This is a genomic window from Lentzea chajnantorensis (genome assembly GCF_054300775.1).
In genome coordinates, this window is sequence record NZ_JBSDZT010000002.1 from 5544800 (window position 1) to 6003270 (window position 458471).

400 protein-coding genes and 17 pseudogenes (2 of these 417 running past the window's edge) are annotated in these 458471 nt (G+C 72.3%); 194 read left to right on the top strand and 223 right to left on the bottom strand.

The features are described 5' to 3' along the window. On the top strand, positions 1–274 hold the 3' portion of the coding sequence (locus ACVDFE_RS27305) for an acyl-CoA dehydrogenase family protein (RefSeq protein WP_458432374.1). 662 nt of this gene lie to the left of the window's left edge; the window shows 274 of its 936 coding nt (coding positions 663–936); the start codon falls outside the window, past its left edge; its stop codon occupies positions 272–274. A gap of 72 nt (positions 275–346) precedes the next feature. On the opposite strand, the gene ACVDFE_RS27310 is transcribed toward ACVDFE_RS27305, so the two are convergent. Beyond that, positions 347–1054 (bottom strand): sulfotransferase-like domain-containing protein, encoded by a 708-nt coding sequence (locus tag ACVDFE_RS27310; RefSeq protein WP_360383674.1) that lies wholly within the window; start codon positions 1052–1054, stop codon positions 347–349. 209 nt (positions 1055–1263) lie between these two features. Here ACVDFE_RS27310 and ACVDFE_RS27315 point away from each other — a divergent pair, with 209 nt between their 5' ends. The 10 genes from ACVDFE_RS27315 (at position 1264) to ACVDFE_RS27360 (ending at position 14590) form a co-directional block, all read left to right on the top strand. After that, positions 1264–4197, top strand: a complete 2934-nt coding sequence (locus ACVDFE_RS27315; RefSeq protein WP_458432375.1) for a non-ribosomal peptide synthetase — start codon at positions 1264–1266, stop codon at positions 4195–4197. A 146-nt stretch (positions 4198–4343) separates the two neighbouring features. After that, on the top strand, positions 4344–7430 hold the full coding sequence (locus ACVDFE_RS27320) for a non-ribosomal peptide synthetase (RefSeq protein WP_458432376.1): 3087 nt from the start codon (positions 4344–4346) through the stop codon (positions 7428–7430). Continuing rightward, positions 7430–8521: a M20/M25/M40 family metallo-hydrolase gene (locus tag ACVDFE_RS27325; protein ID WP_458432377.1), complete on the top strand. Its 1092-nt coding sequence runs from the start codon at positions 7430–7432 to the stop codon at positions 8519–8521. Before ACVDFE_RS27320 ends, ACVDFE_RS27325 begins: the two co-directional genes overlap by 1 nt. A gap of 15 nt (positions 8522–8536) precedes the next feature. Beyond that, complete coding sequence (gene lysX / locus ACVDFE_RS27330) at positions 8537–9397, top strand: lysine biosynthesis protein LysX (protein WP_458432378.1); 861 nt, start codon at positions 8537–8539, stop codon at positions 9395–9397. Then, positions 9394–10710 (top strand): DegT/DnrJ/EryC1/StrS family aminotransferase, encoded by a 1317-nt coding sequence (locus tag ACVDFE_RS27335; protein WP_458432379.1) that lies wholly within the window; start codon positions 9394–9396, stop codon positions 10708–10710. Before lysX ends, ACVDFE_RS27335 begins: the two co-directional genes overlap by 4 nt. After that, positions 10707–11522, top strand: a complete 816-nt coding sequence (locus ACVDFE_RS27340; protein WP_458432380.1) for a transketolase — start codon at positions 10707–10709, stop codon at positions 11520–11522. The genes ACVDFE_RS27335 and ACVDFE_RS27340 overlap by 4 nt, the downstream gene beginning before the upstream one ends. Then, on the top strand, positions 11519–12466 hold the full coding sequence (locus tag ACVDFE_RS27345; protein ID WP_360383694.1) for a transketolase family protein: 948 nt from the start codon (positions 11519–11521) through the stop codon (positions 12464–12466). The genes ACVDFE_RS27340 and ACVDFE_RS27345 overlap by 4 nt, the downstream gene beginning before the upstream one ends. Positions 12467–12533: 67 nt before the next feature. Further along, complete coding sequence (gene lysW, locus ACVDFE_RS27350; protein WP_360383697.1) at positions 12534–12707, top strand: lysine biosynthesis protein LysW; 174 nt, start codon at positions 12534–12536, stop codon at positions 12705–12707. Further along, complete coding sequence (gene argC, locus ACVDFE_RS27355; protein WP_458432381.1) at positions 12708–13724, top strand: N-acetyl-gamma-glutamyl-phosphate reductase; 1017 nt, start codon at positions 12708–12710, stop codon at positions 13722–13724. It begins immediately after the preceding gene. A 53-nt stretch (positions 13725–13777) separates the two neighbouring features. Continuing rightward, complete coding sequence (locus ACVDFE_RS27360; protein WP_458432382.1) at positions 13778–14590, top strand: [LysW]-aminoadipate kinase; 813 nt, start codon at positions 13778–13780, stop codon at positions 14588–14590. Positions 14591–14636: 46 nt separating this feature from the next. Here ACVDFE_RS27360 and ACVDFE_RS27365 read toward each other — a convergent pair whose 3' ends face one another. Continuing rightward, positions 14637–17090 (bottom strand): LuxR C-terminal-related transcriptional regulator, encoded by a 2454-nt coding sequence (locus ACVDFE_RS27365; RefSeq protein ID WP_458432383.1) that lies wholly within the window; start codon positions 17088–17090, stop codon positions 14637–14639. A 641-nt stretch (positions 17091–17731) separates the two neighbouring features. Between ACVDFE_RS27365 and ACVDFE_RS27370 the strand changes: the two genes are divergently transcribed. From ACVDFE_RS27370 to ACVDFE_RS27395, 6 genes are all read left to right on the top strand, one after another. Next, positions 17732–18694 carry a chlorinating enzyme gene (locus ACVDFE_RS27370; protein WP_360383708.1) on the top strand — a complete coding sequence of 321 codons (963 nt, stop codon included), beginning with the start codon at positions 17732–17734 and terminating at the stop codon, positions 18692–18694. Continuing rightward, on the top strand, positions 18694–18954 hold the full coding sequence (locus tag ACVDFE_RS27375) for an acyl carrier protein (RefSeq protein ID WP_360383711.1): 261 nt from the start codon (positions 18694–18696) through the stop codon (positions 18952–18954). The genes ACVDFE_RS27370 and ACVDFE_RS27375 overlap by 1 nt, the downstream gene beginning before the upstream one ends. Positions 18955–19141: 187 nt before the next feature. Further along, positions 19142–20614 (top strand): amino acid adenylation domain-containing protein, encoded by a 1473-nt coding sequence (locus ACVDFE_RS27380; RefSeq protein ID WP_458432384.1) that lies wholly within the window; start codon positions 19142–19144, stop codon positions 20612–20614. Then, positions 20611–21699, top strand: a complete 1089-nt coding sequence (locus tag ACVDFE_RS27385; protein WP_458432385.1) for an acyl-CoA dehydrogenase family protein — start codon at positions 20611–20613, stop codon at positions 21697–21699. Before ACVDFE_RS27380 ends, ACVDFE_RS27385 begins: the two co-directional genes overlap by 4 nt. Before the next feature lie 11 nt (positions 21700–21710). Beyond that, positions 21711–22970 carry a cation:proton antiporter domain-containing protein gene (locus ACVDFE_RS27390; protein WP_458432386.1) on the top strand — a complete coding sequence of 420 codons (1260 nt, stop codon included), beginning with the start codon at positions 21711–21713 and terminating at the stop codon, positions 22968–22970. Next, the gene (locus tag ACVDFE_RS27395) at positions 22967–23713 is read left to right on the top strand and encodes a thioesterase II family protein (protein ID WP_360383721.1); all 747 of its coding nucleotides are present in this window, start codon (positions 22967–22969) and stop codon (positions 23711–23713) included. The genes ACVDFE_RS27390 and ACVDFE_RS27395 overlap by 4 nt, the downstream gene beginning before the upstream one ends. A gap of 4 nt (positions 23714–23717) precedes the next feature. Here the strand turns inward: ACVDFE_RS27395 and sbnA are convergent, their stop codons facing one another. Next, the gene (sbnA, locus tag ACVDFE_RS27400; protein ID WP_360383724.1) at positions 23718–24665 is read right to left on the bottom strand and encodes a 2,3-diaminopropionate biosynthesis protein SbnA; all 948 of its coding nucleotides are present in this window, start codon (positions 24663–24665) and stop codon (positions 23718–23720) included. 145 nt (positions 24666–24810) lie between these two features. On the opposite strand from sbnA, the gene ACVDFE_RS27405 reads away from it, so the two are divergent. From ACVDFE_RS27405 to ACVDFE_RS27445, 9 genes and pseudogenes are all read left to right on the top strand, one after another. After that, positions 24811–25743, top strand: a complete 933-nt coding sequence (locus ACVDFE_RS27405) for a TauD/TfdA family dioxygenase (protein ID WP_360383727.1) — start codon at positions 24811–24813, stop codon at positions 25741–25743. Between the two features lie 4 nt (positions 25744–25747). Further along, on the top strand, positions 25748–26242 hold the full coding sequence (locus ACVDFE_RS27410) for a flavin reductase family protein (RefSeq protein ID WP_458432387.1): 495 nt from the start codon (positions 25748–25750) through the stop codon (positions 26240–26242). Between the two features lie 15 nt (positions 26243–26257). Further along, complete coding sequence (locus tag ACVDFE_RS27415) at positions 26258–27574, top strand: cation:proton antiporter (protein WP_360383731.1); 1317 nt, start codon at positions 26258–26260, stop codon at positions 27572–27574. Between the two features lie 13 nt (positions 27575–27587). Next, positions 27588–28583, top strand: a complete 996-nt coding sequence (gene sbnB / locus ACVDFE_RS27420) for a 2,3-diaminopropionate biosynthesis protein SbnB (protein WP_458432388.1) — start codon at positions 27588–27590, stop codon at positions 28581–28583. Positions 28584–28592: 9 nt separating this feature from the next. Further along, complete coding sequence (locus ACVDFE_RS27425) at positions 28593–31850, top strand: amino acid adenylation domain-containing protein (RefSeq protein WP_458432389.1); 3258 nt, start codon at positions 28593–28595, stop codon at positions 31848–31850. Continuing rightward, positions 31771–33861: a condensation domain-containing protein gene (locus tag ACVDFE_RS27430; RefSeq protein WP_458434405.1), complete on the top strand. Its 2091-nt coding sequence runs from the start codon at positions 31771–31773 to the stop codon at positions 33859–33861. The genes ACVDFE_RS27425 and ACVDFE_RS27430 overlap by 80 nt, the downstream gene beginning before the upstream one ends. A gap of 11 nt (positions 33862–33872) precedes the next feature. Continuing rightward, positions 33873–34919, top strand: coding sequence for a ketoacyl-ACP synthase III family protein (locus tag ACVDFE_RS27435; protein WP_458432390.1), 1047 nt, complete (start codon positions 33873–33875; stop codon positions 34917–34919). Between the two features lie 83 nt (positions 34920–35002). After that, a pseudogene (locus ACVDFE_RS27440) lies at positions 35003–39328 on the top strand (type I polyketide synthase); the annotation flags it as partial. Between the two features lie 316 nt (positions 39329–39644). After that, positions 39645–39839: an acyl carrier protein gene (locus ACVDFE_RS27445; RefSeq protein ID WP_458434406.1), complete on the top strand. Its 195-nt coding sequence runs from the start codon at positions 39645–39647 to the stop codon at positions 39837–39839. Between the two features lie 130 nt (positions 39840–39969). Here ACVDFE_RS27445 and ACVDFE_RS27450 read toward each other — a convergent pair whose 3' ends face one another. From ACVDFE_RS27450 to ACVDFE_RS27525, 16 genes and pseudogenes are all read right to left on the bottom strand, one after another. Further along, positions 39970–40413 carry a tryptophan 7-halogenase gene (locus tag ACVDFE_RS27450; protein WP_458434407.1) on the bottom strand — a complete coding sequence of 148 codons (444 nt, stop codon included), beginning with the start codon at positions 40411–40413 and terminating at the stop codon, positions 39970–39972. Continuing rightward, entirely contained in the window at positions 40373–41314 is a 942-nt protein-coding gene (locus tag ACVDFE_RS27455) for an NAD(P)/FAD-dependent oxidoreductase (protein WP_458432391.1), read from the bottom strand. Before ACVDFE_RS27455 ends, ACVDFE_RS27450 begins: the two co-directional genes overlap by 41 nt. Beyond that, positions 41311–41574, bottom strand: a complete 264-nt coding sequence (locus ACVDFE_RS27460) for a phosphopantetheine-binding protein (protein ID WP_360383744.1) — start codon at positions 41572–41574, stop codon at positions 41311–41313. The genes ACVDFE_RS27455 and ACVDFE_RS27460 overlap by 4 nt, the downstream gene beginning before the upstream one ends. Further along, positions 41571–41969 (bottom strand): phosphopantetheine-binding protein, encoded by a 399-nt coding sequence (locus ACVDFE_RS27465; RefSeq protein ID WP_458434408.1) that lies wholly within the window; start codon positions 41967–41969, stop codon positions 41571–41573. The genes ACVDFE_RS27460 and ACVDFE_RS27465 overlap by 4 nt, the downstream gene beginning before the upstream one ends. Positions 41970–42123: 154 nt before the next feature. Further along, a pseudogene (locus ACVDFE_RS27470) lies at positions 42124–46311 on the bottom strand (amino acid adenylation domain-containing protein); the annotation flags it as partial. 69 nt (positions 46312–46380) lie between these two features. Beyond that, entirely contained in the window at positions 46381–47133 is a 753-nt protein-coding gene (locus tag ACVDFE_RS27475; protein WP_458432392.1) for a thioesterase II family protein, read from the bottom strand. Then, a complete protein-coding gene (locus tag ACVDFE_RS27480; RefSeq protein WP_360383750.1) occupies positions 47130–48320 on the bottom strand; it encodes a cytochrome P450 in 1191 nt (396 codons plus the stop codon). Before ACVDFE_RS27480 ends, ACVDFE_RS27475 begins: the two co-directional genes overlap by 4 nt. After that, the gene (locus ACVDFE_RS27485; protein ID WP_360383753.1) at positions 48317–49534 is read right to left on the bottom strand and encodes an MFS transporter; all 1218 of its coding nucleotides are present in this window, start codon (positions 49532–49534) and stop codon (positions 48317–48319) included. Before ACVDFE_RS27485 ends, ACVDFE_RS27480 begins: the two co-directional genes overlap by 4 nt. Further along, positions 49531–69012 carry an amino acid adenylation domain-containing protein gene (locus tag ACVDFE_RS27490; protein ID WP_458432393.1) on the bottom strand — a complete coding sequence of 6494 codons (19482 nt, stop codon included), beginning with the start codon at positions 69010–69012 and terminating at the stop codon, positions 49531–49533. The genes ACVDFE_RS27485 and ACVDFE_RS27490 overlap by 4 nt, the downstream gene beginning before the upstream one ends. A gap of 28 nt (positions 69013–69040) precedes the next feature. Beyond that, positions 69041–69256, bottom strand: a complete 216-nt coding sequence (locus ACVDFE_RS27495; RefSeq protein WP_360383759.1) for an MbtH family protein — start codon at positions 69254–69256, stop codon at positions 69041–69043. Between the two features lie 73 nt (positions 69257–69329). Then, positions 69330–71465 carry an MMPL family transporter gene (locus ACVDFE_RS27500; RefSeq protein ID WP_458432394.1) on the bottom strand — a complete coding sequence of 712 codons (2136 nt, stop codon included), beginning with the start codon at positions 71463–71465 and terminating at the stop codon, positions 69330–69332. 28 nt (positions 71466–71493) lie between these two features. Next, positions 71494–71820 carry a hypothetical protein gene (locus ACVDFE_RS27505; protein WP_458432395.1) on the bottom strand — a complete coding sequence of 109 codons (327 nt, stop codon included), beginning with the start codon at positions 71818–71820 and terminating at the stop codon, positions 71494–71496. Then, a complete protein-coding gene (locus ACVDFE_RS27510) occupies positions 71817–72128 on the bottom strand; it encodes an ArsR/SmtB family transcription factor (RefSeq protein ID WP_360383766.1) in 312 nt (103 codons plus the stop codon). Before ACVDFE_RS27510 ends, ACVDFE_RS27505 begins: the two co-directional genes overlap by 4 nt. A 38-nt stretch (positions 72129–72166) precedes the next feature. Continuing rightward, on the bottom strand, positions 72167–73330 hold the full coding sequence (locus ACVDFE_RS27515) for an MAB_1171c family putative transporter (protein ID WP_458432396.1): 1164 nt from the start codon (positions 73328–73330) through the stop codon (positions 72167–72169). Next, positions 73330–73833, bottom strand: coding sequence for a hypothetical protein (locus ACVDFE_RS27520; RefSeq protein ID WP_458432397.1), 504 nt, complete (start codon positions 73831–73833; stop codon positions 73330–73332). Before ACVDFE_RS27520 ends, ACVDFE_RS27515 begins: the two co-directional genes overlap by 1 nt. 19 nt (positions 73834–73852) lie before the next feature. After that, positions 73853–74299 (bottom strand): helix-turn-helix domain-containing protein, encoded by a 447-nt coding sequence (locus ACVDFE_RS27525; protein WP_360383773.1) that lies wholly within the window; start codon positions 74297–74299, stop codon positions 73853–73855. 347 nt (positions 74300–74646) lie between these two features. Here ACVDFE_RS27525 and ACVDFE_RS27530 point away from each other — a divergent pair, with 347 nt between their 5' ends. Continuing rightward, positions 74647–76434, top strand: coding sequence for a BTAD domain-containing putative transcriptional regulator (locus tag ACVDFE_RS27530; RefSeq protein WP_458432398.1), 1788 nt, complete (start codon positions 74647–74649; stop codon positions 76432–76434). A gap of 147 nt (positions 76435–76581) precedes the next feature. On the opposite strand, the gene ACVDFE_RS27535 is transcribed toward ACVDFE_RS27530, so the two are convergent. After that, the gene (locus ACVDFE_RS27535; RefSeq protein ID WP_360383779.1) at positions 76582–78174 is read right to left on the bottom strand and encodes a tryptophan halogenase family protein; all 1593 of its coding nucleotides are present in this window, start codon (positions 78172–78174) and stop codon (positions 76582–76584) included. A 183-nt stretch (positions 78175–78357) separates the two neighbouring features. On the opposite strand from ACVDFE_RS27535, the gene ACVDFE_RS27540 reads away from it, so the two are divergent. Then, positions 78358–79560 (top strand): HNH endonuclease, encoded by a 1203-nt coding sequence (locus tag ACVDFE_RS27540; RefSeq protein WP_458432399.1) that lies wholly within the window; start codon positions 78358–78360, stop codon positions 79558–79560. A 263-nt stretch (positions 79561–79823) separates the two neighbouring features. Here ACVDFE_RS27540 and ACVDFE_RS27545 read toward each other — a convergent pair whose 3' ends face one another. Genes ACVDFE_RS27545 through ACVDFE_RS27565 form a run of 5 tightly spaced genes read right to left on the bottom strand, consistent with a single transcriptional unit; the run spans position 79824 to position 83851 of the window. Further along, on the bottom strand, positions 79824–80630 hold the full coding sequence (locus tag ACVDFE_RS27545) for an acyl-ACP desaturase (RefSeq protein ID WP_458432400.1): 807 nt from the start codon (positions 80628–80630) through the stop codon (positions 79824–79826). Continuing rightward, positions 80630–81496 (bottom strand): SAM-dependent methyltransferase, encoded by an 867-nt coding sequence (locus tag ACVDFE_RS27550; protein ID WP_458432401.1) that lies wholly within the window; start codon positions 81494–81496, stop codon positions 80630–80632. The genes ACVDFE_RS27545 and ACVDFE_RS27550 overlap by 1 nt, the downstream gene beginning before the upstream one ends. Beyond that, on the bottom strand, positions 81493–81735 hold the full coding sequence (locus tag ACVDFE_RS27555) for an acyl carrier protein (RefSeq protein ID WP_458432402.1): 243 nt from the start codon (positions 81733–81735) through the stop codon (positions 81493–81495). The genes ACVDFE_RS27550 and ACVDFE_RS27555 overlap by 4 nt, the downstream gene beginning before the upstream one ends. Next, a complete protein-coding gene (locus tag ACVDFE_RS27560) occupies positions 81732–82226 on the bottom strand; it encodes a PaaI family thioesterase (protein WP_458432403.1) in 495 nt (164 codons plus the stop codon). The genes ACVDFE_RS27555 and ACVDFE_RS27560 overlap by 4 nt, the downstream gene beginning before the upstream one ends. Before the next feature lie 14 nt (positions 82227–82240). Beyond that, positions 82241–83851, bottom strand: a complete 1611-nt coding sequence (locus ACVDFE_RS27565) for an AMP-binding protein (protein ID WP_458432404.1) — start codon at positions 83849–83851, stop codon at positions 82241–82243. A gap of 288 nt (positions 83852–84139) precedes the next feature. Here ACVDFE_RS27565 and ACVDFE_RS27570 point away from each other — a divergent pair, with 288 nt between their 5' ends. The 3 genes from ACVDFE_RS27570 to ACVDFE_RS27580 all read left to right on the top strand — a co-directional run bounded on the left by ACVDFE_RS27570 (position 84140) and on the right by ACVDFE_RS27580 (position 86703). After that, complete coding sequence (locus ACVDFE_RS27570) at positions 84140–84913, top strand: alpha/beta fold hydrolase (protein WP_458432405.1); 774 nt, start codon at positions 84140–84142, stop codon at positions 84911–84913. 476 nt (positions 84914–85389) lie between these two features. Further along, entirely contained in the window at positions 85390–85821 is a 432-nt protein-coding gene (locus ACVDFE_RS27575; protein ID WP_458432406.1) for an FAD-dependent monooxygenase, read from the top strand. A gap of 144 nt (positions 85822–85965) precedes the next feature. Continuing rightward, entirely contained in the window at positions 85966–86703 is a 738-nt protein-coding gene (locus tag ACVDFE_RS27580) for a ribonuclease activity regulator RraA (RefSeq protein ID WP_360383794.1), read from the top strand. 1 nt (position 86704) lies between these two features. Here the strand turns inward: ACVDFE_RS27580 and ACVDFE_RS27585 are convergent, their stop codons facing one another. The 4 genes from ACVDFE_RS27585 to ACVDFE_RS27600 all read right to left on the bottom strand — a co-directional run bounded on the left by ACVDFE_RS27585 (position 86705) and on the right by ACVDFE_RS27600 (position 92412). Continuing rightward, complete coding sequence (locus ACVDFE_RS27585; protein ID WP_458432407.1) at positions 86705–87982, bottom strand: mandelate racemase/muconate lactonizing enzyme family protein; 1278 nt, start codon at positions 87980–87982, stop codon at positions 86705–86707. Beyond that, the gene (locus ACVDFE_RS27590) at positions 87979–89988 is read right to left on the bottom strand and encodes an ABC transporter permease (protein ID WP_458432408.1); all 2010 of its coding nucleotides are present in this window, start codon (positions 89986–89988) and stop codon (positions 87979–87981) included. The genes ACVDFE_RS27585 and ACVDFE_RS27590 overlap by 4 nt, the downstream gene beginning before the upstream one ends. Next, complete coding sequence (locus ACVDFE_RS27595; protein ID WP_458432409.1) at positions 89985–91412, bottom strand: extracellular solute-binding protein; 1428 nt, start codon at positions 91410–91412, stop codon at positions 89985–89987. The genes ACVDFE_RS27590 and ACVDFE_RS27595 overlap by 4 nt, the downstream gene beginning before the upstream one ends. Before the next feature lie 256 nt (positions 91413–91668). Next, positions 91669–92412, bottom strand: a complete 744-nt coding sequence (locus tag ACVDFE_RS27600) for a FadR/GntR family transcriptional regulator (RefSeq protein ID WP_458432410.1) — start codon at positions 92410–92412, stop codon at positions 91669–91671. Positions 92413–92486: 74 nt separating this feature from the next. On the opposite strand from ACVDFE_RS27600, the gene ACVDFE_RS27605 reads away from it, so the two are divergent. The 3 genes from ACVDFE_RS27605 (at position 92487) to ACVDFE_RS27615 (ending at position 94996) form a co-directional block, all read left to right on the top strand. Next, positions 92487–93644 carry a mandelate racemase/muconate lactonizing enzyme family protein gene (locus ACVDFE_RS27605; RefSeq protein ID WP_458432411.1) on the top strand — a complete coding sequence of 386 codons (1158 nt, stop codon included), beginning with the start codon at positions 92487–92489 and terminating at the stop codon, positions 93642–93644. A gap of 169 nt (positions 93645–93813) precedes the next feature. Beyond that, positions 93814–94827, top strand: a complete 1014-nt coding sequence (locus ACVDFE_RS27610; protein ID WP_458432412.1) for a hypothetical protein — start codon at positions 93814–93816, stop codon at positions 94825–94827. Then, positions 94766–94996 (top strand): hypothetical protein, encoded by a 231-nt coding sequence (locus ACVDFE_RS27615; RefSeq protein ID WP_458432413.1) that lies wholly within the window; start codon positions 94766–94768, stop codon positions 94994–94996. The genes ACVDFE_RS27610 and ACVDFE_RS27615 overlap by 62 nt, the downstream gene beginning before the upstream one ends. A gap of 58 nt (positions 94997–95054) precedes the next feature. Here the strand turns inward: ACVDFE_RS27615 and ACVDFE_RS27620 are convergent, their stop codons facing one another. Next, the gene (locus ACVDFE_RS27620; RefSeq protein ID WP_458432414.1) at positions 95055–95753 is read right to left on the bottom strand and encodes a glycoside hydrolase family 11 protein; all 699 of its coding nucleotides are present in this window, start codon (positions 95751–95753) and stop codon (positions 95055–95057) included. 406 nt (positions 95754–96159) lie between these two features. On the opposite strand from ACVDFE_RS27620, the gene ACVDFE_RS27625 reads away from it, so the two are divergent. Continuing rightward, positions 96160–96690 carry a GNAT family N-acetyltransferase gene (locus ACVDFE_RS27625; protein WP_360383811.1) on the top strand — a complete coding sequence of 177 codons (531 nt, stop codon included), beginning with the start codon at positions 96160–96162 and terminating at the stop codon, positions 96688–96690. Between the two features lie 65 nt (positions 96691–96755). On the opposite strand, the gene ACVDFE_RS27630 is transcribed toward ACVDFE_RS27625, so the two are convergent. Beyond that, on the bottom strand, positions 96756–97046 hold the full coding sequence (locus ACVDFE_RS27630; protein WP_458432415.1) for a DUF4342 domain-containing protein: 291 nt from the start codon (positions 97044–97046) through the stop codon (positions 96756–96758). Between the two features lie 221 nt (positions 97047–97267). Here ACVDFE_RS27630 and ACVDFE_RS27635 point away from each other — a divergent pair, with 221 nt between their 5' ends. Both ACVDFE_RS27635 and ACVDFE_RS27640 read left to right on the top strand, forming a co-directional pair. Beyond that, the gene (locus tag ACVDFE_RS27635; RefSeq protein WP_458432416.1) at positions 97268–99442 is read left to right on the top strand and encodes a hypothetical protein; all 2175 of its coding nucleotides are present in this window, start codon (positions 97268–97270) and stop codon (positions 99440–99442) included. Between the two features lie 159 nt (positions 99443–99601). Further along, positions 99602–101116 carry a hypothetical protein gene (locus ACVDFE_RS27640; protein ID WP_458432417.1) on the top strand — a complete coding sequence of 505 codons (1515 nt, stop codon included), beginning with the start codon at positions 99602–99604 and terminating at the stop codon, positions 101114–101116. Positions 101117–101137: 21 nt separating this feature from the next. Here the strand turns inward: ACVDFE_RS27640 and ACVDFE_RS27645 are convergent, their stop codons facing one another. From ACVDFE_RS27645 to ACVDFE_RS27655, 3 genes are all read right to left on the bottom strand, one after another. Continuing rightward, positions 101138–101683: a hypothetical protein gene (locus tag ACVDFE_RS27645; RefSeq protein ID WP_458432418.1), complete on the bottom strand. Its 546-nt coding sequence runs from the start codon at positions 101681–101683 to the stop codon at positions 101138–101140. Between the two features lie 205 nt (positions 101684–101888). Then, positions 101889–102107: a hypothetical protein gene (locus tag ACVDFE_RS27650; protein WP_458432419.1), complete on the bottom strand. Its 219-nt coding sequence runs from the start codon at positions 102105–102107 to the stop codon at positions 101889–101891. A 198-nt stretch (positions 102108–102305) separates the two neighbouring features. Next, complete coding sequence (locus ACVDFE_RS27655) at positions 102306–105266, bottom strand: BTAD domain-containing putative transcriptional regulator (RefSeq protein WP_458432420.1); 2961 nt, start codon at positions 105264–105266, stop codon at positions 102306–102308. A 258-nt stretch (positions 105267–105524) separates the two neighbouring features. Here ACVDFE_RS27655 and ACVDFE_RS27660 point away from each other — a divergent pair, with 258 nt between their 5' ends. Then, positions 105525–106757 (top strand): nucleotide sugar dehydrogenase, encoded by a 1233-nt coding sequence (locus ACVDFE_RS27660; protein WP_458432421.1) that lies wholly within the window; start codon positions 105525–105527, stop codon positions 106755–106757. Then, a complete protein-coding gene (locus tag ACVDFE_RS27665) occupies positions 106757–107851 on the top strand; it encodes a hypothetical protein (protein ID WP_458432422.1) in 1095 nt (364 codons plus the stop codon). Before ACVDFE_RS27660 ends, ACVDFE_RS27665 begins: the two co-directional genes overlap by 1 nt. Positions 107852–107951: 100 nt before the next feature. Here the strand turns inward: ACVDFE_RS27665 and ACVDFE_RS27670 are convergent, their stop codons facing one another. From ACVDFE_RS27670 to ACVDFE_RS27680, 3 genes are all read right to left on the bottom strand, one after another. Then, the gene (locus ACVDFE_RS27670; RefSeq protein WP_458432423.1) at positions 107952–109985 is read right to left on the bottom strand and encodes an ATP-binding protein; all 2034 of its coding nucleotides are present in this window, start codon (positions 109983–109985) and stop codon (positions 107952–107954) included. Positions 109986–110219: 234 nt separating this feature from the next. Next, positions 110220–113351, bottom strand: coding sequence for a GH92 family glycosyl hydrolase (locus tag ACVDFE_RS27675; protein WP_458432424.1), 3132 nt, complete (start codon positions 113349–113351; stop codon positions 110220–110222). 287 nt (positions 113352–113638) lie between these two features. After that, positions 113639–113878: a hypothetical protein gene (locus ACVDFE_RS27680; RefSeq protein WP_458432426.1), complete on the bottom strand. Its 240-nt coding sequence runs from the start codon at positions 113876–113878 to the stop codon at positions 113639–113641. Between the two features lie 61 nt (positions 113879–113939). Between ACVDFE_RS27680 and ACVDFE_RS27685 the strand changes: the two genes are divergently transcribed. Genes ACVDFE_RS27685 through ACVDFE_RS27695 form a run of 3 tightly spaced genes read left to right on the top strand, consistent with a single transcriptional unit; the run spans position 113940 to position 116213 of the window. Beyond that, the gene (locus tag ACVDFE_RS27685; RefSeq protein WP_458432427.1) at positions 113940–114155 is read left to right on the top strand and encodes a hypothetical protein; all 216 of its coding nucleotides are present in this window, start codon (positions 113940–113942) and stop codon (positions 114153–114155) included. 11 nt (positions 114156–114166) lie between these two features. After that, on the top strand, positions 114167–115522 hold the full coding sequence (locus ACVDFE_RS27690) for a DUF2867 domain-containing protein (protein ID WP_458432428.1): 1356 nt from the start codon (positions 114167–114169) through the stop codon (positions 115520–115522). A 19-nt stretch (positions 115523–115541) separates the two neighbouring features. Then, positions 115542–116213: an AIM24 family protein gene (locus ACVDFE_RS27695; RefSeq protein WP_360383842.1), complete on the top strand. Its 672-nt coding sequence runs from the start codon at positions 115542–115544 to the stop codon at positions 116211–116213. 97 nt (positions 116214–116310) lie between these two features. Here ACVDFE_RS27695 and ACVDFE_RS27700 read toward each other — a convergent pair whose 3' ends face one another. From ACVDFE_RS27700 to ACVDFE_RS27710, 3 genes are all read right to left on the bottom strand, one after another. Continuing rightward, complete coding sequence (locus ACVDFE_RS27700; protein WP_458432429.1) at positions 116311–116772, bottom strand: YybH family protein; 462 nt, start codon at positions 116770–116772, stop codon at positions 116311–116313. Between the two features lie 75 nt (positions 116773–116847). Next, positions 116848–118872, bottom strand: coding sequence for an MGH1-like glycoside hydrolase domain-containing protein (locus tag ACVDFE_RS27705; RefSeq protein WP_458432430.1), 2025 nt, complete (start codon positions 118870–118872; stop codon positions 116848–116850). A gap of 230 nt (positions 118873–119102) precedes the next feature. Further along, complete coding sequence (locus ACVDFE_RS27710; RefSeq protein ID WP_458432431.1) at positions 119103–119537, bottom strand: DUF6069 family protein; 435 nt, start codon at positions 119535–119537, stop codon at positions 119103–119105. Positions 119538–119652: 115 nt separating this feature from the next. Between ACVDFE_RS27710 and ACVDFE_RS27715 the strand changes: the two genes are divergently transcribed. Further along, on the top strand, positions 119653–120216 hold the full coding sequence (locus ACVDFE_RS27715; RefSeq protein WP_360383853.1) for a TetR/AcrR family transcriptional regulator: 564 nt from the start codon (positions 119653–119655) through the stop codon (positions 120214–120216). A 103-nt stretch (positions 120217–120319) separates the two neighbouring features. On the opposite strand, the gene ACVDFE_RS27720 is transcribed toward ACVDFE_RS27715, so the two are convergent. The 3 genes from ACVDFE_RS27720 to ACVDFE_RS27730 all read right to left on the bottom strand — a co-directional run bounded on the left by ACVDFE_RS27720 (position 120320) and on the right by ACVDFE_RS27730 (position 124185). Beyond that, complete coding sequence (locus ACVDFE_RS27720; RefSeq protein ID WP_458432432.1) at positions 120320–122383, bottom strand: protein kinase domain-containing protein; 2064 nt, start codon at positions 122381–122383, stop codon at positions 120320–120322. Between the two features lie 117 nt (positions 122384–122500). Then, a complete protein-coding gene (locus ACVDFE_RS27725; RefSeq protein ID WP_458432433.1) occupies positions 122501–123307 on the bottom strand; it encodes an endonuclease/exonuclease/phosphatase family protein in 807 nt (268 codons plus the stop codon). A 17-nt stretch (positions 123308–123324) separates the two neighbouring features. Next, complete coding sequence (locus ACVDFE_RS27730; RefSeq protein WP_458432434.1) at positions 123325–124185, bottom strand: NmrA family NAD(P)-binding protein; 861 nt, start codon at positions 124183–124185, stop codon at positions 123325–123327. An 83-nt stretch (positions 124186–124268) separates the two neighbouring features. Here ACVDFE_RS27730 and ACVDFE_RS27735 point away from each other — a divergent pair, with 83 nt between their 5' ends. Further along, a complete protein-coding gene (locus tag ACVDFE_RS27735; protein WP_458432435.1) occupies positions 124269–124982 on the top strand; it encodes a TetR/AcrR family transcriptional regulator in 714 nt (237 codons plus the stop codon). A 70-nt stretch (positions 124983–125052) separates the two neighbouring features. Continuing rightward, a complete protein-coding gene (locus tag ACVDFE_RS27740; protein ID WP_458432436.1) occupies positions 125053–125838 on the top strand; it encodes an ion transporter in 786 nt (261 codons plus the stop codon). Between the two features lie 56 nt (positions 125839–125894). Here the strand turns inward: ACVDFE_RS27740 and ACVDFE_RS27745 are convergent, their stop codons facing one another. Genes ACVDFE_RS27745 through ACVDFE_RS27755 form a run of 3 tightly spaced genes read right to left on the bottom strand, consistent with a single transcriptional unit; the run spans position 125895 to position 129349 of the window. Further along, entirely contained in the window at positions 125895–126959 is a 1065-nt protein-coding gene (locus ACVDFE_RS27745; RefSeq protein ID WP_458432437.1) for a sporulation protein, read from the bottom strand. 33 nt (positions 126960–126992) lie between these two features. Continuing rightward, positions 126993–128048, bottom strand: coding sequence for a hemolysin family protein (locus ACVDFE_RS27750; RefSeq protein ID WP_458432438.1), 1056 nt, complete (start codon positions 128046–128048; stop codon positions 126993–126995). Beyond that, positions 128045–129349, bottom strand: a complete 1305-nt coding sequence (locus ACVDFE_RS27755) for a hemolysin family protein (RefSeq protein WP_458432439.1) — start codon at positions 129347–129349, stop codon at positions 128045–128047. Before ACVDFE_RS27755 ends, ACVDFE_RS27750 begins: the two co-directional genes overlap by 4 nt. Before the next feature lie 185 nt (positions 129350–129534). Between ACVDFE_RS27755 and ACVDFE_RS27760 the strand changes: the two genes are divergently transcribed. Further along, a complete protein-coding gene (locus ACVDFE_RS27760; protein ID WP_458434409.1) occupies positions 129535–129885 on the top strand; it encodes a helix-turn-helix domain-containing protein in 351 nt (116 codons plus the stop codon). Between the two features lie 80 nt (positions 129886–129965). Here the strand turns inward: ACVDFE_RS27760 and ACVDFE_RS27765 are convergent. Further along, positions 129966–130688: pseudogene (locus ACVDFE_RS27765) on the bottom strand (DUF4082 domain-containing protein); the annotation flags it as partial. After that, positions 130685–131263: a biliverdin-producing heme oxygenase gene (locus ACVDFE_RS27770; RefSeq protein WP_458432440.1), complete on the bottom strand. Its 579-nt coding sequence runs from the start codon at positions 131261–131263 to the stop codon at positions 130685–130687. The pseudogene ACVDFE_RS27765 and the gene ACVDFE_RS27770, both read right to left, overlap by 4 nt. Positions 131264–131395: 132 nt before the next feature. Between ACVDFE_RS27770 and ACVDFE_RS27775 the strand changes: the two genes are divergently transcribed. Both ACVDFE_RS27775 and ACVDFE_RS27780 read left to right on the top strand, forming a co-directional pair. Further along, the gene (locus tag ACVDFE_RS27775) at positions 131396–131794 is read left to right on the top strand and encodes an ATP-binding protein (protein WP_360383885.1); all 399 of its coding nucleotides are present in this window, start codon (positions 131396–131398) and stop codon (positions 131792–131794) included. A 194-nt stretch (positions 131795–131988) separates the two neighbouring features. Continuing rightward, the gene (locus ACVDFE_RS27780; RefSeq protein ID WP_458432441.1) at positions 131989–133998 is read left to right on the top strand and encodes an ATP-dependent Clp protease ATP-binding subunit; all 2010 of its coding nucleotides are present in this window, start codon (positions 131989–131991) and stop codon (positions 133996–133998) included. 115 nt (positions 133999–134113) lie between these two features. Here ACVDFE_RS27780 and ACVDFE_RS27785 read toward each other — a convergent pair whose 3' ends face one another. The 6 genes from ACVDFE_RS27785 to ACVDFE_RS27810 form a co-directional block, all read right to left on the bottom strand. After that, a complete protein-coding gene (locus tag ACVDFE_RS27785; protein ID WP_458432442.1) occupies positions 134114–134368 on the bottom strand; it encodes a DUF3040 domain-containing protein in 255 nt (84 codons plus the stop codon). Then, the gene (locus ACVDFE_RS27790) at positions 134358–134825 is read right to left on the bottom strand and encodes a GreA/GreB family elongation factor (RefSeq protein WP_458432443.1); all 468 of its coding nucleotides are present in this window, start codon (positions 134823–134825) and stop codon (positions 134358–134360) included. The genes ACVDFE_RS27785 and ACVDFE_RS27790 overlap by 11 nt, the downstream gene beginning before the upstream one ends. Positions 134826–134905: 80 nt before the next feature. Next, positions 134906–135061 carry a hypothetical protein gene (locus tag ACVDFE_RS27795; protein ID WP_360383897.1) on the bottom strand — a complete coding sequence of 52 codons (156 nt, stop codon included), beginning with the start codon at positions 135059–135061 and terminating at the stop codon, positions 134906–134908. Between the two features lie 7 nt (positions 135062–135068). Next, positions 135069–136319: an NAD(P)/FAD-dependent oxidoreductase gene (locus tag ACVDFE_RS27800; protein WP_458432444.1), complete on the bottom strand. Its 1251-nt coding sequence runs from the start codon at positions 136317–136319 to the stop codon at positions 135069–135071. Between the two features lie 80 nt (positions 136320–136399). Then, positions 136400–137947, bottom strand: a complete 1548-nt coding sequence (locus ACVDFE_RS27805) for a PucR family transcriptional regulator (RefSeq protein WP_458432445.1) — start codon at positions 137945–137947, stop codon at positions 136400–136402. A gap of 22 nt (positions 137948–137969) precedes the next feature. Beyond that, positions 137970–138155, bottom strand: coding sequence for a hypothetical protein (locus ACVDFE_RS27810; RefSeq protein WP_458432447.1), 186 nt, complete (start codon positions 138153–138155; stop codon positions 137970–137972). 112 nt (positions 138156–138267) lie between these two features. Between ACVDFE_RS27810 and ACVDFE_RS27815 the strand changes: the two genes are divergently transcribed. From ACVDFE_RS27815 to ACVDFE_RS27860, 10 genes are all read left to right on the top strand, one after another. After that, on the top strand, positions 138268–139413 hold the full coding sequence (locus ACVDFE_RS27815; RefSeq protein WP_458432448.1) for an amidohydrolase family protein: 1146 nt from the start codon (positions 138268–138270) through the stop codon (positions 139411–139413). Positions 139414–139625: 212 nt separating this feature from the next. Further along, positions 139626–140078 (top strand): helix-turn-helix domain-containing protein, encoded by a 453-nt coding sequence (locus tag ACVDFE_RS27820; protein ID WP_458432449.1) that lies wholly within the window; start codon positions 139626–139628, stop codon positions 140076–140078. Further along, the gene (locus ACVDFE_RS27825) at positions 140044–140238 is read left to right on the top strand and encodes a hypothetical protein (RefSeq protein ID WP_458432451.1); all 195 of its coding nucleotides are present in this window, start codon (positions 140044–140046) and stop codon (positions 140236–140238) included. Before ACVDFE_RS27820 ends, ACVDFE_RS27825 begins: the two co-directional genes overlap by 35 nt. A gap of 112 nt (positions 140239–140350) precedes the next feature. Further along, entirely contained in the window at positions 140351–142243 is a 1893-nt protein-coding gene (locus ACVDFE_RS27830) for a cytochrome c oxidase assembly protein (protein WP_458432452.1), read from the top strand. Between the two features lie 6 nt (positions 142244–142249). Then, positions 142250–144622 carry a heavy metal translocating P-type ATPase gene (locus ACVDFE_RS27835; protein ID WP_458432453.1) on the top strand — a complete coding sequence of 791 codons (2373 nt, stop codon included), beginning with the start codon at positions 142250–142252 and terminating at the stop codon, positions 144620–144622. A 26-nt stretch (positions 144623–144648) separates the two neighbouring features. Further along, entirely contained in the window at positions 144649–145329 is a 681-nt protein-coding gene (locus ACVDFE_RS27840; protein ID WP_458432454.1) for a DJ-1/PfpI family protein, read from the top strand. Next, positions 145326–146126, top strand: coding sequence for a DsbA family protein (locus tag ACVDFE_RS27845; protein WP_458432455.1), 801 nt, complete (start codon positions 145326–145328; stop codon positions 146124–146126). Before ACVDFE_RS27840 ends, ACVDFE_RS27845 begins: the two co-directional genes overlap by 4 nt. Then, complete coding sequence (locus ACVDFE_RS27850; protein ID WP_458432457.1) at positions 146123–146665, top strand: vitamin K epoxide reductase family protein; 543 nt, start codon at positions 146123–146125, stop codon at positions 146663–146665. The genes ACVDFE_RS27845 and ACVDFE_RS27850 overlap by 4 nt, the downstream gene beginning before the upstream one ends. Next, positions 146662–147792 (top strand): MFS transporter, encoded by a 1131-nt coding sequence (locus tag ACVDFE_RS27855; protein WP_458432458.1) that lies wholly within the window; start codon positions 146662–146664, stop codon positions 147790–147792. Before ACVDFE_RS27850 ends, ACVDFE_RS27855 begins: the two co-directional genes overlap by 4 nt. Beyond that, complete coding sequence (locus tag ACVDFE_RS27860) at positions 147789–148562, top strand: hypothetical protein (RefSeq protein ID WP_458432459.1); 774 nt, start codon at positions 147789–147791, stop codon at positions 148560–148562. The genes ACVDFE_RS27855 and ACVDFE_RS27860 overlap by 4 nt, the downstream gene beginning before the upstream one ends. Here ACVDFE_RS27860 and ACVDFE_RS27865 read toward each other — a convergent pair. Next, the gene (locus ACVDFE_RS27865; RefSeq protein ID WP_458432460.1) at positions 148531–149637 is read right to left on the bottom strand and encodes an acyl-CoA dehydrogenase family protein; all 1107 of its coding nucleotides are present in this window, start codon (positions 149635–149637) and stop codon (positions 148531–148533) included. The genes ACVDFE_RS27860 and ACVDFE_RS27865 overlap by 32 nt on opposite strands. A gap of 55 nt (positions 149638–149692) precedes the next feature. On the opposite strand from ACVDFE_RS27865, the gene ACVDFE_RS27870 reads away from it, so the two are divergent. Continuing rightward, on the top strand, positions 149693–151273 hold the full coding sequence (locus ACVDFE_RS27870; RefSeq protein WP_458432462.1) for a CoA transferase: 1581 nt from the start codon (positions 149693–149695) through the stop codon (positions 151271–151273). Next, positions 151270–152904: an AMP-binding protein gene (locus tag ACVDFE_RS27875; RefSeq protein WP_458432464.1), complete on the top strand. Its 1635-nt coding sequence runs from the start codon at positions 151270–151272 to the stop codon at positions 152902–152904. Before ACVDFE_RS27870 ends, ACVDFE_RS27875 begins: the two co-directional genes overlap by 4 nt. Before the next feature lie 40 nt (positions 152905–152944). Here the strand turns inward: ACVDFE_RS27875 and ACVDFE_RS27880 are convergent, their stop codons facing one another. Genes ACVDFE_RS27880 through ACVDFE_RS27895 form a run of 4 tightly spaced genes read right to left on the bottom strand, consistent with a single transcriptional unit; the run spans position 152945 to position 155795 of the window. Continuing rightward, positions 152945–153712, bottom strand: a complete 768-nt coding sequence (locus ACVDFE_RS27880; protein WP_458432465.1) for a hypothetical protein — start codon at positions 153710–153712, stop codon at positions 152945–152947. A 3-nt stretch (positions 153713–153715) separates the two neighbouring features. After that, positions 153716–154519 (bottom strand): metal ABC transporter permease, encoded by an 804-nt coding sequence (locus ACVDFE_RS27885; protein WP_360383943.1) that lies wholly within the window; start codon positions 154517–154519, stop codon positions 153716–153718. After that, positions 154516–155169, bottom strand: coding sequence for an ATP-binding cassette domain-containing protein (locus ACVDFE_RS27890; protein WP_360383945.1), 654 nt, complete (start codon positions 155167–155169; stop codon positions 154516–154518). Before ACVDFE_RS27890 ends, ACVDFE_RS27885 begins: the two co-directional genes overlap by 4 nt. Before the next feature lie 26 nt (positions 155170–155195). Next, on the bottom strand, positions 155196–155795 hold the full coding sequence (locus tag ACVDFE_RS27895) for a sigma-70 family RNA polymerase sigma factor (RefSeq protein WP_458434410.1): 600 nt from the start codon (positions 155793–155795) through the stop codon (positions 155196–155198). A 93-nt stretch (positions 155796–155888) separates the two neighbouring features. Here ACVDFE_RS27895 and ACVDFE_RS27900 point away from each other — a divergent pair, with 93 nt between their 5' ends. After that, positions 155889–156632, top strand: a complete 744-nt coding sequence (locus ACVDFE_RS27900) for a zf-HC2 domain-containing protein (protein WP_458432466.1) — start codon at positions 155889–155891, stop codon at positions 156630–156632. 90 nt (positions 156633–156722) lie between these two features. Here ACVDFE_RS27900 and ACVDFE_RS27905 read toward each other — a convergent pair whose 3' ends face one another. Together ACVDFE_RS27905 and ACVDFE_RS27910 are read right to left on the bottom strand one after the other, a co-directional pair. Beyond that, positions 156723–157049, bottom strand: coding sequence for a hypothetical protein (locus tag ACVDFE_RS27905; RefSeq protein ID WP_360383954.1), 327 nt, complete (start codon positions 157047–157049; stop codon positions 156723–156725). Between the two features lie 70 nt (positions 157050–157119). Beyond that, entirely contained in the window at positions 157120–159372 is a 2253-nt protein-coding gene (locus tag ACVDFE_RS27910) for a cellulase family glycosylhydrolase (protein ID WP_458432467.1), read from the bottom strand. A gap of 269 nt (positions 159373–159641) precedes the next feature. Here ACVDFE_RS27910 and ACVDFE_RS27915 point away from each other — a divergent pair, with 269 nt between their 5' ends. Genes ACVDFE_RS27915 through ACVDFE_RS27935 form a run of 5 tightly spaced genes read left to right on the top strand, consistent with a single transcriptional unit; the run spans position 159642 to position 164697 of the window. Further along, on the top strand, positions 159642–159938 hold the full coding sequence (locus tag ACVDFE_RS27915) for a rhamnogalacturonan lyase family protein (protein ID WP_458432468.1): 297 nt from the start codon (positions 159642–159644) through the stop codon (positions 159936–159938). Next, entirely contained in the window at positions 159935–160942 is a 1008-nt protein-coding gene (locus ACVDFE_RS27920; protein WP_458432470.1) for a GDSL-type esterase/lipase family protein, read from the top strand. Before ACVDFE_RS27915 ends, ACVDFE_RS27920 begins: the two co-directional genes overlap by 4 nt. Before the next feature lie 12 nt (positions 160943–160954). Beyond that, positions 160955–162286 (top strand): glycoside hydrolase family 43 protein, encoded by a 1332-nt coding sequence (locus tag ACVDFE_RS27925; RefSeq protein ID WP_458432471.1) that lies wholly within the window; start codon positions 160955–160957, stop codon positions 162284–162286. Positions 162287–162297: 11 nt separating this feature from the next. Continuing rightward, positions 162298–163737 (top strand): family 43 glycosylhydrolase, encoded by a 1440-nt coding sequence (locus tag ACVDFE_RS27930; protein ID WP_458432472.1) that lies wholly within the window; start codon positions 162298–162300, stop codon positions 163735–163737. Positions 163738–163743: 6 nt separating this feature from the next. Next, entirely contained in the window at positions 163744–164697 is a 954-nt protein-coding gene (locus ACVDFE_RS27935) for an arabinan endo-1,5-alpha-L-arabinosidase (RefSeq protein WP_458432473.1), read from the top strand. Between the two features lie 21 nt (positions 164698–164718). Here ACVDFE_RS27935 and ACVDFE_RS27940 read toward each other — a convergent pair whose 3' ends face one another. The 7 genes and pseudogenes from ACVDFE_RS27940 to ACVDFE_RS27970 form a co-directional block, all read right to left on the bottom strand. Then, entirely contained in the window at positions 164719–165456 is a 738-nt protein-coding gene (locus tag ACVDFE_RS27940) for a cupin domain-containing protein (protein ID WP_458432474.1), read from the bottom strand. Next, positions 165450–165725: a DUF6807 family protein gene (locus ACVDFE_RS27945; RefSeq protein ID WP_458432475.1), complete on the bottom strand. Its 276-nt coding sequence runs from the start codon at positions 165723–165725 to the stop codon at positions 165450–165452. The genes ACVDFE_RS27940 and ACVDFE_RS27945 overlap by 7 nt, the downstream gene beginning before the upstream one ends. A 133-nt stretch (positions 165726–165858) precedes the next feature. Next, positions 165859–166344, bottom strand: a pseudogene (locus ACVDFE_RS27950) (DUF6807 family protein); the annotation flags it as partial. After that, positions 166326–167411: a Gfo/Idh/MocA family protein gene (locus tag ACVDFE_RS27955; RefSeq protein ID WP_360383976.1), complete on the bottom strand. Its 1086-nt coding sequence runs from the start codon at positions 167409–167411 to the stop codon at positions 166326–166328. The gene ACVDFE_RS27955 and the pseudogene ACVDFE_RS27950, both read right to left, overlap by 19 nt. After that, a complete protein-coding gene (locus tag ACVDFE_RS27960) occupies positions 167408–168718 on the bottom strand; it encodes an ABC transporter substrate-binding protein (protein WP_360383979.1) in 1311 nt (436 codons plus the stop codon). The genes ACVDFE_RS27955 and ACVDFE_RS27960 overlap by 4 nt, the downstream gene beginning before the upstream one ends. Before the next feature lie 15 nt (positions 168719–168733). Then, a complete protein-coding gene (locus tag ACVDFE_RS27965; protein WP_360383982.1) occupies positions 168734–169567 on the bottom strand; it encodes a carbohydrate ABC transporter permease in 834 nt (277 codons plus the stop codon). Continuing rightward, complete coding sequence (locus tag ACVDFE_RS27970; RefSeq protein ID WP_360383985.1) at positions 169557–170480, bottom strand: carbohydrate ABC transporter permease; 924 nt, start codon at positions 170478–170480, stop codon at positions 169557–169559. The genes ACVDFE_RS27965 and ACVDFE_RS27970 overlap by 11 nt, the downstream gene beginning before the upstream one ends. Before the next feature lie 296 nt (positions 170481–170776). On the opposite strand from ACVDFE_RS27970, the gene ACVDFE_RS27975 reads away from it, so the two are divergent. From ACVDFE_RS27975 to ACVDFE_RS27985, 3 genes are all read left to right on the top strand, one after another. After that, positions 170777–171613 carry an SGNH/GDSL hydrolase family protein gene (locus ACVDFE_RS27975; protein ID WP_360383988.1) on the top strand — a complete coding sequence of 279 codons (837 nt, stop codon included), beginning with the start codon at positions 170777–170779 and terminating at the stop codon, positions 171611–171613. Positions 171614–171677: 64 nt separating this feature from the next. Next, a complete protein-coding gene (locus tag ACVDFE_RS27980) occupies positions 171678–172826 on the top strand; it encodes a hypothetical protein (protein WP_458432476.1) in 1149 nt (382 codons plus the stop codon). A gap of 97 nt (positions 172827–172923) precedes the next feature. Further along, entirely contained in the window at positions 172924–174390 is a 1467-nt protein-coding gene (locus tag ACVDFE_RS27985) for a glycoside hydrolase (RefSeq protein WP_458432477.1), read from the top strand. 30 nt (positions 174391–174420) lie between these two features. Here the strand turns inward: ACVDFE_RS27985 and ACVDFE_RS27990 are convergent, their stop codons facing one another. Next, positions 174421–175986 carry a sensor histidine kinase gene (locus ACVDFE_RS27990; RefSeq protein ID WP_458432478.1) on the bottom strand — a complete coding sequence of 522 codons (1566 nt, stop codon included), beginning with the start codon at positions 175984–175986 and terminating at the stop codon, positions 174421–174423. A gap of 210 nt (positions 175987–176196) precedes the next feature. Here ACVDFE_RS27990 and ACVDFE_RS27995 point away from each other — a divergent pair, with 210 nt between their 5' ends. After that, entirely contained in the window at positions 176197–177186 is a 990-nt protein-coding gene (locus ACVDFE_RS27995) for a BtrH N-terminal domain-containing protein (protein WP_458432479.1), read from the top strand. A 105-nt stretch (positions 177187–177291) separates the two neighbouring features. On the opposite strand, the gene ACVDFE_RS28000 is transcribed toward ACVDFE_RS27995, so the two are convergent. Then, the gene (locus ACVDFE_RS28000; protein WP_458432480.1) at positions 177292–178203 is read right to left on the bottom strand and encodes a TauD/TfdA dioxygenase family protein; all 912 of its coding nucleotides are present in this window, start codon (positions 178201–178203) and stop codon (positions 177292–177294) included. Positions 178204–178432: 229 nt separating this feature from the next. Between ACVDFE_RS28000 and ACVDFE_RS28005 the strand changes: the two genes are divergently transcribed. The 7 genes from ACVDFE_RS28005 to ACVDFE_RS28035 all read left to right on the top strand — a co-directional run bounded on the left by ACVDFE_RS28005 (position 178433) and on the right by ACVDFE_RS28035 (position 185687). After that, entirely contained in the window at positions 178433–178516 is an 84-nt protein-coding gene (locus tag ACVDFE_RS28005; protein ID WP_360384958.1) for a putative leader peptide, read from the top strand. 77 nt (positions 178517–178593) lie between these two features. Then, a complete protein-coding gene (locus tag ACVDFE_RS28010) occupies positions 178594–179598 on the top strand; it encodes an ABC transporter substrate-binding protein (protein WP_458432481.1) in 1005 nt (334 codons plus the stop codon). Beyond that, positions 179595–180416, top strand: a complete 822-nt coding sequence (locus ACVDFE_RS28015) for an ABC transporter ATP-binding protein (RefSeq protein WP_360384008.1) — start codon at positions 179595–179597, stop codon at positions 180414–180416. Before ACVDFE_RS28010 ends, ACVDFE_RS28015 begins: the two co-directional genes overlap by 4 nt. Further along, on the top strand, positions 180413–181264 hold the full coding sequence (locus ACVDFE_RS28020; protein WP_458432482.1) for an ABC transporter permease: 852 nt from the start codon (positions 180413–180415) through the stop codon (positions 181262–181264). The genes ACVDFE_RS28015 and ACVDFE_RS28020 overlap by 4 nt, the downstream gene beginning before the upstream one ends. 9 nt (positions 181265–181273) lie before the next feature. Beyond that, a complete protein-coding gene (locus tag ACVDFE_RS28025) occupies positions 181274–183181 on the top strand; it encodes an FAD-dependent oxidoreductase (RefSeq protein ID WP_458432483.1) in 1908 nt (635 codons plus the stop codon). After that, positions 183178–184338 carry an ROK family protein gene (locus tag ACVDFE_RS28030; protein ID WP_458432484.1) on the top strand — a complete coding sequence of 387 codons (1161 nt, stop codon included), beginning with the start codon at positions 183178–183180 and terminating at the stop codon, positions 184336–184338. Before ACVDFE_RS28025 ends, ACVDFE_RS28030 begins: the two co-directional genes overlap by 4 nt. 2 nt (positions 184339–184340) lie before the next feature. Next, positions 184341–185687 (top strand): LLM class flavin-dependent oxidoreductase, encoded by a 1347-nt coding sequence (locus ACVDFE_RS28035; protein ID WP_458432485.1) that lies wholly within the window; start codon positions 184341–184343, stop codon positions 185685–185687. A 21-nt stretch (positions 185688–185708) separates the two neighbouring features. Here ACVDFE_RS28035 and ACVDFE_RS28040 read toward each other — a convergent pair whose 3' ends face one another. The 4 genes from ACVDFE_RS28040 to ACVDFE_RS28055 are packed head-to-tail and all read right to left on the bottom strand — an operon-like array spanning position 185709 to position 188190. Further along, positions 185709–187046 (bottom strand): hypothetical protein, encoded by a 1338-nt coding sequence (locus ACVDFE_RS28040; protein ID WP_458432486.1) that lies wholly within the window; start codon positions 187044–187046, stop codon positions 185709–185711. After that, positions 187024–187290 (bottom strand): hypothetical protein, encoded by a 267-nt coding sequence (locus ACVDFE_RS28045; protein ID WP_458432487.1) that lies wholly within the window; start codon positions 187288–187290, stop codon positions 187024–187026. Before ACVDFE_RS28045 ends, ACVDFE_RS28040 begins: the two co-directional genes overlap by 23 nt. Further along, complete coding sequence (locus tag ACVDFE_RS28050; protein ID WP_458432488.1) at positions 187283–187756, bottom strand: DNA topology modulation protein FlaR; 474 nt, start codon at positions 187754–187756, stop codon at positions 187283–187285. The genes ACVDFE_RS28045 and ACVDFE_RS28050 overlap by 8 nt, the downstream gene beginning before the upstream one ends. Positions 187757–187791: 35 nt before the next feature. After that, complete coding sequence (locus ACVDFE_RS28055) at positions 187792–188190, bottom strand: VOC family protein (RefSeq protein ID WP_458432489.1); 399 nt, start codon at positions 188188–188190, stop codon at positions 187792–187794. A gap of 92 nt (positions 188191–188282) precedes the next feature. Here ACVDFE_RS28055 and ACVDFE_RS28060 point away from each other — a divergent pair, with 92 nt between their 5' ends. Together ACVDFE_RS28060 and ACVDFE_RS28065 are read left to right on the top strand one after the other, a co-directional pair. After that, entirely contained in the window at positions 188283–189260 is a 978-nt protein-coding gene (locus ACVDFE_RS28060; protein ID WP_458432490.1) for a helix-turn-helix transcriptional regulator, read from the top strand. A gap of 149 nt (positions 189261–189409) precedes the next feature. Then, positions 189410–189946, top strand: coding sequence for a GNAT family N-acetyltransferase (locus ACVDFE_RS28065; protein ID WP_458432491.1), 537 nt, complete (start codon positions 189410–189412; stop codon positions 189944–189946). A gap of 76 nt (positions 189947–190022) precedes the next feature. Here ACVDFE_RS28065 and ACVDFE_RS28070 read toward each other — a convergent pair whose 3' ends face one another. Genes ACVDFE_RS28070 through ACVDFE_RS28100 form a run of 7 tightly spaced genes read right to left on the bottom strand, consistent with a single transcriptional unit; the run spans position 190023 to position 197768 of the window. Continuing rightward, positions 190023–190232 (bottom strand): DUF2795 domain-containing protein, encoded by a 210-nt coding sequence (locus tag ACVDFE_RS28070; RefSeq protein WP_360384040.1) that lies wholly within the window; start codon positions 190230–190232, stop codon positions 190023–190025. A gap of 55 nt (positions 190233–190287) precedes the next feature. Next, on the bottom strand, positions 190288–192126 hold the full coding sequence (locus ACVDFE_RS28075; protein WP_360384043.1) for a glycoside hydrolase family 3 protein: 1839 nt from the start codon (positions 192124–192126) through the stop codon (positions 190288–190290). A 14-nt stretch (positions 192127–192140) separates the two neighbouring features. Next, entirely contained in the window at positions 192141–193712 is a 1572-nt protein-coding gene (locus ACVDFE_RS28080; RefSeq protein WP_458432492.1) for a glucoamylase family protein, read from the bottom strand. An 11-nt stretch (positions 193713–193723) separates the two neighbouring features. Beyond that, complete coding sequence (locus ACVDFE_RS28085; RefSeq protein WP_360384049.1) at positions 193724–194536, bottom strand: carbohydrate ABC transporter permease; 813 nt, start codon at positions 194534–194536, stop codon at positions 193724–193726. Between the two features lie 2 nt (positions 194537–194538). Beyond that, entirely contained in the window at positions 194539–195435 is an 897-nt protein-coding gene (locus tag ACVDFE_RS28090) for a carbohydrate ABC transporter permease (RefSeq protein WP_458432493.1), read from the bottom strand. Continuing rightward, entirely contained in the window at positions 195432–196706 is a 1275-nt protein-coding gene (locus tag ACVDFE_RS28095; RefSeq protein ID WP_360384055.1) for a sugar ABC transporter substrate-binding protein, read from the bottom strand. The genes ACVDFE_RS28090 and ACVDFE_RS28095 overlap by 4 nt, the downstream gene beginning before the upstream one ends. A 36-nt stretch (positions 196707–196742) precedes the next feature. Further along, complete coding sequence (locus ACVDFE_RS28100) at positions 196743–197768, bottom strand: LacI family DNA-binding transcriptional regulator (RefSeq protein WP_458432495.1); 1026 nt, start codon at positions 197766–197768, stop codon at positions 196743–196745. Between the two features lie 351 nt (positions 197769–198119). Between ACVDFE_RS28100 and ACVDFE_RS28105 the strand changes: the two genes are divergently transcribed. Together ACVDFE_RS28105 and ACVDFE_RS28110 are read left to right on the top strand one after the other, a co-directional pair. Beyond that, a complete protein-coding gene (locus ACVDFE_RS28105) occupies positions 198120–199604 on the top strand; it encodes a family 43 glycosylhydrolase (protein WP_458432497.1) in 1485 nt (494 codons plus the stop codon). Positions 199605–199652: 48 nt separating this feature from the next. Then, positions 199653–200240, top strand: a complete 588-nt coding sequence (locus ACVDFE_RS28110; RefSeq protein ID WP_458432499.1) for a histidine phosphatase family protein — start codon at positions 199653–199655, stop codon at positions 200238–200240. Between the two features lie 136 nt (positions 200241–200376). Here ACVDFE_RS28110 and ACVDFE_RS28115 read toward each other — a convergent pair whose 3' ends face one another. From ACVDFE_RS28115 to ACVDFE_RS28125, 3 genes are read right to left on the bottom strand one after another with little or no spacing between them, the layout of a single operon-like run. Continuing rightward, positions 200377–201654 carry a PEP/pyruvate-binding domain-containing protein gene (locus ACVDFE_RS28115; protein ID WP_458432500.1) on the bottom strand — a complete coding sequence of 426 codons (1278 nt, stop codon included), beginning with the start codon at positions 201652–201654 and terminating at the stop codon, positions 200377–200379. Continuing rightward, positions 201642–202244 carry a transcriptional regulator gene (locus tag ACVDFE_RS28120; protein ID WP_458432501.1) on the bottom strand — a complete coding sequence of 201 codons (603 nt, stop codon included), beginning with the start codon at positions 202242–202244 and terminating at the stop codon, positions 201642–201644. Before ACVDFE_RS28120 ends, ACVDFE_RS28115 begins: the two co-directional genes overlap by 13 nt. Then, a complete protein-coding gene (locus ACVDFE_RS28125) occupies positions 202241–203308 on the bottom strand; it encodes a TetR family transcriptional regulator (protein WP_458432502.1) in 1068 nt (355 codons plus the stop codon). Before ACVDFE_RS28125 ends, ACVDFE_RS28120 begins: the two co-directional genes overlap by 4 nt. A gap of 549 nt (positions 203309–203857) precedes the next feature. On the opposite strand from ACVDFE_RS28125, the gene ACVDFE_RS28130 reads away from it, so the two are divergent. Then, positions 203858–205207, top strand: coding sequence for an endo-1,4-beta-xylanase (locus ACVDFE_RS28130; protein ID WP_458432503.1), 1350 nt, complete (start codon positions 203858–203860; stop codon positions 205205–205207). Between the two features lie 93 nt (positions 205208–205300). Further along, positions 205301–206557, top strand: coding sequence for a cellulose binding domain-containing protein (locus ACVDFE_RS28135; protein ID WP_458432504.1), 1257 nt, complete (start codon positions 205301–205303; stop codon positions 206555–206557). 202 nt (positions 206558–206759) lie between these two features. On the opposite strand, the gene glgX is transcribed toward ACVDFE_RS28135, so the two are convergent. Further along, positions 206760–208871, bottom strand: a complete 2112-nt coding sequence (gene glgX / locus ACVDFE_RS28140) for a glycogen debranching protein GlgX (protein ID WP_458432505.1) — start codon at positions 208869–208871, stop codon at positions 206760–206762. An 80-nt stretch (positions 208872–208951) separates the two neighbouring features. Here glgX and ACVDFE_RS28145 point away from each other — a divergent pair, with 80 nt between their 5' ends. Further along, positions 208952–209344, top strand: coding sequence for a hypothetical protein (locus tag ACVDFE_RS28145; protein ID WP_360384081.1), 393 nt, complete (start codon positions 208952–208954; stop codon positions 209342–209344). Between the two features lie 111 nt (positions 209345–209455). On the opposite strand, the gene ACVDFE_RS28150 is transcribed toward ACVDFE_RS28145, so the two are convergent. Then, the gene (locus tag ACVDFE_RS28150) at positions 209456–210208 is read right to left on the bottom strand and encodes an alpha/beta fold hydrolase (RefSeq protein ID WP_360384084.1); all 753 of its coding nucleotides are present in this window, start codon (positions 210206–210208) and stop codon (positions 209456–209458) included. Positions 210209–210356: 148 nt separating this feature from the next. Here ACVDFE_RS28150 and ACVDFE_RS28155 point away from each other — a divergent pair, with 148 nt between their 5' ends. The 6 genes from ACVDFE_RS28155 to ACVDFE_RS28180 all read left to right on the top strand — a co-directional run bounded on the left by ACVDFE_RS28155 (position 210357) and on the right by ACVDFE_RS28180 (position 216753). Continuing rightward, entirely contained in the window at positions 210357–211256 is a 900-nt protein-coding gene (locus ACVDFE_RS28155; protein ID WP_360384087.1) for an SDR family oxidoreductase, read from the top strand. Between the two features lie 221 nt (positions 211257–211477). After that, positions 211478–212098, top strand: a complete 621-nt coding sequence (locus tag ACVDFE_RS28160) for a DUF47 domain-containing protein (RefSeq protein WP_360384090.1) — start codon at positions 211478–211480, stop codon at positions 212096–212098. After that, complete coding sequence (locus ACVDFE_RS28165) at positions 212098–213087, top strand: anion permease (RefSeq protein ID WP_458432506.1); 990 nt, start codon at positions 212098–212100, stop codon at positions 213085–213087. Before ACVDFE_RS28160 ends, ACVDFE_RS28165 begins: the two co-directional genes overlap by 1 nt. Positions 213088–213209: 122 nt before the next feature. After that, a complete protein-coding gene (locus ACVDFE_RS28170; protein WP_458432507.1) occupies positions 213210–215072 on the top strand; it encodes a sigma-70 family RNA polymerase sigma factor in 1863 nt (620 codons plus the stop codon). 68 nt (positions 215073–215140) lie between these two features. Next, positions 215141–216187, top strand: coding sequence for a DUF1996 domain-containing protein (locus tag ACVDFE_RS28175; RefSeq protein WP_458432508.1), 1047 nt, complete (start codon positions 215141–215143; stop codon positions 216185–216187). Then, positions 216163–216753, top strand: coding sequence for a DUF305 domain-containing protein (locus ACVDFE_RS28180; protein WP_458432509.1), 591 nt, complete (start codon positions 216163–216165; stop codon positions 216751–216753). The genes ACVDFE_RS28175 and ACVDFE_RS28180 overlap by 25 nt, the downstream gene beginning before the upstream one ends. A gap of 315 nt (positions 216754–217068) precedes the next feature. On the opposite strand, the gene ACVDFE_RS28185 is transcribed toward ACVDFE_RS28180, so the two are convergent. From ACVDFE_RS28185 to ACVDFE_RS28205, 5 genes are all read right to left on the bottom strand, one after another. Beyond that, on the bottom strand, positions 217069–217365 hold the full coding sequence (locus tag ACVDFE_RS28185) for a hypothetical protein (RefSeq protein WP_458432510.1): 297 nt from the start codon (positions 217363–217365) through the stop codon (positions 217069–217071). A gap of 264 nt (positions 217366–217629) precedes the next feature. Further along, complete coding sequence (locus tag ACVDFE_RS28190) at positions 217630–218124, bottom strand: MFS transporter (RefSeq protein WP_458432511.1); 495 nt, start codon at positions 218122–218124, stop codon at positions 217630–217632. After that, entirely contained in the window at positions 218055–218618 is a 564-nt protein-coding gene (locus ACVDFE_RS28195) for a M15 family metallopeptidase (RefSeq protein WP_458434411.1), read from the bottom strand. The genes ACVDFE_RS28190 and ACVDFE_RS28195 overlap by 70 nt, the downstream gene beginning before the upstream one ends. 486 nt (positions 218619–219104) lie before the next feature. Next, a complete protein-coding gene (locus ACVDFE_RS28200) occupies positions 219105–219293 on the bottom strand; it encodes a hypothetical protein (protein WP_360384110.1) in 189 nt (62 codons plus the stop codon). A gap of 233 nt (positions 219294–219526) precedes the next feature. Further along, positions 219527–219865: a hypothetical protein gene (locus ACVDFE_RS28205; protein WP_458432513.1), complete on the bottom strand. Its 339-nt coding sequence runs from the start codon at positions 219863–219865 to the stop codon at positions 219527–219529. Positions 219866–219920: 55 nt separating this feature from the next. Here ACVDFE_RS28205 and ACVDFE_RS28210 point away from each other — a divergent pair, with 55 nt between their 5' ends. The 5 genes and pseudogenes from ACVDFE_RS28210 to ACVDFE_RS28230 all read left to right on the top strand — a co-directional run bounded on the left by ACVDFE_RS28210 (position 219921) and on the right by ACVDFE_RS28230 (position 223688). Next, positions 219921–220658, top strand: a complete 738-nt coding sequence (locus ACVDFE_RS28210) for a GAF and ANTAR domain-containing protein (protein ID WP_458432514.1) — start codon at positions 219921–219923, stop codon at positions 220656–220658. 40 nt (positions 220659–220698) lie between these two features. After that, positions 220699–221466 carry an IclR family transcriptional regulator gene (locus ACVDFE_RS28215; protein WP_458432515.1) on the top strand — a complete coding sequence of 256 codons (768 nt, stop codon included), beginning with the start codon at positions 220699–220701 and terminating at the stop codon, positions 221464–221466. A 105-nt stretch (positions 221467–221571) separates the two neighbouring features. Beyond that, complete coding sequence (locus ACVDFE_RS28220; RefSeq protein ID WP_360384122.1) at positions 221572–222606, top strand: aromatic ring-hydroxylating dioxygenase subunit alpha; 1035 nt, start codon at positions 221572–221574, stop codon at positions 222604–222606. Next, positions 222603–222761 carry a hypothetical protein gene (locus ACVDFE_RS28225; protein ID WP_360384125.1) on the top strand — a complete coding sequence of 53 codons (159 nt, stop codon included), beginning with the start codon at positions 222603–222605 and terminating at the stop codon, positions 222759–222761. Before ACVDFE_RS28220 ends, ACVDFE_RS28225 begins: the two co-directional genes overlap by 4 nt. Further along, positions 222758–223688, top strand: a pseudogene (locus tag ACVDFE_RS28230) (PDR/VanB family oxidoreductase). Before ACVDFE_RS28225 ends, ACVDFE_RS28230 begins: the two are co-directional and overlap by 4 nt. A gap of 13 nt (positions 223689–223701) precedes the next feature. Here the strand turns inward: ACVDFE_RS28230 and ACVDFE_RS28235 are convergent. Continuing rightward, positions 223702–224862 (bottom strand): beta-ketoacyl synthase N-terminal-like domain-containing protein, encoded by a 1161-nt coding sequence (locus ACVDFE_RS28235; protein WP_458432516.1) that lies wholly within the window; start codon positions 224860–224862, stop codon positions 223702–223704. A 203-nt stretch (positions 224863–225065) separates the two neighbouring features. Between ACVDFE_RS28235 and ACVDFE_RS28240 the strand changes: the two genes are divergently transcribed. Beyond that, complete coding sequence (locus tag ACVDFE_RS28240) at positions 225066–227825, top strand: sensor domain-containing protein (RefSeq protein ID WP_458432517.1); 2760 nt, start codon at positions 225066–225068, stop codon at positions 227823–227825. 42 nt (positions 227826–227867) lie between these two features. Here ACVDFE_RS28240 and ACVDFE_RS28245 read toward each other — a convergent pair whose 3' ends face one another. Together ACVDFE_RS28245 and ACVDFE_RS28250 are read right to left on the bottom strand one after the other, a co-directional pair. Next, on the bottom strand, positions 227868–228965 hold the full coding sequence (locus ACVDFE_RS28245; protein ID WP_458432519.1) for a ricin-type beta-trefoil lectin domain protein: 1098 nt from the start codon (positions 228963–228965) through the stop codon (positions 227868–227870). 60 nt (positions 228966–229025) lie between these two features. Further along, a complete protein-coding gene (locus ACVDFE_RS28250; RefSeq protein WP_458432521.1) occupies positions 229026–229742 on the bottom strand; it encodes a TetR/AcrR family transcriptional regulator in 717 nt (238 codons plus the stop codon). A 217-nt stretch (positions 229743–229959) separates the two neighbouring features. Between ACVDFE_RS28250 and ACVDFE_RS28255 the strand changes: the two genes are divergently transcribed. After that, complete coding sequence (locus tag ACVDFE_RS28255) at positions 229960–231243, top strand: YncE family protein (protein WP_360384143.1); 1284 nt, start codon at positions 229960–229962, stop codon at positions 231241–231243. Here ACVDFE_RS28255 and ACVDFE_RS28260 read toward each other — a convergent pair. Next, the gene (locus ACVDFE_RS28260; protein WP_360384146.1) at positions 231212–231514 is read right to left on the bottom strand and encodes a hypothetical protein; all 303 of its coding nucleotides are present in this window, start codon (positions 231512–231514) and stop codon (positions 231212–231214) included. The genes ACVDFE_RS28255 and ACVDFE_RS28260 overlap by 32 nt on opposite strands. Here ACVDFE_RS28260 and ACVDFE_RS28265 point away from each other — a divergent pair. Beyond that, complete coding sequence (locus tag ACVDFE_RS28265) at positions 231500–231823, top strand: hypothetical protein (RefSeq protein ID WP_458432523.1); 324 nt, start codon at positions 231500–231502, stop codon at positions 231821–231823. The genes ACVDFE_RS28260 and ACVDFE_RS28265 overlap by 15 nt on opposite strands. Here the strand turns inward: ACVDFE_RS28265 and ACVDFE_RS28270 are convergent. Together ACVDFE_RS28270 and ACVDFE_RS28275 are read right to left on the bottom strand one after the other, a co-directional pair. Then, positions 231762–232562, bottom strand: a complete 801-nt coding sequence (locus ACVDFE_RS28270) for a hypothetical protein (protein WP_458432524.1) — start codon at positions 232560–232562, stop codon at positions 231762–231764. The two genes, ACVDFE_RS28265 and ACVDFE_RS28270, sit on opposite strands and share 62 nt — an antisense overlap. An 85-nt stretch (positions 232563–232647) precedes the next feature. Next, the gene (locus ACVDFE_RS28275) at positions 232648–233529 is read right to left on the bottom strand and encodes an NmrA/HSCARG family protein (protein ID WP_360384154.1); all 882 of its coding nucleotides are present in this window, start codon (positions 233527–233529) and stop codon (positions 232648–232650) included. 99 nt (positions 233530–233628) lie between these two features. On the opposite strand from ACVDFE_RS28275, the gene ACVDFE_RS28280 reads away from it, so the two are divergent. The 3 genes from ACVDFE_RS28280 (at position 233629) to ACVDFE_RS28290 (ending at position 238042) form a co-directional block, all read left to right on the top strand. Further along, the gene (locus ACVDFE_RS28280; RefSeq protein WP_458432526.1) at positions 233629–234186 is read left to right on the top strand and encodes a TetR/AcrR family transcriptional regulator; all 558 of its coding nucleotides are present in this window, start codon (positions 233629–233631) and stop codon (positions 234184–234186) included. A 132-nt stretch (positions 234187–234318) separates the two neighbouring features. Continuing rightward, the gene (locus ACVDFE_RS28285) at positions 234319–235449 is read left to right on the top strand and encodes a BMP family lipoprotein (RefSeq protein WP_458434412.1); all 1131 of its coding nucleotides are present in this window, start codon (positions 234319–234321) and stop codon (positions 235447–235449) included. A 274-nt stretch (positions 235450–235723) separates the two neighbouring features. After that, positions 235724–238042, top strand: a complete 2319-nt coding sequence (locus tag ACVDFE_RS28290; RefSeq protein ID WP_458432527.1) for a DUF7617 domain-containing protein — start codon at positions 235724–235726, stop codon at positions 238040–238042. Positions 238043–238141: 99 nt separating this feature from the next. Here the strand turns inward: ACVDFE_RS28290 and ACVDFE_RS28295 are convergent. Then, positions 238142–239744 (bottom strand): annotated as a pseudogene (locus ACVDFE_RS28295) (molybdopterin-dependent oxidoreductase). A gap of 251 nt (positions 239745–239995) precedes the next feature. On the opposite strand from ACVDFE_RS28295, the gene ACVDFE_RS28300 reads away from it, so the two are divergent. Further along, the gene (locus ACVDFE_RS28300; RefSeq protein ID WP_360384162.1) at positions 239996–240745 is read left to right on the top strand and encodes a GH12 family glycosyl hydrolase domain-containing protein; all 750 of its coding nucleotides are present in this window, start codon (positions 239996–239998) and stop codon (positions 240743–240745) included. Positions 240746–240769: 24 nt separating this feature from the next. Here ACVDFE_RS28300 and ACVDFE_RS28305 read toward each other — a convergent pair whose 3' ends face one another. Then, on the bottom strand, positions 240770–242038 hold the full coding sequence (locus ACVDFE_RS28305) for an ArgE/DapE family deacylase (protein WP_458432528.1): 1269 nt from the start codon (positions 242036–242038) through the stop codon (positions 240770–240772). Between the two features lie 106 nt (positions 242039–242144). Between ACVDFE_RS28305 and ACVDFE_RS28310 the strand changes: the two genes are divergently transcribed. Then, a complete protein-coding gene (locus ACVDFE_RS28310) occupies positions 242145–242582 on the top strand; it encodes an Lrp/AsnC family transcriptional regulator (protein WP_360384166.1) in 438 nt (145 codons plus the stop codon). Between the two features lie 35 nt (positions 242583–242617). Here ACVDFE_RS28310 and ACVDFE_RS28315 read toward each other — a convergent pair whose 3' ends face one another. Next, positions 242618–243730: a carboxylate-amine ligase gene (locus ACVDFE_RS28315; RefSeq protein ID WP_458432529.1), complete on the bottom strand. Its 1113-nt coding sequence runs from the start codon at positions 243728–243730 to the stop codon at positions 242618–242620. A gap of 296 nt (positions 243731–244026) precedes the next feature. Continuing rightward, a complete protein-coding gene (locus ACVDFE_RS28320) occupies positions 244027–244614 on the bottom strand; it encodes a TetR/AcrR family transcriptional regulator (RefSeq protein WP_360384170.1) in 588 nt (195 codons plus the stop codon). Between the two features lie 110 nt (positions 244615–244724). On the opposite strand from ACVDFE_RS28320, the gene ACVDFE_RS28325 reads away from it, so the two are divergent. From ACVDFE_RS28325 to ACVDFE_RS28335, 3 genes are all read left to right on the top strand, one after another. Beyond that, positions 244725–245513, top strand: a complete 789-nt coding sequence (locus ACVDFE_RS28325) for an SDR family NAD(P)-dependent oxidoreductase (RefSeq protein WP_360384172.1) — start codon at positions 244725–244727, stop codon at positions 245511–245513. 65 nt (positions 245514–245578) lie between these two features. After that, positions 245579–246067 carry a MarR family winged helix-turn-helix transcriptional regulator gene (locus tag ACVDFE_RS28330; RefSeq protein WP_360384174.1) on the top strand — a complete coding sequence of 163 codons (489 nt, stop codon included), beginning with the start codon at positions 245579–245581 and terminating at the stop codon, positions 246065–246067. A 1-nt stretch (position 246068) separates the two neighbouring features. Continuing rightward, the gene (locus ACVDFE_RS28335) at positions 246069–247169 is read left to right on the top strand and encodes an amidohydrolase family protein (RefSeq protein WP_458432530.1); all 1101 of its coding nucleotides are present in this window, start codon (positions 246069–246071) and stop codon (positions 247167–247169) included. Positions 247170–247172: 3 nt separating this feature from the next. Here ACVDFE_RS28335 and ACVDFE_RS28340 read toward each other — a convergent pair whose 3' ends face one another. Further along, positions 247173–247733 carry a CGNR zinc finger domain-containing protein gene (locus tag ACVDFE_RS28340; RefSeq protein WP_360384178.1) on the bottom strand — a complete coding sequence of 187 codons (561 nt, stop codon included), beginning with the start codon at positions 247731–247733 and terminating at the stop codon, positions 247173–247175. Between the two features lie 84 nt (positions 247734–247817). Here ACVDFE_RS28340 and ACVDFE_RS28345 point away from each other — a divergent pair, with 84 nt between their 5' ends. Next, the gene (locus tag ACVDFE_RS28345; protein WP_458432531.1) at positions 247818–248768 is read left to right on the top strand and encodes an EamA family transporter; all 951 of its coding nucleotides are present in this window, start codon (positions 247818–247820) and stop codon (positions 248766–248768) included. On the opposite strand, the gene ACVDFE_RS28350 is transcribed toward ACVDFE_RS28345, so the two are convergent. Further along, complete coding sequence (locus ACVDFE_RS28350; RefSeq protein WP_458432532.1) at positions 248765–249355, bottom strand: GNAT family N-acetyltransferase; 591 nt, start codon at positions 249353–249355, stop codon at positions 248765–248767. The two genes, ACVDFE_RS28345 and ACVDFE_RS28350, sit on opposite strands and share 4 nt — an antisense overlap. Before the next feature lie 251 nt (positions 249356–249606). Here ACVDFE_RS28350 and ACVDFE_RS28355 point away from each other — a divergent pair, with 251 nt between their 5' ends. After that, complete coding sequence (locus ACVDFE_RS28355; protein ID WP_360384184.1) at positions 249607–249882, top strand: hypothetical protein; 276 nt, start codon at positions 249607–249609, stop codon at positions 249880–249882. Between the two features lie 44 nt (positions 249883–249926). Here ACVDFE_RS28355 and ACVDFE_RS28360 read toward each other — a convergent pair. The 8 genes and pseudogenes from ACVDFE_RS28360 to ACVDFE_RS28395 form a co-directional block, all read right to left on the bottom strand. After that, positions 249927–250950 (bottom strand): annotated as a pseudogene (locus tag ACVDFE_RS28360) (LLM class flavin-dependent oxidoreductase). 112 nt (positions 250951–251062) lie between these two features. Continuing rightward, the gene (locus tag ACVDFE_RS28365; RefSeq protein ID WP_458432534.1) at positions 251063–251857 is read right to left on the bottom strand and encodes an MBL fold metallo-hydrolase; all 795 of its coding nucleotides are present in this window, start codon (positions 251855–251857) and stop codon (positions 251063–251065) included. Between the two features lie 3 nt (positions 251858–251860). Then, on the bottom strand, positions 251861–252088 hold the full coding sequence (locus tag ACVDFE_RS28370) for a hypothetical protein (RefSeq protein ID WP_458432535.1): 228 nt from the start codon (positions 252086–252088) through the stop codon (positions 251861–251863). 39 nt (positions 252089–252127) lie between these two features. After that, positions 252128–253333, bottom strand: coding sequence for a PP2C family protein-serine/threonine phosphatase (locus ACVDFE_RS28375; RefSeq protein ID WP_458432536.1), 1206 nt, complete (start codon positions 253331–253333; stop codon positions 252128–252130). A 112-nt stretch (positions 253334–253445) separates the two neighbouring features. Next, positions 253446–254411: a TIGR03564 family F420-dependent LLM class oxidoreductase gene (locus ACVDFE_RS28380; protein WP_458432537.1), complete on the bottom strand. Its 966-nt coding sequence runs from the start codon at positions 254409–254411 to the stop codon at positions 253446–253448. 47 nt (positions 254412–254458) lie between these two features. Further along, complete coding sequence (locus ACVDFE_RS28385) at positions 254459–255391, bottom strand: LysR family transcriptional regulator (protein ID WP_360384196.1); 933 nt, start codon at positions 255389–255391, stop codon at positions 254459–254461. A gap of 39 nt (positions 255392–255430) precedes the next feature. Then, positions 255431–255847: a nucleoside deaminase gene (locus ACVDFE_RS28390; protein WP_458432539.1), complete on the bottom strand. Its 417-nt coding sequence runs from the start codon at positions 255845–255847 to the stop codon at positions 255431–255433. After that, entirely contained in the window at positions 255844–256671 is an 828-nt protein-coding gene (locus ACVDFE_RS28395) for an LLM class flavin-dependent oxidoreductase (protein WP_458432540.1), read from the bottom strand. Before ACVDFE_RS28395 ends, ACVDFE_RS28390 begins: the two co-directional genes overlap by 4 nt. Before the next feature lie 94 nt (positions 256672–256765). Here ACVDFE_RS28395 and ACVDFE_RS28400 point away from each other — a divergent pair, with 94 nt between their 5' ends. Continuing rightward, positions 256766–257224, top strand: coding sequence for an Lrp/AsnC family transcriptional regulator (locus tag ACVDFE_RS28400; protein WP_458432541.1), 459 nt, complete (start codon positions 256766–256768; stop codon positions 257222–257224). A gap of 36 nt (positions 257225–257260) precedes the next feature. Here the strand turns inward: ACVDFE_RS28400 and ACVDFE_RS28405 are convergent, their stop codons facing one another. Then, on the bottom strand, positions 257261–257653 hold the full coding sequence (locus tag ACVDFE_RS28405; RefSeq protein WP_360384204.1) for a hypothetical protein: 393 nt from the start codon (positions 257651–257653) through the stop codon (positions 257261–257263). A gap of 172 nt (positions 257654–257825) precedes the next feature. On the opposite strand from ACVDFE_RS28405, the gene ACVDFE_RS28410 reads away from it, so the two are divergent. Beyond that, the gene (locus tag ACVDFE_RS28410) at positions 257826–258761 is read left to right on the top strand and encodes a patatin-like phospholipase family protein (RefSeq protein ID WP_360384206.1); all 936 of its coding nucleotides are present in this window, start codon (positions 257826–257828) and stop codon (positions 258759–258761) included. A gap of 164 nt (positions 258762–258925) precedes the next feature. Further along, entirely contained in the window at positions 258926–259708 is a 783-nt protein-coding gene (locus tag ACVDFE_RS28415; RefSeq protein WP_458432542.1) for an MHYT domain-containing protein, read from the top strand. Positions 259709–259778: 70 nt separating this feature from the next. Here ACVDFE_RS28415 and ACVDFE_RS28420 read toward each other — a convergent pair whose 3' ends face one another. Further along, complete coding sequence (locus ACVDFE_RS28420; protein WP_360384210.1) at positions 259779–259955, bottom strand: CsbD family protein; 177 nt, start codon at positions 259953–259955, stop codon at positions 259779–259781. A 183-nt stretch (positions 259956–260138) separates the two neighbouring features. Between ACVDFE_RS28420 and ACVDFE_RS28425 the strand changes: the two genes are divergently transcribed. Beyond that, positions 260139–261536 (top strand): EVE domain-containing protein, encoded by a 1398-nt coding sequence (locus ACVDFE_RS28425; protein ID WP_458432543.1) that lies wholly within the window; start codon positions 260139–260141, stop codon positions 261534–261536. 7 nt (positions 261537–261543) lie between these two features. Here the strand turns inward: ACVDFE_RS28425 and ACVDFE_RS28430 are convergent, their stop codons facing one another. Continuing rightward, positions 261544–262452, bottom strand: coding sequence for an AraC family transcriptional regulator (locus tag ACVDFE_RS28430; RefSeq protein WP_458432544.1), 909 nt, complete (start codon positions 262450–262452; stop codon positions 261544–261546). 81 nt (positions 262453–262533) lie between these two features. Here ACVDFE_RS28430 and ACVDFE_RS28435 point away from each other — a divergent pair, with 81 nt between their 5' ends. Continuing rightward, positions 262534–263358 carry an NAD(P)H-binding protein gene (locus tag ACVDFE_RS28435; protein ID WP_458432545.1) on the top strand — a complete coding sequence of 275 codons (825 nt, stop codon included), beginning with the start codon at positions 262534–262536 and terminating at the stop codon, positions 263356–263358. A 55-nt stretch (positions 263359–263413) separates the two neighbouring features. Here the strand turns inward: ACVDFE_RS28435 and ACVDFE_RS28440 are convergent, their stop codons facing one another. Genes ACVDFE_RS28440 through ACVDFE_RS28455 form a run of 4 tightly spaced genes read right to left on the bottom strand, consistent with a single transcriptional unit; the run spans position 263414 to position 268795 of the window. After that, on the bottom strand, positions 263414–265810 hold the full coding sequence (locus ACVDFE_RS28440; RefSeq protein WP_458432546.1) for a bifunctional salicylyl-CoA 5-hydroxylase/oxidoreductase: 2397 nt from the start codon (positions 265808–265810) through the stop codon (positions 263414–263416). Then, positions 265807–267393, bottom strand: a complete 1587-nt coding sequence (locus ACVDFE_RS28445; protein ID WP_458432548.1) for an AMP-binding protein — start codon at positions 267391–267393, stop codon at positions 265807–265809. The genes ACVDFE_RS28440 and ACVDFE_RS28445 overlap by 4 nt, the downstream gene beginning before the upstream one ends. Positions 267394–267419: 26 nt before the next feature. Then, positions 267420–268316, bottom strand: coding sequence for an acyl-CoA thioesterase (locus ACVDFE_RS28450; RefSeq protein WP_458432549.1), 897 nt, complete (start codon positions 268314–268316; stop codon positions 267420–267422). Further along, a complete protein-coding gene (locus ACVDFE_RS28455) occupies positions 268313–268795 on the bottom strand; it encodes a cupin domain-containing protein (protein WP_360384224.1) in 483 nt (160 codons plus the stop codon). Before ACVDFE_RS28455 ends, ACVDFE_RS28450 begins: the two co-directional genes overlap by 4 nt. 40 nt (positions 268796–268835) lie before the next feature. Between ACVDFE_RS28455 and ACVDFE_RS28460 the strand changes: the two genes are divergently transcribed. The 3 genes from ACVDFE_RS28460 to ACVDFE_RS28470 are packed head-to-tail and all read left to right on the top strand — an operon-like array spanning position 268836 to position 271002. Then, positions 268836–269258 (top strand): RidA family protein, encoded by a 423-nt coding sequence (locus tag ACVDFE_RS28460; protein WP_360384226.1) that lies wholly within the window; start codon positions 268836–268838, stop codon positions 269256–269258. A gap of 33 nt (positions 269259–269291) precedes the next feature. Next, the gene (locus tag ACVDFE_RS28465; RefSeq protein WP_458432550.1) at positions 269292–270179 is read left to right on the top strand and encodes a fumarylacetoacetate hydrolase family protein; all 888 of its coding nucleotides are present in this window, start codon (positions 269292–269294) and stop codon (positions 270177–270179) included. Then, positions 270169–271002 carry a PaaX family transcriptional regulator gene (locus tag ACVDFE_RS28470; RefSeq protein ID WP_458432551.1) on the top strand — a complete coding sequence of 278 codons (834 nt, stop codon included), beginning with the start codon at positions 270169–270171 and terminating at the stop codon, positions 271000–271002. The genes ACVDFE_RS28465 and ACVDFE_RS28470 overlap by 11 nt, the downstream gene beginning before the upstream one ends. 21 nt (positions 271003–271023) lie before the next feature. On the opposite strand, the gene ACVDFE_RS28475 is transcribed toward ACVDFE_RS28470, so the two are convergent. After that, positions 271024–271812: a PRC and DUF2382 domain-containing protein gene (locus ACVDFE_RS28475; protein WP_360384232.1), complete on the bottom strand. Its 789-nt coding sequence runs from the start codon at positions 271810–271812 to the stop codon at positions 271024–271026. A gap of 169 nt (positions 271813–271981) precedes the next feature. Between ACVDFE_RS28475 and ACVDFE_RS28480 the strand changes: the two genes are divergently transcribed. Beyond that, positions 271982–272389, top strand: coding sequence for an SRPBCC family protein (locus tag ACVDFE_RS28480; protein ID WP_360384234.1), 408 nt, complete (start codon positions 271982–271984; stop codon positions 272387–272389). Positions 272390–272480: 91 nt separating this feature from the next. After that, the gene (locus ACVDFE_RS28485) at positions 272481–272939 is read left to right on the top strand and encodes an RDD family protein (RefSeq protein ID WP_360384236.1); all 459 of its coding nucleotides are present in this window, start codon (positions 272481–272483) and stop codon (positions 272937–272939) included. On the opposite strand, the gene ACVDFE_RS28490 is transcribed toward ACVDFE_RS28485, so the two are convergent. The 3 genes from ACVDFE_RS28490 to ACVDFE_RS28500 are packed head-to-tail and all read right to left on the bottom strand — an operon-like array spanning position 272932 to position 275214. After that, positions 272932–273576, bottom strand: coding sequence for a response regulator transcription factor (locus ACVDFE_RS28490; RefSeq protein ID WP_360384238.1), 645 nt, complete (start codon positions 273574–273576; stop codon positions 272932–272934). The two genes, ACVDFE_RS28485 and ACVDFE_RS28490, sit on opposite strands and share 8 nt — an antisense overlap. Then, the gene (locus ACVDFE_RS28495; protein WP_458432553.1) at positions 273576–274727 is read right to left on the bottom strand and encodes a sensor histidine kinase; all 1152 of its coding nucleotides are present in this window, start codon (positions 274725–274727) and stop codon (positions 273576–273578) included. Before ACVDFE_RS28495 ends, ACVDFE_RS28490 begins: the two co-directional genes overlap by 1 nt. Before the next feature lie 37 nt (positions 274728–274764). After that, positions 274765–275214 carry a hypothetical protein gene (locus tag ACVDFE_RS28500; RefSeq protein WP_458432554.1) on the bottom strand — a complete coding sequence of 150 codons (450 nt, stop codon included), beginning with the start codon at positions 275212–275214 and terminating at the stop codon, positions 274765–274767. Between the two features lie 210 nt (positions 275215–275424). Here ACVDFE_RS28500 and ACVDFE_RS28505 point away from each other — a divergent pair, with 210 nt between their 5' ends. Continuing rightward, positions 275425–276825: a M1 family metallopeptidase gene (locus ACVDFE_RS28505; RefSeq protein WP_458432556.1), complete on the top strand. Its 1401-nt coding sequence runs from the start codon at positions 275425–275427 to the stop codon at positions 276823–276825. Positions 276826–276894: 69 nt separating this feature from the next. Here ACVDFE_RS28505 and ACVDFE_RS28510 read toward each other — a convergent pair whose 3' ends face one another. The 3 genes from ACVDFE_RS28510 to ACVDFE_RS28520 form a co-directional block, all read right to left on the bottom strand. Then, positions 276895–277830, bottom strand: coding sequence for a LysR family transcriptional regulator (locus ACVDFE_RS28510; protein ID WP_458432557.1), 936 nt, complete (start codon positions 277828–277830; stop codon positions 276895–276897). A gap of 86 nt (positions 277831–277916) precedes the next feature. Further along, positions 277917–279212, bottom strand: coding sequence for a purine-cytosine permease family protein (locus ACVDFE_RS28515; protein WP_458432558.1), 1296 nt, complete (start codon positions 279210–279212; stop codon positions 277917–277919). Positions 279213–279216: 4 nt separating this feature from the next. Then, the gene (locus ACVDFE_RS28520) at positions 279217–279897 is read right to left on the bottom strand and encodes a tRNA-dependent cyclodipeptide synthase (RefSeq protein ID WP_360384250.1); all 681 of its coding nucleotides are present in this window, start codon (positions 279895–279897) and stop codon (positions 279217–279219) included. A gap of 182 nt (positions 279898–280079) precedes the next feature. Here ACVDFE_RS28520 and ACVDFE_RS28525 point away from each other — a divergent pair, with 182 nt between their 5' ends. The 4 genes and pseudogenes from ACVDFE_RS28525 to ACVDFE_RS28540 all read left to right on the top strand — a co-directional run bounded on the left by ACVDFE_RS28525 (position 280080) and on the right by ACVDFE_RS28540 (position 283213). Further along, the gene (locus ACVDFE_RS28525) at positions 280080–281018 is read left to right on the top strand and encodes a LysR family transcriptional regulator (protein WP_360384252.1); all 939 of its coding nucleotides are present in this window, start codon (positions 280080–280082) and stop codon (positions 281016–281018) included. Between the two features lie 149 nt (positions 281019–281167). Beyond that, on the top strand, positions 281168–281470 hold the full coding sequence (locus ACVDFE_RS28530; protein WP_458432560.1) for a rhodanese-like domain-containing protein: 303 nt from the start codon (positions 281168–281170) through the stop codon (positions 281468–281470). A gap of 53 nt (positions 281471–281523) precedes the next feature. Further along, positions 281524–281826: pseudogene (locus tag ACVDFE_RS28535) on the top strand (thioredoxin family protein); the annotation flags it as partial. A gap of 244 nt (positions 281827–282070) precedes the next feature. Then, complete coding sequence (locus ACVDFE_RS28540; protein WP_458432562.1) at positions 282071–283213, top strand: MFS transporter; 1143 nt, start codon at positions 282071–282073, stop codon at positions 283211–283213. A gap of 120 nt (positions 283214–283333) precedes the next feature. On the opposite strand, the gene ACVDFE_RS28545 is transcribed toward ACVDFE_RS28540, so the two are convergent. From ACVDFE_RS28545 to ACVDFE_RS28560, 4 genes and pseudogenes are all read right to left on the bottom strand, one after another. Continuing rightward, the gene (locus ACVDFE_RS28545; protein WP_458432563.1) at positions 283334–284977 is read right to left on the bottom strand and encodes an FtsX-like permease family protein; all 1644 of its coding nucleotides are present in this window, start codon (positions 284975–284977) and stop codon (positions 283334–283336) included. Positions 284978–285224: 247 nt separating this feature from the next. Beyond that, a pseudogene (locus ACVDFE_RS28550) lies at positions 285225–285800 on the bottom strand (ABC transporter permease); the annotation flags it as partial. After that, positions 285800–286075, bottom strand: a complete 276-nt coding sequence (locus tag ACVDFE_RS28555; protein ID WP_458434486.1) for a hypothetical protein — start codon at positions 286073–286075, stop codon at positions 285800–285802. The gene ACVDFE_RS28555 and the pseudogene ACVDFE_RS28550, both read right to left, overlap by 1 nt. After that, a pseudogene (locus ACVDFE_RS28560) lies at positions 286076–286565 on the bottom strand (ABC transporter ATP-binding protein); the annotation flags it as partial. 145 nt (positions 286566–286710) lie between these two features. Here ACVDFE_RS28560 and ACVDFE_RS28565 point away from each other — a divergent pair. The 6 genes from ACVDFE_RS28565 (at position 286711) to ppk2 (ending at position 291757) form a co-directional block, all read left to right on the top strand. Continuing rightward, on the top strand, positions 286711–287262 hold the full coding sequence (locus tag ACVDFE_RS28565; RefSeq protein ID WP_458434413.1) for an RNA polymerase sigma factor: 552 nt from the start codon (positions 286711–286713) through the stop codon (positions 287260–287262). Beyond that, entirely contained in the window at positions 287259–288050 is a 792-nt protein-coding gene (locus ACVDFE_RS28570) for a zf-HC2 domain-containing protein (RefSeq protein ID WP_458432565.1), read from the top strand. Before ACVDFE_RS28565 ends, ACVDFE_RS28570 begins: the two co-directional genes overlap by 4 nt. Further along, positions 288047–288814, top strand: coding sequence for an ABC transporter ATP-binding protein (locus ACVDFE_RS28575; protein WP_360384264.1), 768 nt, complete (start codon positions 288047–288049; stop codon positions 288812–288814). The genes ACVDFE_RS28570 and ACVDFE_RS28575 overlap by 4 nt, the downstream gene beginning before the upstream one ends. Positions 288815–288912: 98 nt before the next feature. Beyond that, positions 288913–290199 carry a hypothetical protein gene (locus ACVDFE_RS28580; protein ID WP_458432566.1) on the top strand — a complete coding sequence of 429 codons (1287 nt, stop codon included), beginning with the start codon at positions 288913–288915 and terminating at the stop codon, positions 290197–290199. Further along, positions 290196–290714: a hypothetical protein gene (locus ACVDFE_RS28585; RefSeq protein ID WP_458432567.1), complete on the top strand. Its 519-nt coding sequence runs from the start codon at positions 290196–290198 to the stop codon at positions 290712–290714. Before ACVDFE_RS28580 ends, ACVDFE_RS28585 begins: the two co-directional genes overlap by 4 nt. A 77-nt stretch (positions 290715–290791) precedes the next feature. Further along, positions 290792–291757 carry a polyphosphate kinase 2 gene (gene ppk2, locus ACVDFE_RS28590; RefSeq protein WP_458432568.1) on the top strand — a complete coding sequence of 322 codons (966 nt, stop codon included), beginning with the start codon at positions 290792–290794 and terminating at the stop codon, positions 291755–291757. A gap of 46 nt (positions 291758–291803) precedes the next feature. Here the strand turns inward: ppk2 and ACVDFE_RS28595 are convergent, their stop codons facing one another. Genes ACVDFE_RS28595 through ACVDFE_RS28605 form a run of 3 tightly spaced genes read right to left on the bottom strand, consistent with a single transcriptional unit; the run spans position 291804 to position 293511 of the window. Next, the gene (locus tag ACVDFE_RS28595; protein WP_458432570.1) at positions 291804–292343 is read right to left on the bottom strand and encodes a carboxymuconolactone decarboxylase family protein; all 540 of its coding nucleotides are present in this window, start codon (positions 292341–292343) and stop codon (positions 291804–291806) included. A 29-nt stretch (positions 292344–292372) separates the two neighbouring features. Beyond that, positions 292373–292927, bottom strand: a complete 555-nt coding sequence (locus tag ACVDFE_RS28600) for a redoxin domain-containing protein (RefSeq protein ID WP_458432572.1) — start codon at positions 292925–292927, stop codon at positions 292373–292375. After that, positions 292921–293511, bottom strand: a complete 591-nt coding sequence (locus ACVDFE_RS28605; RefSeq protein WP_458432574.1) for a protoglobin domain-containing protein — start codon at positions 293509–293511, stop codon at positions 292921–292923. The genes ACVDFE_RS28600 and ACVDFE_RS28605 overlap by 7 nt, the downstream gene beginning before the upstream one ends. 215 nt (positions 293512–293726) lie before the next feature. Here ACVDFE_RS28605 and ACVDFE_RS28610 point away from each other — a divergent pair, with 215 nt between their 5' ends. Next, complete coding sequence (locus ACVDFE_RS28610; RefSeq protein ID WP_458432576.1) at positions 293727–294374, top strand: MarR family winged helix-turn-helix transcriptional regulator; 648 nt, start codon at positions 293727–293729, stop codon at positions 294372–294374. A 23-nt stretch (positions 294375–294397) separates the two neighbouring features. Here the strand turns inward: ACVDFE_RS28610 and ACVDFE_RS28615 are convergent, their stop codons facing one another. After that, positions 294398–295075 carry an MOSC domain-containing protein gene (locus tag ACVDFE_RS28615; protein WP_458432577.1) on the bottom strand — a complete coding sequence of 226 codons (678 nt, stop codon included), beginning with the start codon at positions 295073–295075 and terminating at the stop codon, positions 294398–294400. A gap of 111 nt (positions 295076–295186) precedes the next feature. On the opposite strand from ACVDFE_RS28615, the gene ACVDFE_RS28620 reads away from it, so the two are divergent. After that, the gene (locus tag ACVDFE_RS28620) at positions 295187–295609 is read left to right on the top strand and encodes a Fur family transcriptional regulator (protein ID WP_458432579.1); all 423 of its coding nucleotides are present in this window, start codon (positions 295187–295189) and stop codon (positions 295607–295609) included. Between the two features lie 18 nt (positions 295610–295627). Further along, on the top strand, positions 295628–297094 hold the full coding sequence (locus ACVDFE_RS28625) for a catalase (RefSeq protein WP_360384284.1): 1467 nt from the start codon (positions 295628–295630) through the stop codon (positions 297092–297094). 19 nt (positions 297095–297113) lie between these two features. On the opposite strand, the gene ACVDFE_RS28630 is transcribed toward ACVDFE_RS28625, so the two are convergent. After that, positions 297114–297722 carry a TetR/AcrR family transcriptional regulator gene (locus ACVDFE_RS28630; RefSeq protein WP_458432581.1) on the bottom strand — a complete coding sequence of 203 codons (609 nt, stop codon included), beginning with the start codon at positions 297720–297722 and terminating at the stop codon, positions 297114–297116. Positions 297723–297821: 99 nt separating this feature from the next. Between ACVDFE_RS28630 and ACVDFE_RS28635 the strand changes: the two genes are divergently transcribed. From ACVDFE_RS28635 to ACVDFE_RS28645, 3 genes are all read left to right on the top strand, one after another. Further along, positions 297822–298580: an SDR family NAD(P)-dependent oxidoreductase gene (locus tag ACVDFE_RS28635; RefSeq protein WP_458432582.1), complete on the top strand. Its 759-nt coding sequence runs from the start codon at positions 297822–297824 to the stop codon at positions 298578–298580. A gap of 135 nt (positions 298581–298715) precedes the next feature. Next, positions 298716–299996: a cation:proton antiporter gene (locus ACVDFE_RS28640; protein ID WP_458432583.1), complete on the top strand. Its 1281-nt coding sequence runs from the start codon at positions 298716–298718 to the stop codon at positions 299994–299996. Between the two features lie 169 nt (positions 299997–300165). Beyond that, positions 300166–300549 (top strand): STAS domain-containing protein, encoded by a 384-nt coding sequence (locus tag ACVDFE_RS28645; protein WP_360384292.1) that lies wholly within the window; start codon positions 300166–300168, stop codon positions 300547–300549. Between the two features lie 76 nt (positions 300550–300625). Here the strand turns inward: ACVDFE_RS28645 and ACVDFE_RS28650 are convergent. After that, a pseudogene (locus ACVDFE_RS28650) lies at positions 300626–301171 on the bottom strand (FHA domain-containing protein); the annotation flags it as partial. Between ACVDFE_RS28650 and ACVDFE_RS28655 the strand changes: the two are divergent. Then, positions 301140–302264: a VanZ family protein gene (locus ACVDFE_RS28655; RefSeq protein ID WP_458432585.1), complete on the top strand. Its 1125-nt coding sequence runs from the start codon at positions 301140–301142 to the stop codon at positions 302262–302264. The pseudogene ACVDFE_RS28650 and the gene ACVDFE_RS28655 sit on opposite strands and share 32 nt — an antisense overlap. Next, positions 302239–302949, top strand: a complete 711-nt coding sequence (locus ACVDFE_RS28660; protein ID WP_458432587.1) for a uridine kinase family protein — start codon at positions 302239–302241, stop codon at positions 302947–302949. The genes ACVDFE_RS28655 and ACVDFE_RS28660 overlap by 26 nt, the downstream gene beginning before the upstream one ends. Before the next feature lie 11 nt (positions 302950–302960). Here ACVDFE_RS28660 and ACVDFE_RS28665 read toward each other — a convergent pair whose 3' ends face one another. Further along, positions 302961–303536, bottom strand: a complete 576-nt coding sequence (locus ACVDFE_RS28665) for a TIGR03086 family metal-binding protein (RefSeq protein WP_458432588.1) — start codon at positions 303534–303536, stop codon at positions 302961–302963. Between the two features lie 52 nt (positions 303537–303588). Here ACVDFE_RS28665 and ACVDFE_RS28670 point away from each other — a divergent pair, with 52 nt between their 5' ends. Then, positions 303589–304011, top strand: a complete 423-nt coding sequence (locus ACVDFE_RS28670; protein WP_458432589.1) for a MarR family winged helix-turn-helix transcriptional regulator — start codon at positions 303589–303591, stop codon at positions 304009–304011. Here the strand turns inward: ACVDFE_RS28670 and ACVDFE_RS28675 are convergent. After that, complete coding sequence (locus ACVDFE_RS28675; protein ID WP_360384970.1) at positions 304001–304561, bottom strand: TetR/AcrR family transcriptional regulator; 561 nt, start codon at positions 304559–304561, stop codon at positions 304001–304003. The genes ACVDFE_RS28670 and ACVDFE_RS28675 overlap by 11 nt on opposite strands. Positions 304562–304676: 115 nt before the next feature. Between ACVDFE_RS28675 and ACVDFE_RS28680 the strand changes: the two genes are divergently transcribed. Further along, positions 304677–305225: a hypothetical protein gene (locus ACVDFE_RS28680; protein ID WP_458432590.1), complete on the top strand. Its 549-nt coding sequence runs from the start codon at positions 304677–304679 to the stop codon at positions 305223–305225. A 219-nt stretch (positions 305226–305444) separates the two neighbouring features. Beyond that, entirely contained in the window at positions 305445–308087 is a 2643-nt protein-coding gene (locus ACVDFE_RS28685; RefSeq protein ID WP_458432591.1) for a SpoIIE family protein phosphatase, read from the top strand. Between the two features lie 4 nt (positions 308088–308091). Here ACVDFE_RS28685 and ACVDFE_RS28690 read toward each other — a convergent pair whose 3' ends face one another. From ACVDFE_RS28690 to ACVDFE_RS28720, 7 genes are read right to left on the bottom strand one after another with little or no spacing between them, the layout of a single operon-like run. After that, positions 308092–308478, bottom strand: coding sequence for an ATP-binding protein (locus tag ACVDFE_RS28690; RefSeq protein ID WP_360384307.1), 387 nt, complete (start codon positions 308476–308478; stop codon positions 308092–308094). Further along, on the bottom strand, positions 308475–310043 hold the full coding sequence (locus tag ACVDFE_RS28695; RefSeq protein WP_458432592.1) for a SpoIIE family protein phosphatase: 1569 nt from the start codon (positions 310041–310043) through the stop codon (positions 308475–308477). Before ACVDFE_RS28695 ends, ACVDFE_RS28690 begins: the two co-directional genes overlap by 4 nt. Continuing rightward, positions 310040–311776 (bottom strand): ATP-binding protein, encoded by a 1737-nt coding sequence (locus tag ACVDFE_RS28700; RefSeq protein ID WP_458432593.1) that lies wholly within the window; start codon positions 311774–311776, stop codon positions 310040–310042. Before ACVDFE_RS28700 ends, ACVDFE_RS28695 begins: the two co-directional genes overlap by 4 nt. After that, on the bottom strand, positions 311773–312801 hold the full coding sequence (locus ACVDFE_RS28705; RefSeq protein ID WP_458434414.1) for a SpoIIE family protein phosphatase: 1029 nt from the start codon (positions 312799–312801) through the stop codon (positions 311773–311775). The genes ACVDFE_RS28700 and ACVDFE_RS28705 overlap by 4 nt, the downstream gene beginning before the upstream one ends. Beyond that, on the bottom strand, positions 312798–313211 hold the full coding sequence (locus tag ACVDFE_RS28710; protein ID WP_360384313.1) for an ATP-binding protein: 414 nt from the start codon (positions 313209–313211) through the stop codon (positions 312798–312800). Before ACVDFE_RS28710 ends, ACVDFE_RS28705 begins: the two co-directional genes overlap by 4 nt. Further along, positions 313211–313612, bottom strand: coding sequence for an STAS domain-containing protein (locus ACVDFE_RS28715; protein ID WP_360384315.1), 402 nt, complete (start codon positions 313610–313612; stop codon positions 313211–313213). The genes ACVDFE_RS28710 and ACVDFE_RS28715 overlap by 1 nt, the downstream gene beginning before the upstream one ends. Then, the gene (locus ACVDFE_RS28720; RefSeq protein WP_360384317.1) at positions 313612–314463 is read right to left on the bottom strand and encodes an STAS domain-containing protein; all 852 of its coding nucleotides are present in this window, start codon (positions 314461–314463) and stop codon (positions 313612–313614) included. Before ACVDFE_RS28720 ends, ACVDFE_RS28715 begins: the two co-directional genes overlap by 1 nt. Before the next feature lie 137 nt (positions 314464–314600). Between ACVDFE_RS28720 and ACVDFE_RS28725 the strand changes: the two genes are divergently transcribed. Then, entirely contained in the window at positions 314601–315008 is a 408-nt protein-coding gene (locus ACVDFE_RS28725; protein ID WP_360384319.1) for an ATP-binding protein, read from the top strand. Positions 315009–315037: 29 nt separating this feature from the next. Here ACVDFE_RS28725 and ACVDFE_RS28730 read toward each other — a convergent pair whose 3' ends face one another. Further along, the gene (locus ACVDFE_RS28730) at positions 315038–315427 is read right to left on the bottom strand and encodes an STAS domain-containing protein (RefSeq protein ID WP_360384321.1); all 390 of its coding nucleotides are present in this window, start codon (positions 315425–315427) and stop codon (positions 315038–315040) included. A 153-nt stretch (positions 315428–315580) separates the two neighbouring features. Beyond that, positions 315581–317650, bottom strand: coding sequence for an FAD-binding oxidoreductase (locus ACVDFE_RS28735; RefSeq protein ID WP_458432594.1), 2070 nt, complete (start codon positions 317648–317650; stop codon positions 315581–315583). Positions 317651–317754: 104 nt separating this feature from the next. Between ACVDFE_RS28735 and ACVDFE_RS28740 the strand changes: the two genes are divergently transcribed. Next, positions 317755–318327, top strand: a complete 573-nt coding sequence (locus tag ACVDFE_RS28740; RefSeq protein ID WP_458432595.1) for a TetR/AcrR family transcriptional regulator — start codon at positions 317755–317757, stop codon at positions 318325–318327. 47 nt (positions 318328–318374) lie between these two features. On the opposite strand, the gene ACVDFE_RS28745 is transcribed toward ACVDFE_RS28740, so the two are convergent. Together ACVDFE_RS28745 and ACVDFE_RS28750 are read right to left on the bottom strand one after the other, a co-directional pair. Further along, positions 318375–320906 (bottom strand): VIT domain-containing protein, encoded by a 2532-nt coding sequence (locus ACVDFE_RS28745; protein ID WP_458432596.1) that lies wholly within the window; start codon positions 320904–320906, stop codon positions 318375–318377. Further along, positions 320903–321760: a MerR family transcriptional regulator gene (locus ACVDFE_RS28750; RefSeq protein ID WP_458432597.1), complete on the bottom strand. Its 858-nt coding sequence runs from the start codon at positions 321758–321760 to the stop codon at positions 320903–320905. Before ACVDFE_RS28750 ends, ACVDFE_RS28745 begins: the two co-directional genes overlap by 4 nt. Positions 321761–322133: 373 nt before the next feature. Between ACVDFE_RS28750 and ACVDFE_RS28755 the strand changes: the two are divergent. Together ACVDFE_RS28755 and ACVDFE_RS28760 are read left to right on the top strand one after the other, a co-directional pair. Continuing rightward, positions 322134–322220 (top strand): annotated as a pseudogene (locus tag ACVDFE_RS28755) (GNAT family N-acetyltransferase); the annotation flags it as partial. Positions 322221–322290: 70 nt separating this feature from the next. Continuing rightward, a complete protein-coding gene (locus ACVDFE_RS28760; protein ID WP_458432598.1) occupies positions 322291–322467 on the top strand; it encodes a hypothetical protein in 177 nt (58 codons plus the stop codon). Between the two features lie 20 nt (positions 322468–322487). On the opposite strand, the gene ACVDFE_RS28765 is transcribed toward ACVDFE_RS28760, so the two are convergent. From ACVDFE_RS28765 to ACVDFE_RS28800, 8 genes and pseudogenes are all read right to left on the bottom strand, one after another. Beyond that, complete coding sequence (locus ACVDFE_RS28765) at positions 322488–324095, bottom strand: cellulase family glycosylhydrolase (RefSeq protein ID WP_458432599.1); 1608 nt, start codon at positions 324093–324095, stop codon at positions 322488–322490. An 82-nt stretch (positions 324096–324177) separates the two neighbouring features. After that, complete coding sequence (locus ACVDFE_RS28770) at positions 324178–325023, bottom strand: LacI family DNA-binding transcriptional regulator (RefSeq protein ID WP_458432600.1); 846 nt, start codon at positions 325021–325023, stop codon at positions 324178–324180. Continuing rightward, a complete protein-coding gene (locus ACVDFE_RS28775) occupies positions 325023–327476 on the bottom strand; it encodes a glycoside hydrolase family 2 protein (protein WP_458434415.1) in 2454 nt (817 codons plus the stop codon). Before ACVDFE_RS28775 ends, ACVDFE_RS28770 begins: the two co-directional genes overlap by 1 nt. Before the next feature lie 17 nt (positions 327477–327493). Then, positions 327494–327868, bottom strand: a complete 375-nt coding sequence (locus ACVDFE_RS28780) for an ABC transporter ATP-binding protein (protein ID WP_458434416.1) — start codon at positions 327866–327868, stop codon at positions 327494–327496. Between the two features lie 76 nt (positions 327869–327944). Further along, a pseudogene (locus ACVDFE_RS28785) lies at positions 327945–328376 on the bottom strand (ATP-binding cassette domain-containing protein); the annotation flags it as partial. After that, a complete protein-coding gene (locus ACVDFE_RS28790; protein WP_458432601.1) occupies positions 328373–330121 on the bottom strand; it encodes a dipeptide/oligopeptide/nickel ABC transporter permease/ATP-binding protein in 1749 nt (582 codons plus the stop codon). The pseudogene ACVDFE_RS28785 and the gene ACVDFE_RS28790, both read right to left, overlap by 4 nt. Positions 330122–330133: 12 nt before the next feature. Continuing rightward, entirely contained in the window at positions 330134–331123 is a 990-nt protein-coding gene (locus ACVDFE_RS28795) for an ABC transporter permease (RefSeq protein ID WP_360384343.1), read from the bottom strand. Next, complete coding sequence (locus ACVDFE_RS28800; RefSeq protein ID WP_458432602.1) at positions 331123–332793, bottom strand: ABC transporter substrate-binding protein; 1671 nt, start codon at positions 332791–332793, stop codon at positions 331123–331125. Before ACVDFE_RS28800 ends, ACVDFE_RS28795 begins: the two co-directional genes overlap by 1 nt. 143 nt (positions 332794–332936) lie before the next feature. Between ACVDFE_RS28800 and ACVDFE_RS28805 the strand changes: the two genes are divergently transcribed. The 5 genes from ACVDFE_RS28805 (at position 332937) to ACVDFE_RS28825 (ending at position 339255) form a co-directional block, all read left to right on the top strand. Continuing rightward, positions 332937–334223: an ROK family transcriptional regulator gene (locus ACVDFE_RS28805; protein WP_458432603.1), complete on the top strand. Its 1287-nt coding sequence runs from the start codon at positions 332937–332939 to the stop codon at positions 334221–334223. A 270-nt stretch (positions 334224–334493) separates the two neighbouring features. Then, the gene (locus tag ACVDFE_RS28810) at positions 334494–335864 is read left to right on the top strand and encodes an AMP-binding protein (protein WP_458432604.1); all 1371 of its coding nucleotides are present in this window, start codon (positions 334494–334496) and stop codon (positions 335862–335864) included. Continuing rightward, positions 335865–336098 (top strand): acyl carrier protein, encoded by a 234-nt coding sequence (locus tag ACVDFE_RS28815; RefSeq protein ID WP_360384351.1) that lies wholly within the window; start codon positions 335865–335867, stop codon positions 336096–336098. Continuing rightward, positions 336085–337986, top strand: coding sequence for a cytochrome P450 (locus ACVDFE_RS28820; protein WP_458432605.1), 1902 nt, complete (start codon positions 336085–336087; stop codon positions 337984–337986). The genes ACVDFE_RS28815 and ACVDFE_RS28820 overlap by 14 nt, the downstream gene beginning before the upstream one ends. Then, on the top strand, positions 337987–339255 hold the full coding sequence (locus tag ACVDFE_RS28825; protein ID WP_458432606.1) for an APC family permease: 1269 nt from the start codon (positions 337987–337989) through the stop codon (positions 339253–339255). A gap of 14 nt (positions 339256–339269) precedes the next feature. On the opposite strand, the gene ACVDFE_RS28830 is transcribed toward ACVDFE_RS28825, so the two are convergent. Then, positions 339270–340322, bottom strand: a complete 1053-nt coding sequence (locus tag ACVDFE_RS28830; protein ID WP_458432607.1) for a glycosyltransferase — start codon at positions 340320–340322, stop codon at positions 339270–339272. After that, positions 340316–341413 carry a PaaX family transcriptional regulator gene (locus ACVDFE_RS28835; protein WP_458432609.1) on the bottom strand — a complete coding sequence of 366 codons (1098 nt, stop codon included), beginning with the start codon at positions 341411–341413 and terminating at the stop codon, positions 340316–340318. The genes ACVDFE_RS28830 and ACVDFE_RS28835 overlap by 7 nt, the downstream gene beginning before the upstream one ends. Positions 341414–341504: 91 nt before the next feature. On the opposite strand from ACVDFE_RS28835, the gene ACVDFE_RS28840 reads away from it, so the two are divergent. From ACVDFE_RS28840 to ACVDFE_RS28860, 5 genes are read left to right on the top strand one after another with little or no spacing between them, the layout of a single operon-like run. Next, positions 341505–342383 (top strand): SDR family oxidoreductase, encoded by an 879-nt coding sequence (locus tag ACVDFE_RS28840; RefSeq protein WP_360384363.1) that lies wholly within the window; start codon positions 341505–341507, stop codon positions 342381–342383. Next, a complete protein-coding gene (locus tag ACVDFE_RS28845) occupies positions 342380–343264 on the top strand; it encodes an amidohydrolase family protein (protein WP_458432610.1) in 885 nt (294 codons plus the stop codon). The genes ACVDFE_RS28840 and ACVDFE_RS28845 overlap by 4 nt, the downstream gene beginning before the upstream one ends. Next, the gene (locus tag ACVDFE_RS28850) at positions 343261–343719 is read left to right on the top strand and encodes a MaoC family dehydratase (RefSeq protein ID WP_360384365.1); all 459 of its coding nucleotides are present in this window, start codon (positions 343261–343263) and stop codon (positions 343717–343719) included. Before ACVDFE_RS28845 ends, ACVDFE_RS28850 begins: the two co-directional genes overlap by 4 nt. A gap of 9 nt (positions 343720–343728) precedes the next feature. Then, entirely contained in the window at positions 343729–345045 is a 1317-nt protein-coding gene (locus tag ACVDFE_RS28855) for an MFS transporter (protein ID WP_360384367.1), read from the top strand. Next, entirely contained in the window at positions 344984–346450 is a 1467-nt protein-coding gene (locus tag ACVDFE_RS28860) for an acyl-CoA synthetase (RefSeq protein WP_458432612.1), read from the top strand. The genes ACVDFE_RS28855 and ACVDFE_RS28860 overlap by 62 nt, the downstream gene beginning before the upstream one ends. Before the next feature lie 1496 nt (positions 346451–347946). Here the strand turns inward: ACVDFE_RS28860 and ACVDFE_RS28865 are convergent. Beyond that, positions 347947–349383 (bottom strand): BTAD domain-containing putative transcriptional regulator, encoded by a 1437-nt coding sequence (locus ACVDFE_RS28865; RefSeq protein WP_458432614.1) that lies wholly within the window; start codon positions 349381–349383, stop codon positions 347947–347949. Positions 349384–349436: 53 nt separating this feature from the next. Here ACVDFE_RS28865 and ACVDFE_RS28870 point away from each other — a divergent pair, with 53 nt between their 5' ends. Further along, a complete protein-coding gene (locus ACVDFE_RS28870) occupies positions 349437–350300 on the top strand; it encodes an alpha/beta fold hydrolase (RefSeq protein WP_458432616.1) in 864 nt (287 codons plus the stop codon). A gap of 62 nt (positions 350301–350362) precedes the next feature. Continuing rightward, positions 350363–351523 carry a serine/threonine-protein kinase gene (locus tag ACVDFE_RS28875; protein WP_458432617.1) on the top strand — a complete coding sequence of 387 codons (1161 nt, stop codon included), beginning with the start codon at positions 350363–350365 and terminating at the stop codon, positions 351521–351523. A 22-nt stretch (positions 351524–351545) separates the two neighbouring features. On the opposite strand, the gene ACVDFE_RS28880 is transcribed toward ACVDFE_RS28875, so the two are convergent. Beyond that, on the bottom strand, positions 351546–352796 hold the full coding sequence (locus tag ACVDFE_RS28880; RefSeq protein WP_458432619.1) for an FAD-dependent monooxygenase: 1251 nt from the start codon (positions 352794–352796) through the stop codon (positions 351546–351548). 56 nt (positions 352797–352852) lie between these two features. Here ACVDFE_RS28880 and ACVDFE_RS28885 point away from each other — a divergent pair, with 56 nt between their 5' ends. Then, positions 352853–353440: a TetR/AcrR family transcriptional regulator gene (locus tag ACVDFE_RS28885; RefSeq protein WP_458432620.1), complete on the top strand. Its 588-nt coding sequence runs from the start codon at positions 352853–352855 to the stop codon at positions 353438–353440. 92 nt (positions 353441–353532) lie between these two features. Here the strand turns inward: ACVDFE_RS28885 and ACVDFE_RS28890 are convergent, their stop codons facing one another. From ACVDFE_RS28890 to ACVDFE_RS28905, 4 genes are all read right to left on the bottom strand, one after another. Beyond that, positions 353533–354660, bottom strand: a complete 1128-nt coding sequence (locus ACVDFE_RS28890) for a S1 family peptidase (protein WP_458432621.1) — start codon at positions 354658–354660, stop codon at positions 353533–353535. A 157-nt stretch (positions 354661–354817) separates the two neighbouring features. Then, on the bottom strand, positions 354818–355918 hold the full coding sequence (locus tag ACVDFE_RS28895) for a zinc-binding dehydrogenase (RefSeq protein WP_360384380.1): 1101 nt from the start codon (positions 355916–355918) through the stop codon (positions 354818–354820). Further along, complete coding sequence (locus ACVDFE_RS28900) at positions 355915–356328, bottom strand: acyl-CoA thioesterase (RefSeq protein WP_360384382.1); 414 nt, start codon at positions 356326–356328, stop codon at positions 355915–355917. The genes ACVDFE_RS28895 and ACVDFE_RS28900 overlap by 4 nt, the downstream gene beginning before the upstream one ends. 46 nt (positions 356329–356374) lie before the next feature. Further along, the gene (locus ACVDFE_RS28905; RefSeq protein ID WP_458432622.1) at positions 356375–358774 is read right to left on the bottom strand and encodes a LuxR C-terminal-related transcriptional regulator; all 2400 of its coding nucleotides are present in this window, start codon (positions 358772–358774) and stop codon (positions 356375–356377) included. 184 nt (positions 358775–358958) lie between these two features. Between ACVDFE_RS28905 and bdeA the strand changes: the two genes are divergently transcribed. Further along, positions 358959–359810 (top strand): bis(hydroxyethyl) terephthalate hydrolase, encoded by an 852-nt coding sequence (gene bdeA, locus ACVDFE_RS28910; protein ID WP_458432623.1) that lies wholly within the window; start codon positions 358959–358961, stop codon positions 359808–359810. Between the two features lie 81 nt (positions 359811–359891). Here the strand turns inward: bdeA and ACVDFE_RS28915 are convergent, their stop codons facing one another. The 9 genes from ACVDFE_RS28915 to ACVDFE_RS28955 form a co-directional block, all read right to left on the bottom strand. Next, on the bottom strand, positions 359892–360197 hold the full coding sequence (locus ACVDFE_RS28915; protein WP_458432624.1) for an EthD domain-containing protein: 306 nt from the start codon (positions 360195–360197) through the stop codon (positions 359892–359894). A gap of 20 nt (positions 360198–360217) precedes the next feature. Next, entirely contained in the window at positions 360218–360844 is a 627-nt protein-coding gene (locus ACVDFE_RS28920; RefSeq protein ID WP_360384389.1) for a hypothetical protein, read from the bottom strand. 91 nt (positions 360845–360935) lie between these two features. Continuing rightward, complete coding sequence (locus ACVDFE_RS28925; protein WP_458432625.1) at positions 360936–361580, bottom strand: response regulator; 645 nt, start codon at positions 361578–361580, stop codon at positions 360936–360938. Then, on the bottom strand, positions 361565–362635 hold the full coding sequence (locus tag ACVDFE_RS28930) for a hypothetical protein (protein ID WP_458432626.1): 1071 nt from the start codon (positions 362633–362635) through the stop codon (positions 361565–361567). Before ACVDFE_RS28930 ends, ACVDFE_RS28925 begins: the two co-directional genes overlap by 16 nt. After that, complete coding sequence (locus ACVDFE_RS28935) at positions 362632–363840, bottom strand: sensor histidine kinase (protein ID WP_458432627.1); 1209 nt, start codon at positions 363838–363840, stop codon at positions 362632–362634. Before ACVDFE_RS28935 ends, ACVDFE_RS28930 begins: the two co-directional genes overlap by 4 nt. Positions 363841–363881: 41 nt before the next feature. Next, complete coding sequence (locus ACVDFE_RS28940) at positions 363882–364400, bottom strand: hypothetical protein (protein WP_458432629.1); 519 nt, start codon at positions 364398–364400, stop codon at positions 363882–363884. Further along, positions 364393–365496, bottom strand: a complete 1104-nt coding sequence (locus ACVDFE_RS28945; RefSeq protein WP_360384399.1) for a hypothetical protein — start codon at positions 365494–365496, stop codon at positions 364393–364395. Before ACVDFE_RS28945 ends, ACVDFE_RS28940 begins: the two co-directional genes overlap by 8 nt. A 13-nt stretch (positions 365497–365509) precedes the next feature. Beyond that, positions 365510–365908, bottom strand: a complete 399-nt coding sequence (locus ACVDFE_RS28950) for a FixH family protein (RefSeq protein ID WP_360384401.1) — start codon at positions 365906–365908, stop codon at positions 365510–365512. After that, the gene (locus tag ACVDFE_RS28955; protein WP_458432630.1) at positions 365905–367257 is read right to left on the bottom strand and encodes a hypothetical protein; all 1353 of its coding nucleotides are present in this window, start codon (positions 367255–367257) and stop codon (positions 365905–365907) included. Before ACVDFE_RS28955 ends, ACVDFE_RS28950 begins: the two co-directional genes overlap by 4 nt. A gap of 135 nt (positions 367258–367392) precedes the next feature. On the opposite strand from ACVDFE_RS28955, the gene ACVDFE_RS28960 reads away from it, so the two are divergent. The 6 genes and pseudogenes from ACVDFE_RS28960 to ACVDFE_RS28985 all read left to right on the top strand — a co-directional run bounded on the left by ACVDFE_RS28960 (position 367393) and on the right by ACVDFE_RS28985 (position 372142). Continuing rightward, complete coding sequence (locus ACVDFE_RS28960) at positions 367393–368529, top strand: sensor histidine kinase (protein WP_458432632.1); 1137 nt, start codon at positions 367393–367395, stop codon at positions 368527–368529. Further along, positions 368526–369182: a response regulator transcription factor gene (locus ACVDFE_RS28965; RefSeq protein ID WP_360384407.1), complete on the top strand. Its 657-nt coding sequence runs from the start codon at positions 368526–368528 to the stop codon at positions 369180–369182. Before ACVDFE_RS28960 ends, ACVDFE_RS28965 begins: the two co-directional genes overlap by 4 nt. Positions 369183–369224: 42 nt before the next feature. Further along, positions 369225–369974: a maleylpyruvate isomerase family mycothiol-dependent enzyme gene (locus tag ACVDFE_RS28970; protein WP_458432633.1), complete on the top strand. Its 750-nt coding sequence runs from the start codon at positions 369225–369227 to the stop codon at positions 369972–369974. A gap of 68 nt (positions 369975–370042) precedes the next feature. Next, the gene (locus ACVDFE_RS28975) at positions 370043–370918 is read left to right on the top strand and encodes a trypsin-like serine peptidase (protein ID WP_458432634.1); all 876 of its coding nucleotides are present in this window, start codon (positions 370043–370045) and stop codon (positions 370916–370918) included. 83 nt (positions 370919–371001) lie between these two features. Next, positions 371002–371352: pseudogene (locus ACVDFE_RS28980) on the top strand (MFS transporter); the annotation flags it as partial. 112 nt (positions 371353–371464) lie between these two features. Continuing rightward, positions 371465–372142 carry a hypothetical protein gene (locus ACVDFE_RS28985; RefSeq protein WP_458432635.1) on the top strand — a complete coding sequence of 226 codons (678 nt, stop codon included), beginning with the start codon at positions 371465–371467 and terminating at the stop codon, positions 372140–372142. On the opposite strand, the gene crtI is transcribed toward ACVDFE_RS28985, so the two are convergent. After that, on the bottom strand, positions 372124–373584 hold the full coding sequence (gene crtI, locus ACVDFE_RS28990) for a phytoene desaturase family protein (protein WP_360384980.1): 1461 nt from the start codon (positions 373582–373584) through the stop codon (positions 372124–372126). The two genes, ACVDFE_RS28985 and crtI, sit on opposite strands and share 19 nt — an antisense overlap. 10 nt (positions 373585–373594) lie before the next feature. Next, positions 373595–374659: a polyprenyl synthetase family protein gene (locus tag ACVDFE_RS28995; RefSeq protein WP_458432636.1), complete on the bottom strand. Its 1065-nt coding sequence runs from the start codon at positions 374657–374659 to the stop codon at positions 373595–373597. A 120-nt stretch (positions 374660–374779) separates the two neighbouring features. Between ACVDFE_RS28995 and ACVDFE_RS29000 the strand changes: the two genes are divergently transcribed. From ACVDFE_RS29000 to ACVDFE_RS29015, 4 genes are all read left to right on the top strand, one after another. Next, the gene (locus ACVDFE_RS29000) at positions 374780–375706 is read left to right on the top strand and encodes a phytoene/squalene synthase family protein (protein WP_360384417.1); all 927 of its coding nucleotides are present in this window, start codon (positions 374780–374782) and stop codon (positions 375704–375706) included. A 13-nt stretch (positions 375707–375719) separates the two neighbouring features. After that, positions 375720–376682, top strand: a complete 963-nt coding sequence (locus ACVDFE_RS29005) for a DUF5914 domain-containing protein (protein ID WP_458432637.1) — start codon at positions 375720–375722, stop codon at positions 376680–376682. 81 nt (positions 376683–376763) lie between these two features. After that, positions 376764–377051: a WhiB family transcriptional regulator gene (locus ACVDFE_RS29010; RefSeq protein ID WP_360384421.1), complete on the top strand. Its 288-nt coding sequence runs from the start codon at positions 376764–376766 to the stop codon at positions 377049–377051. Continuing rightward, positions 377048–377914, top strand: coding sequence for a MerR family transcriptional regulator (locus tag ACVDFE_RS29015; protein ID WP_458432638.1), 867 nt, complete (start codon positions 377048–377050; stop codon positions 377912–377914). The genes ACVDFE_RS29010 and ACVDFE_RS29015 overlap by 4 nt, the downstream gene beginning before the upstream one ends. A 242-nt stretch (positions 377915–378156) precedes the next feature. Here the strand turns inward: ACVDFE_RS29015 and ACVDFE_RS29020 are convergent, their stop codons facing one another. From ACVDFE_RS29020 to ACVDFE_RS29055, 8 genes and pseudogenes are all read right to left on the bottom strand, one after another. Then, positions 378157–378303, bottom strand: a complete 147-nt coding sequence (locus tag ACVDFE_RS29020) for a hypothetical protein (RefSeq protein ID WP_458432639.1) — start codon at positions 378301–378303, stop codon at positions 378157–378159. Next, on the bottom strand, positions 378293–379264 hold the full coding sequence (locus tag ACVDFE_RS29025; protein ID WP_458432640.1) for an FAD-dependent oxidoreductase: 972 nt from the start codon (positions 379262–379264) through the stop codon (positions 378293–378295). Before ACVDFE_RS29025 ends, ACVDFE_RS29020 begins: the two co-directional genes overlap by 11 nt. 112 nt (positions 379265–379376) lie before the next feature. Continuing rightward, positions 379377–379505 (bottom strand): annotated as a pseudogene (locus ACVDFE_RS29030) (FAD-dependent oxidoreductase); the annotation flags it as partial. Positions 379506–379596: 91 nt separating this feature from the next. Beyond that, the gene (locus tag ACVDFE_RS29035) at positions 379597–381120 is read right to left on the bottom strand and encodes an FAD-dependent oxidoreductase (protein WP_458432641.1); all 1524 of its coding nucleotides are present in this window, start codon (positions 381118–381120) and stop codon (positions 379597–379599) included. After that, positions 381117–381806 (bottom strand): class I SAM-dependent methyltransferase, encoded by a 690-nt coding sequence (locus ACVDFE_RS29040; RefSeq protein WP_360384429.1) that lies wholly within the window; start codon positions 381804–381806, stop codon positions 381117–381119. The genes ACVDFE_RS29035 and ACVDFE_RS29040 overlap by 4 nt, the downstream gene beginning before the upstream one ends. Beyond that, a complete protein-coding gene (locus ACVDFE_RS29045; protein WP_360384431.1) occupies positions 381793–382110 on the bottom strand; it encodes a lycopene cyclase domain-containing protein in 318 nt (105 codons plus the stop codon). Before ACVDFE_RS29045 ends, ACVDFE_RS29040 begins: the two co-directional genes overlap by 14 nt. Beyond that, complete coding sequence (locus ACVDFE_RS29050) at positions 382103–382429, bottom strand: lycopene cyclase domain-containing protein (protein WP_360384433.1); 327 nt, start codon at positions 382427–382429, stop codon at positions 382103–382105. The genes ACVDFE_RS29045 and ACVDFE_RS29050 overlap by 8 nt, the downstream gene beginning before the upstream one ends. Positions 382430–382640: 211 nt before the next feature. Further along, complete coding sequence (locus ACVDFE_RS29055) at positions 382641–383678, bottom strand: glycosyltransferase (RefSeq protein ID WP_458432643.1); 1038 nt, start codon at positions 383676–383678, stop codon at positions 382641–382643. 233 nt (positions 383679–383911) lie between these two features. Between ACVDFE_RS29055 and ACVDFE_RS29060 the strand changes: the two genes are divergently transcribed. From ACVDFE_RS29060 to ACVDFE_RS29070, 3 genes are read left to right on the top strand one after another with little or no spacing between them, the layout of a single operon-like run. Next, a complete protein-coding gene (locus tag ACVDFE_RS29060; RefSeq protein WP_458432645.1) occupies positions 383912–384070 on the top strand; it encodes a ribbon-helix-helix domain-containing protein in 159 nt (52 codons plus the stop codon). Then, complete coding sequence (locus ACVDFE_RS29065; protein WP_458432646.1) at positions 384067–384414, top strand: VOC family protein; 348 nt, start codon at positions 384067–384069, stop codon at positions 384412–384414. The genes ACVDFE_RS29060 and ACVDFE_RS29065 overlap by 4 nt, the downstream gene beginning before the upstream one ends. Beyond that, positions 384411–385667 carry an MFS transporter gene (locus ACVDFE_RS29070; RefSeq protein WP_458432650.1) on the top strand — a complete coding sequence of 419 codons (1257 nt, stop codon included), beginning with the start codon at positions 384411–384413 and terminating at the stop codon, positions 385665–385667. Before ACVDFE_RS29065 ends, ACVDFE_RS29070 begins: the two co-directional genes overlap by 4 nt. A gap of 104 nt (positions 385668–385771) precedes the next feature. Here ACVDFE_RS29070 and ACVDFE_RS29075 read toward each other — a convergent pair whose 3' ends face one another. The 3 genes from ACVDFE_RS29075 to ACVDFE_RS29085 are packed head-to-tail and all read right to left on the bottom strand — an operon-like array spanning position 385772 to position 387358. After that, on the bottom strand, positions 385772–386038 hold the full coding sequence (locus ACVDFE_RS29075; protein ID WP_360384443.1) for a DUF6510 family protein: 267 nt from the start codon (positions 386036–386038) through the stop codon (positions 385772–385774). Positions 386039–386051: 13 nt separating this feature from the next. After that, on the bottom strand, positions 386052–386789 hold the full coding sequence (locus ACVDFE_RS29080; protein ID WP_458432651.1) for a ferredoxin reductase: 738 nt from the start codon (positions 386787–386789) through the stop codon (positions 386052–386054). Continuing rightward, positions 386759–387358, bottom strand: coding sequence for a sulfite oxidase-like oxidoreductase (locus tag ACVDFE_RS29085; protein WP_360384447.1), 600 nt, complete (start codon positions 387356–387358; stop codon positions 386759–386761). Before ACVDFE_RS29085 ends, ACVDFE_RS29080 begins: the two co-directional genes overlap by 31 nt. Before the next feature lie 85 nt (positions 387359–387443). Here ACVDFE_RS29085 and ACVDFE_RS29090 point away from each other — a divergent pair, with 85 nt between their 5' ends. Then, a complete protein-coding gene (locus tag ACVDFE_RS29090; RefSeq protein WP_458432652.1) occupies positions 387444–388901 on the top strand; it encodes an FAD-binding oxidoreductase in 1458 nt (485 codons plus the stop codon). 10 nt (positions 388902–388911) lie between these two features. After that, positions 388912–389682 (top strand): crotonase/enoyl-CoA hydratase family protein, encoded by a 771-nt coding sequence (locus ACVDFE_RS29095; RefSeq protein WP_458432653.1) that lies wholly within the window; start codon positions 388912–388914, stop codon positions 389680–389682. A gap of 94 nt (positions 389683–389776) precedes the next feature. On the opposite strand, the gene ACVDFE_RS29100 is transcribed toward ACVDFE_RS29095, so the two are convergent. Together ACVDFE_RS29100 and ACVDFE_RS29105 are read right to left on the bottom strand one after the other, a co-directional pair. After that, positions 389777–390895, bottom strand: a complete 1119-nt coding sequence (locus ACVDFE_RS29100) for a fatty acid desaturase family protein (RefSeq protein ID WP_360384453.1) — start codon at positions 390893–390895, stop codon at positions 389777–389779. 77 nt (positions 390896–390972) lie between these two features. Beyond that, positions 390973–392028 (bottom strand): ferredoxin reductase, encoded by a 1056-nt coding sequence (locus tag ACVDFE_RS29105; protein ID WP_360384455.1) that lies wholly within the window; start codon positions 392026–392028, stop codon positions 390973–390975. Positions 392029–392114: 86 nt separating this feature from the next. Here ACVDFE_RS29105 and ACVDFE_RS29110 point away from each other — a divergent pair, with 86 nt between their 5' ends. Next, positions 392115–393251, top strand: a complete 1137-nt coding sequence (locus ACVDFE_RS29110; RefSeq protein ID WP_360384457.1) for a PucR family transcriptional regulator — start codon at positions 392115–392117, stop codon at positions 393249–393251. 94 nt (positions 393252–393345) lie between these two features. Here ACVDFE_RS29110 and ACVDFE_RS29115 read toward each other — a convergent pair whose 3' ends face one another. Further along, positions 393346–393654: a DUF1540 domain-containing protein gene (locus tag ACVDFE_RS29115; protein WP_360384459.1), complete on the bottom strand. Its 309-nt coding sequence runs from the start codon at positions 393652–393654 to the stop codon at positions 393346–393348. A 386-nt stretch (positions 393655–394040) separates the two neighbouring features. Here ACVDFE_RS29115 and ACVDFE_RS29120 point away from each other — a divergent pair, with 386 nt between their 5' ends. Beyond that, positions 394041–394547: an NADPH-dependent F420 reductase gene (locus tag ACVDFE_RS29120; protein WP_458432654.1), complete on the top strand. Its 507-nt coding sequence runs from the start codon at positions 394041–394043 to the stop codon at positions 394545–394547. A gap of 824 nt (positions 394548–395371) precedes the next feature. On the opposite strand, the gene ACVDFE_RS29125 is transcribed toward ACVDFE_RS29120, so the two are convergent. Continuing rightward, positions 395372–398545, bottom strand: a complete 3174-nt coding sequence (locus ACVDFE_RS29125; protein WP_458432655.1) for an RHS repeat-associated core domain-containing protein — start codon at positions 398543–398545, stop codon at positions 395372–395374. 144 nt (positions 398546–398689) lie between these two features. Here ACVDFE_RS29125 and ACVDFE_RS29130 point away from each other — a divergent pair, with 144 nt between their 5' ends. Beyond that, the gene (locus tag ACVDFE_RS29130) at positions 398690–400291 is read left to right on the top strand and encodes a helix-turn-helix domain-containing protein (protein WP_458432656.1); all 1602 of its coding nucleotides are present in this window, start codon (positions 398690–398692) and stop codon (positions 400289–400291) included. 305 nt (positions 400292–400596) lie between these two features. Here the strand turns inward: ACVDFE_RS29130 and ACVDFE_RS29135 are convergent, their stop codons facing one another. Continuing rightward, complete coding sequence (locus ACVDFE_RS29135) at positions 400597–401616, bottom strand: TDT family transporter (protein ID WP_458432657.1); 1020 nt, start codon at positions 401614–401616, stop codon at positions 400597–400599. A 100-nt stretch (positions 401617–401716) separates the two neighbouring features. Here ACVDFE_RS29135 and ACVDFE_RS29140 point away from each other — a divergent pair, with 100 nt between their 5' ends. Both ACVDFE_RS29140 and ACVDFE_RS29145 read left to right on the top strand, forming a co-directional pair. Then, positions 401717–402646 carry a LysR family transcriptional regulator gene (locus ACVDFE_RS29140; protein WP_458432658.1) on the top strand — a complete coding sequence of 310 codons (930 nt, stop codon included), beginning with the start codon at positions 401717–401719 and terminating at the stop codon, positions 402644–402646. Next, a complete protein-coding gene (locus ACVDFE_RS29145) occupies positions 402630–402986 on the top strand; it encodes an HNH endonuclease (RefSeq protein ID WP_360384469.1) in 357 nt (118 codons plus the stop codon). The genes ACVDFE_RS29140 and ACVDFE_RS29145 overlap by 17 nt, the downstream gene beginning before the upstream one ends. Here the strand turns inward: ACVDFE_RS29145 and ACVDFE_RS29150 are convergent. Continuing rightward, on the bottom strand, positions 402983–403432 hold the full coding sequence (locus tag ACVDFE_RS29150; RefSeq protein WP_458432660.1) for a hypothetical protein: 450 nt from the start codon (positions 403430–403432) through the stop codon (positions 402983–402985). The genes ACVDFE_RS29145 and ACVDFE_RS29150 overlap by 4 nt on opposite strands. Before the next feature lie 120 nt (positions 403433–403552). Here ACVDFE_RS29150 and ACVDFE_RS29155 point away from each other — a divergent pair, with 120 nt between their 5' ends. Beyond that, complete coding sequence (locus ACVDFE_RS29155; RefSeq protein ID WP_458432661.1) at positions 403553–406273, top strand: BTAD domain-containing putative transcriptional regulator; 2721 nt, start codon at positions 403553–403555, stop codon at positions 406271–406273. On the opposite strand, the gene ACVDFE_RS29160 is transcribed toward ACVDFE_RS29155, so the two are convergent. Together ACVDFE_RS29160 and ACVDFE_RS29165 are read right to left on the bottom strand one after the other, a co-directional pair. Next, entirely contained in the window at positions 406240–406758 is a 519-nt protein-coding gene (locus ACVDFE_RS29160) for a hypothetical protein (RefSeq protein WP_360384475.1), read from the bottom strand. The genes ACVDFE_RS29155 and ACVDFE_RS29160 overlap by 34 nt on opposite strands. 134 nt (positions 406759–406892) lie before the next feature. Then, on the bottom strand, positions 406893–407957 hold the full coding sequence (locus ACVDFE_RS29165; RefSeq protein WP_458432663.1) for a YbfB/YjiJ family MFS transporter: 1065 nt from the start codon (positions 407955–407957) through the stop codon (positions 406893–406895). Positions 407958–408102: 145 nt separating this feature from the next. Here ACVDFE_RS29165 and ACVDFE_RS29170 point away from each other — a divergent pair, with 145 nt between their 5' ends. The 3 genes from ACVDFE_RS29170 (at position 408103) to tsaA (ending at position 410912) form a co-directional block, all read left to right on the top strand. Next, complete coding sequence (locus ACVDFE_RS29170) at positions 408103–409056, top strand: LysR family transcriptional regulator (RefSeq protein WP_458432664.1); 954 nt, start codon at positions 408103–408105, stop codon at positions 409054–409056. An 81-nt stretch (positions 409057–409137) separates the two neighbouring features. Next, the gene (locus tag ACVDFE_RS29175; protein ID WP_458432665.1) at positions 409138–410520 is read left to right on the top strand and encodes a protein adenylyltransferase SelO; all 1383 of its coding nucleotides are present in this window, start codon (positions 409138–409140) and stop codon (positions 410518–410520) included. After that, entirely contained in the window at positions 410517–410912 is a 396-nt protein-coding gene (gene tsaA / locus ACVDFE_RS29180) for a tRNA (N6-threonylcarbamoyladenosine(37)-N6)-methyltransferase TrmO (protein ID WP_458432666.1), read from the top strand. The genes ACVDFE_RS29175 and tsaA overlap by 4 nt, the downstream gene beginning before the upstream one ends. Positions 410913–410982: 70 nt before the next feature. Here the strand turns inward: tsaA and ACVDFE_RS29185 are convergent, their stop codons facing one another. Further along, positions 410983–413595, bottom strand: a complete 2613-nt coding sequence (locus tag ACVDFE_RS29185; RefSeq protein WP_458432667.1) for an ABC transporter substrate-binding protein — start codon at positions 413593–413595, stop codon at positions 410983–410985. Between the two features lie 164 nt (positions 413596–413759). On the opposite strand from ACVDFE_RS29185, the gene ACVDFE_RS29190 reads away from it, so the two are divergent. After that, positions 413760–414032: a hypothetical protein gene (locus tag ACVDFE_RS29190; protein ID WP_360384487.1), complete on the top strand. Its 273-nt coding sequence runs from the start codon at positions 413760–413762 to the stop codon at positions 414030–414032. Positions 414033–414036: 4 nt separating this feature from the next. On the opposite strand, the gene ACVDFE_RS29195 is transcribed toward ACVDFE_RS29190, so the two are convergent. The 4 genes and pseudogenes from ACVDFE_RS29195 to ACVDFE_RS29210 form a co-directional block, all read right to left on the bottom strand. Further along, positions 414037–414606, bottom strand: a complete 570-nt coding sequence (locus ACVDFE_RS29195) for a hypothetical protein (protein WP_458432668.1) — start codon at positions 414604–414606, stop codon at positions 414037–414039. A gap of 95 nt (positions 414607–414701) precedes the next feature. Next, complete coding sequence (locus ACVDFE_RS29200) at positions 414702–415256, bottom strand: hemerythrin domain-containing protein (RefSeq protein WP_360384491.1); 555 nt, start codon at positions 415254–415256, stop codon at positions 414702–414704. Between the two features lie 18 nt (positions 415257–415274). Continuing rightward, positions 415275–415940, bottom strand: a complete 666-nt coding sequence (locus tag ACVDFE_RS29205) for a hypothetical protein (protein ID WP_360384493.1) — start codon at positions 415938–415940, stop codon at positions 415275–415277. A gap of 1 nt (position 415941) precedes the next feature. Beyond that, positions 415942–416266 (bottom strand): annotated as a pseudogene (locus tag ACVDFE_RS29210) (plasmid stabilization protein). A 70-nt stretch (positions 416267–416336) separates the two neighbouring features. Between ACVDFE_RS29210 and ACVDFE_RS29215 the strand changes: the two are divergent. Both ACVDFE_RS29215 and ACVDFE_RS29220 read left to right on the top strand, forming a co-directional pair. Further along, positions 416337–417524 (top strand): cytochrome P450, encoded by a 1188-nt coding sequence (locus ACVDFE_RS29215; protein ID WP_458432669.1) that lies wholly within the window; start codon positions 416337–416339, stop codon positions 417522–417524. After that, positions 417521–418345 carry an SDR family oxidoreductase gene (locus ACVDFE_RS29220; protein WP_458432670.1) on the top strand — a complete coding sequence of 275 codons (825 nt, stop codon included), beginning with the start codon at positions 417521–417523 and terminating at the stop codon, positions 418343–418345. The genes ACVDFE_RS29215 and ACVDFE_RS29220 overlap by 4 nt, the downstream gene beginning before the upstream one ends. 18 nt (positions 418346–418363) lie before the next feature. Here ACVDFE_RS29220 and ACVDFE_RS29225 read toward each other — a convergent pair whose 3' ends face one another. From ACVDFE_RS29225 to ACVDFE_RS29270, 10 genes and pseudogenes are all read right to left on the bottom strand, one after another. Next, a complete protein-coding gene (locus ACVDFE_RS29225; RefSeq protein ID WP_458432671.1) occupies positions 418364–418864 on the bottom strand; it encodes a phosphatase PAP2 family protein in 501 nt (166 codons plus the stop codon). Beyond that, on the bottom strand, positions 418861–419529 hold the full coding sequence (locus ACVDFE_RS29230) for an SDR family oxidoreductase (RefSeq protein ID WP_458432672.1): 669 nt from the start codon (positions 419527–419529) through the stop codon (positions 418861–418863). The genes ACVDFE_RS29225 and ACVDFE_RS29230 overlap by 4 nt, the downstream gene beginning before the upstream one ends. After that, complete coding sequence (rfaE2, locus tag ACVDFE_RS29235) at positions 419529–420806, bottom strand: D-glycero-beta-D-manno-heptose 1-phosphate adenylyltransferase (protein ID WP_458432673.1); 1278 nt, start codon at positions 420804–420806, stop codon at positions 419529–419531. Before rfaE2 ends, ACVDFE_RS29230 begins: the two co-directional genes overlap by 1 nt. A 154-nt stretch (positions 420807–420960) precedes the next feature. Further along, positions 420961–421537, bottom strand: a pseudogene (locus ACVDFE_RS29240) (D-sedoheptulose-7-phosphate isomerase). Continuing rightward, a complete protein-coding gene (locus ACVDFE_RS29245; RefSeq protein WP_458432674.1) occupies positions 421534–422748 on the bottom strand; it encodes a glycosyltransferase in 1215 nt (404 codons plus the stop codon). Before ACVDFE_RS29245 ends, ACVDFE_RS29240 begins: the two are co-directional and overlap by 4 nt. Continuing rightward, a complete protein-coding gene (locus tag ACVDFE_RS29250; protein ID WP_458432675.1) occupies positions 422745–423611 on the bottom strand; it encodes a glycosyltransferase in 867 nt (288 codons plus the stop codon). The genes ACVDFE_RS29245 and ACVDFE_RS29250 overlap by 4 nt, the downstream gene beginning before the upstream one ends. After that, positions 423608–424591 (bottom strand): glycosyltransferase family 9 protein, encoded by a 984-nt coding sequence (locus ACVDFE_RS29255; protein ID WP_458432676.1) that lies wholly within the window; start codon positions 424589–424591, stop codon positions 423608–423610. Before ACVDFE_RS29255 ends, ACVDFE_RS29250 begins: the two co-directional genes overlap by 4 nt. Further along, positions 424588–425103, bottom strand: coding sequence for a D-glycero-alpha-D-manno-heptose-1,7-bisphosphate 7-phosphatase (locus ACVDFE_RS29260; RefSeq protein WP_360384515.1), 516 nt, complete (start codon positions 425101–425103; stop codon positions 424588–424590). The genes ACVDFE_RS29255 and ACVDFE_RS29260 overlap by 4 nt, the downstream gene beginning before the upstream one ends. A 62-nt stretch (positions 425104–425165) precedes the next feature. Next, entirely contained in the window at positions 425166–426158 is a 993-nt protein-coding gene (locus ACVDFE_RS29265; RefSeq protein WP_360384517.1) for an NAD-dependent epimerase/dehydratase family protein, read from the bottom strand. Beyond that, complete coding sequence (locus ACVDFE_RS29270; protein ID WP_360384519.1) at positions 426155–426550, bottom strand: ChaB family protein; 396 nt, start codon at positions 426548–426550, stop codon at positions 426155–426157. Before ACVDFE_RS29270 ends, ACVDFE_RS29265 begins: the two co-directional genes overlap by 4 nt. A 50-nt stretch (positions 426551–426600) precedes the next feature. On the opposite strand from ACVDFE_RS29270, the gene ACVDFE_RS29275 reads away from it, so the two are divergent. Further along, positions 426601–427947 (top strand): aldehyde dehydrogenase family protein, encoded by a 1347-nt coding sequence (locus tag ACVDFE_RS29275; protein WP_458432677.1) that lies wholly within the window; start codon positions 426601–426603, stop codon positions 427945–427947. On the opposite strand, the gene ACVDFE_RS29280 is transcribed toward ACVDFE_RS29275, so the two are convergent. The 6 genes from ACVDFE_RS29280 to ACVDFE_RS29305 are packed head-to-tail and all read right to left on the bottom strand — an operon-like array spanning position 427931 to position 434849. Continuing rightward, positions 427931–429160, bottom strand: coding sequence for a UDP-glucose dehydrogenase family protein (locus ACVDFE_RS29280; protein ID WP_458432678.1), 1230 nt, complete (start codon positions 429158–429160; stop codon positions 427931–427933). The two genes, ACVDFE_RS29275 and ACVDFE_RS29280, sit on opposite strands and share 17 nt — an antisense overlap. Continuing rightward, the gene (locus ACVDFE_RS29285; RefSeq protein ID WP_458432679.1) at positions 429112–429987 is read right to left on the bottom strand and encodes a glycosyltransferase family 9 protein; all 876 of its coding nucleotides are present in this window, start codon (positions 429985–429987) and stop codon (positions 429112–429114) included. The genes ACVDFE_RS29280 and ACVDFE_RS29285 overlap by 49 nt, the downstream gene beginning before the upstream one ends. Continuing rightward, positions 429984–431207, bottom strand: coding sequence for a glycosyltransferase family 2 protein (locus tag ACVDFE_RS29290; protein ID WP_458432680.1), 1224 nt, complete (start codon positions 431205–431207; stop codon positions 429984–429986). Before ACVDFE_RS29290 ends, ACVDFE_RS29285 begins: the two co-directional genes overlap by 4 nt. Beyond that, positions 431204–432799: a carbamoyltransferase family protein gene (locus tag ACVDFE_RS29295; RefSeq protein WP_360384529.1), complete on the bottom strand. Its 1596-nt coding sequence runs from the start codon at positions 432797–432799 to the stop codon at positions 431204–431206. Before ACVDFE_RS29295 ends, ACVDFE_RS29290 begins: the two co-directional genes overlap by 4 nt. Positions 432800–432808: 9 nt before the next feature. Further along, complete coding sequence (locus ACVDFE_RS29300) at positions 432809–433726, bottom strand: UDP-glucuronic acid decarboxylase family protein (protein WP_360384531.1); 918 nt, start codon at positions 433724–433726, stop codon at positions 432809–432811. After that, positions 433716–434849, bottom strand: a complete 1134-nt coding sequence (locus tag ACVDFE_RS29305; protein WP_360384533.1) for a zinc-dependent alcohol dehydrogenase — start codon at positions 434847–434849, stop codon at positions 433716–433718. The genes ACVDFE_RS29300 and ACVDFE_RS29305 overlap by 11 nt, the downstream gene beginning before the upstream one ends. A gap of 149 nt (positions 434850–434998) precedes the next feature. Between ACVDFE_RS29305 and ACVDFE_RS29310 the strand changes: the two genes are divergently transcribed. After that, on the top strand, positions 434999–437257 hold the full coding sequence (locus ACVDFE_RS29310) for a molybdopterin oxidoreductase family protein (RefSeq protein WP_458434417.1): 2259 nt from the start codon (positions 434999–435001) through the stop codon (positions 437255–437257). Between the two features lie 462 nt (positions 437258–437719). Here the strand turns inward: ACVDFE_RS29310 and ACVDFE_RS29315 are convergent, their stop codons facing one another. The 5 genes from ACVDFE_RS29315 to fusA form a co-directional block, all read right to left on the bottom strand. Further along, entirely contained in the window at positions 437720–440302 is a 2583-nt protein-coding gene (locus ACVDFE_RS29315; RefSeq protein WP_458432681.1) for a hypothetical protein, read from the bottom strand. Between the two features lie 10 nt (positions 440303–440312). Further along, positions 440313–442601 (bottom strand): GH92 family glycosyl hydrolase, encoded by a 2289-nt coding sequence (locus ACVDFE_RS29320; RefSeq protein WP_458432683.1) that lies wholly within the window; start codon positions 442599–442601, stop codon positions 440313–440315. Positions 442602–442633: 32 nt separating this feature from the next. Beyond that, on the bottom strand, positions 442634–443230 hold the full coding sequence (locus ACVDFE_RS29325; protein WP_360384541.1) for a hypothetical protein: 597 nt from the start codon (positions 443228–443230) through the stop codon (positions 442634–442636). Between the two features lie 64 nt (positions 443231–443294). Continuing rightward, entirely contained in the window at positions 443295–444071 is a 777-nt protein-coding gene (locus tag ACVDFE_RS29330; RefSeq protein ID WP_458432684.1) for an endonuclease/exonuclease/phosphatase family protein, read from the bottom strand. Positions 444072–444123: 52 nt separating this feature from the next. Next, positions 444124–446082: an elongation factor G gene (gene fusA / locus ACVDFE_RS29335; protein WP_458432685.1), complete on the bottom strand. Its 1959-nt coding sequence runs from the start codon at positions 446080–446082 to the stop codon at positions 444124–444126. A gap of 331 nt (positions 446083–446413) precedes the next feature. Between fusA and xylA the strand changes: the two genes are divergently transcribed. The 4 genes from xylA to ACVDFE_RS29355 all read left to right on the top strand — a co-directional run bounded on the left by xylA (position 446414) and on the right by ACVDFE_RS29355 (position 450282). After that, positions 446414–447553, top strand: coding sequence for a xylose isomerase (gene xylA, locus ACVDFE_RS29340; RefSeq protein ID WP_360384547.1), 1140 nt, complete (start codon positions 446414–446416; stop codon positions 447551–447553). A gap of 1 nt (position 447554) precedes the next feature. Beyond that, positions 447555–448940, top strand: a complete 1386-nt coding sequence (xylB, locus tag ACVDFE_RS29345) for a xylulokinase (protein ID WP_458432686.1) — start codon at positions 447555–447557, stop codon at positions 448938–448940. A 204-nt stretch (positions 448941–449144) separates the two neighbouring features. Beyond that, positions 449145–449993 (top strand): ROK family protein, encoded by an 849-nt coding sequence (locus tag ACVDFE_RS29350; RefSeq protein ID WP_458432687.1) that lies wholly within the window; start codon positions 449145–449147, stop codon positions 449991–449993. Next, a complete protein-coding gene (locus ACVDFE_RS29355) occupies positions 449941–450282 on the top strand; it encodes an ROK family protein (RefSeq protein ID WP_458432688.1) in 342 nt (113 codons plus the stop codon). Before ACVDFE_RS29350 ends, ACVDFE_RS29355 begins: the two co-directional genes overlap by 53 nt. Here ACVDFE_RS29355 and ACVDFE_RS29360 read toward each other — a convergent pair. Further along, positions 450239–450550, bottom strand: coding sequence for a DUF6223 family protein (locus tag ACVDFE_RS29360; protein ID WP_458432689.1), 312 nt, complete (start codon positions 450548–450550; stop codon positions 450239–450241). The two genes, ACVDFE_RS29355 and ACVDFE_RS29360, sit on opposite strands and share 44 nt — an antisense overlap. A gap of 153 nt (positions 450551–450703) precedes the next feature. Between ACVDFE_RS29360 and ACVDFE_RS29365 the strand changes: the two genes are divergently transcribed. Both ACVDFE_RS29365 and ACVDFE_RS29370 read left to right on the top strand, forming a co-directional pair. Then, positions 450704–451792, top strand: coding sequence for a sensor histidine kinase (locus ACVDFE_RS29365; RefSeq protein WP_458432690.1), 1089 nt, complete (start codon positions 450704–450706; stop codon positions 451790–451792). Continuing rightward, positions 451789–452445: a response regulator transcription factor gene (locus ACVDFE_RS29370; protein ID WP_360384557.1), complete on the top strand. Its 657-nt coding sequence runs from the start codon at positions 451789–451791 to the stop codon at positions 452443–452445. The genes ACVDFE_RS29365 and ACVDFE_RS29370 overlap by 4 nt, the downstream gene beginning before the upstream one ends. Positions 452446–452599: 154 nt before the next feature. On the opposite strand, the gene ligA is transcribed toward ACVDFE_RS29370, so the two are convergent. Further along, positions 452600–454591, bottom strand: a complete 1992-nt coding sequence (gene ligA, locus ACVDFE_RS29375) for an NAD-dependent DNA ligase LigA (RefSeq protein ID WP_458432691.1) — start codon at positions 454589–454591, stop codon at positions 452600–452602. A gap of 447 nt (positions 454592–455038) precedes the next feature. On the opposite strand from ligA, the gene ACVDFE_RS29380 reads away from it, so the two are divergent. Further along, positions 455039–458233: a tetratricopeptide repeat protein gene (locus ACVDFE_RS29380; protein ID WP_458432693.1), complete on the top strand. Its 3195-nt coding sequence runs from the start codon at positions 455039–455041 to the stop codon at positions 458231–458233. Between the two features lie 19 nt (positions 458234–458252). On the opposite strand, the gene ACVDFE_RS29385 is transcribed toward ACVDFE_RS29380, so the two are convergent. Continuing rightward, positions 458253–458471, bottom strand: the 3' portion of a protein-coding gene (locus tag ACVDFE_RS29385) for a DUF6416 domain-containing protein (RefSeq protein ID WP_360384563.1). The gene runs 108 nt beyond the window's last position; the window shows 219 of its 327 coding nt (coding positions 109–327); its start codon lies off the right edge, out of view — the gene reads right to left on this strand; its stop codon occupies positions 458253–458255.

Consider the following 458471-nt stretch of genomic DNA (forward strand, 5'->3'; position numbering starts at 1 on the left):
GGCGTACCGCTTGGCGGCGCTGCACGCGGAAGCCGAGGCCGTCCGTGCGCTGGTCGGCACGGAACCGAGCCCGCGGACGGGAGCGCAGGCGGTGCTGCTGGCCGGCGCGGTCGCCCGGCAGAGCGCGGAGGAGGCGGTGCACCTGCACGGCGCGCGCGGCATGACCGAGCACAGCGACGCGCAGCTGTTCTACCGGCGCGCGGCGGTCGACGCCCAGTGGTACGGGACGGCAACCGCCCTCCGCGCCGAACTGCTCGCGGCGCTGAGCGCCTGACCTGCTCCCCTGCCGTGCCCACGGCGTCTGCAAGTACTACCAACACAGGTGTTGGCAGTACTTGCAGACGCGTCAGGGAAGCAGGCGGTGGGTGGACAGCAGGTCGTAGAACGGCTCGTGGTGCTTGCTGAACGCCGCGAGCGCCTCGTTGTTGTCCACCGTGTCCGCGTACGCGGTCGACGTGGCGGTGAACCCGGTGCTGTTGCTGACCGCCGTGTGCCACCGCGCGGAACGGGACCATTCGGAGCGGTCGCCGGAGGACCACGTCGTCGCCTCGGCGCGGTAGGTGATCCCCACGCGGTCGCAGTACGCGCGCAGCACCTCCGACGGCGCGCTGACCAGGTCCGCGGCGTCGAGCACGACGGGCACCTGCCCGCCCGCGTCGAGCACGGCCCGGTAGATCTCGTACTGGCCCTCGATGCCGATGTCCGAGCACACCATGTCCGGCTTGAGCGCGTAGAACGAGGCCGCGATCTCGTCGGGGCGGCGGATCAGGAACGTGTGCCGCACCTCGGCCAGGAACCGGCGGTCGGCCAGCACCGCGTCGTAACGGAGGTCCGTGGTGTCCTTGAAGAACACCGTGCGGGTCGCCGACTCCTCCCGGATCGCCGCGATCAGGTCGGTGTGGGTGTGCACCTCGCGGGACCCGACGGTGGTCGAGCCGTAGTCGGAGATGTTGCAGAACGGCTCGTGCAGCGCGAGGAGCCCGTCGTGCTCGACCATCGAGCGGAAGAGCGCGGTCGACCGGGAGCGCGGGGCCGCCCACAAGGCGATGATCATGTGGCTTCCTTCCTGGGGTGCTCACGGTCCCCCAGGCCGCGCGGGCGGGACAAGCCAGGTATGTCCCCGACTTGAGGGTCCCGTGCGCCGGCCGCGATTCTCGGGACCGATTGGCGAAGGGCGGCCGCATGCGACTTGAGTCCACAGCAGACGGATGGGCGCCGGCCCCACCGCGCCGGGTGCCGCGCGCCGGTCGCGGTGACGGACGGTTGCCCTGCTCACCGGCGCAGGAACGGCTGTGGTTCCTCGAACAGGTGGACCCCGGCTCGCCGGCGCACGTCGTCCCGGTCGCGGTGCGGTTCACCGGCGACCTCGACGTGCCCGTGCTGAGCCGGTGCCTGGACGAGGTCGTGCGGCGGCACGAGGTGCTGCGCACCAACATCGTCGAGCGCGCCGGCGTGCCGTACCAGGTGGTGAGCCCGCCGGCGCCGGTGCCGTTGCCGGTGCGGGACATCAGGGACGCGCCCGACGTCGAACGGGCGGTGCTGCGCGAGGCCGCGACCGCGTTCGACCTGGCGACGGCGCCGATGCTGCGGGCGAGCCTGCTGCGCGTCGACGATCGCGTGCACGTGCTGCTGCTGAGCATCCACCACGTCGCGTGCGACGGCTGGTCGATCGGCGTGCTCCGCGCGGAGCTGACCGCGTTGTACGAGGCGTTCCGCGACGGCCGGCCGTCCCCGCTGCCGGAGCTGCCGGTGCAGTACGGCGACGTCGTGGTGTGGCAGCGCGACCGGCTCCGCCGCGGCGAGCTGGACGCCCAGCGGGAGCACTGGCGGACGGCGCTGGCCGGTGCGGGTGAGCTGCTGCTGCCGGCGGACGGCTCGCGGTCCGCCGCCCGGACCGCACGCGGTGACACCATGGCGTTCCGGTTGTCACCGGACCTCGTCACGTCCGTCGGCGCCGTGGCGGCCACGGCGGGGACGACCCGGTTCGCGGTGCTGCTGGCCGCGTTCACGGCCGTGCTGTCGCGGTGGAGCGGCCAGGACGAGGTGGTGGTCGGCTCCCCCGTCGCCGGCCGGTGCGCGGCCGAGACCGAGCCGGTGGTCGGGCTCCTCGCCAACACCCTCCCGCTGCGCCTGGACCTGTCCGGCGACCCGGCGTTCGCCGACCTGGTCGCCGCGGCCGGTGAGGAGCACCGCGCGGCCCTGGCCAACCAGGACTACCCGTTCGACCTCGTGGTCACCGACGTCGGCGCCGGCCGCACGGACGGGCTGGCGCCGCTGGTCCAGGTGGTGCTGGCGCTGCGCGACGCACCGCCCGCGCCGGTGCGGCTCGGCGGGCTGGTCGTCGAGGAGCTCCCGGTCCGGTCGGTGGCCACGAAGTTCGACGTGGCGCTCGACCTCGTGCCCAGCGCGGACGGCGGTGTGGACGGGCGCCTGGAGTTCAGCGCGGACCTGTTCACCCGCGACACCGCGGCCCGGATGGCCGACGCCTTCGCGCGGCTGCTGCGGCACGGCGTGTCCCGGCCGGACGAGGCCGTGTCGGCGCTGCCGCTGATCGCGCCGGCCGAGAGCACCCGGATCACCGGCGAGCTCAGCGGTCACAGCTCCGCCGCGCCGTTCGAGGGCCCGCTGACCGTGCACGGCGTGGTCGAGCAGTGGGTGGAGCGGACTCCGGACGCACCCGCCGTCGTCTTCGGGGACCGCACGCTCACCTACGCCGAGCTGGACGCGCGCGCCAACCAGCTCGCGCACCGGCTGCGGGCGCTGGGGCTGACGTCCGAGCAGCTCGTCGGCGTCTCGCTGCCGCGGTCGGAGCTGGTGGTCGTCGCGGTGCTCGGCATCCTGAAGGCCGGTGCGGCCTACCTGCCGCTGGACCCCGGCTACCCGCGGTCGCGGGTGGCGCACATGGTGCAGGACGCGGCCGCGCCGGTGGTCCTGACGCACTCCTCGGTCGAGACCGGGGACCTCGACGGCCCGGTCCGGTTCCTCCGCCTGGACACCGAGTGGCCCGCGGACGAGCCCGTCTCCCGGCCGGACGTCCCCGTGCACGGCGCGGGGCTCGCCTACGTGATCTACACGTCCGGTTCGACCGGCCAGCCGAAGGGCTCGGCCAACGAGCACGCCCGTGTGGTGAACACGCTGCACGGCGTCAACAACGCCTACGACCTCACGCAGGAAGACCGCGTGCTGGCGGTCTCGTCGCTGAACTACGACATGTCGGTCTACGAGGTCTTCGGCACGCTCGCGGCGGGCGCGACCGTCGTCGTGCCGAGCGACGAGGAGACCGCGGACCTCGACCGGCTGTTGGACCTGCTGGTGCGCCAGGAGGTCACGGCGTGGAGCTCGGCGCCGGCGCTGCTGGACGCTCTGGTCGGTCACGCCGGCCGGCGCGGCGGCATGCCCGGTGTCGTGTTGCGCGCGGTCGGCCTGGGCGGTGACCGGATGCCGCCCACGCTGCCCCGCCAGCTCACGGACCTGCTCCCCGGCATCCGGCTGCTCAACCTGGCCGGCATGACCGAGACGTCGTACTGCAGCCTCGCCCACCGGCTGACCCGCCGCAGCTACGCGGGCGGCGTGCCGTGGGGCAGGCCGTTCGCGAACCACCGCATCTACATCCTCGACCGGCACGGCCGGCCCGCACCCGTCGGCGTGCCGGGTGAGCTGTTCATCGGCGGAGCGGGTCCCGGCCGCGGCTACTGGCGGCGGCCGGGGCTGACCGCGGACCGGTTCCGGCCCGACCCGTACGGCCAGGAGCCCGGCGGCCGGATGTACGCCACCGGTGACCACGCGCGGTTCCTGTCCAACGGTGACGTCGAGTTCCTCGGCCGGCTGGACCAGCAGATCAAGGTCCGCGGGTTCCTGGTGGAGCCCGGCGAGGTCGAGGCGGAGCTGGCGACGCACCCGGCGGTGCGCGAACCGGTGGTGATCGCCTTCGACGACGCCGGCGGCGAACGCAGGCTGGCCGCGTACGTGCTGCTGCGCGGCAACCACCGCCCGTCCACCGCCGAGCTGCGCGGCTACCTGGCCGCGCTGCTGCCCGAGCACATGGTGCCGTCGGTGTACGTGGTGCTCGACCGGTTCCCGCTGCTGCCCAGCGGAAAGCTCGACCGGGCCGCGCTGCCGGCGCCGTGGGCGGACCCGCCAGGCGAGGCCGTCGTGACCGCTGCCGACGACGAGGTCCGGGTGCGGCCGCGGGGGTGAGCCGGGGAGATCCCCGACTGTCCCGGACACCGCGGGACCGGCAACGTCTGCAGATCAGGATTGGGAGGTGTCGTGGAATCGTTCACCGCGGACCGGCTGCGGCTGGTGTGGCAGCCCGGCGTCCCCGCCACCCCGGGAGGGCTCCGGTGACCGACACGTACGTCTTCCCGGCGTCCTTCGGCCAGGAACGGCTGTGGATGCTGCACGAGATGGGCGCGGGCAGCGCCTACCACGTCAGCGGCGCGCTGCGGCTGACCGGCGACCTGAACGCGGACTTCCTGCGCCAAGCGCTGCAGCTGCTCGTCGACCGGCACGAGGCGCTGCGCACCGGTGTCGAGATCGGCGAGGGCGGCGCGGTCACGCAGGTCGCGATCTCCGAGCTGACCGTCCCGTTCAGCACCGGGGACACGGCCGAAGCCGGGCTGGACGACGCCATCCGGGCCGTCGTGGAGCCGCCGTTCACCCTGTCCGCGCCGCCGTTGCTGCGGGCGCGGCTGCTGCGGATCACCGACGCGCCGGAACCGCAGTGGGTGCTCGTGCTGTGCGTGCACCACATCGTGGTCGACGGCTGGTCGCTGGGCATCCTGATGGCCGAGCTGGGCGCCGCGTACGCCGCGCTGGCGGGCGGCACCCCGCCGCGGTGGCCAGAACCGGAGATGCAGTACGCCGACTTCGCCCTGTGGCAGCGGGACTTCCTGGCCGGCGACGAGGTCGCGGGACAGCTGGAGTTCTGGCGGACCACCCTGGCCGGTGCGACCGCGCTCGACCTGGTGACCGACCACCCGCGCGGCTCGGCCACCGGCTACCGGGGCGGCACGGTCCGCGCGGTACTGCCGGACGTGCTGGTGAAGCGGCTGGCCACGGCCGCGCAGAGCGAGAACGCCACCGAGTTCATGGTGTTCGTGGCCGCGTGGTCGATCGTGCTGGCGCGGTGGAGCGGCCAGGACGACCTCGTCATCGGCACACCGGTCGCCGGCCGGCCCAGTGACGAGCTCGACGGCGTGGTCGGGTTCTTCGTCAACACGCTGCCGCTGCGGGTGCGGCTCGACCCGCTGGAGACGCTGCGGCAGGCGCTGGTGCGGTGCCGGTCGGTCTGCCTGACCGCGCTGGCCCACCAGGACGTGCCGTTCGAGTGGATCAAGCAGGCGCGCGGTGACGGCCCGAAGATCCCGCAGACCGTGCTGGCCCTGCAGAACACCCCGAGCGGCGACCTCAGCCTCCCCGGCGTGCAGGTGCAGCCGGTCGCGGTGCACAGCGGCGGTGCGCAGTTCGACGTGGGGCTGTACCTCGCGCCGGCCGACGACGGTCTCGCCGCCGAGGTGGCGTACTCCACCGGTCTGTTCGAGGAGGCGTCCGCGCAACGCGTGCTGGACGCGTTCGTGACCGTGCTGACCGAGTTCACCGAGCACCTGGACGCTCCGCTGTGGACGCTCCCGGTGCTGTCCGCGGCCGAACGGGCGCGGGTCGAGGCCATGACCGGGTCGACCGAGCTCGCCGAGCCGCTGCCGTCGATCACGGAGTGGTTCGGGCGGACCGCCGCACGCACACCGGACGCGGTCGCGGTCGTCGCGGACGCCACCGGTGACTCGATGACCTACCGCGAGCTGGACATCCGCGCGGCGGAGGTCGCGTCGTGGTTGCGGACCAACGGCGTCCGGGTGGGCGACTGCGTCGGCGTGTGCCTGGAACGCGGCCTCGACCTGGCCGTCGCGGTGCTGGCGGTGCTGAAGGCGGGCGGCGCGTACCTGCCACTCGACCCGGACTACCCCGATGGACGGCTGGCGGCGGTGCTGGCCGGTGCGAAGCCGGGCATCGTGCTCGCCTCGGCCGCGACGCGGTCCCGGGTCTCCGGCGGCACCCGCGTCGTGGACGTCGCCGAGGTCACGGGAGAACCGGCGGCGCCGGTGGAGGTGCCCGGGGACAGCGCGTCCTACGTGGTCTTCACGTCCGGTTCGACGGGCGTGCCCAAGGGTGCGGTCAACACCGTCGCGGGCCTGGCCAACCGGCTGCGCGCGGCGGAGGCGCGGATGCCGCTGGGCACCGGCGACGTGGTCGCCCAGAAGACCCCGATCGGCTTCGACGTGGCCGTGCCCGAGATCCTCTGGCCGTTGCTCGTGGGCGCCCGGCTGGTGTTCGCCGCACCGGGCGGTCACCGCGATCCTCGTTACCTCAAGGAGTTCTTCACCCGGCACGGCGTCACGCACACGCACTTCGTGCCGTCGATGCTGCGCCTGTTCCTCGACTACGGCATCACCGCCGCCGACGTGCCCTCGCTCCGGCGGGTGCAGTGCAGCGGCGAGGAGCTGCCGGCGAGGCTGGCGGCGGACTTCCTCGCCGCGTTCCCCGGCGTCGAGCTGCACAACATGTACGGCCCGGCCGAGGCCGCGGTCGAGGTGACGCACTTCCGGGTCGACACGGCGGCGGACAGCAGCCGGGTGCCGATCGGCGACCCGTTGCCGGGCGTGCAGCTGCTGCTGCTCGACGCGCACGGGCAGCCCGTGCCCGTCGGTGTTCCCGGTGAGCTGCACATCGCGGGCGTGCAGACCGCCCGCGCCTACCTCGGCCAGCCGCAGGCGACCGCGGCCGCCTTCCTGCCGCACGAGAACGGCACGCGGATCTACAAGACCGGCGACCGGGCGTACTGGAACTCGCACGGGCAGCTGGTCTTCCTCGGCCGCACCGACCACCAGGTCAAGATCCGCGGCCAGCGCGTCGAGCCGGCGGAGATCGCCAGTGCGATGCGCACGCACCCGGCGGTCACCGACGCGGTCGTGGTCGTCCGGCCGGACGAGCACGGCGGCCCTCGGCTCGTCGGCTACCTCGTGGCCGACGGCGACGTGGCCGTGGACGAGCTGCGGCGCCACCTCGCCGACCGGCTGCCCGCCGCCATGGTGCCCGGCCGGTTCGTCACGATGACAGCGTTCCCGGTGAACGACAACGGGAAGGTCGACCACGCCGCGCTGCCGCTGCCACCGGCGGACCTGGTGGAGTCGGTCCGCGTGCCGCCCAGGACGCCCGTGGAGACGCTGCTGGTGAAGCTGTGGGCCGACGTGCTGGGCGTGCCCGAGGTCGGCATCCGCGACGACTTCTACGAGCTCGGCGGCGACTCGCTGCGCGCGGTGAACCTGTTGCAGCGCACCCGTGAGCTCGGCCTGGACTTCCCCCTGCAGGTGCTGCTCGGCCGGCACACGATCGAGGAGCTGGCCGAGCTGGCCCCGGAAGGGCGCGGCTGATGACCCGCACCTCCCCCACCTCCGCGAACACCGTGCCCACCGCCGCGGTCTCCGACGGCAGAGCGGTCGACCTCCTGCACCGGATGGTGGCCATCCCGTCGGTGTCCGGCCAGGAGGGCGAGCTGGCCCGGTTCGTCGTCGGCGCCATGACCGAGCTGGGTTTCGAGGCGCACGTGGACGACGCCGGCAACGCCGTCGGTGTGATCGGCGCCGCCGACGGTCCCACGATCATGCTGCTCGGCCACCTGGACACGGTGCCGGGCGGGCCACCGGTCCGGCTCGACGGCGACAAGCTGTACGGGCGTGGTTCCGTGGACGCCAAGGGACCGCTCGCGACGATGATCGTCGCCGCGGCGCGGGCACGGGCGGCCGGTGCGCGGATCGTGGTCGTCGGCGCGGTCGACGAGGAACGCGACTCCGTCGGCGCGCACTACGTCGCGGTCACCCAGCGCGCGGACGCCGTGGTGATCGGCGAACCGAGCGGTGTGGGCACGGTCGTGGTCGGCTACAAGGGCGTGCTGCGGTTCACCTGCTCCGTCGACCGGCCGCAGGCGCACACCAGCTCGCCGGACCCCAACGCGAGCGAGGTCGCCGCGGCCTTCTGGGAGGCGCTGCGCGCGCGGTACGCGGTGGCCGGTGGCCGGGTGTTCGACCAGCTGTCCCCCACCCTGGTCAGCACGTCGGGCGACCTCGTCCACGCCGACCTGGTGGTCTCCTGCCGCACACCGCTGGACTTCGACACCGCCGCCTTCCTGGCCGAGGTGCGCGATCTCGCCGGTGACGCGCAGATCCGGGTGCTGGAGACGACGTCGGCGATCCGCCGGTCCCGCGCCGACCCGGTGGCCAGGGCGCTGGCCGCCGCGGTGCGGGAGCACACCGGCGGCGCCGAGTTCAAGCTGAAGCTCGGCACCTCGGACATGAACGTCCTGGGTCCGGCGTGGCAGGTGCCGATCGCCACGTACGGCCCCGGTGACCCGCACCTGGACCACACGCCCACCGAGCACGTCGACCTGTCCGAGTACCTGCTTGCGGTGACGGTCCTGACCGACGCCGTCGGCCGGCTCGCCACCGATCTGATGTCACCGAGCTGACCAGGGGATGACCTGATGGACCTGCCTGTCGCCGTACTGGCATCGCGCATCCGGCTCGAGGAGAAGCTGATCCTCGCCGAGCTGGCCCGGCGCGGGGTGCCGGTGGAAGTGATCGACACCCGCCGGGCGCTGTTCGAGGTGCAGGCGCCCACACCCGCCTACGCGGGCGTGATCAGCCGCGAGATCTCCCACACCCGCAACGTCTACGCGGCGCGGTTGCTGGAGCACTCCGGCCTCACCGTGGTCAACAGCGCCGACGTCGTCGCGCTGTGCGGGGACAAGCTGCTCACCACCCTCACCCTGCACGCCGCCGGGCTGCCGGTGCCGCGGGCGGCCGTGAGCCTGTCGCCGGAGCACGCGCTGGACCACCTGGAGGACTTCGGGTTCCCGCTGGTGTCCAAGCCGGTGAACGGGTCGTGGGGGCACCTGGCCGCACGGCCCACCGACCGCAACTCCGCCGAGATCATGCTGGAGCACCGCAGCGCGCTGCCCGGCCTGCACCACCAGGTCGTCTACGTGCAGGAGTACGTCGACAAACCCGGCCGCGACATCAAGGCCTACGTCATGGGCGGTGAGGTCGTCGGCGTGATCTACAAGATGTCCGACGAGTGGCGCACGAACACCGCACGCGGTGGCACGACGATGCGCTGCGACCCCGACGAGGAGCTGACCAAGCTCCTGCGGGCCACGGCCGACGCGGTGGGCGACGGCATCCTCGGCATCGACGTGCTGGAGTCCGAGCACGACGGCTACCTCGTCAACGAGGTCAACCACACGCCGGAGTTCCACGGCGCACTCGAGGTGCTGTCGGTGGACCTGGTCGGGGCCTACGTGGACTTCGCGACCCGCAAGCTCGGCATCGGTGCGGCGGCATGAGCGACAAGCTGGCGATGTTCGGCGGCACCAGGGTGATCGGGAAGGGCAGCGTCCCACCCGAGCAGGTCCGGTGGCCGGTGATCACGGACGCCGAGCACGAGGCGACCCGGCGCGTGCTGGACAGCGGGCAGTTCACGTCCAACAGCACCGGCGGCGGTGAGGTGGCCGCGCTGGAGGCGGAGTGGGCCGAGTTCGTCGGTACCCCGCACTGCGCGGCGGTGGTCAACGGGACCGCGGCCATCGAGCTGGCGCTCGCCGCGGCCGGGATCGAGCCGGGCGCGGAGGTCCTGGTGCCCGCGCTGAGCTTCATCGCGAGCGCCATCGGTGCCGTGCAGCGGATGCTCGTGCCGGTGTTCGTCGACATCGACCCGGTCACGTACAACATGTCACCCGAGGCCGCGGCGGCGGCGATCACCCCGCGGACCCGCGCGATCCTCGTGGTGCACCTGCACGGCCTGCCCGCCGACATGACCGCGTTGCGCGCACTGGCCGACCGGCACGACCTGCTGCTGGTCGAGGACGCCGCGCAGTCGCACGGTGCCACCTACCGGGGCAGGCGCACCGGCACGCTCGGCGACATCGCCACGTTCAGCCTCAACGTGGTCAAGAACCTGCCCACGTGCGGCGAAGGCGGCCTGATCACCACCGCGGACCCGGAGCTGCACCGGAAGGTCGTGCTGCACCGGCAGTTCGGCGAGGACCTGCGCGGCGGCCGGGAACGGGACTACGTCTCCCGCGTGCTGGCGGGGAACGCGAAGCTCAGCGCCATCCAGGCGGCGTTCACCCGCGCCCAGCTCGCGCGCCTGCCGGAGTACGACGCCGCCCGCAAGCGCAACGTCGAGGCGATGCTCGCCGCGCTGGCCGGCCTGCCGGGACTTGTGCTGCCGGAGGTACCGGCCGACCGGACGCACGCCTGGCACATCCTGCGGTTGCGCTTCGACCCGGCAGCCACGGGCCACCCGGACGTGCGCCCCGGTGCACTGCGGTCGATCCTGCACCGCGCACTGCGCGCCGAGGGCGTGCCGTTGCAGCCGTACCAGCTGGTGCCGCTGCCGATGCAGGAGGCGTTCCAGACCCGTGCCGGGTTCGGCGGGTACCCGTGGAAGCTCGGCGGGGACGTCCGCGGCGGGGAGTACCCGGAGACCACGGCGGTCATCGAGTCGTCGCTGACGTTGCAGCGCTGGCACCTGAACCCGCACAGCGGCCCGGTGCTGCTGCGGTGCGCCGAGGCGATCCGCAAGGTGTGGGACAACCTCGACACCCTGATCCCGATCGCACGCAGCGTGGACCACCAGTCGAAGGCGGCCGTATGACCACCCCGCTCGCCGCCAAGGCGCTGCGCAACCGCGAGCAGATCCTGCAGATGGGCTCCTCGCCGTCCGGCACGCACGTCGGCGGCAGCCTGTCCTGCGTCGACCTGCTCACCGTGCTCTACGACGAGGTGCTCGACCTGCGGCCGGACGAGCCGGACTGGCCGCTGCGGGACCGGTTCATCCTCAGCAAGGGCCACGCCAGCGCCGCCCTCTACGCCGTGCTGGCCGCCAACGGCTTCCTGCCCGAGTCCGAACTGGAGACCTACGCCGCCAGCGGTGGCCGGCTCGCGGGGCACCCGCTGCGCCGCCTGCCCGGCGTCGAGTTCCCCAGCGGCTCGCTGGGCCACGGGTTGTCGCTCGGCGCGGGCGTGGCGCTGGCCGCCAAACGCGCGGGGCACCCGTACCGGGCCTTCGTGCTGATGGGCGACGGTGAGCTGCAGGAGGGCTCGGTGTGGGAGGCGGCCCAGTTCGCGCCCGCGGCGGGCCTGGACAACCTGGTCGCCATCGTGGACCGCAACGGCTGGCAGATCACCGGCCGCACCGAGGACCTGGGCCTCGAACCGCTCGCCGACCGGTGGCGCAGCTTCGGCTGGACCGCCGTGGAGGTGGACGGCCACGACCTGGACGCGCTGCGCGAGGTCTTCGCGTCGCTGGAGCCGGGTCGTCCCACGGCCGTCATCGCGCGAACGGTCAAGGGCAAGGGCGTTCCGCTGTTCGAGGACAAGAAGAAGAGCCACCACGTCACGCTGACCCCCGCGCTGCTCACCAGGGCGCAGGCGGGTCTGCGGGCGCGGTCGAGGAGGACGTCATGAGCGTCGAGACAGCACCCGGCGTCCTGGTGCCCACCCGCGAGGTCTACCGCCGGGTCCTCGGCGAGCTGGCCGAGCGGGACCCGCGGGTGTTCTGCGTGGACTCCGACATGGGCGGGCTGGAGACCGGTTTCGGCGAGCGGTTCCCCGACCGGTACACCAACGTGGGCATCGCCGAGGCGAACATGATGGGTGTCAGCGCCGGACTGGCCTCCGCGGGCTTCCTGCCCTACGCCAACACCATCAGCACGTTCGCCGCGTGCCGGGCGTGCGAGCAGATGAAGGTCGACGTCGCGGGCAACAACCTGCCGGTGCGGATCGTCGTCACGCACGCCGGGTTCTCCGCGGGGCACTACGGTCCCACGCACCACGCGCTGGAGGACATCGCCATCGCCCGCACCATGCCGAACATGACCGTCGTCGTGCCGTCGGACTCGGTGTCGACCGAGGCGGCCGTGTGGGCGACCGCGGACCTGCCCGGTCCGCTGTTCCTGCGGCTGGGCCGGGCGGCCACCCCGCTCGTGCACGAGTCGCCGGACGACTTCGTGCTCGGCAAGGCCACGCGGCTGCGCGACGGCGACGACGTGACGATCATCGCCACCGGGCCGTACCCGGCCGTGCTGGCCCTGCAGGCGCACGACCTGCTCGCCGCGGCCGGTGTCAGCGCGCGCGTGCTGGACATGCACACCGTCAAGCCCATCGACCGCGACGCGATCGTGGCGGCGTCCGAGCAGACCCGCGGCATCGTCACGGTCGAGGACCACGTGCTGGAGGGCGGCATGAGCAGCGCGGTCTGCGAGGTGCTCGCCGAGACCGCGCCGTGCCGGGTCCGCCGCATCGGTGTCCCCACCTCGTTCTTCGACGTCGTCGGCGACGAGCTGGAACTGCTGGCGGCGACCGGGGTCAGCGCGGAAGCCGTCGTCGCGGCGGCCGAGGCCCTGCTGTAGGGGACTCTCCGGACTACTTCGGGGAGTGCACGGACCACATGCTCGGCTGGACATCAGAGGAGGAGCCATGACCACCGCGACGGCGTGCCCCGAGTGCGAGGGCGCGATCGAGATCACGAGCTCGGTGACGCAGAACGAGATCGTGGAGTGCCCCGACTGCATGAGCGAGCTCGAGGTCGTCACCGCCGAGCCGCTGGTGCTGGCGCTGGCTCCCGAGATGGACGAGGACTGGGGCGAGTAGGTGACCTCGATCTCCGCCGGCGTCGTCGGCGCGGCCGGGTACATCGGCGGTGAGCTGCTCCGGCTGCTCACCGCCCACCCCGAGGTCGAGGTGACGCGCGCCTACTCCGCGAGCCAGCAGGGCAAGCGGGTCGACAGCCTGCACCCCAACCTGCGCGGCCACACCTCGCTGACCTTCACGCACCCGGACGAGCTCGGCTCCCACGACGTGCTGTTCATCGCCGTGTCGCACGGGAAGGCCGCCGAGCTGGTCCAGGCGATCGGCCCGGCCGCACCGCTCGTCGTCGACCTCACCGCGGACTTCCGGTTGAAGGACCCCGCGGTCTACGAGACGTACTACGACTCGGCGCACCCGGCGCCGGACCTGCTGGCCGGGTTCACGCCGGGACTGCCGGAACGCCACCGGGACGCGCTGCGGACGGCGGCGCGGATCAGCGTGCCGGGGTGCATGGCGAACGCGGCGATCCTGGCGCTGGCACCGCTGGCCGGGATCGTCGACCAGGACGTGACGATCGACGCCAAGATCGGCTCCAGCGGTTCCGGCGCGACCGCGACCGGGATGAACCTGCACTCCGAGCGCAGCGGGGCGATGCGGGTGTTCGCGGCGGTCCGGCACCGGCACGAGGCCGAGGTCGGGCAGGAGACCGGGCTGCGGGTGCGGATGACGGCGACCGGCGTCGAGGCGGTGCGCGGGGCTCAGGTCCTGTGTCACGCCACGGCCTCCGGTGTCACCGAGAACGACCTGCGCCGCGCCTACCGCACCGCCTACGGGAACGAGCCGTTCGTGCGGATCGTCGCGCAACGGCGTGGCCTGTACCGGCTGCCGGAGCCGAAGATCCTGGCCGGGACCAACTTCTGCGACGTCGGGTTCGCCGTGGACGGTGACCGCGTGCTGGCCGTCGCGGCGCTGGACAACCTCGGCAAGGGCGGCGCGAGCAACGCCGTGCAGTGCCTGAACATCCGCATGGGCTGGGCGGAGAGCACCGGCCTCGGCTTCGTCGGGCTGCACCCGATCTAGCACCGCGACCGGCCTGAGACCGCCGGCGCGGCACCGACACAGGCAGGAGAGACATGGACGGCGTGCTCGTGGTCAAGGTCGGCGGGGCGGCCGGTGTCGACGCCACCGGGGTCTGCGCGGACGTGTCGGACCTGGTCCACGCCGGTCGGCGGGTCGTGCTGGTGCACGGCGGCTCGGCGACGGTCGACTCACTGGCGGACCGGCTCGACGTGCCCCAACGTCACCTCACCTCCGCCAGCGGTGTCACGACCCGGCACACGGACGCGGCCACCCTGGAGGTGCTGCAACTGGCGCTGCTCGGCCAGGTCCGCCCGGCCGTGCTCGGTGCGCTGGGCGAGCGCGGCATCCGCGCGATCGGACTCTCCGGGCTGGACGCCGGTCTGCTGCGGGCCGAACGCCGCGCCGCCGTCCGCGCCGTGGTGGACGGCAAGCGCGTCCTGGTCCGCGACGACCACAGCGGACGGATCACCTCGGTGTCCGGGGCGCTGCTGGAGTTGCTGCTGGACAACGGGTACACCCCGGTGATTTCGCCGCCGGCGATCGCCGAGGACGGCCGCCCGGTGAACGTCAACGCGGACCGGGTCGCCGCCGCGGTGGCCGCCGAGCTCAAGGCGGACACGCTGGTGTTCCTCACCGCCGCCCCCGGACTGCTCGCGGACCTGGGCGATCCCACGTCGCTGCTGAGCAGCTACCCGCTCACCGCGGCCAGCGCGTCCACCGTGTCCGGTGGCATGTCGGTGAAGCTGATCGGGGCGCGCGAGGCGTTGCAGGGCGGCGTGCGGACGGTGCTGATCTCCGACGGCAGGGCGGAGTCGCCGGTGAGCCGGGCGCTCGACGGCGCCGGCACCCGCGTCACCCTCGCCTGAGAGACATGTCTCCCCCGGCCGGCGAACCGACCGGGGGAGAACGCTGTCACGCGATCCGGCGCATGGTGCCGGTGAGTGCCGCGACCTCCGAGCGGGACGAGACCTCCAGCTTGTCGAAGATCCGGCGCAGGTAGGTCTCCACCGTCTTGTGGCTCAACGTCAACGCCCGCGCGATCTGCTGGTTGGTCCGTCCCCTCGCCACGAGCTCGGCCACCTGGTTCTCCCGCACGCTCAACAGGCTCAGCCGCTCCACGACGGCCTTCTCGAAGTCCTCGACCTCGGCCTCCCCCGCCGCGCGCACGGGTGCCCCGTCCAGGTGCAGCACGGCGAGCAGGACCGGGTGCGACCGGGCGGACAGCACGGCGACGGCCGCGCGCACCAGCTGCCGCGCCTGCTTCTGCTCGGTCACCGACTCCAGGCACGCCAGCGCCAGCAGGGTCAGCCCCAGCTGGTCGGCCGGACCGCGCCGGGACAGCAGCTCGTCCTCCAGCGCGTGCCAGAACCGCGCCTCGTCGTTCCTGCCCACCGCCGAGCTGAGCCCGGCCAGCACCGCGCACAGCGACCCCGGCACCGCCGTGCCGCCGCTCGCGATCACGTGCCGGATCTCGGCGCACAGCCGTTTCGTCCGCACCGCGACCCCGGCCGAGCCGGTCGAGGAGGCGAGCGCACTCGCGTCCTGTGCGTGTTCCACCGCCAGTCCCAGCGCGCCGTCGCGCAGGTGTGCGGTGGCCAGGCCGAGGTGGAGCCGGCCGAGGACGTGGACCTGCTGGTGCCGCTCGGCGAGCTCCAGCCCGCGGGTGAACTCGGTCAGCGCGTGCGCGGTGCGGCCGGACCAGATGTTCGCCCAGCCGAGCCAGTCGAGCGCTTCACACGTCGACGTGACGTCATCACCCAGTCGGTCGAGCGCCTCGGCGGTGCTGTCGGCCACTGCCGCCGCCTCGGTGCCGCGGCCCAGTGTGGCGAGCATCGCGCTGTGCACGGCCGCCGCGCGCGGATCGGCCTGCGCCAGTGGTGCGACGGTGTCCAGCAGACCGGCCACGTCACCGCCGCTGTCCAGTGCGATCTCGGCGAGGGCGAGCGGCACCTCGACGTGCCGGACGGCCGTGCGGACCACCTCCGCCGCGTCGTCGAACCTGCCGAGCAGGCGCAGCGCCCGGACGTGGGACTCGGCCAGGCCGGTGAGGGTCGCCGGGTCCAGCTCGTCGTGGTGCCGCCACGCCTGCTGGTGCTCCGGCAGGCTCTCGGCCAGCCGCCCGGACAGCGCGGTGGCCCTCGCGAGCCGGGTGACCAGCTCGCCGCGGTGCAGGTCGTGCCGCTCCAGCAACGCCCGCAGCCAGCGCGACACCGCGCCGGGCATGCGGTCACCGGTGCTCCTGACCGCGGCCAGGAGCGTCTCGGCGTCCCGCTCGGTCGCCGGTTTGCCGGACCGTTCGAGGTGGTGCGCCTGGTCGGCCAGCGGTGCGCCGCGCTTCCACAGCGCCTCGTAGGCCCTGGCGTGAGCACCGATCCGCCACCCGCCACCCGACTGCCGGTAGCAGATCGCCCTGACCACGCCGTCGCGGAAACCGAGCCGGTTGTCCCTGGTGCGCACCAGGTCCTGGGCGATCAGCTCGTCCAGGCCGGCCAACGCGCGGTCGTGTTCGAGCTCGGCGACCTCGGCCACCAGCACCGGGTCGATCGCGTCGCCGACGACGGCGGCGGCCTGGGCGAACAACCGCCCCTCCGGTCCCAGCGCCTGCAGGTCCACGCCCACGGCCGCCGCGACCGGGTGCGGCGACGGCAGGTCGTCCACGACCGCCGTGTCGTCGTGCGCACCGGCGGCCAGCGCGCTCAGCAGTCCTGGCTGCCCGCCGCTGAGCCGGTGCAGCACCCTGCGGCGACCCGGCCGCATGGTGGCGGGCAGCAGCCGCGCCGAGTCGGCCGGGTCCAGCGGTCCCAGTTCGATCCGCCGCACCGCACCGGTCTCCGCCGCCGTGCCCAGCGCGCTGACCAGGTCGACCGGCGTCTGCCGGGGACGGTGGGTCAGCACGAGCAGCACGGGTGCGGCCAGCGGGCGGCGCACCAGGTTGAGGATCATCTCGACGGAGCTCTGCTGCGCGTTGTGCACGTCGTCGAGCAGCAGCACGAGCGGTGTGTCCTCGCTCAGCTTCCCCAGCAACGCGCGGATGCCCTGACAGGCCCAGTACCGCCGTTCCTGCGGCTGTGTCCGGGTGGCGCCGGACGCGTGCAGCACGGGGAACATCTCCGGCAACCGGACTGCCGCCCGCGGGTCCATTCCGGACAGCAGACGCGCACCGCCTGCCGCCAGCAGGTCGTCCAGTGCGTCGGCGAACACCGCGAACTCCGTCATCAGCGGCTTGCCCACGGCCTCGCCGTGCGCCACCAGCACACCCGCGCGTTCCGCCCGTTCCCGGAACGCGGCCAGCAGCCGGGTCTTGCCCATGCCGGGCTCACCGGCCAGCTCCAGCACCCTGACCGGGCTCCCGCCGAAGGTTCCCAACAGGTGGTCGAAGAACTCGAGCTTCCCGCGTCCTGCCCCTCAAGACCGACTGCCCGGACAACTCTCCCGTCCTGCCAAGCCCGCCCCCGAGCATCGACGGCTCCCTCCTCGACAGAGACATACCGCCGTTGGCGCACACCCGCAGGCGCGCACCAGTGCGTGCACGCCGTACGCACTCGTGTGCGCATCGGCATACACCCATGCGTGTATGAATCTGCACGAATAGACCCCAGTACCCGCCTGTCAGTATTACCCGCACACCACACGGCGGCAAGTCTGGCTAATCCGGCGCACGTCAGGGGGAACCTTGACACGCCTGCGGAGATTTGGTTACGTTCGCTTCGGGTCCAGCGACATGGGGGCTGTGACCCAGAAATGGCACTGGGGGCCGACCGGGGGGTTGACATGTCGCGAACTGGAAATACCAGACATCCGCGCAGGCCTTCCACCGGCAGAGCGCAGGCCTGACCTGATCGTCGCTGGCGAGGTAGCACGCGACCGTTGATCTCACGAACCTGACAGTTGACGCCGAGCCGTCCGGCCGGCTCCATTCGTGCTGCCCGCGTTCGATTGATTGTTCACCGACAAGACCACTTCCGCGCAAATTCGACGTGCAAATTTTCGGAACGGCAGGGGTAATCATGGTATCCGAAAGCAAGGCGTTCACACTGAGCGACGAGGAACTCGCGAAGTTCCACCGCGACGGATACATAGGTCCATTCGACCTCTACGAGCCCGAGGAGATGGCCGCGCATTTGCAGGCCCTGCGGCCGAAACTGATCAACACGAAAAAGGCCGTGTACGGCGGCGGCAAGACCATCTCCGGCGTGACCAACCTGTCGAACTACGACCGGCACCTGGACGTCGACTTCCTGGCCGAGCACATCACCCGGCCGGAGATCGTGGACCGGGTGTCGAGCATCCTCGGGCCGGACACGCTGTGCTGGCGCTCGGAGTTCTTCCCCAAGTACCCCGGTGACGAGGGTACGGACTGGCACCAGGCCGACAACTTCTCCAACGTGGCCGGCTCGAAGCACCCGCAGATCGTGTGGCCGGAGGACGCGGACTTCGGCGGCACCATCACGGTGTGGACGGCGTTCACCGACGCGTCGGTGGACATGGGCTGCCTGCAGTTCATCCCCGGCTCCCACAAGTCGATGAACTACGACGAGTCCAAGGTCATGGACTACAACCCGGAGCTGATCAACAACCAGGAGAAGGGCGGGGTGCGCCGCGGGTTCTTCGGCTACGACTACCGGCAGCTGCAGAAGGACCCCAACTGGTCCCCGGACGAGTCCAAAGCGGTCTCGCAGGCGATGAGGCAGGGCCAGTTCATCATCTTCTGGTCCACGCTGATGCACGCCTCGCACCCGCACGCGGGCAAGACCGACCAGATGCGACTCGGCTTCGCGGGGCGTTACCTGCCGACCTCCGTGCGCGTCTACCCGCACTCCGACGCGCTCGCCGAGTTCGGCGGTGCGGCCAGCCTGGAGAAGTTCGGCAACGTGCTCACCTCGGGCCGGGACAACTTCGGGCACAACAAGTTCGTCGAGACCACCGTGAACGGCTTCCGCTTCCCCGTCAGGGACGGGGTGCCGGCCTGATGGCGACCGACGACATCGACACCATCCAGAAGTGGGTCGTGACCACCTGTCAGGACCTCGGGTTGAGCGTGGACGCGGAGTCCGACTTCTTCCGGTCCGGCGGGTCCTCGCTGACAGCGGTCAAGCTGATCGCCAGGGCCGAGGAGGCCTACGGCGAGGACGCGCTGCCGCCGGACGACCTGTTCAGCAACAGCAGCGTCCGCGAGATCGCCGAGAGCATCGCCCGCAACGGGCAGCAGGCCGACGCGTCACCGGCGTAGGCGCACCGCGATGAGGGGTGGCCCCCGGTGTGCCTGCCGGGGCCACCCCTCCACGCCGTCCTCCCGGAAGCAGGGAGCAGATGTCGAGGGGAAGCGCATGAAACGGCTCACCGCCGGACCCAGAGCGCGCGATGTGCACGCTCTGGCCAATGTGGACACGTCGGTTCCCTTTCCGTCGGACAGCAGCATGAAGGAGCTGTTCGAACACCGTGCCCGGCGGAACGGCGGGGCGACCGCGCTCGTGCACGGCGACCGGCGGATGACCTACGCGGAGCTGAACGCGGCGGCCAACCGGCTGGCGGGGCACCTCGTCCGACAGGGGTGCCGGCGCGGTGACGTGGTGGGCGTGTGCGTGCGGCGGTCGTGCGAGCTCGTCGTCGCGCTGCTCGCGATCGTCAAGTGCGGGGCGGTGTACCTGCCGTTCGACCCGTCCTGGCCGGACGAGCGCCTGCACGTGATGTTCGGCATCGCCGGCTGCGACCGGGTGGTCACCGACCGGCAGGAGGTCCTGGCGGCGCGGCTGCCGCGGTGCCAGGTGACCGATGTGTCCTCTTCGGACGGTGACGGTGCCGCGGACCCCGCGGTCGCCGTGCTGCCCACGGACATCGCGTACGTCAACTTCACCTCGGGGTCGACCGGGCGGCCCAAGGGCGTGCCGATCCAGCACCGGTCGGTCGTCCGGCTGGTCCACGACGCCCGCTACACCCGGCTCGACGACAGGGCCGTCACCCTGTTCCTCGCGCCGGTCACCTTCGACGCGGCCACGTTCGAGATCTGGGGAGCGCTGCTCAACGGCGGCACGTGCGTGGTCTACCCCGGTGGTTTCGTCCGGCTGTCCGAGCTGCGCCGGGTGGTCCGCCGGCACGTGGTCAGCACGGTCTTCCTGACCACGGCGCTGTTCAACACGATGGTCGACGAGGACGTCGACGCCCTCGGCACCGTCGACACCGTTCTCACCGGCGGTGAGGCGCACTCGTTGCCGCACGTCGAAAAGGCGCTGGCGCACTACGGCGCGGGCCGGATCGTCAGCGTCTACGGCCCCACCGAATGCACCACGTTCGCCACCTACTACCCGCTCACCGGGCCGCAGCCGGAGGACCGGCCGCTGCCGATCGGGCGGCCGATCCAGAACACCCGCGTGCACCTCGTCCGCGACGACAGGCTGTGCGAGCCGGGTGAGACGGGTGAGGTGTGCCTGTCGGGTCCCGGCCTGTCCCCCGGTTACCTCGGGATGCCGGAGGAGACCGCGCGGCGGTTCGTGGACTGCGAGGTCGACGGCGTCACCGAACGCCTGTACCGCACCGGTGACCTCGCGTACTTCGAGGCGGACGGCGTGCTCGTGTTCCAGGGCCGTGACGACGACCAGGTCAAGGTCAACGGTCATCGCATCGAGCTGGGCGAGGTCCAGCACGTGCTGACCGGGCACCCGGACGTGCGCCAGGCCTTCGTCACCGTGCACGTCACCGGCACCGGCGAACGGGTGCTCATGGCTTTCGCCGTCTCGGACGCGCCGGCGGAGGCGTTGCGGGAGCACCTGGCGCACCGCCTGCCGCCGTACATGGTGCCCGCGGTGATCGAGGTCCGCGCGTCGCTCCCCCTGTCGGCGCACGGGAAGGTGGACCGCGAGGCCCTCCTGTCGTCACTGCGGTCCGGGTCATGAGCGACGACATCCGCCAAGAGATCCGGTCCGTCTTGGACGCGGTCGTGCTGCCGCACGCCGACAGCTGGGAGGAGCAGGGGCACATCCCGGCCGACGGGTGGCGTGCGCTGGCGGAGACCGGTCTGCTCTCCCTGCCGCACGAGGGCCCAGGCTTCCTGCGCAGCGCCGTGTTCCTGGAGGAGCTCGGCGGCACCGGGTACGCCGGCGTCCGCGCGGCCATCGGTGTCCACGCCTACATGGCACCCGCCTACCTGCGGATGTTCGGCACCGACGCCCAGCGGGCGGCCTGGCTCAGGCCGGACCGGATCGCCGCGCTGGCCATCACCGAGCAGAACGCGGGAACGGACCTGTCCTCGCTGTCCACAGTGGCCAAACCGGACGGTGCCGGTCACCGGCTGACCGGGGAGAAGTTCTACGTGGCCAACGGTTCCACCGCGGACTACTTCGTCGTGCTGGCCAAGACCCGTGAGGGCGGCACCACCCGCGTGCTGTCCGGGGCGAGCCTGTTCGTGGTGGACGGCCGCTCCCCCGGCATCACCCGGCACCCGCAGCGGACGCTCGGCTGGCGCGCGGCCGGCACGTGCCGGGTGTCGTTCGACGGGGTGGTCGCGGACGGGGTGATCGGCCGGCCGGACCGGGCGCTGCTGCAGCTGATGCCGGCGCTGGACTTCGAACGGCTGGTCGCCGGTCTGCTGGCGGTCGGCGGCGTCCGGCACTGCCTCGACCTGCTGCGGTCGTTCGTGCGGTCGCACCGGGTGCGCGGTGAGGCGCTGAGCGCCAACCAGGCGGTGCGGCACCGCCTGGCCGACCTGGACGCCCAGTTCGAGCTCGTGCGGGCCTTCGCCCACCGGCTGGCGGAGGAGCACTGCGCCGGGCGGCTGGACACCAAGGCCGCTGCCGTTCTCAAGCTCACGGCGACCGAGCTGGCGGTCGCGGCCGCACAGGCGTGCGTGCAGTTCCACGGGGCGCGGGGGTATCTCGACGACTCCGCGCCGGCCCGCCTGTACCGCGACGCGATGGCGGGAACCATCGCGGCCGGCGCGAGCGAGCTCATGCGTGACTTGATCTTCGAGTCGGGGCGATGAGGAGTGGAGACATGGGGAACTTGGACGCCGCAACGGTGAGCGGCCGCCTGCTGCTCGCCATGGCCGTGCTCACGGTCGCGGTGCGGGTCGTCGGCTGGGCGGTGAGCAAGATCGGCCAGCCGCGGGTGCTCGGGGAGATCGTCGCCGGCATCCTGCTGGGACCCAGCGTGCTGGGACTGGTGTGGCCGGAGATGATGGCCCACCTCTTCCCGCAGCAGGTGATCGCGGGGCTGAACGTGCTGGCCCAGACCGGCCTGGTGATGTTCATGTTCCTGATCGGCCTGGAGATCGACCTGAGGTCGCTGCGCGGGCAGGGGCGCAAGGTCACGGTCATCAGCCACGCGTCGCTGCTGGTGCCGATCGCGCTCGCGGTGCCGCTGGCGCTGTGGCTGTACCCCCGGTTCGGTGCGCAGACCGACCGGCTGGCGTTCTGCCTGTTCTTCGCCGCGGCCATGGCGATCACCGCGTTCCCCGTGCTCTCCCGGCTGTTGCGGGAGTCCGGCCTGATGCCCACCCGCGTGGGCGTGATCAGCCTGGTGTGCGCGGCGATCAACGACGTCTACGCGTGGATCATGCTGGCCGTCGTGGTCGCCGTGGCCAAGTCGACGGGCCTCGGGGACGTGCTGCTGACGCTCGCCCTGTCGACCGGCTACCTCGTCGTGATGTTCGCCGTGGTCCGGCCCCTGTTGCGGCGCCTGGGCCACCCGTCGATGTGGGTGATGGTCGCGGTGGCGATCCTGAGCGCCTGGACGACCGACCAGATCGGCATCCACGCGATCTTCGGCGGTTTCCTGGCCGGTGCCGTGATGCCGCGCGACCCCGAGTGGCAGCGCGGCGTCGAGGCGAAGCTCGAGAGCATGATCTCCGTGCTGCTGCTGCCGATGTTCTTCGGCCTGGTGGGGCTGTCCACCCGGATCGACCAGCTCACCACCGCCGCCCTCTGGCTGACCGCGCTGCTGGTCGTCGTGGTCGCCACGGCCGGCAAGCTCGGCGGCGCGGCGATCGCCGCGCGCCTGACCGGTGACCGGTGGACGGAGTCGCTGCTGATCGGCGTGCTCATGAACACGCGCGGGCTGACGGAGGTGGTGATCCTGACCGTCGGCGTGCAGCTGGGCGTGGTCTCCTCCTCCCTGTTCACGATCATGGTCCTGATGGCGCTGGCCACCACGTTCATGGCGGCACCGGTCATCACCGTGCTGCAGCGCCGCCTGGCGGACCCCCTCGTGACCGCCGATCCGCTGGCCGGCCGCGGCGCAGGAGCCGGTCGATGAGCCGGCCCGGTCAGGACGCCTGGCTGCGCGGCTTCTCGCCCAGCCCGGACAGCGAGGTCCGGGTCGTCTGCTTCCCGCACGCCGGTGGTTCGGCGAGCTACTACGTGCCGTTCGCCGAGCAGCTGTCCCCGGTGGCCGACGTGCTGGCCGTGCAGTACCCGGGCCGGCAGGACCGCAGGCACGAGCCGTGCATCGACGACATCGCCGTGCTGGCGGACCGGGTCGCCGAGGTCCTCGCACCGCACCTGGACCGCCCGACCATCTACTTCGGACACAGCATGGGCGCGACGCTCGCGTTCGAGGTCGCCCGCAGGACGACCGCGGCGCACCTCTTCGCGTCCGGCCGGCGTGCGCCGTCGTGCTGGCGCGACGAACGCGTGCACCAGCGCGACGACGACGGCCTGATCGCCGAGATGCGCGCGCTGAACGGCACGAGTTCCGCGCTGCTGCAGCACGAGAAGATCCTCCGCATGGTGCTCCCCGCGGTGCGCGCGGACTACCGGGCCGCGGAGACCTACCGGTACGCCGAGGGCCCGGACCTCACCGCGCCCGTCACCGTGCTGGTCGGCGACGACGACCCGCTGGTGACGCTGGACGAGGCCCGCGCCTGGCAGCGGCACACCACCGGGACGACGGAGCTGCACGTGCTGCCGGGTGGCCACTTCTTCTTGGAGGACCAGTGGCCCCGCATCACCGGCCTGGTCGGGGACGAGGTGCGCGGACTCGTGTCGTCGCGCGCGTGAGGACTCAGCCGGGCAGCAGACCGGAGTCCGCGAGCCACCTGTCGTCGTAGAGCGACTCCAGGTAGTTGCTGCCCAGGTCCGGTGCGATCGCCACGCACGTCAGGTCCTCGTCCCTGGACTCCAGCCACCGCAGCGCGCCGCTGACGACGGTGCCGGTCGACCCGCCGAACAGGTAGCCGTGCCGCACCAGCTCGTGGCACGTCCGGACGGTGTCGCTCTCCTCGACGTGCACGACGTCGTCGACGAGCGACTCGTCCAGGATCTGCGGGCGGACGCTCGTGCCCAGGCCCGGGATCAGCCGGGTGGCCGCGGGCGTGCCGAAGGTGACCGAGCCGACGCTGTCGACGGCGACGATGCGCACGGCCGGCTGGGTCTCGCGGAAGTACCGCGCACAGCCCATCAGGGTGCCGGTGGTGCCCGCGCCGATGAACAGCACGTCCAGGTCGGGGAACTCCTTGGCGATCTCGGGCGCCGTGGAGCGGTAGTGGCCCGTCCAGTTGCCGGGGTTGGCGTACTGGTTGAGCCAGACGAAGCCGGGGTTGTCGCGGCACAGCGCCTGCACGTGCGCGATCCGGGTGCCGAGGAACGCACCGGACGGATCCGGCTCGGACACCACGTGCACCTCGCTGCCCAGCGTCTCCATCGCGCGGCGGGCCGCACCGGTGCAGCGGACGTCGGTGACGCAGATGAACCGGTACCCCTTGCTGGCCGCCACGAGGCTGAGGGCGACGCCCATGTTGCCGGAGGAGGACTCGACCAGGGTCGAGCCGGGGGTGATGCGGCCGTCGCGTTCCATCGCGCCGACCATCTCCACCGCGGCCTTCAGCTTGATCGAGCCCGCGAAGTTGAAGCCCTCGCACTTGAGCAGCAGCCGCCGTCCGACGACCGGCCGCAGGTCCACGTACAAGTCCGCGACGTTGAACTCCAGCGGACTCGTGATGACAGCTGCCACACCGAAATCCCATCTCGTAGCCGACGCGCAAATCCTTTCCAGGGACGCCATATTTCCGCTATACGGACGGCCATAGGTGCGATACCGATGAAATATAGGCGCTCTCCGCAGGGTCGTTTTCACGACGAACCGGAGGGAGAGGCAGATGGGACACTGGGCTCCACTCGAGCTCGACCCGGCAGGCATCGGAGCCGAGCCAGGTCCACACGGGCTGGTCGACCATCTGCGCGGACGGGCCGACCTGGCCGGGCTGCTGGCGGCGAACAAGGCCCTGGTCTTCCGCGGTTTCCAGGTCACCACCGCGGAGCTCGACGAGGTGATGGACCTGCTGCTGCCCAACCGGCTCGCCTACGTCCACGGCAACTCGCCGCGCACGAAGGTCGGTCAGAACGTGTACACGTCCACGGAATACCCGCCGGAATTCGACATCTCCATGCACAACGAGATGTCGTACGCCCATCAATGGCCGGAACGGCTGATGTTCTTCTGCGACGTGGCACCGGAAACGGGTGGCGCGACCCCCGTGGTGGACGGGGTGCGCTGGCTGGGTTCCCTCGACGACGAGGTGCGCGAGGCGTTCGCGAAAGGCGTGCGGTACACGCAGAACCTGCACGGCGGCAAGGGCTTCGGCAAGAGCTGGCAGGACACGTTCGAGACCGGCGACCGGGACGTGGTCGAGGAGTTCCTCGGCACCTCCGGCAGCGAGTTCTCGTGGCGTGCCGACGGCGGGCTGCGGGTCAGCCAGGTGCGGCCCTCGACCGTGGAGCACCCGGTGACCGGTGACGAGGTCTGGTTCAACCAGGCCGACCAGTGGCACGCGGCCGGGCTCGGCGACGAGACCGCCGCGGCGCTGTACCAGATCATGTCCGAAGAGGACCTGCCGCAGTCGGTGACGTTCGCCGACGGCTCCCCCATCCCGGCGGAGCACGTGCGGCAGATCCGCGACCGCGGCCTGTCCGAGGCGGTCGACGTGAGCTGGCGCGCGGGCGACGTGCTGCTGATCGACAACGTGGCGGTCGGCCACGGCAGGCGGTCGTTCACCGGGCCGCGCCGCATCCTCGTCGCGATGTCGGACTGACCCCGTGTCGAGCGCCCAGCTCCACCACGAGCACCAGGCCGAGTCGCTGCGCCGCGCCGCCCGCCGGTTCGCCACCGGCGTGACGGTGGTGGCGGTGAGCGACGAGGGTCGTGACCACGCGCTGACCGCCAACTCGTTCGTCACGCTGTCGCTGCAGCCGGCCCTCGTGGGCGTGTCGGTCACGACGGGTGGCCGGATGCGCCTGCTCGCCGAACGCGCCCGCTACTTCGGCATCAGCGTCCTCGACGCCGGCCAGGAGGAGTACGCGCGGCACTACGCGAGCCGCGGCCGCGCCGGTGCTCCCGACCACCTCGTGCTGCGCACGCTGGGCAGCGTGCCCGCGCCGGTCGTGCCGGGCTGCGTCGCCTACTTCGTCTGCGAGTTCGCGCACACGCACCCGGTCGGCGACCACGACCTGATCATCGGCTCGGTGGTCGAGAGCCGCGTGGTCAGCGAGGAACGCGCGCCGCTCATCTTCCTCGACGGCAAGTTCAGCTGACTGGAGCCACCTGACATGACCCCGGTACCGCCCTTCGGCGGCCACTCCCTGTTCCTGTTCCTGGTCCAGGTCGCGGTGCTGCTCCTGCTGGCGCTGCTGACGGGCAGGCTCGCGATGCGGTTCGGGATGCCCGCGATCGTCGGCGAGCTGCTCACGGGCATCCTGCTCGGCCCGTCGCTGCTCGGCGCGGTGGCGCCCGGCTGGGCGGAGTGGCTGTTCCCGCACCAGGCGGAGCAGTTCCACGTGCTCGACGCGTTCGGGCAGATCGGGGTGCTGCTGCTGGTCGGCGTGACCGGGGTGTCGCTCGACCTCAAGCTCATCCGCAAGCGCGGCAGCACCGCGGCGAAGATCAGCATCCCCGGTCTGGTGATCCCGCTGGGCCTCGGCGTCGGCGCGGGATTCCTGGTGCCGTCGGCGCTGCTGGCAGGCTCCGGTGACCAGCGCGCGGTGTTCGCGTTGTTCCTCGGCATCGCCATGTGCGTCAGCGCGATCCCGGTGATCGCCAAGACCCTGATCGACCTGAAGCTGTTGCACCGCAACGTGGGCCAGCTGATCCTCATCTCCGGCACGGTCGACGACATGGTCGGCTGGCTCGGCCTGTCGCTGGTCACCGCGATGGCCACGACCGGCCTGCACGCGGGCACGGTCGCGCGGTCCGTCGGGTTCCTCGTGCTGTTCGTCGTGGTCTCGGTCGTCGTCGGCAGGCCGGTCGTGCGCGCGGTGATGCGGCGGGTGAGCGACGGCGCCACGATCGGTGCCGCGGTCGTGGTCCTGCTGACGATGAGCGCCGCCAGCCACCTCCTCGGCCTCGAAGCGGTGCTCGGCGCGCTCGTCGGCGGCATGCTGATCCGCAACGCGGGCGGCGACGTGCTGGAGAAGCTGCTCCCGTTGCGCACGGTCGTCATGACGTTCCTCGCGCCGGTCTTCTTCGCGATGGCCGGGCTGCGCATGGACCTCACCGCCCTCGTCCAGCCGTCCGTGCTCGTCGCCGCCGTGGTCCTGCTGCTGATCGCGGTCCTCGGCAAGTTCGCCGGCGCGTTCCTCGGCGCGTGGCTGAGCGGCCTCAACCGCTGGGAGGCGCTGGGGATCGGCGCCGGCATGAACGCGCGCGGTGTCGTCGAGGTCGTGGTCGCGATGGTCGGGCTGCGGCTGGGCGTGCTCAGCACCGAGATGTACACGATCGTCGTGCTGATCGCGATCGTCACGTCGCTGATGAGCCCGCCGATCCTGCGTGCCGCGGCCGCCCGCATCGAGGTGACCGCGAGCGAGCGGCTGCGGTTGAGCGAGTACGAGCCCCCGTCGCGGCAGCAACCCGCCGCCGACCCCGCCTGAGGAAGGACACCCCGTGCTGCCTCCCCCCTTCACCGTCATCTCCGGCGCGCAGGTCCGCAAGGTCCTGACCGGTGCCGAGAAACAGGTCACCGACGTGGTCGAGGCCGCGTACCGGCTGCACGGCGACGGCCGGACGGTGAACCCGGACTCGTACTTCCTGCGCTTCCCCGACCGGCCGTCAGCGCGGATCATCGCGCTGCCCGCGTCGCTGGGCGCGGTGCACGGCATCAAGTGGATCTCCAGCTTCCCGGAGAACGTCGCGGGCGGACTTCCGCGCGCCTCCGCAGTGCTGATCCTCAACGACGCCGAGACCGGGTACCCGTTCGCCTGCGTGGAGGCGTCGGTCATCAGCGCCGCCCGCACCGCCGCGTCCGCCGCCCTCGCGGCCGTGCGGCTCAGCGCCGCGCGCGGTGTCCGGCCCACCCGCGTGGGTTTCGTCGGCGCGGGGCTGATCGCGCGGTACGTGCACACCTACCTGCTGGCCAACGGGTTCGCGTTCGACGAGGCCGGTGTGCACGACCTGTCCCCCGAGCACGCCGACGGGTTCGCCGCCTACCTGCGCCGGTCCGGACCGGTCGTGGTGCACGACCGGTCCGAGGACCTCATCCGCTCGTCGGACCTCGTCGTGTTCGCGACGGTGGCCGGCGAACCGCACGTGCACGACCCGGCGTGGTTCGCGCACAACCCGCTGGTGCTGCACCTGTCGCTGCGGGACCTGTCGCCCGAGGTGGTCCTCGCGTCCTGCAACGTCGCCGACGACGTCGAGCACTGCATGAAGGCGAACACCTCACCGCACCTGACCGAGCAGCGCACCGGGGACCGCTCCTTCATGGCGGGTGACATGCGCGCGCTGCTGGCGGGCGAGATCGACGTGCCGGCGGACCGGCCGGTGGTGTTCTCGCCGTTCGGGCTGGGCGTGCTGGACCTCGCGGTGGCGGTGCACGTCCACGAGCACGCGGGCGGGCTCGTCGTGGACGGGTTCTTCGACGAGCTGAAGCGCCACGGCTGAGGGGGAGGCATGACCGAGCGACTGCCGCTGTCGGCGGCACAACGGGGTGTGTGGTTCGCGCACCAGCTGGACCCGACCGGGCAGCTGTTCAACTGCGCCGAGTACCTGGCCGTGGACGGTCAGCTGGACGTCGGCGTGTTCACCGCGGCGTGGAACCGGCTGCGCGCCGAGGCCGACGCGCTGCGGATCACCGCGCTCGACCGGGCCGACGGCGAGCTCTGGCAGTTCGTCGCACCCGGCGGCGACGCGCCGCTGCCGTTCTTCGACCACACCGGCCACGCCGATCCCGAGGGCGACGCGCTGCGGTGGATGCGCGCGGACACGACCGGTGCGGTCGACCTGGCCGTGCCGCCGATCTCGGCGTTCGCGCTGTTCAAGGTGTCCGACTCGCGCTTCCTCTTCTACTACCGCATGCACCACGCGGTCGTCGACGGGTACGGGGTGCAGCTGATCGGCACCCGGCTCGCGGAGCTCTACACGTCACTGGTGTCCGATGTGGACGGCGGGACGCCCTGCACGTCGTTCGAGCACATCCTCACCGAGGACCTGGCCTACCGGGCCTCCGCGCAGTTCGAGCAGGACCGCGAGTACTGGATGAAGCGGTTCGGCGACCAGCCCGCGCAGATGCGGGTGCTCGGCGACGTGCCGCCCGGCGCCGATCCCGCGTCGCTGCCGCTGCGGCTCAGCCGGGTCGCGGAGCTGGCACCCGCGCACGTCTCGGCGTTGCAGCAGGCCGCCGCGGCGACGGGGTCGACGTGGCAGGTGGTCGTGCTCGCCGCGGTCGCGGCCTACGTGCACCGCGTCACCGACCGCAGGGACGTGGTCATCGGCATGCCGGTCGCGGGGCGGCGCAGCACGGTGTCGCGGCGTGCGCCCGGCATGGCGACGAACTCCGTCGCGCTGCGGATGGACGTCTCCGCGGCCGAGAGCCTCACGGACCTGGTGCCCCGCATGGCCGAGGTCGTGCGCGCGGCGCTGCGGCACGAGCGCTACCGCGCGGAGGACCTGCGCCGCGACCTCGGGCTCGACGGCAGCGAGCAGGCGTTCATCGGACCGATGGTCAACTTCATGCCGTACGACCGCACGCTGCGGTTCGGTGCCGCGACGGCCACGACGCACAACCTGGCGTCGGGCCCGATCGTGGACCTCTCGCTGGGCGTGCGCGGTCAGGTGGGCGGCCAGATGTCGCTCGTGTTCGAGGCGAACCCGCAACACCACAGCCTGTCCGGGTTCCTGGCCCACCGCGACCGGCTGTCCGCGTTCCTCCGTGCGGTGACCGCGGACCCGGCGCGGCCGATCGGTGCCGTGTCGCTGCTGTCCGTCGTGGAACGACGCGACCTGCTCGTCGACCGCAACGCCACCGCGCGCGACCTGCCGGGCGAGACCGTGCCCGAGCTCGTGGCCCGCCAGGCCGCCCGCACCCCCGGCGCACCGGCCGTGCGGTTCGGCGACCGCACCCTCACCTACGGCGAGCTGGGCGCACGCGCGTCGGCGCTCGCCGCCGGGCTGGTCGCACGCGGGATCGGCGCCGAGGACCTCGTGGCGGTCGCGCTGCGCCGCTCGCCCGAGCTGGTCGTGGCGATGCTCGGGGTGCTGCGGGCCGGTGCCGCGTACGTGCCGGTCGACCCCGAGTACCCGGCCGAACGCGTCGCGTACCTGCTCGGCGACCTCCAGCCGGCGGTGGTCATCGACGACGCCGCGTTCGACGATCCCGGGTTCAGCGGTCCCTCCACGGCGACCCCGCCCGCCCCTCGCGGCGAACACGCGGCCTACGTCGTCTACACGTCCGGGTCGACCGGTGCCCCGAAGGGTGTCGTCGTACCGCACGACGCGATGCGCAACTTCGTGCTGGACCACGCCGAACGCTTCGGCGTGACCGAACGCAGCCGGGTGCTCCAGTTCGTCTCGCCCAGCTTCGACGTGGCCGTGGGCGACATCTGGCCGACGCTCGTGTCGGGTGGCTGCCTGGTGCTCGCACCGGACGGGCAGGACCTCGCCGGGCTGCTGCGGTCGGAGCGGGTCACGCACGCCACCATCCCGCCGGTCATGCTCGCGCAGCTGCCGTCCGACGGGCTGCCCGACCTGCGGTTGCTGATCACCGGCGGGGAGCCGCCCGACCAGGACGTGGTGCGGCGGTGGGCGTCGGGCCGGCGGATGGTGAACGTCTACGGCGTCACCGAGGCCGCGGTGGCCAGCACGACCTGCCCGCTCACCCCGGGGGACGGGGCGCCGATCGGCAAGCCCGTCGCGAACACGCGGGTGTACGTGCTGGACTCGCGGCTGGAACCCGCGCTGCCCGGTGTCGAGGGCGAGCTGTACCTCGCCGGGGACGGGCTGGCGCGCGGGTACCTGCGCCGGGCCGCGTTGACGGCCGAGCGGTTCGTGCCGTGCCCGTTCGGGCCGCCGGGTGCGCGGATGTACCGCACCGGCGACCTGGTGCGGTGGCGGCCGGACGGCAACCTGGAGTACCGCGTCCGCGCCGACGACCAGGTCAAGATCCGCGGGTTCCGGGTCGAGCTCGGCGAGCTGGAGGCCGTGCTGCTCCGTCATCGCGCGGTCCGGTCCGCGGTCGCCGTGGTGCGGCTGGACGAGGGGCGCAAACGGCTCGTCGCGTACGTGGTGCCGGACGGTGCGGTCACCGCGGAGGAGCTGCGCGAGCACGCCGCGCGCCTGGTGCCCGACTTCATGGTGCCGGCCGCCGTGGTGCTGCTGGACGAGCTGCCGGTCACCCCGAACGGCAAGGTGGACCGCAGGCTCCTGGTCGCGCCGGACTTCTCCTCGACCGACGACGCCACCCCCGAGGACGGGCGGGAGGCCCTGCTGTGCGGGCTGTTCGCGCAGGCGCTCGGGGTGGCCCGCGTGGGTCCGCAGGACTCGTTCTTCGACCACGGCGGCGACAGCATCATGGTGTTCCCGCTGGTGGCGAACGCGGCCGCGGCGGGACTGGAGTTCACCGCGCGGGAGGTGTTCCAGCACCCGACGCCGGCCCGGCTCGCGCGGGTGGCCAGGGACGTCCTGACCGCGGCGGGCACCGGCCCGTTCCCTCCGACCCCCGAGCCTCGCGCGGCTGGGCACCCGGTTGGACGGCCTGCACCAGTCGGTGGTCGTGCCGGTGCCGCTCGGCACCCGGCTGAAGGCGGTGACCTCGGTCGTCGACACCCTCGTCGCGCACCACGAGGCGCTGCGGATGCGCGTGCTGGCGGACGGGACGTGGGAGGTCGCCGACGCCGCTGCCGACTGCCTGAACCGCGTGCTGCTCGTCGGTGACCCCGAGCCGGAGGTCGTGGACGCCGAACGGGCGGCGGCCGCCGAACGCCTCTCCCCCGCCGACGGACGGGTCGTCCAGGCGGTGTGGTTCGACTCCGGTCCCGCGCACCCCGGTCGGTTGCTGCTGGTGCTGCACCACCTGCTCGCCGACGGCGAGTCGTGGCGGACCTTGCTGTCCGACCTGGACGCGCTGTGGTCCGGGGCCGCGCTGCCCGCCGCCGTCCCGTTGCGCGACCACGTGTCGGGCACGCCGGGCGGGCCGGTGGACGCGGGTCCCGTGCGGACGGTGGAGATCACGCTGCCCGACGCCGACTGGGACTCGCTGGCCGAGCGGTACCGGGTGGACCGGGCCGACGTCGTGCTGGCCGGGCTCACCCAGGCGGTGACCGAACCGTGCCTCGCCGAGGCGCCGCGCTCCACCGGGCCGGTCGGGCGGATCGCCGCCCGGGTGCCCGTGCACTGCGCGTGGGCGCCGGCGGAGAAGGCGTTGCGGCAGGTCAAGGAACAGCGGCGGGGCGGCGGCGCCGACGCGCACCCGCGGATCGCGTTCCGCGACCTCGGCGAGCTGCCGGCCGAGTCGTTCACCTGCACCCCCGATCCGGGACACGCCCTGGCGTGCACCACGTTCTCCGTCGGTGGCGTGCTGCGCGCACAGCTGGCGTGGCGCGAGTCCGCGTTCTCGGAGGCGGACGTGCACGAGTTCGCCGACCAGTGGCGTGCCGCGCTCGGCGACCTGGCCGCGTTGCGGGGCCGGGCCGCGCTGACACCGGCGGACGTGCCGCTCACCGGCCTCACCCGGGCCGAGCTCGACGCGATCACCGCCGCGCACCCGGACGTGACCGACGTGCTGCCGGTGTCACCGCTGCAGGCGGGGTTCGTGTTCCTGCACGCGGTGTCCGGGCAGCACGCGGACTCCTACGTCTCGCAGCTGCGGTTCGACCTGGAGGGCCCGTTCGACGCCGCACGGATGCGGGCGGCGGCCACGGCGTTGCTGCGGCGGCACCCGAACCTGCGGGCGGCCTTCCGCGACGACGTCCAGATCGTGTGCTCGGACGTCACGCTGCCGTGGCGCGAGACCGCGTGCACGGCCGGCGACGCCGACCGGATCGCGGCCCGGGAGCGCGCCGAGGGGTTCGACCTCACCCGCCCGCCGCTGGTCCGGTTCCACGTGCTGCGCTTCGGCGAGCACCACCACCGGCTGCTGCTGACCGCCCACCACGTGCTGTGGGACGGCTGGTCGACCGGGCTGATCGTGCGCGAGCTGTTCGAGCGGTACGCGCAGGACACCGAACCCCGTCCCGGCCCGCCCTACTCCGACTACCTGCGGTGGCTGGCCGGCCAGGACCTCGACGAGTCGCGCCGGGCCTGGGTCGCGGCGCTGGAGGGCTTCTCCGCGCCGACGCTCGTGGCACCCGGCGCACCGCCTGCCCGCGAACGGCAGGAACAGGTCAGGACCGACCTCGACGCCACGACGACGGCCGCGCTCGCCCGCATCCCCGGTGTCACGCTGAACACGGTGGTGCAGGCGGCGTGGGCGACCGTGCTGGGCCAGGTGACCGGGCGCGACGACGTGGCGTTCGGCTGCTCGGTGTCGGGCCGGCCGCCGCACCTGCCGGGCATCGAGCGGATGGTCGGGCTGCTGACCAACACGGTCCCCGTGCGCGTGCGGCTGGGCCCCGACCTGCTGCCCCGGCTGCAGGCCGAGCAGGCGGCCCTGATCCCGCACCACCACCTGGGGCTGGCCGACATCGGCCGCGACCTGTTCGACACGGCGATCATGTTCGTCAACTACTCCTTCGACCGCGCCGAGTGGGCGGACGCGCTGCCGGAGGAGCTGCGGCTGACCGGGTTCGAGGTCGAGGACGAGACCCACTACCCGCTGCGGCTCGCCGCGGTGCCCGGTGAACGGCTGCACCTGCGGCTCGGCTACCGGCCCGACCTGTTCCGCCCGGCCGAGGCACGGCGGTTGCTCGACCGCCTGGTCCACGTGCTCGGCACCTTCGCCGACTGAGGGGACACCCCGTGCGCGACGTGTACATCAAGGGAATCGGCGTTCACCTGCCGCCGGTGGTCGGCATCGAGTCGGCCGTCGCGCAGGGGCTCTACCCCGCGGAGGAGGTGGAGCTGCACCAGCTCGCCGGCGCCGCCGTCGCGGGTGAGGTGCCCGCGCCGGAGATGGCCCTGCTCGCGGCGCAGGACGCGTTCAAGCGCACCGGCCACGACCCGCACGACGTCGGTGTGCTGCTGTACGCCGACTCGTGGCACCAGGGCCCGGACGGCTGGCAGCCGCAGTACCACCTGCAACGGCACCTGCTCGGCGGTGACGTGCTCGCGGTCGAGGTGCGCATGGGGTGCAACGGGATGTTCGGCGCGCTGGAGCTGGGTGCGGCGCACGTGCTGGCCGGCCGCGGGAACGCCTTGCTGGTGGCGTCGGACAACTTCGGCACCCCGATGATGGACCGGTGGCGGATGGGCCCCGGCTACGTCGCCGGTGACGCGGCGTCGGCCGTGATCCTGTCACGGGAACCGGGTTTCGCCCGGCTCCTCGCGGTCGCCTCGGTGGCCGTGCCCGAGGCGGAGCAGATGCACCGGGGCGACGAGCCGCTGTTCCCGCCGGGACCGACGGTCGGCGCACCGCTCGACTTCGTGGCGCGCAACGCCGCGTACAAGAGCCGGATGGTCTCCTCCGGGGAGGGCACCGGCGCGCTGATCCGCATCCACCAGCAGACGCTGTCCGTCGTGGAGCGCGTGCTCGACGAGGCCGGCATCGGTCTCGGCGACGTCACGCGCGTGGCGTACATGAACTACTCGCGGGAGATCGTCGAGCAGCGGTGCATGGCCGCGCTCGGGCTCGGCATGTCCCGCTCCACCTGGGAGTTCGGCCGCACGGTCGGCCACCTCGGCGCGAGCGACCAGGTCGTGTCGCTCGACCACCTGCTGTCCGCGGGCGAGCTCGGACCGGGCGACCACCTGCTGATGCTCGGGGTCGGTCCCGGCGTGACGCTGTCCGCCGCGGTGGTCGGCATCGACCACCCCGCCCCCTGGCTGGACTCGCCGGAACAACCGTGAGCACACCACCGGTGGGCCGTGACCGGCGGCTCGGTCCCGCGGTCACGCCCTCCGCCGTCGGGATCGAGAATGCGAGGAAAGTCATGAGCACACCACCGGTGGCCGTGATCGGCGTCGGCTGCAGGTTCGCGGGCGGCGCCGATGGCCCGGCCGCGTTCTGGGACATGCTGGTCTCCGGCCGGGACGGTGTCGGCGACCTGCCGGAGGGCCGGTGGCGCGCCTACGACGGCTCGTTCCCCGCGGAGCTGCGCCGCGCCGCCGTTCCCGGCGGCTTCCTGGACGACGTCTCCGGGTTCGACTCCGGCTTCTTCGGGCTCACCCCGCGCGAGGCCGAGCTGATGGACCCGCAGCAGCGGCTGCTGCTGGAGGTGGCGTGGGAGGCGCTGGAGCACGCCGGCATCCCGCCGCGGTCGCTCGCGGGCGGTGACACCGGCGTGTTCGTCGGCATCGGGTCCGACGACTACGGCCGCCGGATGCTGGAGGACCTGCCCTCGATCGAGGCGTGGACCGGCATCGGCAGCGCGCTGTGCGCGGCGGCCAACCGCATCTCCTACGCGCTCGACCTGCACGGGCCGAGCCTCGCCGTCGACACCGCGTGCTCGGCGTCGCTGGTCGCGACGCACCTGGCGAGCAGGGCGCTGGCCGACGGGGAGTGCGGCATCGCGCTGGTCGGCGGTGTGAACCTGATCATCGGGCCGGGGCTGACGCTCACCCTCGACGCCGCCGGGGCGACCTCGCCCGACGGCCGGTGCAAGCCGTTCTCCGCCGACGCCAACGGTTACGGGCGCGGCGAGGGCGGCGGCGTCCTCGTGCTCAAGCTGCTCGACGACGCGCTGCGCGACGGCGACCGGGTCCTGTCGGTGATCCGCGGGTCGGCCGTGCACCAGGACGGGCGCACCAACGGCATCATGGCGCCGTCCGGTTCCGCGCAGGAGGCGCTGCTGCGGGAGGCCTGCTCCCGCGCGGGCGTCGAACCGTCCTCCGTGGACTACGTCGAGGCGCACGGCACCGGCACCCGGCTCGGCGACCCGCTGGAGGCCGGCGCGCTGGCGGCCGTCTACGGGGCCGGGCGGACCGAGCCGGTGCGGATCGGGTCGGTCAAGCCCAACATCGGGCACCTGGAGGCGGGCGCCGGGATCGCGAGCCTCATCAAGGCCTCGCTCGCCCTGCACCACGGCGAGCTGCCGCCGAGCCTCAACTGCGCCACCCCCAACCCGGCGATCGACTGGGCCACGTCCGGACTGCTGGTCAACACCACCCGCACGCCGTGGCGGCGCGGGGACCGGGTGCGCCGCGCCGGGGTCTCCGGGTTCGGGTACGGCGGCACCATCGGGCACGTCGTGCTGGAGGAGGCACCCGTGCGTGCGGCGGTGGCCGCACCGGACGACGCGCCCCGGCTGTTCCCCGTGTCCGCCGCCTCCCAGGACGCCCTGCGTGCCTTCGCCGACCGGCTCGCCGGGCACGGCGACCTCACCGCGGCCGGCCACACGCTCGCCCACCGCCGGTCACACCTCCCGCACCGCGCCACCGTGGTCGCCCAGACCGCCGAGGAGCTGGCCGAGGGCCTGCGCGAGGTCGCGGCCGGTGAACGACTGCCGAACCCGGTCCCGTCGAACCCCGGCACCGGGCTGGTGTGGGTGTTCTCCGGGCACGGCGCGCAGTGGCCGGGCATGGGCAGGGAACTGCTCGACAGCTCACCGGAGTTCGCCGCGGCCGTCGCCGAGCTGGAACCGGTCTTCCTGGAGGAGATCGGCTTCTCCCCCACCCAGGTGCTGCGCGACGGCGACTTCGACACGATCGACCGCATCCAGACGATGATCTTCGTGGTCCAGGTGGGCCTGTCCGCGGTGTGGCGGTCGTACGGCGTCACACCGGACGCGGTGATCGGTCACTCGGTCGGCGAGATCGCGGCCGCGGTCGCCTGCGGCGCGCTGACCCCGCAGGACGGTGCCCGGCTGAGCTGCCGCCGTTCCGCGCTGCTGCGCCGCGTCGCCGGGCAGGGTGCGATGGCGATGACGTCGCTGTCGTTCGAGGAGGCGGGTGAGCGCCTCGGTGGCCGCACGGACGTCGTCGCCGGCATCTCCGCCTCGCCGTCCTCGTCCGTGGTCTCCGGCTCGCCCGCCGCGATCGACGCCCTCATCGCCGAGTGGGACGACGTCCAGGTCCGGCGGGTCGCCTCCGACGTGGCGTTCCACAGCCCGCAGATGGACGCGCTCACCGCCGGCCTCGCCGCGGCCGCGAGCGACCTGGAGCCGCGCGAACCGCAGATCCCCATGTACTCCACCGCTCTGCCCGACCCGCGGTCGACCGGGCTGCTGCACGGCGACTACTGGGCCGCGAACCTGCGCAACCCGGTGCGCCTGCTGGACGCGACCCGTGCCGCGATCGAGGACGGCTACCGGCGGTTCGTCGAGGTCTCGGCCCACCCGGTCGTCGCGCACTCGCTGACCGAGACGCTCGGCGACGAGGAGGCGTTCGTCGGGATCACGTTGCGGCGCAACAAGCCCGAGCAGGTCTCGGTGCTCACGGCGGTCGGTGCCGCGTTCTGCGCCGGTGTCGACGTCGACTGGGACCGCCTGCACCCCGCCGGTGACCTCGCCGACCTGCCCGTGCGCGCCTGGCAGCACACGCCGCACTGGCACGAGTCCTCGGTCAGCGGCGCACCGCAGCAGCACGACCCGGCCGACCACGCCCTGCTCGGTGCCCCCGTGCCGGTGGCGGGCCGCCCGGACCTGACGCTGTGGTGCACCGCGCTCGACGACGCCAACCGCCCGTACCCCGGCAGCCACACCATCCACGGCACCGAGATCGTCCCGGCCGCGGTGCTGGTCAACACCTTCTTCCTGGCAGCGGGCGTGACAGCGGTCCGCGACGTCGACCTGCGGCTGCCGGTGCGCGGCGGTGAGATCCAGGTCGTGCGCGACGGCAACGGCCTGCGGATCGCCGCGAAGGCCTCGGACAGCTGGCTCACCCACTGCACCGCCGCACTCGGCCCGGTCGCCGGCCTCCCGGCCCGGCTGCCGAAGCTGCCCAGGGGCTCCGCACCGCTGCCGCCCGGCCACGTCCGCGCCCACCTGCGTTCGGTGGGCGTCCCGGACATGGCGTTCGAGTGGACCGTCGAGGAGCTGCTGCGCACCGACACCGTCCTGCGCGCACGCGTGCTGGCCGACGGCTCGTGGCCGGCGGTGCTCGACGCCGCGCTGTCCATCGCCCCCGCCGCGTTCCCCGGTCCCGCCGAGCTGCGGATGGTCGCCGGGATCGGTTCCGTCCAGGTCTCCGGCACGCCGACGGCCGCGGTGGACGTCCAGGTGTCCGTCACGTCGGCCGACACCGTCGACGTCCTCGTCGCCGACAGCGGTGGGACCGTGCGGGCGCAGCTGACCGGTCTGCGGTACGGCGGCATGACCGAGCAGGCCGCCCCGGCGGACCTGGTGCACGAGATCGGCTGGCGACCCCTGGAGCTCGGCCCCTCCCGCGAGGTGGTGCCCGGCGTCACGGACGAGCTGTTCTTCGCCCCGAGCGACGGGGAGCCGGCCGCCATCGCCTGGAAGCTGCTGGAGGAGGCCCACCGGCTGTCCACGATGGACAGCCCGCCGCGGTTGTGGTGCGTCACGACCGGGGTGCGGGAAAGCGCGACACCGCAGGCACTCGCGCAGTCCGTGCTGTGGGGGCTGGGCCGGGTGCTCGCGAGCGAGTACGAGGAGCTGTGGGGCGGCGTCGTCGACCTGCCCGCCGACGGCTCCACCGCGCGGCTGCACGAGGTGATCGGCTCGGCGCCGGCAGCGGACGTCATCTCGCTGCGGTCTGGGGTCGAGACGGCCACGCTGCTGCCGACCACCCGGGAACCCTCCCACACCCCGCTGACGTGCCGCCCGGACGGCACGTACCTGGTCACCGGCGGTCTGGGCGTGCTGGGTCTGGAGGTCGCCCGGTGGCTGGCCGAGCGCGGCGCGCGGCGGCTCGTGCTCGTGGGCCGCACCCCGTTCCCCGCGCGCCGGGACTGGGCAGCGCACCCCGACCAGCGCCAGGTCGAGGCGATCCGCGGGCTCGAGAGCGCCGGCGTGACCGTCCACTGCGTCGCACTGGACATCACCGATCCCGCGGCCGTGACGTCGTTGCGGGAGCTGGACCTGCCGCCGATCAGCGGGATCGTGCACGCCGCGGGTGTGCTGGACAACCGCATGGCCGCCGACGTCGACCTCGCCTCGATGCGGGCGGTGCTGGCCCCGAAGGTCACCGGTGCGTGGAACCTGCACCAGGCGTTCCCGGTGGGGAGCCTCGACTTCTTCGTCCTGTTCTCGTCGTGCGGCCAGCTGCTCGGCCTCCCCGGCCAGGCGACGTACGGTGCGGCCAACGCGTTCCTCGACGCGCTGGCCGCCCACCGACCCGACGTCACCAGCCTGGGCTGGACGTCGTGGCGCGGCCAGGGCATGGCGGTCAACGCCTCCGTCGACCGCCAGCTCGCCGCACGCGGCGTGGGCGACATCTCCGCCGCCGAGGCGTTCCGCGCGTGGGACCACGCGGCGGCGCGGGGCCCCGGCCACTACCCGGTCCTGCGGGTGGTCGCCGCGGCCGACGCCGACCGGCCTCCGCTGCTCAGCGAGCTTCGCCACCGTCGAGGCCGTCGCCGCCGAGGACACCGCGCCGGACGACTTCCAGGGGCTCGGGTCCGACCAGCTCCAGGCCCGGCTCATCGAGGTGATCGGGGCGCAGATCGCCGGCGAGATGCGGCTGCCGGCGGCCTCGCTCGACGTGCGCAGGTCGTTGGTGGAGCAGGGGCTCGACTCGGTGATGACGATCGTCGTGCGCAAGCGGCTGGAGAAGCGGTTCGGCCACAAGCTGCCGTCCACGCTGCTGTGGCACCAGCCCAGTGTCACCGCGATCGCCGACCACCTGGCAGAGCACCTCGGAGCCGGCTAGCCCGTAGGACGGAACAGCAAGGGGGTGTCCGGAGCACAGTCCGGACACCCCCTTTCGGCGCGCCGAAAGCCATCGGCGCACACGACAGCGGGCCGGCTCCCGGAGGAGCCGGCCCGCTGGGGTCGAACCGTCAGAAGCTGGGTGCCGAGGTGGGTGCCTTGAGCGTGCCCAGGTACGGGTGCCAGAGGTGGTCGGGGTTCGCCTCGACGGCGGCGACCACCTCCTTCATCGCCTTGAGCGCCTTGGGTTCCTCGCCGTCGTACACGTCGCCCTGCAACATCTTGAGCACGTCCACGCGGTACCGGTGGTCCTGCACGAACGCGGTGAACAGCACGTTGAGCCGGTAGTAGATGGAGATGAACTCGTACCAGTACTTCACCGCCCGCCGCAGCTTCGACTCATAGGTGCCGAAGCGCTCCTTCTCGTACGAGCCGGCGGCGTGCGCGGCGATGATGTCCTGGGCCGCGATCCGCGCGCTGTTGAGCGCCACGCTCACACCGCTGGAGAAGATCGGGTCGACGAACCGGGCCGCGTCACCGATCAGCACGAACCGGTCGCCGCAGATCTTCTCCATCGCGTAGCTGTAGTCGCCCTCGACCTTGAACGGGCGCAGCCGCTGCGAGTTCTTCAGCGCGTCGGCCAGCTCGGGGCGGCTTCCCACGAAGTCCCAGAAGAACTCCTCGCGGTCGCCGGAGGCTCTCGCGGAAGCGCTTCTTCTGGGTCACCACCCCGATGGACGTGATGGTGTCGGTGATCGGGATCTGCCACACCCAGGTGTCCTTGATGGGCAGGAAGTGCACGAAGATGTGGTCCACCTGCGACGCGTCCCCCGCCAGCGCACCGCGGTCGAGGCCCTCGAACCAGGTGTGCACCGCGTACTGGTCGAACACCGGGTCGCTGACCTTCACCTTGAGCTGCTTGCCCAGCAGCGTCGAGCGGCCGGAGGCGTCGACCACCATGCGCGCGGTGAACGGGACGTCGCGCGGGCCGACGCGGCAGGTCAGGCGCACCTCCGACGGAGAGGAGAAGTCGACGTCGCGCACGCGGACGCCGTTGAAGACCGTGGCGCCCTGCTCCTGGGCGTGCTTGAGCAGGATCGCGTCGAAGCGGCCGCGGTCGACGTGGAAGGTGTAGTCGCGGTCCACACCGGGCTGGTTGCGCTCCACGAACTGGATGTCCGCGGTCCAGCCGTGGCTCAGGCCGCTGTAGCCCATCTTCGGGATGTCGCGCGACTCCGCGGACGTCCAGGACGCCCCGTACTTCTTCGGGAACCCGGCCTCGTCGACCTTCTCCAGCGCGCCGATCTCGGCCAGCACCGGTGTGGTGGCGGGGACCAGGGACTCGCCGACGTGTTCGCGCGGGAAGGTCTCGCCCTCGAACACGACCACGTTCAGGCCGGCCCTGGCCAGGTAGGACGCCATCGTCGAGCCGGCCGGGCCGCCGCCGATGATCGCGACGTCGTAGTCGGTGCTCATGCGCGCACCCCCTGCTCCTCGTGCAGCATCGCGGCGATGGTGCTGATGTCCGCGAAGTGCCGCGCGTCGATCTTGGTCAGCGGCACCTGCACGGCGAACTCGTCGCGGATGAACGCCATCAGCACGGCGATGCGCAGCGAGTCGAGGACGCCCGACTCGATCAGCGGCGTGGCCGCCGTCAGCTCCACGTCGTCGGAGTCCGACAGGAACTCCCGTCGCACGAAGGCGAGCAGTGCGGAGACGTATTCTTCCTCGGTCATCGGTTCTCACTCTCGTCGAGCAGGGCCAGTTCTTCGTCGGACATCCGGTCGATCTCGGCCCGCACCTGCTCCTCGACCACGGCGGCGAGGTCGGCGACCGTGCCGCCTTCGAAGACCGCGCGCATCGGCACGGTCACCTCGAACTCGGACTGGATCGTCGCGATCAGCCGGATCGCGAGGATCGAGTTGCCGCCGATCGAGAAGAAGTGGCTGTGCGCGCCGACCGGGACGCCGAGCAGCGCGGTGAACACCTCGGCAACCCGTTCCTCGACGACACCGCGCGGTGCGACCAGGGTCTCGGCGGCGGGGCCGGGCGCGGGCAGTGCGGCGCGGTCGAGCTTTCCGTTGGCGTTCAGGGGGAACGCCGGGAGCGCGGTGAACGTGGCGGGCACCATGTAGGCGGGCAGCTTCCCGGCGCACCACCCGCCGAAGCTCCACGTCACCGGCCACCGGCACGTAGTACGCGGTCAGCACGCCGTCCCCGGCGACCACGACCGCGTCGCGCACGCCGGGGTGCTCGGTGAGCACCGCGGTGACCTCGCCCAGCTCCACCCGGTAGCCGCGGATCTTCACCTGCTGGTCGCGCCGGCCGACGAAGTCGACGGCGCCGCCGGGCAGCAGCCGCACGAGGTCGCCGGTGCGGTAGAACCGCGCTCCTGGCGGACCGAAGGGATCGGGCAGGAAGCGCTCCGCGGTGAGGTCCGGCCGGTTCGCGTAGCCGCGGGCCACGCCGGCGCCGCCGACGAACAGCTCCCCCACCACGCCGACCGGCACCGGCTCCAACCGGGTGTCGAGCACGTGCATCGTGACGCCGGGCAGCGGTGTCCCGATCGGCACCGAGTCGCCGAGCGGCGAGCGCACCGGGTGGGTGCACGTGCCGACCGAGGTCTCGGTGGGGCCGTACTCGTTGACCAGGTCGACCAGGCCGTCCCACTGCGCGGCGAGCCGGGGCGGGAGCGCCTCGCCCGCCACGACGACCACGTCGGCGAGCCCTGCGCGCTGCGCGGGCTCCAGCTGCTGGGTGAGCACGTCGAGGTGGCCGGGTGTGAGCTTGAGGAACCCGAACGGTGCCGCGGCCAGCAGCCGCGCGCCGAGTTCGGTGAGGTCGAGGTCCTGGGGCAGCAGGTGCGTCGGGTGCCCGGCCAGCAGCGGCGCCCACACGTTGGGCACGACCAGGTCGAACGCGACCGACGAGAACACCGGCGCGCCACCGGTTGCGGCGAGCTCGCCGACCGCCCAGCGGACGTGGTTCGCGAGGCCGCGGTGCGGCACCTGCACGCCCTTGGGCCGCCCGGTCGAGCCGGAGGTGTAGATGACGTAAGCCAGCGCGTCCAGGTCCGTCGAACGCGGCAACGGGCTCGCGTCGCCGTCGTGGACGTCGGGCCGCAGGCCGTCGAAGCCGTCGCGGTGGGTGATCAGGACGTCGGCGCCGGCGTCGGCCAGCACGTACCGGACGCGGTCGGCCGGGAAGTCCGGGTCGAGCGGCACGTACGCACCGCCCGCCTTCCACACCGCCAGGAACGCCGCCGGCAGGTCCGCGCCGCGGTCCAGCAGCACGCCGACGACCGACTCCGGTCCGACGCCCGCGTCCCTCAGCCGCCGGGCCAGGCGGTTGGCGTGCGCGTCGAGCTCGCGGAACGTGACGGTCGCGCCGGCCACGACCAGCGCGGTCGCGTCGGGGGTCGCCGCGGCCTGCCGCTCGAACCCGTCGAGGACCGACGACGTGACCGGCTCGACCGGGTTGCCGCTCCACGACAGCACGTCGCGGCGTTCGTCCGCGGGCAGCAGGTCCGCGGTGCCGAGCAGCGTCTCGCCCGTGACGGACGCCAGCAGCTGCCCGAAGTGCCGTGCCATCCGCTCGACGGTCGACCGGTCGAACAACGAGGTCGCGTACTCCAGCATCCCCGTCATCGAGCCGTCGGACTGCTTGCGCAGGTAGAGCGTGAGGTCGGTCTTGGCGACCTGGGAGGCTTCGAGCAGGGTGGCCAGCTCGGCGTCGTCGGAAGGGGCGCCGGTCAGCTCGTCGCCGTGGAAGTCGAACGCCACCTGGTAGAGCGGCGTGCGGGACAGGTCCCGTTCCGGGGCGAGTGCGGCGACGAGCCGTTCGAACGGCAGCTCCTGGTGCGCGAACGCCTGCTTGCACGTGTTGCGCACGGAGTCGAGGGCCTGTTCGAAGGTCAGGTCGCCGTCCAGGCGGCAGCGCAGCACGATGCTGTTGAGGAAGAACCCGACGACGTTCTCGATCTCGGGGCGGTCGCGGCCGGCGACGGGGCTGCCGACGACCACGTCCCACTGGGCGGTGTAGCGGGCGAGCAGCGTGGCGTAGGCGGTGAGCAGCACCATGAACGGGGTCGCGTCGCTGCGCCTGCCGAGCTCCTCCAGCTGCCGCGAGACCGCGGCCGGGACGGTGAAGCCGACGACCGCGCCACGGGCGTCGCGCGCGGCGGGCCGCGGGTGGTCGGTGCGCAACGCCAGCGGCGTGGCACCCGCCAGCTCCTCGCCCCAGTGCGCCAGCTCGCGGGCGAGGACCTCCTCGGTGAGGCGGTCCCGTTGCCACACCGCGTAGTCCGCGTACTGGACGTCCGGTGTGGACGGTGTGCGGCCGGCCAGGACCTCGTGGAACTCCCGTTCCAGCACCGCGGAGGACCAGCCGTCGCAGACGATGTGGTGCATCAGCACGACGAGCCGTCCCGCCGCCGGGAACAGCAGCGCTCGCACGACGGGGCCGGTGGCGAGGTCGAAGCCGCGCCGGGCGTCCTCGTCGAGGACGGCCGCGATCCGGTCGGCCGGGACGTCGAGCACGCGCAGCTCCACCGGCCGCGGCGGGTCGACGACCTGGCGTGGTTCGTCGTCCTCGACGACGAACCGGGTGCGCAGCGACTCGTGCCGTGCGATCAGGGCGTCCAGTGCGGTGCGCACGGCGGTTTCACCGGCGTCGGTGCGCAGGAACAGCCCGGAGACCCACTCGCGTGCGGCGGGGTGGATCCGGTCGAGCAGCCACAACCGCTGCTGGCCGAACGACAGCGGCAGCGCGCCGTCGCGCGGCACCGGGCGCACCGGTACCGCGGACGCCGGCCGCGGGTCGATCAGCCGGGCCTGCGCGGCCACGGTGGTGGAGGTGAGCAGCGCGGCCAGCGGGACGTCCACACCGGTGGCCGCGCGCAGCCTGTTGCCGAGCCTGGTCAGCTGCAGCGAGGAGCCGCCGAGCCGGAAGAAGTCGTCGTGCGCGCCGACCTGCTCGACGCCCAGCAGCTCACGCCACACCCCGGCGACCAGCTCCTCGGCCTCGGTGCTCACGGCGGGTACGGCGGTGCCGGGCGCGGGCAGGGCGGTGCGGTCGACCTTGCCGCTGGACGTGCGCGGGAAGTCGTCGAGCTCGACGAACGCGGCGGGCACGTGGGTCTCGGGCAGCCGGGCGGCGAGGTAGGCGGCCAGGTCGACCGCTGAGCCCAGCCGCGCGTAGGCGGCGAGCCGGGTGGCACCGCTGGCCGCGGTGTAGGGCGCGACGACGGCCTCGCGCACGTCGGGGTGGGCGTTGAGGACGGCTTCGACCTCGCCGGGCTCGATCCGCACGCCGTTGACCTTGACCTGGTGGTCGAGTCGGCCGAGGTGCTCCAGGGTGCCGTCCGCGCGCCGGCGGACGCGGTCGCCGCTGCGGTACCACCGGGTGCCGCCGGGACCCGGGACGAACCGCTCCGCGGTCAGCGCGGGGTCGGCGAGGTATCCCTGGGCGACGCCTGGTCCGCCGATGAGCAGCTCGCCGTCCTCGGCGATCTCCACGCGCATGTCGTCGATCGGTGTGCCGATCGGAACCGGGCCGGACCGCTGCAGGTCGTCGAACCGGTGCGCGGTCACGTCGATGGCCGCCTCGGTCGGCCCGTAGGTGTTCCAGACCGTGACGGGGCAGTTCTCCGCCACCCGCAGGAACCGCTGCACGAGCTCGGCGTGAAGCTGCTCGCCGCCGGAGGAGAGGACGCGCAACGTCGTGCAACGGTCCCACCCCGGCTCCTCGACCAGCGCGCGCAGCATCGAGGGCACCACCTGCAGCACCGTGATCCCGTGGTCGGCGACCGCGCGCACGATGGCGGCGGGGTCCCGTTCCGCCCCAGGCGGTGCCAGCACGACGGTCGCTCCGCTGATCAGCGGTGCCCAGACCTCCCAGCCCGCCGCGTCGAACGTGAGCGCGGTCTTCTGCAGCACCCGGTCCCCGGCCGCGAGACCGTGGGTGCGGGTCAGCCACCGCAGCTGGTTGCCGATGCCGGCGAGCGTGACGACCACGCCCTTCGGGGTGCCGGTGGAACCGGAGGTGTGGAGCACGTACGCCGGGTGGTCGCCGCTGAGGGGCACGTCCGGTGCGGCCGGGTCCTGGTCGTGCAGCACGGTCAGGTCGGGGTCGAGCACGACGTCCGCTGCCACGTCCGAGACGACCAGGCGGGGCTGCGCGGCCGCGAGCACCGCCGCGTTCCGCTCGGCCGGGTGGGCGGGGTCCAGCGGCGTGTAAGCCGCGCCCGCCTTCCACACCGCGAGCAGCGCGACGACGAGGCGCACGCCTCGGGGCAGCCGCACAGCGACGAGGTCACCGGGCCGGACACCGTTGGCGCGCAACAGGTTCGCGAGCTGGTTGGCCGACCGGTCCAGCGCGCGGTAGGTGATCCGGCGGGTGCCTTCGACGAGCGCTACCGCGTCCGGTTCGCCGGCCGCCCGCCGCGCGATCCATGCGTGGGGCACGCTGTTCATTCGTCTCTCCACTGTGTGCGCGTTGGGACGGTTGCCGTCCCGAAACTCCCGCCGGTCCCGATACTCGGGCTATATCGCGGCCATACCGGTGGCCCAGTTCTCCTCGGCCCTGATCAGCTCGGCGAGTCCCGCCGCGGAGTCGTCGAAGTAGAAGTGCCCGCCGGGCTGGGTGGTCGCCTCGAACCGTCCGATGGTGATCTCCTGCCACCGCAGGACGTCCGCGAGCGCCACCGACTCGTCGCGGTCGCCGGCGATCGCCGTCACCGGGCACGTGAGCGGTGCGCCCGCCGTGTACCGGTAGGACTCGATGAGGCGGAAGTCGTTGCGCAGCGCGGGCAACGACAGCTGCCACAGCTCGGCGTCGTCGAGCAGCGCCGCGCCGGAACCGCCGAGGAACCGGACGTACTCGCGGATCTCGGCGTCGCTGTGGTCGGTCGTGCGGCGGCGGTGCGCGGGTGGGGCGTCGCAGGCGGACGCGTAGAGCCGGGCGAGCCGCGACGGGAACCGCGGCCGCAGCCGCCGTGCGGTCTCGAACGCTACCGCGGCGCCCATGCTGTGCCCGAAGAACGCGGTCGGGCGCGTGAGCCGCGGTTCGACCTGCTCGGCCACCCACGTCGCGAGCTCCGCGAGGTCGGCGGGCAGCGGGTCGCCGATGCGGTCCTGCCGTCCGGGGTACTGCACGGCCACCACCTCGACGGCCGGTCCGAGCAGCTCGGCCCAGCCGCGGAACGCGCTGGCAGCGCCACCGGCGTGCGGGAAGCACACCAGCTGCCGCGGTGCGTGCGGACGGGGCACGAACGCGCGGAACCAGCGGCCCGTCACCGGACCTCGATCCGCAGGTGCCGCAGGAACCGGAAGTTGATGCTCTCCAGCCAGGCAGGCGACCGGTCCAGCAGCTCGATGGTGGAGAACCGGCCGAGCAGCCGGGAGACGGCGATCTCGATCTCGGCCAGCGCCAGCGAGGCGCCGAGGCAGTAGTGGATGCCGTGCCCGAACGACAGCTGGTCGTGCGCCCTGCGGGTCACGTCGAGCCGGTCGGGGTCGGCGTAGCGCTTGGGGTCCCGGTTGCCCGCGCCGAGCACGAGCGCCACGGACTGGTCGCGTTCGATGCGCTGCCCGGCGATCTCGATGTCCTCCAGCGCCACCCGGCTGGTGAACTGCACGGAGCTGTCGTAGCGCAGGAACTCGTGCGCCGCGTTCGCCGCCAGCTCGGGCCTGGACCGCAGGAGCTGCTGCTGGTCGGGGTGTTCGACGAGGGCGAGCACGGCGTTGCCGATCAGGTGCGTGGTCGTCGCCTGGCCCGCGTCGATGAGCAGCAGGAAGTTCGCGAAGACCTCGTCCTCGGTGTAGTCGTCCTTGGCGAGCTGCCCGGACACCATCCTGGTGAACAGGTCGGTGCCGGTGCCGTCGCGGCGGGCCTGCGCGCCCTCGTCGAACAGGCCGCGCAGCGCGGCGACCCGCGGCACCTCGCGCCGGGACTGGGTGAAGAACTCGTGCAGCAGCCCCTGCCAGCTCTCCAGCAGGTGCGCGCCGCGTTCGGGAACGCCGGCGAGCTGCCCGACCACGTCCCGCGTGAGCGGTTCGGAGAAGTCCGCGATCACGTCCATCCCGCCGCGGGCAGCGGCCTCGTCGAGCAGCGACTCCACCCGGTCGGAGATGACCGACCGGATCTCCTTGACGAACCGCGGGGTCAGCCCGGGGCGCAACAGCTGCCGCAGCCGGGTGTGCCGGGGCGGCTCGTTGAACAGCATCATCGGCGCCAGCGCGTCCTTCAGCGTCGCCAGCCCGGTGCGCGCCTCCTCGGGGAGCTGTTCGTAGAACTGCTCGATCCGGGCGCCGGAGAGCCGGGGGTCCTTGGACAGCCGGGTGATCTCCTCGTGGTCGAGCACGATCCAGGTGCGCATCCACTGGTCCCAGTGCACCGGGCCGAGCTCGCGCAGCCGCCGGTACAGCGCGTACGGGTCGGTTTCCCCGTACTGGCTGAACAGGCTCTCGATCGCCTTGGTCATGCGGTCACCCTTTCCCGGTACTCGGTGGTGCGGACGGCGGGCATCAGCCAGGCGGTCACGGCGACGGCGGCCATCACCGCGCCGACGCCGAGCACCGTGTGCCCGGTCCCCCAGGACGCCAGCAGGAACCCGGCGGCCAGCGCGCCGAACGAGTTGGCACCCGAGCTGAGCAGGCCGGCCACGCTGCCGACCCGGCCCTGCATCTCGTCGGGCGTGACCTGCACCTGGTAGACGCCGGCCATCACGTTGACCAGGGCACCGGCGAACGACATGCCGGCGAACAGGCCGCCGAGGACGACCGGGCTGGAGGTCAGCGCGACCATCGGCATCAGCAGCGCCCACACCGCGAACACGGTGATGATCACCATGCCCGGCCGGAGCCTGCGGACGAACCACGAGCCGCTCATCGCGCCCAGCACGCCGCCGACACCGGACGCGGCACCGATCACGCCGATCACCGCGGGCGAGCCGCCGTTCTCCTTGATGATCAGCGCCAGGCTCAGGGACAGGACCTGGAACAGCACGTTGGTCACGGCCACCAGGAGCACGGCGGAGCGCAGGAACCGCTGCCGCAGCAGCCAGCCGACGCCCTCGGCGATCTCGGCCCTGATGTTCTTGCGCTGACCCCGCTCGGTCTGGAAGTCCTTGCGGATCAGCAGCAGCGTGACCAGCGCGACGAGGTGCCCGAGCGCGGTGAACACGAACGGCGCCCACCGCACCAGCGCGAACAGGACGCTGCCCAGCGGCTGGCCCAGCAGCCCCGCCGCACGGCCGCGCGCCTCGTTCTGCGACAGCGCGGCCGGCAGGTGGTCGGGGTGCACGACGTTGCGCACCGCCGCGCGTTCCGACAGCCGGTAGAAGATCTGCGCACTGCCCTCCAGGAACGCCACGGCGAGCAGGTGCGGCAGCCACAGGTGCCCGAGCAGCAACGAGATCGCGACGCTGCCGATCGACAGGAACGACACCGCGTCGCACGTGATCATCACGCGGCGCCGGTCCCAGCGGTCGACGAACACCCCTGCGGGCAGCTGGAGCAGCAGCATCGGCAGCAGCGCCGCGAACCCGACGAGCCCGGCCCGCACCGGTGACCCGTCGTGCCAGATCATCAGCAGCGGGTAGGTGACCGTCGTGACCGTGCCGCCCAGCGCGGAGATGCCCGCGCCGGTCCACAGCAGCCGGAAGTCCCGGTTGTGCCGCAGCACCCCCGCGCTCATCGGTCGCCTTCGAGCAGGGAGGTGTACTGCTTCACCACGTCGGCGCCCGCGTCGGAACCGGTGAGCGCGACGAACCCGGTGCCCTGGCCGATGCGGCACATCGCCATGGCGTGGAAGCCACCGCCCGTGCCGCCGTGCCCGAACTGGACGTCGGTGCCGAGGTCGTCCACGACCACGCCGAGCCCGTACGCGCTGTGCCGGTGCTGCGGTGTCACCATCTCCCCGGCCAGCTCCGGTGACAGCAGCGCACCGGCGTGGCCGAGGCGCGACCGGCGGACCTCCAGCAGGAACGACGCGAGGTCGCCCGCCGTGGTCCACAGGCCGCTCGCCGCGGCGGGCCACAGCAGCCACGGGACGGGCTTGCCGTCCTGGTCGTGCCCCTGGGCCGCCGGTCCGGTCGCCGGGCCGTAGCCGCTGCGCGCCATGCCGAGCGGTGCGAACACCAGCTCCCGCACCAGCTCGGCGAACGGCCGGCCGGTGACGTCCTCCAGGAGCTGCTCGACGACCGTGTAGTTGACGTCCGCCTTGCGGAACACCGCGCCGGGCGGCGTTTCGAGCCGGACGTCCCGCAGCAGTTCCGCCAGTCCGGGCAGCTCGGCGTAGCCCGGGTTGGGCGCCGGGGCGAGCCCGGACAGGTGGCTGAGCAGCTGCCGCAGGGTGACGCGGCCGTCGGCGGGGACCGACCAGCTCGTCAGGTGGGTGTTCACGTCCGCGTCGAGGTCGAGCACGCCCTGCTGGACCAGCCGCAGCGCGGTGAACGCGGTGACCGGCTTGCTCAGCGAACCGACCTGGAACACCGTGTCCGCGCTGACCGCGCCGCGAGTGCGGGCCTCGGCGAGCTCACCACCGCGGATCACCGCCACGCTCACGTCTGTCACGCTCACGTCCGCCACGCTGTGTTCGACCGGCGCCGGCCGTGCCTGGTCGATCGCCGCGGCCACGGCCGAAAGGCGGTCGTCGGCGTACATCGCCAGCAACGACAGCGCCCGTCCCGCGCGCCGGGCCGCCGCGATCACCTGGAAGACCAGGATCGAGTGGCCACCGAGCTCGAAGAACCGGTCGGCGGCACCGACCCGCTCCAGGCCGAGCACCTCGGCCCACACGTCGGCGAGCCACTGCTCGGTGTCGGTGATCGGTTCCTGGTAGGACCGCTGCGCGAACGCCGACCCGTCCAGCGCGGGCAACGCGCGGAGGTCGAGCTTCCCGTTGGCGGTCAACGGGATCTCCGGTACCGGCACGAACGCGGCCGGCACCAGGTGGGCGGGCAGGCGGGAGGCGAGCCACGGGCGCAGGTCGTCCCGCTCCCCCACCACGTAGGCGACGAGCCGGCCGGAGTCCACGACGACGCGGGCGTCGTCGAGCCGTTCCCGCAGGACCGACTCGATCTCGCCGAGCTCCACCCGGAACCCGCGGATCTTCACCTGGCCGTCGTCGCGGCCGAGGAAGTCGACGTCACCGGAGGGCAGCACGCGGGCGAGGTCGCCGGTGCGGTAGAGCCGGGAACCGGGCGCGCCGAACGGGTCCGGTACGAACCGGTCCGCGGTCATCGCGGGCTCGTCCCGGTAGCCGCGGGCCACCCCGGCACCGCCGACGTACAGCTCGCCGGGCACGCCGACGGGCACCGGTCGCAGCGCGGAGTCCAGGACGTAGGTCGAGACACCGGGCAGCGGCGTGCCGATCGGCACGGCGTCGGCGCCGTCCGGCACGACGAACTCGTTGGACGTCACCGTGGTCTCGGTCGGTCCGTAGGAGTTGACGATCCGACCGGTGACCAGGCCGCGCGCCGACGCCACCACGTGACCGGACACGGCCTCGCCGCCGACGACCAGGTCGCGGGCGAGCACGCCCGGCACCTGCCCGGTGACCAGCTCCAGGTGGCTGCGGGTCAGCTCGACGAAGTCGAACGGGCCCTGCCGGACCAGCCAGTCGCCCAGCTCGTCGAGCGGGAGGTCGCGCGGCGCCAGGTGCAGCGGCGCACCGGCGGTCAGCGGTCCGTGCACGTTGGACACGACCATGTCGTAGGCGATCGACGCGAACAGCGGCGCACCGCGGTCGCGCACGTACTCGGCCCGCACGTAGGCCAGGAAGTTCGCCAGGCCGCCGTGGGTGACCTGCACGCCCTTGGGACGGCCGGTCGACCCGGACGTGTAGATCACGTACGCCAGGTGGCCGGGGTCCGTCGCACGATCCGGCGTGGTCGCCGGGAAGGCGTCGAGCCCGTCGAGCGCCGGCGCGTCGAGCACTGCCGCACAGCCGCGCAGCATCTCCTCCGCCCGCGCCGCCGGGAACGACGGGTCCACCGGCACGTAGGCCGCGCCCGCCTTCCACACGCCCAGCAGCGCCGCGACGAGGTCCACCCCGCGGTCCAGCAGCACGCCCACGAGGGACTCGGTGCCCACGCCCTTCGCGCGGAGCAGGTGGGCGACGCGGTTGGCCCGCGCGTCGAGCTCGGCGTACGACACGGTGGCGCCCTCGAACGTCACCGCAGGTGCGTCCGGTGTTGCCCGGACGTGCGACTCGAACATGTCGGGGGCCGGCCTGGACACCGCCGGCTCCGGGCCGACCGGCAGCACCGGTTCGCCCTCGGGCAGGTAGGTCCCGCAGTCCTCACCCGCGACGACCGACGCCAGCGCCGCCCGGTACATCTGGGCGAGCCGCTCGGCGTTGGCCCGGCTGAGGACCGCGCCGTCGCACGCCAGGAACAGGCAGGTGTCGGAGGCCGTCACGGCGAGCGGGAACTCGTCGTGGCTGAAGCCCTCCGCGGGATCGGCGGCCACGTCGGGCGTGCCGAAGTCCTCGTAGCTGAAGTAGACCTGCACGAGCCGCCCGCCGCCCGCCAGCTCGTGCTGGATCGCGGGCATCGGGAAGTGCCGGTGCGGCCACATCCCCAGCTCGCGGTCGAACACCTGCCGGGCGAGGTCCGTCCAGGACGAGGTGACCTCCACCGGGAACGGCACGGTGTTGAGGTGCGTGCCGTAGACGCGGTCGCCGCCGTCCGGGCGGCAGTGCGTGACGAGCCCCGAGTGGAACCGCCGCGCGGGCGTGAGCTGGCTGAGCACCTTGAGGTGTGCGGCCAGCAGCACGCTCTTCACCGGCACCCCGGCCGCCGCGGCGACCGCGCGCAGCCCCTCCGACAGGTCGTCGAGCGGCACGCGGAGGTGGCTGTCCTCACCGGAACCGCCCCATCCGTCGGGCAGCGCGAACGGTTCGAACCCGTCGACGACGTCCTGCCAGTACGCGCGGTCCTCAGTGGACCGCAGCGCGCGCAGCTCCGCCGCGACGGTGTCCGCGAACCGCAGCCGGGACGGCGTGAACGCGGGCAGGTCGGCACCGTCGCGCACGGCGCGGTAGGTCTCCAGCAGCTCGGCGCGCAGGGTGCTGAACGTCCAGCCGTCGATGACCACGTGCGACTGGGTGATCGTCAGCTGCCACTGCCCGCCGGCGAGCCGGTGCACGGTCAGCCGCAGCAACGGTGCCGCGGAGTGCGGGATCGCGGTCTCCGCCTCACCGCGCAACGCCGCGCGCACCTGCTCGTCCGCGTCAGCGGCCGTGGTCAGGTCCACCACCTTCAACGGCACCTCGGCCGAGGCGTGCACCAGCTGCACCGGCACCGAGCACCGGTCGAGGTCCACCGACGTCCGCAGCGCCTCGTGCCGTGACACGAGCAGGTGCAGGGCGCGGTGCAGGGCGTCGCGGGAGAACGGTTCGGTGATCCGCGCCGACGCCACCCGGTGGTAGCTGCGCGGGCCGTCCCCGGCCAGCATCTCCACCAGCATGCCGGTCTGCGGCTGGGTCAGCGGGTAGGCGTCCACCAGCCCGTCCGGCAGCAGCGACCGGTCGGCGTCGGAGAGCAACGCGAACGGTTCGACCGGCTCGGCACCGGCGTCGTGGGACGACAGCGCCAGCACCGCGGCGATCGTCTGGTGCCGCAGCACGTCGAGGGCGGTCGCCGCGATCCCGGCGGCCTTCATCTCCCCCACGACCATCACGGCGCGGATCGAGTCCCCGCCCAGGTCGAAGAAGCTGTCGGCCAGCCCGACCCGGTCGACGCCGAGCACCGCGCGCCAGATCGCCACGACCCGTTCCTCGACCGGCGTGCGCGGGGCGACGAACTCGGCACCGGCGAACGCGCCCCGGTCCGGTGCGGGCAGTGCTCGCTTGTCCAGCTTCCCGTTGGGGGTCAGCGGAATCCGGTCGAGCACCGGGTAGGCGGCCGGGACCATGTAGTCCGGCAACGTGCGGCCGAGCCAGGCCCGCAGGTCGGCGGGGTCGAGGCCGGTGGGGTTCGGCCCGGCCGGGTCTGCGGCAGCGTCTAGTCCGGCCGGGTCACCCGCGGGCACGACGTAGCCGACCAGCGACTCGTCGCGCAGCACGACCACCGCGTCACGCACGTCCGGGTGAGCGACCAGTGCCGCCTCGATCTCGCCCAGCTCGACCCGGTAGCCGCGGATCTTGACCTGGTCGTCGGCCCGGCCGGCGAAGCCGAGGCTGCCGTCCGGTCGCCGCAGGGCCAGGTCGCCGCTGCGGTACAGCCGCGATCCGGGCGGTCCGAACGGGTCTGGCACGAACCGCTCGGCGGTCAGCTCCGGCCGGTTCAGGTAGCCGCGGGCCACGCCGGGGCCACCGACGTGGATCTCGCCGCGGGTGCCGATCGGCACGAGGTTGCCGTGCGCGTCCAGCAGGTGCACGGCGAGGTCGCTCAGCGGTCGGCCGATGGGGTTGCCCGCGCCGGGCAGCGTGTCCTTCTTGGACAGCCGGTGGTAGGTCGTGTGCACGGTCGTCTCGGTGATGCCGTACATGTTCACCAGCGCGACCCGCCCGAGCCCGACGCGCTCGACCCACGGCCGCAGCTCGCCGATCTCCAGCTTCTCACCGGCGAAGACCACCGCGCGCACCGACAGCCGCGTGATCCGCGGGTCGTCCGCGAACGCGACGATGGACCGGAACGCCGACGGCGTCTGGCTCAGCACCGTGACCCCGGTGTCCACCAACAGGTCCAGGAAGTCCTCCGGCGAGCGGGTGACCTCACGCGGCACCACCACAAGCGTGCCGCCGTGCAGCAGTGCACCCCACATCTCGAACACCGACACGTCGAACGCATACGAGTGGAACAACGAGAACACATCCGACTCGTCGAACGCGTAGTGCTCCTGGGCCGTCGCCATCAACCGCACGACGTTGCTGTGGGTCAGGCAGACGCCCTTCGGCTTGCCGGTCGAACCCGAGGTGTAGATCGTGTAGATCAGGTTGTCCGGCACCGTCAGCGACACGGGGTTCGCGTCCGGCCCCTCGGGCAGAGCGGCCAGCACCTCCGCGTCCACCACGATCGAGACGCCGGCGTCCTCGCGGACGTACTCCAGCCGCTCCGGCGGGTTCACCGGGTCCAGCGGCAGGTAGCCCGCGCCCGACTTGAGCACGCCCAGCAGTGCGGGCAGCAGGTCGGGACCGCGGTCGAGGCACACGCCGACGAGCTGCTCCGGCCCGGCGCCCAGGGAACGCAGGTGGTGCGCGAGGCGGTTGGCCCGCGCGTTGAGCTCGGCGTAGGTCAGCGACACCCCGCCGGCGACCACGGCCAGCGCGTCGGGGGTGCGCGCCGCCTGCTGCTCGAACAGCTCGTGCACGCAGGACGACACCGGTTCCGCGACGGCGTCGGTGAAGCCGAGCAGCCGTTCCCGTTCACCGGCCGGCAGGTGCACGGCCCGCGCGTCACCGTCCACGTCGGACGCGATGGCTTCGAGCACCGCGCGGTACATGCCGGCGAGGCGTTCGGTGTTGGCGCGGCTGAGCACGCGTTCGTGCGAGTTCACCCAGAGCCGGTCGCCGCGGTTGAAGATCGACAGGTCGAACTCGTTGGGGCCGATGTTCATCCGGGTGCCGGTCGCGACGCGGTCGGTGTCGACGTGGTGGAAGTCGAGGTAGTTGAACAGCACGTTGATCAGCCGGCCGCCGCCCCAGTCGTGCTGGACCGCGGGCATCGGGTACCGCCGGTGCGCCCACAGCTCGACCTCGGCGTCGAACACCTGCGTCAGCAGCTCGCGCCACGTCCGCGCCGACCGGTCGACGCCCATCGGCAGGGTGTTGAGGTACATGCCGGGCACCCGGTCCGCGCCGAGCACCTCCGGGCGGACGTCGCACACCAGGCCGGTGTGGTACGCCGGTTCGTAGGTGACCTGGCCCATCACCTTGAGGTGCGCGGCCAGCAGCACGCTCTTCATCGACACACCGGCGGCGCTGGCCGCCGAGCGCAGGGCGGCGCCGAGGTCGTCGAACGGCACCTCGACGTAGACGCGCTCGTCGGAGTCGCCGGCCCACTCCGGTGGCATGACCACCGGCGCCTGCGTGCCGGTCACGCGCTGCCAGTAGGCCCGGTCCGCCGCGGAGCCCAGTGCCGCCAGCTCACCGGCGATCGTGTCGGCGAACCGCACCCGCGGCCGGTCGTACGGCTCGGGTTCGGCGCCGTCGCGGATCGCCCGGTAGACGTCCAGCAGCTCCATGAGCAGCAGGTGGTAGCTCCAGCCCTCGGTGATCGCGTGCGACTGGGTGAACGTCACCCACCACGCGTCGTCGGCCTCGACGTGCGCGATGATCCGCATGAGCGGTGCCCTCGCGACGTCGAACACCGCGGCGCGCTGCTCGGCCGCCAGCTCCTGCCTGACGCCGACCAGGTCCTCTTCGGACAGTTCGCGCACGTCGCGGAGCTCGACCGGCAGGTCGGCGCTGCCGTGCACGAGCTGCAGCGGCTCGGAGAAGCCGGTGAGCCGGAACGACGTGCGCAGCACCTCGTGCCGGTCGGCCAGCACGCGGGCGGCCGCCGTGAGCGCGGCGTGGTCGAGCGGCTCGGGTTCGGTCACCCGGAACGTGTTGATGATGTGGTACGGGTGCCTGCCGTCGTCGGCCAGCATCTCGATGATCATGCCGAGCTGGGTGCGGCCCACCGGGTAGGCGTCGACGACGTCCGCGGGCAGCAACGCCCGGTCCTCCGCCGAGACCAGCGCGAACGGCTCGACGTACTCCTGCTCGGCCGCCACGCCGCGACCGGTGAACAGCCGGCACAGGTTCTCGACCGTGCGCGCCTCGAAGACGTCCCGCACGGCGACGTCGAAGCCCTCGGCCCGCAACGCGCCGACCAGGCCGACCGCGCGGATCGAGTCACCGCCGATGTCGAAGAACCCGTCCCGCACGCCTACTCGGTCGAGTCCGAGCGCGGTCCGCCAGATCTCGGCGACGCGGGCCTCGGTCTCCGTGCGCGGCGCGAGGTGCTCGCCGCGGGCGAACGCGTCGTCACCGGGTTCGGGCAGCGCCTTGCGGTCGTGCTTGCCGTTGGGCGTCAACGGGAACTCGTCGAGCCGCACGAACGCCGCCGGCACCATGTAGTCGGGCAACGTGCGGGCGAGCCGGTCGCGCAGCTCCTCCCGCGCCGGTGACCCACCGGTGTAGTAGGCCACCAGCCGGTCGTCGCGCACGACCACCAGCGCCTCGCGGACCTCGTCGAACGCCGAGAGCTCCGCCTCGATCTCGCCCAGCTCGATCCGGTGGCCGCGCACCTTCACCTGGTCGTCGATCCGGCCGAGGAAGTCCAGTGCGCCGTCCGGCCGCCAGCTCGCGAGGTCACCGGTGCGGTAGAGCCGCGCGCCCGCCGGGCCGAACGGGTCGGGCACGAACTTCTCCGCGGTGAGGTCCGGCCGGTTCAGGTAGCCGCGACCGACGCCGAGCCCGCCGACGTACAGCTCGCCCGCCACACCGGAGGGCACCGGCTCCAGCCGGGCGTCCAGCACGTAGAGGCGGGTGTTGCGGACGGCCTCGCCGATCGGCACGCGCCGTCCGTGCAGCCGCTCGGTCAGGAACGCGTGCGTCACGTCGTCCGAGCACTCGGTCGGGCCGTAGGCGTTGACCAGCGGGATGCGCGGGTACCGGGTGAACCACCGCGGGCACAGCTCCGCCGGCAGCGCCTCACCGGTCACCATCAGCCACCGCAGGTGCGGCAGCGGAGGCAGCCCGGTGCCGTCCGCGCTCGTGCTGTCCAGCGCGGTGCGCAGCAGCGAGGGCACGACCTCCAGCACGGTGATCCGCTCCTGCGCCACGAGGCCGAACAGCGCGTCCGGGTCGAGCGCCGTGTCGCCGTCCACGACCCGGACCTCGCCGCCGACGACCAGCGGTGCGAGCATCTGCCACACCGAGATGTCGAACGACGGCGAGGCGTTCTGCACCACGCTGTCCCGCTCGGTGAGCCCGAGGTCCTCGACCTTGGCGAGCAGGTGGTTGCCCATGCCGCCGCGGCGCACCATGACGCCCTTGGGCCGGCCGGTGGACCCGGACGTGTAGATGACGTACGCGAGGTTGTCCTGCGTGGCCCGCGGGGCGGGGTCGGTGTCGGGCAGGTCCTGCAGTGCGGGCTCGTCGACCAGGACGACCGTCTCGTGCGACACCCGGTCCAGCAGGGAGCTCCGCGTGACCAGGAGCCGCGCGCCGGCGTCGGAGTGCATGAACTCCAGGCGCGCGGGCGGGGTCTCCGGGTCGAGCGGCAGGTAGGCGCCGCCCGCCTTGAGCACCGCGAGCACGGCGGTGACCAGCTCCGGTGAGCGCTCCAGGCAGATCGCGACGACCGTCTCGGGACCGACGCCGAGGCCGGTCAGGTGGTGCGCCAGCCGGTTGACGCGTGCGTTGAGGTCGGCGTAGGTCGCCGCGTAGTCGTCGGAGGTCAGGGCGATGGCGTCCGGGGCGAGCGCGACCCGGCGCTCGAACTCCTGCTGCACGCACAGGTCGACCGGTTCCCGCTCGGTCGCCGACGCCTCGATGAGCAGGCGGGCGCGTTCCCCGGTGGGCAGGTGGGTCGTGCGGGCGTCGCCGTCGAGGTCGGCGGTCATCGCGTCGAGCACCGCCGCGTACATCTCGCCGAGCCGCGCACCGTCCGCACGGGACAGCACGGCGGTGTTCGCGGTGAGGTTCAGGCGGTTCGGGCGGCAGTGCAGCGTGAGGCCGAACTCGGTCTGCGACACCGCGTACCGGGACTCGACGTCCTCGCCGGCGGACTCCTCGTGCCGCAGGTCGACGTAGTTGAACGCGACGTCCACGAGCCGTCCGCCCGGCCAGGCGCGCTGGATCGCGGGCATCGGGTAACGGCGGTGCGGCCACAGCTCGACCTCGCGGTCGAACACCCGCAGCACCAGCTCGCGCCACGTCGTCGCGGACCGGTCCGCCGGGAACGGCACGGTGTTGAGGTGCATGCCGTAGACGCGGTCGGCGCCTTCGAGCTCGGGCCGCGCGTCGCACACCAGGCCGACGTGGAACGCCGGTGCCCCGGTCAGCTGCCCCATCACCTTGACGTGCGCGGCGAGCAGCACGGTCTTCACCGACACGCGCAGCTCGGCCGCGACCGCCGTCAGCGCCTGCTCGTCCAGCGCGACCGGCACGTCGTAGCTCTCGCCGGGTTCCTCGCCGCGCCACGGTTCCGGCAGCGTCACCGGGGTGTGCGCGTGCACGACGTCACGCCAGTAGGCGGCGTCCTCTTCGGACTCCAGTGACGCCAGCTCGGCGGCGATGTAGTCCGCGTACCGCACTCCGGGCGGGGTGTGCGGTGCCGGCGCCAGGCCGTCGCGCAGCCGCCGGTAGCAGTCGACCAGCTCGGCGAGCAGCCAGTTGTGGCTCCAGCCCTCGACGATCGCGTGCGGCCGGCACAGCGAGAGCCACCAGCCGTCGTCACCGGTGAGGTGCGCGGCGATCTTCAGCAGCGGCGCCGAGTCCAGGTCGAAGGTCGCGTTGCGCTGGGCGAGCAGCGACTCCATCAACGCGTCCTCGCCGTGCACCTCGTGCACGGTCACCGGGACGTCGACCTCGGCGTGCACGACCTGCATCGGGACGGAGTACGTGTAGAGGTCGAACGAGGTCCGCAGCAGGTCGTGCCGTGCCACCACGATCCGCGCCGCCGCGCGCAGGGCGTCCGCCGAGAACGGCCCGGCGATCCGGTAGGAGGCGAAGCTGCGGTAGGCGTCGTCCTCGGTCAGCAGCTCGACGACCATGCCGGTCTGCACCTGCGACATCGGGTACGCGTCGGCGGCACCCGCGGGCACCTTCGCCCGGTCCGCCGCGCTGACCAGCTCGAACGGCTCGACCGGTCCACGTGCGGTGACGTCCGCGCGTCCGGACGCGATCGAGGCGAGGCCCGCGATCGTGCGGTGCTCGAACACCTCGGGCACGGACAGGTCGACACCTCCCGCACGCAGCGCGCCCACCAGCCGCACCGCGCGGATCGAGTCGCCGCCCACCTCGAAGAACCCGTCGTGGACGCCCACCCGGTCGAGCTTCAGCACGTCCCGCCACACCGCGGCGATCCGCTCCTCCACGGGGGTGCGCGGGGCGACGTGACCGGTGCCCGCGAACGCGCCGGCGTCCGGGTCGGGCAGTGCGCGCCGGTCGAGCTTGCCGTTGGCGGTCAACGGGATGGCGTCGAGCGGCACGAACGCCGACGGCACCATGTAGTCCGGCAGGTTCCTGGCCAGCGCCGGGCGCAGGTCGGTCCCGTCCGCACCGACGACGTAGGCGACGAGCCGGTCGTCGCGCACGACCACGACGGCCTCCCGCACGCCGGGCAGCGAGCTGAGCGCGACCTCGATCTCGCCCAGCTCCACGCGGTAGCCGCGGATCTTGACCTGGTGGTCGGCGCGTCCGAGGAAGTCCAGGCTGCCGTCCGGGCGGCGCCGTGCGAGGTCACCGCTGCGGTACAGCCGCGAGCCGGGCGGACCGAAGGGGTCCGGCACGAACCGCTCGGCGGTCAGCTCCGGCCGGTTCAGGTACCCGCGGGCCACACCGGGACCGCCGACGTGGATCTCGCCCGGCACCCCGAACGGCACGAGCTGCCCGTGCGGGTCCAGCAGGTGCACCGACAGGTCGCGCAACGGCGAGCCGATGGCGTTGCCACCGGCCAGGTCGGCCGCGGCGACGCGGTGGTAGGTCGTGTGCACGGTCGTCTCGGTGATGCCGTACATGTTGACCAGGGCGACCCGGTCCAGCCACGGCCGCAGCTCGCCGATCTCCAGCTTCTCACCGGCGAAGACCACCGTCCGCACCGACCACCGGCCGGTGCGCGGGTCCTCGGGGTCGATGGACCGGAACGCCGACGGCGTCTGGCTCAGCACCGTGACCCCGGTGTCCACCACCAGGTCCAGGAAGTCCTCCGGCGACCGCGTCACCTCACGCGGCACCACCACAAGCGTGCCGCCGTGCAGCAACGCCCCCCACATCTCGAACACCGACACGTCGAACGCATACGAGTGGAACAACGAAAAGACATCCGACTCGTCGAACGCGTAGTGCTCCTGCGCCGTCGCCATCAACCGCACGACGTTGCGGTGGGTCAGCACGCAGCCCTTGGGCTTACCGGTCGACCCGGAGGTGTAGATCGTGTAGATGACGTTGTCCGGGCCGGACATCGTGACGGGGTTGGTCTCCGGTCCCTCCGGCACCTCGGGCGAGGTGATCACGATGGAGACGCCGGCGTCCTCGCGGATGTGCTCCAGCCGCTCCGGCGGGTTCACCGGGTCCAGCGGCAGGTAGCCCGCACCGGACTTCAGCACGCCCAGCAGTGCGGGCAGCAGGCCGGGGCCGCGGTCGAGCGAGACGCCCACCAGCTGCTCCGGTCCCGCGCCGAGCGAACGCAGGTGGTGCGCCCACCGGTTGGCCCGCGCGTTGAGCTCCGCGTAGGTCAGCGACACCTCGCCGGCGACCACGGCCACCGCGTCCGGCGTGCGCGCGACCTGGTCCTCGAACAGTTCGTGCACGCACTTCACCACGGGCACCGGGCTGGTGCCGCCGAGCTCCAGGAGCCGGTCCCGCTCGCCCTCCGGCAGGTACACCGCCCGTGCGTCGCCGTCCACTTCGGCCGCCATGGACGCCAGCACGGCGCGGAACATCCCGGCCACGCGGTCGGCGTTGTCCTGGCTGAGGACGTGCGAGTTCGTGGTGATGGCGAGCAGACCGCCGAGCGTCGTGATCGCGAGCGCGAACTCGTTGGGCGCGTCGTTGAAGCCCCAGCCGTCCTCGGCGACCCGCGCGTCCAGCCGGTGGAAGTCGAGGAACCCGAAGAACACGTCCACGAGCCGGCCGCCGTGCCCGCGGATGGCGGGCATCGGGTAGTGCCGGTGCGCCCAGGCCTCGATCTCCCGGTCGGACACCTGCCGCACCAGCTCGCGCCAGGTGCGCGCGGAGCGGTCGGCGGGGAACGGCAGGGTGTTGAGGAAGTTGCCGTACAGCCGGTCCGCGCCGGGCGCCTCCGGCCGGGAGTGCGTGACGAGCCCGGTGTGGAACGCGGTCTCGCCGGTGAGCTGGCTCATCACCTTGACGTGCGCGGCGACGAGCACGCTCTTCATCGACACCTTCGCCGCCGACGCCAGAGCGCGCAGCCCGTCCGCGAGGTCGCCGAAGTCGGTGCCGGCGCGCACGGGTGCCACCGGGGCGGTGCGGTCACCGTGCCAGCCGGCGGGGATCTCGAACTTGGCGTGCTCGTCGACGAGCCGCTGCCAGTACCCGGCGTCCTCCCGCGACTCCAGCGACCTCAGCTCGGCTGCCACGAAGTCCGCGTACCGCACCGGGACCGGCTCGTACCGGTCGGGCTCCTGGCCGTCGCGGACCCGCCGGTAGACCTCGACGAACTCCATCAGGAACAGCTGGTTGCTCCAGCCGTCCATCACCGCGTGGTTCTGGGTGAACGAGCACAGCCACTCGTCGTCGGTCATGAGGTGTGCGCTGACCCGCAGCAGCGGTGTGCCGGCGGCGAGGTCGAACACGTCCGCGCGTTCGGCGGCGACGAAGTCCGACACCGCGGCCCGCCGGTCGCGCACGTCGAGGTGGCGCAGGTCGAACCGGCCGATCGGCGTCTCGGTGACCCAGTGCACGAGCTGCAGCGGCACCGAGAAACCGGTCAGGTGCACGCTGGTGCGCAGCACGTCGTGCCGTGCCACGACGATCCGCACCGCGCGGGCGAACGCCAGCACGTCGAACGGCCGGTCGTCGTGCACGGTGTAGACGTTGACGTTGTGGTAGTTGCTGCGACCGGGGTCGGCCAGCATCTCGACCAGCATGCCGGTCTGCACCTGCGACAACGGGTAGGCGTCGACGACGCCGTCCGGCAGCGCCGCCCTGTCCTCCGCGCTGATCAGCGCGAACGGCTCGACGAAGGTCTCCTCCGACACCGCGGCGCGGCCGGACAGCCGCTCGCACAGCGCCGCGACCGTGCGGTGCCCGAACACGTCCTTCACGGACACGTCGAACCCGGAGGCCCGCAGCGCGCCGATCAGCGCGACCGCGCGGATCGAGTCGCCGCCCAGGTCGAAGAAGTCGTCGTGCACGCCGAAGTCGGCGCCGAGCACGTCGTGCCACACCGCGGCGACCCGCTCCTCCAGCGGTGTCCTGGGTGCCACGCTCACTGCCCGCGCGAACGCGTCCGCGCCGGGTGCGGGCAGCGCGGCCCGGTCGACCTTGCCGTTGGCGTTCAACGGGATGGCGTCGAGCTGGACGAACGCCGACGGCACCATGTAGGTGGGCAGCACGGGTTCCAGCAGCGCGCGCAGCTCCTGCGGGTCGGCGTCCGCGCCGACCAGGTAGGCCACGAGCTGCTTCTCACCTGGGTTGTCCTCGCGCAGCACCACGCGCACGTCCGTGACGCGCGGGTCCTCGGCGATCCTGGCCTCGATCTCGCCGAGCTCCACCCGGTAGCCGCGGATCTTGACCTGGCCGTCGCCGCGGCCTAGGAAGTCCACGTCACCGGTGGGCAGCACGCGGACCACGTCGCCGCTGCGGTACAGCCGCGCTCCCGGCGACCCGTACGGGTCGGGCAGGAAGCGTTCCGCGGTGAGCTCCGGCCGGTCGGCGTAACCGCGTGCGACACCCGTGCCGCCGACGTACAGCTCGCCGGGCACGCCCACGGGCACCGGCTCCAGCCGGTGGTCCAGCACGTACATCGTCACGTTGGGCAGCGGCCGCCCGATGGGCTGGACCTCCGCGGTGATCGGGCCCTCGACGGGGTGGGTGCACGTTCCGACGGACGTTTCGGTCGGGCCGTACTCGTTGACCAGCCGCACGTCCGGCGCCAGCTCGCGCCACGCCGTGACGACCCGGCGGGTCAGCGCCTCACCCGCGACCACCAGCACCGACGCGAGCGCGTTGGCCTGCTCGGGCGGCAGCTGGTGGGTCAGCACCTCCAGGTGCGCGGGCGTGAGCTTGATGAAGCTGTACGGGCCGGACAGCGCCTCACCCAGCGCGGCCAGGTCGGTGTCCTGCGGCACCATGTGCACGGCCTGCCCGGCCAGCACCGGCGCCCACAGGTTCGGCACCACGAGGTCGAAGGCGATCGACGAGAACAGCGGCGCGCCACCGGTGCCCTGCGACGCCAGCTCCTGCACGGCCCACCACACGTGGTTGACCAGGCCGCGGTGCGGCACCTGGACGCCCTTGGGCCGGCCGGTCGAGCCGGACGTGTAGATCACGTAGGCGAGCCGGTCGAGGTCGGCGACCCGCTCGGGAGCGGTCGCCGGTTCGGCCGAGACGTCGTCCACGCCGACGAGGAGCGTCGGGCCGGCGAAGTCGTTGGTGTACCCGGGTTGCGTGACGAACGCGGCGGCCTCGGCGTCGGCGAGCGCGCCGGTGACGCGGCCGGCCGGGAACGACGGGTCCATCGGCAGGTACGCCGCACTCGCCTTCCACACGCCCAGCAGGCACGCCAGCAGGTCGGGGCCGCGGTCGAGCAGCACGCCGACCACGGACTCGGTACCGACGCCCATGCCGCGCAGCCGGTGCGCGTACCGGTTGGCGAGCGCGTCCAGCTCCACGTAGGACAGCTGCCGGGTCCCGTCGGTGACGGCGACGGCGTCCGGCGTGCGGGCGACCTGGTCCTCGAACAGCTCGTAGGTGCACTTCTCGACCGCGGGGGCGGGGTTGACCGCCCACTCCCCCAGCGTCCGCGCGGTCTCCTCCGGTGCGACGAACGTCTTCTGGGCGTCGCGCGCCGGGTCAGCGGCCATGTCCGCGAGCACCGCGCGGAACATCGCCGCGATGCGCTCGGTGTTGGCGAGGCTCAGCGACGACGAGGCGGCGGTGAGGAAGATGTGCTTGTTGCGCGAGGAGATCGTGAGCGGGAACTCGGTGGGGCTGTCGTCGATGCCGACGGAGGCGTCCACCAGCCCGGTGTCCACCTGGCGGAAGTCCTGGTAGTTGAAGAAGACGTCGATCAGCTGGGCCGCGCCGTACTCGCGTTGCACCGCGGGCAGCGGGTACCGGCGGTGCTCCCAGGACTCGACCTCCTGCGCGAACACCTGCCGCACCAGGTCGAGCCACGAGGGCGCGCCGCGGTCGAACGGCAGCGGCAGCGTGTTGAGGTACATGCCGAACACCCGGTCGGCGCCGAGCACCTCGGGCCGCACGTCGTAGACCAGGCCGCCGTGGAACGACGGCAGGTCGGTCAGCTGGCTCATCACCTTGAGGTAGGCCGACAGCATGACGGCCTTGAGCGAGGCACCGGCGTCTGCGGCCAGCGCCCGCAGGCCGGGCTCCAGGTCTTCCCACGAGACCCGCACGTGGTGCGTCGTCCCCGGCTCCTCGCCCCAGCCCGCCGGCAGCGTGACCTTCGGGTAGCGGGTGACGACGGAGCGCCAGTACGCACCGTCCACACCGGACTCCAGCGACTCCAGCTCCGCCGCGACCGAGTCGGCGAACCGCACGCCGGGGCGGTCGTGGGGCTCGGGTTCCACGCCGTCGCGGATCGAGCGGTACAACCGCAGCAGCTCCATCAGCAGCGAGTGGTAGCTCCAGCCCTCCATCACCGGGTGGCACTCGGTGATGGAGATCCACCACCGGTCGGTGCCGGTGAGGTGGGCGTGGAACCGCATGAGCGTGGGCTCGGTGAGGTCGAACGGCGTGGCGCGCTGCTCGCGCACCCACTCCCGCAGCGTCGCGAGCTGGCCCTCCTCGTCGAGGTGGCCGAGGTCGCGCTGATCGACCTCCATGGTCGCGGTGGCGTGGACCAGCTGCAGCGGCACCGAGTAGTCGGTGAGGTGCACGCTCGTGCGCAGCATGTCGTGGCGCTCCACCACGATCCGCGCGGCGCGTTCGAAGGCCTCCCACGAGAACGGGCGGTCGTCGAGAATCCGGAAGCAGGAGCAGTTGTGGTAGTTGTTCTTGCTGTCGTCGGCCAGCATCTCGATGACCATGCCGGTCTGGATCTGCGACAGCGGGTAGGCGTCGACGACGCCGTCGGGCAGTGCGGCCCGGTCCTGCGCCGAGATCAGCGCGAACGGTTCCACCAGCGCGTCGTCCGCGGCGACCAGGGCGGTGCGGCCGGTCAGCAGCTCGCACAGCTCGGCGACCGTGCGGCGCTCGAACACGTCGCGCACGGCGAGGTCGAAGCCCTCCGCCCGCAGCGCGCCCACCAGCGCGACCGCCCGGATCGAGTCGCCGCCGAGGTCGAAGAACCCGTCGTGGACACCGACGCGCTCCACCTCCAGCGCCGTCGCCCACACCGCGGCCACCTGCTCCTCGACCGGCGTGCGCGGCGCCACGTACTCGCCGTGGGCGAACGCGCCGAGGTCGGGTGCGGGCAGTGCGCGGCGGTCGAGCTTCCCGTTGGGGGTCAACGGGATCGAGTCGAGCCGCACGAACGCGGCCGGCACCATGTAGTCCGGCAGGTCGCGGCCGAGCGCCGTCCGCACCGACGCGGTGTCCAGCTCTCCGGCGACCGGCACGACGTAGGCGACGAGGCGTTCGTCGCGTGCGATCACCACGGCGTCGCGCACGTCGTCCAGTGCCGTCAGCGCGACCTCGACCTCGCCGAGCTCGATGCGGTAGCCGCGGATCTTGACCTGGTGGTCGGCGCGTCCGAGGAAGTCCAGGCTGCCGTCCGGGCGGCGCCGCGCGAGGTCACCGCTGCGGTACAGCCGCGAGCCGGGCGGCCCGAACGGGTTCGGCACGAACCGCTCGGCGGTCAGCTCCGGCCGGTTCAGGTACCCGCGGGCCACACCGGGACCGCCGACGTGGATCTCACCGGGCACGCCGACGGGGACCAGCCCGCCGTGCGCGTCGAGCAGGTACACGTTCAGGTCGCCCAGCGGCCGCCCGATCGGGTTGCCGGCCGACAGCTCCAGGTCTCCCGGCCGCACCTCGTAGAACGTGGTGTGCACGGTGGTCTCGGTGATGCCGTACATGTTGGCGAGCACCGGCTCGTCCAGGCCGCGCCGGTCGGTCCACGGCCGCAGCTCGGGCATCTCCAGCTTCTCGCCCGCGAAGATCACCGCCCGCAGCACCAGCCGGTCGATGCGCGAGTCGCCGTCGGCGGCGGCGGACACGAGCGAGCGGAACGCCGACGGCGTCTGGCTCAGCACGGTGACCTCGTTGTCCACCAGCAGGTCCAGGAAGTCCTCCGGTGACCGCGTCACCTCCCGCGGCACGACGACGAGGGTGCCGCCGTGCAGCAGCGCGCCCCACATCTCGAACACCGACACGTCGAACGCATAGGAGTGGAACATCGACCACACGTCGGACTCGTTGAACTCGTAGTGCTCCTGGGCGGTGCGCATGAGCCGCACGACGTTGGCGTGGGTGAGCACGCAGCCCTTGGGCTTGCCGGTGGAGCCGGAGGTGTAGATCGTGTAGACGACGTTGTCGGGAGCGGACCGGTTCACGGGGTTGGTGTCTGGCCCGTCCGGCAGTGCGGCGAGCAGCTCCTCGTCGACCACGACGGACACGTCCGCGTCGGCCTGCACGTACCGCAGCCGGTCCTCCGGGTTCACCGGGTCCAGCGGCAGGTAGCCCGCGCCGGACTTCAGCACGCCGAGCAGGGCAGGCAGCAGGTCGGGCCCGCGTTCCAGGCGCACGCCGACCAGCGTCTCCGGGCCGGCGCCGAGGTCGCGCAGGTGGTGCGCCAGCCGGTTGGCTCGGGCGTTGAGCTCGGCGTAGGTCAGCCTGGTGCAGCCGGCGACGATCGCCACGGCGTTCGGCGTGCGGGCGGCCTGCTCCTCGAACAGGGTGTGCACGCAGTCGGTCACCGGGCTGCCCAGACCGGGCACCACGCCGGTGACGAGCGCGTACTCCGCGTCGTCAAGGATGTTCAGGCGGGACACCGGAAGCGCGGTGTCGGCCAGCGCGGACTCCAGCAACCGCACCAGGTGCCCGGCGGCGCGCTGCACGGTCTCCTCGTGGAACACCGACGTCGCGTACACCAGCTGCCCCGCGAACGAGGCGTCGGGCAGGTCGTTGATCTGCAATTCGAGGTCGCACTTGGCCACCCGCCCGGTGGCGGTGCGCGGCTCGACGGTGACGCCGGGCAGCCCGAACGGCGCGCCGCCGCGGTCGTGCATGGTGAACGCGACCTGGTACAGCGGGGTGCGGGACATGTCCCGCTCGGGCTGCAGGTCGTCGACGAGCCGGGCGAAGGGCACTGCCTGGTGGTCGTAGGCGTCGGCGAGCGTGCCGCGTGCCTGGACGAGCAGGTCGCGGAAGGACGGGTCGCCCTCCCACCGCGCGCGCAGCACGAGGTTGTTGACGCCGTAGCCGATCATGCCCTGCAGCTCCGGCCGGGTCCGGCCGGACACGGTGGTGCCGACCGGCACGTCGGAGCGGCCGGTGTAGCGGGCCATCAGCACCTGGAAGGCCGTGAGGAGCACGACGAACGGCGTCGTGCCGTACTCCTTGGCCACCGCCCTGATCCTGCCGGCGACCTCGGCCGGCACCGCGAACTCCACGGCGTCACCGGCGGCGTCGCGCACCGCGGGCCGCGGCAGGTCGGCGGGCAGGTCGGCCACCTCGATGCCGGCGAGCTGCCCGTGCCAGTAGGCGAGCTGCTGCTCCAGGGCCGGGTCCTCGCGCTGCCACACGGCGTAGTCCGCGTACTGGGTCGGCACCGGCGGCAACGGTGCGGGCTCACCGCGCGTGAACGCCGTGTAGAGCGCCTCCAGCTCCTCGCCGACGACGCGCGTGGACCAGGCGTCGAACGCCACGTGGTGGAAGACGAGCGTCAGGACGTGGTCCTCGGGCCCGGTGCGCCACAGCTTCGCGCGCACCGGCCAGTCGTGTTCGAGGTCGAACGGCGCGACCGCCTCCTCGCCCACCGCCTCGTCCACATCGGACACCCGCGTGACCGGCAGCGCGACCGGCGCGGGCGGGTCGATCACCTGCACGGGCTCGGTGCCGTTCACCGCGTACCGCGTGCGCAGGACCTCGTGCCGGGCGACGACGTGCTCCCAGGCCCGTTCCAGCGCGGTGACGTCCAGCGGTCCGCGCAACCGGAACGCCAGCGGCACCAGGTACTCGGCGCTGCCGGGGTCCAGCCGGTTGAGGAACCACATCTGCCGCTGCCCGTGCGACAGCGGCAGCGGCGCGGACCGGTCCGCCCGCCCCATCGTCCGCCGCCTGCCCCGCACGCCGCCGCTGAGCCACCGGCGCAGGAGCTCGTCCCTGTCGGCGGAGGTGCTCGTGTGCTCGATCTCGCCGGTGCTCATGGTCGACCCGTCCTCCCGATCGTGTGGACTAGTGCGCTGCTTCCGCCATGCGGCGGCGGAGGCTGAGCGGGCGCATGTCCGTCCACACCTCACCGATGTGCGCGAGGCAGTCGGTCCGAGAACCCTCGGTGCCGTCCGCGCGCCATCCGGCGGGCAGGTCCCGGTCGGCAGGCCAGATCGAGTACTGCTCCTCGTCGTTGAGCACGACGCGGTAGGTCTGCTTGTCGTCCTGTTCCTCGGCCACGAGAACTCCTCAGGTGATCGTCTCCGGTCGCCTGAACAGTTCTCGCGGGCCCAATACTGCGTCTATACGCGAACTATCCGGAGCCGAGGCGCGCGGCCACCGGCTGCGGCGAAGCGCCGCCGGCCAGCCGGGGAACGTGCGAGAACCGCCCCAGGCCACCGGGCAGCACCCAGGCGCGCTCGCCCAGCACCGCCATGGCCGCGGGCAGCAGCACACCGCGCACGACGGTGGCGTCGACGAGGATCGCCACGGCCATCCCGACGCCGAGCATCTTGTACTCGATGGCGCTGAGCGTGACGAAGACGGCGAACACCGCGGTCATGATCACCGCGGCGCTGGTGACCACCCCGGCGCTGCTGCCCACTCCCCCGACGACGGCGGCGCGCGCGTCGGCACCACCGAACCAGCGCTCGCGAATCCGGCTGAGGATGAAGATGTGGTAGTCCATGCTCAGCCCGAACAGCAGCACGAACATGAACAGCGGCAGCCACCCGACCACGCCGCCGTAGGACGTGAAGCCGAGCGCCGACTCCAGGTGCCCGTCCTGGAACACCCACGTGAGCACCCCGTAGGCCGCGCCGATCGACAGCACGTTCAGGCCGATGGAGATCAGCGGGATGGCCAGCGCGCGGAACGCCACGACCAGCAGCACGAACGCGAGCAGCAGCACGAACCCGAACACCAGCGGTGTGGTGGACCGGATCTGCGCGGTGAAGTCGTGGGCGAACGCCGTCTTCCCCGAGACCGCGTACGACACACCGGGCACGTCGCCGAACGCGGCGGGCAGCGCCTGGGACCGCAGGTGCTCCAGGGCCCGGTTGGACAGGTCGTCGGTCCCGGTGCCGGCGAGCGGCACCCGCACCACCAGCGCGGAGTCCACCCGTGCCGCGGTGAGCGGCTCGTGCAGCAGCCCTCCGCTGGCCGCGATCTCCCGGCGCAACGCGGCGACGTCCACGTCGTCCACCTGCCCCCACAGCACGACCTGGGCGGGCGTCGGGGTGCCGGGGAACGCCTCCTGCATGCGGATCGCGCCGTCGACCGCGGCGACCGTGCGCGGCAGGCTGTTCACCGCGCCCGCGTCCTGCAACCGCATGTCCAGCGCGGGAATCGTCAGCACCACCAGCGACAGCGCGGCGAGCCCGCCCCACAGCCACGGGCGGCGGACCACCACACGCGCGACGGCGGTCCACAGCCGTGACTCGCGCACGTGCGTGCGGCGCAGGAACGGCACGCGCACCCGGTCCACCCACGGGCCCAGCAGCGACAGCAACGCGGGCAGGGCGGTGACCGATCCGAGCACGGCCAGGCCCACCACCAGCGCGGTGCCGACGGTGAGGCCGCGGAAGTTGTCCAGACCGGTGAACAGCAGGCCCGCGACGCACAGCATCACCGTCAGCCCGGCCACCAGGACGACCCGGCCGGAGGTGCGGGCGCTGATCCGCAGCGCCTCGGCCACCGACCGGCCCGCCGCGCGTTCCTCGCGTTCGCGGCGCAGGTAGAACAGCGAGTAGTCGATCCCGACGGCGATGCCGATCAGCAGGATCATCGACGACGTCGCGCTGTTCACCGGTACCCAGGTGCCGACCAGCCCCAGCAGCCCGAACGCGGCGACCACCGTGGTCCCGGCCAGCAGCAACGGCACCGACGCCGCGATCAGCGAACCGAACACGACCAGCAGGATGAGCACGGTGATCGGCAGGGAGATGAGCTCCGAGCGCTGGAAGTCGTCCTTCACCGCCTGGTCGACGGCTTTGGCCAGACTGCGGTCGCCCGCCTGGGAGAACCGCGTGTCCGGGTGCCGGGACGACACCTCGGACACGACGCGGACCACCGTGTCGTAGTTGCCGGCGATCCGGTCGTCGGGACCGGCGACGTGGAACGTCACGAGCGAGGGCGTCCCACCGGTGGTGGTCAGCTCGGTGACCGCGCCGCTGCCGCGCAGGGCGGCGACGAGGTCCTCGGTCCCGGCCCCCTCGACCAGCACGTTCTCCCGGACGGGGGCGTAGGTCCGTTGCCGGTCCAGCACCTCTCCCGCCACGCCGGACTCACCGGGGTCCCGTGCGGACGCCCCCTGTCCCGCCAGCGCACCGGCCAGCACGGCCAGCAACACGACCAGGAGCCATCCGGCCACCGCCACGCCCCGGTGCCGGACCGACCACGCGGCCACCCGTTCCACCAGTGCGACCTTCGACCTGCGCGCAGGCAGCATCGACTAAAGTCCTTCCTCGAAGGAGTGCTCACCAGAACTCGCCCTCGGGCGAGAGCCGCTTCTTCCGCTGGGCCGCCGAGTTGCCGCTCGCCGGCCCAGCACTTCCCCTACTCGACTTCCTTGAGGATGCGTTCGACCGACCGCATCCGCTCCTGCAGCTCGTCGAGCTTGCGCTCCAGCTCTCCTGCGCCTGGACCGCCCGTTCGGCGAGCGCCCGGTACTCGTTCTCCCGCGCCAGCGCCGCCTTCGCCCGCCAGGTCGCGGCCAGCTGCCAGATGAGGACGGTCGTCACCGCGGTGATCAGGACGAACACCCCGACGACGCCGATGATCTCCTGCCAGTCGTAGGGGCTCATGCCTGCGCTTCCTTCTCCGTGAGAGTCCGCACGGCGACCGCCACCGACTCCGGTGACAGCTCGACGGCGAACGGTTCGACCTCGTAGAACTTCATCGCCTTGCCGTCCTCGGACAGCTCCAGGTGCGCGCGCACCAGACCGGCCGACTCCAGCTTGCGCAGGTGCACCTGCAGCAGCGCGCGGCTGATCCCGAGCTCGCGGGCGAGCGCGCTGACGTAGGTGCGCTCCCTCGTGAGCACCGCCAGCACCCGCAACCGGTGCGGGTTGGCCAGCGTCGCGAGGATGCGCAGCAGCTCATCCCCTGTCACAACTGAACCCTGCACATGCCAAGAAATGTTAGCAGGTGTCAGGCGAGCCTGCGATACGCCCTGGCCACCGCGACGAGGAACGCCGTGTCGCTGTCGAGGTCGCCACCGCCGGGCACACCGACCCGCGCCTCCGCGGTGAGCGCCCGGCCCCGTGACGCGGCCCGCACCGCGTCCGCCAGCACCGCCGCCTCCACGTGCGCGTCGACGTCCGTTCCGCGCACCCCGTCGTGCTCGGCGGTGCGTCGAGCCCGCGCGGCGACCTCCGGGTCGAGGTAGGACTGGAGCGCGACCCGGCCGTCCCGGATCTCGATCACCCGCCGGTACAGCCGCAGCCCCAGGTCGTCGGGCAGCAGGTCGACGGCGGCGCTGCGCGGCGGGTGCAGCGCGATGTGCGGGCTGACCCGGTGCAGGTCGACCCACAGCGGCCGCAGCCACCGGTACGTGCGGTACTGCTTCACCCGCGCCACCAGCGCGGTCAGCCCGATCCGGGGCGCCCACCAGCGGATCGTGGCGCCGCCGAAGGCGAACACGTTCGCCGCGAGCGGGAAGTACTTGTCCACGAACGGGACGGACAGGTACGGGAGGCCGAACCTGGCCGCCGCGAACAGCAGTCCTTTGTGGACGTGATAGGCCAGTGCGCAGAACCCGCCGGCCGCCACGAACCGCAACCCCAGGCGCAGCACGGCATCCGGCGTCACCCGCGCGAACCGCCACGACTCGCGCACGACCGTGGCGAACGCGGGGGTCAGGCACGCCGCGTAGAAGACCCAGTACTCCAGCACCCACGGCGTGCGCGCGTACCGCGTGGAGAAGCGGACGTCGTCCACGTCGACCGGGGCCAGCACGAACAGGACCACCAGCACCGCGAACCCGGCGAGCAGCCACCACGCGACGCGTCTGGACCGGCGCCGGGCGGTGAGCGGCGCGGTCAGCCAGGCGACGAACGCCAGCCCCGCCCACGCCACCACGAGCATCGTGCCGTGCCCGATGAGCCGGCCGATGTTGGGAACGCCGGTCACCCGCGCCGCGAACGCGTAGCCGGCGGGGGTCAGCACGATCAGCGAGATGCCGAGCGCCAGCAGGCCGAGGCGCACCGCGCGCTGGGCGTCGGTGCGCGGCCGGTACTCGCCGTTGACCAGCATGGCCACGAAGAAGCTGATCACCAGCAGGGGCGGCAGGTAGAACCGGAGTGCGTCCAGCATCAGCGCGGGTCTGGCCAGTTCAGCGCCTCGGAGATCCGGTGCGCGAGGCCTTCGGCGGGCGGTGCGGTCGGATGACCGGCCTGCTGCAGGATCAGCGACGCGAGCAGCTCGGCCTCCTGTTCCTCCACCGCCGTGTACCCGGTGCGCTCCAGCACCGAGCGGACCATGTCGGGGTCGAGGTGGGGCATCAGGTTCGCCGCGGGCAGCGGTGCCGCGTAGTGGTCGCAGAGCAGGTGGCACAGCTCGTGCAGGATGATGTGGTCCTGGTGCGGCCGCGTGGTCGCCTCTTCGTAGAAGATCAGGTCGCTGTCGTCGGTGGCGACCCACAACCCGAGCACGCCGTGCCGTCCGGTCATCGGGAGCAGCGTGATGGGCCGATCGCGCTGCCCGGCGACGAGGGCGCAGAGCGCGCGGACGTCGAACGGGTCGGGCATCGGCAGCTCCCGCACCCGTGCGGCACACCGGCGGCGCAACCGCCGCAGGCTCAGTCCCCCACCGAACACGACACCCCCCACCGGCGGGTCACGAGCCCGCTTCCTCCTCCGACCCCTCGGAAAGGCCTTCGAGCTCCCGCGCCCGTTCCACCATAGCGGTGAGCGCGTGCAAGCTCTTGGCCGACAAACCCGACGCCCGCAACGCCATCCGGCGCACCGAGCTGTCGCGCAGCGCGATCAGCAGCGCGAGCTCGGAGTCGATCATCTCGGTGACCGCGTCGTCGAAGAAGTAGGCGGGCGGCACGCCGAAGAACCCGGCGAGTGCCTCGAGGTGGCGCTTGGTGGGGTTGTCCCGCAGGCCCCGGCGCAGCTGCCACACGTAGGTGGCGGAGATGGTCGGCCCGCCACGGGCCTTGATCGTCTCGGCGACCTCGTCGAACGAGTACTCGCGCCCGGCACGCGGGCGCACGGTCCGGAACAGGTGGTCGACCTTCGCCGCCAGGGAGCCCTCCGGCGGCCCGTCCGCATCGGCCATCCACTACCTCCGCTGTCAGCACACCCGCCACCGGTGGGCCCGTCGACCCTACACGTATCAGCCGATGTGGATGAAAGGTACATGAACCACCCACCACAGTTGACGCCCCCCGGGGCGTCTCGGTACGTTGGCCTTGTTTGGGGATTAACCAACGAGATCGCGCGACAACTGGTGAGGAATGCGCTTGCCCAGGGGAACACCGGCGAGCGGATTTGGCGCGCACGACGACCGAGCTCACGGCCGGAACGCACAATCCTGGTCCGATCAGGTCCTGAGCTCGGTTCTTCAGGGTATGCACCAATCCTGAACTGCTGAAAGGTGCACACTTCGAATGGGGGAAGTGTCCTTTGGAGTTCCGAATACTGGGACCGGTCGGCCTGTGGCTGGACGGTGCTGAGCTTCCGCTGAAGGGTTCCAAGCAGCGCACGATCCTGGCGGCACTGCTGCTCGCCAGGGAGAAGGTGCTCTCCGACGCCCAGCTCGGCGAGGTGCTGTGGGGCAAGCACCCGCCCGCGACCTATCAGGCCCAGATCTACACCTACGCCTCCCGGCTGCGCAGGCACCTGCAGGGCAGCATGGCGCTGATCCGGCAGGGACCGGGCTACTTCATGCGGATCGGGGCGTCCCGGTTCGACTTCCACGAGTTCGAGGAGCTCGCGGGCACCGGCCGCGAGGCGTTGCGGGCGGGCCGGTTCGACCACGCCTCCGAGACGTTGCGCGGTGCGCTCGACCTGTGGCGCGGCCCGACGCTCACGGACGTGACCGACCTGCTGGCCGAGACCGAGCGGCCGCGGATCGAGGAGGTCCGGATGAAGACGCTGGAGCTCCGGATCGACGCCGAGCTCGCACTCGGCCGGCACCACGAGCTCACCTCCGAGCTGGTCGGGCTGGTGAACGCCAACCCGTTGCGCGAACGGTTCAGAGCCCAGCTGATGGTCGCGCTGTACCGGGCGGATCGGCAGGCAGAGGCGTTCGCCACGTTCCACGAGGGCAGCAGGCTGCTGTCCGACGAGCTCGGTGTCGACCCCGGACCGACGTTGAAGGGCGCCTACCAGGCGATCCTGACCAACGAGGTGCCGTCGGCGTTCCCCCAGCAGCGCCACGCGATGACCGCAGCGCCGAGACCGGTGGCGCTGGCCGCCGACACCCCGGACTTCACCGGCCGCGCCGCCGAGCTGGCGCTCGCCGCGGACCGGCTGCGCCACAGGTCCGCGCCGCTGACGATCACCGGCATGGCGGGCGTCGGCAAGACCGCGTTCGCGTCGAGGGTCGCGGGCGGCCTGCGCGCGGACTTCCCCGACGGCCAGCTGCTCGTCGACCTGCGCGGCAGCGACCGCACGCCGCTGCCGCCGGGTGAGGCACTCGGCGCACTGCTCACCGCGCTGGGCCTCGACGAGGCGTCACTGCCGGCGAGCCTGGAGCAGCGGGCGCTGCTCTACCGGGGCGTGCTGGCCGACCGGCGGATGATCGTCGTGCTCGACGACGCCGCGACCGACCGGCAGGTGCGTCCGCTGCTCACCGCGGGAACGCACTGCCGCACGATCGTCACCACCCGCCGTTCGCTCACGACACTGGCCGGCCAGTACACGCTCGACCTCGCACCCCTTGGCGACGAGGCCGCGCTGTCGCTGTTCACCAAGATCGTGGGACCGGAGCGCACGGCCGCCGAGGCCGGTGCGGCGGCGGGGATCGTGGACTTCTGCCACGGTCTGCCGCTCGCCATCCGGATCGCCGGCGCGCGCGTCGCGGCCAAGCGGCACTGGCCGCTGGCCCGGTTCGCCCACCGGCTCGCCGATCCCGACCGGCTGCTCGACGAGCTGCGGCTCGGCGACCTCGACGTGCGGGAACGGCTCACGGGCGGCAGCAGCTCGCTCGACCCGCGGGCCCGCGGCGCGCTGCTGCGGTTGTCGCTGCTGGACCTGCCGTCGTTCCCGCACTCGGTGACGAGCTCGCTGCTGGGCCTGTCCGACGCCGACGGCGAGCAGATCACGGAGTCGCTGCTCGACCTCCACCTGCTGGAGCTAGCCCACGTCGACGCGGAGGGCGAACCGGCCTACCGGTTCCACCCGCTCGCCCGGCTCGCGGCGCGGGAGACGGCGCTCGCCGAGGGGTTGTCGGAGCTGTCCCTCATCTGAGTCCCCGACCGGAAGGGGCTGCGCCCGGTGCACCGGGTGCAGCCCCTTCCGGCTTGTGGGATCCCCTCGCGGGGCCGATCCTGGGCGGCACCCGCAAATAAAACTTAGCAGGTGCCGTCAGGAGTCGGCATGCCACCGTCCGGGTGATCAACGGCCGTGGAGCTCACGCACGTAGTCGTAGGCGGTCGGCAGTGTCTTCAACAGCTCGGCCTGCTTCTGCCTGATCTGCGCGAACGCCGGCTCGGCCCCCTCGACCGCGTGCGGCCGGAACGCCAGCGCCGGCAGCGGGTGCTCGGGCAGCACGTCCAGACCGGCGAAGATGCAGTAGTAGCTGCTGTTGGTCCAGAAGTTGCGGAACTCCGCCTCGAAGTTCTCGTAGTAGGTCGCCTCGTCGGTGATCGGCATGTTGACCGCGAGCCCCGCCCGGTACTGGGCGATCTTGAACTGGATGTCGTCAGGCAGCACGATCTCCTTGCACGCCCGCCAGAACGGCGTGTCGTTGCGCGGCGCCAGCGTGAAGTGCGCCTGCAGGAAGTCGCGCGAGTCGTCGAACATCGTCTCGATCTCGCGGTTGAACGAGTCGATCAGCACCGGGTCGAACCGCTTGTCCGGGAAGTGCTTGCCCAGCTGGTAGAGCGCCGCGGTGATGAAGTAGATGCCGGTCGACTCCAGCGGTTCGAGGAAGCACGACGACAGCCCGATGCTCACGCAGTTGCGCACCCAGGTCCGCCGGTTGCGCCCGACGCGGAACTTCACGTGGTTGAGCGGCTGCTCGTCGGGGTCCAGCCCCCACATCGCGCAGAGGTCCTCGGCGGCCTCGTCTCCGTCGGTGAACCGGCTGGAGTAGACGTACCCGGTGCCGAACCGGTCGAGCATCGGGATCTTCCACGTCCAGCCGGACTTCATCGCGATCGCCGACGTGGCCGGCTCGACCCCGTGAGCGGCGTCGTCGTGCGGCACGGCCGTGGCGACCGCGCTGTCGTTGAGCAGGTGGTCCCCCATGTCGAGGAACGGCTCGCGCATCAGCTTGTTGATCAGCAACCCGCGGAAGCCGGAGCAGTCCACGAAGAGGTCACCGGCGATGGTGCGCCCCTCCTTGGTCTTCAACGAGGTGATGTGCCCGCGCTGGTCGATCGTCGCGTCCACCATCTCGTCCTGGACGTGCACCACCCCCTGCTTCTGGATCGCGAACCGCTTCAGGAAGTCCGCGACCAGCTGCGCGTCGAAGTGCCACGCGTAGTTCGTCCACTTGGTACCGTCGGCGAACCGCGGCGACAACCGCGCGTCGATCATCGGCGACTCGCGGTAGCACGCGTAGTCGAACGGCTCGTCCGTCTGCCCGTCGAGCCTCTTCGCCGCCCAGTAGTGCGACAACGGCAGGTGCTCGTGCGTCGGCAGCAGCCCGAACAGGTGGTAGAAGTGGTCCGGCCGGCCCCGCAACGGCCTGCCCTCCGCCTCCCCCTCGCCGGGCGTGCGCCAGTTCACGAACTTCACCGCCATCTTGAAACTGGCGTTGCACTCCCGCATCCACTCCTCCTCGGGAATCCCCAAGAAGTCGAAGAACGTCTTGTGCAGATTCGGGACCGTGGCCTCCCCGACGCCGATCCGGGGAATCGACGGCGCTTCCAGCACCGTGATGGTCGCGTGCCGACCGAGCGCTTTCCCCAGATAGCTGGCGGTCATCCAGCCGGCGGTGCCACCACCGAGAACGACGACGTTGGAGATCCTGTGGTCTTCCATCCGGACCACTACCCTTCGATTCCACGACAATACTGTGGACGCCACTGTTCCCCGGGCACCTGATACTCGGTCTATATTCAGCCTATTCCGCCGAACCTCTCCGGAGGTCGCCGTCGCGGTTTCCCGGAGGCGCCGGCAATGGGCGGCGGTAACCCGGTCCCGGCAAGGGTCGATGATGAAGGCATGCGTGCAACAGACGACTCCGGTGCCGTGCTCAACGCGGAGTTCGAGGTCGAGGCGGACGGTGACCACCTCGCGCTGGTCGTGAAGAGCGCGGGCGGCAGGGTCACCGGGAGCCCGCACGGCCGCAACCACCAGTACAACCCGGCTCTGGAGCTGCTGCTGCACCGGCTGCGCGAACGCGGCGCCGTGCTGGAGAGCGGCGTGGTGGACTCCGCCGCGGTCAGGGACCTGCCCCAGGCGCACCGCACGATCCTCGACGCGCCGGTCGTGCTCGCGACGACACCGGACGTCGAGGCGTTGCGCAAGAAGCTGGGCCGCGCTCAGGGGAAGATCGGCCGGAACCCGGACGGGAACGCCACTGAGCAGATCCGGCTGAGGCTGCGGGTGCCCGGCTACGCCGCTGACGACGCCGACCGACTGGCAGCGGACCTGGCACGACCGGCGGACCGCGGCAGCGCACCAGACGCGCTGGAGTTGTTGCGCTCGCTCATCGGAGAACCCGTCGAAACGGTGACCGGCAACGTGAACACCGTCGTCGAGGTCAAGGAGAAGCGGGTGCTGGTGACCACCGAGCGGTCGCCGCAGGGGCAGTGGGTCGAGGTGCGCGACGTCGCGGCCGGCCTGGAGAAGCTGTACGCGCGGGGGTCGGTGCCCGTGAGCGTCGCCGAGCTCGGGCACCGCTCCTCGTTCGTCGGAGCCGTGCTGGCATCCATCCCCGGCACCGTCGTGTCCCTCCGACCGGCCGTGATCACCCTGCACGACAGGCAGTTCCCGGTCCGCGTCCGCAAGTTCGCCGTGCTCGACGGCAGCGCGGTGGTCACCACCCGCAAGGAGCAGAGGGAGCTGCGCCGGGTGCTGCTCGGCGGCCGCACCGCCGCACCCTGCGACCTGTGCGGGCACGAGTTCCCCGGCGACTTCCTCGTCGCGGCGCACATCAAGAAGCGGTCGCTGTGCACCGACGACGAGCGCAACGACCTGGCCAACGTGGCGATGCTGGCGTGCACGTTCGGGTGTGACAGCCTGTTCGAGTCCGGCCTCATCACCGTGGACGACACCGGCCACGTCCGCTCCTGGGTGGAGGACGGGCTCCGCGGCCGGCTGCGCGACCACCTGGACCAGCTGCACGGACGTCCCTGTGGAGCACACCGCGCCGGCTCACAGCCCTACTTCACCTGGCACCGCACCACCGTCTTCCGCGGGTAGCGATCACACCGCGCGAGAGCGGACCGGAAGATCCGGTCCCCCGTTCCATCCGCCCACCACCCCGAAACCCCTACTGTGCACCACCATGGGGCTGGTGCCGCTGCAGTGGGCCTCCCTCGTCGTGATCCTCCTCGACGCCGTCGTCGTCGTCCTGTCCGGACTGGTCACCGGCAGCCCTCTGCTGCCGCGGTCGGCGAACCGTGCTGATGGTGATCACGTTCGCCCTGATGGCGGCTGCGGTGCAAGGGGTACGAGCGGAATCTTCAGGGCATCCGCTGGGCCATCTGGATCAACTTGCCCAACTCGTCAACGGTGGGCGCGCCGAGTGAGTCGACGAACCTCTGGACCAGCTTGCCGATCGCGTCGTATGCCTCTGTGTGGTCATGGCCGACTCGATCCACTGCGGCCAGCCCCATTCGCCAATAACCGTCGAGCGAGCCGTCCAGCGGCATCTGGAAGGTCGACAGCACGTTACGCACACTCGTGATCGCGCGGTCACCGCTGCGGCTCAGTGCGTCCTCGACCAGCCTGGAATAGAACGCGAAGTGCCGTGCCTCGTCCTTGGCCAGTCTGCCGAGCAGTTCCCGCAGGAGCGGCTCGGTGACCACTCGCTGGTAGCGCTGGTAGAACAGCTGTGTAGCTTTCTCCTGCAGAAATGTGTAGACGAACAACTCCAACGGTTCCTGGTAGGGAAGTGACCACGGTGTCATCCCCACCCGCGCCAGTTCCTCGGTCAGCTCCTTCTCACCAGACAGGCCCGCGCGGATCTGATAGGTCGTGAGCGCGCTCGCGTGCCGCTCCTCGTCGCTGCCCCAGGCGAGCAGGAACCGGAAGTACTCCCGGTTCCGCTGGTAGGTGGCCAGATCGAGATCACCGGTCGTGGGAAACGCCGACAGCGAGAAAGTCAGGTAGTCGGGGATGTGATCCTCAACGAAGGTGAGGAACCGCACGATCGTCCTGTCGTCGTCGGTCAGCCGCTCCGGCTCCAGGCGGGACCAATCCAGGTCCTCGACCTCCCACGGGCGCACCCTGGTCACCTTCTGACGGGCCTCGCGCAGCACGTCGGACATCAGACCTCCCAGGTGCCGAGTCGTGACTTCTCAGCGACCAGCGCGTAGTGCTTGGCCGTGTAGCCGAACGCGGTCGCACCGATCTCGAAGTACCGCAGAAACCGGTCTGCCGTGCCCGCGACAGCGGTGTCGATGCTGTCGCGGTTCCGCTCGACCGCACTCGTCCAGTCAGCCAGGGTCTGAACGTAATGACCGGTGAGGTCGGAGACGTTGACGATGCTCAGTGCGGCGCTCTCGGCGGCCGCGACGAACTCCGCGAGCGGCACCATCTCGCCATACCCGAAGATGTCTTCGCCGACATAGCGAAATCCCGGACTGGTCCGGTACTCGGCGAAGATCCGCTGGTTGCGAAAGCAGCTCTCAGACAGGTAGAGCCTGCCGCGCGGACGAAGCAGTCCGGACACCGCCACCAGCACGTCCTCACGGTCGGGCATGTGCACGATCGAACCGAGCATGGTGACGGCGTCGAACTTCTCACCTGTGAGGTCAAGCGCCGTGAACCTACCCTGCCGAACCTCGACCCGGTCGGCGACTCCCAGCTCACCGGCGCGCCGCAGGACGTACTCGCATTGCGGAGCTGAGGGGCTGACCGCGACGACGTCGACGCCCCTGGCCGCCGCGGCCAGCGTCAGACTGCCCCAGCCGCATCCGATGTCGAGCAACCGTGCCCTGGAGGAGACGCGAAGGCAGTCGTCCAGCACCCAGTCGAGCTTGGCGCGCTGGGCCTGCTCCAAGGTTGCGTTCGGCTCGACATAGAGCCCGCTGCTGTACTTCATGGAGCTGTCCAGGAACGCCGCGAACACCTCGACCGGCAGCTCGTAGTGGGCGTTCGTCGCCGCGACGGCGACATCGGGCTCGATCGTCATGCGGTCGCCTCCACGAGCAGATCGGCAAGATCACCGACTGTGCGGACGGAGAAGAGCCGTTCGTCCTCGAACTCGATCCCGAACTGGCGCTCAAGCTTGGCGCTCATCCGGAAGAGACGGATCGAGTCGGCGCCGGGCAGGTCGCGAAGGACGTCGGTCGCCTGAATCGTGTGCCCGTCCAGCGGCAGCTCGGCACACAACTGCTTGAGGACGCTGCTCAGTGCGTCGTCGGGTGTCATCCGTGGCTTCTCCTCTTCTCGATTCCAGTCAGGTACGCCGCCCACTCCGCGTGCTCGGCAACTCCCGGCACGACCAGTTCGTCCAGGTGCTCGGCACGGATCGGGGTGAAGGTGCCCGTGCTGACAGCGCACAGCTTGCCGTCGAGGGTGCTCATTTCGGCCTCGGCGGTGAACGCCTCTGTCCAGGTATCAGTGATCCTGGCAGTGACGAGATGGCTGGTACCGGTCCGCACAGGCAGCAGAAACCTCGTTCGCAGCAACGTGGAAACCGTGAGCACACCACGTTCCATCAGCACGAGGTTGGCCATCAGGTCGTCGGTCGCTGTGCCAACCAGGCCGCCGTGCGCGATGCCGGGGTACGAGCAGTGGTCATCCGCGAAAACGACCTCGCACTCCGCTTGGTCGACCCCAGTGCGTCGTGGACTCAACCGCAGGCCACCCGGACTGTTCGGAGCACAGCCGAAACAGCGGAACCAGTCCTCGTCCCGCAACGGCATCTCCCGGCTCAGGACGTACTCCCGATCAAGGTCCTGGCCTGGCCGCGTTGCCACTTGCCGCTGGTGGTGCGCGGAATTCTGCCCCTGTCGACCAGTTCGATCCGCACGTTGTCCAGACTGAGCTCGGTCCGGATCGTTGCGCTGATCCGGTCGGAGACACCGTCGCGTTCGGCGGCCGACCGGTTCGCCACCTCTGCGATCACGACCAGCTCCTCACCGTGGCCCGCGACGGCCACGCACCTTCGCCGGTAAACACCCGGCACTTCACGCGCGACTGCCTCGACATCGGTTGCGAAGAAGTTCTCGCCCTTGACGATGATCATGTCCTTGATCCGGCCGGCCACGTACAGCTCGCCGTCATACCGGAAGCCGAGATCGCCGGTGCGCAACCTGCCTCCCCGGAACAGGTTTTCGTCAGGCTCGTCGTAGCCGTCGGAGACGCCAGGACCGGCTATCTGGATTTCGCCCACGGCACCGGCCCCCAGCACCTCGCCGTCCGGGGCGACCACCTCGACCGAGATCCCGTGGACCGGGCGCCCCACGGAGACAACGGGCATCGCGGCCTGGTCGTCCGGATGGACCGGGCACACCACACCGGCGCCGAGCTTCTCCCGGTTCACCGACAACTTTCTGGGGGCATCGCCGGGTTCTGGGAAGCTGATGGCCAGCGTTGCCTCGGCCATCCCGTAGACCGGGTACATCACATGCCGTCCTGCCAAGGCTGTCGCGAACCGGTCGGTGAAGGCGGCGACGGTCGTCGCCGAGACCGGCTCGGCACCGTTGAAGGCCAGCCGCCACCGGCTCAGGTCGAGCGAGGAGACGGTCTCCTCGTCGACCGCAGCGAGGATCAGGTCATATGCGAAGTTCGGGCCGGTCATGATCGTGCCGCCCTGCTCCGCGAAATACTGGAGGAACCGAGCCGGCCGGCGGATGAACGCCGCCGGGTTCCACGTGTGGGTGGCGGCACCGGACAGAAGACACGCCAGCCACCCGAACAAGCCCATGTCGTGGAAGTGCGGCACCCAATGCACCAACACGTCGTCCGGGGTGATTCGCGCCGAGACCGAGATCGACCGCAGCCCGGCCAGGATGTTCCGGTGCCGCAGGACGACGCCTTTCGGCTGGGAGGTGCTGCCCGACGTGTACTGGATGACCGCCACGTCATCGGAATCCGGCGTAGGCAGGTCGCTCGCGTCTTCCGCCGGGATCGGTCCGGTGGGCAGGTCTAGCACGATCACCTCTGGCAGCTGTGATCGCACCAGAGCCGCAAGCCACCGCTGGTCGGAGTCGGCGAGCAGAAACCGCATCCCGCTAGCGCGGACCAGGCTCGTCAGCCTTCCGCCCGCCCGCTCGGCGTCTCGCATCACTGGAGGCGTCGGCAGCACGCTCACCGCTGCCCCGGCGGCGGTCACGCCGAAGATGCCGGTCAGAACCTGCGAACCTGTCGAGCACAACATCCCGACCACGTCACCTGGTCGCACACCGTTCTGCCTCAACCGAGTCGCGAAGGTGACCGCCTGGGTGTAGACCTCGGCGACGGTCACGTGTTCGGGACCACCCGGAAACACGACCGCGGTGTCCGGAGCCAGCTCCGCGCAACGACGCAGCGCCTCGATCAACGAGGGTGCCGCGAACGCATTCGGTGAACGCATAATCGTTCCCCCTGTGCACTCACCTCGAAGAAGTTCTTCAGGCGGACCTTAGGCTGGTCGCACTTTTCGGTGCGGTAAAGTGGTTGAAAGGGTCAAAAGTCGAAGTAAAACGAGCAATTCCACCAGAGGGCTGATATCCTTGTGCCCGTGTGATGCGGCGGCGCCTGGGGGAAATCGCACTGGATCGACGCCGTCCGGGCTTTCCGCGTAGTACGCATTCAGGGCGCCCGCAGGCGCGGAAGGGCTGGCTCTCCTGTGAACTACGGCAGTGCGCTGTCCAGCGACGGCACGATGGTCAGGTACCAGATGTGGGGCCGCGGTGCGCCGTTCGTCGTGGTACCAGGAACCCTGACCCCTTCGAACGCCTATCGAGGCCTCGTCCGGCAACTCGCCGAACGGCATGCTGTCGTGGTGTTGGAGCGCCGCGGTTACGGCGTGACCGCATCGGGTTCCAGGCCCTTCCATTTCGACCAGCAGGTAGACGACCTCTTGGCCGTTCTGAACTCGTTGCCGACCCCGGCTGCACTCTTCGGGCACTCGTTCGGCGGTCTCATCAGTCTCGCGGCCGCCCTGGCCGACCAGCACGCGGTCAGCGAGCTGCACCTGTACGAGCCGCCCGTGGCTCTGCTTGGTGATGCGCTGACTCCGCTGCTGAACCGATGCCGGCGGGCCATCGACGAGGGTCGGCCGGATGCTGCGGTCAGAGCGGCATTGTCCGTCAGTGGATCGCCATCGACCAGGCCGGCGGATGTGAGCGTCGAGGTTGTCGAACGGCTTGCGTTACTCCTGCCTGGCCTGATCCTCGACCTCGAGTGCGTCGTCGCAATGCGAATGCCGATCAGTCACTGGGAAGGCTTCTCGCGCCCGCTGACGTTGCTGTGCGGAGAGCTCACCGCCGGCGACTACCGTCGCGGCATCGATCTGCTCAGGACCCTGTACCCGAAGGCGCGCTGCGAGATACTGCGCGGACAGGCTCATCTGCCGAGCGATATGAGCCTGCTCGTGCCACTTCTGACCAGTCGTACCTGATGTTTCACACCGTGTCGGCACGTGTTGGCGACGCGTGAAACTGGGTCTGGCATGGTTTCCGTGAACTGTCAGGTTGCTGTGTCAGTCGGCGAGCAGGATGCGCTCGCGCAGCAGGTCCGGCTTGGCCCGTCCGCACCTCTGCGTTTGAGCATTTAGCTGCGAATTCACGTGTCCCTCGACAGGACCGGAGTTCCAGCTGCGACCTCCGGCTCGAGTGCTTCAACCATGCTCATCACTTTGTTCGCTCTCGTACCGGTGAACGGCGCGGTGCTTCATTGCCCAGAACGGCGGAAACGGCTCTCTGAGATTCTCCTGCAGGCGTGCGGCTCGGCCGGCGATCAAATCCCTCGACTCGGCTTTGCTCAAGCTGGCCTTGTTGAGTGAGTCAACGATCGCCTCGTAGCCCGCAACCGCTTCCGTCCGCTCGATGAAGCGGCGACGACGTCGAGCGGCGCGATCTCGGCATCTCCCGCCGGGTGCTCGACGAGCTCGACCGGTCGCGGGACGTCTACGTCGACCAGCTCACCCAGATCAGGATGACCACCTGGCACCGCGGGCGGGTGTGCCTCGCCGGGGACGCCGCGTGGTGCGTCACGCCGATGGGCGGAGGCGGCGCGTCGCTGGCGCTCATCAGCGGTTACGTGCTGGCGGCCGCCTTGTCCGCGAACGGCGTCGAGGACGGGCTCGCGGCCTACGGCAAGTGGATGCGGCCTCTCGTGGACGACGTGCAGAACTTCCCGCGCTGGGTCCTGCGGTTCGCCTTCCCGCAGACGGCACGCGGCCTGCGGTTGCGCCACCTGGCGGACAGGGTGGTCACGTCCCGGCTGCTCGCGCCGTTGACCGCCAAGGTGACCCAGGTCGCCGACAGCCAGCAGGCCCTGCCGCCCATCACGCTGCCGCAGGCCTGATCCGCGCCCGGCGGTCCTTTCCCGACAGGGTTTCCCGTTCCTGCAACGATTTTCCGCGCTGGCACTGGGTCTTCGGACTAGGCTCGGTGGTGGACGGCACGGAACTTCCCGACAGCGCAACGCGAACCCGAGGGAGCCACCGACGTGGTCGAGACGCACGACATCGCCCGCCCGCCCGCCGAGCTCAGCGCGGCGCTCGCGGCCATCGGCAGCGCCACGGCCAGTGGTGAGCTCAGCCGCATGGGCATCCGCAGCGCCGCCATCCGCGGCCCGGTGTCGGTGACGCCCGGTCTGCGGGTGGCGGGACCGGCGTTGACGTTGCAGTTCATGCCGAAGCGGGAGGACCTCTACCCCGTCGACGAGTACGAGGACCCGGAGAAGCAGCTGCACCGGCACGTCATGTACCACGCCCAGGCCGGCGACATGATCGTCGTCGACGCGCGCGGGGACATGGGCAGCGGGGTGTTCGGCGAGATGATGCTGACCTACTTCAAGGGCCGCGGCGGTGCCGGTGTGGTGGTCGACGGGTGCCTGCGCGACACCGGTGAGGCGAAGACGCTCGGGCTCGGGCTGTGGATCCGCGGTGCCACGCCGAACTACCACGCGCAGACCGACATCGTCCCGACCGCCGTCAACGTGCCGGTGGCCTGCGGTGGCACGCTGGTGGAGCCGGGCGACATCGTCGTGGCCGACGACGACGGGGCGGTGGTGGTGCCGATCAAGCTCGCGCCCGCCGTGCTGGCCGCCGCGCAGGAGCACGCGGAATGGGAGGAGTTCTCCCGGAAAAGGCTTTCCGAGGGTGGCGACCTGCGCCTGTACTACCCCCTGTCGGACGAGGCCCGTCCCGAGTACGAGCGGTGGCGCGCGCAGCAGGGGCGCTGACTCAGCTCCACAGCCGGTCGTGGCTCGACTCGCGGTCCCAGTGCGTCGTCTCGGCGAAGAACACCGGGTCCCGCGGGTCGAGGTGCCGTTGCAGCAGTTCCTCGTCGACGTCGCCGAAACCGAGCCCCGGTGCGTCGGGCACGGTGATGTGACCGTTCTGGATCAACGGGCGGGGCAGGCCGGTGACGAGGTCGCTCCAGAAGTCCACCTCGGCCGCGTGGTGCTCCAGTGCGAGGAAGTTCTCCGTGGCGGCGGCCAGGTGGACGCACGCCATCGTCGCGATCGGGGACGCCGCCAGGTGCAGCGCCATCGGGATGCCGCGGTCCTGGGCGTAGTCGCCGAGCCGCTTGGTCTCCGCAATGCCGCCCGCGGTCGCCGGGTCGGGGTGCACGACGCGGATGGCGCCCGCGTCGAGCAGCGGCTTGAACCCGTCGAGCAGGTAGATGTCCTCCCCCGTGCAGGTCGGGACGGCGACGGACGTGGTGAGCTGGCGCCACTGGTCGGTCAGCTGCCACGGGATCAGGTCCTCGATCCACGCCAGCGTGAACGGCTCCAGCGCGCGGCCGATGCGGATGCACGAGTCGAGGGCGATGTGGCCGAAGTGGTCCGCGGCGAGCGCCACGTCGTAGCCGACGACCGAGCGCACGACGTCCACATAGGACGCCAGGTGCTCGACGCCCTTCGCCGTGACCTGGATGCCGGTGAACGGGTGCATGGTCGTCTGGTCCGCACGGGCTCCCGCCGGAGCGATCAACGCGCCGGGCACGTCCCACAGCAGGTCGATGCCGACGTCCATCTTGAGCATGGTGAACCCGCGCTGCTTGCGCTCCAGCAGCCGCGCGCCCATCGCGTGCGGGTCCGGCAGCGCGGGGGTGTCGGCGTAGCAGCGGACCGCGTCCCGGAACCGGCCGCCGATCAGCGCGTACGCGGGCACGCCGTAGGCCTTGCCCGCGAGGTCCACGAGCGCCATCTCGACGCCGGAGACCCCGCCGCCCTGGCGGCCGTGGTGTCCGAACTGCTTGATCTTGCGGAAGAGCTTGTCCAGGTTGCAGGGGTTCTCCCCCACGAGCCGGCTCTTGAGCACCAGCGCGTAGGTGGCGCTGGCCTGGTCGCGCACCTCCCCGTACCCGACCAGGCCCTGGTTGGTGTCGATCCGGATGATCGACGAGCGGAACGGCACGCCGGCGAGGGTGGCCACCCGCAGGTCGGTGATGCGCAGGTCGCTCGGCCGGGACGCCGTGGCGACGTGCTCCTCCGTGATCGCGGACGGCTCGCTCATCCCTTCACGGCTCCCGCGGTCAGGCCCTCGGTCAGGAACCGCTGCCCGAAGCCGTACATGACCACGACCGGGATGCTGATCAGCAACGACGCCGCCGCCAGCTGGCCCTGCGGCACGACGTCGCCGAAGATCATCGACTGCATGCCGACGGGCAGCGTCTTGTAGTCGTCCTTGGTGATGAACACGAACGCGAAGAGGAACTCGTTCCACGCGTTGGTGAGCGTGAACAGCGCGACCGCGAGCAGTCCCGGTTTGGCCAGTGGCAGCACGATCCGCAGGAACGCGCCGAACCGCGTGCAGCCGTCGACCAAAGCGGCCTCCTCCAGGTCCGCCGGGATCGACTTGAAGTAGCCGACGAGCAGCCACGTCGCGAACGGCAGGGTGAAGGTGGGGTAGGCGAGCACGAGCGACCACAGCGAGTCGTTGAGGCCGATGCCGCTCATCATCTGGTACAGCGGGATGAACAGCAGCGCCCCCGGCATCACGTAGGTGAGCAGGATCGTCACCGTGAAGCTCTCCGAACCGCGGAACTTGAGCCGTGCCAACGCATATCCCGCCAGCGCCGCGCAGACCAGCGCGATCGCGGTGGACGCCAGCGACACCAGGACCGTGTTGAGGTACCAGGTGCCGAACGCCCTGCCGGAGAACAGGTTCGTGAACTGCTCGGTCGTCCACGGCGTCGGCCAGAGGTCGTCGGTGCGCGCGACGATCTGGTCGTCGGACTTGAACGCCGTGACCGTCATCCAGTAGAGCGGGGCGAGCACGAAGCCCAGCAGCCCCAGCAGTGCGATCCCGCTGCTCGTCCCGCTGACCAGGCGGGCGGCCAGCCGGTTGCCGCGTGCGGCGAGCACGGACACGACCCGTCCGACGGCGGCCGCGAGGACCACGAACACGCCCAGCACCAGTGCTGCCTTCCACACGATGTGCGGCGACGCCCAGATCAGCACGAGCGTCGAGGCCACGACGATCACCCACGGCAGCGCGGTGCGTTGAGCGGGGGTGAGCCTCCGGCGCCCCAGGTCCGCGGCGCCGGGCTGGTCGCTGCGGCGCATCATCCGCACCAGGATGACGACGAGGACGGCGATGATCGGCAGCATCACCAGCGTGACCGCGGCACCCGCCCCGAGCTGCAGCTGCTGGATGGCCTTGGAGTAGGCCACCATCACGTACGGGGCGGTGGCGTCACCTGGTCCGCCCTGGGTCATCAGCCAGATCAGGTCGAAGTTGTTGAACGTCCAGATCGACGACAGCAGCACCGTCACGATCATGATGTTGCGCAGGCCCGGCAGCGTGATGTGCACGAAGCGCTGCCACGGCGTCGCACCGTCCATGACGGCCGCCTCGTACAGGCCGCCGTCGATGGCCTTGAGCCCGGCCAGGAACGTCACCGTGAAGAACGGGATGCCCTTCCACACGTTGACCAGGATGACCGCCGGCATCGCGAGCGCGGGGTCGGACAGCCACTCCGCGGGCCAGCGGTCGACGAGCCCGACCGCCGCGAGCGCGGGCCCGATGCCGGAGTCGGTGAGCAGGACGTTGACGCTGCCGAAGATCGGGTCGAGCAACGACCGCCAGGTGAACGCCGTGACGACGGTCGGCACCACCCACGGCAGCAGGATGATGCCGGCGATGACCGCCCGGCCGCGGCGCATGTGGTGCAGCATCAACGCCGCGATGAGGCCGAGGACCACCTTGAAGATCTCGGCGTACGCGGTGAAGACGAACGAGTTCAGCACGCCCTTGTGGAACACGGTGTCGCCGGCGAGCGCGGTGTAGTTGTCCAGGCCGACGAAGACCGTGTCCTCGCCGTGGCGTTCGGTGGTGCTGGTGACGACCGAGTCGATGATCGGGAACAGGATCAGCCCGGCCACGAGCAGCAGCGTCGGCCCGATGAACACCGCGGCGAGGCGCCAGTCGCGCCCGAGCGCGCGTTGCGTCGAGCTCAGCGAGGGAGACCGGTTCGGCGCCGGGCGGACCGGCGCCGGCCGGGTGCGCAGGTCGGTCACTGCCGGTAGCCCTGCTGCTCGAAGACCTGGACGATCCGGGCGTGGGTCGAGGCCACGGCGTCGGCGGGCTTGGTGCCCTGGATGACCGACTGCATCATGTCGGTCAGCAGGTACGCCGCGGTCGCCGCCTGCTCGCCGGGGCTCGGGGCCTGGGGGAACGCGAACCCGGTCTTCGTGGTCACCGGCAGCGGTGTGCGGGTCTGCTCCCGCAGAGCGGGGAACGCCGGGTCACCGGTGGTGTAGTAGGGGTCGGAGTCCCACACCTTGTCCCACGAGGGGTTCACCAGGCACGGTGCTCCCTTCGCGACACCGAGCAGCGCGCTGCCGCTGACCATGAACTTCGCCACCAGCTTGGCGAGGTCGGGGTTCTTCGCGCCCTTGAACACGACGAACGAGTTGGACTCGCCGAACGCGAGCGGTGTGTCGAGCGCGGGTCCGGTGGCGCCGTTGAACGGGTGGGTGTTGGCGTAGACCGGGTTGTTCTTGGTCTTGGAGTCGGCGTAGACGCTGAACTGGTTGAGCGTGAGCCCCAGGATCTGGGCCAGCCAGTTCTCGTTGTTGCTCGAGTCGGTCCAGCTGCCGACGCCCGGCGGCAGCATCGGCGTGTACTTCGGGTTCGTGTAGATGTCGCCGATGAACGTGACGGCAGCGACGGTCTCCGGCGAGTTGAACACCACCTTCGTGCCGGTGTTGTCCGCGATGGCCCCGCCGTAGGTGTTGATGACGTTCGCGATGAACCCGTTGGCGTCGCCCGAGCGGTTCACCGTGAGACCCCAGCCGAACCGCTTCTTCGCCGGGTCGGACACCTCCAGGGCGTTGTCCCGCAGCTCTTCCCACGTGTAGTGGGGTTTGAGCGGGAGGCCCTTCTCCTGGTACCAGTCCTTGCGCAGGTACATCGCGGACGCGATGAAGTGGTACGGGATCGCGAACCAGCGGCCGTCGAAGACGCAGTAGTTCGTCGCCTCCGTCGCGGGGTCGCCGTAGAGCTCGCGCATCTGCTCGACCACGTCGGTGACGTCGGTGAGGGCGCCGAGGTTGTGCAGCTGGCCGACGAACCGCCGGTCGCTCACGAACGCGAAGTCGCGGCTGGTGCCCGCCCTGACCTCGGCGTCCATCTTCGCGACCATGTCACCGGCGTCGCCGGAGACCAGGTCGTTGCGGACCGTGGTGCCGGTCGCCTGCGCGAAGACCTGCAGCGACTTGTCGAGCGCCTTGTTGGCGGACTCGGAGTAGAGCTTCTGCGACAGCATCCCGACCGACCCGCCGCGCAGCGAGGCGGCCTGGTCGAGCAGGGCCTGGGGCACCTGGACGTCGACCTGGGGCGCCGCGGGGCTCCCTCCCCCGCCGCAGCCGGCGAGACCGAGCACGCCCAGCGCGCTCATCCCGAGGAAGGTGCGCCTGGATAAGTCCGTTTTCTCTTCCATGAGACCACTCCTCTCGCGTCCGGTCGAGCGGACGCGTACCGACGGGGCGACGTTGCAACCGGCGGGACAGCACGGCGAGGGCCGCGCTGCCGGGTTCATGCGGCGAAGAACGGCGGAACGGGGTGGCAACCGGCGGCACCCCGGGCGGACGAGGTGCGACGGCGTGGGACTTCCTGCGGTACGGCGGTGGTGCGGTACGGCGGCGGAACAATCGCGGGGTGGTGCGGTCTTGCGGCGGAACGGTCCGTGCGGTGGCCTAGCGGCGCCGGGTGGCGCACCTGGTCTGCTCCTCCTTCTCCGCGAGGAGCGTGGAGTTGTTGCTGAGGTGCCTGCGCATCGCGTCGCGGGCACGGGCCGGGTCGCGCGCCAGGATCGCCTCGTAGATCTCGGTGTGGTCGGCGGTGGCCTTGCGCAACGCGGCCGGTGCCTCGTTGGTGATGCGCCGGCTGGCCGTGCCGAGCCAGCGGGCGGAGTACATGATCCGGTCGAGGATGCGGTTGTCCGCAGCCCGGCAGATCTCCATGTGGAACTCGTGGTCCACCGCGAGGTAGGCGTTGGGGTCGGCCTCCAGCGAGGCCATGCGGCCGACCTCGTCCCTGAGCCGGTCGAGCGTCTCGTCGGTGACGCTCGCCGCGGCCATGGCGGCGAGCTCGGGTTCGAGCAGCACGCGCATCTGGTGCAGTTCCTGCAGCAGCTCGCCGACGATCTCCTGCGGCAGCCACTCGATCAGCAACGGGCTCAGGTAGTCCCACTCGGCGGGAGGGCGCACGACCACGCGGCGGCCCTGGGCGACCTCGACGATGTCGAGCGAGGCGAGGATCTTCAGCGTCTCCCGCGCCACGACCCTGGACACCCCGAACTCGCGGGAGATGTCGAGTTCGGACGGAGCCCGGCCGTCCTCCACGTCACCGCTGACGATGCGCCGGGTCAGGTGTGCGGCCACCTGCACCGGAAGGGTCCGGACCTTGACAGCGTCCGCGGACTCCTGTCCCCTTTGCATGTCATCAGCTTATAGGACAAGTTGCACACCGCGACAGTCTCCGTTCCTGTGCACCACCCGGCGACGGGAGAGCAATGCGGATCGTGAACGTCACGACAGCAGTGGTGGCCTACCACGGTGAGGCCACGCTGGTGCGGATCGACACCGACGAGGGCCTCAGCGGTTTCGGCGAGGCCAACCCCGACGCCGGCGCGGGAGCCGTCGTCGGAATGATCAACTCACTCACCCCGCTCCTGATCGGCGAGGACCCCCGCAACGTCGAGCGGTGCTGGGAGAAGCTGCGCCGCAACAAGGTCTTCGCGGGCCCGCAGGGCGGGGTGTTCGTCATCGCCCTGTCCGGGATCGAGCTCGCGCTGTGGGACCTGGCGGGCAAGGCGGCGGGCCAGCCGGTGTACCGGATGCTCGGCGGGAAGTTCCGCGACCGCATCCGCCTCTACGCCGACTGCGGTGACGGCGACGACCCGGCGGGCTCGGTCTCCGGCTGCGTCGACCGGGCGCAGCGGATGGTCGCCGAGGGCTTCACCGCGCTGAAGTTCGACATCGACGACCTGCACCACCCGGACAAGTTCGACGCGTTCAACCACACGGTCAACACCGGCGAGCTGCGCTCGATGGTCGACCGCGTGGCGGCCGTGCGGGAGGCGATCGGACCGGACGTCGACCTGGCCATCGACCTGCACGCCCGCTACGACGTGCCGAGCGCGTGCCGGATCTCGTGGGAGCTCGAGCCGTTCAACCTGATGTGGCTGGAGGAACCGCTGCCCGCCGAGAACGTCGACGCGCTGGTGCGGGTGCGCGCGCAGACCCGCACACCGATCTGCGCGGGCGAGAACCTGTACCTGCGCTGGGGTTTCCGCGAGCTGCTCGAACGCGGCGCGGTGGACGTGATCGAGCCGGACGTGCCCAAGTGCGGTGGTCTCGCCGAGGCCAAGAAGATCGCGAACCTCGCGGAGCTGCACTACATCCCGTTCGCACCCCACCTGGTGTCGACGCCGTTGGGCACGATGGCCACCTCGCACCAGTGCGCGGCGATCCCCAACTTCTTCGTCCAGGAGTGGCACGCCCTCGACGAACGCGCGGTGTGGGACAGCTACGTCCGGGCACCGGACGGGAGCGGCTCGATCGTGAAGGACGGCTACATCACCGTTCCGGACACACCCGGCATCGGTGTGGAGCTGGACATGGACGGCGTGCGAGCCCACGCCGTCGAGGGCTACGGGGTGTTCGAGTAGCGCGCCGGGGATCCGTGTCCTTTGTGGACGCGGGCCCTCCACCTCCACCGGGCCGATCCCCTGTTCGGCGGTGCCGCGTGCGGTACCGCGGGCATAGACAGGAGTCGTCCGCGGCCACGGGGAGGGGCGGTGCGATGACGGTGGAGCCGCGCGTGCGGGCCGGTGCGTCGTGACGGGCCGGGCGGTGCTCGCCCTGCTCGTCGGCGTGGCCGTGCTGGTCGCGGGGATGGCGGCGACCTACCTGGCGGTCGCGGCGTTCATGCGGGTGTGGCGGCGGGCGCAGGCGAAGGGCTACACCGGCCCGCTCACGCCCGCCGTGCTCGCGACGTCCACCTTCGCCGGCCTGGTGGGCTGGCCGCTCCTCGTCGCCCTGGTGGTCCGGTCCGGCGACGGACCGGTCCTCACCGCCGTCGCCGTGCTCGGCGTCGCGGTGACGCTGGCCGGTCTCGCACTGGCCGTGCGCCTGGTGCCCGCACGCCCTGTCCGGTCCGGCCGGCGGCGACGGCCGCGCACACCGTTCCGCGTGCTGGGCAATGCGGCGGTGGCGGTCCCGCCGCTGCTGTACACGCTGCTGGCGTTCAACGGGAAACCCGTGACCCTCGCGGTGCAGTCCATGCTGCCGACGGCGATGGCCTACGTCCTGTGCCACGCGGCGGCCCGGCGCGCGGACCGCCTCGACGCCCCACCCGCGGCCGACCCGCGCCCGGCCGTGGTGTGGATCCGCGGCTTCGGCAACGAACGCAGGCTGTTCGCCTTCCGGCGCCGCGAGCCCGACGAGACGCGCGCCCGGCCGGAACTGCGGAAGGTGTTCCGCCGCCCGGAACCGATGGCGTTCGACGACTACTTCGCGCCGGCGATCGCACGGACCCTCGGCCGCGGCCACGGCCTCGGCAACCCGCGCGACTACCTCCCGCCCGAGGGCATCGACCGCCACTACGCGACCGACGACTCGTGGCGCGAGCAGTTCGCCGAGCTGGTGGCCGGCTCCCGCTGCGTGATCATGGCCCCTGGCGACTGGCCGGAGCTGCGGTACGAGTTCCGGGTGATCAGGGAAGCTCGGGGCGCACCGCAGGCTGTTCGTGTTCACGCCACCGGCGGCGCGGGCGGGGCAGACCCGGCGGGTGAACCTGCTCAAGGGGTTCCCGCACGAGACGTGGGCCGACTTCGCCGCGGCTCTCGGTGACGACTCCGGCTACCGGGTCGGGCCGGATCCGGGGGCCGGGGCGGTGGTGGCGTTCGGCGACGACGGGGGTGCCGTCGTCGTGGCGCGCGGAGCCGAGGGGCCGGAGGACTACGTGGCGGCCGTGGTGCGGCACCTGGCCGAGGCCGAGGAGGGGGCACCACCGGAGTAGCCGGTACGGGGGTTCCCGCACCGCGGGCTGCGGCGCTCACCGCAGCCCGCGGGAGGGGTCATCGCACGGTGATGTTGGAGTTGCCGCTGCTGCGGTACCCCTCGGTCGCCATGATCATGTAGTAGTTGAAGCTGCCCAGCCGCATGTTCGCGCGGCTCCACGCGTCGAAGTGGTTCCCGGTGGTGATGGAACCGCCGGTGCGCCTTTGCTGACGGACGCTCCAGAACTGCGGGAAGGTCTTGTTGTTGCCTTCCACGGAAGGCGCGTTGTACCTCATCGTCTGGTAGATGTCGTACGTTCCGCCATCGGTGGTCACCGTGCCCTTGTAGGTGCCGGTGGGCCGGTAGTCGCCCCAGTTGTCGACGATGTAGTACTCGACGAGCGGATTCGACGTCCAGCCGTACAGGGTGAGATAGGCGTTGCCGGACGGGTTGAAGCTGCCGGAGTAGTTCACGGTGCGCCGGGAACCGTTGCTCCAGCCCTTGCCGCCGACGAAGTTGCCGACGTTGCTCCACGACGTGCTGTAGTTGCCGCCGGACCCGAGCTCCATGCAGACCCGGCCGCCGCCGTCGGTCCAGAACGAGTAGTAGTACCCGCCGTTGTTGCCCGTCTGGCTCGAACACGTGGCGGTGATGCCGACATCGGCGCCGGCGACGCCGGGTGTCAGCGACATGACCAGCGCGATGCAGGCACCGCGGACGAGCGTGGCCATGCGGCCGCGAACGCGGCCGGACGAGCGGGAAGTGGCCTCAGCCATGTGCAGTACTCCTCGTCGTCGAGGGTGGCACGGCAGCCGGGCAACGCGATGCGAGCCGCGAGGGCAGTGGTGATCGTGCTGGGGGCCGCCGTCGGTGCTGGCCTTTTCGGAAATGGCCAACTGCGTGGTTGCGACCGGCCGGCCCGGATTCGGCGGAGACCCAGGTCGACGGTGGCCGAACCTTTTCGGACACTAGCAGTGCCGACACGACTCCGTAAGGTTGCCGCGAAGTTTCGACAATGTTTCGAAACTTCGGCGGAAGTGCCAGGGGATCGCACTCCGGCATTTGTGAGCGGCTAAATTTTAGCGCCCGAAAAGCCCGACGACGACATCTGGACCCGCGGGCGCTCGCGGACTGAGGACTAAATGGATGGTCACCGCACGCTCCTGTCTGCAGGATGAGGTCGTGCAGACACACACCGGCCGGGGTTCCGCCGCGTTCGCGGTCCGCGAGGCGCACGACGACGACTGGCCGGGGATCTGGCCGATCATCCGGTCCGTCGTCACCGACCAGCGGACCATCCCGTACGACCCCGCCATGACCGAGGACGACGCCCGGCGGATGTGGGTGCTGCCCGCACCCGCGCGCGTGGTCGTGGCCGCCGGCGAGGGTCAGGTGCTCGGGACGGCGAACATGTACGCCAACCGCCAGGGCCCGGGAAGCCACGTCGCCTCGGGCACGCTGATGGTCGCCGAGCACGCGCGGGGTGCCGGGGTCGGGCGGGCGCTCACCACCGACCTGGTCGACTGGGCCCGGCGCACCGGTTTCGCCGCCGTCCAGTTCAACGCGGTCGTCGACACGAACACCGCCGCCGTCCGCCTCTACGAAAGCCTCGGGTTCGTCACGCTCGGCGTCGCTCCCGGGGCCTTCCGCCACCCCACCGAGGGCTTCGTGGGTCTTCGCATCATGTGGCTCGACCTGCAGCACACCCCGTAGGACACCGCAGGCCGGTGCCGCCACCAGTCGGTGACGGCACCGGCCTCGCACTCGGACCGGCCGAGCTACACCCGCTCGGCCTCCGCCGTCGTGGCGGGCTGGGCGCCGGGCTGACGGCGGTCCTCCAGCTTGATGTCGCACTTGCCGACCAGCGCGACACCGGCGCCGATCGTCGTGGCCACCGGAGCGGCCAGCGCCGCTACCACCCCAAGAGCCACCGGCACCTCCAGCACCACGTCGTCCTTGCTGTCGCGCACGACCACGCGGCGGTTGATGCCCTCGCTGACCAGCCCGCGAACGGCGTCGACCACCGAGTCGACGGCGGAACGGGCGGACTCGGGCTTGGACTCGCTCATGACTCTCCTAGAACCGTGGGTCTTCCCTGACGACTCCAGAGTGCCCGTGCGCGAGCGCGGTGCCATCAGGGTTTACCCCTGATCCGCACCTGATTCGACCCTCAGGGCCGATCCGGCCCCCAGGGGGCAACGACGTCCACTGTGGACATATTTTTCACCGATGTGAACTGTCAAGTTATTGTCCTGTAACGGATCGTTGGACGCGCCTAGCATGTTCTCGCGTGACGACAGCCGACGAGATCGAGACCATGAAGGCGGCGGCGCGGCGACACGTTCTCGCGGTGCAGAGCTCCCCGCTGGTCAACGGCAAGGCGGGCCCGTTCCTCGAAGACCTCGCCGACCGGTGTCTCGACGACGACTTCCACGACGCGCTCAAGCACACCGCGGCACAGCACCGGCTCGACGGCGCGGCCGACATCGCCGCGCTGCACCGGCTCCTGACTGACAACGGGGTCGTGGCCGAGCGGAACGGCGTGGTCCGGTTCGTCCCCGACCGGATGGGCGACTTCCTCGCCGCGTGCCGCGCGGTCCACGAGGACGGGGGCAGGCTCCGCTTCTGGTTGCGTCAGAAGGCGTTCCTGCGTCCCGGTGGCGCGTGGCGGAAGAACAGCGGGGTCGCGCAGTACCAGGTGGCGCTGTGGTGGGACACGGCCGAGGCGATGCTGCGCAAGCGGCTCGACGCCCTGCTGAGCCCCAAGCACGCCGACACCCACGTGCACTTCGTCGCCGAACTGCTCCACCGGCGCCTGGTACCCGCAGACGACCTGCGCGAGAAGACCGTCGGGGTGCTGCACGAGCAGCTCGCCGACCTCCGCAGGGAGGCCGGCGCGTGGCGGGCGTCGGTCGCCACGCTGCGCGAGCTCGAACCGGAGCAGACCGCCGACGCGCTGGAGCGGCTGGCCCGGCTGCGGAACCGGGACACGCCCTCCCTGCGCCGGTTCAACGCCGTCGAGGTGCTGACCGAGATGGACCCGGTGCGCGGTGAGCAGTGCCTGCGCCTGCTGGCGGGCACGCTCACCGGCGGGCGGACCGAGCGGCTGGACGTGGCCGGGCTGATCTGGCGCCAGGAGGCCGCACTCGGCCTGCACGCCTACCGCTGCCTCGCGGCCGACCCGGACATGGGCGACCGGCGGCTGGACGCGGCCAGGCTCAGCGGCGACACCGCGCTGTGGGCCGGTCTGATCGGCCGCGAGGGCACCCTGAGCGACGCGGCACGGCTCGCGCACCTCGGGCAGCTGGCCGAAGCCGACCAGGCCGAGGCCGTCAGGACCGCCGAACGGTTCGCGGACAGCGCGAGCACCGAGAACACACCGGTCGCGGTCGCCAGGGCGGTCCGCCCGTGGGACGCGCGGGTGGCGCTGCGCATCGCGGAGGGGGTCGCGTGGCCGCCCCGGCGCAAGATCGCCGGTCCCGTGCGGCTCGAGGCGGTGCACCTGATCGGCGACCTCGTGCCGTCCCGCCGCTTCTCCGACCTCGCCCGGCTCTCCCGCGAGGCGGAGGACGAGGAGACCCAGCTCGCCGCCGCGCTCTCCATCGTCAACCATGGCGGCCCCGTCACCGCGCTGCACGCCTTCGCCGCGAACCCGAAGAAGAGCCGCGAGCGCCGGCTGGTCGGCGCCCGCAGGATCTGCGAGGCCGAGCCGAAGTCCGGTGGCCTGCTGCTCATCGACATCGCCAAGACTCACAGGGCGGTGGACCGCGCCGGGGTCGACCTGCTCCTGGAAGCGCTCAAGTTCGCGGCCGGCCCCGCCGCCGAGGCGCTGGAGAAGGTCGCACGGGACACCGGCAGGCCTGCGGAGCTGCGCATCCTCGCCGTCGAGTCCGGCGCGTTCGACAAGGCGAAGTCCATCACGCTCTACGAGCTCATCGCGACCACCACCACCTCGGACAGGGACCTGATGCTCAAGGCCGCCCGCAAGGTCGTGGGCATGAAGAAGGACGCCGGCGAACAGCTGATGGCGCGGCTCGCCGAGCTGTTCCCCTCGGACATCTCCTTCCAGGTCAGCCTGCTGCGGGAGGCGGGCGGCCGGGGCAAGGGGAAGCTGCGGCAGATCGGCTTGTTCGCGCAGTCGGCGGACCACCGGCTGGACGCCGCGAAGGCGCTCGTGGGCATCGACCGGAAGTTCGCCGCCGAGGTGATCGACAAGATCGTGAAGAAGCGCCGTGCGGGCGAGGTCCGCATCGAGGCCGCCTGCCTGCTGCCCGGTGAGCAGCGGCTCAAGTGGTTGCTGCACGTCGTCGGCGACCTCGACACCGACGCGGTCCGCTTCGAGGCGGGGCGCAGGGCCGTGGAGGTGGACGAGGAGCGCGGGAAGGAGGCGCTGCGGAAGCTGGCGGAGGACCACCGGGTCTCCCGGCGCACGCGTGAGGAGATCAAGGCGTTCCTCGGCCGGTGAGGTGGTGGTTCCCAGCCGGAGCTGCCGGTCAGGCGACCTTCACCAGGCACCTCGGTGACCGGTGAGACCGGCTGACGGACGAACCCGCGTCTGTCCGCCGCGCTGATCCGACGCCGGGCCGAGTCGCTGCCGTGATCACGGGGACGCAGGCTGTCCGGCATGAGAGCTGGGGGATTCCTGCGCTGGGTGGCGCATCCGGTGTCGCTCGGGGCCGCCGCGGTCCTGCTGCTGAACGACCACGTGCTCAAGCGGGCGTGGCCGGGTCTCGTCACCGGCAAGCTGAGCGACGTCGCCGGTCTGGTGGTGGCACCGGCCGTGCTGGGCCTGCTGGCCGGCCTGTTCCGCGCGGGCCGGGCGGGTGCGGCGGCCGCGGTGGTGCTGACCGGTGCCGGGTTCGCGTGGGTCAAGACGACCGCGGTGGGCGCGGAGGTCGCGTCGGCGGCGTGGTCGCTCGTCAACGGCCCGTCGGTGGTGCTGGCCGACCCGACGGACCTGGTGGCGCTCCCGGCGCTCGGCCTCGCCTGGTGGACGTGGCGGCGTGCGGCCGCCGCTCCCCCGCTGCCCGACGGCCTCGCGCACCGGCTGCGGGTGGTGCTCGCCGTCCCGTTCGCGGTGCTGGCGGTCGGCGCGACCTCGGCGCCCTACGTCTCGCTGCCGGCCGTCGACTCCGTGCGGGCCGCGGACGGCGGACGGGTCGTGGTCGAGATCGAGGAGCGGTTCTACGGCTCCCCCACCGGCCTCGGCGGCTGGACCCCGCTGCCGCAGCCCCCGCCCGAACACCAGCTCCAGACCGAGGCGTGCGTGCCCGGCACCGCCGCACACTGCTACCGCGTGCACGGCGGCGGCGAGCTGGACCTCGACGAGACCCCGCCCCGTGGCGGCCGCCTGCTCGGCGTCGACGAGACGACCGACGGCGGCCGGACCTGGCGCACCGCCTGGGAAGTGCCGGCCGCGCGGTGGTCGTTCATCGAACGCCGGCACCTGATCCCCAGCGGCGTCGACCGCAGCTCCAAGATCGCCAGCGTGGACCTGCTGGTCCGGCAGGTGCCGGGCGGGCACGAGGTGTTCGTGGCCAACGGCGCCGAGGGCATGGCCGTCCGCGGCACCGACGGCACGTGGCGCGCCGTGCCGGTCGTGGTCCCCGCGACCGGACTGGACGTCCGCCCCTCCCCGCTCACCGGGTTCGGCCAGGCCATCGGGGACCACGTGCAGCACGCCGGCCTGGTCACCGCACTGGCCCTGCCGCTCGGCATGGCGGTGGCCGTCAGCCGGTCCCGCACCCGCCCCAAGACGTTGCTGCCGTTCGCCGCCCTGCTCGCGTCGTCCCTGCCGGTCGCCGGTTGGGTGAGTTTCTTCTTCACCACGGCGGACGAGACCACGCCCGCGCCGCTGCTCTACGCGCTCGGCGTGGCGGCGGTCGGCGTCACCCTGACCCTGGTCCAGGACTCCGTGCCCCGGCGTCGCGCCGTGGTGGTCGGTGTCGCCGCGGTGCTCGCGGGCGTCGCGTTCCTGGCCCCGCTGCTCGGCTGGACGGCCGGCTGGCCGGCCGACCACGACCTCGCCACGCAGCTGGGGCTGGTCACCGCGGTGGTGTGGTCGTTCGTGATGTGCGCGGCCGGGTGGTGGGCCGGTTCCGCTGCTCCGAACCGTCCCGAGTGGACTCCGTCGCGATAGGACAAGCGTTTGTGGACGCGGTCAGACCCCGGCCGGGCACACGTCGTTCTCCGCCGCGCCCCGGCGGCGCCGGTCGGCAGCGGTGTGCGCCAGCACGACGGCGGCCTTCTCGGGCGCGAGGAAGCGCAACCCCATGAAGTTGTCGCCGGTGCTGAAACCCGGCAACGCCCAGATCTCCTCGTAGGGCATCAGCACCGGCCAGTACCGTCGGAGGCTGTAAACGTTGCTCCACAAGCACTTCGAGGGATCGGGCCGCCACAGCCGGCGCGCGAACGCCGGGTCGCGGAACGAGTGCCCCACCTCGCCGATGGCCAGCACGTGCTTGCGGCCGGTGAGCAGCACGACGTCACCGGTGGTCACGGTGGCCATCCTGCGGTCGTGCTTGGCCGTCGCACCCCAGAACCGCGCCCGGCCACTCGGGTGCACGGCCGCCAGCCGCGCCGAGTCCGCCGGATCGGGGTCGAACGCGCGGAACTCGACCGCGCGTTCCAGCGAGTCGGCCCAGTGCCTGCGCGCTCCGGGTGTGCCGTACGAGGGCTGGATGAAGACCTGCACCACGGCTCTCACGCTACCCACGGTCGTCTGGAGGTCGGGCAGGACCCCTCGCTCCGGCGAGCGAGGTTCACTTCCACCTCGTTCTGTCAACGAGTGTCGTCGTCAAAGCTCTCCACCGGGGAGCTACTGCGCGGTAAGGTCAAAGCCCTGACTCGGGTACCGGCCGAGTCAGGGCCTTGACGTTGTGCTGATCCAGTGTTGCGCCCAGGGCGGTGGATCAGCCGAACTGCATGGAGTTCGTGGTCAGGCAGCGCCCGAACTGCATGGAGTTCGTGGCCAAGCTGGCCTCGGAAGCCGCGTGCGTTCCCGAGGGGTCGCTCGGTGCTGCCTGTGCGGCACCTGGGAACAGGCCCAGCAGGCCTGCCAGCACCACTCCAGCAGTGATTGAACCTTTAATCAACTGTGCCCTTCCAACAAGGACTTGCATGAACTTCATGCAGCCTCGTGATCTTCGCAGGCACCGTTGACTGATCTCCAAGCACCCCACCCTAAGCGATCATCTTGAAGCCTGATCAGGGGTATGGTCTAAACCAATCTTGGGCAAAGCGCACGCCGAGCCGACTCTTTCGAGTGAATCGAACTACTTTGCGTGGTTGCATTACTGAGCTGAATGACCGCTAAAAAGGTGAACACGCTATTCCAATCCGGTGAGCCTAGGCGCGATCCCACCACTGATCCGATCCTGAGTTTCGGATTGGGGGCGCGTCTGGGGCACCGGCGGTTGCGTGAAACCGGCGACCTCCCGGAGCTGGGCCTCGATGCCGTCCGCCCGCCGGTCCCCCAGGTCGTGGAAGGCGTCGGCGGCCAGCCGCCACCGCTGCACGGCGGAGTCGAGCTCGCCGCTCTTCCAGTCGATCTGCGCCAGCAGGTCGAGCGCGACCGCTTCGACCTCGCGGTCGCTGTCCTGGGACAGCTCCAGCGCACGGGACGCGTAGTGCCTCGCTCCGGCGAGGTCGGCGCTGTCCCTGGCGATGGCGCTGAGCAACGTCAGCACTGAGGCTTCGCCGACGCGCTTGCGCGCGAGCTGGAACATCCCGACGGCCAGGTGGCAGTGACCCAGGGCGCCCAGCGGCTGGCCTCGGCCGAAGGCCAGGCGGGCCAGGGCCAGGAGGCTGTCTCCCTGGCCGCTCGTGTCGCCCAGCCGTTCCCTCAGGTGCAGCGCCTGGTACAGGTAGGACGTGGCCTCGTCCAAGCGGTTGCCGCGCAGGCAGGTCTCGCCCAGCCGGTGCAGGATGCCGGCCTTGGTGTCCTCCCGCGCGGTGAGTGCGAGTGCCCGCTGGTACATCGTGATCGCGGTCGACACGGTCTCGGCTCCGCGCAGCCACTCGGCCTCGTTGCGCAGCAGGACGGCGAGCGTCTCGGGGTCGTCGCGGTCGCCGAAGAGCGCCCGCGCCTCGCGGAAGTACCGGTCTGCCGACTCGTAGTCGCGTCGCACCCGCATGAAGACGAATCCGGCGTTCTGCAGCGTGTCGATCAGCACGGTGTCGTCCCCGCACGCGCGGGCGGCCTCCACGCCGACCCTCATCACCGCCAAAAGTGAGTCGTAGCGCCCGTAGCGGTAGAACAGCTCGCCTACGCCGTTGGCCAACCTCCATGCGTGTTCCGGGTCGGCCACGGACTGGATCACAGCAACCAGCGCAGCTTCCTCCTGAAGGCACCACTGCGCGACATCGTTGTCATCGGCGAAGTCCCGCTCGCGCACGCCGGAGGGCATCGGCAACGTCGGTACCTCGCGCCGGAAGCCGAACAGGCGGCGGTCCGCGTTGTGCACGGCGCGCGTGTACCAGGCCAGCATCCGGCCGACCGCCGCCGCCCGCTCCTCCGGCTCCTCGTCCAGCTCGGCCCGTTCCGCCGCGAACTCGCGCAGCAGGTCGTGCAACCCGAAGCGGTCGTCGTCCTTCGCCTCGACCAGCCTCGTCCACACCAGGGCTTCGACCAGCTCACGCGCGTCCTCGCGGTCGGCACCGGCCAGCGCGGCCACGATGTCGAGCGACACCTCGCGCACGGGGTGCAGGCCCAGCAACCGGAACAGGTGCGCCTGCGCCTCGGTCAGGCTGCGGTAGGACAGCCGGAACGCGGCGCGGATGCTGCCGGACGAGCCGTTGCCCAGCGACAGCACCGCCCGGTCGCGCACCAGCAGCCGGACGAAGTCGTCGAGCGAGCGCCGGGGCTGCGCGGCGACCTGCTCGCCGATCAGCTGCATCGCGAGCGGCATGCCCGCCGCCAGGTCGGCGAGCCTCGCCACCGGGGCCACCTGTCCCCTGTCACCGAGCCGGTTCGCCATCCAGGTGATGATGTCGTTGCGCTCCAACGGGTCCACGGTCAGGCACCGGGCCCGGTAGTACACCGCCAGCTCGCTCAGCCGCGCTCTGCTGGTGATCAGCACCAGGCAGTTCGACAGGGCGGGCAGCAGCGGCCGGACGTGCTCGGCGTCCGCCACGTTGTCCAGCACCACCAGCATCCGCCGGTTCGCGAGGAGCTCGCGCAGCCGCGCCGTGCGGGCCTCGAGCGACGGGATCGAGTCCGCCGCGATGCCGAACGCCGCCAGGAGCTCCTTCACCACCTGGGCCGCCTCGACGCGCGGGCCGTCCGCCACGCCGTCCAGCGCGGCGAACCAGTAGCCGTCGGGGAACCGGGACCGCACCGACCACGCCCAGTGCACCGCGAGCGTCGTCTTGCCCACGCCCGGCGGCCCGTCGAGAGCGACGAGCCGGGGCTGCGGGTGCGGAACGACGAGGTCGGTCAGCTCCGCCAGCAGCTCCTGCTGCCCGACGAACGCGTCGGTGTCGTGCGGCAGGTACCGCGGTCGCGGGCCCTCGGCCACCGGTGCGCGCTGTCCCGCGTACCGGACACGCAGCTCCTCGTGGAACCGGTGCAGCTCCTCCTCGGAACCGTCGCCGATCTCGGTCTGGATCCGCCGCCGCACGTCGAGGTAGTACCGCACCGCCTCGACCCGCTTGCGCAGCCCGTACAACGCGATCAGCCGGTGGCGCGCCAGCATCACGTCCAGGTCGTGCGCCGGCTGGACCTCGTTGAGGTGGAACAACATCTGCTCGTGGCGGTCGAGCTTCCCCAGGCTGTAGAGCAGCCCGTTGACGGCCGTCAGGTACTGGTCGCGCAGGAACACTCGGCGCCGTTCGCGGGCCACGTCGCTGTCGAGGTCGGCGAGCGGCTCGTCGCCCAGCAACGCGATCGCCTGTTCCGACAGGGCGCACGCCCTCTCGTGGTCCGGCTCCGGCCGGTGCGCCGCGGACTTCGCCTCCCGCACGAGCTCGTCGAAGGCGAAGAAGTCGATCAGCGAGCGGTCGACCTCGAGCCGGTAGGCGCGTTCCTCGTTCGAGATGACCCCCGGCAGACCACGCGACTGCAAAGCGGACCGAATCCGCGTGATGTTGGTCTGCAACGTGCCGTACGGATTGGCGGGCGGCTCATCACCCCACACCCATTCCGCAATGGTGCGCACGGACAGCGACCTGTTCGCGTACAACAACAGAACGGCCAGCACGGCCCGCTCTTTCGGCTTGCCCCAGTCCGCGCTCAACCCGCCGGCTGTGCGCAGCCGCGTACGCCCGAGAATCCCGAATGCGATCTCCACCCGCGCCACCCCTCGCCAGGCGCATCTCCCGTCAAGCAGTGTGCCGCCTGCCGACCGCACTTTCCAGCATCGTTGTGAGTTCGAAGCCGGAAAGCGCAATGAAACCCGCGGAGTCCACGACGTGTGGAAAACGCCTTCCAACCATCCCCGCAACAGGCTCCCACCTGCGCGTTCTGCGCATTCACCGCACACGGAAAGCGATTCGAGCAGAGTCGTGCCGCACCTTGGTGTCCACAAATTCCGACCAGGAGGTGTGTTGTGGACGTTGTCGTCATCGGGCTCGGGTTCACCGGGCTCCCCACCGCGGTCGCCGCGGTCCGCGCCGGCATGACGGTGCTCGGGGTCGACGCGAGCCGGGAGCGGATCAGGGAGATCGCCGAACAGCGACCGGGCTGCGGGCGCGGCACGGTCGACGAGCAGGACCTGGGCGGTGCGCTCGCGAGCGGCCGCCTCCGGCTGCGGCACAGCGCGGACGGCATCCCGCACTCGGGGACCTACGTGCTGTGCGTGCCGACTCCCGCCGACCACCGCGGCAGGCTCGACGTGTCGATGCTGAACCAGGCCGCCGACGACGTGGCCCGGTCGATGCGGCCGGGTGCGCTGGTGCTGGTCCAGAGCACGTGCGCGCCCGGCACGGTCGAGGAGGTGCTGCTGCCGCGCATCGCCGCCATGTCCGGGCTGCGCCCCGGCCTCGACTTCCACCTCGCCCACTCGCCGGTGCGCACGGATCCGGGCAACGTCTCGGTGGACACCGTGCCGCGCGTCGTCGCCGGCCACACGCCCCGGTGCACCGAGCTCGCGGTCCGGTTCGTCGGCCGGGTCGCGGACCGCGTCGTGCCCGTCAGCTCCCCGCGCGCCGCCGAGCTCGTGAAGGTCTTCGAGAACACGTTCCGGATGGTGAACATCTCGCTCGCCTGCGAGCTGGCCGCGCTGTGCCGCGCCCAGCGGGTCGACGTCGACGAGGTGCTCGCCGCCGCGGGCACCAAGCCGTACGGCTTCCTGCGGCACCGGCCCGGCCCCGGCGCGGGCGGCGACTGCGTGCCCGTGTCGGCCGGGTTCTTCACGGCCAGCGCCCGCAGGTACGGCCTGCACTCGCCGGTCGTCGACGCGGCCATCGCGGTGAACGAAGCGATGCCCGCCCACACCGTGCACCGGGTGCGGGAAGCGCTCGCGGCCCGCGGCCTGCCACCCCTGCGGCGCTGCCGGGTGCTCGTGGCCGGCGTGACCTACAAGCCCGACACCGCCAACGTGCGGCAGTCCGCGGCGGTGCGCGTGCTCAACGAGCTCGCGGCCGAGGCGGAGGTCGCCTACCACGACCCGTACATCCCGGAACTGGTGCTGGACAACGGGACCGTGCTGCGCTCCCAGCCCGTCACGGCACCGGCCGACCTCGTGCTGGTCATGACCAGGCACGCGGCGAAGGACCCCGTGCGGCGCGCCGACGTCCCCGTCTTCGACTGCTCCTCCGGCGACCCGGTCGAGGTCGCGTGATGTGGGCACCGTTCGGCCAGGGCGCGGCACGGCGGGTGACCGTGCCGGACTGCCACCAGGTGCTCGTCCTCGTACCGCACGTGGTGGCGGGCACCCGGCTGATGGACGTGCTGACGTTGCTGGAGGCCGACCACCGCGTGCAGGTCGTGTGCACGGTGCCCACCGGCGCCCCGCCCGGCACCGAGGAGTTCGTGCTCGCCCGAGGCGCGCTGCTCGTTCCGTGGGCACAGGCGACGTGGCACCGGTTCGACCTCGTGCTCGCCGCCAGCCGCCAGGACGTGGACCGGGTGCACGGCCCGGTCCTCGTCCTGCCGCACGGCGCCAGCGCCGCGAAGTCCCGCCGGCTGCACGGGCACGGCCTCGACCGCGCCTCACTGACGCGCGCGGGCCGCGTGGTACCCGCCGCGATCGTGCTGGCCCACGACGACGAGCTCCGGTTGCTCGCCGACGCCTGCCCCGAGGCCCTGCCGCACGCGGTGGTGGCGGGAGACCTCTGCCTCGACCGGATGCGCGCCTCCCTGCCGTTGCGCGCGGAGTACCGCACGGCGGCGGGCATCGGCGAGGACGAGACGCTGGTGGCGGTGAGCTCGACGTGGTCGCCGTCGTCGACGTTCGGCAGCCGCCCCTGGCTGTACCGGGAGCTGCTGCGCGAGCACCGGGTCGCGGCGGTGCTCCACCCGAACATCTGGCAGGTGCACGGCGCCTGGCAGGTCCGGGCCTGGCTGGCCGACTGCACCGGCCTCGTCGTCGTGCCACCGGAGGAGGGCTGGCGGGCGGTCGTGGTCGCGAGCGACGCCGTCGTGGGCGACCACGGCTCCGTGACGCAGTACGCCGCGGCCCTCGGGATGCCGGTCGTCCTCGCGAGCAGCCCGCGGGTGCGACCGGACAGCTTCGCGGACCAGCTCGACCGGCACGCCCCGCGGCTCGACCACACCCGCCCCGTCCTGGAACAGGCCCGACGGGTGCCGCTCACGATCAGCTCCCGCCCCGGCGAGGCGGCGGCGATCCTGCGCCGCACGATGTACCGGCTGCTCGGGCTGACCGAACCGGCGCGCGCCTGCCGCACCGAACCGGTTCCGGTGCACCATGGCTGAGCACGGTGTCGCACGGGTCGGCGAGCTGCTCGTCGTGCACCTGAGCGCCGAGCCGAGGTGGCGGAACCTCGCCGACGTGCTGGTGGGCCCGCCGATGCCGTCAGTGCGGGTCGCGCTGGCCCTCGCCGCCCGCCTGGCCGGGAACCACGTGGGGTGCGGACTCGTGCTCGTGCCGGTCGAGGAGGGCTCGGATGCGCACCGCCGTGGGATCAGCGGGATCGCCGTAGCACGCCAGCGCGGAGCGGTAGTGGTCCCGCGCCTCCTCCGGGCTCCCCGCGAGCCCGGCCAGCACCAGGAACACGTCCGCGCGGTGGAAGGGTGACGTGCGCAGGTCGTTGCCCGCCGAGTCGAGCAACGACCGCGCCCGGTCGACCTGACCCGCCGCGGCGCAGGCACGAGCGAGGAACGTCCGCACCCGCGCCCGCTCGACGAGGTCGTCGAGCAGCTCCTCCGCCAGCTCCAGCTCCACGACCGCCTCGTCCACCCGGCCGAGCTCCAGCAACGCCTCACCGATGCGGCGCCGGGCCAACCCGGCACCGCGGTCCCGGCCGCGGTCGAGGCGCACGGCGAGCACCCGGCGGAAGCACTCCAGCGCCGCCTCCGGCGCACCCCGGCCGAGGTGCACCCGGCCGAGCATCGACAGGGCCGTCGTCTCGCTCACCGGGTCGTCCAGCCCGGCCGCCAGCACCGCGTCCAACTCGGCGACCGCCTCGTCGTACCGGCCCAGGTTGACGTACGCCATCGCGAGCCTGGTGCCGAGCCGGGCAGCGGCCAACGGCTGACCGCACTCCCGCGCCGCCGGGATCGCCAGGCGGTGGGTCTCCACCCAGTCCGTGTAGTAGTGGCGGTGCAGGAAGAGCGCCCACATCGGTTCGCACAGCTGCCAGACCAGCTCCGGCCAGCCACACGAGTGCGCGCAGTGCAGTGCCGCCACGAGGTTCACGCGTTCCCGTTCGAACCAGTCGAGGGAACCGCCCGGCATCGCCGCGATCGAGCCGTAGGCAGGCCCGACGCGCTGGTGGACCGGCATCACCGCGACGTCGGCCGAGACGGCCGCGGCCAGGTACCACTCCAGCACCCGCCTCAACCCCGGCTCACGGGCGGCGTCGGGCTTGCTCCGCGCGTGCGTCCGCAGCATGTCGTGGTAGCGGAACCGGTTGTCGGCGATCTCGGTGAGCAGGTTCTTCTCGACGAGCTCCTCGAGCGCGTCCTCGACGTCGCCCACCCGCTCGCCGACCATCGCGGCGGCCACCTCGGCGCCGAACCACGGCCCCGGCAACCAGGCGCACAACCGGTACAACCGCGCCTGCTCGACCGGGAGGTCCACATAGGACCGGTCGAGCACCGATCCGACCGACGCCGCCTCGTCCAGCTCCGGCAACCCGTCGTCGCGCAACTCGCACAGCTCCCGTCCGAGCGACCGCCGCGGCCGCGTCGACAGCCGCGCACCCACCACGGACAGCGCCACCGGCAACCCGCCGCACAACCGGGCCAGCTCCCCCGCCGCATCGGGTTCCGCGGCCGTCCGGCCGTCCTTGATGATCGTGTCGAGCAGCCGCACGGAGTCCGTCAGCCCCAACGGCTCCACCTCGACGAACCGGGCACCGTCGAGCCCCAGCGGGGTCAGCCGCCACCGGCTGGTCACCACGACCGTCCCCGCCGCCGGCAGCAGCGGCCGGACCTGCGCCGCGGACGCGGCGTTGTCGAGCAGCACCGCGAACACCCGTCCCGCCGTGGCCGACCGGAACATCGCCTGCCGCGCCGCCAGCGACTCCGGCACGTCCACCGCGCCCAGGGCGTGCAGGAACCACTCCAGCACCACCTCGGGAGCGGTCGGCCCCTCGGGTGCGTGCGCGCCCAGGTCGACGTAGAGCTGGCCGTCCGGGAACTCGGCTCGCCGGTCGTGCAGCCAGCGCAGCGCCAGCGACGTCTTCCCGACACCGCCGGGACCGCTGAGGACCAGCAACGGCCACCCGTCCAACGACGCCAACTCGTGCGCACGGCTGACGAAACACCGCGGTGCCGGCGGTAGCTGGAACGGCACCGGCGCGGATCGTCCGCCGTGCACGTGCACGACGCCGATCTGCCCCGCCTGCACCACCTGACCCGCGCTGCCCGACATCACATTTCGCACTGGACCGGCCTCCCCGCCGTTTCACGCTACGGCGTGGAGGCGGGTCAATCAGCCATCACACGGAGTGATTTTAATTCAGTCTACACTGAAGCAATCATCAAGATGGAGGTAACCTGGACCGGCGGCGTCCGCTGACGTCCGTGAGGAGAACGCCCGACGACACGGGGCCGTCGCGGTCGGTGCCGCCGGGACCGCGCGAGACGCTCGCGGACCTGCTGCAGCGCTACGAGGCCGTCACGCCGTGCCGATGGCGAACACGTGGAGCTGCCTGTCCACGGGCATGGTCACGCTCGCGATCACCTTGCCCTCCGGCGCGGCGAACGGCGCGGTGGCGAAGACGAACGCCGGTCCGGTGGCGCCGCGCGGAACGTTGCGGTAGCGGGGGTGCGCGACGACGGTGTTGCCGAACACCGGGGTGTCGGGCTTGCCGCCGGGCAGGACCCAGTCGCCGAACGACAGGTCCGCCGGTGCCGTGGTGCCGTCGGTGAACGTGACGGTGGCCGTGCCGCGGTGGTCGCCGTTGGTGGCGGCGCCGATGAACGTCAGCCGTGTCGGGCCGCCGGTCAGGGTCACGGTCTGGCCGTCGGCGGCGACGTTGTCCGGGCGGCCGGGCGGGGTGGCGGGCCAGGTGAACGTCGTGCCGGCGACCTCGGCGCGTGTGCCGCCGGTCAGGCCTGCCTCGGCGAGGGCCTGGCGGGAGTGGCTGTTGCCGGCGCCGTCCAGGTTCGCCTGCGACCTGTCGTCGTCGTCGGAGACGCCGGTGTTGCCGTAGCGGGTGACCAGGCTGCCTTCGGGGGCGACGAGCACGGTGACCGCGGTGGTCACGGTGTGGTGCTCACCCCTGATGGTCAGCGGGACGTCGTGGTAGCCCTCGGGTGCGGTCGCGCTCACCTGGAGCTTCACCTGGCCGTCGGCGAGCGGGAACCGCTGCGGGCCGGTGACGGTGATGCCGGCGGGCGGTGCGCTGGTGACGGACAGCGTGCGGTCGTCGCCGGCCAGCCTGCGCGCGGACACGGTCAGCTCGGCGGTGCCGCCGGGGTGCACGGTGACCAGGTTGTCGGCGCTCGCGAGGAAGTCGTGCTCACCGTCGCGGTAGGACGGTGGGGCCGCGTCGGCGCCGGTGGCCCAGCCGCGGTCCGGGGTGGTGCCCAGGTCGAAGTCGAGCCGGCCGCCGGTGCGGAGCAGGTCGCGCGGCAGGCCGGTGCGCTCGTGGTCGCGGCCGTCGAGGTGCAGGGCGTGCACGTACGGCGCGGTGGCGGAGGCCTTGGGCGCGGTGATGGTCAGGTCGCGGCCGGGCAGGTCGAGCACGATCCGCGGGAACAGGGGGCTGTGCACGGCCAGGTCGGACGTGCCGGGTGTCGCGGGGTACAGGCCCAGCGCGGCCCAGACGTACCAGGAGGACTGGGCGCCGAGGTCGTCGTTGCCGGGCTCGCCGTCCGGGGTGGCGTCGAACAACGTCGTCATGATCTGCCGGACCACCTGCTGGGTGCGCCACGGGCGGCCGGTGTGGTTGTAGAGCCACGGGATGCCGAACGCGGGTTCGTTGCCCGCCCACATGTACGGCTCTGACGGGCCGGCGTTGAGCTTGGTGGTGAACGCGTCCAGGCGCGCCGCCGCGGCGTCGTGACCGCCCATCGCGGTGATCAGGCCGGCCGGGTTGTGCGGCACCATCCACGTGTACTGCACCGCGTTGCCCTCGTCGAAGCCGTCCTGGCCGAAGCCGCCTGCCGACGGGGGCCACGCGGGACCGTCCGGGAACCGGCCGGCGCCGTCGCGCGGCTGGACGTGCGCGGTGGCGGGGTTGAACAGGTTCTGCCAGTTCTGGCCCCGCCTCGCGAACTCGGCGGCCGTCGCGCGGTCACCGGCGGCCTGCGCGAGCTGGGCGATGGCGAAGTCGGCGACCGACCACTCCAGGGTGATCGAGGCACCGGCCCGCGCGTGGTCGCCGCGGGCAACGTCGGTGTTGGGCAGGTAGCCGCGCCGCACGTACTCGTCGATGCCCGGCCGTTCCCGGTAGCCGCCCGGTGTGGTGTCGACGCTGGTCGCGCCCTTGACCAGGTACTTGAGCGCGGTGGCGAGGTCGAAGTCGCGCGCGCCGTAGGCGTGCAGGTTCGCGATCAGCGGGACCGAGCTGTCGCCGGTCATCTGGGCGGTGTGGTCGTTGGCGAGCGGCCAGCGCGGCCACCAGCCGCCCTGCACCGCGTCGTTGACCAGCGACTGCGCCATGTCGCTCGCCTGCCGCGGCCACAGCATGGCGTGCAACGGCGCGAGGCTGCGGTAGGTGTCCCAGTCGGAGAAGTTGGCGTACTGGGTGCGGCCGGCGGGCAGCGTGTGGACCTGGTCGTCGAAGCCGGTGTAGCGCCCGTCCACGTCGTTGAACGTGTTGGGGTGCATCAACGAGTGGTACAGCGCGGTGTAGAACGTCTTCAGCTCGTCGGCGTTCGTGCCCGCGACGCGGATCTTGCCGAGCTCGGTGCGCCACCGCGCCCTGGTGTCCGCTCGCACCCGGTCCGCGTCCCAGTCGGGCACCTCCTGCACCATGTTCCGCTTGGCGCCGTCGACGTCGACGTAGGACAGCGCGACCTTGGCCTTCACCTGCCCCGCTGGGAAGCTCAGGTAGGCACCGGCCCGCGGCGCCCGGACGCTGCCGCTGCCCGGCGTGACGGTGCTGCCGTCCCAGGTGCCCTTCGCGGTGAACGGCCGGTCGAACGTGATGGCGTAGTAGACGGTGTACCTGTTGGCCTTGCCGCAGAAACCGCCGGTGCTGGCCGAACCGGTGACCGTGGTGTCGTTCTCGACGGTGAGGTCGGCCGCGGAGTTGCCCGAGAGGCTCGCGCCGCCCTTGACCAGCACGTGCCCGTCGGCGGGGAGCGTGAATGTCGCGAGAGCGGTGCGGGTGGTGGCGGTCAGCTCGGCCCGGACCCGCGAGTCCTCCAGCGTCACCGCGTAGTGGCCGGGTTCGGCCTGCTCGCTGCTGTGCCGGAAGGTCTCCACCCGGTCCCAGGGCTGCTCCCCCACGGCGCCGGTGACCGGCAGGATCGGCACGTCACCGAACACGCTGCACCCCGCGCTGGCGTGCGTGAGGCTGAACCCCCGGATCTTGTCGCTGTGGTACTGGTAGCCGGCGTACGAGCCGAGGGTGTCCGGCGAGAACTGCACCATGCCGAACGGCACGGACGGGCCGGGGAAGTTGTTGATCTCGCCGACGGCGGCACCGGCCTTCCCGGTGCCGATGAACGGGTCGACGTGGGCGGTCGGGTCGGCGACCAGCGGTGGCGGGGGCTGGGGCTGGGGCTGCGCCGACGCGGCCAGCGGGACCACCAGGAGGAACGCGGCTGCCAGACCCACCACTCCGCTGCTGCGCATGTATCGGAACGTTCCGCAGACGTGGAGGGCTGTCAACGTTGTCGGCGGTGATTTGACCGGTTCGGGACAGGCCGTCCTCGTTGATGGGGCACGGCCAGCGGGATGCGGCGATCTGCGGGAGCAGCGGCCCGCATTGGTGGGAGGTACCCGATGGTCCCGGCTGCCAACCGCGCCGTCGCTCCTTCGTGGAGGGACGATTGCGCTCACCCGAAAGTGGGCACGTCTTGCGCGTGACGACCGACCACGATGACCTCCTGCACGCGCACCTCGACCGTGAGGCGCAGGAGTTACTGGATCCGCACCACCACCGGGCGAGCGCCCACCTCGGCGACAGGTTCGTCGTCGACCCCGCGCAGGTGCTCGCGAACGTCGCGATGGCCATGGAACGCCTCGACCTCGACATCGCCACACCGGTCAGCATCGAGGACGACGTCGCGACGCTCGACGAGCTGGTCGCGATGGTCGACCACTTCGGCAAGGGGGCCGAGCTGCATCGCCCACGCGCTCAACACGGCGGCGCGGGTCACGACCGCCCGCTACCCCGCAGAGCTCGTCCGCCACCCGCTGCCGCCCGACTGCGACCTGCGCATGCTGTTCCACGCCGAAGTGGACGAACGCAGCCAGGACGTGGCACGCGCGGTGTTCAACCGGCGGCTGGCCGAGCCGGCGGACGTGCGGGAGACGGAGGTCGCGGTCGACCTCGACGGCCTCACGTCGCAGCAGCAGATCGAGGTGTTCATGGCGGTGTTCTTCCTGTACGGCATCAAGGTCGGGGCGTTGCAGAACAGAACCGGCATCCGGTGAGGTGCCTCGTCATGGGCGCGACCGGGCACCTGGGGTCGCGCCTCGTGCCGGAGCTGCTGCGGCACGGCCACGACGTGGCGGTGCTCGTCCGCGACGGCACGCAGGCGGCCCGGTTCCCCACGAACGTGCTGGTGCACGTCGGCGACGCCACGCACCCGCACGTGGTCGGGGAGGCCGTGACCGGCTGTGACGTCGTGTACTTCCTGGTGCACTCGCTGGACCGTCCCGACTTCGCCGAGGTCGACCGCGAGGCCGCCGCGGTGCTCGTCACCGCGGCGGCGGACGCGGACGTGCGGCAGGTCGTCTACGTCGGCGGGCCGCGACCCGACTCCCCCGGCCTGTCCGCGCACCTCGCGTCCCGGGCCGAGGTCGGTGACGTCGTGGTCGCGGGACCGGTGCCCGCGCTCGTCATGCAGGCGTCCATGGTCATCGGGGCCGGTTCGGCGAGCTTCGAGCTGCTGCGGTCCTCGGCGCGGCTCACGCCGTGGGTGCCGGTGCCGTCGTGGATGCACAACACGAGCAGGCCCGTCGCGGTCCACGACGTCGTGCACTTCCTCGGGGCCGCCGCTGACCTGCCGGAACCGGTCGACGGCGTGTTCGACGTCCTCGGGCCCGAGCAGCTCAGCTACCTGGAGCTGGTGCAGCGGTGCGCGCGGGTGCTGCGACTGCCCGTGCGCCTGCCGCTGCCCGCACCGCTGTGGTCGCACAAGCTGGCCGCACAGGTCGCCGGGCTGGTGACACCGGTGTCCGCGGCCGTCGCGGAACCGCTGTTCGCCTCGCTCGACCACGACCTCACCGCGACCTCTCCCCCGGTCACCGACGTGCTGCCCGCACCGCCCGGCGGTCTGACCAGTGTGGACAACGCCATCCGCGCCGCGACCACCCCGGTGGACGAGCGCACCGACGGCGAGGTGTTCACCGAGGAGCGGACTGTCCTGACCGACGCGGCACCGGAGGACGTGTGGCGCACGGTGAACGCGCTGGGCGGCAAGGACGGCTGGCACACCATCCCCCTCGTGTGGACGGTCCGGGGCGCGATCGACCACCTGTTCGGCGGCATCGGCCTGTACCGCGGCCGGGCACCCGAGGTCGGCGAGGGTGACGTGGTCGACTTCTGGACCGTCGTGCACCGCGACGACGACGCGCGGCAGCTGGTGCTGCGGGCGGACATGAAGATGCCCGGTCACACCCTGCTCGACATGCGCGTGGACCGCGCGGGCGACCGCACCCGGTACCGGCAGAAGATCACGTTCACCGCCGAGGGGCTGCTCGGCCGGCTGTACTGGGTGGCGCAGAAACCGTTGCACGACATCGTGTTCGCCACAATGGCACGCGGAATCGTCCGAAAGGCGTGCACGCGCCCATGATCACCTGCATGATTCCCGCATGCGCAGCTCACTGTTCAACCACCAGGAACGGTCCGTCGAGCCGGGAAGCTTCCAACTGCAGAACGAACGCATGCTGAAGGTGGACCTCACCGGCAGCGGCGGTCACTTCTTCGCCAAGCAGGGCTCCATGGTCGCCTACCAGGGCGACGTCGACTTCGCCTACGAGGGCGCCGGCGGCCTCGGCAAGCTGTTCAAGAAGGCGTTCACCGGCGAGGGCATGTCGCTGATGAAGGTGTCGGGCAGCGGGGACGTGTTCCTCGCCCAGGACGCCGACGAGATCTTCGTGCTGTACCTGGAGAACGAGTCCGTCACCGTCAACGGCAAGAACGTCCTCGCCTTCGACAGCACGCTGACGTGGGACATCAACCGCACCGAGGGCGCGTCGATGCTCAGCGGCGGCCTGTTCAACACCACGTTCACCGGCACCGGTGCGCTGGCCGTCACCGCCTACGGCACGCCGGTCGTGCTGAACGTGGACGTGCCGACGTTCGTCGACATGCAGTCCGCCGTGCTGTGGTCGACCTCGCTGCAGTCGTCGATCCGCAAGACCGCCAAGCTCGGCGCGGTCATCGGCCGCGGCTCGGGTGAGGCCTACCAGCTCGCGCTGTCGGGTCAGGGCATCGTCGTCGTGCAGGCGTCCGAGGGCCACCCGGTGCCGACCGCGCAGTGACGGACACCCGGCTGAGCGGCCTTGCCGCTCAGCCGCCCGGCCGCCACGGACACCGCGATGTGCGGGGTGAGGACACGCTTCGGACCAGGTGCTCCCGTCATCCCAGCCGTTCCAGCACCTCGGCGTCCTGGACGGGGTCCAGCACCTCGGTCGAGTTGTGCTCGCGGACGATCCGCCACCCGTCCGGTGTCCGGCGCCAGACCAGCGAGGTCGTGGTGCGGATGTGCGTGACCTGCTCGTGCGTCACGATCCGCGCCACGAACCGCAGCGTGGACGCGGCCAGGTTCCCGTCGGCGATGACGTGCGGGCCGTCGTCGATCACGTGGTGCGCCGAGGTCGTGGTGCGGAAGGCGGGTTCCCAGATCGCGCCGTACCCGGCGGCCGAGGTGGCGACCCGGTGCCCGGGGTCGAAGTCGTCGTAGAGGCGGACGTCCGGTGAGCCGAAGTCGTAGAGCTCGCCGAAGACGCGCCGGAAGTCGAAGGGCTCGTCCCCCTCGCGGCGGTCCCAGCCGAACACCCACCGCTCGTGCTGGTCCGCGATCACCTGTGCAGCGTTCATGATCTCGACGGTAGGACCGCGCACGCGCGCCCGGCAGGGTGCGTCACACCCACCCAGCCGGTGGGTCACCTCCGCTCAGGCGCCGCGGCAGGCGAGCCAGTCGAGGTTGATCGCACCGGTGTCGCCGGCGCCGTACGAGAGCGTGACCACCGGGTCGCGGCCGGTCAGCGGGACGTCGTCGAACGTCACGGTGCCCCAGGCGTCCCAGCTGTCGGAGACCTTCGGGAAGCTCACCTGGCGCACGGCCCGCCCGTCGACCGACAGCGTCATCGTGCGGGCGTCGCCGTGAGCGTTCGCGTACCGCAGGGTGAGCGCGCCCGAGCCCAGCTCCGCCGTCGTGCGGTGCAACGTGAACGACGACGCGGCGCCCTGGGCCCACAGCCCGTCGAGGAACGCCCGGCCGGAGTAGCCGGTGTGGTTCACGTTCGTCTTGACGCCACCGGTGTTGTGGGCGTCCTCGGCCTCCAGGTGGATGGGTGCCGGGCAGCCGGAGACCGGGCCGGCGGTGTCGGCGCAGCGGTCCCGTGCGTCGGTGACGCCGTCACCGTCGCGGTCGCCGTCGGTGGCTCCCGTCAGCGTGATCTCGACGGTGTGCGCACCCGTGAGCGTGGCGGGCACCTCGGCGCGCGACGGCCGGCCGTCGACCGTGACCGAGCGGATCGTGGAACCCGCGCCGCGCAGGGAGATCGTGAGGTCGGCGCCGCGGTAGCGCACGTCGCGCAGGGTCACGTCGCCCCAGCCCGCGGGCAGGTTCGGCGCGAACGTGAGCCCCCGGTCGGTGTACCCGAGGCCGAACAGTCCGGTGTGGACCATGTCCAGGAACGCCGTGGCTGACCACGTCTGGTCGGGTTCGGAGCCCCAGTGGAACTTCACCGCGTCCCCCAGCCGCTGGTAGCCGCCGTCCACCACACCTGTGGTGCCGTTGTAGACCTCCCAGAAGCCGCTGTTGTTCACGGCGAGCTTCGCGAGGCGGGCGGTCTCGGCGGCGAACCGGTTCGCGTCGCCCTGCCGGGCCAGCGCCTTGGCCCACAGGCCCTGCACGAGCGGCCAGACGATCGCGTTGTGGCGGCCGGGCTGGGCGTCGGAGTAGCGGTCCCAGTGCGGGAACGTGTCGGGCATCCCCCACGTCATGCCGCGGGCGTTCGCGACGATCGACCGCGCCTGCGCCGGGCTCGCGATGCCGAAGAGGATCGCGAACGCGAGCCCGGTGCCCTCCTGGTGGGCGCCGCGGGTGCCGTCGGCGAGCAGCTGGTAGTCGTACCGGCCGGTCGCCGGGTTCCAGAAGTGCCGGTTGATCGCGGCCTTGAGCGCGACGGCCTTGGCGCGGTGCGCGGCGGCCTGCTGCGGCAGCCCCAGCCGGTCGGCCATGTCCGCGGCACCGGTGTAAGCGGCGTAGTAGACCTCGTTGGTGCTCAGGTACATGCCGCTCGCGATGCCCGGCCACGGCATGCTGCCGGTGCTGACCGACTCGGTCGCGTCGGCGGGCGGCGCGGGGTAGCCGGCGATGCCGTCGTTGAAGAACGACGCGCCGGTGAACAACCCGTAGGTGCGGTTGAAGCCGGCGCTGCTCGCGTTCTCCCGGATGGCGAGGGTGTTCGCGGCGGTGCGGTGGGCGTGGGCGAGGAACTCCCGGTCGCCGGTGACGAGGTAGTGGTGCCACGCGGCGGTGACCCAGACGACCTGGTCCCACTGCTGGTCGTCCTGCTGCACCCGCAGCGCACCGGTGGAGTCCTTGTCCACCACCGCCCAGAGCGTGTTCTCCGCGAGGGCCGGGTCCAGCAGGCTCGTCGCGTTCCAGCTGTTGATCGACGCGTCGCGCGTCCACGGCTGCTCGTACCCGCCGCCCGCGCGGACGATGCCGGTGCCGGGGTCCAGCAGGCCGCTCTTGTTGTAGCGGGAGTCGTAGGCGATGGTGTTGCGGCGCAACAGGTTGTCCAGCGCGGTCGCGTAGGCGTTGCCGTACAGCGCCTGGCTGTGCGGGTTGGCGAACCGCAGTGACGGCGGTGTGACCACCGCCGCGGCCGGTGTGGCGGCCGTGACCGCGCCGCTCACCACCAGCAGGGCCAGGAGGACATGTCCGATCCGCCGCCGGGGACCCATCCGCCGCACCTCCCTCGGCACCGGACCCGTCCGGAGCCGATCAGCAGTGCACCACGGGAACGCTCTCACGGACCGTGCCGGAGAAGATCCTGTCCGCTTCTGTCACGGCGTTGCGCCGACTGGACGGCGGTGCGGTCCCGGGCCGCGGCGGCGGTGCGGCCCGGGACCACGCGACCGGGGTCCTGCGCCGCAGCGGCGTCGGCGCGGTCCCCGTCGCGCTCCTCAGCGGCTCACCGGGCGCCGAGAGGCAGGATGCGGGTCAGCACCGGCACGGTGGCTGCGGCGACCACGAGGTGCATCGCCATCAGCGCGAGCGAGTTCACCGCGGACGCGCCCCCGGCGAGGATGCCGAGGTCGGGAATCCACGAGACCACGACGGCGACCGGGACGAGCACGCGCAGCACGCGCCGCGGGTTGCCGGCGAAGCGGCGCACCAGGTACCAGCCCAGCGTGCCGAGCGCGATGCCGATGACCGTGGCGGGCGCGTACTCGTTCAGGGCGAGGCCCATCCGCTCGGTGCCCTCGGGGATGAACTTGGCCGCGACCAGGGCGATCACCGCGTTGACGACGGTCGAGATGACCGCGGCGCCGAGGAGGCCGACGACGACCTCACCGGTGCTGGGCGCGAGACCTGCGGGGCGTGCGGGGAGGCTGGCGTCGGCCATGGGCCCTGTCCTTCGGTAGGCTGAATTGCAAGCGGTCACTTGCAAACGAAGGTAGCCATCCGGCGCCGATAATGCAAGTGTCCACTTGCATTATCGGACGATCGGGGAGGGCTGAGTGGCTGGCCGGGTGACCGACGCGGCGGTGTTCGACGCGGTGCTGGCGGTGATTGCCGAGCAGGGCTACGAGCGCGCGACGACCCGTGCCATCGCCGACGCCGCCGGGATCAACGAGGCGACCCTGTTCCGCCGGTTCGGCTCCAAGAAGGACCTGCTGCGCCAGGCCGTGCGCAGCAGCTTCGCCGGGTTCTCCCTGGACATCGACACGCCGGGCGACGACGTGGCCGCCGACCTGCTCACGATCGTCAACTACTACGCGCGCCTCTACGAGACGCGCGGTGGCGTGGTGCTGACCCTGATGCGGGAGGCGAAGTTCAGCCCCGAGGTCGCGGCCGTGCTGGCCGAGCCGGAGTCACTGCTGGAGAAGGTCGACGCGGTCGTCCTGCACCACCAGCGGCGCGGCGCCCTGGTCGTGGAACCGCCGCGGCACACGTTCTTCGCCCTGGTCGGCCCGGTGATGATGCGCGGCATCGCCCGGCGCATCGACCAGCGCGCCACGCAGGCGCCCGCCGACCCCGAGACCGTCGTGCGCCGGTTCCTGCGCGGTCACCTGGCCGACTAGGCACCTGGCCAGCAGTCTTGCCCGCCTCTCCCCCTCCTTGCTGCCCTGGCAGAGCCGGGGGCGGGGACTTGGGGCGTCGAAGGCACGACAGCCGGCAAACTGCTCAGAACTTGGACAGGATCTGGGTGTTCCACCACAGGTCGAGCTTGTCGAGGGTGTCGATGTCGCCCGGCCTGCGCAGCACGCCGATCGTGAGCGTGCGCGAGTCGACCCACCAGACCTCGGCCTTGCCCTCGGCGAGGAAGCACGTCGTGAACTCACCGGGCAGCGGTCCCGAGGTGGAGCGGTAGTAGAGCGCGTAGTGGATCGGGGCGGACTTGGGCCGGCACCCGCCGCGGTCGTCCATGCGCGGGATGCCCCGCGCGTTCACCAGCCCGATGAAGAACGCGTTCTGCGCGGCCTGATCGGCGAACAGCCGGAACTCCGCCTCGTCCGGCTGCGCCAGCCGCCCGTCGTAGGCGGCGTTCGCGGTGGTGCACCGGACCGCGGCGACCGCACCGCTGTCCGGCTCCTTGCGCACGCACGAGTTCGCCGTGCGGTACACGGTGGGCAGCGCAGCCAGCAGGGCGTCGTCCTGCGGCGTCCGGGTCGTGGTGGTGGTCGTCGGCGTGGCCGAGGTGGTCGTGCTGGTCGGGGTGGTCGTGCTCGTCGTGGTGCTGGTCGGGGTGGTGCTGGACGAGCCGGACCCGAGGGTGCGGTCCCTGTTGCCGATGATCAGCGCCGTCGCGACGATGCCCACCACGACCGCGAGCGTGCCGCCGACGAGCGCGGCCCGTTTGGCCGGTGAGGTGCGCCGGGGCGGCTGGCCGGTGAACGGCTGGGGGCCGGTGGAGGGGAACGGCGGAGCGGCGGGGGTGGTCGCGCGGGGGAACTGGGACTGGCCGGGGTGTTGGGCCCAGTGGTGGGCGGCGGGGAGGCCGGGAGTGGCTTGGCCGGCCGGTGGGGTCATGGGCGCGGGCTGCCCGGCCGGTGGGGTCGGGTGCGCGGCGAGGGCGCCGGGCGGAGTGGGGTGAGCCGGTGCCGGGCCGCCGGACATTGCGCCGCGACCGGCCGCACCGCCGTGGCCAGCGGGCCTGGGCGGCGTGCCCTGGGCCGGAGCGGGCAACCCACCCGGCGGCGTGCCGTGGCCGACGGGCGCGCTTGGGGCCGGAGCGGGCAGCCCACCAGGCGGCGTGCCATGCCCGGCGGGCGCGCTTGGAGCCGGAACGGGTAGCCCACCAGGCGGCGTGCCGTGACCGGCGGGCGCACCTGGGACCGAGGCGGGCAACCCACCAGGCGGCGTGCCGTGCGCGTGAGCTGCGGCGAACCCGCCCGCAGGCGTTCCGTGACCGCCCGGCGCCCCGATCCTCGGAGCCGTCAACGCCCGCGCCGCCGCCTGTGCCAGCTCCCCCGCCGTCGCGTACCGGTCGGCGGGGTCCTTCGCCATGCCCTTCGCGATGACCTCGTCCAGCGCCGGCGGCACGGCCGAGTTCAGCGGCGAGGCCTTGGGCGGGGCCTCCTTCATGTGCGCCCAGATCTGGGCGGCGGTGCCGTCCGCGGTGAACGGGCGGCGGCCGGACAGGCACGCGAACAGGACGCAGGCCAGGGCGTACACGTCGGCACGGCCGTCGACCGGGCCGCTCTCGAAGCGTTCCGGGGCCATGTAGTCGAGGGTGCCGACCACCGAACCGGAGGCGGTCAGGCCCGTCACGGACGGGGAGGCGCTGCGGGCGATGCCGAAGTCCACCAGGTAGACGAAGTCGCCGGAGGTCACGAGGACGTTCGACGGCTTCACGTCGCGGTGCACGAGGCCGTCGGCGTGGGCGGCGTCGAGGGCGCTCGCGACCTGTTCGACGATGCGGACGGCGCGGGCCGGTTCGAGGGTGCCCTGGTCGATGACGTCGGACAGGTCGGCGCCCTCGACCAGGCGCATGTCGAGGTAGAGGCGGTCGTCGATCTCGCCGTAGGCGTGGATGGGGATGACGTGCGGCTCGCGCAGCCGGGCCACGATCTGCGCCTCGCGGCGGAAGCGGGCGCGGAACTCCTGGTCGTCGTGGTAGCCGGGCGACAGGCGCTTGAGCGCGACGAACCGGTCGTGCGCCGTGTCGTAGGCCCGGTGCACCTCGCCCATTCCGCCGCGACCGAGCAGCTGCTCGATGCGGTACGGCCCGAACGTCTCTTCCGTCATCGTCCCCGTGTTCCCGAGCGCCTTGTCCGTCCGAGTCGACGCGCGCAGACCGCTGCGGGTTCCGCCGACCGCAGCAGCCTAATCGGCGCCCGGCGGGCCTGGACGCCGATCGGGTGATCACGGTGTCGTCAGGCGCACCAGGAACCCGTCGTGGTCGGTGTGGCTCAGGCCGTACCTGGCGGTGCTGACGAACGCGTGGTCGCCGGAGAACACCACGTGCTGCACGTCGCCGTCGCCCTTGCGGACGTGGCCGGGCGGAACGCAGTTCTGCGCGTTCTCCGGGTCGGACGGGTCGTGCTCGAGGTTGAAGTCGCCGCCGACGACCGTCCGGCCGCTCAGCCCTTCCGCCGACCGGATGGCCGGGACCACGTCGAACAGCAGCGCCCGGCACTGCGCGAGCGCGACCGGTTCACTGCTCGCCGACAGGTGGGTCGTGCACGCGAGGTGGTTGCCGACGGCGTAGGCGCAGGCGTAGGTCCGCTGCTCGTTGCCGCCGTCCTGGCTCGCGTACCGGCCCGTGTACGTCCGCACGCCCTGATGACCGGCTGCCGCGACCCGGCCGAGCACCGCGTTGCCGTAGTCCTGGCCGTTGGTGCACTTCACCGGCGTGCCGGTGTCCCGCCGCAGCGCCGGGGCGAACACCTGGTAGACGACGTCGCCCGGCCACGCCTGCGTCATCGCCGCCACGAGGTGGCCCGGGAGGTCGCCGGCGCAGATCTCGTTGAGCGTCACCAGGTTCGGCCGCACCCGCCGGATGAGGTCGGCGGCCTCGGGGACCGCGCGGCCCTGCGCGTAGCAGCCGGCCACCCCGCTGTTGCACAGGTTGAGCTGCAACGCCCAGAACCGCTCCGCGGCCGCCGCCGGCACCGCCGTCGCCAGCACCACCACGAGCGCCGCCAGCACGGCCGAAACCCTCGCCCCCATCGGTTCCCCTCCGGTCGTCAGCGGCGCGCGATCTCCTCGACCACCGTGCGCGCCGCGGTCGCCGGACGCCCCAGCAGCTCTTCGAGCGCCGGGTCGGTGACCGCGAACTGGCCGGCCCGCGCCGCGCGGAACATGCCGAGGGTGAACTCTGCCAGCCCTTCCGGCGTGCCGTGGCCGATCACAGTTGCCTTCCACTCCTCGTCGTCGACGACGACCCGCCTGATGGTCCGCCCGGTGACCTCGCTCAGAACCCTTGCCACGTCGGCGAAGTCGAGCAGGCCGGGCGCGGTGAGCGGCGGGCTCGCGCCGTCGAACAGCCCGGGCTTCGTCACCGCGGCGGCGTCCGCCTTGGCGAGGTCGGCGTGCGCCGTCCACGAGAACGGCCCGTCCGCGGGCAGGCGGAGCTCACCGGTCCGCAGCGCATCGGGTACGTAGTGCTCCAGCGTGCTGACGTAGAAGCCGTGCCGCAGCGCCGTGTGCGGGACGTTCTGCTGCGCCAGGTGTTCCTCGACCGCCGCGTGCTGCCGTCCCGGGTCGAACAACGAGTCCGGCGAGGCCGCCTGGTGACTCGTGTAGAGCACCCGAGACGCTCCCGCGCGCACGGCCGCGTCGACCGCCGCACGGCTCGCCTGAGCCGCCTGGGGCCCGCGGATCGCGGCCGAGACGAGCAGCACCTGGTCCGCACCCTCGAACGCGCGGTCCAGCGTCGCGGGCTCGGTGAAGTCGCCCGCGCGAACCCGCACGCCCCGCGCGGCGAGGTCCGCCGCCTTCCCGGGGTCGCGCACGCTCACGCCGACGGTCCCGGCGGGAACGCGCTCCAGCAGCTCCTCGACGACCTGGCGGCCGAGCCGTCCGGTCGCCCCGGTGACGATGATCATGAAAGCCTCCCTGAACCAGTGATTCACAATCACGCTATCACTGATTCGGATCGGCGATAGCTCGATGCTGATATCGTTGATCCATGACGGAGACCGGCGCCGACGCTCGCGTGAAGATCGTCACCGCGGCCGCCCACCTGCTGCACACCGGCGGCGCCAAGGCCGTGACGACCCGCGCCGTCGCCCAGGAGGCAGGCGTCCCGGCACCGACGATCTTCCGGCTGTTCGGCGACAAGGACGGCCTGCTGGAGGCGGTCGCGGAACAGCTGATGGCCGACCACGTCACCGAGAAGTCCGCCAGCACCGCGGCGGAGGACGGCGACCCGGTCGACGACCTGCGCGCCGCCTGGCGCACCCACCTCGCGTTCAGCCTCGCCCACCCCGACGTGTTCCTGCTGCTGACCGGCCCCGGCCGCCGGCACTCCCCCGCCGCCACCGGCGGCACCGAGGTGCTGCGGTCCCGGATCACGCGACTGGCGGCGGCGGGACTGCTGAACGTGTCCGTCGCACGCGCGGTGGACCTCGTCCACGCCGCGGGCAGCGGGGCCGTGCTCGCGCTGCTGGGCAAGCCGGAGGACCAGCGCGATCCTCAGCTCGCCGACGTGCTGCTGGAGGCGGTGCTCAGGCAGGTCCTCACCACGGCACCGGCGCCGCCCGCGGCCGATCCGCTGGCGCTCGTGCTGGCGTTCGAGGAGGCGCTGCCGGAGCTGCCGGAGCTCAGCGACGGGGAGCGCACGTTGCTCACCGAGTGGTTGTCCCGCACCACGACCGCGCTGCAGGACCAACGGAGACGCTGATCCACAACAGGCTCCGGTCACTCGATAGGTTGATCATCACCAGTCGACCTCTCGCACCAGGAGCCCTCCGTTGACCGCCCGTGCCCGTTTGCGCGTCCTGGTCGACGCGCCGTGGTTCACCAGAGTGATCACCGCCGTCATCCTGATCAACGCGGTCACGCTCGGTCTGGAGACCTCGCCCCAGCTCCTGGCCGACCACGGCACCGTGCTGCACGCGGTCGACCGGGTGGCGCTGGCGGTGTTCGTGGTCGAGCTCGCCCTGCGGTTCGCCGCGTACGGCGGGGAGTTCTTCCGCGACCCGTGGAACTGGTTCGACACGGTGGTCGTGGGCATCACGCTGCTGCCGGCCACCGGCACGTTCTCGGTGCTGCGGGCGCTGCGGGTGTTGCGCGTGCTGCGGCTGGTGTCGGTGGTGCCGAGCATGCGACGGGTGGTGTCCGCGCTGCTCACGGCGTTGCCGGGGATGGCGTCGATCACCGCGTTGCTGGCGCTGGTGCTCTACGTGTCCGCGGTGATCGCCACGAAGCTGTTCAGCGCGGTGGCGCCGGAGTACTTCGGTGACCTCGGGGACTCGCTGTTCACGCTGTTCCAGGTGATGACCGGGGAGGCGTGGTCGGAGGTCGCGCGCACCGTCATGGCGGAGAAGCCGTTCGCGTGGGTCTTCTTCGTCGGCTACCTGGTGGTCACGACGTTCACCGTGCTCAACCTGTTCATCGCCGTGGCGGTCAGCGCCATGCAGACGCAGATGACCGAGGAGCACGACCGCGAGGAGATGGCCGCGACGCTGCAGATCCTCGACGAGGTGCGGTTGCTGCGGGCCGAGCTGGCGGCGATGCGCGACCGCGTGCCGGGCTGAGGCGGACGAACGGCGGGCGACCCCTGGAGGGCCGCCCGCCGTGTCGTTCGATCAGGTCACTCCTCGCCGAACGCGAAGTCCCCGCCGTCGTCCTCGAAGACCTCCTCGACGACCTCGCCCAGCACCATGCCGCCGACCACACCGGCCGCACCGGCGGCGATCATGCCGCCCATGCCCGGCCCGCTGCGGTGACCGTGCTGGCCGTGGTGGCCGTGGTGCCCCTGCTGGTCGTAGCCGTACTGGCCGGGGTGCGGCTGGCCGTACCCCGGCTGACCGCCGTAGCCCGGCTGGCCGCCATAACCCGGCTGGCCGCCGAACGCCGGGTTGCCGCCGAACGGCATGCCGCCGTGGCCGCGGTCGGAGATCTGCGACAGCCACCCGTTGATCGCCGACGCCCAGTCGGCGACCTGCGCCTCCTGGTGCGACATCCGGAAGTGGCCGAACGCGTCACCGCCGGAGGAGAACATGCCGCCGCGCTTGTCGGCCTCCAGCACGACGTACAGCTCGTGCGGGGAAGCGACGAAGGTCAGCTCGACCTCCTGGATGCGGCCCGCGAACTGGGCCGGCGGGAAGAACTCGATCTCCTGGTAGAACCCGAGCTCCTGGTGCACGCCGTGGATGCGGCCGGCCTCGACGTCCGCGCTGCGGAACGAGAAACCCAGCTGCCCGAAGGCGTTCAGCACCGCGTCCTGCGACGGCAGCGGGCCCACGTGGACCGGGTCGAGGTCGCCCTTGTCCGGCGCGCCCGCGATCACCAGCTCGGTGCGCACACCGACGGTCATGCGCGGCAGCGGCTGACCGCCGACCGCGGTGATCGGCGTCTCCCACGGCAGCGGCAGCTGGAACGGGATCGAGACCGGCTGACCGGCGGGCACGCGCACACCCTGCTGCACCACCAGCCGGAAGAACTCGGACACACCGGCGTACTCGTGGTCACCGTGCTCGACCTCGACGCGCGTGACCAGCGACAGCACGACCTGGCCGATCTCGGCGTCCGCGCTGCCACCCTGGATGCGCACCTGGCCCGTGACCACCTGGCCGGGTGTGGCGTACGGCGAGTCGAGCACTGTGTCGACGGACGGGCCACCGACACCGAAGGCGCTCAGCATCCGCTTGAACATGGACAGTCTCCTCCTGCGGGGACTAGGTGAGGATCAGTTCGAACGCACCGCTGTGCGCGGTGCGTCGGTCTCGTCGTCGAACTCGCCGATCAGTTCTTCGAGCAGGTCTTCCAGTGCGGCGATGCCGACCACGGCCTCGTCGGCGCCGGCCACCAGCGCGAGCTGGGCGCGGTCGGCGCGCATCGCCGTCACCGCGGCCGCCACCGGCATCCCCTGCGCCAACGTCAGCACAGGGCCCATCAGCTCCCGCGCGGCGGGATCGGCCCCACCGGCGGTCGCCCGCATGGCCTCGCGGATGTGCACCAGGCCCACGTAGGCGCCGCGCTCGTCCCTCACCGGGAAGCGCGACCGTCCACAGCGGAGGCTGGCGCGCTCGACGTCGCGCGCCGACGTCAGCTCGGTCACCGTCGAGACGTCCGCGATCGGCACCATCACCTCGCGCAGCATCGTCTTCTGCACCTGCAGCATCCGGGTGAGCAGCCGCTGCTGGTTCTCCGGGATGAGGCCGTGCTCGGCGGACTGGCGCACCAGCAGCCGCAGGTCGTCCGGGCGGTGTGCCTGGGCGAGCTCGTCCTGCGGTTCCACCTTCAGCAGGCGCAGCAGGGCGTTCGTCGTGCCGTTCAGTCCACTCAGGATCCAGCGGACCGAGTGGGCGAACGCGCGGAACGGCACGGCCAGCAGCAGCGCCGACCGCTCCGGGTGGGCGATGGCCCACGACTTGGGCGCCATCTCGCCGACGACCATGTGCAGGAACACCACCAGCACGAGGCTGATCGTGAACGCGATGCCGTACGCCACGGCGTCGGGCATCCCGGTCAGCTGCAGCAGCGGGTCGAGCAGGTCCGTCACCGCGGGCTTGGCCAGCGCACCCAGGCCGAGCGTGCACAGCGTGATGCCGAGCTGTGCGCCGGCGAGCATGAGCGACAGCTCGCGGACACCGGCCACGGCGGCACGTGCGGCGCGGGAGGTCTCCGCCTCCTGCTCCAGCCGGTGCCGCTTCGCCGCGATGAGCGCGAACTCGGCGGCGACGAAGAACGCGTTGGCCGCCAGCAGCACCAGCGACACGAGCAGGGACCAGGTCGTGCTCATCGGGCCTCCTCCCGCTGTGCGGTGCGCGCCGTGAGCACCACGGTGTCCGGCACGTTGCGGGCCACCGCGGCGACCAGCAGGGTCACCTCGCCGAGCTCGATCTCGTCACCGGCCTCCGCCGTGCGGCCGAGCTGGTGCAGCACCAGGCCCGACACCGTGTCGTAGGAGTCGTGCGCGGGCAGCGGCACGCCGGTGGCGTCCTCCACCTCGTCCAGCCGCATGCGGCCGGGCACCTGCCAGCGGCGGTCGCCGAGGGGTTCGATCGCGTCCTCGACGATGTCGTCCTCGTCGTGGATCTCACCGACGAGCTCCTCCGCCAGGTCCTCCAGCGAGACGACGCCGGCGAACCCGCCGAACTCGTCGACCACGCAGGCGAGCTGGCGGCGCTCGGTACGCAGCCGCTCCAGGACTGCGGGCAGCGGCAGCGTCGTGGGCACCACGAGCGCCGGCGACGCGATGTCACCGATCGGCGTGTGCGGCCGCTGCTCCGGCGCGAGGGTCAGCACCTCGGCCAGGCCCACGACACCGCGCAGGTCGTCCAGGTCGGTGCCGGTCACCGGGAACCGCGAGTGCCCCGTGGCGAGCAGCTCGACCACGCGGGCGGCGGGCTCGTCGGCCCGCACCGAGTGGACGTTCACGCGCGGCGTCATGGCCTGCTCGGCCACCAGCTCGCGGAAGTCGAGACCGCGGTCGAGCAGCCGGGCCAGCTCCGGTTCGAGGTGGCCCTGCTCCTGCGCGTCCCCGACGATCTGCTTGAGGTCCTCGGGCGTGGCGCCCTGCGGCAGCTCCTCCACCGGCTCGATGCCGAGGGAGCGCAGCAGCTTGTTCGCCGTCGCGTCGAACAACCGGATCACCGGACCGGCGATCTTGAGGTACACCAGCGTGGACGAGGCCAGCCACGTCGCCAGCGCCTCCGGCTTGGCGATCGCGAGGTTCTTCGGCAGCAGCTCGCCGAGCACCATCTGCACGGCGGTGGCGAAGATCAGCGCCACGGCCATGGCCAGCGGCACGCCCACGGACTCGGGCAGTCCCAGCACGGTCGCCAGACCGGTGCCGAGCAGCGGCTCGGCCACGTACCCGACGAGCAGCGCCGTCACCGTGATGCCGAACTGCGCGCCCGACAACATGAACGACAGCTTCTGGGTCACCCGGTAGGCGCGCTCGGCGGCCTTGTCGCCCGCCTCGGCCATCTGCTGCAACCGGCCCCGGTCGACCGCCATGTAGGCGAACTCCTGGGCGACGAAGTAGCCGGTGGCGGCGGTCAGCGCCACGATCACCAGCAGGCCGGAGAAGATCAACATGTCGCACCCGCGACACGGAAGGGAGAGGTTCGCCGGGCTCGCCCCGGCGCAGTACTGCAGCCGTCTACATCGGCTTCGGAAGGCATGCTTCACAGTAGCACGTGACACTGTACGGTTGTGGGGACGAGGAGGTGTGCGTGTCCGAGGCCCTGTTGAAGATCGGAGAGCTGGCCGCCCGCGCCGGCGTGAGCATCCGCACCGTCGACTACTACACGACCCTGGGTCTCATCAGCCCAGCTCAGCGCACCGCGGGCAACTACCGGCTGTACTCCCCCGCCGACGTCGACCGCATCCACCTGGTGCAGCGCCTGGAGGTGCACGGCCTGCCCCTGGAGGAGATCGGCACGGCGCTGCAGGCGCGGACCGGCGACGTCACGCTGCTGCTCGACCGCATCGACACCGACCTGCGGGTGCTGCAGGAGGCCGCGGACAGCGCGTCGCCGGAGATGCAGGGCCTGCTCGCGGTGATCGCGACGCGGGTGCACAACCTGATCACGATCGCGTTGCAGCTGCCGCCGGACCTGCCACTGCCGTGAGCGGTTCCCTGACACGGGACGGCGGTGCCGTCCCGTGTCAGGGCGGTCAGGCCTGGAGGCTCCGGAGCGACCCAGTAGTGGCTGTCGCGCCACGTCTCGGTCGGGAACCCGTCGTCGTAGCTGTACACGCCGGCGTGCGCGGGCAGCACGAACGGCGCGCGCACGACCGTTGCCGGGAACGTCTCGGTGCTCGCGCGGTACAGGCCGTGGCGCGAGGTGAACGAGGCGACGTACTCCACCCCCGACACCACCGGCACCGGCGTGGCGAACGCGTCGGCGTACGCGCCGGTGACGGCCTGGTCGGCGAGCAGCGTGCCGTCACCGCGCCACAACCGCACGCGGCTGGCCCGGTCGTGGTTCCACGACGTGACGATCCGGACGACCGAGCCGGGCCGGTCGGCGCGGAACCGCAGGCCCAGCTCGGCGCGCCGGCCCTCGGCGTCGTCCACGACCGGGTTCTCCGTGAAGAACGTGCACTGGTGGCAGGGCCCCGGCGTGGGCGCGGGCACGCCGACGTACGGCGTCCTGGCCGCGGAGACCTGGCCGAAGGCGGTGTCGGTGTCGACGCGGCTGACGATCGTGTGGAACGCCTGTTCGACACCGGTCTCGCCGCCCAGCGGCACGGTGGCGGTGCGGTACTCGTCGCGCCAGGTCTGGCCGCCGTCCACCGGGACCTGGAAGTCCCGCAGCGTGTCGGACCGGTACCCGTCGTGGCCGCTGTCCGTGGGCGTGCAGAGGTGGGACTGCGGCAGTGTCGGCGTCAGGGGTCCGCTACCGGCTGCGGCGAGCAGAGCAGCGGTCACCGCGCGGACGGCGCAGCACGGTGGTCGGACGCGACCACCCAGTCGCGGAACAGCTCGAAGTGCCGGTTCGCCGCCGCGCAGGCGGCCGGGACGTCCTGCGGCGGCAGGACCTGCCCGGCCAGCTCACCGAACCGCCGCAGCCGGCGGCGCGCGTCCCCGTCACCCGCGAAGAACGACACCGGCACCGGGCCGAGTGCGCCGGCGACCCAGCGGGTGATCAGCTGCCCGCCGAGCCGGGCGCCCTCGACGACGTAGAGCGAGCCGACCAGCGCGGGCAGCGACTCGACGTCCGGCGCGGCCGACCGCGGCAGCGACGCGATGCGCGCCGGGCTCCAGCCGGAGTCGCGCAGGTCCGCGGCGAGCAGGTCCGCGCCCGGCAGTACCGACCACGGCAGCCGCTGCGCCGTGACGGCGGCGGCCAGCGCCTCCTCCAGCGGTTCGTGGAAACCGAGGAACGCCGCGAGCACCTCCTCGTAGCGCTCCGGTGAGGTGAGCCGGCCCGACAACCCCAGGTCGTCCTCCAGCGCATGGTGCGCGCCGCGGGTTTCTGTGCGCAATCGTGCGAGCAAGTCCACCCGCGCACCCTATTCTCGGGGGTGCGGCGGCCTCCTCGGCGGAACGGAACCTCAAAAGACCCGAACCGCGTCCAAGCCCATGACGAACGTCCGGATGGCAGCTCTGTGCACCGACCACGAACTGGAGGCGACGTGTCCACGACGGAAGACGTGCTGCCGGACAGATCCGGCACGCGGCGGACCCTCGCGATCGAGGACGACGTCAGCGAGCTGCGCCGCGCCAGGGACTGGGTGCGCGAGCAGCTCACCGGGCTGACTGCGGACCAGGCGGAGGACGTGGTGCTCGCCGCCGACGAGCTGGTCTCCAACGCGCTGCGGCACGGCGCGGCCCCGCGCACGCTGACCCTGCTGCTGCGACCCGGTTCGCTGCGGTTCGAGGTCGAGGACGGCGAGCCGGCACCGGCCCGGCCGCGTGAGGGCACCACGACGGGTGGCCGCGGGCTGACGCTGGTCGACGCGCTCGCGACGGACTGGGGGCAGCAGCCCACCGGCCGCGGCAAGGTCGTGTGGGCGGAGTTCACCCTCGACTGACGGGGAACGCGCGGCGACGTCGCGCAGCCGGTCGACGACGGGGTGGCCGTCGGGCCGGAACTTCAGCACGGGTCCCCGGGGTGCGAGCTGCGGCCGGGCGCTGCGCCAGGTGGCGGAACGACCGTCACGTCCACCCTCCAGAAGGGGGACGATGTGCGGGTGCAGGTCCCTCGACCGGGTGGAGGTGGCGAGCAGTGGGTGACGACTGGCTGTTCGGGTTCGGGTCCAACTCGCTGGAAGACCTGGTGGGCAAGCTGTTCGGCGGGCTGGGGCAGCCGCCGTCGGCGACCAGGCGCACCGACCACTTCGGCCGCGACCTCACCGCGGCGGCCCGCGACGGCCTGCTCGACCCGGTGGTCGGCCGCGAGGACGTGATCGAGGAGGTCCTCGAGGTGCTGTCGCGGCGCACCAAGAACAACCCCGTCCTCATCGGCGATCCGGGCGTGGGCAAGACGGCGGTCGTCGAGGGCATCGCGGCGCTGATCGCGAGCGGCGACGTGCCGGCCACGCTGCAGGGCAGGCGGCTGATCTCGCTCGACCTCGCGGGCATGGTCGCCGGGGCGAAGTACCGCGGCGAGTTCGAGGAACGGCTGCAGGGCGTCGTCGAGGAGGTGGCCGCGACGAACCGGATGGTGGTGCTGTTCGTCGACGAGCTGCACACCGTGGTCGGCGCCGGCAGCGCCGAGGGCGCGCCGATGGACGCCGCGACCATGCTGAAACCGGTGCTGACCAGCGGGCGGTTGCAGGTCATCGGCGCCACCACGGCCGAGGACTACCGCCGGTACATCGCGAAGGACGCGGCACTGGAACGCCGGTTCCAGCCGATCCTCGTGCCCGAACCGTCGGTCGAGGAGTCGATCGCCATCCTGCGCGGCCTGCGCCCGCGCTACGAGCTGCACCACGGCGTGCGGATCACCGACGAGGCGGTCGTGGCCGCGGTGGAGCTGTCGGCCCGCTACGTCACCGACCGGTTCCTGCCGGACAAGGCCGTCGACCTGGTGGACCGCGCGGGCGCACGGCTGCGGCTGCGCGAGAAGTCCCCGTTGCCCGCCGACCCGGCGCAGCTCGAACACCGCGTGCGGCGCCTGAAGCGGGACCGCGCCACCGCGCCACCGGAGGAGGCGCTGGCGATCGACGACGAGCTCGACCGCGCCGTCGCCGACCTGGAGGCCGCCCGCGCCGCACTGGCCGACGCCCCGGAGGTGGGCGCGAACGACGTCGCCGAGGTCGTGTCCCGCAGCACCGGCATCCCGGTCGCCCAGCTCACCGAGGCCGAACGCCACCGCCTGCTGCACCTGGAGGACCACCTGCACCGCCGGATCATCGGACAGGAGGAGGCCGTGGAGGCGGTGGCCGACGCCGTGCGCCAAGGCCGTGCGGGCCTCAAGCACCCGAACCGCCCCATCGGCTCGTTCCTGTTCCTCGGCCCGACCGGCGTGGGCAAGACCGAGGTCGCCCGTGCGCTGGCGGAGGCCCTGTTCGGCTCGCAGGACCGGCTGATCCGCTTCGACATGAGCGAGTTCGCCCAGCAGCACACCGTGACCCGCCTGATCGGCGCACCCCCCGGCTACGTCGGCTACGAGGACGCGGGCCAGCTCACCGGCGCAGTCCGTCGCGTGCCGTACTCGGTGCTGCTGCTCGACGAGATCGAGAAGGCCCACGGCGACGTCTTCAACACCCTGCTGCAGGTGCTCGACGCGGGCCGGCTGACCGACGGTCAGGGCCGCACCGCGAACTTCGCCAACACGGTCATCATCATGACCAGCAACATCGGCGCCGACCAGCTGCTCGCCGCGGCCACCTCGGGCGTGCCGGTCGAGGACCTGCGCGGCCCGCTGCTGGGCACGGTCCGCCGGTACTTCCGCCCGGAGTTCCTCAACCGCCTCGACGAGATCATCCTGTTCCGCGGCCTCGACGCCGGCCAGCTGCGGCAGATCACCGTGCTGTTGCTCGACCGCACCCGCGACCGGTTGCGGGAGAAGGACATCACGCTGGAGGTCGACGAGCAGGCCGTGGAGTGGCTCGCGGCCCGCGGGTACGTGCCCGAGTACGGCGCGCGGCCGTTGCGGCGGACCATCGGGCGTGAGCTGGACCGGCGGTTGTCGCGGGCGTTGCTGGCCGGGGAGCTGCGGGAGGGGCAGCACGTCGTGGTGACGGCCGGGGAGGGCGGGCTGGAGCTGACCGTCACCGACCGGCCGGGATGACCGGGTGACCGGGTGACCGGGTCGGGCAGTCGCGCGCCGCGATCGGCAACGCCTCCCCGACCGCCGCCTCCACGCTCCGCCGTCCCCTGGCCCGAACGCTGGCGCTCCCCCGGGGTCACGCCCCGGGCTTGCGCCGGTACTGCGAGCGGGCCCAGGCCCACCCGGCGAGGAGGGCGAACACGAGGATGCCCATCGGGTGCCCGAGCACCAGCGCCGCACCGCCCAGCAGGACGACGGCGATGACGAGGGCCTGGTGGCGGTCCGCTGCGGGCCGGGTGGCGCCCTCCAGCTTCGCCGCGAGCTCCGGGTCCTGCTCGCCGAGGGTGCGCTCGATCTCGCTCAGCGCCGCGCGTTCCCGGTCATCGAGCACTGCGCACCTCCTGCTCGCCGTGCGCCTGGCCGTACGGCACGGCGCTCAGCAGGGTCACCGGCACCGCGGCTCCGCTGGGCGTCCGGTACGTGCGCCGTTCCCCCTGCCGGGCCCCGTTCACCGCCGCCCCGAGCGGTGAGTCCGGTGAGTAGACCTCGACCGCGCCGTGCTCCGCGCTGCGGGCACCGAGCAGGAACGTCTCGGTCTCGCCGGTGTCGTCGAACCGGACGGTGAGGACCATGCCGGGTTCCGCGATGCCGTCGTCGGGCGGGTCCTCGCCGACGATCGCGTTGGTGAGCAGGTCGGTGATCTGGCGGATGCGCGCGGTCCGCTGCTGTTGCGGCACGGGGCTGGTCTCGTCGTCGGACTGCGCGCGCGGTGGGGCGAGCAGGGTCGTGAGCTCGTTGCGGAGCCGGTGGTGCGCCTGCGGCGTCAGCCACACGCGGGGAGTCGTCATCGTTGCTCCAGGGCGAGGAGTAGGGGGTGTCCGTGTGGGCCGGGTTCGTCAGCCCACGACCCGCACGGACAGGAGGGTGGTCAGTGGTCGCGGCGCAGGGCCTCGAAGTCGTGCGCGTAGTCGGAGGCGACGCGCAGGAGGATGTCGCGCTGCACGCGGAGGAAGTCGTTCTCCTTGCGCAGCCAGGCGAGCTCGGCTCGTTCGCCGTCGGTCAGCGGCGGTTCGGCGGGGTGCATGCGGCGGTCACCGGAGCGGGTCGAACTCGCGCAGCGCGGCGGGTTGCTTGCCGGTGGTGATCTGCTCGGCCAGCAGGCGGCCGGTGACCGGTCCCTGCGCCAGGCCCCACATGCCGTGGCCGCCGGCGACGTACACGCCGGGGACGCGGGTCGCTCCGATCACCGCGCGGCCGTCCGGGGTGACCGGGCGGGGGCCGACCCACACGTCGGTGCGGTCCTCCCACCGCACGCCGTCGAGCAGCGGCCGGGTGGAGGCGATGATCGCGTCCACGCGCGCCTTGTCCAGCGGTGCGTCCGGGTCGCGGAACTCCATGGTGCCCGCGACCCGCAGGCCGTCCCGGTACGGGGTGCAGGCCACGCGCACCTCCGGCAGGTAGATCGGGCCGCGGACGGATTCGCTCACGGGGACGGTGAACGAGTAGCCGCGGCCGGCGCGGACCTGCGTGCGGACACCGGCCCGTGCGGCGAGGGCGGGCAGCCACGCGCCGGTGGCCAGTACCACGGCGTCGGCGGAGATCGCGGTGCCGTCGCTCGTCTGCACGGAGACACCGGGGCGGACGCCGGTCACCTCGCCGGACCGGATCGTGGCGCCGCGGGCGACCACGGCGCGGCCCAGCGCCCGCACGAACGCGCCGGGGTCGACGAACCGCTGCCCGTCGATGCGCACCCCGGCCGTGAGGGCGGCCGAGGCCTGCGGGAGCTGTTCCCTCAGGTCCGATGTGGACAGAACGGAGTGGGCGACCGGTTGTCCTGCCGCGGCGAGCCGTTCCAGCTCGCGCACCAGACCCTGCGCCTGCCGGGCCGAGGTGAAGGCCGCGGTGAACGGCGCGTCGACGGTCGGCACCGCGACGCCGTTGGCGGTGAGCACGTCGTAGGCCTCGATGCTCTCCTCGTTGAGCGGCAGGTTCGCCTTCGCCACGCGCGTCCACGACGACCAGCGGCAGTGGGCGGCGAACCGCGTGAGGAACGACCACAGCCCGGGGTCGGCGGTGAGCGGGATGTGCAGCGGCGCGGCCGGGTTGAGCAGGGACCGCAGCCCGTAGCGCAGCACCGCCGGTTCGTTCAGCGGGATCGCCAGGCCCGGCGCGATCCACCCCGCGTTGCCCCACGAGGCGCCGGCGGCGACACCGGTCCGGTCGACGACCGTGACCTCGACCCCGCGTTCCTGCAGGAACCACGCCGTGGACAACCCCACGACCCCCGCACCGACCACCACCGCTGAGCGCGGACCGCCGTCAAGGCGCTCGACGCCGTCCATCCCGGGCCTCCTGTCATCGCTTGCCCCCAGGATGGAGTGAGGACAGGCCGATCCGGTTGTCCGATTCCTACAACCGCGGCTCAGCGGTTGTAGGTTTCCGACACCGTGGCGGCGAGGTCGATGAGCATGGCGACCCGCTTGGCCGGGTCGTCCAGGCCGAGGACCGTCACCTCGCTCATCTTGCGCAGCCGGTTGCGGACGGTGTTGCCGTGCACGCCGAGCCGGTCACCGGCCGCGGCCAGGTCTCCCTGCGCCTCCAGCCACGCGCGCAGCGTCGCGACGTACTCGGTGCCGTGCTCGGCGTCGTGCCTGCGCAGGTCGGCCACCGGTCCGCGCGCGGACGCCCGGCCGACGCGGGCCGCGGCGCGCAGCCGGTGCAGCAGGATCTCGTCCCACGACTCGTCGTAGGCGGGGGCGGGCGTGTCGCCGGTGCGCATCTCGTGCAGGGCAAGGCACTCGTCCGCCTCCTGCCGGGCAGCGGGCAGGTCGGCGGGGCCGGCGACCGCGCTGATGCCCGCCGCCAGGGTGACGTTGTCGGGCAGCGCCGACCGCAGCGCCGCCAGCCAGTCCCGTGCCGCCGCCACCCGCTCGCCCGGCAGGACCGTGTAGATGCTGTTGCCGGTCACCGCGCTGCGCCCCGGCCGCGACCAGCCGAAGCCGGTGGTCGCCTGCTCGAACGCGAGCAGCACGGCCGCGTGCCGCTCGGCGCCGACGTGGGCGCGGACCGCGACCACCCTGGCCGGTCCCGGCGGCAGGCCGAGCTGGCTGATCACCGTCGCCGCGTCCGCCGTGCCCTCCAGCAGCCGGATGACCCACTCCGACTCCACCTGGCGCTCCAGGTCGGCGCTGGCCCGCAGCCGCAGCAGGTGCAGCGCCACGATCCGGGCGCCGTCGGTCAGCGCCGTGCGCTGCGGCCCCCGCAACGGCGCCGGGCAGGCCACCCAGACCGCGCCCAGCAGCTCCCGGCCCACCCTGACCGCGGCCACCATCCGGCCGGTCAGCCCGCGTCCGGGTGCCCCGGCCACGAACAACGGCTCGTCGGACGCCTGCAGGTGCGCCCGCACACCCGCCGCCTCGAACAGCTCCCGCACCCACGCCGGCACCTGCCGGCCCATGATCGTCTCCAGCCGGGCGGCGTCGACCTCCTGCTGCGGTCCCGAGTAGGCCAGCACGCGCGAGAGCTGGTCCTCGATGGTCACCGCACCGCCGGTGGCCGCGGCGAGGCTGTCGGCCAGGGCGAACAGGTCGGTGGGACCACGTCCGGACTCGGTCTCCCTGCCTTCGAGCACCAGCCCGTAGACGACGCCCGCGAGCTGGCTCCACGACAGCGCCGGGTCCGCCAGCATCACCGCGACGCCCTCGGCCTCCCCCACCGCGACGACGTCCGCGAGCAGTTCCTCGCCGCCCCGCAGCAGCACGACGACGGCCCGCGCCGCCACCGCCGCACGCACCGCTTCCGCGACCGAGCCCGCGCCGACGGCGAGGTACACGTCACCCACCTCGGCGCGCTCGTCCGCGGCGTCGCGCAGCACCACGCCGCGCAGCTCCGCCGACCGCGGCACCGGGCAGCAGCACAGCCGCACCCCGTACCCGCCCAGCACGTTGACCAGCCGGTCCAGTCTCACCACGGCCGTGCTCCCCGTCCCGGCGTCACCGCCGCTTCGGCCAGGGCATGAGCAGCAGCACGCCGGCGGCGGCGCACAGCAGGCCGATCGTCGTCCAGAGCTGCTGCCCGGTCATGAAGCTGCCCTTGAGGTGGCCGAGGCCCTGCGCGGTCCAGACGCCGCCGAGCACGAGCAGCACGACGCCGACCCCGACCACCACTTTTCTGCTCATGCCCGGCAGCCTACCGGCCGGGCGGTCGCCGGCGCTCCACAGTGGACGGACGGGTGGGACACGACCGCGTCGGTCGTTGATCGCGCCCGCCGGAACGGGTGGAGTGGGCGGTGTGGCGACGACGATCGTGAACGCGCGGGTGTTCGACGGCAGGGCGGTGCGGGACTGGACCTCCGTCCGGTTCGCGGAGGGCCTGGTCACCGGCTGCTCGGTGGGCTCGGCCGCGCAGGACGGCGACGAGGTGGTCGACGCGCGGGGCGGGACCGTGCTGCCCGGCCTGATCGACTCGCACGTGCACCTCGTCCCCGGCGCCCTCGCGCAGTCGCTGAACCACGGCGTCACGACCGTGCTCGACATGTTCAGCAAGCCCGACGTCGTGGCCGCGGCCAGGCAGCAGGCCGCCACCCGCACGGACGTGGCCGACGTGCGGTCCTCCGGCATCGGGGCCACCGCACCCGGCGGGCACCCGTCGCCGCTGTACGCGCCGATCCCGACGGTGAGCGCTCCCGGTGAGGCCGAGCGGTTCGTCGCGGACCGGGTCGCGGAGGGCGTGGACCACCTGAAGGTCATCTCCGGGGTCGGTGGCCTCTGGCCGGCGCTGGACTCCGCCACGATCGCCGCCCTGGTCACCGCCGCGCACGCCCGCGGCCTGGTGGTCGTCGGGCACGTGAGCTCGGCGGCCGGGCTCGACCAGCTCGTGTCCGCCGGGGCCGACGTCGTGGCGCACGTGCCCACCGACGACCTGGACGACACCCTCGTCGACCGCATGGCCCTGGCCGGAATCTCCGTCGGCCCCACCCTCGTCACCGCGGAGAACGCCCTGCGCTCCGCGAACCGGGCAGCGGCCACCGTGCGGCGGCTCGCCGAGGCGGGCATCCCCCTGCTGGCGGGGACCGACGCGCCGAACCCCGGCACCGCGTTCGGGCAGGCGCTGCACCGCGAGCTGGAACTCCTGGTCGGGTGCGGTCTCAGCCCGGCGGAGGCGCTGGCCGCCGCCACGGCCGAGCCGGCACGGGTGTTCGGGCTCGGCGACCGCGGCCGGATCGCACCGGGCCTGCGCGCGGACCTGGTGCTCGTGTCCGGCGACCCGCTGACCGACATCACCGCGGTCCGCGCGGTCGAACGGGTCTGGCGCGCGGGCGTGCAGTGCGAGCGGCGCCCGTTCGTCCCGGATGCCACCGAGGCCGAGGAGCTGGCCGCGTTCGACGCGCGGGTCGCCCGCGCCGTGGCTGCCGTGCGCACACGCAGGCTCGGCTGACCCGAGCCACCGCACCCGAGCCCATCGAGCTGATGGGCCAGTACGTCGAGGTGCTGCGGACACGTCGCCGAGTTCGATGGCGGCACCGCGGCGGTCCACGCGCCCGGCGGCGGACGGCGGAGCCGTGTCAAGCTGACCGCGACCCACCAGGAGAACGCACCGGAGCTCGTCCCCGCCGCGGGATGACCCGACCGACCCGGGAGAAGCACCTGATGCCGCGGATTCGCGCCGCCACCATCGAAGAGCACCACGAGATGGTGTGGGCCGACCTCGCCGAGGCGGTGCGGCAGCTGCTGCTCGAACGCGACTACGACTCGATCAACATGGGTCACATCGCGGCCAGGGCGGGACTCGCGCGCAACACCCTCTACAACTACGCCCGCGACAAGAGGGCGCTGGTGCTGGCCCTCGCGCACCGGGCGAGCCTGCCGCTCGCCGGGCAGGTCGCCGAGATCGCCGCGCGGTCGTCCGACCCGGCAGCTGACCGGCTGCGGGGAGGTCGTCGAGACGATCCTGGCCGCGTCCACGCAGCACGCGCTGCGGCTGATGTTCCTGCCGAACTCCAGCCCGCTGGTGGCGGAGCTGCCGGACGGACCGGAGAACCCGTTCTCCGTGCTCGTGGCCGAGGTGGTGAACATCGTCGAGGCGGGCGTGGCCGCCGGTGAGTTCCGGCCGGTCGAGGACGTGCGGCTCACCGTCGAGCTGCTGTCGGGGGCGATGCGCGCGGGCATCGACCGGATCACCAGGGACCCGGACGCGTTCGCGGCCACGGTGCGGGCGGCGCAGGAGATCGTGCTCGCCGCGGTGACCCGCACCGGGGACTGATCGACGGGGACCCGCCGGCTCCGTCCACTGTGCGCAGTCGGCTGCGTCACACCGGCGCCCCTGATCCACTGAGGCCGGGAACTCGGCGAGGGCTTCGTCCGACCGCCTGGGCATGAGGGTGGACAGGGCCGTCGCGGTCGCGTCGGTCGGCTCGGTGGTGTGCGTCGCGGTCGTCGTGCTCTGGGCGGGTGACGTGCACGCCGCCTTGGGCGACAGCGATCCCGGCAGGGCCACGGCGCTGGCGTTCAGCCTCGTGCGCACCGCGGCGAACGCCGCTGCCACGATCACGGTGGGAGCGCTCGTCTTCGGGGCGTTCGTCGTGCCCGCACCGCCGAAGCGCGCCCGGCTGACACCGCACGCCTTCGCCGCCGTGCGCACCGCCGCAACGGCTGCGGCCGTGTGGGCCGGTGCGGCCGCTGCCGCCGTCGTCCTGTCCGCCGCCGACGCGTCCGGGCAGTCCGTCGCGGTCGCGCTGGAGCACCTCGGCGGGCTCGTGGCCGCCACCGAGGAACCCAAGGCGTGGATCGTCTCGGCGGTCGCCGCCGTGGTCGTCGCGGCCGGTGCGCGGGCGACGCTGACGTGGACGACCTCGGTGCTGTGGCTCGGCCCCGCGCTGGCCGGGGTGCTCGCGCCGGTCGTCGCCGGGCACGTCGCCAACGGTGCGTGGCACGACGTCGCCACCAACGCGGTGGTGTGGCACATCCCGGCCGCCGCCGTGTGGGTCGGTTCGCTCGTCGCGCTGCGGGCGTACCTGCGCAGGCCGGGCACCGCTGCGACCGATGTCGTCGTCCGGCGCTACCACCGGCTCACGACGGGCTGCGTGGTCGTGCTCGTCCTCAGCGGCGCGGTGACCGCGGCGGTCCTCATCGGACCGTCCGGGCTCCACACCGGGTATGCGGTCCTGTTGCTGCTCAAGCTTTCCCTTTGTGTGGCCGTGCCGCTGCTGCGTGCGCGCTGGGGCCCGCAGCGGCCGCTCGGCACCGAGCTGGTGGTGCTGGGACTCGTGCTCGGCGCCTCGACCGGTCTCACCCACCTCGTGCCGCCCGCGTGGTTCGCCGACCGGCCGTCGCCGCAGGAGACCGTGCTCGGCTACGAGCTGCCCGACCCGCCGAGCCTCGCGGAACTGGTGCTGGGCTGGCGCCTCGACCTGGTGTTCGGCCTGGGCGCGCTGGGGCTGGCTGCGGGGTACGCGGTAGCGGTGCGGAAGCTGCGGCGCCGAGGTGACACCTGGCCCGCCGGGCGGACGGTCGCGTGGCTGCTGGGGTGCGCGGTGGTGCTGGTCGTGACGTCGTCCGGGGTCGGCCGGTACGCGGCGGGGATGTTCAGCACCCACATGGTCGCGCACATGTCGCTGAACATGCTGGCACCGGTGCTGCTCGTGCTGGGCGGACCGGTGACGCTCGCGCTGCGGGTGCTGCCGGCCGGGCCGCGGCAGTGGGTGACGGCGCTGCTGCACTGCCGGGCCACCCGGCTGGTCGCGCACCCCGCGGTGGCCGCGACGGCGTTCGTCGGGTGGATCTACGTCCTGTACTTCTCGGACCTGTTCGGTGCCGCGATGCGCTTCCACTGGGCGCACCAGCTGATGAACCTGCACTTCCTGGTCACCGGCTGCGTGTTCTTCTGGCTCGTCATCGGCGTCGACCGCGCGCCGCGGGCGTTGCCGCACCTGGCCCGGCTCGGGCTGCTGTTCTCGGTGATGCCGTTCCACGCGTTCTTCGGCGTGGTCCTGATGAACCACCAGACCGTGATCGCCGAGCACTTCTACCGCACCCTCGGCCTGACGTGGCTGCCCGACCTGCTCACCGACCAGCGCCTCGGCGGCGGCATCGCGTGGGCCACCGGGGAGGTGCCGATGCTCGTCGTCGTGCTCGCACTGCTGCGGCAGTGGGCGGTGGCGGACCGGCGGGAGGCGGTGCGGTTCGACCGCGCCACCGACACCGGGCACGACGACCGCTTGGCCGCCTACAACGCGATGCTCGCGGAACTGTCCGGAAGGAAGAACTGACCCGCCATGACCACCACCACCGCGGACAACGCCGTCGAACTGTCGGTGTCCGGGATGACCTGCGCCGCCTGCGCCACCCGGATCGAACGCAAGCTGAACCGGGTCGACGGCGTGCGCGCCACCGTCAACTACGCCACCGAACGCGCGATCGTCCACCTGCCGCAGGGGATGCGCACCGACGACGCCGTGCAGGTCGTGCGCGCCGCCGGGTACGACGCGGCCGTGGCCGGGCAGGAACGGGGTGACGACGTCGTCACCGGGCTGCGGCACCGGCTGGTGGTCGCGGCGGTGCTCGCCATCCCGCTGGGCAACCTGTCGATCAGCCTCGCGCTGGTGCCCGCGCTGCGCTTCCCCGGCTGGGAGGCGGTGTGCGTGCTGCTCGCGCTGCCGGTGGTCGCGTACTCGGCCTGGCCGTTCCACCGCGCGGCGCTGCGCAACCTGCGGCACGGCGCGTCGAGCATGGACACCCTGGTGTCGCTGGGCGTGCTGGCCTCGTTCGGGTGGGCGGTGTGGTCGCTCGCGGCCGGGCCGTCCGGGCCGGGTCACTGGCTCGGCTTCGGCGTGACGGCGGAGGGCGCGGACGCCGTCTACCTCGACGTGGCCGCCGGTGTCACGACGTTCCTGCTCGCCGGCCGCTACTTCGAGCTGCGGTCGCGGCGCTCCGCGGTGGGCCTGCTGACAGCGCTCGCGGGCATCGCGGCCAAGGACGCCAGGGTGCTGCGCGACGGCGTCGAGACCACGGTCCCCGCGGCGCAGGTGCTGGTCGGCGACCTGGTGGTGGTGCGACCGGGCGAGGCACTGCCCGCGGACGGCGTCGTGACAGAGGGGTTCTCCGCGGTCGACACGGCGACCATGACCGGCGAGCCCGTCCCGGTGGAGGTGGGTCCGGGCGCACCGGTCGTCGGCGGCACGGTCAACAGCGCCGGGCGGCTGGTCGTGCGGGCGACGGCGGTCGGCGCCCACACCCAGCTCGCGCAGATGCGGGCGCTGGCCGAACGGGCGGCCGAGCGCAAGGCCGCCGTGCAACGCCTGGTCGACCGGGTGTGCGCGGTGTTCGTGCCCGTCGTGCTGGTGCTCTCCGCGCTGACGCTGGCCGGCTGGCTGCTCACCGCCCACTCCCCGCGCGAGGCGTTCACCGCTGCGGTCGCGGTGCTGATCATCGCCTGTCCCTGCGCGCTCGGCCTCGCCACGCCGACCGCGCTGATGGTCGGCGTGGCGAGGGCGGCGCAGCTCGGCGTCCTGGTGAAGGGGCCGGAGGCACTGGAGGCGACCCGCGGTGTGGACACGGTCGTGCTGGACAAGACGGGGACCGTGACGACCGGCCGCATGGAGGTCGTGGAGACGTGGGCGCTCGGGGACGAGCGAGTGCCTGGGCCGGAAGCCGCACACGACGACTCACCCACCCCCGCCGACCATGGGTCGCAGGCCGTGGCTGTGGAAGCCGTGTCCGAACACCCGCCCACTCCCGCCGACCACGTGCTCCGGACCGCGGCCGCCTCCCAACACCCGCCCACCACCGCCGACCACGTGCTCCGCGCCGCTGCCGCCGTGGAGGCCGCCTCCGAACACCCCATCGGCGTGGCCATCGCCGCCGCCTGCCCGGACGCACCCGCGGTGACCGCGTTCGAGGCCCTGGTCGGTGCGGGCGCACGGGGCGAGGTCGAGGGCGTCGCCGTGGTCGTCGGTTCCGCGGAGCTCATGGCACGGCTGCGGCTCCCGGTCCCGCCGGCGGCGACCGAGTGGCTCGCGGGTCTCGGCGCGGCGACCGGGGTGCTGGTCGCGCGCGGCGGTGTGGTGGTGGGCGGCACCGCCCTGCGCGACACGGTCCGGCCGTCTGCCAGGGGTGCGGTCGCCCGCCTGCACTCGCTCGGCCTGCGCACCGTGCTGCTGACCGGCGACCACGACGCCGCGGCCAGGGCCGTCGCCGCGGAGGTCGGGGTCGGCGAGGTGGTCGCGAACGTGCGGCCCGCGGACAAGGTCGCCGTCGTGGAACGGTTGCGCGCGCAGGGCCACCGGGTCGCGATGGTCGGTGACGGCGTCAACGACGGGCCCGCACTTGCCGCCGCCGACCTGGGCATGGCGGTCGCGCACGGCAGTGACATCGCCGCGCAGGCCGCCGACGTGGTGCTCGTGCGCGACGACCTCGGCGCCGTCGCGGACACGGTCGTGCTCGCCGGGCGAACGCTCGCCACCATCCGGGGCAACCTCGTCTGGGCGTTCGGCTACAACGCCGCTGCGCTCCCCCTCGCTGCCTTCGGGTTGCTCAACCCGCTCATCGCGGGCGCGGCCATGTCGTTGTCGTCGGTGCTCGTGGTCGCGAACAGCCTGAGGTTGCGCAACGCGCTCGGGAACCGGACCGACCTCACGGCCGACTCCTAGGACGACACCGGACCTGGGAGGTCACCGTGGAACGACGGACATTCCTGCGCGCATCGGCGCTGTCGCTGGGAATCACGGGCGCGGCGGGCGCCACCGCGTCGGCGGCGCAGCCGCTGCGCGTCCAGGTGCTGTTGTTCGACGGCGTGGAGGAGCAGGACTTCGTGGCACCGGTGGAGGTGCTGGGCCTGGCCGGGCGGATGTCCGGCGGTGCCGTCGTGACCACCCAGGTCACGCCCGGCCGGCCGGGCACGGTCACCTGCACGTACGGCACGAAGGTCGAGGTCGCGCGCGGCTGGTCGCCCGGCGAGGCCGACGTGCTGGTGGTGCCCGGCGGCGGGTACGCCGCGCGGACCGGCCCCGGTGTGCACCGGCTCATCGGCGACCAGGGCTTCCTGCGCCGGCTGGCCGGGGCGGACGTGCTGCCGGTGGGCATCTGCACCGGGACGATGGTGCTGTCCGCGGCGGGCCTCACCCGCGGCCGCAACGCCACCACGCACAGCGGCGCGAAGGCCGACCTCGCCGCGCAGGGGGCGACCGTGGTGAACGCGCGCGTGGTCGACGACGGCGACCTGATCACCGGCGGTGGCATCACGTCCGGCCTGGACATCGCGCTCTGGCTGGTGGAACGGTTCGTCGGCGCGCAGACCGCGCAACGCGTCGAGACCGTGCTGGAGTACGAGCGCAGGGGCACCGTCTGGCGCAAGTGACGGCGGACCGGGAACTCCTCGGCCTCCGATCCGACCACTACCTGAGCAAGGAGTCCCCGAACAACCCGAGGCGCAACAGGATGTCCCGCACGAAGAAGAATCCCGTCACGACACGCCGCGGCGTGTCGCTCAACGTGGTGCTGACCGCCGTGGTCGTGCTGCTCGCGGCCGCCGTGTTCGGCGGTGTGCTGCTGTTCCAGCGCGATGGCGCCGAGGACAGAACCGCCGCGCTGGTACCCGCCGGTGCGCACACGCTCTCCAAAGTGGACGGTGACCGGGTGGTGCTGGTCGAGTTCCTCGACTTCCAGTGCCCGGCCTGCTCCGCCTACTACTCCGGCGTGACGAAGAAGCTGGAGGACGACTACCGGGGGCGCGTCACCATCGTGCCCAGGAACCTGCCGCTGGAGATGCACCCGCTGGCGCTGCCCGCGGCGCAGGCGGCCGAGGCGGCGGGCCGGCAGGGCAAGTACGCCGAGATGTACCACGCGCTCTACGGCAACTACGACCGCTGGGCGGTCGACGGCCAGAACACCAGTGCGGACCGCGACCGCGCGATCGGCCTGTTCGAGCAGTTCGCCACCGCCGCCGGGCTCGACCTGGACCGGTTCCGCGCCGACATGGCGTCCGCGGACGTGCGGGCCGCGATCGACCGCGACGTGGCCGACGCGCGCAAGCTCGGGGTGCAGAGCACGCCGACGCTGTTCCTCAACGGCGAGCAGTTCCAGCCGTCGGGCAAGTCGTTCGCCGACGTCGACCGCGAGCTGCGCGCGAAGATCGACGCGGCGCTGGCCGGATGAGCCGCCCGCTGGCGTGGCTGTACGTGGCCGGCGGCGCACTCGGGTTCGCCGCGTCCGCCGCGCTCACCCTGGAGAAGCTGGCGCTGCTGCGGAACCCGGCGCACGTGCCCACGTGCTCGCTGAACCCGGTGGTGTCCTGCGGGCCGGTGATGGACAGCCCGCAGGCGGCGGCGTTCGGGTTCCCCAACCCGCTGCTCGGCATCGCCGGGTTCGCGGTCGTGGTGACCACCGGGGTCGCACTGCTGGCCGGGTTCGCGCCGCCGCGCTCCTACCGGCTCGCCCTCAACGCGGGCACTGGCCTGGCCGTGGTGTTCGTGCACTGGCTTGTCGTCGTCAGCCTCTACGACATCCACGCGCTGTGCCTGTACTGCATCGTCGTGTGGATCGTCGTGATCCCGTTGTTCTGGTACACCACCCTCGACACCTGGCCACGCCTCGCGCCGTTGCGCCGCTTGCACAGCACTGTGCTCGTGCTCTGGTACGCGGTCATCGTCGCGTTGGTGCTGCACGCGTTCTGGGACTACTGGGTGACGGCGTGACGGCCGTCCTGGCGACGGCCGCGATGGCCGTGTCGATGCTGCAGCTGTTCGTGCTGGGCGCGCTGGGGCCGGTGCTGGTCACCGACCTCGGCGTGGCGCAGTGGCAGCTCGGTGCGCTGGTCGCGGTGGGGTTCGCGGTGGCGGCGCTGCTGTCGCTGCCCGCGGGGGCGCTGGTGGACCGGGTCGGGGCGCGGCGCGGGCTGGCCGGGGTGTTCGTCGTCAGCGCGGTGGCGCTGGCGGTGCTGGCGGTCGCCGGGTCGATGTGGTGGATCGCGGCCGGGGTGGCGCTGGGCGGGGTGCCGCAGGCGCTGGCGAACCCGGCCACCAACAAGGTGGTCGTCGCCGCCGTGGCACGGGAGCGGCTCGGGGCGGTGACCGGGTGGAAGCAGTCCGGGGTGCAGCTCGGTGCGTTCGTCGCGGGCGTGCCGCTGGCCGGTGCCGCCGCGGTGGTGGACTGGCGCTGGGGCGTCGGGGTGCTCGCGGTGCTGTGCCTGGTGGGCGCGGTGCTGGCCACACGGCTCGCGGTGCCGGCGGTCCCGGCTCAGCGCGGGCGCGGGCGGGTGGGTGGCCGGGTGCGCGCGCTGGCGGTGTTCTCGCTGGCGCTCGGCTTCGGGCTGGCGTCGGTGAACACCTTCTTCCCGCTGTACGGCGTGGACCGGCTGGAGCTGCCGGCACCCGTCGCGGCGTGGTCGATCGCCGTGGTGGGGCTGGTCGGCATCGCGGGCCGGGTGTGGTGGAGCGCGGCGGCGGGGCGAGCGGGCGACCCTGCCGCCGTGCTGCCGTTGCTGGCACTCGGGGCCGTCGTCTCGGTCGCGGTGGTGGCGCTGGCCGAGCACGTGCACTGGCTGGTGTGGTTCGGTGCGGCGGGGATCGGCGTGTTCGCGGTGGCGGGCAACGCCGTGTCGATGGTCGCGGTGCTGCGGGCGGTGCCGCAAGGGCTGGCCGGGCGTGCGGCGGCGGTGGTGTCGGCCGGGTTCTTCTCCGGGTTCGCCGCCGGGCCGCCGGTCACCGGGCTCGTGCTGCAGCAGGCCGGTTACCCGTGGCTGTGGGGTGTCGTCGGCGTGGCGTTCGGGCTGGCGGCCGCCGTGGGCGTGCTGGTCGTCCGGCGCACCGCGGTGGCGGTGTGAGCGGCTGGGCGCACGACCTGGTGCGCCGGCTGTGCGACCGGGTCGACGAGGCCGAAGCCGCGGCGGGAGAACGGTTTCCGCTCTACCGCCACGACGGGCGGTGGAAGACCTCGGCCCGCGGGTCGTGGACCGGCGGGTTCTGGGCGGGGCTGCTGACGCTGCGGAGCCTCGTCACCGGCACCGGTGACGTCGCCGCGGTGCGGGACCGGCTGGACGTCTGGGCGGACGCGGACACGGTGCTGCGCGGCATGATCTTCTGGTACGGCAGCGGCGCGGAACGGCTGGGGACCATCGCCGCACGCCCCAGCACGGCCCTGGTCGCGGACCGGCTCGCGCGGTGCTACGACCGCGAGTTGGGCGCGGTTCCGTGGGGCACGGCGCTGGCCCCCGAGGGACAGCCCGTGCGCGCGGACGGGGCGGCCGGGCTCGTTCCGCTGCTGAACGCCCACGGCCACCACGCCGTCGCGCGCTGCCATCAGCAAGCGCACCTGGCACTGGACCCGGACTGGCCGCGCGGCAAGGCGTGGCTGCAGCTCACCCACCCGCGTCCAGCCTGGACCGTGTCCACACAGGACAGTTCGGCGGTGGCGATCGCCGCCGTGGCGTTGCTGAAGGCCGGTCGGCGCGAGGAGGGCGAACGACTGCTGCGCACGTTGCCGGACGGTGCCGAGTACGACGGCCTGACCGGTCTTCAGGTGGTGTGGGGCGACTTCTTCACGTTCCTCGGCGCCGCGCTCCTCACCGGTCTGGTGCCGCCCGACGCCTGGTGAGCAGCCGCCGTCCGGTGGTCGCGACGTGTAGCTCGTCCGCGCCGTCGAGGATGCGGGCGGCCCGTGCCACGCGCAGCAGCCGCGGCAGACCCGTTGCGGCCATGAGCCCTTCCGCCCCGTGGACCTGGACCGCGGCGTCGGCCGCGGTGTTCAGCGCCCGTGCGGCGGCGACCTTCGCGAGGCTCACCTCGACCGGCGCACGCTCACCGGCGGCGACCAGCGCGGCCGCCTCGCGGGCCAGCAGCCGGGCCGCGCGCACCTCCAGCTCGGACTCGAACGCCAGGCGCTGCACCAGTTGCCGGTCGGCCAGCACGCCGTCGCCGAGCGCCCGCGCCACCGCACGGTCCGCGAGCAGGTCGAGGCACCGCTGCGCCTGCCCGACCCAGCGCAGCGCGCGCAACGTCCGCCCGAGCGCGAGCCGTTCGCCGGCGAGCCGCATCCCGTTCCCCTGCTCACCGACGAGGTGCGTCGGTGGCACGCGGACCGCGTCGAACGAGATCTCGTGCTGCCCGCCCGCACCGAGGACGTCGAGCTCGCGGTCCACCCGGAACCCGCCTGCCGGCACGGCGACGACCGAGAAGCCGTCGCCGGTGCGGGCCACGACCAGCACGAGGTCCGCACGGGCCGCACCGCTGGTGAACCACTTGCGGCCGGTGACGGTCCACCAGCCGTCCGCGCCGCGCTCGGCGGTGGTGCGCAGCCCGGACGGGTCGGAGCCCGCGACCCCCGGCTCGGTCATCGCGTAGCTGACGTGCGCGCGCCCGGCCACGAGGTCGGTCAGCACGGCGTCCCGCAGCTCCGGATGTGCGTGCGCGGCCAGCATCCGCGTGTTCAGCAGGCTCGACGAGCCCACGACGTCAGGGCCGTGGTCGCTGCGCCCCTCGTCCTCGGCCTCCGCGAGGTAGCCGGCCAGCGGCTGACCACCGCCGCCCAGCTCGACCGGCAGCGGCCGGGCCCACAACCCGGCCTGCTTGGCGAGGTCGCGCAGTGCGAGACCGCCGCCCGCGTCGAGCTCCGGTTCGGCGGGGATCACGACCTCGTCCACGAACCGCCGCAACTGCGTGTCACCTGTCACCGGCACATCACACCACCGTGGGAACCCGAATGGCCGCGCGTACGACCTCTGGGTCATGACGGAAGCCACAGCACTGCACGCCTTGGCCCTGGAGGGCGCGACCGCGTCGGTCTCGGGCACGAGCGCGGCGGCACGCGTGCTGCGCGCACACCTCCGCGCGCTGGGAGCGGAGGTGCACACCGGCTTCGCGGAACGACCCGCCGAGGCAGTTCTGGTGCTGGACGGCGGTGATCGGCACGAGGTGGTCGTCGACTGGGCCGGTCCGGTGGACGTCCCCGGTCTGCGCGACGAGGCGACCGTCCAGGCCGCGTGCGGGGTGATGCACGTGCACGGCAGGCGGTCCGGCTCACCGCGCGGCCTCGGCGTCGACCACTGCGGCACGGCGGCCGGGGTGCTGGCGGTGACGGGATTGCTCGTGGCGGTGCTGCGGGGCGCGCCGCGGGTGCGGACCAGCGTGGCCGAGGCGGCGTTGCTGACGGTGTCCCAGTACCTCGCCGCGGCGGGGGCGGACGAGGCGGAGGCGGTCGACCTGCGGCCCGGTGGACCGCCGTTCACCACCGCCGACGGGGTGCGGTTCGAGGTCGAGGCACTGGTGCCCGAGGTGTGGGCTGCGTTCTGGGCGGCGCTCGGCACGGACTCCGCCGCGGTCCGCGCGGGCTGGCGGCCGTACCAGTTCCGCTATGCCACAGCGACTGCGCCGATTCCCGAGGCCCTGCACGCGGCGACCCGCGCCGTCACGTTCGCGCAGATCGCCACCGCCGCGGCGGTGAGCGGGGCCAGCGTCTGCCGGGTGCACCGTCCTGTTCAGCCGCTCGAACGGCCGTGGAGCATCCGCCCCACGGCCGGCGTCGCGACGCGCACCGGCGACGACCTGGTGGTGTACGAGGCGGGCCGGCGCATCCAGGCACCGATGGCCGCGCACCTGCTGGGTCTGCTGGGCGCCAAGGTGATCCGCGTCGAGCCGCCGGGCGGTGACCCGTTGCGGGGCATGCCGCCGATGTGCCGCGACCTGTCGGCCCGCTGGCTCGCGCTCAACCGCGGCAAGGACGCCGTCGAGGTCGACCTCAAGGACCCCGCCGATCGTCAACGGCTGCGCGGCCTCTTGGTGGACGCGGACGTGTTCCTGCACAACTGGGCGCCGGGCAACGCCGAGAGGTGGCGGCTCACGGCGGCCGACCTGCCGGACGGACTGGTGTACGCCCACACGTCCGGCTGGGGCGGCGGCGACCTCGTGGACCCGCCGCTGGGCACCGACTTCATGGTCCAGGCCCGCACCGGTCTGGCTGAGCTGGTGCGCCCAGCTGACGAGGAGCCCGCGCCGTCGCTGATGACGCTGGTGGACGTGCTCGGTGGCCTGATCGGCGCGGAGGCCGTGCTCGCCGGGGTGCTGACCCGCCGGCGCACCGGTCGCGGCGTCGCCGTCGAGAGCAGCCTGCTCGGCGCGGCCGGTGCGTTGCTCGCCGGCGCGAAGTCCCGGCCCTCCCCCGGTTTCCGCGTTCCCGTCGACGGCCGGGTCGGCGGCGTGGACGTGCTCACCGACCTTGCGGCGCTGCCGGGTGACCCCCGCTTCGCCGCCGTACTGGGCCGCGACGACCGCGGCTGTCCCGCTCTCGGCTCCCCGTGGAGGTTCCTGTGACACTCGCCGCGACCACCGCCGTGCGGCACCTGGCGGACCTCGTGCCGTACGAGCTCCGCCGCGGCTGGGCCGCCACCGGTCTGTACCGCGACCGCGACCTGTACTCGTTGTTCCGCGAGCACGTCCTGGCCGGTCCCGGCCGCGTCGCCGTCGTCGACGCGCAGGGTGAGGTCACCTACGGCGAGCTCGACCTGATGGCCCGCTCCCTGGCGGCGGGCCTCGCGGGCATGGGCGTGGAACCGGGTGACGTCGTCGGCATCCAGCTGCCCAACGGCCGGCTGGCGTGCGCGTTCGACCTCGCGGTGGCCGCGCTGGGTGCCGTCGCGCTGCCCTACCCGGTCGGGCGCGGTGACCGGGAGGCGGCGAGCCTGCTCAGCCGGTCCGGCGCGGTCGCCGTGGTCACGACGACGCGCTACGGCGACTACCCCTGCGCCCAGCGGACCCGCGCGCTGGCCGGCGAGCTGCCCGAGCTGCGGACCGTGATCGCGGCGGGCGACGGCGTGGTGCCGGCGGGCTGCGTGCCGGCGGCGGCGCTGCTGGCCGCCCACCCGGCCCGGTTCACCCCGGCGTCCCCCGACCCGGACGGACCCGCGCGCATCCTCGTCACCTCCGGCTCGGAGGCAGCGCCGAAGATGGTGCTGTACTCGCACAACGCCCTCGTCGGCGGTCGCGGCCGGTTCATCGGCGAGCTGATGGGCGGCGACCCCGAGCTGCGGAACCTCGTGCTGGTGCCGCTGGCGTCGTCCTACGGCAGCAACGGCACGTCCGTCACGCTCGCCGTCCACGGCGGAACCCTCGTGCTGCTGCCCAAGTTCGACGTCACGGCCGCGTTGGCGATGGTCGAACGCGCCCGCCCCACGCACGTGCTCGCGGTGCCCACCATGCTGCGGATGATCGCCGACTTCCCCGACCTCGACCGGTACGACACGTCCAGCCTGCGCGTGGTCGCACTCGGCGGCGCCGCCCTGGACGCCACGACCGCCGCACGCGTCCGCGACAGGCTCGGCTGCACGGTCGTGAACGTCTACGGCTCGGCGGACGGCGTCAACTGCCACACCGCCCTGGACGACCCGCCCGGCCACGCCGACACCGCGGGCCGCCCCAACCCGTTCGTCGCACGCCTGCGCATCGTGGACGACACCCTGCACGACGTGCCGCCCGGCGCGGTCGGCGAGATCATCGCGCTCGGCCCGATGTCGCCGCTGTGCTACGTCGGCGCACCCGAGCTGAACGAGCGCTACCGCACGCCGGACGGCTGGGTGCGCACCGGCGACCTCGGCCGCATCGACGACGAGGGCTACCTGCACGTGGTCGGGCGGCGCAAGGACGTGATCATCCGCGGTGGCCTGAACATCAGCCCCGCCGAGGTCGAGGCGCTGCTCGTCACGCACCCGGCGGTGCGGGACGTGGTGTGCGTGCCGGTGCCGGACGACGTGCTGGGCGAACGGTTGTGCGCCTGTGTCGTGGGCGATCCGGCGCTCGTGCTGGAGGACCTGACGGCACACCTGTCGGCGCAGGGGCTGGAGCAGCGGAAGTTCCCCGAGCGGCTGGTCGTGGTGGACGCGCTGCCGCTGGGCGCGGCCGGGAAGGTGGACCGCCGCGCCGTGCAGGACCTCGTGCGGCGGTCGTGAGGCGTCCGGCGGACGGGCCGTCCGCCGGGTGCACGCCCCGTCAGGCCTTGAGGGCCTTGGATATCTCCGCGGCGTTCGCCGTGAACACGCCGAGGAGGTCGAGGTCCTCCCCCGGGTAGTTCACGATCCGCACCTGCCGCGCGGCCGAACCGGGCAGCACCGTCCCGGTCGACATGTGCGCGTTGTCGAACACCAGGTCCGGCTGCTTGCCCGCGAGCTCGGCGAGCTGCGCCGGGGTGACCGGCTGCGGGCCGAACGTGCCGACCACCTCGGCGCCGGTGACCGCGGCCATGTACGCCACGAACGCCTGGCTGACCACCTTCGGCGCCTTGCCGCCGGGGAACGAGCCGCGCACCTGCTGCTCGACCGACTTCAGCGTGGTGTCGAACTCCGCCAGCCACTTCTCGGCCGCGTCGGTGGTGCCGAGCAGGCCGGCCAGCCGCGTCACCTCGGCGCGCACCACCTCCGGTGCGTTCTCCAGCTTCACCGCCTCCACCTGCGCCGACCCGCCCGCAGCCTCCTTCAGCCGGGGCGCGAACCCCTCGAACTCCGCGTACAGCACCAGGTCCGCGCCCGCGACGGCGGCGAGGTCGGACGGTTTGGGGTCGTAGTCCGCCGCGTGCGCCACGGTCGCCGGCACCACGACCCGCACGTCGGTCGCACCCGCGGCCTTGGCCAGCGCGGCCTCCCACGCCGTGGCGGCGACGACCTTCTTGCCCGCCGGGGCGGCCGGGGACGCGGGCTGGGCTCCGCCGCCGCAGGCGGTCAGCGCGAGCACCGCGCCGAGCACCACGAGCTTGGTCTTCACGGGTCAGGTTCTCCTCATCGGCGACAACTGGGCCAGCAGGGCGATCACGCCCGCCAGCAGGACGAGCACCGGACCGGGTGGCTGGTCCAGTGCGAGTGCGAGCAGCAGACCGCCGACGGCCACGACGAGGCCGATGCCGACCGACGCGACGACCATGCCGGTCAGGCCGCGGCCGATCCGCCGCGCCGCCAGCGCGGGCAGCAGGGTCAGCGCGTCCACGAGCAGCGCGCCGGTCAGCTTGATCGCCGCGGCGATCGACACCGCGATCACCACGAGCAGCGCCGCGGTCAGCGGTCCGGTGCGCACACCGGAGCACGCGGCGAGCTCCCTGTCGTGCAGCAGCAACGCCAGATCCCCGCGACGCCACCAGAACAGCGCCGGAATGGCCACCGCCAGCACCCCGAGCACCACCAGGTCGACCGGCCGGGTCGACAGGATCGAGCCCCACAGCAGCTCGAACGCGCCGTTGGCGTTCACGCCGGAGATCGACAGCACCAGCAGCGCCACGGCGATGGCGAGGCTCATCAGCAACCCCATCGCACCGGACAGCCCCGCCGACGTCGTCGCGAACGGCGCCAGCCCACCGCCGGCGAGCGCGCACAGCGCCAGCGCCCACAGCAGCGGGTCGGTGCCGGTGAGCAGGCCGATCGCGCTGCCGAGCAACGCCACGTGCATGATCGCGAACCGCACCGGGTAGATGTCGAGGCCGACGACCAGCACCCCGACCGGCGGCAACGCGACGGCACCCAGCAGCAGGCCGAGACCCGCGCGCTGCACCGGGACCAGCGCGAGCAGCTCCGCGATCACGCCACGTCCCGCAGCCGCCCGGCGGCCATCTCCACGACCCGGTCGCACGCGTCGGCCACGGCCCGGTCGTGCGTCGCCACCAGCACCGTCACCGGCAACGCCGCGATGACCGCCGCCGCTTCCTCCTGGCCCGCGAAGTCGAGCGCCGCGGTGGGTTCGTCGGCCAGGAGCACGCCCGCTCCGGCGGCCACGGCCCCGACCGCCCGCGCGAGCCACGCCCGTTGCGCCTGACCACCGGACAACGTGTGCACGCCACGGGACTCCACCCCGGCGAGCCCGAGCCGTTCCGCCGCCGCACGCGCCGCCTCGCCGTGACCGCTGCTGTCGAGCAACTCGCCCAGCAGCAACGGGAATCGCCCCGCCGACCGCAGCTGCGGGATCCACGCGACCTCGGCCCGCCTCCGGCGCCACTGCGCGGCGTTGCCGGCCCGCACCCCGCCGACCTCCACCACGCCGTCCGCGATCGGCTGGAACCCCAGCACCGCGCGCAGCAACGTCGACTTGCCGGAGCCGTTGGTGCCGATCAACGCCACCCGCAGCCCCGCGGGCACGTCGAGGTCGACGGCATGAACGGCGGTGTGCCTGCCATAGCGGCAATGCACACCTCGGAACAGCAGGGACGACGCGGTCACGTGCCACAGGTCGTTCACCCGGCCGGGTCAGTTCCCGGCAGTTGTCAGCCGACTTCGGTGGCGTCCTGCCCGGCGGCCCTGACCAGGTCCTCCCGCGCCCGCGCCACCCGCGACCGGATCGTGCCGATCGGGCAGCCGACGACCTCCGCGGCCTCGGCGTACCCCAGCCCGAGCACCTGCGTGAGCACCAGCGCCTCCCGCCGGTCCTCCGCGAGCCCGTCGAGCAGCACGTTGAGCTCGACGATCGCCGTGAACCCCGACGACGTGCCCTGCCCCCGGTCCGCGGCCTGAACCCAGTCGACGTCCGCGGACACCCGCGGCCGCGACTGCGCCATCCGCACCTGGTCCACCACGACCCGCCGCGCGATCGACAACAGCCAGGTCATCGCCGACGACCGCGCCTCGAAGTTGCGCAGGCTCGGCAACGCCCGCAGGTACGTCTCCTGCGCCAGGTCGTCCGCGACGCCGACGTCCGCGAGGTGCGCGACGAACCGCCACACGTCCCGCTGCGTCGCCCGCACGAACCGCTCGAGGGCAACCCGGTCACCCCCGCGTGCCTGCAACGCCCAGCGGGTCACCTCGTCATCGGGGGAGTTCACGAGGCCGCATCGTAACGGCCACCGTCCGGTGACCTCACCGGCCATTCGGACCCGCTGGGCCACGTGCCGGACCCGCGTCCGCCGAACCGTTCACAGATCACCGGGAACCAACTGGGCCGGATGACCGACAATGTGCATGTGGACTGCAGCACCTGCCGCGAAGCCCTGTCCGCCCGCCTCGACGGGGAAGACGAGGGCGTGCCCGCCGAGGAGGTGGACGCGCACCTCGGCTCCTGCGCACCCTGCCGCCAGTGGCAGGAGACCGCCACCGCCCTGACCCGCACGCTGCGCGTCCGCCCAGCCGCACCGGCGCCGGACCTCGCCGCGGCCGTCCTCGACGCCACCCCCGCACTCACCCCACCCGCACCGCGGGCGTGGCTGTCGCGGGCCCTGCTCGGCGGGGTCGCTGTCGCACAGCTCACCCTCGGGCTCGCCCAGGTGCTGGGCACGGGCTCCGCGGCGCACGGCGGGCACACGACCGGCGTGGACAGCAGCCACCTGTTCAACGAGAGCACGGCCTGGAACCTGGCCCTGGGCCTCGGTCTCCTGTGGACCGCGCTGCGGCCGGCGGCAACGGCGGGCGTGCTCCCGGTGACGGCGGCTTTCGTGGCCGTGCTGGTGCCGTACTCGGCGAGCGACCTGGTCAACGGAACGGCGACCGCCGGCCGGGTGCTGTCGCACTCGTTGCTGGTCATCGGGCTGGCCTTGCTCGCGGTGGTGCACTTCCGCGATCGGGGGCCGGGTGGGCGGGTCTCCTCCGGTGGCGAGTCCGGCGGAGGTCTTGCTGACGACGTGTCGCGGGCTGAGCAGCCTGCGGCTGGGCGGGCCGCGGCTGGGCGGCGGGTCCGGTTGCGGCCGGTGAACCGGCGCCGGGCGGCGTGACCGGGCGCCGGTCGGCGTGAACCGGTGCCGGTCGGCGTGACCAGGCGCCGGTCCCGTGAGGAGCCGCTGCCGCGTCAGCCCTCCAGCGCGTCAACCCACCCGCGCGTCGCCCGCCTCGGTGTTGGCGAGCCAGCCGGCCATGCCCTGCGGGTTCCAGTCGTACGCCTCGTACCTCTCCACCACCGTGCGCACGTGGTCCGCCGGGGTTCCCGGCCACGCCTCGAAACCGGTCCCGCCGAGGTCGCCCGCGACCATCAGTCCACCCAGAACCACGTACTCGACCACGGCGACGGCGATCGGTTTGAAGTCCTCGCCCACGGTCTCGCGCGCCCAGCCGATCGGCAGGTCGGCGTGCACCCAGTCGGTGAGGCCGTCGATCAGCAACTCGGTCGCGATGGACTCGACGACGTTCTCCATGTGATGGCACTTCCTGGCTGTGCGGGACCGTCGCACCGTTGTAGCACGACGGCCCGCAGCGCGCTCCACATCAGCCGGTCGTGCAGGTGCTCCCGTTCAACGAGAACGCCCCCGGCGCCGAGTTCACCCCGCTGTACGTCCCGTTGAACCCGATGCTCACCGACCCGTTGGGTGCCAACGTCCGGTTCCAGGCGAGGTTCACCGCCGTGACCGCCGCGCCGGACTGCGCGAACGTGGCACCCCACCCCGGCAGCGTCAGCCGCTGCCCGTCCGCGTAGCTGAACGCCAGCGTCCAGCCGTCGACCGGGGCGGCACCGGTGTTGGTGATGGTCACACCCGCCGTGAACCCGTTGCCACCGCCCCAGTTGTAACCCGAGTACGCGACCTTGCAGCTCGCCGAACCCGCGCCCGTCGTCACCGACACGACCGGGGAGTCGGCGGAGACGTTGCCGGTCGTGTCCTTGGCGCGCACGCGGTACCGGTACGTGGTCGAGGCGGTCAGACCGGTGTCGGTGTAGGTGGCCGACGGGACCGAACCGACCAGGGCGAACGCAGCCGGGCCCAGGGCACGGTAGACGTCGTAGCCGGTGACGCCGACGTTGTCGGTCGAGGCGGGCCAGGTCAGCGTCAGGCCGGTGGAGGTCACGTTCGACGCGACCGGGGCACCCGGAGCGGACGGCGGGACGGGGTCCACCGCGCCGCCGAAGATCGTGGCCTCCTTCGCGGTCTGGCGGATTCCGTTGGCGCCGTTGAGGAAGCGCTCGCCCCACGGGGTCAGTGCGGCCGGGTCGAAGGAGGTGGTCATGTCCAGGTAGGCGACGTCGCTGCCGTTGCCGCTCCACGACCAGCCGAGGTAACCGAGACCGCGGGCCTGCGCCTGGGCCATGATGGTGTCCTCGTCGGGGTCGCCGTCGCTGTGGTCGAAGCCGAACTCGCCCACCACGAGCGGCAGGCCCGCGGTCTGGAACGCGTCGAAGTAGGCGTTGATCTCGACCGCGGTGTCGTAGACGCCGTACATGTGGATGGAGAACACGGTGTTGCGCAACGGGTCGGCGGCGAACACCGCTGCCGCGCCGTCCCGCATGACGTTCTGCCAGTCCTGGCCCCACATCGGGGCGTCCGCCATGATCAGGTGGTGCAGGCCGGCGCCGCGCAGGCGGGTGATCGCGCTGCTCGTCGCCGTGGCCCACGTGGCGCTGACCTGGGCGTTGTTGCCGAACGGCTCGTTGCCGAGGTTGATGACGACGTAGTTCTCCTGGCCCTTCAGGGCGTCTGCGACGCCGAGCCAGTAGGTGGCGGCCTGGTCGAGGCTCGCGGCACCGCTCTGCTCGCCGTAGCCGGTGGTGTCGTGGACCTCCAGGACGCAGATCATCCTGTTCTGCTTGCACAGCGCGATGACGGACGACACCTCGGCGGCCGGGGTCGGGCCCCACCGCTGGCCGCTGCCGAGCACGACGCGGACGGTGTTGGTGCCGAAGGACTTCATGTCCGCGAACGCCCTGGTCCGGTTCGGGTACCAGACGTGGGCGTGGTTGACGCCGCGCATCACGAACGGGGTGCCGTTCGCCTCGACGACGCGGGTGCCCTCGACGTGCAGGCCGGGCGCGGCCGGGGGTTGCGTCCCGAGAGCGGCCACCACGGCCGGGTACCAGCGGCTCTCGATCTTCTGGATGCCGGTGGTGGTGTTGGGGTGGACGCCGTCGGTGGTGTCGGTGGCGGTGCTGAAACCGGTCCACTGGTCGACGACCGTGATCGGTGAGGCCGTCGTGCTGTTCGCCCTCGCCCAGGCCGGGATGGCGGCGTTGAGGTCGGCCACGCGCTGGCCGCAGGCCGGGCAGCCGGAGGGGTTCATCGGGATGAGCTGGGCCACGACCAGCTTCACCGCCGGGTTGGCGGCGCGCATCTGGCCGAGCATGGTGGTGTAGGCGTTGAGGATGGTCTGCGCCGGGATGTTGTTCCACACGTCGTTCGTGCCGAGGTGCATCAGCACGACGTCCGGCCGTGCGGTGGCCAGCCAGCCGGGGAGCTGGTTGTCCCGCACGATGTTCGTGGCGAGGATGCCGCCGTGGCCCTCGTTCTCGCCGTCATAGGGGAAACCGCAGCCCGGCGCCGGGAGCGAGCCGACGAAGTCGACGCCCGTGTGACCGGTGTCCTGCAGGTGCTTCCACAGCAGCGCACGCCAGCAGCCGGGTGAGCCGGTGATCGAGTCGCCGAGGGCCATGATCCGAACGGGTGCGGCGGCGCCGGCGGGCGTGGGAGCGACGACCGCGCAGGCCGCCAGCACCAGGACGGCCACCACCGCTCGGAGGAGTCTGCGGGCCACCACGACCTCCTGAGGTGTTCGACAGGGGAGGACATCTTCTGGGAGCGCTCCCGGAGTGGGACTGTAACCACGGCGGATCAAGCGACCACACCGCCGACTGGCCCCACCGGGACGCGCAACACCGGTCGATGGCCGTTCGACCCGTTCGACACCTGCTCCGTCGAACGGCGCACCCGAATCGACGATCAAGTCTGGAAAACGCTTTCCACATTGCTGCACAACACTTCTCACCCTTGCGCGCGCCAGTACGCCGGGCCATCCTGACCGCTGTGGACCCGCGACGAAGCGTGCTGCTCCCAGTGGTGGTCACCGCCGTCCTGGCCGGACGGGAGCCGCGGCAGGAGGTCGTCCACGGCGGTGCGACGCTCGACGACGACGGGTCGCTCGCGTACAGCTCGACCGGCGTGCTGCCACCGGGCAGCGCCGTCACCGGAGCAGCGGTCCGGGTCGGGCACGGTGACGCCCTGCACGTCACCGACATCGACCCGAACCGCCCCGGTCTCGAAATCTTCATGGTCCACGAGGGCGCGCGTCCCCTGCCCTCGCGCGGAAAGGTCGCACCATGATCAGGACCCTGCTCGTCGCGGTGGCGGTGCTCGCGGGCACCGCCGTCGCGGCACCGGCGGCCACGGCGGCCGTCACGAGCCCGCCCACCGATCCGAACGCCCGCTACACCGGCCGCTGGAACACGAGCTCGGCCGGCGCCTACGTGTCCGAGTGGGCGGGTGCGCACGTCGTCATCGGGTTCACCGGACGGACGGTGAAGCTCCGGCAGCGCGGCACGATCGACTTCTTCGCCAGCATCGACGGCGGCCCCGACGTGTCGTACGTGAACCGAAGCGGGACGGTCGACCTCACGCCTGCCCCACTGGCCACCGGCAACCACACCCTGCGCGTGTCCTACCGCCCGATCGCAGGCTCCTACAAGGGCGACGCGGTGTACCAGGGCATCGAGATCGACACCGGCGCGCGGACGTTCGCGCCCGCCGTGCCCGCGAAGACCATCGAGTTCGTCGGCGACTCGATCACCGTCGGCCAGCAGTCGTCCAAGCAGGCGCTGACCGCGTACGGCTGGCTGACCGGCGAGCGGCTGAAGGCCGGCCACACGCAGATCGCGGTCGGCGGCGCGTGCCTGCACCCGGCGGCGGACGGGTGCCTGAGCATGCGCGAGGGCTTCCTGCGCACCGGCCTCGCCCTGAACGCCCCGGCGTGGAACTTCGGCCGCTACCGGGCGGACGCGGTCGTGATCAACCTCGGCACCAACGACGTCGGGCACAGCGTCACCAAGGAGCAGTTCCGCGCCTCCTACGCGACGCTGCTGCGGCGGGTGCGGGAGAAGTACCCGACCGCGGCGGTCTTCGCGCTGGGCACGTTCCGCAAGCGGTACCTGCCGGAGACGCAGGCGGCCGTGCAGGAGGTCGTCAACGGCGGTGACGGCCGCGTCTGGTTCGTCGACACCACCGGCTGGATCGTCGAGGCCACCGACACGACCGACAACGTGCACCCCAACGACCAGGGGCACCGCAAGATCGCCGACCGCCTGGCGCCGATCGTCGCCGCGAAGTTCTGAGGGAGCCGGTCCATGCCGCGCACAGCACTCCGGCTCGTCCTGCTCGTGACCGCGCTCGTCGCGGCGGCCGCCGTCGTCCCCGCCGCCTCGGCGGCCGGTCCGGTGCCGCACTACCTGATGACGGCGTTCACCAACAGCAGCGAGTCGAACATGTACGTCTACGACTCGGCCAACGCCACCGGTTTCACGCAGGTCAGGGCGAACGCCTACACACCGCCGTCGGGCCTGATCCGCGATCCCAGCGTCATCCGGCACACCGACGGCTACTACTACCTCGTCTACACCACGAACTGGACCGGTGACACGATCGGTTTCGCCCGCAGTGCCGACTACGTGACGTGGACGTTCCTGCGCAACGTCCGGGTAGGCCTCAACGGCGCCACCGGCAGCACCTGGGCACCGGAGTGGTTCAAGGACTCCGACGGCAGCGTCCACGTCGTCTTCTCCGCGTCCACGACGGGAACGGCCGGGCAGTTCCGCCCGTACCGGATCACCGCGACGAACGCGGACCTGTCGGCGTGGACGAGCCCGGTCGCGCTGGGCATCCCGGCCAACTACATCGACAGCTTCCTGGTCAAGGTCGGCGGCACCTACCACAACTTCCTCAAGAACGAGACGACCAAGTACGTCGAGCACGCCACGGCCACGTCGCTGACCGGGCCGTGGACGTTCGTCGGCACCGGGAACTGGGCGGGCTGGGGCTCCGGGCTGGAGGGACCCGCTCTGGTGCGGCTGCCCGACGGCCGCTGGCGGATCTACTTCGACCAGTACGGCCAGCGGCGCTACTTCTACGCCGACAGCGGCAACCTCACGACGTTCGGCGCCAAGACCGAGCTGGCGGGGCTGTCCGGTACCGCACGGCACTTCACGGTCCTGCGTGAGGACTCCGGCGACGGCACGGCCATCGCCACAGGCGCCCGCTCGTTCCGCTCGGTGAACTTTCCCGACCGGTACGTCCGCCACCGCGACAACCTCGCGTACGTGGACCCGGTGAGCTCGTCCAGCCCGCTCTCCACGCGTCAGGACGCGACGTTCACGGTCGTGGCGGGCCTGGCCAACGCGAACTGCCACTCGCTGCGCTCGATGAACTTCCCCGACCGCTACCTGCGGCACTACGACTTCAAGGCACGGCTGGACACCAACACCGGTGACGCCACGTTCGCCCGTGACGCCACGTTCTGCGCCCGCACCGGACTCGCCGGCACCGGCACGTCACTGGAGTCCTACTCCCACCCCGGCCGCTACCTGCGCCACCACAACTACGAACTGCGCGTGGACTGGCGCACCTCCGACTCGGCGTTCGCCGGTGACGCGTCGTTCACCGCCGCCGCCCCACTGGCCTGAAAGGACAGTCGATGAGGACGGTCTTCCTCCGCCTGGCGGTGCTGGTGCTCGCGGTCGTCACCTGCGTGGCCGGGATGCCGGTACCGCAGGCCGGTGCGGCGTCCGCGGTGCGCTACACCAACCCGATCGCCGAGAAGCGGGCCGACCCGCACGTCTTCAAGCACACCGACGGCTTCTACTACTTCACCGCGACCGTCCCGGAGTACGACCGGATCGTCCTGCGCCGCGCGACGACGATCCAGGGCCTGGCCACGGCGGCGGAGACGGTGATCTGGCGCAAGCACTCCAGCGGTGAGATGGGCGCCCACATCTGGGCACCGGAGATCCACTTCATCAACGGCAGGTGGTACGTCTACTTCGCCGCCGGGCGCACCGACGACGTCTGGCGCATCCGCATGTACGTGCTGGAGAGCTCGGCTGCCAACCCGCTGACCGGGCCGTGGACCGAACGCGGCCGGATCACGACGCCGTGGGACACCTTCTCGCTGGACGCCTCGACGTTCGTGCACAACGGCGTGCGGTACCTGACCTGGGCGCAGCAGGAACCGGGCATCGCCACCAACTCGAACCTCTACCTGGCCCGCATGGGCGCGAACCCGTGGACCATCACCGGGACGGTGACGCGGCTGACCGTGCCGGCGCTGGCGTGGGAGACCCGCGGGTACAAGGTCGCAGAGGGGCCGTCGGTCCTGCAGCGCAACGGGCGGCTCTTCCTGACCTACTCGGCCAGTGCCACCGACGCGAACTACTGCCTCGGGCTGCTGACCGCCTCCGCGTCGGCCGACCCGCTCAACGCGGCCTCCTGGACGAAGAGCGCCGACCCGGTGTTCACCAGCAACGCGGCGACCGGCCAGTACGGTCCCGGCCACAACTCGTTCACCGTCTCCGAGGACGGTGCCAGCGACGTCCTCGTCTACCACGACCGCAACTACCGCGACATCAGCGGCGACCCGCTCAACGACCCGAACCGCCGCACCCGCGTGCAGAAGGTCCACTACCGCTCCGACGGCACCCCGGACTTCGGCATTCCGGTGCCCGACGGCCCGACGCCGGTGCGGCTGCGGTCCTACGCCGCCGCCGACCGCTTCGTGCGGCACTGGGAGTACCGCGCCCGGCTGGAGGCGAACGTGTCGCCGCTGGCCGACTCGCAGTTCCGGGTCGTCACCGGGCTGACCGGGTCCGGCACCGTGTCGCTCGAGTCGACCAACTTCCCCGGCTACTACCTGCGCCACCGCAACAACGAGCTGTGGGTGGACCGCAGCGACGGCAGCACCCTGTTCCGCAACGACGCGAGCTTCACCCAGCGCGCGGGACTCGCCGCGAGCTCGGCGGTGTCGTTCGAGTCGGTCAACTTCCCCGGCCTCTACGTGCGCGTCAACGGCGGTCTGCTCTTCCTGCAGGCGGTCACCGACGCGCAGGGCCGTTCCGATGCGACGTTCGTGCTGGAGTGATCCGCGATGACGAGGAAGATCGCACTGGTCGCGGCGGTGGTGCTGGCCACCGCCGTCGGGACGGCACCACCCGCCTCTGCCTATCCCCTGCCGGGCCGCGTCACGGGTGACACCGGCGTGCACGACCCGAGCGCGGTCCGGCGCGCCGACGGCAGCTACCTGGTGGCGCACACCGGGAGGGACATCGCGCTCAGGACCTCCACCGACCGGGTCGCGTTCCGCTCCGCCGGGTCGGCGTTCCCGAACGGGGCGTCCTGGACCACTCCGTACACGAACGGCGACCGCAACCTCTGGGCACCGGACCTGTCGTTCCGCAACGGCCAGTACTGGCTGTACTACTCCGCTTCGACGTTCGGCTCGAACCGGTCGGCGATCTTCCTCGCCACCAGCCCCAGCGGGAACGCCGGCACCTGGACCCACCGCGGTCTCGTCGTCGAGTCGCGGACCTCCGACGACTTCAACGCCATCGACCCCGACCTCGTCGTGGACGACCAGGGCCGCTGGTGGCTGAGCTTCGGCTCGTTCTGGTCCGGGATCAAGATGGTCGCGCTGAACCCGTCCACGGGTCTGCGGGCCGACTCCACGATCCGGTCCCTCGCCGGGCGCAACGGCGGCCCGATCGAGGCGCCGAACATCGTCAAACGGGGCTCCTACTACTACCTGTTCGTCTCGTTCGACTACTGCTGCCGGGGCGCGTCAAGCACCTACCGCGTCATGGTCGGCCGATCGACGAGCGTCACCGGTCCCTACGTCGACCGCAACGGCACCGCCCTGACCTCGGGCGGCGGCACGGAGGTCCTGGCGGGGCAGGGCAGCGTGCACGGGCCCGGCCACCAGGACGTCCTCAGCGACGTCGACGGCGACCTGCTCGTCTACCACTACTACACCGACTCCGGCGCGTCCCGGCTCGGCGTCAACCTGCTGGCCCTCGACTCCGCGGGCTGGCCGTACCTGCGGTGAGGGGTGCCCGCGCAGCGCGGGTCACCGGTACGGCGACCGGCCCGCTGCCGGGTCGTGGACGTCGAGGCGGCCGCACATGCCGAACCGCTGCGGTTCCTCCCCCCGCACCACGTGGACGTCCGCGCCGGCGAGGTGCCCGATGTCCCCGGCGCGCAGGCGCTCCAGGTGCTCGCCGGTCAGCTGAGTGGCCGCGAGCGCCCCGGCCCGCCACCGCTGTTCCCAGTCGTCCAGCGACTCCCGCTTCAACGCGAGCGCGGCCGCGTAGAACGCCTCGATCGCCGCGGTGTCGCCCGCCTCCAGGCGTTCCCGCAGCTCCAGGAACCCCTCGACGGCCAGGTCGCGGCGCCGGCGGGCGGCGGGCTCGGAGGCGGCGTAGGCGTGCCCGGGTTGCGCGAGGGACGCGGCGGTCGCGTAGCGCTCGGGGTCCGCCAGCACCTCGGGCGGGAACGTGAACACCGCGTCACCGGCCTCGGGCAGGCCGCTGTTCTGCATCACGACGACGATGTGCAGGTCGTCGTCGTTGACCAGCCGGTGGACCGTGCCGGGCGTGAACCACGCGACCGTGCCGGTGCGCAGCGGGGTCTCGGCGAACCCGCGCCGGGTGAGGGTCTGCACCCGGCCCTGCCCGCCGACCACGTAGTAGCACTCCGCGCAGGTGAGGTGCACGTGCGGCGACCCGCCGCACACCCCGTCCGCGGTCGGCCAGTCGTACACCCGCAGACCGGACAGGCCGATCCCACCGGGGAACGGGGTCACCACGCGTGCTCCTCCACGTAGGACTCCAGGCGCCCGCGGTCCCAGCCGCCGGTCGCGACGACCAGCCGGTGGCGCAGGTGCAGCGACTCACCGGATGGCACCTCGACGGTGTCGAAGAAGGCGAACGACGGGTTGACCGCCGCGAACGGTGTGCTGCGCACGAACCAGTGGGTGTTCTTGTTGTCCGGGTGGTCGATGAACAGCAGTGTCGAGGACCGGTCCACCTCGTCGTGCTGTCCGACGAACGCCAGCCACGCGGCCTTCTCGCCCATCAGCTCCTGCCCGCTGCCGCCGCCGGCCGCGAGGACCTCGCCGCCGGTGAACGAACGCGGACCGCGCCAGAAGAACCCGGTGTAGCCCGCGAGCCTCGCGGCCGTTGGTGGTCGGGCTGCCGAACGACAACGGCTCCGAGCGCGCGTTCGTCAGCGTGGTGGCGAACTCCAACGTCCACGCCTCGTCCTCGACGTCGCGCACGGTGAGCCGACGTTCCTCGTCGACCCAGTGCTGCCCGGCCTCGGTGACCCAGGAGAGCCGTTCGCCGATGGTCAGCTCGCCCTCGGCCTCGGCGGTGCTGAACTCCTCGTGCCGCATGCTGCCCACGTTCGGCAGCACCACGTACCCCTCGTCGCGCACGTAGGTGACGCCGCCCCAGAAGTTCTGCCCGGACACGTCGGTCGCGGTCATCTGCACGCCCTTGTGCCAGCGGTGGTCGTGCGGCCGGAACGCCGTCACGACGTCACCGGCCAGCGTGCGCACGGGGTGCAGGTAGGGCTTGGGCCCCTCGAACGCCGGGGTCGTCGGCCGGTGCACGTACCGGAACAGCTCGGCCGCGCCCGCCGACACGACGAGCACCTCGTCGTCCTGGCGCGTGATCACCGGTTGGTCGCCCACGGGGCACCGCTTCCTTCCATGCTGGTGTAGAACGGGTCGCCCGGCCCGATCCGGCCGGCCTGCACGACGGCGCCGGTGAACGCCGAGGCGTACAGCGCCGCGATGAACTCCATGGTGTCCCTGGTGTCGGCGAGGGTGACCGGGGGCGGTTCGCCGCCGTCCAGGGCGTCGAGGACCGCCGCCAGCTGGCCCCGGTGACCGCTGACCTCGTCCGACCGCTGCTCCTGCTGCCAGCGGGCGAGGACGTCGTCGTGGCCGGGCGCCGGGGTGACCGTCCAGTGCGCGTCGCTGTAGCCGTAGAGGTGCTCGACCTCGACCGTGGCGCGTTCGAAGTCGAACCGCAGCTGTGAGGTCTCCCTGGGTGAGAGCAGCGAGTTCACCACTGAGGCGACCGTCCCGTCGGCGAAGGTCACCAGCGCCATCGAGACGTCCTCGGTCTGCACGTCCCTGGCCTGCCTGGCCGCGACGGCCCGCACCTCCCGCCACGGTCCCAGCACCGACAGCAGCAGGTCGAACTGGTGGATGCCGTGCCCCATCGTCGGACCGCCGCCCTCGCTGTCCCACGAACCGCGCCACGGCACGGCGAAGTAGGCGTCGTCGCGGTACCAGAGGGTGTCGCACTTCGCGACCAGCGACCGGCCCAGCACCCCCTCGGCGGCCAGGCGCCGCAGCCGCACCGCCGCCGGGCCGAACCGGTGCTGGAAGACCGTCGCGACCCGGCCGGTCGAGCTCCGCTCGGCGACGACGAGCGCGTCGACCTCGGCCAGCGACAACGCCGGTGGCTTCTCGACGAGCACCGTCGCGTTCGCGGCCAGGCATTCGAGCGCCAGCGGCACGTGGTGGCGGGGCGGGGTGCAGATGTGCACCACGTCCGGCTCCTCCTCCGCCAGCAGCGCGGTGAGCCCGGGGTGCACCCGCGGCACACCCCACCGCTCGGCGAACGCGGCGGCGCGGCCGGCGTCCACGTCGGCGACCGAGACGAGCTCGACCCGGTCACCGCAGGCCCGCACCGCCTCCGCGTGGGCGGCCGCAATTGCACCCGTTCCGACGATGGCAGCGCGCCTCACCGGGCCGCGTCCACTTCCGCCTGGACCTCCCTGATGAACGACGTGGCCGCCGCATCGGGGGTGGTCCGGCCGAACAGCACGTCCTCGGTGTGCCGCTTGAGGATCGCGTCGACCGTGCTGGCGCCGTTCGGCGTGATCCTGGGCGGGTCGCTGACCGGCACGGTGTCCAGGTACTCCTTGGCCGCCTTGTCGGTCTCCTTCAGCTGGCCGGCGATGACGTCGCGGATCTTCTGGTTGGCGGGCACGCCGCGTTCGGTCAGCATGATCTTCGCCGCCTCCTCGTCGTTGGCGAGGAAGCTCACGAACGCCGCCGCCTCCGCGGGGTGCTTCGACCGCGACGACACCGACCAGAACATCGACGGCTTGTAGTACGCGCCGGGTGCCTTGCCCTGCGTCTCCCCCGGCAGCCGCAGCAACTTCAGCCTGGCGCCGCTGGCGGCGGTCAGCGCGGTCAGCTGGGTGTTCCACCACAGGCCGAACGCGGCGGTGCGGGTCGCGGTGGCGGACTGGTTGAGTCCCGCGGAGGCCTTCTCGATCGTCACCGACGGCGGTGCCGCGACGCCGGACTTCGCGAGGTCGGCGATGTACTGCCAGTACTCGCGGGCGATCTCCTGCGGCAGCACGACCTTGCCCTCGGCGTCGAACATGGCCTTGCCCTGCTGGCGCGCCCGGATGCTCAGCCCGGCGGTGTCGTTGATGCCCGGCGACTGCACGCCGAACACCTGTCCGCCACCGGCCTCGGACACCTGCTCGCCGATCCGCTTCAGGTCGTCCCACGACCACTTCGTGTCGTCGGGCACCGGGATGCCGTACTGCGCGAGCAGGTCGAGGTTCACCATGACCGAGTACATGCCGAGGCCGACGGGCAGCCCGTACTGCTTGCCGCCGATCGCGCCGGTGGCGAGCGCCTTCTGGTCGAAGTCCGCGGTGTCGAGGTGCTTCTTCGCCTCGGTGAGGTCGAGCAACGCGCCGCGCTCGGCGTAGGACGCGATGTACAGCTCGTCCATCTGCATGACGTCGGGCGCGTCGTTGGCCGCCATCGTGGTGGCGAGGCTGTCCCAGTAGCCGTTCCACTCCTTGAACTCGCCCTTGATGGTGATGTTCCGGTGCTGCTCCTGGAACAGCTCGATGATCCGCTGGGTCCTCTTGTGCCGGTCGTCGCCGCCCCACCAGGTGAAGCGCAGCGTCACCGGCTCCGCGGTCAGGTCGCCACCGGCGTCGGAACCGGCCCCGCACGCGACGAGCAGCGACGCGGTCAGGGACAGCAGGGTGGCCCACGCGACCCTGCGGCGAGCACCTCTTGGCATGAGCTGTCCTTTCGGCTACTTGCCCCCGGTCGTGGCGATCCCCTTGACGAGGTACCGCTGGCCGACGAGGAAGGCGAGGAAGATCGGGACGAGCGACACGACGCTCATGGCGAACTGCGCGCCCCACGACGTCGCGACCGTGGAGTCCACGAACGACCGCAGGGCGACCGGGACCGTGTACATGTCCGGGTCGGTGAGGTAGATCAGCTGGCCGAAGAAGTCGTTCCAGGTCCAGATGAACGTGAAGATCGCGGTGGTCGCGAGCGCGGGCGTCATGAGCGGCAGGATGATCCGCAGGAAGATCCGCGGGTGGCCGCAGCCGTCGATGCGCGCGGCCTCGTCCAGCTCGCGCGGCAGGCCGCGGATGAACTGCACCATGAGGAACACGAAGAACGCGTCGGTGGCGAGGACCTTCGGCACGATCAGGGGCAGGAACGTGTTGACCCAGCCGATGTTCGAGAACAGCACGTACTGCGGCACGATGATGACGTGGATGGGCAGCATGATCGTGCCGAGCATGATGCCGAACCACCAGCGCTTCCCGCTGAAGTGCAGCCGGGCGAACGCGTAGGCCGCCATCGAGCACGACACCAGGTTGCCGAGGATGCAGCCCAGCACCAGGACCGACGAGTTGACCAGGTAGGTCCCGAACGACGGTGTGAGGGCGGTCCACCCCTCGGTGTAGTTCTCCGTCCGCAGGCCGTCGAGGACCAGCCCGGGGCTGCGGAAGATCTCGTCGTCGGGCCGCAGCGAGCTCACGACCATCCACAGCACCGGGTACAGCATCACGAAGCCGGCCAGTACCAGGCCGGTGTGCTTGGCGAGGGAGGACAACCGGCTAGTCGTCATAGAAGACCCAGTACCTCGCCGCCCAGAAGTTGATCGCGGTGAACGCCGCGATGATCAGCAGCAGGAACCACGCCAGCGCCGACGCGTAGCCCATGTCGAACCGGCTGAAACCCTGCTGGTACAGGTAGAGCGTGTAGAACATCGTCGAGTCCGACGGGCCGCCGGTGCCGCCGGAGACGACGAACGCCTGCGTGAACGACTGGAAGGCGTGGATGATCTGCAGCACCAGGTTGAAGAACAGGATCGGCGAGAGCAGCGGCAGCGTGATGTGCCAGAACCGCGACCAGCGGCCGGCACCGTCGATCGCGGCCGCCTCGTGGTAGACGGCCGGGATCTGCCGCAGCCCGGCGAGGAAGATGACCATCGGTGACCCGAACGTCCACACGTTCAGCACGATGAGCGTCGACAGGGCGGTGTCGGGGTCGGAGATCCAGCCCCCGCCCTCGACGCCGAAGAGGCCGAGCACCCGGTTCACCAGACCGTCGGTGCCGAACACCTGCGTCCACAGCACGGCGATCGCCACGCTGGAGCCCAGCAGCGAGGGCAGGTAGAACGCCGAGCGGTACAGGGCGAGCCCGCGCAGCCCGCGGTCCAGCAGCAGTGCGACGGCGAGCGCGCAGGCCAGCTGGAGCGGCACGGACACGAGCACGTAGGTGAACGTCACCCGCAGGGCGTTGTGCAGTCGTTCGTCGGTGAGGATCCGCGCGAAGTTGTCCAGCCCGGTGAACCTGGGCGGCTGGATCAGGTTGTACTTCGTGAAGCCGAGCCCGAACGACGCGAGGACCGGGCCGATCGTGATGAACAGCAGTCCGGCGAACCAGGGTGCCAGGAACCAGAAGGCCGCCCTGTTGTCGCGCTTGCGCACCTGCGTGCCGTCGCGGCGCAGCCGGCGCAACTCGTCGAGAGCACTCATGGAGCCCCTGATCCGTTTGGAAAACGCTTTCCGGAGTTTGCATCGACGTCACCCGACCGTCAAGCAGCGGCGTCGAACGCCGTCGAAAGCTTCGTTGAACACCGATTCGACCTGCGTTCGACCCGGTGTTCGACGGCGCGGTGCACAGTGGACCGACTGCGGCGCACCACCACCGGACGTCGAATCGACGATTCGCGGAAAGCGCTTTCCGCACACCGTGACCACGGGCTACGCTCGGTTCACCCGCCGTTCCCGCCCGGCCGTCTCAGGCAGCCCCTGCCCGTCTGGAGACCACTGTGAGGACTCGTTTCCTGGCCCTGGCAGCACTCGTCGTGCTGCCGTTGTGCGCGGCGGCCACGCCGGCCGTCGCGGAGGAACCCGGCTGCTCCCCGGCGAGCACGGCGCCGGCCGGTGCGGCCGCGGTGAAGGTGTGGCTGGCGGGTGACTCGACGATGGCCGACCCGAAGGCGAGCTGCCCGGTCGGCTGGGGCAGCCAGTTCGGTGCGCTGTTCACCTCCGACGTGACCGTGGTGAACAGCGCGGTGGCCGGTCGCAGCGTCCAGACCTGGCTCTACGAGTCGAACGTGCAGAACGCCAAGGACGCGGCGGGCGAGTGCGTGGTGAGCCCGCGGACCTTCCACCAGCGCTGGCAGGCCATGCTCGACCCGGCCACCGGGATGAAGGCGGGTGACTACCTCGTCGTCCAGTTCGGCATCAACGACGGCAGCCCCGACTGCCCCCGGCACGTGGGCAGCGCCCGCTACCGGGAGCTCCTCGCGCTGATGGCCAAGGCGGCGAAGGACCGCGGTGCCACGCCGATCTTCCTCACCCCGGTCTCCGCGATCCGGTGCAGTGGCAGCACCGCCGTCGCCACCCGCGGGTTCCTGACCGAGACCTTCGACGCGGGACGGACGAGCGGCGTCACCGTCGTCGACCTGCACCGGTTGAGCTACGCGCTTTACAACTCACTGCGGCTCTGCCCCAACGACGGTGACTACACCAGGGGCCCGGTCGGCGCGTTCTTCTGCAACGACCACACGCACTTCGAGGCCGCCGGGGCGAGGCAGATCGCCGGTGTCGTGGCCAAGGCGCTGCGCGACCAGCGCATCCCGCTGGCGAACTACCTGAGGTAACGGGTTCGCCGAGCCCGTAGTTTCCGCACACCGCCGCCGCCCCTCGTGGAAAGGACTTCTTCGCATGCCCTCGACCAGGACGTGGATGAGCGCGGCAGCGGCGGCAGCGGTCGTGATCGGCGGCCTCGTGCCGGTGGTCCACGCCGAGGTGCGGGCGCTGGCCTGCGGTGACCGGGCGTTCAACGCCGAGGCCGTGCTCAGCGGCAGCACCTGGACCTCCCGCACCGGCGGCCGGACCGTCTACACGGGCACCGACATGCGCTCCGCCGTCCAAGCCGCCGTCGACAGCCTCACCGCGGGCCGGACCGCGAAGCAGTGGGTCCTGGTGCGCGGCAGCGGTGCGGTGAGCGCGGGCTCGCGGATCTCGCTGCCCAGCTACACCGGCATCGACGTGTGCGGCACGATCAACGTGACCGGCACCGGCTCCGGCGACCAGGCGCCGATCTACTCGCGCGGCACCCGTGACGTGGAGGTGCGCTACCTGAGCCTCACCGGCCGTCCGCTGTACGGGATCTTCATGCGCAACGTCGACAACCTCGTGCTGGGCCAGCTCGACATGCGCCTGTCCGGCGGCCTGGGCGTGCGCATCGACAACCGCGGCAACACGAGCGTGCGCAGCCGCAACATCCGGATCGACAACGTGTTCGTGTCCGGTGCGAGCAGCCACGCCGTCGAGACCTACGGGGTGGACGGCCTCACGGTCGGCACCGTGACGGCGCGCAACGTCGGCGAGTCCGGGCTGTTGCTCAACGACACGATCAACGCGACGGTCGGCACGGTCGATGCGGAGAACGCGGGCGCGGGCACCGGGTACGCGGCGTTCCGCACGGCCAACCGCAACGGCCGCATCGGCACCGCCTACCCCACGAACGTCCGGGTCGGCACCGTCCGCGCCCGCGGTGGCGGCCGTGGCGTGTTCTGCGTGTCGGAGAGCGGTGGCCTGACGATCGACCGAATCGACCTGGCGAACACCGGCAACAACGCGGTGCTGATCGAGAACTGCACCAACGTGGTCCTGGCGGCACAGAGCGGCACGGTGACCGGCGGCGGGGAGATCCGGCTGGCCGCGCGCTCGGAGTTCCCCGGCAACCGCGACATCACCGTCCAGAACCTGACGGTGACCAACTCGGCCGTCCGCGAGAGCCCCTGCGGCACGAACACGACGTTCCGCAACCTCACCCTGAACAACAGCCCGTCAAACGTCTGCTCCTGACGGCATCTGCAAGTACCACCGACACCTGATCAAACCGCCGCCAACTACCACCAACACGTTCGCCATCCGCCGAACCGGACCACCCCGAGGAGTCGCCATGGTCACGCGCAGGACGGTGCTGTCCGGTGCGGTCGCCACCGTCGCCGCGGCGGCCGTGGGCACGGGTTCCGCCCACGCGGACCAGACCATCACCGTCGACCCCGGCCCAGACCACGGCACGTGGGAGGGCTGGGGCACGTCGCTCGCCTGGTGGGCCAACGTGTTCGGCGACCGCGACGACCTGGCGGACCTGTGGTTCACCACGAAGACCGTCGTCTACAGAGGACAGCCCTTACCCGGCCTGGGGCTCAGCATCGCCCGGTACAACCTCGGCGCGTGCAGCTGGAACAGCGTGAACGACGAGACCATGGTCACCTCGCCGAACATCCCGCGGTTCAAGCAGATCGAGACCTTCTGGCAGGACTGGCGCAACACCGACCCGGCGTCGGCGGCGTGGAAGTGGGCCGCCGACGCCAAACAACGCGCGGCCGTCGTGAAGGCGGCGCAACGGGGTGCCGTCACCGAGCTGTTCGCCAACTCGCCCGCGTGGTGGATGTGCGCCAACCACAACCCCTCCGGTGCCGCCGACGCGAACAGCGACAACCTGCAGACGTGGAACCAGCGCACCCACGCCGCCCACCTCGCCGAGGTGGCCAGGCAGTTCCGCGACCGGTGGGGCGTCACCTTCCGCACGATCTCGCCGTTCAACGAGCCGGCGTCGGACTACTGGTCGGCGACCGGCAGGCAGGAGGGCTGCCACTTCGACCCGGCGACGCAGCGGGTCGTGCTCCAGCACCTCCGGCAGGAGATGAACGCCCGCGGTCTCACCGGCATGCGGATCGCGGCGTCCGACGAGACCAGCTACGACGCGGCGCGCAGCACGTGGGCCGCGTTCGACGCCACCACCCGGTCCGTCGTGGACCAGCTGAACGTCCACGGCTACCAGGGTTCCGGCGGGCGCCGCGACCTGCTGCACACCGACGCCCGCTCGGCGGGCAAGGTGCTGTGGAACTCCGAGTACGGCGACGCGGACGGCACCGGCCTGTCGATGGCGAGCAACCTGTGCCTGGACTGGCGCTGGCTGCACCCGACCGCGTGGTGCTTCTGGCAGGTGATGGACCCGACCCCGGCGTGGGCGCTGATCAGCTACGACCCGGTCACGCTCGAAGCCGGTGCCGTGCAGAACAAGCTGCACGTCCTGGCGCAGTTCACCCGGCACATCCGGCCGGGCATGCGCATCGTCTCCGCGTCCACCGGCAACGCCGCTACCGCCTACGACCCGGTGGCGCGCCGGCTGGTCCTGGTCTGCGTCAACACGGCCACCTCGGCGCAGACGACCACGTTCGACCTGACCCGGTTCACCACCCTGCCCACCGGGCAGCTCACCCGCTGGTCCACGTCCACGACCAGCGGCAGCGACCGCTACGCGCAGCGCACGGACGTCCGCCTGGACGGCAAGCTGCTGCGGGTCGCCTTCGCACCGGGCCAGGTGCAGACCTTCCAGCTCGACGGGGTGGCCGTCTGAGCCGGAGCGGTCAGCGACTCCCGTGCGACCTCACGGGGTTCCGGACACGGTCACCGGGGCGTCCGCGCCGACCCGCGGCAGCGTGAAGCGGACGGTCGTGCCCGCGTTCACCCCGGTGGCCTCCGTGTCCAGCCAGATGCGGCCGCCGTGGAACTCGACGATCTTGCGGCACATCGCGAGCCCGATGCCGGTGCCGGGGTAGCGGTCCTTGGCGTGCAGGCGCTGGAAGATCACGAAGATCCGCTCGGCGTACTGCTCGTCGATGCCGATCCCGTTGTCGCTCACCGAGAACCACCACGTGTCGTCCTCACCGGGCTCGGCCGCGATGCGCACGTGCGGCGGCTCGTCGCCGTGGAACTTCAGCGCGTTGCCGATGAGGTTCTGGAACACCCCGACCAGCAGCCGGACCTCTCCCCTGACCTCGGGCAGCGGTCCCACGTCGATCCGCGCTCCCGAGGACTCGATCGACAGCGCGAGGTTGCGGCGGGCCTCGTCGACCAGGTCACCGGCCGGGACCACCACCTGCTTGTCGCGCATGCGGCCCACCCGGCTGAACGCGAGCAGGTCGTTGATGAGCAGCTGCATGCGCTTCGCGCCGTCCACGGCGAAGTCGATGTACTGCGTGGCGCGCTCGTCGAGCTGGTCACCGTAGCGCTTCTCCAGCAGCTGGCAGAAGCTCGCGACCTTGCGCAGCGGCTCCTGCAGGTCGTGGGAGGCGACGTAGGCGAACTGCTCGAGCTCGGCGTTGGAGCGGCGCAGCTCGGCCGTGGCGGCGTCGAGCGCGGCGTTGCGCTCCCGCGCCTGCTCCAGCTCGGCGACGATCCGGGTGCGCATGGTGTCGACGTCGACGCCGAGCTCGCGCAGCTCCGTCGGCCCGGTCGCGGCCACGGTGTGCGCGAACGACCCGCCCGCCACCGTCCCGACCTGCCGGCGCAGCCTGCCCAACGGCGCCACGACGAACACCCGCAGCGCCACCACACACCCGAGCACGGCGGCCAGCAGCATGGCCATCGCGACGATGCACGTCACCGCCATCCGCGTGGACGCGTCGTTGAGCGCGGCCCGTCCGGCGGCGCGCTGGGCGGCGATCTCGTCCTGCAACGCCGACAACGCCGCGCGCACCGCGTCGAACCGTTGCTTGCCCAGCGCCTCGGCCGGAACGACGCCGCCCGTCCGCACCGCGGCGACCGCGGGGTCGGCGTAGTCACCACGCCAGTCCGCCAACGCCCCGTCCAGCGCGGTCAGCGCCCGCAGCACGGCCGGGTCGTTCGTCGCCTCGACGGTCGCGCGTGCAGCGGCCTGGCGTTCCCCCGCGTCGCGGTACGGGTCGAGGAACGCCTCGCTGCCGCTCAGCAGGTAGCCCCGGACGCCGTTCTCCTGGTCCACCACGAGGGTGCCGAGCTGCTGCGAGCTCACGACCGCGGGCCCGACGACGTCGAGCAACCGCGAGCGCGCCCTGGACAGGTCGCCGATGGCCAGCAGCACGGCCACCGTCGCCCCGAGCAGGACGACGACGAGCGCCACCGAGATCAGCAGCGACCACCGCCGCAGCGACGGGCCGCCGAGCAGCGCCCCGGAGTCCGGACTCGTCCGCACAGCACCTCCCCCGGCACCGGCGCCGAGGCGCCGCGCTCGTCCCCTCGACGAGTCGCGCAATCGTAGAGAAGGGGCCGTTCCCGTCGTGACGGCCGGGTGAGTGAGCGTGACCACGGCCCTCGGTGAACCGCTCGTCGCCGTTGACCCTCACACCGTGGGAGGGTCGAGACTGACCGCACCCCCGCACGACGCACCAGCCCAGGAAGCCACATGATCATCGACGACGTCTCGTTCCCCCGCGGTCAGCACTGCGAGACCACCACCCTCGGCGCCCTGCTGCGCCACGAGGGCCTCGACCTGTCCGAACCGCTGCTGTTCGGCCTCGGCGAAGGCCTGGGCTTCGTCTACTGGGACGCGAAAAGCCTCGACTTCCCGTTCCTCGGCGGACGCGTCAAGCCGTTCGCGCTCACCCGGACCGCGGCCACCAGGCTGGGCCTCGACCTGCGCGCCGAGGAGACCACCTCGCCGCGCAAGGCGTGGCAGAACGTCGTCACCCACCTGTCCGCGGGCCGCCCGGTCGGCCTGCAGCTGGACTCGTTCCACCTCGACCACTTCACGACGAAAGTCCACTTCGGAGGCCACTTCGTCGCGATCCACGGCTACGACGACGACACCGCCTACCTCGTCGACACGGCTCAGCAGGGCGGCAACGTCACCACGACGCTGGCGAGCCTGGCGAAAGCCCGTGCCGAACGCGGACCGATGACCGCCCGCAACCTCTCCTACACCGCCACCGCGCCCACCGGCCGTCCCGAGCTCGGACGCGCGGTCCGGGAAGCGGTGCGCGCCAACGCACACGCGTTCCTCACCCCGCCCATCGCCAACCTCGGGCACCGCGGCATCACCACGGCGGCGAAGCGGGTGGCGCGGTGGTTCGACCGGGCCGGCGACCCGTCCCGCGACCTCCCGCTCGCCGCGATGCTGATGGAACGCGGCGGCACCGGCGGATCGCTGTTCCGCGCGCTGTACCGGGACTTCCTCGCCGAGGCCGCCGAGCTCACCGGCGACGACACCCTGCGGCACGGCCACGGGCTGTACGCCGCGATCGCGCCGCTGTGGACCGAGGTGGCCGACCACATCGCCGCGGCCGGGGAGACGGGTGACCAGGGGCGGCTGGACCGGGCAGCGGCGGTCCTGGGCGAGCTGGCGGAACGGGAACGGGCCGCGATGGAGGTGCTGGCCCGCGTACGCATCGGCTGAACCGGCCGTGCCGACCAGGCCACGACAGCAGCGCGTGCGCGGTCGAACCGCCGGGACGTGGCCACGACGCCGCAGCCACGTCACCGCGCCCGAGGAGAACGAGCGTCAGAGTTCGGAGAAGTGGGCCGCGTCGCCGACCACGGTCGTGCTCGCCACGCCCTCGACGCTGACCGGCACGTCGCCCGCGAGGGTGATGCGGTGCAGCCGGCGGCGGGCGTTGTCGTAGTCGTCGACGCCGTAGTGCTGGGTGGCCCGGTTGTCCCAGATCGCCACGTCACCGTCGGCCCACTGCCAGCGCACGGTGTTCTCCAGCCGGGTGACGCGGTCCTGCAGCAGCTGGAAGACCGCCTTGGACTCCGCGGCCGTCAGGCCGACGATCCGCTTGACGAAGTGCCCGAGCAGCAGCGCTCGTTCGCCGGTCTCCGGGTGCACTCGGACCAGCGGGTGCTCGGTCTCGTAGCGCTGCGACTCGAACTCCGAGCGGTAGGCCCGTTCCTTCACGTCGACACCGCCGATGCGGGTCGAGTCGACGTGACCCGCGTAGTCGTAGACGTTGGTGTGCACCGCCCACAGCCGGTCCACGAGCGCCTTCAACGCCTCGGGCAGCTCGTCGTAGGCGCGTGCGGTGTTCGCCCAGACCGTGCTGCCCCCGTACGGCGGCAGCTCGACGGCGCGCAGGATGCTGATCGCGGGCACGCGGTCGACGAACGTGACGTCGGTGTGCCAGCTGTTGGCCTTGCCGTAGTCGGAGTCGATCGCCAGCACGTTGGTGTGGTTCTGGCCCTTCACCGTGGGGTGCGCGAGGGTCGGGCTGCCGAACAGCCGCGCGAACGCGAGCTGCTCCGCGTCGTCGAGGTGGTGCTGGTCGCGGAAGAACACGACCTTGTTGGCCAGCAGGGCGGCCCTGATCTCCGCCACGACGTCCTGCGGGAGGTCGCCGCCGAGCCGGACGCCGTCGACGCGTGCGCCGATGCCCGCACCCAGTTTGGCGACGGTGGCGGAAAGTTGTGCGGTCATCGCGGACTTCCTCTCGTGGTGGCGAACTTCCCCACCACCGTGCTGATGTCCGCGCCGCGTGCGCAACATCGCGCGGCCCGAAAACAAGTCTTCCCAGCACCTGGAAGGGATTGACCGGCCGAGTTCCTTCCAGCGTGAAAAATAGGCGGGACCGTCCAGCCCGGCTCCATGATGTGGGACGTGCGGTCCGGCCGTTGACCCCGTCCGATCCGGGTGTGACGCTCGCTCCGTGAGCCAAGCCGCCTCTCTCACCTCGCGCCGGCACGTCGACCTCCGACGGCACGCCAGCGCCTTCTGTCGCGCCGGTCGCTGAATCCGCTCCGCATTTCCACCGGGACCGTTCGTCCCGTTCTTCAGCGTGCCCGATTTCCCTTCGACAAAGGACCTGCCGTGACCACCACGCGACGGAACTTCCTCGGCCTTTCCCTGCTCGGACTGACAGCGGCGACCGTCGGCTGCTCCACCGCCGCCGGTGCCGGCGTCGAGACCAAGACGCTGCGCTACCAGGGCTGGGCGGGCGACGTGACGCTGCCGGAGCTGGCAGCGGAGCTGGGCTACCTCGGCGACGTGAAGCTCGAGTGGGTCGGCAACACGATCAGCGGCCCGCAGGACATCCAGTCCGCCGCCACCGGGCAGGTCGACTTCGGCGGCGCGTTCAACGGCGCCGTGGTCAAGCTCAAGGCCGCCGGAGCGCCGATCCGGTCCGTGATCGGCTACTACGGCGCCGACGAGAACGCCTACAGCGGCTTCTACGTGCTCGACGACAGCTCGGTCCGCACGGCCCGCGACCTGCTCGGCAAGAAGGTCGGCATGAACACCCTCGGCGCGCACCACGAGGCCATGCTCGGCATCTACCTCAAGCGGGCAGGCCTGAGCCAGGACGAGGTCAAGAAGGTCGAGCCGATCGTCGTGCCCCCGGTCAACACCGAGCAGTCGGTGCGGCAGAAGCAGATCGAGGTCGGTGTGCTCGGCGGCATCCTGCGCGACAAGGCGCTGGAGAAGGGCGGTGTGCGCAAGCTGTTCTCCGACTTCGACCTGCTGGGCCCGTTCACCGCCGGCACGTACGTCTTCACCGAGAAGTTCCTGCGCGACAACCCCGGCACGGTCCGGACGTTCACGAGCGGCATCGCGAAGGCGATCGAGTGGAGCCGCAGCACCCCGCGCGAGGAGGTGGTGGCGCGCAAGGTCGAGGTCCTCACCCGGCGCGGGCGCAACGAGGACCCTGCGGCGCTCAGGTACTGGAAGTCCACGGGGGTCGCCGAGAAGGGCGGCAAGATCCTCGACCGGGAGCTGTCCATCTGGGTCGACTGGCTCGCCGAGCGCGGGGAGATCACCCGGGACCAGGTGCGGCTCACCGACCTGTACACCAACGAGTTCAACGAGCTGGCCCGATGAGCGCGCACATCGCCTTCCGCGGCGTCACCAAGCGGTTCGACGTCAAGGTCCGCGGTTCCCGGCAGCGCACCGGGTTCACCGCCGTCGACCGGATCGACCTCGACGTCGAACGGGGCGAGTTCGTCGTCCTCGTCGGCCCCAGCGGGTGCGGCAAGTCCACGCTGCTCGACCTGCTCGGCGGACTCACCGAACCGAGCGAGGGCGAGATCCTGCTCGACGGCCGCCCGATCACCGGTCCCGGCCTCGACCGCGGCATCGTCTTCCAGCAGTACGCGCTGCTGCCGTGGCGCACCGCACAGGGCAACGTCGAGTTCGGGCTGGAGGCGACCGGGGTGCCGCGCAGGCAGCGCGCAGGGCGGGCCCGCGAGTTCCTCGACCTGGTCGGGCTGACCGGGTTCGAGGACCGGCACCCGCACCAGCTGTCCGGCGGCATGCGGCAACGGGTCGCCATCGCCCGCAGCCTCGCCTACGACCCGCAGGTGCTGCTGATGGACGAGCCGTTCGCCGCGCTCGACGCGCAGACCCGCGAGTCGTTGCAGGACGAGCTGCTGCGGATCTGGCAGCGCACCGGCAAGACCGTCGTGTTCATCACGCACTCCATCGACGAGGCGGTCCACCTCGGTCAGCGGGTGGTCGTGCTGACCTCGCGGCCGGGCCGGGTGAAGGAGGTCGTGCCGATCGACCTCGGTGACCGGACCCGGCAGGACGACCTGCGCTCGAGCCCCGAGTTCGCGCGCTGCCGGCACCGCATCTGGGACCTCCTGCACGACGAGGTGTCCCGTGCCCAGCAACAGGAGAAGGAGGTGGTGGGCGCATGACCGCGCTGCTGGAGACCCCGTCACGGACCGAGGACCACGCCCCGCCGGCACCGGCGCGGCCACGCGGGGCGGTGGCCCGGCTGGCCGACGCGCTGCTGACCGCCGTGGGCAAGGTCGTGGCCATCGCGGTCGTGCTGGCCGTCTGGGAGATTGCGCCCCGGTTCGGCCTGGTGGACTCCACGTTCCTGCCGCCGTTCTCGACGGTCCTGGAGTCGTGGTGGGACCTCGCGGTGAGCGGGAAGCTGCTCGACAACACGCAGGCGAGCCTGGTGCGGTCGCTGTCCGGCTTCGGGCTCGCGGTCGCGGTCGCGGTCCCGCTCGGGCTGCTGATCGGCTGGTACAAGCCGGTCGCGAACCTGCTCAGCCCGCTGCTGGAGGTCTTCCGCAACACCGCCGCGCTCGCGTTGCTGCCGGTGTTCGTGCTGCTGCTGGGCATCGGCGAGACGTCGAAGATCGCGATCGTCTGCTACGCCTGCACCTGGCCGGTCCTGCTCAACACGATCAGCGCCGTGCGCGCGGTGGACCCGACGCTGCTGCGGCTCGCGCGGTCGATGGACCTGGGCGGCTTCCGGTTGTTCCAGAAGGTGATCCTGCCCTCGGCGGTGCCCACGGTGTTCACCGGCGTCCGGCTCGCCGGCGCGTTGTCGATCCTCGTGCTGGTGGCCGCGGAGATGGTCGGCGCCAAGGCCGGTCTCGGGTACCTGATCAACGCCTCGCAGTTCAACTTCGCGATCCCGCAGATGTACGCGGGGATCATCACCCTGTCCGCCATCGGCGTGCTGTTCAACCAGGTGCTGGTCGCTCTGGAGCGCCGGTTCACCTCGTGGCGCGTCCCGGTCGGAGCCTGAGGAGGGGTCATGACGCTCACAGCTGACGTGCTGGTGGTGGGTGGCGGTCCGGCCGCCACGTGGGCCGCGCTCAAGGCCGCCGAGCAGGGTGCCTCGGTCGTGCTGGCGGACAAGGGGTACTGCGGGACGAGCGGCGCGACCGCGTCCGTCGGCACCGGTGTCTGGTACGTGCCGCCGGAGGAGAAGGCCCGTGAGGCGGCCATGGCCAGCCGTGAGGCGCTCGGCGGGTACCTCGCCGAGCGCCGGTGGATGGCCCGCGTGCTCGACGAGACCTACGAGCGGGTCAACGAGCTGGCCGACGCCGGGCGCTACCCGTTCCCCACCGGACCGGACGGCACACCGCTGCGCAACGGCCTGCAGGGGCCGGAGTACATGCGGCGCCAGCGGATCCGGGTCAAACGCGCCGGGGTCGTCGTCCTGGACCACAGCCCGGTCACCGAGCTGCTCACCGCCGACGACGGCGCGGTCGCGGGCGCTGCCGGGTACCGGCGGCAGGCCGGTCGGCCGTTCGAGGTGCGCGCGGGCGCGGTGGTCGTCGCCACGGGCGGGTGCGCGTTCCTGAGCAAGGCGTTCGGGTGCGACGTGAACACCGGTGACGGGGCGTTGCTCGCGGTGGAGGCCGGCGCCGAGCTGTCCGGCATGGAGTTCTCCAACGCCTACGGCATCGCCCCGGAGCACACGTCCGTCACGAAGACCGCGTTCTACAACTACGCCACCTTCTACCGCGCCGACGGCGAGGTGCTGGAGGGCGCGGGCAGCCAGCGCGGGCGATCGGTGATCGCGAGGACCCTGTTGTCGGAGAAGGTGTTCTGCAAGCTGGACCTGGCCGACGACGCGACGCGCAGGGCGATGCGGCTGGCGCAGCCCAACTTCTTCCTCACGTTCGACCGGCTGGGCGTCGACCCGTTCACCGAGCCGTTCGCCGTGACGCTGCTGGCCGAGGGCACCGTGCGCGGCACCGGTGGCATCCGGATCGTCGACGACGGCTGCGCCACCACCGTTCCCGGTCTGTACGCCGCCGGTGACGCCGCCACGCGCGAGCTGATCTGCGGCGGGTTCACCGGCGGTGGCAGCCACAACGCCGCGTGGGCCATCTCGTCCGGCTCGTGGGCCGGCCGGTCCGCCGCCCGGTTCGCGCTCGCGCTCGGCCGCGGCACCCGGCGGGTCACCGCGGCCGGTGGCGCGGGCCTGCGCCCGACCGGCCGTTCCGCGGAGGTCGACGTCGAGGAGGTGGTCCGTGCGGTGCAGGCCGAGGTCCTGCCCTACGACAAGAACTACCTGCGCCACGGCGACGTGCTGCGGGCGGCGCTGGGAGAAGCTCGACGAGACCTGGCGGTCGGTGCGGTCGGGCCTGCGGGCCGAGGGTGCCGCGGTCGTGCGGGCCCGGCAGGCGGCCGCGATGGTGGCGCACGCGCGGTGGATGTACACCTCCGCCCTGCTGCGGGAGGAGAGCCGCGGCATGGCCAGGCGGCTCGACCGCCCCGGCCTCGACCCCGCCCAGCACCACCGGATCACCTCCGGCGGCCTGGACGAGGTGTGGGCCCGCCCGCAGGAGGTGGCGGCGTGATCGAGCTGGTGTCGGCGGCGCAGTGCATCACCTGCGACAAGTGCATCGAGGTGTGCCCCACCAACGTGTTCGACCGGGGTGCGGACGGGCTGCCGGTGGTCAGCAGGCAGTCCGACTGCCAGACGTGCTTCCAGTGCGAGGCCAACTGCCCGGCGGACGCGCTGTTCGTGGCACCGCAGACCCACCCGCTGCCACCGGGGTCGCCCGCGCACGACGAGGACCACCTGCGCCGGACCGGGCTGCTCGGCAGCTACCGCAGGGAGATCGGGTGGGGCCGCGGCCGCACGCCGGGCGCGGCGCGCGCCGTCGGCCCCGCCCTGTCCCCCTCCGCCCCGCCGCTGATCTCGTGAGCGGCACCGCGTCGGTCGTGCTCGGCACGGTGCTGCGGTGCGGGCCGATCGCCCGCAGCACCATCGCCCGCACGTCCGGTCTGAGCCCGGCCGCGGTGACCCGTGCCTGCGCGGCCCTGACCGAACTCGGGCTGCTCGCCGAGGTGCCGCAGGCCGTGCCGTACCGGGGCATCGGACGGCCGCACGTGCCGGTCGACGTCGACACGAGCCGGCACGTCGTGGCCGGCGTCCACGTCGCGCACCTGTTCAGCACGATCACGCTGGTCGACCTGCGCGGCCGGGTGCTCGTGCGGCGGACGATCCCGCACACCGCGGCGGACGACCCGCACGAGGTGCTGACGACGGCCGCCGACGAGCTGCTGCGGCTGCACGCCGACCGGTTCCCCGGCCACATCCCGATCGGTCTCGGCGTGGCAGCGGGCGGCTGGGTCGACCCGACCGGCGGTGTGGTCGTCCGGCACGCCTCGCTGGGCTGGCGCGACGTCGAGGTCGCCGCGCTGCTCACCGCGAGGACCGGGTTGCCGGTGCGGGTCGACAGCCACGCCAGGGCGCTGGCACGGGCCGAGCAGCTCTTCGGTGCCGCGCGCGGCCGCGAGTCGTTGCTGCACCTGTTCGTCGGCAACGTCGTCGACGCGGCGATCGTGACCGCCGGCACCACCCACCGCGGGCCGCGGTCGGCCGCAGGGGACGTGGCGCACCTGGCGCTGGGCGACCCCGGCGTCCGGTGCGGGTGCGGCAAGCGCGGGTGCCTGGAGGCCACCGTGTCCGACCGCGCCTGGGCCGAGCGGGCCCGCCTGGCCGGGGTGGTGCGGCGGCCGTCGATCTTCGACCTGGTCGACGACGCCGTGGCCGGGTCACCCGCGGCGCGGGCGGACCTCGTCGAGCGGGCCCGCGTGGTCGGGAGGGCGGCGGCCGTGCTGTTCGACTTCCTCGACCCGGAGGTCCTGGTCGTCACCGAGATCGGCACGAACCGGCTGCCCGACTGCGCCGCCGCGCTGCGCGAGGAGGTCGCGGCCATGTCGCGCGCGTCCGCAGACGCGGTGCTGGCGAGCAGCTTCGGCGAGGACGTGCTGGCGGTCGCGGCGGGTGCCGTGCAGCTGGACGCCCTCTACGCCGACCCCTTGAACATCCGAAACCCAGTCTGGCAGGGAGTCTGAAGTTGTCCGCACGCGAACTCCACCTCAACGCGTTCCTGATGGGCGTCGGCCACCACGAGGCCGCCTGGCGGCACCCGCGCACCGACCCGCGGGCGCTGGGCGACGTCACGCACTTCCAGCACCTCGCGCGCACCGCCGAGCGCGGCACGTTCGACTCGGTGTTCCTCGCCGACGGCGTGCAGATCTGGGGCGACGTCCGGCACACCGCCGCCGGTCACTTCGAACCGCTCACCCTGCTCACCGCGCTGGCGCAGGCGACCGACCACATCGGACTGATCGCCACCGCGTCCACCGGGTTCAGCGAGCCCTACAACCTCGCGCGGCTGTTCTCCTCGCTCGACCACATCAGCGGCGGCCGGGCCGGCTGGAACATCGTCACGACCGCCCAGGACCGGTCGGCGCAGAACTTCAACCGCGAGGTCAACACCGAGCACGCCGAACGCTACGAGCGCGCAGCGGAGTTCCTGGACGTGACCACCGCCCTGTGGGACTCCTGGGAGGACGACGCGGTCGTCGCCGACCCCGGTTCCGGCGTCTACGCCGACGAGGCGAAGGTGCACGAGGTCGGCCACCGCGGCCGGTTCTTCTCCGTGCGCGGGCCGCTCAACGCGGTGCGCAGCCCGCAGGGTCGTCCGCTGCTGGTGCAGGCCGGGTCAAGTGAGGACGGCAGGGCGTTCGCGGCGGCCTGGGCGGAGGCGGTGTTCACGGCCCAGCAGACGCACGAGGACGCCACCGCGTTCTACGCCGACCTCAAGCGCCGGGTGGTCGCGGCCGGTCGACCGGCGGACGGCGTGAAGGTGCTGCCCGGCATCGTCCCCGTGCTCGGCGGCACCGAGGCCGAGGCGCGGCGCCTGGCCGCGGAGCTAGACGAGCTGATCATCCCGGAACGGGCGGTGCGGCAGCTGACCGACATGATCGGCGTCGACCTCACCGGCCACCCGCTCGACGCGCCGCTGCCCGCGTTGCCGCCGGTCAGCCGCATCAACGGGGCCAAGAGCCGGTTCGAGCTGGTCCGCGACCTGGCCGAGCGGGAACGGCTGACGCTGCGGCAGCTGCTCGGCCGGCTCGGCGGCGGCCGCGGCCACCAGGTCGTCGCGGGCACGCCCGAGCAGATCGCCGACCACGTCGAGCTGTGGTTCACCACGGGGGCCGCCGACGGGTTCAACGTGATGGCGCCCCTGCTGCCGTCGGGGCTGGAGGAGTTCGTCGACCACGTCGTGCCGCTGCTGCGGGCGCGCGGCCTGTTCCGCACCGAGTACACCGGCCGGACGCTGCGCGAGCACTACGGGCTGGCCAGGCCGGTCAGCCGGTACGCCGCCGGGACGGAGGTCGTCGCCGAGGTCGGGTGAGCGCCGACGGACGCGCGGCGGTCACGTTCGCCGTGCGTCCAGCCGGGCGCCGATGTCGGCGAGCCGTTGGTCCAGCGGCACCCGGTGGGCGGCGTCGAGGCGTTCGAGCACGGCGATCAGCGGTGGGCACCCGGCCAGGTCCCGGCTTCCCAGCTCCGCCGCGTCGACCACGTGGGGGAACCGGGCGAGCGCGGGGTGGTCCTTCGTCAGCCGTTCACCACCGGTCCTGGGCAGGAACGCCTGCGTCATCGGGTCGTCGAGCCGGTCGAGCACGACCAGCGTGTCCTCGCCGCGCCCCTCGGCGGTCAGGAGCTCCAGCTCCCGCGCCAGTCCCGGCGTGAGCTCCGCCGCCCACACGACCACCTGGGCGGTGACGGTGATCAGCGTCGACACGGTGTCGAACCACGTCTCGTGCGGCAGGTAGAGCCGGACCGGCGCGGTGAACTGACCCCAGTCCTGGTGGTCCAGCTCCAGCTCACCGGCGGTCGTGCTGGCCACGAGGACGAGCGGCACGGAGGCGGCCAGCTCGGTCAGCGCGGGTGTGGCGCCGCCGCCGAGGCTGATCACCTGGACGTGGTCCGCCGGGTCGTCGGGGCCGGCCAGGAGCGTCGAGGTCCCGGAGCGTTCGGTGAGCTCGAAGTTGCGCAGCAGCAGGACGAACGGCTCTCCGGTGCACAACCAGCTCCGCACCGTGCCGACGGACCTGCGGTGCACGGCCCCGGCCTGGCGGACCAGCTCGCGCAGGTGGTTGCGCGGTGCGCCGGCCCGCAGCCAGGACGCGAACCCGCGCGGGGTGGACCGCCGCCGCCGGTCCCAGTACCGCTGGCGTTCGAGGTGGCCCAGCTCGAACTCGGGCTCGCCCACGTGGAACCGGTCGAGCACCCCGGCGGCGTGCCGTGCCCGGACACGCCACAGGTCCACGTCCTCCGACGCACCCGGCGGGTCGGCCGCGAACTCGGCCGCGATCAGGTCGAGCAGCCGGCGTGCGGGCTCCTCGTCCCCGAGCTGGAGCCGCAGCAGGGCCTCGTTGCCCAGCCCCTGCGCCCGCCACCCGCGCAGGCCGGGGTCGGCGCTGCCGCGGCACCGGGTGCCCAGCTCACGCCACAGGGCGGCGACCTCCTCGACCCCCGCCCGGCCGGACGTGACGTGCCGGCCGCTCAGGTGCGCGAGGGTGGACAACGCCCGGCACACCGCGTCCTCCACCTGGACGTCCCCGGCTGCGCGAACCCCGTCCACGACCTCGCGCAGCACCCCGATCGCCAGCGCGGCCGACTCCCGGTCGACCGCCCGCACCGCGCACGTGTCGGTCAGCGCCATGACCGTGCGCACCGCCGTGTCACCGGCGGGTGCACGTCCCACGTGCCGCGCCAGCCAGCCCAGCAACAGGAACGCGTCGGGGGCACGCCCCCGGTCGAAGCAGCTCGACCGCCGTCTCGAACGTCAGGAACGCGAAGGTGTGCGGATCGCCGTGGGTCGACACGACGTCGAAGTACCAGCGCCGGAACTGCTCGTCACCGGCCCTCCCGGCGTCCCGCCGCAGCTCGTCCCAGCCGGCGAGCGTGTCCGCCACGACCCGTGGCACGGTGAACTCGTCCTCATCCACCGGCACTCCCGGCGCTCGCCAGGAACGCGGCGGTGGCACGGGGGTCGCGCAGCACGTGCAGCGTCGCGCCGGGCGCGTGCTCGTTGACCGCCTCCAGCAGCAACGGCCGGCTGCGGCGCCGCCAGAACCACAGCCACGCCCAGAAGTCGGCCCGTTCGCGCGACCGCAGCAACGCCCGCCAGGCACAGCGCCAGAACGGGAAGTCGAGCAGCACCACCGTGTCGGCCCGCCGCAGCCGCACGGCGAGCACGTCGTGCGGACCGAGGTCGCCGTCCATGACCCACCGGTCCGCCTCGGCGAGCTCGCCCTGCACGATCGCCCACAGGTCGTGCGTCATCGGTTCGAGCTTCGGACCCCAGAAGTGCTTGTCCAGCTCGACGACGGGCAGTCCGGTGGCCTTGCCCAGTGCGACCGCCAGCGTCGACTTCCCCGCTGCACCGCGGCCCAGGAGCACCACGCGTTCCATTGCCGCCATGTTGCCAGTGGATCACAGACGGGCCGTCAGCGTGCGAACTTCGCGACAGCCTCGGGGGTCACCGGGGTGAAGAAGTTGACGAGGTTGCCGTCGGGGTCGCGGAACAGCAGCGCGCGGTTGCCCCAGGGCATCGTGGTGGGCTCGGTGACGAACTCGTCCACGACCCCGGTCAGGTTCCGGTGCACGGCGTCCACGTCGTCGACCAGGAACTCGATGATGACGCTGCGGTTGTCGGCGGGCCGCGCGGAACCGGGCGCGAACAGCGGCACGGTGCGGGTGCTGCCGATCGCGAGGGTCGCGCGACCGGTCCTGATCTCGGCGAAGTCCTCGGTCGCCCAGTCGGCGCGGATGCCGGTGGCGCGTTCGTAGAACCCGGCGAGGCGGGCGACGTCGGCGGTGATGACGCGGATCGAGACGAGGTCCATGAGCTTTCTCCCTTTGTTCGTCGGTACCTGTGCCCGCACGCTAAAGCGGATACCGGGCAGAACCCGCCCGGTATTTCCTGGAGACTTGTGCCATGACCCGGCCCACCGCCCGAGTGCTCACGCTGCTGGAGCTCCTGCAGTCCGGCGGCGTGCGGACCGTGGCCGAGCTCGCCGACCGGCTCGGCGTCAACGAGCGCACTGTGCGGCGCTACGTCGACCACCTCCTCGACCTGGACGTTCCGGTCGAGTCGGTGCGCGGCCGCTACGGCGGCTACCGGCTGGCCCCCGGCTACCGCATGCCGCCGCTGATGCTGACCGACGACGAGGCCCTGGCCGTGCTGCTCGGCCTGGTCGCGGGCCGCCGGACGGGCCTGACGACGGCGGCGGGCGCGGCCGGTGAGACGGCGGCCGCGAAGATCCGCCGAGTGCTCCCGGACCACCTCGGCCGCCGGCTCGACGCCGTGCTCGGCTCCCTCGCGTTCACCGCTCCCGGCGCGGAGGCCACCGTCCCGGAGGGCGCCGTGCTGCTGACCCTCGCGGACGCGGTGGCGCACCGGCGGCCGGTGTCGATCCGGTACACCGGCGCCGACGGGCGGCGCAGCGAGCGCACCCTGCACCCGTACGGGCTGGTCAACCACGCGGGCCGGTGGTACGTGCGGGCCGCGGACCCTGCGCTCGGTGAGGACCGCACGTTCCGGCTGGACCGCATCGGCGGCGCACGGACGTTGCCCGGCACGTTCGCCGTGCCCGAGGGGGTCGACGCGGCGGAGCAGGTGGTGACGGGACTCGCCACGGCACCGCACCGGTACGAGGTGGCGTTGCGGGTGCGGGGCGACGAGGAGCAGGTCCGCGCGCGGCTCCCGGCCGGGGTGGCGGTGGTGGAGCCGGAGCCGGACGGCGGGGAGTGGGTGCGGGTCGGGCTGCGGGTGGAACGGCTCGACTGGCTGCCCGGTGTGCTGGCGGCGCTGGACCTGCCGTTCGTGGTCGACCGGCCGGACGAGCTGCGCGGGCTGGTCGCGGAGTTGGCTGAGCGACTGGCGCGGTCGGCGCGGCGGCGGCCGGAGGATTAGCCGCGCGCGGTCGGCACGCCGGAAGCCGGAGCACTGGTCGCGCCAACTCAACGACTGACGCGGTCGGCACGCTGGAAGCCGGAGCGCTGGTCGCGCCGGCTCAGTGAAACCGGACGCTCTGAGCCGTCCGCAGCACCTACTCTGTCCGCGTGCTCCTCACCAGCGCCCGTCTCACGCTCCGGCCGTTCCGCCCCGAGGACGCACCCGCCCTCGCCGCTTACCGGTCAGACCCGGACGTCGCCCGCTACCAGGGCTGGGACGCCCCGTTCCCGCTCGACGCCGCCACCCGCATGATCGCCGAGATGACCGACCCCGCCGCACCCGGCTGGTTCCAGTACGCCCTCGACCGCGACGGCACCGTCATCGGCGACGTCGGCGTGAACACGCACGACAACCTCATGCAGGCCGAGATCGGCTACACCCTCGCTCCCGCCCACCAGGGCCGCGGTTACGCCACCGAGGCCGTGCACCGGATGCTGGAGCACCTGTTCACCGACCGCGGCCTGCACCGCGTGTCCGCCGAGACCGACGCGCGCAACGAGCCGTCGGTGAAGGTGTTGCTGCGGCTGGGTTTCCGGCAGGAGGGCCACCGCGTCGAGCACACCTGGACCGGTGGCGAGTGGACGGACGACCTGCTGTTCGGGTTGCTGGCGCGCGACTTCCGGCCGTCCGGCACGACGCCCTGACGCGGGTGAGGCACCAGGGCGGCGCCGGGTGCCCGTCCGATCGGTGACCGAGCGGAACGAGCACCCGGCGGAGCGGTCAGGCCTCCCGGGACTGGTCCACGGCCACCGCGTCGAGCACCTCGTCGAACGACCCGTACAGCTGGTCCGGCACGGCGTGCAGCGCGTGGACCGTGTCCTCGTCGGCGTTGTTGCGCGAGGCGTGGTCGACCAGCTGGCCCTTGTCGGCCGGGTAGGTGGCGTCCGCCAGCACCGTGCGCAACCGGTCGACCGTGGTCGTGTCGCTCATCGCTCTCCTCCGCATCGGGGTGTGGTGGCCCCCGGCTACCCGTGACCGCCTGGGACTAACCCGCCGGGTGGAGGCCGTGCCCGAACGGGAACAGCGGGTCGTCGTACCCCGCCACGTCCTCCGGGTGCCGCCGGACCTGCTCCATCGAGCGCGGCAGGTCGAACGGCAGCCGTCCCCGCGGCGGGATCGCGCCCGTCAGCGCGTCGGCCAGGGCCTCATCGGTGGAGCCGTAGCTGACGACCAGGGTGGAGGCGATCGGCAGCAGCGGGGTGAGCACCGCGGCGCGGTCCAGGGTCACGTCCACGACCAGCGGGCACGCGGCGGCGATGCGGGCCAGGCGTGCGGGCAGGCCCGGTGGGAACTCCAGCGAACCCTGGTGGAACCACGACTCCAGGAACAGGTCCGAGCGCGGGTCGAACGGCGCCATGAGCCGCACGAGCGCCAGGTCGGCCTCCTGCGGGGTGGCGACGACGGTGCCCAGGCGGGCGGCGGCCTCGGGTGAGACGTTCTCCACGTAGAGCTTCAGGCCGGGCCGCAGGGGCAGGGCCGCCGCCGAGGAACCGTTCTGCAACACGGTGACCGAACGGGCCTGCGCGGCGTGGCCCTCGTCGCGGAAGTCCTGCCGTCCCACCACCTCGGCCGCGCGGTCCTCGTCCACGAACGGGTCGTCGAAGAGGCCGAGCCGGAACTTCGCGGTGAGCAGGCGGCGGGCGGACTCGTCGATGCGGGCCTGCGTCACACGGCCCTGGGCCACGAGGTCGAGCAGCACGTCCACGCACTCCTCGCCGCCGAACTGGTCGGCGCCCGCGTGGAGGATCAGCTCCATCCTGCCGTGCGCGTCGAGGTGCTCGACGCCCCAGGCGCGGGCCGGGAGGACCTTGTCGCCGACGTGGTTGTCCATCACCAGTTCCCAGTCGGTGAGGACGACGCCGTCGAAGCCGAGGTCGCCGCGCAGCATGCCGGTGACCACCTGGCGGTTGTAGCCGAAGCCGACCGCCTCGATCGGCTCGCCGTCGACCTCCAGGCCCACGGGCATGCCGTAGTAGGGCATCACCGCCGCCGTGCCCGCCTCGACGACCGCGCGGAACGGGGCCAGGTGGTCGGCGAAGCGGCCACCGGGGTAGACCTGCTCGCGGCCGTACGGGAAGTGCGCGTCCTCGCCGTCCTTCTGCGGGCCGCCGCCGGGGAAGTGCTTGCTGGTGCAGGCGACCGACCCTGCTCCCAGGGACGGCCCCTGGAAACCGCGCACGTACGCCACCGCGAGCTCGGCGGTCAGCGCCGAGGACTGGCCGAAGGTGCCGGCCTGCCGCGCCCAGCGGGGTTCGGTGGCGAGGTCGATCGCCGGGTGCAGGGCGCAGCGGATGCCCACCGCGACGTACTCCTGGCGGGCGATGTCCGCGAACCGCTCCACGAGCGCCGGGTCGCCGAGCGCGGCCAGGCCCAGCGACTCGGGCCACTGCGAGAACGCCTTGGCGGTGAAGGAGACGCCGGCGTTCTCCAGGAACGCGTGCCGCGGGTCGGTGGAGATGGTCACCGGGATGCCGTGCGGGGTGCTCTCCGCGATCAGCTGGAGGTTGTTGTGCCAGCGCGCGGCCATGCGCGCGTCGTGCAGCGCGTGAACGTTGAAGTGCGACAGGTGTTTCTGCGTGACCACGACGCTGGTGGGCGACTTGCTGATGGCGCCGGGCGCCTCCTTCACCGTGCCGTCCTCACCCGCCTCGATGACGGTGTGGAACAGCAGACCGGCCTTCTCCTCCAACGACAGCCGCGCCAGCAGGTCCTCGACCCGGTCGGCCACGGGCAGGCGCGGGTCCTCGTAGGGGTCCATGACGCCGTTGCCGTTGAGGTCGCGGTACTCGACGCCGTCCTCGGATGTCAGCCGAACAGGCCGCATGTCAGAAACCTCCATCACATTCGGCTCGCGCCGAACTCCTCGACACCGATCACCGGGCGCAGCGCGCGTTCGACGGCAGGGGTCGAGAACGCGCGGCGGACCACGTCACGGCACAGGACGTTGCCGATGGCACCCATGACCATCGCCTGGTCCAGGGACAGGTAGCGCCGTGCGACGGTGCCCGACCGCACGGCGACGGCGTCGAAGAAACCGCCGCGGCCGTAGGCGCGCAGGTCCCGTTCGATGCCCAGCAGGTTGGTGTACGCCTCGTCGCGCTCGTGCATCATCGCCAGGAACGCCGCGTGCGGGGTGACCACGCCGTCGCCGTAGGACGGGGTGGGCGCGGTGGCCGGGCGGCACGTGCCGAAGCCGGCGTCGTAGTTCGTCATCTCCTGGTCGGAGAAGTAGCCGTTGGCGCCGTTGCCCGGTTCGTTGCCGGGTCCCATGCCGAGCGCGTCCACGCCGTACTCGCGGTAACCACCGGCCGGGTTGCTCGACGGGCTGAAGCCCCAGAAGCCGTACTTCGCCTCCAGCAGGCCGTGTTCGCGTTGCGCCCGCACGTGCAGCGCGTGGTTGCGGCCCCACGACCGCGGCGCCCACCTGGCCTCGGGCACGAACACGTCCGGCATCAGCTCCTCGAACATCGAGCCGCCCCAGCCGGGCACGATCCGCATGCCGCGGTAGGTGTAGGCGCCTTCGAAGACCTCGATGCCGTAGTAGGTGCGGTTCTCCCCCACCGGCTGCATCTCGTGCCACGACCAGTCGCACGACGCCGGGAACGTCCGCCACATCGCGAAGTACTGCTTCGCCGGCACCTGGCCGGTGATGATGCCGAGGTAGCTGGTGATCCGCGTTTCGGACACGGTGGTGTCGTAGTGGTGGGTGGTCAGCCACACGGGGTCGCCGCCGATGTGCGTGCCCTGGTACACGCCGCCGGGCCGGTCGTGGTCGAACGGGAAGAACCCGCCGTGGATCAGGCCGCCTGGCCGCACCGCGGGGTGCGCGGGGTCGTCACCGGGGTTGTAGAAGGAGTCCCAGCGCATCCGGGCGAAGATCCGGCGTGCGAGGCCCGCCGCCGCGCGGTCGGCCCCGGCCACCACGAGCAGGGCGGCGCCGAGCCAGCCGTTGTCGACGCTGGAGCAGAACGGGTGCACGACGGCGCCGGTGCCGGGCCAGGCGCGCAACGCCTCCCCGGTCTCCTCGTCGTACCAGTTGAAGTACATGCCGCTGGGGACGTGGTGCTCCATCCGGTCCAGGGTGGTGAGCGTGCGGACCAGCCGGGCGGACGCCTCGTCCTTCGAGATGAACCCGAGTTCTCTGGCCACGACGGTCGACCACAGGTAGCCGCCGATGTTGGTCGGCGAGGTGTAGCCGGACCGGTCGGCCGGGGCGAGCGACTCGGGGATGTTGTCGGCGGGCAGGCCGGTGCTCGCCGGGGTCATGGCGACCAGGCTGCGCCACGTGTCGCGGGCCCAGCCGCGAACGCGTTCCCGGTCGAACCCGCGGGCGGCGAACGCGGCCCCGGGCACCACGAGTGCCGCTGTCGTTCCCAGCAGGACGGTTCGGCGGGTGATCCTTGCAGTCATGTGAGACCTCGTCACTTGATGCCGGTGGTCGCGATGCCTTCGATGAAACGCCGCTGGAAGACCAGGAACACGGCCAGCACCGGCACGACGACGATGGTGGCCCCGGCCAGCAGCAGGCCGTACTGGATGGAGTTCTGGCCGGTCGAGTAGAGGGCGAGCGCGACCGGGAGCGTGTACTCGCTCTCCTGCTGCGCCACGACGAGCGGCCACAGGAAGTTGTTCCAGCTGCCCAGGAACGTGAGGATGCCGAGCGTGGCGAGCGCGGGCCCGCACAGCGGCAGCACGATCCTGGCGAAGATCCGCAGCTCGCCCGCACCGTCGACCCGGCCGGCGTCGAGCAGTTCGCTCGGCAGGCCGGCGATGAACTGGCGCATCAGGAAGACGCCGAACGGCGAGACGAGGAACGGCAGGATCAACGCGGGCAACGAGTTCGCCAGCCCGGCGTTGACGACCAGGACGTACAGCGGCACGAACGTGACCACGCCCGGGATCATCAGCGTCGCCATCACGACCAGGAACAGCGTCCGCCTGCCGCGGAACTCCAGCTTGGCGAGCGCGTAGCCGACCATCGAGCAGAACAGCAGGTTCCCGGCCGTCACGGCCACCGCGACGATCGTGGAGTTGAGGAAGTACGTGCCGAACTGCAGCCGGGAGAACAGCTGCGTGTAGTTGTCCAGCGACGCCGTGCCGGGCCACCACGTCGGCGGGTTCGCCCGGATCTCGCCCTCGCCCTTGAAGCTGCCCAGCACCATCCACGCGAACGGCGCGACGACGGCGGCGAACGCGACCGTCAGCGGGACGTAGAGCCACCAGCGGTTCCTCATGCTCAGCCCCTCTCCCGCAGCAGCCGGAACTGCAGGGCGGTGACGACGGCGATGACGACGAAGATCAGGTAGCTCATCGCGGAGGCGTAGCCGTAGTTGCCGAACCCGAACTGCCGGTAGGTGTACATCGACGCGGAGATCGTCGAGTTGAGCGGGCCGCCGTTGGTCATGACGTAGGGCTCCTCGAAGAACTGCAGGTAGCCGATCGCCGTGGTGACCGACACGAACAGGATCGTCGGGCGCAGCAGCGGCAGCGTGATGTGCCGGAACCGCTTGAGCGCCCCCGCGCCGTCGATGGACGCCGCCTCGTGCAGCGACGCGGGCACCGCCTGCAACCCGGCCAGGAAGATGATCATCGCGGTGCCGAAGTTGCGCCACGCGGCCATCAGGATCAACGCGGGCATCGACCAGTCCGGGTCGCCGAGCCAGTTCGGCCCGTCGATCCCGAACCAGCCGAGCACGGTGTTGACCAGGCCGAACTCGTCCTGCAGCAGGAACCGCCACACCACCGCGACCGCGACGATCGAGGTGATCACCGGGGTGTAGAAGCCCAGCCGGAAGAACGCGCGGAACCGGGTGATGCCCTTGTCCAGCACCACGGCGGCCAGCAGCGCGATGCCCAGCGTGAGCGGCACGCCGACGAGCACGAAGTACGCGGTGTTCGCGGCGGCCGTGCGGAACAGCGGGTCCGCGAACGCCCGCACGTAGTTCTCGAGCCCGACGAACTCCACCGCGAACGGCGTGCGCAGGTCGCGGTTGCGGGTGTCGGTGAGGCTCATGAACAGCGACTGGAGCACCGGCCAGGCCGTGAACACGAGGAACAGCACGCAGAACGGGACGACCAGGCCCCACGCCGCCCGCTCGACCCCGCGGCGGCGGGCCGCGGCGGGCGAGCTCACCTGCCGGTGCCGATGGAGTCGGCCGCCGACTGGGCCGCCTTCAGCGCGCCGGCCGGGTCGGCACCGGAGCGGGCCACCTTCTCGACCTCGGTGTCGAGCGCGGTGATCACCTGCTCCCAGGTGGCGAAGGTGGGCGGCGACTGGGCGGTGTCGAGCTGCTTGCCGAACGTCGCGAGCTTGGTGTCGGCGGTGAGCGCCGGGTCCTGCCACGCGCTCTTCACCGACGGCAGGTCCGTGGACTGCCGGTACCACTTGACCTGCGTCTTGGCGTCGGCGAGCCAGCTCACGAACTTCCAGGCCGAGTCGCGGTTCTTCGTCTCCTTGAACACCACGAAGTTGGAGCCGCCGACGAAGCTCGACGAGGTCTTCTTGACCGGCATCGGCATGACGTCGTACTTGTCCTTGAAACCCTCACCGCCGAGCTTCTCGACCGCGGACATCATCCAGGGACCGGAGATGAACATCGGCACGCGGCCGCTGACGAAGTCGGGTTCGGTCGTGGGCTGCGCGGGTGCTTCCCCGTCCGCGATGCCCTCGGAGAAGTAGGAGCCGTAGTACTCCAGCGTCTCCTTCAGCTCCGGGCTGTCGAAGTTGTAGGCGGCACCGTCGTCCTTGGTCAGCTGCGCGCCGTTGGACCAGGCGAAGGGCAGCAGCGACTGCCACGAACCGGTTCCGCCCGCCTGCAGGCCGATCCCGAACTTGGCGCCCGCCTTGGCCTGCATGGCCTTGGCCATCTCCTTGAGGCCGGCCCAGTCCTTCGGCGGCGTCTCGAAGCCCGCGGTCTTGGCGAGGTCCTTGCGGTAGTAGACGAGCCGCGTCTCGACGTACCAGGGGATGCCGTAGGAGGTGCCGCCGACCTCGGTGGTGCGCTGCGCGCCGTCGAAGAACGCGCCCTTGTCGATCGACGACGGGGTCGGGTCGAGCGCGCCCATGCCCGCGAACTCCCCCATCCACGTCGAGCCGACCATGGCCGCGTCGGGCGCCTGGCCCGCGGTGATCGCCGAGGTGAACTTGTTGTGCGCGGCGTCCCACGGGATCGCGGTGACCTGGACGTCCACACCGGGGTTGGCCTTCTCGAACTCCTCCGCGAGGGCAGGCAGCTTCTCCCCCTCGGCGCCCATGGCCCAGACGGTGACGGTGCCCGTGGCGGGTCCCTGGGAGATGTCGCCTCCCTGCTGGCCACCGGCCCGGTCGTCACCGCGCCCGCACGCGGCGAGCACCAGCACCAGGGCGGACAGGCCCGCGAGCGACTTGGCGGTCTTGCGCACCATTGGTTTCCCGCTTCCTCTCTGAAGTGGACGGTGTGATCAGGGGCAGCCGCACGACGAGCGCACGACCAGCTGCGTCGGCAACGTCTGCGCGTTCTTCCGCACCGGCTCCCCGCTCACCAGGTCGTGCAGGCGGCTCGCGGCCAGCGCGCCGAGCGCGTGGACGGGCTGGCGGACGGTGGTGAGCCCCGGCCGCACGTACCGCGAGGTCATGACGTCGTCCCAGCCGACCACCGCGATGTCACCGGGCACGTCCTTCCCGGCGTCCTGCAACGTGGTCATGACGCTCAACGCGAGCTCGTCGTTGGCGCACATCAGCGCGTCCACGTCGTGCTCGCCGCGCAGGAGGTCCCGCGCGAACGCGGCACCGTCGGCCTCGCGCAACCCGACCCCGACCGGCTCGGCGGCCGTGCGCCCGCGGTCTTCGTGGGCGGCCACGAACCCCGCGTACCGGTCGCGGATGTCGGGCCCGCTGTCCGGGTCGCCGACGAACAACGCCCGGTGCCGCCCGTGGTCGAGCACGTGCCCGGCCAGCTCCCGCGCGCTCTCCAGGTTCTCCGCCGCGACCGCCTCGACCCCGTCCAGCGGCTCACCGGCGATGACGACGACGGGTTTCCTGGCGTGCAGCAACCGCACCACGTCCCGCGAGATTGCCGCCGCCCCGAACACCGCGATGGCGTCGACCCTGGTGGCGAGCTGCCGCACCGCCGCGGCCAGGTCCGTCCGGCTGTCGGTGAGCACCAGCACGACCGACTGCGCGAGCTCGGCGGCCCGCGCCTCGAACCCCATCAGCAGCTCGGCGTAGTAGGGACCGGACAGCTCCGGCAGCACCAGCCCGTGCGCCTCGTGGTGCCGCACCGCCAGGCTCCGCGCCGCACCGAGCGGCACGTACCCGAGCTCCTCGACGGCGGTGAGCACCTTCTGCCGGGTCGTCTCGGCCACGACGGTGGCCCCCTGCAACACCCGCGAGACGGTGGCGATGCTGACCCCGGCACGCTCGGCGACCGAGTAGATCGTCGCGCCTGCGGGCTTGGCCTCCTGGGAGGCGTGGTGCTGCTTCGCCATCGTGCTGCCTGCCACCTCGTCGTCGCTGACGGTTCTATGTAAGCGCTTACATGTCACTACTTGTGATGTAAGCGCTTACATAAGTTGATGGGGCAAATATAGGCACGAGTTGCGGCGGGACACAAGACCGACGACTGCCGGGCAGCTCGCCACGACACCAGGAAAGCGCTGCTCAGACGCGTGTTGGAAAGTTTCGAGGATTGTCGGTCAGCTGCCCGCCGGGCCAAGGGCGCGACCGGTTGCTGTCCAGGACAGATCCGCCCCGCGACCTGGACAGTGTTCATCCGCTGGTGTTTGGATGATCACACACCGTGCTTACAACGTTGTATCCCGGCAGATTGGACCGAGACGTTGACCTCCAGGATCGTCGCCTCCGCCTTGGCCGCCCTGCTGCTCGGCAGCGTGCCCGCCGTGGCCTCGTCCACGGCCGCCGTGCCCGACTTCGTGACGGCGGAGGCCGGCAACCCCTTCGTGGACGGGTGGTACGCCGACCCCGACACCGCGTTCTACGAGAACAGGTACTGGGTCTTCCCCACCTCGTCGCGCCCCTACGACGAGCAGACCTACCTCGACGCCTTCTCCTCGACCGACCTGGTCACCTGGACCAAGCACCCGAACGTCCTGACCACCGCGTCCGTCTCCTGGGCCCGCCGCGCCGTCTGGGCACCGGCCCCCGTGCAGCGCAACGGCAAGTACTACCTGTACTTCGGCGCCAACGACATCCAGTCCGACTCCGAGCTCGGCGGCATCGGCGTCGCGGTCGCCGACCGGCCGGAGGGACCGTACCGGGACGCGATCGGCAAGCCGTTGATCGCGCAGTTCGTGAACGGCGCGCAACCCATCGACCAGGACGTCTTCATCGACACCGACGGTCAGGCGTACCTGTACTACGGCGGCTGGGGTCATGCGAACGTCGTCAAGCTCAACGCGGACATGACGAGCCTCGGCACGTTCGCCGACGGCAGCACGTACAGGGAGATCACCCCGGCGAACTTCACCGAGGGGTCGCAGATGTTCAAGCGCGGCGGCAAGTACTACTTCATGTGGTCCGAGGACGGCTGGACCGGCCCGAACTACGCCGTGGCCTACGCGATCTCCGACTCCCCCACCGGCCCGTTCACCAAGGTCGGCCGCGTGCTCGGCCAGGACCCCGCGGTGGCACGGGGTTCCGGCCACAACGGCGTGATCAACGTGCCGGGCACCGACATCTGGTACATCACCTACCACCGCCGCCCGTTGAGCAAGTCCGGCGCCAACGACCGCCAGCTCGCCTACGACCGCATGACCTTCAACGCCGACGGCACCATCCAGCCGGTCACCATGCGGGTCAAGGACAACTTCGCCGACGACAACGCGATCGGCTGGACCACCCACGGCGGCACCTGGGCAGCCCGATCCGGCCGCTACGAGGCCGGCTCGTCGTTCGGCGGGAAGTCGTTGCTGGACACCAACTTCACGAACTTCGTCCAGGACGTCGACGTCATCCCCCGCTCCGCCGCGGGTGACAGCGGCGTCGTGTTCCGCGTGACGCAGGCGGCCACCGGCACCGACAGCTACCGCGGCTACTACGCGGGGATCACCGGCAACGGCCGGGTCGTGCTGGGCAAGGCGGACAACAGCTGGACGCAGCTGGCGTCCGCGCCGGTGACCGTGCGGCCGAACGCGGCGCACCGGCTGCGGGTGGAGGCGGTCGGGGCGTCGATCAAGGTGTACGTCGGGGACCTGACGACGCCGAAGATCTCGGTGACCGACACGAGCTACGCCGGCGGGGCCAACGGGGTGCGCGTGTTCAACACGGGTGCGGCGTTCGACAACTTCGCCGTCGCGCACCGCTGAGCCGCAGGTTGTTACCATCCGGATGTTGACGACATCCAGGAGTGGTGAATGGCGACTCGGCACCTGTACGTGGTGCGACACGGCGCGGCGGACCCGTTCGGCGAGCTGACGGAGGTCGGGGAACGCCAGGCGCACCTGCTCGGTGAGCGCCTGGCGGAGTCGCCGATCACGGCGGTGTGGCACTCCCCTCTGCCCAGAGCCGTGCGCACCGCCCGGATCCTCGGCACGCACCTGCCGGGGGCGGCGGTGGCCGAGGCACCGGAGCTGGTCGACCACGTGCCGCACGTGCCGGAGGACGTCCCACCGGCGTGGGCGGGGTTCTTCGACGGCTACGACGCCGCGGAGGCCGCGGCAGGCGCACGGTTGGCGGAGGCCTTGACCGCGCGGTTCGCCGGGCCGGCCGCTGCCGAGTCGCACGAGGTGCTGGTGACGCACGCCTACCAGGTGGCGTGGCTGGTGCGTGACGCCCTCGGGGCGCCGCCGGCCCGGTGGCTGGGGATGAGCTGCGGGAACGCGGCGTTGACGGTGGTCGAGCACCGGCACGGGAGTCCGCCGGCTTTGGTGGTCTACAACGACATGGGGCACCTGCCGGCGGAGCTGCGGTGGACGGGGTTCGGGCCGGGGCTGCGGCCGTGAGGTGAGGGGGGCCGGGTCGCCCGGCTGCGGCCGTGCGGTGAGGGGGCCAGGTCGCCTGGCTGCGGCCGTGAGGTGAGGAAGCCGGGTCGCCCGGCTTTGGCCGTGCGGTGAGGGAGCCGGTTGCCCGGTGGTGCCTTTATCGGCGCAGCACCGCCTGCGCGGCGACCAGCCGCTCGACCTCGCCGCCGCTCCCGGCGCCACCGACGACCTCGTCCGCCCACCCGAGCAACCGCTCCAGGCGCGAATCCGCCTCTCCCGTCACCACTTCGGGCCGCCCGAGCACGACCTCACCACTCGTCCCGTCCAGCGTGACCACCACACCGGCGGCGAGGGTCAGCTCCCCTGCCCCGACAACGGCCGGCTTCCCCATCGACCGCGCCACCACCGCCGCATGACTCGCCGGCCCACCGCGCGCAGTGACCACGCCGGCCGCCACGGCCAGCCCGCGGATGTCGTCCGGTGATGTCTCCGGCCGGAGCAGCACGACGGGACCACCCGCGGCCCGACGCACCGCGTCGTCGGAGGTCAGCGCCACCTGCCCGGTCGCGACCCCGGGACACACACCCACGCCTCGCGCCACCACCTCCGTTCCCGCGGCGATCCGCGGCACGCGCACGTGCCGCAGGTGCGAGGGCGACACCCGCAGCAGGGCCTCGGCGCGGGTGATCAGGCCTTCGTCGGCGAGGTCGGTGGCGGTGCGAACGGCGGCGGCCCCGGTGAACCGCCCCGGCCGCACCTGCAGCAGCCACAGCCGGCCGGACTCGAAGGTGAACTCGACGTAGCAGGCGTCGCGGTAGTGCCGCTCGATCCGGTGCAGCGCGTCGTGGAGGTTCTGCCGCACAGGGGGTTCCAGCGCGGTCAGCGGCAGGGTCAGTGACCGGCCGGAGACGACGGCCTCGCCGTGGTGTCCGAAGAGGACCTCGCCGAACGGCGTGCGCGCGCCGGTGCTCGGGTCGCGGCTGAAGGCGACGCCGGCGCCGCTGTGGTCGTCGCGGGTGCCGAACACCATCTGCTGCACCACGACGGCCGTGCCGAGGTCGTGCGGGATGCCGTGCAACGTGCGGTAGGTGCGGGCACGGGGTGTGTTCCACGAGGCGAACACGGACTCGACCGCGTCGTCCAGGGTGGTCGGGTCCACGTCGAGGATCGTGTCCATCATGCCGGGCATCGACACCGCGGCGCCGGAGCGGACCGAGACCGCGGACATCCCCGCCACGGCCGCCGCGAGCTCGGCACCGAGTCCGGGTGGAAGCCGGCCGTCGCGCAGGAACGCGCGGCACGCGTCCGTGGTCACGACGACCGCGGCGGGGACGGGCAGGCCGAGGCGGTGCAGCAGGGCCAGGCCGTGCGCCTTGCCGCCCACCACCTCCGGCGGCTCGTGCAGGTCCGCGGAGACCGTCCTCACCCAGCCCATCGCTGGATCCCCATGGTCGCGAGGAGGTCCTCGTGCAGTTCGGCCCACACGGTGTGGAACGAGTCGATCGTGTCGGTGAGGTGGTCCCGCTCGCCCGCTTCCGCGCGGGCCAGGGCGGTGCCGAGGCGGGTCTCGTAGCGGCCGAACCGGGGCAGCGCGGCGGCCAGAGCGGCGATCACGACGAGCGCGCGGTCGTGGAAGTCGCGGAACAGGCCCACGACGCGGTCGTCGTAGGCAGCGTCCGTGTGGTCGTTGATGGTCGTGGCGCCGTCGACCGGGCGGATCTGCCACGCCGTGCAGAGGTCGAGCAGCTCGGGGTTGAGCACGAGGAACTCCTCGAACGCGGCCTTCAGCTCGGTACGGGTGCCGGCCCCGTCCAGCTCGGCGGCGGTCTGCTCGGCGTCGGCGGCCTTGCCGTCCTCCGTCAGCGACCAGCCGCCGAAGTCGCGGTGGTGGGTGACGAGGCCGGCGACGGCGAGGTCGATCAGGTCGGACTCCACTTCGGACGGTGACAGCCCGGTGAACGCGGCCACCCGCGTCACGTTCGTGGCACCGGTGCAGCGCAGGGCGTGCAGCACCAACGGGTTCACGACGTCGCCTCCCGCCTGCGCGCACCGGCCGCGTGACTGGCGCCCAGCCCCTGAGCGCGGGCCACGACCACACCGTCGCGCACCCGGACCGCCGCCTCCGTGTCGTCGCCGGCGTTCCCGAGCCCGAGCGCGGACGGCACCGCCGCGTCCTCGTCGAGCACCAGCCGTACGTGCCGCCACACGTCGGGCGCGAACACCCGCCGCAGGCAGCCGACGAGGTCGGTGAGCCGCAGCCGCACGAGGCGGCCGGTCTCCTCCTGGTCGCCGGTCACCACGACCAGCACGACCTGTTCGCCGGGCCGCACCGACCGCAGCGCCTCCTCAGCCGCGCCGAGCCGGCCGGCGCCGAGCACCGCGACCAGGCCGTCGGTCAGGTCGACCGGGCCTCCGCCGATCAGGTCGACTAGACCCTCCGGCGCGGTCCAGGCGTCGGCGCAGGTCCGCGCCGGGGCGACGTAGGGCAGGTGCGGTGGCGCCCAGGTGTCCGCGAGGTCGACCTGCGCCAGGTGCCGGCACGCGTGCGCCACGTCGAACGGGTCGCCGAAGCCCGGCGCCGACTCGGCCCGGTGCGCCGCGCCGTCGAGCAACGTCAGCACCACCTGCGCCAGCCGCACCTGTCGCGCGGGACCACCGCGTTCCAGCGCCGTCGCCAGCAGGACCGCCTCCAGCGCCGCGACCTGGGCGAGCACCGGTCCGTGCCGGTCGTCGAGCACACCGTCCAGCGACCTGAGCTGCAACCGCCCGCCCGCGGCCGAGTCGCCCACCAGCGGCAACCGCTCCAGCCACACCCGCGCGAACACGCCCAGCGCGTCGACCGCCGACGACGGCGACACCTCGGCCGGCATCCCGCCCGCGGCACCGGCCAGCTCGATCAGCACGGCGAGGTACAGCGCGCGCTTGCCGGGGAAGTTGGAGTACACCGCGCCACGGGTCAGCTCCGCCCGCTCCGCGATGCGGTCCACCTTGGCCCCGGCGTAGCCGTGCTCGGTGAACTCCTCCTTCGCCGCCGCCAGCACGGACGCCCGCGTGCGCGCCTGTTGCTGTGCCCTCGTCAGCCGCACCATCGGCCACTCCCCGCTACGGTTCAGATGTTGTGAACATCCAGATTACCGCAACGTCCGAATCAGTTCAGGACCGCCGCCCCGGCGGCACATGCTTGAGGGTGGGTCCCGCCGTGGCGCCGCCCGCGACACGAATGGCGGAGCACAATTCATGATCGTCGGCACGCGCACGGGTCCTGATCAAGAACCACACGCGCCGGAGTTTTCGAAAAGAGTTTCGAAACTTCGCCGATTCACGCGTCGGCACAGCGAGTCGGAAGCACTCGCACAAGAGTGAATCCCATGTAGTCGAACATGTCGTTCACCTGGTCGTTCGACAACGATTCGACACGGGTCTTGACAGCTTCAACGGTCCTCCCCGGACCGCACCAAGGCCTGTGAGCAGCGCGAACGCGACCCTTGATCCGTCGAACGGATTCGGTTAATACTGCTCGCAGTTCGGCGTCGGGCGGGGTGGTTTTGGCGCAATCCGCATCGCCCGCACCGGACAGATCAGCAACTGAACCCATTCCACCCGCGAAGCTGCGGGTGCAAACTCAGAAAGCGCCGAATATGACGCTGACAGCGAAGTCAGTCGCACGGGTGACCCTCGTGTCCAGCCTTGTCGCCGCCACCGTCGGTGCCGCGATCATCGCGGCGTCGCCCGCCAGTGGGGCCGCGTCCACACTGGCCGCGGCGGCCCAGCAGAGCGGCCGGTACTTCGGCACCGCGGTGGCCGCGAACAAGCTCGGCGACTCGACCTACGTGGGGATTCTGAACCGCGAGTTCGACATGGTCACCGCCGAGAACGAGATGAAGATGGACGCGACCGAGCCGAACCAGAACCAGTTCAGCTACGGCAACGCGGACCGGATCGTCAACCAGGCCCGCAACCAGGGCAAGCGGGTGCGCGGGCACGCGCTGGCCTGGCACATGCAGCAGCCCGGCTGGATGCAGAACATGTCCGGCACCGCCCTGCGCAACGCGATGCTCAACCACGTCACGCAGGTCGCCACCTACTACCGGGGCAAGATCTACGCCTGGGACGTGGTGAACGAGGCGTTCGCCGACGGCAACAGCGGCGGGCGTCGCGACTCGAACCTCCAGCGCACCGGCAACGACTGGATCGAGGCCGCGTTCCGCGCGGCCCGTGCGGCGGACCCGAACGCGAAGCTCTGCTACAACGACTACAACACCGACAACTGGTCGCACGCCAAGACCCAGGGCGTCTACCGGATGGTGCAGGACTTCAAGTCCCGCGGCGTCCCGATCGACTGCGTCGGCTTCCAGGCGCACTTCAACAGCGGCAACCCGGTTCCGTCGAACTACCACACCACGCTGCAGAACTTCGCGGCGCTGGGCGTGGACGTCCAGATCACCGAACTGGACATCGAGGGCTCCGGCAGCTCGCAGGCCCAGCAGTACCAGGGCGTCACGCAGGCCTGTCTCTCCGTGGCCCGCTGCACCGGCATCACGGTGTGGGGCATCCGCGACACCGACTCGTGGCGCGCCTCGGGCACCCCGTTGCTGTTCGACGGCAGCGGCAACAAGAAGGCCGCGTACAACTCGGTCCTCAGCGTCCTGAACAGCGGCACGGGCGGCACCGACCCCACGACCACCACCACGACGACGACCACGACGTCCAACCCCGGCGGCGGGGGCTGCACGGCGACGTACTCCGAGGGTGAGAAGTGGGGCGACCGCTTCAACGGCAACGTCACGGTGTCGGGCACTGACAACTGGATCGTGACGGTGACCGTGAGCTCGCCACAGCGGATCATCGCCACCTGGAACACCAGTGCCTCGTGGGACTCCGCGAACGTGATGACCGCGCGCCCCAACGGCAGCGGCAACACGTTCGGCTTCACCATCATGCACGGCGGCAACTGGAACTGGCCCAGCATCTCCTGCCGGGTCGCCTGATCACACCAGCGGAGGGCCCCGGTGACCACCGGGGCCCTTCCCCCGTCCGCGCTACGCCACTCCGCCGCCACCCGGACTGGACGGAGCAAAGCCATGCACTCCACCGATTCCCGCACGTTCAGAGCAGCCGCGGCCATGGCCGCCGCGGTGCTCGTCACGACAACGGCCGCCGTGGCCGGGTCGCAGTCCGCGGCAGCCGCCGCCGGGTGCAGGGCCGACTACAGGGTCGGGTCCCAATGGCAGGGAGGCTTCACCGCCGAGGTCGTCGTCACGAACCTCGGTGACGCGGTCACCGGCTGGCGGCTCGCGTGGACGTTCCCCGGTGACGAGCGGATCACGCAGTCGTGGAACGGGTCGCACACCCAGTCCGGCGCGAACGTGACCGCCGTCAACGCGGCCTGGAACGGTGGCATCGCCACCGGCGCGACCGTCTCGCTCGGGTTCAACGCCACCGCCAGTGCGCGCGCGGCGACCCCGGCGGTGTTCACCCTCAACGGCACCGCGTGCACCGGCACCACCGACCCCACCACGACGACCACCACGACCACGACGAGCACGGACCCCCAGCCGGGTCGGCCCGCGATCGAGAACAACTTCCCCGTCACCCGCGAGGGCGCGTACGGCGACAACCGCTTCACGGTGTTCCGCCCGGCGAACCCGCAGGCGGCCGACCGGCCACTGCCCGTGCTGGCGTTCGGCAACGGCGCCTGCGCGCACACGAACAACAGCGAGGTCACCCGCATCCTGACGTTCGTCGCGTCGAAGGGCTTCGTGGTCGTGGACACCGGCTCGGTCGACGGCTCGCCCAACGGCGTGCCGAGCGGGTCGCCGATCCCCTCCCTGCTGACGGACGCGATCACCTGGGCCGAACGGGAGCAGAACCGCTCCGGCGCCGCCCTGCGCCAGCGCCTCGACCTGACCAGGGTCGCCACCGCGGGCCACTCGTGCGGCGGGCTGGAGGCACTGGTCGCCGCGCAGGACCGCCGGGTGTCCGCCGTGATCGCGTTGAACAGCGGTTTCTTCGCCGACGGCGCCTTCGGCTACCCGCGCTCCGAGCTCGGCAAGCTGCACACGCCGGCGCTGTTCATGGACGGCGGCTCCTCCGACATCGCCTACGCCAACAACCAGGCCAACTACGACCTGGCCACCGTGCCGTCCGTCCTGGCGCGGCACCCGCAGGCCGGGCACGTCGGGTTCATCACCGGCAGCCAGCTGACCGACGGCATGACGACGGTCGTGCAGTTCCTCGACATGGTGCTCAACGGCAACCAGACCGCCCGCAACTACGTCCTCAGCCCGTCCGGCCTGGCCGCCAAGGCGCCGTGGGTGGTGGCCAAGAAGAACTTCTGACCCGGTTCCAGACCCCGGCAGTTCCAGACCCCGGCAGGGCGGGGGCCGCCGCAACGCCGTGACGGCGCAGGGGCGCAGGGCGCACCCGCACGGCGTTGCGGCGTCGGGCTGCGCGGGTCACCGGCCGGTTCCGGGCACTGCCACGAGGTGCTGCCGCGGACATCCGCGGCAGCCACCCGTGGCCCTACCGGTCACCTGACCGTCAGCCCACCCGCTTCAGCACCACCAGCGACCGCGCCGCCAGGACGAGCTGGCCGGTCGCGGGGATCGGCTTCTCCCGCTCGCCGACCTCACCGGTCGCGGTGTCCACCACGACCACCCACTCCGGGCCGTAGGTGGGCTCGGGCAGCGTCACCTCGATGTCCTCGTGGTGGGCGTTGAACGCGATGAGGAACGAGTCGTCGACCACCCTCATCCCGCTCTGGTCCAGGTCGGGGATGCCTTCGCCGTTGAGGAAGACGACGATGCACTTGCCGAAGTCGTCCTCCCAGTTCTGCTCGGTCATCTCCTCACCGGAGGGGGTGAACCACGCGATGTCGCGCAGCTCGTCGCCCTTGCGGATCGGCCGGCCGACGAAGAACCGCTTGCGCCGGAACACCGGGTGCGCCTTGCGGAACGCGGTCAGCGCCGAGGTGAAGTCGACCAGCTCGGCGTTCGCGTCGGCCAACGTCCAGTCCACCCACGAGATGGCGTTGTCCTGGCAGTAGACGTTGTTGTTGCCGTCCTGCGTGCGGCCGAACTCGTCGCCGTGCAGGATCATCGGCACGCCCTGCGACAACAGCAGCGTCGCCATCATGTTCCGCCGCTGCCGGGCGCGCAGCGTGAGGACGCCCTCGTCGTCGGTCGGTCCTTCGGCGCCGCAGTTCCACGAGCGGTTGTGGCTCTCGCCGTCGTTGTTGTCCTCGCCGTTGGCGTCGTTGTGCTTCTCGTTGTACGACACCAGGTCGTTGAGCGTGAAGCCGTCGTGGGCGGTGACGAAGTTGATCGACGCGTAGGGCCGGCGGCCGTCGTTCTGGTAGAGGTCGGAGGAGCCGGTGATGCGCGAGGCGAACTCGCCCAGCGTCGCCGGCTCACCGCGCCAGAAGTCCCGGACGGTGTCGCGGAACTTGCCGTTCCACTCCGTCCACAGCGGCGGGAAGTTGCCCACCTGGTACCCACCGGGACCGACGTCCCACGGCTCGGCGATCAGCTTGACCTGCGAGACCACCGGGTCCTGCTGCACGACCTCGAAGAACGTCGCCAGCCGGTCCACGTCGTAGAACTCCCGCGCCAGCGTCGCCGCCAGGTCGAACCGGAAGCCATCGACGTGCATCTCGGTGACCCAGTACCGCAGCGAGTCCATGATCAGCTGCAACGTGTGCGGCGTCCGCACGTTCAGGGAGTTGCCGGTGCCCGTGTAGTCCATGTAGTACTGCGGGTCGTCCTCGACGAGCCGGTAGTACGCCTCGTTGTCGATGCCCTTCATCGACAGGGTCGGCCCGAGGTGGTTGCCCTCGGCGGTGTGGTTGTAGACCACGTCGAGGATGACCTCGATGCCCGCCTGGTGCAGGGTGCGGACCATGCCCTTGAACTCCTGCACCTGGTCGCCGGAGCCGGCGAGGGAGGCGTAGGCGTCGTGCGGCGCGAAGAAGCCGATCGTGTTGTAGCCCCAGTAGTTGGTGAGGCCCTTGTCGGCGAGGGTGTGGTCGCTGATGAACTGGTGCACCGGCATCAGCTCGACCGCGGTCACACCCAGCCTGGTCAGGTGGTCGATCATCACCGGGTGCGCGAGACCCGCGTACGTTCCGCGCATCCGCTCCGGGATCTCCGGGTGGTCGATCGTGAGGCCGCGGACGTGCGCCTCGTACACGACGCTCTCGTTGTAGGGCGTCCTCGGCAGCCGGTCCTCCGCCCAGTCGAAGAACGGGTTGACCACCACGGACTTCGGCACGAACGGCGCCGAGTCGTCGTCGTTGCGCTCGTCCGGCGCGCCGAACCGGTAGCTGTAGAGGGACTCGTCCCACCGCAGCCCGTCGCTGATCGCCTTCGCGTACGGGTCGATGAGCAGCTTGGTGGGGTTGCAGCGAAGGCCCCGCTCCGGGTCGTACGGCCCGTGCACGCGGTACCCGTACCGCTGTCCCGGTCCGACGCCGTGCAGGTAACCGTGGTGGACGAAACCGCTCACCTCGGGCAGGTGAACCCGCGTCTCGGTGCCGTCGTCGTCGAACAGGCAGAGCTCGACGCGGTCTGCCACCTCCGAGAACAACGCGAAGTTGGTACCGACGCCGTCATAGGTGGCGCCGAGCGGGTAGGACGTTCCAGGCCAGGCTTTCACGCGCGAGGTATGCCCAGGATCACCCGATCTAACTCTTTCGAGTGCAGGTTGTGCTCGCGATCACCGGGTAACCGGCTCTCATGGCAACACATGATCTGGGCGCGGGCGACGACCAGGCGTCCTACACGCCCCCGCACGACACCGGCTCACCCGACTCGGTCGAAACCGATCCCGCGGCCCTGAACAGCGCGGAGGACCTCGACGAGGACCGCCTCAAGCTGGACCCGCTCGAAGCGGGGATGGACCCGCCGGAGCGGTGGACGGCCGCCGACAAGTACGGCACGACGCCGTACGAGCAGGCCCACCCGCGTCCGCTGGACGACCGGCTGGCAGAGGAACAGCCCGACGTGCCGGTCGTGCCGAGCGAGCTGGACGAGGAGTCGCAGACCGAGGCCGCGGGGCGGGGCCAGCTCGCCGACGAGCCCGGTGGCTCGGTGGCGAGCACGGCACGGACGCCCGACGAGCCGATCTGATCCCGCAGCGGCCGCGCCCGCCGGACGCAACCGTCCGGCGGGCGCCGTTCTGCGCCGAAGCCCGCGTCACCGGTTGAGACGTCCGAACAGGACCTCGACGACGCCGCTCGGCTACCCGGTCACCCCGGCGATCAGCTGCGCCGTCATCCCCCCGCGGTGGAACAGGAACGCGTGGGCACCGGGTACCACCACCGCCCGCCCGTCCGGTGCCGCGGCGGCGAGCCGTTCGACCCAGTGCACCGGCGACAACGCGTCGTGCTCACCGCGCACCACCAGCACCGGGCACCCCACCCGCGCGACGACCTCTTCCGGCCGGTCCCGCTGGGCCGAGCGGACGAAGCGCGCGATCTCCACCGGACCGGCGCGCAGGTAGTCGGGCACCGTCCCGCGCACCACCGAGGGCGGCTCGTGCGGCAGGGTGCGCAGGAACCCGCTGACCAGGCCGCCCAGGCCGCGTTGTTCCGGTGGGAAGGTGGGGCCGAGCAGCACCAGCGACCGCACCAGCTCCGGCCGGGCCGCCGCGGCGTGCAGTGCGGCCTGGGCACCGGTGGAGTGCCCTGCCAGCACCACCGGAGCCGCGACCACCTCCTCGACCCAGTCGCACACCGCCCGCGCGACCGCGCCGATCCCGGCCGGGCACACCCGCGCCGCGCGGTGGCCGAAGCCCGGCACGTCGAGCAGGTGCGCCCTGGTGAAGGCACCGCAGCCGGCGAGGGTGTCGGCTAGGTAGCCGAGTGCGCCGAGGCCGGGCACCAGCACGACGTCGGGCCGGTCGCCGACGCGGTGCCCCGCCGTCAGGCTGCGGAACTCCCGGTCCCCGACCCGGTCCCACCGTTCCCGCACGTGCCGCGGGCGGTCCGGCATGGCTGACTCCCTCCGCCGTGGTCCACACCGGAACTACCGCTCCCCCGATCGGCGAAACGTGACGCACGGCGGAGATCCGCGTGATTGGACGTCCGGTGCGCGGGAACACCTGCGGTTCCGACGTTCGATCATCGTGAGGTGACCGCCCATGGCAGCAGACCAGTACACCCGGCAGGACCCGAGGGAGCAGTACCCGCGTCCCGGCCGGCAGGAGGGCCAGGAGCAGGAGCACCCCGGCACCGGCAGCCGGATGGGTCCAGAGCCCGACCACGGCGAGCACACCTACCGGGGCAGCGACCGGCTGCGCGACACCAAGGCCGTGATCACCGGCGGCGACTCCGGCATCGGCCGCGCCACCGCGATCGCGTTCGCCCGCGAGGGTGCTGACGTGCTGCTCTGCTACCTGGAGGAGGAGCAGGCCGACGCCGAGCGCACCGCCGAGCTCGTGCGCGAAGCTGGCCGGCAGGCCGTGCTGGTCCCCGGCGACCTGCGCACCGAGGAGGCGTGCCGGGAGGTCGCCCGGCGCGCGGAGGAGGAGTTCGGGCGGATCGACGTCCTGGTCAACAACGCGGCCTACCAGATGGCGCAGGACGAGGGGCTGCTCGGCATCAGCAGCGACCAGTTCGACCGCGTGTTCAAGACGAACGTCTACGCGATGTTCTGGCTGACCAAGGCCGCCGTGCCGCTGATGCGACCGGGTGCGGCGATCATCAACACGTCGTCGATCCAGGCGTTCCAGCCCTCCCCCGAGCTGATGGACTACGCCGCCACCAAGGGCGCGATCGTCAACTTCACCAAGGCGCTCTCCGCCGACCTGGTCGACAAGGGCATCCGGGTCAACTCCGTGGCCCCCGGTCCGGTGTGGACACCGCTGATCCCCGCGACCATGCCCGCCGAGAAGGTCGACGACTTCGGCGCGCAGACACCGCTGGGCCGGGCCGCGCAACCGGCCGAGCTGGCACCGGTCTACGTCTTCTTCGCCTCGCAGGAGTCCAGCTACATCACCGGCGAGGTCCTCGGCGTCACCGGTGGCCAGCTGCTCACCTGACGAGGTGACAACGCGCTGTTTGCCCGCGACCCCGCCGGGTAACCGTGCCGCGTGCGCACCACCGACCGCATCCGCACCACGAGCCTGCCGGCGGTGCCACGCCGGCGGGCTGCGGGCGGGCAACCGCCGGGCTCCCCACCTCCCCCGGACGCGCACGCGACTGACCTCGGGCACGTCCGGAGACGCCGCACGACCCACCACGGCGAGGGAGGAACGACCGCATGCGCATCAGCCGCAAGCCCACGGGTGCCAAGTTCTTCGAGCTGTTCACCGAGATCGGCGCGAACATCGGCAGGAGCGTGGAGCTGCTGGGCGAGTTCGTGCGGGCGCCCGCCGACCGGCGGCAGGAGCTGGCGGAGCGCATGCACGCGCTGGAGAACGCCGGTGACGACGCCACGCACGCGATCATCGAGCACCTGGACCGGTCGTTCGTCACGCCGTTCGACCGGGAGGACATCTACCGGCTCGCGGCCAGGCTGGACGACGTCGTCGACCACATGGACGCCGCGGTCGACCTGGCGACCCTCTACCGCGTGGGTGAGCTGCCCGACGGCGTGAACGCGCAGGTGGACCTGCTGTGCCGGGCCGCCCAGCTGACCGCGGCGGCCATGCCCCGGCTGGCAGAGCCGCAGGAGCTGACCGCCTACTGGGTGGACGTGAACCAGGTCGAGAACGAGGCCGACCAGGTCTACCGGCGGCTGTTGTCGGAGCTGTTCAACGGGCAGCGCGACGCCCTGGAGGTCATGAAGCTCAAGGAGGTCGTGGACGAGCTGGAGGCAGCGGCCGACGCGTTCGAGCACGTGGCGAACGCCGTGCACTCGATCGCGGTCAAGGAGGCCTGATGCTCACCGCGGGCCTGGTGCTCGTGGTGGTGCTGGCACTGGCCTTCGACTTCACCAACGGCTTCCACGACGCCGCCAACGCCATCGCCACCGCGGTCTCCACCCGTGCGCTCACCCTGCGCGCCGCACTCGCGCTCGCGGCGGTGATGAACCTGGTCGGCGCGCTGCTGGGCACCGGCGTCGCGGTCACCATCGCCTCCGGTCTCATCGACACCCCGGTCGGCGACGACGCGCTGCACGTGGTCACCGCCGCCCTGGTCGGCGCCATCGCCTGGAACCTGGTCACCTGGTACTTCGGGCTGCCGTCGTCCTCGTCGCACGCGCTGGTGGGCGGCCTGGTCGGTGCCGCGCTGGCCTCCGCGACCACGGTGCACTGGGCGGGCGTGGTGGAGAAGGTCGTGATCCCGATGGTGGTCTCGCCCGTCGTCGGCCTGCTGCTCGGCTACCTGGTGATGACGGTGATCATGTGGGCGTTCCGCAACGCGAACGCGCACCGCGCGGGCCGGCTGATGCGCCGCGCCCAGGTGTTCTCCGCGGCGAGCCTCGCGCTGGGCCACGGCCTGCAGGACGCCCAGAAGAGCATGGGCGTGATCGTCCTGGCGCTGGTCGTCAGCGGCAACCAGGCCGGCTACTCGGTGCCGTTCTGGGTGATCGGGGCCTGCGCGCTGGCCCTGTCGGCCGGGACGTACGCCGGTGGTCTGCGGATCATGCGCACCCTCGGCCGGCGCATCTTCCACCTCACGCCGCCGCACGGCTTCGCCGCCGAGCTGTCCGCCTCCTCGGTGCTGTACCTGACCGCGTTCGTCTTCCACGCCCCGATCTCCACCACGCACGTCATCACCTCGGCGGTGATGGGCGTCGGCGCCACCACCCGCCGGTCCGCGGTGCGCTGGTCGGTGGCGGCGGACATCGCGAAGGGCTGGGTGCTGACGCTGCCCGCGTCCGCTACCGTCGCCGCCGGTGCCTACGGGCTCGTGGCGCTGCTCTGAGCTCCTGCCCGCGGCGGCGGCGGAGCGCTCGAAAGTTCTTCGAAGTTTTTTCGTTATTGCCGGGCGCCGGGGACATCTCCTGGTCAGAGGACCCTGGACCGGCAAGTGAGGTGGGCATGGCGGTGGCCGAGGAACCCGGCGTCGCGACGGTGGTGGCCGCACGCGACGGCGACCAGCGCGCGCTGGACGACCTGGTGAGCGGATACCTGCCCCTCGTCTACAACATCGTGGGGCACGCGCTCGGCGGTCACGCCGACACCGACGACGTGGTCCAGGAGACCATGCTGCGCGCGGTGCACGGGCTGTCCTCGCTGCGCGACCCGGCCGGGTTCCGGTCGTGGCTCGTCGTGATCGCGATGAACCAGATCCGGCTGCGGCACCGCGAAAACCAGCGGGTCCCGGTCACCGGACCGGTCCTGGAGGACGTCGCCGACCCCGGCGCTGACTTCGTCGACCTCACGATCATGCGGTTGCAGCTGTCCGGGCAGCGGCGCGAGGTCGTCGCGGCCACCCGCTGGCTCAGCGCCGACGAACGCGAACTGCTGTCGCTGTGGTGGCTGGAGGCGGCCGGCCGGCTGACCCGCACCGAGGTCGCCGACGCGCTGGAGCTGACGCCGCAGCACACCGCCGTGCGGGTGCAGCGGGTCAAGGCGCAGCTCGACGCCGCGCGGATCGTCGTGCGGACGCTGGAGCGCACGCCGCGCTGCCCCGAGCTGGCCGAGGTCGTCGCCGACTGGGACGGTGACCCCAGCCCGTTGTGGCGCAAGCGGATCGTCCGGCACAGCCGCGGCTGCCCCCGGTGTGAGCGGTGCGGGTACGACCTGGCCGCGGTCGAGGGACTGATCGCCCGGCTGCCGCTGGTGCCGCTGCCCGCCGCGTTCGGGTTCGGGCTCGACCAGTCGGCGCTCGTCGGGACGCAGGTGAGCATCTCCCCCGTCACCACGGCGCCCGCCGCCACCACGACGTCCACGGCGGCGACCGGCAAGTTCGGGGTGTTCCTGCAGGGCGCGCTGGTCAAACCGATCGCCGCCGCGGCGGCCGCCGTGCTGGCCGCGGGCATCGTGGTCGCCGTGCTGCCCTCGAAGGAGGAACCGGTCACCCGCGCGGTGTCCGCGACCACCTCCCAGAGCGCGCCCACGACCACACCGCCGGCCATCACCACCACTCCGTCACCAGCGCCGTCCACGGCGCCGCCGTCCTCGACGACGGTGGCCGCACCGCCCGTGCCCGCCGCGGCGCCGAAACCCGTTGCGGCGTCGGCGAAGAAGGGCGTCAGCACGTGGAACTTCTCCGGCGTCGGCAAGGCGCTCACCGACGTGCGCGCCGGGTGGTACTACAACTGGGCCGTGCACCCGGACGGCATCGCCACGCCGCCGAACGTCGAGTTCGTGCCGATGATCTGGGGCGCGAAGTTCACCGACGACGCCACGATCGCCCGCGCGAAGGCCAACGGGAAGGTGCTGCTCGGGTTCAACGAGCCGGACTTCCCCCATCAGGCCAACATGACGCCGGAGCAGGCGCTCGACCTGTGGCCGAAGCTCGCCGCCACCGGGTTGCGGCTCGGCAGCCCCGCCGTCGCGCACAGCGGTGACAAGCCGGGCGGCTGGCTCGACCGGTTCATGACCGGTGCGGCCCAGCGCGGCCTGCGGGTCGACTTCATCACCGTGCACTGGTACGGGTCGGACTTCAGCGCGGCGGCCGTGCAGCACCTGAAGAACTACCTCGACGCGGTGCACGCGCGGTACGGCAAACCGGTGTGGCTCACCGAGTACTCGCTCATCGACTTCTCCGGCGGCACACCCCGCTACCCGACCCAGGCGCAGCTCGCGGCGTTCGCCTGCGGTTCCAGCGCGATGATGGAGGGCCTGCCGCACGTCGAGCGGTATGCGTGGTTCGCGCTGCCCGCCGACAAGCCCGGCACCGGCCTCTACGCCCCCGGCGGCACCCCGAACCAGGCCGGCGAGGCCTACCGCGACGCGGGCTGAGCTCCCGCTCGCGTCCGCTCGTCCCGTTCCACCCCTGTGTCAGTCCACCCTGCCCGAAAGGACTTCCGATGACCCACGCCCCCACCCCGTCACGGCTGCGGAGGCGCGTCCTGATCGCGGTCCTCGCCGTGGCCGGTGTCGCGGCGTCCGCGGTGACCGCGAACGCGATGTTCTTCTCACCGCCCAAGCCACCGCCGGCCGCGGTCGCGCCGACCACGACCACGACGCCCGCCGCGCAGACCCGCACCGCGACGGCCGTTCCCGGGACTCCCGCTCCCGCTTCCGCACCGGCGACCACTCCGCCCACCACCGAGGCGGTCGCTCTCCTGCCGCCGCAGGCGCCGATCCCGCCGAACGCGGTGCGCGTGGCGGAGTTCGTGGCCGAGTGCCCGTTCACCCACCGGCTGCCGGACGACCCGATCGTCTTCCCGAACCTGCCCGGTGTCTCGCACCTGCACAGCTTCTTCGGCAACGTCTCCACGAACGCCCGCTCGGACGTGACGAGCCTGGGCGGCGCGACGAGCACGTGCAGCCCCAAGACCGACCTGTCGTCGTACTGGGTGCCCACCCTGCTGGTCGACGGCCAGCCCGTCGAGCCGACCGGCACCACGTTCTACTACCTCGGCGAGGGCGTGCGCGACGACGTGATCGCCCGCACCCAGCCGTTGCCGCGGGGCCTGCGGATCGTCGCGGGCAACGCCAAGGCCACCGCGCCGGACGACAGCACGCGGTCGCGCTGGTCATGCCTGCACGCCGGCCATGTCGGCGCCTCGAAGGACTTCGTGAACTGCCCGGCCGGCACGATGATCGAGTCCTACCTGGACTTCCCGCAGTGCTGGAACGGCAAGGACCTCGACTCCGCCGACCACAAGAGCCACATGTCCTACCCGGTCGCGGGCGACTGCCCGGCCACACACCCCGTGCCCGTGCCGAAGCTGCGCCAGGTGCTGCGCTACCCGGCCAACGGCGACCCGGCGCGGTTCAGGCTGTCGTCCGGTCCCGGCTACACGATGCACGGCGACTTCTTCAACGTGTGGCCCGAGGCCGAGATGGCGCAGCGCGTGCGCGACTGCATCAACCGGATCGTCAAGTGCGGACCGGACGGCCGCCCGTAGTGCGGGTCCTGCACGTCGCGGTGGTCCTGCTGGCGGCGGTCCTGCCGACGGGGTGCGGTGCGGTGGCCGAGGCACCACCGGCCGCTGTCCCGTCGCCTGCCGTCTCGTCGCCTGCCGTCTCGTCGCCAGCCGGGCCGACCGCGACGGACCTGGCGTTCGTGGACCTCGTGATCCCGCAGAACGAGTCGGCGCTGGCCGCCTTGGCGCTGGTCGCCGGCCGTCCCGGCTCCGCGCTGCGTCCGGTGGCCGAGCAGCTCGGTGCCGGTTATCGAGCTGAGCTGGTCCAGGCCAGGGAGGTGCTCGCGCGGGCGGGCCGGCCGGAGTCCGGTGAGCACGCGGGCCACGACATGCCCGGCATGATCACGCCCGCCGAGCTGGCCGCGGCCGGCGGCGCGCGGGACGCCGACTTCGACGGGCAGCTGCGGACGTTGCTGCGCACCCAGTGCGAGGAGGCGCGGACAGTCGCCCGTGCGGAGCTGTCGGCCGGGACGAGCAGGCAGGCACTCGACCTGGGTGCGCGGATCGAGCGCAGCAGGGCGGAGTTCCTGGTGCTGCTGGGGTCGTGACCGGCTCACCGCGACGGTCATCGGGGCGGTGGTCGAGAATCGTCGCGTGTCTCCTGCGAACGACCTCGACCTCCCCCGGCTGCTGGCCACCGGCAGCACCGGCCCCGCACCCACCGAGCTGGTGGTCCCGGCCCTGCTGCTGCGCGCCCCCACCGCGACGTGGTCGGAGCTCGTCCACATCTACGTGCCGCACGGCCCGACGGTCGCGTTCAGCGGCCGTGACCTCCGTTCACCCGGCATCGCGAAGGCCACCGAGGTGGCCCGTGCGGCGGGGTTCGCGACGGTGGTGCGCTCGCCGGGCGGGCGGATGGTCGCCTACGACGCCGGTGCCGTCGTGATCGACCACCTCGACCGCACCACCGGAATCCGGCACGCCGGCAGCGCCACGTTCGCCGCCAACGCCGAGAGCCACGTGCGGGTGCTGCGCGGGCTCGGTGACGTCGACGCCCGCGTCGGCGAGGTCGACGGCGAGTACTGCCCCGGCGAGTACAGCATCAACGTGGCGGGCACCGCCAAGGTCGTGGGCTCGGCCCAGCGGGTCACCGCGACCGGGTCGCTGTTCAGCACCGTCGTCCAGGTCGCCGTGTCGGACGAGGTCCGCGCCGTGCTCACCGCGGTGTCGCAGGCGCTGGGCTACGGACTGCGGGAGAAGCTCGATCGCCGGGCTGGCCGACTACGCGCCGGGGCTGTCCTCGGCGGAGGTCGCGGCGGCGTTCGCGGCGGACTACCGCGACCGGCTCGGGTTGGCCGACGGGCAGGTCCCCGCCGCGGTCGCCGCCCACGCGGCCGGGGTGGTGCCGGAGGGAGCGGGACCGTTCCACGTGGACGACTGGACCCGCGCGCACCCGGTGCCCAGCACCTGACGCCCGATGCCGGTCACCCGGGACCGATCCGCTCCGGCAACCCCGCCGCGACCACCAGCGCCGCTCCCTCGAACTTGGTCGCCCGCGCGAACCGCCCGTCCACCACCGTCCCGGCGTCCGGTGCCACCGCGCACACCACCGACACCGCCGTGAACACCGCGACACCGAGGACGAACACGCGGCGGCGCCCCCACCGGTCCCCCGCCGCCGCTGCCGTCAGCAGCAGCACGGCGAAGCTCAGCGCGTAGCCGTTGACCGTCCACTCCAGCTCGGTGACCGACGCGCCGAGGTCCGTTCTGACCGCCGTCAGCGCGGTCGTCACGAGCACCCACGTGCGGGTGGCCGCTGTCCTTCCCCCTCTGGCTCCGGCCGGTGCCACCCGACGCCGGCACCTCGGGGTGTGGACCCGTGGAGGCGGTGAAAGGAATCCGAGGCGTTTCAGCCCAGTGCGGTGCCCTGCGGTTGCGGGCACTGGCCGCCGGGCGAGGTCAGCAGCTCGAAGTGCCACATCTCGTTGGCGAACGCCTGGCAGAGCCCGTGGTCCGCGCCGTGCTGGACCAACCAGTCCGCGGCGGCGGTCGGCCCGATGTCGATGGCGTGCCCGGTCACGTGCTTCGACTTCTCCGGCGGGTGCACGAGCTTGCGGGCCTCCTCCGCGCTGCGGTACCGCGCGGTGGCCTCGTCCAGCAGCCGCTGCTGGTACCGCTTGCTGCGCCAGCCCGACGTCACCTTCAGCTCCACCCCGCGCGCCGCGGCGTCCACGGCGGCCGCCCGCGCCGCCGCGAGCAGTGCGGGGTCGAGGTTGGCGATGGCAGGGTGGTCGTCGTCCTGCAACGAGATGCTCTCGTTCTCCGGGATGCTGCCGTCACCGTCCGCCCGGGAGCTGCCACCTCCCGAGTGGACGGTGCCGGCCTCCGGCGGTGTCGCACAGGCCGTCACCACGAGCACGAGCACCACCGCGCAGGCGGTGCGAAGTCCGTTGCCGCCCGCGTGTCCCCGCATCACCACTGGTCCGTCTCCTCGTCGTCGCGCGCCGGGTGTGCTCGACGATGCCGCGCCGATGTGATCGGCCGTCGCGCAAAATGTGCTCGTTCTGCAACGACCTGTCGACGGGGTGCCCGTGAGGACCGCTCGTCCGGGAACAGCGGACCGCGCCGGGTGGGCCGGTCAGGTCACGCAGTTGCCGCGTTCCAGCTCCTTCGCGCGCCGGGCCACCGCACCCGACCGCGCGAGCTGGCCGCCCAGCGGGGTTGCTCGAAGCCGCTACCGGGCTGGTGGCCAACGTGCACTGGAGTGCCGCCGTGCTGCGCTCGGCCCACGAGGTGTTGTCGGCGGCGGGTGCGGAGGCGTTCGCCCGACGGTGGACGAGCACCTGCGGCTGATCTTCCACGAGCTCGGGGTGACCTCACGCCGGCAGCTGCGCGACCACCCCGGCCTCGGTCCGCGCACGTGACGGGCCGGTGGCCGCGGCCACCGGCTCGTCCGGTCTCACTCGACGTCGTCACCGCCGAGGCCCATGCCGCCGGTCCCGCGGCCGTCCTCGTCTGGCACGTCCTCGGGGGTGTCGCTCGGCGGCCGCCGCGACACCTCGGCCTCCGTCTCGGTCAGGGGTGTGCCGCTCGCTTCCTCCGCGGCTCCCCGCTGCACCGTCTCCTCGTCCCGGTCCGGTCCGGTCACGGCACTCTCCTCCTGGAGGTCGGCTTCCGTCCGTGCGGCATACCCGCCAGCGGCGTGGTGAACCGGCGAACGCGGTGCGGATCGCGCGAACGCAGATCCGCACCGCGCTACCGGACCCGCGCGGTTGCTGGCTGTTGAACAACACTGCCGAACACAGCCCGACCACACGCGCGGTGCCGCCGCGTCCGGCGCACCGGGCCCGGCGGACCGGGAGTTCCCTGCCGGGTCCGGTGCTACGCCTGGTTCCACAGAGGACTGGGGGTTTTCGTGATCACGATTTGGCAGCGCTCTCGCGGTCGGCCACGGCGGTGCTGCGCGGCTGCGGCCCGGTGTTCCGCGACGCCCATGCCCCCGTGCTCCGCCGCACGCGTGTGGGCAGCGGCTGCCCGCTCGTGCGCACGCGCGGAGCTGATCAGGCTCTCCCGCAACCGCTGTCGTGCCTGCGCCGCGTGCAGGCGCGCCTCGGCCGGCGCGGCCATGGCCGTGCTGACGTCACCCGAGCTCGACGCCCTGCCGGCCCGCGTCTTGAGCCGGGCCCGGCGCGACTCCAGCGCACGGATGCGCCGTTCCACTCCGTGCACCCGTACCGCACCCGTGTACCGGCGGCCGTTCCGGGTAACCACCCGCATGGCCACCGACACCGCAGGCCCGCCGGACGAGGGCCACCTCGGACTCCCCGCCGAGCGCGAGCCGGACCTGGCAGCGCACCTGACCAGGATCGCCCGTGCGCTCCAGCAGCAGCACGGCGAGCAGGAGACGATGGACGCGATCGTCCACGCCGCGGCCGGGACCATTCCGGGTGCCGAGCACGCGGGCATCATGACCGTGCTCGGCCGCAGGGAGATCCGGACCGTCGCCACGACCGGTGACCTGCCGTGCGAGGTCGACCAGGCGCAGCTCGCGTCCGGTGAGGGTCCCTGCCTGACCGCCCTGTACGACGAGAAGATCGTCTCCGTCCCCGACGTCGCCGGTGACGACCGGTGGCCCGTGTTCACCGGGAAGGCCGCGGACCTGGAGGTCGGCAGCATGCTGTCGTTCCAGCTGTTCGTGCAGGACGAGGACCTCGGCGCGCTCAACCTGTACTCCGCGCGGACGGGTGCGTTCGACGACGAGTCGCAGCACGTCGGCAGCCTGTTCGCCGGGCACGCGGCGATCGCGCTCGCCTCCGCCCAGGAACGCAGCCAGCTGAGCGCGGCGGTAGCGACCCGCGACCTGATCGGCCAGGCCAAGGGCATCCTGATGGAACGCCACCAGATCACCGCGGACCAGGCGTTCGCGGTGCTCACCCGCGCGAGCCAGCACACCAACCTCAAGCTGCGCGACATCGCCGAGCAGCTCACCAGGACCCGCCGCCTGCCCACCTGACTTGATCCAGGTCGCACACCACCCCGGGCAAGATGACGGGGTGAGTGCCCCGCGTCGAGGCCGGCCCACCGGTCCCACCGGACCGGTCATCGGCCGTGCGCTGCAGCTGCTCGACGCGTTCGACGCCGAGCACCGCGAGCTGACGCTGAGCGACCTCGCGCGGCGGGCCGGGTTGCCGTTGTCGACCGCGCACCGGCTGATGCAGGAGCTGTGCGCGTGGGGTGCCGCCGAGCGGGGTGCGGACGGGCTCTACCGGATCGGGCTGCGGCTGTGGGAGCTCGGCTCGCTCGCGCCGCGCGGTCCGGGGTTGCGGGAGACCGCGTTGCCGTTCCTGGAGGACCTGTCCCAGGTCACGAGGGAGAACGTGCAGCTCGCCGTCCGGGAGGGCACCGAGGTCGTGTTCGTCGAGCGGATCGCGGGGTCGGTCGCCGTGCCGGTGCTGACCCGCGTGGGCGACCGGTTCGCGCTCACCGCCACCGGTGTCGGCCTGGTGCTGCTCGCGCACGCGCCGGTCGAGGTGCAGGAGGACGTGCTGAGCGGTCCGATCGACCGCTACACCGCCAGGACCGTCACCGATCCGGCCCAGCTGCGGCGGATGCTCGCCGCCGTCCGGTCGAACGGCTTCTCGGTCAGCGACCGGCAGGTGACCATGGACGCCCTCTCGGTCGGCGCGCCGGTCCACGATGAGCACGGCGAGGTCGTCGCCGCCGTGTCGCTGGTGGTGCGGCACGGCACCATGACGCCGCACGCGCTGGCGCCGCTCGTGCGCACCAGCGCTCAGGCGATCTCCCGAGCGCTCTGCGGCTAACGGCGTCAGGGCTTCCATTTTCCGGAAACGGCGCTTCGCCGCGTGCGGTGGTCTCCGCCACGCTGTGCTCTCCCACCACGGAGCAACACCGGCGAAGGAGCCCGAATGACCGGCTTTCCGCGCGACCAGTGGTACGTCGCCGCGTACGGGTCCGAGATCGAGCACGACCTGTTCAGCCGCACCGTCTGCGGTGAGCCGATCCTGTTCTGGCGCACCCGTGGCGGTGCGGTGACGGCGATGCCGGACCGGTGCGTGCACCGGCGGTTCCCGCTGTCGCAGGCGCCGTCGCGGCTCGTCGACGACCAGGTGGTGTGCGGCTACCACGGGTTCACCTACGACGCGGGCGGCCGGTGCGTCGCCGTGCCGGGGCAGACCCGCATCCCGCGCACGGCCCGGCTGCTGCCCTACCCCGTGGTGGAGCAGGACTCGTTCGTGTGGGTGTTCATCGGCGACCCGGAGAAGGCCGACGCGGCGCGCATCCCGCGGGCGCCGTGGCTCGTCGCGCCGGACTACACGACGGTGTGCGGCATGGAGCCGTTGCAAGCCAGGTACTCGCTGCTCGTGGACAACCTGCTGGACCTCTCGCACGAGACCTACCTGCACGGCGGCTACATCGGCACGCCGGAGGTCGCGTCCACCCCGATCACGACCGAGGTCGACGAGGACGCGGGCATCATCTACGTGTCGCGGCACATGGACGACGCGGAGTGCCCGCCGTTCTACTCGAAGTCGACGGGCCTGGAGGGCCGGATCGCGCGCTGGCAGGACATCGAGTACACGCCGCCGTGCCTGTACAAGCTGCACAGCCGCATCGCGCCGGTCGGGTCCACGCCGAACCCCGACGGCACCGACCCGGACGCCTTCCACGTCGAGGTCGTGTACGCGATCACGCCGGAGACCGAGACCTCGACGCACGACTTCTGGGCCGTGGCACGGGACTTCGCGCTCGGCGACGAGGAGGTCTCGGCGTTCCTCGCGGAGAGCAACCGCACCGTCGTGCTGCAGGACGTCGTGGCGCTGAACGTGCTGGAGCAGGTCATCGCGTCCGAACCGGAGGGCTACCAGGAGCTGTCGATCAACATCGACACCGGCGGGCTGGCCGCGCGGCGGATGCTCGGGCGCCTGTGCGAGCCGGCGTGAACGCGCTCACCGGCGAGCGGGTCAACCGCGTCCACTGGGTGCCCGGCACCGACCGGCTCCGCGCGACCTGCCACTGCGCGGCGGAACGCGAGTTCGAGGGCCCGGTCGAGCTGTGGGACTGGCTGCTCGCCCACCCCGCGGGGCACACGCCGTGAAACTGCTGCTGGAACGCAAGGAACCGGTCGCCGACGGGGTGGTGCTGCTGACGTTGCGGCACCCCGCGGGCGACCCGCTGCCGCGGTGGACGCCGGGCGCGCACGTCGACCTGGTGCTCGCCGACGGGGTGGTGCGCCAGTACTCGCTGTGCGGCGACCCGGCCGACACGTCGGTCCTCCAGGTGGCCGTCCTGCTCGAACCGGGCGGCCGCGGCGGCTCGCGGCACGTGCACGAGGTGCTCACCGCCGGGCAGGAGGTCGAGGTGCACGGGCCGCGCAACCACTTCGAGCTTCGTCGAGGCGAAGCGGCACCTGTTCATCGCGGGCGGCATCGGCATCACGCCGATCCTGCCGATGATCGCCGCGGTGACGGCGGCGGGAGGTGACTGGCGGCTCGTCTACGGCGGCCGGACGCGGTCCTCCATGGCGTTCCGCGCGCAGCTGGAGCACCTGCCCGCGGTGGAGCTGCGCCCCGAGGACGAGCACGGCCTGCTGGACCTGGCCGCGCTGCTGGGCGAACCCGAGGAGGGCACGGCCGTGTACTGCTGCGGCCCGGAAGGCCTGCTGGCCGCGGTCGAGCAGCACTGCGCGCGGTGGCCGGAGGGCACCCTCCACGTCGAACGGTTCGCGCCGAAGCCCGGCGCCGGCGAGGGACCGCGGCAGGACTTCGAGGTCGAGCTGGCGCAGACCGGGACCACGGTGCGGGTGCCGGCGGGACAGTCCGTGCTCGACGCCGTCGAACGGGCCGGGGTGTCCGTGCTGTCGTCCTGCCGGGAGGGCACCTGCGGCACGTGCGAGACGGGCGTGCTCGACGGCGTGCCGGACCACCGGGACTCCGTCCTCACCGCGGCCGAACAGGACTGCGGCGACGTGATGATGATCTGCGTGTCCCGGTCCCGCTCACCGCGGCTGGTGCTGGACCTCTGACCGGCGGCGCGGCTCAGGCCGGCGGTGCCAGCACGACCGCGGAGTTGTGCCCGCCCATGCCCAGCGACGACTTGATCGTGATGCCGTCCGCGACCGGTGTGGGCCCGTTGAGCAGCCGCGGGTGTCCCGGTGCGACGACCGGTGGCGCCGGGACGACCCCGCGGTCGTAGGCCATGGCCGTCACCGCGACCTCCACGGCGGACGCGGCGCCCTGGCAGTGGCCGGTCAGCGGCTTCACCGAGTAGATGCCGGTGTCCGGTCCGAACAGCTGTTCCAGCACGGCGGCCTCGGCGGCGTCGCACTGGGCCGTGCCGGGGCCGTGGGCGTTGAGGTAGCGCACGTCGGCGGCGCTCACGCCGGCGTTGTCGAGCGCGTCGGTGAAGCAGGTGGTGATCTGGTCGAGCCGCGGGTCGATCGAGGTCACGTGGTAGGCGTCGTGCGACATCGCGCCGCCGAGCGTCATCGCGTACGGGTTGGACGCGCGGCGCGACAGGACGAACGCCACGGACGCCTCGCCCATCACGAAGCCGCGGCTGCCCTGCTGGAACGGCCGGCACGCGTCGAGCGGCTCGGCGTCCACGATGGCCACTCCCAGGCGGACGAAGTGGGCCACGTTCTCCGGGGTGAGGGACAGGTCCGTCGCCACGAACACGACGTCGTCGACGATTCCGGCGTCCAGCCAGGCCTTGGCGGTGATGAGCCCGGCGTTGCCGGACGCGCACATCGCCGAGACGTTCATGGCCGGACCGTGGAAACCGTATTCCTGCATGAACATCGACATCGGGGTGGACGGCATCAACGCCAGGTAGTCGTGCACCGGCAGATCGCCACCGCGCGTGACGTAGAACTCGCGCCACAGGTCGACCTCGCCGAGCACGACGGCGTGCAGCAGACCGACCCGGCGCCCCGGCTGCCAGCCGCGCGCACCGGCGTCCTCGACCGCCTCCCTGGCCGCGGCCCGCATGGCCTGGGTGAACCGGCTCGGCCCGTCGGCCGGGTCACCGCCCTCGCCCACGCACGCCGCCCAGACGGTGTCGCCGGGGAAACGGGCCAGCTCAGGCACCACGACGGCGGCCGGTCTCCCGCTCACCAGACCGTCCCAGAGCGACTGGCGGCCCCAGCCGTACGCGCTGACGACGCCGATTCCGCAGACACCCACACCACGCGCGACCATATCCCGCTCCCCCACACCGAGGGCCGACACCTCACACCAGCATAAACGGGTCGGTCGGCTCGCGAACACATCAATCGGCAGTCTACAATGGACTGTTGACGGGACCCCTGGCCGCCCGTCGCTCCCGGCGACCGGATATAACGGCTCACCGTGTTCACGCCAGACGGGTGCGGCTCTGGCACGGTGTGTAGTAGGACTTCACGATGGCCACGCCACCGCGAGTCCGGGGGACGATCGGATCTGGGAGCGACGACGTGAGCGGCCTGACCGGCGACGCCGAGTTCGACCACGAGCTGCTGGCCGACCTCGCGCTCTCGGTCGGTGCCGCCGTGGCGTGGTGGCTGGACCTGGGCACCGACCGGTTCGGCTGGACGGCGGGCCTCGACTCGGTGCTCGGCCTGCCCGGTGCGGACGCCGACGCCGTGCGCGCCCGGCTGACCGAGCTCGTCGCGCCGCTGACCGTGGCGGCGCGGGCGGCCTCGGCGTGGCAGGAGTTCGAGCTGGAGCAGCCGCTGGAGACCCCCGGCGGCCGGCGCTGGCTGCTGTTCCACGCCCGCGTCTCGGCCCGCGGTGGTGAGCGGGCGCTGGTCGGCGTCGCCGCGGACGTGACCCGGCGGCACGCCCAGCAGCAGGAGCTGGCCGACCTCGCCGACCGCTACCGGCTGCTGGTGGACCTGTCGCCGGACGCGATCGTGGTGCACGAGGCCGGTGTGCTCGTGTACGCGAACCCGACAGCGGTCCGGTTCGTGCGGGCGCAGTCCGAGGGCGACCTGCTCGGGCGGCCGATCACCGACTTCGTCCACCCGGACTCGCAGTCCGACATGCTGCGGCGGATCGAGAAGCTGACCGTGCCGGGCGCGACCAGCGACCCCGCGGACGCCGTGCTGCTGCGGCGCGGCGGCGGCACCCTGGACGTCGAGTCGGTGTCGGTGCGCACGACCTGGGAGGGCCGGCCGGCGTTCCAGGTGATCATGCGGGACGTCACCGAGCAGAAGGCGGCCGCCGCGGCGCTGACCTACCAGGCCGCGCTCGTCGCGCACGTCAGCGACGCGTTGATCGCCACCACCGCGGACGGCGTCGTGACCAGCTGGAACCCCAGCGCCGAGCACGTCTACGGGCACCGCGCGGCCGATGCGATCGGCCAGCCCATCGGCGCCGTGGTCGGCGCCGCGCTGTACCCGGCCGCCGTGCTGGAGGCGGGTGGCGTGGTCCAAGCGGAGCACCACCGCTCCGACGGCGAGGCGCTGGCGGTGCGGGTGTCCGTGGCGCGGATGGCCGACGGCTACGTGCTGATCTGCGCCGACGAGACCGCGCGCCGCCGGGCCGAGCGCCACTTCACGGCCGTGGTCGCCGCGATCGAGGAGGGCGTGCTGGTGGTCGGCCCGACCGGCCTGGTCGAGTCGGTCAACCCGGCGGCCGAACGGATTCTCGGCGTGCGCGCGCAGGACGCCATCGGTCAGGCGGCGTCGCTGACCGAGCTGCACGACGAGGCGGGCCGTCCGGTGCCGGTGGACCAGTTCCCGTCCGCGATCACCAGGGCGACGGGCCGCTCGCAGCACGGCCGCATCCTGCGCGCGCTGCGGCCGGACGGCACCCGCGTCTGGCTGTCGCTGAGCGCCCGCGCGCTCAACCAGGACGGCCGGCTGCCGTCGGCGACGGTCGTGTCGTTCACCGACATCACCGAGCGCCGCCTGATGGACAGCAGGCTGGAGCACGAGGCGACGCACGACGCGCTGACCGGCCTGTGCAACCGCACGGTGACGATCAACCGGCTCAGCCCGGCCGCGCGGGCGCACCGCTCGGGGCTCACCGCGGTGCTGTTCATCGACCTGGACAAGTTCAAGGTCATCAACGACTCGCTGGGCCACAGCGCAGGCGACGAGGTGCTGCGGGTCGTCGGCACGCGGCTGAGCCGCAGCTCCCGCCGGGGTGACGTGGTGGGCAGGCTCGGCGGCGACGAGTTCACCGTCATCGCCTACGGCGTGACCGGCCCCGAGGAGGCGCACGCACTGGCCGGCCACGTGCGCGCCGAGCTCAACCGGCCGATCACCGTGCAGGGCCGGCAGCTGCACGTCGACGCGAGCGTGGGCATCGTGCTGGCCGACCCGAGCGACGCCCGCGACGGCGCCGACCTGCTGCGCGACGCCGACCTCGCCATGTACCGGGCGAAGACCGACGGCCGCGGCCGCATCGCGTTCTTCGACGTGGAGCTGCGCGACCGCATCCAGCGCCGGCTGCAGCTGGAGCAGGACCTGCGCCGCGCGCCGCTGAGCGACCAGCTGTGGCTCGCCTACCAGCCGATCATCGACGTCGCCACGGGCCGCCGCACGGCCGTGGAGGGCCTGCTGCGCTGGACGCACCCCCGCTACGGCCTCATCTCCCCCGGCGAGTTCATCACGCTCGCCGAGGAGAGCGACCTGATCAACATCATCGGCGCGCACATGCTGCACACCGCGACCCGCGAGCTCGCCGTGCTGGCCCCGCACCTGCAGCTGACCGTGAACCTGTCGGCCCGCCAGCTCGACGACCCGTGGCTCGTCTCGGCCATCCGGCACGCCACCCACGAGGCGGGCCTGCCCCCGGAGTCGCTCTGCCTGGAGATCACCGAGAGCGCCCTGATGCGCGATCCCGCACTGGCCGCCCGCACCCTGTCGGCGCTGCGCGACCTGGGCGTGCGGCTCGCGATCGACGACTTCGGCACCGGCTACTCCTCGCTCGCCCAGCTGCTCACCCTGCCGCTGGACACGCTCAAGATCGACCGGTCGTTCACGTCGGGCCTGGGCCGGTCCGCGGAGGCCGAGGCGATCGTCACGAGCATCATCGCCATGGCCCACGCGGTCGACCTGAGCGTCATCGCGGAAGGGGTGGAGCAGGCCGAGCAGCTCGACGTGCTGCGGGAGCTGGGCTGCGACCAGGCGCAGGGGTTCCTGCTGGGCCGGCCGGTGCCGCTGGCCGACCTGTGAGCCGCGGCCGGAGCCGTCCGGCCGCGACCCGCCCCGCAGCGGCTACCCGAGCCGCCACTGCTGGTTCGGCTGTCCCGAGCACGACCACAGCACCAGCAGCGTCCCGTTGGCCGTGGCCCGTCCGGAGGCGTCCAGGCACAGGTTCGACGCCGCGTTGGTGATGGTCCCGTCGGCGTTGACGTTCCACTGCTGGTTCGCGCCGCCGGAGCAGTCCCAGGTCACGACCTTCGTGCCGTTGGTGGTGCCCCAGCCGTAGGCGTCGAGGCACTTGGAGCCGTACCCGACCAGCTGCTTGCCCGCGGTGTACGTCCAGCCCTGGTTGGCGCCGCCGTGGCAGTCCCACAGCTGCGCCTGGGCACCGTTCGCCGTGCTCGACCCCGGCACGTCTGCGCACCGGCCCGAGGGCACGCCCACCAGCCGCTTGCCCGCGGCCACGGGGTCGCCGATGGTGCCCGGCACGGCCCGCAGCGCGGAGTACCAGGTGGCGGCCATCTTGTCGTAGCCGGTCGCGGTCGGGTGGACGCCGTCGATCAGGTCGCCGGTGGTGAGGGCGGCGTGCATGTCCACGAGGTGCACCTTCTTGCCCGCGTTCACCTTGCTCTGCACCATGCCGGGGATCGTGGCGTTGAACGAGCGCGCCGCCGCCTCCTGCGACTGGTTGGCCAGCGGGATGATCGTCGCGACGAACACGTCGGCGTTCGGCACGGTCGCGGTGATCCGGTCGACCAGCGCCGACAGGCGGCCGGGTGCGCCGGCGACGTTGTAGTTCTGGAGCACGTCGTTGGTGCCGATGTGCAGCAGCACGGTGCGCGGGGTCGTGTTGCGCAGCCAGCCGGTGATGTTCGCGTCGATCTGGTCGATGCGCCAGCCGGGGTGCCCCTGGTGGTCGTGGTCGCCCAGCGAGGCGGGGCCGTTGAACTGCGAGCCGACGAAGTCCACCCGGTACCCACCGCCGCCGAACCGCTGCCAGAGCCCGATCCGGTAGCCGCCGGGCACCTGGGTGCCCTCGGTGATCGAGTCGCCCAGCGGCATCACCCGCGTGCCGCCGTTGGACTCGGCGACCGCCGGTGTGGCGGGCAGCAGCGCGGCGGCGACCACCGCGGCAGCCGCCCAGACGGCCTGCCAGGACTTCCTCGGCATCGCGTTCTCCCCTCGCAGCACAACGTTAAGTGAGCGTTAACATTGCAGAGCCGCGCCGGGTCACGTCAAGAACGCGGGCCTGTCACCATCGAATCGATTCGACATCCTCGACGCGGCGCTGTGAGCGCTCACATCATCGGCGACCCGGTACCGGCCCAGCACCATCTGGGCCAGCTCGTCGGCGACCTCGTCCAGCGTCGCGTCGACCCACCCGACGACCCAGTCGTGCATGAGCCCGTTGACGGCGCCGATGATGGCCGCGGCCGTGGTGCGGTGGTTGCCGGGCGGGATCTCGCCGCGCGCGACGGCCTCCCCCGCCAGCCGGTCGATCAGCTCCACCCACAGCGCGCGCCGTTCGAGCCGCTGGCGGTCCATCCGCGGGCTGACGCCGACCACCTCGACGTAGGCGATGCGGGCGTGCCGCAGGTCGGCGCACGCGCCCTTCACGTAGGCGCGCACGGCCAGCGGCAGGAACTCGGCCGTGCTCAGGTGCAGCAGCCGCGGCAGGGCCTCGGCGACCGCGCCCGCCGCCACGTCGTTGACGTGCAGGTGCAGGTCGGCGAGCAGGTCCTCCAGAGTGCGGAACTCCTCGTAGAACTGGCGGCTGGACAGCCCCGCCGCCTTGCACAGGTCACCGAGCCGGGTGCCCCGGTAACCGGGCCCCGCGCCGAACATCTCCAGGCCGGCCTGCCGGAACCGCTCGCGCCGCTCTTCCCGTCGCTGCGCCGCGTCCTTGCCGCCGTAGCGCCCCTCCGCCGGGGTGATCCTGCCTGCCACGGCACCTCCGTCGACTGGCCCGCGGCGGTTGCGCCCCGCGGGTCTTGTGGTCGGCGTCACTCCGACCCTACTATCCAGTAGCAAGATCTGAACTCGGCCGATTTCAGATCTTCCCACGGGGTGAGTTCCCCTCCGAGACCCTGCGAACCTCGTCCCGGCCGCGGAGCCCGCCCGCGTTCCCGCCCCTCCTGGGGCACCGACTTCACTCGGAGAAGCGATGACCGCCAGTTCCGACCCTGCACGGAAAGCCCTTTCCGGGAGCGCTCTCACGCGCCGCGTCACCCGCGTCGCCGCCGCGGTGACCGTTCTCGCCGCCTGCGTCACCACGCCGGCCGCCGCCGCGGGCGCTGCACCCGACCTGCGCGAGGTGATGTTCGTCGGCAACAACTGGGACGGCACCGCCGACGTCGTCAAGTCCACCGGCGACTTCGCGAGGATCGGTCGCCTCAACGTGATCCCCGACAAGACCCAGCGGCTCACCGAGATCTACCTCAACCCGATCAAGCTCGCGTTCTTCCTCGGCATCCGGCAGGGACCGGGTGAAGGCCACGACCAGTTCGTGGACGACATGTACGCCACGCCCGACGGCACGGCCATGGTCGTCTCCCGCCCGAGCTTCGCCGACGTCGTCTCGATCGAGCTCGCCACCGGCCGGGTCAGGTGGCGGTTCCCGGTGTCGGGCTTCCGCTCCGACCACATGGCCGTCTCCCCCGACGGCACCAGGGTCGCGGTGTCGGCGTCGACCTCCAACACCGTGCACGTGCTGGACATCGACACCGGCCGCCAGCTCGGCTCGTTCCGCACCGGCGACAAGCCGCACGAGAACGTCTTCACCAACGGTGGCCGCTACCTCTGGAACATGTCGATCGGCGAGGTCAACAACGACTTCGACGCCCCGGACCAGGACTGGCTGAAGGGCGACCGGCACATCACCGTGGTCGACACGACCACGTTCCAGACCGTCAAGACGATCGACATGCGCGCCCGGCTCGACGCGTTCGGCCGCGGCGACCTGTCGAACTCGGTGCGGCCCGCGGTGTTCAGCCCGGACCAGCAGAAGCTGTACTTCCAGGTGTCGTTCTTCAACGGCTTCGTGGAGTACGACGTGGCCACCGACCGGGTCACCCGCGTGAAGACGCTGCCGAAGAACCCGAACACGAGCGACGACCGCAAGACGTTCGTCAACGACTCGCGCCACCACGGCCTGTCCATGAGCCCCGACGGCAGCAAGCTCTGCGTCGCCGGGACGATGGACGACTACGCCGCGGTGGTCGACCGCGCGACGCTCGACCAGGGCCCGCTCGTCACCGCCGCCAAGCCCTACTGGGCCACGGTCAGCGGGGACGGCCGCGCGTGCGTGATCTCCGAGAGCGGCTCCGACCAGATCACCGCGATCGACTTCGCCTCCGGGCAGAAGATCGTCTCGGTGCCGGTCGGCGACCACCCGCAGCGCGTCCGCATCGCCCGCATCACCGCCGGGTGGACGGGTCCGACCCGCTGACGACGCGGCCGGGACGCGCGTTCCGGTCCGGCGTGCTGCTCGCCGCCTTCAGTTGGGCGAGCAGCGCCAGCGCGGCCTGCGACGACGACCCGGCCGGTGCGGTGGCGACCACGAGGTTCGGCCCGCTGCCGTTGCCCAGCGTCTGCTGGGTGGCGGTGAGCGGGCGGTGCAGCGGGTCGCGCCGCGGGACTGGCGCTCGCGCCTGTCCCCCGCGCTCACCGAGGTGCCGCGGATCACCGGCAGGCCCGGTGCGCCGGTGATCTCGCTGCACGGCCTGGGCGACCTGTTCGTGCCGTTCTCGATGGAGCAGGACTACCGAGCGGACGTCGCCCGCAACGGCCGGTCGCGGTGGCTGGTGCAGCGGGCGATCCGGACCGTGGACCACTGCGAGTTCTCGCCGGCCGAGGTCGACACGGCGTGGGACGACCTCGTGGCGTGGGCAGGCCGGGGCACGCGACCAGCCGGTGACGCGGTGGGTGACCGCGGCACCGTCGCCGCCGCCGCGTTCGGCTGCCGGTTCACCGACCGCGCCGCCCACACCGGTCCCGGCACCCGCCGGTTGTTCCCGGCCTGCACCTGACCGCTCTCACCACCCGTCCAGCGAGGTGTAGAGCATCCCGCCCGCGATGGCCGTGAACACCCCGGCCATTGCGAGCTTCGCCCACGAGTCCCCAGCCGCCGGGCCAGCCGTACGCCAGTGCGTGGGTCGTCGCGGACACGGGCACGAAGCTCAGGAACATCCAGGCGAACGTGCGGAACGCCAGCATGAACAGTCCGTCCCACCACCCGAGGAACAACCCCCACAGCAGCACACCCAGGCCGAGGAAGCCCAAGTGCAGCCACCAGCGCAGGGTCGAGCCGGACGTGGGCAGGAACCAGGCCTCCGCGCCCGTCACCTGCACGCCGACCACCTCGCCGCGCCACAGCCGCAGCTCGGCCGCGTCGCCCTCGCGGGCCTTGGAGTAGAAGTCGGACGGCACGTCGCGGGCCCGCCGGGAACCGTCGGCCCGCTGCCAGGTGACCTCGAAGTGGGTGGTGGTCGTGGTGGTCGAGTGACCGTTGGCGTCGGTCTGGGTCGACGTCGTGGTGTAAGTGCGCCGGTCGGCGATCGAACCCCGCTCGGTCTCGAAGCACCCGCCCCCACCCTGCTCGCACGCCGCGACCGCGCGGAACTCGCGCGTCTGCCGGTAGGGCTCCGCACCACCGATGAGCGCCACGACCAGGACGCCCAGACCACACGCCGTGACGAGCCACCGGACCGGGGACCTGCCGGGCAACGAGACTCGCGGCAGGCTGCGGCGCCGCCAACGCACCTTCACGGCATTCGATGCTAGTGCTACCGGCGGTGCCGGCGAATGGACAATTCAGTGACAGAAAAGGACTTCCGCCACTGGTCCACTTCCGTCAGCGCAACTCCTGCCGCGCCCACTCGGCGAAACTCGTGAGCGGCAGCCCCAGCTCCCGGGCGAACTCGGGACGGCCCACCATCGGGGTCTCGTTCAACCGGTCGTGACCGGCCCCCATCTCCGGCATCCCGGCGGCGAACGCCTGCTCCTGCGTCAGGTCCGGCGCGGCCAGCTCCCGGCCGAGCACCTCCGAGAGGACCGCGGCGATCTCGGTCATCGACAGGTGGTCGCTCGCGAGCTCCAGCTCCACCCGGTCGAACCGCTGCGGGTCCGCGACGGCCGCGGTCACCGCCGTGCCGATGTCCCGCACGGCGACCAGCGACAGCCGGGTCGCGGGCTTGACCATGCTGACCAGGCCGCCCTCGACGCCGCGCGGGAACAGGAACGCCGACGACGGCAGGAAGTTCTCCATGAAGAAGCCGGGCTTGAGCAGCGTCCAGCGCTCGAACCCGGCCGCGCGCAACCGGTCCTGGACGGCGGCCTTGGTGGTCATCGCCGCGGCCCTGATCGGGTAGCGCTCGTCGACGACCTCCCGGTCAGCACCGTCCACCGTGGTCTGGATGAACTGCCGGACGCCCTGCTCCCGTGCGACCTCCATCAGGGTGACCGCCTGCGCGAGCTCGCCCGCGAAGTCGAACCCCCGCTCGGTCAGCGCGGCCATCTGCACGGAGAACACCGCGCGGACGCCCTTGGCGGCACGGGACAGCGACTCGCGGTCGTCCAGGTCGCCGGCCACGAGCTCGACCCCCAGTGCCTTGGCGCGATCGGCGTCCGGGTCGCGGACGAGCGCGCGCACCGGAACACCCGCCGCGGTCAACGCACGGACGGCGGCGCCGCCCTGCTTGCCGGTGGCTCCTGTCACCAGAACTGGTGCGGACATGACACTCCTCAACAGCGAGAACGTAAACGGCGGGGCCCGCCGTTTATCGCTCGGCTACGATATGGCGGCCCCCGCCGTTTACGCAAGCACGAGGTTCCCATGGTCGAGAACCAGCGCGCCGACGCCCGGCGCAACCACGAGCGGATCCTCGCCGTGGCCGAGCAGGAGGTCGCCGCCCACGGCGCGAGCGCGTCGCTGGAGCAGATCGCCCGCGTCGCCGGCGTCGGTTCGGCGACCGTGCGCCGCCACTTCCCCACCCGCCAGGCGCTGCTGGAAGCCGTGTCGTGGCACCGGGTCCAGGCACTGTGCGACCGCGCCCGCGAGCTGACGGGGACCGGTGACAGCAGGGACGCGCTGCTCGCGTGGCTGACCGAGGTGGTGGCGTACTGCGTCACCGCACGCGGACTCGCCACGGCACTGGCCTACGAGGGCGACCCGGTGCACGGCAACTCGTGCGCGGGAGCCCTGGAGGAGGCGGCGGAACCGTTGCTGCGCAAGGCGATCGAGGACGGCGCGGTCGCGCGGGACGTCACGGTCGTCGAGCTGGTGACGTTGGTCGTGGGGATCGCGATGGCCACCGAGGGGCACCAGGACCCGGCCGCCGCGGCGCACCGGTTGTTCGCGCTCGCCGTGGCGGGGATCGGCCCCTCCCGCTGAGCGGGGTGGTCCCAGCAGGTGAGCGTTCACCCGGAACGATCGGGAGGCGAGGTAGCGTCCGTCGCTGTGCCCCCGGTACCGCCATCGGGGTGCGTTCGCCGAGCAGTGAGGAGACGAGCCGTGCGCCGTCGTATGCGTGGCACCGCCGTTGCCGCGATCGCGTTGACCAGCCTGATGGTGGTGAGCGCCTGCGCGAAGGACTCCGGGAGCGGCGGCACCGCGTCGACGTCCACCGGCGCGGCCTGCGAGCTCGCCACCCCGCCCACCGCACCCCCCGCGGCGAGCACCAGCGCGAAGAACAGCGAGAAGGTCGACGGCAGCGCGCTCAAGATCGGCCTGGCCTACGACATCGGCGGCCGCGGCGACGCGTCGTTCAACGACCTCGCCGCCCTCGGCTTCGACCAGGCGATCAAGGACCTCGGGGTGAAGAAGGAGAACACCCGCGAGCTCTCCGCCGCGCCCAACGAGGACGAGACCGCCAAGCAGACCCGCCTGCGCCAGCTCGCGAGCGAGGGCTTCAACCCGATCGTCGGCGTCGGCTTCGCCTACACCGAGTCGCTGAAGGTCGTGGCCCCGGAGTTCCCGAACGTCCGCTTCGGCCTGGTCGACTCGGCCGTCGAGGGCGCCCCCAACGTCACGCCGCTCGTGTTCGCCGAGCAGGAGGGCGCGTTCCTGGCCGGCGTCGTGGCCGCGTACCAGAGCAAGAACTGCCACGTGGGCTTCGTCGGCGGTGTCGACATCCCGCTGATCCAGAAGTTCGAGGCCGGCTACGCCCAGGGCGCGCGCACCGCGGCCCCGAAGGTCAAGCTGGACAAGAAGTACATCACCCCGGCCGGCGACTTCACCGGCTTCCAGGACCCGCCGAAGGGCCAGGAGGTCGCGAAGGGCCTGATCGACAAGGGCGCCGACGTCCTCTACCCCGCCGCGGGCGCCTCCGGCATCGGTGTCTTCGCCGCGGTGAAGCAGGCGGGTGTCCTCGCCGTCGGCTGCGACGCCGACCAGTACAACCAGCCCGCGCTGGCCGCCAACCGGGACGTGATCGTCGCGTCCAGCCTCAAGCGCGTGGACGTGGCGGTGTACGACTTCTACCGCGCCGCCGCGAAGAACGACCTCGCGTCGCTGCCGAAGGTCTTCGACCTCAAGGTCGACGGCATGGGCTACGCGACGTCGGGCGGGAAGGTCGACGAGAAGCTCAAGGGCGTCCTGGAGGCGTACAAGGCGCAGATCGTCGAGGGCAAGATCACGGTGGCGCAGCAGCCCTGACCGCGGCGCACCCGTTCCCGGGGCACCGTCACCTGACCGGTGCCCCGGTGTGAGGGTGCCCGATGGGCACTTCGGCGGCGATCAGGTGATCCCCGAGTCGCCGCCGGAGTGGAATCGCATTCCCGGTCAGATGTTTTCCACCCGACCCGCTGAGCTGTTGGGGCGGACGTCCCGCGCACGCGGGTGACGGGGAGTGCCCTGCCGCGCCGGTCTCCCTAGCGTCTGCGGTCTGTTCCCGGACCGGGGAACATCCCACCGCAGAAGGGATCCGCCCGTGCGAAGACGATTGCCGGCAACGCTGCTCGCGGCCGTGCTCGCCGGAAGCGCGCTCACCGCCACCACCGCGGTCGCCCAGCCGCTCGCCTCCACCCTCACGAAGACCGTCCAGGGCGTGTCCGACCCCGCGGCGCACGGCGACACCGCGACCTGGGTCGTGTCCTACGCCGGCGGCGCGGACGGTGCCGCCACCATCACCGACCCGATCGGAGCCGGCCAGGCCCTCGTGCCCGGTTCGCTGCGCGTTCCCCCCGGCTGGACCGGCACCGAGGGCAACCCGGTCACCGCCACGAACCCGAACGTGCGCAACGGTGGCACCGCTCTCTCCAGCCTGCTCACGCCACCGGTGCAGGCGAGCGCCAACGCCACCGGCGGCGACGGTTTCACGCCGATCCTGCACCGCACGCCGGACGGGCGGCTGCAGTCGTGGAACGTCTACCACCACCTGGCGCCCGCCAACCCGAAGCTCGTGTGCACCGACCTCACCACCAACTCGCCCTGCCCCGGCGGTCCGTGGCCGCGGCCGCTCAACACGGCACCCGGCGCGTTCGGCACGGGTGCCACCGGTGACATCGGCAGCCCGCTGGAACCGCAGTACGTCCGCGACGAGACGAACCCGGCGCGGGTCTACTACTCGGCCACGACCGCGACCTCGATCGGCGTCGGCTGCCTCGACCTCGCGGCACCGGGCAACTGCGGGTACTGGCCGCTCGCGGCGCGGTCCGCACAGGTCTTCGAGATGGCCGGGCTCGTCCAGGTCGGCGGGAACCTCTACGGCGTCGCGACGTCCGGTCAGGTGGTGTGCTGGACGGTCGCCACGCAGAGCGCGTGCGCCGGTCAGCCCTACGCGCCGGTCGTGCCGCCGAGCAACAGCGGCGGCTACTACCTGGGCGCGCTGACCGTCGCCGCGGGCAAGGTGTTCGCGTCGTCGTCACAGCCCGCAGGCACCGTTCCCGTGCTCGGCTGCTTCGACCCCGCCACCACCACCGCGTGCGCGGGCTGGGCGACCGCGAAACCGGTCGGTTCCTCCGGCAACTACACCTACAACGCCTACACCGCTTACAGCTCAACGGGTGCGGAGGTCGGCGCGTGTTCCAGCACGACCGGGGTGAACACCACGGTCTGCTACGCCGTCGACGGGTCGCCGCTGGCCGCTCCGGCCGGTCCGACCGGGCTGGAGAACGGCGTGATCGTGTTCAACCCGGAGGTGATCCGCACCGGCAACCGGGTGCGCAGCTACCTCGGCATCTGGCGCGGCCCGTACCTCGGCGCGACGGTCTGCCACGACTGGAGCACCGGCACGTCGTGCGCCGGGATGCCGGCGCGCATCCCGCACCCGACGGTCAACGGCGGTGACACGAGGGACTACGGGTACGCCTACGACACCCCCACCGGCTGCCTGATCGGGCTGGGCGACGCGGGTGTGCTGTTCTCGATGGATCCTGACACGGGGGCGTCGCCCTGCGTTCGCAGCGGCGCCTCCGTGTCGCTCACCCCGGCGCAGTTCTACTGCGACGGCAAAGCGCACCCGGTCGCGTACACCAGGGCACGCCTGGCGGGCGTGACCCCGGCGAACGTGAACTTCGCGGCGTCCAGCGCGAAGGTCGTCGACCAGGACGGCAACCCGGTCGCCACACCGGGTTTCGCGCCGGACGGCACCGTGGACCTGAGCGGCGTGACGGCCACGTCGGTCACGGTCACGGCCTCGCTCGTGCTGAACAACGCGGCGGACTTCGGTGGCGGCAACCAGCCGGCGCTGGTCGTGGAGTTCACCGGTGACGCACCGCAGGTGTGCTTCCGCACCACGATCGCCGCGGAGTGCACCGTCACGTCGGTCGCCAACACGTCCGGCGGCACCGACGCGACCGGCTCGTTCTCGTCCAACACCGTGACCCGGCAGATCGCGCCCGGCCCGGCGTGCCTGCCGAACGTGGTGGTGAACAAGGAGATCTGCGGTTCGCACACCCTGGCGCACTGCACGGCGGGCGGCTCGGGACCGTGGCTGAAGGAGGCACCCGTGGGCGTGCTCGGGCTGTTGAACGCGACGGCCTACTGGCGCATCACCGTGACCAACAACGGCCCGATCCCGATCACGGACGCGTACGTGGTGGACGACGTGGAACCGTCCTGCCAGACCGGACCGTTCACGTTGCAGCCGGGTCAGTCGAAGCAGGTGCACTGCTCGACGTACGCGCTGCTGTCGCTGTTCCCCTTGACCAACAAGGCGAAGGCGAAGTACACACCGGTGAACGGCACGCGGCTGTACAGCGACTGGTCCTCGGCGAAGGCCTGCTCGCTGCTCTGCCTGCTGAGCTGAGGTGGCCGCGGATCGCGGTGCCGAACACCTCCCCGGCTGACGTCCGGGTGCCGGAAATGCCTGTGCGGCAGGCGTTTCCGGCACCACCCGTTCACCGGGCTACGACTGCGCCACCGCCGAGAAGACGATCGAGTGCCACCCGGTGGCACCGTCGGGGACCGGGGCGGCGCGGTCGTTGGTCTGCGTGTACCCGGTGCGGTCGGTGGCCCGGCATTCGACGGTGTGGCCGCCCTCCGGCAGGTCGAGCTCGATCCGCCACATCCGCCACGTGTCGATGTTGACCTCGGTGGCGAGGGTCGCCTGCTGCCACGGTCCCCCGTCGACGCGGACCTCGACCTTGTCGATGCCGGTGTGCTGGGCCCAGGCCACTCCCGCCGCGACGAACCGGCCGGGCGGGACCCGTTCGAACGGCTTGGGACGGTCCACCCGCGACATCGGCTTCACCGGCGCCTTCTTGGCCCACCCGCGTTGCGCCCAGTACGGGTCGAACGCGTCGAACGTCGTGCAGCTCGGCGTCGACCAGCCACTTCGTCGCGGAGACGTACCCGTAGAGACCGGGCACGACCATCCGGACGGGGAACCCGCGCTCCACCGGCAACGGTTCGCCGTTCATCCCGATCGCCAGCAACGCACCGCTGCCCGGCGCCATGATCGACGCGACCGGCGTGCCGCAGGTCCAGCCGTCCACGCTGCGGGTCGCCAGCTGGTCAGCGCCGGGCCGGACCCCCGCCTCGCGCAGCAGGTCCGGCAGTGACACACCGATGAAGTTCGACGTCGAGATGTACGGGCCGCCGACCTCGTTCGAGACGCACACCAGAGTGATCGTCTTCTCGACCAGCGGGCGGCGCAGCAGGTCGTCGTAGGTGAGGACCATCTCGTTGTCCACCATGCCGTGCAGGCGCAGCCGCCAGTCCTCCGCGCGCAGCTTCGGCACGGTGAGAGCGGTGTCCACGCGGTAGAACTCGTCGTTGGGCGTGATGAACGTCGGCGTGCCCTCGCGGGCGAAGTCGGCGTTGAACGGGATCTCCGGCGCCTTCACCCCCGGCTGCAACCGGATCGCGCGCCGCGACGACTCCACGTCGACCCGCCCGATGAGGAACTGCCCTGCGGACGCGGCGATGCCCGCGCCCACCGCCACACCGGCCGTGGAGAGCAGGAACCGGCGCCGGTCCGGCGTGGCCGCGGGCTGCGCGGGAGCCGGGTCCGGGGTGCTCGCAGGCGTCGCGTCCGGTGCCCCCGTCCCAGCAGCGGACGTCGCCCCCGCCCCGGCCGCACGCGAGTACAGCCAGCGGAACGCCACCGCCCCGACGACGAGGCTGATCACCGGCGCGAGCACGGACAGCGGTGTCGTCGTCGGCCGGGCCACCACGGCGGCGAGGCCCAGCAGGCCGAGCAGCACGGCGATCCCCACGCCGGGCCACGGGCTGCGCCGCGACAGCTGGCCCGCCACCACGCCGATGACGGCCAGGACGACCGCCATGCCGGCCAGCAGCACCAGCTTGTCGTTCTCGCCGAACGTGCGGATGGCGAAGTCCTTGACCGGGTGCGGCGTCAGGTCGATGGCGGTGTTGCCGACCGCGAGGAACGGCGAGGCCAGCGGGTTCACGAGCGCGGCCACGAGGTGTCCGGCGGCCAGCGCCGCCACCACGGAGACCAGTCCGATCAGGACGGTTCGGGTTGCCTTCACACGGGTGGTTCGCAGCGGGCAGCCGTGCGGCTTGGTCTGTCACCCGATGGGCCCCGTGCGCCCCGCCCCGCGGTGGGCGAGGCGGGGCGCACGGGCGCGGCGCCGTCCCGAACCGGCTGAACCGCATCTGGCGGATCCGCGCACCCGACGTCCGCACGACGGGCCCGCCGCGGTTCGCCTCCGGGGCCCGTGTCAGCACATCGTGTGACCGACTGTTGACACTCCGGTAATCTGGGAGCGCTCCCAGACCTGCGAGAGGAGTCTTCATGCGAAGGGCCGTTCGTTCTTTCGCCGCTGCCGCCCTGCTGGTCGCAAGCACGGTCGTTGCGACAGCGGGACCGGCACAGGCCGATGTGACGATCTGCGACCAATACGGGTCGACCACCATCCAGGGCCGTTACGTGGTCCAGAACAACCGGTGGGGCACGTCCGCGCAGCAGTGCATCAACGTCACGTCGTCCGGTTTCCAGATCACCTCCCAGCAAGGCTCCAGCCCGACCAACGGGGCGCCGGTGTCGTACCCGTCGGTGTTCCTCGGGTGCCACTACACCAACTGCTCCCCCGGTTCGACGCTGCCGATGCAGGTCAGCCGCATCCGCAGTGCCACGTCGTCGATCGACTACCGGTTCGCCGGCGGCACGTACAACGCCTCGTACGACATCTGGCTCGACCCCACGCCGAAGACCAACGGCGTGAACCAGATGGAGATCATGATCTGGTTCAACCGCCAGGGCTCGATCCAGCCCATCGGCAGCGCCGTCGGCACGACGAACATCGGCGGCCGGAGCTGGCAGGTGTGGCGCGGCAGCAACGGGTCGAACAACGTGATCTCGTACGTCGCCCCGTCGGCGATCAGCTCGTGGTCGTTCAACGTCATGGACTTCATCAACGACGTGCGCAACCGCGGTGCGATCACCAGCTCCTGGTACCTGACCAGCATCCAGGCCGGGTTCGAACCGTGGAACGGCGGTGTCGGCCTCGCGGTCGGCAACTTCTCCGCCTCGGTCAGCGGCTGAGCCGGCCACCGCTGCGCGCGGCGGCTACTCGCAGCCGACCGCGCGCAGCGCGGCCAGCACCAGCGCACGGGTGGCGGTGACGACCTCGGCCACGCCGACCTGCTCGCGCGGGCCGTGGGCGAGGCGCACGTCTCCCGGCCCGTACTGCAGCGTCGGGATGCCCGCCGCGGCGTAGAGCCGCAGGTCGCTGCCGTACGGGGCACCGCGTTCCGCGGGGCGGGCGCTGCCGGTCACGTCCGCGTGCGCGGCGCCCACCAGGGCGGCCAGCGGGTGGCCCGCCGCCAACCGGCCGCTGGCGAACTGACCGCCGGGCCACGTGACGGTGGCCGGGTGGGAGCGCAGCCACGGGTCCGCGGCGCAGGCCTCCGCCACGCACTGCTCCAACTCGGCGCGCGCCAGCGCCGGGTCCTCGCCGAGGCGGACGCCCAGCCGCCCCTCCGCCACCAGCAGGTCGGGCACGCTGCTCGCCCAGTCGCCCGCCCGCACCGTGCCGACGGACAACGGGTACGGGACCGGGTACTCGGCCATCAGCGGGTCGGCGTCCTCGTTGCGCCGGGCCTCCAGCCGCACCACCGCGTGGTGGATCGGCAGGTAGGCGTCGATGGCGCTCATCCCGGCGTAACGGGTGCTGCCGTGCGTGGCCTTGCCCGGTACCTCGACGCGGAACGTGAGCGCACCGGCGTTCGCGGTCATCAGCACGCCGCCGGTCGGTTCGGTGATGACGCAGGCGTCGCCGGTGTGGCCGCGCCGCAACGTGCCGAACGCCCCGAGCCCGCCGTCCTCCTCGCTGACGACGAAGTGCGCCGCCAGCGTTCCCCGCAGCCGCGCCCCCGACGACCGGATCGCCGCCAGCGCGGCGAGGACCACGACGAGACCGGCCTTCATGTCGCACGCACCGCGCCCGTGCACCACGTCGCCCGCGACGCGCGGCTGGAACGGGTCGCCCTCCCACTGGGCCAGGTCGCCGGGAGGGACGACGTCGACGTGGCCCTGCAGCACGAGCGTCGGCCCGTCGCCACGCGGCCGGGTGGTGGCGGCGAGGCCCCACGCCTCGTCGCGCGGGGCCTCGCCGCCGGGGAACAGCGGGTCGGATCTCAGCTCCGCCAGGTCCATCGACCACAGGTCGACGTCGAGGTCCAGGTGTTCCAGCCGGCGCGCCAGCAGGTGCTGCAGCTCGGACTCCGCCGCGCTGCCGGTGATGCTCGGCACCGCGAGCAGCTCCACCAGCGTCCGGCCGATCGCCGTCTCGTCCACGGCGGCCAGTGCGGCCGCTTCCACGTTGCTCAGGTTCACGAGCCGTGACAGTAGGTTCGATCTTGGCGCGCAAACAATCATCATCTTCGCCGAACTGGTCCCGGTTCTTTGCAATCTTCCGGCCCCGTTGCCGGATCATTGCGCCATGGACACCATCGACGAGGCGATCATCCGCTGCGTGGTGCGCAACGCCCGCGCCACCTACGCCCAGATCGGCAAGGAGGCGGGCCTGTCCCCGTCCGCCGCGAAGCGCCGCCTCGACCGGCTGGTGGACTCCGGTGCCATCCGCGGCTTCACCGCGCTCGTCGACCCGCAGGCCCTGGCCTGGCACACCGAGGCGTACGTCGAGGTGTACTGCACCGGCAACCCGACCCCGGCCGAGCTGCTGCGCGCGCTGGACGGCATCCCCGAGGTCGTCGAGGCCTGCACGGTCTCCGGCGCGGCGGACGCGCTCCTCTACCTGCTGGCGCGGGACATCCCGCACCTGGAGCAGGCCATCCAGCGGGTGCGCGCCACCGCTCCGGTGGACCGGACGGAGAGCACGATCGTGCTCTCCAGGCTGCTCAGCCGGCCGCGGTTGTGACTCCGTCCCGCGGCCGGCCGGCAGTGCTGACCCGGTCAGCCAACGGGTTTCGCGGCATCGCGGTCGGCGGCGTCGACGTCGACCAGAGCCAGCAGCTCCTGCACGTCACCGTCGCGGAAGACCCGGCGCTGCCGATCCGCACCGCAACCCTGCTCCTCCAGCAGCCGCAGACCCCGTTGCACGACGGGCAGGTCACCGTTCGCCTCGAAGATCGGCGTCAGGTCCCGCACCAGCGCGGCGAGCTGGTCGCGCACCGGAACCAGCTCGCCGGACAGCACGTCCGTCGTGCTGCCGTCGTAACCGTCCTTGGCCGCGCGCCAGCACGCCTGCTGCAACGTCTCCAGCGGCACCGGTTCGGCGGTCACCCCGCGGCCGACGTCCACCACGGCCCTGGCCACCAGCGCGCGGACGAGCGCCGCGAACAGCGCCGCGTCGTCCACGCTCACGGCGACGTCGGCGACGCGCACCTCGACCGTCGGCAGATCGGTGGCGGGGCGGACGTCCCAGTAGACCATCGCCCGGTCCAGTGCCGTGCCCGCCTCGATCACCGCCTCGCACGCGTCCTCGTAGTCCTGCAACGCGGGGAAGAACGGCGGCGGGCCGGAGACCGGCCACCGCGACCACACGGTGGTGCGCCAGCTCGCGAACCCGGTGTCCTCGCCGCCGGAGAACGGTGAGTTCGCGGTGAGCGCGGCCAGCACCGGCAGGTAGGGCCGCACGTGGTTGCACACCTGCACGGCGGTTTCCTTGTCCGGCACGGCGACGTGCACGTGGCAGCCGCAGATCAGCTGCTGCTCGGCCAGCACCCCGAACTGCTCGGCGATCCGGAGGTAGCGCGCGCTGTCGGTGATCTCTCCCGTGCCGTCACCCAGCGGTGGCGCGCCGACGGACACGGCCCGGCACCCGGCCGCCCGTGCGGCGGCGGCGACCTTGCGGCGTGTCTCCAGCAGCTCGTCGCGCGCTTGTTCCACGTCGCGGCAGACAGAGGTGTTGATCTCGACCTGCGCGCCGGTCAGCTCGTGCTCCAGCTCGAGGCCGTGCTGCTCGCGTGCGATCGCGACGACCTCTTCTGCCCGGTTCACCGGCACACCGGTCTCCGGGTCGACGAGCAGGAACTCCTCCTCCACACCGACTGTCGGACTCCACATCCGCTCCGATGGCGGCTTCTCCACTGGCTCACCCGTCCCGCGCTCGTGAAACGGCCGCGCGGCAGACCCGCAGCGACCAGCGGCCGAATACCCTCCCGGGCCATCGCGAAAACCGCCGGATGACCCCCGTTCGGTGCAACCGGTCACGCCAAGTCAGCCCGCCATCCCCTCCCCTGCTGCTGACAGCATCTGCAAGTACCGCCAACCCATGATCAAATCGCCGCTGACCACCACCAACCGGTTCGCCGTCCGCTGAACCAGTCCTGAGGCAGCCGGGCGGGCGGAGGGCGAACCTGCTAGCGAGGGGTGCCGCCCAACGCGCCGGTTACGGCTTGCACGAGCAGCTGCGGGCGTGAACCAGCCGCCACGAGGTCCGGTGCGTCGTCAGGCAGCCGGTTCACCTCGTGCACCAGCGCCAGGAACACCTGCCGACACCAGTCGGCGCCGGTGGCGGTGATGTCGCCCGCCGCGCGCAGCCGGGCGAAGACCTGTTCGAGCCCGGCCGCGACCTCCGGGCTCAGGCCGTCCCGGCAGCCGTCCGACTGGCCCATCAGCTCCATCGCGAACCGGTGGCTCACCTTGAGCTCGAAGAGGATCTCGGTGAGCCGCAGGAACACCACGAGCGGCGCGGCGGTGTCCATCCTGGACTGGTCGAGCGCGCTGAGGTAGCGCTGGTTGAGCTGGTCGGTCAACGCGTCGAGCAACGCCTGGCGGGAGGCGAACCGGCGGTGGACGGTGGCGCGCGTGAGCCCCGCGGCCTCGCCGATGCGTTCCAGCGACGCCGCCGGATCGGCGGCCAGGACCTCCGCGGCCGCCGCGAGGATCCGCGCGGTGTTGTTCTCCGCGTCGGCCCGCAGTCGTCGCGCCCCCGTGGACGTGCTCATGCGCCTGCCCCTCTCGTCACCGCAAACGATACGACACTGTCGCAGTTGTTGCGCTAAGTGCGACAGGTGTGTATCACTTGAAAGGGATCACCACAGAGAGGACCCACGTCATGGACCTGCAGCTCGAAGGCAAGCGCGTGCTCGTCACCGGCGCGAGCAAGGGCATCGGGCTCGCCGTCGTGCGCGCCTTCATCGCCGAAGGGGCGTCCGTCGTGGCAACGGCCCGGCGCGAGACCCCGGACCTCGCCGCCACCGGCGCCGTGTTCGTCCCCGCCGACCTGTCCACCCCAGACGGTCCCGCCCGGCTCGTCGAGGCCGTGCTCGCCCGCGACCCGCGGCTCGACGTGCTGGTCAACAACGCCGGCGGCGGCGACCGGGCGGAGGGCATGTTCGAGGACCCGTTCAGCGGCGACGACGACGCCTGGGCGACTGTGTTCGCGTTGAACCTCAACGCGGCCGTGCGCGCGACGCGGGCCGCACTGCCCGCACTCGCGAAGTCGCGCGGCGCGGTCGTGAACATCAGTTCCAGCAGCGCCCGCGACCCGCACACCGCGCCGCTGCCCTACGCCGCGGCCAAGGCGGCGCTCAACGCGTTCACCCGCGGTCTGGCCGAGGCAACGGGCCGGATGGGCGTGCGGATCAACGCCGTGACGCCCGGCGCCACCCGCACCGACCTGCTGGTCGGCGACGACGGGTACGCGGCCGGGATCGCCGAACACCTCGGCGTCGAGCGCGACGCGTTCTTCCAGGGCCTGCCCGAGCAGCTGGGCATGGTCACCGGCGACCTGATCGACCCGAGTGAGATCGCCCGCGCGGTCGTGCTGCTGTCGTCCCCGACGATGCCGAGCGCCGTCGGGTCGAACTGGGCCGTCCACGGCGGACAGCTGAAGACCGCCTGACACCCGCCCCGGCCAGTTGCCTTTCTAGAAAGCTATATTGAAAGGCAACTGGCCGAGGAGGACACGTGGAGACGGACCTGGTGGGCGGAGTGGTGGCGTGGTGGCAGCGCCACGCCCCGGAGCTGCCGGCGCAGACGATCGAGCTCACCAAGCGGGTGGCACGGCTGCACGCGCTCACGGACCGCGTCACGGTCGCCGTGCTGAGCCGGTTCGACCTGAGCCGGGCCGAGTACGACGTGCTCGGCACGCTCCTGACGGCGGACCGCCCGACGCTGAAGCCGTCGGAGCTGTCGGCACGGCTGCTGCTCACGACCGGCGGGCTGAGCAACGTGCTGCGGTCGCTGGAACGGCGCGGCCTCACCGTTCCGGCCTCGGACGCGACGGACGGCCGCAGCAAGCGCATCGCGTTGACCCGGCAGGGCACCGAACTGGCCGAGGAGGTCGTCCGCGCGGTCGTCGCCGCCCAGCACGAGCTGGTCGGCAAGGCGGACCCCGCGGACGTGCGGGCCGCCGTGGCCGCGCTCACGGCCCTGCTCGCGGCGACGGAGGCGTGACATGTCCCGGTTCACGATCACCAACATCCACCCGTTCACCGCGGCGCACACCTTCGGCCCGCTCGGTTCGGTGACCGTCGACAACGGCGTGGTCACCGGAAGCACCGGTGGTGGCGAGCTCGTCGACGGACGGGGCGGCTACCTGCTGCCCGGCCTGATCGACACGCACGTCCACATCGGACACGCCGACGAGCTCACCACCGCGCTGCACTGGGGCGTCACCACCGCGCTCGACATGGGGTCGAAGCGGTGGGACGACCTGAGGTCGTTGCGCGACACCGAGTCCGACACCCGAGCCGACGTCCGCGGCGTCTCCCACCCGGCGTGCGCCGTGCGCGGCACCGCCGTGCGCAAGATGGGTTTCCCGGCCTCCACGGCGGTGCGCGGCCCCTTCGACGCCGCCCGCTGGGTGGCGGAACGCCTGCGGCAGGACCCGGACTACCTGAAGGTCGTGCTGGAGGAGCGGCTGCTGCCGTTCCAGCCGAGGCCGCTCAGCCAGGACACCGTCACCGCCCTCGTCGCGGAGGCCCACCGCGCCGGGAAGAAGGTGGTCGTCCACGCCACCTCACCGCAGGCCTACGCCACCGCGCTCGCCGCCGGGGCCGACGTCATCACGCACGCCCCCGTCAGCGCCGCGCTCCCCGCCGACCTGGCCGGCCGGATCGCCGCCGCGGGAACGGCCGTGTCCCCCACGATGGTCATGATGCGAACGGTCCTGGAGAACCTCCGCGTGCCGTTCAAGCCGAAGTCGCTGCACTTCGGCCAGACCGTCGCCTCGACCACCGCCCTGCACACCGCCGGGGTGCCGATCGTCCTCGGCACGGACGCGAACGCCGACCCGAGCTCGCCGGCGCAGGTCGCCCACGGCAGCGCGGTCCACGAGGAGCTCGCCCTGCTGGTGTCCGCCGGGCTCACCCCGGCCGACGCGCTCGCGGCCGCGACCTCCCGGGCCGCGACCACGTTCGGCCTGCACGACCGCGGGGTCATCGCCGCGGGCAAACGCGCGGACCTCCTGCTGGTCGCCCGCGATCCCACGCGGGACATCAGCGCCACCCGCGAGATCACTGGGGTGTGGAAGCGCGGGGTCGCCGTACCGCGCTGACCCCTACTCCCGCCCCTCCTGCGCGCGGCGCTCCCGGAAGGCGATCATGTTCATCCGGTTGCCGCACCGCACGCTGCAGAACCGCTTGAGCCCGTTGCGCGACAGGTCGAGCAGCAGACCGGCGCAGTCGTCGGCCGCGCAGATCCGCAGCCGGTCCACCTCGTCCATCCGGATCACGTCGATGAGGGCGAGCGCGGCCTCCACGCGGATCCGTTCCGCGAGCGGCGAGCCGGGTTCGGTGGCGTGCATGTGCCAGTCCTGCGTGTCGTGCCGCACGAGGTGAGGCAGCGCCTTGGCGTCGCGCAGCATCTTGTTGACGACCTCGACGGCGTCGTCACGGCTGAGCGTCCACGCGTGCCGCAGCTGCGCCCGCGCCTCCTGCACCTCGCGCAGCTCGGCCTCGTCGCGGTCGATGCGGCCGGTGAACCCGACGCGGGTCACCAGCTCCGAGAGCTGCTCGACCGTGGCCAGCTCGTCGGCACCGCTGCGGGACGCCGACGGGTCGGTGTTGCACAGGTCCACGACGAAGGCGAGCGACACCTCCGTGTCAGGGGCAAAACGCAAATTGACTCCTTACCCGAAGCGGCTTAGCGTCAGGGGCATCGGCCAGGTTAGGCCATGACAACGCTCGGAAGCCGGGAGGCACGCATGGGAGTCCCGTCGAAGTCCACGGGTCTGATCGCGGCAGCGGTCTCGTTCCTCTCCTTCGGCACCTCCGGGGCGTTCGTCAAACCGCTGCTGGACAACGGCTGGTCGCCGACCGCGGCGGTCACGGCCCGCGCGCTCACGGCCGGGCTGGTGCTGCTGCCGTTCGTGCTGCTCTCGCTGCGCGGCCGGTGGTCGTCGCTGGTGCGTGCCCGGTGGTCCGTGGTGGGCATGGGCGTGGTCGGCGTGGCGGTCACGCAGGTGCTGTACTTCGCGGCGATCCAGCGCATCCCGGTGGCGACGGCGCTGCTGATCGAGTTCCTCGCGCCGATCATCCTCGTCGGGTTCACCTGGGCGGTCAGCCGCCGCACACCCGCACCCGTCGTCCTCGTCGGCTCGGTGCTCGCCGTCGGCGGGCTGGTGCTCGTGATCGGACCTGGCGCACTCCAGGCGGTGGACCCGGTCGGCGTCGCCGCTGCTTTCGGCGCGGCCATCGGCTGCTCGGTGTACTTCGTGATCGCCGCACGCCCCAACGAGGGGCTGCCGCCGGTCGCGCTCGCCGGCGCGGGCCTGCTGCTCGCCGTGCCGGTGCTGGCACTGGTCGGCGCCACCGGTCTGCTGCCGTTCACGGCGACGTTCGGCGACCTGCCGCTGTTCGGCACGAGCACGCCGTGGTGGGCGCCGCTGCTCGTCGTCGCGGTCGTCGGCACCGCACTGGCCTACGCGAGCGGCATCACGGCGTCCGGCATCCTCGGCTCGCGGCTGGCGTCGTTCATCGCGCTGCTGGAGGTCGTGTCGGCGTCGGTGTTCGCCTGGCTGCTGCTCGGCCAGGGCCTGTCCCCGCTGCAGCTCGCCGGTGGCGCGCTGATCCTCGCCGGGATCGCCGCGGTCCGCGCGGAACGGGAGCGGGTGGAGCCGGTCGCGGTGCCCGCGGTCGGTGCCGCGACCCCCTAGAACGGCGGATCGGTGCGCAGACGGCCGTGCACGTGCATGTCGTGCCAGCCGTCCGCGTGCCGGGCGGCTCCGCGTTCCGTTCCCTCGACGGCGAACCCCAGCTTCGCGGCCACCCGGCACGACGCGGAGTTGGCCGTCGAGTGCTGCAGCACCAGCCGGTGCAGGCCGAGCACGTCGAACGACCACCGCGCCACCGCCCGCGTCGCGCGCACCGCGACCCCGGCACCGCGCGCTTCGGGCACCACCCAGTACGACAGGTGCGCCGACGCGACACCCAGCGAGATCATGCGCAAGCCGACCTGCCCGACCGGTCGGTCGTCGGCCCGGCCGGCCACCGCCCAGCTGCCGTCGGTCTCGGCCTCCCACCGCCGCGCCCACTCCCCGACCCACGCGCGGGCCTCGGCGAGCCCGTCCATCCGCCGCACGTGCCACCGCTGGACGTCCGGGCAGTCGAACGCCCTTTTCACGACGTCGGCGTCAGCGGCCAGCCACGGGCGCAGCACCAGGCCGTCGTCGACGTCGAGGTGCGGTTGAGCGAGGGCGCGCAGGGAGCCCGCGGACCGGGCGGGACCGACCAGGGAAGGCACGCGGCCATCCTCGCACCGACGCACCGGCGCAGCAGCCCGATCCGGCCCGGCGGATTCACGACCGCCCACTTCCGAGAATTGGACAGGAATCGGCCAGCGAATTGACGAAATCAGCACCGGAACCGGCAGATTGCGGCAATTTCCGACGGTCCGGTTGACCTCGCTGTTCGGCACCCGGTACCGATGGGACGACAGCTCAGCGAAACCGAGTCGGGAGAACCGTGAGAAGAATTCAACGAATAGTCGCAGCGGTGCTGCTGGTCGGGGGAACCCTCGCCGGAACCGCCGCACCAGCCGCAGCGGGCGGTGGCGTCGACATCAACGGGTGGTGCGTGGCCACCTTCCAGAACCCGTGGCACGCGGAACTCGTCCATTTCCACGTGTTCGGCTGGGCCTGCCAGTACGGCCAGGACCCAGGCGGCCGTCAATCCGTCGACATGAATGCGGCGTGCCGCCGCACTTACGGGTCGAACAGCACGGCGGGCTACACGAGCTACAACAACCCGTATTCCTGGTACTGCACGTGACGCGCCGGTCCGGTGGCGCGGAACACGCCACCGGACCGCCGGGATCACCGCCAGCCGAGCTTCCGGCGCCACGTGCAGCAGGATGTTCTCCACCACGTGCGCGCTGTAGTCCACGCCCAGCTGGTTCGGCACGGTCAGCAGCAGCGTGTCGGCCTCGGCGATGGCCTCGTCCTCGGCCAGCTGCTTCGCGAGCACGTCCGGCTCGGCCGCGTACGAGCGGCCGAAGATGGCCTTGTTCGGACCGTCGATGAAGCCGATCTGGTCGCGGCTCTCGCCGTCGTCACCGAAGTACATGTGGTCGAGGTCGGTGGTGAGCGCGAAGATGCTGCGCGACACCGAGACGCGGGGTTCGCGGTCCCAGCCGGCCTCGGTCCACGCCTTGCGGAACGCGCGGATCTGGTCGGCCTGCTGGACGTGGAACGGTGCGCCGCCCTCGTCGAACTTCAGGGTCGAGCTCATCAGGTTCATGCCCTGCTCGGCCGCCCACACGGCGGTGCCGTTGGAGCCGGCGCCCCACCAGATGCGGTCGCGCAGGCCCGGCGAGTGCGGTTCCAGGCGCAGCAGACCGGGCGGGTTCGGGAACATCGGGCGCGGGTTGGGGCGTGCGAAGCCCTCGCCCTCCAGCACCTTGAGGAACACCTCGGCGTGCTTGCGGGCCATGTCGGCCTCGGTCTCGCCCTCGGCGGGCTGGTAGCCGAAGTACCGCCAGCCGTCCACGACCTGCTCGGGCGATCCGCGGGAGATGCCGAGCTGCAGCCTGCCGCCGGAGATCAGGTCGGCGGCGCCCGCGTCCTCCACCATGTACATGGGGTTCTCGTAGCGCATGTCGATCACGCCGGTGCCGATCTCGATGCGCTCGGTCTTGGCGCCGATCGCCGCGAGCAGCGGGAACGGCGACGCGAGCTGCTGCGCGAAGTGGTGCACGCGGAAGTAGGCGCCGTCGGCACCCAGCTCCTCGGCCGCCACCGCGAGGTCGATCGACTGCAGCAGCGTGTCCGCCGCGGACCTCGTCTGCGAGTGCGGGCTGTCCGACCAGTGCCCGAACGACAGAAAACCGATCTTCTTCATGTCCTGCCCAACACTTCCGTCCGGTAGCCGGTGCACGGCGGGCTTCCGCCTGTGCCACGGGAACGTGCACCGGCGCGCGGGCATTCCCCGTGCGGCGCGATGGTGCCCGATCTCACCGCCGCACCGGCAGCGGGACCGTGTCGCCGCGGGGCACCACCCGCACGTCCAGGCCGGTGCCGCGCCGGGCGATCTCCGCGGTGAAGTCGGACAGCGGCGACTTCATCACCCCGTACTCCTCGTAGTGCACGGGGACGGTGGTGCGCGGCGAGAGCAGCTCCACCAGGTCGGCGCCCTGCTCGCCGTCCATGGTGAGCAGCACGCCGAGGACCTTGGTGCCGCCCAGGTGCACGACCGCCAAGTCGATGTCGGCGAAGCGGTCGCGGATCTGCCGCAGTGACGGGTGCACGAGCGTGTCGCCGCTGAGGTACACGCGGAACGGCCGCCCACCGGCCTCCTGGTACTCCAGCATGGTGCCCATGACCGGCGGCAGCAGGTGGCCCACCGCTCCCAGCGCGTGCCGGCCGGGCAACGAGGTGATGGTCAGCCGCGCCGTGCCGCGGGTCAGCGTCGTCGTCTCCCACGTGCGCAACGGCTGCGCCTCGCGAAAACCTCGCCGTGCCAGGCGTTTCGCCGCGTGTGGTGTGGTGAGCACCGGCAGGTCGCGGGCCAGCTCCCGGCTCGCCACCCGGTCGAAGTGGTCGCCGTGCAGGTGCGACAGCACCACGGCGTCCAGCTCGGGCAGGTCGGCGATCTCGACGGCCGGGTCGGTGAGCCGGCGCGACACCACGCCCTGCCCGATGTGCGTCCACTGTCCCTTGTGGAGGAAGTTGGGGTCGGTCAGCAGCGTGAACGGCCCCAGCCGCAGCACCGTCGTGGCGTTGCCGATGAAGTGCAGCGAGCCGGTCACCGGTCAGCCCCGGTCCGGGTCGTCGCTCACCGAGTAGTCGGAGAGACCGACGTTCCCGGTCGGGTTCGGCTCCGGGTGCGCCGACCCGGAGCCGCTGCGGCCCGGCACGGTCTCCGCCTCGTCCACCACGTCCGCCCCCGCCTCCTGCAACGAGGTCCGGCTCGCGTTGTCGTAGTCCTGCTCCGCGTTGTCGTAGTCCTGCTCCGCGTTGTCACGCCGTTCAGTGGTCATACCGCTCGGCTACCCGGTCCCGGCGCGGATGAACGTGCGTCAGGGGCTGTGCCGGATCGCCACCAGCGCGATGTCGTCGGTCGCCGGCTGGTCACCGACCATCGTCGCCATCACCTGGATGCACAGCTCTTCCGGCTCCAGCGGTGTCACGACGCCGCGCAGCCGCTCCAGACCGTCGTCGAGGTCCTGGTCGCGCCGCTCGACGAGCCCGTCGGTGTAGAGCACGACCAGCGACCCCGGCGCCAGCTCCACCTCGGCGGCGCGGCGGCCGGAGCTGCCCAGGTCGAAGCCGACCGGCGGTCCCACCGGGACGTCGGCGAAGCAGGCCTCCGCACCCGGCTGCGCGATCACCGGGGGCAGGTGGCCGGCCACGGCGAGGCTCATGTGGTGCGTCGCCGTGTCGATGACGGCGTAGGCGACGGTGGCCATGGTCTCGTGCTCGAAGTGGCTCGCCTTCCGGTCGAGCTTGGCCAGCACGACCGCGGGATCGGCGTACTCCAGCGCGTAGGCGCGCAACGCGCTGCGCAACCGTCCCATCACGACGGCCGCCTTCAGGCCGTTGCCGACGACGTCGCCGATCACCACGCCCATCCGCCCGCCGGGCAGGTCGAACACGTCGTACCAGTCGCCGCCGACGCCGCTCTCCGCGCCCGGGACGTACCGTGCGGCCAGCTCCCAGCCCTCGGTGCTCGGCAGCCGAGCCGGGAGAAGGCTTTCCTGCAGCAGTGTCGCGGCGGCGCGTTCGGACCGGAAGCGGTTCACGTAGACGGCCACGGCGAGGCGGTCGGCGATCAGCTGCAGGGCGTCGACCTCCTCCTCCGAGAAGGTGTCGGCGGTGGTGCGGCCGACGTGCACGACGCCGGTCAGCTCGCCCTCGGCGATCATCGCGACGCCGAGCATGACCTGCAGGCCGTGCTCCCACAGCAGCGGGTTGACCACAGTGGACGGGTCGACGTGCTCGATCTGCAGCGGCAGCCGGGACTGGGCGACGCGACCGGCGAAACCCCTGCCGACCGCAACGCGCGCGCCCTGGAAGACCTCCTCGTCCAGACCGGAGCTCGCCCGCGCCACCAGCTGGGTGCCGCTGCGGTCCACGAGCAGCACGGTGGTGGTGTCGGCCGAGAGCAGCTCGCGGGTGCGGTCCAGCAGGACGTGCAGGACCTTGTCGAGGTCGAGCTCCTTGAGCGCTCCGTCGGTGATGGCGTCGAGGACGCGCATCCGCAACGACGTCCTGTCCTCCGCCATCCCACCTCCGTCTCGCAGTGCGACGGACAGTTTCCCACGTCTGGCGGAGTCGTGCGGCGGGCCGACCCGGTCTGATCATCGCAAACCGGTTCAAAATCAACTACCACCAGGTTTAGCCGCTGATCACACTCTCCTTCGCAGCACGTGCAAGCGCTCCCGCCAACCGGCGCGTCCTGGTCTGCACCGCGGGGCTGAGGTCGTGGTGCGCGGTGAGGACGACCTCGGTGGCGCCGGCTTCGACGTAGCGGCGCAGCCCCTCTGCGACGGTGTCCTCGTCGCCGAGCAGTGCCAGCTCCTCCGGTCGTTCGGTGCCGTTCAGCTCGAGAACGCGGCGGTAGGAGGCGAACTGCGGGTAGAAGGACAGGCCGTCAGCCATGGTGCGGAGGTCCCGCCGGTCGGTGGTGACGGCGGCGGGGACGAGCGCCACGACGCGGGGAGCCGGCCTGCCCGCCGCTGCCGCGGCGGCGGTGACGGCGGGCACGATGTGCTCGGCGAGCACCTTGGGCCCCGCGAGGTACGGCACGGTCCCGTCGGCCAGCTCGCCGGTGACGCGCAGGGCCTGCGGTGCCATGGCGGCCACGAGCAACGGGGTCCGCGCCGCACCGGGGACGTGGGTCGGCAGCAGCGACCGCGCGGTGAGCAGCTCGCCCTCGTGCTGGGTGGGTTCGCCGCGCAGCAACGGGCCGAGTGCGGTCAGGAACTCGCGCAGCCGGGTCACCGGCCGTTCCCACGGCAACCCGAACGCCTGCTCGACGATCGGCGGCGCGCCCAGTGCGACCGCGAGGTGGAAGCGGCCGCGGGTGGCCGCCTGCGCGGTCTGGGCCTGGCTGCCCACCAGCAGCGGGTGCCGTGCGAACACCGGCACCGCGGAGACCCCGACGTCGATGCCCGGCACCTGCACGCCCACCAGCCCGGCCAGGCCGATGGCGTCGTAGTCGAGCCGCTGCCCCAGCCACACCGAGTCGGCGCCGAACCCGGCGGCCTTGCGGGCCTCGTCCACGGCGGCCGCCACCAGGTCGTCCCCGCCCGTACCGGCCAACGTGACCCCGTACCGCACCGCTTGTGAAGTGATCGACATGCACCCATGTCACCCCCGGCGGCGGCCCCCGGCGCGCGTGATGCCCGTCAACCCGACCGGCGATGCCTGCGGGGCATCACCCTGGCCAGCAGCTTCCCGGTTCCGGGGCAGTGCTCCCTCGTCACGGCGAGGAACGCGGCCAGCGGCGGTGACCCGTCGGTGGAGCGGAACGCCATGGTGAGGTCGGGCAGCCGCAGCACCGGGTCGACCTCCACGACGACGGTCTCCGGCCGGGCCAGGCGCCGCGCGCTCGACGGCAGCAGCCCCACCCCCAGCCCGCAGGCGGCCAGGCCGATGACGGTGTGCACGTCCCGCGTCGCGGTGACCCCGCAGGAGGCGCCGAGCAGCGGTGCCAGCACCCGCGCCGCGGCGGGTTCGTCGGCGGCCGACGACGCGATGAGCGGCTGACCGCGCAGCTGCTCTGCGGAGACGGCGGGCAGCCCGGCGAACGGGTGGCCCCGGTGGCACACCAGCACGAGGTGGTCGCCGGCGACCGGCACGGAGGTCAGCAGCTCGGCGCCGTCCCCGGCCGGTGCACCGCGGCAGAACGCCAGGTCGACCTCACCCGCGCGCAACGCAGCCGCGCCCTGCGCCGTCGACAGCTCACGGCACTCCAGGCCCACCCCGGGGTGCACCGACCGGAACCGCGCCAGCAGCGAGGGCAGCAGCTCGACCAGCGCCTCCCCCACGAACCCGAGCCGCAGCGACCCGGTCTGGCCGCGGGCAGCCCGCCGCGCCTCGGTCGCCCCGGCCTCGACCTGCTCCAGCACCTGCCGGGCGTGCACGACGTAGACCTCGCCCGCGGCGGTCGGCACCACGCCGCGGGCGGTCCGTTCGAACAAAGCCGTGCCGAGCTCGCGTTCGACCGCGCCCACCTGCCGCGACAGCGAGGGCTGGGTCATCCCGAGCGCGTGCGCCGCACGCCGGAAGTGGCGGTGCTCGGCGACCGCCACGACGTACCGCAGTTGTCGCAACTCCACACCGTCCAGCCAACCACCTCGATGCTCACGGGGCATCGGCTACGGGTAGTAGCCCTCCACCGGCACCTTCGCCTCGTCGTAGAGGTGCGGGCCGTCGTTCGGCACGGCGGCGAACCCGCCCGTCGTCTTCAGCCCGTTGAGCTGCTCTGTGGACAGCGCGAACACGACGTTCCCGATGCCCGAGCGGGCCAGCGCCCCCGCGCACATCCCGCACGGCTCGCAGGAGGTGTACATCGTGGTCCCGGCCGCCGTGTCCGCGTCGAGCGACCGCGCGGCCCACCTGGCCAGCTTGAGCTCGGGGTGCGCGGTGATGTCGTCGTCGGTCAGGCAGGTGTTGCGCTCCTCGGCGAGCACCGACCCGTCCGGGCCGACCAGCAGCGACCCGAACGGCGGGTTGCCGCCCGCCCGTGCCTCGGCCGCCAGTGCGAGCGCCCGCCGCAGATGCTCCTCGTTCACCGGAACTCCTTCCGTACCGCTGCCAGTGCGTGCCACGCGGCCTCGGGCCGCCGCGTCTCCTCGGGGTCGCCGATGAACGGGTCGAGGACCACCGCGTGCGCGCCGTCGGCCCGCAGCCTTTCCAGGTCCGCGACGACCTGCTCGACGGTGCCCTCCCCCAGCCGCCGTTCCGCCGGCGGGTCGTCGGTCAGCCGGAGCAGGACCCGCGGTGCCAGACCGGGCACCGGCCGGTCCTGCTCGGCAGCCGTCTTCTTCAACCGCGCCAACGACTCCTGCCACCCGTCCGGTGTCTGCCGCAGCGGGTGCCACGCGTCACCGAGCCGGACCACGCGGCGCAACGCCCCGTCGCTGTGCCCGCCCACCCAGATCGGGATGTGCCCTGCGCGGTAGCCGTCGTCCTCCCACGCCGTGCGCACGGCCGTGATCAGCTCGTCGGTGAGCTCGCCCCTGCGCCCGAACTCGACGCCCAGCGCCGCGAACTCCTGGCGCGCCCAGCCGATCCCGACGCCGAGCACGAGCCGCCCGCCGCTGAGGTCGGCGAGGTTCGCCGCCATCCGCGCGACCAGCAGCGGGTGCCGGTAGGGCGCGATGAGCACGGTCGTGCCGAGGGTGATCCGCTCGGTCACCCCGGCGAGCCAGGACAGGGTGGTGAACGGCTCGTAGAACGGCGCCGGGTACTGCTCGGCCACGTCCGGCGTCACCGCCACGTGGTCGGACACCATGAGCAGGTCGAAGCCCAGGCCCTCCACCGTCCGCGCCCAGTCGCGCAGCACGGCCGGGCTGGTGCCGGGGCCGAAGTTGGGGACGTTCACGCCGATCAACACGTGATCAAGGCTAGGCCGTCGGACCGAGTCCGCTGAAGGGGATCTTCACGGCATCTGCGCGGTCCGGCCGTGGATTTCCCGCTACATTCGCCGGATGACCGAGACGCTCGACGCGACCGACTGGGCGATCCTCGCCGAGCTGCAGCGCGACGGCCGCGTGCCGATCACCGAGCTCGGGCGCCGCGTCAGCCTCAGCGCCTCGGCCACGACCGAACGCGTGAAGCGGCTGGAGGGCGCCGGGGTCATCACCGGCTACCGGGCCACCGTCGACCTCGCCAGCACGGGCTACGGTGTGCTGGCCGTGGTGCGCCTGAAGTACCCCGGCAACCGGCACCAGCCGCTGCACCGGTTCCTCGCCGAGCGGCCGGAGGTGCTGGAGTGCCTGCGCACCACCGGCGAGGACTGCTACACCCTCAAGGTCGCCGCCACGTCGATGCCGCACCTGGAGCGGGTGGTCGACGAGCTGATGGCGTTCGGCAGCACCACCACCAGCATCGTCTACAGCCAGACCATGACCTACCGCGGTGTGAGCGCGCCACCCGCGGTGCCGTGACGAGTCCCGTTGCGGCACAACGGGTGCGGTCGGGTGTCAGAAGTGGTCGGTGCTCGTCAGCTCGTGCTCGAAGGCGTCGGCGCGGGCGACCAGGAGGGTCAGCGGCCGGCCGAACTCCTCCTGCACGCTGAGGTGCTCCAGCGGGATCGTGTGCTTGAGCAGCGCCACCCCGTCCACCACGGCCGCGCCGCCGACGTCCACCCCGCCGGCCAGCTCGAGCAGCCGCCGCAGGTCGATCTCGTCCGCGCGGCCGACGGCGGAGGAGATCTCCAGCCACTGCGCGCCGTCGAGGTCGGGCAGGTGGTGCACCGTGACCTGCTGGGACCGGCCGTCCTCGGTGTCGAGGCGGAACCGCAGCCACGCGTCCTGCTCCTCCAGCACCTCGTAGCGCAGCCGCACGTAGCTGACGACCTCGGCCCACGACGTCATGTCCCCGAACCCCTCACACCTCGCTGATCCACCGACCGCCACCGTAGTGCCCGCGGAGGGCGGTCGTTGCGGATATGCGCGGATCTTCATCCCGCATGTCGCCGCGGCCGGGCCGCCGGTCCGGTGTTCGTGGATCATCGGTGGTGTACCCGTGCCGGGAAAGGGGTGGAAGGTGACCGAGTCCGTCCTCCAGCTGCTGCGCGACCGCAAGCGGCAAGGGAGCACACCGGGCAACCGCGCGGACGACGCACGCCTCGTGCTGCTGATCGAGGGCGGGAGCTCGCGCGGCGCGTACTCGAGCGGCATGACCGTCGCGATCGAACAGCTCGGGCTGCTGCCGGCGTTCGACGCGGTCTACGGCAGCTCGGCGGGCTCGTTGAACGGTGCGTGGCTGTTGTGCGGGCGTGCCGACAGCAGCAAACACGCCTGGTGGGACCCCGCGGTCATGCGGACGACCATCAACCCGATGCGCGCGCTGCGCCGGTTGCCCGTCGTGGACACCCAGCACCTCGTGCACACCATCTACACCCAGGTCGTGCCGATGGGCTTCCAGGACATCCTGGACAACCCCGTCGAGTTCCACCCGATGACCACCGACGCCCTCACCGGCGAGTCCACCGACCTGCACGAGCGGATCCACGACGTGCCGAGCCTGCAGGCCGCGCTGCGGGCCTCGACCGCGATGCCGCTGCTGGCCGGCCCGCCGGTGGTGATCGACGGCCGTCCGTACGTCGACGCCGGCATGAGCGAGATGGTCCCGGTGCGCACCGCGCTGGCCCAGAAGGCCACGCACCTGGTCGTCCTGCGCACGGTCCGCTCCGACGAGGTGCCGATGCCGCCGACCCGCAGCGAACGGCTGGTGCTGCGGCGCTGGTTCGCCCGCCACGCACCGGGCGTCGTCGAGACCTTCCTGCGCCGCAAGGACGACCGGCTCGTCGAGGAGGCCGTGCTCGCCTCCCACCCCGCGTGCCTGCAGATCCGCCCGCCGCTCGGCAGCCTGCGCGTCGGCCGCACCGAACGCCGCCCCGCCGTGCTGCGCGCCGTCGTCGACATCGGCACCCGTGCCGCGGCCGACGCACTGGCAGCGAGCGTCCTGGAGTCGCACTGACGCAGCGTCGCCGACCTGGCACGGCACGCAGCACTTCTGCGGACGGGAGTGCGCTCGGTGACCGGCCGATGGCCCTCTGTCCGCAGTGGACATTCGTTGCCCATGTGACACCGGAGGTTTCCTTGCACATATAGGTGAAGAATGTTCGCATTCGGCCCATGGACATGGGGACCTCCACTCTGATCACCGCGTACCTCGTCGCGTGCGTCGGCTCCGCACTCGGTCTCCTGTCCGCCGAACGCGCACGGACGGCGACCGGAGCGTCACGCAACGGGTGGCTGGCGATCGCCGCGGTGTCCATCGGCGGGCTCGGGATCTGGGGCATGCACTTCACCGCGATGCTCGGCACCTGGATGGGCGCGAAGGTCGCCTACGACATCCCCATCACCCTGGCGAGCATGGTGGTCGCCATCGTGGTCGTCGCCCTCGGCCTGCTCGTGGTCCGCCGCGGCGACAACACCCGGCTCTGGCCGTTCCTGGCGGGCGGCCTGATCACCGGCCTCGGCGTGGCCGGCATGCACTACACCGGCATGGCGGGCATCGTGATCGGCGCCGACGTCACCTACCACCCCGGCCTGGTGGTGCTCTCCGTCGTGATCGCCGTCGTGGCCGCGACAGCCGCCCTCTGGGCCACCGCCAACGTCCGCGGCTGGCTCGCCGTCGCCGGCGCCGCGCTGGTGATGGGCGTGGCGGTCACCGGCATGCACTACACCGGCATGCACGCCATGCACGTCATGCTCACCCCGAACGCCCCGCTGGTCGTCGACAACTCGTCGGAGCTGATCACGTCCCTGATCATCGGCGGTGCCGGTGTCAGCGTGGTCATCATCTTCCTGCTGGCCCTCACGTCCTCCGGTGACGAGGGCGGCGAGGACGCCGAGCTGCTCGACCGCGTGATGCGGCGCAACGAGTCGCACCAGTTCGGGCGCACCGACTCCGTGTCCTGACGTTCCTGCACGCCAAGGGGCGCGCACCTCGTGCCGGGTGCGCGCCCCTTGGTCGGTCCTCGCGGCTTCGTCAGTCCTTCTTGAAGGCGTCCTTGACCTTCTCCGCCGCCTGGCCGAGGTTGCCCTTCGCCTGGTCGACCTTGCCCTCGGTCTCCAGGCCGGGGTCGTCGGTCACGTCGCCGACGCCTTCCTTGACCTTGCCCTTGAGCTCGTCGGCCTTGTGGTCGATCTTGTCGTCGGTGCCCATGTGGTCCTCCCCGACAGCTGGGTTCCCTGCGTTGTCGTGACACCGGGGTGCCCACTGGGACGAACCTCAACCATCGACGAGCAACGACCCTTGTCACAGGTCGAACGCCGAGGTGTTCAACCTGCTCCACTTGTTTGGTCGGAAATCACGCCGTCCGCGGTGGCCATGGCTATCCTCACGATCATGAACGACGTCCAGCTCGTGCTGCAGCCCCGCGGCAGGCGTGAGCTCAAGGGGCCGGAGAACTTCGAGCTGTCGATCAGGCGGGGCGTGCCGCTTTCGGGCATCGCCGCGGAGCTGGGAGCCGACCTCCCCGCGCTCGAGGCGCTCTACCCCGACGGCATCGCCCGGCTGTGGGGCTCCACACCGGCTGCACCGGGCAGGAACAACGCGAAGTCCGTGGCACTGCGCGACCGCAGGGCCGGCGACAAGGTGATGTTCTACGCGGAGAAGGCTTTCATCGCCGAGGCGACGATCCTGCACGTGTTCCGCAACTCCGCCGCGGCGCGAGCGGTGTGGGGTGTGGACGAGGACGGCGCCACGTGGGAGCACATGATGGCGCTCGGCGACGTCGAGGAGTACGACACCCCGGTGCCCGCCGAGCGGATCCTGACTCCCCTGGGCATGTCGACGCCGTTGCGGAGCATCACGCTGGTGTCCGCGGCGGACCACGCCCGGATCTCCGGCGCTGGGGCGGAACCGGCCGAAGCACCCCGGCACTGGCTGCTGCAGTGCAACCCGGAGGTGTGGGACGTCTGGTCATGGTGGGAGGACGGCACCACCGACCAGGTGCCCTGGACCGTGGGCCGCTACCACCGGGACCTGCGGCCGGGCGACGACTTCGCGTTCTGGGTCTCCGGGCCGGCAGCCGGGGTCTACGCGATGGGCCGGCTCGCCTCGGCGGCCTACCCGACCACCGAGTTCGACTCGTTCTGGAAGGCCTCGCGCCCGAGCTCGGCGCAGGTCGTCGACCTCAGGTTCAACCGCTACCTCTTCGAGGCACCGATCACGAGGCACCGCCTGGCGCCCGTGGAGGAGTTCGCCGACTCGTTGATCATGCGGATGCCCGGCGGCACGAACCCGTTCCCGCTCAGCTCCGCCGAGTGGGACCTGCTCAACGCACTGGCCCGGCACGGCAGGACCAGCCGGCCGTCGTCGTCCGAACCCGTGGTGACCTCGAGGCCCGTCAACGCCGTGCCCGAGACGACCACGGCGAAGAACAGCGGTTCAGGTCCCCGGACCGTGACTTTCGACGAGGCCAAGCTCATCCAGCAGTACGGCGAGTACCTCGGCCGAGAGCTGCGCTGCCTCACCGTCCGGCTGCCCTCCGGGGAGCAGCTCGTGTGCGACGTGTTCGACGAGGACGTGCCGATGATCATCGAGGCCAAGAAGTCGGCCTCGCGCGAACACGTGCGCATGGCGATCGGTCAGCTGTTCGACTACCGGCACCACCTGCGGCGCGACGCGGTGCAGGCGGTCCTCCTGCCGTCGAGGCCGTCGTCCAGCGTCGTCGACCTGCTGTGGTCGCTCGGCATCAAGCTCATCTACCGCGACGGTGACGTCTTCCACGGCCCGGAATAACAGCACTTCACCCGCCGGCCGACCGGGTGCGGTGGTCACTCGGTCGCACTCCCAGCACCCGCTTGAACGCCACGCTCAACGCGAACGCGTCCGAATACCCCACCTTCCGCGCAACGGCACCCACGGTTTCCCCACCGCCCCGCAACAGGTCCGCCGCCAACGTGATCCGCCACCGCGTGAGGTAGCTCATCGGCGGCTCCCCGACGGAGGCGCTGAACCGCCGCGCGAACGCCGCCCGCGACACTCCCAGCTCCGCCGCCAGCGCCGCCACGGTCCACGACCTGGCCGGCGTGGCGTGCATCAACCGCAGCGCGTCGCCCACCACCGGCTCGTCCAGCGCACGGCACCACGCGGGAGGGTTCGCGGCCGGATCGGCGAACCAGGTGCGCAGGGCGGACACGAGCAGCAGGTCCAGCATGCGGTCGAGCACCAGGTGGTGGCCGGGGCGTCCGCCGGCGATCTCGGCGGCCATCGCCTCCGCGACAGCCGGCGGCGATCCGAAGGGCACCACGAGAACCGGCGGCAACGCGTACAGCAGGCGTTCGCTCAGCTGACCCCGGCGTTCGAACGCGCCGCTGAGCAGCACGGCGGCGCTGTTGTCAGGGGTTCCGCAGGTGGCCGGCTCCGGGCCCGGTGGGCAGTAGTCGGCGGCGGTCACGTCGTGCGTCGGCGTGGCGGACGGTGTGGAGGCGACGGTGTGGGGCACGTCGCCGCGGACCAGGGCCACGGCGCCCGGTTCGAGCAGCACCGCGTCGGCGCCGTCGGGCACGATCCACGCCTCACCGCGCAGCACGACGGCCAGCGTCAGCGGGGCGCCGCTCCACATCCGCAGCGCCCACGGCGGGGTCAGGGCCGCCTGCCGGAACACAGCGCCACGCGCTCGCACGTCCGCCAGCAGCTGCGAGACGACAGCCACGAGCCCCACCGTAGACGATCGAACATCCAGAAGAGTGCCAGAGCCATGGATCGTCTCACCGGACCGAGGTTGGCTGGGCCCATGACTGATCAAGTTCTCGTCACCGGTGCGACCGGCAAGACGGGCAGGCGCGTGGTGCGGCGGTTGCGGGCCCAGGGGGTGCGGGTCCGCGCGGCGTCACGGCGCGGGGAGCACGTGTTCGACTGGACCGACCAGCAGACGTGGGACGCGGCGTTCGACGGGGTGAGCGCCGTCTACGTCGTGCAGGTCGACGGGACCAGGCTCGTGCGCCCGTTCGTGCGACGGGCGCAGGAGCTCGGTGTGCGCAGGGTCGTGCTGGCGTCCGGTCGCGGCATCGACGACCCGGACTACGCGACGGACAGCGGCGGGGTCCTCGACGGGTTGCTGGACAGCGAGGACGCGGTGCGCACCAGCGGTCTGGAGTGGACGATCACCCGGCCGGGCTGGTTCGCGCAGAACTTCAGCGAGGGGTTCTTCTCGGCCGCGGTCGAGGCCGGTGAGCTGCGGCTGCCCGCGGGTGAGGGTGCGGCGAGCTTCATCGACGCCGAGGACATCGCCGCCGTGGTCGGCGCCGCGCTCACCGAGGACGGGCACGACGGGCAGGTCTACGAGCTGTCCGGGCCCGCGGTCGTGACGCTCGCCGAGGCGGTGGCCACGATCTCCGCTCACGCCGGTCGCGAGATCCGTTACGTGCCGTTGGACGTCGACGACCACATCGCCGAGCTCACCGCGCAGGGCTTCGCACCCGAGGACGCGCGGGCGTTCGCGGACATGGTCGAGCCGCTGCGCAACGGCACCGACGCGTACCTCTCCGACGGCGTGCAGCGGGCGCTCGGGCGGCCTGCGCGGACCTTCGCGGAGTTCGCCGCCGCGACCGAGTGGTGAGCGACGGCTGCGACACCGCATGACCCTACGGCGGCAGGTAGCGGGCTGACGCCGGTCAGACGCGGGTGCCGGTGGCCGGAGGCTCGTCCCGGACCCGCTCCGGTGCGCTGCGCGGTGTCCACCGCAGGTGCACGGTGCGCTCCGGCGGGTCCGCCCGCAGCAGCGACAGCCGCGGGCGGACCGCGTCGGTGCGCGCCGACGGTGGTTTCCGGCTGCCGGCCTGAAACTGCACCGGCCAGTCGACGCGGTGGTCCTGCTCTGCGGCCGCGTGCAGCGTCCAGTGCGGGTCGTACAGGTGGGTGCGGCCGAGTGCGCACAGGTCGGCGCGACCGGCCAGCAGGATGGAGTTCACGTCGTCGTGGGACGCGATGGCGCCGACGGCGATGACGGCCGTGCCGGTGGCGGCGGCGGCCTCGTGGCGGATCCGGTCGGCGAGCGGGGTCTGGTACGAGCGGCCGTACGCCGGGCGTTCGTCCGCGGTGACCTGGCCGGAGGAGACGTCGATCGCGTCCGCGCCGTGGGCGATGAAGGCGCGGGCGATCTCCACGGCGTCGTGTTCGGTGGTGCCGCCGTCGGCCCAGTCGGTGGCGGAGATGCGCACGATCATCGGGCGCCCGGCCGGCCACACCGCGCGGACGGCGCCGAAGACCTCCAGCGGGTACCGCAACCGGTTCGCGAGCGAGCCGCCGTAGGCGTCGGTGCGCCGGTTCGCGAGCGGCGACAGGAACGACGACAGCAGGTAGCCGTGCGCGCAGTGCAGTTCGAGCAGGTCGAAACCCGCTTCGGCACCGCGCAGGGCGGCCTCGGTGAACGACTGGGTGAGCTCGTCCAGGTCGGCGCGGGTGAGTTCGCGCGGAACGGGTGAGGCGGGACCGTACGGCAGCGGCGAGGGCCCGACCGTCTCCCAGCCGCCCTCCGGCAACGGGTCGTCCATGCCCTCCCACATCAGCCGGGTCGAGCCCTTGCGGCCGGAATGGCCGAGCTGCAACCCGATGCGCGCGGTGCTGCGCGAGTGCACGAACGACACGATGCGCGCCCACGAGTCGCGTTGCTCGTCGTTCCACAGACCGGTGCAGCCCGGCGTGATGCGGCCCTGCGGCGACACGCACACCATCTCGGTCATCACCAGGCCAGCGCCGCCCATCGCCTTGGAGCCCAGGTGCACGAGGTGGAAGTCGCCGGGCACGCCGTCGACAGCCGAGTACATGTCCATCGGTGAGACGACGACCCGGTTCTTCAGCTCCAGCCCGCCCAGCCGGAACGGCTGGAACATCGCCGGCGCGATGGCCGGGAGGCCCTGGGCGGCGGCGAACGCGGCGTCCACGCGATCGGCGAACTCCGGGTCGCGGGTGCGGAGGTTGTCGTGGGTGATGCGGCGCGAGCGGGTCAGCAGGTTGAAGCAGAACCGGGTCGGCTCCTGGCCGGTGTACATGCCGATGTTCTCGAACCACTCCAGCGACGCCTGCGCGGCGCGTTGGGTGGACTCCACGACGGGACGGCGTTCGGCCTCGTACGCGGCCAGCGCGGTCCCGACGTCCGGGTGCTCGTGCAGACAGGCGGCCAGCGCGAGGGAGTCCTCCATCGCGAGCTTGGTGCCGGAGCCGATCGAGAAGTGGGCGGTGTGCGCGGCGTCGCCGACGAGGACGAGGTTGCCGTCGTGCCAGCGCTCGTTGCGCACGGTCGCGAAGCTGAGCCACTTGGAGTTGTTGGCGAACACCTCGTGGCCGCCCAGCTCCTCGGCGAACAGCTCGCGAATCCGGTCGACGGCGCGGTCGTCGGACGCACCCGGCGCGAACTGCTCGCCGGTGTCGAACCCGGCGCGGCGCCAGACGTCCTCGTGCATCTCGACGATGAACGTGGAACCGCTGTCGGAGTAGGGATAGCCGTGCACCTGCATGGTGCCCCACTCGGTGTCCCTGATGAAGAACTGGAACGCCTCGAAGACGCGGTCGGTGCCGAGCCACATGTACCTGTTGCGCCGGTGGTCCACAGTGGAGCCGAAGACGTCCCCGGCGGTCTGGCGCACCAGCGAGTTCACCCCGTCCGCGCCGACGACCAGGTCGTGGTCCGCGCGCAGGAGCCGGACGTCGGGCGCGGTCGCCGAGAAGTGCACGGCCACCCCCAGGTCGTGGCACCGCCGCTGGAGCAGGCCGAGCAGCTCCTTGCGGCTCATCGCGGCGAACCCCTGACCTCCGACCGTGTGGCTCTCGCCGCGGTAGTGGATGTCGATGTCCGTCCAGCGCGCGAACCGGCTGGCCATCGCGTCGGCGAACTCCGGGTCGGCGTTCTCGATCCCGCCGAGCGTCTCGTCGGAGAACACCACGCCGAAGCCGAACGTGACGCCGGCCGCGTCGCGTTCCCACACGGTGACGTCGTGGGCGGGGTCGAGCTGCTTCATCAGCGCGGCGAAGTACAGCCCGCCGGGCCCACCACCGACGACAGCGATCCTCACGCCGGCACCTCCTGCTCGACGATCCTGCGGAGCGCGAACCGCTGGAGCTTGCCGCTCGCGTTGCGGGGCAACGAGGTGCGGAACCGGACCTCGCGCGGGTACTTGTACGGCGCGATCGTCCGCTTGACGTGGTCCTGGATCTCACGGGCCTTCGCCGCACCGGCCTCGACGCCCTCGCGCAGCACCACGAACGCGCACACGATCGAGCCGCGTTCCTCGTCGGGCTTGGCGACGACGGCGGACTCCAGCACGTCCGGGTGGGTGTCGATGGCCTCCTCCACCTCGGGGCCGCCGATGTTGTAGCCGGAGGAGACGATCATGTGGTCGCTGCGGGCGTGGTAGTGGAAGTAGCCGTCCTCGTCGCGGTGGAAGACGTCGCCGGTGACGTTCCAGCCACCCACCACGTAGTCCTCCTGCCGCGGGTCGTCGAGGTAACGGCAGCCGACCGGGCCGATGACGCCCAGCCGGCCGGGTTCGCCAGGGCCGAGCTCCTCGCCGTCGAGCCCCAGGACGGTGGCGCGGTAGCCGGGCACGGGTCTGCCGGTGGAACCGGGGCGGATGTCGTCCCCGGCCGCGGAGATGAAGATGTGCAACAGCTCCGTGGCGCCGATGCCGTCGATCACGCGCAGCCCCAGCCGGTCCTGAAGCCGCTGCCAGGTCTCCCGCGGGAGGTGCTCACCGGCCGACACCGCCACCCGCAGGCCCGCGAGCTTCTGCTCGGCGCCGTCGCGCAGGATCGCCTTGTACGCGGTCGGTGCCGTCGCGAGCACCGTGACGCCGTGCTCCGCGACGAGGTCCGCGACCTGCGGCGGTGTCGCGGTCTCGGTCAGCAGGGCGCAGGCACCGGCGCGCAACGGGAACACGACGAGCATGCCCAGGCCGAAGGTGAACGCGAACGGCGCCGTGCACGCCACGAGGTCGTCCGGCACCAGCCGCAGCACGTGCCGGCCGAAGGTGTTGTCGATGGAGAGCACGTCGCGGTGGAAGTGCGCGGTGATCTTGGGTGAGCCGGTGCTGCCCGAGGTCGGCGCCAGCAGGGCCACGTCGTCGGCGGCGGTGTCCACGGCGGTGAACTCCCCCGGCTTGCGCTCGGCGCGGGCCGCGAGGTCGTCGTGGGTCACCACGGTCAGCCCCGGCAGGGCCCGCACGTCCGCGGCGAACCGGGGATCGGTCAGCGCGATCGACGGACGCGTCCGCTCGACGACCGGCGTGAGCTCACGGGTGCGCAACGCGGCCATGGTGGTGACCACGACACCGCCCGCCTTGAGCACCCCGAGCCACGCGGCCACCGTCCACGGGTTGTTCGGCGACCGCAGCAGGACCCGTTGCCCGGCAACGAGGTCCAGGTCGTCGACGAGCACGTGGGCGACCTGGTTCGCACGGGTCCGCAGCTCGCCGTAGGACCACACCTCGCCCGCCGGGGTGCGCAGCGCCGGGCGGCCGGGCCCGAACCGCGCGGCGGCGACGTCGACCAGCTCCGCGGCGGCGTTGAGCCGGTCGGGGTAGGCCAGCTCGGGCGTCGTGAACTCGATGGTCGGCCACAGCGCCGGCGGCGGGAGGTGGTCGCGGGCGAAGGTGTCCATGGCGGGTCCTTCCGGCGGCGGCGGGGTCAAGCGGCGCGGATCATGCCCTCCTGGGCGACGGTGGCGAGGTGCCTGCGGTCGCGGGTGAAGAAGCGGCCGGAGCCCAGGCCGCGGCCGTCGTCGGCGGCGACGGCCTCCTGGACGTAGAGCAGCCAGTCGTCGACCGGGCCGGTGCGGTGGAACCACATGGCGTGGTCGAGGCTCGCGGTGACCAGTCCCGGCCGGGCCCACGGCAGGTCGAGCACCCGCAGGACGGGCTCCAGGATGGTGTAGTCGCACATGTAGGCCAGTGCGGCGACATCCCGCTGGGCGTCGGTGAGCCCCTCGACCGGGCGCAGCGGGTCGAACGGCTTGAGCCACACGGCCTGGTGCGGCACCCGGTCGCCCTCGACGGCGAGGTAGACGGGGCCGGGCACGTGCCGCATGTCGAAGCTGCGGCCGACCGACCAGTAGTGCTTCGACTCCTCGGTCATGGTGCCGCCGGCGCGGTCCGCGAGGTAGGCCGCCGAGCTGGGCAGCTCCTCGGGGCCGGGCAGGTCGTCGGTGAGCCCGGCCGCGAACGTGCCGCCCGCCTCCCCCGCGGCGAAGTTCGCGAGGCACGCGTAGAGCGGCTTGCCGTTCTGGTAGCCGCGGACCTGCCGGGTGCTGTAGCCCCGGCCGTCGCGCAGCAGCTCCACCTCGTAGCGCACCTCGGCACCGATGTCGGCCGGGCGCAGGAAGTAGCTGTGCATCGAGTGCAGCACCTTGCCGTCGGTCACCGACCGCACGGCCGCGGCCACCGCCGCCGCCACCAGGTCGCCGCCGTAGGCCTTGGGCCACGGGCAGGGCTGCGTGACGGCGGTGAACGCCAGGTCGAAGTGCTCCGGCTCGGCCCGCTCCAGCGTGATCGCCGAGGTGAAGAACGCGGAGGTGCCCGCGGTCATCGGGTCAGCCAGTCACGCAGGTCCTCGTCGGGCACGTCGTCGAGGTTGACGACGATGTTCTCCGGGGTCCGCGTCGTCATCCACGTCAGCGGGGTGTTGCGGGAGAGGTTGCACTCGATGTGCGGCATGAACGGCGGCACGAAGACCCAGTCGCCCTCCTCCATGTCGACGTAGTCCTCGAACCTGTCGCCGAAGTAGATCCGCGCCCGGCCCGACAGCACGTACCCGCCGGTCTCGGCCTCGCCGTGGTGGTGGGTGACCGAGCGGTAGCCGGGCTCGTTGGTGACCTTGCCGAACCACAGCCGGGTGGCCGGGGTGTGCTGGATGCTCACGCCGGAGATGCGGATCGCGCCGCCGGAGTTCGCGGTGTCCGGGTTCTCGCTGCCGCCCCGCGTCACCACCGGCGCGACCAGGCCGCTGGGCAGTCGGTACGTCGAGTTGTCGCCTTCGAGCTGGTACCTGCTCAGGTCGGGCTCCATATATCGCATTCTTCACCGCCGTCAGATATTGTCAATACGCATGAGGCCTCTAGCGGTGAACCCCGCCGAGCTTCCCCGGCCGAGCGGCTACTCCCACGGAACCCTGGCGGGCACGACGCTGCACCTGGGTGGGCAGACGGCCACCGACGCCGGGATGAAGATCGTGCCGGGCGGCATCGTCGCGCAGTTCCGCCAGGCGTTCGGCAACGTGCTGACCACCCTCCGCGCTGCGGGCGGCGTGCCGGAGGACCTGGTCAGCATCACGATCTACCTCACCGACGTCCCCGACTACCAGGCCAACGGCAAGGAGATCGGCGCGGTGTGGCGCGAGCTCGCCGGCCCGGTCTACCCCGCCATGGCCGGCATCGGCTGCACCGCGCTGTGGCAACCGGAGGCCATGATCGAGATCCTCGGTGTCGCGGTGATCCCCGAAGACCGCCTGGTCACGCCGATTCAGAAATAGCGTTTCCATGATCAGCGAAATGGAGGCGCGATAGTGAAGCTCGCATCAGTGACCGTGGACGGTGTCCGCAGGGCCGGTCTCGTCGACGAGACCGAGCGGTCGATCACGCTGCTGGCCACCGCGGTCGACGACGTCGTGCGCGGGGCACCACCGGGTGAGCGCGGGGAGGTCCTGCCGCTGTCCGAGGTGCGGCTGGAGTCGCCGCTGCACCGCTTCAACCGCGACGTCCTGTGCACCGGCTGGAACTACCTCGACCACTTCCTGGAGTCGCGGGGCAGGCGGGAGGGGCAGGACCCGGTCGCGGTGCCCGAGCGGCCGACGTTCTTCACCAAGGGCCCGGACACGGTGATCGGCCCCACCGACCCGATCGCCTACGACCCGGCGTTGTCGGTGCAGTGGGACTACGAGGCCGAGATCGCGCTGGTCATCGGCCGCGACGGCCGGAACATCCCGGAGGAGAAGGCCCTCGACCACGTCTTCGGCTTCCTCGTCGCCAACGACGTCTCCCAGCGTGACCTGCAACGCGCGCACGGCGGCCAGTGGCTCAAGGGCAAGAACATCGACCGCACGATGCCGCTCGGCCCGTGGGTGACGACGACCGACTCCGTGGACCTCACGGCCATGCAGGTGCAGTGCGAGGTCAACGGGCAGCTGCTGCAGAACGCCTCCAGCGCGCAGATGGCGTTCTCGTTCGCGCGGATCATCGCCGAGCTGAGCCGCGGCATGACCCTGCGCGCAGGGGACGTGGTCCTCACCGGCACCCCCAGCGGCATCGGCAGCGCCCGTGACCCGCAGCTCTTCCTGTGCGACGGCGACCTGGTGGTGACACGTGCGAGCGGTCTCGGCGAGCTGCGCAACACTGTCACCCTCACGGATCTCAGCCGGGAAGGAGAGGGCGCTGAACCTCGCGGTGAACAGTGACGCGGACGTGGCACCCGCCGGTCGTGACCGGCTCGGCCCGCTCATCGTCACGATCTTCGGCCTCTACGCGCGCGGCGAGGACAACTGGCTGTCCGTCGCGTCGGTCGTGCAGCTCATGGCGGACCTCGGCGTGGAGGGCCAGGCCGCGCGGTCGTCGATCTCCCGGCTGAAGCGCCGCGGCGTGGTCCGCAGCGACCGCCGCGACGGCGCCGCCGGCTACGCCTTGGCCGAACCGACCCTGGAGGCGCTCGCCGAGGGCGACGCCCGGATCTTCGAACGCAGGCGCGCCACCACCGACGACGGCTGGCTGGTGGTGGTGTTCTCCGTGCCGGAGTCCGAACGCGACAAGCGCCACGCGCTGCGCACCAGCCTGACCCAGCTGGGTTTCGGCACCGCCTCGCCGGGCGTGTGGGTGGCGCCGGGCAACCTCGCCGTGGAGACCCGCAGGACCCTGGAGCGCCGTGGCCTGTCCGAGTACGTGGACATCTTCGCGGGCCGGCACTTCGCGTTCGGCGACCTGCGCTCGAAGGTGCGGTCGTGGTGGGACCTCGACGAGCTGGCCGACCTGTACGCCGACTTCGTGCGGCGCCACCGGCCCGTGCTCGACACACCGCCGGCCGGAGCCCTGGGGGCGTTCCGGACCTACGTGCCGATGCTGACCCAGTGGCGCCGCCTGCCCTACAGCGATCCCGGCCTTCCCCTGGCCCTGTTGCCGCCGGGGTGGAACGGCGTGACCGCGGAGGCGTTGTTCGAGGAGCTGAACACCACGCTGAGCGCACCGGCGCGGGAGCACGCACTGGCCGTGCTCCACGCGCGCGGCTGATGTCCGCTCCGGTGCTGCTCCTCAGCGGCGGTTCTGGTCGTCGCGCTCGACGTCGACGCGTTCCTTGCGCACCTCACCGCTGACCTGCCGCTGCTCGGTGACGGCGTCCTTCTCCAGCCGCACCCGCTCCACGGCCTCGGCGCGCTTCTGCACCACCGGCTCCTCGCGGTGCAGCGTCACCTCGGCCGCCTCCTCCTCGAACGCGTCCTTCACGGGGCCGTCCACCGGCTCCCGCACCACGCGCACCTCCTCGTGCGACACGGGCACGGTGACGTTGCGCTGCTCGGTGACGACGTGCTTGACCAGCCGCACCCGTCCCGCCTCGACCTGCCGCTTGCCGACCTCGAGGTGCTCCTCGGACCGCGTGACGGACATGCCGTCGCCCTCGCGGCCGCTCCTCGTGCGGCTGTCGTTCGTGCCGCTGTCCCTCATGCCGCTGTCGCGCGTGCCGCGGGTCTCGTGGCTGAGCCGGTCGTGCTCCCCGGTCTTGGCGCTCGGGATCATGCCGTAGTACCGGTAGAGCTCCTCCTGCTGGGCGTCGGACATCTTGTCACCGTCGACGTCGATCTTCGGCGCCTCCTTGACCAGTTCCTTGTCCACCGGCACCGTGATCGCGCCCGCGCTGACCCGCGCCTGCTGGATCGGCACGAAGCTCTCGCGCAGCCCGAACAGTCCGGTGTGGACCTGCGCCCAGGTCGGCTGGCCGTCCTCGTCGTCGAGCCACAACTGCTTCACCGAGCCGATCCGCTCGCCCTTGTTGTCGATGACGTCACAGTCGTACAGGGCCTCGAGCTGGGTCCGATCGATCATCGTTCTTCCTCTCGCGTCGCTGGCGTCTCTGCGATCGCGAGGTACCCCGCCACCGGTGGCAGGTCCCGGGATACCGCCCATCCAGTGACACCTCGTCCCCCGAAGGTGGTTCACGTTGCCGGAGCGTGACGACGTGCAGACGGGCGGGTCAGCGGGTACCCCCGCTGCCATGACGACCTACACGCACACCGCCGAAGCCGACATCCCCGCCGACACCCTGTTCAGCTTCCTCGCCGACCCCACGAACCTCCCCCGCTACTTCCCGCAGATGACCGCGGCGGAGCCCGAGGGCGGCGAGCAGGTCCACGTCGAGGCCGAGGTGCACGGCCACCACGTCGAGGGCGAGGCGTGGGTGCGGCCCGACACCGAGCAGCGGCGGCTGGAATGGGGTGCCGAGGGCCCCGACGACTACCACGGCGAGCTGCACGTCGAGGAGGTCGCGCCGGGGAGGTCGCGCATCACCGTCAGCCTGCACAGCGTGCGGGAGGCGAAGGGCGACGAGGTGCAGCGCGGGCTCGAGGAGACCGTTGCCGTGCTCACCCAGACCGCGGCCGCCGATGACCGCTCGACCGGCTGACGGCCCGGCCCGGGTAACCCCTCCGAACGCCACGACCGCACCGGCGCCAGGCACCGCACCACCGAGAACCCGCCCCTGGCACCATCTCCGGGTGCTCACCGACGCCGAGTCCCGGTCGATCGTCCTGCGCAGGTACTGGCAGCACCTCATCGAGTTCGCGCTGCTGGTGGTGGCGGGCCTGCTGGGCATGGTGCTCGGCCTGCTGCTGGCGATGGCGCTCATCAAGCTCGGCGCGCCCGGAGAGGTGTTCTTCGTGCTGCCGACGGGCGTGCTCGTGACGGTGTCGCTGCTGGGCGTGCTGTGGGTGGAGATCTGGTACCCGCACCGGCACGGCGGCGCAACCCCGGCCATGCGGTGGCTGGGGTTGCGGATCACAACGCTGCGCGGCGGGCAGCCGTCGCTGCGGGACTACCTGGTGCGGTGGGTGCTGATGGCCGTGGACGGGATGTTCTTCGGCCTGGTCGGGGCGGTGCTGATCGCCGTGACGCCGCGGCACCAGCGGCTCGGCGACGTGGTGGCCGGGACCGTGGTGGTGCGGGCGGTCACCTGAGCAGGCCGGTGCGCCAGGCCCAGATCGCGATCTCGGTGCGGTTGCGGGCGCCGAGCTTGGCCTGCACGTTGGTGAGGTGCGACTTCACCGTCGACAGCGAGACGCTGAGGCGGTCGGCGATCTCGGCGTTGGTCCAGCCGCGGGCCACGGCGAGCACCACGTCGAGCTCGCGGCCGGTCAGCGGTGTCGGAGGTTGCTCGCGGCCGCCGGTGCCGGTGAAGTGGGCGAGCAGCCGGACCGTCACGGCGGGCGAGACCAGGGCCTCTCCCCTGACGGCCGCGTGCACGGCTTCCACCAGCAGCCGAGGGCGGGCGTCCTTCAGCAGGAAGCCGCAGGCGCCGGCGAGCAGGGCGGCGTGGACGTTCTCGTCGAGGTCGTAGGTCGTGACCACCAGGACGCGCAACGGGTCCTCGACGCCGGGACCGGCCAGCAGCTCGGTCGCGCGCAGGCCGTCGAGCTTGGGCATGCGGATGTCCATCAGCGTCACGTCCGGGCGCAGCTGCCGGGCCATCCGCACGGCCGCCTCGCCGTCGGCGGCCTCGCTGATCACCTTGATGCCCGGTTCGGCGTCGAGGACCAGCCGGAAACCGGTGCGCACCAACGTCTGGTCGTCGGCGATGAGCACGCGGATGGTCATCAGACCCCCTTCGGCAGGGTGTCGAACGCGAGCGGCACCCGTGCGGTGACCACCCAGCGGTCACTCCCCCGTGGACCCGCGACCAGCTCCCCGCCCAGCGCGGCCACGCGTTCTCCCATCCCGAGCACACCGTGCCCGCCGTCCGCTGCTTCCCCGGTCACGCCGTCGTTCTCGACCTCCAGCACCAGCTCGTCCCCGTCGGACCTGGCCGTGACGCGCACCTCGGTGGCGCTCGCGTGCCGGCGCGCGTTCGTCAGGGTCTCCAGCAACACCCGGTGCAGCGCCACGGAAACCTGTGCCGGCACGAGCAGCGCCTCCACGTCGGTGGCCACGTGCAGCGCCGCGTCCGTGCCCGCCGCCGCCCGCACCACGTCGCCCAGCACGAGGCTCGGCGACGGCAGCGGATCGTCGCTGCGCAGCACGCCGACCAGGCCGCGGGTGGCGGTCAGCGCCTCGGCGGCGGCGTGCTCGATCTCGTCGAACACCTCGACGGGCTGCTGGGCCAGCGCCTGGGCGGCGCGGGTGCGCACCACGATCCCGGTCACGTGGTGCGCGACGAGGTCGTGCAGGTCCCGCGCGAGCTGCAGGCGGTCCTCGGTGCGGATGCGCTCCAGCTCCCGGCGGTGCCGGGCGTCCGCGTCGCGCAGGATCAGGCCGAGCGCGAGCGCCGCTCCCCACGCCAGCGCGGCGGCCACCGGGAACAGCGCCGCCGGGTAGTCCAGGCCGTAGCGCACGCTCGGTGCGAGCACCGCTGTGGCACCGGCGACGACGGCGAGCGCGGCGGCCCGCCACACCGGCAGCCGCCGGCACCCCGCCGCCGCGACCAGCAGCACCGCCAGCACCTCGGTCACCACCGGTTGCAGCGGAGCCCGCGGTGCCAGGCCGGCGACCGCGGTGCCGAGCAGCGACAGCCCCACCACCGCGCCCGCGAGCAGCTCGACCCTGCGCGGGAACCGGCGCCGCAGCACGGCGAGGACGGCCGTGGCCGAGCCCGCGTACGGCAGCACCACCGTGAGCAGCGACCCGGTGATCCCACGCGGAACGGCGTCCGCCTGCACCACCAGCACCGCGTCCACGGCCTGCGCCGCGAGCAGCGCGCCGACCTCCGCCACGAACACGCTGCGCCGTGCCGTCGGTACGCCTGCGGTCATACCGGCATTCTGGCCCCGTCCCCCGGCGGTGATCCCGCTACCCCGCCCGCTTGACCGCGTCGACGTAGGTGTTGGACGCCGGCAGGTAGCTCGCCACCACCGCCGCCGCTGCCGCCAGCGCACCCCCGTAGGCCGGCAGCGTCGTGCCCTCGCCGAACAGCACGGCCGCCACCTGGAACACGGTGAAGACGGTCAGCACGACCCTGGCCCAGTTGCGCCCCGACCTGACCTTGAACGCGAGCCACAGCTGCACCAGCGCGATCACCAGCGCGATGCTCGCGAACACGACCTGGGTGGCGGTGGCGGTGCTCTGCAGCTGGTCCTCGGTGAGGGACGGCTGTGCGGCCCGCAGCGCCTCGACGAGTTCGTCGTGCGTGCCCACCAACATGCCCACGGCCGCGACAGCGGAGATGCTGGACACGAGGAACCCCGCGAACGCCGCGGTGATGGTGCCCGGCGGCGTGGTCCTGCCCGTTGCAGTAGTCATGATCACGACCGTAGGACGTGGCGGAAAGCATTGCAGCACAACGGGTTCGGATCTAGTACTTTCGGACGGGGCACCGGTTGCGGGCCTCCGGCGGCAGCCTGAGCATGGCGGGTCGGGATAACGCGGCGGCATGGGTGAACGGCAGTGGGCGGCGGGACGACGGCCGCAGAGACTGACGGGGATCCGAACCCGATCCCGAGAGGTTTCCCCATGGCTGTGCGCATCCGGCGGCTCGCGTCGCCGGTCACCCTGCTGTTGTGCGGCCTGACCGTGTGCCCGGCGACCGCCGCGGCGCAGGACGACACGATCGGCACGGACGGCTACGTCCACGTCGCTCCCAACGGCACCGTGCTCGGCGTCGACCCGTACTACCCGACCGACGGCAACGGCGGGTACGACGTGGCGCACTACGACGTCACCCTGACCTACGACCCGGCGATCCGCTTCCTCACCGCCAGGACCACCGTGCGGGCGGTCGCGACGCAGCGGCTCAGCCGGTTCAACCTCGACCTGCGCGGCCTGACCGTGAGCGGGGTGCAGGTGAACGGCGTCGCGGCGGCGTTCAGCCGGACCGGGGAGCACGAGCTGGTCGTGACGCCGAAGGAGGTGCTCACCGAGGGCGCCGAGTTCACCGTCACCGTCGTCTACTGCGGACGCCCGCAGGCCGAGCTCACCCCGCGCGGCTGGACCGGGTGGCGGACCTCGGTGACCGGTGGCGCGTTCGCGGCCGGTGCGCCGCATTCGGCCACGTCGTGGTTCCCGGTCAACGACACCACCGCGGACAAGGCCACGTTCCGCGTCACCGCGACCGTTCCCGGCGGGTGGACCGCGGTGTCCAACGGCGTGCGCGAGTCGGTCTCCGGGTCCACCGTCACGTGGGCGGAGAACACCCCGATCGCCCCGTCCGCCACGATGATCGGCATCGACCGGTACACCGTGCGGGAGTCGGTCGCCGGGCGGACACCGGTCCTCGACGCCTTCGCGCCCGGTGCGAACGCGACGGAGCCGGCGGCGAAGCTGCCCGCGGTGGTGGAGTTCCTGACCACCTACCTGGGTCCGTTCCCGTACGCGTCGACCGGTGGGCTGTACGTGCCGGACCGGCTGGGGTACGCGCACCCGGCGCAGGGCCGCGCGGTGTTCGGGGCGGGTGCCGACGAGTCCGCGCTCGTGCGGGCCGTCGCGGCGCAGTGGTGGGGCAACAAGCTCGCCATCAAGATGTGGAAGGACCAGCCGCTGCCGGAGTCGTTCGCGCGCTACCTCGGGTGGCTGTGGGACGAGCAGCGGCACGGTGTCGACGTCGAGCAGCGCTACCGGGCCGCGGTCGACCGGGCGGGTGCGGCGTTCTGGGCGCGCAAGCTGTCCGATCCGGGCAGGGGCCGCGAGTTCTCGGTGTCGGACAAGGGCGTGCTGATGGTGCACGCGCTGCGCAAGCACATCGGTGACGAGAAGTTCTTCGCCGTGCTGCGGGAGTTCCCGGAGATCAACGACAACTGGAACCAGGGCTGGCACGACTGGGAGCTCTACACGGCGGCGGTGGCCGACATGGACCTGGAGCCGTTCTTCGCGGCCTGGGTCGACGGCACGACCGCGCCCACCGGCTTCCCGGGCTGACCACACGACCCCGGCCCGGGGAACCGTGAGCCGGCCGGATCCCCGAGACCGGCCGGCTCACACCTGGCGTCAGGCCAGGTAGCGCGAGTAGACGGGCGAGGCGTGGCACTCGGCCCGGTAAGCCGCCGCGGCGTCGGCGAGCACCGGGCGCGCGTGCTCGGCCACGACGCCTTCCCGGTGCCACAGCAGCAGGAACCGCCGTTCCAGCGCGTCGTCGGCGAGCAGCCGCACCGCCACCTGCTGGTGCCCCTCGCAAATGGCCTGCGACAACCCGACCGCGCCGGTGCGGACCGCGGCGACGGTCGTCGAGTAGTTCTCCGCGACGTGCCGGACCCTGGGCGTGAACCCGGCGGCCCGGCAGGTGGCGCGGAAGTACTCGTGGAACCGCGCCGAGTCCGGTGGCGGCAGCACCCACTCCTCCTGCGCCAGCTGGTCGAGCCGCACGACCTTGTGGCGTGCCAGCGGGTGGTCCTCCGGCAGCACCACCATCGTCGGGTCCAGCGCGATCACCGCGGTGTCCACGCAGGCAGGCACCGCCGCCTCGAACCCCGGGTAGTCCTTGACCACGCCGATCTCCAGCCGCCGCTGGGCCACCAGGTCCACCACGAGGTCGCGGCACTCGCTGTCGAGCAGCGACGCGCCCTCGCCGCGGGGCAGCCGGGCCGCGGCGATCGCCGGCAGGTGGGCGAGGATCGGGGAACACGCCCCGCCCACCCGCACCCGCGACGAACCGGGGCCGGTGCGCGACTCGATGTCGTGCACCAGCCCCTCCATCAGCGGCAGCACGGCGGCGATCCGGCTGAGCAGCAGCTCACCGGTCGGGGTCGGGGTCACCGCCGTCGCGCGGCCGCGGTCGAACAGGCGTTGTCCCAGCGCGTTCTCCAGCCGCTTGAGCTTGCCGCTCACCGCGGGCTGGCTGATGCCGAGCACCACCGCCGCCTCGGACAGGCTGCCGGTCTGACCGATCGCCCGCACGAGCCGGAGGTGGTGGACGTCGAGCTCCATGCCGTCACACCCCGTCCACACCTCTACGTGTTTCTCTTCCGTTCCCTGATCCCCTGCTGGTTACGGTGGTACTTGCAGATGCCGGGTCAGCCGGGGGTGGTGACGCGGGGGCCGGGCGGTCGCAGGATGCCGGCGGTCCTCCCGATCGCAGCGTAGAGCGCGAACGCCACCACGACGGAGTTGATCGTCGGAATGCCCACGGGCACGAACGCGCCCACCGCCGCACCGACCGCCCAGCACACCAGGGAGGCGGGCACCCAGTCCGGCGGGGCCGGTGGCAGCTCGCCGACCGCGCCCCACTCGGCCAGCTCGCGCCGCCACGTGCGGACCACGAAGTACTCGGCGATCACGATGCCCGCGACCGGTGGCGTGATGATCCCGATCCACGTCAGGAACGTGGTGAAGTGGTCGAGGATGCCCAGCGCGGACAGCAGGGTGCCCAGCGCGCCCAGCGCCAGCGTGGCCCGCGTGCGGGTGAGCGTGCGGCCCAGCAGCACGTCCACGGTGTTGACCAGGCCGAGCGAGGCCGAGTACAGGTTCCAGTCGTTGATCTTCATGATCGCGGTGACCAGGATGAGCGTGCCGAGGACACCGGAGGTCGAGGTGACGGCGGCGACCACGTCGGCGCTGCGGGCGGCGTGCGCGAGCAGCACCCCGGTCAGGCCGATGAGGTACTCCCCCAGCGTCACGCTGATCAGCGTCTGCTTGACGACGTCGCTCACGCGCCGGTTGAACCGGGTCATGTCCGGCGTCATCACCGCGCCCATGATGAACGCGCCCGCGACCAGGGTCGTGCCCTGGGCGACGGACAGCGCCGGGCCCGGCGGCGGCATGGCGACCAGGTCGGCGAGGTCGTGGCGGCGCAGCTCCTGCGTGATCGCGTACCCGGCGAGCAGCAGGAACGCCGGCACCGTCAGGTACGCGGTCCAGGCCATGGTGTGGAAGCCGGCGACGACGATGCCGGTCACCACGATCCCGCCGAACACCGCCCACACCCACACCGGCGGGCCGCCCATCAACGAGTGCAGGCCGTGGGCGAACACGTCGTTCTGCACGCCGAACCACCCGGCGAGGCTCAGCGTGACGAGCAGACCGACCAGGCCGGAGCCGCGGCCGCCGAACCCGGCCCAGCGGGCGAGCACGGACGTGGAGACGCCCTCCCGCACGCCGGCCACGCCCATCAGCACGGTCACGACCTCCAGCATCACCGCGCCGAGCGTGATGGCCAGCACGGCGTCCTGGAACGTCATGCCGAAGCCCAGGACCGCGCCGAGCAGGAACTGGTGGAACGAGGAGACCTGCCCGAACCGCTGCACCGCCACGGAAACCCAGGAGCAGCGCGCCGAGTCGGGCAGCCGGCGCAGCGAGTAGTCGTCGTGCACGGGGTCAGCTCTCCTCGTCGTCGGACTGCAGCAGCACGAAGCCCTGGTTCGGGTGCGGCTGCCAGGTCAGCTCGCGGGCGTAGAGCAGCTCGAGGAACTTGACCCGCTGGTGGTAGGCGAACACCGAGCTCTCGGTCCCGGTGATGGCGGGCGTGTCGACGAACAGGGGCAGCTCGGCCAGGAAGTACCGCACGGCGCTGCGCAGCTGGACCTCCGTGGGCACCTCGCCGTCGGGCAGCTTGCGGTCGAGCACCCAGCGGGTGGCGTCCAGGCAGTGGCCGGCGAACTCCTCGTCGTGGTCGAACAGGTCGTGGCCGTTCGTCAGCAGCCGCAGGTAGCACGGGTTCTCGGCCAGGGTCGTGCCGTCGAGCACGTGGTCCTCCGGGCGGGCGACACCGACGTCCCACAGCGCGCGGCACACCTTGTTGACCACGTACTGGCCCTGGCGGCGTGCCTTCGTCCTGGCGCGTGCGGGGTCGTAGCCCAGTGCCTCCAGGGTGAAGGCCGCCGCGTGGTCGGGGATGAAGAAGTGGAAGCGCTCGAACTCGGCGATCGCCCAGCGGGCCAGCGCGGTGATGCGCTCGACCGAGAAGTAGCTGTTGAACGGGCTGACGCCGACGCACACGTGCCGGCCGCTTCGCAACGGCCGCGCGCAGTGCTCGGTCAGCGGGGTTGTCAGCAACACCGTTGGCTCCGAGGAATTTCACAGGGGTGCAGGGAAACCGGAAAGTCCGGATTCCGACCACTATGCGGAGCAGTCCACCCGGCAGGTAATGCCGAACGGTCATGCCGCAGCCTTATGCGCTGTCCAGGATTGAGCTGAACGGTCTGGTGACAGGGCGCCGCGGACCGAGCGTAATGAGGTGCATGGAACTCCAGGTCCGGCATTTGCGCGTGCTGCTCGCCATCGCACGCGCGGGCAGCCTCAACCGGGCGGCGGGCGAGCTCCGCCTCCCGCAGCCCGCCGTCAGCCACCAGCTGCGGCGCATCGAACAACTCGTCGGCGACCGGTTGTTCGACCGCGACCCGCGCGGGGTGCGACCGACCCGCATCGGCGCGCTCGTGCTGGCCCGCGCGGAGGCGATCATCCCCGCGTTCGACGAGCTGGACCGCGACTTCCGCGCCCACCAGCAGGCCGCCACGGGGGTCAGGGTGGGCTGGAACGACAGCGCGCTGGCACCGGACGTGTTCCGCTGCGTGCTCGACCTGATGCCCGGTCACGAGCTGACGACCAGGGCGGACATGTCGCACAGCCGGCTGGTGCAGCAGGTGGTGAACCGGTGCGTGGACCTGGCGCTGGTGCTGGTCTGCGGGCCGCGGACGCTGGCGGTGCCCGGTGCGGTGCGAGTCGCGCGGGTCGTGACCGAGCCGTCGTTCGTGGCGCTGCCGTCGTGGCACCGGCTCACCGGCGCGGCCGCGGTCGACCTCGCGGACCTCGCCGACGAGCGGTGGATCGTGTCGAGCTGCGGCGACGGCTGCCGGATCGTGTTCAGGGAGATGTGCCTGGCGCACGGGTTCACCCCGCGCATCGCGCACGACGTGGACACGCTGCGGTTCCGCCTGGTCGCCGGCGGGCACGGGGTGTGCCTGGTCCAGCCGACCACGCCGGAAACGCCGGGAATGGTGCTGCGGCCGTTGACGGGAACGCCGATGACGGTGCAGCACCTGCTGTTGTGGCGCACCGACCACCCGTTGGCCGCGCAATTCGAGGAAGTGCACGCCGCCGCGGTGAGCTCCTACCGGAAACTCGCCCGCGACAACGCGGTCTACCGCGCGTGGCTGGAGGCGGATAACGGCACGGCATAGCCGAGCGGCAGTGGGCGCGGTGGCGCGGCGTGGACACACTCGGTGGACCGCCGCAATTGCGCCGAGGAGCCGGAAAGGGACTTCTGCCATGCTGCCGCTGATCACCCGCGACGAGCTGCAGGAATGGCATCGACACGGGCACGCTCGTCGTGGTCGACACCATGCCCGTGGCGTACTACGAAAGGGAGCACCTGCCGGGTGCGGTGAACATCCCCGGCTATCCCTACGACGACGCGGCGGCGTTCACCGACCGGCACGCCCCCGACGTGCTGCCCGACAAGTCCGCGGACATCGTCGTCTACTGCGCCAACGCCCCGTGCCGCAACAGCGACTTCGTCGGCGCCCGGCTGGCCCAGCTCGGGTACGCCCACGTGCGCAAGTACCGCGGCGGCATCGAGGACTGGGTCGGTGCCGGCCTGCCGACGTCCACTTCGGACACCTTCAGCGCCTGAGCGCTCCCGAGACGTTCCGCCGCCTCACCCTGCCACACCCGAGGAGTTCACCCATGTCCCTGCTCACCCGGCTGCGCCACGTCGGCGTCGCCCTCGTCGCGGTCACCGCCACCCTGCTGGTGGCCGCACCCGCCTCCGCGGCCCCGTCGGTCACGGCCGACGGGAACGTCGTCAAGGTCACCTCCGCCAACCACGCCGAGATCCTGGAGATCTCCCGGACCAAGCTGGTCGTCCTCGACTTCGGGGCCACCTGGTGCGGTCCGTGCCGGCAGATGAAGCCGGTCATCGAACGGCTCGCCGCCGAGTACGACGGCCGGTTCCTGCTCGGTGAGGTCGACGTCGACGTCAGCCGCGACCTGTCCTCCAAGTACCGCATCCAGTACCTGCCCACGCTCGTCCCGATGCGCAACGCGGCGGAGCTCCCCCGGCTCGCGCAACGTCGGGTACCGCGGCGAGGCAGCGCTGCGGTCGTGGATCGACGCCCAGCTCGCCAAGGGCTGACGCGGCCGGCCGGCGCCCTCGTGCCAGGGCGCCGGCCGTTCGCCCACCCGGCCACCGCGGCGCCCCTGCCGCCGCGTTTCCCTGCGAAAGGAGCCGGCCGTGCTCCCGTACCGCGCGCTGCTCGCGCTGTCCGTGATCGTCCTGCTCGGCTGCCTGACCGAGGTGCTGCCCGCCGGGTTGCTGCTGGGCATGTCCGCCGACTTCGGCGTGCCGCCCTCGACCACCGGTCACCTGGTCACCGGCTACGCCCTCACCACCGCGCTGGCCGCGGTGCCGCTGACCGCGCTCACCTCCCGGTTGCGGCGCAAGCCCGTGCTGCTCGGGCTCGTGTTCGGCTTCGGCCTGACCAACCTCGTCATCGCCGTCTCCCCCTGGTACGGCCTCGTCCTGGCGATGCGGATCGCCTCCGGCGCGATCACCGGCGTGATGTGGGGGCTGGTCGCGGTGTACGCGATGCGGCTCGCGCCACCGCACCTGTCCGGGCGCGCACTCGCGGTCGCCATGGCCGGTACCCCGCTGGGCTTCGCCGTCGGCGTGCCGGCGGGCACCGTGCTGGGTGAGCTGGTGGGGTGGCGGTGGGCGTTCGTGCTGATGGGCGTGATCGCCGTGCCGTTGCTCGGGTGGGTGTCGGCGGCGGTGCCCCCGGTGGCGCCCGAACCGGTGCGGGTCAGCATCCCCGCAGCGCTGCGCGTGCCCGGCATGGTCCCGGTCGTGCTGATGGTGCTCACGTTCTCGTTGGCGCACAACATGTTCTACACGTACCTGGGTCCCGCGCTGGAGCGGGTGGGCAGGGAGTGGTTGCTCAGCACGGCGTTGCTGGTGTTCGGTCTCGCCGCGGTCATGGGCCTCCTGGCCGTGGGCAGTGCGCTGGACCGGTTCCCGCGCGGGGTGCTGGTGGCGTGCCCGGCCGCGGCGGCGGTGGCCATCGCGCTGGTGCCGCTCGCCGACGGCTCCGCGCCCCTGCTGCTCGCGATGGCGTTGTGGGGCTTCGCCTTCGGTGGTGCGCCGACCGCGTTCCAGGCGGTCACGGCACTGGTAGCGGGCCGCACGGCGGACTCGGCGCAGTCGCTGACGATCGCCTCCTGGAACGCGGCCGTGGCGGGCGGTGCGACCGTCGGCGGCCTCGTCCTCGACACCGAACCGGCCGCACTGGGCGCGGCTGCCGCCGCCGTGATGGTGCTGCCGCTGCTGGTGGCGCTGCGGACCCCGGTGGCGAACCGGGTTCCGCAGCACACCGGGTGATGCCACCCGCCGGTCCGCGCACATCGGGCTGACCGGCGTGAAGGCCCGCAACTGCTCGTCGCCGCCGAACACGGTCAGGCGCCGACCCGGAGCAGCACGCGGGCCGGGCCCCGGTCCGGCTCAGTGGTCGGACAGACCGGCCACGATCGACGCGGAGGCCGCCCGGCGGGCCGGCAGCACCGCCGCGAGCACACCCGCGACGCCGACCGCGAGGAACAACGCCACCAGCTGCCCGAACGGCACGGACACGACCATCCGCAGCTCGTCGTCCCGCGACAGCGCCACCACGAGCAGCACCGCGGCCGTGCCCCCGACGAGGGCGCCCAGCACGGCACCGGCGAGGGCGATGAGGCTCGACTCGACCAGCAGCACCCTGCGCAGCTCCGCGCGGGTGAACCCCAGCGCGCGCAGCAGGGCCGACTCCCAGCGCCGTTCCAGCACCGACAGCGTCATGGTGCTCGCGATGCCGAGCAACGCCGTCAGCACCGCCAGCCCGATCATCGCCCAGACGAACGCCAGCAGCCGGTCGACCTGCGCGGTGAAGCCGGCCCTGACGTCGGCGAAGCTCACGACCTGCGCGGTCGGCACGGACTGCGTCGCCGCGGCCAGCACGGCCCTGCCGTCGGTGCCGGGTGCCGTCTTGACCGCGATCGTGTCCACGCCGGTACCGGGCCAGGCGGCACGGTCGGTGTAGGCGTCGGCGCCGCCAGCCGGTTTCACCACCGCGGCCACGCGCAGGACTCGGGAGGTCTCCTCGACGGTGCCGGTGACCTCGCTGCCGACGTCCGCGCCGATCCTCCGGGCCGTCTCCTCGGTGAGCACGATCCCGTTGCCGCGCATCGAACCCAGGTCGCCGCGGACGACCTCGGGGCGGATCAGCGTGCCGAGCGCTTCCGGGGTAACGGCGGTCATGTTGGCCCACCGGCCGGTCTCCCCCGGCCCGAAGGTGAACGGGAGCCAGGTCTGGCCGCCGGCCGCCTCGACACCGGGTGCGGTGCTGATCCGCTCCAGCAACGCCGACGGCAGCGGGCGGTCGCTCACGGCGCTGCGGACCTCGTAGTCGGCGGGGAACCGCTCGGCCAATTCGGTGTCCCTGGTCTTCTGCACGCTGGTCGCGACCACGGTCAGCATCGTCACGACCGCCACGCCGACCAGCAGCGCGGCCGTGGTGGCCGCGGTGCGGCGCGGGTTGCGGGTGGCGTTGGCCGTCGCCAGCGCGGCCGGGACGCCGAACAGCGACCGCGGCAGGGCGCCCAGCACCCGCAGCACCGGCCCGATGATCAGCGGGCCCGCGGTCACGACCGCGGCGAGCAGGGCGATGCCGGCGGCGACCGCGAGGACCATGGCGAGCTTCGGCCCCGAGGCCTGGGTCAGCGCCAGCCCGGCGCACAGCGCGGCGAGGACCGCCAGCACGACCGCCACGACGGTGCGGGCCCGACCGGTGCGCGCGACCTCCTCGCGGCTGTCGGCCTGGGTGCGCAGCACCTCCATCGGGGAGATCCGGGTCGCGCGCCGGGCCGGCGCCAGCGCGGCCACCAGCGTGACGCCGAGCCCGACGGCGAACGCCCCGGCGACCGCCGCACCACCGACCGGCAGCCGCACCGGCGACGACCCGAGCACCGCCTGCAGTGCCGCCGCCAGGCCGATCCCGGCTGCGAGGCCGAGCACCGAGGCGACCAGCCCGAGCACGGCGGACTCCAGCAGCACCGAGCGGAAGACCTGGCCGCGGCCGGCACCGATGCTGCGCAGCAGGCCGAGCTGCACGGGTGCGCTGGGCGACGAGGATCGTGAACGTGTTCATGACGACCATCGCCGCCACCACGAGCGCGACCACCGCGAAGAGGCTCATCGCCAGCGCCACCTCGTCGTTGCCGCCGCTGCGGTCGAGCAGCCGTTCGGTGTAGGCGGCGCCGCTGGAGACGGTGAACTCCTCGCCCAGCGCGGCCCGCAGCCGCTCGACGAGCTCGCCCTGGCCGGCTCCGGCCGAGCGCACCACGACCAGGGCGTCGTAGGGCGGTCGCGCCGGGTCGACGAACGGCGTGACGTCGGGCAGCAGGACCTGGGCGCTGCCGGGGCGTTCGGCGGTGCCGCTGTCGTAGACACCGCTCACGGTGAACCGCACCGGCGCCGAGTCGGTGCCGAGCAGCGTGACCTCGGCTCCGACCGCGAGGCCGCGGTCGCGGGCGGTCTGCTCGCTGACCGCGACCTGCCCGGCGCCGGGCAGCGCGCCCCGCACGACCTCCTGCGGCCGCAGTGCCGGGTCGGCGGCGAGGGGCACGAGGCCGGCCTCGTCCGCACGGCCGGACGCGCCGACGATCGGCACGGGTACCGTGCGCCGCAGCTCGGCGGAGGCGACACCGTCGACGGCGCGCACGGCGGCGACGTCCGGCAACGCGCGCTCGACCGGTTCCACGACGGCGTCGACACCGCGGGCCGAACGGGCGAACTCGTCGCTCATCTCCGCCCGCAGCGCGTCGGCCAGCACCGCCGTGCCCGACACGAACGCGACGCCGACGACGATCGCGAGCGACGACAGCACCAGCCGCGCGAACCGGGCGCGCAGCCCGGCCAGGGTGGTCCGCAGCATCACGCCCCCAGCCTGGAGAGCACGCCCAGCACGGACTCCGGTGTCGGGTCGTGGATCTCGCCCGCGACCCGGCCGTCGGCCAGCAGCACCACGCGGCTGCCGTAGGACGCGGCGACCGGGTCGTGCGTCACCATCACCACGGTCTGTCCCAGCTCCCGCACCGAGGTGCGCAGGAACTCCAGCACGCCGGCGCCGGTGCGGGAGTCGAGGTTGCCGGTCGGTTCGTCGGCGAACACCACGTCCGGCTTGCCCACCAGCGCCCGCGCGCAGGCCACGCGTTGCTGCTGGCCGCCGGAGAAGCTCGGCGGGCTTGTGCCGCAGCCGGTCGCCCAGGCCGAGGGTGTCCACGACCGCCGCGAACCACTCGCGGTCCACCTCGCGACCGGCCAGCCGCAGCGCGAGCAGGATGTTGTCGCGCGCGGACAGCGTCGGAAGCAGGTTGAACGACTGGAACACGAACCCGACCCGGTCGCGCCGCAACCGGGTCAACCCGTTGTCGGACAACGCCGTCAGCTCGGCATCTCCGATGTGGACGATGCCGGCGTCGGCCCGGTCCAGGCCGGCCAGGCAGTGCAGCAGTGTGGACTTGCCCGACCCGGACGGGCCCATGATCGCGGTCAGCTCGCCGGTGCGGAACGCGACGCTCACGCCGTCGAGTGCGCGCACCGCCGCCGGACCGCTGCCGTAGGTCTTCACCAGTTCGTGTGACGACACCGCCCCGCGGACCTCCGCTCGGGACACTGGGGACGTTGGAGACACCGTCATCGCACCTGCTTCGTCTTCGCCGGGATTTGTGCGGCCAGACGGCGGCGGCACCGCGACCGGTTCTCCACGGCCTGATTTGTGACGCAGACCACACCAGCGTGAGAACCTGTTCCGCGATCCCGACGTCTTGCGGAGTGTGAGAGCAATCCGGGGTGAGCCCGCCGTCCTCGACGAGGAACACCTCGTGCGCCGAGTCGCACGGGGTGACCGCCGTGCGTTCGAGGAGCTCTACCGCCGCACCGCGCCGTGGCTCACGGTCCGGCTGCGCCGGCGGTGCTCCGACGACCAGATCGTCGCCGAGGTGCTGCAGGAGACCTACCTGGCGGTCTGGCGGGCCGCCGACGCTTTCGCCGGTGCCGCCACCGGGGGCAGCGCGGTCGGCTGGCTGTGGACCATCGCGGCCCGGCGGCTGGTCGACGCCTTCCGCCGTCGCGCCCACCACGCCCAGCCGCCCACCGCCGCCGCGGTCGAGCCGGTCGTGCGCGCCGCGGAGGACGAGGCGCTCGACGGGGTGGTCGGCGACGAGGTCGGCGACGCGCTGCGCACCCTGGCGCCGGAGCTGCGGCAGGTGCTGCAGGCGATGGTGCTCGACGGGCTGTCGGTGCGCGAGACCTCGGTGCTGCTCGGGCTGCCGGAGGGCACCGTCAAGACCCGCGCGAGGCGGGCGAGGATCGCTATGCGGGAGGCACTGTCATGACCGCCCACCACCCCGCGGAGCAGCTGTTGCGCCGGTACGCCCGCGGTGCCCAGGACCTCCCCGCCGACCAGCTGTGGGCGGTCGAGTCGCACCTGGAGACCTGCGCGCCGTGCCGCGGGCGCCTCGCTCCCGACCCCGTGGCCGACGCGGCGTGGGCCCAGCTGGCCCCGCTGCTCGACCACACCCCGCAGATGCCGCGCGCGCGGATGTGGCGCCGCCGCCTCACCACGTGGGCCTCCCCCGTCGCCGGTCCGTGGCTCGCGATGATCATGCTGGTCACGCTCGCCTCGGTCCTGCTCGACCAGCTCGGGGCGGCCTCACCGGACGACATCTCGCTGGTGCTGCTCATCGCCCCCGTGCTGCCCGTGCTGGGCGTGGCGGCGGCGTGGGGGCGTGCTCTCGACCCGGCCTACGAGCTCGTCGCCGCCACGCCGCGCGCCGGTCTGCCGCTGGTGCTCAGGCGCACCGCGGGCGTGCTCGTGGTCGTCCTGCCCGGCCTGGCCGTCGCCGGGTGGCTCACCGGCGCCTCGCCGGCCCAGTGGCTGCTGCCGTGCCTCGCCTTCACGACCGGCACGCTCGCCCTGGGCGGGCTGATCGGCGTCACCCGCGCCGCCACCGCCCTGGTGGTGCTGTGGGCCGCCGTGATCGCCGCACCGACCGTGGCGCTCAGCCGCACCCCCGTCCTCGACCCCGCCGTCACCCCGGTCTGGGTCGCCGTGCTCGCACTCGGACTGCTCCTGATCACCCTGCGCAGGACCGCTTTCACGCGCCTGGAGGCCCACCGATGACCGCACCCACCACCTACGCCTGGGAGATCGAGGCGCGCGACCTCGTGGTCAAGGTCGGCCGCCGCCGCACCGCCGTCGACGGCGTCACGCTCACCATGGGCCGCGGCGTCCACGGCCTGCTCGGCCCCAACGGCGCCGGCAAGACCACCCTCATCCGCGCACTGGCCACCGTGCTGCGCCCCGCCTCCGGCACGCTGTCCCTGCTCGGCGACCCCGACCTGCGCTCGCTGCGGCGGCGCATCGGCTACCTGCCGCAGGAGTTCGGCCACTACCGCCGGTTCACCGTCCGCGAGTTCGTCGAGTACATGGCGTGGCTCAAGGAGGTGCCCGGCCCCGAGATCCCGGCCGCCGTGCAGCGCGCCGTCGAGCGGGCCGGGCTCGCCGACCGCGCCGACGACCGCCTCAAGACGCTGTCCGGCGGCATGGTCCGCCGCGCCGGCATCGCGCAGGCCATCGTCAACGACCCGGAGGTCCTGCTGCTCGACGAACCCACCGCGGGGCTCGACCCGGCACAGCGCCTGCGGTTCCGCGACCTGCTCACCGAGCTGGGCACCGACGCGTGCGTCGTCGTGTCCACCCACCTGGTCGAGGACGTCGCCGCCGCGTGCACCGACGTCGTGCTGCTCGCCGAGGGCAGGCTCGTGTTCCAGGGCACGCCGGCGCAGCTCGCGGCGGCGGGGACCGCCGGACACGCCGGGGACAGCCCGATCGAACGCGGCTACAGCGCGTTGCTCGCCTCGCCGCGGCAGCGTGGGACGTGGTGAGGCCCTCACCCCGGCGGTGGCGGCGGTGAGGGCCCTGCGCCTGGAAGCTCCGGCGCTCCCTCGCCCCCTGGGCCGGCCTGCTGCTCGTCGCCGGCGCGGTGGCCGTCCTCTACAGCCTCAGCGCCCCGTGGTGGAAGGGCCGCGAGGCGTGGGACGCGCAGTGGCACACCGCCGCCGAGTGGCTGCGGTTCCTGCTGGTCTTCCTGTGGCCGCTGACCGTGGGAGCGGGCGCCGTCGCGGGCCTGCGCGACCACCGCGAGGGCACCCGGGACCTCCTCGCCACCACCGCCCGCCCCACCTGGCACCGCGGCGCGGCCACCGCCGGTGCCCTCGCGATCTGCCTGGCGCTCGGCTACCTGGCGGTCTTCGCACTCGGCGCGGCCCAGGCCGTGTGGCACGGCGGGATCTTCCACCTCGCCTGGCTGCCGACCACCGCCGTCGGCGCGCTGGCCGTCGTCGCGGGCGGCTGGCTGGGCATGGGCCTCGCCCGCGTGTTCCCGTCCGTCCTCACACCGCCGCTGCTCGCCGTGAGCGCGATGGTGGCGCTGGTGTTCCTCACCATCTCGCAGGACCCGGGAACACAATCGGAGCAGGTCCTGCCGAACCAGGTCGTGCTGCTGTCACCGGCGTTGTGGGCGGTGCGCAACGTCTACGCCACCGTCTCCGACGCGGTCCACCTCGGTCAGGCGATCTGGCTGGCGGGGCTGGCGCTGACCGGCTTCTGGCTGCTCGTCGCCCCGTCCGCGCGGCTGCGGGTGGCGGCGCTCGTACCCGTCGTCGTCGGGGCGGCGGTCGCATTGCCGGTGCTGCCCGCCCGCACCTTCGTGCGCAACGAGGCCGTGTCCGCACTGGTGTGCCGCGGGCCCGCGTGCGTGGCGCGGCTCGACCAGTCCTCTTTGGACAAGCTCGCACCGGCGGCCGAGGAAGCCCTGCGCCTGCTGCGGAAACTCCCCGCCCCGCCCACGTCCGTGCGCGACGCCGCACAGCCGAGCCGGTCGCTGCACACCGTCCCGCGCACCCCGGACGTCGTGCTGATCCACCTGACCGGCGGCGCGTTCGAGTACTTCGAACCCGCTGACTGGCGCACCGAGCTGGTGGCCGGCGCGGGCACCCCCACCTGCTTCACCGACCTCGACAGCGACCGCGCCACCGTCCGCGAGACGGCGGCCAGGACCGCCACCGCGGCCTGGTTCACCGGCCGGCTCACCGACCTGCACAACTACCGCTTCCTGCGCGAAGCCGCCGCCGAACCCGCCCGCCAGGCCTGGGACCTGCTCCGCGCCCTCCCGCCGGAGCAGCAGCTGCACCGGGTGAGCGCGGCCCGCGCGGTCGGGTTGTCGTGCCGGGGCGACCAGCTCACCGCGCTCACCGGCGGGGTGCTGTGAGAGCCCTCCTGCTCTACGCGCGCAGCCGGCAGGTGCCCGCGTCCGCACTGGCAGCGGTGGCGTGCTGCCTGCTCGTCCGGGTCGTGAGCCCGTCTGCGCCCGACCCGAGGTGGCCCGCGCTGGCCATCACCGCCGCCGTCTGCGCCCTGGCCACCGGACTGTCCGGCCAGGACGCGGACCTCGACCGGACGGCGGCCTGGCCGTGGCCGCTGTACCGGCTGGGCCACGTCGCCGCGATCACCGTCGTGGCAGTGGTGCTCGTCGCCGGCACCGCGCCGCTGCCGTTCGTGCTGCGCGGGTGCGTCGGCATGGCGGGACTTGCCGCGCTGGGCGCCGCGTTCTTCGGCGGGCACCTGGCCTGGCCGCTGCCGTGCGCGGCGTTCGCCGTCACGTTCTTCACCGACAGCTGGCTGGTCGCGCCGCCGGACTCGGTCCAGGCCGGTGTGGTGATGGTGGCATTCGGTGTTGCCGGAACTGCGGTCTATGTTTTATTTCAGCCTGCACTGAAGCTATAGTGAGCTAAGACATCCTTGGGCCCCGCTAGAACATGAATGGCGGTTTCTTTTCCGTTCCGCCGGGTATGTACGATTTCGTGACGGACCTGACTGTCGACTCAGCGGACCTGCTCGCCGAGGGATACACCGCCGAGTTCCCCGACTCGGACGCGGACGAACCGATCCTGCGCGACGCCAGCGGGCGCGAAGTGCTGACGTGGCGGGAGAACTACCCGTTCACCGAGCGGATGTCGCGCCCGGAGTACGAACGGGTCAAGCGGCTGCTGCAGATCGAGCTGCTGAAGCTGCAGCACTGGGTGACCGAGACCGGGCAACGGCTCGTGATCCTCTTCGAGGGCCGTGACGCCGCCGGCAAGGGCGGCACCATCAAGCGCTTCAGCGAACACCTCGACCCCCGCGGCCTGCGCACCGTGGCACTCGGCAAGCCGAGTGAGCGCGAGCGCGGCGAGTGGTACTTCCAGCGCTACGTCCGCGAGCTGCCGACCGCGGGCGAGATCGTGCTGTTCGACCGGTCCTGGTACAACCGGGCCGTCGTCGAGCACGTCATGGGTTACTGCACGAAGGACGAGTACGACCTGTTCATGAAGCAGGCGCCGGAGTTCGAGCGGATGCTCGTCGAGGACGGCGTGCTGCTGGTGAAGCTGTGGTTCTCGGTGTCGCGCAACGAACAGCGCACCCGGTTCGTGATCCGGCAGATCGACCCGGTGCGGCAGTGGAAGCTCAGCCCCAACGACATCAAGTCGCTGGACCGCTGGGACGACTACACCGAGGCCAAGGTCGCGATGTTCCGGTCCACGGACACCGAGATCGCGCCGTGGACCGTGGTGAAGAGCAACGACAAGAAGCGCGCGCGGATCGAGGCGATGCGCAGCGTGCTGGCGCGGTTCGACTACGCCGACAAGGACGTCGAGGCCGTCGGGACGCCCGACGTCCGGGTCGTCGGCGCTGCGGCGACGTTGCTGGAGGAGGGCGAGGACGACACGGCGTTGAGCCCGACGCCGATCGCGCCGAGCGCCGAACCGGGACCGGGGCTGCACCCGTGACCGGGAGCCGGGGAGCCTGGCACCGCTCCCCGGCCTCCGGTGTCCGTCAACGGGTCAGCGACACGCGGGTGAAGTCCACCGGCACGTCCAGCGCCACGTTGATGTAGTTGGTGAACACGTTCAGCGCCACGTGCGCCACCGTCTCCACGATCTCCTCCTGACTTAGCCCGGCGTCACGCGCGGCCTGCATGTCGGAGTCCGCGATCTGGCCGCGCTTGTCGACCAGGGTCACGGCCAGGGCGAGCACGGCGGCGGCGCGCGGGTCGTCGGACTGGCCGCTCTGCGCGCTGGTCATCTCGGCGGTGGTGGCGCCGGCCTTCTTGCCGAGCATCGTGTGCGCCGAGAGGCAGTAGTCGCAGCGGTTGCGGTCGGCGACGGCCACGGCGACCATCTCGCCGAGCTTGGCGCCGAGCACGCCGCCGCCCAGTGCGCCGAACTGGGCCCACATGCTCCGCAGTGCGGCCGGGGAGTTGGCGACCGCGCGGAACATGTTCGGCACCAGGCCGAAGGCGCCCTTGATCTGCGCCAGGGTCTCGGCGCGCTCGTCGGTGATCTGGTCGGGGTCGGTGAGCTCGATGCGGGACATGGTTCTCTCCTTGATGTTGTGGAACGGGATCAGGTGCAGGTGCCGTCGACGGAGCAGACGGCGGGTGGAGTGGTGCCGTCCACGGCGGGTGGGACGGCGCCGTCGAGCAGGCGCGTCACGGCCGAGGCCAGCGACATGTCGTCGACCTGGCCGAGCTGGTGGCCGCGCAGCACGCCGTCGCGGTCGATGAGCACGGTGGTGGGCGTGCCCCGCATGCGGTAGCGGCTGAACGTGACCGGCGCCGGGTGGTCGCCGCTCGCCGCGTCGACGCCGACCGGGAACGGGATGCGGTACTCGTGCAGGAACGCCTTGAGGCTCACCGGGGTCATCGCGCCGTGGTGCTCGAACACGGTGTGCAGGCCGATGACGGCGAGGTCGTCGCCGAAGGTCTTCGCCAGGCGCACGGCCTGCGGCAGCGCGTGGCTCACGCAGCCGGGGCAGAGCATCTGGAACGCCTCCAGCACGACCACGCGGCCGCGCAGGCCGGCCAGGTCGAGCGGCTCGCTGTTGAACCACTCGGTGGTCTCCCACGGCGGCGCCTGCGTGAGCGGATCGGACGCGGGTGCCGGCAGCGGGCTCACCACGACCGCCCGGCGTAGGGCTGCGACCACAGCGCGACCTGGAGGGTGACCGCCTTGAACCAGGCCTGGTGCATGGCGTCGACCTGCTGCTCGTCGTGGCCGCCCGCCGCGAGGAACGGCCGGATCGTCGCGGTGATCGGGTAGACGAACGCGATGATGTAGCGCAACGGGATGTGCGGCACCGAGTCGGCGTGGTCGGTCTCGTTCTTCTTCGGCACGGTGTGCCGCAGCGCGATCTCCTGCTGGTAGGCGAGCCAGCGCTCGTCGTACGGGCGGGTGCAGGTGTCGGTGATCCAGCGGGCGAACCGGGCGCGGACCCGTGCGAGGTACTCGGGGATCGGCGTGCCGTCCGGCGTGGCGAAGTAGGCCACGAGGTGCGGGTGCGAGCCGACGAACCCGTACCAGACGTCCAGGACCTGCTCGATCTGTCCACTGAGGACCTCACCGGCCAGCAGCAGGGCCTCCTGGTCCTCCGGTCCGAACAGGACGGTGGCCAGCAGCAGCTCCAGATCGGCCGGGGTGACCGGGGACGGGGCCAGACCGGGGTCGTCGTGGGTGTAGCCCGGTACGGGTTCAGGAGTGGTCATGTCGCTTTCCTTCGCGAGGACGGAGAAGTCCGCTCGTCCCCATTGGGGCGAGGTTCCGGGACCGGAGCGGTCTTGGAGGAGGTGAACGCCAGTCTGTCACAAACTAGGTAGGACTCCTACCTAGTTCTTCGCTCAGGTGACCCACGTCTCAGCCGGGGCGATTTGCGCCCGGTGCGTACGATCGCCGGGAAAGCACTAGTCACAGGGCGGATCGCATGACTGACACCGACGGCACGGCCGGCCTCGACCGGCGGCTCGCCGACGCCATCGAGCGGATCGGGCACGGCATGCGGTCGCTGGCCCAGCGCACCGCGCGGGAGCACGGGCTGACGCCGTTGCAGCAGCAGGCGGTGCTGGCACTGGCGCAGCAACCGCAGGCACGGCGCGAGGTGGCCGCACTGGCGCAGGAGTTCGACGTCACCACGCCGACGATGTCCGACGCGGTGGCCGCGTTGGAGCGCAAGGAGTTCGTGACCCGCTCCCCCGGCACGGACGGGCGCAGGCGGTCGCTGGCGCTGACCCCCGGCGGCGAGGAGGTCGCGCGTCGACTGTCCTCTTGGGACGACCCGCTGACGGCCGCGCTCGGCGCACTGCCCGACGCGGACCGCGCGACCACGCTGCACACGTTGCTGCGGGTGATCGCGGACCTGCAGCGCACGGGCGTGGTGACCGTGTCGCGCACATGCACGACATGCCGTTTCTTCGGGCCGAACGAACACCCCGAGCCGGACGCGCCGCACCACTGCCACCTGCTGCGCATGCCGTTGCCACTGGCCGGGTTGCGCACGGACTGCCCGGAGCACGAGGCGGAACCGGCCAAGACGCCGGCGGTCCGGCGCAGGCAGCGCACCACCGCACCCTGAGCCTGCGGTCCGAGCCGGTCGGCTCAGCCGTGCAGGCGTTCGGACTGCGAGTCGAGCCGCCCGTCGAGCCGCCGCCGCAGCATCCCCGCCCACGACTCGGGCAGCACCCCGGCGTGCCGGAGCAGGTGCCGGGCACCCTCCCGGTCACCTCGGTCGAGGTTGACGACGCGGTGCACCTCCGCGGCGGTGATGCCGTGCATCGGCGTGCTCACCGGGACCAGCCGGTCGCCGTGCACGAGGTGTCCCGGCTGGAGCACCCGGCAGTAGAAACCGGTGCGGCCACTGCGTTGCGCGCGCACTGCCAGGTCGTCCACCCCGTGCCGGGCGGCGAGCTTGAAGCAGGGCCGCCGGGGCTGGGACACCTGCAGCAGCACCGATCCGACGGAGTACACCGCACCGATCACCGCGTCGCTCTCCAGCAGTCCCGACGTCGTGAGGTTCTCACCGAACGCGGGCATCGCGAGCTCACCGATCTCCTCGCTCCAGGTGGTGTAGTGCTCGGCGGAGTACAGCAGGACCGCCTTGTTCGGCCCGCCGTGGTTCTCCACGTCCCCCTGCTCGTCCCCCGCCAGACCGAGGCGGCCGACCTCCACCCGGTGGGGCGTGGGCGTTTTCGCGATGGCGGTGGTCACCGCACGCCCCCGCCACGGCAGCTCCCGCACGACTCCGGTGGACACGACCACCACGTGAGCGTCGCTCATCGGGTCTCCCCTGTTTTCTTGAACTGATCCGGACTGGTTGATCGAAGCGGGCCGAGCATGCCACAATCTTGCTAGGAGTCCTAACTATTCGTTGTCGATGAGGAGCCCGCCTTGACCGCTGACGACCTGGTCGCCGCGTTGCGCGGAGCCTCGTTGAGGGTCACGAAACAACGGCTCGCTGTGCTGTCCGCGCTCGGCAGCCATCCGCACGCCGACGTCGAGCAGCTGGGCCGGGCCGTCCGCGCGGACATCGGATCGGTGTCCACCCAAGCGCTCTACGACGTGCTCACGGCGTTGACCGACGCACGGTTGGTGCGCCGGCTGGACACCGGCGCGCCGGCCCGCTTCGAGCTGCGCGGTCACGACCACGACCACCTGGTGTGCCGCGGTTGTGGCGCGGTGGCCGACGTCGAGCGCGGCGAGCACCCGGCTCCACCGCAGTTCCCGCAGACGCACGGTTTCCGCGTCGACGAGACCGAGGTCGTGCACCGGGGGCTGTGCTCCCCGTGCCACCTCGCAGCCCAGAACCCCTGACCCGAGAAGGTTTCCCTGATGGCGTTCGAGGACAACACCGACCCGCTGACCACCGCCGCCGGCGCACCGGTCGCCGACAACCAGAACAGCCTCACCGCGGGTCCGCGCGGCCCGGTGCTGCTGCAGGACCTGTGGCTGCTGGAGAAGCTCGCGCACTTCGACCGCGAGGTGATCCCGGAGCGGCGGATGCACGCGAAGGGCTCCGGCGCGTTCGGCACGTTCACCGTCACCGCCGACCTGACCGCCTACACCAGCGCCGCGTTGTTCAGCGCGGTCGGCAACCGGTGTGAGACGTTCCTGCGGTTCTCCACGGTGGCGGGCGAACGCGGCGCCGCCGACGCCGAACGCGACATCCGCGGCTTCGCCACCCGCTTCTACACCGCGGAGGGCAACTGGGACGTGGTGGGCAACAACACGCCGGTGTTCTTCTTCCGCGACCCGCTCAAGTTCCCCGACCTGGCGCGCGCCGTGAAGCGGGACCCGCGGACCAACCTGCGCGACCCCGAGAACAACTGGGGCTTCTGGACGAACCTGCCCGAGGCGCTGCACCAGGTGACGATCGTGATGAGCGACCGCGGCATCCCGCGTTCCTACCGGCACATGCACGGTTTCGGCTCGCACACCTACAGCATGGTCAACGCCGACGGCGTGCGGCACTGGGTCAAGTTCCACTTCCGCACCCGGCAGGGCATCGAGAACCTGACCGACCAGCAGGCCGGTGAGCTGATCGGCCGGGACCGCGAGTCGCACCAGCGCGACCTGTACGACGCCATCGAACGGGGCGAGCACCCGGCCTGGACGCTCTACCTCCAGGTGATGCCGGAGGCCGACGCCGCGAGCTACCGCTTCCACCCCTTCGACCTCACCAAGGTGTGGAGCAAGAAGGACTACCCGCTCATCGAGGCGGGCGAGCTGCGCCTGGACCGCAACCCGGACAACTACTTCGCCGACGTCGAGCAGGTCGCGTTCACCCCGGCGAACGTCGTGCCCGGCATCTCGCTGAGCCCGGACAGGATGTTGCAGGGCAGGCTGTTCTCCTACGGCGACGCGGCGCGGTACCGGCTCGGCGTGAACCACCACCAGATCCCGGTCAACCACCCCAACGGCGCGCGGCTCGTGAACACCTACCACCGCGACGGCGCCATGCGGGTCGACGGCAACCAGGGCGGCGTGCCCGGCATCCAGCCGAACAACCACGGCCGCTGGTCCGAGCAGCCCGCCTACGCCGAGCCGGCCCAGGCCGTCGGCGCCACCGCGGACCGGTTCGACTTCCGCGCGGACGACGACAACTACTTCGAGCAGCCCGGCGACCTGTTCCGGCTGATGACCGGCGAGGAGCAGCAGCGGTTGTTCGACAACACCGCGCGGGCGATCAAGGGCGCGCGCAGGGAGACCGTCGAACGGCACGTCTTCCACTGCGGGCAGGCCGATCCCGCGTACGGCGAGGGCGTCCGCAAGGCGTGCGAGGCGATCGGCGCGCTGTGAGCAGGCCCGCGCGGCCCGGTCAGGACGGGGCGTAGCGGGCGAGGACCGTCCGCACCGCCTCGTCCACCGAGTGCGCCATCGCTTTCGCGGTCGGCGCCCAGTTCACCAGCAGCATGCGCGGCCAGAAGGCGAAGTTCGAGATCATGCCGAGGAACTGGGTGGCGGCGAGGACCGGGTCGGGCACGGTGAGGGTGCCTGCCCCGGACTCGGCGGCCAGGTAGTCGCGCACGGCGTCGAAGAACGGCTGCTTGCCCAACCGGAACTGGGTCTGGCCGAGCTCGGGGAACCGCGGCGCCTCCGCGATGACGATCCGGAAGAGCGCGACCATGCCCGGCCGGGTCAGCAGCGCCACGTACCGGTTGCCCAGGGCGGTCAGCCCGGCTGCCGGGTCGCCGGGCGGTGGTGTGAGCGCGCCGTCGTCGCTCTGCCAGTAGTCGGTGACGATCGCGTCGAAGAGCTCGGCCTTGGTCGGGAACTGCTTGAACAGCGTCGCCTTCGACACCCCGGCCGCGTCGGCGATGCGCGCCAGGGAGGTCTTGTCGTAGCCGGACTCCAGGAACAGCGCGGTGGCGGCGTCGACGATCGCCGCCCGCTTCTGCTCGGCCATCCGCTGGTGGTAGGTCGACACCACGCCATTGTGCCACGAGGTGAGTCACTTGACTCACTGCTGGGCCGCGCCCTACCGTTCCGAGGCGAGTCACTCGACTCATCATTAACGGAGGTACCGATGCGTTTCCAGGGCAAGACCGTGTTCATCACCGGGGCGACCGGCGGGATGGGGCGCAGCCACGTGCTCGGCTACCACGCCGAGGGCGCGAACGTGGTGGTCGCCGCGCGCAACGGCGACGCGCTCGCGGCCGGACTGGGTGAGCGCGCCCTGTCCGTGTGCCTCGACGTCACCGACGAGCAGGCGTGGCAGGCGGCGGTGCGGGCGGCGGAGGAGCGGTTCGGGCCGGTCGACGTCCTGGTCGGCAACGCCGGGGTGCAGCACCCGGCGGCGTTGGTCGAGGACACCGACCGCGCGGTCTGGCAGCGCACGCTCGACGTCAACCTGACCGGCCAGTTCCTGGGTGTCAAGCACGTCGCGCCGTCCATCCGGCGCGCGGGCGGCGGGTCGATCGCCATCATCGCCTCGACGATGGCCAACGTCGGATCGCCCTGTTACGCGCCGTACGCGGCCAGCAAGTGGGCGTTGCGCGGTCTCACCCGCACCGCCGCATTGGAACTGGGCCGCGACCGGATCAGGGTCAACTCGATCCACCCCGGTGTCGTGGCCACCCCGCTCATCACCGAGCCCGTCGCACCCGGTCAGCCCGCGATCGGCGACCTCTTCTCCCCCGCCGGCTACGCCGTGCCGCGGCTGGCCGAGCCCGCGGAGATCACCGCCGTGCTGCTGCACCTGACCTCGGACGAGGCGTCGTTCACGACCGGTGCGGAGTTCGTCGTCGACGGCGGGTTGCTGCTCGGGCCGGCACTGGCCGCCTGACGAGCTCCTGCACGACTCTGACCAGGTCTTTCATCGGTGGAGCAGCGCGAAACGCGCGGTATGCCTCATTCGCATCGGGGTTTGTGGGTGGGACCACCGGGTAGGACGAGCCTTTCGGCGATCGGAGGGCACACGGTGGAACCCAGCTCCCTGCTGTACACCGGAGCGGGGCTCGCGACACTGGCCGCCGCGCTGCTGCCGCGGTTGCTCGCCCGCGCACCGGTCTCGATGCCGATGCTGTTCCTCGGGGCGGGTGCGCTCACGTTCTCGGTCGTGGACACGTTGCCGAACCCCGATCCCGACGAGCACGCCACGGTGCTCCTGCACCTCACCGAGATCTGCGTGATCATCTCGTTGATGGGCGCGGGGCTCGCGCTCAACCGGGCGGTGAGCCTGCGCGGGTGGGCGACGACCTGGCGGCTGCTCGCGATCACGATGCCGTTGTCGATGCTCGCCGTCGGGCTGCTCGGCTGGGGTGCGCTCGGGCTGGGTGTCGCGTCGTCGGTGCTGCTGGCGGCCGCGCTGGCGCCGACCGACCCGGTGCTGGCCAGCGAGGTGCAGGTCGCGGAACCGGCCGAGAACCCGGAGGACGACACCGGCGAGGACGAGGCGCGGTTCGCGCTCACCTCGGAGGCGGGGCTCAACGACGGTCTGGCGTTCCCGTTCACCTACGCCGCCGTCGCGATCAGCATCGCGGGTGCCGCGCCCTCGGCGTGGCTGGGGCACTGGCTCGCCGTGGACGTGCTGTGGCGGCTCGCGTGCGGCTTGGCCGTCGGCGTCGCCGTGGGCTGGTTGCTGGGCAAGCTGTTCTTCTCGGTGCCGTCGGAGAAGTTGCGCCTCGCCGAGCACGCGGAGGGGTTCGTGGCGCTCGCCGCCACGTTCCTCGCCTACGGCGTCACCGAGCTGGCCGAGGGTTACGGGTTCGTCGCGGTCTTCGTGTGCGCCTGCACGATCAGGGCCGCGGAACGCCACCACGGCTACCACCAGGTGCTGCACCGCTACGTCGAGCAGGCCGAGCGGATGCTGACGGTTGTGATCGTCTTCCTGCTCGGCGGTGCCGCGGTCAGCGGGCTGCTTGCGGGCCTCGACTGGCGCGAGGTCGCGGTCGCCGCGGTGACCCTGGTGCTGGTCAGGCCGCTGGCGGGGTGGATAGGGCTGCTCGGCGGCAAGACCGGTTCGCGCGAGCGGACCGTCATCGCGTTCTTCGGCGTGCGCGGTGTCGGCTCGCTGTTCTACATCACCTACGCCTTGCAGGAGGGGAACTTCACCGGGCACGACACGATCTGGCGAATCGCCGGGCTGGTGGTCATCGGTTCCGTTCTCGTGCACGGGCTGTCGGCGTCGCCGGTGATGTGGCTGCTGGACCGCAGGCGGCAGCAGAAGGGCGGCGCGGCAGCGGCCACGACCCCGGTCTGAGCCCGCGCCGACCGTCCACGGCAGGCATTCCCGGTGCTCTCACATTGTGATCAGGAACTTTCGCCGTGCGAAAAACCTGAAACGAGGACTACAGTCCAAGGAAGCGGTTGAGCCTGCAGCTGCGTCCTTCCTCCAGCAGGAGGTCGCTCCACGGCGAGGAGGCTCTGCCATGGCGAACACTTTCCATTGCCCGCTGCACGTGCAAAGAGAGGTCAACGGGCTCGCGATCGTCGTACGCGCCGACGGGGACCTGGACCAGGACACGGTCGAGACGCTGCACAACGAGCTCCAGATCGCCCTCGCGATGGCGACGGCACCGTTCCCGGTCGTGGTCGACCTGAGCCGGGTCACGTTCTTCGGCTCGGCCGGCATCAACGAGCTCGTGGTCCAGCACCGCGCCGCGCGGGCCGCGGGCGTTCCCCTGCGGGTCGCCGCCGCTCACCGGATCGTGCTGCGGCCCATCACGGCATCCGGAGTGGATCAGCTGCTGGCGCTGTACCCGGACGTGGAGCAAGCCCTTTCCGCTGGCCGGAGCGCCAGGTCGGCCGGGTGACCCGGTCGGCGGCACGCCCGGCCTGCGGTCCGGAGTGGACGGTGCAGCCACCCGCGGGCCGCTCGGCCGCCGCGCTGAACGCGAGCCGGTGCTCGCCGATCCAGATGGAGTCGCCGTCCCGCAGCACGGCCTCGTGCACGGGGCTGCGGTTGACGTAGGTGCCGTTGAGCGAGCCCAGGTCTTCGAGGACGACCACGCCGTCCTCCCACCGCACCTGCGCGTGCCGCCGTGAGACGGTCATGTCGTCGAGGACGATGTCGCAGTGGGGTCCGCGTCCGATGAGCAGGCCCCGCTCGGTCAGCGGGACGGTGACCGGGTGCTGCCCGGTGGTCGTCAACGCTGCGGTCGTCAGCACCGGTGTGCTCGCCTGCACGAGTTCGCCGATCATGCCGGAACCCGCCGTTCCCTTCGCTCTCCGCTGAGCCGGCACTCCCCGTGCCCGAGTGCCGAGTGTAGTGGGCTCCGGCGGCACATGAGCGCGCCCCTGGACCGTCGGGGACTGATCGGCGGCAGGGCGCTGGGCCGTCTGATGGATCTTCCCGAACCGGGGTTTGAACGGGGGACGCCACCGGGCACTGGAGAGCACCTGTGTGCGGATCGATCCCGGAGCGGTGAAGAACATGATGGCGTCGTACTGGGAGACCGCTCGAACGGGGTTCACCGCGTTCGTGGGCGTCGGCCTGCTGGTGCTCGCTCCCCTGGTTTTGTTGCACTACCTGCGTTTCGGGCGTGTGGAGCCGCGCCGTGCGTTCGTGCTCTACGGCCTGCTGGCCTACGGTCTCGTCGCTCTGGCGCTGATCTTCCTGCCGTTCCCCGCGAACCGCGTGGAGGTCTGCCAGGGCGAGCAGATGCTCTCGCTGGTGCCGTTCCAGTGGGTCACCGACATGAACAACAACCTGTCGGCCAACGGGCGCTCCGGCATCGTCGCGATGGTGACGTCGCAGGCGTTCATGCAGCAGATGTTCAACGTCGCGCTGTTCGTGCCGCTGGGCGTGGTGCTGCGCAAGGCGTACCGCAGGGGCCCGCTGGCCGTGATCGCGATCGGCATGGGCATCTCGCTGGCCGTCGAGGTCGTGCAGTACACGGGCAACTTCGGCTACTACCCCTGCCCGTACCGCATCTCCGACGTGGACGACCTGATCTCGAACACGGCCGGTGCGCTGGTGGGCTGGATGCTCGCCCCCGTCGCACTGGTGGTGCCGACGGTGCCCGGTTCGGAGGACTCCGCGGCCCCCACCGGCACGGTGACCGTCCCGCGCCGGCTGCTGGCGCTCGCCGTCGACCTGCTCCCGGTGCTGCTGCTCGCGAAGCTCGTGCTCCCGGACCCGCGCTGGGCGGTGCTGGCCCTGGTGGTCCTGCGCGTCGTGCTGCCGGCGGCGACCGGCGGTGCCACCCCCGGCAGCTGGCTGCTGCGCTACCGCACCCGCCGCGAGGACGGCACCCGCGCGAACCCGCTGCAGATCGCCATCCGCGAACTGCTCGGCGTGACCGGTCTCGTGACCTACGCGACCGTGGTGTCGCCGTGGCTCGGTGCCGGCCGGTTCGACCTGGTCGTGGTGGCGCTGGTGGTCGTCGGGACGTTCGTGTTCCCGGTGTTCCGCCGCGACCAGCGCGGCTGGCACGAGCACGCGGCGCGCACGCGGGGCGTGCGGGATTCGGACCGCGTGGAGGTCCCGGTGGAACGGGAGCGTGAGGATGCGCCTGCGGCCGGGTGAGGTGGAGGCGGCCGGCTGGCGGGTCGTGCCGCTCGGTGAGGTGATCCGGCGACTGGTCGGGGTTGGGGGCGGCGGGTCGGCGGTGGAGGTCGGTGTGCGACCGACCGCTGACGGCTCCTCCAGCGCTCGCCAGCCCGGCCTCGTCCAGCGGCCCGTGATCGTCGGCATCGACGGCCGCGGTGGCGCCGGGAAGTCCGCCCTGGCCGAGCGGCTGCGCCACGCCGTGCCGCGGTCGTGGGTGGTGCACACCGACGACATCGCCTGGAACCAGGCGTACTTCGACTGGGCCGGACTGTTGACCGAGAACGTCCTGCGGCCCCTGCACCGCGGCGAGGCGGTGGAGTTCCGCCCACCGGCCTGGGTCGCGCACGACCGGCCGGGCGCGGTCGTGGTCCCCGCCGGGGCCGACGTGGTGTGGGTGGAGGGCACGGGCGTCGTCCGGGCGGAGCTCGGGCCGTGGCTCGACGCCTCGGTCTGGGTGCAGGGCGACCTCGACGAGCAGGAACGCCGCCTCGTGGCGCGCGACGGCGACTCGCCCGAGCAGCAGCGGCACGTTGCCGCGTGGCTGGCAGAGGAAGTGCCGTTCCTGGAGCGCGAACAGCCCTGGCTCAGGGCCGCGGTCGTCGTGAACGGGACCCCGGCGTTGCCGCACGACCCCGCGACCGAGATCGTGGTCGCCGCCTGACCTCGTCCTGATCAGGGCGTCCAGTCGGGCGAGCGGCCCAGCAGGGCGAGGACGCGGCGCATCGGGTCGGTGTCCCGGGTGACCAGCGCGGGCGCGAAGGCCGCACCGGGCTGGAGCCGGCCCTCCCCGTCCGGCACGGCGAGCGCGATCCGCAGCGCGGGTTCGGCCAGTTCCGGTGCGAGCCGGTGGGCGAGCCCGAGCGAGCGCGCCACGTCCCAGCCGTGCACGACGTAGTCGATCAGGTGGAACCCGATCGCCTGCACGGCCGGAAACCTCGTCACCGGGGCGAACTCCGGCAGCTCGAACTCCTCCACCGGGTCGGCGAAGGCGGCGAGGAGGTCGCGTGCGGCGGCGGCGTGGTCGGACGGGCTCGCGAGGCGGGCCTCCCACGCCGTGCGGTCTCCTCCCCCGCCTCGCGCGGCGGCGGCGAACCCGCGGTGTTGCGCGGTCATGTGGGCGAGCAGGTCGGCGACCGTCCACCCGGCACACGGCGTCGGCCGCTCCAGGTCGTCGTCCCGGACCTGGTCGACGGTTCGGACGCTGTCCAGCACGGCGGTCCGGTGGAGTTCGAGCAAATCAGTAAGCACACGCATACGATATGCAGACGCTTATCATATGCGCAACGCTATGATGTCGATCATGACCGGTCGGCGGGACCTCGCGGCGATGATCGCCCCGCTGCAACGCGCGCTGATCGCCGCCGAGCAGCCGGTGCTGAGCGCGCACGGGCTGAGCATGTGGGGCTACGTCGTGCTCGATGCCCTCGACGGCCAAGCGGTGCGCACGCAGGCCGCGCTGGCGGAGTTCATCGGCGCGGACAAGAGCCGCATCATCGCCGTGCTGGACGACCTGGAGGCGGCAGGCCTGCTGGAACGCACTCGCGACCCGGCAGACCGGCGCGCACGCTTCGTCGCGATCACCGACGAGGGGCGCCGCAAGCACCACGCCGTGCAGGCGGACATCCAGCGCAACGAGGACCGCGTGCTCGCCCAGCTCCCACCCGCCGACCGCGAGGCGTTCCTCCGAGCACTGGCCGTGCTGTCCGCACAGGTCAGCGGCTGAGCCGCGCCCGCAGGATTCCCTCGACCGCCTCGACGAACGTCTCCCCGACCGGCCCGGGATCGGTGAGGCACCCCGCCGCCATCGCACCGTCGCGCAGCATGACGAGGTGCCGCGCGTCGAGCTCGACCGGCGAGTCGCCGACCCGGGACAGCAGCTCCGCGACGGTGTCGTGGAACCACTGGCGGTGGTTCAGCACCGCGACGTGCACGGGGTGCGCGGGGTCGGGGTACTCGGCCGCGGCGTTGAGGAACGCACACCCGCGGAACCCCTCGGAGCGGATGTGCGCGGCAATCCCCCGCGCCACCGCCCGCACCGCCTCGACGTCGTCGGCCGCAGCGGCCACGCCGGCTTCGAGCTGCTGCCGCGTCGCCCGGTCCGCCTCACCGAGGTAGGCGACCAGCAGGTCGTCCTTGCCGGCGAAGTGCCGGTACATCGTCGCGCGGGTCACCTTCGCCTCGGCCAGCACGCGGTCCACGCCGACCGAGTGCAGCCCCTCGGCGTAGAACAGCCGGCCGGCGGTCCCGAGCAGGCGGGTGCGGGCATCAGACACGCGGGTCATGCTCCCGACGCTAACAGAGAGAACGTTCGTTCTTGACAACCGCGTGCCGGTCCTGCCAGTCTTCAAAAAGTAGAAAGAACGTTCTCCCTACCTCAAGGACGATCCCGTGAGCACCAGCACCGCGTCACCGGCCACCCTCGCCCCCGCACTCCGCACGCTGTACTTCGCCCGCTTCGGCTTCGCGCTGGTGTGGGCGGTGCTGCTGATGCTCACCGCCACGACGATCGGACCGATCAGCGGCACGCTGCTGGTCCTCTACCCGCTGTTCGACGTGGCGGCGGTCGTGGTGGACAGCCGCACGTCCCGCACCGGACGCGCGTCGTGGGGCCTGTACGCGAACATCGCCGTCAGCACGATCGCCGCGGCCGGGCTGGTCGTCGCGGTGACCTCCGGCATCCCGGCGGTGCTGACGGTGTGGGGCGCGTGGGCCGTCGTGTCCGGCGTGACCCAGCTCGTCGTCGCCGTGGTGCGCCGCGGTCTCGGCGGGCAGTGGCCGATGATCCTCAGCGGTGCGATCTCCACGCTCGCCGGTACGTCGTTCATCGTCCAGGCCGGCAGCGACGGGGCGACGTTGACCACCCTCGCGGGGTACGCGGGGATCGGCGGGATCTTCTACCTGGTGTCGGCGCTGCGGCTGGGCAAGGCGCGCGGCTGACCGGGAGCGGGTGCCCGCCTCGAACCGGGGCGGGCACCCGGCCGGCTCCGGGCGCCGCTCGTCCGTCCACCGCGCTTCCGGTTCCCGCCCGTCTACCCCGGCAGCTGGATTTTGACCGACACTGAAGCCATCGCGAGCTTCGCGACCTTCGTCGGCCAGGCGGGCGCCGTACGATGCGGTGGGCGGGCGTCAGGACCGCGCCTGTGGAGGCTGTGCAAGATGAGTGATCGGGAGCTCGGGCTCTCCGCGCTGGTGGACGACCTGCCGGTGGTCGTGTGGCAGGGCGACGCGAGTGGCCGCGCGGTCACCTTCTTGTCCGGCAACGTCGAACGGCTGCTCGGGTACCCGGCGCGGCGGTGGCGCGAGGACCCCGGGTTCTGGGGGCAGGTCACGCACCCCGACGACCGCGAGGAGAGCGAACGGCGGCGCTGGGGTGCGGAGACCGACTACGAGACGGTCTACCGGGTGCGCACGGCCGCGGGCGAGTTCATGTGGGTCATGGAGCAGGCGCGGGTGCGCGGGCCGGTGCGCAGCGGGGTGCTCGTCGACGTCACGGCGCGGCAGGCCGAGGCGGAGCGGCAGCGGTTCCTCGACGACCTCGACCGGGAGTTGCAGCGGCTCGACGACGCCGAGGAGCTCATGGCGTTGGCGACCAGGATGCTCGGCGAGCACATGAGTGTCGATCGGTGTGCCTACGCGCGCGCAGAGGCTGACGAGAACCACTTCGTCATGAGTGGTGACCACGCCACAGGGTTGCCGCCGTTGCCTGGGCGGTTCGCCATGCGTGGGTTCGGCGCCGGTGCGTTAGCGGCCATGCGCGCGGGTGAGCCGTGGGTCGTGCACGACGCGTTCAACGACACACGGATCGAGAGCGACGACCTTGCCGCTTACCGTGTCACGGGCATACGTGCGGTGATCTGCCTGCCGTTGTTGCGCGGTGGACGGTTCGTGGCGGCGATGGCGGTGCACCAGGCCCATGTGCGGCATTGGACGCGCGACGAGATCGACCTCGTGTCGGTCGTGGTGAACCGGTGCTGGGAGTCGATGCAGCGCGTGCACGCCGACCGGGCGTTGCGGGACAGCGAACGGCGGCACCGCAAGCTCGTGGAGCGGGCCACGGACGCGATCTGGTTGCTGGACCAGGAGATGCGGTTCGTGTCGGCCAACCCCGCGACCGGGCACCTGCTCGGCCACCGGCCGGAGGACCTGCTCGGCACGCCGATCACGGACCTGCTCGTCGACGGCCTGCCCGCCGACCTGTCCGGGTCCGAGGTCGTCACCCTGCGGCACGCCGACGGCACCGAGATCGTGCTGGAGCTGAGCGTCCAGGCCACCCCGACCGGGCTGCAGGCGATCGGCAGGGACGTCACCGAACGCCGTCGCGCGGAGGCCGAGCGCGAGCTGCTGCTGCACCGCGAGCACGAGATCGCGGCGGCGTTGCAGGAGAGCCTGCTGCCGCGGCAGCTGCCGGCGCTGCCCCGGCTCGCCACGGCCGCGCGGTACCTGCCGGCCGCGCAGCACTCGCAGATCGGCGGCGACTGGTACGAGGTCGTGCCGCTCGGCGAGTCGCGCGTCGGGCTCACCGTCGGCGACGTCGTGGGCAAGGGACCGGCCGCCGCCGCGGTCATGGGACAGCTGCGCAGCGCGCTGACCGGGTTCCTGCTCGACGGGCACTCCCCCGCGGAGTCGTTGCGGCGCCTGGACGTCTTCGCGGCGCGCGTGAACGGTGCGGCGGGCAGCACGTGCGTGTGCATCGTCTTCGACTGGCAGGCGGGCGAGCTCTGCTGGGCCTCGGCGGGCCACCCGCCGCCCGTGGTGGTCGACCGCTCCGGCGCCCGGCCTCTGACGGACGGGGTTGGTGCGGTGCTGGGCGCCGGGACCAGCCCCGTCCCGCAGCACTCGGCTCCGCTGCCACCGGGCGCCTCGGTCGTGCTGTACACCGACGGGCTGGTCGAACGCCGTGACGAGGTGCTCGACGAGGGCGTCCACCGGCTCGTCTCGGCCACCGAGACGGCGGCGGACCTCGCACCGGACGCGCTGGTCCAGCTGATCATCGACGCACTGCTCGCCAAGGGCCAGGACGACGACGTGGCGCTCGTCGTCGCACGGCACCTGCCCGCACCGCTGCGGCTCACCGTGCCCGCGGTGCCGGCGGAGCTGGCCGGTCTGCGGCACACGGCCACGAGGTGGGCCGAGGTCGTCGGGCTGTCCGAGGACTCCGTCTACGACCTGGAGCTCGCGATCGGCGAGGCCGCGGCGAACGTCGTCGACCACGCCTACCCCGAGGGCGGCGGCACGTTCGAGACCCGGCTGGAGTCCACCGGCCGCGGCGTGCGGGTGACGGTGACCGACCGGGGCCGCTGGCGCCCGCAGCCGGCCGACCGCGGCCACCGGGGCCGCGGCCTCGACATGATCCGCAAGCTCAGCGACACCGTCGACCTCTCCGCCGGAGAGGAGGGCACGACCATCCGCTTCCACGTGCCGCTCGTGCCGCTGGAGTCCACACCGGACGTGAAGCCCGGCGCGAGACCGCACCACGCACCGCCCCCGGCCGTGACCGGGCTGACCGAGCACGCGGACGGCGACGTGCAGCGGATCGCGCTGACCGGTGACCTCGACATCGCCACGGTCGAGGACCTGCGCACCCCGCTGCTCGCGCGGGTCGGCGCCGCGGACGACCGGCCGGTCCAGGTCGACCTCACCGACCTCGACTACCTCAGCAGCTCGGGCATCGCGTTGTTGTTGCACGCCAAGGCATCCGCGGCCGCGCACGGGCGGGCGCTGACCCTGCTGGCGGCGGCCGGCAGCGCACCGGCCCGCATCCTGCACCTGTCCGGGCTGGAGCACGGCACCCGGCCCTGACCGGTCACTCCGGCGCGGCGCAGTCCACGAGCGCGAACACCGTCTTGCCGCCCTCGCGCGGGCGGTGACCCCACTGGCGGGAGATGCGGTCCACCACGACGATCCCGCGTCCGCGGTGCTCGCCCAGGCGGGAGCGTCCGTAGACCGGTTCGAACGGCGACTCGTCGTCCACCTCGACGGTGATCGAGCACGGGTCGGTCCGGTGCAGGATCCGCAGCCGGCCGGTGCCGGGGGTGTGGTCCAAGACGTTCGTGACGAGCTCGGTGACCACGAGCTGCACGTCGTAGAGGTGGTCCTCGTCGAGGACGTGCAGGGCGGCGGTGACCTCGCGCCGCAGCGCGGACAGCGCGAGACCGGGCGCGACGGGGAGGTCCACCACGAGTGCGGTCACGGGCACCGCCGCAGCAGCACCAGGGCGATGTCGTCCTGCTTGCCCTCGCCCAGCTCGGCCAGCAGCCGGTCGGCGAGCTCGTCCATGTCGGCGGTGTGCGACACGGCGGTGCGCAGCCGTTCCATGCCCTCGTCCAGGTCGACGCCGCGGCGTTCGACGAGGCCGTCGGTGGTCAGCAGCACGAGGGTGGCGCGCGGCAGCGGCAGCTCGGTGGCCTCCGGCCGCTCCAGCCCGACGCCCAGCAACGGGCCCCTGACGTCGGCGTACCGGGCGCCCTGGTCGTCGACCAGCAGCGGCGGCACGTGGCCAGCGTTCGCGACGGCCATGGTCCCCTCCTCGAGGTCCACCAGCAGCAGGCACATGGTCGTGAGACCGCCGGAGGGGTGGAAGCGTTCCAGCAGGGTGTCGACCCGGCGCAGGATCTCGGCCGGCCGGTGCCCCTCCACGGCGTAGGCGCGCAGCGTGTGCCGCACCTCGGCCATCACCGTCGCGGCCTGGATCGAGTGCCCGCACACGTCGCCGATGGCGATCAGCATCCGGCCGTCGATCTCGACCACGTCGTAGAAGTCACCGCCGATCTCGGCGTTGCTCGACGCGGGCAGGTACCTGGCCGTCATCGGCAGCTCGGGGTGCTGCGGCAGCACCCGCGGCAACAGGCTGCGCTGCAACGTGAGCGCGAGCGAGTGCTCCTCGGCGAAGGTGTGCAGCCCCTCCGCGGCCAGCGCGGTGGCCTGTGCCAGCTGCCGCAGCAGGTTGCGGTCGGCGTCGTCCACGACGGACTCCGGCGGCACCGCGATGCAGATCGGCGGCCGGCGCGGCTTGGTGCGGGCCAGCGCCGCCGTCACCGGGGCACCTGGCCGCCACGGCACGTCGCGGGCCTCGGCCAGCGTCACGCCGACGCCGGTGCCCAGTGCCGACGTCCACCGCTCGACGTCGGCGATGTCGGGCCGCGGCAGGACCTCCGGCTGGCTGGCCCGTGCCGTGGCCACGGAGACCTCGCCGGAGGGGGCGGTCAGGACCGCGCTCGCCTCGGCGTCGAGCACCTCGGCCGCACCGACCGCCGCGGCCTCGGCCAGCGCGTCGAACGTCGGCGCCGCGTTGATCGCGAACGTGGCGGTGGTGAGCCGGGTGAGCCGGGCGGCGAGGTGCTCGGCCAGCGCGCGGGCCCGGTGGTAGCGCAGGGCGGCCTCGACGTTGGCGAGCAGCTCGCCGGGGTCGAGCGGTTCGGTCAGGTAGGCGTCCGCGCCGCGGGTCAGGCCGGTGACCTTGTCCTCGGGCTCGATGTAGGTCGCCGAGAGCATCACGACCGGGATCGAGCTCGTCCGGGGGTCGGCCTTGATCCGCTCGGTGACGTCGTAGCCGCTCATGTCCGGCAGGTGCACGTCGAGCAGGACCAGGTCGAACAACCCGTCGTCCAGCTCGGTCAGCGCCTGCGCCGCCGTGGCCGCCTCGACGACGGTGTGCCCGCTGCGGCGCAGCCAGCTGCACGCGATGAACCGGCTGGCCTCCAGGTCGTCGACCACGAGGACCCTGGCCGGCCCACCGCCCATGGCCGTCGGGTTCATCGGTCCTCCGTTCTGCGCGCCGTGAGCTGGGCGTCCCTGACCGCCCTGCCCACCGTTTCCGGGGAGATCCGCTCCTCGTGCAGCATCACCGCACCGAGGCCGTGCACGCTGCGGGCGAGACCGCCGGGGTCGTCGCCGCACACGATCACGACCGGCACGCACCGGAGGTCGGGGTCCAGCCGCAGCACCGACAGCACCGCGCTGCCGCTCATCAGCGGCGCGCTGGCGTTCACGAGCACCAGGTCGGGCTGCCGGGCCTTGGCGAGGTTCAGCGCGGACCGGCCGTCCGAGGCCTCGACCACCTCGGCCGCGATGCCCGCCAGCGCGTCCCGCAGCTGCCGGCGGGCCTTCTCGTCGCCGTCCGCGACCAGCGCGCACGCCACCGGGGCCGGCTGGACGAGCTCGTCCTTCGCGGTCGGCAGGGTCAGCACGACCTCGGTGCCGACACCGGGCGTGCTGGTCAGCGCCAGCGTGCCGCCGAGCAGCTCCGCGAGCTTGCGGGCGTAGGACAGGCCGAGGCCGGTGCCGCTCACGCCCGCCTGCAGCGCGTTCGGCACTTGGTAGAACTCCTCGAACACCCGGTCCTGCTCCTCGACCGGGATGCCGATGCCGGTGTCGGCGACCACGAACCGGACCTCGTCGGGACCGGGTCCCGGCTCGGCGGTGAAGCGGATCTCGCCGCGCGGGGTGAACTTCACCGCGTTCGACAGCACGTTGCGCAGGATCCGCACGAGCATCGTCTCGTCGGTCACCAGCGACGGCAGCTCCGGCATCGGTTCGACCACCAGGCTCACGTCGCCGGAGCGCAGCAACGGCCGCACCGCCGAACGCAGCTGGGTGAGCACGTAGTCGAGCGCGACCGGCGCCGGCCGCGGCTGCAGGCTGCCCGACTCGGCCTTCGCGGTGTCGAGCAGCTCGTTGACCAGCGCGAGCAGGGTGGCCGCCGACTCGTTGATCAGGTCCACGTGGTGGCGCTGGTCCTCGGTCATCGGGTCACCGCCGGGTGCGTTGAGCAGGCGGGTCAGGCCGACCACGGAGTTGATCGGCGCGCGCAGCTCGTGGCTGATGTTCGACCAGAACCGGATGCGGGCGGCAGCCGCGTCGCGCAGCTCGGCGGACTTGGCGTCGAGCTCGGCGTAGAGGGCGACCACGCCCTGGTTGGTCTGCTCCAGCTCGTCGGAGAGCTCCTGGTAGAGCGCCACGACGCCGCGGTTGGTCTCCTCCAGCTCGGCGTTGACCCGTTCCAGCTCTTTGCTCTTGGCCTCCAGGTGCTCCAGCGTCTCCAGCAGCTCCTGGTTCTGCGCGCGCAGCTCGTCCAGCGCGCTGGCACCGGCGGTCTCGCGCAGGTCCCGCAGCAGGCGCTCGTCGAGCACGACCGCGTGGTGCACGTTCTTCGCGAGCATCACGCCGGTGGGGCTCACCTGCAGCTCGTCCATCAGCCTGCGCGCGGTGTCCCAGCCCGGTCCCGCGTCGCTGACACCCGCGCCGCCGGCCTGCCAGGTCAGCTCGACCAGCAGCACCGGCACCGGGTCGCGGCGCAGCCGGAAGACCGCGGTCGCGGCCACGTCCTGGCGCACCAGCTCCCGGCCGACGTCGCTGAGCGCGGTGGCCAGCCGGACCTGGTTCTGCCCGTCGAGCCCGGCGGCGGCCGCGACCTGGCGGCCGCGCTGACGCAGCAGGAACACGTCCCGCTCGTCGCCGACCACGAGGCGCAGCAACTCGGTCGTGGTCATGCCGGTCTGGCCACGAGAACGCAGGCGTCGTCCTTGCGCACACCGGCCTCGCGCAGCAGGGTCGCGGCGATCAGCACCGGCGGGTCGGTGGTGAGGTCGCTGCCGTGGCCGGGGCCCCAGCGCTCGGTCAGGCCGTCGGAGTGCAGCACCACCACCGCCCCTTCCGGCAGCGGGTAGTCGAACGCCCTGATCGTGCGGGCGTGGTGGCCGGCGACACCGGGCACCGAGATCATGCCCTGCTTGCGGTCGGGCGTGAGGACCGCGGCGGCGATGTTGCCCAGCCCGGAGAACCGCACTGTCCGCGCGACGAGGTCGACGTCGGCGACCGCCACCGCGCCACCGCGGGTGCCCCGCAACGCGGCGTGCAGCCGGGTGACCACCTGTTCGGGCGGCATGTGCGGGAGGTCGCGGAAGAGCCGCACGGCGGCGTCGGAGGCCGCTGCCGCCAGCGGGCCGTGTCCGGACCCGTCGCACATCAGCAGCGTCAGCCGACCGGCGCGCCGGCACACCGCGTAGGCGTCACCGCAGACGTCCTCGCCGCCGATCGGCCTCGTCAGGCCGGCCGCGCTCTCCGCGCCCCACTCGGGTGCCCAGTCGGCGGAAGGGGCGAACCGGGCGACCAGTGCGGTGCCCAGGCCGACGCGGGAGGTCATGGCGCAGGTGGTCGCGAGCCTCGCCACGGCGCCCAGCCCGACACCGAGGGTGCCGGTCGTGGACTGGCCGTCCTGCCAGGCGAGCGCGATGTCGCTGATGCCCGGTCCGCGGTCCACGGCGACGACCTCGACGGCCGCGTCCCGTTCGCCGCGCACCGACCGGATCACGACGACGCCCTGCCGGGCGTGCTTGTGCAGGTTCGACCCGATCTCGGTGACCGCGAGCCCGATCTCGGCGATGCGGGTCGCCCCGAAGCCGAGCCGTTCGGCCAGCGCGGTCGCGGTGCGGCGCGCCCTGCCGACCTGGGCGGTCTCCTCGACCGGCAGCCAGGCCTCGTCCCGCACGTGCGGGAGGCAGTCCGCCGCGGTCATCTCTTCCACTTGACCACCGTCACGACCGTGCCCCTGCCGACCTCGGTGTCGAGGTCGAACTGGTCCACCAGGCGGCGGGCGCCGCTCAGGCCGAGTCCGAGGCCGCTGCCGCTGCTCCAGCCGTCGGCCAGTGCGAGCGTGAGGTCCGGGATGCCCGGGCCCTCGTCGTGGAACGACGCGCGCACGCCGAGCCGGCGCCCGTCGTCGACCTCCTCGACCCTGGCGAAGCCACCGCCGCCGTAGATCAGCGTGTTGCGGGCCAGCTCGCTGGCCGCGGTGACGAGCTTCGTCTGGTCGACCAGCGAGAGCTTGGTCTGCTGCGCGTACGCGCGCACCAGCTGGCGCACGCGGACGACGTCGTCGTCACCGCTGATGGCGACCTCTTCCGGCCCGCCGGACCGGGGCGGCATCAGTCGTCCCGCTCGAAGTCGGAGTGCGCGACCACACCCCGGCGCTGCCGGCCGAGCTGTCCCAGGATCTTCATGCCGCGTTCGAGGTCGAGCGCGGTGCGCACGCCGCCGAGCGTGAGCCCCAGCTCCACGAGCGTGATCGCCACGGCCGGGCGCATGCCGACCACGACGGTGTCGGCGTCGAACAGCCGGGAGATGGACGCGATCGTGGCGAACATCCGGCCGATGAACGAGTCGACGATCTCGACGGCGGAGATGTCGATGACGACGCCGTGGGCGCCGGTCGAGCTGATCTTCTCGGCCAGGTCCTCCTGCAGCGCGAGCACGCTCTGGTCCTGCAGGTCGATCTGGATGGAGACCAGCAGGACGCCGCCGATCTTCAGGATCGGGACGCGTTCCATCAGCCGACCTCGCGGCGCACGACGTCGACGCCCTCACGACGCAGGGCGTGCCGCAGGGCGTCGGCGAGCGAGGCCTTGGTGACGATGTCGCCGAACTCGATGCCCAGTGCGACGATCGTCTGCGCGATCTGGGGGCGGATGCCGGACACGATGCACTCCGCGCCCATCAGCCGGGCCGCGACCACGGTCTTGAGCAGGTGCTGCGCGACCTGCGTGTCGACGGCGAACACGCCGGTGATGTCGATGATCGCGTGCTCGGAGCCGGTCTCGACCAGCATCTCCAGCAGCTTCTCCATCACCACCTGGGTGCGCGCGGAGTCCAGCGTGCCCACCAGCGGCACGGCGAGGACGCCCTCCCAGATCTTGACGACCGGCGTGGTCAGCTCGAGCAGCTGCTCGGACTGCTCGCGGATGATCTCCTCGCGCGCCCGCGCGTACGACTCGAACGTCAGCAGGCCGAGCGCGTCCAGCAGGCCGGAGAACGCCATGACCTGGCGGTGGATCTCCGGGTCCTCGTCGTTCTCCACCAGGGAGAACACCTCGCGCTTGAGGGAGAACACGCTCGACGCGGTCTCCGACGGCGTGAAGCCCGCGCGCACCCTGGACCGCGAGTACTCCTCCAGCTGAGCCTTGATCTCGCCGAACTCCGGCCCGCTCACGTTCCTGCCGTCGTTGCCGACCAGGGGCAGCAGTGCCGCGAAGAACTCGCGGAAGTCGGTCTCCAGCTCCGCCCGCGTCGACCGCCCGCGCAGCAGGGCCGCCACGGCGCCCACCCACTTGTCGATCAAGGGGTCGGCGTTGGTCCGCAGCAGCTCCGTCAAGCGCGGGGCGTGTCCTGCGTCTGCAGTCACTCATGCCTCCTCAGGCGGTGGTACAACCCTGCAGACAGTAGTCGTGGGCGCGGTCGGACCTTCAGGTGGTCGCTGCGTTTAGGGTGCTCCCGCCCGAGGTAAGTCACCCCTGCACAACTTGGACAGAGAGGCACCCCTTGACGACCGGCGGCGACCCTCCTCATACCCCGCACGTCCTGGAGCTGAACGGTGATGTGGCCGACATCCCCGGGGTCCGGCGGTGGGCGGAGTCCGCGTTGCCCGGACTGCACGAGGACGACCTGCTCGACGTGCAGCTGGTCGTGACCGAGCTCGTCTCCAACGTGTACGACCACGGCCGGTTCCCGGCGCGCCTGCGGCTGCACCGCCGCGGCGGTGACGACGGCGTGGAGGTCGTGGTGGAGGACGCCTCGACGACGCCGCCCCAGCTCAGGCCGTCCTCACCCGACTCGGTACGGGGCCGCGGGCTCGTGCTCGTGGACCAGCTGTCCGCGAAGTGGGGTGTGCTGTCGCGGAACGCCGGCAAGACCGTGTGGGCGGTCGTGCCGTGCCCGGAGACCTGCTGAACCCCGCTGGAAGATCGTCGGGAGAACGCTCAGACGCGGCGTTGCCGGGGCAGCGTCCCCAGACCGGACAGGGCCTCCGCCAGGTTCGGGTGCACCGTCAGCAGCACGTTGACACCGGACAGCTCCAGCGGGCGCAGCACGGTCTTGCTCGCCGCGACGACCCGGAACGGCACCTTCGCCCGCTGGGCCTCCCGCCGGACGGCGACGACCATGTTGATGCCCGCGGAGCCGAAGAAGCTCACCCCGCCGAGGTCCAGGACCAGACCGGTGGGCGCACCGCGCACGGCCTCGACGGCCTGGTTGAGGGCGGGGTCGTCGGTCATCCGGTCGATCTCGCCGGACACGACGACGACGGCTATCCCGTGGTGGTGGACTGTGCGGGCGGTCTGCACGACCGCGCCGCCGGCTTGCTGGCTCATCGCCCGCGCTCCCATCGGCAAACCGTGCGAAGCGCCGACTGCAGCAGCCCAACCCGGAGAACCTGTAGATGACCTCACAATGAGTGAATCGGTTTTCAGGTGCTCCAGTCCACGCTATGCCTCTTCGGACCGGGACACAACCTCACCCCGTGATCACCGCTCGATGCGCACCGTGACATCCGTGAGCGGTGCGCTGGTACAGGTCAGGACCCGGCCGGTGGCCTTCTGCTCCGCGGTCAGGCAACCGGTTTCCTGCCGGGACACCTCGCCGCCGACCAGCTGCGCCACGCACTCGCCGCAGCTGCCGACCGTGCAGGAGTACGGCAGGGGCAGGCCGGCCGCGAGCCCGGCGTCGAGCAGCGTCTGGCCCGGTTCGGCGACCGCGGTGCCGAGCCCCTCGACGACCACCCGTTGCGGCGTCGCCGATCCCGGTGTCCTGACCGGTCCGCTGGTGTAGCGCTCCTGGTGGACGTGCTCAGGCGGCACGTCGAGCGCCTGGCGCACCACGTCCATGAACGCCTCCGGGCCACACAGGTAGTACCGCGCGTCCGGCGACGGCGCGAGACTCCCGACCCACCGCCGGACACCGGGGCCGTCGAGACGTCCGGCGCGGGCGGTCACCACGTGCGTGACGGCGAGCCGGCCGGGGTGGCGCTCCCCCAGTTCGGCGAGCTCGGCGGCGAAGATCGCCTCCTCCTCGCTGCGGTCGCAGTGCAGCAGGGCGATCCGGGGTCCGGCCGGCTCGGCGAGCAGCGCGCGGACCATGCTCATCACCGGTGTGATGCCGCTCCCGGCCGTGATCGCCACGACCTCGTGCCCCTGGACGAGCCGGAAGGAACCGGACGGGCCGCGCACGGCCACCCGGTCGCCGACGGCGAGGCGCTCGTGGACGTGCGCCGAGAACCGGCCGCCCGCCACCCGCTTGACGGTGAGTTCCAACCGGGTGGTGCCGGGCGCGGAGGACGCCGAGTAGGGCCGGCGCACCTGCTCGCCGTCGAGGTCGGCGACGAGCGTGAAGAACTGGCCCGGCCGGAAGTCGAACGGCGCGCCGTCGGCCAGCACGACCGTGACCGCACAGGGGGTCTCCGCGCGCACCTCGACGACCCCGACCTCGCGCAGCGGGTCCGGTGCGGGCGCGGCGGTACCGGCAGGGGCGATCGCGTAGCCCTCCTTGCGCAGGCCGGAGCGGTAGGCGAGGTCCAGCACCGGTCGCAGCCACCTGGCCGGTACCAGGCCCGCCACCCTCAGCAGTGCACGGCGCGGCCGGCTCGCGGTGTTGGCGGTGAGGTGCCCGCTCGCCAGCGCGATCAGGTCGGGGGTGTCGTCGACCGGCGCCGAGGTCCAGAGGCGGGCGCGGGTCACGGCGTCGCTCGTGCTCAGCTCCGCGGCCTCGACGTGGACGAGCAGCGCCGCGTGCGGCGGAACTCCCTTCAACGCCAGCGGTTCCAGCACGGCCGGGTCGACGGTGATCACAGCGCGGCCGCGCCCGTGCAGGACGCCGGTGCGGCCGGGGACGAGTGCGGCGAACGAGAGGCGGTCGTCCTCCAGCAGGTTGTGCAGGGTGTCCGCGCGCCGGTTGCCCCTGCGGTCGGCGATCACGAGCGTGTGGCCGTCCAGTACACGTGCGACCGGTCCGGCCTCCCCGCGCGGGCTCGTGTCGGCACCACCCTTCGAGTCCCATGTGGACAGTGCGAGGAACGGTGCCGCGGCGAGGAAGTCGGCCACGCCGGGCGCGGCCAGCGGGCCCTCACCGACCTGCGCGGCGGCGGGTCCGGCCGGTACCGGCGGCTGCCACAGGCCGGACCGCAGCACGGACTGGGCGCAGTGCACGTAGACCTGCTCGACGTCGAACACGACCTCGCCGGTGCCGGACGCGGTCCCGTTGACCCGCAGCGTCTCCCCCACGCCCGGCAGCAGGAACACCAGCGACGCCGGTCCGGCGGCGGTGCCGTCGAGGGCGAAGGTGAGCCGGGTCGGTGACAGGAGGCGCGCGAAACCCGGCCGGCCGCCGACGACAGCGGTCCGGCTCGTGCCGTCGGCGGCGCGGTGGCCGAAGCCCGCGATCGGACTGCGCGCGAGCACGGCCGCGCAGCCCTCGTCGAGCGCGCCGACCTGCTTCAGCACGATCATCGACGCGGGCCGCCCGACGACGGCCTCCACCTCGGCCGCCGTCCGCAACCGATGGGCGTTCTCGATCACCACGGGCTCGTTTTCCCAGCTCATAACACTATTGTGAGGTTTTGCTCAGCTCTTGGGTACTCGCTTTTGGAAGGACCGCCGTGCCGTCACCGGACGATCGTCTCGCCCCACGTCGCCGACCGCGTCAGGTGCGCGCGGAGCTCACCCGCGACCGGATCCTGACGGCGGCTGCTCACGTTTTCGTCGAGCACGGGTACGCCGCGGGCACCACCAACCGCATCGCCGAGCACGCCCGCGTCTCGATCGGCTCGCTGTACCAGTACTTCCCGAACAAGGACGCGGTCCTGGCCGCTCTGCTGGTGCGGCACGTCGACCGCGGCCGGTGGGCGCAGGCCGAACAGCTCGACCTCGCCCCCGGCTCGCTGGCGCAGACGGTGCGGGCGCTGGTCCGCGACGCGATCGACAACCACGACGAGGACCCGCGGCTGCTGCGGATCATGATCCAGGAGGCGCAGCACTCCCGGGAGCTGACCGAGGCCGTGGCCCGGCACGGCGAGCAGCGGGTCGCCCAGGTCCGCGACCTGTTCGCCCGCCACCCCGACGTCGGCGTGGCCGACCTCGACACCGCGGCGGAGCTCATCGTGTTCACCGTCGAGGTGAACACGCACCGGCTCATGGCCTTTCCGCGGAACACCACCGTCGAGAAGTTCGAGAACGAGCTCGTCGGGATGGTGACGCGCTACCTGCGCGGCGACCGCTGAACCGCCGTCGGGTCACCGGTCGCGGCGCAGGTGGCGCGCTGGCCCGCTCAGCGCCAGAACGACCGGCGGCGCTCCTTCGCCTCCTGCTGGGCGAACTGGCGCAGCAGTTCCCGCGCGCGGGCCCAGAGCCGGTCGACGTCACCGCCCGCGGTGAGCTCGTCCTGCAAGCGCCGCAACGGTTCGAACGCCTGCCCCTGCTCACCGGCGATCAACGTGCCGAGCCGGCTGGCGAGGTCGGCGAGCAGGTCGCGGCGTTCCCACTCCGGCAGACCGGTGGCCTGGTCCAGGCGGTCGGCTTCCAGCGCGGCGATCTCGCGCAGTTCGGCCGTGGCGTCCCGGGGCGGTGCCGGACGGGCCGAGATCCGGGCTCGACCGCGGGTGGGCGGTGGCACCGGGGCTCCGGGCGGGACCGGGGCTCCAGGCGGCACCGGAGGGCTTTGCGGTGCTGGAGGTGCGGGCGGCTTCGGGGCGTCGGGCGGGGCGGGTGCGCCGGGCGGAACCGGTGCACCGGCCGGAGTCGGAGCGCCGAACGGGATAGGTGCCCCCGGCGGGACCGGGGCGCCGTCCGGCGCGGGCGCGCCGGCCGACCGGGCGGGAGCGGCGGGCATCGGTGCGGGCGGCATCGGCGCGCCCGCCATCGGTGCGGCCAACGGGAACGGCGCCGGTCCGGCGAAACCCACCGCCCCACCGCCATAACCACCGCCGTATCCGCCACCGGTGCGCGGCATGGGCGGCGGCGCGGCGTCCCAGCCCGACGGCAGCTCGACCGGCTGCACCACGCGGTGCACCTCGCCGTCGCCCACGACCCGTTCGTCCACCGCCACGAACGCGGTGAACCGGCACAGCACCCCGAACCGCAACGAGGTCCGCACGATCTCCGCTTCCACGGCGCGCTCGCCGGTCGCGTAGCGGTCTTCGAGGTCGCGCAACGCGGCACGGGCCCACTGCGACCGGACCGCGGGCTCGGTGTGCTCCAGGACGGGCACCGCCTCCTCCCAGGCGCCACCCTCGCGGGTGCGGCCGCGGACGGTGAACGACTCCGGCGCGGCACCCCGGTACCGGCCGAACGCCACCAGCGGCACGCCGGGGTAGATCGCGGTGGGCAGCTTCGGCAGGTCGGACGACGGTGTCACGACCACGTCGGTGACCACCGGCGCGCCGATGCGGCGCTGGATGTGCGTCATCGCCTCGTCGAGCCGGTCCTCGCTCTCGACGAGCTCGCACCGCCCGGCGCCGCGCGCGGCCAGGCGGCCGAGGAAGCCCGCGTTGACGGCGGAGTCGATGCCGACGGCGTGCACCCGCGTGCGGCCGAGGACCGGTGCGATGTCGCGCAGCAGCTGGTCCTCGTTGCCGACCTGGCCGTCCGTGACGAGCACGAGCACCGGGTCGCGGTCCGCCTCGGCCTGCGCGAGCAGGGTCAGCCCGTCGCGCACCGGCTGGAACATCTCGGTGCCGCCGCGCGCCTGCACCTTCGCCAGGTGCTCGACCGCGCGGAACCGGTGGCGGTCGGTACCCGCGACCAGGCCGGTGCCGAGCTCGGCGGGGTGTTCCACGCGGTCGTCGAACGTGAGCACCGCGAACCTGTCGTCCGCCGTCAACGTGTCGACGATCCGCGCCGCCGCACGCCGTGCCGCGACCATCTTCCAGCCCGACATGCTGCCGGACCGGTCGAGCAGCAGCACGACGTCACGCGGCCGCACCGCCGCCCGCGGCTGCGGTGGCAGGACCGTGAGCTGGTAGGTGCCCTCCTCGCCGTCGGCGTCAGGCACGCACACCACCGCGGAGCTGGTGCCCGTGTAAGCCAGCCGCAGCACGAAGTCGCGGTCGACGCGTTCACCGGGAACGACCGTGACGGTGTTGCCCTCGGCGGTGACGGCGTGCAGGCTCGACCGCACCTCCCCGAGCTCCAGCCCGGCCGGGTCGACCTGCACGCTGATGCCCAGGCGCACCGGGTTCGGGAAGCCGGGCAGCAGCACCGGCGGCGTGATCCGGGAGGCGTCGGGCACGAGGTCGGTGTCCTGCGCGTGCCCGTCCCCGACCGACGGACCGTCGAGCGGCGCACCCGGCACGTACCGCGGCGCCACGACGAGCGGGAACCGGAACGTGGCCGCGCCGTCCTCGAACACCAGCGGCCCGACGACGCTCAGCTCGACGGTGACCCGTTCGCCCGCGGGGATGTTGCCCACCCGCATGGTGAACACGTCCGGCCGTTCCTCCTCCACAATGGACGCTCTTCGCCCCGCCGCGATCGCCTGGTCATAGGCCTCGCGTGCCTGACCGCGCTCTTGCAGGTCGGCCACGACGGTCCGGTCGCCTGCGGTCATCTTCATGCCGGTGACGGCGGCGCGGTCGGGCAACGGGAAGACGTAGGTGGCTTCGAGAGCGGTGTCGTGCGTGTTCACGAACCCGGTCGTGAACACCACGCGACCCAGGAGCCCGGTGACCACCGCCCGCACGTCGACGCTCTCCAACGGCAGGTTGCCGCGCTCGGTGAGCAGCGCGCCGACCCCCGCGTCCTCGGTCGTCCGGCCGACGCGGTCCACCTCGGCCGGCTGCAACGGGGTGACGGTGATGGTCATGGCGTTTCCCTTTCGTCGGTGAGCAGGCCGCGGGCGGCGAGCAGGTCGAGCAGTGGCCGCGCGGCGGCCGCGATGTCGGCGAGGTCGGCGGGGGTCGGGGTGCCGGGGGTGAGGAGGACGGCGCCGCCGGTGAGGGGGATGCCGGTGAGGAGTGCGGGTGGTGCCGGTGCGTCGGGGGCGGGCGGGGCGGGTGGGCCGGATCGGGCGGCGGGTTCGGGCGGGCTCGGTGGTGTGGCGGGTACGGGCGGAGGAACGGCACCCGCGGGCGGCACGGGCGAGGGCTGCGGCACGGCACCCGCAGGCGGCATGGGCGACGGCGGCGGCGCAGCACCCGCAGGCGGCGCGGGCGCGGACGGCGGCACGACACCTGCGGGCGGCGCAGCCAGCGGTGCGACCGCTGGCCAAGGCGTGCCCGCTAGTGGCGGCGGTGGCGTGGGCGGTGCGGGCAGCGGCGGTGGCGCGGGTGGTGCCGGTGGTGCTGCCGGCGCGGCCCAGAACCGCGGCCGCACCTCCCCTGCCGGCGCCTCCTCCGCCACCTCCAGCAACCCGTCGGGCACGCGGGCGATCGCCAGCAGCGCTTGGTCGGTCGCACCGGCGAGCTCGGCCTGGATGTCGGCCAGCGTCCTCCCCTCCGACTGCAGCCTCTTGACCGCCACCAGCTGGAGCAGGTGGCGCCGGTCGTACAGCGCGGTGCGGCCGCGCATCGCCGAGGGCCGGTCGACCAGCCCCGTCGTCGCGTACCAGCGGACCGCCCGCCGGTCGGGCACGTCGCGGACCCGGCCGTTGGGCGCGCCCTGGTACTCCGCCGTCAGCGCGGCGGAGACACGTTCCAGCAGCTCGTCAAGCGTCCACACCCCATGATAGTGACACTGTCACGATGACAGTGTCAATGAAAAAACCTGATGAGGTCCACCCGGCGTGGCCGGGTAGGGTTCCGCGCGTCGCGCAACGGACGGAGACCCCTGGGTGAGCACGGAAGAGGCCAGCCTCAGCACCGGCCACGAGGCCGCATCGGGCCAGCTCAGGACCCGGAAGGCGCAGGTTCTGACCGCAGCCGTTCCCGCGCAGGTCGCCGACATCACCGCCCTCGTCAACCGCGTCTACGCCGAGGCGGAGGCCGGGTTGTGGCGCGACGGCGCCACCCGCACCAGCGAGGCCGAGGTCGCGGGGCTCGTCGAGGCCGGACAGGTGGTGGTCGCGCTGCACGAGGACCGCGTGATCGGCGCGGTGCGGCTGCGGCAGCTCGACGACCGCACCGGCGAGTTCGGCATGCTCGTCGCCGCGCCGGAGGTGCGCGGCACCGGGCTCGGCCGTGACCTCGTCGCCCACGCCGAGGAGTGGGCGCGGGACGAGGGCCTCTCCCGCATGCAGCTGGAGCTTCCTGGTGCCGCAGAACTGGCAGCACCCGGTGAAGGAGTTCCTGCGGAGCTGGTACACCCGCATGGGCTACGAGGTCGTGCACAGGGGCGACCTGGCCGACGACCACCCGCACCTGGTGCCGGAACTGGCCTGCCCGTGCGACTTCCTGGTCTTCCACCGGGAGCTCGTGCCGGGCACCTGAGGGCGCCCGGCACGATCCGCTCACACCACCGAGCAGGCCGCCCCGTTCAGCGTGAACGCGCCCGGCACCGAGTTGGACCCGGTCCACGTGCCGGTGAACCCGAGGCTCACCGACCCGCCGCCGGGGATCGCCGCGTTGTAGGAGGCGTTGGTCGCGGTCACCGCCGCACCGGACTGGGCGGCGACGGCGTTCCACATCTGGGTCACCGTCTGGCCGTTGCCGAACGTCCAGCGCAGCGCCCAGCCGTTCACGGCGGCCGTGCCGGTGTTCTGCACCTTCACCTCGCCCTGGAACCCGCTCTGCCACTGGCCGGTCACGCGGTACGCGACCGCGCACGAGCCGGTGGGCGCGGTGCCGGTGGTGAACGTCGTGACCGGCGACCGGGACGAACGGTTGCCGGCCGCGTCAAGGGCGTAGACCGCGATCGCGTAGGCCGTGGCGGGCGTGAGGCCGGTCAGCGTCGCCGACGGGCCGGTGGTGGACGTCAACGGGGACTCGGTGCCGTCGACGACGCGCACGACCTGGTAGGAGGTGACGCCGACCGCGTCGGTCGACGCCGCCCACGCCAGTGCCGCACCGGTTCCGGTGACGTCGGAGGCCGCGGGGGCGCCGGGGGTCGTGGGTGCCGTGGTGTCCTGGCCGCCGCCGCCGAACACCGCCGCCTCCCGCGAGGTCGCCGCGATCCCGCCCGCGCCGGTGAAGATCCGCTGGCCCCAGGCGGTGAGCCGGGAGGCGTCGAAGTCGGTGGCCATGTCGAGGTACTCGACGCCGCCGCCGTTGCCGCTCCACGACCAGCCGAGGTACCCCAGGCGCTGGGACTGGGTGTAGGAGAAGATCGTGTTCTCGTCCGGGTCGCCGTCGGAGTGGTTGTGGCCGAACTCCCCCACCACGATCGGCAGCCCGGCGGCCACGAAGCGGCCCAGGTAGTCGGTGATCTCGGCCGCCGTGTCGAACACGCCGTACATGTGGACGGAGAACACGGTGTTGCGCTGCGGGTCGGCGGCGAAGACCGACGCCGCGTTGTCCCTCATCGTGAACGACCAGTCCTGGCCCCAGTTCGGTGCGTCCACCATGATCGTGTGGGTGAACCCGGCGGCGCGCAGCCGGCTGATCGCGGACTTCGTGTCGGCGGTCCAGCCGGAGGCACCGGTGTTGCCCCACGGCTCGTTGCCGATGTTGAGGATGACGTAGGCCTCCTGGCCGGTCATCGCGCTCTGCACGCTGATCCAGTAGTCGACGGCCTTGGCGAGGCTCACGGCACCGCTCTGCTCGCCGTAGCCGGTGGTGTCGTGCACCTCCAGCACGCAGATGAGCCGGTTGGCCTTGCACTGGCCGATGACGTTCGCGACGTCGGCCGCGTCGTTGCGGGTCCACCGGTCGCCGCTGGAGAGCACGACGCGAACGGTGTTGGAGCGCAACGCCTTCAGGTCGGCGAGCGCCCGCGTGGTGCGCGAGGTGTACCAGGTGTGCGCGTGGTTCACCCCGCGCATGACGAACTCCGCGCCGGTGGCGTCGTACAGGCGGCCACCGCTGACGTGGAAGCCGGTGGCGGCCTGCGCGACCGCGGGTGTGGTGAGCAGGGACAGGCCGACGAGCACTGTGCTCATCAGCGACAACAGTCGTTTCACGGTGCGGTCCTCTCTTGCGGTCCGACTGGGAGCGCTCCCAGAAATGGGCGCGCCGAAACAACCCGTGCAGGGCGACGGGAGATCAGTGAGCGGCCGCCGAGCTGTCGCGCGGGACGAGCACGGCGGTGGGCGACCAGCGCGGGGTGACCGGGCCGCCGCCGATCAGCTCCAGCACCGACTCCGCGACCGAGACGCCGAACTGGTGCACGTCGACGCTCATCGTGGTGAGCGCGGGCGTCGCGAGCCGGCACAGCGTGGAGTCGTCCCAGGCGACCAGGCTCAGCTCGCCGGGCACCGCGACGCCCAGCTCCTTCGCGGTGGTCAGCCCGGCGACGGCCATCACGTCGTTGTCGTAGAGGATCGCGGTCGGCGGCTCCTGCCGGTTCAGCAGCGCCGCGGTCAGCTTGGCGCCCGCCTCCTCGGAGTAGTCGCCCTCCACGATCACCGGGACGAGACCGGCCGCGCGGCAGCCGTCGACCAGCGCCGTCGTCCTGGCCGCGGTGTGCAGCAGGCCGGCGGGACCGGTGATCCGGGCGATCCGGGTGTGGCCGAGCGCGAGCAGGTGGGCGAGCACCTGCTCGATCGGGCCGGCGTCGTCGGTGCGCACGGCGGGTGCGGCGAGCTCCGGCGCCGGTTCGCCGACGACCACGGTCGGCAGCCCGATCTCCCGCAGCACGGCGGGTCTGGGGTCGACGACGGTCCGGTTCACCAGCAGCACGGCGTCGACCAGGCCACCGCTCGCCCACCGGCGGTAGGCGGTGATCTCGGCGTCGTGCGCGGGCACGACGTGCAGCAGCAACGACAGGTCGTGCGGCGTGAGGCGTTCCTCGATGCCCGCGATGAACTCCATGAAGAACGGCTCGGTGCCGAGCAGCCGGGCCGGGCGGGCGAGCACCAGCCCGACCGCACCCGAGGACGGGGTGCCCATCAGGCCCCCGCCCGGCCGAGGTCGTTGGCGCAGCGCAGCACCGCGGGACCGGTCAGCGCGTCCGGGTCGGGCAGCCGGACCGCGGTCCGCACCACGAACGAGCGCGTCTCCCCGGCGAGCATCGGCACCAGCATCTCCTCCACGACGGCGTCCGGGGCGACCCGGTCGGCCAGCAGCACCACGTCCCCGGCGTAGGAACGGGCGCGCACGTCGACACGGTATCCGCCCTCGACCGCCACCACCTCCGCGGTGAGCGGTGCCGGGTCGAGGTCGAGGTCCACGTCCTCGGCGAACGGCCGCACGACCCGTTCGGCGTCGGCGGTCGCCACGAGCACCTCCCGCGCCGGATCTCCCGGCACCACAACGGAATCGGGCAGCTCGACCGCCGCGGCGGACCGGGCGGCGACGGCGAACGGCAGCGACACCTTCTCCAGCACCGCTCCCCCGACCGCCTGCCGCTCCACCCGCAGCTCACCGCTCCACGGCTCGTCGTGGTCGTTCACCACGACCAGCGCCGACCGGCCGTCGCGGGGCTGCACGGTGAGCAATCGCGGCGCGAACGCCCTCCGCAACGCGTACCAGAGCGGTTTGCGGCGCTCCCCGCTGTCGACCGCGGCCCACGACGTGGCGGGCCAGCAGTCGTTGAGCTGCCACACCAGCGCACCGGCCGTGCGCGGCCACCACGACCGGAAGTGCTCGATCCCGAACGCCACCGCGCGGGCCTGGTTGAGCTGCGTGGCCCAGTGCCAGTCCGCGAACTCCTCGGGCACCGGCAGGTGCGGCGCGAGACCGCGGTCCAGCTTGCCGTTGCCGTCCTCCGCCTTCTGGTGCGCGAGGAACGCGGGCGAGGTGGGCGTCAGCGGTTCGTCGTGGACCCAGCGGGTCAGCGTCGTCCACGTCGGCGGTCCCTGGAAGCCGAACTCCGAGCAGAACCGCGGCACGTGGTCGCGGTAGCGGGTGTAGTCGACCCGGTTCCACACCTCCCACTCGTGCCGGGTGCCGTGGTCGGCGTCGTTGGGGTGGCGCTCACCGGGGCTGTGCGGGCTGCCGGGTGAGTAGTGCCGGGTCGGGTCGAGCTCGGCGACGACCGCGGGCAGCAGCTCGGTGTAGTAGCGCAGGCCCCAGGTCCGGCCGCCGAGCTGCTCCGGCCAGCCCCAGTCGGCGAAACCCCACTGGTTCTCGTTGTTGCCGTTCCACAGCGCGAGCGACGGGCGCCCGGCCAGCCGCGCGACCTGCTCGCGCGCCTCGGCCTCCACCTCGCTCCACAGCGGCTCCTCCTCCGGGTAGGCGCCGCAGGCGAACAGGAAGTCCTGCCACACCAGCACACCGCGCTCGTCGCAGACGTCGTAGAAGTCGTCGGACTCGTAGATGCCGCCACCCCAGACCCGCAGCATGTTCAGGTTCGCCTCGACGGCCTGGTCCACCCGGCGCGCGAGCCGGTCGCGGGTGACGCGGGTGAGGAAGTGGTCGTCGGGAATCCAGTTGGCGCCCTTGGCGAACACCCGCCGGCCGTTGACGACGAACGTGAACGGCGTGCCCACCTCGTCCGGTTCGACGTCCACGGTGACCGTGCGGAACCCGACCCGGTGGTGCGCCCCGTCGAGGAGCCCGTCCGGGCCCAGCAGCGACACGGTCATGTCGTAGCGCGGCTGCTCGCCGTACCCGACCGGCCACCACAGCTCGGCGTCCGGCACCAGCGCGGTGACCACGCCCCGGTCGCCCTCGCAGTCCGCCTCGAACGTCTCGCCGTTCACCTCGACGCGCAGCCGCAGGGGCCGCGGTGCCGCGGGGTCCGCGTGCTCGGCGTCGGCGTGCACCTCGACCCGGCCGGTGCCGTCGGCGTCGACCGTCACGAGTGGACGGACCGAGGCCAGCCGCGCGGTTTGCCAGCGCTCCAGCCGCACCGGCTTCCAGATGCCCGCGGTCTGCAGGTCCGGTCCCCAGTCCCAGCCGAAGGAGCAGGCCATCTTGCGGATCATGTTGAACGGGTGCGGGTAGGCGTGGTCGCGCCGTCCCAGCCGGCCCTCCACCTCCTGCGCCCGCGTCAGCGCGGAGGAGAACGTCACCACCAGCTCGTTGGTGCCGTCGGCGAGGAACGGCCGCACGTCGAACCGGTGCGTGCGGTGCATGTTCGCGGCGGTGCCGACCAGGACGCCGTTGAGCTGCACAGCGGCGATCGTGTCGAGGCCCTCGAACACCAGGTCGGCGCGTTCGCCGGCGACGGCCGACGCCTCGAACTCGGTGTCGTAGCGCCATTCTGTGCGGTGCATCCACCGCAGCGACTCCTCGGCGCGGTCGAGGAACGGGTCCTCGATCAGCCCGGCGGCGAGCAGGTCGAGGTGCGTGCTGCCGGGCACGGCGGCCGGCACCCGCACGCCCCGCAACGAGTCGGGCGCGGGTCCCGCGACCACGCTCAGCTGCCACCCGTCGTGCAACGTCTGGCGCTCCATCATGTCCCCATTCCCCAGCGTCAGCCGGAAACCGGTGCCGCGTCGGCCCATTGCCCGGTGTGGTGGTCGTACGCCGCGGCCGCACCCGCCCGCGCCACGACGTCGCGGCGCACGTCGAGCACGCGGCCGCGGGCGTCGGGGTTCGGCGAGGCGGCGGCGAGCAGCTTCGTGTACGGGTGGTGGGCGTCGAGGATGACCGCGTCGGACGGTCCCCGTTCCACCACCCGGCCGCGGTGCAGCACGAGGATCTCGTCGGAGAAGTGCCGGGCCGTCGCGAGGTCGTGCGTGATGTAGAGGACGGCCAGCCGTTCCTCGGCCTGCAAGCGTGCCAGCAGCCTCAGGACGCCGAGCCGGATCGACACGTCGAGCATGGACACCGGTTCGTCGGCCACCACGACCTGAGCTTCCCGGTGCGAGGGCGCGGGCGATCGCGACGCGTTGCCGCTGGCCGCCGGACAGCTCGTGCGGCCGGCGCCGGGCGAAGTCGCGCGGCAGGGTCACGCGGTCGAGCAGCTCCCGTGCCAGCTCCACCGCCTCGCCCTGGTCGCGGGCCTTGCCGTGCAGCAGCAGCGGGCGGGTCAGGTGGTGCTCGACGGTGTGGAACGGGTTGAGCGAGGCGAACGGGTCCTGGAACACCATCTGCACCCGGTTGCGGTACTCCCGGTCCGGCACCGGCGCGCCGGTCGGTCCGGTGACGGTGATGGTGCCGCCGCTGGGTTTCTCGAGCCGCGCGATCATCCGCGCGATCGTCGACTTGCCCGAGCCGGACTCGCCGACGAGCGCCACGGTGCGACCGGGGTCGAGGGTGAACGAGACCCGGTCGACCGCGCGGAACGACGTGCGTCGCAGCCCGGTCCGCACCGGGAAGTCCTTCACGAGCTCGTCAGCGCGCAGGGTGGTCATCGCAGCGCCCCTTCCCGGCCGAACGCGCCGCGTTCGCCCTCCAGGCTCGGGAACGACCCGAGCAGCTCGCGGGTGTACGGGTGGGTGGCGGCCCGGTGGACCTGCTCGGCGGTGCCGTGCTCCACGACCCGGCCGCCCCGCATCACGGCCACCCGGTCGCTGATCTCCAGCAGCAGCGGCAGGTCGTGGGTGATCAGCACGACCGCGAACCCGAGCTCGTCGCGGAACCGCAGGATCTCCTGGAGGATGCCGCGCTGCACCACCACGTCGAGCGCCGTCGTCGGTTCGTCCATGATCATGACCTGCGGTTCGAGCAGCAGCGCCATCGCGATCATCACGCGCTGCCGCATGCCACCGGACAGCTCGTGCGCGAACGACCCCGGCCGGCGCGGGTCGACCCCGACCAGCTCCAGCACCTCGGCGCACCGCTGCCGCCGGTCCTCCCTCGCCATGGCGGGCCGGTGGGTGGTGAGCACGTCGTCGAGCTGCGCGCCGATGGTGGTCACCGGGTTCAGCGCGTTCATCGCGCCCTGGAACACCATGGACAGCTTGGTCCAGCGGAACGCCCGCAGCTCCTCCGGTCCCAGCGCCAGCACGTCCACGTCGGTGCCGTCGGCGTCGTGGAACACGACCGAGCCGGACGTCACCTGCGCGGGCGGGCGGTGCAGCCGGTTGACCGCGTGGGCCAGCGTGGTCTTGCCGCACCCGGACTCCCCCGCGATGCCGAGCACCTCGCCGCGCCGCAGCGTGAAAGACACGTCGTCCACCGCGAGCACCGGCTCGGCGCCCTGGTACACGACGGAGAGGTCCCGCACCGTCAGCACCGCGTCCACGTCCGGCCGTTCGACGGCCTCGGCCCGCGGCACCACGGCGTCGGGCGCACGGCGCGGTTCGCTGCGCAGCTTCGGGTTGATGATCTCGTCGATGCTGAAGTTCACCAGCGCGAGCCCGCACCCGAACAACGCGATCACCAGCCCCGGCGGGACGAACCACCACCACGCGTCGAGTTGCAGCGCGAACCCGTTCTGCGCGTAGAACAGCATCGTGCCGAGCGTGAGCGAGTTCGACGCGCCCAGGCCGAGGAACGACAGCCCGGCCTCGCCGAGGATCGCCGCGATGACCGCGAACACGAACTGCGAGGCCACCAGCGGCAGCAGGTTCGGCAGGATCTCCACGGTGATCACCCGCCACGGCTTCTCGCCCGCGACCCGCGCCGCCGCCACGTAGTCGCGGTTGCGCACCGACAGCGTCTGCGCGCGCAGCACCCGTGCCGAGGCCGCCCAGCCGGTCAGCGCCAGCACCACCGCGATCGTCCACGCGCCGCGCTGGTCGGCCGGCACGAACCCGGCCACGACGATCACCAGCGGCAGGCCGGGGATCACCAGCACCACGTTGGAGAACAACGAGAACAGCTCGTCGGTGACACCGCCGGCGTACGCGCCGATCACGCCGAAGAACGCGGACAGCGCGGTGGCGAGCACGCCCACCAGCAGCCCGATCCGCAACGACCCGCGGGTGGCGTGCGTGAGCTGGGCCAGCACGTCCTCCCCGGTCTGCGTGGTGCCCAGCAGGTGCTCGCCGCCGGGCGGGGTCAGGCCGATGTCGCGCACCGCGTTCGGGTCGCCGGTCAGCAACGGCCCCACCAGGCCGAACAACGTGATGACCGCGATCAGGCCGAGGCCGAAGCCGAGCTTCGGCGACCAGCGCGGCAACAGCGCGCCCCAGCCCGTGCCGGAGTTGCCCATGGTCCGCTCCTCTCAGCCGGTCGCGCGGGTGCGCGGGTCGACGATCGCGTGCAGCAGGTCGACCGCGAGGTTGGCCCCGAGCACCGCGGTGGTGATCACCAGGAAGATCCCCTGCATGAGCGCGTAGTCGTTGTTCTGCACCGCTTGCAGCAGCCGGCCGCCGATGCCGGGGTAGGAGAAGACCTGCTCGGTGACGATCGAGCCGGCCACCACGAACCCGAGCGAGATGGCGAACCCGGCCACCGACGGCAGCACGGCGTTGCGCGCGGCGTAGCGGATCATGACCCGGCTGTCGCGCAGTCCCTTGGCGCGGGCGGTGAGCACGTAGTCCTCGGACATCGCCGACACCATCATGTTGCGCATGCCCAGCAGCCAGCCGCCGACCGACGAGATCACGATCGTCAGCGCGGGCAGCGTGCCGTGGTAGAGCGCGGAGCCGATGAACTCGGCGTTCCAGCCCGGCGACAGGACCACGTCGTAGCCGCCGAGCAACGGGAACCAGCCCAGCGCCGACGACAGCAGTGCCACGAGCAGCAGTGCGAGCCAGAAGTACGGCACCGCGGCGAGGACGGTCGTCGAGGGCACCAGCGTGTCGAGCCAGGTGCCGCGCCGCCAGCCGACCACGGCACCGAGTGCGACGCCGAGCAGGAACGACACCAGCGTCGCGATGCCGACCAGCACGATCGTCCACCACAGCGACGCCGTGATCACCTCCGACACCGGCGCCGGGAACGCGCTGACCGAGACGCCGAGGTCGCCGCGGGCGAGGTTGCCCAGGTAGGAGAAGTACTCGCCGAGCACCGACCGGTCGCCGCCGGTGCCGAGCAGCAGCTCGTAGGAGCGGCGCACGGCCGGGTCGACCGAGCCGCCGCGCTGCTGCAGCCGGGCGATCAGCACGTCGACCGGGTTGCCCGGCATGAGCCGCGGGATCACGAAGTTCAGCGTCACCGCCGCCCACAGCGCGACCAGGTAGAAGGCGATCTTGCGCGCGTAGTACCGCATCAGCTGCCCGCGGGCTTGAGCTTCATGAGGACCTCGGAGCTCTCCGGCCGCGACCAGACGGCGGGGAACGCGTAGAGGTCGTCGGTGGTGGGCCAGCCGGTGAACTTCTTCGCGTTGTACTCGCTCGTCGTGCCGCCGGTGAGCACCGGGATGTACGGCATGACCTCCTCCACCCGCTGCTGGATCACGTCGAAGTGCGGCTTGCGGGCCGCGGCGTCCTCCGGGTTGATCCGCTTGAGCGCGGCGAGTGCGGCGTCGACCTGCGGGTCCTTCATGCGGCCGAAGTTCGGGTTCGCGGCCTGCCCGACCGGTGCGGTGGTGTAGCCGGCGAAGAAGTAGCTGAACGTGTAGTACGGGTCGGCCGCCGGGCCCTGGTAGACCGAGTCGATCAGCAGCTCGTACCCGCCCTGGCTGCGCGCGTCGGCCCACTCGTTCCACGACAGCTGCTGCGGCGTGACCTTGATGCCCGCCTGCTGGAGCTGCTGGGCCAGGGTGTTCACGGCGGTGATGTAGTCGGTCCACCCGGTCACCACCTTGACGGTGAGCGACAACGGCTTGCCGTCCTTGGCGTAGATGCCGTCGGCGCCCTTGCGGTACCCGGCGGCCTCCAGCAGCTGGGCCGCCTTCGCGGTGTCCGGGCTCATCGCAGCGGACTTCTCCTCGAGCGTGCCCGCGATGTACGGCTCGTCGCGCTGGAGCAGGGCGAACCCGGGCGAGATCGGGCTGCCGGTGTCCTGGAACGCGAGCGCGTTGAGCTGTGAGCGGTTCATGGCGTGGTGGATCGCCTTGCGCACGGCGGGGTCGGTCTGCGGGCCGGTGCAGCCGAGCTCGGCGCTGGAGCAGGTGAACAGCGCGATCTGGTTCTGCGGCACGGTGACCGCGCGGTAGCCGGGGTAGGTCTTCTCGACGTTCTTGATGTCGGGCACCGGACCGGTCTGCCAGTCGACCTTGCCGGCCTTGAGCGCGTCGGCACCGCCCTGGTTGCCCGCGAGCGACAGGTAGCGGACCTTCTTCACCGCGGGCTCGCCGCCGTGGTAGCCGGGGTTGGCCTTGAGCGTGATCGCCTGCGGCTTGAACTCCTCCAGCTGGAACGGCCCGGTGCCGACCGGGTTCTTCACCGGGTCGGTCGCCGGGGTGGCGAGGTCCTTCCAGAGGTGTTCGGGCACGATCCACAGCCGGCCGAGCACCTGCGGGCCCTCCATGAACGACGGCTCGTCGAACTTCACCACCACGTGGGTGTCGTCGACCGCGGTCGTCGTGCCCTTGAAGCCGGTCGAGTTCATCGTGCCGTTCTTGCGCACCATGTCGAAGGTGAAGACGACGTCGCGGGCGGTGAACTCCTGCCCGTCGGACCACTTCACGTCGTCGCGCAGGACGACCGACAGCTCGGTGCCGTCGGCGTTCCAGGAGAACTCCCTGCCCAGCCGGGGCCGGGGCTTGGCGTCGCGCTGCATGGCGTTGAAGAAGAACAGCGGCTCGAAGATGGTGCCGATGCCCTCGTTCGCCGTGGGCGAGTAGGGGTTGAAGTTGCCCTGGTAGTCACCGTTCTGGCCGGTGAAGGCGACCAGCGTGGCCGCGTCGGCCGAGCTCCCGCCGGACGGTCCGCAGGCGGTGGCCGTCAGGGCTAACGCCGCGACCGCGGCGGCGACGCGCAGGGACTTCGGGTTCATCGTGGATCCTCTCGCAGGCCTTCAGTGGGCTGGATCACACCAACGGAGGACATTCTTAAGTAACTTAAGAAAGTAAGTCAACATCCGCGCGTAGCACCGCCGTTACTCCGACGGCTAACCTTCGTGCGGCGAGAGGAGGCCCCGTGAGCGGCCCTGTCCGGGGCACCCCCCACGCGAGCAGCAAGGCAGCGGTGCTGGACGTCATCCGCGCCGCGGGCACGATCAGCCGCGTCGGCCTGATCAACGCCACCGGCCTCACCGGCGCCACGATCTCGACCGCCGTCCGCAAGCTCCTCGACGAGGGCCTGGTCGCCGAGACCGGCCACGCCGAGTCCACCGGCGGCAAGCGCAGGGTGCTGCTGCAGCTCAACCCGACGTCCCGGTTCGCGCTGGGCGTGCACCTCGACCACAGCGGCATCACCTACGTGCTGACCGACCTGGCCGGCGGCGTGGTCGCGCGGATCACCAAACCCGGCGCGGGCACCCGGGCACCGGCCGAGGTCGTCGACCGCATGGCGGCCGAGGCGAAGACCCTGATCGCGAGCATCGGCGTCGACCACGACCGGGTCCTGGGCCTGGGTCTCGTCTCCCCCGGCCCGCTGGGCGCCAGGACCACGGCGGCCATCGCCCCGCCCGTGATGCGCCGCTGGGCGGGCTACCCGGTCGACCGCGAGCTCGCCGCCGCCGCGGGCCTGCCGGTGGTGGTCGACAACGACGCCACCGCCGCGGCGCTGGGCGAGCACTGGTCGCGCGGCATGGGCAGCGCCTCCACCTCGGCCGCGCTCTACATGGGCACCGGCATCGGCGCCGGCCTGGTGATCGGCGGCATCACCTACCGCGGGACCAGCGGCAACGCCGGGGAGATCGGGCACGTGTGCCTGGACGTGGACGGGCCGGAGTGCTGGTGCGGCGCGCGGGGGTGCGTGGAGGTGCTCGCCGGGCCTGAGGCCGTGGTGGCCGCGGCGCGGGCCGATCGGGCCCTGGCGGAACGGATCGGACTGGCCGGCGATCCCGGCGCGGACGGCGACCGGACGCCGGCTTCTCCCGCAGCCGGCTTCGCGGCCGTCGGCCGTGCGGCCCGGCGTGGCGACCCCGCCGCCCTCGCCCTGCTCGAACGCTCCGCCCGCTACATCGCCGTGGCCGCGCGGACGCTGGCCAACGTCATGGACGTCGAGTTCGTCGTGCTCACCGGCCCGAGCTTCGCCATCGCGGGCTCGGTGTACCTGCCGGTCGTGCGCGAGGAGCTGGCCAGGAGCTTCTACTCGCGCGGCGCGCACCCCGTGGACGTCCGCCTCTCCCACACCGCGGCCACCGCGCCCGCGATCGGCGCCGCGGCCATGGTGCTGCAGTCCGAGCTGGTGCCGTTGCACGCGCCCCAGCGACTGCCGGAGGACCTCGCAGAGCCGGGGCTCGTGACCGTCCGCCCCTGAGGGGCCGGGCAATTCACGCGACCGGTTGATTCCGTGCGAGGGCGCATAAGTTTCCGCGATTCATCTGCACGCAACTTCCGGTCTCACGAGCTGGGAATTCACCATTCGAAAAAGTGTTAACCGTTGCGCCATCCGAGTGGTCGGTCGTTTTGTCGGATTGCCCCGAGATAGAGCTGGATAACCAGCGATGCGTGACTGGGCGGTATTCGGGTTGATTCCTCGTCGGGACCGGAAAAGCGGCAGGGCGATGGACGGACTGGGGCTTCGGTGATGAACAGGACCTGGCACGACCTGATCCACGGCGACCACTGGCGGTCGGACGACCCGGTGTGGGTGGAGGACGACGAGGAACACAGCCGGCGCGAGGTCGACGCCCTCGCCGCCTCGGTCGAACGGGCGGTCCGAGCGCACGGCACAGCGCGGGTCGTGCTGATCCGCGCCGGCAGCAAGCTCGGTTTCTTCGCGGGCCAGCTCGGGGTGTGGCGGGCCGGGTGTGCCGCCGTCACCGACGACGGCACGCTGAGCCCGGACGAGCTCGACCGCGTGCGCCCCGGCCTGACGTTGTCGGTCCACGGCGACGTGACGGTGACCGCGAACACGGGCACCGCGGCACCGGACGGCGCGCTGCCGGAGGACATGGTGTCGGTCAACTTCACCTCCGGCAGCACGGGCAGCCGCAAGGCCGTCGCCGTGTCGAGGGGCAACCTGCTGGCGCTGTTCGCCTGCCGCGGCCTGCGGGTGCCGGTGGACCACCGGCTGACCGCGGGCAGCTTCGCCACCCCGGCGTTCGACGGCTGGTGGTTCGACACGTGGTGCGCGGTCGCCGCGGGCGGCAAGGTGGTGTGCCTGCCGGACGTCAACGAGGACGTGTTCGAGTGGCCGGACCTCGTGCGCCGGCACGGCGTCGACCGGCTGCTGCTGCCCGCCGCCGTGGTCGCCACGCTGCTCGACGTGCTGCCCGAGGCGATCGCCGGTGTGCCGTGGCTGTTCAGCGGCGGCGAGCAGTTCCACGTCTCGACCTACCGGCGCGCGAGGGAGGCCGGCCTCACGAGCCGGTTCGCCAACCTCTACGGGCCGACCGAGGCCACGTTCGCCACCCACCGGTACGTGCTGCCCGACCGCTTCGACCGCGACACCGTCCCGATCGGCCGGCCGCTCGACGGGTGCGTGGAGCGGTTGCAGGCCGCCGGCAACCGGCAGGAGCTGGTCGTGGAGGGCCCGTTCGTCTGCCTGGGCTACCTCGACCGGGGCGTGCTCGCGACCCGGTTCGACGGCCGGTACCGCACGGGCGACCTCGTGTGGACCGACGGCGGCGGCGACCTGGTCTTCGCCGGGCGCTCGGACAGCCGGATCAAGGTCAACGGGACGCGGGTCGACGCCGCCGCGCTGGAGCACGCGGTGGCCGGGCTGCCCGGTGTCACGGCCTGCCGGGTCGCCCAGCACGAACGGCACACGATCGCGTTCGTCCAGCTCGAACCCGGTGTGCCCGGCGACGAGGTGCGCGCCCCGGTCGAGGCACTGGTCCGCGGCTGCTCCGCGGCGATCGCCGTGGACCTCGTGGACAGCTTTCCGGTCAAGCCCGGCGGGAAGGTCGACACCGCCGCGCTGCTGGGCCGCCACCTGCGCACAACGGGAGTCTGAATGAGTGAGATCACGACCGCCATGATCGTCGAGTGCGTGCGGACGATTTCGAACAAGGACATAGCGGCGGACACCGACATCTTCGCGGCCGGGTTCGACTCGCTGGCCGTGCTGCGGTGCCGGGCGCTGCTCAAGGAGCAGACCGGGGTCAAGGTGCCCGGACACGTCTTCTTCGGCGGGCGCACCCCCGCGGGGATCGCCGACCTGATCGGAGCCGGCGATGCTGGTCGTTGAGGACAGCCCGCTCTACTCGGCCGACTTCTTCGCCGAGGACGACCCGTGGGCATACCTGGCCGACTTGCGGGAGAACAACCCCGTGTCCCGCCACCGCCGCTCCGACGGCTACGAGTTCTACGCGCTGACGCGCTACGACGACGTGTACGCGGCCTACGTCGACCACGACCGCCTGAGCTCGGCCTACGGCACGATGATCGACGGCTCCTACCGGCCGGAGAAGGACTCGGCGTCGGGCCGCATGCTGATCGTCGCGGACGAGCCTGCGCACGGCGCGCTCAAGAGGCCGATCAAGACCAGCGGGTTCAGCAGGGAGATGGTCGCGCGGATCGGCGAGACGGTCCGCCGCAACGTCCGCGAGGTGTTCGGCTCGCTGTCCGTCGGCGACCGGGTCGACTTCACGACGGTCGTCGCGCCCGAACTGCCCAAGGGCGTGCTGGAGATCCTCTTCGGCATCGGCAGGCAGGACGCGGCCTCGTTGCTGGAGGCCACCCGGATCATGATCGGCTACCGCGACCAGGCCTACACCGGCACCGCACCGCTCGACGCGCTGGTCGACGCGCAGATCGAGGTGCTCGACTTCATGAACGAGCTGGTGGACAAGCGCATCGCCGACGGCGCGGCCGACGACATGATCGGCGTGCTCGCGCAGCTCGTCGCGTCCGGGGAGATGCCGCGCGACGTCGCGCTGCTCAACGGGTTGAACGTCGCCGTGGGCGGCAACGAGACGACCCCGCACACCGCCAGCCTGACCATCGACACGATCAACCGCGAGCCCGCGCAGTGGGCCAGGGTCACCGCCGGAGAGGTGTCCTCCGCTGTCGCCACCGCCGAGCTCCTGCGCTGGACCTCGACGAACAGCTACGTGCAACGCCTCGCGGTGCAGGACTTCCCCGTCGGTGACGAGGTCGTTCCCGAGGGCAGCTTCGTGACGCTGTGGAACATGTCGGCCAACCGGGACCGGGCCGTCTTCGACCGCCCGGACGAGTTCCTGGTCGACCGCCAGGACAACCGGCAGATCGCGTTCGGCGCGGGCGTGCACCGCTGCATCGGTGCTCCCGTGGCGACGCTGGAGGTCCAGATGTTCGTCGAGGAGCTGGCCGCGTGGGACAAGGCGTTCGCCGTGGTCGCCCCGCCGCAGCGGCTGCGGTCGAACTTCATGCTGGGCCTCACCGAGCTGCAGGTCGAGGTCGTCGAGGCGGGGGAAGCCGGGCGCATGATCGTGTCGTTCCCCGCCGCCGGTGCCGGTCGCGGGCTGCGCTGGCTGTCCGGCGCGGACCACGTCGCGTGCGGCAACGCGGCGGGGGTCGGCGAGCTGCTGTCGGGCCGGTGGGAGCACGACACGGTCGTCGAGGTCGTGCGGGCGGCCCGGGAGTCCGCCGCGGAGCACGTCGTGCTGGTCGGGCACAGCATGGGCGGGCTGTCCGCACTCCGGTTGCGCGGTGCGCTGCGCGCCGCGCTGGGGGTGCCCGTGGGGGTGCTGCTGGTGAACACGCCGTACCCGGACGCCGCCGGCCGCATCCCGACGATGTCGCACTCGACGGACGCCGAGATAGCGGACGTGCTGGCCGCCGACGGATTTCCGCCGGACGTTCTCGAGGACCCGGAATTGCTGGCCGAGATCGCCGCCGGTGTCCGCGCCGATGCCGAGGTCGCCGACCGGCTCGCCGAATGGGTGAACCAGGAAGCGGACATCGACCAATTGCACGTGGTGGCGACCCGGGGCGACAATTTCATCGGAACGGAGATGTGTGCCCGCTGGCGTGATCGGGTATCAGGTCAATTCCGCCTCGTCGAGGCCGAAGGGGGTCACATGCTCGACGGAACCCCGCCGGAGGTGCTCCGCGAGGCGGTCGATTCGGTCGTGTCGGCGTTGAGGAACCCCTGAATGAGCGAGCTCCGCAAGTCGACGGGCGTCTTCGTCGGCACCTTCGTGGCGCTGTCCACGATCCTGGGCGCGGGCATGATGGTGCTGCCCGGCACGAGCTACTACCAGCTCGGCCTGTCGGCGTGGATGCCGTGGGCGGTCGCGGCGTTGTCGGTGGTGCCGCTGCTGTACTGCTACGCCTGGCTGGGCCGGCGGTACCCGGCCGCGTCCGGTGTCGCCCACTACGCCGAGGTCGCGCTCGGCCGGTCGACCGGCCGCACCTCCGGCATGCTCGCCACGTTCGCGCTGGTCACCGGCATTCCCGCGACCGCGATCACCGGTGGCCGCTACCTCGCCGAGTTCTCCGGTGCCGCCGCGCTGACCTGGGCGTTCCCCGTGGTCGTGCTCGCGGCAGCGACCGCCGTGGCGCTGCTGGGCGCGAACGTCTCCGGCCGGCTGCAGGTCACCCTGCTGCTGGCGTTGTTCGCCCTCGTCGTGGTCACGGCGGTGATCGCGATCGGCTCGCACGGCCCGGCCGTCCCGAGCACGCGCCTGCCGGAGTTCTCCGCGCTCGGCACCGCGCTCACCGCGGTCTACGTGGCGTTCACCGGCTGGGAGACGGTCGCCTTCACGTTCGAGGAGCACAAGAGCTCGGACGCGATCCCGCGCATCTTCGTCACCTCCTACCTCGTCGTGGTGGCGCTGTACGCGTTGCTGCTGCTGGGGATCTTCGCCGTGGTCGACTCCGGCGACCCGGCGCTGAACTCGGCACCGCTGCTGCTCCTCGCCGAACGGGCGCTCGGCGGCGTCGGCCGGCCGATGACGCTGCTGCTGGTGATCGTCACGATCACGGCGAACGTCTGCGCCTCGGTGCTCGCCCTGTCCCGCCTGGTGTTCGGCATGGCCCGCAGCGGCTACCTGCCCGCCGCGCTGAGCCGGGTGCGGACCCGTGACGCGAACCCGGTGACCTCCGTGGTCGTGGTCGGGCTGGTGCTGACCGTGATCGCGGTGCTCGGCGCACTGGGGCTGGTGTCGTTCGAGGCGCTCTTCGTGGTGTCGGGCGGGATCTACTTCGTGCTCTACGGCGTGGGCGCGGCGGCGTTCGCCAAGCTGGCGGACGGGGTGCGCGCGCGTGTCGTCACGGCGTTGTGCGGGGTGACCGTGCTGCTCGTGACGCTGCTCGCGGGACCGCCGATGTGGCTGTGCTGGGTGCTGTTCGCGGTGGTGCTGCTGGGCACCTCCCTGGTCGACCGCCGCAGGCGGGCGAGGGTGAGCGCGACCTCCGGCTGACCGGACCGCTCCCGTCACGCCAGGGCGGTGCGGCACACCTCGACGGGATCGCGGACCTCGTGCACACCCGCCGCCGCCAAGGCCGCCGCGGCGGCGAACGACGGATCGTCCAGCACGCGCGTGACGGCTGCCCGCAGACCGTCCACCGCGGCCGGGCGGACGAGCACGCCGCTGCCCTGCCGCGCGACCCGGTTCGCCATCTCCCACTGGTCACCGCCGCCGGGCACCACGACCACCGGAACGGCCGCCCGCAGCGCCTTGACCAGCATCCCGTGCCCGCCGCCGCAGACCAGGACCGCCGCGTCGCGCAGCAGCTCGTCCTGCCGTCCCGGTCCTGACCTGGCCCAGTCCGGCAACGTCCCGGGCGGCGGCGCGAACGTGGACACCACGGCCCGCACGCCCAGGCCGTCCAGCGCCGCCAGCGTCATCTCGGCCATGCCGGCCGCCCCGGTCCACGCCGTCGACGGAGCGATCAGGACGAGCGGCGCGGTGCCCGGTGGCGGGGTCATCAGCTCCCGGCTCGCCTCCCACAGCAGCGGCCCGACCACGTGCGCGTCGGTCGGCCAGTCCGGTCGCGGCACCTCCAGCGCGGGCAACGTCGCGACCAGCCGTGCGACCGGGCCCGCTCCCCTGCCGCTCAGCCCGACCCGCCGCCGTGCCGCGACCAGCTGCCGTTCGCCCTGCTTCAGCGAACGGGCGGTCAGCGCGCGCAGCACCGCGTCCCGCAGCTTCCCGCGTACCCCGACCCCGGCCGCCAGTCCGCTGCCCATCGGCGGCAGGTGCTTCGACGGCGCGTAGAGCGGGTGCGGCGACAGCTGCACCCACGGGACGCCTGCCCGTTCCGCGGCCATGCCCGCACCCAGCGCCAGGACGTCGCACACGACCAGGTCAGGCTCTGACTCGGCGAGCTGGGGCCCGAGCGCGAGGGCCAGCTCCGCCGCCTGGTCGTGCAACGCCTTCCCGAGGTCGGCCTCGTCGCGCAGGTCGCGCAACGCCAGCCCGGTGACCCGCGCGGCCGGCACGCCCTCCCGCACCGCCGCGTCCACCCAACGGTCGCCGGTCAGCAAGACCGGGGCGTCCCCGGCCTCCCTGAACCGCAGGCACAACGCGATCGCCGGAACGACATGCCCCGGATCGCCACCGGAAACGACAACCACCCGCACGCCCCCCAGTTGACCACGCCCCCTGCCGCCCAGGCATCTGCAAGTACCACCAACCCTTGATCAAACCGCCGCTGACCACCACCAACCACTTCGCCGCACGCCGAAGCGCGCGTCCGGCTGTGGGCCGCCCCCGAGGCAGTCGGCAGTAGAAAAGTGCTGGGTGATCTTGAGTTGGTGGTACTTGCAGATGCGGGAGCAGCAGGGGTCAGAGGGCGAGTGACTCGATTGCCGCGGCTGCCAGTGGGGCCGCCGTCTGGGCGTACCGGGTGGCGAGCTTGCGGAACAGCTGCTCCGCCGCGATCGCCGGCCAGTCGTGCGCCAGGAGGCTCCGCAGGCAGGTGCGGGTCCTGCCGCACGAGGTCGAGCCAGTCGCCGTGCAGCACCAGCTGCCGGGCCAGGTCGTCGGGCAACGTGTCGTCCGGCGTGCGCCACCGGGCCAGGAAGTCCTGGTAACGCGCGGCGATCGCGGCCATGTCGAAGGCGCGCGCGGCCAGGTCGGCGGCCTCCGTCGGCTTGGCGTGCTGGGCGGTGAACACGGTGATGTGATCGGCGAGGCCCAGGCCCGCGACGATCTCGGTCACGTCGTGGGTGCCCGGCGTGATCCACAGGCCGTTCTGCACCGGGCCGAAGCCCGCCCACTGCAGCTGCGTGCGCAGGTCGTGGCGGGTGGAGCGGCGGCCCTCCGGCAGGGAGAACCCGACGAGCGTCCAGGTGCCGTCCCAGTCCCTGTTCACGGCGCCGCGCTGCCAGATGCGGCGCTCACCGTCGTGCAGCACGTCGTTCGCGCGCGGGGTGAGTCCGAAGTAGACCTTGCGGCCGTTGCGGTGCTTGGTGAGCAGGCCGCGGGAGGTCATCCGGGTCAGCGTCGACCGCACGGCCTCCTCGGAGACGTCCACGCGCGCGAAGACGTCGATCACGCTGCCCGAGTAGACCGCGATGTCCCGGCCCAGCACGTACAGGCCGAGGAAGTTGAGCAGCAAGGACTGGGGCGTCACGCTGCTCACGATACATGTTGGGCAACATCTAGACGAGCGTCACGAATATGCCTTACTTTTGGTCGCGATCCCAACGGAGAGGACTCGTCGGATGGAGCTGTCTGGCAAGGTCGCGATCGTCACCGGCGCCGGTCGCGGACTGGGACGGGCCTACGCGGAAGCCCTGGCGCGCAACGGGGCCGCGGTCGTGGTGAACGACGTGGACGAGAGCGCGGAGGAGGTCGCCGCGGCCATCGGCGGCACGGCGGTCGTCGCACCGGTGGGGCCTGCGGAGACCGCGCAACGGCTCGTCGACACCGCCGTGGCGGCGTTCGGGCGGCTCGACGTGCTGGTCACCAACGCGGGCATCCTCCGCGACCGGGTGCTGTGGAAGATGACCGACGACGAGTTCGACGCCGTCATCGACGTGCACCTGCGCGGCACCTTCACGTGCGCTCGCGCGGCGGCGGTCCGGATGCGGGAGCAGGGCACGGGCGGCCGGCTCGTGCTGGTGTCGTCACCGGCAGGGCAGCGCGGCAACTTCGGGCAGACCAACTACGCCGCCGCCAAGGCCGGGATCGCCGCCATGGCACGGACCTGGGCGCTGGAGCTCGCCAGGGCCGACGTCGCGGTCAACGCGGTCGTGCCGGTCGCCGCCACCGAGATGACCAGGACGATCCCCGCGTTCGCCCCGTTGATCGAGGAGTCCGAACGCACCGGCACGCCGCTGCCGGACTGGGTGCGCCGCGACGAGGGCATGGGCACCGTCGAGGACGCCGCCGAACTGGTCGTGTTCCTGGCGAGCGACGCCGCGAAGGGCATCACCGGACAGGCCATCGGCATCGGCGGCGACCGGCTCGCGCTGTGGGCGCACCCCGCGGAGAAGCAGGTGCTGTTCGCCGACGGCGGCTGGTCGGCGGCCGCGATCGCCGAGCGATTCGGCGAGCTCGAACCCGAGACCTACGGCATCCCGGCTCCGGTGGCACCATGACCGGCATCGACCTGGACGAGATCGTCGCCATCGACGTCCACACGCACGCGGAGATCTCGAAGGACGGCCACAGCTCGCTCAGCCCCGATCTGGTCGAGGCGTCCGCCCGGTATTTCAAGGCCGCTCACCGCCAGCCCACCATCGCCGAGACCGCCGCGATCTACCGCGAGCGCAGGATGGCCGCGGTGATCTTCACCGTGGACGCCGAGCACGCCACCGGCCACCCGCGCATCGCCAACGAGGAGGTCGCGGCGTCCTGCGCCGAGCACGCCGACGTGCTCATCCCGTTCGCGAGCGTCGACCCGTGGAAGGGCAGGGCCGCGGTCCGCGAGGCGCGCCGGCTCGTGGAGGAGCACGGCGTGCGCGGGTTCAAGTTCCACCCGAGCCTGCAGGACTTCTCCCCCGACGACCGGATGGCCTACCCGCTCTACGAGGCGATCGAGGAGCTCGGCGTCCCCGCCCTGTTCCACAGCGGGCAGACCGGGATCGGCGCCGGCGTGCCCGGTGGCGGCGGAATCCGGTTGAAGCACTCCAACCCGATGCTCGTCGACGACGTCGCCGTCGACTTCCCGCACCTGCGGATCATCCTCGCGCACCCGTCGTTCCCCTGGCAGGACGAGGCGCTCGCGGTCGCGACGCACAAGCCGTTCGTGCACATCGACCTGTCCGGCTGGTCACCGAAGTACTTCCCGCCACAGCTGGTGCGGTATGCCAACACCGTGCTGCAGGACAAGGTGCTGTTCGGCTCGGACCACCCGGTGATCACCCCGGACCGCTGGCTCGCCGACTTCGCCGCGCTGGAGATCAAGGACGAGGTCCGCCCGAAGATCCTCAAGCACAACGCCGCACGCCTGCTCGGACTCGTCAAGGAGGACGCATGACCACCGCCGTGCAAGGGATCTCCGAGCTCAAGGCGCTGGCGGGGGCCGACCTCGGCCACACCGACTGGCTGCAGGTCACCCAGGAGCGCGTCGACACCTTCGCCGACGCCACCGACGACCACCAGTGGATCCACGTCGACCCCGAACGCGCCGCGACCGGCCCGTTCGGCACCACGATCGCGCACGGCTACCTGACGCTGGCACTGCTCATCCCGCTCATGGGGCAGCTGCTGACCGTCTCCGGCGTGCGGATGAGCCTCAACTACGGGCTGGAGAAGGTCCGCTTCCCCGCACCCGTCCCGGTCGGCGCCAAGATCCGGCTGGCCGGCCGCGTCGCGTCCGTCGAGGACGTCACGGGCGACGGCGTGCAGCTGACCGTCGACTTCACCGTCGAGATCGAGGGCTCCGAAAAGCCCGCGTGCGTCGCACGCGCCGTCTACCGCCACTACGCGTGAGGTGAGGTCATGGCGACAACAACGCAGTTACGCCGTGCGGTCTCGTCCAGCTTCCTCGGCAGTGTGATCGAGTACTACGACTTCCTGCTCTACGCCACGGCCTCCGCGGTCGTGTTCAACAAGGTCTTCTTCTCCTCGCTCGACCCGCTGGTCGGCACGATCGCGAGCTTCGGCACGTTCGCCACCGGCTACCTGGCCCGCCCGCTCGGAGGTGTCCTCTTCGGACATTACGGCGACCTGCTGGGCCGCAAGAAGATGCTCGTGCTGACCATGACGCTGATGGGTGTGGCGAGCTTCCTGATCGGCCTGCTGCCCACCTACGCGCAGATCGGCTGGCTGGCACCGGCCGGGCTGGTGCTGCTGCGGGTCGTGCAGGGCATCTCCGTCGGCGGCGAGTGGGGCGGCGCGGTGCTCATGTCCGCCGAGCACGCCACCTCGCGGCGCGGGCTGTGGGCGAGCTTCACCAACGCGGGCGCGCCGTGCGGCATGGTCCTGTCGACCGCCGCGCTGACCGGTACCGCGGCGCTGGTGGGCGAGCAGGCGTTCCTGTCATGGGGCTGGCGGGTGCCGTTCCTGCTGAGCCTCGCGCTGCTGGCGGTCGGCCTGTTCGTGCGGATGCGGGTCGAGGAGACGCCGGTGTTCCGGGCCGAGCGCAAGAAGACGTCCACGCCGCTGGTCGACGTGCTGCGCAACCACCCGCGCACGCTGCTGCTGAGTGTCGGGGTCGGCCTGTCGGCGTTCGTCGCGCAGTCGACGCTGACGACGTTCATCCTCGCGTACGGCGTGCAGGCCGGGAACAGCCGGCAGGCGATCCTCAACGCGCTCACGCTGTCGTCGGCGCTCGCGGTGCTGGGCATCCTCGGCTGGTCCGCGGCCTCGGACCGGTTCGGGCGCCGGCCGGTGGTGCTCGCCGGGGCCGTGCTGATGGCCGTGTTCGGGTTCGTGCTGTTCCCGTTGGTGGACAACGGGTACGTCGTCCTCGCGCTGGTGCTCGGCCAGGCGGTGGTCCACCCGATGATGTACGGGCCGCTCGCCGCGCTCTACAGCGAGCTGTTCACCACCGGGAGCCGCTACACCGGGGCGTCGCTGGGCTACCAGCTCGCCGGACTGGGCGCGGGCCTCGCCCCGCTGCTGTTCGCGCAGGTGCAGAACAGCGCGGGGACGGGCGCGATCCCGTTCATCCTCGCGGCCTTCTGCCTGCTGACCGTGGTCTGCACGGTCGTGTTGCGGGAGACCAGCCACACCAGCCTGACGGGAGACAGGGATGCGGAACTCGGGTCTGGGCAGCTGGCCGCACCGCCGCGCGCGCATGGCGCCGAAGCGTGACGCGCTGACCCACCAGGGGGTCACCACGACCTACGGGGAGCTGGACGAGCGCACGACGAGGCTCGCGCGGCGGCTGGAGGAGCTCGGGGTGCGGCACGGCGACCGGGTCGCCTACCTCGGGCCCAACCACCCGTCGTTCGCCGAGACGATGTTCGCCGCGCACCTGCTCGGCGCGGTGTTCGTGCCGCTGAACTTCCGGCTCACCTCGGCGGAGGTCGACTACCAGTTGGGCGACAGCGGGGCCCGCGTGCTCGTGCACGCGGCCTCGCACCGCGTCACGCACGAACACGCCATCTCGCTGGACGGCTACGAGGAATGGCTGGCCGGGGGCTCGGCGGACCCGCTCGACGTGCCGGTGGCGGTCGACGACCCCGCGTTGATCCTCTACACCTCCGGCACGACCGGGCGGCCCAAGGGCGCGGTGCTCACCCACGCCAACCTGCTGTGGAACACGTTCAACCTGATGGTCGGCGTCGACATCGCCGCCGACGAGGTGGCGCTGGTGGCCGCGCCGCTGTTCCACGTCGCCGCGCTGACGCAGACGCTGCTGCCCACGTTCGTCAAGGGCGGCCACAGCGTGCTGACCCCGCGCTGGGACGTCGACGAGTGCGTGTCGCTGATCGAGCGGCACGGTGTGACGTGGCTGTTCGGCGTGTCCACGATGTACGCCGACCTGGCCGCGTCACCGCACTGGCACACGGCGGACCTGTCGTCGGTGCGGGTGCTGCTCTGCGGCGGTGCGGCGATACCGGACGCGCTGATCCACACCTACCAGGACCGCGGGCTGGTGTTCTGCCAGGGCTACGGCCTCACCGAGACCGCGCCGGGCGCCACGTTCCTGGAGGCGGCCGACAGCGTGCGCAAGGCGGGCTCGGCCGGCCCGCCGGTGTTCCTCGGCGACCTGCGGCTGGCCGATACCGGCGAGATCGAGGTGCAGGGCCCGAACGTGACGCCCGGCTACTGGAACGACCCGGTCGCCACCGCGGCCGCGTTCACCCCGGACGGCTGGTTCCGCACCGGCGACATCGGCCGCCTGGACACCGACGGCCACCTGCACGTCGTCGACCGCCTGAAGGACATGTACATCTCCGGCGGGGAGAACGTGTACCCGGCGGAGGTGGAGAACGCGATCGCCGACCACCCGGACGTCGCCGAGGTGGCGGTGGTCGGCGTGCCGGACGACCGGTGGGGTGAGGTGGGCCGCGCGTTCGTGCGGCCCCGCGACGGTGCTTCGCTGGACGCACCATCACTGCGCGAGTTCCTGCTTCCGCGCCTGGCGAAGTACAAGATCCCGGTGCACGTCGAGGTGGTCGCCGAGCTGCCGCGCACGGGTTCGAGGAAGGTGCTCAAACCGGCGTTGCGCCGGATGCCGCTGGTCAGCTCAGCGCGGCCAGAAAGCGGCTGATCGGTCCGAAGGTGAACAGGCCGGTGCCGGCGGCCTGTTCGTCCTTCGCCGGTGCCAGTGTCGTGCGGGCCCGTTCTCCCAGCCCCCGGTCCCCCAGGCGGATCGCCGCCATCGCGAGCAGGCAGGCCCGCGTCTCGGTGAGCAGGTCCGCGGGCCCGGCCGGGAGGTCCCTCGCCGCGGCGAGCGCCTCGTCGTGCGGCAGCACGAGGGGGCGCACCCAGTCGCGGTGCGGGCCCCAGTCGTCGTCCAGGTCCACCACCGACGGACCGTGCAGGCTCAGCAGCGCCAGCGGCAGGAGCCCGCGCTCCATGCCCCACATGCCGGTGCCCTCCACACGGGCGGCGGCGGCCCGGTACGCGCGGTCTGCGGCGGGGACGTCTCCGGCGGCGGCGAGCTTGAGCGCCGCGTACCAGCCGGTGAACACCCCGACCAGCGGCAGGTCGTACCGGCGGGCGAGGTCGTCGGCCTCCTCGGCGTGCCGGTCGGCGGTGCCGAGCCGGTCGAGTGCGGCGTGCGCCTGGACCAGGACCAGGTGGCCGAGGACCTCGTGGGTGACCAGGCGGTGCTCGGCGGCGTGGGCGACGATCTCCGCGCCGATCGCGGCGCGGTGCGGGGCCAGCCCGGCGCGGTGGAAGGTGTGCATGAACCGGGCGTTGAGCGCGAACGCCCGCAGCCCCGGATCGTCCAGTTCGCGGGCGATGGCCTCGGCCTCCTCCGCTTCCGGCAGGCGTGCGCCGGTGCCGCGGTCCTCCATGGCGATGGTGGCGAGCAGGCGGGCGCGGGTGGCGGTCGGGCCGGGGAACGCGGGCAGGACGCGTTCGGCGGCCGCGACGAGCTCGGCGGAGTGGGCCGGGTCGTCGTTGGTGGTCCAGATCCCGGGGACGTCGAAGGAGCCGATGACGTCGGCCACGGCTTGCGGATCGGCAGGTGGCGGGTCCGCGGGCACCAGCGGAGGGGCAGTCGGCGGGTCCGCAAGCCGCTGCGGTCCTCCCCCGCCTGCCGCGCGCAACGCCACCGAACGCTGCTCCCGCGCGCCCTCCAGGTCCCCGCTCACCGCCAGCGCCCGCGCCAGTCCGGTCAGCAGGTCCACCCGCACGCCGTCCGCCGCCGCGATGGCCGCCCGCCACAACCGCACGGCGTCCCGCGGCGACCGCGTCACCCCCGCCGCCGTGGCCAACGCCCTGATCGCCGCCTCCCCGCGCGCACCGGCCGCAAGGTAGTGGTGCGCCAGCAACTCCACCTCGCCCGGCCGTGCCGCACCGCTCGCCCCCGCCACCGCGTCACCCATCCGGGACTCCAGGGCCCGCGCCACCACCCCGTGCCACCGCGCCCGCCGCGTCAGCGACACCTCCTCGTACAGCGTGTCCCGCACCAGCACGTGCGTGAACCGCGCCCGCCCCGGCGCCACCTCCACCACGAACCCCGCGTCCAACGCCACGTCCAGCGCGTCGAGCACGTCCCCGCCCGCCACCGCGGCCAGCAGGTCCACGTCCACCTCACGGCCGAGCACCGACGCCTGCCGCAGCACCGTGCGCGCCCCGGCGGGCAGCCCCGCCAACCGGTGCCGCAGCACGTCCCGCACCCCCGCCGGCACCGTGCCCGGATCGCCGCCCGCCGCGCTCAGCCGGGCCAGTTCCTTGACGTAGAACGGGTTCCCGCCGCTGCGCTCGGCGATGAGCCGCACGTCGGCGCCGGCCGCGATCGACCGCACGAGCGCGCCGACCGCCTCCTCGCCCAGGCCGGTGCAGCTCCACGCGGACCGGTTCCGCGCGGGCCAGCGCCTCGGAGGCCACCGGCACCCGTGACGTCGCCACCACCAGCACCCGGCCGGGCAGCGGCGCCACCGTGAACGCCGCCAGCACCGCCAGCGTCTCCTCGTCGGCCTGGTGCAGGTCGTCCAGCACGACCAGCACCGGTGCCGCCGACGACACCGCCGCCACCACGGACCGGCGCAGCCGGAAGCGGTCGTCCGCCGCCAGTTCCAGGCCCAGCGCCTCCACCACCTGCTGCCACGGCCACGCCACCGGCGCGTCCTCCGGGCACCGGGCCCACACCGTCCGCCAGCCGCGGCCGGCGAGCACCGCGCTGAACGCCTCCGCCAGCGCCGTCTTGCCCACGCCCGCCTCGCCCGTCACCACCGCGATCCCCAGGCCCGCCGCGGGCACGGCGTCCGCCAGCACGGCCAGCTCTGCGGACCTCCCGACCAGGCCGATCGGCGGCGACGGCGTCAGGCGGGGCGACCGCGCGAGGACGTCCGACTCCAGCGCCCGCAGCTCCGGACCGGGGTCGACGCCCAGGTGCTCCGCCAGGGCGGTGCGGGCCGAGCGCACCGCCGCCAGCGCGTCGCCCTGCCGGCCCTCCCGGTACAGCGCCAGCGCGAGCAGGCTCCACGCCTTCTCCCGCCACGGGTGCGCGGTGACCTGCGCGCGCAGGTCCGCCACGACCTCCGCGGCACGGCCAGCCGCCAGCGCCGCCTCGGCCCGGCGTTCGACGGCGACCAGGCGCAGCTCCTCCAGCCGGTCGACCTCCGCGCGCGCCCAGTGCTCGTCGGCGAACTCGGCGTAGGCGGGGCCGCGCCACAACGCCAGCGCCGCGTCCAGCACCGGCAGGTCGCCGCCCAGCATCTCCTCGAACCGCCACGCGTCCACGTCCTGCGCGCGCAGCGCGTACCCGGTGCCCTCGGTGACGAGCAGGGTCGACGGGGTCCGGGGTGGACGGTCCGGTTCGAGCGCCTTGCGCAGCGCGCCCACGAACGTCTGCACGGTGCCGACCGCTCCGTCCGGCGGGTCTTCCCACAGGTCCGCGACGAGGGTGCGCACCGGCACGACACGCCGCCGCGCCACCAGCAGCCGGGCGAGCACGGCGCGTTGCTTCGGGCCGCCGAGCCGGGCCGCGCCCGCGGTCAGCGGGCCGAGCACCCCGAACGTCACCACCCGCTGACCCCGGCACTGATCGGTTGCTGATCGGGCGCGCGCAAGGTGTCGGCGTGAACCTCACGAACTTCGACCACCAGCGCGTCCAAGTCTCCGACGGCGTCGAGCTGCACGTCGCCACCACCGGCTCCGGCACCCCGGTCGTGCTGCTGCACGGCTTCCCGCAGACGCATCTGATGTGGCGGCACGTCGCCGCCGACCTGGCCGCCGACCACACCGTGATCATGCCCGACCTGCGCGGCTACGGCGACAGCGACAAGCCCGCCGACACCGGTTCCACCTACTCGAAGCGCACCGTGGCCGCCGACGTCGTGGCCGTCGCACGGCACCTGGGCCACGACCGGTTCGCGCTCGTCGGCCACGACCGGGGCGCGCACGTCGCGTTCCGCGCCGGGCTCGACCACCCCGCGCACGTCACGCACCTGGCCTCGCTCGACGTCCTGCCCACGCTGGACATGTGGGACGTCATGCGCGGGACGTCCGGCGTCGTCGGCTTCCACCTGTTCCTGATGGCCCAGCCACCCGGTCTGGCCGAAGAGCTGATCGGGGCCCGCCCGGACGTGTTCTTCGGCCACTTCCTCGACGCCTGGGGCGGGTCGTCGTTCCCGGCGGAGGTCCGCGCCGAGTACCTGCGCGCCTCCCGCGAGGCGGTCACGTCGATCGTCGCCGACTACCGGGCGATGGCGACGGTCGACGTCGAGCACGACACCGCCGACCTCCGCTCGGGCAACCGGCTGGGGATGCCCGTCACCGTGCTGCAGCAGGACTGGGGTTCCGCGCTCGGGTTCGAGGCCGAGAAGCTGTGGCGGGCCTGGGCTTCCGACCTCGACCACCGCACCGTCTCCTGTGGACATTTCATGGCCGAGGAGGCACCGGGGGTCGTCGTGGGCGCGGTGCGCGATCTGCTGGCCCGCTGAGGGTTGGTGATCGCCACGAGCGGGAATACGGGTGGGAGCTGATCGCCGAGGGGAAGGCCGCCATGTCCGTGTCCGCGCACGAGCGGTTGCTCGCTGACCGCTACGAGCTCGACGACCTGCTGGGCTCGGGCGGCATGGCCGACGTGCACCGCGCGTGGGACACCCGGCTGCACCGCCACGTCGCGGTGAAGCTCTTCCGCGCCGGCTCCGACCTCGCGGACGCGGTCCGGTTCGACAACGAGGTCAAGACCCTGGCCGCGTTGTCGCACCCCGGCCTCGTCCAGGTGCACGACGCCGGGACCACCGGCGGCACGCCGTTCGTCGTGTTGCAGATGGTCGACGGGCAGACGCTGTTCGAGCGCATCGCCGACGGGCCGCTGGAGGTCGGCGAGGTGCGGCGGCTGGGCGCGGAGCTCGCCGACGTGCTGGACTACGTGCACGCCAGGGGTGTGATGCACCGCGACATCAAGCCGTCGAACATCCTGCTCGACCGCGACGGCAACGCCCACCTCGCCGACTTCGGCCTGGCCACGCTGGTCGACGCGACCCGGCTCACCCGGCCCGACCAGCTGGTGGGCACCGCCGCCTACCTCTCGCCGGAGCAGGTCCGCGGCGAGGCCCTCACCTGCGCGGTCGACATCTACTCGCTCGGGCTTCTGCTGCTGGAGTGCCTCACCGGGCGGCGCGAGTACCAGGGCAGCGAGGTCGAGGCCGCCGTCGCCCGCCTGCACCGCCGCCCGGAGATCCCGCGCCACCTGCCCACCGACCTGCGCCGCCTGCTCGACACGATGACCTCGCTGACGCCCCGGCGCCGCCCCACCGCCGCGGAGTGCGCGCGGGCGTTGCGGCACGTCCAGCCGGCGACCAGGCCCGGCATCCCGCTGCAGGCCCGCCACCCGGTGCGGATGCTCCTGGCCGCGGGGGCGTTCGCAGCGGTCGCCACGGCCGGTGTCACCGCGGCGCTGACCGCGTCCACACCGCCGGCCGAGTCCGCGCCGCCGACCACCACCACTGCTCCGGCGACGTCGGCCGTACCCGTAGCCGCCTCGGTGCCGCCGGCGACCACCACGACCGCTCCGGCCGTGCCCGTCCAGGCCGGCGGGAAGGTCGACCGGCCCGAGCGCGAGGACGTGAAGCCGGCCGACCGCAAGCCGGAGGACCGCAAGGGCGACGAGCGCAAGCGGGAGGACCGCAAGGGCAAGGGCGGCCCCGGCAAGGGCTGACACCGCCCGGCGTGCACCGCGTTCAGGCGAGGTGCCCGTCCGGCCGCACCACCCCGGCCGCCGTCCGCACGTGCCCACCCCCGCGCAGCCGTTCGAACAACCGCCCGCCGTCGGGCAGCACGTGGTCCGGCACCCTGCGGCCGGTCGCGTACGCCACGTCCAGGCCGGACAGCCGTTCCGCCAGCTCGCGGGACATGTCCGGCGCCGACGCGATCAGGCCGCTCAGCAACGCCCGCAGCGCCTGCCCCTCCGGTGTGTAGGCCGTCATCAACGCGGTCTGCGCCCTGGTGTGGGCGAGCAGCGCGGCGCCGACGGGGTGGCGTTCCTCGTGGTAGGTGTCGAGCAACGCCTCGTCCGCGCGCCCGGTGACGACGGCCGCGAGCTTCCAGCCGAGGTTGTGGGCGTCCTGGATGCCGACGTTCATTCCGACCCCGCCGGTCGGGAAGTGCATGTGGGCGGCGTCGCCGGCGAGCAGCACCGTGCCCGCGCAGTAGGCGGCGGCCTGCCGGGTGGCGTTGCCGAACCGGGACAGCCACCGCGGGTCGCGCATCCCGAAGTCGGTGCCCGCGATGGCCTTCACCACCGCGCGCAGCTCGTCGAGGGTGAGCTCGCCGGGCCACTCCGGCCGGTTGCTCGCGGGATCACCGCCCACGATCCGGTGCACCCCACCCGGCAACGGCACGACCATCAGGCCGCCGTCGGCCCCGGTGGCGCTGGTGAACCCGCGCGAGGGCGGGTCGTCGAGCACCACGTCGCCCAGCCAGCCCCAGGTCGTGGCGTCGGTGCCGGGGAAGTCGACGCCCGCGGCGGCGCGGACGGTGCTGCGGGTCCCGTCGCACCCCACCACGTAGCGCGCGCCGACGACCTCGCCGTCGTCCAGCACCACACCGCCCTCGGTCAGCCCGGTGACCCGGCAGCCGCGCCGCACCACCGCCCCCAGCCCGACCGCTCGCTCTTCGAGCAGCTCCTCCGTCCTGACCTGCGGCAACGCCAGCGTGAACGGGTAGGGCGTGTCGAGGACGGCGAAGTCCAGCCGGTCCGGCAGCCCGCCGAAGTGCCCGTTCGGGATGCGCAGGCCCTCGGCCAGGAACGGCTCCACCACCCCGCGGCAGTCGAGCACCTCGACCGTGCGCGGGTGGATCGTGAGCGCCTTCGAGTTCCGGTCCCGCTCCAGCCGCGCCTCCAGCACCACGACCGAGGCACCGCCCAGCCTCAGCTCCCCCGCCAGCCACAACCCGGTCGGCCCCGCGCCGACGATGACGACGTCCAGCATCAACCCACTCCTCTTGGTCTCTGACCAACACTCGGTGCCGTGAGTAGACTAGGTCAGTGACCAAGAGTCAAGCGGACGTGCTGCGCACCGCCCTGGAGATCCTCGACGAGCACGGCGCGGGCGCGGTCTCGCTGCGCGCCATCGCCCAGCGCCTGGACGTGCGGATGAACACCGTCCTGTGGCACGTGAAGACCAAGGCCCGGCTGGAGGAGCTGATGGCCGACGCGATCGTGGCGGGCGTGTCGCTCACCGGCCTGCCGGCCGACTGGCGCGAGCGGGCCGCCGAGATCGCGCGCCGCTACCGCCGGGCCCTGCTCGCCCACCGCGACGGGGCCGTGCTCGTGGCCGGCACCTACGCCGCCGAACCGGCCACTTTGGACGTCGCGGAGGCGCTGTGCGCGGCACTGCTGGAGGGCGGGCTGTCCGAACGGGACGCCGCGTGGACGTTGTGGGACGTCATCTACTTCGTCCTCGGGCTCACGCAGGAGGAGCAGGCACTGCCGGGACGCTCCGCGAATGGTCTGGTGCTGGGTGAGCGGCCCGCGTTGCGGCGCGTGCTCCCGTTCCTGACCGAGGAGTCGTTCGACGAGCGGTTCGAGCACGGCCTGGCGAAGCTGGTCGCTACTTTCGGCCCTGCTGAATAGGCCGTGTCACATGTGCGCGGACCCGTCCGCGTGCTGCCGCCGGGACCGGCTGCCCACCGCTGACTCGCGGTGGGCAGCCGGTCGGCACGGGATCAGGCGGTGTGCAGCCGCAGCCCGTAGACGTTCAGGATCTCGTTGATCGGCTGGAACCAGGTGCGGCCACCGCTGGAGCAGTTGCCGTAGCCGCCGGACGTCACGCCCTGGGCCTGGTCACCGGTGATGAACGAGCCGCCGGAGTCGCCGCCCTCGGCGCACACGCTGGTGCCCGCCATCTGGTGCACGTCGCCCTGGGCGTACCGGATCGTCTCGTTGCGGCTCTGGATCGCGCCGCAGTGCCACTTCGTCGTCGAGCCCGAGCGGCACACGGAGGTGCCGACCGGTGCCTCCCACGAGCCGCGGACCAGCACGTCGCTCACCCGGCCCCAGCCGAGCACGACGGGCACGGTCCACCAGCCGCCGCCGGTGCGCACCCAGGCGTAGTCGTTGCCGGGGAAGGAGGAGCCGGCGAAGTTGCCCTGGAAGGAGCGGTCCCAGCCGTACACCGCCGCGCCGTTGCCGCCGCAGTGGCCGGCGGTGACGTAGCCGCCGTGCACCGAGAAGCCGATGGAGCAGCGGACGTTGCCGGTGTAGTACGGGTCGCCGCCGACGGTGCCGGCCGCGAACGGCTGCGGCTGCCGCACGCCGTCGGTGTTGACGCTGATGGCGCCGAACTGCCTGGCCCTGTCGAGGAACGCGGCGACCTCGGCGGTCTGCTTGCCGGCTTCAACGTTGACGACGACCGTGCCGGTCCTGGGGTCCGGGTGCCAGCTCGCGACCGCGGCCGGCACGGCACCGGTCGCGGACAGGGCGTCGAGCCGGTTCTTGTGGGCGTTCATCGACCCGGCGGACCGGGTGACGAGCTTCGCCACGGCGCCGGTGGCCTCGACTCGGCCGGCCGCCGCCCGGTCGGTGACGGCGACGACGAGGCGGTTGTCCTCGAACCAGCTGCCCGCGTGGGCGGTGCCGGCCTCGGCCTCGGCACGCGGTGCGAGCACCGACGCGCGGTGTTCCTTCTCCAGGCGCAGCCGCGCCTGCTGTTCGGTCAGCCCGAACGCCGAACTCATCGCCGACAGCAGGCCGGGCGACAGCTCCTGCGCCGAGGCCTGGGCGGGAGCGGTGAAGGTGGACCCGACCAGCACGAGGGCCAGCGCGGGCACGATTCTGGACACGCTGAGACGCACGCTCTTCTCCTTGTCCGTCAGGGGTCGCCTCCCGCCCCGTTGCGGAAGGCGCGAACATGAGAGCGCTCTCACAGTGACGCAGCCGACACCGGCCGGTCAACCGCTGACAAAGCTCCTGTCCTGCCCGATTCCTGACCGAACGGTCCCAACCGGGCAATCAGGTCATCATCACCACCTGGCGCACCGCCTCGCCGGACGCCAGCCGCGCGAAGCCGTCGTTGATCTCCGGCAGCGTCAGCCGGCCGGAGAGCAGGCCGTCGACCGGCAGCCGACCGGCGCGGTAGAGGTCGACGAAGCGCGGCACGTCCCGGCGCGGCACGCACGAACCGAGGTAGCTGCCCTTGAGCGTGCGCTCCTCGGCGACCAGGTTCAGCGCGGGCAGGGTGACGGTCCGGTCGGGGTGCGGCAGGCCGACGGTGACGGTGGTGCCGCCGATCGCGGTGGCGGCGTAGGCCTGCTCCAGCACGGCCGCGACGCCGGTGGTGTCGATGACCTTGTCCGCGCCGCCGCCGGTGAGGTCGCGCAGGTGCGCCACGACGTCCGGGCCGCCCGCCACGTCGTGCGTGGCGCCGAGGGTGCGGGCCAGCTGCCGCTTGTGCTCGACGACGTCCACCGCGACGACCTGCGTGGCACCGGCCGTGACCGCCGCCAGGACGGCCGCGAGACCGACACCGCCCAGACCGAACACGGCGACCCGGTCCCCCGGCACGACCTCGGCGCTGTAGAACGCGGCCCCCGCGCCGGTGAGCACCGCGCACCCGAAGAGCGCAGCGATCTCGGGTGGCAGGTCGGAAGGCACGCGTGTGGCCGACCGGTCGGAGACCACGGTGTACTCGGCGAACCCGGACACGCCGAGGTGGTGGTGCGGCCGGGTGCCGTCCGGGAGGGTCCACCGGCGGTGACCGCTCAGCAGGGTGCCCTCGCGGTTGGCGGCGGCACCCGGTTCGCACAGCGCCTGGCGGCCGGACGCGCACCGGCGGCACGCACCGCAGGCGGGCACGAACGACAGCACGACGTGGTCGCCGGGCGCGAACTCGGAGCTCGGGCCCGCCTCGACGACCTCGCCCGCCGCCTCGTGGCCGAGCACCATCGGCAACGGCCGCAGGCGGGAACCGTCGATCACGGACAGGTCGGAGTGGCACAGGCCGGTGGCGCGCACGCGCACCAGCAGCTCGCCGGGACCGGGCGGGTCGAGGTCGAGGTCGACGACCTCCAGCGGGCCGCCGACGGCCGTGAGCACCGCACCGCGCGTCTTCACGCGACCACCAGCCCTTCCATCCGGGTGCGCAGGCCCGCGGGGATCTCGACGGGCTTGCGGGTCGTGCGGTCGACGAACACGTGCACGAAGTGGCCCTCCGCCACGACGTCCGCGCTGCCTTCGAGGAAGAACCCGACCTCGTAGCGCACGCTCGACCGGCCGAGGTGCCCGACGCGCAGGCCCGCGTCCAGCGCGTCCGGGAACGCCACCGAGGCGCGGTAGTTGCAGTGGGACTCCACGCACAGGCCGATCTCGGCGCCCTCGTGGATGTCGAGGCCCGCCGCGATCAGCCACGTGTTGATCACGGTGTCCATGAACGCGTAGTGGACGACGTTGTTCACGTGTCCGTAGACGTCGTTGTCCGCCCATCGGGTCGGAATCCGCTGCCAGTGCCGGTACTGCTCGCGCACACGACCACCTTTGCTCTGTTCGGACTTTGCTCTGGTTCTGGCACTGTCAGTCGAGCCTCCTGGTCAGCTCGACCCTCGACCGCACGCCGAGCCGCGCGAAGATGTTGCGCAGGTGGTGCTCGACGGTGCGGTGGCTCAGGAACAACCGCGCGGCGATCTCGCGGTTCGTGGCGCCCTCGGCGACCAGCCGCGCGATCTGCGCCTGCTGCGGCGTCAGCTCCGGCCGGTCGCCGGGTCCACCGGTGCTGTCGCCGGCGGCGCGCAGCTCCGCGCTGGCGCGGGCGACCCAGTGGTCGGCCTGGTAGGACTGGAAGATCCGCACCGCGTCGCGCAGGTGGTCGCGCGCCAGCTTGGGTTTGCGGCTCCTGCGCAGCCGGGTGCCGTACAGCAGCTCGGTCTTCGCGAGCTCCATCGCGGTGCCGCTGGCCCGGTGCAGGCGGATGGCCTCCTCGAAGTGCTCGTCGGCGGCGCCGCTGCCGCCTCCGAGCAGCCCGCGGCAGCGGTGGCTCAGCGCGAGGCGGGCCGAGCTGCCCGTCGCCTCCGCCCAGCGTTCGAACCGCCGCAGCGCCCGGTCCCCCGCACCGGGCTGCCCGCACGCGACGGCCGCCTCCACGACCTGCGGTGCGGCCATGACCTTGATGCCGGCGTGGCCGGGGTGCAGGCGCAGCCGGTCGAGCGCGTCGGCGGGCCGGTCCCTGGCCAGGTCGACGCACGCGAACGCCCACGCGCCGAACGTGCCCGGCCGGGTGAGCCCGCGCTGCGTGATGTGCTCGGTGGCGGTGTCGATGCGGTGCAGCGCCGTGTCGGAGTCCCCGCGCAACGCCGCCAGCAGGGCGAGGATCGTCAGGTGGTCGACCACGGCGTTGTGCTGCCCGACCGCCGTCGCCGCGTGCACGCCCTCGGTGGCCGCGGTGAGGGCGGCCGCGTGCTGGTCGAGCAGGAGCGCCGACAACGCGCGGTAGACCAGCGCCCACGGCACCAGCGCGGTGTACCCGCTCTCGCGCGCCGCAGTCACCGCGCTGGTGGCCATCTCGTGCGACCCGACGGCGTCACCGAGCACGTAGGCGGCCTGGCTGGCCCAGATCCGCGGCTGCGCGCCCGGCACCCGGTGGGCGAGCTCGACGACCTCGCGCAACGCGGGCAGCGCCTCGTCGTGGCGGCCGTCGAAGGTGGCAGCCATCCCGGCCAGGTGGCCGAGCGTGAGCCGGGTGGCCGGTGGTTCGTCGGGCAGCCGGATCTCCCTGGCGAACTCGGCCACGGCGCTGTAGCGGCGGTGGTCACCCGCGATGCTCGCCGCCTCGCCCGCGAACCCGAGTGCCGCGACGGCCAGCCCGCGCCGGGTGCCGACGAGGCTGCGCGCGGCCCGCATGAGCCGGTCGGCGGCGACGTCCGGGAGGCTCTCGCCCAGGTCGATGCCGCCGGCGACGAGGTCCATCAGCGCCTTGAGCTCGGGGGTGTCGGTGAGCCGGACCGCGCAGCGCAGCACCGCCCGCGCCTGGTGCGGTGCGCCGCGGGCCCAGTGGTCGGCGGCGGCGTTGAGGAGGCGGCGGGCCTTCTGCTCGGTGTCCCCGGTCAGCTGGGCGGCGCGGTCGTGGTCGCGGGCTGCGGTGGCGAAGTCGCCGCACCGGCGGGCGTGCTCGGCGCTGGCGGTCAGCAGGTCGGCGGGCCCGTCGTCACCGGCCCGGCCGGCGCGGGCAGCGTGCCACGTGCGCCGCGGGCCCGCGGGCAGCAGCTCGGCCAGCTCCGCGTGCGCCCGGAACCGCGCGGCCGGCGACAGGCCCGCGGCCAGCGTCGACCGCACCAGCCGCCGCGGGTCCAGCAGCGTTCCCGCCTCCGTCACCGCCTCCAGGTCCCCGGTGAGCCGCGCCAGGTCGTCCGCGGTCAGCTCCTCGTCCACGGCGGCCAGCGCCACCGCGGTCCGCGCCCGTTCCGACAGCCCCGCGAACCGCGCCAGCAGCCGCGCCCGCAACGAGCTGGCCTGCGGCAACCCGTCCGGTGGCGGCGCGATGCCGCCGAGCTGGTCCGACGTGAGCGCCCCCGCCAGCTCCACCAGCGCGAGCGGGTTGCCGCACGCCAGGTCGGCGAGGTCGACCGCCAGCGCGGGTGGGAGGCCCGGCAGCAGGTCGTGCAGCACGAGCAGGCTCTCGGCCCGGTCCAGCGGGTCGAGCACCACGTGCGGCAGCCCGAACGCCTCCCCCTCGGTGGCGATGAGCAGCGCCGCCCGCGTCCCGGTCACGTCGGCGGCGAGCCGGCGCAGGTCGTCGTCGAGCTCGCGCACGTCGTCGAGGCACAGCACCGCCTCGTGCGAACGGCGGGCGTGGTCGAGCAGGGCGGTCCGGCCACTGCCCGGTTCGCCGCACACGACGAGCACCCCGCCGTGGCCGGCTCGCGCACGTCGGAGCAACGCGTCCACGGCGACGCGCTGCCGGTCACGGCCACGCAACATCGGGCCAGTTTCACCGCGGTGGAGGCCCAGCGGAAGGGGTCTGGGACAAATTCAACTACCAGCGTTAGTTTTACCGCTGAAGTTCTTCGCGAGACCGGTGGTTGCACCGATGCGGACCCGTGCGCGGCGGTTGCAGGGTCGAGAGGTCCTCGCACTTCCCCTGCCGAATGAGGTGTACAACGCCGTGCAACTCCGCTCCCTGCTCCCCCTGGCGCTCACGCTGGTGCTCGTCACCGGCACCGGTACCGCACACGCGGCCAACCCCTACGAACGCGGTCCCGCCCCGACGAACGCGAGCATCGAGGCGCTCCGCGGGCCGTTCGCCGTGTCGGAGACCTCGGTGTCCTCCCTGGTCGGCGGTTTCGGCGGCGGCACGATCTACTACCCGACGAGCACCGCCTCCGGCACGTTCGGCGCCGTCGCGATCTCCCCCGGCTACACCGGCACGCAGTCCAGCATCTCGTGGCTGGGCCCGCGCCTCGCGTCCCAGGGCTTCGTGGTGTTCACCATCGACACGAACACGATCTACGACCAGCCCGACAGCCGCGCCTCCCAGCTGCTCGCCGCGCTGGACTACCTGACCCAGCAGAGCAGCGTCCGGTCCCGCATCGACACCACCCGGCTCGGTGTCATGGGCCACTCGATGGGCGGCGGCGGCACGTTGCGCGCCGCCAGCCAGCGCCCCGCCCTGCAGGCGGCGATCCCGCTGACCGGCTGGCACACCACGAAGAACTGGTCGTCGGTGCGCGTGCCGACGCTCGTGGTCGGCGCGGAGGACGACTCGATCGCACCGGTCGCGTCGCACTCGGAGCCGTTCTACACGTCGCTGCCGTCCACGCTCGACAAGGCGTACCTGGAGCTCAACAACGCGAACCACTTCGCGCCGAACTCGAACAACACGACGATCGCGAAGTACAGCATCTCGTGGCTCAAGCGGTTCATCGACAACGACACCCGCTACGAGCAGTTCCTCTGCCCGGCACCGGGCCGCAGCACCCTGATCGAGGAGTACCGCGACACCTGCCCGCACTCGTAACCCGGTCACGGGTCGCAGCGCCGCGACCCGCGCCACCCCGGCCTTCGCGCCCTCATCGGGCGGGGCCGGGGTTCGGCCGCTCTAGCTGACGTGCTCCTCCACGACCCACGACCGCGTCCGCGACCGGTCCAGGAACAACGCCTCGTCGGCGGCCACACCGGACCCCTCGGCGAGCACGAGCGCGAGCCACCGCTGCCGGGTGGGCTCGTCGGCGAACCTCATGTGGGTGAGGACGTCGAACTCCACGTCGGCGGACTCCGGCAGGTAGTTGCGGGCGTAGTAGTCCGGCGGTGGCGCGACGCTGAGGACGAGCGGCACGTGGTGGTGCTCGTAGTAGTCGACGAACTCGGCTCGGGTGAACCCGCGGTGTGCCTTGAGCAGAGCCATGGTCGTGATCACGACGGGTGTCAGCTCTCCCAGACGATCGGCGACTTCACGTAGTCGTCGCCGCGGTTGTACTCGCCCGCGACGACCTTGGAGCCGTCCGTGGCCGCGGTCAGCACGCAGGTCTCGTACGTCTCGCCGGCGGCGGTGAACGTCTTCGGGGCGCTGGTGGAGTCGCAGTTCGGGGTGTCGCCGCTGATGATCACGCCGGTGCCCTTGCCGTCGGCGCCGAGACCGCGCAGGGAGATCGAGATGTAGCGCAGGTCGGTACCGCTCAGGTTCTCGACCTTCACCCGCAGGTAGAACGGCGTGATGCCCTTGGCCTTGTCGCCGAACTTCGCGAGGTCCTCCTTCGCGCCCTGCTCGATGGCGGTGAGGGTGACGGCCACGGTGCCGCTCTTGTCGCCGAGCGTGAAGGGGATGACCGCGCGGGAGCCGACCTTGAGCTTCGAACCGGGCGCGGTGACCTCACCGCCGGCGGCGATCGGGGCGTTCGAGGTGGAGCTGGGCTTCGAGGTGGTGCTGCTCGTCGTCTCCGCCGCGGTCGTGGTCTCGGCGGGCGTGGGAGAGCCGCTGGTCTCGGAGCCGCACGCCGACAGGAGCAAGCCCGCCGCGGCGACGATGATCAGGGAACGTCGGGCGTGCGTCACTGCGGAACTCCTCGCTGCGGAACCTGGGGCTGCCCAGCAGGCTAGGTCGCGGGTGGACGGTCCGGTATCGGTCGTTCGCACCACACGCGACTCACAGGTCGTCGAGCCCGATCAGACCGTCCTGGATGGCCCGTGCCACGAGCGCCGCCTTCGTGGGCGCCTGCCGGCCGATCGCCGCGTACTTCACCCTGATCCGCTCCAGGTGCGAGTTCACCGTGCTGAGCGCGATGTTGAGCCGTTGCGCCACGAACTCCTTCGACTCCGACTGGAACCACTCGACCAGCACCTCGGTCTCGCGCGGCGACAGCGCGGGCCGCGTCTCCGACCGGTCCCCCGCCAGCGCGCCCGCGAGTGCCGGCGGAGTGTAGGACTGCCCGTCCGCCGCCGCGCGCACGGCCTGCACGAGGTGCTCGGCGCCCTCGGCCTTCGTCAGGTAGCTGAGCGCGCCGAGCTCCAGGCACTGCAGGGCGATCTCGTCGTCGGCGCGCATGGAATACACGACGACCCGGCGACCGTCCTCGGCCAGCCTGCGCAGCTCCGCCGTCGCGGGCGTGACACCGCCCAGGTGCAGGTCGAGCACGACCACGGCGTCCTGCGGCGCGGCCCAGGCGACCTCGACGTCCTCCCCGCTGCCCACGAGCGCGATCGGTGGCTCCGCTGTGGACAGCCAGTGCGCGACCCCCGCCCGCACCACGGGGTGGTCGTCCACCACGACCGCCGTCACGTCGCCCGCCATCGCGCCTCGCTCCTCACCAGTCCGCTGTGGACGCTCGTCTCGACCGCGACCACCTCCGGCACGCCGTCGTGGTGCGGCAGCTCCCCCGGCGCGTCCGCCACCACCGCCACCCGCACCTCCGTGGCCGTCCGGAGCAGGCTCACCTTCGCACGCCCACCGGCCACGGCGAGCGCACGGGCCATCGGCGCGACCAGCTCCCGCCGCACCTCCGTCGGCACCGGCGTGGCCGTGCCGCTGACCGCGAGCGACACCACCACCCCGCGCCGTTCCGCGACGTCCACACAGGCCGTCAGCTCGTGCAGCAACGGGTCCGGCACGTCGTCGTTCTCCGCGAACAACCGCCGCAGCTGCACCGCCGCCACCGAGCACCGCACCCGCGTCGGCTCGTCCGCGACGCTCACGACCTCGTCGGCGAGGTCCGCCAGCAGCGGCAGCACCGCCCCCAGCTGGCCCTCGAACCCGGCCCGCAGGTCCTGCTCCCGCTGCCGCGCCAACTCCTCCCGCGTGCGCGCCGCGTCGTGCTCGGCGGCCGCCTCCGCGGCGAGCCGCCCGTCCCGCAGGAGCACCCCCGTGATCACCATGACGCCGACCTGGAAGCTCGTGCCGCTGAGGATGACGACCCCCGCGGTACCCCCGTCGCCGTTGCCGGCGTGCAGGAACCACCCGACCGACAGGGCGAGGTGGGCGCCGAGGGCGGCGACGAGGGGCCGGGGCCGTTCGACGAGGACGAGCAGCAGGTACCAGCCGATGAGCCCGAACGCCCAGTCCTGCGACCCGAGCGGCGTGCCGGCGGCCTGGGCGGTGGTGGCGAGGACCGACGCCACCAGGACCACGGCGGTGAGCCCCGCGGCCACCGCGGTGCCGAGCTGGGCGCGACCGGCGGCGACGTGGCCGCCGACGATCGCGAGGACCGCGGTCAGGAGGGTGTACGCGGTCCACGCGGTGGCGGAGTCGGGGCCGACGGCCAGGGACGGGAGGGTCAGGACCAGTTGGATGGCGGTGACGACGACCAGCAGGACCTGGCGGGTGGTGGTGACGACGGCGAGGTCGGTCATCGCCCACCGGCCCGGTCGGGGGCTGCGGAGTGGTCGGGGGTTCCGGGCGGGTCGAGGGTTGCGGAGCGGTCGAGGGCTGCCGCGTGGTCGGCCGGGCTTTTGCCGGCGGTCCACGCCAGCCGAACCGTCGTCCCCGCTCCCGGCACCGAGTCGATCTCCACCGACCCGCCGACGGCGCGCACCCGTTCCACGACGGACTCCCGCACCCCGCGCCGGTGCGGCGCGACGTCCGCCGGCACGAACCCCGGGCCGTCGTCGCGCACCACCACGGTGGCGCCACCGTCCACCCGCGACACGACCACGTCCGCGGTCGCGCCGGGTGCGTGCCGGGCCACGTTCGTCAGCAGCTCCCGCACGGCCCGCACGAACGCCAGCGCCACCACGGCGGGCACCGGCACGGCCTCCACCGGCGCGACCGCGACCCGCGCGTCGACCTGGCCCCCGGCCACCGCCGACCCGGCCGCAACCCGCACCCCAACACGGTCCCCGGCCGCCACCCGCACCCCGGCCCGGTCCCGCCCCACCGCCACGAGCGCCGCACCGAGGTCGACCGTCCCCTGGGCGTTGTCCCGTTCGGCCAGCACCACCAGGTCCCGCCGGGCCTGCGCGGCCACGGCCGAGGGCTCACCGCCATGCGCCGCCATGAGGAAGGTCGCCGCCGCCGTGTCGTGCAGCAACGCCAGGTACTCGCGTTGCCGCCGGCTGCGGTCCAGCGCCACGGCCGCCGCACGGTTCTGCGAGGCGGCGCGTTCGCGCAGAACGTCGACGCGGCGGCTGGAGCGGCGCAGGAGGTCGTAGGCGAGCCGGGCCAGCACCGACTCCAGCACCGCGCGGACCAGGACGTCCGGTCCGGCCGCCGTCACCGCCACGACCAGCAGCAACGCCGTCGCGGGCACCGTGACCCGCGGCGGGTGCTGCCACTGCCAGGTGATCAGGGTGGTGGTGAGGACGGTGAGCGTCCACTGCTCGGCGGTGCCGCCCAGCACGACGAACAGCACCACCACCCGCGCGAACGCCACCGGCAGGGCCACGCCGGGCAGGCGGAAGTCGGCGGCGGAGGTGAGCACGACGAACGCGAACAGCGTCCAGCCCGCCGCGGAGCCCGCGGACAGCGCGCCGAAGAGGCTGATCAGGACGACACCGGCGCCGCGGACGGGACCCGCGAGGCGGGACACCGTCGCGAGGAGCCTCGCCTCCAGCAGCACGCCCGGCATTGTGCCAGGTCAGCTCTCGTGCGCCGCGGCGGTCAGGCGGCGGTGTCCCTGGTGCGCCGGACCGCGACCACGATCAACGCGATCAGGCCGAACAGGGGGATCGTGCTGATCGCCCAGGACAGGCCCATCGGCGGGCCGGGCTGTTCCATCACCTGGAGGTCCTTCAGCTCACCGGTGCCGGTGCCGGCCGGTCCGGTGATGTCGAACCGCATCGCCCACGTCCCCGGCACGGGCAGCGCCTGCACGTCCAGTCCCCACACCTCGCGCTTGCGGGGGTGGCGGGCCAGCGGGTCGTCGCCGACCACCTTGTCGGCGTGCACCAGCGTCAGCGTGCCCTGCTTGCCGGTGATGCCGTCCTCGGGCGCGAACGTGAAGTCCAGCGACTGCATGGCCTTGAGCGGCCAGGTGCTGAACCCGACGGTCAGGTCGTACGGGCCCGCCTTGACCTTCTCGGTGTGCACGACGTTCACCGGTTCGAAGGCCAGCGCCGGGGCGGCGAGACCGAACAGCAGGGCGGCCGCACCGGCCAGTCCCAGCACCGTCTTACGCATGGCTGTTCTCCTTTGCCGGCGCCAGGTGGCGCAGCGTGCGGCCGAAGCGGCGGCCGGCCAGGCCGGCGAGTGCGCCGAAGACCGCGCCGGCCGCGATGGTGGCGAGGTAGCGGTCGGTCGCGGGGAACCGGCCGTCGCCGAAGACGAGGATGCGCTGCACCGGCGCGCAGGCCGTGATGAGCACGCCGCCGAGCGCGCCGGGGACCCACGCGGGCAGCCGGTGCAGCAGCTCGGCGGCGACCCCGACGAGGACCAGCGCCATCGGGATCATGTTGGGCAGCGCGGGAACGCCGTCGGTGTAGTCGCGCAGCGGCAGCCCGGTGGCGGAGGCGTAGACCTCGGTCGCCCACGGCGAGAACCACCAGAACACCGCCTGCAGCGCCGCGACCACCACCGCGACGGCGAGCGCCCCACCGCGGCGGTTCAGCGCGTTGCCCGCCATGAACAGGATCAGCACGGAGAAGAACGCGGCGCCGACGTTGATCGAGTTCACGACCCCGTTCGGCAGCGCCTGCAGGCCGATGACGGTCACCATGCTGAACGCGAGCAGCACCGCCGAGGCGCCGACCACGCCGTAGGCGCCCCACGGCCGGTCACGGGCGACGGCGAACACCATCACCGCGCCGACCATCGTGATCGAGATCGACAGCAGCAGGCCGATGTGCGGCGGCGAGGCGATCACCGCGTCGAAGCCGTACAGGCTGTGCCACCACTGGTCCCACAGCCCGTAGACGAGGAACAGCGCCGCGCCGATGCCGGAGATCAGGTAGCCGACGGGTGCGGAGAACGTGCGGCCGAAGACGCCGACAGCGCGGCCGCCGACGATCGGGTCGACGTGCCGGTCGCGCTTCGCGGCGGCCGTCGTCATCAGCACGACGGCGAGGCTCGCCAGGCCCGAGATCGCACTGCCCGCGTACAGGAACAGGTGCGGCATCGTGAAGAACGTGTCGGGCCCGACGTCGGTGTGCCACTGGATGTCCCAGGTCAAGCCGATCAACGAGATCAGGGTGCCGCCGACCACGAGACCCGCCGGCACCACCCCCTTCGGGACGGTCCTGGCTGACGGTGCGGCCACCGTCGACGCCGTGATGTCCATCGTTCCTCCCCCTTCAGGTGAGCAGCAGCGGGATGACGACCCGCTGCTCGCTGAGTGACACGGTGATCTCCCACTGCCCGGCCATGAACAGGTCGACGGCGCCGACCCGGTAGTGGCCGGGTTCGAGCGGGGCCGCGGTGACCGGGGCGACCGCGTGGCCCATCTGCGGCATCGCCGGCTCGACCACCACCTCGCCGTGGGCGGGGCTGCCGGACCGGTCGGTGATGCGCAGGTCGAACGAGTTGGTGCCGGTCCGCGTGCTCGTGGGCGTGAGGACGAACCGCAGCCGGTCGGTCTCGGCGAGGTGCGACTGCGCCTCGACGGTGCGCGGCCACAGCACGACGAGCACGCCCACCAGTGCGGCGACTCCGGCCAGCACGGCCACGACGTAGGTGCCCCTGGTGCGTTTCACTTGGTGGCGACCCCCTTCGCCGCGGGCACGTCGACGACCTTCGGCACGGTGACGATCGAGTAGTCCCGTTCGACCTGGATCCACACGAGGTAGCGGCCGGGCAACGGGAACGAGTAGGTGAACGGCACGTCCGGCCCGTAGGCCGCGACGCTCTCGTCGGGCTGGTCCGGCATGCCCGGCACCGGCGGGATCATCGAGTGCACGTGCGCCCAGATCGGTGCCTCGGCCACACCACCGGTGACGGGACCGTCGCCGACCGGACCGACGACGATCATGTGGCCGAGCATGCCCAGCCACGGTTGCAGGTCGCGCTCGCCGAAGCGGGCGGTGAGCGTGCTGGGCCGGCCCGCTTCCCGGAGGTCCACCGCCACGTCGGCCTTTCCGTCGTGGGCAACGGGAGAACCGGTGCCGGCGACGTCGATGCGGGAGCGCAGCAGCTGCACTCCCCCGCCGCGCCGGGCGATCTCCGCGGCGAGCGCGTGCACGCCCCGTTCCGCGCCGGACAGCCGGGTGCGGTACTCGCCCGGCCCGGTGCGGACCGGGTGCAGGTGCCGCAGCGCCCCGGTGGGCGACACCACGACGAGGTGCACGAACGCGTTGTCGTGCACCAGCAGGTCGTCCACCGGCCGGCCGGACGAGCCATCGGTCAGGTCCAGCACGAGGTCCGCGCCGTCCATGCGCGGCACCAGGTTCACCGGCGGCCGGGAGAAGTCCGTTGTGGACGTTCGTTGCCACGGGTCGAGCACGGTGTCGTAGGTGGGGTCGAGCTGCGCGCCGGGTGCCGGTGCCGGGGGGATGCTCGGTGCGAGCAGCGCCGCCGTCACCGCGACGGCCACGGCCGCGACCATCCCGCCGGCCGGCACGAGGGCCAGCGAGGGCATTCCCAGCACCGCCAGCACCAGCGCGGCGAACAGCAGCACGCCGGCCGCGATGAACCCGCCGTAGGTCGCGTTCTCCCACGGTGGTGCGACGTTGGCCGGCACGACGAACGGGATCGTCGCCTCGTCGACCACCAGCTCCCACGGGCCGGGCCGGTCGACCTCCACGACACCGGAGTGGAAGCCAGGCGTGGCACCGAGGACCACCTTCGCCGTGCTCGACCGGGCACCGGCGGCCCGCGCGGTCAGCGTGAGCTCGCCCGGCGGTGTGCCGGCGTGGGTGACCACGTCGACGTGCACCGGTCCGGGCACCTCCGCGACCCGCCGGATGATCACGGTCAGCTCGCGGTCGCCCAGGCTCTGCGCGACGTGCAGGTCGCTGCCCGACTGGGCACCGTCGGCCAGCGCGGGGGCCGCGACCGAGAAGACCGCCCCCAGCACCAGCAGCAGGATCGCACCACTTCGCTTCATCGTGACCGAAGATAGCGATCATGACCCGCGGGCCGCGTCACTGCGGGGTCGGAAACCGGGTCCCCCGCACGGGGGATTTCCGGCCCCTGCACAGCGGGAGGAGCTCAGGGCGGCGATGCGGCAGGATCCACTGCGATGGACTCGATCAAACTGCCCCTGAAGCACCAGTCGCGACTGGTCGCGCTCGTCTGCATGGTCGCGGATGCCGGGTTCGTGGTGTACGACGCCTGCTCTGCCGGGCAGCTGGCCGTGGTGCTCGCCATGACCCTGGCCGTGGACGCGATGCTGGCCGGTCCCGCGCGGCTGTCCGGCTGGGTGGCGCTGGCGCAGGCGGCGGTTCCGGTGGTCATCCTCCTCACCATGGGCAGGGGCATCGACCACAACGACGCGGGCATGCTGATCGCCGGGTACCGCGCGGGGGCGTGGCTGCGCGGCGCACCGGCGTGGGCGTCGCTCGGCGTGCTGTCGGCCAGTCTCATGACGGCCCCGCTGGTGAACGAGTACGGCGTGACGATCGCGGTGCTGGTCGCGACCAAGGCGGCGGTGCTGCCGTGGCTCGTCGGCCGCTACACCACGGCCCGGCGCGCCTACCTGGCCGAGCTGGAGAAGCAGCGCGAGGTGGAGGAGCTGGACGCGCAGGCGGCGGTGACGAAGGCGATCACCGAGGAGCGCAGCGCGATCGCCCGCGACCTGCACGACGTGATCGTGCACCACGTCAGCGCCATCAACCTGCACGCGGGCGCCGCCCGGCTGGGCACCGTCGGCAGCAACCCGAAGCTCGCCACGTCGCTGCTCTCGGTCGAGACGGCCAGCCGCGCGGCCATGGTGGACCTGCGCCACCTGCTCGACCTTTTACACGGCACCAACGCGGAGGGCGCGCGCCAGCCGGGGCTGGACAACCTCGACGAGCTGTTCGACGGCGTGCGCGCGGCCGGCACGCCCGCGCGGTTGCTGGTGCGCGGCCAGCACCGGGAGATCCCGGAGTCGTTGGACGTCACCGTGTACCGGATCATCCAGGAGATGCTCACCAACGCGCTGCGGCACGGCGACGCGTCCGGGGTGACGGTGACCCTGGAGTACGCGCCGCGCGCGCTGACCGTGACCGCCGAGAACACCGCCGGCTCCGGCACCGGCCACTCCGGCTCCGTGCGCCGCGGCCTGGTCGGCATCCGCAACCGCGCGGGCATGTTCGCGGGCACCACCCAGTCAGGTCTGGAACCGGACGGCCGGACCTGGCGCACCGCCGTCACGTTCCCCCTGGAGGCGTCATGACCCTGTCGGTGCTGGTCGCCGACGACCACGCGATGCTGCGCTCCGGCATGCGCGCGATCTTCGAGACGCAGGCCGACCTGCGGTGCGTCGGCGAGGTCGCCGACGGCAGGGCCGCGGTGGCCGAGGTGGCGCGGCTGCGCCCGGACGTGGCCGTGCTCGACATCCGCATGCCGAAGCTCGACGGCCTCGGCGCGACCGAGCAGATCCTGGCCGATCCCGGCAACCGCACGAAGGTGTTGCTGCTGACCACCTACGACTCCGACGAGTACGTCTACCGGGCGCTGAACGCCGGTGCGAGCGGTTTCCTGCTGAAGTCGCTGCCGCCGGAGGAGCTGATCTCCGCGGTGCGGGTGGCGGCGCGCGGGGACGCGTTGATCGACCCGTCGGTGACGCAGCGGCTGATCGCGCGGTTCGCCGTGAGCCTCGCCCCTCCCCCGACGCCGCCGGAGCTGGCGCTGCTGACCGCGCGGGAACGCGAGGTGCTGCAACTCGTCGCGGCGGCGCACAGCAACGCCGAGATCGCGGCCCGGCTGCACGTCGGCGACGAGACGGTGAAGACGCACGTGTCGCGGGTGCTGGCAAAGCTGGGGCTGCGGGACCGCGTGCACGCCGTCGCCTACGCGCACATGAACGGGCTCGTGCGGCGCTCGTGAAATTCGCTGTCGCGTGGCGTGGCGCGGTGGTAGACAGCCGCCGTGCAGAATCCTCCGGCGTTCCCCGAACTGCTGCGGTCGATGGACGAACGCTCCACCGCCTTCCGCTCCGCGGTCGCCGCCGCACCCGACCTCGACGCGCAGGTACCGAGCTGTCCTGAGTGGACGCTGCACGACCTGGCCCAGCACATCGGCGAGGGCCGGCGCGCCTGGGCCGCCACCGTCGCCGCGGGTCCCGGTGCCGCGGGGAGGTCACCCGCGGAAGGGGTGGCGCCGCGGGACCGCGCCGAGCTGGACGCGTGGCTCGCCGAGTCGACCGAGCTGCTGCTGGCCGCGCTGCGGGAAGCGGGCCCCGACCGCGGGTGCTGGGTGTGGTGGACCGGCTCGCAGTCGCCGGCGACCTGCGGAGCCGTTGCGCGGCACCAGCTCCAGCAGCTCGCCGTGCACACCTACGACGCGCAGCTCACCATCGGCGCACCGCAGCCGTTGCCCTCCGACGTGGCGCTCGACGGTGTCGACGAGTTCCAGCGCACCTGCGTGGCGACGACGAGCCCGTGGCCGCACGAGCCCGCGGTGGTCGACTACCGCGCCACCGAGGGCCGGTCGTGGCGGGTGCGGCTCTCCGCGGAAGGGGCCCGCGTGATCACCGGCGAGGGCCCGGCCGACCTGACCGCGACGGGCACGGCGAGCGAGCTGGTGCTGGCGTTCTACGGCCGTGTCCCGGCGCAGGCGCTGGAGTTGGAGGGCGACGCGCGGATCTTCGACCGGCTGGCCGCCTGGGAACCCGCCTGAGGTCATCCCCTGGTCTGATCCGGACGTGCCGGGAGCAACGCCGCGCCACCGCCGCACGTCAGCCGATCATGACGTGGAAAGCACTCGGCGCGACCGCGGTCCTCTGCGCGACCCTCGTGACCCCCGCCCACGCCGCCGGCCAGGTGGTCACGCGGGTACCGGAAGCCGACCGGACAGCCGCGCTGGAGCACTGGACACCGGAGCGCATGAAGGCCGTCGGAGAGGGCGAGGTCCCACCGGCCGAGACGATCGGCAGGCCGTACGCGGGGACGGCGCCCGCGGGGGTGGGGCGGTTGTTCACGTCGAGCTCCCGGGGTGAGGACCGCTCCTGCTCGGCGACGGTCGTGCCGAGCGCGAGCGAGGACGTCGTGCTCACGGCCGGGCACTGCGTCCACGGCGGCACGGACCGGCTGGGCCGGCCGATCACGATCGGCGCCGTGGTGTTCGTCCCCGGCTACGACCACGGAGCGGGCCCGGTGTTCGCGGCACGCGCGTTCGCCTGGCCGGACACCTACCGCGGGCCGTCGAGCGCAGAGGACGACTACGCCGTGGTCGCGCTCGACCCGGTGGGCGGCCGGCACGTCCGGGACGTGGCGGGTGCGCAGCGGGTGTCGTTCGACGAGGCCGGCTCACCGGTCGGCGCCACGCTGCTGGGCTACCCGGTCTCGGCGCTGAACCGGGGCGAGGCGCTGGTCGAGTGCGTGCGACCGGCGTCGTTGCGGGTCAACTCCGTCATGGCGGAGTGGCGGACGGACTGCGACCTGGCCGGGGGGACGAGCGGTGGGCCGTGGTTGCGCGACTTCGACGCGGCGACCGGGCAGGGGACGGTCTTCGCGGTCACCAGCAGGGGCACGATGAACGTCGACGGCGTCACGACGGACCTGAGCGGAGCGGCGTTCACCCCCGCCGTGCGCGCGTTGTACGAGAACGCGGGAAGGCTGTGACCGTGCGGGGGAAGGTCGAGCGCGACTGGTGGCTGCTGCTCGTCGCGCAGGCCATCAGCACGACGGGCACGCAGGTCACCGTCGTGCTGATCCCCGCCGTCGCCATCCTCGCGTTCGGCTCCGGCATCGGCTCGGCGACGCTGCTGCTGGTCGCCGAGTTCCTGCCGGCAGCGCTGCTCGGGCCGTTCGCGGGCGTGCTGATCGACCGGCTGAGGCCGCGCACCGTGCTCGTGGCCATGGACCTCGTCCGCACCGCCGCCCCGGCCGTGGTCGCGCTGGTCGTCGCGTCCGGGCTGCGGGACATCTGGGTGCTGTACGTGCTGGCCGCGGTCCTGGGTGTGGCGGGCGCGGTGTTCGACGCCGCCGCCGAGGCCGCGATCCCCGGTCTGGTGGCGCCCGACCGGCTGGACCGCGCGAACGCCACCCGGTCGGGGCTGCTCAACCTGGTCCGCGTCGCCGGTCCCGGACTGGGCGGCCTGATCATCGCGGTGGCCGCCTCCGAGCTTCGCCCTGCTCGTCACCGCCGGCACGTTCTTCGCCTCGGCGGTGGTGCTCGTCGGAGCCACCTCCGCGACGCTGCTGACCCGGCGCTCGCCCGCGGCGGACGGTCCGTCCCTGGCCGACCAGCTGCGCGACGGCGTCCGGTACCTGCGCGGCGACCTGGTGCTGCGCCGGGCGGTCCTCGGCACGGCGACCATGAACCTCGCGGGCAGCGGCATCGGCGCGCTGTTCTTCGTGTACGCCTACCGGCAGCTGCGGCTCGGCCCGGACGAGGTCGGCCTGACGATGTCCGCGTTCAGCCTCGGCGCCGTGCTGGGCGCGACCGGGTCGGCGTGGGTGACGCGCAGGCTGACCGCCGGTCTCGCCTGCGCGGTGTGCGCGGCCGTCGCGGCGGCCGCGCTCTTCCTGATCCCGGCCGCGGCGCTGGGCCTGGCGTTCCCGGTGCTGACGGTCTACCAGTTCGTCTTCGGCGCCGCCGCGACCGCGTGGGCGGTCATCCTGCTGACCCTGCGGCAACGCCGGACCGCGCCGGAGCTGCTCGGCCGGGTGGGCTCGCTGGTCGGCGCCGTCACCGTCGCCACGGTGCCGCTGGGTGCCGTGCTCGGGACGGCGCTCGCCGGGGCGGTCGGGCTCACCCCGGCGATGCTGCTGCTCGCCGTGCTCGCCGCGACCACCCCGGCGTTCTACCTCAGTCCCGGGTTCCGCTACGCCGACAGCCGCTGAGCCGCGAGCCGGCCGGAGATCAGCACCGGCGGGATGCCGACGCCGGGCGTGGTGCCGCTGCCGGCGAGCACCACGTTGCCGTCGCGGAACGGCAGGTTGCTCGGCCGGAACGGGCCGGTCTGCCCGAACGTGTGGGCGGCGGAGAACGGCGTGCCCGCCGCCTGGCCGTCCCTGGCCCAGTCGTCCGGCGTGATGACGGCGAGCGGTTCGGCGTCCACGACGAGCTTGCGCGCGGTCATCTCGGCGACCAGCTCCTCGGCGTAGCGCTCGGCCATCGCGTCCCAGCGGATCGGCGCCGCGTCGAGGTTCGGGCACGGCGCCAGCAGGTACTGCAGGTGCCGCCCCTGCGGTGCGAGGTCCGGGTCGGTCAGCGACGGGGTGGTCAGCAGCAGCGACGGGTCGCTCATCAGCCGGCCGCGCCGGATGATCTCGTCGAACGTCTCGTTCCACCGGTCGCCGAACGAGATCGTGTGGTGGGCGAGGTCGTCGGCGATGCGGCGGGCGCTCAGGTGCACCACGACCGCCGACGGCGACCAGCGCAACGGCACCACCCGGCGCGGTTCGCCGCGCAGCAGGCGCGTGCTCTGCGCCGGGCCGGTCGCGAGCACCACCGCGTCGCACGGGAACCGCGCGTCGGCCGTGCGCACCGCCTGCACCCGGTGGCCGGTGCGATCGAGCTGCGTCACCTCGACGCCGTAGTGGAACTCCACGCCCGCGCGTGCCGCGGCGTCCGCGAGCGCCTGGGGCATGGCGCGCATGCCGCCCTTCGGGAACCACACGCCGGCGATGGTGTCCATGTAGGCGATGACGGCGTACGCGGCCAAGGCGTCCTTGGGCGCGACACCGGCGTAGAGCGCCTGGAACGTGAAGACCCGCTTCAGCCGTTCGTCGTGCAGGAACTTGCCCACCGCCCGGTCGAGCGACCCGAAGCCGCCGAGCCGGGTGAGCCGCAGCAGCTCCGGCCCCACCAGGTCGAGCGGGGAGTCGAAGCTCGAACCGATGAAGTTGTCCCGCTCGACCTCGTACAGCTCCTTGAGCCACGCCCGCAGGTCGCGGTAACCCTGCGCCTCGCGGCCGCCCGCGAAGTCGCGGACCGCCTGCTCCATCTGCTCGCCGTCGGTGTGCACGTCCAGCGCCGACCCGTCGGAGAACGACGCCCGGTAGGCCGGGTGCAGCGGCAGCAGTTCGAGGTGGTCCTCCCGCCGCTGGCCCACGGCGGCGAACGCGTCGTCGAGCAGCTCCGGCATCGTCAGCACCGTCGGACCGGTGTCGATCCGGTGCCCGTCCACGTCGAGCCGTCCCGCGAGCCCGCCGGGGTGCGGCAGGCGTTCCAGGACCGTCACCTCGTGCCCCGCACCGCGCAGGTGCAGCGCTGCCGACAACCCGGAGAGCCCGGCACCGACCACGACCACCCGGTCGGTGCGGCCCTTCACCACGTTCACCACTGCCCGGTCACGCCTTCCGCACGGTGGCCTTGCCGGCCAGCCTGATCAACTCGCGTTTCGCATCGGGGTCGATGCCCGCCCGGTCGAGCGCCATCAGCGCGTTCGCCGACAGCACGTCGATGTGCTCCTCCACCGCGTCGACGGCACCGAGCTCGACCAACAGCTCGCACACCCGTTCCACCAAAGTGTCGTTCACCGGCCCGGTGAGGCTGCGCCGCAGCACCGCCGCCGACCCGTTCGTGGCACGGGACAGCGCGATCGCCATCAACGCCGTCCGCTTGCCCTCGCGCAGGTCCTCGCCCACCGGCTTGCCGGTGACCGCCGGGTCGCCGAACACGCCGATGAGGTCGTCGCGCAGCTGGAACGCGATGCCGATGTCACGGCCGAACTCGCGCAGGCACGCCACGGTGTCCGGACCGGCGCCGGCGATCGCCGCACCGAGGTGCAGCGGCCGTTCCACGGTGTAGGCGGCGGTCTTGAGCGCCGCGACCCGCAGCGCCTGCTCCAGCGACTCCTCCCGGCGCGCGACACCGAGCAGGTCGAGGTGCTGGCCCGCCATCATCTCGGTGCGCATCGCCTGCCACGGCACCCACGCGCGCTGCAGCGCCACCGGGGAGAGCCCCGCGGTCACGAGCGCGTCGTCGGCCCAGGCGAGGGCGAGGTCGCCCACGAGCACCGCGGCCGAGTCGCCGTACTGGCGGGCACTTCCGGCCCAGCGCGACCGGCGGTGCCGCAGTGCGAACAGCTCGTGCACCGACGGCCGGCCGCGCCGCATCGTGGAGCGGTCCATCACGTCGTCGTGCGCCAGAGCGCAACATTGCAGCAACTCCAGGCAAACCAGGGCGCGCACGACGGCGTCCCGCTCCCCTCCCCCCGCGGCGCGCCAGCCCTCCCAGGCGAACCGCGGCCGGATCCTCTTCCCTCCCGCGGCGAGCATCGCGTGCAGCTCGCCGGCGAGCTCCGGCACCACGTCCGGGCGGTCGGCGAGGAACTCGTGCAACGCCGCGTCGAACAGGGCGGCGAAGTCGTCCACCCGCGACATGCGGGTGTCCACGCTGGTCAGCAGCGACATCGTCGCCCCTCTCGGCGGTCGGTCCTGGTCAGGTGAATGGAGCTAATCAGCGCCGCAGCGGCTTCGCATGATGAGCGTGGTCGTTGTGCACGGCGACACAGCCGGTTCTAGCGTGGGCACATGTCCGCAGACCGGGAGCTCGACGCCGCCGGCATCACCACACCTGCCCTGCGTGAGGCGTACCGGCGTTGCCGTGCGCTGAACGCGGAACACGGCCGCACCTACTACCTCGCAACACGGTTGCTCAGTCCGGAGCAACGCCCCGCCGTCCACGCGCTGTACGGGTTCGCCCGCTGGGTCGACGACATCGTCGACGACCTCCACAGTGGACTCGACCGGAAGCAGGCCGCCCTCGCCGAGGCCGAGCGGAACCTGGAGGCCGCCCTGCGCGACGGCGCCTCCACTGACCCGGTGATGTCCGCCCTGCTCGACACCGCACACCGCTACGAGATCCCGCACGTCCACTTCCGCGACTTCATGACGTCCATGCGCATGGACCTGACCACCACCGACTACCCCACCTTCTCCGATCTAAAGACGTACGTGCACGGTTCCGCCGCGGTGATCGGCCTGCAGGTGCTGCCGGTGCTCGGCACGAGCGTGCCGCGCGCGGAGGCAGAACCCGCCGCCGCCGCGCTCGGCGTCGCGTTCCAGCTGACGAACTTCATCCGCGACGTCGGCGAGGACCTCGACCGCGGCCGGGTCTACCTGCCCGCGGACGAGCTCGCGGCGTTCGGCGTCGACCGCGAGCGGCTGGTGCACGCGCGCAAGACCGGCAAGGCCGACGAGCAGGTGCGGGCGGCGTTGCGCGACCAGGTGCAGCGGGCGAAGCGGGTGTACACGGAGGCGTGGCCGGGTATTGCGATGCTCGCGCCGCGTTCGCGCCCGTGTGTGTTGACGGCGTATCGGCTCTACGGCCGCATCCTCGACTTGGTGGAGGAGGCGGACTGCGACGTGCTGTCCCGGCGCGTCGTGGTGTCCAACGGCAGGCGGCTCGCCGTCGCGCTCCCGGCGCTGGCCAGGGCGGTGTTCGCCCGTGCGGCCTGATGGAGGGAAAGCCATGCGCGACCGGATTCCACTGCGCGTCTACTCGAGCCCGCCGTGGCGTGAGCAGCGCCCGACCTGGCAGGACGCCAAGCCCGCGCTGATCGAGGCGGCGCTCAAGCGCGCCACCGCCCGCCCGTCGGGCAACTGGTTCGTCGCGGGGGCGAGCGGGGACGTCGAGCGCGGCAAGGCCTGCGGCCGCACGATCGCCGGGCAGGAGGTCGTGCTCTGGCGCGGGCCGCGGGGCGTGCTGATGGCGGGTTCCGGGTCGTGCCCGCACCTGGGTGCGCCGCTGTGCGACGGTGCCGTGGCCGAGGGCAGGCTGATCTGCCGCTGGCACGGCCTCGCGCTGGAGGGCAAGAAGTTCGGCGCGTGGACGCCCTACCCGGCGCACGACGACGGCGTGCTGGTGTGGGTGCGGCTGGACGAGGCCGGTGGCGAGGAGCCGCTGCCGGCGCCGGTGCTGCCGCAGCGCCCGCCGGCCGGTGCGATCGAAGCCGTGGCCACGCTGATCGGCCGCTGCGACCCGGAGGACGTGGTCGCGAACCGGCTCGACCCGTGGCACGGCGCGTGGTTCCACCCGTACTCGTTCGCGAACCTCAAGGTCGTCGAGACGCCGACCGAGGAGGACGACAGGTTCCTCGTCGAGGTGACATTCCGGCTCGCCGGCCGGGTCGGGGTGCCGGTGGTCGCGGCGTTCACCTGCCCGGAGCCGCGGACGGTGGTGATGCACATCGTCGAGGGCGAGGGCGAGGGCAGCGTCGTCGAGACGCACGCGACCCCGATCCGCGAGGGCCGCACCGCTGTCGTGGAGGCGACCATCGCGCACTCCGACCGGCCCGGTTTCGCGCTGGCGCGGCCGGTGGCCGGTGCGCTGCGCCCGATGATGCGCTGGGCGGCGGCCCGGTTGTGGCGCGACGACCTGGCCTACGCCGAACGCCGGTACGCCCTTCGGCGAAACGGGCGGTTCCCCGACTGAGCGAGTCGAGTTGCACCGATTTTGAATCGAATTTAGGCTAGGAGGCGTCAGCGCGGTCAGACCCCGAAGAGGACGTGCGCCATGCCCGAACTGTCTCGTTTGCCCAGGCCTGTCACCGACTCGTGGGACTGGCAGCTCTCCGGCCTGTGCCGCGGCATGGACAGCGCCTACTTCTTCCACACGCCCAACGAGCGCGGCTCCGCGCGCGACCAGCGCGAAGCCGCGGCCAAGGCGATCTGCCAGCGCTGCCCGGTGATGGAGAAGTGCCGGTCGCACGCGCTGGAGGTGCAGGAGACGTTCGGCATCTGGGGCGGTCTCGGCGAGAGCGAGCTGAGGGCGATCCTCTCCGAGCGCTCCCGCCGGCGGTGACCTACGCACCCCGCGCTGTCGCCGCGATGCTCGGTGTCTCCCCTGTCACGTTGAGGACGTGGGACCAGCGCTACGGGCTGGGCCCCTCCGGGCGCACCGAGGGCGGCCACCGGCGGTACGAGGAGGCCGACGTCGAGGTGCTGCGCCGGATGGTCGCGCTGACCGGCCAGGGCGTCACCCCCGCGGCCGCGGCCGAGCTGGCGCAACGCGGACCGGCTGACCGGCGCGGCACCCCGCGCGCCCTGCTCGGCGCCGACGAGGCCGAGTCGGTCCGCCGCGGTTTCATCACCGCCGCGAAACGCCTCGACGAACCGCTGATGCTCGACCTCGCCGGCAAGCTCCTCACCGCCCACGGCGTGGTGGCCGCGTGGGAGCAGGTCTTCGCGCCGTGCCTGGTGGAACTGGGCCACATGGTCACCGAACGCGGCCGGGGCGTGGAGGTCGAGCACCTGGCGAGCTCCAGCCTGCTGCTCGCGCTGCGCGGCGTCCCGGTGGCGAGCAGCCCCGGCGTGCTGGCCGCGCTGCTCTCGTGCGCCCCGGAGGAACAGCACGGCCTGGCGCTGGAGGCCCTCGGTGCCGCGCTGTCCGAGGAGGACGTGCTGTGGCGCAACCTCGGCGCCCGCGTACCCGCCCAGGCGCTGTACGACGCGGTGGTGCGGCTGCGCCCGGCCGTCGTGCTGGTGTGGGCGCACCGCCCCGACCTCGCCCGGCAGGTGCCGCTCACGAAGCTCGCCGAGCGGTCGAGCGCCCTGGTCGCGGTCGCCGGGCCCGGCTGGGCCGAGGTGGCGCTGCCGTCGTTCGTGCGGGCGCCCGGCACGTTGAGCGAGGCCATCGACCTGGTGCTCCACCGCGTCCGCGGCTGACCCGCGTCCCTCTCACCGCGGTCAGGACGCGGGCTAAGAAGTCTTGTCCGCCCTCTCCCCTCCTTGCTGCCCAGGCGTCTGCAAGTACCACCAACACATGATCAAACCGTCGCTGACTACCACCAACACGGTCACCACCTGTCGAACCAGGTTCCAGGTCCGCGGACGGCCGGCGGCGCTGTTGGCAGTAGAAAAGTGCCTGTTGATGTTGAGTTGGTGGTACTTGCAGACGCCGGCGAAGTTCAGCCGTGGTCGCGCACGCCCTTCAGCGCGGCGCGCAGGCAGACCGCCCGCACGCTGGCCAGCCGCAGCTCCGACCACCACGACGGCAGTGCGGACCGAGCTGGTCGCCGAACAGCAGCAGCGCCTTCTCGCCGGTCACCGGCCACCGCGCAGGTCGGCCAGCACGGCGTGCGCGGCCCTGCGGCCGGAGTGCAGCGCGCCCTGGATCGAGCTGGTGTCGCGGTGGTCGCCGCAGACGTACCGGCGTTCGCCTGCCCGCACGGACTGCTTGAGCCGGTGCGGTGCGGCCATCGACGGCAGCGCCCGCGGGATGTCGTAGCGGCGCAGCACCTCCCAGTCGCGGGTGTCGGTGTCGTACAGGCGGTTCAGGTGGTGGCGGACGTCCTGTTCGGACGCTGCGCCGAGCACGGTGGCCTGCACCAGCGGGGTCCGCGGCGAGTACGGCCGCGACACCTCCGACATCACCGCCGTGTTCACGACCGGCCCGCCGTTCGCGTCAACGACCAGGCACCCGTCGCGCAACGGCGACCGCGGCGGGCCGAAGTACCAGGTGGTGACACCGTTCCAGCGCGGTTCGACCAGCCCCGGCAGCAACCGCGCCGCCGTCGAGCCGTCCGTGGCCACGACCACCGCGTCCGCCGGGACCCGACCGCCCTCGGCCAGGTCGACCCGGTCGTCGTGCACGGCCCGCACCGCGGTCTCCAGCTGCACGGTCCCCTCGGGCAACCGGGCCGCCAGCGCCCTGGGCAGCTCCCCCATGCCGAGCGCCGGCACCGCTGCTCCCCCGCGTGCGAAGCTGCGCCACACCAGGTGGAAGAACCGCGACGAGGTCCGCAGCTCCCGCTCCAGGAACACCCCGGACAGGAACGGCCGGAACACCGCCTCCACCCCCCGTTCGGTCACCCCGAGCCGCCGCAGCTCGTCGTACGTCGTGCGGTCCGGCGCGGCGAGCAACGGCCGCACGGGCCCGAACGCGTCCGGTGCGGAGAACCGGGCCAGCGCCGCGAGGTCCCGCGCACCGAGCACGTGCTGACGCAGCAAGCCGTCGAACGCCGACGCACCGCTGCGCGGGTCGGCGAGCAGGTCGTGCCGGCCCTCGTCGTGCACGAACACACCGGGCCGCAGGTGCCGCAGCGGGAACGGCCCGAGGTCGAGCCGTTCGAGCTTCCGGGTAGGCGGGCAGCATGATCTGGAAGCCCCGGTCGAACCGCAAACCGTCCACGACGTCCGTGCGCACCCGCCCGCCGACCTCGTCGCCGGCCTCCAGGACGGTGACCTCGTGACCGGCGGCGGTCAGCTCCAGTGCGGCGCGCAGACCGGCCAGGCCGGCGCCCACGACGACGATCACGATGGCCTCCAACGGGAACGGACGACGGGCGGCCGAGAACGGGCAACGGGCGACGGTGCGGTTCTAGCCGGTACCGGTACAGCGGACACGGTCACACCGTCCTCCACCGGCGCGCCGCACCGCGCAGCAGCGGAACCCGCCCTTCCCGAGGCACCGTCCACAGCTCCGTCCCGGCCACCCCCCACCGGCTCAGCAGCCGGTTGGCCGCCGCGAACCCGGTGGTGGCCGCGCGTTCCATGAGCGCCACCGGCAGGTCGATCCGCACCAGGTCACCGGCGAGGACCAGGAACTCGTCGGGGGTCCGCACCCCCGGCCGGCGCGCGTAGCCGCCTGCGGGGAACAGCGGGCAGTCCTCGCGCAGCTCGTGCCGTTCGTCCACCACGACGGCGCTCTTCGTCTCCGGGTACACCTCGGTCAGCTGGTCCCACAACCGCTTCCTGGCGTCAGCTTCGTCCACGTCGGACGGAAGTGCGTAGCCGTGCAGCTCCACGACCGACCCGCCGGTGCGGGCGGCCCACGCCCGTGCCTCGTGCTCGTAGTGGTCGAGCACGCTGATGTTGTCGAGCAGGTCGTGCCCGCCGGTGCCGAGGAAGCCAGGCCGGTCGGCGTCCACCGGGCGGTCCAGCCAGTAGCGGGAGACCAGGAACCGCGGTGCGGTGCGCAGGCCGGCGACCCGTTCCCGCCAGGCCGCGTCACCGAGGAAGGGCGACGCCTCGACGACCGAGCGCAGGCCGGGGACGTCGGCGGCGAGCACCACGGCGTCGGCCTCGATCGCGCCGCCGCCGATGGTCACGGAGTACCGCCGGTTCTCACCCGGCTGCACCGACCTCACCTCGGCGCCCGTGCACAGGGTGGCGCCCAACGACGCCAGGTGCCGGCCCAGCGGGTCCCACAGGCCGTGCGGGAACGGGTCGGCGGCCACGTCGAACAGCAGGCCCTCGTCGGAGCCGAGGAAGTAGATGTGGAACATGACCGCGAGCTCCGCGGCCGACATCCGGGTCGGGTGGGCGAAGAAGCTGCGGGAGAACACCTCGAACGCCAGCGCGTGCGCGGCGCGGGGGAACCGGATGCGCTCCAGGTAGGTCGCGGCGTCGAGGCCGTCGAGCTCCTCGTAGACCCGCGGCACCGACACGTCCAGCAGCGACAGCGCCGCCCGCGCGTTGACGCCGGGCAGGTCGCGCCACCGGAACGTGGGGCTGCTGCGCAGGAACGCCAGCGCGTTCCACGGCACGGTCGTCGGCAGCCCCGCGAAGCTGTCGCGGTGCCCGGAGGCGTGCTGCAGCGGGTAGTCCGGCAGGGCGGTGAGCGCGCGGCCCGCCGGGTCGACGCGCTTCAGCAGCGCCCGCAGGTTGTAGTACTGCCGGAAGAACGCGTGGAAGCCGCGGGTCATGGTGGCCGCGCTGCCGTCGGCGAGCCGCGTGCTCCACCCGCCGACGCGGCCACCGAGGTAGTCCTCCCGTTCGCACAGCACGACCCGCGCGCCCCGTTCGGCGAGTAGCGTCGACGCGGCGAGTCCCGCGATGCCGCCGCCCACCACGGCCACGACGGGTGCGTCGCCGTCGAACTGCGGGCGCCCGGCCGGTGCCGGGACCCGCACGGCCCTGCGGTCCCTCACCGCTGCCCTCCCGGCGCGTGACCGAGGAAGGTGTGCACGACACCGAGCTGCAGACCGGGCACCGGCGAGCTGCACACGCCGGTGTACCCGTTGCGCCGCAACCGGTCCCGCAGGGCGGTGGCGCCGTCGAAGTCGACCACGCTGCGCCACAGGTAGGTGTAGAGCGACCGGTCGCCGGTGACCAGCCAGCCGGCCGGGACGACGACGCCGCACAGCGCCGTCCACACCGCGCGGCTCACCAGCGAGTCGCGCACCGAGTACTCGTGCAGCACCAGCCGGCCGCCGGGCCGCAACAACTTTCCGATGTGCCGCAACGTGGAGTCCGGGTCGGGCAGGTTGCGCAGCAGGTACGCGGCGAACACCGCGTCGAACTCGCCCTCGTCGACGTCCTCGGCACGGCTGTGCACGAACCGCACGGTGCTCGGCCAGCGCTTCCGCCGCGCCTGCGCGAGCATCCCGGCCGACGCGTCCACGGCGACGACCTCCACGCCCGGCGCCGCGGTGACCAGTGCCGCGGTCGAGGCGCCCGTGCCGCAGCCGAGGTCGAGCACGCGCATGCCCGGCCGCAGCCCGAGCGCGCGGGCCGAGCGGCGCAACGCCTGGTGGTAGCCCGGGTTCAGCCCCACCAGCAGGTCGTACCCGCGGGCCGCCCGGTCGAACTTCCCCGGCACCTCAAGCTTGTTCACGTGCCTGCCTTCCCCGTTCCCACACCATCAGCACCGCCGTCACCATCGCGAAGCCGTAGAGGAAGTCCTCCACCGGGATGTCCCACGGCACCCTGATCCCGCTGATCGCCCAGTCCGCGTACAGCACCACCGGTGCGTCCAGCTTCGTCAGCCACCCGTCCACCGGGACCTGGAACCCCAGCACGATCGCCATCGTCACCCAGTACGCCGGCAGGGCGAACAGCCCCGTCCGCAGCACGAGCAGCTCCAGCAGCACCACGAGCACCGCCGCGGCGACCGCGGCGAGCAGGTACTCCTCAACCATCGGGCAACCACCGGCCGGCCAGGCCGCGCACCGCCTCGTAGGTCAGCACCGCGCAGGTCGGGATGACGACGAAGAAGAGCACCTCCTCGATCGGCAGGACCCCGGCCAGCTCGATCCCCGTGGTCGCCCGCGGGTGGAAGCTCCAGTGACCGCGCAAGATCGCCACGACGTCCCAGGCGGCGAGGACGAGCAGCACCGGAGCGACCGCGCGGGCCAGCTCCGGCCACCGGCGGTAGACACCGCGGCCCATCCACTCCAGCGGCAGGGTGATCAGCAGGCACACCCCCAGCACCGCGAGGTACTCGTACTGGCTTCGCATCCGTCCGCCTCCCTGTGGACGACCGTATGGGGCTGGTCGGAGGTCTGCACAACGGGCGGGACAACTCGTCAGGGTGATCGTCGCGGGCCCAGCTCACCGCGGTGGGCGACGAACGGCAACAACTCGAACACCCGCCGGACGGCATCGGCGGCACCGGTGACGTCGTGCCCGGTCTCCTCGGGTCGCACGGCGGGTCACCCCCGCTGCGAGGTCAGCGGCGGCTCGGCACGGGAGTGGCGAGCAGTTGCCGGTAGAGCCGTTCGACGCCGCGTGCGGCGTCCGGCCAGGTGTGGCGGGCGTGGACCCGGTCCACACCGGCGATGCCGCAGGTGATGCGGAACGTCTCGTCGTCCAGGACCATCCGCAGCTTTCTGACCAGCTGCTTCACGTCGTGCGGTGGCACCAGGACGCCGGTGACGCCGTCGATCACGGCATCGGTGAGCCCGCCGACCGCGGTCGCCACCACGGGCACACCGCAGGCCATCGCCTCCAACGGCAGCGCGTCCCACGTCGCCTGCGCCGGCACGCACGCCACGACGTCCGCCGACCGCAACAACGCGGGCAGCTCCGCGCGGCCGACCGGCCCGGCCAGCTGTACCCGCTTCTCGACTCCCAGCCGGTGCGCCCACCGCCGCACCCGGTCGGCCTCCCCTGCCGACAGCGCACCCGCGATCACCAGCTCGACCCGCGGCAGCCGCGGCAACGCCGTGACCAGGTCGGTCAGCCCGTTGTCCGCCAGCGGGTCCGCGACGGTGACGATCCGCTGCAGCTCCGATCGTTCCGCGGTGGTGCCGTGCGACTCGAACAGGCCGACGTCGACACCGCGGGACGCGAGCGCGATCCGCCGGCGTGGAATTCCCGCGGCGGCCAGGTCGAGCATCTCCTGCTCGCAGGTAGCGACGACCAGCGCCGCCTCCCTGCCCACCAGCCGTTCGACTCCGGCGCGCTGATCGCGACCGCCGCCGAGGCCGTGGAAGGACTGGACGACGGGCACACCGGAGGGTTGTGCGGCCAGCACGGCCGCCAGACCAGGGCGCCAGAAGTGCGCGTGCACGACCTCGGGCCGTGCGCTCTCCCATTCGGACCGCAGCTCGTCGACGTACCGGCCCAGCTGGGTCTCCGGCAGGTCGGGCGGCTGGTGGTGGACGGTCACGTCGTGCCCCAGCGCGGTCAACGCCCCGGACAACCCGGTGACGTGCACCTCGCGCCAGCCAGGCGCGTCCTGGACGGTGAGCATCGCAATCCTCATGGCGTGAAGCCATCCTTTCCGAACGGAATAGACCGTACGCAAAGGGCTGCATGCTGAACCCGATTTCGAACCTAGCGCAAAGCGCGGTTGCCCGCAGATCGCCGGTCCCAAACCTGTGACGGACCCCCAGGTCTTCTTCAGCCGCAGAGGATGTGTCGCGTTGAGACAGTCCAATGTGGACAGAAAGAGGCGACGAGCGACACCGGAGGAGCTAGTTTGCTAGCATAGTAGCCATGGCCGGAGAGAAGCAGCAGTTCAACATCTACCTCCCCGCCGCACTGGTGAGACGGGTCAAGCACGCCTCGGTCGACGCGGACGTGTCGCTGTCGGCGTTCGTGGAGCAGGCGCTGGAGAGCTACCTGCGCCAGCTGGACGAGGGAGGACGGCGATGAGAGTGGTGCCCATCCGCTACACGGCGGACGTCGCCGCGGCACGGCGCTTCTACCTGGCACCGGGCCTGCGACCGGGTGCGGAGTCCCGGCCGGGCGCCTGGGTCGAGCTGCCGGCCGCCTCCGGGATGGTCGCGCTGCACGACGCGAAGGACGTCGCGGCGGGAACGTGCGAGCTGGCGTTCGAGACCGACGAGCCGCTGGAGGACGTGGCGCGGCGGCTGCGGCTGGCGGGGTTCGCGCCGGGGCCGGTGCTGGACGAGAGCCACGGGCGGTCGCTGCGGGTGCGCGATCCGGACGGGGTGTGGGTGCAGGTCAACGCGCTGGACCGCGAGCTCTGCACGTGACGACGCCACGGACGCCTGCGCTGACGCTGGCCATCGGCATCGTCTCGCTGGAGTTCGCGGCCGCCGTGGCGACCTTCGTGTCCTCCACGCTGCTGCCGGCGGTCGTGCGCGACCTCGACGCGCGCACCTCGGTGGAGCTGCTGATCTCGGGTGCCACGCTGGGCCTGTTCGTGGCGCTGCCGCTGGCCACCCGCGTCCTCGGCCTGACGGGCGCGCGCGGCACGCTCGCCATCGGCGTGCTCGCCTACCTCGCCGGCACCGCGACGGCGGCGACCGCGATGTCGGCCTGGGTGTTCGCGGCGGGGCAGTTCGTCGCCGGGTGCGCGAGCGGGCTGCTGGCGGTGTTCGGCATCAGCGCCGCCATCCAGCACCTCGACGACCAGTGGCGGGTGCGGGTGATCGCGGCGTCGTCGGCGATGTGGGTCCTGCCCGCGCTCGCCGGGCCGGCGGCCACCCTCGCGCTGGAGCACCTGGTCGGGTGGCGGTGGACGTTGCTCGCGCCGGTACCGGTCGTGGTCGCCGGGCGGGTGCTGGTCCTGCGGGCGGCGTCCGGCCCGGTCGACCGCGGCGCGGACCGGCCGCTGTGGCGCACCCTGCTCGTCCCGCTCGGGGTGGGCGTGGTCGTGTTCGGCGACCGGTGGTGGCTCGGGGCCGCCGGCATCGCGGTCGCCCTGGCCGGTGTCGCGTCGATCATGCCCGCGGGCACGCTGCGCGCACGCCGGGGCGCACCGGCGGCGCTGGTGGCGATGACGTTGTTCGCGGTCGGCTACTTCGGCGCGGACAGCCTGGTCACCATCCTGCTGACCGACGGCTACGGCACGACGACGGCGCGCGCGGCCGTGGTCCTCAGCGCGGCTCCGCTGGCGTGGGCGTTGACCAGCCTGACCGTGCCCCGGCTGCGCCGCGCCGGGCGGGAGCCACCCCCGGCACTCGGCCTCGCGCTCACCGCCGCGGGGGTGGGCGTGCTCGCGGTGGGAGCACCGGTCTTCACCACGGCTGTGGTGGCGTGGACGCTGGGTGGCGCCGGGGTCGGCCTGGCCTACCCCGGCCTGTACCTGCGGTGCACGACCGGTGCGCGGTTCGGCGCGACCGAGCTGGCCACCGCGGTGATCACCGCCGAGGCGTTCGGCGGTCTGCTCGGCCGTGCCGTCGGCGGTGCCCTCGTGTCGGCCGGCGACCTCGTGCTCGCGTACGGGATGTTCGCGGCGTTCCTCGGCCTCGCCGCGGTCGTCGCGAACCGGTCACGCGCCTAAGCCACGCGTCCCGCGACAAGGCCGGGGCACCTCCGGGCTGAGCCACGGGTCACGGCCGAAGCCGCAGTCACAGGCCGGCCGCAGGCCCCGGCCGAAGCCGCGGGTCACGAGCCCAGCGGGATCTCCAGGCTCACCGTGCCGCGCAGGTCCAGCCACGCCCGGTCCGGCCCGCGCACCAGCCGCAGCACGACCTCCTCGCACTCGGGGCAGCGCGCCACCAGGCCCGGCGCGTTGCGGTAGACCCGCAGCGCCGCCACCGAGCCCCGGTGGCCGCAGCCGGCGCACCGGCCGGTCGCCGCGGTCAGGTCCACGGCGAAGATCTCCCGCAGGTCGCCCGCGAGCGCGTTGCCGTCGACGTGGTCGTCGCTCATCGGTGGTCTCCTGTCAGCCGAAGCGCTCGGTGCGCACACGTCGGGGGTCGTGGCCCAGTGCCACCAGGATGTCGGCCACCGTCTCGACGAAGCCGGTGGGCCCGCACACGAAGCAGTTCGGGGTGAAGTCCGGTGGCCAGCCGTGCGTGTTCAACGTGGCCACGCCGATCCGCTTCGGTTCCGGCGCGCCGTCCGGGGCCCATCGCGTGTGCACGAGGTGCACGTCCAGACCGGCGTCCTCGCGGGCACGCCGGCGCAGCTCGTCGGCGAAGTACACGTCCTCGGGCGTGCGCACCGAGTACACCAGCCGGAACGGCACGCGGCTGCCCTGCTCGGCCCGTGCGCGGACCATCGCCATCAGCGGCGCGATGCCGGAGCCGCCCGCGACGAGCAGCACCGGCGCCGGATCGGTCGCGCGCCAGACGAACCAGCCGCCCACCGGACCGCGCAGCTCCACCTGGTCGCCTGGGGAGAGCACGTCGCACAGGTACGGCGAGACCTCGCCGTCGGCCACCCGCTGCACGGCCAGCTCGACCCGGTCGCCGTCGGGTGCGGAGGCGATGGAGTAGCTGCGCTGCACCGAGTAGCCGTCCTCGGCGGTCAGCCGCACGTCGACGTGCTGGCCGGCCAGGTGACCCGGCCAGTCCGGCACGTCGAGCACGAGGCTGCGCGCGCTCGCGGTGATGGCCCTGTTCTCGGCGACCGAGGCCACCCGCCAGGTCAGTCGCCCTGATACCGCTGTTCGCGCCATGGATCTCCGTAGTCGTGATAACCGGCGGTTTCCCAGAACCCCGGTTCGTCCTCCAGCAGCAACTGGATCCCGCGGACCCACTTCGCCGACTTCCAGAAGTACAGGTGCGGCACCAGCAACCGGGCCGGACCGCCGTGCTCGGGCGTGATCTCGTCGCCGTCGTAGCGGTAGGCGATCCAGGCCTGCCCGTCGAGCAGGTCCTCCAGCGGCAGGTTCGTCGTGTAGCCGCCGTAGGACTGGACGAGCGCGAAGTCCGCCGCCGTCTCGACCTCCTCCAGCAGCACGTCGAGCGAGACGCCCTTCCACCGCGTGCCGAGCTTCGACCACTTGGTGACGCAGTGGATGTCCGTCGTGATCTTCTCGGCCGGCAGCTCCATCAGCTGCTGCCACGACCAGACGTGCCTGTGCCCGGCCTCGGTGCTGATGGTCAGCTCCCACCGGTCGGTCGGCACCCGCGGCGTCGGGCCCGCGGTGAGGACCGGGAAGTCCTCTGCCAGGTACTGCCCTGGCGGGAGCTGCACGTCGGAGGACCGGCGCCGCCCGGAGAAGCCAGGAGAGACGATTGCCATGGGCACAAGTAGACGACACCCGCTCGCCGAACGCCACGGGTGATCACGACATGCCGTGATGATCACGTCGTGCCACGATGGCCGCGTGGCAGTCGATCGACGCAGCTTCCTCCTGGCCGCCGGGCTGACGGGCGCCGCCACCGCGCTGGCCGCCTGCACCGGCGCCCCTCCCCCGACGCCGACCTCGACCCCGACGCCGGCAGCGGCCGCACCGTCCAGTTCGTCCGTTCCGAGTGGACCGCCGGACTGGGCGGCGCTGCGGGCGCGGCTGTCCGGTCAGCTGCTGCTGCCCGGCCAGGAGGGGTTCACCTACCAGGGTTTCAACCCGGTGTGGAACCAGCGCACCCCCGCCGCCGTCGCGCGCTGTGCGTCGGCCGACGACGTGCGGGCGTGCGTCGAGGCGGCCCGGCGGCGGGTGCCGATCGCCGCCCGCGGCGGTGGCCACAGCTACGCGGGTTACTCCTCGCCGGAGGACGGCCTGCAGGTCGACCTGCGCGAGCTCGCCGCGGTGGAGGTGCTGCCCGGTGACCGGGTCCGCGTCGGGGCCGGCGCCCAGCTCGGCGAGGTGGCGCGGGTGCTCGCCGCGTCCGGCCGGTGCCTGCCCACCGGCACGTGCCCGACCGTCGGCGTCGCCGGTCTCACGCTCGGCGGCGGGATCGGCGTCCTCGCCCGCAAGTACGGGCTGACCTGCGACCACCTGGTCTCGGCCACGGCGGTCACCGCCGACGGCCGGGTCGTCACCGCCTCGGCCGAGCAGGAGCCAGACCTGTTCTGGGCGTTGCGCGGCGGTGGCGGCGGGAACTTCGCGATCGTCACCGAGCTCGTGTTCGGCACGGTGCCCGCGCCGCAGGTCACCGTCTTCTCGTTGCAGTACAACGCCGGTGTCGCCGACGTGCTCGGCGCGTGGCAGGGCTGGATCGCGCAGGCGCCGAACGAGCTGTGGTCCAACGTCGTGGTGCGCGGTGCCGCCGAGCCGACCTGCCGGGTCGGCGGCTGCTTCGTCGGCACCCCCGGCGAGCTGACCTCGCTGCTGGCGGCGCTGCCCGCGCCCGCGTCCCGGTTCGTCCAGCCGCAGAGCTACCCCGAGGCCACGCAGTACTTCGCGGGCACCGGGATCCAGCACGAGTCGTTCGTGGCGTCGTCGCGGATCGTGCAGAAGCCGATCAGCGACCCCGCGCGGGCCGTGGCGCTGATGAACGGCCAGTCCAGCGAGTCGTACCTGATCTTCGACGGCCTGGGAGGCGCGGTGTCCGATGTCGCGCCGGCCGCCACCGCGTTCCCCCACCGCACCGCGCTGGCCTGCGCGCAGGTCTACTTCAAGACACCGCCGACCGACGCCACCGCGACCGCGCAGGCGATGGGCCAGGTGCGCGACGGGCTCGGCGAGCTGGTCGGCGACTCCGGTTACGTCAACTACATCGACCCGCAGCTGCCACGATGGGCCGAGGCGTACTACGGCGACAACCTGGCCCGGTTGCGGGACGTCGCGCGCAGGTACGACCCGGACGGGGTGTTCGCCTTCACCCAGTCCGTTCCGCGCTGAGGGAGGGTTCGTGGAGGACGTCCGCGTCGAGGTGTCCGGCACCACCACGCTGATCTGGCTGGACCGCCCGGACCGGCGCAACGCGGTCGACGGCCCGATGGCCGCGCAGCTGCTGGAGGCGTTCCGGGCGTTCGAGGCCGACCCCGCGCAACGGGTGGCGGTGCTGGCCGGTGCGGGCGGCACGTTCTGCGCGGGCGCGGACCTGACGTCGGTCGGCGATCCCGCGCGGCGCAACGAGCTCGACCCCGCGGGCGGCGGTGGCGGTCCGATGGGGCCGACCCGGTTGCGGCTGAGCAAGCCGCTGATCGCGGCCGTCAGCGGGCACGCCGTGGCGGGCGGACTGGAGCTGGCGCTGCTCGCGGACCTGCGGGTCGTGGAGAGCGACGCGGTGTTCGGGGTGTTCTGCCGGCGCTGGGGCGTGCCGCTGATCGACGGCGGCACGGTCCGGCTGCCCAGGGTCGTCGGCCTGGGCCGGGCGCTGGACCTGATCCTCACCGGCCGCCCGGTCGCCGCCGACGAGGCGCTCGCGATGGGACTGGCCAACCGGGTCGTCGAACCCGGTCAGGCGGTCGCGGCGGCGCTGGAGCTGGCCGAGCAGATCGCCGGGTTCCCGTTCGAGTGCGTGCTCGCGGACCGGGCGTCCACCTACGCGGGGCTCGACCTGCCGCTCGCGGAGGCGTTGCGCGCGGAAGGCGCGGCCGGTGTGCCGGTCGTGGCCCGTGAGGGTGTAGCCGGCGCCGCCCGGTTCACGGACGGCGCCGGAAGACACGGCACCTTCTGAGCAGGTTGCCAGCTGTCGTGCCTTTGACGCCCCAAGTCGTACTTGCAGACGCCTGAGCAGCAACGAGGGGCGGACAAAGCTTTTGGCCAGGTGCTCAGGCGGCGACCAGTTCCTTCTCGGACTTCTTCGTCGTCTGCTTGACCTTCTTGTTCGGCAGCGAGAGCCGGAAGACCTTGTGCCACGCGGAGAACACCTGCTTGGGCAGCGGTCCGCTGACGTAGTCCAGCTCGTACTTCTCGAACAGGGCCTTCACCTTGACCGCGACCTCGGCGTACCGGTTGCTCGGCAGGTCCGGGAACAGGTGGTGCTCGATCTGGTGCGACAGGTTGCCGGTCATGATGTGCATGGCCTTGCTGCCGCTGATGTTCGCCGAGCCCATCATCTGGCGCAGGTACCACTGGCCGCGGGTCTCGCCCCTGATCGAGCGGCGCTCGAAGACCTGCACGCCCTCGGGGAAGTGACCGCACATGATCACCGAGTGCGACCACAGGTTGCGGACCAGGTTCGCGGTGAACGTCGCGGCGAGCGTGGTGAGGAACGACGGACCCGACAGCAGCGGGTGGATCACGTAGTCCTTGAGCACCTGCTTGCGGATCTTGCGGCCGACCGCCTTGGCGCGGGCGCGGAACTCGGGGTTGTTGCGGCGGCGCTTGTGCAGGTTCTTGCCGAGCTCCAGGTCGTAGGCGGCGATGCCGTACTCGAAGAAGCAGGCGTTGATGAAGTTCCACAGCGGCTGGCCCAGGTGCATCGGGTGCCACTTCTGGTCCTCGTCGACGCGCATGATGCCGTAGCCGAGGTCGTTGTCCTTGCCGATCACGTTGGTGTACGTGTGGTGCAGCTCGTTGTGCGAGTGCTTCCACTGGTCGGCCGGCGAGACGTGGTCCCACTCCCAGGTGGTGGAGTGGATCTTCGGGTCGCGCATCCAGTCCCACTGCCCGTGCAGGACGTTGTGACCGATCTCCATGTTCTCCAGGATCTTCGCCACGGACAGGCCGGCGGTGCCGATGAGCCACGCGGGCGGGAAGATCGAGAACAGCAGGATGCCGCGGCTGGTCAGCTCCAGCTTGCGCTGCACCGAGATGACCTTGCGGATGTAGGCGGCGTCCTTCTCACCGCGGCTCGCGATCACCTCGTCGCGGATGGCGTCGAGCTCGCGGCCGAGCTCCTCGATCTGCTCGTCGGTGAGGTGGGCGGTGGGGTCGATGGCGGTCATGGAGCTCGCTTTCGAGGGGTTCGGCGGCTGGAGGTGGGCCGCTTCGCGGGGGAAGGATGTCTGTGGTGGGGTGCGGATCAGCGTTCGAGCTCGCACGGACCCGCGGCAGCGGACACGCAGGTCTGCACGAGCACGCCCGGCTCTGCCTCGGTGATCTCGCCGGTGCGCAGGTCGCGGACGGCACCGGACTTGAGCGGCGTGACGCAGCCGAAGCAGATGCCCATGCGGCACCCGGAGGGCATCAGCACGCCGGCGCTCTCGCCGACGTCCAGCAGCGGGGTGGCGCCGTCGGCCTCGACGGTCTTGCCCGTGGTGCCGAACGTGACCTCGCCACCCTCGCCGGCGACGACGACGGTCGGGCGGAACCGCTCGGTGTGCAGGCGCTCGGGGATGCCGTGCCGGGCCCAGTGCGCCTCGGCGGCGTCGAGCAGGCCCGCGGGACCGCAGGCCCAGGTCTCGCGCTCGGCCCAGTCGGGCACGAGGTCCTCGAGCCGGGCGACGTCGAGCATGCCGTGGGTGTCGGTGTGCAGCTCCAGCAGCCGCAGCGCCTTGTCGGCGACGAGGTCGTGCAGGTCGTTGCGGAAGATGACGTCCTCTTCGCGTGGCGCGGAGTGGATCATCACCACGTCGTCGAGCCGGGTGTCGCGCAGCATGCCCATCGCGGGCGTGATGCCGCTGCCGGCGGTGAGGTAGAGGACCTTGGCGGGCTTCGCGGCGGGCAGCACGAACTCGCCGGTGGCCTGGTCGAGGTGGATCACCATGCCCGGCTTGGCCTTGCGGACCAGGTGGTTGCTCACCTTGCCGTCCGGGATGGCCTTGACGGTGATCGTGATGCGGCCGTCGGCGCGGTTCGTCGGTGACGTCACCGAGTACGCGCGCCACAGGCGCACGCCGTCGACGTCGACACCGACGCGGATGTACTGGCCGGCGACGTGACCGCGCCAGCCTCTGCCCGGCCTGATCACGATGGTCGCGGCGTCCCCCGTCTCGGGGTGGACGGCCTCGATGCGACCACGCAGGTCAGCGCCCGCGCGCAGCGGGCTCACCAGGTCGAGGTAGTCGGACGGCAGCAGTGGCGTCGTGACCAGCTCAAGCAGTTTCCACGCCCTGCTGCGTAGGGCGGCACTCGTCATGACTCCAGCTTGATGCGCCACAGGGCGTAAAGTCCTGTCCGCAGGACGTGAATTTGCTCGACCAGATTGTTCGCAGGGAACAAATCGTGACTCAGGCAATGCGGCGGGCCACCGAATTGGCCCTGGACGAGACGACGGTCACCGCGCTGCGGGCGGCCCTGAAGACCACGGCCGACGAGGTGGTGCAGGCCATCATCGACGAGGTGCCGAGCTACGCCGGTGCCCTGTCGGGCCGGATGGGCGGCACGATACGGCGTGCGGTGCGCACGGCGCTCGGACATTACCTGGACCTCGCGGGTGGCGTGGCCACCGGTGGGGACGCGAGCGACGCGGCCTACGAGCTCGGCCGCGGCGAGGTCCGCGACGGCCGTTCGATGGACGCCCTGCTCAGCGCCTACCGCGTCGGTGCGCGCGTGGCCTGGCGCGGGCTCGCCGAAGGCGCCGTGGCGGCCGGCCTGCCCGCCGAGGAGGTGGCGAAGTTCGCGGAGCTGACCTTCGCCTACATCGACGAGCTGTCCGCCGCGTCGGCCGCCGGTCACGCCGACGAGCTGGCCGCACGCGGCATGGCCCACGAGCGGCACCTGGAGCAGCTCGCCCGCGACCTGCTGACCGGCGCGGGCGCCGAGGCGCTGCTGGCCTCGGCGAACAGGGCCGGCTGGCCACCGCCCACGACGGTGACCGTGGTGCTGCTGCCCGCCGCGCAGGCCCGCCCGGCGTTCCGCGCGCTCGACCCCGGCACGCTGGTGCTGGACGACCTGCCGGACGCGACCGGCGTCCTGCTGGTGCCCGACGCCGACCGCGCGCACCTGTTGCGCCAGCTGACCGACCGCAGTGCCGTTGTCGGTCCCGCGCGACCTTGGGTGCGTGCGTCAGCCTCGTACGCACGGGCGTTGCGCGCGCGTGCGGTGTCCGCGGACATCCGTGACACCGAGCAGCACTTGGTCGAACTGGTACTGACCGCCGATGCCGACGCGTACGCCGACCTGCGCGCACGCGCGTTGGCCCCCTTGCGCGCGTTGCCGGAGAACTCGGCGCGCCGGCTGGAGGAGACGTTGCGGGCGTGGCTGCTCCACCAGGGGCGGCGGGAAGAGGTGGCGACGGCGTTGTTCGTGCACCCGCAGACGGTGCGGTACCGGATGCAGCAGCTGCGGGACCTGTTCCCGGACCTCGGGTCACCGCAGCGGGTGCTGGAGCTGACGCTGGCCCTCGGCCTGGAGCACTAGCGGCGGTGCGCGGCACGCCGTCTGCCCCTGCTTGAACGACGGCACCGCGGCCACGCCGGATGCGTGACCGCGGTGCTGTTCGAGCGCTACGAGCTCAACGCGGCTGGTAGGTCAGGCAGTTGGCCATGTGGTCGCCTTCGCCCTGCCCGACCCGCACGCTCTGCGCGGTGCACTCCAGCGACGCGTTGTGCACGCAGTCGGTCCGGGTGCAGGCGCCCACCTGGGCCATCACCTTGTCCAGGCCGCCCTTGGTGCTCAGCGGGATGAACGTGCCGCAGTCGGCCGCCCCGTTGTCACCGCGCACGGTGATCGCGAAGGCGTGGCAGCCGTCGTGGTTGTAGGAGCAGCCGCTCACGGTGCACTCGTGGACGGCGGGCATCGCCGGGTTCTCGAGGGTGGTCATGTCCGCTCCTGTGATCCGTGGTGGGAATGTGGTCCGGTGATTCGGACGATGCCACCGCTCACCACGGCCCGCAATTCGAACGGCAATTAGGATAGCCTTCCCTCTCGGGATTCGACAATGACCCGGAACCGGGCGTTGAGCTGCGGATACATGCTGCTGCCGCATTCACCTCACCATTCTGGTCGCGATCCAAACACCCCCGTCCGTGGACTATCTCCACGCAGTCCGCACATGCGAGCGGACCGGTCGGTCACGGACGTCCACGGCGACGTCCGGCGCGTACCGCGACCCCCGAGCGCCCGCCACACCCTCCCCCGCCGGAATAACGGACCACGGTCCTTTTCGGGATGGATGACACATCAACCAAGCAGGTCGGGTGAGGGAACATGAAGGTCGCCGTCCTCGGCGCGGGCCACGTCGGCCCGGTCATCGCGCGGCTCGCTCTCGCGGCCGGTCACGAGGTGGCCGTCGCAGGCTCGGGTGACCCCGCGCGGATCGAGATGATCGTCGACTTCCTCGCACCGGGAGCACGGCCGCGCACCACGGCGGACGCCGGGCTCGTGGTCCTCGCGATCCCGTGGCACCGGTTCGGCGAGCTCGACCCGGCGCCGTTCGCGGGCAAGGTCGTCGTGGACGCGATGAACCACTGGCCACCCGCCGACCGCGCACGCGGCGGCGCCGGCGACGACCCGGCCGCTCTCGTGCTGGTGGCGGAGCTCCTGGCGGGCATCGGGTTCGACCCAGTGCCGGTGGGCGCTCTCGCAGCAGGACGACTGCTCGAACCCGGCAGTCCGGTGTTCGGCGGCGCAGTCAGCAGGTCCACTCTGGAAGGGGAACTCCAACACGCAAACCCGGGACTGATCCCGTGTTCATCTGAACGCAGGAAGTCATGATCGCGGGAGAAGCGAGCCTTTTCCAACCTGCTTTGGCAGGTCGGGGCGCTGTCGCGAAAGCGCTGCGCGTCGTCAGCGGTGCGGAAACGCTCTCAGTGCGCCACCACACTGAGTTGGTTGCAGTTACAGGCGGATGACAACGTTGTCAGATCACCCTGACCACCACCGACTTGAGCCCGCGTGCGGCAGCCTCGCTCGTCGCACTTCACCACCAGCGGAAACAAGGTGGAAAAGGCTCAGCGGTAACAGCGGGCCACCTGACAACACGGGATTCGTCACGTGTTCCGGTCCACCGCAGCCGACATGCGACCTGGGCTGGGCACGACCACGCTTGCACATGCCCGGTGGTTCCGGAACGTCCACCGGCGGGTTCGACGGCGTCGTTGTCGCCGAGGAGCAGACCACCTTCGTGCCGAAGTGGGGCTCGGAACCCGCAGCCGTCCGTGCGCAGGCAGCTTCTCCTCGGGGGCTGGGACGGACAAGCTGGTCAACTCCGGACTCGTTCCCGTGCGGTGGCCGCGGACAAGGCCCACTCCTCCAAAGCCGACCGAGCCTGCCTGCGGCGGCGGCGCATCACCGCGGTCGCATCGAAGACACATGTGATGGCGGTTCTTGCAGGTCTGCCGGAAGTCATGCCGCACAACCGGACCACCGCCCACGCAAAGCGCTCGACTGGGACACCCCAGCCGAGCGCCCGACCACGCTCCTGGCCGAAACCAGGTGACCACCTTTCTCGCGATGACCCCTGATATTTGTGCGGGTGCCGCGGCTACTTCCTCAGCACCTGTCGATACGGCGTGTTGAGGGACGGCCTCGTTGTGGGATCAATCGCCGAGCCCGTTCGATATCCAGTTCGTGATGACGCCGGTCAAGCACGCTCCGGCAGCAGCGGCGGTCACAGCTCCAGGGCCGGCGGGCCACGCGTAGATGGCAGCACCCACGGCGCCGGCGAGACACGCCCTTGAGGTATCGGCGTACAGGCCAGTGGGGTCGACGCGGTTGACGGGGTTGCCGCCGACGTAGGCGTACCGGCTGGCGATGTCGGGCTCGAGGATCAGGCTGATGGGGTCGAGAGCAGTCCAGTTGCCGGTGGCCGAGTCGTGCCAGCGGACGCCGTGTTTGAGCCAACCGGTGTTCTCGTCGAGCAGACCTCGGGTGTGACGAATGGGGTTGGACGAGGCTGCGGTTCCGGTGGCGCTGAGCTGTTTTCCGGCGGGGTCGTAGGTGTAGGTGGCGGACACGGCTCCGGCGTTGGTGATCAGGTTGACCGGGCTGCCCTGGTTGTCGAGCGCGTAGTAGTGGACTCCGGCAGGGGTGTGCAAGGCGATGGGGGAACCGGTGGGGTCGGTGTCGATGTAGCTGGTTTGACCGTCTTTGGTGATCGACTGCAGCATCGGGACACCGTTGGTGTCGTTGCGTCCGTAGACGTAGCTCGTTGTGCTCCCCCCGGTGGTGGAGGAGACGAGCTCGTTCTGGTCGCCACCGCCCCACGTGTAGGTGCTCGAAGATGATCCTTGAGTACGGGCGGTGGTTTGACCTGCCGCGTTGTAGGTGAAGTTGCCCCGGGTCGGGTCGGCGGTGCGGTTCCCGGCGGCGTCATGGCTGTAGCCGGTGTTCGAGATCTGGTTGCCCGTGTTGTAGGTCAGGGTCTGCGCGGTGGTGCCGTCGACCTTCGCAGTGAGCCTGTTGCCGGCCTTGTCGTAGGTGTAGGCGTAGTCGTGACCGCCGAGGTTCGAGACCGCGGTGAGCCGGTTGGAGGTGTCATAGCTGTAGAGCGACAGCGCGGAGTTCAAGTTGTCGGTCGACCACTTGATCAGACCTGTGTCGGTGCCGGCCGATGCCGACGGGCACGCTTGCCCGGCGACGTGGGGCGAGTAGCAGAACCCCGTGTCGAACGTCTTGGTCGCGTCGTTGGACGCGCGTGAGGTCCAGGTCCGTGAGATCCGACCGGCCTTGTCGAAGACGGTTTTCGTGTGGGCTGCGAAGGTGGTTCGGGAGACGTTGGCGTTGAACCAGGTGTCGGTGCGCTTGCCGTTGTCGTCATAGGCGAAAGCGGTCTTCTGCCCGTTCGGCAGGGTCATCTCGGTGACTTGGTTGGCCGCGTCGTACACGTAGCCGGTGGTACCGCGGGCGTCGGTCTTCGACGTCAGGTTGCCTGCCTTGTCGTAGCCGTAGGACAGTGTGCCGCCGCCGGAGGTCGCGGTGCGCGAGGTGACCCGGTTCTGAGCGTCGTAGGTGAACGTCGTCGTGCCCGAGGCGTCGGTCCGGGTGAGCACGTTCCCGGCATCGTCGTAGGTGAAGGCCACGTCGGGCGTGGTGTCGGAGTACTGGATGGTCTTGACCCGGTCGGCGCGGTCGTAGGCGTAGATCGTGCGCAGTCCGCGACCGTCGCGGACTGCGTGCAGCCGTCCGAACCCGTCGTAGGAGATCACCGTCGGTGCCAGGCTCGAGCCGGCCGGCGGGGTGATGTCGGTGACCTGGTGATCGGTGTTGGCGGTGTAGTCGGTGAGGTTGTCGCGCGGGTCGGTGGAGGTGTTGAGGGTGCCGTCGGCGTTGTAGTCGACCTTCGAAGTCGCGCTCGCGGTGGCGTTGGTCGAACTGAGCGGGTTGCCGGCGCCGTCGTAGGTGAGCAGCTTGTTGTTGCCCTGTTCATCGGTACCGCCGGACGGCAGGTACCTCGCCGCTCCGGTGTTGGCGTAGGTGGCGGTGGACTTCGCCCCGGTCGGCGACGTGATGCTGGTCAGCGACTCACCGGCGTTCACGGCCGGGTCGTGCCCGAAGACGGTGACGCCTCCGGTGCCGCTGGTCGAGGTCGCGACGTCGTGGAACGGGGTGTAGGTCTTGGCCCGTCCCCGGCCGAGCGGGTCGGTCACGGACGTCACGAGTTCCTGGGCGTTGAGGAAGTAGTCGGTCTGCGGGCCGTTGGCGGGAGTGGCCTCGGTGTTGTTCGGGCTCGCGACCAGCGTCTCCCCGGCGGAGTAGTAGGTGAATCGGGTTGCCGCGCCGCCGGCCGGGTTCTCCTGGGTCACTTTCTTGACCCGGTGCGAGGTGTCGTACTGGATGGCCGTCTGCTTGCCGGCGCCGTTGGTGATCGTGGTCAGATCGCCGGTGGTGGCGTCGTAGCCGAAGCGGGTGTCCCGCGAGGTCGGGTCAGTGATCTTGGTCAGCTTGCCTGAGGTGTAGGTGTAGACGACGCTGCGGGGAGTGCCTTCGTCGCCGGTCTGGGCGATGGTGGTGAGGTTGCCCGACCAGGTGAGGTTCGCCGTCCGGGCACCGGTACCGCCGCGGGTCGACACGATCTGGGTCAGCTTGCCGGAGGTGTAGGTGAACGTGGAGGTCTGGGCGTTGCGGTCCCTGATCGACACCAGCCGTCCGGTCGAGTCGAACGCCGACACCGAGTTGCTGTCGTGGTCGGTGATCGTCCAGCCCGAGGCGGTCTTCACCATCGCGACCTTGAAACCGGCAGGTGCCGTGTACGCCGTCGCACCGGAGGGCTGGAACAGGCCCTCGCGGCCTTCGGGCGCGAGGTAGAGCACGGAGTTGTCGGAGTTCAGGACCACCTTGGTGTCCTGGCCGACCCTCATCGCCCATCCTGCGCCGGCCGATCCGGACGGCAGCGCGGCGCCCGTGCCCAGACGCAGGCTGTTGTAGGTCAGACCCAGCTGAAGATCGCCCTGGATGCCGGGCAGCGCCAGGTCGGAGGTCGTGACCAGCAGATTGCCGGTACCGACGTCGACCGACGCGGACACCTTGTCGGAGATCGAGAATGGAATCCGGGTCGCCGATGGGCGAGGACCGGTCATGCCTGCAGTCAGTACTGCGACGGCCTCTGCCGGAGTCGGCGCAACCGCGACGACACTGCCGGAAAGCAGCATCAGTGCAACCACTGCGGCGTTCACCGAACGACGGCACAGCATACTTCGGTTTAACAAATCATCCCCTTGGGCTGTGAATGGACTTCCTGTGTTTTCGTGCGATGTTCGTGACCGCACGGCCACGCCACACGATGCCGACGCACCTGCACTCGGACAACACGCCACCATCCCGACATGGCGCGACATGCTCTGACCAGGCTCTACCTCCGAGCATGGGATGACTGCCATACTGGCCCGTGACACCTGAGCTTGGGGAGGGCGGTAGGTGTGCTGGAAGGGAACGAAGAACTCGCGTGCCACCTTGCGAAGCTCAAGCAGCGGAGCGGACTGAGCTATTCCGAGTTGGGCAGAAAAGCACACGTCAGCAGTTCCACCCTGCACAGGTATTGCTCTGGAAAAACAGTCCCGCCCGACTACCAGACCGTAGTCGGAATTGCCACGGCCTGTTCAGCCGATGACGTGGAACTGGTCGAACTGCTCGCGCAGTGGAGGGCGGCGACAGGCCGACCGGTGATGCCGCACACCGCGGATCGAGCACCGGAACCTCGTGCACTTCCTCGGTCTCTGCCGCGCACGCGCGCCCTGTCCCGGGTGTGCGTCGTGCTCATGCTCGCGCTCGTCCTGGTGTCGCTGGCAGCCAGCGGCACGGACGTCGGACCCGTTGCCGCGCAGCGGCAGATCACCGGTCCGTCCTGGCAGCGCGAGCAGCCGCTGGCTCCGTCGCTGTTCGGCGTGACGGCATCCTCGGCGAGCGGGGTGATGCCGTCGTTCCGGGTCGGCAGTCTGCGGTTCTGGGACAGTGGTACGCGGTGGGCGAGGCTGCAGCCGCGGCGCGACACCTATGACTGGACCGTCCTCGACCGCCTCGTCGTCGGCGCGCGGAAGGCAGATCTGCCGGCCACGCTGGTGTTCGGCGGCACACCGGAGTGGGCTGCGCCCGCCGGGCCGAAGGCACCGTACGGAGACGGTTCGCGTAGCGCGCCGCCCGACGACCTGACCGTGTGGGAACAGTTCGTCAGCGCAGTGGCAACCCGTTACCACGGCCGGATCGACGCCTATGAGGTCTGGGTCCACGCCAACGACCAGCGCTACTTCTCCGGTACGACGGCCACTCTGGTCGAGATGACCAAGCTTGCCGGGCGCGCCATCAAGGCCGCCGACCCGCAAGCGGTCGTGGTGTGTCCCTCGATCGATCGGCTGTGGACGGACGAGGGCCGCTCCGTACTGCGCGAATTCACCGAGCTGCGCGGCTACGACCACTGCGACGTCGCAGGACTCAAACTGCATCAGCAACGCGCGGCTGACCCGCCGGAAACCATGATCGACCTCCTGCAACAGATCGACGGTGCCCTGCACGACGCGGGCGTGCACCCACGCCTGTGGAACACCGGTGTCACCTATGAATACGTGCGCGACGAACGGCTGGACGAGCAGCGTGCGATCGACTACGCCACACGCTTCTACCTGGTCGCGATCCACGGCTCCCGCTTCAACCTCGAACGAACCTACTTCTACAACTGGGGCGGTGGCGGCCTGCCCATCACGCTGCAGACCGTCGGCAGCCCACCCACGAGCGCCGCACTCGCGGTGGAGGAGCTGCAACGGTGGCTGACCCGCACCAGGACCCGGGGATGCGGTCAAGGGCTCGCCGTCGGCCTGCCTGCCACCGTGTGGCAATGCGAGTTCACCGCGGACGACGGTCAGCTGCTCACGATCCGCTGGACCCACGAGCACACCGCGACGACAGCCCTCCCACCAGACGCCACAGAGGTGCGCACCCTCGACGGCACCAGCCGGCCAGTGCACGCAGGCGACAGCCTCACGGTCACCGGGACACCGGTGCTCATCGTGCAGCTGCCAAGGGACTAGAAAGGCGAGTCCGCCCGGACAAGATCGTTGAGGGATCGGACGTCCCGAGAGGGCGGGGAGGAAGGCTCAAACGGTACGCCCGCGCGATCTGTCTGCCCAGCGGTATGACGTCCGTCAGCAAGTCTCGAATGGTTGCCACTGCACGGCAGCGCTACGTCCTCACCGAGCTGATTCCCGCACTTCATGCATCACGACGACCAACTTCGATCTGTCGCCGCTGACCTGCTCCACGCGACGCGCAGGTGGTCGCGCACGCCGCGCGGACCGCCTCCGCCGCACCGCGGCTCGACGTGGTCCAGCCGCGCCTAACGCACGCGGGGACTCACGAAACTGGTGATCGTGCGCACCGCCACGGTCGCCCACGACAGCACCAGGGCGGCGTAGAGCACGACGGCCACGACGACGAACATCGGCGAGTGGACCTTCGCGGCCAGTGCGCTCGTGCCGGTCACCAGCGTGCCGAGGGGGAAGACGAAGCTCCACCACGTCAACGCGAACGACATCCCGGCCCGTGCCGCGCGCACGGTTGCCGCGGTCGCGATGGCCACCCACAGCAGGGCGAAGCCCCACGTGGTCGCGCCGTACAGCACGGCGAACGCGGTCTGGCCGGGCAGCACCGCGACGCCGGCGAGCAGGTTCGCGGCGGTGATCGACTGGCCGAGCGGGCCGAGCACGATCCACAGCGTCGGCACCGCACCGCCGGGGCCGTGCTGCACCAGCCGGTGCCAGATCTGCGGCACCAGGCAGACCGTCGCGAAGAGGCTCACGCCGAACAACGCGTAGCACAGCAGGACCATCGTCTGCTGGAACTGGCCGGGCGGCAGGTGCGCGGCCAGCAGCGCGCCGGACGCCGCGGACACCATCGGCGGCACGACCGGCATCAGCCAGCCGGCGAACGGCAGCTCACCGCTGCCGAACATCCGCAGCGGCACCACGACCGACGTCACCAGGCCCAGCACGGTGCCGAGCGTCCACAGCGTCCAGTCGATCGCGAGCGCCGCGGTCAGGCCGACGAGGTCGGCGCCCAGCAGCAGCGCGCCGGTGCCGACCGTCATCAACCCCATCGCGGGCGCGCCCCAGAAGTGCGCCATCACCGGGTCGCGCAGCTGCGCGCGCACGGTCGCCCACGTCCAGCTGCGGACTGTGGCAACCGTGAGGAACACCAGCAGTGCCGCGTCCAGCAGCCACACGAACGTCGCCGCGGTGCGCAGACCGGGGACGTGCAGCGGGAGCGAGGCAGCCGCAGTGGCGACGATGCCGGTGCCCATCACGGACGCGAACAGGTTGGGGCCGAAGGGCGCCGCTCGTCGCACCTCATGGGGCACGGTGTGTGGGTGAGGTGCGAGAGCGGTCACGACACCAAGGTGCCCTGCGCGCGCCCACCTCGGTAGGCACCGATCTCCGATGACGACATAGGCTGCCCCTATGCCTTTGCCGGGACGCGTCACCGACCTCGTCAGCTACGAGCTGCTGCTGAGCGTCGCGGAGCTCGGCAGCATCGGCCGTGCCGCGAAGGCCCACGGCATGTCCCAGCCGTCGGCGAGCGAACGCCTCCGGCTGCTGGAGGCCCGCGTCGGCGTGGCGCTGCTCGAACGCACCTCGCGCGGCGCGACGCTCACCACGGCGGGCCAGCTCGTCGCCGGTTGGGCGGCACCGGTGCTCGCGAAGGCGGCGGACCTCGACGCCGGTCTGACGAGCCTGCGCGCCGACCGGCAGAGCCACCTGAAGGTCGCCGCGAGCCTGACCGTGGCCGAGTACCTGCTGCCGGCGTGGCTGATCGCGTTGCGCACGGTCAGCCCGGACACCGCGACCGTCCTGACGGCGGGCAACTCCGCGCACGTCGCCGACCAGGTGCTCGCCGACCGCGCCGACCTGGGTTTCATCGAGAGCACCGACGTGCCCGCCGGTCTCGACAGCCGCGTCGTCGGCCACGACGAGCTGGTGCTGGTCGTCGCGCCCGGCCACCCGTGGGCCCGCCGCCGCAGGATCACCGCCGCCACGCTGGCCGCCACGCCGCTGGTGTCGCGCGAACAGGGCTCTGGCACCCGGCAGGCGCTGCGGTCGGCGCTGCGCGGGATCGACCTGGAGATCACCGCGGACCCGTTGCTGGAGATGTCCTCGACCACCGCGATCAAGGCGGCGGCCACCGGCGGCATCGGCCCGGCCGTGCTCAGCGCCCACGCGGTCGCCACCGACCTGGCGACCCGCGCGCTGGTCCGCGTCGAGGTGACCGACCTCAACCTCGACCGCGCGCTGCGCGCCGTGTGGACCAGGGGCAGTGCACCCCGCGGCCCCGCCTCCGACCTGTTGACCATCGCGATGCGTACGCTTCCACCCCGTGGCGACCGGCGGTAGCAAACAGGTGCGCGCGGCACGCAAACGCCGCAAGCGGATGGCGCGCGTCGCCCACGACCTCTCCGACGCGCAGTGGGACGCGCTGAAGTCCTCGTGGGGCGGCTGCGCCTACTGCGGTTCCGCGGCCGGCTCGTTGCAGAAGGACTGCGTGCAGGCGTTGTCGCGCGGTGGCCGGTACACGCTGGGCAACGTCGTGCCCGCGTGCGGGTCGTGCAACGCCAGCAAGTGCAATGCCGAGGTCACCGGGTGGTTGCGGCGCAAGAAGCTGGACGAGAAGGCGTTCCTGTTGCGGCACCACGAGATCTCGTCGGTGCTCACGACGCGGTTCGAGCAGCCCTAGGCGGCGTTGCGGATGGCGGAGTAGCTCCTGAAGAGTGCGTCCCACGCGTCACGGCACCGCTGATCCAACCGGGGATCGGCGGTCTGACCGCCCGCGGCGAACCACGGTTCGCACGACTGGATCTCCCCGAGCTGCTTGCGCACGTCCGCGACGGCGGTGCGGGTCGTGGGCGAGAGCCGGTCGCCCTTCTTCTCCACCTCGCCGATCACCTCGGACACGTCCGGCATGACCTTCGCGCAGTTGTCGGCGGGGTCGACGGGCTCGCCGCGCAGGCGGGTGACGCAGGAGGTGAGGAGGGTGCCGATGGCGTCGAGGCGGGCGTGCTGGTCGGCCAGCGGCGAGACGGTCTGCTCGGGGGCGGACGTCGGCGCGATCGCGGGAACCGACGTCTCGGAGCCGCAGGCGCTCAGCAGCAGCGCGAGTGCGACGAGGTGACGCTTGTGCATGGTTGACGAGCTACCACATCTTCTGGCGAATGGGTCTTGGCGGCGGGCTGCCGCCGCTATCCTGCCGCGTGCGCGGGCTGCTGTCAGCGGGAACACGCCAGAGGAGGGGCCATCACCAGGGTGAACGTGCTGGGGCCGCTGGAGGTGTGGCGGGACGGCAGCCGGATGGGCCTGGGCGGGGTGAAGCAGCGGGCGTTGCTCGCTCATCTCGCGTTGAACGCGAACAGCGCCGTGTCCCTCGACCAGATCGTCGAGGTCCTCTGGCCGAAGAGCAAGCCGCGGTCCGTGGTCGCGAACGTCCGCACGTACGTGTGGCAGTTGCGGCAGGTCCTCGGCGAATGCCTGCGCACGAACGGCACGGGCTACGTGCTGGCGTTGACGCCCGACGAGCTCGACGCGCTGCGGTTCGAGCACCTGGTCACCGAGGCGCGCACCAGCGGCGACGCACTCGACCTGCTGCGGACCGCGGAGGGGTTGTGGCGCGGCCGGCCGGTCGAGGACCTGCCGGAGAACGACGCGTGGCAGCCCGTGATCACCCGGTTGGAGGAAGCGCGGCTGACGGCGACCGAGCAGCGGCTGGCGTTGCAGGTGGCACGAGGACAGGGCGACGAGGTCATCGCGGAGATGCGCGCGCTCCTCGAAGTGCACCCCTATCGCGAGAGCATCTGCTATCAGCTGATGATCGCGTTGAAGCGCACGAACCAGCGCGTCGAGGCGTTGAAGGTCTACACGGACATGCGCGCACGGCTCGCGAACGATCTGGGACTCGAACCCGGCCCTGTGCTGAAAGAGGCACATCTCGCCGTGCTGCGCGGCGAAGAAGAAGACAACGCACCGCCGATCCGGCAGCTACCGCCGTCGGTCGCCGACTTCTGCGGACGCGCCACGGAGATCGCCGAGCTAGCCGAAGCGTTGCGCGACAGCGGCAAGGTGGCGGTCGCGGGCGTGACCGGCGCTCCGGGCGTGGGCAAGTCGACGCTCGCGGTCAGGGTGGCGCACGAGGTCGCCGCGCACTTCCCGGACGGGCAGCTCTACGTCGACCTCGGCGGCACGGCCGAACGACCGCGCGACCCGGCCGACGTGCTCACCGAACTGCTGCACGCGCTGGGGGTCACCGGTGCGGGGCTGCCGTCGCGGGAGGCGGGGCGGGCGGCGTTGTTCCGCTCGAAGCTCGCGGGGCGGCGGGTGCTGGTGGTGCTCGACGACGCGGCGTCGGTGCGGCAGGTGCAGCCGTTGCTGCCGGGTGCGGCGGGGTGCGGGGTGCTCTTCACGAGCAGGCGGCGGCTGTCGGAGCTGCCCGGTGCGCGGCAGGTGGAGCTGCTGCCGTTCGCACCGGCGGAGGCGGCGGAGCTGCTGACCGGGATCGCCGGACGCGATCGGGTGGAGGCCGAGCCGGACGAGGCGGCGGCGATCACGGCGGCCTGCGGGCACCTGCCGCTCGCGATCAGGGTCGCGGGCGCGCGGCTGGCCGGTCGGGGCGGGTGGCCGTTGCGGGTGCTGCGGGCGCGGCTGGTGGACGAGTCGACGCGGCTGCGCGAGCTGTCCTCCGGTGAGCTGGCGGTGCGGGCGAGCTTCGACCTGAGCGTGCGGCAGCTGCCCGCCGACGAGGCGGCCGCGTTCGTGCGGCTGGCGCTGCTGGGGCCGCACGACTTCCCCGGCTGGGTCGTGGACGCGCTGCTGGACCGGCCGGGCAGCGAGCACCTGCTCGACGGGCTGGTCGACGCGCACCTGCTGGAGGCGTGCGGGACCGACCGCCTCGGGCAGCCCCGCTACCGGTTGCACGACCTGCTGCGGTGCCACGCCCTGGAGCTGGCCGACGCGCTCCCGGACCGGGCGGAGACGCTCGACCGCACGCTGCGCACGTGGTTGTGGCTCGCCGTCACGGCGGCACGTCGGCTGCCGGTCACGTTCGGCACGACCATCGCCCCGGTCGCCGCGGTGCGGGCGCCCGAGCACCTGCTGGCCGAACCGGTCGGGTGGTTCGAGGCGGAACGGCGCACGCTGTGCGGCGCGGTCGAGCTGGCCGCGGCGGCGGGGCTCGACGACGTGGCGTGGCAGCTGGCGGCGGCGTGCGTGCCGTACTTCGACCTGCACAGCCATTACGACGACTGGGCGCGCACCCACCGGCGGGCGCTGGCGGTCACGAGGTCCGCCGAGGGCAGGGCGGCGTTGCTGCGGGGCATCGCGCAGGTGCACATCTACCGCGACGAGTTCGACGACGCCGAACGCGGCATGCTCGCGGCGCGGGACCTCTACCGCGTGGCCGGCGACCCGCGCGGCCAGGGCATCTCGATCGCGGGCGTGGGCACGGTCTGGCGGCTGCGCGGCGAGCACGAGCGGGCGATGGCCTGCTACACCGAGGCGCTGGAGCTGCTGGAGACGGCCGGTGACCTGCACTCCGTCGCCCACCTGCGGGCGTCGGTCGGCGGGGTGCACGGTTCGCTGGGCGACCAGGAGTCGGCGCGCGTGTGGCTGATGAGCGGCCGCAGGCTCGCGGCGGACCTCGGTGACGCGCACCGGGAGGCGTTGGTGCTGGTCCGGCTCTCCGCCCTGCACCGCTCCCTGGGCGAGCACGACGCCGAGCTCGTCTCCGCGCGCAGGGCCGTGTCGATCCTGCAGGACCTCACCGACGAGCGGTGCACGGCGTTCGCGCAGGTGGAGCTGGCCGAGGCGCTGCTGTCGAACGGCTGCCCGGAGGCCGCGCACGACCTGGTGCAGCAGGCGCTGGAGACCTACCGCCGCACCGGCAACCGGGAGGGCGAACCCGCCGCGCTGCGCACGCTGGCGCGCGCGGCGGGTGCACTCGGTCAGTTGCTGTTGCCGGGCTTCCAGCCGAGGTAGTTGCTGAAGTAGCCGACCGAGCCGGCGTGGCCGATCTTGCCGCCGACGCTGGTCGACCAGAAGCCGCCGTTGCCGTCGGCGATGCCCACGTGGCCGTACTGGCTGATGTTCCAGAAGACGAACGCGCCCTTGGGCGGCGTGCCCGTGGTGCGGCGGGTGCCGTCGGAGGACCGCCAGTGGTCGATCGCCGAGGCGTGGTGCGTGGCGCGGTCCCACGCGAGCCGCACGGCGCGTTCGCAGTAGCCCTCGTAGGCGGTGCTGCCGCGGCGGCTGGACATCCAGTTGACGGCACCGGCCGCCGTCTGCTGGATCGTGAAGTCGCCCTCGGCCGCCGGCACGGACGCGGTGTCCTCGAGCCACGGCGCCGCGACCTCGACCGCGCTGGTGCCGGTGTACTGCTCGGTGGCGTTGGCGGGGGCGGCGGTGCTGATCAGAGCCGCGCCCAGTACGCCGACGACCGCGGCCGTCACTGTGGTGAAACGCATCGGAGAATCCCCTCTTCGCATGACCTGCTGTGTCGCGGTCAGGAGCCTTGCCGCATCCCATCCACGGCCGATACACCGCGGATACACCCGGGGTGCCGGTACCGGAGGGTCAGGCGTGGACGCAGGACTGCTCATCAGCCGGTGCTTCCTGTTGCTGTGACTGACTTTTCACTGCTCCTCCTCCTGGACGGGCGCGGCGGATCTGGGCGTGGAAGCGCGATCACCCCGGCGGCGGTGAGCACGACGGCCGCGCCGAGCAGCAGGGCCGGCTGGTAGCCGCGGCTGAGCAGCGGGGACGCCAGCAGCGGGCCCGCGACCTGGCCCGCGGAGTAGCCAGCGGTCAGCAGGGCGGCGGAGTTCGGGTGCAGGCCGGCGCCGAGGTTCAGCGCGGTGAGGGCGATGCCGAGGAACGTGGCGCCGAACAGGACGAAGGCCAGGACCACGACGACCGGGTCCGTGCTCAGCGCGGGCAGTGCGATGCCGGCGGCCTGCACCACGAGGGCGCCGGTCAACGCGCGCCGCTGGTCGAGGCGGGCGAGCAGGAACGGTGACGCGGCGGCGGCCAGGCCGGTCAGGACCCACGCGCCGCTGCCCAGCGGACCAGCGGCGGCGACCAGGAACGTCCCGGCGATGATGTAGCCGACGCCTTCGAGCGCGTACCCCGCGAACAGCCGGGCGAACGGGCCGCCGCGCGCGGTCGCGGCACGAGGGCGCGGGACCGGGCGCAACTGCCAGGCCAGGGCGGTGAACAGCGCGGACATGCCCGCGACCAGCCACCACGAGACCTGCCAGCGGCTGTCGGCGAGCACGACCACCCCGGACAGCGCGATGCCGGCGCCGACACCGCTCATCCCCCAGCCGGGCCGGGTGCTGACGGCGAGCACGAAGACCAGCGCGCTGGCCGCTCCCGCGATGAACCGCAGCGCGGACCACGCCACGACGCCGTGGGTCAGCGGCATGCCCGCCAGCGACAGCGTGAGCACCACCAGCGCCGCCCGGTGCACCGCCCGCGTGTGCAGCCGCGCGGCCGTCGCGGCCACCGCCCCCGCGAAGTAGCCGAGGTAGTTGGCCGTGGCCAGACCGGCGCCCGCCGACGCGGTGAGCCCGGCTTGGGCGGTCATCAGCGGCAGGATCGGCGTGTAGGCGAACCGGCCGAGGCCCATGCCCGCCGCGAGGGCAACGGCGGCGCGGGCACTCACCGTCGGACCACCCGACGCCACAAAGGGTCCACTTCGGACTGCACGACGAGTTCGACTTCCATGCTCCCATCGTGCGTTCGCACACCCGTGATCTCCACGACCGTCCATCTCTCTGGTGGAAGGCGCAGCCTCCTACGATGAGACCGTGGAGCTGCGTCAACTCAGGTACTTCGTGACCGTCGCCGAGGAGCTGCACTTCGGCCGGGCGGCCGCGCGGCTGCTGATCGCGGGGCCGTCGTTGTCGCAACAGGTCAAGGCGCTGGAACGGTCGCTGGGCGTGGCGCTGTTCGACCGGGACCGCCGCACGGTGGCGCTGACGGCGGCCGGGGCGGCGTTGCTGCCAGAGGTGCGGGCGCTGCTCGACCGGGCCGACGAGCTGCGCAAGCAGGCGCAGCAGCTGTCCGGGTCGTCGCCGGTGCGGATCGGCTACGTGAACTGGGTGCCGCCGGACCTGTCGCTGCGCACCGCCGGGGTTGCACCGCTCTACGTCGACGCCTGGGTGGTGCCGTCGCACGCGCAGGCCGCGCGGGTCGCCGACGGCAGCCTCGACCTCGCGGTGTGCTGGGTGCGGGCGGCCGACCTCGACCGGCTCGGGCTCGCCGCCGACCTGCTCGGCGCCGACCGGCTCTACGCGGTCTCCCCCGGCACCGACACGAGCCCGGTGCGCGCGCGGGACCTGGCGGTGCTGGTCGACGACGACGTGACCTCGTGGCGGTCGTGGAACGAGTACGCCGAGGAGCTCGCGGAGTTCTCCGGCGCGAGGGTCGTGCGGATCGACAACGGCGCGATCACCGGGCCCGCGTTCTTCGACCACGTGCGGCGCTGCGTCACACCGGTGCTGAACTCGCCCAAGGGCCAGACCACGCCGCTGCCGCCGGACCTGGTGGCGCGCCCGGTCGTCGAGCCGGAGGTGCTGTGGACGTGGTCGCTGGTGCGGCGGGCCGACGAGGTGCGGCCGACCGTGCTGGCCGCGGCCGAGGCGATCACGCGGGGCGCGGGCGACCTGGGGCTGCACCGGCCCGGCGTGTGGCTGCCCGCCGACGACCCGTGGCGCGCGGCTCGACCGGTTCCGAGCGGGTCGCCGCCGGAACACGCGTAACGGTCACCCTGGTGAGGATCGCGCCGGGGGTGGAACGGGCATGGGCGCTGTCGTGACGGGCACCCCCGTACCGTGAAGGACGTGAGCACCACTCTCGGCACCCAGTTCGCCACCGCCGTCCCGGAGATGGCCGTCGCCTGGGAGGCGGCGGAGGTCGGGGACCCGACCCTGCTGGCCCTCAACGAGCCGCTGGCCGGCGAGCTCGGCCTCGACCCCGCCTGGCTGCGCACCGGCGACGGCCTGCGGTTCCTCACCGGCAACGCGGCGGAGGGCGTCGCCCAGGCCTACGCGGGCCACCAGTTCGGCGGCTACTCCCCCAGGCTGGGTGACGGCCGTGCGCTGCTGCTCGGCGAGATCGAGGTCGACGGGCAGCTGCGGGACCTGCACCTCAAGGGCTCTGGCCGGACGCCGTTCGCCCGCGGTGGTGACGGGCTGGCGGCGGTCGGGCCGATGCTGCGCGAGTTCGTCGTCAGCGAGGCGATGCACGCGCTGGGCGTGCCGACCACCCGGTCGCTCGCGGTCGTGGGCACGGGCGCCACCGTGCACCGCGAGACGCCGTTGCCGGGTGCGGTGCTGGCACGGGTGGCGGCGAGCCACCTGCGGGTCGGGAGCTTCCAGTACGCGCGCAACACCGGTGACCTGGACCTGCTGCGGCGGCTGGCGGACCACGCGATCGCACGCCACTACCCCGGCCGTTCCTACCTGGAGTTCTTCCGCGAGGTCGTCGGCAGGCAAGCAAGGCTCATCGCCCAGTGGATGCACCTCGGGTTCATCCACGGCGTGATGAACACCGACAACATGACGATCTCGGGCGAGACGATCGACTACGGGCCGTGCGCGTTCATGGAGGCGTACGACCCGGCGACGGTGTACAGCTCGATCGACCACCGCGGCCGGTACGCGTACGGCAACCAGCCGGGCATCGGGCAGTGGAACCTCGCACGGCTCGCGGAGGCGTTGCTGCCGCTCTTCGACGAGGACGAGGACGCGGCGGTCAAGAAGGCCGTCGGCGTGCTGGAGGAGTTCGAGGGCCGGTACCTGACGGCGTGGCAGGAGGGCATGCGGGCCAAGCTGGGCGGTGCCGGTGACGACCAGCTGATCGGGGACCTGCTCAAGCTGCTGCACGAGAACCACGTCGACCACACGTCGTTCTTCCACCACCTGACCAGGGGCAACCCGCGCGACCTCGTCCTGGACCTGGCGGGCATCGACGCGTGGCTCGCGCGGTGGCGTGCGGAGGGCCCGGACACGGCGGCGATGGCGGCGGTGAACCCGGTCTACGTGCCGCGCAACCACCTGGTCGAGGAGGCGCTCGCGGCGGCGACCGGGGGTGACCTGGGGCCGTTCGAGCGGCTGCTGGACGCGGTGCGCCGGCCCTACGACGAGCGCGAGGGGCTGGAGCGGTACGCGGAACCGGCCCCGCGCGACTTCAGCGAGAGCTACCAGACATTCTGTGGCACATGAACCTGTTCCCGATCGGGCACGTCGAGTCACCGCTCACCGACCGCGCCTCCGCACCCCGCCAGGGTGACGAGGGCGCACCGGAGGCGTGGGTCGTCGTCGTGCCCCAGTACGCGCGGGCGATGGCGGAACTGCAGGCAGGCCAGGAGGTCCTGCTGCTGACCTGGCTGGACCGGGCAGACCGCGCGGTGCTCGCCGTGCACCCGCGCGGTGACGAGGACCGGCCGGAGACCGGCGTGTTCAGCACCCGGTCGCCGGACCGGCCGAACCCGATCGGCCTGCACCGGGTGCTGGTGACCGGCGTCGAGGGCCAGAAGTTCCGGGTGAGCGGCCTGGAGGCACTCGACGGCACACCGGTGGTCGACGTGAAGCCGGTCCTGGCCGACGAACGCTGACCACCTCCTCCCCTCCTTGCTGCCCGGGCATCTGCAAGAGTTGGTAGTACTTGCAGATGCCGGCAGGGGGTCAGGGGTCGCGGGGGCAGCCCTCGTCTGGTTCCAGGCCTGCGGCCAGCCCGCCGCGGAACGGCAGTTCGCCGCACAGCAGCAGCGGTGTCGAGGTCGTGTCGGTGTTGGCGCGCAGCACGAGCACGGCCTTGTCCACCGGCAGGCGGGTCGCGGCACCGAACCCGATCTTGCCGGTGGCGCCCTGGATCGCGTTGTCCGGCCGGATGCTGCCGATACCCGCGAGCAGTCCCTCCCGCACCCGCGCGCCCGGATCCGTGCGGCGCACCTGCCGGATGCCCTCCGCCAGCACCTGCATGGCGTCGTAGGAGGCGGCGGACCGGCCGTCGCCGAGCTGCTGGCACGTCTGGCGGAACACGTCGAGGTAGTTCTTGTAGAACGGCACCATCGCGCAGTCCGACCACGCCGCGGGGCTCGCGAACGACAGGTAGTCCAGCCGCACGTTGGGGAACTGCGCCATCGTGCCCTCGAGGATGAACCGGGTCGACGAGTCGCTCGCGAGCACCGGCGGTGTGCTGCCCTGGCACCTGCTGTTCATGCCGCGCAGGAACTCCGCGAGGAACTGGGCCCGGCCCGCGTAGAACACCGCGTAGCCCGGTTTCCCGGCGGACGGGCAGGCGCCCTGGCCGAGGCTCGCTGGTGCGAGGCCTTCGTCGTCGTTGGCGACCCGGTAGGACTTGTACTGGTCGACCGCGATGCCGAGCAGCGCGAACGCGGTCTTCGCGTCGTCGGCGAGGTTCTGGCTGTAGCGGTCGGTGGGATCGCCGGAGTAGAAGATCGCCACGTTCGACACTCCCAGCCGCCACTTGGCGTAGAACGCCGTCACGGCCGCCTCGCGCAGGTTGTTGGGTCCGATCTGGTAGTAGTACTCGTTGATCGTCGCCATGTCGTCGGCCGAGGTCAGCGAGCCGATCACCGGCAACGCGCTGCTGCCCAGCCGCTTCACCACCGACTTGGCCGTGTCGGTGCTGATCGACAAGCCGGTCACCGCGACCACGCTGCGGTCGCGCGCCGCCAGCTCGATGATCTTGTCCGCCGCGAGGTCGCCCGACGCCAGACCGCGGCCACCCGGTCCCTCGCCGCCGTTGGCCAGCAGCATCCGGATGGGCACGTCACTGGTCTTCTGCGCCACCCACACGCCGCGCAGCTCCTCGACGAGAGCCGTGTAGCTGTTGGCGGTGCTCGGGGTCAGCACGCTCAGGAACACGATCGTGATGGCGTCCGGCCGGGTGGCGGCCTTGTCGTTCTCGGCCATGATCCGGCCGTAGACGTCCTGCAGCGAGGGCCGCACCTCCTCCGGCACGGACGGCGGCATGAAGTGGCGCAACGGGTCAGCGGACACGCCGATGCACTCCTCGCCGACCCGCTCCAGCGGCGCGCGCACCGACGGGGACCACCACGGCTCGCACCGGGCGTGGTTGACGAACGGCACGGCGGCCACGAGAGCGGCGAGCACCACCATCGCCAGCGGTGCGGCCACGGCACGGCGGAGCCGCATGGGCCCCATGTCCGACAACGCGCCGCTGACGCCCGGTGCCGGTTCGGAGGCGTCGGTCTGCAGCTCCAGCAACCAGTTGTCCGACCGGGCCAGCTGCACGAGCCACCTGCGGTAGCCCGCCGACGCGTCGGCCGCGTGCCTCGCCGGCGCCTGCGCGGACTCGCCCGCAGCGATCACCAGCAGCGGATCGGGCCGGCTCAGCGAGTTCGCCCGCCAGGTCTGTCCCTTGTGGACCGTGACGGTGTTGCGGGCGCGGCCGATCGAGTCGAGCAGCCACCGGCCGGTGCTGTCGCCACCGGCGGGACCGGCGTTCTCCACCAGCAGCCACGGGTAGCCGGTGCGCCGCCGCCCCGTCCCCCACAGCGACCACCGCCGGTGCGAGCGCCGCAGGTCCTCCAGGAACGCGCGCACCAGCAGGTCGCCGACCTCGTCCGCGTGCCGGTCGGCGAGGTGCTCCTTCACGAACGCGCGGGCCAGCCGGTAGAGCCCGCCCCGCGACCGGCCGCCGACCGGCTGCTCCCCCACCCACGTCGCCGGGCGCCACAGCAGCGCCGTCAGCGCCAGCCCGAGCCGCGGCGCCAGGGTGATGACGAGCCGGATCCACCACGGGAAGTCCTGGGCCAAGTCCTGCGACCCGTCGGGCCCGATGTTCATCCGCATCCGGCCGCGGACGTGGGCGCGGAACGCGCGGGCGATGTGCCGTTCCTCGTCCTCGGCGTCGCCGTCCTCGGGCAGGGTCAGCGCCAGCAGCCACCCGACGAGCGCGTAGTGCGGGAACCGCAGCCGCGCCGCGCCGGGCACCTTGCCGGCGAGCTGGCCGATCGCGTCGTCGAGGACCGCCCGCCGCGACTCGGGCGTGACCGGGTCGGCGCCGTCGACCCGCGCGCACGCGATCCGCTTGCCGCGCGCGGTCTCCGGCCTGCTCGCGAGCGGTTCGAGCGGACCGGCCGCGCCGGGAGGCCTGCGCAGGAACACGATCGGCAGCGGCACGTCCCGCGCGGGCCAGCGCGGGCGCCGCGAGAGCCGGTCCAGCAACGCGACGAGCTCGACCGCACCCAGGAAGTGCAGTCCGTCGGCCTGGTCCTCCCCGACGAACCAGTCCTTGGCCGTCACCATCGGCGCCCTCCCGTTCCGCTGGTCCCAAACGGGACCGGCACCCAGCGGATTGTCGGGTCACGGGAGGTGCTCATTAGCCGGAACGACGGAATTCGTGCCGACCACGAATCCACGCGATGAGCTCAGGGGTGTGAAAACACGGGAGTTGTGGGTATACGGCGGTCATGATCGAGCCCTCTGCGCGCCAGCCTGCCGCGAGCCAGCCCGTTCCGCCGCAGCCGGAGCCGCCGCAGCCCGGCCCCGACCAGCCGCGTCCGGCGGGCCCGGACCCCGACCCCATCCCGCCGACGCCGGAGCCGCTGCCGCAGTCCACTGTGGCCGGTCGTGAGGCGGCGGGTCGGGTGCTCTGCCGCGGGGTTGTGGTCCCGCTGCGCCGGCCGAGTCGCCGCCGTGCGGTCGCGGGCGCCGGGGCGCACCCTTCGCGCAGGTCGGCCTAGCCGTTCACCTGCTCCGCACCGGTGAGCTCGGCAGCACGGGCACCGGTCCCGTGTACACCGGGAACACGACCGTGCCCTGCCTGCGCACGCTGAAGGTCATGCCCGGATAGCGGTCCTGCAGCTGTGCCGCGAGGTCCGCCGGTGGTTCCTCGGCCGTGCCCACCTCGACACCGGACCCGTCCGTCTTCGGGCCGGCGACGTTCACGTCCGCGCCCCGGCTCTTCCAGTGCTCGCGGTCGTCCATCACCCGCGTGACCGCGGCCTGCATCTCCGACTTGGTGTACCGGGCGTCCTGGAACAGGATGCGCGCATGCGGTGCGAGTCCCGCGATCTCGGCGTCGAGCGCCGGATCAGGCTTGCGGTGGACCACCAGCGTGTCGCCGCGGACCTCCAGACCCGCGTAGGTGGCGGCGTACCTCGATGCCAGCACCGGTTGGACGACGTCCGCGGCGGCCGACACCACCGGGTCGTTCACCGCGGTGGTGGGCTGCGCCGAGCGGAGCTCACCCGAGCTGTTCTGGCCGCACGAGGCCACGGCCAAGGTCAACGCGATGAGCAGCAGTGCCTTCTTCACATTCCGGCCCCCGTCTGGTTCCGCCGATGAAGACGGAAGCGGACGGGGGCCGGGTTGTCGTCCGGTCGGGTGACTTCCCGGCCGGACGACGGCGATCAGGAGGCGGCCTTCTGCAGCTCCTTCTTCAGCTGCTCCTTGCTCATGCTGGAGGCGTTGGGAACACCCATGTTCTTCGCCTGCAGCAGCAGCTCCTCGCGGGTGGCCTGGCCGGGCATCTCACCGAGGTGGTCGGCGCGGCTGCGCGCGAACTTCTCCCCCAGCTCGTAGCGGCGCTCGGCGCTGAGGCGCTTGCGCATGCCGGGCAGCACGGTCTTCTCCTCCTCCTCCACGTGGTGGGTGATGGAGTCGATGACCTTCTGCAGCATCTGCTCGTACTGCGGGGAGTCCATCTCGGCGTCGAGCAGCTTCGCGAGGAGCTGCTCCGCCTCGGCGTGCTCCTCCTGGCTGTGCTCGACCTCGTCGGACTCGCCGGCTTCCTGCTGGGCCACGGGGTACACCTCGGCTTCCTCGGCCCGGCTGTGCGCGACGAGCAGTCCACACAGGACGGGCGTGAGCAGCGGTCGCTTCTCCGGGTGGTTCTTCAGCTCGTCGAACAGGCGCTCGACCTCGCGGTGGTCCTGCATGATCAGGTCGACGACGTCGTACTGCACGGTGGTTCTCCTCGTTGGTCAGTTCCTGGGAAAGCGGGTGTTGATCGGTGCGACGCCGCGGCGGCCGATGCGGCCGAGCGCCACCCCGAAGGCGGTGATCACGACGGTGGCCACGCAGAGGCCGATGACGATCGACCAGGTGAGGCCGGCGTGCAGCAGTCCGGCCGCTGCGCCCGCGATGGCGCCGGCGACGAGGCCGTTCACGAGGTTCACCAGACCGGCCACGCTCAGCGCGGTGCCGATGAGCCGCGGCCGCCGGGCGTTGCGCCAGGCGGTCTGGCCGGAGTCGACCTCGACGCCGACCGTGTCGTCGTGCACCTGCCGGACGAACACGTCCCTGGTGCAGGGTTCGATGTCGCCGTACATGTGCCGGATGCGGTTGATCCCCAGGCCGGCCTGGACGTCCTCGACGCCGAGCTCGACTGTGCGGAAGAGCGTGGCGAGGCCGATCAGGAACAGGCCCGTGAAGATCACCAGCATCAGCGTCAGCAGCACCGGCAGCGGCACGACCTGGGCCACGAACCCCAGCGCGATCATCGACGCGGAGATCGTGGTGAGCAGGTGGCCCGCCCGGCTGGACGCGTCGGCGATCGTCGCGCTGCGCACCATCTGCAGCGTGTAGTGCTCGGTGGTGAGGATCGTGAGCGTGGAGCCCTTGTCCTCGACAGTGGTGGTGGGTGGCACGTCAGCGTCCGAGGGCGTGGGCGAAGCTCCTTCTTCGTCATGGACGAGCGGCCCTTGATCCCGCGCTGCCTGGCCTCGTTGTAGAGCTGGTCGCGCGTGGGGCCCTGGGCGCCGCTGTGGGACCGCTGCCCGCCGCGCTGCTGCGGCGACTTGTCCTTCGTGGACGATCGGCTGGCGGTCTTGGACTCACCGGCCTGGGCGCGGTTCTTGTTCACCGTGCGCGCGGCGATCTCCTTCGCCCGCGCGGGTGACTCACCACGGCTGCGGGCCGAGTCCTCGATGTGCTCGTACTGGCGTTCACGTTTGGCGTTCGATCCGCGTGGCATGATGACCTCCCGCTGGCCGAATACCCCCGGTCGTGCCGGTTCACACGCACACGAGCGGGTAGTCCGGTGCATGGCCATCTCTTCACGACTCGACACCACGCGTGTCTTCGCGACGGTGTTGCTGCCCACGCTGGCGAAAGGCGTCATCGTCCGCAGGCCGGGCGTGATGGCGCTCGCCGACAAGGTCCAGTCCGACTCCACCGCCATCGACACGATGCGGCACCTGCGGGACCGGTACGGGCCCGAACCGGTCCGCCTGCGCGTCACCGGCCGCAGCGTCGCCGTGCTGGTCGACCCGGCCGACGTGGGACGGTTGCTGCGCGAGTCGCCGGAGCCGTTCGCGTTGGCCACCAGGGAGAAGAAAGCGGCGCTGCGGCACTTCCAGCCGCACGGCGTGCTCATCTCGGACGAACCGGAGCGCGACCGGCTGCGCGAGCTCAACGAACGCGCGCTGCGGCCGGAGAACGTGCCGGTCGAGGACGTCGTGCGCGACGAGGTGGACCTGCTGGTGCGGCACGTGATGAGCAACGGCGAGCTGACCTGGCAGGGGTTCAGCCAGGTGTGGTGGCGCATCGTGCGCAGGATCGTGCTCGGCAACGGCGCACGTGACGACGACCAGCTCACCGACGACCTGAAGGCGTTGCGGCAGAACGCGAACTGGGCGTTCCTGCACCCGCGGCAGGAGGGTCTGCGCGAACGCTTCCAGCACCGGCTCGACGAGCACCTCGCACGGCGCGAGCCCGGCAGCCTCGCCGCGTTCCCCGGCGACCTGTCCGGCCAGGTGCCGCACTGGCTCTTCGCGTTCGACGCGGCCGGGATCGTCACGATGCGGGCGCTGGCGGTGGGCGGCACCGGTGTGCGCGGTGTGCTGGAGTCGGCGCGGCTGTGGCCGACGACGCCGATCATCCTGCGGGAGAGCACGATCGCTACCCGCTGGCACGGCACGTGGCTGCCGGAGAACACCGAGTTCGTGGTGTTCACGCCGTTCTTCCACCGCGACCCGGACCGGTTGCCGTTCGCAGACCGGTACGCGCCGGAGCTGTGGGACGGGCCGCGCGACCCGGCGATCGTGCCGTTCAGCGGCGGTCCCGGCGAGTGCCCCGGCCGCGACCTGGTGCTGGTCACGGCCGGAGCGGTGCTCGACGCGCTCAGCGAGCACCTGGCGTTCTCCGGTGTGCTGGGTGAGCCGCTGCCCAGGACGTTGAACCACTTCACCCTCCGCATGCCCGCGACCGCGGCGGGTACTCGCGTCCCATGACCACCGCACCCCTGCCCCAGGACCGCGCCGGCGCGCCGCTGCGCGCCGTCGTGACCGGCGCCGACTCCGGCATCGGCAAGGCCGTCGCGGTCGCGCTGGCCGGCGGCGGCGTCGACGTGGGCATCACGTTCCACGACGACGCCGACGGCGCCGAACGCACCGCCGAGGAGGTCCGCGCGGCGGGCGGCCGGTGTGCCGTGCGCCGCCTCGACCTCACCGACCTGCCCGGTGCCGCCTCCGTCGTCGACGAGCTGGCCGAGGAGCTGGGCGGCCTCGACGTGCTGGTGAACTGCGCGGGCACCGGCAGCAGCGAGAAGGCGCTGGAGATGTCGTACGAGAAGTGGCGGGAGGTGCTCTCGGTCGACCTCGACGGCGCGTTCCTGTGCTGCCAGCGGGCCGCGCGGCACATGATCGCCGGTGGTCGCGGCGGCCGGATCGTGAACATCACGTCCGTCCACGAGCACCTCCCCCGCGTCGGTGCCGCACCGTACTGCGCCGCCAAGGCCGGACTCGGTGCGCTGACCCAGGTTCTGGCGCTGGAGCTGTCCGAACACGACATCACCGTGAACTCCGTTGCCCCCGGCGAGATCTCGACGCCGATGACCGGCCAGGAGGACGTGGACCCGCGCACGGAGCCGCGGCCAGGCGTCCCGCTCGGACGGCCCGGTCACGCCGCCGAGGTCGCCGCGGTGGTGGCGTTCCTGACGACCCCCGCTGCCGGGTACGTGACGGGCGCGTCGTTCGTCGTGGACGGCGGGATGTCGCTGATGGGACCGCAGGCGAGCCCGCTCCTCGGCGACGAGGGGTGGAGGCGGCCCTGACCCGCGTGCGCGCCGGGATCAGCGCCTGGTCCCGGCGCGCACGGCCAGGCCGATCACCGCACCGAGCGCCAGGCCGCCGATGACGTCGGTCGGCCAGTGCACGCGGGTGCGCAGCCGGCTGTAGGCGACGAGCAGGACCAGCGGCGTGACGAACGCGCCGGCCACCGGGTCCTCCACCGCGGTGACGGTGCCGAAGGCGGCGGCCGTCACCGCGTGCTTGGAGGGGAACGACGACGAGTCCGGGTGCTCCGGCAACGCCTTGCGCGCGGGCAAGACCGAGTGCGGTCTGCGCCGGTGCACCACCAGGCTCACCAGGTGACCCAGCGGCATGGCGACCACGGCCGCGAGCAGGGCGTGCCGGGCGGTCCGCTTCCTGCCCGTCGCGGCGATGACACCCGCTACCGGCAACCACAGCAGGCCACCGCGCGCGCTCAGGCCGGCCGCGACGATCACCGGGTGTGGTCGTCTGGCGGGCAGGAAACCGCTGTCGAACTGGGAGTCCTCGTCGAGCTCGTTCACGGCCAGGACGGCTCCTGTGCGTGGGCGATCACGAGCTCGCGGACCTCGCACCCTTCGGGTTGGTTGAGCGCGAACAGGATCGCGGCCGCCACCCGGTCCGGCGGGTTGAGCTGGTCGAGGTCCTTCGGCCGGTACTGCTCGGTGCGGTCGTCGAAGAACTTCGTGCGCATGCCGCCGGGCACGACCAGCGTGACACCGGTGCGGCCCGCGGTCTCGGCCGCCAGTGCGCGGGTGAAGCCGACGACGCCGAACTTCGAGGCGCAGTACGCCGTGGCGTCGCTGACGGCCTTGAGCCCGAGGGTGGACGCGACGGTGACCACCCGGCCGCCCTCCAGGTACGGCAGTGCCGCCCGGACGACGGCCGCGGTGCCGAACAGGTTGACCCGCACGACGTTCTCCCACTCGTCGGCGGGCACCTCCGCGAGCGTGCCGCACCGGTCGATGCCCGCCGCGGTCACCACCGCGTCGAGTCCTCCGTTGCGCTCGGCGAGCGTGCGCACCGCCTGTTCGGCGGCCCGTCCGTCCGCGAGGTCGACCAGCTCGAAGTCGTGCACGCCTTCCGGCGCCGACTTGTCCAGCACCAGCGGGGTTCCGCCCGCTTCGCGCACCGCGTCCGCCACGGCCGCGCCCAACCCGGACGCGCCACCGGTCACCAGCACCTTCATCAAGCCCTCCTCGACAGGATCTCGGTCGTCGAATGCCCGCGGTGGTACGGCACCACGACGGTGCGCCCGCCCCACCGCCGGACCACCGCGGTCTCCGGCAGCAGCTCGGCGGTGTAGTCGCCGCCCTTCACCCAGATGTCCGGCCGCAGCAGGCCCAGGACGTGCTCGGGGGTGTCCTCGCCGAACACGACCACGTCGTCCACGGACTCCAGCGCCTTGAGCACCTCGATCCGCTCGGCCTGCCCGTTGACCGGCCGGTGCTCGCCCTTGAGCCGGCGCACCGAATGGTCGGAGTTCAGGCACACGACGAGGCAGTCGCCCAGCGCCCGTGCCGCCGCGAGCATCCGCACGTGCCCGGGGTGCAGCACGTCGAAGCAACCGCCGGTGGCGACCACGACCCCGCCGCGCCGGCGCACCTCGTCCACGGTGGAGCCGGGCTCCGCCCGCATGCCCGAGACACCGCCCTGCTGCAGGAACTCCGCCGCGCGCGCGACCGCGTCGGCCACGGCGTCGTCCGGTGCCGCCCCCCGGGCCAGCCTCGTGGTGACGGCGACGGCGAACCGGTCGCCGGCACCGCACGGGTCCACGGCCGGGATGACGGGCGCCGGAACGGCGACGGGTGTCCCTCCACAGTGGAGCAACGCACCGGACTTGCCCATCGTGACCACGACGGCACGCGCCTGCCAGGTCTCCCTCAGTGTGCGCGCCGCTTCCTCCGGGTCGGCGGTGCCGCTGAACGCGGTGGCCTCGGACAGGTTGGGCGTGACGAGCCGCGCGCCGGGCACCGGTCGCGGTCCGCGCGGGTGCGGGTCCCACACGACCGGGACGCGCGTGAGCACCGACCGCAGCCGTTCGTCGGCCAGCAGCCCACGCCCGTAGTCCGACGCCAGCACGAAGTCCGCGGTCAGCACCGCGTCGAGCATCTCGTCGGTGACCTGCGGTGCCGGGCCGCCCCCGCCGCGGTCCACCCGTGCCAGCGACGTGCCGCCGCTGCGCAGCCGGGTCTTCACCGGCACCGGTCCCGACTGCCCCACGACGGCGGGCACCTCGAACAACCCGCGCAGCCGCTGTCCGGCCTCGTCATCGGACAGGGCGGTCACCAGCGTGACGTCAAGACCGTCCCGCGCCGCCATGGTGGCGGCCAGCGCGGCACCGCCGGCACGGGCGTGCTCGTCGGCGACGTCCAGGACGGGGGCGGGCGCGTCCGGGCACACGCGGGTGACGGTGCCGCAGATGTCGATGTCGAGCAGTGCGTCACCGACGACGACGAGCTTCATGCCGTCCTCCGCTCTGCTGCGTGCGGTGGGCGGGCGGGCGCCGCACGCCAGGCTGTCGGCACTACCACGTCGCACCGCGCACGCGCCGTACCGCGCGATCCGGCCAGCTCGGGCCGCCCATCCCGCACCGCAGCCCGCGACGTCCCGGCCGCGGTCACGACACCCTCCGCCCCACGACCGGCAGCGCGGCCTCGAACGCCTCGCACAGCGCGTGCACCACGACCAGCTGCGCCTCCTGCACGTGGCACGGGTCGCCCGGCAGCGCGAGCACGTCGTCGGCCAGCGCGGCCAGCGGGTTCGGCAGGGCGCCGGTCAGGGCCCACACGCTCGCCTCCGCCACCCGACCGGCCCGTGCGGCCTCCAGGAGGTTGGGGCTGGAGCCGCTGGTCGAGATGAGCAGCACCACGTCGTCGGGGCGGGCGTGGGCGAGGACTTGGCGGGCGAACACCTGGTCGTAGCCGTAGTCGTTGGCGATGGCGGTGATGCTGGAGGTCTCGGCGTTCAGCGCCAGGGCCGCGAACGGGCGGCGGTCGTGGCGGTAGCGGCCGACGAAGCTCCGCGGTGAGGTGCTGGGCCTCGGCGGCGGAACCGCCGTTGCCCGCGGCGAGCAGGCGGCCGCCCGTGGAGAGCAGGTGGGCCAGGCGGGCGCCCCAGCGGTGCACGAGGGAGGCCTGGGACTGCAGGCCGGACAGCGTGTGGTTCAGGCCTTCGAGGTGGCTTTCGAGGGTCACCGGGCCACCGCCAGCCGGTCGGTCGGTACGAGGCGGCCGGTCGCGAGGCCGCGGTAGACCAGCTCGGTGCGGGCCGCCACCTCGTCCCACGAGTACATGGCCTCGACGCGGTCGCGGCCGGCGATGCCGTAGGCCGTGCCGCGGGACGGGTCGGCCAGCAGCGTGCGCAGCGCCCGGCCGAGGGCACGCGGGTCGCGGGGTGCGGTCAGCACACCGGTCACGCCGTCGACCACGGTGTCGGTCAGGCCGCCCACCGCGGACGCCACGACGGGCACGCCGCAGGCCATGGCCTCCAGCGGCACGATGCCGAACGGTTCGTACCAGGGCACGCACGCCACGACGTCCGCGGAACGCAGCAACGCGGGCATGTCCGTGCGCGCGACCTGGCCGGCGAGGTGCACGCGGTCGGCGACGCCGAGCGACTGCGCCACGGCCAGCAGCCGTCGTGCCTCCGGGTCCGCGGTGAGGTCCGGTGGTCCGCCCACGATCACCAGCTCGGTGTCGGGCACCATCGGCAACGTGGCGATGAGGTCGGCGAACCCCTTGCGCGGCAACAACCTGCCCACCGACACGATCCGCCGGGGCGCCGACCGCGGCACCACCGGGCCGGCCACGCCGAACAGGTCGGTGTCCACGCCGCAGGGCACGACGACGGTCTTGTCCCGCCGCAGGCCCATGGCGACCAGCTCCCGCACCTCGTCGGCGCAGGTCGCGGCGATGACGGTCGCCTCCTGCCCGACCAGGCGCTCGACCGCGACCCGCTGCGGCGGGCTGGTGTCGTCCGCGCCCTGGTGGCGGCGCTTCACGGTGCCGAGCGCGTGGTAGGTGTGCACGATCGGCACGCGGGAGCGGCGGGCGGCCAGCACGGAGGCGAGACCGGACATCCAGAAGTGGCTGTGCACGACGTCGGGTGCCTTCTCCTGCCACTGCTCGTGCAGGAACCGGCCGAACTCGGCCATGTGCGGCAGCAGCTCGTCCTTCGGCACCTCCGCGGGCGGTCCGGCTGGCACGTGGACGACCTCGTACCCGTCGGGCGTCGTCACGCGGCCGGGCAGTGCCTCGCCGTCGCGGCGGGTGTGGACCACGACGTCGTGACCGCGCCGCACCAGTGCGGCCGCGAGCGACGCGACGTGCACGTTCTGACCGCCCGCGTCCGCGCCGCCCAGCACGGCAAGCGGACTTGCGTGCTCCGACACCATTGCGATCCTCATCCGACCCACACCTCCTTCAGCACCACGTCCCAGCTCCGCAGGAACGCTTCGAGCCCGTAGCGGGCCAACGCGAACTCACGCGCCCGTTTCCCTTTCTCTTGTGCGAGAGCCGGATCTGCGATCAGCTCCCGCACCGCCGACACCAGCTCCTCCACGTCCGTCGAGATCGCACCGGCCTCGGGTGGCACCGCGCGCATGGCTTCCGTGCACGCCAGCGCAACCACGGGCATCCCGATGTGCATGGCCTCCAGCAACGACAGCCCGAGCGACGTCCAGCGCGGTGTGTGCACGTAGACGCGGCGGCGCGCGAGCTCGCGGTGCAACGACTCCAGGTCGTGGTCCCCCATGCCGCCGATCTGCTCGGTGCCCATGCCGAACACGTCGACCGGGTCGAACCGCGGCAGCAGGTCGGTGCCCACGACCCGGCCGCGCCGCACCGGTTCGTTGATCACGGCCGCCGCCCTGGGCAGCTCACCGGTGTAGAGCTGCCCGGGGTCGACGACCCCGTGCTCGACGACGATCGTGCGGGTCCTGCCGCAGTCCCACATCAGGTCGTTGAAGTGCGTGACGTGGACCAGGGTCCCGTCCCAGTCCGCCATCGGGTGCCGCTGGCCGGGCGCGGCGGGCGTGTTGTGCTCCAGGTACACGACCGGGATGCCGCGCGGTACCAGCGACAGCTCCTCGACCCGTTGCACCACGGCCACGTCGGGGTCCACATCGGACAGTTCGATCTCGCGCGCCGCGGGCCACGGCCGCCCGGCGAGGCCGATGCCGTCCGGCGGACCGGGCACCAGGTACTCGTGTCCACCTTGGACGAACGAGTGCGTCCACGAACCGTGGACGTGCCACAACAGGATCCTCACGCTGTCACCTCCGCGACCGCCGCGACGACCGCGGCCGGGTCCACCAGGTCGAGACACGGATGTCCGGGCACCGGGCACTCGCGCGCCCTGCTGCCCCGGCACGGCGCGTTCTGGTCACCGAGCAGCACGTGCCTGCCGTACGGCGCCCACCGGACGGCGGGCACCACCGGCGCGAACAGCGACACGACCGGGGTGCCGACCGCGGCCGCGAGGTGGGCGGGTCCGGTGTTGCCGACGACGATCGCGGCAGCACCCTTCAGCACCCCGGCCAGCTCGCGGAAGCCGGTGCGCCCGCCCAGGTCGAGCCCGCACGCGCCGGCAACGTGCCCGGTCAGCTCGGCCTCGGCCGGTCCGCCGGTCACGACCACCCGGTGCCCGGCGGAGGTCAGCGCGACCACCGCCTTCGCCCAGCGGTCCGGCGACCAGGTGCGGGCGGGCGCCGTCGCACCGGGGTGCACCACCACGTACGGACCGCTCAGGTCCGCCTCCGGCGGGTCGGTGACGGCGAGCCGGCCGTCGTCGCCCTCCGGCAGCTCGAACCCCGCGGCTCGGGCGACCTGCAGGGCCCGCTCCGCCTCGGGGATGTCCGGGTCGTCGCGCAGCCGCACGTCCAGCAGCGACCCCGGGTAGTCGGTCGAGCGGGCCACGATCTTGGGCACGCCCGCCAGCCGCAGCAGCAGCGCCGTGGGCAGCGGGCTCTGGTGGAACGACGTCAGCACCAATGCCACGTCGGCGCGAATCCCGTGCACCAGCGCGATGACGGCCTCGATGTCGACCGGGCGCACGTCGGAGGCCGGGTTGACGATCCACGGGCACTCCCACTCGACGATCCGGCTGACGCCCGGCAGCAGCTCGGCGGCGCGGACACCGTTGGGGCCGCACAACAGCACGACCTCGCCCGCCGTCGCGGCCGCGCGCACCGCCGGACCGGCCAGCAGCACGTCACCGTCGCTGTCGAGGCGGGCGACCAACGTCCTCATCGGACCATCTCCAGCACGCCGAACAGGTCGGGTGCGGTGTGCGGTGCACCGGCGACCTCGTCCGGCCTGGTCACCTCGGTCGGCACGAGCAACGGCACCGCGCCCGCGGCCTGCGCGGCCTCGACGTCGGAGCCGATGTCCCCCACGAAGAGCGTGCGGTGCGGACTCACCCCGAGGGCTTCGCACGCGGCCAGGACCATCCCGGGAGCCGGTTTGCGGCACGCGCAGCCGTCCTCGGGCGCGTGCGGGCAGATCTGCCAGGTGCCGAACCGGCCGAGCAGCTCGTCGACCCGTGCGTTCACGGCCGTGACCTGCGTCTTCGTGAGCAGGCCACGGCCGATCCCCGACTGGTTGGTCACCACGCCGGTGAGCAGGCCGTGGGCACGCAGGCCGTGCAACACCTCGCGGGCGCCCGGCATGGGTGTCACGGCACTCGGGTCGCCGTTGTACGGGACGTCCCGGATGAGCGTGCCGTCGCGGTCGAAGAGGACCGCGTCGAAAGTCCCGTCCATAGAGGAGATTTAGCCGAGAAAAGCGGCTTGAAACGCTACTCGGCGAAGCGGTTCTCCCCGTCTCACAGCACCGGGCTGGCGTCGACCTCCTGACCGGCGCCGATGCCCCGAACAAGAGCGCGAAGAGCTTCCTGTGACCCGAAAGTGGGCTCCCAGCCCAGTTCCGACCGCGCCCGCGACGCGCTGAGCAGCGGCGATGCCAGTGCGAGGTCCACCCAGCCCGGCGGAGTCGGTTGAAGCCGCAACAACCAGGACGCGTGTGCCAAGAACCGCATCAGCCGCGCCGGCACGGGAACGTGGCGGCCACCGAGGACGTCGGCGAGAACACGGGGAGTGACGACGGGTTCGGCGACGAGGTTCACTGCGCCGTGCGGGCGGTGCCGCAGGATGCGCACCAGACCGTCGGCCACGTCGTCGGCGTGGACGAACTGCAGCACCAGGTGGCGCGGCAGCGGCAGCACCGGGATGCGGTGCCGGAACAGCCACTTCGGCACGAGGCTGCCGAGGAAGTAGTCGCGGATCTCGGACCCGGCGTCGGACTGCAGGATCAGGCCCGGTCGCGGGCGGGAGATGAGCAGCTGCGACTCGAACTGGCCCAGCAGGTGCTCCACCGCGGCCTTGTGCCTGCTGTAGAACGACGACCGCACGCCCTTGACCGGCCACGACTCGTCCACCCTGCGGTCCTTCGTCGCCGGCGAGTACGCGCCGACCGACGACATGTGCACCAGGTGCCCCACGCCCGCGTCGACCGCGGCGGTGAACACGCGTGCCGAACCGGCGATGTTCGTGCGGTACAGCGCGCGTTCGTCGTGCGACGGCTGGATCAGCCACGCCAGGTGCACGACGGCGTCGGCGTTCTCGAACGCGGTGGCCAGCACCTCCTCCGCGCCCGGCCGGCCGATGTCGACGGGCGTCCAGGTGATCCCCTGGTAGGGCGCGGCGTTCGCGGGACGGCGGCGGGAGATGCCGTGCACCTCGATGTCGGGCTCGTCGGCGAGCCTGCGCAGCAGGGCGGTGCCGACGTTGCCGGTCGCGCCGGTGACGACGACCTTCACGAGCGCGCCCGAGCCGTCGCGCGGGTGTTGGCCCTGTCGATCGCGTCGACCAGCTCGTCCTTGGTCATCTGCGACCTGCCCTCGACGCCCAGCCGCTTGGCCAGGTCGTAGAGGTGCTGCTTGGTCGCGTTCGCGTCCACGCCGCCGGCGGTCTCGCCCTGCTGCGGGGTGCTGCGCTCGGCCTGCGGGTCCGACGGCCCCTTCTCGTCCTTGGCCTCCCAGTGGTCGCCCACCTTCTCGAAGCTGTGCTTGAGCGCGGAGAACGCGGTGCGGTGCGCCCGTTCCCCCTCGCCGTAGGACTCGACGGCCGAGTCGTGCGCCTTGATCCACGTGCGCTGGGCCTTCTTCGACGACCGGGCCACCGTGCTGGGCAGTTCCTCGCGTCCGGGCATGGTTCTCCTCCCAGGTGTTTCTCCCTGCTCAGAAGGGCTACCCGGCGGACATGACCACCATGCACGCCATCGACGTCCGCAGCCCCCTGGACGACCAGCCGGTCGGCTTGCTCCCCGTAGCCGGCGAGGACGACGTGACCGCCGCGCTGGCCGCCGCGCGGACCGCTCAGGCGGAGTGGGCGGCGACACCGGCGGCGGAACGCGGAGCGGCGGTCGCCGCGGCGGCGGCCGAGCTCAGGGCGCGGGCTGGCGACCTGGCCGCGGTGATCGAGACCGAGACCGGGCGGCCGCTCGCCTCCGCGCGGGAGGGCGTGCTCGCGGGCGCCTCGACGCTGGTGCAGTACTCCGAGCTCGGTCCGGTCCACCGTGGACGGTCGTTGCACGGCACCGCGGTCGACTTCATGATCCCGCAGCCGCGCGGGGTGGTCGTGGCGCTGACGCCGTGGAACGACCCGGTGGCGGTGGCGTGCGGGCTGCTGGGGGCGGCACTGGTCACCGGGAACACCGTGGTGCACAAGCCGAGTGAGCGCTGCCCGCACACCGGTCTGCTGCTCGACGCGGTCCTGCGCCCGTTCTTCCCCTCCGGCGTGCTGCAGACGCTCACCGGCGCGGGCCCGGTCGGTGCGGCGCTGGTGAGCGGTGACGTGGACGTCGTCGCGCACGTCGGCAGCACCGCGACCGGACGCGCCATCGCCGCGTCCACCCGCGCGAAGGTGTTGCTGGAGAACGGGGGCAACGACCCGTTGCTCATCGACGACGACGTCGACCCGAGGTGGGCGGCGGCGCAGGCGGCGCTGGGCGCGTTCACGAACGCGGGCCAGCTCTGCGTGTCGGTCGAGCGGATCTACGTGCACAAGACGATCGCCGCACCGTTCCTGGAGGAGCTGTGCGCGTTGGCCCGCCGGTGGAACGAGCAGCCGCAGCCGCTGGTCGACGTGCGGCACCGGGAGTTCGTGCACGGCCAGGTCGCCGCGGCCGTCACCGCCGGGGCGCGGGCCCTCGTCGGCGGGGAGGTCCCGCCCGGTCGCGGCGCCTTCTACCCCGCGACCGTGCTGGCCGACTGCACCTCGGCGATGCAGGTCATGTGCGAGGAGACGTTCGGCCCGGTCGCCCCGGTGCAGGCGGTGCCGACGTTCGACGACGGGCTGGCCGAGGCGTGCTCCGGCGACTACGGGCTCGCGGCGACCGTGCTGACCGGGTCGATGGAGCACGCCACCCGCGCGTGGCGTGCGTTGCCGGTGGGCACGGTGAAGGTGAACAACGTCTTCGGCGGTGCCCCCGGCGGTGCGGCCCAGCCGCGCGGGGCGTCGGGCACCGGGTTCGGGTACGGGCCGGAGCTGCTGGACGAGATGACCACCGTGAAGGTGGTGCACCTCGGGGTCAGCGGCCGGTCGTGACCAGCAGGAAGCCCGCCTCGGCCACCTTGTCGCGCGGCACCACGTTGCGGGTGTCGAGGATGCGCGGGGTGGCCGTGTGGCGGGCGAGCTCCGGCCAGTCCAGCTCGGCGAACTCCGGCCACTCCGTGAGCACCACCAGCATGTCCACGTCCCGCGCCGCGTCGGCGGGGGTGGCGTGCACGGCGATGCCGTCGAGGTCGCCGGTGACGCACGGGTCGTAGCCGGTCAGCCGGGCACCCTCCCGGGTGAGCAGCTCCGCGACGGCGAGTGCCGGCGAGTCGCGCAGGTCGTTGGTGCCTGCCTTGAACGTGAGCCCGAGCAGGCCGATCCTCTTGTCCCGCAGCGGACCGGTCTCCGCGCGGATGCGGTCGACGACGCGGTGCGGCTGGTGCCGGTTGGTCGTGACGGCCCCCTCCAGCGTGGGGAAGTCGACGCCGGCCTGCCGTGCGGTGGCCAGCAGCGCGAGGGTGTCCTTGGGCAGGCACGAGCCGCCCCAGCCAGGTCCGGGTTCCAGGCAGGACGCGCCGATCCGGTCGTCGAGCCGCATGCCCTCGGTGACGCCGTCGATTTCGGCGTCGACCTGCTCGCACAGCTCTGCCAGGGTGTTGACGTAGGAGAGCTTCAGCGCCAGGAAGCAGTTGCTGGCGTACTTCACCAGCTCCGCGCTCGTGTTGTCGGTGATGACGGTGGGCGCGCCGGTCGGTTCGTACAGCGCGGCCACCTCCAGCGCGTGCCGCTCGTCGCGGGCGCCGACGACGACCCGTTGCGGCCGCAGGAAGTCCTCGACCGCGTGGCCCTCGCGCAGGAACTCGGGGTTCGACACCACCCCCGGGTACCGCGCGGCCGTTCCCACCGGCACGGTGGACTTCAGCACCAGCCGGCACCCCCGCGGTGCCTCGGCGATGACCGCCTCCACCGCCGTGAGGTCGGCCGCGCCGTCGGGTCCGGTGGGGGTCGGCACGCAGACGAACGTGAAGTCCACATCGGACAGCGCCTCCCGGTTGCCGGCCACGAACCGCAACCGCTCGGCGTTGCGCACGACGAGCTCGCGCAACCCCGGCTCGTGCAGCCCGACCTCACCCGCGGCGAGGGCGGCGACCTTGGCCTCGTCGACGTCCGCGCACACCACGTCGTGGCCGAGGTGCGCGAAGCACGCGGCCGTGGTCAGGCCGACGTAACCCGCGCCGACAACACCGATCCGCTGGGGTCGCACAGCACACCTCCTGCAGCTTCGAGGACCTCGTCCACGGTGATCCGCAGCAGGCCGGGGTCGGGTTCGGCGGCGAACGTGTCGCCGGTGGAGCCGTGCCAGAGCACGAGGTGCGGCCCGTGCCGCGGCCCCCAGAGCTGAGGCGGCACCGGCCCGAACAACAGCACCGACGGGGTGCCGTAGGCGGTGGCGACGTGCGCGACGCCGGTGTCGCCGCAGATGACCAGCCGCGCGGTGGCGACGAGGTCCAGCAGCTCGGCCAGGCTGCCCGAGAACGGCGTCGGCGAGACCCGGCGGGCGAGCTCGCGTTCACCGGGCCCGGCGGTGACGACGACATCGCTGCCCAGCGCGCGCACCACCGTCGCGTACCGGTCAGCCGGCCAGCGCCGCGCCCCGGTGCTGGCGCCGGGGTGGACCACCATCCGGTTCGTGCGCGGCCCGACCGGCGGCAGGTGCAGGTCGGCCGGGTCGCACGGGATGCCGTTGCGCTCCAGCAGGTCGCACCACCGGACCACCTCGTGGTGGTCCTCGCGCCAGTACTCGTGCGTGATCAGCCGCCGCGGCCGGGTCGCCCGCAGCAGCTCCACGCTCTGCGGCCCGCGACCGTGCAGGTTCACGGCGAGGTCGGGCCGGTCGAACGCGATCGGCGCCAGCTCCTCGGTGGGCAGCAGGCGGTCGACCGCGTCGATCCGGTCCACGACGTCCCGCAGCCACTCCGGAGCCGCCAGGGTGATCTCCGCGTCCGGGAAAGCGGCTCTCAGGCCGCGCAGGGCCGGTACGGCGGTCAGGAGGTCGCCGAGGCCGAGGGCGCGCAGGACGAGGACCCTCATCGGCCGGCCCGCCGCGGTCGCAGCTCGTCGGCCGGCAGCCGGTCGGGCTGAACGGCCCGGCGGTCGCCTGGGTTTGTGGCCTGACGGTCGCCCAGGTCGGTGGCCTGACGGTCGCCTGGGTGGGTGGCCTGACGGTCGTCCAGGTCGGTGGCCTGACGGTCGTCCAAGTCGGCTGTCCGACGGTCGCTCAGCCCGGCAGCCAGCCGATCGCCCACCTCGCCACAGCGCTGCCCATTCGGCGGCACAGCCTGCGGCTCGCCCACTCCACCGCTCCGCGGCCGGCCACCCTGCGGAACCGGCACCTCGCCGCCCTCCTGCGGCACCCGAGCGACCCGTCGGTGCCGCCACTCCCCGCGCACCCGGTGCCAGCACGCCACCGACGGGATCGCCGCACTGGTCACCACCATCTCGGCAACCTCCCGCGCGTCACGCGGCCCCGGCGCGATCCGCTCCCAGGCGAACCACCCGGTCAGCCCCGCCCACACCGCCGCCAGCACCGCACCGGCCCGCCGCCGGCCCGTCAGCCCGCACAGCACCGCGCCCACCCCGGCAGCGGTGGTCAGGGCGTGCACCCGCAGCCGACCCCGCCGGCCACCGATGCGCGACCGCCAGCCGGGGCCGAGCAGGCGGCGCATCAGGGCGTCGTCGGCGTTGCCGCGTTGCTGCTGCACGCTGGTGAAGAACGTCGCGGGCTTGACCGGGTGCGTCGTGACCCGTTCCCCGCGCACGATCCGGTACCCGCGGTCCTGCACGCGCAGCGCGAGCTCGGCGTCCTCGCGGTAGGCGCGCGGGAACCGTTCGTCGAACCCGCCGCACTCCGCCAGCGCGGAACGGCGGTAGGCCATGTCGGCGGTGATCCACAGGGCGTCGGCGAGGCCGGCGGTGCCGCGTTCGGCGTCGGTCGGCCTGCGGTCGGGTGGCAGCGGCACCACGATCCACGCCTGGGTGGCGGCCACGTCGTCCGCGAGGCCTTCCAGGTCCGCGGCCAGCTGGGTCTTCCAGTCCCGCGGCAGCACCACGTCGTCGTCGACGAAGGCCACCCAGTCGCCGGACGCGGTGCGCCAGCCGGTGTTGCGGGCGGCGGCCGGGCCCAGGCGGGTCTCGCTGTCGTCGACGACGATGACCTCCAGCGGCTCCGGGCCGGGGCCGTTCTCGAGCACGTCGAGCAGCGCGTCCAGGGACGCGCGGCCGACGGTGGGGATCACGACGGAGTACTTCATCGGCGCACCACGAAGGGGCCGATGGCGAGCAGGTCCACCGGGGACGAGCCGAAACACTCCAGCGCGTCGCGCGGGGTGTCGACCATCGGGCGGCCCGCGGTGTTGAGGCTCGTGTTGACCACGACCGGCACGCCGGTGAGCTCCTCGAAGCCGCGCAGCATCCGTTCGAGCAGCGGGTCACCGGCCACGGTCTGGGCCCGCGCGGTGCCGTCGACGTGCACCACGGCCGGGATGCGGTCCCTCCACTCCGGACGGACGTCGTGCACGAACAGCATGTAGGGGCTGGGGATCGGGCCGCGGGTGAAGATCGTGGCGGCCCGTTCGAGCAGCACCATCGGTGCCACCGGGCGGAACTGCTCCCGGCCCTTCACGTCGTTCAACCGGTTCAGGTTCTCCGGGAAGCACGGGTTCGCGAGCAGCGACCTGCGGCCGAGTGCGCGCGGGCCGTACTCGCTGCGGCCCTGGAACCAGGCCACGATCTTGTTGTCCGCCAACGCCCGCGCGACCTCGGCGGCCACGTCGGCGGGGCGTTCGTAGGGCACGGCCGCGGTCTTGAGCACCGACTCGATCTCGGCGTCGGAGAAACCCCGGCCCAGCGCCGCGGTCGGCATCGGCTCGACCACGTCGGTGCTCGCGTGCAGCGCGGCGCCGAGAGCGGTCCCGGCGTCACCGGCGGCGGGCTGGACCCACACCTCGTCGAACGGTCCCTCGGCGAAGATCCGGCTGTTCGCCACGCAGTTCAGCGCCACGCCACCGGCCATCGCGAGCCGCCGTTCGCCGGTGTGCTCGTGCAGCCACCCGGCCAGCTCCAGCAGCACCTCCTCGACGCGGACCTGCACGGACGCGGCCAGCTCCGCGTGCTCGGAGGTCAGCTCCTCGTCGTCGGCCCGCTGCTTGGCCAGGGTGTTCCAGTCGAACGGCGTGATCTCGAAGCCGCCGTCGCGGACCACCACGTGCTCGCGCATCAGGTCCAGGTGCACCGGCTTCGCGTGCGAGGCCAGCGCCATGACCTTGTACTCGTCGCTGGACCGCAGGAACCCCAGGTGCTCGGTCAGGTCCTCGTAGAACAACCCGAGCGAGTGCGGCAACCGCTGCGCCGCCAGCGTGGTCAGCTCCTGGTCGACGTACCGGCCGGCCAGGTGCGACCCGCACTCGCCGCGCCCGTCGGCCACCAGCACGGCGCAGTTGCCCGCGAACGGTGCGGCCAGGCCGGTGGAGGCGGCGTGGGCGACGTGGTGCGGTACGAACTGGACGATGTCGGGGTCCAGCCCCGGCAGGACGGTGGAGAGGAACTGCGGCGCGCGCCGCACGTACTGCGTGCGCAGGTCCTCCCACGGCGCGTACTGCGCGTCGACCAGGTCCGGGTCGTAGGAGTAGGCGACGGCGTCGAGGTCCGCCGCCGTCAGCCCCGCCTGCTCCAGGCACCAGCGCGCGGCCAGCTCCGGCTGCTCCCACGCGGAGAACGGCACCGGGCGCTTGCCGTGCTTGCGGCGGGAGAAGCGTTCTTCCTCCGCTGCCGCAACGGTCTTGCCGTCGATCACGAGAGCGGCGGCCGGGTCGTGGAACACCGCGTTGATCCCGAGGACTCGCATGGTCAGCGGCTACCCGGCGAAGTGCCGGGCAAACGAGCGCAGCCCCTCTTCCAGCGGAACGCGTGGCTGCCAGCCGAGCACCTGCCGCGCCAGCGCGATGTCGGGGCGGCGGCGGCGCGGGTCGTCGGTCATCGGCTCGACGTGGCGGATCTCCGACGAGCTGCCGGTGACCTCGATCGTCTTGTGCGCCACGTCCAGCACGGTCACCTCGGCCGGGTTGCCGAGGTTGATCGGGCCTGCCTGGTCGGTGCGGGCCATCGCGAGCAGCCCGCGCACGAGGTCAGAGACATAGCACAGCGACCGGGTCTGCCGGCCGTCGCCGTGCACGGTCAGCGGTTCTCCGGCCAGCGCCTGCCGCAGGAACGTGGGGATCATCCGGCCGTCGTGCGCGCGCATCCGCGGGCCATAGGTGTTGAAGATCCGCACGATGCCCGCGTCCACGCCGTGCTCCTGCCTGAACGCCATCGTCATCGCCTCGCCGAAGCGCTTGGCCTCGTCGTAGACGCTGCGCGGCCCGATCGGGTTGACGTGGCCCCAGTAGGACTCGCGCTGCGGGTGTTCCAGCGGGTCGCCGTACACCTCGCTCGTGGAGGCCACGACGACCCTGGCCCCCTTGCGGCGGGCCAGCTCCAGCGCGTGGTAGGTGCCGAAACCACCGGCGCGCAACGTGTCCACGGGCATCCGCAGGTAGTCCGCGGGCGAGGCCGGGCACGCCAGGTGCAGCACCAGGTCGACCGGGCCGAGCAGGTCGAGCGGCCGGGACACGTCCGCGGTGACCACGCCGACGCCTTCCGGCACGTTGGCCCGCGAGCCGGTGCGGAAGTCGTCGATGCACACGACCTGCGCACCGTCCCGCAGCAGCGCTTCGCACACGTGCGAGCCGAGGAACCCCGCACCCCCGGTGACGACGACCCGTTCAGGCGACATCGAGGACCGTCTTCAACCAGCCGTCCTCGCGCAGGTCGAACGACTTGTACGCGTCGATCGCGGCGGCGGGCTCCTCGTGCTTCGTGATGAACGCCGTCGGGTCCACGACACCGGAGACGACGAGGTCGAGCAGCCGCGGGAGGTAGCGGCGGTGGTTGCAGTTGCCCATGCGCAGGGTGAGGTTCTTGTTCATCGCCTCGCCGATCGGGAACTGCTCGAAGCCCGGCGGGTAGACGCCGATGATCCCGATGGAACCGGCCTTCGCGACCATCTCCACCGCCCACTTGAGCGCGAGGTCCGGCGCGTCACCGGGCTTCCACTGCTCCCCCCTCTCGCCACCGGGCTTCTCGGCGTCGACACCGACCGCCTCGATCACCCGGTCGACGCCGATGCCGCCGGTCAGCTCCTTCACCACCTCGGCGGGGTCTTCAACGTTGAAGTTCACCGTCTCGGCGTTCTGCTCGCGGGCCTTGTCCAGGCGGGACTCGATGCCGTCGACGACGATCACCCGTCCCGCGCCCTGCCGCTTGGCCGACGCGACCGCGAACTGGCCGACCACGCCCGCGCCCAGCACGAGCACGGTGTCACCGGAGCCGACCTCGGCCAGCCGGGCGCCGAACCACGCCGTGGGGAAGATGTCGGAGAGCAGGATCGCCTGGTCGTCGCTCACCGCGTCGGGTATGCGCACCAGCGTCGTCATGGCGTACGGGATGCGGGCGTACTCGGCCTGCAGCCCGTCCACCGGTCCGGTCGGCTGGGGGCCGCCGAAGAAGCAGGTGCCGGCTTCCGGGCCGTTCGGGTTGGCGGTGTCGCACTGGGCGAAGTACCCGGCCCGGCAGTAGGAGCAGGTGCCGCAGCCCACCGTCGAGGTCACCACCACCCGGTCACCGGGCGTGAACCCGCGCACCGCGGACCCGACCTCCTCGACGACGCCGACGGCCTCGTGGCCGAGGACCGTGCCCTCCACCATGCCCGGCATCGTGCCGCGGACCATGTGCAGGTCGGTGCCGCAGATCGCGCTGCGGGTGATCCGGATGACCGCGTCGGTCGGTTCCTGGATGCGCGGGGCATCCACGTCGTCCAAGCGGATGTCGCCCACGCCGTGCCACACAACAGCCTTCATCGGCCCTCCTCGTTTCCAGGCTGGTTCCCGTGCCGGAGCGGCACAAACACGCCCGGACGGGTGTTTGCGGCGGGCGCACCCCGGGTAAGGCTCGTCCGATTTGCGCGCGATGTCCGCAGTTTCAGCAGGTCAGCGAGGGGTACCGCTTCCTGGTGAACCGCATCGACGACATCTGGGGACCGCGCACTCCGCACGCTCGCGACGCGCGCTGGCCGGTACGGGTGGACCTCGAGCTCGCGGACGGCGTCACCGAGTCCGATGTGGACCGGTGGGTGCCGTCGGCCTGCGTGCTGTGCAGCAACGGCTGCGGCTGCGACATCGCCGTCAAGGACGGCAGGATGGTGGGCGTCCGCGGTCGCTCCGGCGACATGGTCAACCATGGCCGGCTCGGCCCCAAGGGGCTCTACGGCTCCTGGCAGGCCCATCGCACCGACCGCCTCACCAAGCCGCGCGTCCGCCGCGGTGGCGAGCTGGTCGAGACCGACTGGGACACCGCGATGGGCGAGGTCGTGCGCCGGTCGAAGGCGCTGCTGGCCGAGCACGGGCCGTTGTCGCACGGGTTCTACACGAGCGGGCAGCTGTTCCTGGAGGAGTACTACACGCTCGGCGTGATCGGGAAGGCCGGTCTCGGCACACCGCACATGGACGGCAACACCCGGTTGTGCACGGCGACGGCCGCGGCGGCGCTCAAGGAGACCTTCGGGGCCGACGGGCAGCCCGCGTGCCACGCCGACGTGGACCTGACCGACGCGATGTTCCTCTACGGGCACAACATGGCCGCGACGCAGACCGTGCTGTGGGCGCGGGTGCTGGACCGACTGGAGGGCCCCGACCGGCCGCGGCTCGTCGTCGTGGACCCGCGCCGCACGCCCGTGGCCGAACGCGCGGACGTGCACCTGGCGCCGTTGCCCGGCACCAACCAGGCGCTGATGAACGGCCTGGTGCGCGCGGTGATCGCGAACGACTGGGTCGACCACGACTACGTCGCCGCGCACACCCTCGGGTTCGAGGACCTCAAGGCGGTCGTCGAGCCGTACACGCCCGAGCACGTCGCCGAGATCTGCCGCATCTCCCCCGTCGACCTGCTCAGGGCGGCGGAGATCTTCGGCACCACCGGGCGCGTGCTGTCGACGGTGTTGCAGGGCTTCTACCAGTCCCACCAGGCCACCGCGGCGTCCTGCCAGGTCAACAACCTGCACCTGCTGCGCGGCCTGATCGGGCGGCCGGGCAGCGGCGTGCTGCAGATGAACGGCCAGCCGACCGCGCAGAACACCCGCGAGTCCGGCGCGAACGGCGACCTGCCCGGTTTCCGCAACTGGGACAACCCCGACCACGTCGACGAGCTCGCGCGGCTGTGGAACGTCGACCCGCTGACCATCCCGCACTGGGCGCCGCCGACGCACGCGATGCAGATCTGGCGGTACGCCGAGCAGGGCACGATCCGGTTCCTGTGGATCTCCGCGACGAACCCGGCGGTGTCGCTGCCGGACCTGGCGAGGATCAGGGACATCCTGCGGCGCGAGGACCTGTTCGTCGTGGTGCAGGACGGTTTTCCGACCGAGACGACCGAGCTGGCCGACGTCGTGCTGCCCGCCGCGCTGTGGGGCGAGAAGCAGGGCACGTTCACCAACGCCACCCGTGTCGTGCACCTGTCCGAGCAGGCCGTGCAGCCGCCCGGCGAGGCCCGCAGCGACCTGGACATCTTCCTGGACTACGCGCGCCGCATGGACCTGCGCGACCGCGACGGCGCCCCGCTGATCAAGTGGAAGGACGCCGAGGGCGCGTTCGACGCGTGGCGTGAGTGCAGCCGTGGCCGGCCGTGCGACTACACCGACCTGTCCTACGAGAAGCTGCGCGGCGGCGGAATCCCCTGGGGCGGCGCGGAACGGCTCTACGCCGACGGCCACTTCCCCACCGCAGCCGACTACTGCGAGGACTTCGGCCACGACCTGCTGACCGGCGCGTCGGTCACTCCGACCGAGTACAGGGCGCGGCGCCCGGACGGCCGCGCGTTCCTCAAGGCCGTCGAGCACACCCCGCCGCCGGAGCAGCCGAGCGAGGACTACCCGCTGCTGTGCACGACCGGGCGGTCGGTCTACCACTTCCACACCCGCACCAAGACCGCCCGCGCACCGAAGCTGCAGCAGGCCGCGCCCAACCCGTGGGTGGAGGTCTCCCCCGCCGACGCCGAACAGCTGGGCCTGGCCCACGGCGACCTGGTGCGCGTGGAGTCGTCACGCGGCGCGATCGAGGTCCCGGTCCGCATCGGGCGGTGTCGGCCGGGGGTGGTGTTCGTGCCGTTCCACTACGGTTTCCAGGCCGCGAACGAGCTGACCCGCACCCAGTGGGACCCGGTCTCGAAGCAACCGACGTTCAAGATCAGTGCCGTGCGGATCAGGAAGGTGTGACCGGTGCACCTCTCGACTTACCTCGGTCTCCTGCACACCTCGCTGGGCACGCTCGCCGCCGCGTTCCGCGAGATCGCCGCCGGGCACGGCGACGAACCCGACGTGCAGCACATGTGCGAGGTGCTGGCCGGCCGGACCGACAGCCAGGCCGGCCACCTCTGGCCGTTCGTGCAGCGCTACGGCGAGCACCGCGAGGACGAACCGGAACGCCTGCACGCGGCCGAGGTCACCGAGACCCGCGGCGGTGGCGTCGGGCTGTTGCGCGACCTGCAGGACCTGTACGCGCTGGCGTCGTTCACGGACATCACGTGGACCGTCGTCGGGCAGGCCGCGCAGGGGCTGCGGGACCGCGCGCTGCTCGACGTCGTGCAGCTCCTGCGAGAAGGAGACCAAGCGGCAGCTGTCGTGGCTGACGACGCGGATCAAGCAGGCGGCACCGCAGGCGTTGATCGCGGCGAAGGACTAGAAGCCGCGCAACATCTGGCGCACCAGGTCTCGGCGCACGCGCCGCCACCGCTCCGCCGCCTCGTCGTCACCCAGCCTGGTCTCCAGCACGATCACCGCGTCGGCGGCGGCGAGCGCGCCCGCACCGCCGAGTAGCAGCTCGCGCACCCCGTCGGCGAACGGTCCCGGCCCGGTCACCAGGCCCACGGCGATCGCGTGGCCGTCCTCCGTGAGGTCGATCAGCCACCTGAGGTGCTCCAACGCCTCGTCGAGCGCGCCCGCCCGCACCGCACGCGCCGCGAGCTCCCGGCGGGCCTCCTGGTCGCACGGGTCGACCTCCAGCGCCTGCTCCGGCGAGTCGCACGGCGTGGTCTCGACCGCGCGGGCGAGCTCGACCAGCCCGGTCGGCTCGGTCTCCACCACCGGGCCGAGCCAGCCGACCGCCCTGCGCACCGGCGGTTCCGGCAGCGACGGCATCCCGGTCAGCGCGAACTGCTGGTAGAGCAGGAAACCCGCACCACCCAGCACGGCGGGCAGGTCCGGCAGCAGGTGCGGCAGGCGCGCCGCCACGACGACGTCCGCGAAGAGGCCCTGCATCGTCCGGCCCTGGCCCAGCTGCAACGCACGGCCCTCGGTCGAGGCGGTGCGGGCGGCGTCGGCGTCCCCGCACACCGCGAACACCGCGGCGGCGGCCCTGAGCACCAGGCCGCGGCACCCGCCGCAGTGGTCGTGGGCCCGCCGCCACACCGCCAGCGCCTCCACGAGCAGCCGCGCCGCGTGCGCCGGCCGACCGGCCACCAGGAGCACCTCGGCGCACCGGACCAGGGCCTCGACCTGGTCACCCGACGGGCGCACCAGGGGACGTGCGGACGGCAGCCCGAAGACGTCGACCTCGTCCACCCGAGCCGCGGCGGCGAGCCTCCTGCGGGCGCCGTGCACCGCCGCGAGCCCGATCTCCAGCGCTGCGGCGGGATCGCCACCGTGCAACGCCACCGCCACCCGCACCATCGCCGTGTCGTGCTGCTCGGCGCCGTCCGGCAGCACGGCCAGCTCGTGCGCGGCCTGCTCGGTCCGGCCGATCATCAGCAGGTGGTGGGCCAGCGCGGGCCGCAGCCGGTCCGGTCCGAACTCGCCCTGCTCGGCGCCGAGCCCGGCCACCAGCGCGGACAGCAGCTCGACGGCCTCGAAGTTCGCCCCGATCTCCAGCCGCAGCGGGAGGTCGAGCTGCTCGTCGTACAGCTCGGCCGCCGCCTGCCACTCCCCGAGCCGCACCAGCGCGCGGCACAACGCCATCGCCTCGGCCCGGTCCGACACGTCGGCCGTCGCGTACCACCCGGCGTACCCGGCGCCCCACGCGTCGATGCCGGTGAACCGGCCGCGCAGCGTGGTGCTGAGGGTGCGGACCAGCGCGGTGGTCTCGTCGGGCGCGAGCCGCGCGGCCGCCGCCGACCCGGTCAGCGGGTGGCAGCCGAGCTCGTCCCCGTCCGCCACCGCGAGCCCGGACGCGACGACCTCCCGCACGGCCCGGCGGAACTCCGCGTCGGTCAACCCGGCCGGGCCGACCGCCCGCAGGGTCGGCAGGTCCGCCGAGCCGCCCAGCACACCCGTGGCGGCGAGCAGCAGGCAGGCGGGGGCCGACAACGCCGAGGCCGCGCGCACGAACAGCCGGTCGCGGAGCTGCCGCGGCCCGGTGCCGTCCGCCGTCAGGTAACCCTCGTCGGCCAGCCACGCCGACAGCGACCGCTTCGGCCGCACCGACCCGCGGACCTGGCGGGCGAGCAGTTGCAACGCGAGCGGGTGGCCGCCGAGCACCGACGCCGCCGTTGCCGCGTCCGCCGGGGTGAGCGGCGTGCCGACCCGGTCGAGCAGCGCGCGGCCGTCGGCGGGGGTCAGCGGGCCGACGACGTGGCTCGTGATCCCGGCCCGCAGCGCACCGCCGCTCGCGAAGTAGTCGGCGGGCACGACGCGGGACGTCGCCACGACCCGTCCGGCGGGCAGTTCGGTCAGCTGCTGGAAGAAGCGCAGCGCGTCGTCGGAGGCGAAGCCCAGCTCGGTGTCGTGCCACAGCTCGTCACCGTCGTCCTGCACCGCGCCGAGGGGGCGCTGGTAGCAGCGCAGGCAGCGTTCGACGCCGTCGAGGAAGAGCACGACCTCCTCCGCTGCCACGGCGTCGAGCACGGCGTCGACGCGCGCGGTCTCCGGCAGTCCGAGGAACCGGGCCAGCTCCGGGACCATCGCGGCGAAGCTGCCGACGCCGCGGCCGTCGTAGAACGAGTACCAGAACTGCCGGGCCCCGCTCGCGCGCCGGCGTTTCCAGCTGTCCCAGGCCAGGGCGCTCTTGCCGATGCCGGGCACGCCGACCAGCAGCAGCACCGCCGCGCCCGTCCCGGTGAGGAACTCGTCGACGGCGCGGCGCAGCTCCGCCCGCCCGACCACCGCGCCGGTCTCCAGCAGCAGGTACGGGCGCGCGGCGACGGCGTTGGGCCGCGGGCGTGCCGAGCCGATCGTGACGTCGCCGTGGACCGATCCGCCCACCTGCACCACGACCTCGGCGTCGCCGGTGAACGAGACCCGCGCTTCCGGTTGCTGCACAACTGGCATTGGTACCAGCTCAGCGGGCGCTGACGACCAGGATTCCGCCACGTCGCACGAACGACTCCGGCAGCCGGGGCTGCTCCACCGCCCGGCCGTTCCACCGCACGGTGCCGACGTGCACGCCGTCCGGCCGCGGCGCCAGGACCGTGATCCCGCGACCGGCGATGCGGGCCTTCGCGAACATCGGGTTGGTCACGTGCAGCTCCGCGCTGCTGGGCGTGCGCGGGTACAGACCGAGCGCGGCGAAGACGTACCAGGCGGACATGGTGCCGAGGTCGTCGTTGCCGGGCAGGCCGGCCGGGCCGGTGCGGTAGACCAGCGACGCCAGGGCGCGCACGGTCTCCTGCGCCTTGTCGGGGCGGCCGAACTCGCTGTAGAGCCACGGGGTGTGGATGCCGGGCTCGTTGGTCGGGTCGTAGCGCGCCGGGTCGCCGCCGGTGGCCCACGAGCCGTCGGCGCGGTGGAAGAACGCGTCGAGGCGGGCCACCGCGGCGTCGTCACCGCCCATCGCGGCGGCCAGACCGGCGGCGTCGTGCGGGACCATCCACGTGTAGGTGGCGCTGGACCCCTGCGCGAACCCGAGGTCGGAGGACGGGCTGAACGGCGTCACCCACGACCCGTCGGCGCGGCGGGCCTGCTGGTACCCGGTGGCCGGGTTGAAGGTGTTGCGCCACCAGCCCGCGCGGGCGCGCAGCTCGGCGGACGGGCGGCCGAGGCGGTCGGCGAGGTCCGCGAGCGCCTGGTCGGCGACCGCGTCCTCCAGGGTCTCGGCGGCACCGCCCCAGCAGTGGCAGGTGTCCTGCGGGGCGTAGCCGAGGCGCAGGTGCTCGGCGAGGTTGGGGCGCTGGCCCTCGCACTGGCCGGGACAGCCCTTGTCGGACAGGCCGTCCGGGTGCGGGACGGTGGCCTGGCGCAGCAACGAGTCGAACGCGCCGCGGACGTCGAAGTTCTTGGCCCCCATGGCGTGCATGCCGGCGACAGCGGGCGCGGACGGGTCGCCGGTCATCACGTGGGTGGGGCCGTTGACGTGCACCCAGCGGTCCCACACCCCGCCGTTCTGCCGTGCCAGGTTCAGCAGGGACTGGGCGTAGTCACCGGCGACGCGCGGTTCGAGCAGCGCCAGCAGCTGGGTGTGGGCGCGGTACTGGTCCCAGCCGGAGAAGTTGCCGTACTGGACCCGCTGGCCGGGTGCCAGGCGGTGCACGAGGCGGTCGCTGCCGAGGTAGGTGCCGTCGACGTCGCTGGCCACGTTCGGCTGCAGGAAGGCGTGGTAGAGCGCGGTGTAGAAGACCGTGCGCCGGTCAGCGGTGCCGCCGTCGACCTCCACGGCGCGCAGCTGCCCCGCCCACTCGCGCCGGGCGTCCCCGGCCACCGACTCGACGGTGTCCCGCTTCGAGATCTCGGCCTTCAGGTTGCGCTGTGCGGCTTCGAGGCTGGTGTAGGAGATGCCGACGCGCATGCGCACCTTGGTGTCCGCGAAGGACACGTAGCCGCCGGAACCCCTGCCGGCACGGGCGTTGCCGGTCAGGTAGCCCTCGCCGCCGGTCGCGGTGGTGGCACCGGGCTTGAGCGAAGCGTCGACCCACGTGCCGAAACCGCTGAACGCCTGGTCGAAGGAGGCGGTGAAGTACAGGCGGTAGTAGGACCTCTGGTTGTTCGTGCCGCCGTTCGCCCGCCGGCCGCAGAAGGCGCCGGTCAGCACGGAACCGGAGACCGTCCGCGCGGCCGGGTCGATGGTGACCTCGGCGTCCTCGCTGCCGTTCAACGAGTTCGAGACGCGGAACAGCAGCGACGCCGGCTGGTCGGCGGGGAAGCCGAACTCGCCGATGCCCGCGCGGGTCGTCACGGAGAGGTCGGCGCTCGCACCGGACTTGAGCCCCACCCGGTACCGGCCGGGTTCGGCGACCTCGTCGGCGTGGGAGAAGTCGCTCGCGAAGACCTGGTCCCCGGTGTCCGCGGTCGGTGACGTGGTGATGGCGCCGACGTGCGGCATGATCGGCACGTCCCCCGCCGCGCCGGGGTGGCAGCCGGCGCCGTTGACGTGTGTCAGGCTGAACCCGCGCACCCGCGTGGCGTCGTAGGCGTACCCGTTGGCGGCACCGGTGTTCGTCTGGTCGCCACGGGTCGACGTCGGGCTCCAGGAGATCATCCCGAACGGCCGCACCGCGCCCGGATAGGTGTTGCCACCACCCGCCGAGCCGATCAGCGGGTCGACGGAGGACGTGTCGTCCCGCACCGCCGCGCTCGCGGGAGCCGCCAGCGCGGCGGTGAGGACAGCGACCAGGGTGATCGAAAGCGCTCTCACGCGCCGGAACGTACCCGGTCGCGACAACGCTGTCAGTAAACGCAGGGTGGCCGGTACCCGTCCACCTTCAGCCCCTTGAACGTCAGGTCGTTGGGCGTCTTGCCGACGAAGACCAGGCCGCGGGCGTCGTCGAGCGCGTCCGCCAAGGGGTAGTTCGGCGCACCGAGCTCCGCCAAGGTCGTCCACTTGTCAGGCGCGAAGCTGAAGAACCGCGAGACGACCTTGCCGCGGGTCGACGGGATCTTGGTGACCCACTTGGCCCCGCCGCTCCAGTCGGACGCGGGCCGCAGCTGGACGTACAGGTCGTCGGTGGCGCTGTAGGTCATCAGGAACCCGCGCGAGCGCGACAGGTCCGCCTCTGCCTCGAACCGGTTCCCGAGCCAGAGCACCATGACGTGCCACTCGGGGTTGAGGAACTTGATCTTCGCCGCGTACCGGTGCCGCCCGTCGGGGACGAGGGTGCTGCCGGTCGCGGGCTCGGTGGTGCCCTCACCGCTGGCCAGCCACTGCTGGTAGCGGTCGATGGACGGGGTGGCGCACTCGTGGCGGGCCGGAGCGGCCGCCGCCGCCGCTCCGGAGCCGAGCGAGACTGCCACCAGCACGGACGCGATCACTGTTTTCAGGCGCATGCAGCCAACCTAATGGTTCAGACCACTGCGCGGTCGAGCTGAGACGGGTTCCGGTACCGATGGATCAGTGGAGCCGGAGCAGCGCCTGGATCGGGAGGTGGTCGGACGGGTACTGGGTGCCCTCGGCGTAGGTGTTGATCGCGGCGGCCTCGGTGGTGGCGCCGCGGGTCATGATCCAGTCGATCCGCGGGCCGTCCGGCACCAGCGGCGCGTAGCCGTGGAACGTGCCGTACGCGGGCGTGCGGCGGGAGCCGTTCCAGGTGTCCTCCAGGCCGAGGACGCGGTAGGCCTTCGACCCCGGCACGTCGTTGAAGTCGCCGGTGAGCACGACCGGCAGCGTCTGGGCGTTGAGGCGGTCGCGGATGGCCTCGGCGCTGCGCAGCCGCGCGAGCTCCGACTCGTGGTCGAAGTGGGTGTTCACGAAGACGAACTGGGCACCGGTGTGCTTGTCGGCGAAGCGGACCCACGTGACGATCCGGACCACGTTGTTGCCCCACGTCCGCGAGCCGATCACGTTCGGGGTGTCGGAGAGCCAGTGGTGGTCGAACGCGAGCGGGTCGAGCCGCGCGGTGTCGAAGAAGACGGCGACGAACTCGTCGTGGCTGCCGCCCGCGCGGCCGACGCCGATCCAGTCGTAGCGGTCCGGCAGGTCGGTCGCGACGTCCTTGACCTGTCCGTACAGGCCTTCTTGAGTGCCCAGGACGGTGGGTTGCTCCGCGTTGAGCAGCCGGGCCACCACCGGTCGTCTCGTGGCCCAGGAGTTCGGCTCCACGTTCGAGGCGAAGCGCAGGTTGAACGACATCACGTGCAGTCGGTCGTGGGGAGCCGGTCCGATCACCATTCGATCGAGCATAGGCCCGCCCGCGCCGGTGCGCGGGCGGGCCCGTTCCGTGCTATGCGGGCGCATAACCGGTGGGGCGGCTGGTGAACGTGCCGCGGCCCTGCGTCCGGCTGCGCAACCTCGTCACGTAGCCGAACATCTCCGCCAGCGGCACGCTCGCCGTCACCACCGCCACGTCCGCCCTGGTGGTGGAGCCGAGGATGCGGCCACGCCGGGCCGCCAGGTCGCCGAACACGCCGCCGGCGAACTCCTCCGGCACGGTGACCGTGACCTCGGTCACCGGTTCGAGCCTGGTCATGACGCCCTGGCGCAGCGCGTCGCGGAGCCCGAGGCGGCCCGCCGTCCGGAAGGCCATCTCACTGGAGTCCTTGACGTGCGTGGAGCCGTCGGTGAGCGTCACCCGCACACCGGCCACCGGGAACCCGAGCGGGCCCTCGGCGAGCGCGTCGCGGCAGCCCTGTTCGACCGCCCTGATGAACTCCTGCGGCACCCGCCCGCCGGTGACCGCCGAGCGGAACTCGAAGGCGTCGGCCGGTTCGGTGTCGATCACCACGTGGGCGAACTGCCCCGCACCTCCGTCCTGCTTCACGTGCCGGTAGACGAATCCGGACACACCCCGTTCGACCGTCTCGCGGTAGGCGACCCTCGGCCGTCCCGTCACGACCTCGACGCGGTGGGTCTGGCGCACCTTCTCCACCGCCACCTCCAGGTGCAGCTCACCGAGGCCGGCGAGCAGCAGCTGATCGGTCTCCCGGTCGGTCGTGACCTTCAGCGACGGGTCCTCCTCTGTGAGGTGGGCCAGCGCCTGGACCAGCCGTTCGGTGTCGGCGGCGGACCTGGCCTCCACCGCCACCGAGACGACCGGGTCCTGGGTGACCGGTTCTTCGAGCAGCAGCGGGGCGTCGGGCGCGCACAGGGTCGCCCCGGTGCGCGTGTTCTTCAGCCCCACCACGGCCACGATGTCACCGGCCGTCGCGGTGTCGACCGGCGTGTGCCGGTCGGCCTGGACCCGCAGGATCCGCGCGACGCGTTCCGTTCGGCCGTTCACGAGCACCGTGTCTCCCTTGTGGAGGGTGCCCGAGTAGACGCGCACGGAGGTCACCCGGCCCGTCGCGGTCGAGTTCACCTTGAACGCCAGCGCGGCGAACGGTTCCTCCGGATCCGCCCGTCGTCGTTGCCCGTCCACGCTCTCGATCGGCCGTACGTCCACAGGGGACGGCAGGTACGCCACGACCGCGTCCAGCAACGGTTCGACGCCGCGGTTGCGGTACGCGCTGCCGCACAGAACGACTGTCGCCTTGTTCGCGTGCGTGAGGTCGCGCAGGGCGTTCCTGAGCGTGTCGTCGGTGAGCTCGTCCTTCGCGCAGAACTCCTCCAGCGCACCGGGGTGGAGCTCGGCGACCGCTTCCTCCAGCCTTCTCCTGCGGGCGTGTGCTTCTTGCGGCACAGCGGTTTCCGCGCATTCGTCGGTCCAGACGTACGCGCGCATCGCGACCAGGTCGACGACCCCGCGGAAGCCGTCCTCCCGGCCGATGGGCAGCTGGACGACCAGCGGCGTGGTGCGCAGCCGGGTCCTGATCGACTCGACGGCCCGGTCGAGGTCGGCGCCGGCCCGGTCGAGCTTGTTGACGAACGCGATCCGCGGCACGCCGTACCGGTCGGCCTGCCGCCACACCGACTCGCTCTGCGGCTCGACCCCGGCCACCCCGTCGAACGCCACGACCGCGCCGTCGAGCACACGCAGCGCCCGTTCGACCTCGTCGGCGAAGTCGACGTGGCCCGGCGTGTCGATGAGGTTGATGCGGTGGTCGTCCCACGTGCAGCTCACGGCGGCGGCGAAGATCGTGATGCCGCGGTCGCGCTCCTGCGGGTCGAAGTCGGTGACGGTCGTGCCGTCGTGGACCTCGCCGCGCCGGTGGGTGGTGCCGGTGACGAAGAGGACGCGTTCGGTGAGGGTGGTCTTGCCGGCGTCGACGTGGGCGAGGATGCCGATGTTGCGGATGGCGCGCATGGCGCGGTGCCTTTCGGGTGGTCTCTGGTGGTGCGGTCGGCGCGATGCGGCCGACGAGACCCGGACGGCACGACAGGTCACGTGCCGGGAGAAGAGGGGTCTTCGCGGACTACCGGTGCCCGGCGCGCAGCGGGCAGCCGGGGTGCGAGGACACGAGGATCACGTCGAAGCGGGGAGCGGTGCGGACGCGCACGGCCGTACTCCCCTCGCTCGGTGATGGTGATCAGAAGTCTACGAGGCGCGTTGCGAACGTGGAACCGGATTATTGCGATCACGGGCTCGGCGTCGTACGGTCTGCACTAAGTTCAAGCTTTGAACGAAAGGGTGGATCATGAGCGCGCCCACTCCGGCGGACAAGTTCTCCTTCGGCCTGTGGACCATCGGCTGGCCGGGTCGTGACCCGTTCGGCGAGGCCACGCGACCCGCACTGGACGTGGTCGAGGCCGTGCACAAGCTGGCCGAGCTCGGCGCGTGGGGCATGTCGTTCCACGACGACGACCTCTTCGACTCCTCCAACCGCGACCAGCAGGTCGGGCGGTTGAAGGGGGCGCTGGAGGAGACCGGGCTGACCATCCCGATGGTCACCACGAACCTGTTCACCCACCCGGTGTTCAAGGACGGCGGTTTCACCAGCAACGACCGGGGCGTGCGCCGGTACGCGCTGCACAAGGTGCTGCGCAACGTCGAGCTCGCGGCCGAGCTCGGTGCGAAGACGTACGTGCTGTGGGGCGGCCGCGAGGGCTCCGAGTACGACACCGCGAAGGACGTGCGGGCGGCACTGGACCGCTACCGCGAGGGCCTGAACCTGCTCACGCAGTTCGTCACCGACCGCGGTTACGACATCAAGTTCGCCATCGAGCCCAAGCCGAACGAGCCGCGGGGCGACATCCTGCTGCCCACGATCGGTCACGCGCTGGCGTTCATCACCTCGCTGGACAAGCCGGAGCTGGTCGGCCTCAACCCCGAGGTCGGGCACGAGCAGATGGCGGGCCTCAACTTCGTGCACGGCATCGCGCAGGCGTTGTGGCACGGCAAGCTGTTCCACATCGACCTCAACGGTCAGCGCAGCATCAAGTACGACCAGGACCTGGTGTTCGGCCACGGCGACCTGATGAACGCGTTCGCGCTGGTCGACCTGCTGGAGACGGCGGGCTATGAGGGGCCGCGGCACTTCGACTACAAGCCGTCGCGCACCGAGGACTTCACCGGCGTGTGGGAGTCGGTCAAGGCGAACATGCGGACGTACCTGCTGCTCAAGGAGCGTGCGGCGGCGTTCAGGGCCGACCCCGAGGTGCAGGAGGCGCTGGCCACCGCCGGTGTGCCGGAGCTGAGCCAGCCGACGCTGAACGACGGCGAGGGCTACGACGAGCTGCTGGCCGAGTCGTTCGACCCGGACAAGGCCGCCGAGCGCGGGTTCGGGTTCGTTCGCCTCAACCAGCTGGCCCTCGAGCACCTCATGGGAGCGCGCTGACATGACGCTCGTGGCGGGGGTCGACTCGTCGACGCAGTCGTGCAAGGTCGTCATCAGGGACGCGGACACCGGCGAGCTCGTGCGCGAGGGCCGGGCCGCGCACCCCGACGGCACGTCGGTGCACCCGTCGCACTGGTGGCGGGCGTACGAGGAGGCCGCCGCCCAGGCGGGCGGGCTCGACGACGTGGCCGCGCTCAGCGTCGCGGGGCAGCAGCACGGCATGGTGTGCCTCGACGACGACGGCGAGGTCGTGCGGGACGCCCTGCTGTGGAACGACACCAGGTCCGCGGCAGCCGCCGCGGACCTGACCGCCGAGCTCGGCGCGGACGTGTGGGCGGCGCGGATCGGCCTGGTGCCGGTCGCGTCGTTCACGATCACCAAGCTGCGCTGGCTGCAGCAGCACGAACCGGAGAACGCCAAGCGCACCGCCGCCGTCTGCCTGCCGCACGACTGGCTGACGTGGCGGCTGCGCGGCACCGGCGACCTCGCCGACCTGGTGACGGACCGCTCGGACGCCTCCGGCACCGGCTACTTCGACTCGGTGGCCGACGAGTACGTCCCGAGCCTGCTCGAACGCGGCCTCGGCCGCGCCGACGTGCAACTCCCCCGCGTGCTCGGCCCTGCCGAGTCGGTCACCGCGGGCCACCTGCGCCTCGGTCCCGGCGCCGGCGACAACGCGGCGGCGATGCTGGGCGTCTCGTCGGGCAACGACGTCGTGGTGTCCCTGGGCACCTCCGGCGTGGTGACCGCGACGAGCGAGGTCCGTGCGACGGACCCGTCCGGCATCGTGGCGGGCTTCGCCGACGCCACCGGCCGCTACCTGCCACTCGCGTGCACCCTGAACGCCGCGCGCGTGCTGGACGCGACCGCCCGCATGCTGGGCGTGGACCTCGACCGGCTGAGCACGCTCGCCCTGTCGGCCCCGGCCGGTGCGGAGGGCGTGGTGCTGGTGCCGTACCTGGAGGGCGAACGCACCCCGAACCTCCCGGACGCGACCGGCGCCCTGCACGGCCTGACCCTGTCGAACGCCACCCCGGCGAACATCGCCAGGGCCGCCGTCGAGGGCATGCTGTGCGGCCTGGCCGTCGGCCTCGACGCACTCGCCGCCCAGGGCGCCGACGTGACCGGCGTGCAACTGGTCGGCGGCGCTGCCGCCTCACCCGCGGTCCGCCGGATCGCGCCGACCGTGTTCGGCGTGCCGGTGACCGTGCCGTCGCCCGACGAGTACGTGGCCGACGGTGCGGCCCGGCAAGCCGCCTGGGTGCTCGCCGGTGGTGCGCAGCCGCCCGCGTGGTCGCGCGGGGCGGCGGAGGTGTTCGAGGCCGCCGCTGTTGCGGAGGTCCGGGCCCGGTATGGCGAGGCGGCGCAGAAGTACCTGAGCCGGTGATGGTGTGACCGGGGACTTGGGAGTGGGCTTGGGCGGCGTGCGCGCGGTGGGAGTCGTGCGCACGCCGGCCGGGTCGTGTGTGGGGTGCGGTGTGGGCGCATGTGCCACCACCACGCGACCCGCCGCTCCCCCGTCCACTCGCGTCGGCCCACCAACCGGCATCCACGCGCACCCCTCCGCCCCCGCGCGGCGATACTGATGGCGATGACCACCGTCGACCACCTGCGGCAGGTACGCCTCGGCAACCTGCGCACCGTCCTGCTCGCCCTGGTCGACAAACCCGGCTCGCGCGCCGAACTGGCCGCCCGCACCGGTCTCACCAAGGCGACCCTGTCGAACCTGACCGAACCGTTGCTGGCCAACGGTGTCCTGGTCGAGGAGCCCGCGACCCTGACCGGGGTCGGACGGCCGTCGAAGCCGCTCAGGTTCCACCCGGAGGGGCCGGTCTCGATCGGCGTGGAGGTCAACGTCGAGCACCTCGCCGTCGAGGTGCTGGGGCTCGACGGCGAGACCGTGCACCGGCACCGGGTGCCCGCCGACAACCGGCACGCCACCGCCGAGCAGGTGCTCGCCCGCGTCGCCGACCTCGTCGAGAGCGCGAAGACCCCGAGAACCGTCCTCGGTGTCGGGCTCGCGGTGCCCGGCGTGGTCCACAACGGAACGGTCGTCCGTGCGCCGAACCTGCCGCACCTCGTCGGCCACGACCTCACCGCGCACCTGACCGCGCGGCTCGGGCTGGACGTCGAGCTCGACAACGAGGCCAACCTCGCCGCCCTCGCCCACCTGTGGCCGAAGCACCTGGCGGGCGAGGACTTCGTGCACGTCTCGGCGGACGTCGGCATCGGCGCCGGGGTGGTGCTCGGCGGCGAGGTGTACCGCGGGGTGAGCGGGTTCGCCGGCGAGCTCGGGCACGTGGTCATCGAGCGCGATGGTGTGCAGTGCACGTGTGGCAGCCGTGGGTGCGTGGAACGGTATGCGGGGCTTGACGTCATGCTGCGGGATGCGGGACGCAAGCACCTCGACGAGCTGCACGGAAGCCCTGAAGACCGATGAACGCGCACGGCACGCCGTCAGCGAGGCCGGACGGGCGCTCGGAGTGGGGCTGGCGACGTTGATGAACCTCTTCGACGTGCCGACCGTCGTGCTCGGCGGCAGCTATGCCGTCCTGCACGACCACTTGAGCGCCGCGATCCGGTCCGAAATGGACAACCGGGTGCTGGCGGGCGGTGAGCGGCACACGCGGCTGGTCGCGTCGCCGCTCGGCGAGTTCGCGGTCGTGCGGGGTGCGGCGGGGCTCATCACCCGGCGGACGGTCCAGCAGCCCGAGCGCCTCTACGCCTGAGCACGGCGGTGACCACCGCGGCCAGGCCCACGACCAGTGACACGTAGCCGCCGACGATGCCGTGGCCGGTACCGGGACCGCCCTTCGCGAACGCCACCACCAGCACCCCGGCCACCGCGCCGGCGGCACCCGCGGCGAGAGCGACCACCGCGAACCGGCGGCCGGCGAACGCGAGCACCAGCCCGGCCAGGCCGAGTGCGGCACCGATAAGCGACCACGTGCGGCCCGCCGTCATCCCGTACGTGTCGGCGATCTGTGCGAGAACCACGACTTTCCCCTTTCAACGGATGGCCCCAGCGTGGCCGCGCAGACCGCCCGCGTCGTCGTGCGCGCACAGACACCCGTCTACTGCGTCCGCGGTAGCCGGAAGGTCCTCCCCGTGCAGGATCTACCAGCGTGAACATCCGGTTAGGGTGCACGCATGAGCAGGCGGTGGACGGACTGGGCGATCGCGGCCGGGGTGGCGGCGAGCCTCGTGGTCGCCGGTGCCGCCCGGCCGGTCACGACGCTCGAACCGCTCGGTTTCGCGCTGCTGGCGGCGAGCGGACTGGCGTTGGTCGCGCGGCGCAGCCACCCGCGTGCCGTCCTCGCCGCCACCGGGCTCACCGCGCTCGGCTACCAGGCCGCCGGGTTCGACGTGCCGGTGATCGCGTTCCTGTTCGCCGTCTACGCCGCGATGCGCGCCGGTCACCACGTCGTCACGGTCGCTGGGTCGGTGCTGATGCTGGCCGCGCTGCCGCTCGCCGTCGTGCTGTCGCCGCGCGGGCTGACCACCGCCGAGGCGTTCACGCAGAGCCGGGACGTGCTCCAGATCGCCTGGCTCGTCGCGGCCGCGGCGGCGGGAGAAGCGTTGCGGCAGGCGGAGAAGAGGGCGGACGAGGCCGAGCGCACCCGCGAGGAGACCGCGCTGCGCCGGGCGAACGAGGAACGCCTCCACATCGCCCGCGAGCTGCACGACTCGCTCACCCACCAGATCTCGGTGATCAAGCTGCAGGCCGAGGTCGCCGTCCACCTCGCGCGGAAGCGGCGGGAGGACGTTCCGGACGCGCTCATCGCCATCCGCGACGCCAGCCGCGAGGCGACCAGGGAGCTCCGCGCCACGCTGGAGGCCCTGCGCGACGACACCGAGTACCACGGCCTGGGCGACGTGCCCGACCTCGTCGACCGCGCGCGGACCACCGGCCTCGACGCCCGGCTCACGATCGAGGGCGACCGCGCGGACCTCCCCGCGGCCGTCGACCGGACCGCGTACCGGATCGTGCAGGAGTCGCTCACCAACATCGCGCGGCACGCGCGGGCCGCGTCCGCCAGCGTCCACATCGACCACCGCGAGGACGCGCTCGTCATCCGGGTCGACGACGACGGCACCGCCACCCCGAACGGCACTCCCGGTGTCGGCCTGCGGGGGATGCGCGAACGGATCACCGCGCTCGGCGGGCACCTGGACGCCGCGCCGCGCACCGGGGGCGGCTTCCGCGTCCACGCCGAGCTGCCGGTGGCACAGCCGTGATCCGGGTGCTGCTGGCCGACGACCAGCCGTTGATCCGCAGCGGGTTCCGCGCGCTGCTGCAGGCCGAGGACGACATCGCGGTCGTGGCGGAGGCGGCGAACGGCGCCGAGTGCGTCGAGCAGGCCCGTGCCCACCTGCCGGACATCGCGCTCGTCGACGTCCAGATGCCCGAGGTCGACGGCATCGAGGCCACCCGCCGGATCGCCGCCGACCCGGCGCTGGCGGGCGTGCACGTCGTCATCCTCACCAACTACGGCCTGGACGAGTACGTGTTCGAGGCGTTGCGGGCGGGCGCGGCCGGGTTCCTCGTCAAGGACGTGCACCCGGAGGACTTCCTGCACTCGGTGCGGGTGGCGGCCCGCGGCGACGCCCTGCTCGCGCCGTCGATCACCCGCAGGCTCATCGACCGGTACGTGAGCCAGCCGCAGCTCAACCGGCACGGCCTGAGCGAGCTGACCAACCGCGAACAGGAGGCCGTCGTGCTCGTGGCCCAGGGCCTGTCGAACGACGAGGTCGCCGCCCGCATGGTGATCAGCCCGCTCACCGCCAAGACCCACGTCAACCGCGCCATGACCAAGCTGCACGCCCGCGACCGCGCCCAGCTCGTGGTCCTCGCCTACGAGTCGGGCCTCGTCACGCCGCAGCGCCCGTGACGCGGACCCTGCTCGCCGACTTCAGCCCGTTGCCACAACGGGTGCCGCTCGCCGTTGCAGGGCAAGCGGTTGCGCGTGGAGACGCGGCAGGGCAGATGACGACGCTGTGGGTGAGGGCGGCCGCCGCGGAGGCGGCACCGGAGGCGGGCGCCGGTCAGGCGATGCCCGCCGCGATCAGCTTCGACCAGATCTCGCCCTGGTCCACCACCTCGACGCCGAGCTTCTCCGCCTTGGTCAGCTTGCTCGCGCCGACGTCCGCGCCCGTGATGAGCATGTCCGTGGTCGCCGAGACCGAGGAGGCGGCGGTGGCGCCGGCTTTCTCGCACATGCGCTGGAAGGTGGGGCGGGCGACCTTCTCGCCGGAGCGGGGGTCGCTGATGGAGCCGGTGATGACGACGGACTTGCCTTTGAGCGGGGCGCCGGCGGCGACCACGGGTGGGAGGTCCTCGTCGCGGACGTCGAGGTTCACGCCGCGGGCGCGCAGGCGTTCGATCTCGGGGCGCAGGCGGGTGAGGTGGTGGATGAGGGACTCGGCGACCTTCGCGCCGATGTCGTCGACGGCGACCAGGGCCTCGACGCCCGCGTCGGCCACCTCTTCGAGGGAGCCGAAGCCGGCGCGGCACAGGCGGGCGGCGGTGCCCTCGGAGGCCATCGGGATGGCGAGGCCGATGAGGGCGCGGCGCAGGCCGACGGCGCGGCTGCGGTCGATCGACTCGATCATGCGGGTCGCGGAGACCTCGCCGACGCGGTCGAACTCCAGCAGGCGTTCCTTGGTGAGGGTGTAGAAGTCGGACGGGTTCACCAGGTCGCCGGTCTCGGCGAGGCGTTCGATCCACACCTGGCCGATGGCGTCGATGTCCGCCGCCGCGCGGGAGGACCAGTGGATGAGGCGGCGCACGGTCTGCGCGGGGCAGGCGGCGTTGGTGCAGAACAGTTCCCGGCTGTTGCCCTGCTCGGTCAGCGGCTGCGCGCACGAGGGGCACTCGGTCGGGGGCACGATCTCGCGCTCCTCGCCGGTGCGCTTCGAGGCGTCGAGCACGCCCGCCACGAACGGGATCACGTCGCCGGCGCGGCGGATCAGGACCGTGTCACCGATCTTGATGTTGCGGGCGCGGATGACCTCCTGGTTGGCCAGGGTCGCGCGGGTCACGGTCGTGCCGCCCACGAACACCGGCTCCAGCCACGCGACGGGGGCGATCTTGCCGGTCTTGCCGACGTCCCACACCACGTCGGCGAGCACCGTCGTCTTCTCCTCGGCGGCGAACTTGTAGGCGATCGCGCCGCGCGGTGAGCTGGACCGGGTGCCGGCGGCGGCGAACGCGTCGCGGTCGGCCAGGCGCAGCACGGCGCCGTCGAGGTCGTAGTCGAGGGAGTTGCGCTGCTCCTCGATCGAAGCGATGACCTCCTGCGCCTCCGCCGCGGTGCCGCAGTGCCGCATCTCGGCAACGCTGAAGCCGAGCTTGCGCAGACCGGCGTCCAGGTCGGAGTCCGCGCTCTCCGGCTCGGTCGTCAGGTCGAACGCGAAGAACTGCATGCGCCGGCCCTCGACCGCCTTGGGGTCCTTGGCGCGCAACGTGCCCGCCGCCGCGTTGCGCGGGTTGATCAGCGGCTTGTCCGGGTTCTTCCTGTTGTAAGCGTCGAAGGTGGACCGCAGCATCACGCACTCGCCGCGCACCTCGACCCGCCCCGGCGCGTCCACCCGGTCGGGCACGCCGTCGGTCAGCGCGCGCGTCAGGTACGTGACGTCGTCGCCCGTCGTGCCGTCGCCCCGCGTGACCGCGCGCGCCAGCCTGCCGTTCTCGTACACCAGCGCCAGCGACAGCCCGTCGAGCTTCGGCATCACCACCACCTGCTGGCCGGGGAACCGCCCGAAGAACGCCTCGACCTGCTCGGGCCGGTTCGCCTTCTCCAGCGACAGCATCGGCCGCGAGTGCCGCACCGGGGCGTGCAGCACGGTGGGCGCCCCCACCGAGTCGAGCGGGTTGTCCTCCGGCGTCAGCTCGGGGTGCTCGGTGAGCAGCGCCCGGAACTCGTCCTCCAGTGCGTCGTACTCGGCGTCGGCCACCAGTGGCGCGCCCTGGTAGTACGCGTCGCGCAGCTCGAAGAGGCGGGCGGCGAGCTCCTGAATCCGGTCCCCAGCGTTCATGGGCCAGACGTTACTCGGGGGGACCGACAACATCGGCTCGTTCCTGGTGGAGGCCCGCTTGAGTCCTCGTCGAGCCCGCTCCCGCGGCCACCCGATCCACATGCGACTCCGGATACTGGTTCGCGTGCCGGCGCCACGTGCTCAGCGGTGTCCACTCCGGACCTCCGTGAACGCCCGCAGGAACCTGTCGTCGGCGAACAGCCCGTGCGTGAGCATCTCCAGGCCCGTCACCGCCGAGGGTCGTGGCCGCGACGCCGTCCGCACCGAACGTGTTCAGTCTTGCCAAGATCAATTGATTCGGCGAACACCACGGAAAAGTGGACAAATGCTGGCCAGGCGATCACGGACTTGCTCGTGCCGCTACGCTTTCCGCTTTCCCCAGGGCGTTCAGGAGCGGAACGGATGCGGGCCCACGAAAACCGGAGACGAGACGGTCTCGAATCCGACGTGCGCAACGACTTCACCGGGCTCGCGACCGGTCCGGTCGTGCAGGTCGGGCACATTGGTGGAAACGTCAACATCCATTCCCGCAGACGCCGCTACGACCTGCGCCCGTTCACCAGCCCCGTCCCACCGGACCCCGCTGAGCTGCGCAGACAGCCCAGCCAACTGCTGCTCGCCGGCAACCAGGTCGTGCCCTTCACCGGCCGGGAGAACGAGCTCGCCCGGCTCGACGAGTGGCGGCGCGGCGAGGGCCGGATCAGCGCGATGCTCGTGCACGGTCCGGGCGGTCAGGGCAAGACCAGACTGGCCACGGAATTCGCGGCGGAATCGATGTGGGCGGGCTACTCGGTGCTGGTCGCGCACCACGGCGGCGATTCTTCGGAGGCCTTCGCCGAACAGCTCACGGTCACCGAGCCGAACACGGGAATTCTCGTCATAGTGGACTACGCGGAAAGGTGGCCGCGTGCCGATCTGCTGGCGTTGTTCGAGGACCGGCTGATCCACCACGCCGGTCCCACCAGGGTGCTGCTGCTCGCCCGCTCGGGCGCGCGGTGGTGGGACCTGCTGCGCTACCCGCTGCTCAAGCGCGGTGTGGCGGCCGAGTCGGAACGGCTGACCGACCTCGCCGCCGACGTGGACGCGCGGCAGGCGGTGTTCGACTCCGCGCGGGACAGCTTCAGCACCGTGCTGGGCACGGACGCGCGGGACGCGACGCCCGCGGGGTCGTTGGCCGACCCCGCCTACCAGTCCGTGCTGACGATCCTCATGGCCGCGCTCGCCGCCGTGGACGCGTGCGACCGCAACCGGGTGCCGCCCGGTCACCCCGGCGCGCTCGCCTGCTACCTGCTCGACCGGGAGACCGACCACTGGGCCGGGATGCGGGCCGGTGGCAGCGTCGGGGCGAGCACGGACGTGCTGGGGCGGGTGGTGTTCCTCGCGACGCTGACCGGTCCGATGTCCTACCGCGAGGGCTGCCTGGCGCTGCGGGTCACCGGGCTCGCGCGGTCGCGGGAGGAGGCCGACCGGCTGCTCGACGACCACCAGGCCTGCTACCCGCCCGCCGACGACGGCACCGTGCTGGCCCCGCTCGCACCCGACCGGTTGGGCGAGGACCTCGTCGCACGGGGCCTGAAGACCGATCCGCGCTGCCGGGACATGGTGCGCGCGCTGCTGACGACGGGCGCGCTCAGCCAGGTGATCACGGTCCTCGCCGAGACGGGCAAGCGGTGGCCGCACGTCGGCGAGCACCTCGACGCGGTGGTGCGCGAGGACCCGTGCCGCGTGATCGCCGCGGGTGGCAGCGCGTTGATGGCGGTCGTCGACACAGCGGGGACGGACCTGCTGGCCGCGATCGAGCCGCAACTGCCGGAACGGCACGTGGACCTGGACTTCCCCGCAGCCCGGCTGACCCAGCGGCTGACCGAGCACCGGCTGGAGCAGACCCACCACCCCGCCGAACGCGCACGGCTGCTGACGGTGCTCGCCCGCAGGCTGGCCAACGCGGGCGCGTTCGACGAGGCGGTGAAGGCGAGCGAGCCCGCGGTGCAGATCTACGAGGGCCTGGCGCAGCGGCAGCCGGACAGGTACCCGCTCGTGCTGGCCGAGGCGCTGCACCACCTGGGCACGCACCTGTCCGGCGCGGGGCTCGGCCAGCGGGCGCTGGACGCCACGGCCCGCGCGGTGGAGCTGCGCCAGCGGCTCACACCGGCGTCGGCGGAGCTCGCGTCGTCGTTGAACAACCTCGCGATGGACCTGTCGGCGCTGGGCCTGCGCGGTCAGGCGCTCGGCGCGACCCGCACGTGCGTGGCGATCCTGCGCCGCCTGCGCCAGCCGCAGGAACCGCTGCTCGCGGTGGCGCTGAACAACCTCGGCATGCACCTCGCGGGCGTGGGCCGCCGGCACGAGGCGCTGGAGGCGGCCCGGCACTCGGTCGACCTGCACCGCAGGCTCGCCGCGGTCAACCCGGCCGTGTTCGACCCGGACCTCGCGGGCGCGCTGCACAACTTCGGCCTGCACTGCTCCCACCTCGGCGGCTGGGAGGAGGCGCTGCGGGCCACCGAGCAGGCCGTCGCGATCCGCCGCCGGCTGGCGATCACGAACCCGGCGCTGTTCGAGCCCGGTCTCGCGCTGTCGTTGCGGGAGCTGGCCGCGATCTGCCTGGAGCTGGGCCGCGCGCCCGAGGGGCGGGAGTGGAGCGCGCAGGCCGTCGACCTGCACCGCACGCTCGCGACCGTGAACCCGGCGGTCTACGACGCCGAGCTGGCCACGTCCCTGCACAACCACGGCGTGCACCTGGCCCGCGCCGGTGAGCAGGTCGGCGCGCTGGCCGCGACCCGCAAGGCCGTGGTGATCAGGTCGAGCGTGTTCGAGGTCCACCTGCACGCCCACGAGCTGCGCCTCAACTCCGTGCTGACGCAGCTCGGCATCGCACTGCCCGGCACCCCGCGCGCGTCGTCCGACAGCGACCTGCAACGGCGGGTGGACGAGATCTTCAACTTCCCGCGCCCCGGTTTCATGCAGTCCACCGACAACCTCGCGGCCCGCTCGGCCATCGCCCACCGCCTCACCGCCGCCGTGTGCGCCGTGCACCCGCGCTGGTCGGACCACCTCACCCCGTCCGCCGCCGCGCTGGTGACGATGGAGGCCCTGCTCGCCCGGTCGCTGGGCAACCTCAGCGCCCGCCACGCCGACCTCGGCAAGCAGGCGGAGGCCCTCACCGCGGCCGAGCAGGCCGCCGACTCCTACCAGCGCCTGGCCGACCTCGACCACGCCCACCGCGCCGACTTCGCGACGTGCCTGGCCTCGCTCGGCACCCGCCTCGCCGAGTACGGCCGCCGCGACCAGGCCCTCAAGGCAACCCGCTGGGCCGTCGCCGGCATCGGCACCGGCCGCACCCCCCAGGTCGCCGCGGCACTGCACGCCTTCGCCTGGGTCCGCATGCACTCCAGCCTCGAACTGGACGACGCCGTCCGCGCCGCCGAGGCCGCCGTCCGCATCTACCGCGACCTCGGCCGGACCTCACCGGCGGTGGCGGCCGACCTGCGGTGCGCGCTCAAGACCTGTTCGGCGCTGCTGAGCCAGGTCGGGCGGGGCCGGGAGTCGCTGACGATCGCACGGGAGCTGCGCGCGCCGGGCGGTGAGGAGGCGCCGGCGACGGTGCGGCTGACGGCGCTGGAACGGCGTCCTGCTCTGACCTGATGCCCGCCCTCAGCGCGGGTCAGCGCGCACTCGTCCGCTTGAAGAGAGCGGCGACCTCTTCGGTCATCCAGTAGTGGGCGGTCTTGCCACCGGGATACCCCCAACACCACACCAATGCGCGGCCGAGCTGGTAGCAGCGCTTGCCTGCCGTGCCGAGGACGCCCGCCACACTGCTCTTGCCCTTGGGCAGGTCGAGCAGTCGGCTCAGCTCGTCACCGCTGAACTTCCTCCCCGGCTC

Bases quoted from the DNA above. Each gene is read 5' to 3' on its own strand.
- ACVDFE_RS28445 (WP_458432548.1), bottom strand. From the start codon at position 267,393: ATGGACACCTTCGCCCGCGACCACCTCCCGCCGCCGGCGCTGTGGCCG.
- ACVDFE_RS27700 (WP_458432429.1), bottom strand. From the start codon at position 116,772: ATGAACGCTGCACAGGTGATCGCGGACCAGCACGAGCGGTGGGTGTTC.
- ACVDFE_RS28965 (WP_360384407.1), top strand. From the start codon at position 368,526: ATGACCCTGTCGGTGCTGGTCGCCGACGACCACGCGATGCTGCGCTCC.
- ACVDFE_RS28800 (WP_458432602.1), bottom strand. From the start codon at position 332,793: ATGAACCCGAAGTCCCTGCGCGTCGCCGCCGCGGTCGCGGCGTTAGCC.
- ACVDFE_RS27790 (WP_458432443.1), bottom strand. From the start codon at position 134,825: ATGACGACTCCCCGCGTGTGGCTGACGCCGCAGGCGCACCACCGGCTC.
- ACVDFE_RS28150 (WP_360384084.1), bottom strand. From the start codon at position 210,208: ATGCCGGACCGCCCGCGGCACGTGCGGGAACGGTGGGACCGGGTCGGG.
- ACVDFE_RS29185 (WP_458432667.1), bottom strand. From the start codon at position 413,595: ATGGTGACGGCCAAGGACTGGTTCGTCGGGGAGGACCAGGCCGACGGA.
- ACVDFE_RS27345 (WP_360383694.1), top strand. From the start codon at position 11,519: ATGAGCGTCGAGACAGCACCCGGCGTCCTGGTGCCCACCCGCGAGGTC.
- ACVDFE_RS28610 (WP_458432576.1), top strand. From the start codon at position 293,727: ATGACTGACACCGACGGCACGGCCGGCCTCGACCGGCGGCTCGCCGAC.
- ACVDFE_RS29215 (WP_458432669.1), top strand. From the start codon at position 416,337: ATGGCCATCTCTTCACGACTCGACACCACGCGTGTCTTCGCGACGGTG.
- ACVDFE_RS27605 (WP_458432411.1), top strand. From the start codon at position 92,487: ATGCGGATCGTGAACGTCACGACAGCAGTGGTGGCCTACCACGGTGAG.
- ACVDFE_RS28775 (WP_458434415.1), bottom strand. From the start codon at position 327,476: ATGATGGAGCGCCAGACGTTGCACGACGGGTGGCAGCTGAGCGTGGTC.
- ACVDFE_RS27545 (WP_458432400.1), bottom strand. From the start codon at position 80,630: ATGTCCGACGTGCTGCGCGAGGCCCGTCAGAAGGTGACCAGGGTGCGC.
- ACVDFE_RS27810 (WP_458432447.1), bottom strand. From the start codon at position 138,155: ATGAGCAGAAAAGTGGTGGTCGGGGTCGGCGTCGTGCTGCTCGTGCTC.
- ACVDFE_RS29315 (WP_458432681.1), bottom strand. From the start codon at position 440,302: ATGCCAGTTGTGCAGCAACCGGAAGCGCGGGTCTCGTTCACCGGCGAC.
- ACVDFE_RS27640 (WP_458432417.1), top strand. From the start codon at position 99,602: ATGAGAGCTGGGGGATTCCTGCGCTGGGTGGCGCATCCGGTGTCGCTC.
- ACVDFE_RS28320 (WP_360384170.1), bottom strand. From the start codon at position 244,614: ATGAGCACGTCCACGGGGGCGCGACGACTGCGGGCCGACGCGGAGAAC.
- ACVDFE_RS27745 (WP_458432437.1), bottom strand. From the start codon at position 126,959: ATGTTCAAGCGGATGCTGAGCGCCTTCGGTGTCGGTGGCCCGTCCGTC.
- ACVDFE_RS28155 (WP_360384087.1), top strand. From the start codon at position 210,357: ATGGCAGCAGACCAGTACACCCGGCAGGACCCGAGGGAGCAGTACCCG.
- ACVDFE_RS28145 (WP_360384081.1), top strand. From the start codon at position 208,952: ATGGCAACACATGATCTGGGCGCGGGCGACGACCAGGCGTCCTACACG.
- ACVDFE_RS28080 (WP_458432492.1), bottom strand. From the start codon at position 193,712: ATGACTGCAAGGATCACCCGCCGAACCGTCCTGCTGGGAACGACAGCG.
- ACVDFE_RS27540 (WP_458432399.1), top strand. From the start codon at position 78,358: ATGCGTGCAACAGACGACTCCGGTGCCGTGCTCAACGCGGAGTTCGAG.
- ACVDFE_RS27935 (WP_458432473.1), top strand. From the start codon at position 163,744: ATGACGAGGAAGATCGCACTGGTCGCGGCGGTGGTGCTGGCCACCGCC.
- ACVDFE_RS28280 (WP_458432526.1), top strand. From the start codon at position 233,629: ATGGTCGAGAACCAGCGCGCCGACGCCCGGCGCAACCACGAGCGGATC.
- ACVDFE_RS28125 (WP_458432502.1), bottom strand. From the start codon at position 203,308: ATGGTGCGGCTGACGAGGGCACAGCAACAGGCGCGCACGCGGGCGTCC.
- ACVDFE_RS29140 (WP_458432658.1), top strand. From the start codon at position 401,717: ATGCCTTTGCCGGGACGCGTCACCGACCTCGTCAGCTACGAGCTGCTG.
- ACVDFE_RS27585 (WP_458432407.1), bottom strand. From the start codon at position 87,982: ATGAGCGAGCCGTCCGCGATCACGGAGGAGCACGTCGCCACGGCGTCC.
- ACVDFE_RS28425 (WP_458432543.1), top strand. From the start codon at position 260,139: ATGAACGACGTCCAGCTCGTGCTGCAGCCCCGCGGCAGGCGTGAGCTC.
- ACVDFE_RS27895 (WP_458434410.1), bottom strand. From the start codon at position 155,795: ATGGCCGGTGAGGTCACCGGACGGTGGCCGTTACGATGCGGCCTCGTG.
- ACVDFE_RS29365 (WP_458432690.1), top strand. From the start codon at position 450,704: ATGAGCAGGCGGTGGACGGACTGGGCGATCGCGGCCGGGGTGGCGGCG.
- ACVDFE_RS27985 (WP_458432477.1), top strand. From the start codon at position 172,924: ATGGTCACGCGCAGGACGGTGCTGTCCGGTGCGGTCGCCACCGTCGCC.
- ACVDFE_RS29005 (WP_458432637.1), top strand. From the start codon at position 375,720: ATGCGCGACCGGATTCCACTGCGCGTCTACTCGAGCCCGCCGTGGCGT.
- ACVDFE_RS28420 (WP_360384210.1), bottom strand. From the start codon at position 259,955: ATGGGCACCGACGACAAGATCGACCACAAGGCCGACGAGCTCAAGGGC.
- ACVDFE_RS28020 (WP_458432482.1), top strand. From the start codon at position 180,413: ATGACCGCGCTGCTGGAGACCCCGTCACGGACCGAGGACCACGCCCCG.
- ACVDFE_RS29275 (WP_458432677.1), top strand. From the start codon at position 426,601: ATGACCACCATGCACGCCATCGACGTCCGCAGCCCCCTGGACGACCAG.
- ACVDFE_RS28160 (WP_360384090.1), top strand. From the start codon at position 211,478: ATGCGCATCAGCCGCAAGCCCACGGGTGCCAAGTTCTTCGAGCTGTTC.
- ACVDFE_RS28240 (WP_458432517.1), top strand. From the start codon at position 225,066: ATGGCCACGCCACCGCGAGTCCGGGGGACGATCGGATCTGGGAGCGAC.
- ACVDFE_RS27490 (WP_458432393.1), bottom strand. From the start codon at position 69,012: ATGAGCACCGGCGAGATCGAGCACACGAGCACCTCCGCCGACAGGGAC.
- ligA (WP_458432691.1), bottom strand. From the start codon at position 454,591: ATGAACGCTGGGGACCGGATTCAGGAGCTCGCCGCCCGCCTCTTCGAG.
- ACVDFE_RS29160 (WP_360384475.1), bottom strand. From the start codon at position 406,758: ATGCGTTTCACCACAGTGACGGCCGCGGTCGTCGGCGTACTGGGCGCG.
- xylA (WP_360384547.1), top strand. From the start codon at position 446,414: ATGAGCGCGCCCACTCCGGCGGACAAGTTCTCCTTCGGCCTGTGGACC.
- ACVDFE_RS28770 (WP_458432600.1), bottom strand. From the start codon at position 325,023: ATGGGCACCCCGTCCTCGGGTGCGGTCGGGCTGGTGCTCGCCCGCCCG.
- ACVDFE_RS27755 (WP_458432439.1), bottom strand. From the start codon at position 129,349: ATGTTGATCTTCTCCGGCCTGCTGGTGATCGTGGCGCTGACCGCCGCC.
- ACVDFE_RS28745 (WP_458432596.1), bottom strand. From the start codon at position 320,906: ATGACCATCACCGTCACCCCGTTGCAGCCGGCCGAGGTGGACCGCGTC.
- ACVDFE_RS29190 (WP_360384487.1), top strand. From the start codon at position 413,760: ATGATCGAGCCCTCTGCGCGCCAGCCTGCCGCGAGCCAGCCCGTTCCG.
- ACVDFE_RS27455 (WP_458432391.1), bottom strand. From the start codon at position 41,314: ATGAGCACCGACTACGACGTCGCGATCATCGGCGGCGGCCCGGCCGGC.
- ACVDFE_RS27905 (WP_360383954.1), bottom strand. From the start codon at position 157,049: ATGGAGAACGTCGTCGAGTCCATCGCGACCGAGTTGCTGATCGACGGC.
- ACVDFE_RS28615 (WP_458432577.1), bottom strand. From the start codon at position 295,075: ATGAGCGACGCTCACGTGGTGGTCGTGTCCACCGGAGTCGTGCGGGAG.
- ACVDFE_RS28370 (WP_458432535.1), bottom strand. From the start codon at position 252,088: ATGACCACTGAACGGCGTGACAACGCGGAGCAGGACTACGACAACGCG.
- ACVDFE_RS28730 (WP_360384321.1), bottom strand. From the start codon at position 315,427: ATGAGCCAGCAAGCCGGCGGCGCGGTCGTGCAGACCGCCCGCACAGTC.
- ACVDFE_RS28930 (WP_458432626.1), bottom strand. From the start codon at position 362,635: ATGACCGACCTCGCCGTCGTCACCACCACCCGCCAGGTCCTGCTGGTC.
- ACVDFE_RS29075 (WP_360384443.1), bottom strand. From the start codon at position 386,038: ATGAGCGACGACCACGTCGACGGCAACGCGCTCGCGGGCGACCTGCGG.
- ACVDFE_RS29010 (WP_360384421.1), top strand. From the start codon at position 376,764: ATGCCCGAACTGTCTCGTTTGCCCAGGCCTGTCACCGACTCGTGGGAC.
- ACVDFE_RS29255 (WP_458432676.1), bottom strand. From the start codon at position 424,591: ATGAGGACGTTGGTCGCCCGCCTCGACAGCGACGGTGACGTGCTGCTG.
- ACVDFE_RS27650 (WP_458432419.1), bottom strand. From the start codon at position 102,107: ATGAAGTTCATGCAAGTCCTTGTTGGAAGGGCACAGTTGATTAAAGGT.
- ACVDFE_RS27945 (WP_458432475.1), bottom strand. From the start codon at position 165,725: ATGGGCGAGAAGGCCGCGTGGCTGGCGTTCGTCGGACAGCACGACGAG.
- ACVDFE_RS28415 (WP_458432542.1), top strand. From the start codon at position 258,926: ATGGGGACCTCCACTCTGATCACCGCGTACCTCGTCGCGTGCGTCGGC.
- ACVDFE_RS27430 (WP_458434405.1), top strand. From the start codon at position 31,771: ATGCGCGTGCTGGCGGACGGGACGTGGGAGGTCGCCGACGCCGCTGCC.
- ACVDFE_RS29050 (WP_360384433.1), bottom strand. From the start codon at position 382,429: ATGCGAAGCCAGTACGAGTACCTCGCGGTGCTGGGGGTGTGCCTGCTG.
- ACVDFE_RS29060 (WP_458432645.1), top strand. From the start codon at position 383,912: ATGGCCGGAGAGAAGCAGCAGTTCAACATCTACCTCCCCGCCGCACTG.
- ACVDFE_RS28480 (WP_360384234.1), top strand. From the start codon at position 271,982: ATGACGACCTACACGCACACCGCCGAAGCCGACATCCCCGCCGACACC.
- ACVDFE_RS27830 (WP_458432452.1), top strand. From the start codon at position 140,351: ATGAGGGTGGACAGGGCCGTCGCGGTCGCGTCGGTCGGCTCGGTGGTG.
- ACVDFE_RS28525 (WP_360384252.1), top strand. From the start codon at position 280,080: ATGGAACTCCAGGTCCGGCATTTGCGCGTGCTGCTCGCCATCGCACGC.
- ACVDFE_RS27505 (WP_458432395.1), bottom strand. From the start codon at position 71,820: ATGAGCCCCTACGACTGGCAGGAGATCATCGGCGTCGTCGGGGTGTTC.
- ACVDFE_RS27735 (WP_458432435.1), top strand. From the start codon at position 124,269: ATGACGGAGACCGGCGCCGACGCTCGCGTGAAGATCGTCACCGCGGCC.
- ACVDFE_RS29270 (WP_360384519.1), bottom strand. From the start codon at position 426,550: ATGCCCGGACGCGAGGAACTGCCCAGCACGGTGGCCCGGTCGTCGAAG.
- ACVDFE_RS28115 (WP_458432500.1), bottom strand. From the start codon at position 201,654: ATGGGCTGGGTGAGGACGGTCTCCGCGGACCTGCACGAGCCGCCGGAG.
- ACVDFE_RS28110 (WP_458432499.1), top strand. From the start codon at position 199,653: ATGGCGACTCGGCACCTGTACGTGGTGCGACACGGCGCGGCGGACCCG.
- ACVDFE_RS29325 (WP_360384541.1), bottom strand. From the start codon at position 443,230: ATGCGCCTGAAAACAGTGATCGCGTCCGTGCTGGTGGCAGTCTCGCTC.
- ACVDFE_RS28925 (WP_458432625.1), bottom strand. From the start codon at position 361,580: ATGGCGGGCGACGTGACGGCGGTCGTGGTGGACGACCACCCCGTGGTG.
- ACVDFE_RS28460 (WP_360384226.1), top strand. From the start codon at position 268,836: ATGAGGCCTCTAGCGGTGAACCCCGCCGAGCTTCCCCGGCCGAGCGGC.
- ACVDFE_RS28475 (WP_360384232.1), bottom strand. From the start codon at position 271,812: ATGATCGATCGGACCCAGCTCGAGGCCCTGTACGACTGTGACGTCATC.
- ACVDFE_RS28100 (WP_458432495.1), bottom strand. From the start codon at position 197,768: ATGGCGAAGCAGCACCACGCCTCCCAGGAGGCCAAGCCCGCAGGCGCG.
- ACVDFE_RS28810 (WP_458432604.1), top strand. From the start codon at position 334,494: ATGAACAGGACCTGGCACGACCTGATCCACGGCGACCACTGGCGGTCG.
- ACVDFE_RS28070 (WP_360384040.1), bottom strand. From the start codon at position 190,232: ATGAGCGACACGACCACGGTCGACCGGTTGCGCACGGTGCTGGCGGAC.
- ACVDFE_RS28645 (WP_360384292.1), top strand. From the start codon at position 300,166: ATGGCGAACACTTTCCATTGCCCGCTGCACGTGCAAAGAGAGGTCAAC.
- ACVDFE_RS28700 (WP_458432593.1), bottom strand. From the start codon at position 311,776: ATGACCACGACCGAGTTGCTGCGCCTCGTGGTCGGCGACGAGCGGGAC.
- ACVDFE_RS29350 (WP_458432687.1), top strand. From the start codon at position 449,145: ATGACCACCGTCGACCACCTGCGGCAGGTACGCCTCGGCAACCTGCGC.
- ACVDFE_RS28060 (WP_458432490.1), top strand. From the start codon at position 188,283: ATGACCCGGCCCACCGCCCGAGTGCTCACGCTGCTGGAGCTCCTGCAG.
- ACVDFE_RS27695 (WP_360383842.1), top strand. From the start codon at position 115,542: ATGCGCAGCTCACTGTTCAACCACCAGGAACGGTCCGTCGAGCCGGGA.
- ACVDFE_RS28490 (WP_360384238.1), bottom strand. From the start codon at position 273,576: ATGACCATCCGCGTGCTCATCGCCGACGACCAGACGTTGGTGCGCACC.
- ACVDFE_RS28345 (WP_458432531.1), top strand. From the start codon at position 247,818: ATGGGAGTCCCGTCGAAGTCCACGGGTCTGATCGCGGCAGCGGTCTCG.
- ACVDFE_RS28375 (WP_458432536.1), bottom strand. From the start codon at position 253,333: ATGGCGGAGGACAGGACGTCGTTGCGGATGCGCGTCCTCGACGCCATC.
- ACVDFE_RS28860 (WP_458432612.1), top strand. From the start codon at position 344,984: ATGCGGAACTCGGGTCTGGGCAGCTGGCCGCACCGCCGCGCGCGCATG.
- ACVDFE_RS28050 (WP_458432488.1), bottom strand. From the start codon at position 187,756: ATGGAACGCGTGGTGCTCCTGGGCCGCGGTGCAGCGGGGAAGTCGACG.
- ACVDFE_RS27535 (WP_360383779.1), bottom strand. From the start codon at position 78,174: ATGGAAGACCACAGGATCTCCAACGTCGTCGTTCTCGGTGGTGGCACC.
- ACVDFE_RS29300 (WP_360384531.1), bottom strand. From the start codon at position 433,726: ATGTCGCCTGAACGGGTCGTCGTCACCGGGGGTGCGGGGTTCCTCGGC.
- ACVDFE_RS28995 (WP_458432636.1), bottom strand. From the start codon at position 374,659: ATGTCGCTGCTGACCAGCGTGGACACCCGCATGTCGCGGGTGGACGAC.
- ACVDFE_RS28235 (WP_458432516.1), bottom strand. From the start codon at position 224,862: ATGGTCGCGCGTGGTGTGGGTGTCTGCGGAATCGGCGTCGTCAGCGCG.
- ACVDFE_RS28165 (WP_458432506.1), top strand. From the start codon at position 212,098: ATGCTCACCGCGGGCCTGGTGCTCGTGGTGGTGCTGGCACTGGCCTTC.
- ACVDFE_RS27960 (WP_360383979.1), bottom strand. From the start codon at position 168,718: ATGCCAAGAGGTGCTCGCCGCAGGGTCGCGTGGGCCACCCTGCTGTCC.
- ACVDFE_RS28285 (WP_458434412.1), top strand. From the start codon at position 234,319: ATGCGTGGCACCGCCGTTGCCGCGATCGCGTTGACCAGCCTGATGGTG.
- ACVDFE_RS28625 (WP_360384284.1), top strand. From the start codon at position 295,628: ATGGCGTTCGAGGACAACACCGACCCGCTGACCACCGCCGCCGGCGCA.
- ACVDFE_RS28025 (WP_458432483.1), top strand. From the start codon at position 181,274: ATGACGCTCACAGCTGACGTGCTGGTGGTGGGTGGCGGTCCGGCCGCC.
- ACVDFE_RS27850 (WP_458432457.1), top strand. From the start codon at position 146,123: ATGAGCCGCCCGCTGGCGTGGCTGTACGTGGCCGGCGGCGCACTCGGG.
- ACVDFE_RS28245 (WP_458432519.1), bottom strand. From the start codon at position 228,965: ATGCCGAGGAAGTCCTGGCAGGCCGTCTGGGCGGCTGCCGCGGTGGTC.
- ACVDFE_RS28710 (WP_360384313.1), bottom strand. From the start codon at position 313,211: ATGCCGCCCCGGTCCGGCGGGCCGGAAGAGGTCGCCATCAGCGGTGAC.
- ACVDFE_RS27485 (WP_360383753.1), bottom strand. From the start codon at position 49,534: ATGAGCGCGGGGGTGCTGCGGCACAACCGGGACTTCCGGCTGCTGTGG.
- ACVDFE_RS28855 (WP_360384367.1), top strand. From the start codon at position 343,729: ATGGCGACAACAACGCAGTTACGCCGTGCGGTCTCGTCCAGCTTCCTC.
- ACVDFE_RS27600 (WP_458432410.1), bottom strand. From the start codon at position 92,412: ATGCAAAGGGGACAGGAGTCCGCGGACGCTGTCAAGGTCCGGACCCTT.
- ACVDFE_RS29245 (WP_458432674.1), bottom strand. From the start codon at position 422,748: ATGAGGATCGCAATGGTGTCGGAGCACGCAAGTCCGCTTGCCGTGCTG.
- ACVDFE_RS28670 (WP_458432589.1), top strand. From the start codon at position 303,589: ATGACCGGTCGGCGGGACCTCGCGGCGATGATCGCCCCGCTGCAACGC.
- ACVDFE_RS29105 (WP_360384455.1), bottom strand. From the start codon at position 392,028: ATGACGAGTGCCGCCCTACGCAGCAGGGCGTGGAAACTGCTTGAGCTG.
- ACVDFE_RS27450 (WP_458434407.1), bottom strand. From the start codon at position 40,413: ATGGAGAAGATCTGCGGCGACCGGTTCGTGCTGATCGGTGACGCGGCC.
- ACVDFE_RS27800 (WP_458432444.1), bottom strand. From the start codon at position 136,319: ATGGACGGCGTCGAGCGCCTTGACGGCGGTCCGCGCTCAGCGGTGGTG.
- ACVDFE_RS28000 (WP_458432480.1), bottom strand. From the start codon at position 178,203: ATGACCGCACAACTTTCCGCCACCGTCGCCAAACTGGGTGCGGGCATC.
- ACVDFE_RS27375 (WP_360383711.1), top strand. From the start codon at position 18,694: ATGGCGACCGACGACATCGACACCATCCAGAAGTGGGTCGTGACCACC.
- ACVDFE_RS27380 (WP_458432384.1), top strand. From the start codon at position 19,142: ATGAAGGAGCTGTTCGAACACCGTGCCCGGCGGAACGGCGGGGCGACC.
- ACVDFE_RS29000 (WP_360384417.1), top strand. From the start codon at position 374,780: ATGTCCGCAGACCGGGAGCTCGACGCCGCCGGCATCACCACACCTGCC.
- ACVDFE_RS27980 (WP_458432476.1), top strand. From the start codon at position 171,678: ATGCCCTCGACCAGGACGTGGATGAGCGCGGCAGCGGCGGCAGCGGTC.
- ACVDFE_RS27480 (WP_360383750.1), bottom strand. From the start codon at position 48,320: ATGACCAAGGCGATCGAGAGCCTGTTCAGCCAGTACGGGGAAACCGAC.
- ACVDFE_RS29305 (WP_360384533.1), bottom strand. From the start codon at position 434,849: ATGAAGGCTGTTGTGTGGCACGGCGTGGGCGACATCCGCTTGGACGAC.
- ACVDFE_RS28300 (WP_360384162.1), top strand. From the start codon at position 239,996: ATGCGAAGGGCCGTTCGTTCTTTCGCCGCTGCCGCCCTGCTGGTCGCA.
- ACVDFE_RS27665 (WP_458432422.1), top strand. From the start codon at position 106,757: ATGTGGGCACCGTTCGGCCAGGGCGCGGCACGGCGGGTGACCGTGCCG.
- ACVDFE_RS27550 (WP_458432401.1), bottom strand. From the start codon at position 81,496: ATGACGATCGAGCCCGATGTCGCCGTCGCGGCGACGAACGCCCACTAC.
- ACVDFE_RS27395 (WP_360383721.1), top strand. From the start codon at position 22,967: ATGAGCCGGCCCGGTCAGGACGCCTGGCTGCGCGGCTTCTCGCCCAGC.
- ACVDFE_RS28850 (WP_360384365.1), top strand. From the start codon at position 343,261: ATGACCACCGCCGTGCAAGGGATCTCCGAGCTCAAGGCGCTGGCGGGG.
- ACVDFE_RS27405 (WP_360383727.1), top strand. From the start codon at position 24,811: ATGGGACACTGGGCTCCACTCGAGCTCGACCCGGCAGGCATCGGAGCC.
- ACVDFE_RS27710 (WP_458432431.1), bottom strand. From the start codon at position 119,537: ATGGCCGACGCCAGCCTCCCCGCACGCCCCGCAGGTCTCGCGCCCAGC.
- ACVDFE_RS27620 (WP_458432414.1), bottom strand. From the start codon at position 95,753: ATGGCTGAGGCCACTTCCCGCTCGTCCGGCCGCGTTCGCGGCCGCATG.
- ACVDFE_RS29230 (WP_458432672.1), bottom strand. From the start codon at position 419,529: ATGAAGGTGCTGGTGACCGGTGGCGCGTCCGGGTTGGGCGCGGCCGTG.
- ACVDFE_RS27675 (WP_458432424.1), bottom strand. From the start codon at position 113,351: ATGCGCAGCAGCGGAGTGGTGGGTCTGGCAGCCGCGTTCCTCCTGGTG.
- ACVDFE_RS27685 (WP_458432427.1), top strand. From the start codon at position 113,940: ATGCTGTTCCACGCCGAAGTGGACGAACGCAGCCAGGACGTGGCACGC.
- ACVDFE_RS28495 (WP_458432553.1), bottom strand. From the start codon at position 274,727: ATGACCGCAGGCGTACCGACGGCACGGCGCAGCGTGTTCGTGGCGGAG.
- ACVDFE_RS28905 (WP_458432622.1), bottom strand. From the start codon at position 358,774: ATGTTGCGTGGCCGTGACCGGCAGCGCGTCGCCGTGGACGCGTTGCTC.
- ACVDFE_RS28500 (WP_458432554.1), bottom strand. From the start codon at position 275,214: ATGACTACTGCAACGGGCAGGACCACGCCGCCGGGCACCATCACCGCG.
- ACVDFE_RS27415 (WP_360383731.1), top strand. From the start codon at position 26,258: ATGACCCCGGTACCGCCCTTCGGCGGCCACTCCCTGTTCCTGTTCCTG.
- ACVDFE_RS27515 (WP_458432396.1), bottom strand. From the start codon at position 73,330: ATGCTGGACGCACTCCGGTTCTACCTGCCGCCCCTGCTGGTGATCAGC.
- ACVDFE_RS28135 (WP_458432504.1), top strand. From the start codon at position 205,301: ATGCACTCCACCGATTCCCGCACGTTCAGAGCAGCCGCGGCCATGGCC.
- ACVDFE_RS28575 (WP_360384264.1), top strand. From the start codon at position 288,047: ATGACCGCACCCACCACCTACGCCTGGGAGATCGAGGCGCGCGACCTC.
- ACVDFE_RS27970 (WP_360383985.1), bottom strand. From the start codon at position 170,480: ATGAGTGCTCTCGACGAGTTGCGCCGGCTGCGCCGCGACGGCACGCAG.
- ACVDFE_RS27385 (WP_458432385.1), top strand. From the start codon at position 20,611: ATGAGCGACGACATCCGCCAAGAGATCCGGTCCGTCTTGGACGCGGTC.
- ACVDFE_RS29220 (WP_458432670.1), top strand. From the start codon at position 417,521: ATGACCACCGCACCCCTGCCCCAGGACCGCGCCGGCGCGCCGCTGCGC.
- ACVDFE_RS27930 (WP_458432472.1), top strand. From the start codon at position 162,298: ATGAGGACGGTCTTCCTCCGCCTGGCGGTGCTGGTGCTCGCGGTCGTC.
- ACVDFE_RS27795 (WP_360383897.1), bottom strand. From the start codon at position 135,061: ATGCACCCCGCCGAACCGCCGCTGACCGACGGCGAACGAGCCGAGCTC.
- ACVDFE_RS29355 (WP_458432688.1), top strand. From the start codon at position 449,941: ATGCGGGACGCAAGCACCTCGACGAGCTGCACGGAAGCCCTGAAGACC.
- ACVDFE_RS29080 (WP_458432651.1), bottom strand. From the start codon at position 386,789: ATGGCGCGAACAGCGGTATCAGGGCGACTGACCTGGCGGGTGGCCTCG.
- lysX (WP_458432378.1), top strand. From the start codon at position 8,537: ATGGACCTGCCTGTCGCCGTACTGGCATCGCGCATCCGGCTCGAGGAG.
- ACVDFE_RS28815 (WP_360384351.1), top strand. From the start codon at position 335,865: ATGAGTGAGATCACGACCGCCATGATCGTCGAGTGCGTGCGGACGATT.
- ACVDFE_RS29330 (WP_458432684.1), bottom strand. From the start codon at position 444,071: ATGGTGATCGGACCGGCTCCCCACGACCGACTGCACGTGATGTCGTTC.
- ACVDFE_RS28975 (WP_458432634.1), top strand. From the start codon at position 370,043: ATGACGTGGAAAGCACTCGGCGCGACCGCGGTCCTCTGCGCGACCCTC.
- ACVDFE_RS27425 (WP_458432389.1), top strand. From the start codon at position 28,593: ATGACCGAGCGACTGCCGCTGTCGGCGGCACAACGGGGTGTGTGGTTC.
- ACVDFE_RS27390 (WP_458432386.1), top strand. From the start codon at position 21,711: ATGGGGAACTTGGACGCCGCAACGGTGAGCGGCCGCCTGCTGCTCGCC.
- ACVDFE_RS27730 (WP_458432434.1), bottom strand. From the start codon at position 124,185: ATGATCATCGTCACCGGGGCGACCGGACGGCTCGGCCGCCAGGTCGTC.
- ACVDFE_RS27870 (WP_458432462.1), top strand. From the start codon at position 149,693: ATGACGGAAGCCACAGCACTGCACGCCTTGGCCCTGGAGGGCGCGACC.
- ACVDFE_RS28455 (WP_360384224.1), bottom strand. From the start codon at position 268,795: ATGGAGCCCGACCTGAGCAGGTACCAGCTCGAAGGCGACAACTCGACG.
- ACVDFE_RS28130 (WP_458432503.1), top strand. From the start codon at position 203,858: ATGACGCTGACAGCGAAGTCAGTCGCACGGGTGACCCTCGTGTCCAGC.
- ACVDFE_RS28315 (WP_458432529.1), bottom strand. From the start codon at position 243,730: ATGTGGAGTCCGACAGTCGGTGTGGAGGAGGAGTTCCTGCTCGTCGAC.
- ACVDFE_RS29115 (WP_360384459.1), bottom strand. From the start codon at position 393,654: ATGACCACCCTCGAGAACCCGGCGATGCCCGCCGTCCACGAGTGCACC.
- ACVDFE_RS28875 (WP_458432617.1), top strand. From the start codon at position 350,363: ATGTCCGTGTCCGCGCACGAGCGGTTGCTCGCTGACCGCTACGAGCTC.
- ACVDFE_RS28195 (WP_458434411.1), bottom strand. From the start codon at position 218,618: ATGCGGGGACACGCGGGCGGCAACGGACTTCGCACCGCCTGCGCGGTG.
- ACVDFE_RS28210 (WP_458432514.1), top strand. From the start codon at position 219,921: ATGGCCACCGACACCGCAGGCCCGCCGGACGAGGGCCACCTCGGACTC.
- ACVDFE_RS28505 (WP_458432556.1), top strand. From the start codon at position 275,425: ATGGCTGTGCGCATCCGGCGGCTCGCGTCGCCGGTCACCCTGCTGTTG.
- tsaA (WP_458432666.1), top strand. From the start codon at position 410,517: ATGAACCTGTTCCCGATCGGGCACGTCGAGTCACCGCTCACCGACCGC.
- ACVDFE_RS28605 (WP_458432574.1), bottom strand. From the start codon at position 293,511: ATGACCACTCCTGAACCCGTACCGGGCTACACCCACGACGACCCCGGT.
- ACVDFE_RS27465 (WP_458434408.1), bottom strand. From the start codon at position 41,969: ATGGTGCCCGCCACGTTCACCGCGCTCCCGGCGTTCCCCCTGAACGCC.
- ACVDFE_RS27835 (WP_458432453.1), top strand. From the start codon at position 142,250: ATGACCACCACCACCGCGGACAACGCCGTCGAACTGTCGGTGTCCGGG.
- ACVDFE_RS27325 (WP_458432377.1), top strand. From the start codon at position 7,430: ATGACCCGCACCTCCCCCACCTCCGCGAACACCGTGCCCACCGCCGCG.
- ACVDFE_RS28695 (WP_458432592.1), bottom strand. From the start codon at position 310,043: ATGAACCCGACGGCCATGGGCGGTGGGCCGGCCAGGGTCCTCGTGGTC.
- ACVDFE_RS28715 (WP_360384315.1), bottom strand. From the start codon at position 313,612: ATGGAACGCGTCCCGATCCTGAAGATCGGCGGCGTCCTGCTGGTCTCC.
- ACVDFE_RS29100 (WP_360384453.1), bottom strand. From the start codon at position 390,895: ATGACCGCCATCGACCCCACCGCCCACCTCACCGACGAGCAGATCGAG.
- ACVDFE_RS27555 (WP_458432402.1), bottom strand. From the start codon at position 81,735: ATGACACCCGACGACGCACTGAGCAGCGTCCTCAAGCAGTTGTGTGCC.
- ACVDFE_RS27995 (WP_458432479.1), top strand. From the start codon at position 176,197: ATGATCATCGACGACGTCTCGTTCCCCCGCGGTCAGCACTGCGAGACC.
- ACVDFE_RS29055 (WP_458432643.1), bottom strand. From the start codon at position 383,678: ATGAGGATTGCGATGCTCACCGTCCAGGACGCGCCTGGCTGGCGCGAG.
- lysW (WP_360383697.1), top strand. From the start codon at position 12,534: ATGACCACCGCGACGGCGTGCCCCGAGTGCGAGGGCGCGATCGAGATC.
- ACVDFE_RS29120 (WP_458432654.1), top strand. From the start codon at position 394,041: ATGAAGGTCGCCGTCCTCGGCGCGGGCCACGTCGGCCCGGTCATCGCG.
- ACVDFE_RS27370 (WP_360383708.1), top strand. From the start codon at position 17,732: ATGGTATCCGAAAGCAAGGCGTTCACACTGAGCGACGAGGAACTCGCG.
- ACVDFE_RS28840 (WP_360384363.1), top strand. From the start codon at position 341,505: ATGGAGCTGTCTGGCAAGGTCGCGATCGTCACCGGCGCCGGTCGCGGA.
- ACVDFE_RS28075 (WP_360384043.1), bottom strand. From the start codon at position 192,126: ATGCGGCCTGTTCGGCTGACATCCGAGGACGGCGTCGAGTACCGCGAC.
- ACVDFE_RS28820 (WP_458432605.1), top strand. From the start codon at position 336,085: ATGCTGGTCGTTGAGGACAGCCCGCTCTACTCGGCCGACTTCTTCGCC.
- ACVDFE_RS28735 (WP_458432594.1), bottom strand. From the start codon at position 317,650: ATGAGCTGGGAAAACGAGCCCGTGGTGATCGAGAACGCCCATCGGTTG.
- ACVDFE_RS28845 (WP_458432610.1), top strand. From the start codon at position 342,380: ATGACCGGCATCGACCTGGACGAGATCGTCGCCATCGACGTCCACACG.
- ACVDFE_RS28095 (WP_360384055.1), bottom strand. From the start codon at position 196,706: ATGGTGCGCAAGACCGCCAAGTCGCTCGCGGGCCTGTCCGCCCTGGTG.
- ACVDFE_RS27340 (WP_458432380.1), top strand. From the start codon at position 10,707: ATGACCACCCCGCTCGCCGCCAAGGCGCTGCGCAACCGCGAGCAGATC.
- ACVDFE_RS28955 (WP_458432630.1), bottom strand. From the start codon at position 367,257: ATGAAGCGAAGTGGTGCGATCCTGCTGCTGGTGCTGGGGGCGGTCTTC.
- ACVDFE_RS29085 (WP_360384447.1), bottom strand. From the start codon at position 387,358: ATGGCAATCGTCTCTCCTGGCTTCTCCGGGCGGCGCCGGTCCTCCGAC.
- ACVDFE_RS28220 (WP_360384122.1), top strand. From the start codon at position 221,572: ATGACCGGCTTTCCGCGCGACCAGTGGTACGTCGCCGCGTACGGGTCC.
- ACVDFE_RS28055 (WP_458432489.1), bottom strand. From the start codon at position 188,190: ATGGACCTCGTCTCGATCCGCGTCATCACCGCCGACGTCGCCCGCCTC.
- ACVDFE_RS27500 (WP_458432394.1), bottom strand. From the start codon at position 71,465: ATGCTGCCTGCGCGCAGGTCGAAGGTCGCACTGGTGGAACGGGTGGCC.
- ACVDFE_RS28275 (WP_360384154.1), bottom strand. From the start codon at position 233,529: ATGTCCGCACCAGTTCTGGTGACAGGAGCCACCGGCAAGCAGGGCGGC.
- ACVDFE_RS27965 (WP_360383982.1), bottom strand. From the start codon at position 169,567: ATGACGACTAGCCGGTTGTCCTCCCTCGCCAAGCACACCGGCCTGGTA.
- ACVDFE_RS28400 (WP_458432541.1), top strand. From the start codon at position 256,766: ATGACCGAGACGCTCGACGCGACCGACTGGGCGATCCTCGCCGAGCTG.
- ACVDFE_RS28940 (WP_458432629.1), bottom strand. From the start codon at position 364,400: ATGCGTAAGACGGTGCTGGGACTGGCCGGTGCGGCCGCCCTGCTGTTC.
- ACVDFE_RS27445 (WP_458434406.1), top strand. From the start codon at position 39,645: ATGCGGCTGCCGGCGGCCTCGCTCGACGTGCGCAGGTCGTTGGTGGAG.
- ACVDFE_RS27725 (WP_458432433.1), bottom strand. From the start codon at position 123,307: ATGGGGGCGAGGGTTTCGGCCGTGCTGGCGGCGCTCGTGGTGGTGCTG.
- ACVDFE_RS29150 (WP_458432660.1), bottom strand. From the start codon at position 403,432: ATGCACAAGCGTCACCTCGTCGCACTCGCGCTGCTGCTGAGCGCCTGC.
- ACVDFE_RS29065 (WP_458432646.1), top strand. From the start codon at position 384,067: ATGAGAGTGGTGCCCATCCGCTACACGGCGGACGTCGCCGCGGCACGG.
- ACVDFE_RS28450 (WP_458432549.1), bottom strand. From the start codon at position 268,316: ATGACCGCGGGCACCTCCGCGTTCTTCACCTCGGCGATCACGCTGGAG.
- ACVDFE_RS29290 (WP_458432680.1), bottom strand. From the start codon at position 431,207: ATGAAGTACTCCGTCGTGATCCCCACCGTCGGCCGCGCGTCCCTGGAC.
- ACVDFE_RS28335 (WP_458432530.1), top strand. From the start codon at position 246,069: ATGTCCCGGTTCACGATCACCAACATCCACCCGTTCACCGCGGCGCAC.
- ACVDFE_RS28310 (WP_360384166.1), top strand. From the start codon at position 242,145: ATGGACACCATCGACGAGGCGATCATCCGCTGCGTGGTGCGCAACGCC.
- ACVDFE_RS27820 (WP_458432449.1), top strand. From the start codon at position 139,626: ATGCCGCGGATTCGCGCCGCCACCATCGAAGAGCACCACGAGATGGTG.
- ACVDFE_RS28380 (WP_458432537.1), bottom strand. From the start codon at position 254,411: ATGTCGATCACTTCACAAGCGGTGCGGTACGGGGTCACGTTGGCCGGT.
- ACVDFE_RS28790 (WP_458432601.1), bottom strand. From the start codon at position 330,121: ATGGGCAACTCCGGCACGGGCTGGGGCGCGCTGTTGCCGCGCTGGTCG.
- ACVDFE_RS28945 (WP_360384399.1), bottom strand. From the start codon at position 365,496: ATGGACATCACGGCGTCGACGGTGGCCGCACCGTCAGCCAGGACCGTC.
- ACVDFE_RS27720 (WP_458432432.1), bottom strand. From the start codon at position 122,383: ATGACGGAAGAGACGTTCGGGCCGTACCGCATCGAGCAGCTGCTCGGT.
- ACVDFE_RS27925 (WP_458432471.1), top strand. From the start codon at position 160,955: ATGCCGCGCACAGCACTCCGGCTCGTCCTGCTCGTGACCGCGCTCGTC.
- ACVDFE_RS29295 (WP_360384529.1), bottom strand. From the start codon at position 432,799: ATGCGAGTCCTCGGGATCAACGCGGTGTTCCACGACCCGGCCGCCGCT.
- ACVDFE_RS28825 (WP_458432606.1), top strand. From the start codon at position 337,987: ATGAGCGAGCTCCGCAAGTCGACGGGCGTCTTCGTCGGCACCTTCGTG.
- xylB (WP_458432686.1), top strand. From the start codon at position 447,555: ATGACGCTCGTGGCGGGGGTCGACTCGTCGACGCAGTCGTGCAAGGTC.
- ACVDFE_RS28085 (WP_360384049.1), bottom strand. From the start codon at position 194,536: ATGAGGAACCGCTGGTGGCTCTACGTCCCGCTGACGGTCGCGTTCGCC.
- ACVDFE_RS27525 (WP_360383773.1), bottom strand. From the start codon at position 74,299: ATGGCCGATGCGGACGGGCCGCCGGAGGGCTCCCTGGCGGCGAAGGTC.
- rfaE2 (WP_458432673.1), bottom strand. From the start codon at position 420,806: ATGAAGCTCGTCGTCGTCGGTGACGCACTGCTCGACATCGACATCTGC.
- ACVDFE_RS28325 (WP_360384172.1), top strand. From the start codon at position 244,725: ATGGACCTGCAGCTCGAAGGCAAGCGCGTGCTCGTCACCGGCGCGAGC.
- ACVDFE_RS28510 (WP_458432557.1), bottom strand. From the start codon at position 277,830: ATGGAGCTCGACGTCCACCACCTCCGGCTCGTGCGGGCGATCGGTCAG.
- ACVDFE_RS27460 (WP_360383744.1), bottom strand. From the start codon at position 41,574: ATGACCGAGGAAGAATACGTCTCCGCACTGCTCGCCTTCGTGCGACGG.
- ACVDFE_RS27705 (WP_458432430.1), bottom strand. From the start codon at position 118,872: ATGGGTCCCCGGCGGCGGATCGGACATGTCCTCCTGGCCCTGCTGGTG.
- ACVDFE_RS27360 (WP_458432382.1), top strand. From the start codon at position 13,778: ATGGACGGCGTGCTCGTGGTCAAGGTCGGCGGGGCGGCCGGTGTCGAC.
- ACVDFE_RS27690 (WP_458432428.1), top strand. From the start codon at position 114,167: ATGGGCGCGACCGGGCACCTGGGGTCGCGCCTCGTGCCGGAGCTGCTG.
- ACVDFE_RS27310 (WP_360383674.1), bottom strand. From the start codon at position 1,054: ATGATCATCGCCTTGTGGGCGGCCCCGCGCTCCCGGTCGACCGCGCTC.
- ACVDFE_RS28570 (WP_458432565.1), top strand. From the start codon at position 287,259: ATGACCGCCCACCACCCCGCGGAGCAGCTGTTGCGCCGGTACGCCCGC.
- ACVDFE_RS28595 (WP_458432570.1), bottom strand. From the start codon at position 292,343: ATGTCCCGCATCGAGCTCACCGACCCCGACCAGATCACCGACGAGCGC.
- ACVDFE_RS29045 (WP_360384431.1), bottom strand. From the start codon at position 382,110: ATGGTTGAGGAGTACCTGCTCGCCGCGGTCGCCGCGGCGGTGCTCGTG.
- ACVDFE_RS28175 (WP_458432508.1), top strand. From the start codon at position 215,141: ATGACCCACGCCCCCACCCCGTCACGGCTGCGGAGGCGCGTCCTGATC.
- fusA (WP_458432685.1), bottom strand. From the start codon at position 446,082: ATGCGCGCCATCCGCAACATCGGCATCCTCGCCCACGTCGACGCCGGC.
- ACVDFE_RS28015 (WP_360384008.1), top strand. From the start codon at position 179,595: ATGAGCGCGCACATCGCCTTCCGCGGCGTCACCAAGCGGTTCGACGTC.
- ACVDFE_RS28795 (WP_360384343.1), bottom strand. From the start codon at position 331,123: ATGCGGTACTACGCGCGCAAGATCGCCTTCTACCTGGTCGCGCTGTGG.
- ACVDFE_RS27750 (WP_458432438.1), bottom strand. From the start codon at position 128,048: ATGAGCACGACCTGGTCCCTGCTCGTGTCGCTGGTGCTGCTGGCGGCC.
- ACVDFE_RS28685 (WP_458432591.1), top strand. From the start codon at position 305,445: ATGAGTGATCGGGAGCTCGGGCTCTCCGCGCTGGTGGACGACCTGCCG.
- ACVDFE_RS28960 (WP_458432632.1), top strand. From the start codon at position 367,393: ATGGACTCGATCAAACTGCCCCTGAAGCACCAGTCGCGACTGGTCGCG.
- ACVDFE_RS28435 (WP_458432545.1), top strand. From the start codon at position 262,534: ATGACTGATCAAGTTCTCGTCACCGGTGCGACCGGCAAGACGGGCAGG.
- ACVDFE_RS27920 (WP_458432470.1), top strand. From the start codon at position 159,935: ATGATCAGGACCCTGCTCGTCGCGGTGGCGGTGCTCGCGGGCACCGCC.
- ACVDFE_RS29285 (WP_458432679.1), bottom strand. From the start codon at position 429,987: ATGAGGGTCCTCGTCCTGCGCGCCCTCGGCCTCGGCGACCTCCTGACC.
- ACVDFE_RS28880 (WP_458432619.1), bottom strand. From the start codon at position 352,796: ATGCTGGACGTCGTCATCGTCGGCGCGGGGCCGACCGGGTTGTGGCTG.
- ACVDFE_RS28705 (WP_458434414.1), bottom strand. From the start codon at position 312,801: ATGACCGCGGCGGACTGCCTCCCGCACGTGCGGGACGAGGCCTGGCTG.
- ACVDFE_RS28635 (WP_458432582.1), top strand. From the start codon at position 297,822: ATGCGTTTCCAGGGCAAGACCGTGTTCATCACCGGGGCGACCGGCGGG.
- ACVDFE_RS27335 (WP_458432379.1), top strand. From the start codon at position 9,394: ATGAGCGACAAGCTGGCGATGTTCGGCGGCACCAGGGTGATCGGGAAG.
- ACVDFE_RS28405 (WP_360384204.1), bottom strand. From the start codon at position 257,653: ATGACGTCGTGGGCCGAGGTCGTCAGCTACGTGCGGCTGCGCTACGAG.
- ACVDFE_RS28915 (WP_458432624.1), bottom strand. From the start codon at position 360,197: ATGGCTCTGCTCAAGGCACACCGCGGGTTCACCCGAGCCGAGTTCGTC.
- ACVDFE_RS27595 (WP_458432409.1), bottom strand. From the start codon at position 91,412: ATGGAAGAGAAAACGGACTTATCCAGGCGCACCTTCCTCGGGATGAGC.
- ACVDFE_RS29260 (WP_360384515.1), bottom strand. From the start codon at position 425,103: ATGGACGGGACTTTCGACGCGGTCCTCTTCGACCGCGACGGCACGCTC.
- ACVDFE_RS28255 (WP_360384143.1), top strand. From the start codon at position 229,960: ATGACCGCCAGTTCCGACCCTGCACGGAAAGCCCTTTCCGGGAGCGCT.
- ACVDFE_RS27630 (WP_458432415.1), bottom strand. From the start codon at position 97,046: ATGAGCGAGTCCAAGCCCGAGTCCGCCCGTTCCGCCGTCGACTCGGTG.